At 67.4% G+C, this 401721-nt stretch carries 363 protein-coding genes and 5 pseudogenes; 199 read left to right on the forward strand and 169 right to left on the reverse strand.

Annotated elements, in window-relative coordinates; genetic code table 11:
* Positions 1-263: 263 nt before the first annotated feature.
* Positions 264-680, reverse strand: a complete 417-nt coding sequence (locus LQD00_RS08795) for a hypothetical protein (RefSeq protein ID WP_232716777.1) — start codon at positions 678-680, stop codon at positions 264-266.
* Positions 677-1009 carry a TfoX/Sxy family protein gene (locus tag LQD00_RS08800; RefSeq protein WP_006868507.1) on the reverse strand — a complete coding sequence of 111 codons (333 nt, stop codon included), beginning with the start codon at positions 1007-1009 and terminating at the stop codon, positions 677-679. The genes LQD00_RS08795 and LQD00_RS08800 overlap by 4 nt, the downstream gene beginning before the upstream one ends.
* A 72-nt stretch (positions 1010-1081) precedes the next feature.
* Here LQD00_RS08800 and LQD00_RS08805 point away from each other — a divergent pair, with 72 nt between their 5' ends.
* Complete coding sequence (locus tag LQD00_RS08805) at positions 1082-2272, forward strand: acyl-CoA dehydrogenase family protein (protein ID WP_232716778.1); 1191 nt, start codon at positions 1082-1084, stop codon at positions 2270-2272.
* A gap of 6 nt (positions 2273-2278) precedes the next feature.
* Here LQD00_RS08805 and LQD00_RS08810 read toward each other — a convergent pair whose 3' ends face one another.
* Together LQD00_RS08810 and LQD00_RS08815 are read right to left on the reverse strand one after the other, a co-directional pair.
* Positions 2279-3478 carry an alpha/beta hydrolase gene (locus LQD00_RS08810; protein WP_232716779.1) on the reverse strand — a complete coding sequence of 400 codons (1200 nt, stop codon included), beginning with the start codon at positions 3476-3478 and terminating at the stop codon, positions 2279-2281.
* Entirely contained in the window at positions 3475-4326 is an 852-nt protein-coding gene (locus tag LQD00_RS08815; RefSeq protein WP_232717091.1) for an RDD family protein, read from the reverse strand. Before LQD00_RS08815 ends, LQD00_RS08810 begins: the two co-directional genes overlap by 4 nt.
* 145 nt (positions 4327-4471) lie before the next feature.
* On the opposite strand from LQD00_RS08815, the gene LQD00_RS08820 reads away from it, so the two are divergent.
* Both LQD00_RS08820 and LQD00_RS08825 read left to right on the forward strand, forming a co-directional pair.
* Entirely contained in the window at positions 4472-5464 is a 993-nt protein-coding gene (locus LQD00_RS08820; RefSeq protein WP_232716780.1) for a stage II sporulation protein M, read from the forward strand.
* Positions 5465-5600: 136 nt separating this feature from the next.
* Positions 5601-5876, forward strand: coding sequence for a hypothetical protein (locus LQD00_RS08825; protein ID WP_232716781.1), 276 nt, complete (start codon positions 5601-5603; stop codon positions 5874-5876).
* Between the two features lie 4 nt (positions 5877-5880).
* On the opposite strand, the gene LQD00_RS08830 is transcribed toward LQD00_RS08825, so the two are convergent.
* The 4 genes from LQD00_RS08830 to LQD00_RS08845 all read right to left on the reverse strand — a co-directional run bounded on the left by LQD00_RS08830 (position 5881) and on the right by LQD00_RS08845 (position 10149).
* A complete protein-coding gene (locus LQD00_RS08830; protein ID WP_232716782.1) occupies positions 5881-7173 on the reverse strand; it encodes a DUF58 domain-containing protein in 1293 nt (430 codons plus the stop codon).
* Positions 7173-8210 carry an AAA family ATPase gene (locus tag LQD00_RS08835; RefSeq protein WP_232716783.1) on the reverse strand — a complete coding sequence of 346 codons (1038 nt, stop codon included), beginning with the start codon at positions 8208-8210 and terminating at the stop codon, positions 7173-7175. Before LQD00_RS08835 ends, LQD00_RS08830 begins: the two co-directional genes overlap by 1 nt.
* Positions 8207-9403 (reverse strand): DUF4350 domain-containing protein, encoded by a 1197-nt coding sequence (locus LQD00_RS08840; protein WP_232717092.1) that lies wholly within the window; start codon positions 9401-9403, stop codon positions 8207-8209. The genes LQD00_RS08835 and LQD00_RS08840 overlap by 4 nt, the downstream gene beginning before the upstream one ends.
* Before the next feature lie 68 nt (positions 9404-9471).
* Positions 9472-10149, reverse strand: a complete 678-nt coding sequence (locus LQD00_RS08845; RefSeq protein ID WP_232716784.1) for a DUF4129 domain-containing protein — start codon at positions 10147-10149, stop codon at positions 9472-9474.
* A 177-nt stretch (positions 10150-10326) separates the two neighbouring features.
* Between LQD00_RS08845 and LQD00_RS08850 the strand changes: the two genes are divergently transcribed.
* Positions 10327-10716 (forward strand): nuclear transport factor 2 family protein, encoded by a 390-nt coding sequence (locus LQD00_RS08850; protein WP_232716785.1) that lies wholly within the window; start codon positions 10327-10329, stop codon positions 10714-10716.
* 68 nt (positions 10717-10784) lie between these two features.
* Here the strand turns inward: LQD00_RS08850 and LQD00_RS08855 are convergent, their stop codons facing one another.
* Positions 10785-11465 (reverse strand): SDR family oxidoreductase, encoded by a 681-nt coding sequence (locus LQD00_RS08855; protein WP_232716786.1) that lies wholly within the window; start codon positions 11463-11465, stop codon positions 10785-10787.
* Positions 11466-11613: 148 nt separating this feature from the next.
* Between LQD00_RS08855 and ggh the strand changes: the two genes are divergently transcribed.
* The 3 genes from ggh (at position 11614) to LQD00_RS08870 (ending at position 14022) form a co-directional block, all read left to right on the forward strand.
* Entirely contained in the window at positions 11614-12954 is a 1341-nt protein-coding gene (ggh, locus tag LQD00_RS08860; RefSeq protein WP_232716787.1) for a glucosylglycerate hydrolase, read from the forward strand.
* A gap of 69 nt (positions 12955-13023) precedes the next feature.
* Positions 13024-13590: a DinB family protein gene (locus LQD00_RS08865; RefSeq protein WP_232716788.1), complete on the forward strand. Its 567-nt coding sequence runs from the start codon at positions 13024-13026 to the stop codon at positions 13588-13590.
* A 96-nt stretch (positions 13591-13686) separates the two neighbouring features.
* Positions 13687-14022, forward strand: a complete 336-nt coding sequence (locus tag LQD00_RS08870) for a hypothetical protein (protein WP_232716789.1) — start codon at positions 13687-13689, stop codon at positions 14020-14022.
* A gap of 76 nt (positions 14023-14098) precedes the next feature.
* Here the strand turns inward: LQD00_RS08870 and LQD00_RS08875 are convergent, their stop codons facing one another.
* Positions 14099-14299 carry a hypothetical protein gene (locus LQD00_RS08875; RefSeq protein ID WP_232716790.1) on the reverse strand — a complete coding sequence of 67 codons (201 nt, stop codon included), beginning with the start codon at positions 14297-14299 and terminating at the stop codon, positions 14099-14101.
* Between the two features lie 99 nt (positions 14300-14398).
* Entirely contained in the window at positions 14399-14989 is a 591-nt protein-coding gene (locus LQD00_RS08880) for a TetR/AcrR family transcriptional regulator (protein ID WP_232716791.1), read from the reverse strand.
* A gap of 84 nt (positions 14990-15073) precedes the next feature.
* Between LQD00_RS08880 and LQD00_RS08885 the strand changes: the two genes are divergently transcribed.
* From LQD00_RS08885 to LQD00_RS08950, 14 genes are all read left to right on the forward strand, one after another.
* Positions 15074-16243 carry a DUF418 domain-containing protein gene (locus LQD00_RS08885; RefSeq protein WP_232716792.1) on the forward strand — a complete coding sequence of 390 codons (1170 nt, stop codon included), beginning with the start codon at positions 15074-15076 and terminating at the stop codon, positions 16241-16243.
* A gap of 159 nt (positions 16244-16402) precedes the next feature.
* Positions 16403-16786 (forward strand): cupin domain-containing protein, encoded by a 384-nt coding sequence (locus LQD00_RS08890; RefSeq protein WP_005200607.1) that lies wholly within the window; start codon positions 16403-16405, stop codon positions 16784-16786.
* Positions 16787-16795: 9 nt separating this feature from the next.
* The gene (locus tag LQD00_RS08895) at positions 16796-17353 is read left to right on the forward strand and encodes a dimethylamine monooxygenase subunit DmmA family protein (protein ID WP_232716793.1); all 558 of its coding nucleotides are present in this window, start codon (positions 16796-16798) and stop codon (positions 17351-17353) included.
* On the forward strand, positions 17350-18354 hold the full coding sequence (locus tag LQD00_RS08900; RefSeq protein WP_232716794.1) for a PDR/VanB family oxidoreductase: 1005 nt from the start codon (positions 17350-17352) through the stop codon (positions 18352-18354). Before LQD00_RS08895 ends, LQD00_RS08900 begins: the two co-directional genes overlap by 4 nt.
* Positions 18351-19898: a heme-dependent oxidative N-demethylase family protein gene (locus tag LQD00_RS08905; protein ID WP_232716795.1), complete on the forward strand. Its 1548-nt coding sequence runs from the start codon at positions 18351-18353 to the stop codon at positions 19896-19898. The genes LQD00_RS08900 and LQD00_RS08905 overlap by 4 nt, the downstream gene beginning before the upstream one ends.
* A complete protein-coding gene (locus tag LQD00_RS08910; protein ID WP_232716796.1) occupies positions 19895-20884 on the forward strand; it encodes a PDR/VanB family oxidoreductase in 990 nt (329 codons plus the stop codon). The genes LQD00_RS08905 and LQD00_RS08910 overlap by 4 nt, the downstream gene beginning before the upstream one ends.
* Complete coding sequence (locus LQD00_RS08915) at positions 20881-21915, forward strand: heme-dependent oxidative N-demethylase family protein (RefSeq protein ID WP_232716797.1); 1035 nt, start codon at positions 20881-20883, stop codon at positions 21913-21915. Before LQD00_RS08910 ends, LQD00_RS08915 begins: the two co-directional genes overlap by 4 nt.
* 53 nt (positions 21916-21968) lie before the next feature.
* Entirely contained in the window at positions 21969-23330 is a 1362-nt protein-coding gene (locus LQD00_RS08920; RefSeq protein ID WP_232716798.1) for an ammonium transporter, read from the forward strand.
* Between the two features lie 217 nt (positions 23331-23547).
* A complete protein-coding gene (glnT, locus tag LQD00_RS08925; protein WP_232716799.1) occupies positions 23548-24909 on the forward strand; it encodes a type III glutamate--ammonia ligase in 1362 nt (453 codons plus the stop codon).
* Positions 24910-24977: 68 nt separating this feature from the next.
* Positions 24978-25874, forward strand: coding sequence for a class II glutamine amidotransferase domain-containing protein (locus tag LQD00_RS08930; protein ID WP_232716800.1), 897 nt, complete (start codon positions 24978-24980; stop codon positions 25872-25874).
* Positions 25862-26644: a GltB/FmdC/FwdC-like GXGXG domain-containing protein gene (locus LQD00_RS08935; RefSeq protein WP_406566987.1), complete on the forward strand. Its 783-nt coding sequence runs from the start codon at positions 25862-25864 to the stop codon at positions 26642-26644. Before LQD00_RS08930 ends, LQD00_RS08935 begins: the two co-directional genes overlap by 13 nt.
* Positions 26645-26759: 115 nt before the next feature.
* Positions 26760-28091, forward strand: a complete 1332-nt coding sequence (locus LQD00_RS08940; RefSeq protein ID WP_006868532.1) for an FMN-binding glutamate synthase family protein — start codon at positions 26760-26762, stop codon at positions 28089-28091.
* Positions 28088-29284, forward strand: a complete 1197-nt coding sequence (locus LQD00_RS08945) for an NAD(P)/FAD-dependent oxidoreductase (RefSeq protein ID WP_232716801.1) — start codon at positions 28088-28090, stop codon at positions 29282-29284. Before LQD00_RS08940 ends, LQD00_RS08945 begins: the two co-directional genes overlap by 4 nt.
* 51 nt (positions 29285-29335) lie before the next feature.
* Positions 29336-30028: a helix-turn-helix domain-containing protein gene (locus tag LQD00_RS08950; RefSeq protein ID WP_232716802.1), complete on the forward strand. Its 693-nt coding sequence runs from the start codon at positions 29336-29338 to the stop codon at positions 30026-30028.
* A gap of 110 nt (positions 30029-30138) precedes the next feature.
* Here the strand turns inward: LQD00_RS08950 and LQD00_RS08955 are convergent, their stop codons facing one another.
* The 5 genes from LQD00_RS08955 to LQD00_RS08980 form a co-directional block, all read right to left on the reverse strand.
* Positions 30139-31419, reverse strand: coding sequence for an MFS transporter (locus LQD00_RS08955; RefSeq protein WP_232716803.1), 1281 nt, complete (start codon positions 31417-31419; stop codon positions 30139-30141).
* A 57-nt stretch (positions 31420-31476) separates the two neighbouring features.
* Complete coding sequence (locus LQD00_RS22740) at positions 31477-31962, reverse strand: MarR family winged helix-turn-helix transcriptional regulator (protein ID WP_248658499.1); 486 nt, start codon at positions 31960-31962, stop codon at positions 31477-31479.
* Positions 31963-32259: 297 nt separating this feature from the next.
* Positions 32260-34341 (reverse strand): PhoX family protein, encoded by a 2082-nt coding sequence (locus tag LQD00_RS08970; RefSeq protein WP_232716804.1) that lies wholly within the window; start codon positions 34339-34341, stop codon positions 32260-32262.
* 280 nt (positions 34342-34621) lie between these two features.
* Positions 34622-36688: a TPM domain-containing protein gene (locus LQD00_RS08975; RefSeq protein WP_232716805.1), complete on the reverse strand. Its 2067-nt coding sequence runs from the start codon at positions 36686-36688 to the stop codon at positions 34622-34624.
* A 76-nt stretch (positions 36689-36764) separates the two neighbouring features.
* Positions 36765-37556: an LLM class F420-dependent oxidoreductase gene (locus tag LQD00_RS08980; protein WP_232716806.1), complete on the reverse strand. Its 792-nt coding sequence runs from the start codon at positions 37554-37556 to the stop codon at positions 36765-36767.
* Positions 37557-37834: 278 nt separating this feature from the next.
* Between LQD00_RS08980 and LQD00_RS08985 the strand changes: the two genes are divergently transcribed.
* Positions 37835-38998, forward strand: a complete 1164-nt coding sequence (locus LQD00_RS08985; RefSeq protein ID WP_232716807.1) for a MalY/PatB family protein — start codon at positions 37835-37837, stop codon at positions 38996-38998.
* A gap of 43 nt (positions 38999-39041) precedes the next feature.
* Positions 39042-39638: a class I SAM-dependent methyltransferase gene (locus tag LQD00_RS08990; RefSeq protein ID WP_232716808.1), complete on the forward strand. Its 597-nt coding sequence runs from the start codon at positions 39042-39044 to the stop codon at positions 39636-39638.
* Positions 39639-39647: 9 nt separating this feature from the next.
* On the opposite strand, the gene LQD00_RS08995 is transcribed toward LQD00_RS08990, so the two are convergent.
* The gene (locus LQD00_RS08995; protein ID WP_232716809.1) at positions 39648-40499 is read right to left on the reverse strand and encodes an SGNH/GDSL hydrolase family protein; all 852 of its coding nucleotides are present in this window, start codon (positions 40497-40499) and stop codon (positions 39648-39650) included.
* 212 nt (positions 40500-40711) lie between these two features.
* Between LQD00_RS08995 and LQD00_RS09000 the strand changes: the two genes are divergently transcribed.
* Positions 40712-41329: a hypothetical protein gene (locus tag LQD00_RS09000; protein WP_232716810.1), complete on the forward strand. Its 618-nt coding sequence runs from the start codon at positions 40712-40714 to the stop codon at positions 41327-41329.
* A 95-nt stretch (positions 41330-41424) separates the two neighbouring features.
* On the opposite strand, the gene LQD00_RS09005 is transcribed toward LQD00_RS09000, so the two are convergent.
* The 5 genes from LQD00_RS09005 to LQD00_RS09025 form a co-directional block, all read right to left on the reverse strand.
* Positions 41425-42774 carry a hypothetical protein gene (locus LQD00_RS09005; RefSeq protein ID WP_232716811.1) on the reverse strand — a complete coding sequence of 450 codons (1350 nt, stop codon included), beginning with the start codon at positions 42772-42774 and terminating at the stop codon, positions 41425-41427.
* A complete protein-coding gene (locus LQD00_RS09010) occupies positions 42749-42988 on the reverse strand; it encodes a hypothetical protein (RefSeq protein WP_232716812.1) in 240 nt (79 codons plus the stop codon). The genes LQD00_RS09005 and LQD00_RS09010 overlap by 26 nt, the downstream gene beginning before the upstream one ends.
* Entirely contained in the window at positions 42985-44820 is a 1836-nt protein-coding gene (locus tag LQD00_RS09015) for a hypothetical protein (protein WP_232716813.1), read from the reverse strand. Before LQD00_RS09015 ends, LQD00_RS09010 begins: the two co-directional genes overlap by 4 nt.
* A gap of 79 nt (positions 44821-44899) precedes the next feature.
* Complete coding sequence (gene ilvD, locus LQD00_RS09020) at positions 44900-46615, reverse strand: dihydroxy-acid dehydratase (protein WP_232716814.1); 1716 nt, start codon at positions 46613-46615, stop codon at positions 44900-44902.
* A gap of 97 nt (positions 46616-46712) precedes the next feature.
* Entirely contained in the window at positions 46713-48221 is a 1509-nt protein-coding gene (locus LQD00_RS09025; protein ID WP_232716815.1) for an acyl-CoA synthetase, read from the reverse strand.
* Positions 48222-48352: 131 nt separating this feature from the next.
* Between LQD00_RS09025 and LQD00_RS09030 the strand changes: the two genes are divergently transcribed.
* Entirely contained in the window at positions 48353-48790 is a 438-nt protein-coding gene (locus LQD00_RS09030) for a DUF309 domain-containing protein (RefSeq protein ID WP_232716816.1), read from the forward strand.
* A gap of 97 nt (positions 48791-48887) precedes the next feature.
* Here LQD00_RS09030 and LQD00_RS22840 read toward each other — a convergent pair whose 3' ends face one another.
* Entirely contained in the window at positions 48888-49094 is a 207-nt protein-coding gene (locus LQD00_RS22840) for a hypothetical protein (protein ID WP_232717110.1), read from the reverse strand.
* Between the two features lie 132 nt (positions 49095-49226).
* A pseudogene (locus tag LQD00_RS09040) lies at positions 49227-50163 on the reverse strand (integrase core domain-containing protein); the annotation flags it as partial.
* A gap of 135 nt (positions 50164-50298) precedes the next feature.
* On the opposite strand from LQD00_RS09040, the gene LQD00_RS09045 reads away from it, so the two are divergent.
* The 5 genes and pseudogenes from LQD00_RS09045 to LQD00_RS09065 all read left to right on the forward strand — a co-directional run bounded on the left by LQD00_RS09045 (position 50299) and on the right by LQD00_RS09065 (position 53301).
* A complete protein-coding gene (locus LQD00_RS09045) occupies positions 50299-50661 on the forward strand; it encodes an ArsR/SmtB family transcription factor (RefSeq protein ID WP_109239101.1) in 363 nt (120 codons plus the stop codon).
* Positions 50658-51761 (forward strand): ACR3 family arsenite efflux transporter, encoded by a 1104-nt coding sequence (gene arsB, locus LQD00_RS09050; RefSeq protein ID WP_308195948.1) that lies wholly within the window; start codon positions 50658-50660, stop codon positions 51759-51761. Before LQD00_RS09045 ends, arsB begins: the two co-directional genes overlap by 4 nt.
* Positions 51754-52437 carry an arsenate reductase/protein-tyrosine-phosphatase family protein gene (locus LQD00_RS09055; RefSeq protein ID WP_232716817.1) on the forward strand — a complete coding sequence of 228 codons (684 nt, stop codon included), beginning with the start codon at positions 51754-51756 and terminating at the stop codon, positions 52435-52437. Before arsB ends, LQD00_RS09055 begins: the two co-directional genes overlap by 8 nt.
* Positions 52438-52478: 41 nt before the next feature.
* A complete protein-coding gene (locus LQD00_RS09060; protein ID WP_006902068.1) occupies positions 52479-52904 on the forward strand; it encodes an arsenate reductase ArsC in 426 nt (141 codons plus the stop codon).
* Positions 52901-53301 (forward strand): annotated as a pseudogene (locus tag LQD00_RS09065) (arsenate-mycothiol transferase ArsC). Before LQD00_RS09060 ends, LQD00_RS09065 begins: the two are co-directional and overlap by 4 nt.
* Positions 53302-53324: 23 nt before the next feature.
* Here the strand turns inward: LQD00_RS09065 and LQD00_RS09070 are convergent.
* Positions 53325-53810 carry an ArsI/CadI family heavy metal resistance metalloenzyme gene (locus LQD00_RS09070; RefSeq protein WP_010844638.1) on the reverse strand — a complete coding sequence of 162 codons (486 nt, stop codon included), beginning with the start codon at positions 53808-53810 and terminating at the stop codon, positions 53325-53327.
* Positions 53811-53907: 97 nt separating this feature from the next.
* On the opposite strand from LQD00_RS09070, the gene LQD00_RS09075 reads away from it, so the two are divergent.
* The 7 genes from LQD00_RS09075 (at position 53908) to LQD00_RS09105 (ending at position 61814) form a co-directional block, all read left to right on the forward strand.
* Positions 53908-54270 carry an Rv2640c family ArsR-like transcriptional regulator gene (locus tag LQD00_RS09075; RefSeq protein ID WP_006902070.1) on the forward strand — a complete coding sequence of 121 codons (363 nt, stop codon included), beginning with the start codon at positions 53908-53910 and terminating at the stop codon, positions 54268-54270.
* A 222-nt stretch (positions 54271-54492) separates the two neighbouring features.
* Positions 54493-55701: a DNA polymerase IV gene (gene dinB / locus LQD00_RS09080; RefSeq protein ID WP_232716818.1), complete on the forward strand. Its 1209-nt coding sequence runs from the start codon at positions 54493-54495 to the stop codon at positions 55699-55701.
* A gap of 183 nt (positions 55702-55884) precedes the next feature.
* A complete protein-coding gene (locus LQD00_RS09085) occupies positions 55885-57321 on the forward strand; it encodes a CitMHS family transporter (protein ID WP_232716819.1) in 1437 nt (478 codons plus the stop codon).
* Between the two features lie 54 nt (positions 57322-57375).
* On the forward strand, positions 57376-59034 hold the full coding sequence (locus LQD00_RS09090) for an ATP-binding protein (protein WP_232716820.1): 1659 nt from the start codon (positions 57376-57378) through the stop codon (positions 59032-59034).
* A complete protein-coding gene (locus tag LQD00_RS09095) occupies positions 59031-59693 on the forward strand; it encodes a response regulator (RefSeq protein WP_232716821.1) in 663 nt (220 codons plus the stop codon). The genes LQD00_RS09090 and LQD00_RS09095 overlap by 4 nt, the downstream gene beginning before the upstream one ends.
* A 64-nt stretch (positions 59694-59757) precedes the next feature.
* The gene (locus LQD00_RS09100) at positions 59758-61059 is read left to right on the forward strand and encodes a TrpB-like pyridoxal phosphate-dependent enzyme (RefSeq protein ID WP_232716822.1); all 1302 of its coding nucleotides are present in this window, start codon (positions 59758-59760) and stop codon (positions 61057-61059) included.
* A gap of 2 nt (positions 61060-61061) precedes the next feature.
* Positions 61062-61814 carry a DUF429 domain-containing protein gene (locus LQD00_RS09105; RefSeq protein ID WP_232716823.1) on the forward strand — a complete coding sequence of 251 codons (753 nt, stop codon included), beginning with the start codon at positions 61062-61064 and terminating at the stop codon, positions 61812-61814.
* 40 nt (positions 61815-61854) lie between these two features.
* On the opposite strand, the gene LQD00_RS09110 is transcribed toward LQD00_RS09105, so the two are convergent.
* A complete protein-coding gene (locus LQD00_RS09110) occupies positions 61855-62439 on the reverse strand; it encodes a GNAT family N-acetyltransferase (RefSeq protein ID WP_232716824.1) in 585 nt (194 codons plus the stop codon).
* 57 nt (positions 62440-62496) lie between these two features.
* Positions 62497-63111 (reverse strand): TetR/AcrR family transcriptional regulator, encoded by a 615-nt coding sequence (locus tag LQD00_RS09115; RefSeq protein ID WP_232716825.1) that lies wholly within the window; start codon positions 63109-63111, stop codon positions 62497-62499.
* A gap of 202 nt (positions 63112-63313) precedes the next feature.
* Here LQD00_RS09115 and LQD00_RS09120 point away from each other — a divergent pair, with 202 nt between their 5' ends.
* The 3 genes from LQD00_RS09120 to LQD00_RS09130 all read left to right on the forward strand — a co-directional run bounded on the left by LQD00_RS09120 (position 63314) and on the right by LQD00_RS09130 (position 66834).
* Complete coding sequence (locus tag LQD00_RS09120; RefSeq protein WP_232716826.1) at positions 63314-64423, forward strand: homogentisate 1,2-dioxygenase; 1110 nt, start codon at positions 63314-63316, stop codon at positions 64421-64423.
* Positions 64420-65607: an alpha/beta fold hydrolase gene (locus tag LQD00_RS09125; protein WP_232716827.1), complete on the forward strand. Its 1188-nt coding sequence runs from the start codon at positions 64420-64422 to the stop codon at positions 65605-65607. Before LQD00_RS09120 ends, LQD00_RS09125 begins: the two co-directional genes overlap by 4 nt.
* 198 nt (positions 65608-65805) lie before the next feature.
* Positions 65806-66834, forward strand: coding sequence for a type IV toxin-antitoxin system AbiEi family antitoxin domain-containing protein (locus LQD00_RS09130; protein WP_232716828.1), 1029 nt, complete (start codon positions 65806-65808; stop codon positions 66832-66834).
* Here the strand turns inward: LQD00_RS09130 and LQD00_RS09135 are convergent.
* The 4 genes from LQD00_RS09135 to LQD00_RS09150 all read right to left on the reverse strand — a co-directional run bounded on the left by LQD00_RS09135 (position 66784) and on the right by LQD00_RS09150 (position 70117).
* Positions 66784-68175 (reverse strand): acyl-CoA synthetase, encoded by a 1392-nt coding sequence (locus LQD00_RS09135; RefSeq protein WP_232716829.1) that lies wholly within the window; start codon positions 68173-68175, stop codon positions 66784-66786. The two genes, LQD00_RS09130 and LQD00_RS09135, sit on opposite strands and share 51 nt — an antisense overlap.
* Before the next feature lie 59 nt (positions 68176-68234).
* A complete protein-coding gene (locus tag LQD00_RS09140; protein ID WP_232716830.1) occupies positions 68235-68852 on the reverse strand; it encodes an SRPBCC family protein in 618 nt (205 codons plus the stop codon).
* Positions 68849-69367: a hypothetical protein gene (locus LQD00_RS09145; RefSeq protein WP_232716831.1), complete on the reverse strand. Its 519-nt coding sequence runs from the start codon at positions 69365-69367 to the stop codon at positions 68849-68851. The genes LQD00_RS09140 and LQD00_RS09145 overlap by 4 nt, the downstream gene beginning before the upstream one ends.
* Before the next feature lie 63 nt (positions 69368-69430).
* The gene (locus LQD00_RS09150) at positions 69431-70117 is read right to left on the reverse strand and encodes a helix-turn-helix transcriptional regulator (RefSeq protein WP_006361074.1); all 687 of its coding nucleotides are present in this window, start codon (positions 70115-70117) and stop codon (positions 69431-69433) included.
* A 279-nt stretch (positions 70118-70396) separates the two neighbouring features.
* On the opposite strand from LQD00_RS09150, the gene LQD00_RS09155 reads away from it, so the two are divergent.
* A complete protein-coding gene (locus LQD00_RS09155) occupies positions 70397-71140 on the forward strand; it encodes an MSMEG_1198 family transcriptional regulator (RefSeq protein WP_232717095.1) in 744 nt (247 codons plus the stop codon).
* Here the strand turns inward: LQD00_RS09155 and LQD00_RS09160 are convergent.
* Genes LQD00_RS09160 through LQD00_RS09180 form a run of 5 tightly spaced genes read right to left on the reverse strand, consistent with a single transcriptional unit; the run spans position 71085 to position 76723 of the window.
* The gene (locus LQD00_RS09160; RefSeq protein WP_232716832.1) at positions 71085-71957 is read right to left on the reverse strand and encodes an HAD family hydrolase; all 873 of its coding nucleotides are present in this window, start codon (positions 71955-71957) and stop codon (positions 71085-71087) included. The genes LQD00_RS09155 and LQD00_RS09160 overlap by 56 nt on opposite strands.
* Positions 71954-73072 carry a cysteine protease StiP family protein gene (locus tag LQD00_RS09165; RefSeq protein WP_232716833.1) on the reverse strand — a complete coding sequence of 373 codons (1119 nt, stop codon included), beginning with the start codon at positions 73070-73072 and terminating at the stop codon, positions 71954-71956. The genes LQD00_RS09160 and LQD00_RS09165 overlap by 4 nt, the downstream gene beginning before the upstream one ends.
* Complete coding sequence (locus LQD00_RS09170) at positions 73069-74382, reverse strand: phosphoribosyltransferase family protein (RefSeq protein WP_232716834.1); 1314 nt, start codon at positions 74380-74382, stop codon at positions 73069-73071. Before LQD00_RS09170 ends, LQD00_RS09165 begins: the two co-directional genes overlap by 4 nt.
* Complete coding sequence (locus tag LQD00_RS09175; RefSeq protein WP_232716835.1) at positions 74379-75614, reverse strand: HpcH/HpaI aldolase/citrate lyase family protein; 1236 nt, start codon at positions 75612-75614, stop codon at positions 74379-74381. The genes LQD00_RS09170 and LQD00_RS09175 overlap by 4 nt, the downstream gene beginning before the upstream one ends.
* Positions 75611-76723: a hypothetical protein gene (locus tag LQD00_RS09180; protein WP_232716836.1), complete on the reverse strand. Its 1113-nt coding sequence runs from the start codon at positions 76721-76723 to the stop codon at positions 75611-75613. The genes LQD00_RS09175 and LQD00_RS09180 overlap by 4 nt, the downstream gene beginning before the upstream one ends.
* Before the next feature lie 269 nt (positions 76724-76992).
* Here LQD00_RS09180 and LQD00_RS09185 point away from each other — a divergent pair, with 269 nt between their 5' ends.
* From LQD00_RS09185 to LQD00_RS09195, 3 genes are read left to right on the forward strand one after another with little or no spacing between them, the layout of a single operon-like run.
* A complete protein-coding gene (locus LQD00_RS09185; RefSeq protein ID WP_232716837.1) occupies positions 76993-77613 on the forward strand; it encodes an AIM24 family protein in 621 nt (206 codons plus the stop codon).
* A gap of 14 nt (positions 77614-77627) precedes the next feature.
* Positions 77628-78350 carry an AIM24 family protein gene (locus LQD00_RS09190; protein ID WP_232716838.1) on the forward strand — a complete coding sequence of 241 codons (723 nt, stop codon included), beginning with the start codon at positions 77628-77630 and terminating at the stop codon, positions 78348-78350.
* Complete coding sequence (locus LQD00_RS09195; RefSeq protein ID WP_232716839.1) at positions 78347-79111, forward strand: AIM24 family protein; 765 nt, start codon at positions 78347-78349, stop codon at positions 79109-79111. The genes LQD00_RS09190 and LQD00_RS09195 overlap by 4 nt, the downstream gene beginning before the upstream one ends.
* 96 nt (positions 79112-79207) lie before the next feature.
* On the opposite strand, the gene LQD00_RS09200 is transcribed toward LQD00_RS09195, so the two are convergent.
* Complete coding sequence (locus tag LQD00_RS09200; RefSeq protein WP_232716840.1) at positions 79208-80329, reverse strand: DUF475 domain-containing protein; 1122 nt, start codon at positions 80327-80329, stop codon at positions 79208-79210.
* Between the two features lie 140 nt (positions 80330-80469).
* Complete coding sequence (locus LQD00_RS09205) at positions 80470-81045, reverse strand: TerD family protein (RefSeq protein WP_232716841.1); 576 nt, start codon at positions 81043-81045, stop codon at positions 80470-80472.
* Positions 81046-81383: 338 nt separating this feature from the next.
* Here LQD00_RS09205 and LQD00_RS09210 point away from each other — a divergent pair, with 338 nt between their 5' ends.
* Positions 81384-83393 (forward strand): aconitate hydratase, encoded by a 2010-nt coding sequence (locus tag LQD00_RS09210; RefSeq protein ID WP_232716842.1) that lies wholly within the window; start codon positions 81384-81386, stop codon positions 83391-83393.
* Between the two features lie 12 nt (positions 83394-83405).
* Here the strand turns inward: LQD00_RS09210 and LQD00_RS09215 are convergent, their stop codons facing one another.
* From LQD00_RS09215 to LQD00_RS09225, 3 genes and pseudogenes are all read right to left on the reverse strand, one after another.
* Positions 83406-83831, reverse strand: coding sequence for a hypothetical protein (locus LQD00_RS09215; protein WP_232716843.1), 426 nt, complete (start codon positions 83829-83831; stop codon positions 83406-83408).
* 182 nt (positions 83832-84013) lie between these two features.
* A complete protein-coding gene (locus LQD00_RS09220; protein WP_039879823.1) occupies positions 84014-85105 on the reverse strand; it encodes an inositol-3-phosphate synthase in 1092 nt (363 codons plus the stop codon).
* A 60-nt stretch (positions 85106-85165) separates the two neighbouring features.
* Positions 85166-85876, reverse strand: a pseudogene (locus LQD00_RS09225) (PadR family transcriptional regulator); the annotation flags it as partial.
* 224 nt (positions 85877-86100) lie between these two features.
* On the opposite strand from LQD00_RS09225, the gene LQD00_RS09230 reads away from it, so the two are divergent.
* The 5 genes from LQD00_RS09230 (at position 86101) to LQD00_RS09250 (ending at position 92100) form a co-directional block, all read left to right on the forward strand.
* On the forward strand, positions 86101-86493 hold the full coding sequence (locus tag LQD00_RS09230) for a DUF5318 family protein (RefSeq protein WP_232716844.1): 393 nt from the start codon (positions 86101-86103) through the stop codon (positions 86491-86493).
* Positions 86494-86622: 129 nt separating this feature from the next.
* Positions 86623-88983 (forward strand): transglycosylase domain-containing protein, encoded by a 2361-nt coding sequence (locus LQD00_RS09235; RefSeq protein ID WP_232716845.1) that lies wholly within the window; start codon positions 86623-86625, stop codon positions 88981-88983.
* Between the two features lie 61 nt (positions 88984-89044).
* A complete protein-coding gene (locus tag LQD00_RS09240; RefSeq protein WP_232716846.1) occupies positions 89045-90604 on the forward strand; it encodes a glycosyltransferase family 87 protein in 1560 nt (519 codons plus the stop codon).
* 74 nt (positions 90605-90678) lie between these two features.
* Entirely contained in the window at positions 90679-91620 is a 942-nt protein-coding gene (locus LQD00_RS09245) for an 8-oxoguanine DNA glycosylase OGG fold protein (protein WP_232716847.1), read from the forward strand.
* A gap of 36 nt (positions 91621-91656) precedes the next feature.
* Positions 91657-92100 (forward strand): hypothetical protein, encoded by a 444-nt coding sequence (locus LQD00_RS09250; protein ID WP_232716848.1) that lies wholly within the window; start codon positions 91657-91659, stop codon positions 92098-92100.
* Here the strand turns inward: LQD00_RS09250 and LQD00_RS09255 are convergent.
* Together LQD00_RS09255 and LQD00_RS09260 are read right to left on the reverse strand one after the other, a co-directional pair.
* Entirely contained in the window at positions 92080-92664 is a 585-nt protein-coding gene (locus tag LQD00_RS09255; protein WP_232716849.1) for a GNAT family N-acetyltransferase, read from the reverse strand. The genes LQD00_RS09250 and LQD00_RS09255 overlap by 21 nt on opposite strands.
* Position 92665: 1 nt before the next feature.
* A complete protein-coding gene (locus LQD00_RS09260) occupies positions 92666-94120 on the reverse strand; it encodes a hypothetical protein (protein ID WP_232716850.1) in 1455 nt (484 codons plus the stop codon).
* Positions 94121-94357: 237 nt separating this feature from the next.
* On the opposite strand from LQD00_RS09260, the gene rpsF reads away from it, so the two are divergent.
* The 4 genes from rpsF to rplI all read left to right on the forward strand — a co-directional run bounded on the left by rpsF (position 94358) and on the right by rplI (position 96110).
* Positions 94358-94639, forward strand: coding sequence for a 30S ribosomal protein S6 (rpsF, locus tag LQD00_RS09265; RefSeq protein ID WP_004020660.1), 282 nt, complete (start codon positions 94358-94360; stop codon positions 94637-94639).
* Positions 94640-94755: 116 nt separating this feature from the next.
* A complete protein-coding gene (locus LQD00_RS09270) occupies positions 94756-95277 on the forward strand; it encodes a single-stranded DNA-binding protein (RefSeq protein ID WP_006868586.1) in 522 nt (173 codons plus the stop codon).
* A 100-nt stretch (positions 95278-95377) separates the two neighbouring features.
* Positions 95378-95635 (forward strand): 30S ribosomal protein S18, encoded by a 258-nt coding sequence (rpsR, locus tag LQD00_RS09275; protein WP_005194109.1) that lies wholly within the window; start codon positions 95378-95380, stop codon positions 95633-95635.
* Between the two features lie 19 nt (positions 95636-95654).
* On the forward strand, positions 95655-96110 hold the full coding sequence (gene rplI / locus LQD00_RS09280; protein WP_232716851.1) for a 50S ribosomal protein L9: 456 nt from the start codon (positions 95655-95657) through the stop codon (positions 96108-96110).
* 147 nt (positions 96111-96257) lie between these two features.
* On the opposite strand, the gene LQD00_RS09285 is transcribed toward rplI, so the two are convergent.
* Positions 96258-96923: a hypothetical protein gene (locus LQD00_RS09285; RefSeq protein ID WP_232716852.1), complete on the reverse strand. Its 666-nt coding sequence runs from the start codon at positions 96921-96923 to the stop codon at positions 96258-96260.
* Positions 96924-97498: 575 nt separating this feature from the next.
* Between LQD00_RS09285 and dnaB the strand changes: the two genes are divergently transcribed.
* The 4 genes from dnaB (at position 97499) to LQD00_RS09305 (ending at position 104233) form a co-directional block, all read left to right on the forward strand.
* Entirely contained in the window at positions 97499-99748 is a 2250-nt protein-coding gene (dnaB, locus tag LQD00_RS09290; RefSeq protein ID WP_232716853.1) for a replicative DNA helicase, read from the forward strand.
* 245 nt (positions 99749-99993) lie between these two features.
* Positions 99994-101304 (forward strand): MFS transporter, encoded by a 1311-nt coding sequence (locus LQD00_RS09295; protein ID WP_232716854.1) that lies wholly within the window; start codon positions 99994-99996, stop codon positions 101302-101304.
* Between the two features lie 131 nt (positions 101305-101435).
* Positions 101436-102764 (forward strand): DoxX family protein, encoded by a 1329-nt coding sequence (locus LQD00_RS09300; protein ID WP_232716855.1) that lies wholly within the window; start codon positions 101436-101438, stop codon positions 102762-102764.
* A 131-nt stretch (positions 102765-102895) separates the two neighbouring features.
* Entirely contained in the window at positions 102896-104233 is a 1338-nt protein-coding gene (locus tag LQD00_RS09305) for a DoxX family protein (RefSeq protein ID WP_232716856.1), read from the forward strand.
* A gap of 9 nt (positions 104234-104242) precedes the next feature.
* On the opposite strand, the gene LQD00_RS09310 is transcribed toward LQD00_RS09305, so the two are convergent.
* From LQD00_RS09310 to LQD00_RS09325, 4 genes are all read right to left on the reverse strand, one after another.
* On the reverse strand, positions 104243-104443 hold the full coding sequence (locus LQD00_RS09310) for a hypothetical protein (RefSeq protein WP_406566988.1): 201 nt from the start codon (positions 104441-104443) through the stop codon (positions 104243-104245).
* A gap of 106 nt (positions 104444-104549) precedes the next feature.
* The gene (locus LQD00_RS09315; protein ID WP_232716857.1) at positions 104550-106004 is read right to left on the reverse strand and encodes a wax ester/triacylglycerol synthase domain-containing protein; all 1455 of its coding nucleotides are present in this window, start codon (positions 106002-106004) and stop codon (positions 104550-104552) included.
* 2 nt (positions 106005-106006) lie between these two features.
* Positions 106007-107497: an HAD-IB family hydrolase gene (locus LQD00_RS09320; RefSeq protein ID WP_232716858.1), complete on the reverse strand. Its 1491-nt coding sequence runs from the start codon at positions 107495-107497 to the stop codon at positions 106007-106009.
* The gene (locus LQD00_RS09325; RefSeq protein WP_232716859.1) at positions 107494-109800 is read right to left on the reverse strand and encodes a glycerol-3-phosphate 1-O-acyltransferase; all 2307 of its coding nucleotides are present in this window, start codon (positions 109798-109800) and stop codon (positions 107494-107496) included. The genes LQD00_RS09320 and LQD00_RS09325 overlap by 4 nt, the downstream gene beginning before the upstream one ends.
* Positions 109801-110001: 201 nt before the next feature.
* Here LQD00_RS09325 and LQD00_RS09330 point away from each other — a divergent pair, with 201 nt between their 5' ends.
* Positions 110002-110643, forward strand: coding sequence for a trypsin-like peptidase domain-containing protein (locus LQD00_RS09330; protein ID WP_232716860.1), 642 nt, complete (start codon positions 110002-110004; stop codon positions 110641-110643).
* 103 nt (positions 110644-110746) lie between these two features.
* Here LQD00_RS09330 and LQD00_RS09335 read toward each other — a convergent pair whose 3' ends face one another.
* Together LQD00_RS09335 and LQD00_RS09340 are read right to left on the reverse strand one after the other, a co-directional pair.
* Positions 110747-110950, reverse strand: coding sequence for a cold-shock protein (locus LQD00_RS09335; RefSeq protein ID WP_005193773.1), 204 nt, complete (start codon positions 110948-110950; stop codon positions 110747-110749).
* Between the two features lie 149 nt (positions 110951-111099).
* Positions 111100-113007: an MFS transporter gene (locus tag LQD00_RS09340; protein WP_232716861.1), complete on the reverse strand. Its 1908-nt coding sequence runs from the start codon at positions 113005-113007 to the stop codon at positions 111100-111102.
* A gap of 92 nt (positions 113008-113099) precedes the next feature.
* On the opposite strand from LQD00_RS09340, the gene LQD00_RS09345 reads away from it, so the two are divergent.
* Together LQD00_RS09345 and LQD00_RS09350 are read left to right on the forward strand one after the other, a co-directional pair.
* Positions 113100-113804, forward strand: coding sequence for a TetR/AcrR family transcriptional regulator (locus tag LQD00_RS09345; RefSeq protein ID WP_232716862.1), 705 nt, complete (start codon positions 113100-113102; stop codon positions 113802-113804).
* Positions 113805-113998: 194 nt separating this feature from the next.
* On the forward strand, positions 113999-114829 hold the full coding sequence (locus LQD00_RS09350) for an aldo/keto reductase (RefSeq protein WP_154885455.1): 831 nt from the start codon (positions 113999-114001) through the stop codon (positions 114827-114829).
* Between the two features lie 63 nt (positions 114830-114892).
* Here the strand turns inward: LQD00_RS09350 and LQD00_RS09355 are convergent, their stop codons facing one another.
* The 4 genes from LQD00_RS09355 to LQD00_RS09370 all read right to left on the reverse strand — a co-directional run bounded on the left by LQD00_RS09355 (position 114893) and on the right by LQD00_RS09370 (position 119745).
* Positions 114893-115675, reverse strand: a complete 783-nt coding sequence (locus LQD00_RS09355; RefSeq protein ID WP_232716863.1) for a class I SAM-dependent methyltransferase — start codon at positions 115673-115675, stop codon at positions 114893-114895.
* A gap of 163 nt (positions 115676-115838) precedes the next feature.
* Positions 115839-117236 carry a xylulokinase gene (locus LQD00_RS09360; protein ID WP_232716864.1) on the reverse strand — a complete coding sequence of 466 codons (1398 nt, stop codon included), beginning with the start codon at positions 117234-117236 and terminating at the stop codon, positions 115839-115841.
* Positions 117233-118708 carry a mannitol dehydrogenase family protein gene (locus LQD00_RS09365; protein WP_232716865.1) on the reverse strand — a complete coding sequence of 492 codons (1476 nt, stop codon included), beginning with the start codon at positions 118706-118708 and terminating at the stop codon, positions 117233-117235. The genes LQD00_RS09360 and LQD00_RS09365 overlap by 4 nt, the downstream gene beginning before the upstream one ends.
* Positions 118705-119745, reverse strand: coding sequence for an NAD(P)-dependent alcohol dehydrogenase (locus tag LQD00_RS09370; RefSeq protein ID WP_232717098.1), 1041 nt, complete (start codon positions 119743-119745; stop codon positions 118705-118707). The genes LQD00_RS09365 and LQD00_RS09370 overlap by 4 nt, the downstream gene beginning before the upstream one ends.
* A gap of 123 nt (positions 119746-119868) precedes the next feature.
* Between LQD00_RS09370 and LQD00_RS09375 the strand changes: the two genes are divergently transcribed.
* From LQD00_RS09375 to LQD00_RS09395, 5 genes are read left to right on the forward strand one after another with little or no spacing between them, the layout of a single operon-like run.
* Complete coding sequence (locus tag LQD00_RS09375; RefSeq protein WP_232716866.1) at positions 119869-120909, forward strand: sugar-binding transcriptional regulator; 1041 nt, start codon at positions 119869-119871, stop codon at positions 120907-120909.
* On the forward strand, positions 120906-122255 hold the full coding sequence (locus LQD00_RS09380; protein ID WP_232716867.1) for an ABC transporter substrate-binding protein: 1350 nt from the start codon (positions 120906-120908) through the stop codon (positions 122253-122255). The genes LQD00_RS09375 and LQD00_RS09380 overlap by 4 nt, the downstream gene beginning before the upstream one ends.
* Positions 122256-122257: 2 nt before the next feature.
* Positions 122258-123217 carry a carbohydrate ABC transporter permease gene (locus tag LQD00_RS09385; RefSeq protein WP_232716868.1) on the forward strand — a complete coding sequence of 320 codons (960 nt, stop codon included), beginning with the start codon at positions 122258-122260 and terminating at the stop codon, positions 123215-123217.
* A complete protein-coding gene (locus LQD00_RS09390) occupies positions 123217-124104 on the forward strand; it encodes a carbohydrate ABC transporter permease (RefSeq protein WP_232716869.1) in 888 nt (295 codons plus the stop codon). Before LQD00_RS09385 ends, LQD00_RS09390 begins: the two co-directional genes overlap by 1 nt.
* Positions 124105-124158: 54 nt before the next feature.
* Positions 124159-125265, forward strand: a complete 1107-nt coding sequence (locus tag LQD00_RS09395) for an ABC transporter ATP-binding protein (RefSeq protein ID WP_232716870.1) — start codon at positions 124159-124161, stop codon at positions 125263-125265.
* Positions 125266-125310: 45 nt separating this feature from the next.
* Here the strand turns inward: LQD00_RS09395 and LQD00_RS09400 are convergent, their stop codons facing one another.
* The 4 genes from LQD00_RS09400 to LQD00_RS09415 are packed head-to-tail and all read right to left on the reverse strand — an operon-like array spanning position 125311 to position 128380.
* A complete protein-coding gene (locus LQD00_RS09400) occupies positions 125311-126399 on the reverse strand; it encodes an aromatic ring-hydroxylating oxygenase subunit alpha (protein WP_232716871.1) in 1089 nt (362 codons plus the stop codon).
* A gap of 12 nt (positions 126400-126411) precedes the next feature.
* Positions 126412-126810 (reverse strand): cupin domain-containing protein, encoded by a 399-nt coding sequence (locus LQD00_RS09405; RefSeq protein WP_232716872.1) that lies wholly within the window; start codon positions 126808-126810, stop codon positions 126412-126414.
* Positions 126811-126842: 32 nt separating this feature from the next.
* On the reverse strand, positions 126843-127829 hold the full coding sequence (locus tag LQD00_RS09410) for a PDR/VanB family oxidoreductase (RefSeq protein ID WP_232716873.1): 987 nt from the start codon (positions 127827-127829) through the stop codon (positions 126843-126845).
* Positions 127830-127855: 26 nt separating this feature from the next.
* Positions 127856-128380 carry a type 1 glutamine amidotransferase domain-containing protein gene (locus LQD00_RS09415; protein WP_232716874.1) on the reverse strand — a complete coding sequence of 175 codons (525 nt, stop codon included), beginning with the start codon at positions 128378-128380 and terminating at the stop codon, positions 127856-127858.
* A gap of 293 nt (positions 128381-128673) precedes the next feature.
* Between LQD00_RS09415 and LQD00_RS09420 the strand changes: the two genes are divergently transcribed.
* Complete coding sequence (locus LQD00_RS09420) at positions 128674-129282, forward strand: helix-turn-helix domain-containing protein (RefSeq protein ID WP_269784822.1); 609 nt, start codon at positions 128674-128676, stop codon at positions 129280-129282.
* Here the strand turns inward: LQD00_RS09420 and LQD00_RS09425 are convergent.
* The gene (locus LQD00_RS09425) at positions 129279-129950 is read right to left on the reverse strand and encodes a TetR/AcrR family transcriptional regulator (RefSeq protein ID WP_232716876.1); all 672 of its coding nucleotides are present in this window, start codon (positions 129948-129950) and stop codon (positions 129279-129281) included. The genes LQD00_RS09420 and LQD00_RS09425 overlap by 4 nt on opposite strands.
* Before the next feature lie 419 nt (positions 129951-130369).
* On the opposite strand from LQD00_RS09425, the gene LQD00_RS09430 reads away from it, so the two are divergent.
* From LQD00_RS09430 to LQD00_RS09440, 3 genes are all read left to right on the forward strand, one after another.
* Positions 130370-131728, forward strand: a complete 1359-nt coding sequence (locus LQD00_RS09430) for an MFS transporter (protein ID WP_232716877.1) — start codon at positions 130370-130372, stop codon at positions 131726-131728.
* Between the two features lie 182 nt (positions 131729-131910).
* Positions 131911-133377 carry a glutamine synthetase family protein gene (locus LQD00_RS09435; RefSeq protein WP_232716878.1) on the forward strand — a complete coding sequence of 489 codons (1467 nt, stop codon included), beginning with the start codon at positions 131911-131913 and terminating at the stop codon, positions 133375-133377.
* Between the two features lie 74 nt (positions 133378-133451).
* Positions 133452-134495 (forward strand): alpha/beta fold hydrolase, encoded by a 1044-nt coding sequence (locus LQD00_RS09440; protein WP_232716879.1) that lies wholly within the window; start codon positions 133452-133454, stop codon positions 134493-134495.
* A 67-nt stretch (positions 134496-134562) separates the two neighbouring features.
* Here the strand turns inward: LQD00_RS09440 and LQD00_RS09445 are convergent, their stop codons facing one another.
* A complete protein-coding gene (locus LQD00_RS09445; protein ID WP_232716880.1) occupies positions 134563-135345 on the reverse strand; it encodes a sulfite exporter TauE/SafE family protein in 783 nt (260 codons plus the stop codon).
* 241 nt (positions 135346-135586) lie between these two features.
* Positions 135587-136549 carry a DUF808 domain-containing protein gene (locus LQD00_RS09450; RefSeq protein ID WP_232716881.1) on the reverse strand — a complete coding sequence of 321 codons (963 nt, stop codon included), beginning with the start codon at positions 136547-136549 and terminating at the stop codon, positions 135587-135589.
* Between the two features lie 302 nt (positions 136550-136851).
* Between LQD00_RS09450 and ribB the strand changes: the two genes are divergently transcribed.
* Positions 136852-138141 carry a 3,4-dihydroxy-2-butanone-4-phosphate synthase gene (gene ribB / locus LQD00_RS09455; protein ID WP_232716882.1) on the forward strand — a complete coding sequence of 430 codons (1290 nt, stop codon included), beginning with the start codon at positions 136852-136854 and terminating at the stop codon, positions 138139-138141.
* Here ribB and LQD00_RS09460 read toward each other — a convergent pair.
* From LQD00_RS09460 to LQD00_RS09470, 3 genes are read right to left on the reverse strand one after another with little or no spacing between them, the layout of a single operon-like run.
* The gene (locus LQD00_RS09460; protein ID WP_232716883.1) at positions 138138-138884 is read right to left on the reverse strand and encodes a GntR family transcriptional regulator; all 747 of its coding nucleotides are present in this window, start codon (positions 138882-138884) and stop codon (positions 138138-138140) included. The genes ribB and LQD00_RS09460 overlap by 4 nt on opposite strands.
* Before the next feature lie 21 nt (positions 138885-138905).
* A complete protein-coding gene (fabG, locus tag LQD00_RS09465) occupies positions 138906-139682 on the reverse strand; it encodes a 3-oxoacyl-ACP reductase FabG (RefSeq protein ID WP_232717099.1) in 777 nt (258 codons plus the stop codon).
* 49 nt (positions 139683-139731) lie between these two features.
* On the reverse strand, positions 139732-140751 hold the full coding sequence (locus LQD00_RS09470) for a phosphotransferase enzyme family protein (RefSeq protein ID WP_232716884.1): 1020 nt from the start codon (positions 140749-140751) through the stop codon (positions 139732-139734).
* A gap of 278 nt (positions 140752-141029) precedes the next feature.
* Here LQD00_RS09470 and LQD00_RS09475 point away from each other — a divergent pair, with 278 nt between their 5' ends.
* Positions 141030-142352: an aspartate aminotransferase family protein gene (locus LQD00_RS09475; RefSeq protein WP_232716885.1), complete on the forward strand. Its 1323-nt coding sequence runs from the start codon at positions 141030-141032 to the stop codon at positions 142350-142352.
* 27 nt (positions 142353-142379) lie between these two features.
* Here LQD00_RS09475 and LQD00_RS09480 read toward each other — a convergent pair whose 3' ends face one another.
* The 4 genes from LQD00_RS09480 to LQD00_RS09495 all read right to left on the reverse strand — a co-directional run bounded on the left by LQD00_RS09480 (position 142380) and on the right by LQD00_RS09495 (position 145249).
* On the reverse strand, positions 142380-143165 hold the full coding sequence (locus LQD00_RS09480) for an SHOCT domain-containing protein (protein WP_232716886.1): 786 nt from the start codon (positions 143163-143165) through the stop codon (positions 142380-142382).
* A 126-nt stretch (positions 143166-143291) separates the two neighbouring features.
* Complete coding sequence (locus LQD00_RS09485; RefSeq protein WP_232716887.1) at positions 143292-143798, reverse strand: flavin reductase family protein; 507 nt, start codon at positions 143796-143798, stop codon at positions 143292-143294.
* Entirely contained in the window at positions 143795-144310 is a 516-nt protein-coding gene (locus LQD00_RS09490; RefSeq protein WP_232716888.1) for an NADPH-dependent FMN reductase, read from the reverse strand. The genes LQD00_RS09485 and LQD00_RS09490 overlap by 4 nt, the downstream gene beginning before the upstream one ends.
* Before the next feature lie 84 nt (positions 144311-144394).
* Entirely contained in the window at positions 144395-145249 is an 855-nt protein-coding gene (locus LQD00_RS09495; RefSeq protein ID WP_232716889.1) for a GntR family transcriptional regulator, read from the reverse strand.
* Between LQD00_RS09495 and LQD00_RS09500 the strand changes: the two genes are divergently transcribed.
* The 7 genes from LQD00_RS09500 (at position 145248) to LQD00_RS09530 (ending at position 152317) form a co-directional block, all read left to right on the forward strand.
* Positions 145248-145442 (forward strand): hypothetical protein, encoded by a 195-nt coding sequence (locus LQD00_RS09500; RefSeq protein WP_232716890.1) that lies wholly within the window; start codon positions 145248-145250, stop codon positions 145440-145442. The two genes, LQD00_RS09495 and LQD00_RS09500, sit on opposite strands and share 2 nt — an antisense overlap.
* 98 nt (positions 145443-145540) lie before the next feature.
* A complete protein-coding gene (locus LQD00_RS09505; RefSeq protein WP_232716891.1) occupies positions 145541-146701 on the forward strand; it encodes an ABC transporter permease in 1161 nt (386 codons plus the stop codon).
* Positions 146702-146704: 3 nt separating this feature from the next.
* On the forward strand, positions 146705-147577 hold the full coding sequence (locus tag LQD00_RS09510; RefSeq protein ID WP_232716892.1) for an ABC transporter permease: 873 nt from the start codon (positions 146705-146707) through the stop codon (positions 147575-147577).
* A 59-nt stretch (positions 147578-147636) separates the two neighbouring features.
* Complete coding sequence (locus LQD00_RS09515) at positions 147637-149256, forward strand: ABC transporter substrate-binding protein (protein ID WP_269784824.1); 1620 nt, start codon at positions 147637-147639, stop codon at positions 149254-149256.
* Entirely contained in the window at positions 149253-150140 is an 888-nt protein-coding gene (locus tag LQD00_RS09520) for an ABC transporter ATP-binding protein (protein ID WP_232716894.1), read from the forward strand. Before LQD00_RS09515 ends, LQD00_RS09520 begins: the two co-directional genes overlap by 4 nt.
* Entirely contained in the window at positions 150137-150910 is a 774-nt protein-coding gene (locus tag LQD00_RS09525) for an ABC transporter ATP-binding protein (RefSeq protein ID WP_232716895.1), read from the forward strand. The genes LQD00_RS09520 and LQD00_RS09525 overlap by 4 nt, the downstream gene beginning before the upstream one ends.
* Positions 150911-150982: 72 nt before the next feature.
* Positions 150983-152317 carry an NtaA/DmoA family FMN-dependent monooxygenase gene (locus LQD00_RS09530; protein ID WP_232716896.1) on the forward strand — a complete coding sequence of 445 codons (1335 nt, stop codon included), beginning with the start codon at positions 150983-150985 and terminating at the stop codon, positions 152315-152317.
* A 157-nt stretch (positions 152318-152474) separates the two neighbouring features.
* On the opposite strand, the gene LQD00_RS09535 is transcribed toward LQD00_RS09530, so the two are convergent.
* Positions 152475-153332 carry an oxygenase MpaB family protein gene (locus LQD00_RS09535; RefSeq protein WP_232716897.1) on the reverse strand — a complete coding sequence of 286 codons (858 nt, stop codon included), beginning with the start codon at positions 153330-153332 and terminating at the stop codon, positions 152475-152477.
* Positions 153329-154315 (reverse strand): esterase/lipase family protein, encoded by a 987-nt coding sequence (locus tag LQD00_RS09540; protein WP_232716898.1) that lies wholly within the window; start codon positions 154313-154315, stop codon positions 153329-153331. The genes LQD00_RS09535 and LQD00_RS09540 overlap by 4 nt, the downstream gene beginning before the upstream one ends.
* 292 nt (positions 154316-154607) lie before the next feature.
* Between LQD00_RS09540 and LQD00_RS09545 the strand changes: the two genes are divergently transcribed.
* On the forward strand, positions 154608-156254 hold the full coding sequence (locus LQD00_RS09545) for an acyl-CoA synthetase (RefSeq protein ID WP_232716899.1): 1647 nt from the start codon (positions 154608-154610) through the stop codon (positions 156252-156254).
* Between the two features lie 183 nt (positions 156255-156437).
* Here LQD00_RS09545 and LQD00_RS09550 read toward each other — a convergent pair whose 3' ends face one another.
* From LQD00_RS09550 to LQD00_RS09560, 3 genes are all read right to left on the reverse strand, one after another.
* Positions 156438-157730 carry a competence/damage-inducible protein A gene (locus LQD00_RS09550; RefSeq protein ID WP_232716900.1) on the reverse strand — a complete coding sequence of 431 codons (1293 nt, stop codon included), beginning with the start codon at positions 157728-157730 and terminating at the stop codon, positions 156438-156440.
* Positions 157731-158095: 365 nt separating this feature from the next.
* Positions 158096-159628 (reverse strand): catalase, encoded by a 1533-nt coding sequence (locus LQD00_RS09555; RefSeq protein WP_232716901.1) that lies wholly within the window; start codon positions 159626-159628, stop codon positions 158096-158098.
* Positions 159629-159729: 101 nt separating this feature from the next.
* Complete coding sequence (locus LQD00_RS09560) at positions 159730-160914, reverse strand: CaiB/BaiF CoA transferase family protein (protein WP_232716902.1); 1185 nt, start codon at positions 160912-160914, stop codon at positions 159730-159732.
* A gap of 121 nt (positions 160915-161035) precedes the next feature.
* Between LQD00_RS09560 and LQD00_RS09565 the strand changes: the two genes are divergently transcribed.
* On the forward strand, positions 161036-161665 hold the full coding sequence (locus LQD00_RS09565) for a TetR/AcrR family transcriptional regulator (protein WP_232716903.1): 630 nt from the start codon (positions 161036-161038) through the stop codon (positions 161663-161665).
* Entirely contained in the window at positions 161662-163053 is a 1392-nt protein-coding gene (locus LQD00_RS09570) for a DJ-1/PfpI family protein (RefSeq protein WP_232716904.1), read from the forward strand. The genes LQD00_RS09565 and LQD00_RS09570 overlap by 4 nt, the downstream gene beginning before the upstream one ends.
* Here LQD00_RS09570 and LQD00_RS09575 read toward each other — a convergent pair.
* Positions 163048-164739, reverse strand: coding sequence for an MDR family MFS transporter (locus tag LQD00_RS09575; protein WP_232716905.1), 1692 nt, complete (start codon positions 164737-164739; stop codon positions 163048-163050). The genes LQD00_RS09570 and LQD00_RS09575 overlap by 6 nt on opposite strands.
* Positions 164740-164999: 260 nt before the next feature.
* Positions 165000-165494 carry a MarR family winged helix-turn-helix transcriptional regulator gene (locus LQD00_RS09580; RefSeq protein ID WP_232716906.1) on the reverse strand — a complete coding sequence of 165 codons (495 nt, stop codon included), beginning with the start codon at positions 165492-165494 and terminating at the stop codon, positions 165000-165002.
* 177 nt (positions 165495-165671) lie between these two features.
* On the opposite strand from LQD00_RS09580, the gene LQD00_RS09585 reads away from it, so the two are divergent.
* Positions 165672-166088, forward strand: coding sequence for a DUF5313 domain-containing protein (locus LQD00_RS09585; protein WP_232716907.1), 417 nt, complete (start codon positions 165672-165674; stop codon positions 166086-166088).
* Between the two features lie 65 nt (positions 166089-166153).
* On the opposite strand, the gene LQD00_RS09590 is transcribed toward LQD00_RS09585, so the two are convergent.
* The gene (locus tag LQD00_RS09590) at positions 166154-166990 is read right to left on the reverse strand and encodes an SDR family oxidoreductase (protein ID WP_232716908.1); all 837 of its coding nucleotides are present in this window, start codon (positions 166988-166990) and stop codon (positions 166154-166156) included.
* Between the two features lie 430 nt (positions 166991-167420).
* Here LQD00_RS09590 and LQD00_RS09595 point away from each other — a divergent pair, with 430 nt between their 5' ends.
* A complete protein-coding gene (locus LQD00_RS09595) occupies positions 167421-169031 on the forward strand; it encodes a GMC oxidoreductase (RefSeq protein WP_232716909.1) in 1611 nt (536 codons plus the stop codon).
* Positions 169032-169229: 198 nt separating this feature from the next.
* On the opposite strand, the gene LQD00_RS09600 is transcribed toward LQD00_RS09595, so the two are convergent.
* On the reverse strand, positions 169230-169889 hold the full coding sequence (locus LQD00_RS09600) for a TetR/AcrR family transcriptional regulator (protein WP_232716910.1): 660 nt from the start codon (positions 169887-169889) through the stop codon (positions 169230-169232).
* A gap of 208 nt (positions 169890-170097) precedes the next feature.
* On the opposite strand from LQD00_RS09600, the gene LQD00_RS09605 reads away from it, so the two are divergent.
* Complete coding sequence (locus LQD00_RS09605) at positions 170098-172137, forward strand: OPT family oligopeptide transporter (RefSeq protein ID WP_232716911.1); 2040 nt, start codon at positions 170098-170100, stop codon at positions 172135-172137.
* A gap of 18 nt (positions 172138-172155) precedes the next feature.
* On the opposite strand, the gene LQD00_RS09610 is transcribed toward LQD00_RS09605, so the two are convergent.
* Positions 172156-173469, reverse strand: a complete 1314-nt coding sequence (locus tag LQD00_RS09610) for an aspartate aminotransferase family protein (RefSeq protein WP_232716912.1) — start codon at positions 173467-173469, stop codon at positions 172156-172158.
* Between the two features lie 132 nt (positions 173470-173601).
* Between LQD00_RS09610 and LQD00_RS09615 the strand changes: the two genes are divergently transcribed.
* A complete protein-coding gene (locus tag LQD00_RS09615) occupies positions 173602-174219 on the forward strand; it encodes a maleylpyruvate isomerase family mycothiol-dependent enzyme (RefSeq protein WP_232716913.1) in 618 nt (205 codons plus the stop codon).
* 57 nt (positions 174220-174276) lie between these two features.
* On the opposite strand, the gene LQD00_RS09620 is transcribed toward LQD00_RS09615, so the two are convergent.
* Positions 174277-174846 carry a type 1 glutamine amidotransferase domain-containing protein gene (locus LQD00_RS09620; RefSeq protein ID WP_232716914.1) on the reverse strand — a complete coding sequence of 190 codons (570 nt, stop codon included), beginning with the start codon at positions 174844-174846 and terminating at the stop codon, positions 174277-174279.
* Positions 174847-175072: 226 nt separating this feature from the next.
* On the opposite strand from LQD00_RS09620, the gene LQD00_RS09625 reads away from it, so the two are divergent.
* The 4 genes from LQD00_RS09625 to LQD00_RS09640 all read left to right on the forward strand — a co-directional run bounded on the left by LQD00_RS09625 (position 175073) and on the right by LQD00_RS09640 (position 178875).
* Positions 175073-176146: an alpha/beta hydrolase gene (locus tag LQD00_RS09625; protein ID WP_232716915.1), complete on the forward strand. Its 1074-nt coding sequence runs from the start codon at positions 175073-175075 to the stop codon at positions 176144-176146.
* Positions 176147-176223: 77 nt separating this feature from the next.
* A complete protein-coding gene (locus LQD00_RS09630; protein WP_232716916.1) occupies positions 176224-176634 on the forward strand; it encodes a hypothetical protein in 411 nt (136 codons plus the stop codon).
* A gap of 109 nt (positions 176635-176743) precedes the next feature.
* Complete coding sequence (locus LQD00_RS09635; RefSeq protein ID WP_232716917.1) at positions 176744-178201, forward strand: sensor histidine kinase; 1458 nt, start codon at positions 176744-176746, stop codon at positions 178199-178201.
* Positions 178198-178875 (forward strand): response regulator transcription factor, encoded by a 678-nt coding sequence (locus LQD00_RS09640; protein ID WP_232716918.1) that lies wholly within the window; start codon positions 178198-178200, stop codon positions 178873-178875. Before LQD00_RS09635 ends, LQD00_RS09640 begins: the two co-directional genes overlap by 4 nt.
* Here the strand turns inward: LQD00_RS09640 and LQD00_RS09645 are convergent.
* Positions 178872-180008 (reverse strand): hypothetical protein, encoded by a 1137-nt coding sequence (locus LQD00_RS09645; protein ID WP_232716919.1) that lies wholly within the window; start codon positions 180006-180008, stop codon positions 178872-178874. The genes LQD00_RS09640 and LQD00_RS09645 overlap by 4 nt on opposite strands.
* 4 nt (positions 180009-180012) lie before the next feature.
* Complete coding sequence (locus LQD00_RS09650) at positions 180013-181146, reverse strand: phosphotransferase family protein (RefSeq protein WP_232716920.1); 1134 nt, start codon at positions 181144-181146, stop codon at positions 180013-180015.
* Between the two features lie 104 nt (positions 181147-181250).
* Between LQD00_RS09650 and LQD00_RS09655 the strand changes: the two genes are divergently transcribed.
* The 3 genes from LQD00_RS09655 to LQD00_RS09665 are packed head-to-tail and all read left to right on the forward strand — an operon-like array spanning position 181251 to position 183174.
* Complete coding sequence (locus LQD00_RS09655; RefSeq protein WP_232716921.1) at positions 181251-181883, forward strand: TetR/AcrR family transcriptional regulator; 633 nt, start codon at positions 181251-181253, stop codon at positions 181881-181883.
* 58 nt (positions 181884-181941) lie between these two features.
* Positions 181942-182382, forward strand: coding sequence for a CoA-binding protein (locus LQD00_RS09660; protein WP_232716922.1), 441 nt, complete (start codon positions 181942-181944; stop codon positions 182380-182382).
* Positions 182383-182400: 18 nt separating this feature from the next.
* Complete coding sequence (locus LQD00_RS09665) at positions 182401-183174, forward strand: hypothetical protein (RefSeq protein ID WP_232716923.1); 774 nt, start codon at positions 182401-182403, stop codon at positions 183172-183174.
* Positions 183175-183184: 10 nt separating this feature from the next.
* Here LQD00_RS09665 and LQD00_RS09670 read toward each other — a convergent pair whose 3' ends face one another.
* The gene (locus tag LQD00_RS09670; RefSeq protein WP_232716924.1) at positions 183185-184063 is read right to left on the reverse strand and encodes a LysR family transcriptional regulator; all 879 of its coding nucleotides are present in this window, start codon (positions 184061-184063) and stop codon (positions 183185-183187) included.
* Positions 184064-184161: 98 nt separating this feature from the next.
* Between LQD00_RS09670 and LQD00_RS09675 the strand changes: the two genes are divergently transcribed.
* The 5 genes from LQD00_RS09675 to LQD00_RS09695 all read left to right on the forward strand — a co-directional run bounded on the left by LQD00_RS09675 (position 184162) and on the right by LQD00_RS09695 (position 188038).
* Positions 184162-184530, forward strand: coding sequence for a YybH family protein (locus LQD00_RS09675; RefSeq protein WP_232716925.1), 369 nt, complete (start codon positions 184162-184164; stop codon positions 184528-184530).
* 114 nt (positions 184531-184644) lie between these two features.
* The gene (locus tag LQD00_RS09680) at positions 184645-186039 is read left to right on the forward strand and encodes a phosphotransferase family protein (protein WP_232716926.1); all 1395 of its coding nucleotides are present in this window, start codon (positions 184645-184647) and stop codon (positions 186037-186039) included.
* A gap of 32 nt (positions 186040-186071) precedes the next feature.
* Positions 186072-187343, forward strand: coding sequence for an acyl-CoA dehydrogenase family protein (locus LQD00_RS09685; RefSeq protein ID WP_232716927.1), 1272 nt, complete (start codon positions 186072-186074; stop codon positions 187341-187343).
* A gap of 58 nt (positions 187344-187401) precedes the next feature.
* Positions 187402-187878: a hypothetical protein gene (locus LQD00_RS09690; protein WP_232716928.1), complete on the forward strand. Its 477-nt coding sequence runs from the start codon at positions 187402-187404 to the stop codon at positions 187876-187878.
* 7 nt (positions 187879-187885) lie between these two features.
* Positions 187886-188038, forward strand: coding sequence for a hypothetical protein (locus LQD00_RS09695; protein ID WP_232716929.1), 153 nt, complete (start codon positions 187886-187888; stop codon positions 188036-188038).
* Between the two features lie 144 nt (positions 188039-188182).
* Here the strand turns inward: LQD00_RS09695 and LQD00_RS09700 are convergent, their stop codons facing one another.
* The 3 genes from LQD00_RS09700 to LQD00_RS09710 all read right to left on the reverse strand — a co-directional run bounded on the left by LQD00_RS09700 (position 188183) and on the right by LQD00_RS09710 (position 191036).
* Positions 188183-188722, reverse strand: coding sequence for a DUF1697 domain-containing protein (locus tag LQD00_RS09700; RefSeq protein ID WP_232716930.1), 540 nt, complete (start codon positions 188720-188722; stop codon positions 188183-188185).
* Between the two features lie 21 nt (positions 188723-188743).
* Positions 188744-190030 (reverse strand): DUF4185 domain-containing protein, encoded by a 1287-nt coding sequence (locus LQD00_RS09705; RefSeq protein WP_232716931.1) that lies wholly within the window; start codon positions 190028-190030, stop codon positions 188744-188746.
* A 238-nt stretch (positions 190031-190268) separates the two neighbouring features.
* Positions 190269-191036: a methyltransferase domain-containing protein gene (locus tag LQD00_RS09710; protein ID WP_232716932.1), complete on the reverse strand. Its 768-nt coding sequence runs from the start codon at positions 191034-191036 to the stop codon at positions 190269-190271.
* Positions 191037-191155: 119 nt separating this feature from the next.
* On the opposite strand from LQD00_RS09710, the gene rnhA reads away from it, so the two are divergent.
* From rnhA to LQD00_RS09725, 3 genes are read left to right on the forward strand one after another with little or no spacing between them, the layout of a single operon-like run.
* Entirely contained in the window at positions 191156-191644 is a 489-nt protein-coding gene (rnhA, locus tag LQD00_RS09715) for a ribonuclease HI (RefSeq protein WP_232716933.1), read from the forward strand.
* Positions 191641-192552, forward strand: a complete 912-nt coding sequence (locus tag LQD00_RS09720) for a D-isomer specific 2-hydroxyacid dehydrogenase family protein (RefSeq protein ID WP_232716934.1) — start codon at positions 191641-191643, stop codon at positions 192550-192552. The genes rnhA and LQD00_RS09720 overlap by 4 nt, the downstream gene beginning before the upstream one ends.
* A gap of 59 nt (positions 192553-192611) precedes the next feature.
* The gene (locus LQD00_RS09725) at positions 192612-193403 is read left to right on the forward strand and encodes an SDR family oxidoreductase (protein WP_232716935.1); all 792 of its coding nucleotides are present in this window, start codon (positions 192612-192614) and stop codon (positions 193401-193403) included.
* 5 nt (positions 193404-193408) lie between these two features.
* Here LQD00_RS09725 and LQD00_RS09730 read toward each other — a convergent pair whose 3' ends face one another.
* Positions 193409-193981, reverse strand: coding sequence for a YdeI/OmpD-associated family protein (locus tag LQD00_RS09730; RefSeq protein WP_232716936.1), 573 nt, complete (start codon positions 193979-193981; stop codon positions 193409-193411).
* A 45-nt stretch (positions 193982-194026) separates the two neighbouring features.
* On the opposite strand from LQD00_RS09730, the gene LQD00_RS09735 reads away from it, so the two are divergent.
* Positions 194027-194722: a hypothetical protein gene (locus tag LQD00_RS09735; protein WP_232716937.1), complete on the forward strand. Its 696-nt coding sequence runs from the start codon at positions 194027-194029 to the stop codon at positions 194720-194722.
* Positions 194723-194806: 84 nt separating this feature from the next.
* Here LQD00_RS09735 and LQD00_RS09740 read toward each other — a convergent pair whose 3' ends face one another.
* The 9 genes from LQD00_RS09740 to LQD00_RS09780 form a co-directional block, all read right to left on the reverse strand.
* Positions 194807-195832 (reverse strand): methionine synthase, encoded by a 1026-nt coding sequence (locus LQD00_RS09740; protein WP_232716938.1) that lies wholly within the window; start codon positions 195830-195832, stop codon positions 194807-194809.
* A gap of 25 nt (positions 195833-195857) precedes the next feature.
* Positions 195858-196829, reverse strand: coding sequence for a putative oxygenase MesX (locus LQD00_RS09745; RefSeq protein ID WP_232716939.1), 972 nt, complete (start codon positions 196827-196829; stop codon positions 195858-195860).
* A gap of 229 nt (positions 196830-197058) precedes the next feature.
* The gene (locus tag LQD00_RS09750; protein WP_232716940.1) at positions 197059-198012 is read right to left on the reverse strand and encodes a LysR family transcriptional regulator; all 954 of its coding nucleotides are present in this window, start codon (positions 198010-198012) and stop codon (positions 197059-197061) included.
* Between the two features lie 238 nt (positions 198013-198250).
* Entirely contained in the window at positions 198251-200167 is a 1917-nt protein-coding gene (locus tag LQD00_RS09755) for an ABC transporter ATP-binding protein (protein WP_232716941.1), read from the reverse strand.
* Positions 200164-201897, reverse strand: coding sequence for an ABC transporter ATP-binding protein (locus LQD00_RS09760; RefSeq protein WP_232716942.1), 1734 nt, complete (start codon positions 201895-201897; stop codon positions 200164-200166). The genes LQD00_RS09755 and LQD00_RS09760 overlap by 4 nt, the downstream gene beginning before the upstream one ends.
* Before the next feature lie 97 nt (positions 201898-201994).
* Complete coding sequence (locus tag LQD00_RS09765) at positions 201995-202795, reverse strand: family 1 encapsulin nanocompartment shell protein (protein WP_006868666.1); 801 nt, start codon at positions 202793-202795, stop codon at positions 201995-201997.
* Between the two features lie 49 nt (positions 202796-202844).
* Positions 202845-203849, reverse strand: coding sequence for a Dyp-type peroxidase (locus LQD00_RS09770; protein WP_232716943.1), 1005 nt, complete (start codon positions 203847-203849; stop codon positions 202845-202847).
* 114 nt (positions 203850-203963) lie between these two features.
* Positions 203964-205625: an FAD-binding dehydrogenase gene (locus LQD00_RS09775; RefSeq protein WP_232716944.1), complete on the reverse strand. Its 1662-nt coding sequence runs from the start codon at positions 205623-205625 to the stop codon at positions 203964-203966.
* Positions 205626-205700: 75 nt separating this feature from the next.
* Positions 205701-207179 carry an amidase gene (locus tag LQD00_RS09780; protein ID WP_232717100.1) on the reverse strand — a complete coding sequence of 493 codons (1479 nt, stop codon included), beginning with the start codon at positions 207177-207179 and terminating at the stop codon, positions 205701-205703.
* 410 nt (positions 207180-207589) lie between these two features.
* Between LQD00_RS09780 and LQD00_RS09785 the strand changes: the two genes are divergently transcribed.
* Positions 207590-208552, forward strand: a complete 963-nt coding sequence (locus LQD00_RS09785; RefSeq protein ID WP_232716945.1) for an alpha/beta hydrolase — start codon at positions 207590-207592, stop codon at positions 208550-208552.
* 445 nt (positions 208553-208997) lie between these two features.
* On the opposite strand, the gene LQD00_RS09790 is transcribed toward LQD00_RS09785, so the two are convergent.
* The gene (locus LQD00_RS09790) at positions 208998-210362 is read right to left on the reverse strand and encodes a DUF3068 domain-containing protein (RefSeq protein ID WP_232716946.1); all 1365 of its coding nucleotides are present in this window, start codon (positions 210360-210362) and stop codon (positions 208998-209000) included.
* A 104-nt stretch (positions 210363-210466) separates the two neighbouring features.
* Positions 210467-211843: an ABC1 kinase family protein gene (locus LQD00_RS09795; protein WP_232716947.1), complete on the reverse strand. Its 1377-nt coding sequence runs from the start codon at positions 211841-211843 to the stop codon at positions 210467-210469.
* Positions 211844-212038: 195 nt separating this feature from the next.
* Between LQD00_RS09795 and LQD00_RS09800 the strand changes: the two genes are divergently transcribed.
* Entirely contained in the window at positions 212039-213082 is a 1044-nt protein-coding gene (locus tag LQD00_RS09800; RefSeq protein ID WP_232716948.1) for an NAD(P)-dependent alcohol dehydrogenase, read from the forward strand.
* Positions 213083-213386: 304 nt separating this feature from the next.
* Here LQD00_RS09800 and LQD00_RS09805 read toward each other — a convergent pair whose 3' ends face one another.
* Positions 213387-213632 carry a DUF6480 family protein gene (locus LQD00_RS09805; RefSeq protein WP_232716949.1) on the reverse strand — a complete coding sequence of 82 codons (246 nt, stop codon included), beginning with the start codon at positions 213630-213632 and terminating at the stop codon, positions 213387-213389.
* Positions 213633-213772: 140 nt separating this feature from the next.
* Here LQD00_RS09805 and LQD00_RS09810 point away from each other — a divergent pair, with 140 nt between their 5' ends.
* The 3 genes from LQD00_RS09810 to LQD00_RS09820 all read left to right on the forward strand — a co-directional run bounded on the left by LQD00_RS09810 (position 213773) and on the right by LQD00_RS09820 (position 216629).
* Entirely contained in the window at positions 213773-213979 is a 207-nt protein-coding gene (locus tag LQD00_RS09810) for a hypothetical protein (protein WP_232716950.1), read from the forward strand.
* A 74-nt stretch (positions 213980-214053) separates the two neighbouring features.
* The gene (locus tag LQD00_RS09815; protein WP_232717101.1) at positions 214054-215103 is read left to right on the forward strand and encodes a hypothetical protein; all 1050 of its coding nucleotides are present in this window, start codon (positions 214054-214056) and stop codon (positions 215101-215103) included.
* Between the two features lie 50 nt (positions 215104-215153).
* Positions 215154-216629: an aminotransferase class I/II-fold pyridoxal phosphate-dependent enzyme gene (locus tag LQD00_RS09820; RefSeq protein WP_454771247.1), complete on the forward strand. Its 1476-nt coding sequence runs from the start codon at positions 215154-215156 to the stop codon at positions 216627-216629.
* 203 nt (positions 216630-216832) lie between these two features.
* Here LQD00_RS09820 and LQD00_RS09825 read toward each other — a convergent pair whose 3' ends face one another.
* Together LQD00_RS09825 and LQD00_RS09830 are read right to left on the reverse strand one after the other, a co-directional pair.
* Entirely contained in the window at positions 216833-217267 is a 435-nt protein-coding gene (locus LQD00_RS09825; RefSeq protein ID WP_232716952.1) for an SRPBCC family protein, read from the reverse strand.
* A 13-nt stretch (positions 217268-217280) separates the two neighbouring features.
* Positions 217281-218876 carry a phytoene desaturase family protein gene (locus tag LQD00_RS09830; protein ID WP_232716953.1) on the reverse strand — a complete coding sequence of 532 codons (1596 nt, stop codon included), beginning with the start codon at positions 218874-218876 and terminating at the stop codon, positions 217281-217283.
* Positions 218877-218998: 122 nt separating this feature from the next.
* Between LQD00_RS09830 and LQD00_RS09835 the strand changes: the two genes are divergently transcribed.
* Complete coding sequence (locus tag LQD00_RS09835) at positions 218999-219895, forward strand: SDR family NAD(P)-dependent oxidoreductase (protein ID WP_232716954.1); 897 nt, start codon at positions 218999-219001, stop codon at positions 219893-219895.
* 11 nt (positions 219896-219906) lie between these two features.
* Here the strand turns inward: LQD00_RS09835 and LQD00_RS09840 are convergent, their stop codons facing one another.
* Positions 219907-221442: an FAD-dependent oxidoreductase gene (locus LQD00_RS09840; RefSeq protein ID WP_232716955.1), complete on the reverse strand. Its 1536-nt coding sequence runs from the start codon at positions 221440-221442 to the stop codon at positions 219907-219909.
* A 132-nt stretch (positions 221443-221574) separates the two neighbouring features.
* Here LQD00_RS09840 and nadB point away from each other — a divergent pair, with 132 nt between their 5' ends.
* The 7 genes from nadB (at position 221575) to LQD00_RS09875 (ending at position 228607) form a co-directional block, all read left to right on the forward strand.
* Positions 221575-223221: an L-aspartate oxidase gene (gene nadB / locus LQD00_RS09845; protein ID WP_232716956.1), complete on the forward strand. Its 1647-nt coding sequence runs from the start codon at positions 221575-221577 to the stop codon at positions 223219-223221.
* Between the two features lie 73 nt (positions 223222-223294).
* On the forward strand, positions 223295-224308 hold the full coding sequence (locus LQD00_RS09850; RefSeq protein ID WP_232716957.1) for an alpha/beta fold hydrolase: 1014 nt from the start codon (positions 223295-223297) through the stop codon (positions 224306-224308).
* Between the two features lie 163 nt (positions 224309-224471).
* Complete coding sequence (locus LQD00_RS09855; RefSeq protein WP_232716958.1) at positions 224472-225401, forward strand: hypothetical protein; 930 nt, start codon at positions 224472-224474, stop codon at positions 225399-225401.
* A 173-nt stretch (positions 225402-225574) separates the two neighbouring features.
* Entirely contained in the window at positions 225575-225868 is a 294-nt protein-coding gene (locus LQD00_RS09860; protein ID WP_005196646.1) for a metal-sensitive transcriptional regulator, read from the forward strand.
* Positions 225869-225916: 48 nt separating this feature from the next.
* Positions 225917-226123: a heavy-metal-associated domain-containing protein gene (locus tag LQD00_RS09865; protein WP_154884023.1), complete on the forward strand. Its 207-nt coding sequence runs from the start codon at positions 225917-225919 to the stop codon at positions 226121-226123.
* A gap of 1 nt (position 226124) precedes the next feature.
* Complete coding sequence (locus LQD00_RS09870) at positions 226125-226319, forward strand: hypothetical protein (protein ID WP_232716959.1); 195 nt, start codon at positions 226125-226127, stop codon at positions 226317-226319.
* A complete protein-coding gene (locus tag LQD00_RS09875; RefSeq protein WP_232716960.1) occupies positions 226319-228607 on the forward strand; it encodes a heavy metal translocating P-type ATPase in 2289 nt (762 codons plus the stop codon). The genes LQD00_RS09870 and LQD00_RS09875 overlap by 1 nt, the downstream gene beginning before the upstream one ends.
* 154 nt (positions 228608-228761) lie before the next feature.
* Here the strand turns inward: LQD00_RS09875 and LQD00_RS09880 are convergent, their stop codons facing one another.
* A complete protein-coding gene (locus LQD00_RS09880) occupies positions 228762-230219 on the reverse strand; it encodes an FAD-binding protein (protein WP_232716961.1) in 1458 nt (485 codons plus the stop codon).
* Between the two features lie 178 nt (positions 230220-230397).
* On the opposite strand from LQD00_RS09880, the gene LQD00_RS09885 reads away from it, so the two are divergent.
* The 4 genes from LQD00_RS09885 to LQD00_RS09900 all read left to right on the forward strand — a co-directional run bounded on the left by LQD00_RS09885 (position 230398) and on the right by LQD00_RS09900 (position 235243).
* On the forward strand, positions 230398-231951 hold the full coding sequence (locus tag LQD00_RS09885) for a molybdopterin-dependent oxidoreductase (RefSeq protein WP_232717102.1): 1554 nt from the start codon (positions 230398-230400) through the stop codon (positions 231949-231951).
* Between the two features lie 330 nt (positions 231952-232281).
* Positions 232282-233409, forward strand: coding sequence for a Re/Si-specific NAD(P)(+) transhydrogenase subunit alpha (locus LQD00_RS09890; protein WP_232716962.1), 1128 nt, complete (start codon positions 232282-232284; stop codon positions 233407-233409).
* Positions 233409-233714, forward strand: coding sequence for an NAD(P) transhydrogenase subunit alpha (locus LQD00_RS09895; protein ID WP_006358004.1), 306 nt, complete (start codon positions 233409-233411; stop codon positions 233712-233714). Before LQD00_RS09890 ends, LQD00_RS09895 begins: the two co-directional genes overlap by 1 nt.
* Complete coding sequence (locus LQD00_RS09900) at positions 233711-235243, forward strand: NAD(P)(+) transhydrogenase (Re/Si-specific) subunit beta (RefSeq protein WP_232716963.1); 1533 nt, start codon at positions 233711-233713, stop codon at positions 235241-235243. The genes LQD00_RS09895 and LQD00_RS09900 overlap by 4 nt, the downstream gene beginning before the upstream one ends.
* 67 nt (positions 235244-235310) lie before the next feature.
* On the opposite strand, the gene LQD00_RS09905 is transcribed toward LQD00_RS09900, so the two are convergent.
* Positions 235311-237662, reverse strand: a complete 2352-nt coding sequence (locus LQD00_RS09905; RefSeq protein WP_406566996.1) for a transketolase-like TK C-terminal-containing protein — start codon at positions 237660-237662, stop codon at positions 235311-235313.
* A 274-nt stretch (positions 237663-237936) separates the two neighbouring features.
* Here LQD00_RS09905 and LQD00_RS09910 point away from each other — a divergent pair, with 274 nt between their 5' ends.
* From LQD00_RS09910 to LQD00_RS09920, 3 genes are all read left to right on the forward strand, one after another.
* Positions 237937-238413 (forward strand): Lrp/AsnC family transcriptional regulator, encoded by a 477-nt coding sequence (locus LQD00_RS09910; RefSeq protein WP_232716964.1) that lies wholly within the window; start codon positions 237937-237939, stop codon positions 238411-238413.
* An 86-nt stretch (positions 238414-238499) separates the two neighbouring features.
* Complete coding sequence (locus tag LQD00_RS09915) at positions 238500-238925, forward strand: DoxX family protein (protein ID WP_232716965.1); 426 nt, start codon at positions 238500-238502, stop codon at positions 238923-238925.
* Positions 238926-239055: 130 nt separating this feature from the next.
* Positions 239056-240060, forward strand: a complete 1005-nt coding sequence (locus tag LQD00_RS09920) for a YdcF family protein (protein ID WP_232716966.1) — start codon at positions 239056-239058, stop codon at positions 240058-240060.
* Between the two features lie 81 nt (positions 240061-240141).
* Here the strand turns inward: LQD00_RS09920 and LQD00_RS09925 are convergent, their stop codons facing one another.
* The 4 genes from LQD00_RS09925 to LQD00_RS09940 all read right to left on the reverse strand — a co-directional run bounded on the left by LQD00_RS09925 (position 240142) and on the right by LQD00_RS09940 (position 245865).
* Positions 240142-240879, reverse strand: coding sequence for a metallophosphoesterase (locus tag LQD00_RS09925; RefSeq protein WP_232716967.1), 738 nt, complete (start codon positions 240877-240879; stop codon positions 240142-240144).
* Between the two features lie 172 nt (positions 240880-241051).
* On the reverse strand, positions 241052-241825 hold the full coding sequence (locus LQD00_RS09930; protein WP_232716968.1) for a dienelactone hydrolase family protein: 774 nt from the start codon (positions 241823-241825) through the stop codon (positions 241052-241054).
* 48 nt (positions 241826-241873) lie between these two features.
* A complete protein-coding gene (locus LQD00_RS09935; protein WP_232716969.1) occupies positions 241874-243394 on the reverse strand; it encodes a DHA2 family efflux MFS transporter permease subunit in 1521 nt (506 codons plus the stop codon).
* Positions 243394-245865 carry an ATP-dependent DNA ligase gene (locus LQD00_RS09940; RefSeq protein ID WP_232716970.1) on the reverse strand — a complete coding sequence of 824 codons (2472 nt, stop codon included), beginning with the start codon at positions 245863-245865 and terminating at the stop codon, positions 243394-243396. Before LQD00_RS09940 ends, LQD00_RS09935 begins: the two co-directional genes overlap by 1 nt.
* A gap of 117 nt (positions 245866-245982) precedes the next feature.
* Between LQD00_RS09940 and ku the strand changes: the two genes are divergently transcribed.
* Positions 245983-246966, forward strand: a complete 984-nt coding sequence (gene ku / locus LQD00_RS09945; RefSeq protein ID WP_454771246.1) for a non-homologous end joining protein Ku — start codon at positions 245983-245985, stop codon at positions 246964-246966.
* Positions 246967-247026: 60 nt separating this feature from the next.
* A complete protein-coding gene (locus tag LQD00_RS09950) occupies positions 247027-248355 on the forward strand; it encodes an MFS transporter (RefSeq protein WP_232716972.1) in 1329 nt (442 codons plus the stop codon).
* 13 nt (positions 248356-248368) lie between these two features.
* On the opposite strand, the gene LQD00_RS09955 is transcribed toward LQD00_RS09950, so the two are convergent.
* Positions 248369-249277, reverse strand: a complete 909-nt coding sequence (locus LQD00_RS09955; RefSeq protein ID WP_232716973.1) for a LysR family transcriptional regulator ArgP — start codon at positions 249275-249277, stop codon at positions 248369-248371.
* An 85-nt stretch (positions 249278-249362) separates the two neighbouring features.
* Between LQD00_RS09955 and LQD00_RS09960 the strand changes: the two genes are divergently transcribed.
* From LQD00_RS09960 to LQD00_RS09970, 3 genes are all read left to right on the forward strand, one after another.
* Entirely contained in the window at positions 249363-249983 is a 621-nt protein-coding gene (locus LQD00_RS09960; RefSeq protein WP_232716974.1) for a LysE/ArgO family amino acid transporter, read from the forward strand.
* 69 nt (positions 249984-250052) lie between these two features.
* Positions 250053-250934 carry a YhjD/YihY/BrkB family envelope integrity protein gene (locus LQD00_RS09965; RefSeq protein ID WP_232716975.1) on the forward strand — a complete coding sequence of 294 codons (882 nt, stop codon included), beginning with the start codon at positions 250053-250055 and terminating at the stop codon, positions 250932-250934.
* Positions 250935-250986: 52 nt separating this feature from the next.
* A complete protein-coding gene (locus LQD00_RS09970) occupies positions 250987-251652 on the forward strand; it encodes a CDP-alcohol phosphatidyltransferase family protein (protein ID WP_308195954.1) in 666 nt (221 codons plus the stop codon).
* Between the two features lie 37 nt (positions 251653-251689).
* Here LQD00_RS09970 and LQD00_RS09975 read toward each other — a convergent pair whose 3' ends face one another.
* On the reverse strand, positions 251690-252733 hold the full coding sequence (locus LQD00_RS09975) for an ABC transporter permease (RefSeq protein ID WP_232716977.1): 1044 nt from the start codon (positions 252731-252733) through the stop codon (positions 251690-251692).
* A gap of 93 nt (positions 252734-252826) precedes the next feature.
* On the opposite strand from LQD00_RS09975, the gene LQD00_RS09980 reads away from it, so the two are divergent.
* The 4 genes from LQD00_RS09980 to crtI all read left to right on the forward strand — a co-directional run bounded on the left by LQD00_RS09980 (position 252827) and on the right by crtI (position 256746).
* Entirely contained in the window at positions 252827-253441 is a 615-nt protein-coding gene (locus LQD00_RS09980; RefSeq protein WP_232716978.1) for a TetR/AcrR family transcriptional regulator, read from the forward strand.
* Positions 253442-253620: 179 nt separating this feature from the next.
* On the forward strand, positions 253621-254211 hold the full coding sequence (gene idi, locus LQD00_RS09985) for an isopentenyl-diphosphate Delta-isomerase (RefSeq protein WP_232716979.1): 591 nt from the start codon (positions 253621-253623) through the stop codon (positions 254209-254211).
* Positions 254212-254248: 37 nt separating this feature from the next.
* Entirely contained in the window at positions 254249-255160 is a 912-nt protein-coding gene (locus LQD00_RS09990; RefSeq protein ID WP_232716980.1) for a phytoene/squalene synthase family protein, read from the forward strand.
* The gene (gene crtI / locus LQD00_RS09995) at positions 255157-256746 is read left to right on the forward strand and encodes a phytoene desaturase family protein (protein WP_232716981.1); all 1590 of its coding nucleotides are present in this window, start codon (positions 255157-255159) and stop codon (positions 256744-256746) included. The genes LQD00_RS09990 and crtI overlap by 4 nt, the downstream gene beginning before the upstream one ends.
* A gap of 238 nt (positions 256747-256984) precedes the next feature.
* On the opposite strand, the gene LQD00_RS10000 is transcribed toward crtI, so the two are convergent.
* The 5 genes from LQD00_RS10000 to LQD00_RS10020 form a co-directional block, all read right to left on the reverse strand.
* On the reverse strand, positions 256985-258484 hold the full coding sequence (locus LQD00_RS10000; RefSeq protein WP_232716982.1) for a phytoene desaturase family protein: 1500 nt from the start codon (positions 258482-258484) through the stop codon (positions 256985-256987).
* Positions 258481-259614, reverse strand: a complete 1134-nt coding sequence (locus tag LQD00_RS10005) for a glycosyltransferase (RefSeq protein WP_232717104.1) — start codon at positions 259612-259614, stop codon at positions 258481-258483. The genes LQD00_RS10000 and LQD00_RS10005 overlap by 4 nt, the downstream gene beginning before the upstream one ends.
* On the reverse strand, positions 259601-260419 hold the full coding sequence (locus tag LQD00_RS10010; RefSeq protein ID WP_232716983.1) for a carotenoid biosynthesis protein: 819 nt from the start codon (positions 260417-260419) through the stop codon (positions 259601-259603). Before LQD00_RS10010 ends, LQD00_RS10005 begins: the two co-directional genes overlap by 14 nt.
* An 80-nt stretch (positions 260420-260499) precedes the next feature.
* A complete protein-coding gene (locus tag LQD00_RS10015) occupies positions 260500-261213 on the reverse strand; it encodes a monooxygenase (protein WP_232716984.1) in 714 nt (237 codons plus the stop codon).
* Complete coding sequence (locus LQD00_RS10020) at positions 261210-262352, reverse strand: polyprenyl synthetase family protein (RefSeq protein ID WP_232716985.1); 1143 nt, start codon at positions 262350-262352, stop codon at positions 261210-261212. The genes LQD00_RS10015 and LQD00_RS10020 overlap by 4 nt, the downstream gene beginning before the upstream one ends.
* 452 nt (positions 262353-262804) lie before the next feature.
* Between LQD00_RS10020 and LQD00_RS10025 the strand changes: the two genes are divergently transcribed.
* Positions 262805-263098 carry a hypothetical protein gene (locus LQD00_RS10025; protein WP_232716986.1) on the forward strand — a complete coding sequence of 98 codons (294 nt, stop codon included), beginning with the start codon at positions 262805-262807 and terminating at the stop codon, positions 263096-263098.
* Positions 263099-263156: 58 nt separating this feature from the next.
* Positions 263157-264437 (forward strand): alpha-hydroxy-acid oxidizing protein, encoded by a 1281-nt coding sequence (locus LQD00_RS10030; protein ID WP_232716987.1) that lies wholly within the window; start codon positions 263157-263159, stop codon positions 264435-264437.
* 80 nt (positions 264438-264517) lie between these two features.
* Here the strand turns inward: LQD00_RS10030 and LQD00_RS10035 are convergent, their stop codons facing one another.
* Positions 264518-265474 carry an oxygenase MpaB family protein gene (locus tag LQD00_RS10035; RefSeq protein WP_232716988.1) on the reverse strand — a complete coding sequence of 319 codons (957 nt, stop codon included), beginning with the start codon at positions 265472-265474 and terminating at the stop codon, positions 264518-264520.
* Between the two features lie 83 nt (positions 265475-265557).
* On the opposite strand from LQD00_RS10035, the gene LQD00_RS10040 reads away from it, so the two are divergent.
* The 5 genes from LQD00_RS10040 to LQD00_RS10060 all read left to right on the forward strand — a co-directional run bounded on the left by LQD00_RS10040 (position 265558) and on the right by LQD00_RS10060 (position 270076).
* Complete coding sequence (locus LQD00_RS10040) at positions 265558-266262, forward strand: TetR/AcrR family transcriptional regulator (protein WP_232716989.1); 705 nt, start codon at positions 265558-265560, stop codon at positions 266260-266262.
* A gap of 28 nt (positions 266263-266290) precedes the next feature.
* Positions 266291-266938 carry a TetR/AcrR family transcriptional regulator gene (locus LQD00_RS10045; protein WP_232716990.1) on the forward strand — a complete coding sequence of 216 codons (648 nt, stop codon included), beginning with the start codon at positions 266291-266293 and terminating at the stop codon, positions 266936-266938.
* A gap of 123 nt (positions 266939-267061) precedes the next feature.
* Positions 267062-268276, forward strand: a complete 1215-nt coding sequence (locus LQD00_RS10050; RefSeq protein ID WP_232716991.1) for an acyl-CoA dehydrogenase family protein — start codon at positions 267062-267064, stop codon at positions 268274-268276.
* On the forward strand, positions 268273-269289 hold the full coding sequence (locus LQD00_RS10055) for a phosphotransferase family protein (protein WP_232716992.1): 1017 nt from the start codon (positions 268273-268275) through the stop codon (positions 269287-269289). Before LQD00_RS10050 ends, LQD00_RS10055 begins: the two co-directional genes overlap by 4 nt.
* Before the next feature lie 40 nt (positions 269290-269329).
* Positions 269330-270076: an SDR family NAD(P)-dependent oxidoreductase gene (locus LQD00_RS10060; RefSeq protein ID WP_232716993.1), complete on the forward strand. Its 747-nt coding sequence runs from the start codon at positions 269330-269332 to the stop codon at positions 270074-270076.
* 304 nt (positions 270077-270380) lie between these two features.
* Here LQD00_RS10060 and LQD00_RS10065 read toward each other — a convergent pair whose 3' ends face one another.
* On the reverse strand, positions 270381-271088 hold the full coding sequence (locus tag LQD00_RS10065) for a histidine phosphatase family protein (protein WP_232716994.1): 708 nt from the start codon (positions 271086-271088) through the stop codon (positions 270381-270383).
* A gap of 86 nt (positions 271089-271174) precedes the next feature.
* Between LQD00_RS10065 and LQD00_RS10070 the strand changes: the two genes are divergently transcribed.
* A complete protein-coding gene (locus LQD00_RS10070) occupies positions 271175-271591 on the forward strand; it encodes a VOC family protein (RefSeq protein ID WP_232716995.1) in 417 nt (138 codons plus the stop codon).
* A gap of 14 nt (positions 271592-271605) precedes the next feature.
* Here LQD00_RS10070 and LQD00_RS10075 read toward each other — a convergent pair whose 3' ends face one another.
* The gene (locus LQD00_RS10075; protein ID WP_232716996.1) at positions 271606-272667 is read right to left on the reverse strand and encodes a sigma-70 family RNA polymerase sigma factor; all 1062 of its coding nucleotides are present in this window, start codon (positions 272665-272667) and stop codon (positions 271606-271608) included.
* A 671-nt stretch (positions 272668-273338) separates the two neighbouring features.
* On the opposite strand from LQD00_RS10075, the gene LQD00_RS10080 reads away from it, so the two are divergent.
* Positions 273339-274502, forward strand: coding sequence for an ROK family transcriptional regulator (locus LQD00_RS10080; protein ID WP_308195951.1), 1164 nt, complete (start codon positions 273339-273341; stop codon positions 274500-274502).
* Between the two features lie 105 nt (positions 274503-274607).
* On the opposite strand, the gene LQD00_RS10085 is transcribed toward LQD00_RS10080, so the two are convergent.
* Together LQD00_RS10085 and LQD00_RS10090 are read right to left on the reverse strand one after the other, a co-directional pair.
* Positions 274608-275453: an ABC transporter permease gene (locus tag LQD00_RS10085; RefSeq protein WP_232716998.1), complete on the reverse strand. Its 846-nt coding sequence runs from the start codon at positions 275451-275453 to the stop codon at positions 274608-274610.
* Positions 275453-276469, reverse strand: coding sequence for an ATP-binding cassette domain-containing protein (locus LQD00_RS10090; protein ID WP_232716999.1), 1017 nt, complete (start codon positions 276467-276469; stop codon positions 275453-275455). Before LQD00_RS10090 ends, LQD00_RS10085 begins: the two co-directional genes overlap by 1 nt.
* A gap of 283 nt (positions 276470-276752) precedes the next feature.
* Between LQD00_RS10090 and LQD00_RS10095 the strand changes: the two genes are divergently transcribed.
* The 4 genes from LQD00_RS10095 to LQD00_RS10110 are packed head-to-tail and all read left to right on the forward strand — an operon-like array spanning position 276753 to position 279806.
* A complete protein-coding gene (locus tag LQD00_RS10095) occupies positions 276753-277154 on the forward strand; it encodes a TOBE domain-containing protein (protein ID WP_232717000.1) in 402 nt (133 codons plus the stop codon).
* On the forward strand, positions 277151-277897 hold the full coding sequence (gene modA, locus LQD00_RS10100; protein WP_232717001.1) for a molybdate ABC transporter substrate-binding protein: 747 nt from the start codon (positions 277151-277153) through the stop codon (positions 277895-277897). Before LQD00_RS10095 ends, modA begins: the two co-directional genes overlap by 4 nt.
* Positions 277894-278715, forward strand: a complete 822-nt coding sequence (locus tag LQD00_RS10105; RefSeq protein WP_232717002.1) for an ABC transporter permease — start codon at positions 277894-277896, stop codon at positions 278713-278715. The genes modA and LQD00_RS10105 overlap by 4 nt, the downstream gene beginning before the upstream one ends.
* A gap of 14 nt (positions 278716-278729) precedes the next feature.
* On the forward strand, positions 278730-279806 hold the full coding sequence (locus LQD00_RS10110) for a sulfate/molybdate ABC transporter ATP-binding protein (RefSeq protein ID WP_269784866.1): 1077 nt from the start codon (positions 278730-278732) through the stop codon (positions 279804-279806).
* 381 nt (positions 279807-280187) lie between these two features.
* On the opposite strand, the gene LQD00_RS10115 is transcribed toward LQD00_RS10110, so the two are convergent.
* The 4 genes from LQD00_RS10115 to LQD00_RS10130 form a co-directional block, all read right to left on the reverse strand.
* Positions 280188-280748, reverse strand: coding sequence for an acetyltransferase (locus tag LQD00_RS10115; RefSeq protein WP_232717004.1), 561 nt, complete (start codon positions 280746-280748; stop codon positions 280188-280190).
* A 201-nt stretch (positions 280749-280949) separates the two neighbouring features.
* Complete coding sequence (locus LQD00_RS10120) at positions 280950-282065, reverse strand: hypothetical protein (protein ID WP_232717005.1); 1116 nt, start codon at positions 282063-282065, stop codon at positions 280950-280952.
* Between the two features lie 51 nt (positions 282066-282116).
* Complete coding sequence (locus LQD00_RS10125; protein ID WP_232717006.1) at positions 282117-282560, reverse strand: hypothetical protein; 444 nt, start codon at positions 282558-282560, stop codon at positions 282117-282119.
* Between the two features lie 111 nt (positions 282561-282671).
* Positions 282672-283631 carry an adenylate/guanylate cyclase domain-containing protein gene (locus LQD00_RS10130; protein WP_232717007.1) on the reverse strand — a complete coding sequence of 320 codons (960 nt, stop codon included), beginning with the start codon at positions 283629-283631 and terminating at the stop codon, positions 282672-282674.
* Between the two features lie 185 nt (positions 283632-283816).
* Here LQD00_RS10130 and LQD00_RS10135 point away from each other — a divergent pair, with 185 nt between their 5' ends.
* On the forward strand, positions 283817-285163 hold the full coding sequence (locus LQD00_RS10135) for an FAD-dependent oxidoreductase (RefSeq protein ID WP_232717008.1): 1347 nt from the start codon (positions 283817-283819) through the stop codon (positions 285161-285163).
* Positions 285164-285229: 66 nt separating this feature from the next.
* Here the strand turns inward: LQD00_RS10135 and LQD00_RS10140 are convergent, their stop codons facing one another.
* The 13 genes from LQD00_RS10140 to LQD00_RS10200 form a co-directional block, all read right to left on the reverse strand.
* Positions 285230-286279, reverse strand: a complete 1050-nt coding sequence (locus LQD00_RS10140; RefSeq protein WP_232717009.1) for an NAD(P)-dependent alcohol dehydrogenase — start codon at positions 286277-286279, stop codon at positions 285230-285232.
* Between the two features lie 2 nt (positions 286280-286281).
* A complete protein-coding gene (locus LQD00_RS10145) occupies positions 286282-287328 on the reverse strand; it encodes an NADP-dependent oxidoreductase (RefSeq protein WP_232717010.1) in 1047 nt (348 codons plus the stop codon).
* Positions 287325-288347, reverse strand: coding sequence for an MBL fold metallo-hydrolase (locus LQD00_RS10150; protein ID WP_232717011.1), 1023 nt, complete (start codon positions 288345-288347; stop codon positions 287325-287327). Before LQD00_RS10150 ends, LQD00_RS10145 begins: the two co-directional genes overlap by 4 nt.
* Before the next feature lie 11 nt (positions 288348-288358).
* Positions 288359-288694: an EthD family reductase gene (locus LQD00_RS10155; RefSeq protein WP_232717012.1), complete on the reverse strand. Its 336-nt coding sequence runs from the start codon at positions 288692-288694 to the stop codon at positions 288359-288361.
* Between the two features lie 24 nt (positions 288695-288718).
* Positions 288719-290218, reverse strand: coding sequence for a class I adenylate-forming enzyme family protein (locus LQD00_RS10160; RefSeq protein ID WP_232717013.1), 1500 nt, complete (start codon positions 290216-290218; stop codon positions 288719-288721).
* Between the two features lie 46 nt (positions 290219-290264).
* Positions 290265-291074 carry an SDR family NAD(P)-dependent oxidoreductase gene (locus LQD00_RS10165; RefSeq protein ID WP_232717014.1) on the reverse strand — a complete coding sequence of 270 codons (810 nt, stop codon included), beginning with the start codon at positions 291072-291074 and terminating at the stop codon, positions 290265-290267.
* Between the two features lie 8 nt (positions 291075-291082).
* Entirely contained in the window at positions 291083-291838 is a 756-nt protein-coding gene (locus tag LQD00_RS10170; RefSeq protein WP_232717015.1) for an SDR family NAD(P)-dependent oxidoreductase, read from the reverse strand.
* Positions 291835-293037 (reverse strand): acyl-CoA dehydrogenase family protein, encoded by a 1203-nt coding sequence (locus tag LQD00_RS10175; RefSeq protein ID WP_232717016.1) that lies wholly within the window; start codon positions 293035-293037, stop codon positions 291835-291837. The genes LQD00_RS10170 and LQD00_RS10175 overlap by 4 nt, the downstream gene beginning before the upstream one ends.
* Before the next feature lie 46 nt (positions 293038-293083).
* Complete coding sequence (locus tag LQD00_RS10180) at positions 293084-294073, reverse strand: phosphotransferase family protein (RefSeq protein WP_232717017.1); 990 nt, start codon at positions 294071-294073, stop codon at positions 293084-293086.
* Entirely contained in the window at positions 294070-295275 is a 1206-nt protein-coding gene (locus tag LQD00_RS10185; protein ID WP_232717018.1) for an acyl-CoA dehydrogenase family protein, read from the reverse strand. Before LQD00_RS10185 ends, LQD00_RS10180 begins: the two co-directional genes overlap by 4 nt.
* 27 nt (positions 295276-295302) lie before the next feature.
* The gene (locus tag LQD00_RS10190) at positions 295303-296454 is read right to left on the reverse strand and encodes a thiolase family protein (RefSeq protein ID WP_232717019.1); all 1152 of its coding nucleotides are present in this window, start codon (positions 296452-296454) and stop codon (positions 295303-295305) included.
* Positions 296451-296873 (reverse strand): Zn-ribbon domain-containing OB-fold protein, encoded by a 423-nt coding sequence (locus LQD00_RS10195; protein ID WP_232717020.1) that lies wholly within the window; start codon positions 296871-296873, stop codon positions 296451-296453. Before LQD00_RS10195 ends, LQD00_RS10190 begins: the two co-directional genes overlap by 4 nt.
* A gap of 69 nt (positions 296874-296942) precedes the next feature.
* The gene (locus tag LQD00_RS10200) at positions 296943-297731 is read right to left on the reverse strand and encodes an enoyl-CoA hydratase/isomerase family protein (protein WP_232717021.1); all 789 of its coding nucleotides are present in this window, start codon (positions 297729-297731) and stop codon (positions 296943-296945) included.
* A 112-nt stretch (positions 297732-297843) separates the two neighbouring features.
* On the opposite strand from LQD00_RS10200, the gene LQD00_RS10205 reads away from it, so the two are divergent.
* From LQD00_RS10205 to LQD00_RS10255, 11 genes are all read left to right on the forward strand, one after another.
* Positions 297844-298209 (forward strand): nuclear transport factor 2 family protein, encoded by a 366-nt coding sequence (locus tag LQD00_RS10205; protein ID WP_232717022.1) that lies wholly within the window; start codon positions 297844-297846, stop codon positions 298207-298209.
* Positions 298206-298580: a hypothetical protein gene (locus tag LQD00_RS10210; protein ID WP_232717023.1), complete on the forward strand. Its 375-nt coding sequence runs from the start codon at positions 298206-298208 to the stop codon at positions 298578-298580. Before LQD00_RS10205 ends, LQD00_RS10210 begins: the two co-directional genes overlap by 4 nt.
* 312 nt (positions 298581-298892) lie before the next feature.
* A complete protein-coding gene (locus tag LQD00_RS10215) occupies positions 298893-299924 on the forward strand; it encodes an ABC transporter substrate-binding protein (RefSeq protein ID WP_232717105.1) in 1032 nt (343 codons plus the stop codon).
* Complete coding sequence (locus tag LQD00_RS10220; RefSeq protein ID WP_232717024.1) at positions 299921-300727, forward strand: SDR family NAD(P)-dependent oxidoreductase; 807 nt, start codon at positions 299921-299923, stop codon at positions 300725-300727. Before LQD00_RS10215 ends, LQD00_RS10220 begins: the two co-directional genes overlap by 4 nt.
* 1 nt (position 300728) lies before the next feature.
* Positions 300729-301910: an ABC transporter ATP-binding protein gene (locus LQD00_RS10225; protein WP_232717025.1), complete on the forward strand. Its 1182-nt coding sequence runs from the start codon at positions 300729-300731 to the stop codon at positions 301908-301910.
* Positions 301907-303619, forward strand: coding sequence for an ABC transporter permease (locus LQD00_RS10230; RefSeq protein ID WP_232717026.1), 1713 nt, complete (start codon positions 301907-301909; stop codon positions 303617-303619). Before LQD00_RS10225 ends, LQD00_RS10230 begins: the two co-directional genes overlap by 4 nt.
* 22 nt (positions 303620-303641) lie before the next feature.
* Positions 303642-304406, forward strand: a complete 765-nt coding sequence (locus LQD00_RS10235; RefSeq protein WP_232717027.1) for an SDR family NAD(P)-dependent oxidoreductase — start codon at positions 303642-303644, stop codon at positions 304404-304406.
* 33 nt (positions 304407-304439) lie between these two features.
* Positions 304440-305468 carry an ABC transporter substrate-binding protein gene (locus tag LQD00_RS10240; protein ID WP_006868763.1) on the forward strand — a complete coding sequence of 343 codons (1029 nt, stop codon included), beginning with the start codon at positions 304440-304442 and terminating at the stop codon, positions 305466-305468.
* Positions 305465-306526, forward strand: coding sequence for an ABC transporter substrate-binding protein (locus LQD00_RS10245; protein ID WP_232717028.1), 1062 nt, complete (start codon positions 305465-305467; stop codon positions 306524-306526). Before LQD00_RS10240 ends, LQD00_RS10245 begins: the two co-directional genes overlap by 4 nt.
* A 37-nt stretch (positions 306527-306563) precedes the next feature.
* The gene (locus tag LQD00_RS10250; RefSeq protein ID WP_232717029.1) at positions 306564-308501 is read left to right on the forward strand and encodes an oxidoreductase; all 1938 of its coding nucleotides are present in this window, start codon (positions 306564-306566) and stop codon (positions 308499-308501) included.
* 16 nt (positions 308502-308517) lie between these two features.
* Complete coding sequence (locus tag LQD00_RS10255) at positions 308518-309306, forward strand: SDR family NAD(P)-dependent oxidoreductase (protein ID WP_232717030.1); 789 nt, start codon at positions 308518-308520, stop codon at positions 309304-309306.
* Between the two features lie 79 nt (positions 309307-309385).
* Here the strand turns inward: LQD00_RS10255 and LQD00_RS10260 are convergent, their stop codons facing one another.
* From LQD00_RS10260 to LQD00_RS10270, 3 genes are all read right to left on the reverse strand, one after another.
* The gene (locus LQD00_RS10260; RefSeq protein WP_232717031.1) at positions 309386-310009 is read right to left on the reverse strand and encodes a TetR/AcrR family transcriptional regulator; all 624 of its coding nucleotides are present in this window, start codon (positions 310007-310009) and stop codon (positions 309386-309388) included.
* A gap of 59 nt (positions 310010-310068) precedes the next feature.
* The gene (locus tag LQD00_RS10265; protein ID WP_232717032.1) at positions 310069-311298 is read right to left on the reverse strand and encodes an acyl-CoA dehydrogenase family protein; all 1230 of its coding nucleotides are present in this window, start codon (positions 311296-311298) and stop codon (positions 310069-310071) included.
* Between the two features lie 163 nt (positions 311299-311461).
* Entirely contained in the window at positions 311462-312631 is a 1170-nt protein-coding gene (locus LQD00_RS10270) for a TetR/AcrR family transcriptional regulator (RefSeq protein ID WP_232717033.1), read from the reverse strand.
* Between the two features lie 129 nt (positions 312632-312760).
* Between LQD00_RS10270 and LQD00_RS10275 the strand changes: the two genes are divergently transcribed.
* Together LQD00_RS10275 and LQD00_RS10280 are read left to right on the forward strand one after the other, a co-directional pair.
* Positions 312761-313972 carry an acetyl-CoA C-acetyltransferase gene (locus LQD00_RS10275; protein ID WP_232717034.1) on the forward strand — a complete coding sequence of 404 codons (1212 nt, stop codon included), beginning with the start codon at positions 312761-312763 and terminating at the stop codon, positions 313970-313972.
* Between the two features lie 174 nt (positions 313973-314146).
* Positions 314147-316348 (forward strand): 3-hydroxyacyl-CoA dehydrogenase NAD-binding domain-containing protein, encoded by a 2202-nt coding sequence (locus LQD00_RS10280; protein WP_232717035.1) that lies wholly within the window; start codon positions 314147-314149, stop codon positions 316346-316348.
* A 135-nt stretch (positions 316349-316483) separates the two neighbouring features.
* Here the strand turns inward: LQD00_RS10280 and LQD00_RS10285 are convergent, their stop codons facing one another.
* The 4 genes from LQD00_RS10285 to LQD00_RS10300 all read right to left on the reverse strand — a co-directional run bounded on the left by LQD00_RS10285 (position 316484) and on the right by LQD00_RS10300 (position 320080).
* Positions 316484-317419 (reverse strand): hypothetical protein, encoded by a 936-nt coding sequence (locus tag LQD00_RS10285; protein WP_232717036.1) that lies wholly within the window; start codon positions 317417-317419, stop codon positions 316484-316486.
* 113 nt (positions 317420-317532) lie between these two features.
* Complete coding sequence (locus LQD00_RS10290) at positions 317533-318207, reverse strand: slipin family protein (protein ID WP_232717037.1); 675 nt, start codon at positions 318205-318207, stop codon at positions 317533-317535.
* Between the two features lie 662 nt (positions 318208-318869).
* Positions 318870-319727, reverse strand: coding sequence for an alpha/beta fold hydrolase (locus tag LQD00_RS10295; protein ID WP_006868773.1), 858 nt, complete (start codon positions 319725-319727; stop codon positions 318870-318872).
* Between the two features lie 32 nt (positions 319728-319759).
* Positions 319760-320080 (reverse strand): ArsR/SmtB family transcription factor, encoded by a 321-nt coding sequence (locus LQD00_RS10300; protein ID WP_232717038.1) that lies wholly within the window; start codon positions 320078-320080, stop codon positions 319760-319762.
* A 95-nt stretch (positions 320081-320175) separates the two neighbouring features.
* Between LQD00_RS10300 and LQD00_RS10305 the strand changes: the two genes are divergently transcribed.
* The 5 genes from LQD00_RS10305 to LQD00_RS10325 are packed head-to-tail and all read left to right on the forward strand — an operon-like array spanning position 320176 to position 325106.
* Complete coding sequence (locus LQD00_RS10305; RefSeq protein ID WP_232717039.1) at positions 320176-321807, forward strand: ABC transporter substrate-binding protein; 1632 nt, start codon at positions 320176-320178, stop codon at positions 321805-321807.
* Positions 321804-322880 (forward strand): ABC transporter permease, encoded by a 1077-nt coding sequence (locus LQD00_RS10310; RefSeq protein WP_232717106.1) that lies wholly within the window; start codon positions 321804-321806, stop codon positions 322878-322880. Before LQD00_RS10305 ends, LQD00_RS10310 begins: the two co-directional genes overlap by 4 nt.
* Entirely contained in the window at positions 322877-323743 is an 867-nt protein-coding gene (locus LQD00_RS10315; protein WP_232717040.1) for an ABC transporter permease, read from the forward strand. Before LQD00_RS10310 ends, LQD00_RS10315 begins: the two co-directional genes overlap by 4 nt.
* A complete protein-coding gene (locus tag LQD00_RS10320) occupies positions 323740-324498 on the forward strand; it encodes an ATP-binding cassette domain-containing protein (RefSeq protein WP_232717041.1) in 759 nt (252 codons plus the stop codon). Before LQD00_RS10315 ends, LQD00_RS10320 begins: the two co-directional genes overlap by 4 nt.
* Positions 324495-325106 carry an ABC transporter ATP-binding protein gene (locus LQD00_RS10325; RefSeq protein WP_232717042.1) on the forward strand — a complete coding sequence of 204 codons (612 nt, stop codon included), beginning with the start codon at positions 324495-324497 and terminating at the stop codon, positions 325104-325106. The genes LQD00_RS10320 and LQD00_RS10325 overlap by 4 nt, the downstream gene beginning before the upstream one ends.
* 207 nt (positions 325107-325313) lie before the next feature.
* On the opposite strand, the gene LQD00_RS10330 is transcribed toward LQD00_RS10325, so the two are convergent.
* Together LQD00_RS10330 and LQD00_RS10335 are read right to left on the reverse strand one after the other, a co-directional pair.
* Positions 325314-326270: a R2-like ligand-binding oxidase gene (locus tag LQD00_RS10330; RefSeq protein WP_232717043.1), complete on the reverse strand. Its 957-nt coding sequence runs from the start codon at positions 326268-326270 to the stop codon at positions 325314-325316.
* Positions 326271-326372: 102 nt separating this feature from the next.
* Complete coding sequence (locus tag LQD00_RS10335) at positions 326373-328502, reverse strand: MMPL family transporter (RefSeq protein ID WP_232717044.1); 2130 nt, start codon at positions 328500-328502, stop codon at positions 326373-326375.
* On the opposite strand from LQD00_RS10335, the gene LQD00_RS22745 reads away from it, so the two are divergent.
* Together LQD00_RS22745 and LQD00_RS10340 are read left to right on the forward strand one after the other, a co-directional pair.
* Positions 328501-328629 (forward strand): hypothetical protein, encoded by a 129-nt coding sequence (locus tag LQD00_RS22745; RefSeq protein WP_269784830.1) that lies wholly within the window; start codon positions 328501-328503, stop codon positions 328627-328629. The two genes, LQD00_RS10335 and LQD00_RS22745, sit on opposite strands and share 2 nt — an antisense overlap.
* A gap of 108 nt (positions 328630-328737) precedes the next feature.
* Positions 328738-329865: an NDMA-dependent alcohol dehydrogenase gene (locus LQD00_RS10340; protein ID WP_232717045.1), complete on the forward strand. Its 1128-nt coding sequence runs from the start codon at positions 328738-328740 to the stop codon at positions 329863-329865.
* Between the two features lie 33 nt (positions 329866-329898).
* Here LQD00_RS10340 and LQD00_RS10345 read toward each other — a convergent pair whose 3' ends face one another.
* Both LQD00_RS10345 and LQD00_RS10350 read right to left on the reverse strand, forming a co-directional pair.
* Positions 329899-330474, reverse strand: coding sequence for a potassium channel family protein (locus tag LQD00_RS10345; protein ID WP_232717046.1), 576 nt, complete (start codon positions 330472-330474; stop codon positions 329899-329901).
* The gene (locus LQD00_RS10350) at positions 330471-332462 is read right to left on the reverse strand and encodes a M13 family metallopeptidase (RefSeq protein WP_232717047.1); all 1992 of its coding nucleotides are present in this window, start codon (positions 332460-332462) and stop codon (positions 330471-330473) included. The genes LQD00_RS10345 and LQD00_RS10350 overlap by 4 nt, the downstream gene beginning before the upstream one ends.
* An 85-nt stretch (positions 332463-332547) precedes the next feature.
* On the opposite strand from LQD00_RS10350, the gene LQD00_RS10355 reads away from it, so the two are divergent.
* The 4 genes from LQD00_RS10355 (at position 332548) to LQD00_RS10370 (ending at position 337045) form a co-directional block, all read left to right on the forward strand.
* Complete coding sequence (locus LQD00_RS10355; RefSeq protein WP_232717048.1) at positions 332548-334008, forward strand: dihydrolipoyl dehydrogenase family protein; 1461 nt, start codon at positions 332548-332550, stop codon at positions 334006-334008.
* A gap of 133 nt (positions 334009-334141) precedes the next feature.
* Positions 334142-334885, forward strand: coding sequence for a FadR/GntR family transcriptional regulator (locus LQD00_RS10360; RefSeq protein ID WP_232717049.1), 744 nt, complete (start codon positions 334142-334144; stop codon positions 334883-334885).
* The gene (locus LQD00_RS10365; RefSeq protein ID WP_232717050.1) at positions 334885-335604 is read left to right on the forward strand and encodes a sterol desaturase family protein; all 720 of its coding nucleotides are present in this window, start codon (positions 334885-334887) and stop codon (positions 335602-335604) included. The genes LQD00_RS10360 and LQD00_RS10365 overlap by 1 nt, the downstream gene beginning before the upstream one ends.
* Before the next feature lie 31 nt (positions 335605-335635).
* Positions 335636-337045 carry a non-ribosomal peptide synthetase family protein gene (locus LQD00_RS10370; RefSeq protein ID WP_232717051.1) on the forward strand — a complete coding sequence of 470 codons (1410 nt, stop codon included), beginning with the start codon at positions 335636-335638 and terminating at the stop codon, positions 337043-337045.
* A gap of 26 nt (positions 337046-337071) precedes the next feature.
* Here the strand turns inward: LQD00_RS10370 and LQD00_RS10375 are convergent, their stop codons facing one another.
* Positions 337072-337824: a pirin family protein gene (locus tag LQD00_RS10375; RefSeq protein WP_232717052.1), complete on the reverse strand. Its 753-nt coding sequence runs from the start codon at positions 337822-337824 to the stop codon at positions 337072-337074.
* A 189-nt stretch (positions 337825-338013) separates the two neighbouring features.
* On the opposite strand from LQD00_RS10375, the gene LQD00_RS10380 reads away from it, so the two are divergent.
* On the forward strand, positions 338014-339651 hold the full coding sequence (locus LQD00_RS10380; protein WP_232717053.1) for an NTF2-like N-terminal transpeptidase domain-containing protein: 1638 nt from the start codon (positions 338014-338016) through the stop codon (positions 339649-339651).
* A gap of 66 nt (positions 339652-339717) precedes the next feature.
* Here the strand turns inward: LQD00_RS10380 and LQD00_RS10385 are convergent, their stop codons facing one another.
* Positions 339718-340167 (reverse strand): DUF3054 domain-containing protein, encoded by a 450-nt coding sequence (locus LQD00_RS10385; RefSeq protein ID WP_232717054.1) that lies wholly within the window; start codon positions 340165-340167, stop codon positions 339718-339720.
* Between the two features lie 6 nt (positions 340168-340173).
* The gene (locus LQD00_RS10390; protein WP_232717055.1) at positions 340174-341331 is read right to left on the reverse strand and encodes a lysylphosphatidylglycerol synthase transmembrane domain-containing protein; all 1158 of its coding nucleotides are present in this window, start codon (positions 341329-341331) and stop codon (positions 340174-340176) included.
* Positions 341332-341407: 76 nt separating this feature from the next.
* Here LQD00_RS10390 and LQD00_RS10395 point away from each other — a divergent pair, with 76 nt between their 5' ends.
* The 3 genes from LQD00_RS10395 to LQD00_RS10405 are packed head-to-tail and all read left to right on the forward strand — an operon-like array spanning position 341408 to position 344676.
* A complete protein-coding gene (locus tag LQD00_RS10395) occupies positions 341408-342688 on the forward strand; it encodes an AI-2E family transporter (RefSeq protein ID WP_232717056.1) in 1281 nt (426 codons plus the stop codon).
* Positions 342685-343953 (forward strand): MacS family sensor histidine kinase, encoded by a 1269-nt coding sequence (gene macS, locus LQD00_RS10400; protein WP_232717057.1) that lies wholly within the window; start codon positions 342685-342687, stop codon positions 343951-343953. Before LQD00_RS10395 ends, macS begins: the two co-directional genes overlap by 4 nt.
* A 27-nt stretch (positions 343954-343980) precedes the next feature.
* Positions 343981-344676 (forward strand): response regulator, encoded by a 696-nt coding sequence (locus tag LQD00_RS10405; RefSeq protein ID WP_232717058.1) that lies wholly within the window; start codon positions 343981-343983, stop codon positions 344674-344676.
* A 40-nt stretch (positions 344677-344716) separates the two neighbouring features.
* On the opposite strand, the pseudogene LQD00_RS10410 reads toward LQD00_RS10405, so the two are convergent.
* The 4 genes and pseudogenes from LQD00_RS10410 to trmB all read right to left on the reverse strand — a co-directional run bounded on the left by LQD00_RS10410 (position 344717) and on the right by trmB (position 351213).
* Positions 344717-346062 (reverse strand): annotated as a pseudogene (locus LQD00_RS10410) (MFS transporter).
* Positions 346063-346245: 183 nt separating this feature from the next.
* Positions 346246-349512 (reverse strand): MMPL family transporter, encoded by a 3267-nt coding sequence (locus LQD00_RS10415; RefSeq protein WP_232717059.1) that lies wholly within the window; start codon positions 349510-349512, stop codon positions 346246-346248.
* Between the two features lie 229 nt (positions 349513-349741).
* On the reverse strand, positions 349742-350428 hold the full coding sequence (locus LQD00_RS10420; RefSeq protein WP_232717060.1) for an NYN domain-containing protein: 687 nt from the start codon (positions 350426-350428) through the stop codon (positions 349742-349744).
* Positions 350425-351213 (reverse strand): tRNA (guanosine(46)-N7)-methyltransferase TrmB, encoded by a 789-nt coding sequence (gene trmB / locus LQD00_RS10425; RefSeq protein ID WP_006868799.1) that lies wholly within the window; start codon positions 351211-351213, stop codon positions 350425-350427. Before trmB ends, LQD00_RS10420 begins: the two co-directional genes overlap by 4 nt.
* 202 nt (positions 351214-351415) lie before the next feature.
* On the opposite strand from trmB, the gene LQD00_RS10430 reads away from it, so the two are divergent.
* The 8 genes from LQD00_RS10430 to LQD00_RS10465 all read left to right on the forward strand — a co-directional run bounded on the left by LQD00_RS10430 (position 351416) and on the right by LQD00_RS10465 (position 361695).
* Positions 351416-352291 carry a hypothetical protein gene (locus tag LQD00_RS10430; protein WP_232717061.1) on the forward strand — a complete coding sequence of 292 codons (876 nt, stop codon included), beginning with the start codon at positions 351416-351418 and terminating at the stop codon, positions 352289-352291.
* Positions 352288-353766: a GTPase Era family protein gene (locus tag LQD00_RS10435; protein ID WP_232717062.1), complete on the forward strand. Its 1479-nt coding sequence runs from the start codon at positions 352288-352290 to the stop codon at positions 353764-353766. The genes LQD00_RS10430 and LQD00_RS10435 overlap by 4 nt, the downstream gene beginning before the upstream one ends.
* Complete coding sequence (locus LQD00_RS10440; protein WP_232717063.1) at positions 353763-354209, forward strand: DUF6802 family protein; 447 nt, start codon at positions 353763-353765, stop codon at positions 354207-354209. Before LQD00_RS10435 ends, LQD00_RS10440 begins: the two co-directional genes overlap by 4 nt.
* A gap of 184 nt (positions 354210-354393) precedes the next feature.
* Positions 354394-356220, forward strand: coding sequence for a phosphoenolpyruvate carboxykinase (GTP) (locus LQD00_RS10445; RefSeq protein WP_232717064.1), 1827 nt, complete (start codon positions 354394-354396; stop codon positions 356218-356220).
* A gap of 59 nt (positions 356221-356279) precedes the next feature.
* Positions 356280-357287 carry an esterase-like activity of phytase family protein gene (locus tag LQD00_RS10450; protein WP_232717065.1) on the forward strand — a complete coding sequence of 336 codons (1008 nt, stop codon included), beginning with the start codon at positions 356280-356282 and terminating at the stop codon, positions 357285-357287.
* Positions 357288-357407: 120 nt separating this feature from the next.
* Positions 357408-358235 (forward strand): ABC transporter ATP-binding protein, encoded by an 828-nt coding sequence (locus LQD00_RS10455; protein WP_232717066.1) that lies wholly within the window; start codon positions 357408-357410, stop codon positions 358233-358235.
* Between the two features lie 21 nt (positions 358236-358256).
* Positions 358257-360803 (forward strand): ABC transporter permease, encoded by a 2547-nt coding sequence (locus tag LQD00_RS10460; RefSeq protein ID WP_232717107.1) that lies wholly within the window; start codon positions 358257-358259, stop codon positions 360801-360803.
* A 94-nt stretch (positions 360804-360897) separates the two neighbouring features.
* Positions 360898-361695 carry a hypothetical protein gene (locus LQD00_RS10465; RefSeq protein ID WP_232717067.1) on the forward strand — a complete coding sequence of 266 codons (798 nt, stop codon included), beginning with the start codon at positions 360898-360900 and terminating at the stop codon, positions 361693-361695.
* Between the two features lie 115 nt (positions 361696-361810).
* Here the strand turns inward: LQD00_RS10465 and LQD00_RS10470 are convergent, their stop codons facing one another.
* On the reverse strand, positions 361811-362572 hold the full coding sequence (locus LQD00_RS10470) for a class I SAM-dependent methyltransferase (protein ID WP_232717068.1): 762 nt from the start codon (positions 362570-362572) through the stop codon (positions 361811-361813).
* Between the two features lie 68 nt (positions 362573-362640).
* Here LQD00_RS10470 and LQD00_RS10475 point away from each other — a divergent pair, with 68 nt between their 5' ends.
* The gene (locus tag LQD00_RS10475) at positions 362641-363789 is read left to right on the forward strand and encodes a glycosyltransferase family 4 protein (protein ID WP_232717069.1); all 1149 of its coding nucleotides are present in this window, start codon (positions 362641-362643) and stop codon (positions 363787-363789) included.
* On the opposite strand, the gene LQD00_RS10480 is transcribed toward LQD00_RS10475, so the two are convergent.
* On the reverse strand, positions 363755-365470 hold the full coding sequence (locus LQD00_RS10480; protein ID WP_232717070.1) for a hypothetical protein: 1716 nt from the start codon (positions 365468-365470) through the stop codon (positions 363755-363757). The two genes, LQD00_RS10475 and LQD00_RS10480, sit on opposite strands and share 35 nt — an antisense overlap.
* A 15-nt stretch (positions 365471-365485) precedes the next feature.
* Positions 365486-366421, reverse strand: coding sequence for an HpcH/HpaI aldolase/citrate lyase family protein (locus LQD00_RS10485; RefSeq protein ID WP_232717071.1), 936 nt, complete (start codon positions 366419-366421; stop codon positions 365486-365488).
* Positions 366422-366531: 110 nt separating this feature from the next.
* Here LQD00_RS10485 and LQD00_RS10490 point away from each other — a divergent pair, with 110 nt between their 5' ends.
* Both LQD00_RS10490 and LQD00_RS10495 read left to right on the forward strand, forming a co-directional pair.
* Complete coding sequence (locus LQD00_RS10490; RefSeq protein ID WP_232717072.1) at positions 366532-367722, forward strand: lipopolysaccharide biosynthesis protein; 1191 nt, start codon at positions 366532-366534, stop codon at positions 367720-367722.
* 57 nt (positions 367723-367779) lie between these two features.
* Positions 367780-368250 (forward strand): SRPBCC family protein, encoded by a 471-nt coding sequence (locus tag LQD00_RS10495; protein WP_232717073.1) that lies wholly within the window; start codon positions 367780-367782, stop codon positions 368248-368250.
* A 3-nt stretch (positions 368251-368253) separates the two neighbouring features.
* Here LQD00_RS10495 and LQD00_RS10500 read toward each other — a convergent pair whose 3' ends face one another.
* The gene (locus LQD00_RS10500; RefSeq protein WP_232717074.1) at positions 368254-369456 is read right to left on the reverse strand and encodes a DUF3068 domain-containing protein; all 1203 of its coding nucleotides are present in this window, start codon (positions 369454-369456) and stop codon (positions 368254-368256) included.
* A gap of 212 nt (positions 369457-369668) precedes the next feature.
* On the opposite strand from LQD00_RS10500, the pseudogene LQD00_RS10505 reads away from it, so the two are divergent.
* A pseudogene (locus tag LQD00_RS10505) lies at positions 369669-370640 on the forward strand (acyltransferase family protein); the annotation flags it as partial.
* A gap of 65 nt (positions 370641-370705) precedes the next feature.
* Here the strand turns inward: LQD00_RS10505 and LQD00_RS22885 are convergent.
* The 3 genes from LQD00_RS22885 to LQD00_RS10520 form a co-directional block, all read right to left on the reverse strand.
* Positions 370706-374995: a DUF3367 domain-containing protein gene (locus LQD00_RS22885; RefSeq protein ID WP_406566998.1), complete on the reverse strand. Its 4290-nt coding sequence runs from the start codon at positions 374993-374995 to the stop codon at positions 370706-370708.
* Positions 374996-375080: 85 nt separating this feature from the next.
* On the reverse strand, positions 375081-375281 hold the full coding sequence (locus LQD00_RS10515) for a DUF2613 domain-containing protein (protein WP_005196483.1): 201 nt from the start codon (positions 375279-375281) through the stop codon (positions 375081-375083).
* Positions 375282-375462: 181 nt separating this feature from the next.
* Positions 375463-376020 carry a universal stress protein gene (locus LQD00_RS10520; RefSeq protein WP_232717076.1) on the reverse strand — a complete coding sequence of 186 codons (558 nt, stop codon included), beginning with the start codon at positions 376018-376020 and terminating at the stop codon, positions 375463-375465.
* 29 nt (positions 376021-376049) lie between these two features.
* Between LQD00_RS10520 and LQD00_RS10525 the strand changes: the two genes are divergently transcribed.
* Both LQD00_RS10525 and LQD00_RS10530 read left to right on the forward strand, forming a co-directional pair.
* Positions 376050-377249 (forward strand): glycoside hydrolase family 3 N-terminal domain-containing protein, encoded by a 1200-nt coding sequence (locus tag LQD00_RS10525; protein WP_232717077.1) that lies wholly within the window; start codon positions 376050-376052, stop codon positions 377247-377249.
* A 99-nt stretch (positions 377250-377348) separates the two neighbouring features.
* Positions 377349-377951, forward strand: a complete 603-nt coding sequence (locus LQD00_RS10530) for a TetR/AcrR family transcriptional regulator (protein ID WP_006868819.1) — start codon at positions 377349-377351, stop codon at positions 377949-377951.
* 260 nt (positions 377952-378211) lie between these two features.
* On the opposite strand, the gene LQD00_RS10535 is transcribed toward LQD00_RS10530, so the two are convergent.
* Both LQD00_RS10535 and LQD00_RS10540 read right to left on the reverse strand, forming a co-directional pair.
* On the reverse strand, positions 378212-379099 hold the full coding sequence (locus tag LQD00_RS10535) for a MaoC/PaaZ C-terminal domain-containing protein (protein WP_232717078.1): 888 nt from the start codon (positions 379097-379099) through the stop codon (positions 378212-378214).
* Positions 379099-380463, reverse strand: a complete 1365-nt coding sequence (locus LQD00_RS10540; protein WP_232717079.1) for a 3-oxoacyl-ACP reductase — start codon at positions 380461-380463, stop codon at positions 379099-379101. Before LQD00_RS10540 ends, LQD00_RS10535 begins: the two co-directional genes overlap by 1 nt.
* An 89-nt stretch (positions 380464-380552) precedes the next feature.
* On the opposite strand from LQD00_RS10540, the gene LQD00_RS10545 reads away from it, so the two are divergent.
* From LQD00_RS10545 to LQD00_RS10560, 4 genes are all read left to right on the forward strand, one after another.
* Complete coding sequence (locus LQD00_RS10545) at positions 380553-381866, forward strand: acetyl-CoA C-acetyltransferase (protein WP_006868822.1); 1314 nt, start codon at positions 380553-380555, stop codon at positions 381864-381866.
* Between the two features lie 369 nt (positions 381867-382235).
* Positions 382236-383933 carry a VanW family protein gene (locus LQD00_RS10550; protein ID WP_232717080.1) on the forward strand — a complete coding sequence of 566 codons (1698 nt, stop codon included), beginning with the start codon at positions 382236-382238 and terminating at the stop codon, positions 383931-383933.
* 81 nt (positions 383934-384014) lie between these two features.
* A complete protein-coding gene (locus LQD00_RS10555; protein ID WP_006868824.1) occupies positions 384015-384794 on the forward strand; it encodes an SDR family NAD(P)-dependent oxidoreductase in 780 nt (259 codons plus the stop codon).
* A 192-nt stretch (positions 384795-384986) separates the two neighbouring features.
* A complete protein-coding gene (locus LQD00_RS10560) occupies positions 384987-385802 on the forward strand; it encodes an LppU/SCO3897 family protein (RefSeq protein WP_232717111.1) in 816 nt (271 codons plus the stop codon).
* A gap of 74 nt (positions 385803-385876) precedes the next feature.
* On the opposite strand, the gene LQD00_RS10565 is transcribed toward LQD00_RS10560, so the two are convergent.
* Positions 385877-387712, reverse strand: coding sequence for an acyl-CoA dehydrogenase (locus tag LQD00_RS10565; RefSeq protein WP_232717081.1), 1836 nt, complete (start codon positions 387710-387712; stop codon positions 385877-385879).
* A 274-nt stretch (positions 387713-387986) separates the two neighbouring features.
* Here LQD00_RS10565 and LQD00_RS10570 point away from each other — a divergent pair, with 274 nt between their 5' ends.
* Positions 387987-388535, forward strand: coding sequence for an Rv2253 family sensor-like surface protein (locus LQD00_RS10570; RefSeq protein ID WP_454771248.1), 549 nt, complete (start codon positions 387987-387989; stop codon positions 388533-388535).
* Between the two features lie 4 nt (positions 388536-388539).
* Here LQD00_RS10570 and LQD00_RS10575 read toward each other — a convergent pair whose 3' ends face one another.
* The gene (locus LQD00_RS10575; protein ID WP_005194725.1) at positions 388540-389310 is read right to left on the reverse strand and encodes a deoxyribonuclease IV; all 771 of its coding nucleotides are present in this window, start codon (positions 389308-389310) and stop codon (positions 388540-388542) included.
* A 70-nt stretch (positions 389311-389380) separates the two neighbouring features.
* Positions 389381-389596, reverse strand: coding sequence for a hypothetical protein (locus tag LQD00_RS10580; RefSeq protein ID WP_005194730.1), 216 nt, complete (start codon positions 389594-389596; stop codon positions 389381-389383).
* Between the two features lie 248 nt (positions 389597-389844).
* On the opposite strand from LQD00_RS10580, the gene LQD00_RS10585 reads away from it, so the two are divergent.
* From LQD00_RS10585 to LQD00_RS10595, 3 genes are all read left to right on the forward strand, one after another.
* Positions 389845-391116, forward strand: coding sequence for a phosphatase PAP2 family protein (locus LQD00_RS10585; RefSeq protein WP_232717109.1), 1272 nt, complete (start codon positions 389845-389847; stop codon positions 391114-391116).
* 19 nt (positions 391117-391135) lie between these two features.
* Entirely contained in the window at positions 391136-391561 is a 426-nt protein-coding gene (locus LQD00_RS10590; RefSeq protein ID WP_232717082.1) for a hypothetical protein, read from the forward strand.
* 71 nt (positions 391562-391632) lie between these two features.
* On the forward strand, positions 391633-392337 hold the full coding sequence (locus LQD00_RS10595) for a DUF305 domain-containing protein (protein WP_232717083.1): 705 nt from the start codon (positions 391633-391635) through the stop codon (positions 392335-392337).
* 61 nt (positions 392338-392398) lie between these two features.
* On the opposite strand, the gene LQD00_RS10600 is transcribed toward LQD00_RS10595, so the two are convergent.
* On the reverse strand, positions 392399-393460 hold the full coding sequence (locus LQD00_RS10600; RefSeq protein WP_232717084.1) for a DUF4185 domain-containing protein: 1062 nt from the start codon (positions 393458-393460) through the stop codon (positions 392399-392401).
* 67 nt (positions 393461-393527) lie between these two features.
* Entirely contained in the window at positions 393528-394394 is an 867-nt protein-coding gene (locus LQD00_RS10605) for an acyl-CoA thioesterase domain-containing protein (protein WP_232717085.1), read from the reverse strand.
* A gap of 89 nt (positions 394395-394483) precedes the next feature.
* Here LQD00_RS10605 and LQD00_RS10610 point away from each other — a divergent pair, with 89 nt between their 5' ends.
* Positions 394484-395065: an HdeD family acid-resistance protein gene (locus LQD00_RS10610; RefSeq protein ID WP_232717086.1), complete on the forward strand. Its 582-nt coding sequence runs from the start codon at positions 394484-394486 to the stop codon at positions 395063-395065.
* Between the two features lie 386 nt (positions 395066-395451).
* Here the strand turns inward: LQD00_RS10610 and LQD00_RS10615 are convergent, their stop codons facing one another.
* Positions 395452-399333, reverse strand: coding sequence for a Pls/PosA family non-ribosomal peptide synthetase (locus LQD00_RS10615; protein ID WP_232717087.1), 3882 nt, complete (start codon positions 399331-399333; stop codon positions 395452-395454).
* Between the two features lie 142 nt (positions 399334-399475).
* Between LQD00_RS10615 and LQD00_RS10620 the strand changes: the two genes are divergently transcribed.
* Genes LQD00_RS10620 through LQD00_RS10630 form a run of 3 tightly spaced genes read left to right on the forward strand, consistent with a single transcriptional unit; the run spans position 399476 to position 401170 of the window.
* Positions 399476-400450 (forward strand): alpha/beta hydrolase, encoded by a 975-nt coding sequence (locus LQD00_RS10620; protein WP_232717088.1) that lies wholly within the window; start codon positions 399476-399478, stop codon positions 400448-400450.
* Positions 400386-400841, forward strand: a complete 456-nt coding sequence (locus tag LQD00_RS10625; RefSeq protein ID WP_232717089.1) for a YidH family protein — start codon at positions 400386-400388, stop codon at positions 400839-400841. Before LQD00_RS10620 ends, LQD00_RS10625 begins: the two co-directional genes overlap by 65 nt.
* A 47-nt stretch (positions 400842-400888) precedes the next feature.
* Positions 400889-401170 (forward strand): hypothetical protein, encoded by a 282-nt coding sequence (locus LQD00_RS10630; protein WP_232717090.1) that lies wholly within the window; start codon positions 400889-400891, stop codon positions 401168-401170.
* Positions 401171-401721: the final 551 nt, after the last annotated feature.

Here is a 401721-nt window from a genome sequence, read left to right on the forward strand (position 1 = left end):
GATCAAACTGCCGCAACTCCTTTGGTCGCTCGACGGCATGCTCCCTGTGGTGTGTGGAGTGTTCGGCGGCTTCCCCCGCTCCCTGAGGTTCGAGGAGCGTTCCCCGCTCCCTGAGGTGCGAGGAGCGTTCGGCGGCCTTTCTTGCTCCCTGAGGTGCGAGGAGCGTTCGGCGGCCTTTCTTGCTCCCTGAGGTGCGAGGAGCGTTAGCGACGAGCCTCGAAGGGCCGGCGACCGAACTCGATTGGCGCCGATCGCTACCCGACTCACGCTCGCCGTCGCAGCCACCATCTCTTGATGTAAATGCTCCCGAACCCGACGCCGGTGGCGATCAACCCGAGAACGACGATGACCCGGTTGTTCTGTGCATCCCGGGCTCGTTGTTCGTCGCGGGACCGACCGGCCCACTCGGGTAGCGACGCGATGTCGGCGTACATCTCGGTGAACTGCGGGGACAGCTCGACACCCCTGGGTGCTGTCGGTAGAGCCGCCAGCTGCTCGGGCGTCAGAAGTGATTCCCCATCGTCGTCGGCGTGCTGGACACACCGGTCGTCCGCGGACATCGGCTCGTCGCCGCAGGTGACGTCCGAGCTGAGCAGCCCGTACAGACCGAAGAGGATGAAGAACACGCCGAACGGGACCAGGATGACCGTCCGCGGCCACTCGTCGAGCTTCCGTCTCACTTCGGCGGGAGCCTCCGGGCGTAGTCGGCGCCGATGGTGACCCAGCGGGTCAGCTGCCGGTCGGACGCGATCCCCTCTTCGAAGACGCGCAGCCAGCCGAGCGTCTCGCGCGCCGACATGTGCATCGGGGCGGTGTGCGGGTATTCGAGCAGGGTGCTGGTCTCCTCGGGCGGCACGCGGACCATGATCCCGCCCTTGCCGCTCACGGTGACGGCCATGTTGCCGTTGATCAGGAAGGCCAGGCCGCCGAACATCGGGACCTCGTCCACGCCGACCTCCGCCGCGAGCAGCGCGCGGATGCGGAAGGCGAGTTCCTCGTCGTAAGCCACGTCTCCAGGCTATTCGGCGGGTGTGACGGGGAAAGACTTGGCAACTAACTTACCGAGCAGTAAGGTCATGCCATGGCGATCAACCTGGAGCTCCCGAAGAAGTTCGATTCGACGGTCGAGCGCACCCATCTGGCTGCCGAGCACATCTTCCGGCCGATCTCACGCAAGTACGACAAGGCCGAGCACGAATACCCCACGGAACTCGACGACCTGGCGAAGCTCGCCAAGCAGGGACGCGGGTCGGAGAAGGCGGCCGACTCGTCGAGCAGCGACGACGGACCGTCGGTCAACGGCGCCAACATGCGCGGCCTGATCTCCGCACTCGAGATGAGCTGGGGCGACGTGGGCCTGCTGCTCTCGATCCCGGGCCAGGGACTCGGCAACGCCGCCATCGCGGCCGTCGCCAACCCCGAACAGCTCGAGAAGTTCTCCGACGTCTGGGCGGCGATGGCCATCACCGAGCCCAGTTTCGGGTCGGACTCCGCGGCGGTGTCGACGACGGCAACCCGCGACGGCGACGACTACCTCATCAACGGCGAGAAGATCTTCGTGACCGCCGGTTCGCGTGCTGATCACGTCGTCGTGTGGGCGACCATCGACAAGAGTGTGGGCCGCGCGGCCATCAAGAGTTTCGTCGTCCCGATGACCACCGAGGGCGTGACGGTCGCCCGCCTCGAGCACAAGCTCGGCATCAAGGCCTCCGACACGGCCGTGATCCGTTTCGAGAACGCCCGCGTCCCCGCCGAGAATCTGCTCGGTTCGCCGGAGATCGACACCAAGAAGGCCTTCGGCGGGGTCATGCAGACCTTCGACAACACCCGTCCCGTCGTCGCGGCCATGGCGATCGGCCTGGGCCGCGCCGCCCTCGAGGAGCTCCGCCGGATGCTCGACGAGGCCGGCCACGAGATCGACTACGACCGGCCGGCAGCCGCCCAGCATGCGACCGTCGCCGAATTCATCCGCCTCGAATCGGAGTGGGAGGCCTCGTGGCTGCACACGCTGCGGGCCGCCTGGATGGCCGACAACGCCCAGCCGAACTCCACCGAGGCCTCGATGTCGAAGGCCAAGGCGGGGCGCACGGTCACCGAGATCACCAACAAGGCCGTGGAAATCGGTGCGACAGCAGGCTTCTCGGAGACCTCCCTCCTCGAGAAGTGGGCACGTGACTCGAAGATCCTCGACATCTTCGAGGGCACTCAGCAGATCCAGCAGCTGATCATCGCCCGCCGCGTTCTGGGAAAGTCCAGCACCGACCTGAGGTGATGGCGGTCAGGCCTGCCCGATCAGCCACCGCGCAACCTCTTTCGCGCCGCCCGGTTCGGCGGCGACACCGGCATGCCCGATGACGCGTTCGTTGTAGGTCACCTGCACGCCGGCGCGTCGATAGCTCCGCACCAGGTCGGAGACGAAGGGTTGCGGCGAGACCGTGTCCACCGTCCCCGTCTCGATCCGCACCGGCAACCCTGGTGAGAATCGCAGGTGCGCAACGTCGTTGCGGTCGAGGATCGCCAACAGACCGGCCTTCAGCCGCGCACCCTGGGGACCGAGGAGCTGGGCCGGCGCGAGGCCGCCGTACGAATCGAACTGCGTGAGTCCCGCATAGCACCGCTGCTCGACGTGCGGCACGAGGCGGCGTGCCGCCGGGCTGAGACCGCCGCCGTGCAGCATGAGTTGCTCGAACCCGGGATCCGCAGCGGCAGCACCGTACCCGAGCAACGCGGCGAGCCCCATGAGCTCGTTGATGGCCGGGCCGGCCACCGGCACGCCCGACGCGGCGTCGAGCATCCGGGCCACCTGGGTGGGCGGTGCCAGTGCAGCGACGGCTCGCACCCGCAGCCCATGCCATTCGGTGTCCGGTCGAGACGCGGCGAACAGCGCGGCCACGGCACCCTCGGAGTGTCCGGCCACCACCACGTCCCGGCCGATCCGTGCGTCGTCGCGCGACGCGGCGACGGCCAGGTCGATCGCCGATCGTGCCAGGGAACCTCCGATCAGGTACGGGTGTGGTCCCGGACCACCGATCCCTTCGAAATCCGGTCGTACGACCGCGAACCCGGCGTCGAGCAGGTGTCCGACGATGAGGTCACCGGACGTCATCCGCGGACGCTCGGGATGATTCGCATGACCGGTGGACGGTGCACAGGAGTCCGCCGCGCCGACGGTCATGTGGTTCCATACCGCCAGCGGCCATCCGCCGCGCGGAGGGGACGACCTGGGCAGGAGCACGGTGCCCGTCATCTCGGTCGGACGGCCCCGCACCGAGGTCGAGCTGTACCGGACGCGGCTCGTCGACGACGCGGCATCGAGCGCGACCACCGGGCTGTGCACGGCGTCGGCGGAGACGATGCGCGGGTCCGGGTCGACCGGCCCCGACGCCGCCCGAGGTGCGAGCGCGGTACCGCCGATCGCCATCAGCAACCCGGTGGCGAGAGCGCAGACCATCCTGACGTGACATGCCGACGTTCTCATCGCAGCAACCTCTCCCGCAGGCGCGCTTCACGTTCGAGTCGTTCGGAGTCACGGCGTCGGCGTTCCGCCATGACGGCCGACAGCACGTCTTCGAACGACGCACCCTGTGGCGGTGCGGGTGCCACGAACGGTGCCGCGGCGACGACGAGCCGGTGCGCGGCGGCAGCTCGCGGCTCGGGCTTCATGGCGTGCCGTCCATTGAGGAACTGGCGGATGACCACCGCGAGGCCGTCGGGCAGGGCGGCCATGTCGGCCGAGACCGCCCACGACGCAAGACCCGCGGGCATCTCGATGGGATGCTGCTCCTCGATGCGATGTCGGTCGCGGATCACGTAGGTTCCGGCGAGGAGATCTCCGAGACGCTTGTTCTTCCGCGAGATGGCCGCGCTGATGAGCGCCGGGAGACCCAGGCAGGCGTACATCTCGATGAACCCGACGAGCGCACGGGTCAGCGACTGCCGAAAACCGGTGGGCCCGGCGTCGTCTCGCACGGTGCGCAGTCCGACGGCCAGATGACCGAGGGTCTTCCCGCCGGTGAGCGTCTCCGTGACCGTCGGCAGGGCGATGACGCTGAGGATGGGCAGCAACGTGTTGACGGTGCCGCGCCACGCGTCGTTCAGGTCCCCGGTCACCTTGTACGACAGCCACCAGAGGAACAACCACAGAGCGATTCCCAGCGCGACGTCGAGCATCCCCGAGAGAATCCGGTAGCCCAGACCTCCCGGCGGCAGTGCGAGCGCGACCGCCTCACCGGAGACGAGGTCGTCGCGGCCCACGCCGACGGTGGCCGACGCACCGGCACCCCAGACGGTCGGCGGCGTCCCGACCGGGACCGGCGCACCCGCCATCACCGGAGGTCGTGGTGGCAACGATCCGGGCGGCACCGCCTCACCATACGACGCCGAACATGGTCCGCGCGGCACGAGCACACAGCCACGACGCCCGTCGAATGACATGCTCCGCACGGGCTCCGATGCCGGTTACGCTGGCCAAGTGGATCTCGACGCCTATGTGTCCGCGCATCGCGCGACGTGGGAACGGCTCGACACGCTGTCGCGCCGGCGTCGGCTGACCGGAGCCGAGGCCGACGAGATCATCGACACCTATCAGCGCGTGGCCACCCATCTTTCCGTGATCCGCTCCTCGGCCCCCGACGCCTCGCTCGTCGCGTATCTGTCGGCATTGCTGGCGCGGGCCCGTGGTCGGGCGTCGGGAACGCGGGTGAGTACGTGGTCGACGTTCATCGACTTCTTCGCCGTCACCTTCCCCGCCGCGCTGTTCCGGATGCGGTGGTGGTGGCTGACCGTCATGGGTGTGTGCGTACTCGCGGCCGCCGTGATGACCTGGTGGGTTCTCGAGCATCCCCGCATCGAGAGCTCTTTTGCCTCGCCGCAGGAGATCGAGCGTCTGGTCACCAACGACTTCGCGAACTACTACAGCGAATACGAGGCGACCTCGTTCGCGGCGCGGGTGTGGACCAACAACTTCTGGCTCGCCGCGATGTGCATCGTTGTCGGCATCTTCGGCCTGCCGGTGATCTGGATGCTCTACAGCAACATCCTGAACCTCGTGGTGATCGCCTCGATCATGATCCGGCACGGCCGCGGCGATCTCTTCTTCGGCCTGCTACTCCCGCACGGCATGCTCGAACTCACCTGCCTGTTCGTCGCCGCGGGGGTCGGCCTGCGGATCTTCTGGTCCTGGGTGTCACCCGGAAATCGAACGCGCGCAGCCGCTCTCGGTGAGGAAGGACGAGCCGCGATCGGGGTGGCGCTCGGACTCGTCGTCGTGTTGCTGATCTGCGGCGTGATCGAGGCATTCGTGACCCCCTCTCCCCTACCCACCTGGGCGCGCATCGGAATCGGGGTGACCGCCTGGCTGCTGTTCATGGCCTACGTCTTCGTCGCGGGACGCCGCGCGCACGAGACGGGCGAGACCGGCGACCTCGCCGAGCTCGATCGAGGACTGACCGCACCCACCGTGTAGGAATGGTTTGTGACCTCGATACGGTCCTCGGCTTGCGCCTCGGACCAACTCGGCCAGCAGAGGTCTGCTGGTTGAGTAGGTGAGGAGCTTGCGACGAGCCGTATCGAAACCAGCCCCACCCGAGAGGAACACCCGAATGGCCAAGAACGACAAGTCCCTGGACGCGGTCTCGCTGATCGGCGGAGGTCTCGCCGCGGTCGGTCTGACGCACTTCGTGAAGCCGGAGCTGTTCGCTCCCATCACCGCACCCGTGTTCCCCGACGACACCACGAAGTGGACCTACCGCAACGGCGCCTGCGAGACCGCGATCGGCGTCGCGCTGGTGTCCCCTCGCACCCGACGCCTCGGCCTCGCCGGCCTGGCCGGTTATCTCGGCTTCCTCGGTTACCGCGGGGTGCAGGCAAAGAGCTAGTCGGCTACAGCAACCCGCGCGACTTGAGCAGCAGATAGTGATCGGCGAGCCGCGCGGGGAGCTTGTCCGGCGGGGCGTCCACGACGTCGACGCCGAGCCGGCTGACGGCAGTGGCCGTTCGGTTTCGCAGGGTGACGGTCCGGGCCGCGGCCGCCGCGTCGTAGACGGCCTCCGGATTCTCCCGGGCCGCGATCATCTCCTCCAGCGCCGGATCGGCGACGGATCCGATGACGACCTTGTAGTGCTGCGCCAGGACCGACAGCGGTGGCAGCAATGACTCTTCGACGGCTGCCGGTTCCAGTGGGGTCAGCAGCACCAACAGGGCCCGCTGTCGGCTGATCTTCGCGACCTCTGCCCCGAGCATCGGCCAATCTGCCTCCAGTAGCGCCGGTTCGAGGTTCGCCATGGCGGTGACCAGGCTGTTGAGCAGTGTCGTGCGGCCCACCCCGACCACTCGTCGGTGGACGCGTCGGTCGCCGGCGATGAGGTCGACGCGGTCGCCCGCATGCGACGCCAGGGCGGCGAGCAGCAGAGCGGCGTCCATCGCGGCGTCGAGGCGTGGGACGTCGCCGACACGACCGGCCGAGGTACGCGACGTGTCGAGCACGATGACGATGTGACGGTCCTTCTCGGGCTGCCAGGTGCGCACGACGGTCGAGCGGCGTCGTGCTGTCGCCCGCCAGTCGATGCTGCGGACGTCGTCCCCTTCGACGTAGTCCCGCAGGGAGTCGAATTCGGTTCCCTGCCCGCGTATTCGGACCGCCGACCGGCCGTCGAGCTGGCGCAGATGGGCGAGCCGTGAGGGCAGCAGGCGTCGTGAACCGAACGGCGGGAGCGCGCGGATCCGGCCCGGTAGCGGCATGCTGCGTTGCCGACCGGCGAGTCCGAGGGGGCCGAGGCGACGAACGGTCGCCCGCACCGCGAGCCGGTCGCCACGGCGCGTCGGGGTGAGCGTGGTGGTGACCGAGCGGGTTTCACCCTGGGGCACGGTGAGTCGATGGACCGTGTCGGTGGCACCGGCCGACGGTTGCCAGCTGTCGCGCAGGACGCCGCGGAAGGTGCCGGTTCCGGTGTTGCTGACGGTGATCGAACATGAGGTGGTCTCACCGAGCCGGACCGGTCCGGGTACCGACCGTGCCAGGGCGACGGTCTTTGTCGACCCGGCGAGGACGAGGTCCAAGCACATCAGCAGTACGCAGAACAGCACCCACAGCACCGGGACGGCATAGTTCGGCCACACCAGGATCGGCACTGCGCCGAGCAGCAGCAGGATCAGGAATCGGCCGGTGAGGAACATCAGCGTGGGACGGGAACCGAGTTCACGGCGGCGTCGAGGACCGAACCCACCGACACCCCTTCGAGTTCGGCCTCGGGACGCAGCGACAGCCGGTGCGCGAGCGTCGACTGTGCCAGCGCCTGAACGTCATCGGGGGTCACGAAGTCGCGACCGTTCAGCCAAGCCCAGGCACGGCTGGTCGCGAGCAATGCGGTCGCGCCTCGCGGACTGACGCCGAGCGCGAGGGACGGGGAGAACCGTGTCGCACGGGCGATGTCGACGATGTAGGCGGCCACCTGAGGTGCGACGCTGACACGCCGGACCTGTTCGATCCCGGCCTCGACGTCGGCGGCGGAGGCGACCGGCCGCAGTCCGGCCGCGGCGAGATCACGCGGATCGAATCCGGCCGCATGCCGGGTGAGGACCGTGATCTCGTCGTCACGGGGCGGCAGGGGCAGTGTCACCTTGAGGAGGAAGCGGTCGAGCTGGGCCTCCGGCAGCGGGTACGTGCCCTCGTATTCGACGGGGTTCTGCGTGGCGGCGACGAGGAAGGGGCTGGGCAGGGGGCGACCCACGCCGTCGACGGTCACCTGCCGTTCTTCCATCGCCTCCAGCAGCGACGCCTGCGTCTTCGGCGGGGTGCGGTTGATCTCGTCGGCCAGCAGCAGGTTGGTGAACACCGGGCCCTCACGGAACGTGAACTCCGAACTGGCGGCGTCGAACACGAGCGACCCCGTCACATCGCCGGGCATGAGGTCCGGGGTGAACTGCACGCGTTTGGTGTCGACGTCGAGCGCGGCCGCGACCGATCTGACGAGGAGCGTCTTTGCGACACCGGGTACGCCCTCGAGCAGGATGTGTCCGCGGCAGAGCAGTGCGATGAGGATTCCGGCGACCGCCGGGTCCTGTCCGACAACCGCTTTGGCGACCTCGGCACGTACCGCACCGAGCGCGGCGCGCGCGGTGTTCGACGACGGGGCGGGTCCGCTGTGCGGACTCTGCGGCGGCGCCTTCTCGAATGGACCGGGGCCGAAGGCGCGGGATGGATCGACGGTCATGGTGTGTGTCGGACTTCCTTCTCGAGGGCGGTCAGTTCGGCGACGAAGAGGACGAGGCCGGTGTCGGTGGTGGGGAGCGGTCCGGCGAGCAGGGCGCGCACCCGGACGAGGTCGCGGCCGGTGACGGACACGACGGCGGTGATGATCGCGTGTACCGCGGGATCGGCCGTCTCCCCCTGGGCCACAGTCGTTTCCCATCCGGGTGCGGCCAGTTCGTCGGTGGCCCTCCCGGCGTCGTAGGGCAGGCCGAGGTACGAGGCGAGCGAGGTCAGCGTGTGGATCCGCAGGGCGGCGGCGGACCGTGCGTCGGCGCGGGCCTTCTGGTACATCCGACCCCGCGCCTGGGTGGTCTCGATCGCCTTGACGACCGCGGGCAGCGGCTCGGTGACCAGCGCGCCGAACCGGCGACCCCGCCAGAGCATGAGGGCCAGGACCGCGAACGCGGCGAGCACGATCAGCGGCCCGATCGCCGCCGGGATGTCGGAGTCCTCGTCCTCGGTCGGCACCTCGTCGGTGAAGAACGGGACGTACCAGAGGATGTCGTCGGCATCGGCGAAGAGCCGGGTGGTCACGCCGGCGTTGTCCCGGAGCGCGAGATTGTCGTTGATCAGCATGTCGCCGCTGACGACCAGGATCTCAGGACGGCCGGAGCCGGCCGGCAGGTACAGCACATTCGATGCGGTGCCGGTGGTGAAGCAGGACGTCGCACCCGGTGCGGAGGTGCTGTAGCCGAGGGCGCCGCCGGTGATGATGTCGTCGGCGCCGATCTCGGCGGTGGTGCACCGGGCGGGCACGCCGGTCGGGGCACCGCCGAACTCCAACCGGATGGGAAGTTCGAGGAGCGACAGGGCGCTGTCCTGCGGCGCGATCAGAATCACCCGGTGTGCCTCGGCCACCCGATCGAGGAACTGTTGCGCGGTACCGGGATTCAGCGCACCCACTGATGACACGACGACAGTCGTGGTGCCTCCGGGGCGTGGTGCGTCGCTGAACTCGTCCAGTCCGCGTGCCTGACGTAGGTCGCCGCCGTGCTCGTCGATGATCCGGGCCAGCGCCCGGGCGCCCTGGGGCCTCGGGTTGTCGGGGTCGTAACTCACCCCGGGCCCGGGTTCCGTCCCGAACACGGTCAGGGCGGACACTCCGAGCAGACCGATCGCGCCGATCACGACGACGACCAGAACCACCACGAGCACCCAGATCCATCGCGGCGTACCGCGCTTCGGCGGGGCGGGCGCGATCGACGGAGCACGGGTAGTCGTGGTCATCGGGGCACCGCCAGACGATGCGGATCCGAGGTGCCCACCGCGGCCGGCCGGGTGGACGACACCGCACGTTCCAGCTCGAGCACCGCCCGCGCCGGCCCGGCGGCCGCGTGGCGGTCGCCGTATGCGATCGCGTCGAACAGGTCAGCGGCACTGCGCAGTTCGACGCCGTGGTCGGGGAAGCGGGACACCAGTTCGGTGGCCACCTCGTGTGCGGTGAGAGACGGCTCATCGGCGAGCAGGCCTCGTTCGATGGCGCGCCGGGCGAGGGCTCGAACCGCGGCGATGACACTGGCGTCGTAATCGCCCGCAGCGTAGAGAGTCTCGGCCTCGACACGGAGTTCCTTCGCCGATCGCGTACCGGACAGCACCACCTTGGCCGCGCTGGAGTCCGCGGTCTTCGGGACGCGCGGGATACGTCGAACCCGACGGATCACGAGCACGGCGAGGCCCACGAACAAAAGTATCGCGACCACGATGACGATGGCCCGGATCGTGTCCGAGCCACCGAACAAGTCCAGGATGTTGTCGGCGATCCACTCCCACACGCGGTCGCTGAACTCGTCCCACCACGACGGTTCCGGCGGCTGATAGACGTCCTTCGACAGCTCGTCCTCGGCCCAGCGTCGGGCCTCCTCGTTGCCGGGGTCCAGCGGAGCAGCCAGGATCGGGGTCACGGATACCGGCCTTTCCGCGCTGCTGCGACCTCGTCGTTTTCCCGGACTCGAGGCCCGAAGGGACTCTTGCGGCGAACGTATCAAAGAACCCTGTGCAAGCACCGGAAACATCCACCGGTCGACGGACCCGCGTGCTACGGTGCCGAATTAGAACACGTTCTAATTCCTGGAGGATTCATGACCGTAGAGCAAGCCGACCTCGCCGAAAAGATCGACGCGGCGGTCGACGCCTACGTCGAGCTGCTGAACAACGGCACCGCAGAACAGATCGCCGACCTCTACGCGCCCGACGCGACGGTCGAGGACCCGATCGGCGCCGACATCCGCAACACCCGCGAGCAGCTCGTCGAGTTCTACTCGGTGATCACCGGTATGGACGAGCGCACCGCGACCCTCAAGTGGAAGAAGGTCGCCGGCGACACCGCGGTCTTCGAGTTCACCCTCGTCACCAAGACCTCCGGTCTCGCCTTCGAGATCACCCCGGTCGACATCATGGTCTTCAACGCCGACGGCAAGGTGTCGTCGATGCGCGCCGTCTGGCGTCCGGAAGACCTGACCCAGCTCTGACCTTTCCCTGAGGTGCGAGCGTCGGCCCCCTCGCTCCCTGAGGTGCGAGCGGAGCGAGCCTCGAAGGGTCAACCCCGGCCCGTCGGCCGCAGCACAATGTCCTGCGGGTGGGCGTCGGCCGGGGTCTGGATGGCGTGCACGACGGCGGCGGCGACCGACTCCGGGCGCAGGAACTGCGAGGCGTCGTAGTCCCGGCCTTCGATGGCAACCAGTTCGCGCTGCATGTCGGTGTCGATGCGTCCGGGGTAGACCGACGTGACCCGGAGCGTCGGCTCCTCGGCGCGTAGGGAGTCCGCGAGTGCGCGTAGGCCGAACTTGCTTGCCGCGTAGGGCGCCCAGCGTGGCTTGGCCGACCGCCCGGCGCCCGAGTTGACGAAGACGACGTGCCCTTCTGCCTGCCGTAGCGCAGGAAGAAGGAGCCGCGTCAGTTCGGCGACCGCCACGAGGTTCACCTCGAGGACGTGATGCCATTCCTCGACCGGGGTGTCCGAGACGTGTTCGAGGTTGCTGCCGACGCCGGCGTTGTGGACCAGCACGTCGAGTTCGCTGATGGTCTCCACCGCCGCAGCGACCTCGTCGTAGTCGGTCAGTTCGACGGCGAAGGTACTCGCACCGTCGAGTTCGGTGGCGAGGTGGTCGAGTTCGGGTGAGGGGCGTCCACCCAGCAACAGGTCATGGGTGGGGGCGAGCTGTCGGGCGATCTGGGCGCCGAGGCCGCGACTGGCCCCGGTGATCAATGCGGTGGGCACTCTGCCAACCCTACTGCGGCGACCCGGATGGCGAAATCGCTCTGCCCCCTCCGTCGGCCGAGTGGCGACGCCCGGACGGAGCGAGGACGCCGCGTATCGAGGCCACCTCGGTGAGCAGACGCGCTCGCCGCGGGGCACAATCGTCGGCGTGGCCAGGTACGGATTCACCCCAACGCAGCTGTCGGCACGTGCCGCTTATCTGCTGCGCGGCAACGACCTGGGCACCATGACCAGTGCGGCGCCCAAGCTGTACCCGCACATGTGGAGCTGGGACGCCGCGTTCGTGACCGTCGGTCTCGCACCGCTGTCCGTCGAGCGTGCGGTGATCGAGATGGACACCCTGCTCTCCGCCCAGTGGCGCAACGGCATGATCCCGCACATCGTGTTCGCCAACGGCCGTGACGGGTACTTCCCCGGCCCGGCACGCTGGGAGTGCGCACGACTCGCCGAGTGCGCCCCCGACTTCCCGGACACCTCGGGCATCACGCAGCCACCGGTCCACGCGATCGCGGTGCAGCGCATCCTCGACCATTCCCGACGCCACGGTCGCACGACGCGGGCGGTGGCCAACGAGTTCATCGACCGCCGCTGGAGTTCGCTCGTGCGTTGGCATCGCTGGCTTGCCCATGCCCGGGATCCCATGGGGCGCGGCCGGATCACCATCTTCCACGGATGGGAGTCCGGTATGGACAACTCGCCGCGGTGGGACTCGGCGTATGCGAATGTCGTTCCCGGGCTCGATCTTCCGCCGTACCAGCGCGCCGATCTCGACCACGTCACCGATCTGTCGATGCGGCCCACCGACCTCGAGTACGACCGGTACATCTGGCTGGTCGAGCAGATGAAGCGGGCGAACTACGACGACGAGGTGTTGCCGAACGTCATGAGTTTCGCCGTCGAGGACGTCTTCGTCAGCGCGATCTTCGCGGTGGCCTGCGATGTGCTCGCGACGATCGGCGAGGACTACTCCAAGCCGCTGGCCGACGTCCGCGATCTGCGCGCCTGGGCCGACCGGTTCCGCGCCGGCGTCGTCGCCGCCGCCAACGACCGCAACGGTGCCGCACGGGATTTCGACCTCCGAGCCAACTCGTGGATCACCACCGAGACCATCGCGGCGTTCGCACCGCTCATCTGCGGTGGACTCCCCCGCGACCGGGAACGCGCTCTCCTCCGGCTTTTCGACGGTCCGCGCTTCTGCGGCCACCCCGACCTCCGGTACGCCGTCCCGCCGTCGACGTCGCCCATCTCGGCCGACTTCCGACCCCGCGAGTACTGGCGCGGCCCGGTGTGGCCGGTCATGACCTGGCTGTTCAGTTGGGCGTTCGCGCGCCGTGGTTGGACCGAACGGTCGGCGCGCCTCCGCGAGGAGGGTCTGCGCCAGGCCACCGACGGTTCGTTCGCCGAGTACTACGAACCGTTCACCGGCGAACCGCTCGGCAGCATGCAGCAGAGCTGGACCGCTGCGTCGGTGCTCGACTGGCTCGACTGATCGCGACACCTCCGCGGGTTACCGTGGTCGACGGAACATCCATCGGCATCTCGGCGCGCGGGAGATCAGATGAGACAGAAGGAGACCCTGCATCAGTACCTGGCCGACGCCCGGTCGGTCATGGTGTGGAAGCTCGACGGGCTCTCCGAATATGAGATCCGACGTCCGCTGACCCCGCACGGCACCAATCTGCTGGGGCTGGTGAAACACCTGTCGGGCTGCGAGATCGGTTACTTCGGCGCGGTTTTCGGTCGGCCGTTCCCCGATCCGCCGGCCTGGTTGTCGAGCGAGGTCCCCGACGTCGACATGTGGGCGCAACCGGACGAGACCCGCGAAGGGATTCTCGACCTCTACCGCCGGGCCTGTGCACACGCCGACCGGACGATCCGGGAACTCGAGTTGGACGCAACCGGTGAAGTGGCGCCCTGGCCCCCCGAGCGGCGACACGTCACCCTGCAGCAGATCCTGGTCCACATGATCGCGGAGACCTCCCGTCACGCGGGCCACGCCGACATTCTCCGCGAACTCGTGGACGGATCGACCGGACGCCTGCCGACCGAGGAACGGCCCGCCGACCCGGGGTACTGGACGGCGTTGCACACCCGGATCGAGGCGGCGGCCGAGGGGTTCCGGTAGTCAGGACCGCTCGAGGTCACTACCTCGTAGGTAGTGGGTCTTCCGGCGTCGGAGGCGGATTCTGGGGTCACGGCAATCCGTCTCAGGAGGTGTCCGATGACCACCGACTCGACCATCCACCGGAACCGAAGACCCCCACTGGGCGCGACCCCCACCGCCTCGACCCCACGCTGGCTGGTGGCCGTGGCGCGATGCGACCGCGCGCTCTCGTCGTGGTTCATCGGGGCCGGCTTCTTCTTCGCCCCGCTCCTGCTGATCCTCGACCCCTGGCCGTTCGCGGTAACCGTCGCGTGGGTCGTGATCTCACTGGCCGGGTTGTGGCTCGGACTCCTCGGGGCGTTCATGGCGGCCGGACTCGCCCGCGTACTGCGTGCCGGTGACGTGATCCCCGACGAGTTCTGGTCCGGATTGCTCGATTACCGGCAGCAATAGCCGCGAGAAGCGCTCACACCATCCGTTTCCGCTCACCGGATTCTCGTGAACGGCAACGGATCACGGGGAGCGAAAGTCAATGCGTCTGGGCTCGCACCTGCATGACGGTCGCCGTCAACCCCAACACGATCGCGACCACACCTACCGCAACCCACCACCACCGGCCGTCGAGCCACCAGACGACGGTGAGCCAGACCATGCACACGGCGTACAGGACCCCGAAGACGGTGGTCCAGAGAGCCTCCCGCTTCAGAGGGCTGCGCGGTTCGCTGCTCACGGTGTGCTCCTGGACTCGACGGCCGTCGCGGCATCACGGCCGCGACCAGGTCCAGCGTAGCGACCACGACGCACCCGACGACGTCGAATCGACGACGCGTCAGGTGGCCCGCAACCCGTGCAGGTGGTCGCGGAGCGCACGTCGCGCACGGGCCGGTGAGTCGGTGCCGTCCAGCAGCAGGTGCATGGCCAACCCATCGATCAGTGCGTGCAGGCGGATGGCCTCGCTGTCGACGTCGACGCTGGTGGCGACCACTTTCTGGTCGCGGAGTTCGGTCAGAACCGCGACGCAGAGGCCCCGGAGTCCGTCGTAGGCCTCGCGGGCCGCCTGGGCCAATCCAGGGTGTGCGACGGACTCGGTCAGCAGCGCCAGGTTCACGTGCATCTCGACGCGGCGGTTGTCATCCAGAGGGAGTAGTTCGGCGAGGATCGCTTCGGCCCGGCGTAGCGGGTCGCGGACGCGTCCGTGCGTCTTCACCCGCTCCGCCACACGCTCGTATATCAGCCGCATCGAGAACTCGAGTAGCTCGGACTTGTCGGCGAAGACGTGGCGCAGCGAGCCCACGGAGATGCCCGCCTCCCCCGCGACCTCGCGAACCGACACGCCGGAAACCCCTTCGCGCAGGACGATCCGCCACAGCGCCTCGGCGATCTCGGCACGTCGCTCGTCGCGGTCGATCAGTTTGGGCATTGACTCATGCTAGTACACCTGTGCTACCTTGGCGGACACCTTTACTAGCACAGTCGTGTCACCAAACTTGTCTGGAGACCCGCAATGGCCACCCGGTACGCCTCACTCGATGTCCTTCGTGGCATCGCCATCCTGGGAACCCTCGCCACCAACATCTGGATCTTCACGAATCCGGAAGGGCTCATCGGCTACATCCAGGGGGCGCACGGGGCCTCGGGGATGTGGGAACCGATCGAGGGCCTTCTGCAGCAACTCGCCCAGGGCAAGTTCCTGGGCCTGCTCACCATCACGTTCGGGATCGGCCTGGCGATTCAGCAGCGGTCGGCGATCCGACGCGGACACCCCTGGCCCGGCCGGTACTACATCCGCGGTGCGCTGCTCTTCGTCGACGGACTGGTCAACTACTTCCTGTTCACCGAGTTCGATGTCCTCATGGGGTACGCCGTCACCGGGATCATCGTCGCGTATCTGCTGTCGATGCGGCTGCGGCGGCAGTACGTCGCGCTCGGCATCGCGGTCACGACCCATATCGCGCTGCTCGGGGTGCTGGCCTGGGCCCTCGCCTCGGCTCCCACCGGCAACGGTTCAACGCTCGACCCGAATCCGTACGCGGACAGCAGCTTTCTCGGCCTGGTTGCCTTCCGCGCCGAGAACATGGGCTTGTTCCGTGCCGAGGTGATCTTCATCCTGCCGATGTCGATCGCCCTGTTCCTGGCGGGCGCGGCCCTGTTGCGAGCGGGGGTACTCGAGCCGCGCGGTGAGAAGCTGCGTCGGCGGCTGATGGTCGTCGGGCTGGGTGTCGCGCTGCCCCTCGACTTCGCCCTCGGCATGACCGGCGGCGACGCCGGCCTGGTCCTCGGCCGCTACGGTACGGCGCCCGTCGTCGCGCTGGGGCTGCTGGCCTGGATCGCCGGCCTCTACGCCAACGGACGATCTCCGGGTCGATGGGGTCGTGCGGTCACCCCGATCGGCCGAACGGCACTGAGCTGCTACGTCTTCCAGAACATGGTGGCGGGTGCGGTCTGCTACGGCTGGGGATTCGGGCTCGCGCAGCGCCTCGACCCACAGACGGTCGTCCCGGTGACCGTTCTTCTCTTCGTGGGTATCTCCGCCCTCTTGATGTTCGCGTCGCGCGCCTGGCTGACCAGGTTCGAACGGGGCCCGCTGGAGTGGTTGTGGCATCGCAGCTACTCGGCCCTCGACTCCCGGTTCGCACGTCGGAAGCCGAGCGTCGACGCGACAACCGGCGCGTAGCACACCATTACAAAGCCGTCACACTGCTGAAACACGCCACTTGTTTCATGACAGGGGTCAGCGTCCACTACGAAGAGTCATCACCAACCCGATGGCTCGAGGACGCCGCACATGTACCCCGACGAGCGCGTAGCGCCCGAGTGAGCATGGAGGAGCATCGTGACGATCGAGAGTGCCAAGGCGTTGGAGTTCCGGGTGACCAGCGACGCCTGGAAGAACCTGCCGAAGATGCCGGAGACCGAGTACCCGGGCACCGAGGGCTTCATCGGTGACGTCTACGAGAACCCCGACGGCAGTCCGATGTGCAGCGGTTACTTCGAACTCCGTCACACCGACGAGCCGCTCTACTACGAGTACGAATACGACGAGATGAAGGTCGTGCTCGAGGGCGAGTTCCTGTTGGAGAACAAGGAGACCGGGCAGAAGATCGTCGCCAAGGCGAAGGACGCCATCTTCTTCCCGAAGGGTTCGAAGATCTACTTCAGCACCCCCGACTATGCGCTCGCCTTCTACACCGGGCAGCGCGACGCCACCCTGCTCTGATCCACCGTCATGTCGCAGATCGCGTACTCCAGCGTGCCGGTGTGGGCGCGACCTGGTGACCTGGCCGAGACGACAATCCCCACGGCGACCGGCAGTTCCTACCTGCTGGTCGGTGTCGGGGACGTCGCCGACGCACTGGGCCGCTGGGAAGCCCAGTGCCCGCCGCAGGCCACCACCCGAATCCACGGCGATGCCGACACCGCCGCCGACCTGCTCGCCACGGCGCTCGCCGAGGCCACCGTCGGCGTCCGGGTATGGATCGTCGCCGACACGGGTTCGGCACTGCGGCTGCGCGCCGTCGCCGTGAACGCCGGACTCGAGGACGACGAGATCATGGTCCTGACAACCGATTCCGACAATCGAACCGAAGCCGACGTCTTCTGCTCACACTGCCGGTCGGTGACCCGCGCCCGAGTAGCGATCGATGACGTCGTCCCCTGTGCCGGTTGTCGTCGCGACCTGCTCGTCTACCACCACGTATCCCGTCGAACGGGTCAGTACCTGGGCTTCATGGTCGACGCCGAGACCGCGCAACCCCTGTCCACCGGTGAGGAGGTCGAACTGTGAGCATCACCGTCGCAGAACCCGGTTCGTCCGGTACCGCGGTGCAGACCCGCGTCGACAGGCTGCCCACGATGCAACTCGTCGTGGTCGCGATCGACGCCACCGTCGCCGGCATCCGCAGCATCACGCTCGCCGACCCGGACGGCCGCGCACTCCCCGGTTTCGTACCCGGCAGCCATCTGGTGGTGCACGCGGGTGAGCACACCAATGCCTACAGCCTGACCGGCGACGGCACCCATCCCACGCAGTATTCGATCTCGGTCCTCAAGGTCGACGACGGCAACGGCGGATCCCGCTGGCTGCACGAAGCACTCGTCGTCGGAGACCTGTTGACCGTCGGGCTTCCCCGTAGTGCCTTCGCGCCGATCGCCCGCGCCCGCAGACACCTGCTGGTCGCCGGCGGGATCGGGATCACCCCCATGGTGTCCCACCTGCGGGCCGCCGTGCGTTGGGGACGCGACGTGCAGTTGCTGTACGTGTTCCGCGAGGAGGCCGCCGCCCACCTCGACGACGTCACGGCGCTCGCCCGGGCCCGTGCCGAACTGTTCACCGACCGTCTCTCGTTCACCGAGCGCCTCGATGAATCGCTCCGTGCCCAGCCGGTCGGCACCCACCTGTACGTCTGCGGACCGTCGGCGATGATCGACGCCGTCGTCGGTGCGGCGATCGCGGCCGGCTGGCCCGAGTCCCGAATACACTTCGAACGCTTCGGCATCGACGCACTCGATGCCGGTGACCCGTTCCGTGTCGAGCTCACCGAATCCGGCCGGAGCATCGACGTCCCGTCGGGGACGAGCATGCTCGAGGCCTTGGAAGAAGTGGGCGTCGAGGTCCCGAATCTGTGCCGGCAGGGCGTGTGCGGCGAATGTCGCATCCCCCTGTCCGGCGGATCACCCATCCACCGCGATCTCTACCTCAGTGCCGAGGAGAAGTCCGCCGGTGACGCCATCATGCCGTGCGTCTCGCGCGCCACCGACGGCTGCACCCTGGAGGTTCCCCTGTGACAGGCACTCTCGACAACACAGCCACGAAGACCGCGGCGGGGACCGACCTGATCGCCGGCTTCCCGTTCCCCTTCCTCGAAGACCGGTACCGCTACAGCACCAACGTGGAACCGGCCGAGCAACCCGTCACGACGCCCGCGGGTCAGTGGGGCACCGCCGTGGTCGACATCGACGCCGAGTACCGCGCGGAACTCGATCAGCGCGCGGTGATCCTCGCCGCCGACCCGACCCGCCACGCGGTACTCCCCCACATGGTCCCCGCGGCGTGGGATGCGATGTTCACCCTCATGCGCGAACTCGGCGCCGCGTATCCGGAGCAGATGCAGCTGCGCTCCACGGGGCCCGACGAATGGTTGTGGCGCAACGGCATCCTCGGGGTCGAACAACACTTCCGCTACGGCGACGAGACCACCCTCCCCGACGAACCGTTGCGCTACATCACCTCTCAGGTCCAGGAGGACATCGCCCTCCTCGACCAGCGCAACGACGAGCTCTTCGTCGACGCCGGCGTGGTGACCTTCGCGGCCGACTGGAGTTTCGGCTTCGACGTCGGCATGAGCTTCCTCGAGATCCACGGGCCCGTCCCGCGGATCCGCAGGGAAGGCGTCATCACCCGGGCCCACGAGTTCCTCAAGCGCCTCCAACCGCACCAGCCCTACCGGCGGACCAACTGGACACTCACCATCGATCGCCGCCTCGACGTCTCGACGGAGCTCTACCCCGAGTGGGGCCCCGACCGCGAGAGCATCCAGCTCGTCGACGACGCCGAGTTCGGTCGCCGCGTACACCTGCGCGTCGAGGTGCAACACCTGATCCGCCTGCCCGACTCGGGCGCGGTCATGTTCCTGATCCGCACCTACATGCTCCCCCTGGAGCAGCTGGCCACCGTCGACCCGTGGCGGCGTCGTACTGCCGAGGTCCTGGCCGAATTGCCCGAGGACATGGCCGATTACAAGGGCATCATCAAGTACCGGGATCGCGCGGCCCAGTGGTTGCGCGATGCCGCGCCGACCCCGGCCCCGACCACACCGGCACCGACCGGCCCGGGCATGCCGGTCTGGCCGACCAGTCCCCCGGCGGTCGACACCACCGGGGCCGCCTTCCTCGTGGTCGCCATCGGCGATGACGCCGCGACCGCGCACGTGTCCCGCAACTGGGTCGCGGCGGCCGAGGCCGTCGGCGCCACCCGGCTGCTCGTGCTCGACACCCTCACCGACGAGCAGGATCGTGCGGCCCTCGACGCCGCACTCGGCGAAGCCCTCACCGGCACCCGCGTCCTCGTCACCGGTGGCCAATACGACGTGATGACCGCCCTGGCGATCGCGCGCGAAGCCGGAGCCGTCCCCGCTGAGTTGTCGTCCTTCGTCGTCCACACCCGCGATCTGCCGCTCTACTGTGCGCACTGCCGCACCACCTTCCGCGTCGAGGGGCGCGCCGGCGGGATCGTCACGTGTCCCGGTTGTGCCCGGGATCTCGAGGTCCACGAACACCATTCGCCGACGATGGGCAGCTTCCTGGCGTCAGCCGCGGGGGGTGATGCATGACGGCAGCAGCCATCCCCGCACACCTGCACCCGGGTTACACGACGTCGACGAGGCCGATGCGCGTCGTCGCCGTCCGCCAACTGACCGAGGACATCACACACTTCCGGTTCGCGCCCCCCGTCGATGCACCGCAGGTCCTGACGCCCTATCAACCGGGTAGCCACCTCATCGTCACCGCAGGCGAACACCGCAACGCCTACTCGCTCGTCGACGACGGCATGTTCCCCAACACCTACGGCATCTCGGTCCTGCGCCGCGGCGCCGGCGGCGGCTCGGATTGGTTGCACGACAACCTCACCGAGGATTCGATCGTCGAGGTGGAGGGTCCCCGGTCGATGTTCGCGCCGGTCCTCGACCAGCGGGGAGCGCTGCTGGTGGCCGGCGGTATCGGGGTCACACCGGTCTTGTCGCACGCCCGGGCGCTGGCGCGCGAGGGGCGTCGTGTCGACATCGTCTACTCCTACCGGCCCGGCTGCGGAGCCCACCTCGACGATCTCCGTGCGCTCGCGCAGCAACCCGACGTCACCCTGCACGAGGTGTTGGGGATCGACGCCACGACGGAACTGCTCGCCGAGAGATTCCGGTCGCAGCCGCTCGGGACCCACGCCTACGCATGCGGACCGGCCACCCTGCTCGACACCTACACCGAGCTCGCCGCGCAGGCCGGATGGCCCACGGCGCGGGTCCATCTCGAACGATTCGCCGCACCCGATCAGGAGCCCGGCGACCCGTTCACCGTGACGCTCTCCTCGACCGGCGCCCGGATCGACGTCCCGGCCGGGGTGTCACTGCTCCAACGTCTCCTCGACAGCGGTGTCGAGGTGCCCAACCTGTGCCGCCAGGGTGTGTGCGGCGAATGTCGAATCCCCGTGCGTGGAGGCACCATCGAGCATCGCGACCTCGTTCTGTCCGACGAGGAGAAGGCGCTCGGTGACGCGATGCTGTGCTGTGTCTCCCGGGGCCAGAGCATCGAGGTGGACCTGTGACCACAGAAGCGATCCCGACCGCATCGGCCCGCGAGTACCAGTCCGGCCCGGTGGACCACCTGTCCAACCTCCCGTGGCCGTTTCCCGACGACCTCGAGGAGTTCTCCTACAGCGTCAACGTCGAACCCGCCCGCATCCCGCGCCGCACCCGCGGTGGCGAATGGGGAAGGCACCTGGTCGATCTCGGCGGTGCGGAGTACCCGGAGACGATGGCAGAACGTCGGCGGATCCTCGACAACGACCCGTCACGCGTGCGGGTCCGCGCCGGCATGGAGGTCGCCTGCTGGGACCTGCTGCTCTACTACCTGCGCGACCTCGGCATCTCGTATCCCGACCTCATGCACCTCGACGAGCACGGTGACGGCCGGTTCCACTGGCGCAACGAGATCCTCGGCACCGACCAGGAATTCGTGCTCGGCGACCCCGACTCCCTGCCCTACGGGCCCATGGAGTTCCTGGCGCGAGAGGTGCCCGACGACCTCCTGCTCGTCACCGAACGCGACGGGCGCCTGTACTTCGACGCCGGGGTGGTGACCTTCGCCGCGGCGTGGTCGGTCTCCTTCGATGTCGGGATGGACATGTACGAAATCCATGCCCCGGTCCCGCGCATGCTCCGCGAGGGCATCGTCGCGCGCGCCGAACAGTTCTTGCGCAGGCTACCGGCGGATCAGGTGTACCGCAGGGTGAACTGGACTCTCTCGGCGTCGGATTCGCGCAAGCTCGATGTCAGTCTCGAAGAGCTGCCGGCCTGGGCGGGTGACGTCCCGGGCATGGTCGCCGACGGCGATTTCGCCAGGGCGCGCCTGCGAATCGAGCTGGAACACTTCGTCCGGTTGCCGATGTCGGGTGCCGTGACGTTCAATATCCGGACATTCATGGCCTCGCTGGAGGACGTGAAACGAATACCCGAGTGGGCCGACCAGTTGGCGACCGTCATCGAGACACTCGGTGAGGACATCGCCGCCTACAAGGGATTCCTCGACTATCGCGACAACGTCGTCGCCTATCTACGCGGTCAACGACGCCCGTGAGCTGCTGGTGCAAGTAACCCGGACCTCAGAGTCTCCGAACCGAAAGATCGCCCATGGAACCGATACTCGCGGCTAACGCCGACCTGGCCTGGATGCTGGCGGCCTTCGTCTTCGTCCTGTTGATGTTCCCCGGCCTCGCCTTCTTCTACGGCGGCATGGTCGGCTCGAAGAACGTCCTGAACATCATGTCGATGGTCATCTCCACTCTCGGCATCACCGCTGTGCTCTATGTCGTCATCGGCTACGGACTGGTGTCCGGCCCGTCGGTGGGCGGTTGGGGCCTCATCGGCAACCCGACCGACTTCATCGGCCTGACCAACTGGCTGACCGACGACGCATCGGGGGCGACCCAGACGCTGTACTTCGCGGCCTGGTTCATCCTGTTCGCCGCCATCACCATCGCCATCGTGGCCAGTGGTGCCGCCGGCCGCATGAAGTTCTCGGCGTGGCTGGTCTTCGCGCCGATCTGGCTGCTGGTGGTGTACTTCCCCCTCGCCCACTGGGTCTTCTCGGCTGACGTCGACGACGACTACAAAGGCGGCTTCCTGCTGAACAAGCTCGAGATCGTCGACTACGCAGGCGGAACCGCGGTCCACATGAACTCCGGCGTCGCCGCTCTCGCACTCGCCGTCGTGCTCGGTGCCCGCAAGCGACGCATGGAGCGTCCGCACAACGTGCCGATGACGATGCTCGGTGGCGGCATCCTGTTCTTCGGCTGGTTCGGCTTCAACGGCAGCTGTGCCCTCGGCGCCAACTTCCTCGCCCAGTCGGTCATCCTGAACACCCTGCTCGCCGGTTCCGCCGGCATGATCGGCTTCGCGATCATCGAGAAGTGGCGTGAAGGTCATGTCACCTCGCTGGGCATCATCACCGGCGTCGTCGCAGGTCTGGTCGGCATCACCCCGGCAGCCAGCAGCATGGCCCCGCTCGGTGCCCTGCTCGTCGGCATCTTCGCCGCCGCGGTCGTCGCCTTCCTGCTCAGCTTCAAGTCGAAGCTGAAGGTCGACGAGACGCTCGACGCCTTCGCCGTGCACGGCATCGGCGGCATCGTCGGTACCTTCTGCATCATCCTGTTCGCCACCGATGTCGCTCCGGCCGGCGTCCAGGGCGTCCTGTTCGGCGGTGACCCCGACATCATCTGGCGTGAGCTCGCCGGTATCGCGATCACCTGCACCTACTCGTTCGTGATGACCTGGCTCATCGCGAAGGGGCTCGACAAGGTCATGGGTATCCGCGTCGACGACGAAACCGAGATGGTCGGCCTCGACACCGTCCTGCACGCCGAGACCGCCTACGAGATCCCCAGTGCGAGCGTCGGTCACCCGGGCGGCGGCCTGGGCTCCCTGTTGCCGTCGGTAGCTGCCGAATCGGTGGAGAAGTCGATGCCTTCCTCGACTCCACCTGCGCAGGTCTGACCGCGCGGAGAAAGTGAACAACGGCCCGGGGCCCACCGTGAGAACGGCGGGCCCCGGGTCTTTTTCGTCGCGTCACACGAGGTGCCGAAACGACACCGACCGCTCACCGGGCGGAAACAGTGGGGAAACAAACGGTCGGTCTACTAACGGTAGACATTGATTCACGCGAGTGGACATCCCGACAGGCCACACCTACAGTCGACCCCCGGAGCGCATCATGACCACCACCAACGCAGCGACCGACACCAGCACCCTCGCCGAGCTGTGTGCGGCCAACGGCACCAAGTTCATCCTCGCCATGTTCGTCGACCTCCGCGGCAAGCCGTGCGCCAAGCTGGTGCCGGTCGAGGCGGTCGACGAACTCGCCACGGAGGGAGTCGGTTTCGCCGGCTACGCGGTCGGCGCCATCGGCCAGGAGCCCAAGGACCCCGACCTCATCGCGATCCCCGACGTGAGCTCCTTCCTCCCGATCCCGTTCATCAAGGAAGGCCTCGCCGTCGTCCAGTGCGATCCGCACGTCGAGGGCAAGCCGTGGCCGTTCGCCCCGCGCAACATCCTCAAGACCCTCATCGCTCAGACCGCCGACGCCGGCTTCGAGCCGTGGGTGGGTGCCGAGGTCGAATACTTCCTGCTCAAACGGGCCGATGACGGTTCGCTCGTCACCGCTGACGCCGCGGACGACTCCGACCAGCCCTGCTACGACGTCCGCGGACTCACCCGCATGTACGAACACCTCACCGCGGTGTCCACCGCCATGAACCAGTTGGGTTGGAGCAACTACGCCAACGACCACGAGGACGGCAACGGCCAGTTCGAGCAGAACTTCAAGTACGCCGACGCGCTCACCACCGCCGACCGGGTCGTCACCCTCCGCTACCTCCTCTCGGCCATGGCCGCGGAGAAGGGCATGATCGCCACCTTCATGCCGAAGCCGTTCGCCGACCGGACCGGCTCGGGACTCCACTTCCACCTGTCGCTCACCAAGGGTGGGGAGCCGGCCTTCCCGCAGGTCAGCGAAGACGACCGCGGACTCGGTCTGTCCGACACCGCCTACGGGTTCATCGGCGGGATCCTCGAGCACGCGCCGGCCCTGCAGGCCGTGATCGCACCGACCGTCAACTCCTACAAGCGAACCGGGGCCACCGCCACCCGCTCGGGTGCGTCCTGGGCGCCGCGCAAGGCCACCTACGGCGGCAACGACCGGACCCACTACATCCGCGTTCCCGACGATCAGCGCGTGGAACTCCGCGGCGGCGACGGATCGGCCAACCCGTACCTGGCCGCAGCCGCGTTGCTCGGTGCCGGCCTCGACGGCATCAAGCGGAGCCTCGACCCCGGCGCCGTCGGCGGTGCACCCAGCCACATCGCCGAACTGCCCCTCACCCTGTTGCACGCGGTCGAGGCCTTCGAGGCCGACGCCGTCGTCGCGGGCGCGCTCGACGCAGCACTCCCCCAGGACTGGCCCGAGGACCAGGGCAAGGTGTCGACCTACTTCTCCAACCTCAAGCGCGAGGAGTTCTTCAACTGGCACGCCGCGGTCTCCCCGTGGGAAGTCGACCAGTACCTCACCGCCTTCTGACGCGGCCGAACCCGGCCGCGTGGATCGAACCACATCCCAACTCCCCCTTCGACGTAAAGGATTCGACAATGTGCGGAATCGTCGGATTGCATCTGCGTAATCCCGAACTTCATCCCCGGCTCGGTGCCATGCTCGCCGAGATGCTCGGTGAAATGCAGGATCGCGGCACGGACTCGGCCGGTATCGCGGTCTACGGCAACCCCGAGTGGGCGCCTCCCGGCCACGGCTGCGTCTCGCTGCTCGAACTCGACGTCCTGCCCGACGAGGTCTCGTCGACCCTGGGCGCGGCGCTCGGTGTGCCCGTCGCCGCTCAGCTCGTCGACGCCACGCTGGTCGCGTCGGCCCCGGTCGGCGCCGAAGAGCTCCTCGGCGCGGCCCGCGCCGCCTACCCGGACGCGCTGGTCGCCGGCTTCGGCGCGGACCTCACCGTCCTCAAGGGTGTCGGCGCACCGCGCGACCTCACCGAATCCTGGGGCCTGGCAACCGCTTCCGGCTGGCAGGGCGTCGGCCACACCCGCATGGCCACCGAGTCGGCGGTGACCCCGTCCGGTGCTCACCCCTACGCCGTGGGTCCGGAGCAGTGCCTGGTTCACAACGGCTCGTTCGCCAACCACGCCACCATCCGACGCGAATTGCGTGCCCAGGGTGTCGAATTCGACAGCGAGAACGACACCGAGGTCGGCGCACGCTTCGTCGCCCACCAGCTCGCCGCCGGCAAGGACGTCGAGACCGCCCTCAAGGAGGTGTGCGCCAACTTCGACGGCTTCTACACCCTCGTGGTCTCCAATCGCGACTCCTTCGCCGTCGTCCGCGACGCCATCGCCTGCAAGCCCGCGGTGATCGCCGAGACCGACGACTGGGTCGCGATCGCCAGCGAGTACCGCGCCCTCGCCAAGCTGCCCGGCGTCGAGAACGCCCGCATCTGGGAGCCCGAGCCCGAGGTGGTCTACGCATGGACACGGTGACACTCCCGCACCCAGGGACCCTCGAACAACCCGGGACACTCGCTCCCTCCACCTACTCCCCCACCGACACGGCGAAAGCTGAGACGATGAGTCCCAACCACCACTTCGATCTCGCGAACACCCCACTGCGAGAGGTCAACTCGGCGCTCCACGACGACATCTCCGGTGAGATCGTCATCGACAACCCCGCCGGCGCCCACAGCGTCGCGGCCGGCGTCAACGCCCCGGTGAAGATCACCGTCAACGGCCACGTCGGCTACTACGCGGCCGGCATGAACCAGCAGGCCGAGGTCACCATAAACGGCAACGCCGGCACCGGTGTCGCCGAGAACATGATGAGCGGCAGCGTCATCGTCAAGGGCAACGCCTCGCAGTCGGCCGGTGCCACCGCACACGGTGGCCTCCTCGTCGTCGAGGGTGACGCGGCGGCACGTTGCGGCATCTCGATGAAGGGCGTCGACATCGTGGTCGGCGGCAACGTCGGACACAACAGCGCGTTCATGGCACAGGCCGGTCGCCTGGTCATCCGCGGCGACGCCGGTGACGGCCTCGGCGACTCCATCTACGAGACCCGCATCTACGTCCGCGGCGAGGTCGCCTCGCTGGGTGCCGACTGCATCGCGAAGCCGATGCGCGAGGAGCACCTCGAGGAACTCGCCGGACTGCTCAAGGCCGCAGGTTACGCCGACGACGATCTGACCGCCTACACCCGCTACGGATCGGCCCGCGAGCTCTACCACTTCAAGGTGGACAACGCTTCCGCCTACTGAGCCATCCCCTCGCTCCCTGAGGTGCGAGGAGCGATAGCGACGAGCCACGAAGGGCTGGCGACCCCCCCTCGAATCCCAGCCCCTCGCGCCGACACACACCGAAAGAGACATCACCATGACCGAGAACCTCAGCGTCGAGCAGCGCGGACTCCGTGAATCCGCCACCTACGACCGCACCACCATCGCCGCCATCCAGCGGGCCGCCGAGACCGGTATCTACGACATCCGCGGCTGGGGTGCCAAGCGCAAGCTCCCCCACTTCGACGACCTGCTTTTCCTGGGCGCCTCGATGTCGCGCTACCCGCTCGAGGGTTACCGCGAGCGCTGCGACACCGACGTCGTCCTGGGTGGCCGCAACGCGAAGTATCCGCTGCACCTGTCGACCCCGGTGACGATCGCGGGTATGAGTTTCGGTGCGCTGTCGGCCGGCGCCAAGGAAGCGCTGGGCCGAGGGGCGTCGGAGGTCGGTACGTCGACCACCACCGGCGACGGCGGCATGACCCCCGAGGAGCGCGGCCAGTCCAAGCACCTCGTCTACCAGTACCTGCCCTCGCGTTACGGCATGAACCCCGATGACCTGCGCAAGGCCGACGCCATCGAGGTCGTCCTCGGTCAGGGCGCGAAGCCGGGCGGCGGCGGAATGCTGCTGGGGCAGAAGATCTCCGAGCGCGTGGCCGGCATGCGCACCCTCCCGCAGGGCATCGATCAGCGCAGCGCCTGCCGGCACCCGGACTGGACCGGTCCCGACGACCTCGCCATCAAGATCAACGAGTTGCGCGAGATCACCGACTGGGAGAAGCCCATCTACGTCAAGGTCGGTGCCAGCCGCACCTACTACGACGTGAAGCTGGCGGTTCACTCCGGCGCGGACGTGGTCGTGGTCGACGGCATGCAGGGCGGCACCGCGGCCACCCAGGAAGTCTTCATCGAGCACGTCGGCATCCCGACGCTCGCCGCCATCCCGCAGGCCGTCCAGGCACTGCAGGAACTGGGCGTCCATCGCGAGGTCCAGCTGATCGTCTCCGGCGGCATCCGCAACGGTGCGGACGTCGCCAAGGCGATGGCCCTCGGCGCCGACGCGGTGGCCATCGGCACCGCCGCCCTGATCGCGTTGGGCGACAACGATCCCCGCTACGCCAAGGAGTACGAGGCACTCGGCTCGGCGGCCGGCTACTACGACGACTTCCAGGACGGTCGCGACCCGGCCGGCATCAGCACCCAGGACCCGGAACTGTCGGCCCGATTCGACCCGGTCCTCGGCGGCAAGCGCCTCGCCAACTTCCTGCGGGTCATGACGATGGAGGCCCAGACCATCGCCCGCGCGTGCGGCAAGGCGCACCTTCAGCACCTCGAGCCCGAGGACCTCGTCGCCATCACGATCGAGGCCGCGGCGATGGCACGGGTGCCGATGGCCGGAACAAACTGGATTCCGGGGAGTGGGCTGTGAGCGCGGCGAACACGACCGCATCGGTCGTCATCGTCGGTGGCGGCCTCGAAGGCGCCGCCACCGCATGGGCACTCGGTCAGCGCGGCATCACCGATGTGGTGGTCTGCGAACGGGACACTGTGGGCGGCGGGATGACCGGCAAGTCGTCGGGCATCGTCCGCTGCCACTACGGCGTCAGTTCGCTCGCCGCGATGGCGGCGGTGGGCCTCGAGGTCTTCGAGAAGGCCGAAGAGATCTTCGGTACCGACATCGGCTTCCGACAGACCGGCTACGTCGTCGGCGTCGGCGAGGCGAACGTCGAGAACCTGCGGAAAAGCCTTGCGGCGCAGCGGGAGGTTGGCGTCCAGACCGAGGAGATCGACGCCGCCGAGGTCGCAAAGATGTGGCCGGCAGCCGATCTCGAACCGTTCGCGGCGTTTGGGTGGGAGGAACGCGGCGGCTACGGTGACGCCTACCAGACTGCTCAGGCGTTCGCCGCCGCCGCACGTGCCACCGGCATCAAGATCCGCCAGGGCACGACGGTCACCGAGCTGGTCGTCGACGGGGACCGGGTCACCGGCGTCCGCCTGGCCGACGGCTCGACGATCTCCGCCGACACCGTCGTCGTGGCGACCGGTGTGTGGTCCAAGCCCTTCCTGGCGCCGCATGGCATCGACGTCCCGATCTCGGTCCATCGCGAACAGATCGTGATGATCCATCCGGGGGAGGATCTCGGTGAGGTCCCCGTGTTCTCCGACCTCGTCTCCCTGCAGTACGTCCGCCCGGACGTCCGCGGTGAGATCCTGTTCGGCAACAGCGATCTCAAGGAACTGCAGACCGCAGACCCGGACAACTACAGCAACCGTGTCGACAGCGATTTCGTCGATCTCACCGTCGACAAGGTGGGCACCCGGTTCCCGGGGTTCACCGACCCGGCGATCACCAGCAGCTACGCCGGCTGCTACGACGTGACGCCGGACTGGAATCCGATCATCTCGCGCGGGCCACTCGACGGGTTGGTGCTGGCGGTCGGGTTCAGCGGTCACGGCTTCAAGATCTCGCCGGCAGTCGGCAGGCTCGTCGCCGACCTCGTCGTCGACGGACACAGTTCGGACCCGCGAATCCCGGAGTCCGACTTCCGCTTCACCCGGTTCGCCGAGAACGACCCCCTGAAGACGAGGTTCCCGTACGTGGGAGCAGGGGAGATGCGCTGAGCGTCCCCGACCGGTGTGCACGGGGGTGAACCGACGAGAGGACGCGACACCATGTGTCAACTGACAGTGAACGACCTCGCTCACTATGCTGGCGAGGTGACCGACGACCCATTGATCCGGAACCAATCTGGCATCGCACGGGAGCGCCCCGTCGACCAGTCGGTCGAGGAACTCGAGCTCGAGACGGCGATCGCGCACAACGTGCGGCGGCTGCGTCGTCAGCAGGGACTGTCGGTGGGTGACATGGCGACCCGCGTCGGCATCTCCAAGGCGATGCTGTCGAAGATCGAGAATGCACAGACCTCGTGCAGCCTCAGCACCCTCGCCCGTCTGGCCAACGGCTTCGACGTCTCGGTCACGTCGTTGTTCCGCGGCGCGGAGATGGAGCGGTCGGCCGTCTTCGTGAAGGCGGGGGAGGGCAACGAGATCATCCGTGAGGGTTCACGCGAGGGGCACGAGTACGAGTTGCTCGGATCGCTTCGCGGAGAACACAAACGACTCGAATGTCTGCTGGTGACCCTGACGGAGAAGTCGGTGACCCAGCCGCTGTTCCAGCACGCCGGTACCGAGTTCCTGTACGTCCTCGAGGGCGTGATGGACTACGCGCACAGCCGGTCGGTGTACCGGATGCATCCCGGTGACGCCCTCCAGCTCGACGGCGAAGGAGCGCACGGGCCGGTCGAACTCGTCGAACTGCCCGTGCGCTTCCTGTCGGTCATCGCCTTCCCCGACTCCGCGGTCTGAAGCCCAAGCCCCTGCTCCTCGAGTAGCCCGAGCTTGCGGCGGGCGTACACCCTGTTCCTTGAGTAGCCCGGAGCTTGCGAAGGGCGTATCGAAAGGACTCGTGCCCGGCCTCAGAACTCCTCGGCTCCGATGAGCGCGGCGTCGGGAGAGACCTTGTGCTTGTTGGTCTTGACCAGCGCCACGGCACCGAGTGCGACCGCGCAGTAGCCGACGGCGAACCACCACGGGGCGACGTCGCCGAACCACTCGGCGAGGTAGGAGACCAGGACCGCGGCAACCGCCGCACCCGCCCAGCGCAGGAAGCTGAAGCCGGCGCTGGACACCGAGCGCGGGGTGTCGTTGCCGCCCGACGCCATGGCGAGGTCGGTGAACAGGGTGTTGAGGATGCCCGACGGGAGACCGGACAGGACGACTGCGAGACCGATGAGCCAGACCTGGTCGGACAGCGTTCCGACGGCGGCGAGGGCCATGACGATGCCGTAGCCGGTGATCGCGACGAGCACACCACCCTTCTCGCCGACGACCCGGGCGAGCGGCGTCGCGACGAACACACCGGCGATGGCGGTCAGCAGGCCCCAGCCGAAGAAGACCAGGCCGGCGTGAATGGGCCGGAGTCCCATGGCGATCGGTGCCCAGGCGATGACGGTGAACAGGGCGCCGGTGTAGAAGGCCGAACCGATGCCGGCGATGGTGAGAGTGCGATTACGCAGGGCCTTGAGCGGATCGATGACGCTGACCCGGGCACGCGCGGATCGCGGGCCGTCGGCGGGGAGCATGATCGCGCACAGCACGGCGCCGATGAACATGAGCAGTGCGGTGCCGCCGAACGGGGCACGCCAGCTCCATTCGCCCAGCGTCGCGCCCAGCAGCGGACCGACGGCGAGGCCGATGCCCAGGGCCGCCTCGTACATCATGATCGCGCCCTGCCTGCTGCCCTTGGCGGAGGAGACGATGAAGGCCAACGCGGTGGCCAGGAAGAAGGCGTTACCGAGGCCCCAGAGCACGCGGAAGGCGATCAGCTGATCGATGTTGCTTGCGAACACCGAGACCCCGGCGGCGACGACGATCATGATCAGGCCCACGGTCAGGGTTCGCTTGGGGCCGAAACGGTAAGCGGCCCAACCGGTCAGGAGCATGGCCACACACTGCACGCCGACGTACACACCGAACAGCAGGGTGAGCTTGTTCGGCGGGGCGTTGAGCGCCTGGGCGATGCTGTGCAGGATCGGGTCGACGAGACCGATGCCCATGAAGGCGATCGTGGCCGCGAACGCGGTGATCCACACGGCACGGGGCTGCATGCGGAACATGGCGAGGAGCGAGGTGTCCTCCGCGTCGGTGTGTGGCGGGTTCGACCCGCCGGTGGCGGCCTTGTCTTCGGTGACGGTCATGTGGGTCCTCTGAACGGGGCTGGTTGTCGGAGACGGGGGACGTGGATCGGGCGAGGGTCAGTTCTCGGCCGTCTTGGCATCCACCGCCGCTGAGGTCTGTGCGGGGTGATGATCGAGCTCGTCGCGGAGTGCTTGCAGTGCCGGAGCGGCCGCGGCAAGCGCTTCGAGATGTTCGGGGCTCAGGTTGGCCAGGGCGTCGGTGAGGGCGACGTCGCGGCCGAGGCGGATCCGTTCGACCAGTTCGCGACCGTGGTCGGTGAGATCGACGAGTACGGCACGACGATCGGCCGGGTCGGGTCGGCGTTCCACCAGTTCGTGCTTGGTGAGTCCGTCGATCACCGACGTCGCGGTGGGCATCCGGATCGACTCACGTTCGGCGAGCTCACCCATGCGCATCGGGCCGTGATCGGCCAGGACGTTGATCGCCGATGTCTGTGCGGCGGTCAGTTCGACGACCGGTGTGCGTCGTCGAAGCGACAGGTAGAGCCGCGTGATGCTCGGCCGGAGGGCCGAGGCGAGTCGAGCGGCATCTGGAACAGTCACATTTAGAGACTCTAATACTTAGACTCTCGAAGTAATACCTCGTGACGCTGTGAGATCGACGACACAGGCGTCGACGCTGGTCGAGGAGGTGAGGAGCCTGCGGGTGCCCCGACGCTTCGCCGGTTGAGTAGGCGAGGAGCCTGCGGGTGCCTCGACGCTTCGCCGGTTGAGTAGGTGAGGAGTCTGCGGGTGCCCCGACGCTTCGCCGGTTGAGTAGGCGAGGAGTCTGCGGGTGCCCATCGCTTCGCCGGTTGAGTAGGCGAGGAGCCCGCGACGAGCCGTATCGAAACCGCCCCACTACACGCCGATAGGGGTCCCGCCGTCGCGCCAGACCGCCACCACCGCGGGCCGGGGCTGGGAGTTGCCACCGTCGGGCCAGTGGGATGCGGGGTTGTCGGCCGAGTGGCCGTCGAGCTCACCGGGGTGCTGCACGGCGACGAGGATGCGGTCACTGTCGATGACCGGCCCGCAGGTCTCGGCACCGATCGGGACGGTGAGGAACTGTTTGGTCTCACCACGGCGGTCCCCGTCGAGTGCGACGGCGAACAATCCGTCGTTGGAACCGAGGGCGTTGCCGTCGGTGGAGATCCACAGGTTGCCGTGGGGGTCGAAGGCCAGGTTGTCCGGGCAGGAGATGGGGCTGACCTGCGTCTTGTCGAAGCCGCCGTAGTAGGTGTCGGCGGCGGCCGGGTCACCGCACACCAGCAGCAGCTCCCAGGTGAACTCGGTGCCGGCATGATCGTCGGCGATCTCGAGGATCTGTCCGTTCTTGTTCTCGTTGCGCGGATTGGCCGCGTCGACGGGCGCCTTGCCGTCGGTGCCGCGGTCGCTGTTGTTGGTGAGGGCGCAGTACACCTTGCCGGTCGTGGGGCTCGGCTCGATGTCCTCGGGTCGGTCCATCTTGGTGGCGCCGACGGCGTCGGCGGCCTGTCGCGTGAACACCGCGACCTCTGCCGGCGACATCCCGGGCACATGCGAGCGCGCCGATCCGTCGGCGTTGCTGGTGAGCAGCGGCTTCCATGAACCCTTTCCGGCGAACTTGCCCGACGCAGGTGGTTTGCCGGAGCCGTCCGGGGCGTCCCCGGTGAAGGTCGCCACGTAGAGGGTGCCCTCATCGAGGATGCGAAGGTTGTGCTCGCGTGCGGTCTTCGAGAGTCCGCTCTTGATCTTGCGGGACGAGACGAACTTGTAGATGTACTCGAACTTCTCGTCGTCGCCGCTGTAGGCGACGACGGTGCCCTGATCCGGACCGTTCTTCACGACGTGGATGTTGGCCGATTCGTGCTTGCACCGACCCAGCGAACTGTGTTTGACGGGAACTGTTTTCGGGTCGTGCGGATCGACTTCGACGATGTACCCGAACCGGTTGGCCTCGTTGGGTTCGACGGCGAGATCGAAACGCTTGTCGTACCGACCCCACTGGTGCTCGTCGTCATCGTCGGCGAAGGAGTAGCGGTCGAGGCGTTCGGCCGCCTTCGGGTCGGTGACCTTGCTCGCGTTGGTGAAGTAGTTGTTGAAGTTCTCCTCACCGGAGAGCATCGTGCCCCACGGCGTGAGGCCGCCGGAGCAGTTGGCGAAGGTGCCCAGGATCGTGGTGCCGGCCGGATCCGCTGCAGTCCGGACGAACTCGCTGCCGGCGGCCGGGCCGGTCAACCGGAACGGGCTCGACGCGGTGAGCCGCTGATTGCGCGGTCCCACAACAGGTTCCAGGGCGCCGGTGCCGCGCTTGGCGACCACTTCGACGACGGCGATACCGACCGCGGCCATCGCGATCCGCGTCTGCTGCTCGGTCGGTGCGCCCTCCCGGTAACCGGTGAACATGAACGGCTCGGTGGGGTACTCGAGGTTGGCGACGAGGTAGAAGTGTCCGGGGACGCCGTCGACGGGGATGAGTCCGGCGAAGTCGTTGTTGAAGCCGAACTGTGCGGCCTGCGCTTCGGGGGTCTGCGCGGCGAAGTCGAAGTCCGGGGCGCCGGGCAGGACGGGATCGCCCCAGCGGATCACGACTTCTTGGCGGTAACCGTCCGGGATCACCACCGCATCCTCGGTGTTGGCGGGGACGGCGGTGAACTTCATGCCCGGCAACGCATCTCCGGTAGCTCCCGTGCTCGGCCGCGGCCCGGCCCCCGAACCGCTGTCGCCGCAGGCCGCGAGCACGGACGCCGCACCGACCGCGACCGCGGTACCCGCAGAGGTCTTGAGGACGCTTCGACGCGAGACCGCGGTACGCACGATGTCGCGGAAGTATGCGTTGTCGCTGGAGTTCCCGGGGTCGGACCGGCAGGCGTCGCCGCACTTGTAGCGGCAGGTCACGTGGGCACGGGACGATCGGCCTGCATCGCGGCCGGCGGAGGTGAACAGCGGCAACTGGATTCGCACCCGCAGGACGCTAGGAGAGCGAAACCAACCACCGGGTGCTCAGAGGTGAACGGAAACCGAACGCGCGGTGGCTCCTCTGCTCCCTGAGGTGCGAGCGAAGCCGGCCCCATCCGCGCCCTGAGAAGCGCCCGGATTCCGACTGCCGAACCTCAACTCGACCGGCAGACGTCGATCGAAGTCTGCCGGTCGGGGTTGACGTCGACCGGTAGTTGGGTGGGCGACGGTGTCTTGGGCTCGAACCTTCTCGGGGAGGAATGGGTGTCTCGGTCGGCGGAGCGGTTCAGAACCGTCCGCCGGTACCGATCCGTCCCGACGACCCGGAGCCGCCGAATGAGCCGGGACTGCGTCCGCCACTGCTGAACCCGCCCCCGAAGCCGCCGGGGTAACCGCCCCGGTATCCGCCTCCGCGGCCGCCGCTGATGGTGCCGCGCAGGAAGCTGTCGACCAGGATGCCGCCGAGAACCGCACCCGCGGTGGACGACCCGCTCGAACGCGGCTGCTGCGACTGCTGCCAGCTCACGACATCGCCCTGGGCGGCCATCAGCGCCTGGTCGGCGAGAGCACCGGACTGGCGTGCGGCGGAAGTCGCCGCGACCGGGTCGGTTCCGGCGGCCTCCTGCGCGGACCGGAGAAGCCGCTGGGCCTCGGCCAGACGGGTCCGGGCGGTGGATTGGACGGCGCCGCGTCGGGTGCCGATGAAGTCCGACGCCGCGGTCACCTTCGCGGTTGCCGATTCGAGGGCGGCGGTCAACACCTGTGCGCGACGAGTGCGTTCGGCCGCGGAGTCCCGTGCGGCGTCGAGCGCGTCATCGAGATCGGCGTCTGCGTCGACCAGTGCGGTGAACGTACCCAGGGGATCGGCGTCGAAGCCGGTGCGGGCCGCGTCGAGAGCGGTTCGCGCGGCCGCGGCGGCAGTCGCCAGCGCGGGTCCGCCGTCGGCGGTCAGCGAGGCGGCCTCGGCGAGTTCGCCCTCCACCTCCTCGATCAGCGCAGGCATCCGGGACTGTGCGGCCGCGATGTTGGCGTCGGCGTGATCGATGGCGTCGAGGAGCACGGTGGCCTGCTCGATGGATCCCTCGGCCGAACGGATGGCCGCGACCGCGGGACCCTGCTGCCCGACCGGTGCCGCACTCGCCGCACGACCCTGATCTGCGGTCGCCTCGGCGAAATCGATCTGCTGTCGGGCCAGTTCGACGTTCGACAGGATCGAGGCGAGTGTCTGCTCGCCGTGCTTCTCGGCCAGATCGGCGAGCTGCTGCGACGCCGGTTCGAGACGTGCCCGCAACCCGATCAGCTGCTGGGTGATGGCGTCGAAGCGGGCGTCGGCGTTGATCAGCAGGTTGCGCATCGCATCGAAGGCATCGACCTGGTCGTCGAGGGCGGCGTCGGCCTCGGTGCACGAGGTGATGATCTCGACGAGCATCCGGCGGCGTTCGTCGTCGGTCTCCGGGACGTCGTCGTCGAGTCGCTGACGGATGGTGAACGACTGCGCGAGATCGCGTTTCGCCCGTTCGAGAGCCTTCGTGAACGGTGCGGTCTCGGCAGGGCCGAACTCGTCGACGGCCAGCCGCAGTTCCTCTTCACTGGTGCGGATGGCGTTGTCGAGATCGGTGAGGACCTCGCGAGACCACGGATCGAGCACGTCGAGCGGCTGTTCCTCGAGTTGGTCGACGGTCAGTTCCTGTTCGCGAAGCGCTTCCAGGCTGCTGTCGATCCGACGCTGCTTGCGTCGCCGCGAGTACAGATACGCACCGCCACCGCCGACGACGACCGCTCCGCCGACGACACCGGCGGTGATGACCCCGGTGTAGCTGGGGTCGAGGGCATTCGAGAGCCCGTTGATCGCACCCAGGCCGGCCTGCGCCCAGTTGCCTTCGCGAAGCTGCGGTACGACGTCGTTGGTGGCAACGTCATCGAGGGTCGACTGGTCGAGCCCGCCGATGTCGTCAGGGGCGAACATCCGGTAGGAGCGGTCCTCGGTCGCGACCGCCAGCAGGGCGTCGTGGTCGCCGAGTTCACTGGCGATGGCGGTCTGGTCGGCCCACTGTTCGCTGGTGAGGCCGTCAAAACTGCGGACGTACACGATCCACATCTGGATGTCGTGCTTGTTGTACAGGTCGTCGGCGGCATTCTCGAGCTCGGTCCGCTGCTCCGGTGTGATCACCTCGGCCGAGTCGACGACGTAGGTGGGTAGGCGGGCGGGCGGTTCGGCGGCGGCCGGGCCGGCTCCGACACCCGCCAGCAGCAGCGTCATCCCGAGCGCGAGACCGACTGCGCCGAGAGCTGCGGAGATGCGACGTGTCACGACGTGCCCCCACCCACCACGAATCGCAGGTTCCCGATGCATGATCACAAATTTAACCAGCGGCCGCATTCGGGTGAGTGTATGTCCGTCCTTGACCTCGATGGGTACCGGCACGTGCTCAGCGTCGAGCGTCGCGCCACCGGCACAGGGCCTCGACGGCGGTGAGGTCGTAGTCGGGGCCCGTCACGCCGACGGTGAGCAGACTGATGCCCTCGTCGGCCAGTGCGTCGGCACCGCGGAGCATCGCGTCGACGTCGCCGTCGAACTGCACCGCCGACGACCGTTCGATGGTCTCCGGGTCGCGTCCCACCGCCGCGCAGTGCTCGGCGAGCACCTTCGACTTGTGGCGGTACTGCTCGACATCGTTGAAGCCGTGCCAGGCGTCGGCGTGTTCGGCGATGTAGCGCAGCGTCTTCTTCTCGCCGCTTCCGCCGACCAGGATCGGGATGTCGCGGGTGGGCGCCGGGTTCAGCTTGCCCAGACGCGACTTGATGCGCGGCAGCGCCGCGCCGAAGTCGTTGAGGCGTGAACCGACGGTGCCGAACTCGTAGCCGTACTCGTCGTAGTCCTTCTGGAACCAGCCCGCGCCGACACCGAGGATCAGGCGTCCGCCGCTGATGTGGTCGACGGTGCGGGCCATGTCGGCGAGCAACTCCGGATTGCGGTAGGAGTTGCAGGTCACGAGCGCGCCGATCTCCACCCGCGAGGTCTGTTCCGCCCACGCACCGAGCATCGTCCAGCACTCGAAGTGCTCGCCCTCTTCAGCGCCGTAGAGGGGATAGAAGTGATCCCAGTTGAAGGCGACGTCGACGCCCGCATCCTCGGCGCGGCGGACCGCATCCCGGATCAGGCCGTACTCAGGAGCGTGCTGGGGCTGGATCTGGACACCGATACGAAGAGGGAAGGCCATGGCGACCAGTCTGCCTTCTCATGGCGTCGGCGTCGATGACTTGCGCCCTTTGCTCCCTGAGGCCCGGCCCGGAGCATGCGGGCCGTCGACCTTTGCTCCCTGAGGAGGCCCGGAGCGTGCGGGCCGTCGACCTTTGCTCCCTGAGGAGGCCCGGAGCGTGCGTGCCGTCGACCTTTGCTCCCTGAGGAGGCCCGGAGCGCGCGGGCCGTCGACCTTTGCTCCCTGAGGAGGCCCGGAGCGTGCGGAGGGCCGTCTCGAAGGGTGGTACCAAAGAGCCTGTGACACCCAGACCCGCCGCACCGTCGCTCGACGACCTCCGACGCCGCACCTCCTCGAAGTGGTCCACCCATCCCGACGACGTTCTGCCGCTGTTCATCGCGGAGATGGACTACCAGCTCGCACCGGTCGTGGCGGAGGCGATGATCGATCGCATCCGGGCGTCGGATGTCGGTTACGCCGGTGATTCGGGCGGTGTGGGAACGGCTTTCGCGGGTTTCGCGGAGCGGCGGTGGAACTGGCAGCTGAGCGCTGACGACGTCACGCTGACCACCGATGTGAGCGTCGTGATCGTCGAATCGTTGCGGACAGCAATACGTCCGGGTGACGGCGTCATCCTGATGCCGCCGGTGTATCCGCCGTTCTTCGAGCTCATCCCGGAGGCTGGCGGAGCCGTCGTCGAGGTGCCGCTGCTCGACGATCCCGGGTGGCGGATGGATCTTGACGGCATCGAGGCGGCGCTGAGCGCGGGTGCGCGGGCAGTTCTGTTGTGTCACCCGCACAATCCGGTGGGCCTGGTCCACGACGCCACCGACTTGGCGCGGCTGGCCGAGCTCGCGGCGTCGTACGGTGCGACGGTCGTGAGCGACGAGATCCACGCGCCGCTGGTGCATTCCGGGGTCGGGTTCGTCCCGTTCCTCGCGGTGAGTGACGTCGCCCGTGAGGTGGGCATCGCCGCGCATTCGGCCAGCAAGGCGTTCAACCTGGCGGGGGCGAAGTGCGCGTTGACGGTGGCCACCTCGGACAGGGGCCGGGGGATCGTCGCACGTCAGCCCGACGAGGTGCAGTACCGGACGTCCATCCTCGGCCGGGCCGCCACCGAGGCCGCCTTCGCTCGGGGCGACGACTGGCTCGACGCCACCCTGGAGGTCATCGGCGAGAGTTTCGTCCTGCTCGATCAGCTTCTGGCCGAACGTCTACCGGGCGTCGGTTATCGTCGGCCGAGTGCGTCGTACCTGGCGTGGCTCGACTTCCGCGACGCCGGACTCGGCGACAATCCCGGCCTGCCGATCCTCGAGCACGGCCGGGTCGCATTGCACTACGGACCGGCATTCGGCGCGCTGGGGGCGGGCTTCGCACGGCTGAACGTTGCGTGTTCGCCGGAGGTGCTGACCGAGGCGGTCGAACGGATCGCCCGCGTCGTCGACGACCCGCCCGTTTCATAGCTCGAAACCGCGCCTGGCGCGGTCGGCTGCTATGAATCTCAGAATGGACAACGACCGGGCAGCCGAGTGGGACGAGCGTTACGGCAATGCCGAGAGACTGTGGACTGCCGACGTCAATCCCGCGCTGATCACCGAGGCCGAAGGTCTGACGCCGACCACCGCGCTCGACGTCGGCTCGGGGGAGGGTGCCGATGCCCGCTGGCTGGCGAAACGCGGCTGGCAGGTGACCGCGGTCGACATCTCCCAGGTGGCACTCGATCGGGCGCGCGAGATCAGCGGCGATCTGCCGATCACGTGGACGCGCGCCGACCTCGTCGTCGATCCCGTCCCCGGCGGCGATTTCGGTCTCGTCGCGTTGCACTACTTCCCGATCCCCGTCGAAGAGATCGAGGTGGCGCGGAAGCTGGTCGCCGCCGTCGGTCCGGGCGGTTCGCTGCTGGTCGTCGCCCATGCGCCGGAAGGCGTACGGGCGCACGGGTTCGATCCCGACGACTACGTCCAACCGGGCGGGTACGCCGAACTCGTCGGTGACGACTGGGAGATCGTCACCGACGAGACGCGTGCACGGGGCAAAGCCGCAGGCGGTGGTCACCACACGCACGACGTTGTGTTCCGAGCGCGACGAGCCGGCCGCCAGTAGCTCTGCGGGTCAGTCCAGGGCGGCGCGCACCGCCTTCGCGACCTGCTGGTGGCCCGTCGCGTTCGGATGAAGGCGAATCGCCCCAACCGGATTCGAGTACGGCTCCACCCACCTCGTCGACTGCGACTTGCACGAGTCGTGCCCGACGCTGGGACCGTAGGTGTCGACGAAGTCGACGTTCGCCGACTGGGCCTGGGTCTTCAACATGGTGTTCAACTCGACCTCGAGGCGGTCGAGAAACGCGGTGTCCGCAGCGGAGAACGGGTTTCGCGCGGGACAGTTGCCCTGCTTCGGGTACACCGCCGGATATCCGACGATGAGGATCTTCGCGGACGGCGCGCGGTTCTTGATCCCGGCGATCGCGGTGGCGATGTTGGCGGCCGTCACCTGGATCTCAGCGGAGTACCGACCGAGGGTCCGCGCCTCACACGGTGCGAGTTGCGAGCTGCCCGAGGCGGTTTGCGAGCAGTCGGCGATGCTGCCCGAGTACACGTTCCCGTCGTTGTAGCCGATCTGCATGGTGACGAGATCCGTCGTCGGGCTCAGACCCTCGAATTGCGGTGGCTGGCCGGAGGTCTGGCTCGTCGTCAGATGCCGGGTCTGGGCACCACCGCAACTCATGTCCTTGAGCCGGAAACCCTCCGCGTCGGCGACCAGGTTCGGGAAGTTCTTCGTGGACCGCCCACATCCGCTCGGTCCTCCTGCCGACGGGGAGATCCCGACGCCGGCCGAGAACGACGCGCCGAGGGCGACGTATTCGGTGGGGTCATCGGCGAGCGCAACCGCGGTTGCTCCGGCTATCAGTCCGGCCACGGAGGCCAACGCGAGGGCGAGTGTTGTTGTTCGACGACGTAGACGCATGGGTCGAGAGTGACCGTCTGTGTACTCGAGTTAACTCGAGGTGATTGGTTCGTGAGTGAACCGAGATGCCCTCGAGATCAAGCAAATCGGACATTGTCACTTGATCAGATGTAATCGCTGAACACGGCACATGAGACCCTACGGCAGTTTTACGGTGAGCTCGGCGCAGGGGATTCAACCGACAACGTGTCTGCGCCCTTCGGGGAGGTCTCATGAAGAAATCATCGGTACGTGCCCTGTGCGCCACAGTATTGGCAGCAGGCGTGATGGCGGGCGGAATCGCCGGCGCCGGAGCAGCATCCGCCGCAGACCCGGGCGGAGTGAAACTGGAGGGGATCAACAACGGGGACTGCACGGCGACCATCAAGGTCACGAACTTCACCAATTCCACGTTCTTCCAACCGGATTGGTGGTTCGAGCAGGAGAACGACCCGGCCATGGTGAACGCGACGACCATCCCGGCCGAGATGCCGGCCCCGTGGCGGGAGGTGTCGGGGATCCCCTGGCCGATCGCCCGCTGGGTCGGGGACTCGCCGGCACTGACCTCGGGCCTCGATCCGGGAATCCCGAGCTGGGGCAACGGCAATCCGTACAACCGGAACGCGCAACCCGACGGGTTCGTCACACAGCGGACGATCGACCTCAAGACGGTGACCGGCGCGCCCGAACCGTCAGCGGAGGGAACGAAGACGATCTGGTTCCGGATCAAGACCGGACCGCAGACTGCTGATCGTCTGCCGACGCCGCAGAAACTGGTCGTCGACGGCTGTCGCAGCTCCAACGGTTCGCTCGACTTCGGATCGCTGGACTTCGGTTCTCTCGGCATCTAGCAGTCCGCCACCGGGTCGCCCGTCAATCGGGGATCTGATTGCGTTCTGTCGCGCATACCGCGACACAACGCAACCTGGTTCCGAGCGGGGCCGCTCTACCCGCCGAACAGCAGGTACAGCCCGAGGAAGGTGTAGCAGACCATTGTCACCATCATGGTGAGCTGGCCGGTCAGCTGATGCCGGCGGGGGAGTAGACGCAACGAGGCGTCGTGGGCCGCGGCGACTCCCATCATGTGTCCGCCGACGACGAAGAGCACCTTCAGCGTCACGGTGAAGGTCGGGTGATCGGACATGATGTACACCGGGTGGGCATCGCTCAGCCACAACAGGTTCCAGCCTCGACCCAGCGGGTCGCCGAGGGCCAGGATTGCTTCCTGTCCCTGTTCGACGAGGGACTGCAGGTAGTGGGCGAGGATGTACCCGATCACGATCGGGATGAGGGAGTGCGCCATCAGGCCGGGTAACCGGCGCCGTAGATCGGGTGAGACCCCGCCGACGGCGCGGGCGGCCGACCAGAAGGTCACCGCGACCACGCCGATGAACACCAGCAGACCGGCGGTCGAGAGCAGGGTGGCGATCACCTGGTCGCCGTCGGCGCGCTCGTCGACGAACTCCCGCCACAGCGGAATCGCCGAGAAGCTGTCGAAAGCGGTCGACCCCAGCAGGATCGCCAGGACGGTGACGGTTCCGGGCAGGACCGGCAGCGTGGTCAGCGAGTTCATCGGACTGCGCACGATCACCCTGCCGTCGGCGTTCTTCGCGAACGGTGCGAGTCGGGAAGCCACCGTGCTGTACACCGCGAACGGGTCGGCGTTGTCGGTCCACCGCAGTCCACAGATGACACCGCCGACGAGGGTCACCACCACGTAGCACAGCAACCAAACTCGCACGGCCGCCACTGATCCCGGCTCCGGCGAGGCCAGTTCCAACCAGACGAAGGCGAACAGGCCGAATGCGGCCGGCCACCAGCCCAGACGTCGGGGATAGGCCTTCCATCCGACAACTCGGGGGCCGAGGACGGCACCGACGACGCGCAGCACGGTGCGGATCGGCGACAGGAGCCGCCAGACCGGACCGATCAACGCTGATAGCACCGTCATCCCGACCCACAGCAGCACGTAGAACGCACCGGGAACCGGATTCTCGTCGGTGTCGGGACCGAACGCGGCGAGCACCAGCCACAGTGTCAGTACCAGGGCGGCGACGGAGATCACGCCTCGAACCCACGAGTTGTCTACGAGCGCCGTCACCCACGACGGCAGTTCGCGCCCGGCGTCGGCCTGCCCGTACCGCGGTGTGCGCCAGGCGAATGCGATAACCGCGAACGAAATCGTCAATGCCCAGGCGCCGCCGATCAGCACAGCGGTCAGCGGGACCGGCAGGTACTCCGAACCGCCCAGACCGTGGGCGAGCAGGGTTTCAGTCGGCCTCACGGTCGGGGTCATCGGCCTCGTTCCGGGTGGGTGGGACGGTGTGGTCGGGATCGGTGGGGCTCTCGGAATCGAGGGTGTCCTCGTCATCGCCCCGACGACGGTCATGGATTGCGATCGCGACGATGACGCCCACCAGGATGAACGCCGGGATCACGGCGGGCAGCGCCAGGATCAGGGGATGTGTGGCGAGGTGGTGGACCACCACATCCGGTCCGGTGGTGATCATGGTTGTGATTGCAATTCGTGTTCTCGTGCGCTCGTGGTCGTCTCGCGGGAGTTGACCCGCCCGGCGCCCCACGACAACGCGGTGATGAGCAGCAGTGTGCACACCAGCACCACCAGCGAGGCGACGCCGAACAGCCATGACGGGTAGTCGAACGTGCGCTCGCGCTGCAGGATCGAGATCTCCGCGACGAACGGTTTCGTCGATGTCAGTTGCGCCGGTTCACCTTCTGCGCCGATCGCGGGATCGGCCGGCAGATAGACCGGCACCCCGGCCATCGTGGTCCCATCCTGTACGCGCAGGATCGTCTTCCATGATCCCGAGACGGGCATCGGTTCGGTGGACCGGAAGTGGTTGGGGCCCACACGTTCGAGCCGGTCGATGACGATGCCGCGGTCGTTGTCGGTGCCGCCCTGCCAGGACATCAACGTGACCCACTCCGGATCGCCGCTGATCGCATCGGACGGGTCTAGGTAGACCTCGGCCGTCACGTTCTGGTCGGCCGCGGCGTTGGGCCCGGCCGGGGTCAGGACGACGCGGGCCGTCATGTCGGCCGGTACCGAGACCCGCAGACCGTTCGCGACGGCACCGCCGACCACCAGCACAGAGAGCACAACGGCGGTGATGCTGATCCAGCGTCGTGGCAGGCGTTCACCGACGGAGACGGTGCCGAGCAGCGCACCGCACAGCCCCATGACCACGCCCACCGGGATGGCCATGGCCAGCGCTTCGCCCCACATGCCGGTCACCCACGGGAACGGGTAAGCCGCCGCGATCCACCAGGATTCGATCCAGAGGCCGACGGTCGCGACGCCCAGGCCCGCCACCGCGCCGTAGAGCACACGACGTTTGAACAGCGGCGTCAGTGCGAGCAGCTCGATGACCACGGCTGCGCCCAGGTACAGGGGGAACACGTTGATCGGCGCGCCGAACGCGGGACCGACGACGACCGCGACGACGCCGCGCAACAGGATCGCGAAGACCGCGGCGACGAGCGCACTGCCCGGTCCGAGACTGATCCGGGCGGCGACCAGCGCGAACGCCCCGGCACCGGCGATCATCATCGGCTGTAGCACCAACCGGAACTGCTCGACGCCGAAGTCGTATTCGATCTGGAAGACCGACATGCCGATGACCAGACCGCCGAAGGCCAGGCAGCGGACGATCCATTGCCCGCGTCCGTCCGGTGGGAGGTCAGGGCCCATCGCGGCCCTGCCCTCGCGGTCGAGGATGACGACCGCGATGAGCGACAGCCCGGCACCGCCGATCAGCATCAGGTGCGTCGGACCCCAGAGGGTGACGTCCTGGCCGAAGATGCGGTGCCAGACGTCGTCCAGTGGGAAGCCGACCAGGGCGTAGAAGCCGCAGCCCGCCAACAGGATTCCGCCGACCGGCGCGTACCAGTGCCGGGTGATCCGGATGGCAGAGGCGCCGGGCTTGTCGAAGGGCAGGAAGACCGACAGCATGCCGGAGATGAACAACAGGAACAGGCCGACCAGGATGAAGTAGTGCGCCGGGTTGGCGAGCGGTCCCTCGTCGCGGCCGTCACCGATGTGCAGGCTGACGTCCCACAGGAAGCCGAACAGGGCGCAGATGATCGTGCTGGTGAACAGGAAGATCGGCAGAGCCGCCCATGGTGGACGGTTGACGCGCCGGGCAGCCCACTCCGAGAGGGTGGTCAGCCAGGTGATCTTCCGCGTCCGGTGCAGGTACCCGATCCAGAGGAGCCCGATCGACACCACCGCGGCCACTGCGGACATCAGGAACACCTGGTCGAGTGCCGCCCCTCCGCCCTCGGCGGCGAGGTGGAGGTTCGTGACATCGCTTGTTGTCATGAACGAAGTATGCACATTTCATCCATGTCCCGCGAGGGGCTTGGTCGAACCTGCGCGCATGATCTGCGCGCAACGCGTGTCAGCGGCAGACGGCACCCTGCGACGCCGACGTGACCAGCTTCGAGTACTTCGCCAGGACCCCGCGGGTATAGCGCGGCGGCAGGGGGGTGAACTCCTTGGCGCGGGCCTCGAGTTCGTCGTCGTCGACCAGCAGGTCCAGGAGGCCGCGCCCCACGTCGAGCCGGATGCGGTCGCCGTCGCGAACCAGGGCGATCGGCCCGCCGTCGACTGCTTCGGGCGCGACGTGACCGACGCACAGCCCGGTGGTGCCGCCGGAGAACCGGCCGTCGGTCATCAGCAACACGTCCTTGCCGAGGCCCGCGCCCTTGATGGCGCCGGTGATGGCCAGCATCTCGCGCATGCCCGGTCCGCCCTTGGGGCCTTCGTAGCGGATCACGACCACGTCGCCGGCGGTGATCGTGCCGTCCTCGAGTGCGTCCATCGCGGCGCGTTCGCGGTCGAAAACGCGTGCGGTGCCCTCGAATACGTCGGAGTCGAAACCGGCCGACTTCACCACCGCACCCTCCGGGGCCAGCGAGCCCTTGAGGATGGTGATGCCGCCGGTCGGATGGATGGGTGACTTGGTGGCCCGCAGGACCTGCCCGTCGGGATCCGGCGGCGCGATGTGCGCGAGGTTCTCCGCGACCGTCTTGCCGGTCACCGTCAGGCAGTCACCGTGCAGCAGCCCGGCGTCGAGCAGCGCCTTCATCACCACCGGCACACCGCCGATGCGGTCGACATCGGTCATCACGTGCCGGCCGAAAGGTTTGACGTCGGCGAGGTGGGGGACGCGGGCGCCGACGCTGATGAAGTCGTCCAGCGTCAGTTCGACCTCGGCCTCGTTGGCGATGGCGAGAAGGTGAAGCACCGCGTTGGTGGACCCGCCGAACGCCATCACCACGGCGATCGCGTTCTCGAAGGCCTCGCGGGTCATGATGTCGCGGGCGGTGATCCCGCGACGCAGCATCTCGACGACGGCCGCACCGCTCTGCCGCGCGAACTGGTCGCGACGCTTGTCCGGGGCGGGGGGAGCGGCGCTCCCGGGCAGCGACATCCCGAGTGCCTCGGCGGCGCTGGCCATCGTGTTCGCCGTGTACATACCGCCGCAGGCGCCCTCACCCGGGCAGATGGCGCGTTCGATGGTGTCGACGTCCTCGCGGCTCATGAGTCCGCGGGAGCACGCGCCCACCGCCTCGAAGGCGTCGATGATGGTGACCTGACGTTCCGAGCCGTCGGACAGCGTCGCGTATCCGGGCAGCGTGGATCCGGCGTAGAGGAACACCGAGGCGAGGTCGAGGCGGGCGGCGGCCATGAGCATGCCGGGCAGGGACTTGTCGCAGCCGGCGAGCAGGACCGAGCCGTCGAGGCGTTCCGCGCTCATCACGGTCTCGACACTGTCGGCGATCACCTCGCGGGAGACCAGCGAGAAGTGCATGCCCTCATGGCCCATGGAGATGCCGTCGGAGACCGAGATGGTGCCGAACTCCAGCGGATAACCGCCGCCTTCGTGGACTCCGTCCTTGACGGCCTTGGCCAGGCGGTCGAGGGAGAGGTTGCACGGGGTGATCTCGTTCCACGACGACCCGACACCGATCTGGGGTTTCACCCAGTCGTCGTCGCCCATGCCCACCGCGCGGAGCATGCCGCGGGCGGCGGTTTTCTCCAGGCCGTCGGTGACGTCGCGACTGCGAGGTTTGATGTCCACGTCGTTGCCTGTGCTGGTGCGCTCGGTCATGTGGTCCACGGTAGTGGTCCGCAGACGAGATCAGGCTGCGTTTCATCTCGCCGAACGGGCCGAAACGCAACCTGATCTCGATGAACAGCAGATGTTTCTAGGCGCGCAGTTCGCGCTTGAGCAGCTTTCCGCTCTGGTTGCGCGGCAGTTCCTCTACGAACTTCACCAGCTTCGGGACCTTGAACGGCGCGAGCCGCTGCTTGACGTGGTCGATCAGCTCGGCCTCGGTGACGACCGCCTCGGCGCGCAGCACGACGACTGCGGTGATCGCCTCGATCCACTTGTCGTCCGGGGTGCCTATGACGGCGACCTCGGCCACGGCGTCGTGGGTGTAGATCGCGTCCTCGACCTCGCGCGAGGCGACGAGGATGCCGCCGGTGTTGATGACGTCCTTGATGCGGTCGACGACGGTGACGTAACCCTCCTCGTCGCGCGTGACGAGGTCGCCGGAGTGGAACCAGCCGTCTCGGAAGGCCTCTTCGGTGGCGGTCGGGTTGTCCCAGTAGCCCTGGCACAGCTGCGGCGAGCGGTACAGGATCTCGCCGGGTTCACCGACCGGCACATCGTTGCCGTCTGCGTCGACGACGCGGGTCTCGACGAAGAACACCGGCCGTCCGCACGAAGCGGGTCGGGCGTCGTGCTCCTCGGGGCGGAGAACCGTTGCCAGCGGACCGATCTCGGACTGACCGAAACAGTTGTAGAAGCCGAGGTCGGGGTAGCGCTCGCGGAGGCGCTGCAGGACGGTGACCGGCATGATCGACGCGCCGTACTGCGCCTTGCGCAGCGACGACAGGTCGCGGGTCTCGAGGTCGGGGTGCGCGGCCAGCGGCACCCACACCGTCGGCGCCAGGAACAACGAACCGATCTTGTGTTTCTCCACGAGACGCAGGATCTCGGGGATGTCGGGTGCGGGCATCAACCGGATCGTGGCGCCGACCGCCAGGTACGGAACCATGAAGACGTGCATGCCCGCCGAGTGGTACAGCGGCATGCAGATGAGGGGATTGTCATCGGACTTGAGATCCAGCGCGATGATCGACGAGGTGTACTCGTGGATCAGGGCGCGGTGGGACATCATGGCGCCCTTGGGCTTCGACGTCGTGCCCGAGGTGTAGAGGAACTGCACGAGGTCGGTGTCCTCGACCGGGACGTCGAGTGCGGGAACGTCTCCCGTGGTTGCGATCGCGAACAGTGAATCGTCGGCGTCGCGCAGGGGGAGCACGAACTCGGCCGGTACGACGTCGATGACGGCGTCGAGGTTCTCGGTGAGAGCCGGGTCGACGAGCACGGCCCGTGCGCCGGACTGCTCGAGGAGGTAGCTCAGTTCGCCGGCACGCAGGGCGTAGTTGATCGGCACGTGGACGAGCCCGGCACGAGCGGCGGCGAGATAGCCGATCACATAGGCGTGCGAGTTGGTGCCGTAACCGGCCACGCGATCACCCTTGGTCAGACCGAGGGAGAGGAGGTGCCCGGCGGCGCGGGTCACGGCGTCGTCGAGCTCGCGGTAGGTCAGGGTGTCGTCGCCGAAATGGAGGGCGGCGCGGTCGGGGAATCTCGCGGCAGTGCGGCGCAGCACTCCGTCGACGGTGTTCGAAGTGGGGGTCATCACATCAACAGAATGACGGTTGAGCGGAGCGACGTGGCACGCACCCCCTGCCGCGTCCGGCACCCACCCAGTGCGTCTGTCAGAGTCGAAGGACAACACGAATCGGAGATCGACGCGATGGAGATGTGGCCATGGGAAGAGACCGAGATCGGGATCCCGGCGGTCGCGCCCGACAGGCTCGGCCGCGTGACGAACTGGGCCGCCCGCTACCGTACGGTGCGCCGGGCGTCGAGCCGGTGCCCGAGGAGCCGTTGCCACCGCACGAGACGATCGCATTCGCGTGGCGGCTGCTCGAGGACGGCCGGCCGTTCTCCGCGCACGAGGTGTTCGAGACCAGGTGGAAGTCCTGTCCGGCCGAGGAACGTCCCCTGTGGCAGGGGCTCGCCCAGCTCTGCGTGGCGCTGACGCATCATCGACGCGGAAATGCTCTCGGTGCCCGACGCCTCTACGATCGGGCCGCCGCGCGACTCGTCGAGTACGAGAACGCCGGCGGAGTGAGGTACGAGATGGATCTGACGGCGATCCGCGACCGTGTGCTCGACGAGATCGACGTGTCCGAACCGACCTGAGGTGGGCCGGCCGAGTGCCATCGCCGGCAGGGCCAGTTGTGATGTATCGGGTCTTCGGTGACAGTTCTGTGTCAGGACTTCGGTGACAGCTGGTGTGTCAGGACTTCGGTGACGGTCTGGTCTTCGTGGGGCGTGGGCCGCGGGGTTGTCGGTTGCCGACGTAGCGAACTCCGGAAGCGGGTCGAGGGTGTTCGACTACGACCTCTCCATCGGTGTTCGCGATGACGATCGCGCTGTCGTCGGCGACGACGAGGACCTGGTCGAAGGCGTGGTCCACATCGACCATGTAGGTGACTGAGTCCACGCTGATGGTGCCGGAAGTGCTGACAGTCCTGACCAGGACGCCCTCGGGTAGCTCGGCGGTTGGGCGCGGCGCGGGCGGGCGCGATGTAGGCCGATTGAACAGTGATCCACCGGCTATCGGGTGTGGCGCATGGGCTTTCGGTGTGGCTTGCCACGCGGCCAGTGGCGTGACGCGCCCTGGCAGGCCCTGGTGAGGCCGTTGGGTGTTGTAGATGTGATCGAACGCATCAAACCTGGGCCTGCAGCTCGGCCAGGGTGTCAGCCAATGGCTGCTTGTCCAGATACCGGAACAACGTCTGATGGAATCGCTCGTTCTTTCCCTGCGTGGTCGGCTTGTAGGGCTTGCCGGTGATCGTTTCCACCCCGAGCACGCGGACGTGCTCGACGAGCTGACCGAGACGGCCGCGCCGCGAGGGGTTGAGCGCGGGCCCATTGTCGGTGAGGAGTCGTTGAGGTACTCCGTGGGCGGTCACTGCCTTGTCGAACACGGCGATCGCAGCCTCAGCCGTTTCGCCCGCGGCCACATGTGAGCCCACGGCGTAGCGAGAGTGATCGTCGATGAGCTGCAGGATGACGCACCTGCGTCCACCGGTCAGGACGTACTCGGTGCCATCGAGTTGCCAGCACGCATTCGGCGCCGGGTAGACGAACCTCCGCCACGCCGAGCGGGGCTTCTTCTTTGGCTCACGGCGAGCGACACCGGCTTCGCGGAAGATCCGGGCCAGCGAGGCCGTTGAGGGCACCTCAGTCAACCCCATCGACTGCATCTTGTCGTGCACGCTGATCGGCCCGTGATCCAGACCTGAGGCTTCCAGAGCGGCGCGCACGGCCACCGCCTGCGCTTTGACCTCGTCATTGAGCGCTGACGGGCTCGACTTCGGGCGGCGGGTGCGGGGTTCCAGGACCGCCGACGGCCCATCCGCTCGTGCTCGTTTACGCAACTCGTAGAACGACTTCCGCGAAATCCCGTGTTCGGCGCAGAATGTCGAGACCGCTCCGCGGGGTGCATCATCAGGCCACTGCGAGATCGCCAGCCGCACGACAGGATCGATAGGTTCGTTAACTACCACCGCCTGAGCGTCGAGTGCTTGCAGTGTGAACCGAAGGCCAGGGTGCCGGCTTGGCTGGAGCCCATCGGGCGTGTCGTGCCCGCTAAACGGAAGCGACGCCTTGTCGCGTGCATCGACGTATGTCAATATTGACGAGTGTCGAATAAGAATCTTCTGCTGCCACCGGGCCGCGGCCTCAGTGGTGACCAGACCGGGGCTGTCACCCCACTGTTGAAGGCGCTTGCGGACCCGGTTCGGTTGCGGTTGTTGTCGGAGGTTGCCGCGCATCCGGGAGGCGAAGCCTGCGTGTGCGACATTTCCGGACCCTTCGAGCTGTCGCAGCCGACGATCTCACATCACCTGAAGGTGCTGCGCGAAGCGGGCTTGGTGACCAGTGAGCGCCGCGCGACGTGGGTGTACTACCGGGTGAACGCTGAAGCGCTGCAGCAACTGTCGGACCTGCTGGACGATCTCGCCACGGTCGTGGGGGAAACACGCTCGTGTGAGGTGGGCCAGTGACCGCCCCCGACACCGCGGTCGCGGGCAAGCTGTCGATGCTGGACCGATTCCTGCCGGTGTGGATCGGCGCCGCGATGGTCGCCGGCCTGCTGCTGGGCCGCAACGTTCCCGGCCTGGGAGACGCCCTGGCGGCCGTGGAGATCGACGGCATCTCGCTGCCGATCGCTCTCGGACTGCTGATCATGATGTATCCGGTGCTGGCGAAGGTGCGCTACGACCGACTCGACTCGGTCACCGGCGATCGTCGCCTGCTGCTGGGATCGCTGCTGCTGAACTGGATCGTCGGACCCGCGTTGATGTTCGCGCTGGCCTGGCTTCTGCTCCCCGACCTACCGGAGTACCGGACCGGGCTGATCATCGTCGGTCTGGCGCGCTGTATCGCGATGGTCATCATCTGGAACGACCTGGCGTGCGGCGACCGTGAAGCCGCTGCCGTCCTCGTCGCACTGAACTCGGTGTTCCAGGTGATCATGTTCGCCGTGCTGGGCTGGTTCTACCTCTCGGTGCTACCCGGATGGCTCGGCCTGGAACAGACGACCATCGACACCTCGCCGTGGCAGATCGCGAAGTCGGTGCTGATCTTCCTCGGAATCCCGCTGGTTGCCGGCTATCTCACCCGCCGCATCGGTGAACGGGCCAGAGGCCGCGAATGGTACGAGTCCTCGTTCCTCCCGCGATTGGGGCCGTGGGCCCTCTACGGTCTGCTGTTCACCATCGTCATCCTGTTCGCCTTGCAGGGGGAGCAGATCACCTCTCACCCGTGGGACGTCGTGCGGATCGCGCTGCCGCTGCTGATCTACTTCGCGGTGATGTGGGGTGGCGGATTCGTCCTCGGCGCCGTGATGGGGCTGGGTTACGCACGGACCACCACGCTGGCGTTCACCGCTGCCGGCAACAACTTCGAGCTCGCCATCGCCGTTGCGATCGCGACCTATGGTGCGACCTCCGGTCAGGCTCTTGCCGGAGTCATCGGCCCACTCATCGAGGTGCCCGTCCTCGTCGCGCTGGTCTATGTGTCTCTGGCGTTGCGGAAACGCTTCACCAGTCCGACGACCGCCTCCAACTCAGATGTGTCGAAGGAGCCTGTTCGCGATGTCTGAGAATGTGTTGGACGAACAGCTGAGTCGCGGCGAACACCGCGCCCAACCCGAGCTGCTGATGCCGCATACCGTGCTCGCCCGTACCGCAGCTGACTTGGCCGCCAAGTACGAGGGGGTGGTGTCTCGACAGACGGTGGAACGCTGTGTTTTCGAGTCCTACACCGCGTTACGGCGCACCTCCCGGGTGCATGCGCATCTGACGACCTTGGCGGGCCGGTTCGCTGCCGATCGGTTACGCGCCCTAGCGCAGGCTGAGGGGGCGGTACCCAAGGATGTGCCCGAAGTCCTGTTCATCTGCGTGCAGAACGCCGGCCGCTCGCAGATGGCTGCCGGATTGATGACCCACCACGCCACAGGTCGGGGACATGTGCGCTCGGCCGGATCGGTGCCGGCTCATTCGATCAACCCGACCGTCGTCGAAGCGATGTCAGAAATTGGCGTCGACCTGGGTACCGAGTACCCCAAACCACTCACCGACGATGTGGTCGCCGCCGCTGACGTGGTGGTGTCGATGGGCTGCGGCGACGCGTGCCCGATCTATCCCGGCAAGCGGTATCTCGATTGGACGGTCTCCGATCCTGAAGGCCGTCCACTTGGCGAGGTTCGCGCGATCCGCGATGACCTTGACGCCCGGGTTCGTGAGCTCCTTGCCGAGCTCACGGCCAACCATGTGTGACTTTCCGAGCATTCCTCCACAGCTGAAAGGGACTGTGTCTCATGTCTTCCTCTCGACCTAGCGTGCTGTTCGTGTGCGTCCACAATGCCGGCCGCTCACAGATGGCTGCGGGGTTCCTCACCGCGCTCAGCCAGGGCAGTGTCGAGGTCCGCTCCGCCGGATCTGCGCCCGCCGACTCGATCAATCCAGCCGCGGTCGAGGCGATGGCTGAAGTCGGTATCGACATCTCGGCACAGTCACCCAAGGTCCTCACCCCCGACACCGTCGAATCCTCCGATGTGGTGATCACCATGGGCTGTGGCGATGCATGCCCAGTATTCCCCGGCGTCAGCTACCGCGACTGGGCCCTCGACGACCCCGCCGGCCAAGGCATCGACGCGGTCCGCCCGATCCGCGATCAGATCCGCGCACTGGTCGCGGACCTCCTCGACGAACTGCTCCCCGCTAACCAGCAGGTCGGCCAGTGAGCACACCACCGCAGGTGCTGTTCGTGTGCGTGTCCAACCGCGGCAAATCGGTGATGGCCGAACACCTCACACCGACCGGATCACCCCGTCCTCGGCCGGCACCAGCGCGAAAATCGGCGGCCAGGTCAACGAGCTGTCCGCCCAGGCGCTCGCCGAAGTCGGCGCCACCGTGGACGGGCATCAGCCGCGGCAACTCACCGACGAACTGATGCAAACTGCAGATCTCGTCGTGGTGGTCGGCACCGCCGACGTCACCCCACCCGACGGCGTCGCCCTCGAAGTGTGGAACACCGACGAACCCTCCGAACGGGGCATCGACGGTATCGAACGGATGCGACTAATCCGCGACGACATCACCAACCGGATCCGCGCCCTCGCCGACCGCATCGCGCGGTAGGCGAGAGCGCAAGCCACGACCCCTCAGCAGCAAGCAGTGCGCACCTCAGCCGGTTCGGCGGCGCTGCCACCGCAGCACACCGAACCCTGCTCGACGTCATCGTTGGCGTTCTGCTCCAACAGTTTCGGGCTGGTCCCGAACGTGTCGGAGTCGGCGAGCACGGTGTAGACCTCCCACTTCTCGTTCGCCGGTCCGGTCACCCAGACCTTGTCCTGCGTTGCGAAACAGCAGGTGGAGTTGATCTCCTCCTGGGTGAACAGGCCCTCCCCGGACAGCCTGGCGATCTCGGCGTGCACCTTCTCGCTCGATTCGACCTCGACGCCGAGGTGGTTGATCGTGCCGCCCTGGCCGGGGTTCTCTAGCAGCACCAGTTTCAGGGGCGGCTCGACGATCGCGAAGTTGGCGTATCCCGGCTTGCGTTTGGCCGGGGTGGTGTTGAACAGCTTGGAGTAGAACTCGATCGCGGTATCGAGATCATCGACGTTGAGCGCGAGCTGCATACGGGACATGACCATCACCTTCACCTGTGAGACATATATCGAACTACTGACACATGCAGGCTGCCACCTTTTCGACATATGTCAAGTAGGGGCGTACGATCTGGTCATGCCGAAGCCCTTGCCGATGGTCGACATCAGCGCCCCGATCTGCTGCGCACCGGTATCCGCGGCCCCGCTCGATGACGACACAGCCCTAGAAATCGCTCTGCGACTCAAGGCCCTGGCCGATCCGGTCCGGATCAAACTCGTCTCAATCCTGCTCGCCGACACCGGGAACGGGATCTGCACCTGCGACCTCGCGACCGCGGTCGGCCTCACCGAGGCCACCACGAGCCACCACCTGGGGCAGCTCCGCAAGGCCGGCATGGTCGCACCTGACCGACGAGGGATGAACGTCTACTACCGCGCACGGCCAGAGTCGTTGGAAGCGCTACGCAGCGTTCTCAGCGCCACCACAGGGTGCTGCTGAACCGTCGCAGGCGCGGTCAGTTGAGCACCTGCGTCAGGCTCCCCCTCGTCGGCAACCGCGCCACGCAACGCACATAGCGTTGCGTGGCGGACACCAATGAAAGTGTCACCACCTAGACCCCTCAAACTGTCACCGATGTCTTGATGCGAAAGTGTCACCGATGTCCTGCGAGATGACAGCCGGCAGGGCCAGTTGTCGGACCGGTATGCGAACATATGTTCTATGCGGATCGAGCGTCGGGAGCGGCATGGTGCGACGATCCTGCACGCCGATCTCGACTCCTTCTACGCCTCGGTCGAGCAACGCGACGACCCGACCCTGCGCGGACGCCCGGTGTTGGTCGGCGGGGGAGTCGTGCTGGCCGCGAGCTATGAGGCCAAGGCCCGGGGAGTGCGGTCGCCGATGCCCGGTCACGAGGCGCGCGCACTGTGTCCCGATGCCGTGGTGGTGCGGCCCCGGTTCGACGCCTACATGGAGGCCAGTCGCGAGGTCTTCGATATCTTCCACGACACCACTCCGGTGGTCGAAGGCATCTCCGTCGACGAGGCGTTCCTCGACGTCGGCGGCCTGGGTCGGATCAGCGGGTGCCCGCATGACATCGCCACGACGATCCGGGCTCGAGTGCGCGAGGAGGTCGGCCTGCCGATCACTGTGGGTGGCGCGCGCAGCAAATTCCTGGCGAAGGTCGCCAGTGCCGTCGGCAAGCCCGACGGTCTGCTGATCGTCGCGCCGGGCACCGAGCTGGCATTTCTCCACCCCCTGCCGGTGCGTCGGCTGTGGGGCGTCGGACCGGTGACCGAGGCCAAGCTGCACGACGCCGGTGTCGAGACCGTCGGCCAGCTCGCCGAGATGGGGGAGCGTTCGCTGCGCGCAGTCGTCGGGCCCGGAGCGGGCCGGCACCTGTTCGCCCTCTCGCTCGCGCAGGACCCGCGTCGGGTCGAGACCGGCAAGCGCCGATCGTCGATCGGATCGCAACGAGCACTGGGACGTCGACCCAAGTCCGAGGCCGACCTAGAGGCGACCATCACGGCCATCGTCGAACGGCTCGGCAAGCGACTCAGATCCGCCGAGAGGGTCTGTCGCACAATCGTTCTCCGGCTCCGCTTCGACGACTTCGCCCGCGCGACCAGGTCCCGAACGCTCCTCCGGCCGACCGACCGCACCGATATCATCATGGCGTCGGCCCGCGGACTCCTCGCCGACGCCATGCCGATCATCCGTGAGCGCGGCTGCACTCTCGTCGGATTGTCGCTGACCAATCTCGACGACCACGACAACATCCAGCTGACGCTGCCCTTCGACACCGATCACGCGGAGCAGCTCGACGCCACGATGGACCTGTTGCGCGACCGGTTCGGCCGGGACTCCGTCACACGAGCGGTGCTCATCGGCCGTCATCACGGCGACGACGCACCGATGCTCCCCGACTGACGGGATCTCGTAGAAGAGATGCGCGCCATATCCCCGTGCTCTCTACGGATCACCGGCCGAGCAAAAAGCGCAGAACGATACTTATGCGCTCAAGCGTGACTGTGTCGTCGACTGCCCCAACACTTCTGATGTGGCCACCGAAATGTGGTCGTCCTCACATCCACATCAGAATCGAGCTAGACAATGTTGGTAGCACTCGGCCTCGGAATGGTGGCCACCTTCATGGTCCTGATCATCACCAAACGGGCCACGCCCGTGGTGGCGCTGATCCTCGTCCCGGTCGCGTTCGGCCTGTTCGCGGGTGCCGGCCTCGACATCAGCGACATGATCACCGACGGCATCAAGGACCTCGCACCCACGGCGGCGATGCTGTTCTTCGCGATCATCTTCTTCGGGATCATGATCGACGTCGGTCTCTTCGACCCGGTGGTCCGCCTCGTCATCCGCGCCGTGCGCGACGACCCGGCCCGGCTCGTCGTCGGCACCGCGGTCCTCGCGATGGTCGTCTCGCTCGACGGTGACGGTTCGACGACCTTCATCATCACCACCGCCGCCCTGCTGCCGCTGTACGTGAAACTCGGTGTGAGCCCGGTGGTTCTGACCGTGGTCGCCGGCCTCGCCAACGGCACCATGAACATCCTCCCGTGGGGTGGCCCCACCGCCCGCGCCGCGAGTGCGCTCAAGATCGACACCAACGACGTCTTCGTCCCGATGATCCCCGCACTCGCCGCCGCGCTGGTCGTCGTACTTCTCTTCGCCTATCACCTGGGAGTCCTCGAACGCCGACGTATCGGCACCCTCGAGATGAAGGAATCGTTGTTGGCTCCGCGTGAAGAGGTGCTGGTCGCCGCCGGCACCGGCACCACCGTCCCGCCCACGCCGCCGCGGCGCAGTACCGGCGGATCGTCGGACATCGATTCGACGCCAACGGGTTCCGACGATCCGGAAGCCCAGGACCGCGACCAGTCGTTCTCCAGCGTCCTCGACCCCAATCGGGAAACCCTGCGGCCAAAGCTGTTGTGGGTCAACGCCGGACTCACCGTCGCGCTGCTGGCGATCCTCGGCGCCGACGTCCTCGCCATCCCCGTGCTGTTCATGGTCTTCGCCGGCATCGCCCTGGCCGTCAACTTCCCGCACGTCAAGCAGCAGCAGGCGGCCATCACCCGGCACAGCTCGAGCATCGTGTCGGTGGTCGCCATGGTCCTCGCCGCCGCGGTGTTGACCGGCGTCTTCAACGGCACCGGCATGGTCGACGCCATCGCCCACTGGCTCTCCGACGGCATCCCCGACTGGATGGGGCCGCACATGGCGATCGTCGTCGGCGTGCTGTCGATCCCGTTCACCTTCCTGATGAGCAACGACGCCTTCTACTACGGCGTGCTGCCGGTCCTGTCCGAGACCGCGACTCGCTACGGCATCGACCCCACCGAGATGGCCCGCGCATCCATCACCGGTCAGACGGTGCACATGCAGAGCCCGCTGGTCCCGGCGATCCTCCTGCTCGTCGCGCTCGCCGGTGTCACCCTCGCCGACCATCACAAGAAGGTGCTGTGGCGGGCGACGGTGGTCTCCCTGGTCATGCTCGGCGCGGGCGTGCTCGTCGGAGCCATCCCGTTCTGAGCGGATCGATGTCGGTGGCGGCGCTGGATTCACAGCCGCCACTAGGCTGACGTCATGCGTTTACGGACGCAGGTGCTGCTGTTGCAGCTCGCTGTCCTCGCGGTCAGCCTCGCGGTCGGGTTCGGTCTCGTCATCGCCGGGGCCGACGACCGTGTCCGCGACGAGTACGCACAGCGAGCCCTCGCCATCGCCCGGTCGGTGGCCGCCGACACCGACGTCCGCGCCGCGGTGGCGGCTCAACAGGGTCGAGCCGTGGAAGCGGACGATCTCGTCGACGGCCCGCTGCAACGCCAGGCGGCCGCGGTTCGGGAACGGACCGGCGCACTGTTCGTCGTCATCGGCAACGACCAGGGCATCCGACTCGCCCACCCTGAGGTCGCGGAACTGGCGAAACCGGTGTCGACCGACCCGTCGAAGGCGCTGGCCGGCTCCGACGACGTCGCGACCGACCGGGGCACCCTCGGCGAGTCCGTCCGGGCGAAGGTCCCGATCTTCGACCCCGGCGGTCGCATCGTCGGCTTCGTCAGCGTCGGCGTCTCGACGGAACGGCTCGCGAAGGAAACGCGCAGCGACATCATCGCCACGACGCTCCTCGCGCTGACCGCACTGGGCATCGGCGCACTCGGATCGGTCATGCTGGCCCGGCGCTGGCGCAAGCTCACCCTCGGTCTCGAGTCCGACGAGCTCGCCGAACTCGTCCGCGAACAGCGCGCTGTCCTGCACTCGATGGCCGACGGCGTGCTGGCCGTCGACGCCGACGGCATCGTCCGGGTCGTCAACGACAAGGCCCGCGCGCTCCTCGACATCGACGCTCCGGTGGGCACGAAGGCCGCCGACCTGGGACTCACCCCGCGCATCGCAGCCGTTCTGGCCACGCCCACCGACGAGCCCCTCGCCGCCACCGTCGGCGATCGCGTCGTCCTCGTCAGCTCCCACCGGGTCCACGCCGACGGCCGCGACCTCGGCATGGTCCTTTCGGTCATCGACCGCACCGACGTCGAAACGCTCAGCCGCGAAGTCGATTCCATCCGATCGATGGGCGCCGCTCTCCGCGCCCAACGGCACGAGACCGCCAACCGCATCCACGTTCTCGCCGGACTCCTTCGCCATGGCCACGCCGACGAAGCGCTCGGGTACCTCGAAGAACTCTCCGGCAGCGGCCCCGGCGGCGCGCTCCTCGCCGGGCTGGGCAACGTCCGCGAACCCCACCTCCACGCCTTTCTCGACGCCAAAGCCGCCCACGCGCGCGAACGTCGCGTCACGCTCCGCCTCGGCGACCAGACCTGGCTGCAGGGCACCCTCACCGAACCCGTCGTCGCCACCACCGTCGTCGGCAACCTCATCGACAATTCCATCGAGGCTGCATCTGGGACCGGTGCCGACGGGGTCGTCGAGGTCGAGCTGATCGCCGACGGCGACACCCTGTTCGTCGCGGTCGGCGACTCCGGCCCCGGCATCGCCTTCGACGATCCGGACAAGGTCTTCGACGAAGGGGCCACCACCAAACCCGGCGACCACGTGCCCGGTGGCCGGGGGATGGGCCTGTCCATCGCGCGTCAGGTCGCGCGTCGGATCGGTGGAGACCTGTGGGTCGCGGACCCCGGTGGCGACCGGTCCCCGACGCCGGAGCATGATCCGCCTGGCGCACTGTTCGTCGCCCGGCTCCCGGGCATCATCGCGCCCGGGCCCGACGAGGAGGTGGCGCCGCAGTGAGTGAGGAGCTGGGTGTCCTCATCGTCGACGACGACTTCCGCGTCGCCGCACTGCATTCGACGATCGTCGATGCCGTGCGCGGCTTCAGCGTCCGCGCGCGGGTCGGCAGCGTCGCCGAGGCTCGTCGGGCGTTCGTCGACCACCCCGACATCGACCTCGCACTCCTCGACGTCTACCTCCCCGACGGCTCCGGCATCGACCTGGTCGCCGAACTCGACTGCGACTGCTTCATCGTCGGCGCCGAGACCGACGCGGCCGCCGTCCGCACCGCGATGCGCGCCGGCGCGCTGGCCTACCTGATCAAACCCTTCGACGACGCCGATCTCGCCCGTCGTCTTGCCGGTTACGCGCAGTACCGGCGCGCGCTCAGCGGTGAGAACGTCGACCAACACGCGGTCGACGCCGCGCTGTCCGCGCTGCGGTTCGGCACCCGCGCGGCGGAGCGGTCGGAATCGGGATCTCCCACCGAGCAACGCATCCTCGACCTGTTCGTCGATCCCGACACCGCCCTGTTCGCCGACGACGTGTCCCGGGAGGTGGGGATCGCGGCACCGACAGCCCGGCGACACCTGGCCAACCTCGTTGCCGCCGGCCGTCTCCGGATGTCGCTGCAGTACGGAACCACCGGCCGACCCCGGCAGGAGTACCGCCGTCGGTAAATCGTGACCTGATAATCCTGCGGGCGGGGTACGCCGCGACCCTTGCGCACTAGAGTGTCAACCCATGACGACGCAAGTAGACGCCACCAATCCCGATCTGGTGACGGTCGGTGTGCCGACGCATTGGTACAACCTCGCCGCCGAGCTCGAGACACCGATTCCCCCGCACCTGCACCCCGGCACCAAGGAACCCGTCGGCCCGGAGGACCTCGCCGCCCTGTTCCCCAGCGGGCTCATCGCGCAGGAGGTCTCCAGCGAGACCTACATCGAGATCCCCGAACCGGTCCGCGAGATCTACAAGATGTGGCGACCGTCGCCGCTGATCCGTGCCCGCCGCTTCGAGGAGGCGCTCAACACCAACGCGCGCATCTACGTCAAGTACGAGGGCGTCAGCCCGGTCGGCAGCCACAAGACCAACTCCGCTGTCGCGCAGGCCTATTACAACAGCATCGACGGCGTCACCAAGCTGACGACCGAGACCGGCGCGGGCCAGTGGGGCAGCGCGCTCGCCTTCGCCGGTGCGCAGTTCGGGATCGACGTCGAGGTCTGGCAGGTCCGCGCCTCGTACAGCTCGAAGCCATACCGCGGCTTCCTGATCCGCACCTACGGCGGCACCATCCACCCGAGCCCCTCGGACCTCACCGAGTCGGGCCGGGCCATGCTCGCCAAGGACCCGGACACCACCGGCAGCCTAGGAATGGCCGTCAGCGAGGCCGTCGAGGTGGCCGCTTCGAACGCCGACACCCGCTACGCCCTGGGCAGCGTGCTCAACCATGTGGTGCTGCACCAGAGCGTCATCGGCCAGGAGGCCGTCGACCAGCTCAACGCCGTCGAACCCGGCGGTGCCGACATCGTCTTCGGCTGCGCCGGTGGCGGTTCGAACCTTGCCGGGCTCTCGTTTCCGTTCCTGCGGGAGAAGCTGCACGGCCGGTCCGACCCGCGCGTGGTCGCCGCCGAACCGGCCGCCTGCCCATCGATCACCCAGGGCGAGTACCGCTACGACCACGGTGACGTCGCCGGTCTCACCCCGCTGCTCAAGATGCACACGCTGGGAATGGATTTCGTTCCGGACCCGATCCACGCCGGTGGCCTGCGCTACCACGGCATGGCGCCGGCGCTGAGCCACACCGTCGAACTCGGGCTCGTCGAGGGTGTGGCCATCAGCCAGCATGACGCGTTCGCCGCGGGCGTGCAGTTTGCTCGCACGCAGGGCATCGTCCCCGCTCCGGAGTCGACGCACGCCATCGCCGCGTGTGCCGCGGCCGTCGCCGACAGTGACAAGGAGCAGGTCGTGGTCATCGGGCTGTCGGGGCACGGCCAGCTCGATCTGCCCGCCTACGCAGAGTTCCTCGACGGCAACTTCTGAGCATGACCCCGGCGATGCGGACAGTCGGTGTCGACCTGTCCGCATCGCCGGTCAAGACCGCGGTCGCGGTCGTCGACTGGTTCGACGACCGGGCCGAGTTGGCGGACCTCGTTGTCGGAGCCGACGACGCCGAGATCCGATCCCTCGCCGACGGTGCGACGCGCATCGGCATCGACTCACCCTTTGGCTGGCCCGACGACTTCGTGGATTTCGTAGTCGCACATCATCGTGACGGCCTGAGCCCTGGTCGTCGGCTCGACGACATCGCGAATCGACGTCCGCTGGCGCTGCGTCGTACCGACGTGTGGATCGCCGAGTCCGGCCTCGGCCGACCGCTCAGTGTGTCGGCCGATCAGATCGCCCACGTCGCCTTTCGCTGCGCGGGTCTCCTCGGCGACCTGGGCGTCGACGACCGCGTCGACGGTTGGGCCGTCGAGGCCTATCCCGCCGGAGCACTGAAACACTGGGGCCTCACCTCACGTGGCTACAAGCGCGCCACCAATCGAGCTGTACTTTCCGAGCTCGTCGAAGCGCTCCAGGCCGCGGCGCCGTGGCTGGTCCTCGGCGACCGGGTCGGCCGGATGCGCAGCGACGACGACGCCTTCGATGCCGTCATCACCGCGCTGATCGCCCGTGCCGCGGAGTTGGGACGCACGACGCTGCCCTCCGAGGGTGACCGGTCAGTCGCGGTGCGGGAGGGCTGGATCCACGTCCCCGACTGCGAGCTGCACGAACTCGGCCCCGTCGCTGGTTGAGTAGGTGAGGAGCCTGCGACGAGCCGTATCGAAACCACCCTCACCTCAACGACTTCCGCATCACCACCCGTGGGAACCCGTTCAGTACCGAGGTCGTGTCGGCGGCCTTGGTGAAGCCCGCCTTCTCGAACAGTCCGCGGGTGCCGACGTACGCCATGGTGAGATCGACTTTCTCGCCACGGTTGTCGACTGGGTACCCCTCGATGGCCGGCGCCCCGTTGGACCTCGCGAACTCGACCGCGCCGTCGAGGAGCGCATGTGAGATCCCCTGCTTGCGGTGGCCGGGTCGGACCCGGATGCACCAGACCGACCACACGGGGAGATCGTCGACGTGCGGGATCTTGCGATTGGTTGCGAAGGTCGTGTCCGCGCGCGGTGACACGGCAGCCCAGCCGACCACGTCGTCGCCGTCGTTCGTGGTCTCGTAGGCCAGGACTCCGAGCGGAATCCCGCTGTCGCACAACTCCTTCACGTACTCGCCGCGCTGCTCGCGGACCAGTGCCTGATTCTGCTTGCTCGGGATGCGGTAGCTGAGGCACCAGCACACGTTGGAGGTCGGCTTCTTGGGGCCGAGGATCGTCGCCATGTCGGCGAAGTTCGTCGCGGGCCGGACGTCGATCGTCATGCGTCCCAGCATCACAACCGGCGCGGACCTGGCGCAAGGGCCAGATCGTGTCCGCGATCAGCGCTGGATGCGGGGAACCGACCGGTAGACCGTGCGGAACCAGATGGTGGTGAGGATGTCGATGGCGGTGTCGTCGTCGGGGATCGACCCGACCACGCCTCCGCGGACGGCGAGCCAAGACCAGCAGGAGGATTCGAGCGTGTTCACCAACGCCGACGCGAGCGGTTCGAGGGGGAGGCCGACTTCGTACCCGGCGCGTTCCGCGCTGCGCAATCCCGCCAGAACCTGTTTGATCCCCGACGCCCGGTTGGCGTGCCAGCGGTCCCGGAACTCGTCGTCGAGCATGGACATCTGGAACAGGCCGATGATCTCGGGCAGGTACTTCTTGTAGGTGGTCCAGTAGGCGGTGACCGCGGCGCGCACTCCGGCTTCGGGATCGCTGTGGCGTGTTGCGAGGGACCCCTCGACCACCTCGTCGCTGAACTGGTCGAGTAGCGCTTCGAGGAGCTGATCTTTGTTGTCGTAGTAGTTGTAGAACGAGCCGGTGGAGCGTCCCGCGGCCTCCGCGATGTCGGAGATCTTGGTGTTCAGGTAGCCCTTGTCGGCGAAGCACCGGCGTGCCGCGTCGAGAAACGCGGCCTCGGTCTGACGTCCCTTGTTCGTCGGCGGCACCCGAGCACTCCTTCCGGGGACTGATCGATATATCGAACCACGCGTTCACATTGGTCGGAGAAGGTCCGGTCGAATGGTGTGGTCCTTGTCATATTCTGAACCTGAATCTAGCATCAGAAAAGTCGAACGGGAACCACCGGTGTTCCCGCGTAACCGATCGCGCCTGCTCGTCTCTCACGAACACTCACACAGGAGTCAGCCAGTGGAATCGTTCATCCAGCACCGGAAAGGTCGCACGCCGCGACAGGTCCACCGCGACGTCGAGGATCTCAAGGACGACGAGCTCGGGCGGTACGGGTTCACCGGCCGCACGGCACACCTCTACCGGCGCAATGACCCGACCCAGTTCCGCGCGGTCGGAACCCACACCGGCGTCGACCGCTTCGTCACCGAGCTGACCCCGACCGATCAGATCGACCCGTCGGGTGAGCCGCTGCTGATGTTCTACAACGACGACTGCCGCATCTCGCTGAGTCGCCGCGGCGAGGCCGCACCGTTCTGGTTCCGTCCGGTCGACGGCGACGAACTGGTCTTCGTCCACGAGGGCACCGGCTACTTCGAGACCGAGTTCGGCCGGTTGCCCTACCGCCCGGGGGATTACGTGTACATCCCCAAGGGGTGCACGTACCGCCAGATCCCCGACGACCAGTCGCTGCTGCTGATCATCGAGGCGGTCGACGAGTACCGGGTCCCGGAGCCGGGCGTTCTCGGACGGTTCTTCCCGTTCGATTCGTCGCTGGTCGCCGTTCCGGAAGCCGAGGTCTTCGAGGGTGACGGACGCGAGGAGTACGAGGTCCGCTTCCGTCAGCGCGAGGGACAGACCACGCTGTTCTATCCCTTCCACCCGCTCGACGTCGAGGGCTGGCGCGGGGATCTGTTTCCATTCACCTTCAACATCGAGGACTACGACGTCATCACCTCGGAGTCGGTGCACCTGCCGCCGACGGTGCACCTCTTCATGCAGGCCACCGGCGTGTACGTGATGAACTTCCTGCCGCGGCCGGCCGAGGCCCGCAAGGGTGCCGAGCGACTGCCCTGGTACCACCGCAACACCGACTTCGACGAGATCGCGTTCTTCCACGGCGGCAGCCTGTTCGGCGCCGGCATGCCGCCGGGATTCGTCTCGCATGCGCCGCAGGGCATCCACCACGGCATCCCCGAACGTGCCCGCGAGCGGTCGCGCCGCAAGTTCGACGAGTTCGACCGCGTGGAGTGGAAGGTCATCGCGATCGACACGCGTCGTCGTCTCATCGCGACCCCCGTCATGACCGAGTCGGCGCAGGCCGAGGTCCAGGAAGAGGCACAGGTATGACGTCGCCGAACACGTTGCCGCGCCACGAATACGAGCGCATTCCCTACCTCGTCGTCTTCGACGACACGTCGGCGTACAAAGACACCTATGGCGGTGTCACCGAGAGCGTCGTCCTGGAGAGCTACCTCCTCAAGCCGGTCGGCGTGCCGTCGAAGAACGTCATCATCTTCATGCACCCGATCGGCGGTGGTGCCTACCTGCCGATGACCAACGCGCTGGCCCGCGCCGGGCATCACGTCATCTACTGCAACAGCCGGTATCGCGGCGTCGACAGTGCGCTGATCATGGAGAAGGTCGTCCAGGATCTCGGCGCCTGCGTGAAGGACGCCAAGGAGCGCCTCGGCTACGAGAAGGTGATCCTGGCCGGCTGGAGTGGTGGCGGTGCGCTGTCGCTGTACTACCAGCAGCAGGCCCAGCATGCGACGGTCACCGAGACCCCGGCGGGCGAACCGCCAGACCTCACCCGGCTCGACCTCCCGGCCGCGGACGGCATGATGCTCCTCGCCGCCCACGTGTCGCGGCACGGGACGCTGACCGAGTGGATGGACCCCTCGATCCTCGACGAAACCGACCCGGAGAAGCGCGATCCCGAGCTCGATCTCTACAACCCGGCCAACCCGAACCAGCCGCCGTACACCGCGGAGTTCCTGGAGCGGTACCGAGCAGCGCAGATCGACCGCAACCGCCGGATCACCGCGTGGGTGAAGGAACAACTCGCCGACCTTCGCGGCCGTGGCGAGCCGCTGATGGAACGCGGTTTCATCGTCCACGGCACCATGGCCGACCCCCGGTGGCTGGACCTGTCCGTCGACCCGAGCGACCGCAAACTGGGCTGCTACCTGGGTGATCCGCGCATCGTCAACATGGGTCCGGTCGGCCTGGCGCGCTTCACGACGCTGCGAAGCTGGTTGTCGCAGTGGAGTTATGACGACGCCCACGGCGACGGTCCGCGCTGCGCCGCCGATCTCGAGGTCCCGACCCTCGTCATCGGCAACTCGGCCGACAACGCGTGCACGCCCAGTCACACCCACCGACTGTTCGACGCCGTCGGACACCCCGACAAGACGCTGCACACCATTACCGGTGCGACGCACTACTATTCGGGGCGCGAACAGATCCCGCACCTCAAGGAGGCGGTCGGCATCATCACGGGCTGGATGGGTGAGCGGGGTTGGGCCAACTGATCACCGGGTTCTCTGAGATCCGCCCTGAAATGCGCCCCTGAGTTCCGCCCCCGGAATGCGCCCTCCGTAGCGCCGCCGGCGACATAGTGTCATCGAGTCGGTTGTGGAAGGTCTATTCCAGGGGCGGTTTCCAGCGGAGTTATCCACAGCCCCGGGACGCCACGCTCGATCGAGTCCCCAGCACCTGACACTGAAGCGATGGACTACGACCAGCTCATCGAGCGCTTCGGGGGTGTGGTGTCGACCCGCCAGCTGCTCGAATCCGGAGAGACCACGCCGGATATTCGACGCGCCGTCGAAACCGGTGCGATCCAACGGATTCGGCACGGATGGTTTCGGGTTCCCGATGCCGACCCCGACGTGGTTGCGGCGGTGGCCGACCACGCCATCGTGTCGTGCGCGAGTGCGCTGCTCCGCCACGGATTGTGGATTCCCGACCATCCCGTCGAGTCCCATGCGCGCGTGACGCGGTACGAACGACGTCGGTCCCCCGACCGTTGCCGATGCCACGGCCGCCCGACTCCGGCTCTGGCCGCCGTCGACGATGTCGCGACCGCTCTGCAGTACGCCGCACGGTGCTTCGACGAGGAGGGCTTCGTCATCCTGTGTGACTCCGCACTACATCACGGCAAGCTGACCCACGACGATCTCCGTTCCGAGTTCCGACTCGCCCCACTCGCGATCAAGAACGCAATAGGGAGGTGCAACCGGCTAGCGGCGTCGGGAACCGAGACTGCGGCACGCCTGAGGCTGAGGAGTGCCGGGCTACGCGTCGAGGTGCAGCATCACGTGCCCGGGGTGGGTTGGATCGACCTGCTCGTCGGTGAGCGGCTCGCGATCGAACTCGACAGCCGGGCCCACCACACCGGCGAGGAGGACTACGAAAGCGACCGCGTCAGGTCCCGCAAGCTCATCCCGCTGGGCTATCTACCGATGCGACTCACCTACGCGCAGGTGTTCAGCCACTGGGAGGCCACGTACGCCGACATCGCGGCCGGGGTCCGGAAGGGGTACCACCGCAACCGCGCCGCCGCCGGAAACCGCCCCCGAAATCGACCCCTGATCTCCACCCTCCACAGCCCGCCCGACGACACTATGTCGCCGCCGGCACCGCCACCGAGGGTGCTTTCCAGGGGCGCTTTTCGGTGCGGGCCGCCGGGCATGACCCGCAAGCCCTCAGCCGAGCAGCTTCTTCTGCACCTTGCCCATGGCGTTGCGAGGGAGTGAGTCGACGAACCGGATCTCACGGGGGCGTTTGTGGTTCGACAGTTCGCCGGCGACGAACTCGATGAGCTCGGTGTCGTCGACCTCGTCGGCCACCACATACGCGACTATGCGCTGGCCGAGGTAGTCGTCGGGGACGCCGATCACCGCGGTTTCACGTACGGCCGGGTGCGCGAGGAGCACGGTCTCGATCTCCCCGGCGCCGATGCGGAAGCCGCCGGACTTGATGAGGTCGGTGGACCGGCGTCCGACGATGCGGTGCATGCCGTCCGGGTCGATGACGGCGACGTCGCCGGTGGCGAAGAAGCCGTCGTCGAGCCAGGATTCGGCGGTCGCGTCGGGTCGGTTGAGGTAGCCCGACGCCATCATCGGTCCGCGGACGTGGAGGTCGCCGACGGATTCGCCGTCGTGGGGCACGTCGGCGTCGCCCTCGCGAAGGCGAGTCTCGACTCCCGCGAGGGGAAGTCCGACCCAGCCCGGGCGACGCTCGCCGTCGACCCGGGTGCTGACGGTGATCAGGGTTTCGGTCATGCCGTAACGTTCGACGATCTCGTGACCGGTGAGTTCGCGGACACGGTCGAAGACGGGAACCGGCAGTGGGGCACTGCCGGACACGAGAATGCGTGCGCTGGAGTGCGTTCGGGCGGCTTCGGGATCGGCGCCGACGCGACTCCACACGGTGGGGACCCCGAAGAACATCGACGCACCGGCTTCGGCGGCGGAGGCATATCCCGCCGCGGTCGGCTTCTCGGTGTGGATCAACCGGCCGCCTCGGCGGAGCGGCCCGAGGACGCCGAGGATGAGCCCGTGGACGTGGAAGAGCGGAAGGCCGTGCGCGAGTGTGTCATCGGCGGTCCACAGCCAGGCGTCGGCGAGTGCGTCGAGCCCCTCGGCAATGGCCTGACGGGTGATCGGCACGCCTTTCGGGAGGCCGGTGGTGCCGGAGGTGTAGAGGATCAGCGCGGTCGAATCGGCGTGGGGTTCGGGGTGCCGATGCCATGACTTCGCGTAGCGACGAACCGGGACCACCGGCAGCGTAGAGTCCGCGGGTCCTTGTCCCAGCCAGGCCTGCGCGCCGGAATCGGCCAGGGTGTGGGCGAATTCGCGCGGACCGGAGTCGGGCGGCACCGGGACCACCGGCACGCCGGCGATCAGACCACCGACCACCGCGAGAACGGTCTCGACCGTCGGCTGCGCCAGGACCGCGACGGTGCGCGCACCGGCGATCCGTTCCGCCACAGCGGTGGCGGCACCGACCAGGTCCTCCCGCGACAGACGATCCTCGCCTATCCGGATGACTTCGGGATCGTCCGGGGCAGTGGGGGTCAAGGTCGGCAGGAGCACTCTCTCACTGTGCCACGATCGCCGCGTCGTGCCGTGGACCCGACGTGACCTACGTCGTGTCATCGGGCGTGTGCGAGAGCCTCGGCCCGCTCCTTGATCCCGTGGAGCATCTTGCGTTCCATGATCAGCGACCCGGGTTCCATCGGGATCATCGCCAGCTTCTTGCCCAGCCCGGGCAGCCGGAACCGGTTCCGGCTGATCAGGCGCGTCGAGTCGCCGTCCGGGATCAGCGTGAACGACCACACCCAGTCACCGTCGGGGGTCCGGGTGACGAAGGCGTGGTCGGGGTCGGCGATCTCGATGCGGGAGGCCTCGGGCCCGACGCCGATGGTCTCGCCGACGGTCGGATGCGCGAACTCCTCGAGCACCCGGTCGGTGCTGTGCATGTCGAGCCCGAGCAGGTTCTCGATCCAGTCGTAGGTGTACGCCCCGCCCCGCGGGGACGGGCCCATCTGGGCCAGCCACGGATAGATCGCCTCGGGCGGTGCGTCGATCGTGATCGCCCGTGTGGCCACCCCGTCGGCGTCGGGCAGCAGCTCGTCGCCCGGGAGTGCTGCGGTGACCTCCTCGGTCGTCGCTCCCCAGGTCATCACCCACGGCCGAACCCAGACCTGGTACGCGACGCAGCCGGCGGCAGCGGCCAGCACACCGGCGATGATCGGACCGCTCCTCCTCATTTCCGATCCCGGTTCGACGCGGCGGTCAGCGGGCGAGTCGGATAGGGGGCGTCGGGTGGAGGTGGCGGATGACGCGCCAGCGCGCGCCGCCACAGGACGGCCAGAGAGATCTCGACGATCCCGACGACGACGATGACCGGTTGCAGGAAGAAGAAGACTTGGAGCAGCGCGATCTGGATGCCGATCCAGGCCACCAACGACGCGCCACTCAACAGACCCCCGAGGATGCCGATCCGGGCGTCGGCCGGCAGGAGGACGATGGCCACTGCGGCGAGCGCATGTGGCACGCCGATCGCCGCGACGAGGACGAGGCCGGGGCCGGTCCAGGTGTCGAACGGTGTGTTGTGCAGCCACTCCCTAGGCATCTGCCACCGGTCGTCGGCGAGCGCCAGACCACCGTCGACCGCCTGATAGGCGACGAGCATCTCGACGACAGCCAACAGTGCTGCGGCCCAGGTACGTCGGTATCGGGCAGCCAGGGTGAGTGGGCGGCGGAGGCCCGGTGTCGACCTCATACGTCCAGTCTGCGCGCCCGACAACGCGGCGTCGTGAGTACTAGGTCCCTGACCAGGACATTCTCAGGGGCGAACCCAGCCGTCGGCCATGAACTCGAGGAGGAGCTGGGCCTTGTTGCCGATGGGCCGGCCGGCTTCCTCGTATCGACGCACGACGCGGCGGTAGTGCTCGCGGACCGTGCTCTCCGCGATCTGGTGTGCCTGCGAAGTCTCGCGGAGTGTGGCGCCGAGGGTGTAGGTCTGCAGGATCTCGCGCTCGCGTTCGGTCACCCGCACGCGGTCGGCGGGCGCGTGCGGAGTCGACTGCTGATCGGGCGGGCCGACGATCGCGGCAAGGGCCTGACGCAATGCGGATTCGGCGCCCGGCGAACGGGGTGAGATGCGGATGTGGTCGCGGGAGGCGATCCCGTCGCCGAGGAAGACGACGCGCACATTGCGCAGCATCGACGCACGCCGGACCTTAGCGAGCGAGCCGGGCGACCTGACCAGGAGGACGGCGGGATTGCGCAGGGAGGGAATCTGCCCAGGCTCGACCAGGGTGGCGCCGTAGCCGGCCCCCTCGATGAGGGCCACCAGTGCGGCGTCGAACAGATCGCCTTCGGCGACCACGACGGCGAGGCGTCTCAGATGGGAGTGGGGCTGCGACCCGGCGGATTGCGGGACGGTCCGGCCGACCGAATTGAGTCGGGACACGTTGGGCTGCGGGTTTGTCTCGTGCTGGCGGTGAAGTTCATCCAGAGGGGCTGACATCGGTACCGTCCTTCTGTAGACAGAATCCTGCTGCCGGCCCCGCGTGCCGCCGATTCTCTCGACCCGGCGGCATGATGGGAGCCGTGATCGACCTTGCTCGCGATCGGTTGGCAGGCGGAGAGATGAACTGCTCTCAACGTCTACTTCTCTAGAGTTACGAACATTTGTCGATAAGTCATGGCCTTTACGGCTTGATTGATAAGTAATCGAGTCATAATTGGCTCGAATGACTCCAATCAATGCGTGATCACGCACGAATGGTCGGTATCGGGCAAAATCATGCACGTGCCGAACCGTCTGCGCGTGCTGGTTGCCTCCCCGCTCGGCCACGTCGTCGCCGGCCCTCTCCAAGGCGCGCTCGAGCACGCCGTCGTCACGGTGGCTACGAGCGATGACGAGTTCACCCGCTCGGTTGCCGGCCACGTCCGGTTCGACGTCGTGATCGCGGACCTCATCTGGAACCGTCCCGACTTGGAATGGCGCTTCGACGGCCTCGACGCCATCGACGCCCTCGACAAACACGATCGTCAGGCGCCGGTCATCCTCGCGACCCAGGGGCACGGACTCGAGTTCGATCATCTCGATGAGGCGCGCTTGCGCGACGAGGTCGCCGGCGTCATCGCCAAGTCCGACGGATTCGCGACGCTCATGAGTGCGGTGCGCGCGGTGGCGCTCGGTCAGGGTCTCGGGGAGAAACCGCGGCCCTCGCGCAGGAGGCCTTTGTACGAGTTGTTCACGGGGCAGCGGGGTCATACCGCGGGACGTCTGGCGGGCGCGATCGCCTCCGGCAACGCGTCCGATGGTGCGAGCCTGGCCCGCGCGGCCAAGGTCTCACCCAACACGGCCAACAAGGTGACGAGTCACTACCTCGGTCCGATCATCTGTGAGCGCGGCGAGGAACCGCCGTCCTCACCGATGACGCAGGCGGCTGTCTACCGGTGGTGCGGTCTGCACGCGCGGTACCTGATCAGCTGGTGCCGCCGGCACGGACACTCGGACGTGCTGGGTCCGATGCCGGTTTGACCGAACAACGGTCGTGGAACCACTCGAGGATCTCCACACCGGCGAGAGCGCCGGTTTCGGTGGTGACGGTGAGCCCGGGCGTCGTCCACTCGAGCAGCTCGAGTTCGCCGTGGCGCGGCCGGATCGCGTGGTCGGCGAACTCGAGAAGGTCGGCGTCGAGCCACCCGTCCCCGGCCGCGTACAGCTCCGCGTCCGTTGCGATCGCGCCGTCGTCGACAAGGCGCCGGCGCACCTCGGCGATCGCCGCGGACTTGGTGACCGACCGGGGCGTCGCGTAGATCTTGCGACCCTGTTGCGAAGCCGTCCACCCGTGCGCCGCGCACCAGTCCTGCCAGGCAGTCAGGAATTCTCTCGGCTGGGCCGCCGGTTCGACGACGAGGTAGCAGAACAGGTCGTCGGCGACGCGCAGCGACTTCACCCAGGAATCGTCGACGCGGGTTCGGAGTTCGGTCAGTACCTCGTCGAGTGCTGCACCGGAATCGGCGACTGCACGCTCGACCCGGTGACGCCATTCCGGGTCGTCGGTTCCGTCGACGATAATCCGCCCGCCGTTGCTCGCCACGGCATACCGAAACGGCCCGCCGGGCAGCGCGATTCGCTCGTACTGCGCGGGCGTCCGGGTCGTCGTCGGGATCACCGGCACCCGGTCGGCGAGGCGGGAGAGGAGTTCGACGGCGGTCGTCGTCATGTACGACAGCGGGGCGTCGCGGTAGATCTCGACGCAGACGGTGTCGAGGGTCGCGAACTGTGCCTCGCCCATCGCCGGCCGCGAGTAGATCATCGTCCGGTCGAGGTCGGTGGCGACCAGAACGCTCACGCGTCCTCCTTGATCAATCCGACACACGAGTAGGCAAGACCGGGCGAGATTTCCACCGGCACTCCGCGTTCGGCGGCGAGCAACCGGATGTGGCGGTGTTCGGGCAGGTTGTCGGCCCGGACCAGGACCCGCCACGGCACCCGTCGCAGCAGCACCCGGGTCGTCTCGCCGACGCCGGGCTTGACCAGGTTGATCGACGACAGTCCGTAGTCGAGCTGGATCTGCTCGACCGAACGCCAGCCCGACCAGGTCGGTGTCCGTTCCTCCGGGGACAGGGCGGCGAGCGTGGCGGCGACGCGGTCGGCGACGGCGGGGAACTCGGCGCTCACCGCGTCGAGAAGCCGGCCGGAGACGTCGAACTCGGCCAGATGTCGATAGAACTTGGCGCCGTGGAACTCTCCCGGCCCGATGTGGTCGGCGTTGAGGACCGTACGCGACACCAGTCCTGACACGGTGGAGTTCAGGCATGCCGACGCGATGAGGAAGTCGTCGCGTGTGCCGAACAGGGTGGTGCAGGACCCGGGGTCGGCGAGTACCGCCAGCTCGTCGTGCAGGGCCGGGCGATCGGGCAGCTGTGCGTAGTCGGCCAGCGCCGCGGTGAGTTCGCGCTGGATCGCACCCTTGCCGGTCCAGCCGTCGACGAAGACGACCGATTCGGCGGGGTGACGTTCGACGATGTAATCCAGTGCGGCCTTGTCGATCCCGCGGTCGCGCACGATGGAGATCGTGTAATGCGGGGGCTCGATACCGTGGACGGACTGGATCCAGCGGCGGATCAGGATTCCGACGGGTGTCCCGGCTCGCGCGAGCGACACGAGCGTCGGGGATGAACTCCGTTCGGCGAGAATCAGTTCGGAGACGACGCCGACCGCCACGGCGAGTCGTTGCGCCGACGACTCCAGCGTCGCATGGAAGAGGTCCTGATATTCGCGACCCGGTTGGTACTCGATCGGCAGGGACTCGGCGTAGTGCGCCTTGCCCGACTGGATTCGGCGTTCCCGCTCGTGCAGGTCGCCCTCGAGTGCGATGTCGGAGAGATCCTTGAGCAGCCACGTCACCTCGTCGGGTGCATAGGAGCCGAAGTCGGGACCGCGGAGCGGAGGTGTGGACGTCACGGGTTGACCGCCTGTCGTGATGCGCGGAGTTCCGCCTGGTCGGTTGCCGGGAGGATCGCCAGTGTGACGGGATGGCCGGCGGCGGTGAGGACGTCCAGGAGGCCGCCGGGGGCGCGCAGATCGGGAGTGTCTGCCGGGGTGTCGACCACGACGACGACTTGCGGATCGGGCAGGGCGTCCGACGAGACGTTGTAGATGTAGCGCGGTGTCTCGGGATCGGATTCGGGTGCGAGGAAACGGAATCCCCGCCGCAGCGGGTAACCGGGCACGTCGTGGACCTGTGCAGGCGACCGGGTGGTCGTCTGGTAACCGGTGACGAAGCCGCGCTGCTCGAGGCGCTCGGCGATGCACAGCGGCGCGTACATCAGCTCCTCGTGTCCGACCACGACGACCGGCCGGTGCGCATCGAGACGCTCAGCGATGGTTGCGGCGGCGGCTTCGGTTGCCTCTCGGAACGGCCCCGCATCGGATCGTTCGAAACCGTGACGGCCACCGTCGGGTGTCCCCACCGGCCAGTCGAGGTCGAGCGTGGTGACGTCCGTGCGTTTGCGCGCAACGGGATTGAGCGTGCCTGATGTCAGACCCCACACGTCGTCGAGCAGAGTGGATGGCAGCGTGACCGAGCCGTGAGCCAGTGCGACGTAGGAGACCTCCACGCCGAGGTCGGCGGCCGCCTTCGCGCATTCGGCCCGCTGGTCGGGGCTGCGCATGTCGACGAGCGAGGCGACGACGAACCGTGTGCGCGGACGCGTCGCGACGATCGTCTCGATCGCGCCCAGTGCCGTGGTGCCGGTGGAGATCTCGTCGTCGACGAGGATCAGCGTCTCGTCCGGTGCGGCAGCGTCGAGGAAGCCCGGATCGCTCGGTTGCAGCAGGTGGGTCGTGGCGTGGGAATGACCCTCTTCGAAGGTCCCCGACACGACCACGCCGGGCAGCTGGCGTCGCGTCGAATGCAGGTAACGGGATGCGGAGATCCGCTGGGCGACACAGTGGCCGAGGCCGGTCGCGGTCTCGGCGAAACCGAACACGATGGAGTTGCGCGCGGCGTCGGCGCCGATCTGCTCGATGATCGCCGCCCCGAGGTCGTCGGCCGCACCGCGAACGATGTGAGGGGGCGTGGGGATGTGCTTGCCGAGCACGGTCGAGACCAGTAGGTGGGCGCGCCGTTTGTTATGTCGCAGACCGAGGACGACGAGGTCGCGCAGATGGTGCCCGGCATACCCGGTGCCCTCGGACGCGACCTGCACGCCGAAGCGGGTGGTGACCCAGTCCGGTTCGCGGTCGGACGGCTCGTGGTTCACTGCGTTCACCGGGCCGCCGGTCCCGGAGCGGCGAGGGCGGTCAGGAGATCGACGAAACCGATGCCCTGGCGGGTCACGCCGAAAGCGGCGGCCCGGTCGATCACGCGCAGCGCCCAATTGCGATGTGGTTTCAGCTCGTTCATCTTGTTCCGGTACGAGGATGCCCGGACACCGCCGGCTTCACCGGCGAGGATGTCGAGCGCGTCGTGATACTCCTCGTGGGTCACCGCGGACAGCGCGTGTACGGCAGCGACGTGGGCCGGATGGATCACCGTCTTGCCGTGGAGTCCGTTGGCGCGGTCGAGTGAGATCTCGCGCAACAGGCCGTCCATGTCCCGGCTGACCAGTTGCTGCCGGAAGTAGACCGCGTCGTTCTCGCGAAAAGGCGTGTGCCGCAACATCGGCTGGAACATACGCTCGTGATCGGCGAAGTACTCCCACACCGGACCGGTCACGATGAAGCCGGATTCGTCGGTGCGCCCGAGATGATTGACGATGCCGGCGATCACGTCGGAGGCCACCCGGACGTCGTAGATCGTGAGGTCGCGGTCGCGACGGATGCCGAAGTAACCGCAGATGTCGGTGGCCCCGATACGAACCGCGAGGACGTTGGCGCGATGCGCGCTGAGGTGTGCGGCCAGGGCGGTGAGTTCGTCGTCGCGTGTCTCGCGGTGGACCACCGCGGCGGACTCCAGAACCGGCATGACCCAAAGGTGTTGTCCCAGCAGCTCGCTCGCCCGAACCACGGCGGAAAGTGCCCCTTCGGCGTTGGCGGAGTCGAACTTCGGGATGACGAAACCGGTGAGGGCGGACGGAGTGTTCGAGGCCGAGGGGGGCACGAGGGCCCTTGCGATGCGCAGGATGCGGTCGGCCGATCGCGGACGGACGAAGAGGAGCATAGGCGCGCCGGGGTTCTCCGCGATGTCGCGCAGTGCGGCGACCGCGTGGTCGATGGCATCCGCTTCCTCGTGATCGGCGACTGCGTCCTCGAGGTCGATGACCATCGAGATCACGCCCTCGGCCCGCCGCTTGCGGATGACCTCGGCGAGATCGGGGCGGGTGGCGGGCACGTAGAGGGTGGCACCGAGCGCGATCGCCAATCTCTGTGCGGGCCAGGTGCGATCGATCGGCTCCGGATGCCGGAAGAACAACTGTTCGCGGGTCGCGGGCCCCAAATGATCGAAATGCCGGATTGTTCCGGGTTCGAGCCAGGTCTCGTCGTGGCTGGCGGTCGTGGTCATCGCGCGGCCACCTGTCCTCTCATCCGGGAAACGATCTCACTGATTCGGTCGTCCACGGCTCGTAGCTGGGTCAGATATCCCCAGTAGTCGGGGTGAACGCGATCGAGGTCCCGCTTTGCACGCTCGATCCGGTCGGCCTGAGCATCGAGTACCGAGCCCCATTCGTCAACCAGAGAATGGTTGACCGCGAAGAGCTGGGCGTCGCGGAGACGAAAGCGGACGCTGCGTTCGGCGTCCTGGGGGTCGGCACGCACCTCGCGGAGGACCCGAAGCCGATCCAGGGCGGCATCGACGGCGGCCTCCGCGACGGACAGATCGTCGCGGGCGGCATCGGCCTGGTCGATTGCCTGGTCGGGGGCATCGGCGAGCATCCCGCGCGCTGAGGAGATCGCCGTATCCGCGTGGGCGAGACGCTCGTCGACGATGGCCTCGGTGCGCTCCAGGTCGGTGGAACAGTCCGCGCTGAACTCCCGGCGCAACGCCGAGAGCGTGTCGGGAACCTGTGCACTCCGAGTGGCGATTGCGCTGCGCCGGGTTTCCACCGACCGGATGACCTGACGGGCGCGGTCGGCGAAGGCGGGCGCCTCGCGGAGGAGGCTCTCGAGCCGCTGTGCCGACGTGATGACCGTCGCAGCCGCCGACTGCCGCTCGTGTAGAGCTGAACTCTGCTCGAAAACTCTCAACGCCCGGTCGAGTTCGTCGGTGGCCCGGGTCACCGACTGCAGCCGGCCGATCGCCGGACCGGCGTTCTCCAGGGCCGTCATCGCCCGATGCGAGGCGACGCGCGCCTCGTGGTCCTGGGCGTTCGCGGTCTGCACCGCGGAACGGGCGCGTCGGAGTGCACCGGCGTTCGCCTCGGCGAAGCCGCGCATCGACGCCGTGACCGCCCGGAGGGCCTCGGTGGTGCGGTCGTAGTCCTTCTGTCGGACGCGCGTGCCCTCGGGCGGGGAGACGAGATGGAGATAGTCGGCGGTCACCTGGGCGTGCTGATCGCGGATCGTCGACCAGGCACCGCGCAACTGGGAGCGAGAGTCGGTGGCGGCGACCACGGCGACCGCCGGATCGATGTCGGCGAGAACCGTTTCGGACTCCAAGAAGGCCGCTGTCATTTGTTCCGATGATGCAGGTAAGGCGGAATTCGTGCGTGAATCGTTGCCGAACCAACGACGTACGAAGTTTCCGGGCACGACACGATGCTATCGGCTAATTTCAACTCGGTACGAGGCCGGACTGATCGACTCAAGGCTGAGCTGATCAGTCGCCTCATGGCGGTGATGGATGCCGATCGGCGGCGGTGCCGTGATTCGGGGATGGCGTCGGGGAACACACGAGGGCGGCCGAGCGGCGGCCTCCCGGCGGCGCGAGAGAGGCACGTCGAATGCAGTTGGTACAACGATCCAAACGCGTGGTCGAGGCCAGGCTGAACAACACCGCGGTCCGCGCGATCAGCGGATCGATGGTGGCCTACGAGGGGCAGGTCGCGTTCAAGTCGGCCGGCTTCGGCGGCGGCGACGGCGTGCTCGCCGGCCTCAAACAACGGGCGACAGGTGAGGCGCTGTCACTCATGGAGGCCTCGGGCAACGGCATCGTCTACTTCGCCCACAATGCGGCCGAGACGACGATCATCGAACTCAACAACGAGACCTTGCAGGTCGAGTCCGAGCAGCTCATGGTGCTCAACGGGAATCTCCAGACGAATGTGACGTTCGCGGGTCTGCGCGGCGCGTCGTCGGGTCAGGGCCTGTTCACCACGACGGTCAGCGGCTACGGCCAGATCGCGTTGCTGTCCAACGGCGGACCGTTGATCCATCTCGAGGTGTCCCCGCAGCACCCGCTCGTTGTCGACCCGGACGCTTTCGTCTGTGCGCGTGGGCAATTGAACCAGTCCTTCGTCACCGATGTCTCGTGGCGGTCAGTCATGGGACAGGGCAGCGGTGAGGCGTTCTCGCTGCGGTGGGACGGAACCGGCGTCGTGTCGATCCAACCGGCCGAGCGGTGAGGGTGAGGTAGCGAATGTTCACCAAGGTCAACAGCAAGGTCGTCTCCGTCGACATCGGCCGCAGTGGTCCGATCGTCGCCCGCAAGGGCGCGATGCTCTTCTACAAGGGCAACGTCTTCTTCCAGCCGCATCAGATCGCGGGCGCCGGAATGGGTGGCGGTATGCCGGGATTGGGTGCGATGGGCGGCATGGCCGGCCGCATGCTCACCGGCGAGCACGAGTCGACGATGATCGCGCAGGGGCAGGGCGAGGTGCACTACGGGTTCCTCGGGATCGAGGTCCACGTCGTCGATCTGGGCGCGGTCGGCGGCACCATCCGCGTCGAGGCCTCACGGCTGCTCGCCTACGGCGCCAACCTGCAGGCATCGGTGGTCTCGGTCGCTCCCCAGGGCAACAGCGTCGGCGGTGGTGGCGGAGGCGGTGGCCTCTTCGGTGCCCTGCGGTCCGCGGCTGCCGGTGTCGTCACGGGCCAGGGCATGTTCACGACGCAACTCTCCGGGCCCGGGTCTGCCGTGATCCTCGGCCACGGCGGGGTCTTCGAACTCGAGGTGTCGCCGAACAAGCCGCCGGTGACCGTCGACCCGCAGGCCTTCGTCGGCTCCGCGGGACAGGTCAACACCAACCTGCGCTCGACCGTCAGCTGGCGCAACGTCGGCCGGACCGGCGGCGAGGCAATGCAATTGGAGTGTTCCGGACAGGGCATCGTGTACGTGCAGGCATCGGAGGAGAAGCTGTGAGCCAACTCAACACCGTGTGGAATCCGATGACTCTGCCATCGGACGACAACGTCCCGGACAACAACTACTCGTTCTGCATCGATCTCACCCAGCCGTGGTTCATGTCCAAGGGCGCGATGATCGCCTACTACGGCCAGATGCAGTTCACCTCGCTCCAACAGGGATTGCAGGGCCAGCTGCTGCAGATGGTGGCGCAGCAATTTTCGGCCCCGCTGTACCTCGGTGACTATGTGGTCGCCGAGGGCCAGGGCAAGCTGATCATCGGCGACCGCGGTTACGACATCAACGCCTACGACCTCGAGGACGGCAACCTCACGATCCGTGCCTCGAATCTGCTGGCGTTCCAGCCTCAGCTGTCGCTGAACCAGTCGATCGTGCCCGGCTTCCTCACCCTGATCGGCACCGGCAAGTTCCTGGCGTCGTCGAACGGGCCGGTCATGTTCGTCGAGCCGCCAGTGCGCGTCGACCCCGAAGCGCTTGTCGGATGGTCGGATTGCCCGTCCCCGAGCCATCACTACGACCAGGCGTGGGTGAACAGCTTCATCGCCGCCGCCGGCCAGCGCTTCGGCATCAGCTCCGGCGAGGAACGACAGTTCGACTTCACCGGCGCCGGAACGGTTCTGGTGCAGTCGAGCGAGAAGGTGCGCGACGACTCGTCGGTCCTCCGCACAATCCAGGGCCAGCTGCCGGGCCTCTCGGTGCCGGGCCTGCAACAGATCAACCAGCAGATCACCCAGCAGCTCACGCAGCACCAGGGCTGAGCACGACCCATACGACGACTGCGCCTCAGATCCCGGAAGGATCTGCGGCGCAGTTGTTTGTGATGCCCTTGTGCCCTGAGGTCGAGCCTCGAAGGGTCAGACGCCTACCGGCTCGGCCGCTTCCTTGCGCTTCCGCCGGACGATGCTCGACAACAGTGCCGCGATGATCAGGACCAGACCGACGAGGCCGGTGATGATCTCGGGCACATGCGTGCCGATCGAGTACAGCAGGATGAGCGCCAGCGCGCCGATGGCCCAGTGTGCGCCGTGCTCGAGGTACTCGTACTCCGAGAGCGTGCCCTTGCGGACGAGGTACACGGTGAGCGAACGGACGAACATCGCGCCGATGAGGCCGAGGCCGAGGGCGATCAGGATCGGGTCGGCGGTGATGGCGAATGCTCCGATCACACCGTCGAACGAGAACGACGCGTCCAGGACCTCGAGGTAGAGGAACAGGAAGAAGCCCGCCTTACCGGTGGCCTTGGCCAGGTCGGTCGGACCCGGACGGCCGGTGGTCTTCTCAGCCGATTCGTCGAGTCCCTCGACCTCGTCCTCGATCTCGACGTTGAAGAACTCACCGAGCCCGTTGACCAGGATGTAGGTGATCATGCCGAGCGAACCGGCGATCATGACCGTCGACCGCTCGTCGGCCGGCGCGATGAACGTGGCGGTGAGCACCAGCAGACCGATCGCGATGACGACCTCGAGCATCTCCAGCTTGCCGATGCGCTCGAGCGGGCGCTCGATCCAGGTCAGCCAGGTGAGTTCCTTCTCCTCGAAGAGGAAGCCGAGGAACAGCATCAGCAGGAACATGCCACCGAAGGCGGCGATCTGCGGATGGGCGTCGGTGATGATCGTTTCGTAACTCGGGGAGCCGTCGGCGAAGAACGCGGCATCGCCGGGCGGCGGATTCAGCGCGAGATCGAGCGCCTCAACCGGGTTGAGTCCGGATGCGAGCCACACGATGACCAGCGGGAACACCAGACGCATACCGAAGACGGCGATCAGGATGCCGATGGTGAGGAAGATCTTCTGCCAGAACTCGCTCATCCTGCGGAGCACGGTCGCATTGATGACCGCGTTGTCGAAGGAGAGCGTGACCTCGAAGATGCCGAGGATCGCGGTGAGGATCAGCGCTTCGACGCCGCCGTAGAGGAACGCGACGACCAGCGCCACGATCGTTATGACGAAGGAGAGGCCGAAAATTCTTACTACCACTGGATTGTGGCCTTTCTAGGGAGCAGATGGACTGGCCGACAGCGTCGTCGGACGGTGGTCACGACACACGGATGCCGCACCCGCTGGAACAGGGGGTGCGGCATCCATGAAGCTGACGGGCAGCCGGGTCGACGAGAATGTCAGACGTTCACGCCGAAGTCGCGGGCGATACCCGCGAGCCCCGATGCGTAACCCTGGCCGACAGCGCGGAACTTCCACTCCGAACCGTGGCGGTACAGCTCACCGAAGACCATCGCGGTCTCGGTGGAGGCGTCCTCGGTGAGGTCGTAGCGGGCGATCTCGGCGCCGTTGGCGCGGTTCACGACGCGGATGAAGGCGTTGCGGACCTGACCGAACGACTGCGAGCGCGCGTCGGCGTCGTAGATCGAGACGGGGAAGACGATGGAATCGACCTCCGGCGGGGTGGCCGCCAGGTCGACGTTGATGGCCTCGTCGTCGCCCTCACCCTCACCGGTCAGGTTGTCGCCGGTGTGCTCGATCGAGCCGTCGGGGGAGCGCAGGTTGTTGAAGAAGACGAAGTGCTGATCGGAGAGCACCTTCTTGTTGGTGCCGAGTGCGATCGCGCTGGCGTCCAGGTCGAAGTCGGTGCCGGTGGTGGTGCGGATGTCCCAGCCGAGACCGACGGACACCGCGGTGAGTCCCGGGGCCTCCTTGGTCAGCGAGACATTTCCGCCCTTGCTCAGGCTCACGCCCATGAGATTGTGCCTTTCTGTTGGTACGTGGTCTGTCGATGTCCGGTACACCCGTTGTTCGGACGCACGGAGCAACGTCAACACTCTATGCGAAGGGTGTGTCGTGGTCACTGAGTCGGATGGATGACCTGCGGATTCCCGGTTTTCGGACCCACCCGATGCGTTGTTCGGCGCACGCACGTCGTAGCGACCCTGGCGTCCGCCGACCATCGCTGGGACCATGGGGATCAGTCCGAGCGGAGCGCCTGGCGCGTCACCGCGTCGACGACGCGGACAGGTTCTGACTCCGGTTCAGCCACGAGCCATGCACAGCTCGGGCGTGAGCCGATCAGGAGTGTGCGATGCCCGCCCAGAACGTTGCCCGCAAGCTCATCGAAGCCCACCTCGAGGCCGGGGACATGACGCCCGGTGAGGAGATCGCTATCCGCATCGATCAGACCCTCACCCAGGACGCCACCGGGACGTTGGTGATGCAGGAACTGGAGTCGCTGGGACTCGACCGCGCCCGCACCGAGGTGAGCGTCCAGTACGTCGATCACAACCTGCTGCAGACCGACGAGAAGAACGCCGAGGATCACGAGTACCTGCGTACCGCGTGCGAACGCTTCGGCCTCTGGTTCTCCAAGCCCGGCAACGGCGTCTCCCATCCCACTCACATGCAGCGGTTCGGTATCCCCGGCAAGACGATGGTCGGGTCCGACTCCCACACGCCTGCCGCCGGATCACTCGGGATGCTCGCGATCGGGGTGGGCGGACTCGAGGTGGCACTGGCCATCACGGGTCGCCCGTTGAACATCCGTATGCCCGAGATCTGGGGCGTCCGGCTGGAAGGCGAACTGCCGCCGTGGTGTTCGGCCAAGGACGTGATCCTCGAGATGCTCCGGCGCCACGACGTGAAGGGTGCGGTGAACCGCATCATCGAGTACCACGGTCCCGGCTTGGCGAGTCTGACGGCGATGGATCGCCACGTGATCGCGAACATGGGTGCCGAACTCGGGGCCACGACGACGGTGTTCCCCAGCGACGACGCGGTGCGCGAGTTCCTGCGCGCAGAGGGTCGCGAAGACGACTGGACCGAGCTGGTCGCCGACGACGGCGCGAGCTATGACGCCGAGGAGACCATCGACCTCTCCGAGATCGTCCCGTTGATCGCGAAGCCGTCCTCGCCGGGCGACGTCGTGCCGGTCAGCGAGGTCGCCGGCGAGGAGATCTCACAGGTGGTCATCGGGTCGAGCGCCAACCCCGGTCTCCGCGACTTCGCGATCGCCGCAGCGATGGTGGCGGGGAGGCAGACGTCGTCGAGTGTCAGCTTCGACATCAACCCGACCTCGCGCGAGATCCTCACCGACCTCACCAAGATGGGTGCCACGACCAACCTGGTCATCAGCGGCGCGCGCATCCATCAGGCCGGTTGTATGGGGTGCATCGGCATGGGACAGGCACCCGCGACCGGGCAGAACTCCTTGCGCACCATGCCTCGCAACTTCCCCGGCCGCTCGGGCACCAAGGACGACAAGGTGTGGCTGTGTTCGCCGGAGACCGCGGCAGCATCGGCGCTGACCGGCGTGATCACCGATCCCCGCGAGTGGGCTGCCGACAACGATGTTGCGTACCCAGATCTCGGCCTCCCCGAGGAGCACTCGATCAACACCGCGATGCTGGTCCCGCCGCTGTCGCCGGAGGAGGCGACGAAGGTCGAACCGGTGAAGGGGCCCAACATCTCCGACCTCCCGGACCTCGATTCGCTGCCCGACGTCGTCGAGGCGCCGGTGCTGCTGAAGGTCGGCGACAACATCTCCACCGACGACATCTCGCCCGCGGGTGCGAAGGCTCTGCCCTACCGGTCGAACATCCCCAAGCTCGCCGAGTTCTGCTTCACGCGGATCGACGACACCTACACCGAGAGAGCACGATCCGCCGACACCGGGCACATCATCATCGGCGGTGACAACTACGGGCAGGGCTCGTCTCGCGAGCACGCGGCGATCGCGCCGCGCCATCTCGGTCTGCGGGTGGTGATCGCCAAGTCGTTCGCGCGCATCCACTGGCAGAACCTCGCGAACTTCGGTGTGCTGGCAGTGGAATTCACCGACCCCGCCGACTACGACGCCGTCGACCAGGACGACACCCTACGGCTGGAGAACCTTCGGGATGGGCTCGGCGCCGACGACGTCCTCACCGTCCGCAACGTCACCAAGGACCGGACATTCCAAGTCCGGCACCGACTCTCGAAGCGTCAGGTCTCGGATGTCCTGGCCGGGGGTCTCATCCCGCGGCTCGCCGCCGAGGAGCATCCGGATGAACATCGTGCCGAGGAGACGGTGTTGCAGGACAGCGGAGAGATCAGCTGACCCGGGCCGCGATCAGCGCACGAAACCCGTGAGCTGATAGGTTTCCGGCGGGCCGGTGATCGAGGAGAACAGCGAGACCTGTGTGAACGCACCCTTCTTCGGTGCGAAGAGCCAGACCCCGACCGGGTACTTCGCGATCTTCCCGGCCGCGCAGCTCGGCTCGCACAACTTGCGGTTCTCGGTGCCGAAGCCCACGGCGAAGGCATCGGTCCACGCCAGCCAGGTGACGTCGGAGACGATCACGCCGGCGTCGCCGCAGTAGATCGACGAGAGGGTGCGTGGTTGAACGAGTTTCGCGCCGTCGCAACCGCCCACCACGGTCGCGGCCGGCGTCGGTGACGGTGCGGCGGTGGCAGCTCCGCCCCCGGACAGCCCGAGCATCACGACGACGCCCGAGACAGCCATTGCGACACCTGCTCTGAACAATTTCGAAGCCATCCCGGTCGTCTCCTCGTCGCTCGTCCGGCAGCTGGTGGTTCGAGGAATCATTCTCGGGGAAGGACAACCAGGTCACGGGCGTATTCACGAACATGTCGCCCGAAACGACGACGTCCCCGCCGGATCGTGAGGATGTACCTCACGAATACCGACGGGGACGTCGTGGATCGTTCAGAAGAGGATCAGGCCTCGACGATGAACGCCTCGAGCTGCTGACGCGCGACGTCGTCGGCGAGCTGCTTCGGCGGGGACTTCATCAGGTAGGCCGATGCCGGGAGGATCGGGCCGCCGATGCCGCGGTCCTTGGCGATCTTGGCGGCGCGCACGGCGTCGATGATGATGCCGGCCGAGTTGGGGGAGTCCCAGACCTCGAGCTTGTACTCCAGGTTCAGCGGCACGTCACCGAAGGCACGACCCTCGAGGCGGACGTAGGCCCACTTGCGGTCGTCGAGCCATGCGACGTGGTCCGACGGGCCGATGTGGACGTTCTTGTCCTCGACCTTGCCGGCGAGCGAGCCGGTCAGGTTGGAGGTCACGGCCTGGGTCTTCGAGACCTTCTTGGACTCCAGGCGCTCACGCTCGAGCATGTTCTTGAAGTCCATGTTGCCGCCGACGTTGAGCTGGTAGGTGCGGTCGAGGGTGACGCCGCGATCCTCGAACAGCTTCGCCATCACGCGGTGGGTGATGGTGGCGCCGACCTGGCTCTTGATGTCGTCGCCGACGATCGGGACACCGGCGTCGGTGAACTTCTGTGCCCACTCGGGGTCAGAGGCGATGAAGACCGGGAGTGCGTTGACGAAGGCGACGTTCGCGTCGATGGCGCACTGTGCGTAGAACTTGTCGGCCTGCTCCGAGCCCACCGGCAGGTAGCTGACGAGGACGTCGACCTCGGCGTCCTTGAGGGCCTGGACGACGTCGACACCCGAGCCGTCGGCCTCGGTGATGGTCTCGAGGTAGTACTTGCCGAGACCATCGAGGGTGTGGCCGCGCTGGACGGTGACACCGGTCGGCGGCACGTCGGCGATCTTGATGGTGTTGTTCTCGCTGGCGAAGATCGCGTCGGACAGGTCGAAGCCGACCTTCTTGGCGTCCACGTCGAACGCGGCGACGAACTCGACGTCGCGGACGTGGTACGGACCGAACTTCACATGCATCAGGCCGGGAACGCTGGCGTTCTCGTCGGCGTCCTTGTAGTACTGCACGCCTTGCACCAAGGATGAAGCGCAGTTTCCTACGCCCACAATGGCAACGCGCACCTTATTGGGCTCACCCATGGTCGGGCTCTCCTTCTTGTTGCGGCGTCGCAGACCTTCGCTGCGCCACCGGTGTTTTCACTTGCTCGGGTGCCCGAGCTGTTCGTCCCGGCTCTGCGTCGAGTCCGGTTCTGGCAATTCGTCATCGGATCGTCCGGTGCCGGCGTCCGGCCCCGGATCGACAGGTGACTGTTCGGTTCCGGCGTCGTCCCGAGCAATGTCGTCGGGATCGAATGTGTCGGAATCGAACGGACTTGGAGTCCCGTCTCGCTGTTGGGAGCTCTCGGCGGCGATCAGCTCGTTGAGCCAGCGGACCTCCCGTTCGCTGGATTCGAGGCTGAGCTGATGCAGCTGGCGGGTGTAGCGATCGACCGCCCGGTTGGACCGTCCGACGATCTCCCGCAACCCTTCGCGGCGCTCCTCCACCTGCCGGCGACGACCCTCGAGGATGCGCATGCGCGCAACTGCGGGAGTCCGGCTGAAGAACGCCAGATGCACACCGAAACCGTCGTCGGTGTAGTTCTGCGGACCGGTGTCGGCCACGAGCTCGGCGAACCGAGCGCGACCGGCATCGGTGAGCTGGTACACCCGACGCCCACGACGAACCTTCATGCCCGAGGGCGCGTCGGCTTCGTCGATGAGACCGTCGGCCTGCATCCGACGCAGGGTCGGATACAGCGAACCGTAGGAGAAGGCACGAAAGGCCCCGAGGAGCCCGGTGAGCCGCTTGCGCAGCTCGTAACCGTGCATGGGGGCTTCGAGGAGCAAGCCCAGAATCGCGAGCTCGAGCACTTCGTCACCCCCTCCGGTCCGTCGATGTGTCGGAAGGTGCTGACAGCACAACACCTCGCTCCGATGTGTTTGCCAATGTATCGCACCGATATAACCGGTGTCCACGAGGAGGTCGGTCGAGGGCGGTACTCCCGGTCCCGGGCCGCCCGGAGGACCACTCGTCCCGGTGGAGCGCCCGGACCGTCGCGCCGACGACAAACCTGTGACCACGTACGCTTGAAACCGTGCAACGCCAGATCGTCGACTACGCCCTGCAGCGGCGCGCTCGGCTGTCCTCGGTCCACGCGGGCCGGACCGCCGTGGCCGATGTGTGCGATGCGAATCCGTACCTTCTGCGCGCGGCGAAATTCCACGGTCGGCCCAGCGAGACGATGTGCCCGATCTGCCGAAAAGAGCAGGTCACACTTGTCTCCTGGGTGTTCGGCGAACGCCTCGGCCAGGTGAGCGGCTCAGCGCGGAGCACAGAGGAGATCGCCCGGCTGGCGACCACCGCCGAGGAGTTCTCGGTGCATGTCGTCGAAGTGTGCCGGACGTGCAGCTGGAACCATTTGGTGCAGTCATACGTTGCCGGGCTGCCGCCACGGACCACGCGTCGCACCCGACGTGTGGCCAAGTAGCGCGCCGGCCTGCGGTTTTTTGCCGAGGCCTGATGCGGGCTGTCAAAGTGGAGTGGCACGAGGCTAGAGAATTGAGACCGAGGTCAGCGGCGTGGAACGCGCCGCACGGCCCGGTAGGAAAGGTGGACGATGAGCGAGGCGTACGGTTCTTCGCCCACACCGCGCGGTACCGGATCCCGTCCCGGTCGCAACGGTGGCGGTAACAACGGACGAGCCAACAGGCAGGCCACGGAGGCGCGGCAGAAACGGTTCGCCTGGGCGCTCGGCGCCGTGGGCGCGATCGTCCCGGCCATCGTGCTGGTGCTGATCATCGCGTTCGCCTTCACCTACTTCACCGCGGAGATCCCCGAACCCGAGGTCAGCCAGAAGGCGACAATCGTCGACACCTCCGGCCGCACCCTCGCCGACATCACCCAGCCCGACGGCAACCGCCAGGTGGTGCCGTTCGACGAGATCCCCGACACGATGATCCAGGCGATCGTCGCCGCCGAGGACCGCGAGTTCTGGACCAACAACGGCTTCTCGCCGCGTGGCCTGTCCCGCGCGGTGATCGGTCAGATCACCGGCAACACCTCCGCCGGTGGTGGTTCGACGATCACCCAGCAGTACGTCAAGAACGCGATCGTCGGCGACGAACGCAGCTTTGACCGCAAGTTCAAGGAACTCGCGATCGCCGCCAAGATGAACGAGCGGCACGGCTGGTCCAAGGAGAAGATCCTCGAGGCCTACCTCAACACCATCTACTTCGGGCGCGGCGCCTACGGCATCGCCGTCGCCACGCAGAAGTACTTCAACAAGTCGATCACCGATCCGGCGCGTGCCAAGAAGAATCCGCTGACCTTCGAGGAAGCGGCCCTGCTCGCCGGTGTCATCCGCGCCCCGTCGTACTACGACCCCGAGAACAACCTCGAGGCGACCGAGGCCCGGTGGCGCTACGTGTTGAGCGGCATGGTCGCGACCGGAGCCATCACCAAGCAGCAGGCCGACAACGCGGTCTTCCCCAAGACCATCAAGGCGCGGGTCAGCGGCAGTGACGAGACCCCCGGTCCCAACGGTCTGATCAAGCGTCGGGTGCTCGAAGAGCTCACCAGCGTCGGCATCACCGAGAAGCAGCTGCAGACCGGCGGCCTCAAGATCAGCACCACCATCGACCCCCAGGTGCAGAACGGCGTCGTCCAGGCGGCCTGCCGCAAGAACAAGATCTACAAGTGCCCGAACGGCCAGCTGAACGGTGAGCCCAAGGACCTCCTCGCGTCCGTGGTCTCCATCGACCCGCAGTCCGGCGCGGTGCGCGGCTACTACGGCGGTGACAACGCCGGTGGCTGGGATCTCGCGCAGGCCGGCCTCCAGACCGGCTCGTCGTTCAAGGTCTTCGCGCTCATCGCAGCCCTCGAGCAGGACATCCCGCTGTCGAAGACCTACAGCTCGGCGCCCTTCGAGGCCAGCGGCGGACTGACGGTCGAGAACTCCGACGGCGAGAGCTGCGGCACGTGCAACCTCGCGACCGCGATGAAGATGTCGCTGAACACCGTCTACTACCGCCTCATGATGGACCTCAAGCGGGGCGCCGAGGATGTCGCCGACGCGGCGCACCGGGCCGGCGTCGCCGAGTCCTTCGGCAACATCGAGAAGACCCTGCAGGAAGCGAACGGCTCCCCCGAGGGCGGCGTCGTGCTGGGCCAGTACCAGTCGCGCGTCATCGACATGGCCTCGGCATACGCGACGCTCGCGGCGTCCGGCGTCTACCACGAGCCGTACTTCGTGCAGAAGGTCACCGACTCCGAGGGCCAGGTGCTCTTCGAGCGCAAGAACGAGGGCAAGCGGGTCTTCCCCGCCAAGGTCGCCGACACCGTGACCGCGGCACTCGAACCGATCCCGGCGTACTCCAACGGCAACTCGCTCTACGACCCGTCGCTCGGCTCGCGTCCGGCGGCCGCCAAGACCGGCACCGTGCAGCTCGGCGACACCGGTAAGAACAAGGACGCTTGGATGGTCGGGTACACCCCGCAACTGTCCACCGCGGTCTGGGTCGGCACCAACGACGGCACCGCGCTCACCAACTACAGCGGCGCGTCGATCTACGGCAGCGGCCTGCCCTCGCAGATCTGGAAGGCGGCCATGAACTCCGCCCTCGAGGGCAAGGAGATCAAGAAGTTCCCCGAACCCGAAGAGGCGATCGGCGGAGAGGTCGGCATCCCGTACGAGGCGCCAGCGACTACCTACGCACCGTCGACGCGCTCGCGCGGACCTTCGGCACCGACCTTCGAGATCCCTGATCAGGGCGGCGACGGCAACCTGACGCTCGCCCCGGGGGTCACCATCCCGCTCCCGGGAGGCCCGCGCGGCGGAGGCGGCAACGGCGGTGGCAACTCGCCGGACGGCAACTCACCCGACAGTGGGGGCACCGGCGGCGGTAACGCGCCGGGCCGCGGAGGCAACCAGCCCGGTGGTGAGGACGGCGGAGGAATCCCTGAACCGCCCGTCGGCTGACCAGGATCCCCCGGCTGACTCTGCCGACGCAGCCGACCCTGCCTGGGACAGCCCTGCCCCGTTGTCGCGCGACGAACGCGTCGACGCCGAACGAGTACTCCCGACGCGCTCGGACGAGATGGTGCGCGACGCGAGTTCACTCGTCGGCGGCCCGGCGGGCGCGCATGCCGTCGTCGGGCGCAGCCGCCACCTGACACCGCTGCGTGTGCTGTTCGCGCTCGCATTGTGCGGACTGGCCCTGGGCTGGTTCGGCAAGGCGAGTTGTCTGCAGCAGGCTCCGCCCGACGATGGTTCGGCGGGCCGGCCGGGCGCCGAGATGCGACTCGACTGGGACGACCAGCGGCAGTTCACCAACCTCTGCTACAGCGACGTCATCAGCCTGTACGGCGCCGAACGACTCAACATCGGGGCACTGCCCTACCGCGATTTCTGGTTCCAGGAGGATGCCCGGGGCCAGACCATCAAGCGCTACATGGAGTACCCGGTCCTCACCGGGATGTTCATGTACGGCGCCGCCCAGCTGACACGAGGCTGGGTGTGGGCCGAGGAGAACTGGGGCGTCCCCGGCGCGCTCGACGTCGTGCTGTTCTTCACCATCGTCGCGCTCGGTCTGGCGCTGTTCTGGCTGGTCACGATCTGGGCGACGGCTCTGACCGCGCGCACCCGGATGTGGACGGTCTGGCTGGCGGCGCTCTCGCCGCTGGTCTTCGTGCACGCCTTCACCAACTTCGACACCATCGCGACGGCTGCCGTCGCGGTCGCATTGCTCGCCTGGTCACGGGACCGGCCGTGGATCGCCGGCGTCGCCATCGGGGTCGGCGCCGCCGCGAAGCTCTATCCGGCATTGCTCCTGGTCGTTCTGGGAGCGTTGTGTCTGCGGTCCGGCCGGGTCCGCGAGTTCGGGGCCACCGCCGGGGCCGCGATCGCCGCCTGGCTGCTGGTCAACCTGCCGATCCTCATCCCGTATCCGAGCGGTTGGTGGGAGTTCTTCCGGTTCAACGGCGACCGCTCGGCCGACGCCGACACCATCTACCGCATCCTCGCCGACACGCTTGGTTTCACATGGAACATCAACCATCTGAACGCGCTGTCGGTCGGGTTGACCGTCCTCGTCCTGGTGGCGGTCACACTCATCGGGCTGTGCGCGCCGTTCCGTCCCCGGGTTGCGCAACTGGCGTTTCTCGCGGTGGCCGGCTTCCTCCTCGTCAACAAGGTGTGGAGCCCGCAGTACTCGCTGTGGCTGGTGCCGTTGGCGGTCCTCGCGATCCCGCACACCAGGCTGCTCCTGACGTGGATGACGATCGACGCGCTGATCTGGATCCCGCGGATGGGACTGTTCCTCGATCAGGAACGCCGGTGGCTTCCCGACCAGTGGTTCACCACCGCCGTGGTGCTCCGTGGACTGATCGTCCTCCTGCTGTGTGCGGTCGTGGTCTGGCAGATCTGGCATCCGAAGGACGACCTCGTCCGAGGCGGGAACGACGGACGCTGGTACGACGACCCGGCCGGTGGGGTGCTCGACGGTGCACCGGACCGCATCCGGTTGCGGCTGCCGTCGAGGCGAGTGCGACGACAATCCGAAGACCGAGTGGGCGAGCCGGTTTCGGCCGGCGCTCGGTGAGCCGACAGCCACTGCACCGCGGATCGACGCGGACCCGAGGGAACCGAATGCCGCACCGGTGCGTCCAATCCACCATGAACACCTTGCAACTCGCAGTCCCCGACGACCTCACCGACTGGCTCGCCGCCGGCGACCGAACGGCCGAACTCCTCGCCGATTCCGTGCTGGTCGACCAGCAGTGGTGGATTGACACGCTGGCCGAGTTCGAGATGCCGAACACGTTGCACGGCAGTCGAATCGGGCGACAGGGGCTGTTCGCTCTCGGTGCGTCCGCCGGCGAATCCCCGGAGGATGCGATCGCGCTGCTGTGGAATGTCGTCGCGTTCTGCCTGGGTCGGCAGAACTCCGACGGCAAGAAGCGGATCGCCGCCGTGGCCGCGGACCGCAAGCGTCTCGGGAGGCTGCTCCAGGAGGCCGCCCTCGCGAGTCGCGACGACCCGGGCGCGGCATACGCGATGCTGCGACCGGACAAGGGCGGCAACACCATCGACCGACTCGGCCCGGGCGGTTTCACCTGGTTCCTGTACTTCGCGGGCGCCGGTGACCCGAAGCACCCGAGCCCGGTGCTCGAGGCCAAGGTGGGTCGGTCGTTGCGACGCGCCGGGTGGAAGGGTCTGCGCGACGGCGTCTGGACTGCCGCCGACTACGTCGCCTACTCGCGGCTCGTGGATCGCTGGCGCACCGAGGCCGGGGTCGATCGCAACGACGTCATCGTGCGCGGCCTGTTCGCGATCTCACCCCCGACCGGGTGGGACCACCCGTGGCAGGCCTGGGAGCGGCAGACCTGGGAGAAGGCGAACTGGGTACGCGGCCCGCTGTCCACCGACGATCTGCGCGTCGTCCACCGCTGGTTGTGCACGCTTTCCGCTTTGGCGCCGAGATCCGCTGAGGCGCAACCGGAATTCCGGGAATTGAGTCGAAAGATCAGCCAGGCGCTCAACGGTGAGGTCAGTGAGATCAACGGCGGGTTCGACGAGGACTACGTCTACGGCAGCTACCTCGGCCGTCGCCTCTGAGGGTTGAGGCGTGCCTGTCGTGGGTATGACCCGGATATGGCTGAGCGTGGCAAGGACATCCCGGACAGCACCGCAGAGGCGGTCGGCAAGGTGGGGGAGGCGCTCGAGTACGTCGAGCGCGCCCGCGGCCATCTCTACAGTTTCCACCAACTCATCGGGCATGCAGACCTGTTGCTCGGGGAGGCCGTGGACGCACTGCGCGAGGACGGGCACACCGACATCGCGGATGCGCTCGCGACCGAGATGGTCGGACGCAATGTCATCAACGGCCGCTGGACGTTCCAGGTCGTCGAGGAGTTCGACTCCACCTACTGGCAACCACTGCGCGAGCACGCCGATCGGGCGCGGAACGAGCTGACCGCCGGGATCGCACACCTCCACGAGGCGCGGATGAAAGAGGATCGACGGACGCACGGTCACCCCGACCACACCAAGGAGCCCGAGGGCAGGGAGCCCGGATCAGGCGGACATCCGCTGTAGCAGTACAGCTTTGGCGGCCGGCCAGTCGTCGTCGGTCATCGCGTACAGCGCGGTGGTACGCCAGCCGTCGCCGAACCGCCGATGTTTGCGGAGCAACCCCTCGAATCGGGCACCTAGCTTCTCGATCGCGGCGCGCGACCGGGCATTCTGCTCGTGGGTGTGCCAGGTGACCCGTACCGCGCCGCACTCCTCGAACGCGTGCCGCAGCAGCAGGTACTTCGCGGTCGGGTTGACCGTCGTCCCCTGAACGCGTTCGGCATAGAAGGTGTACCCGATGCAGGTACTCCGGTGGGTGTGGTCGATCTCGTAGAAGCTCGTCGACCCGACGACCTGACCGTCGTCGTTGTCGACCACTGCGAACGCCACGCGCACACCGGGGTCGGCGTTGGCTGCGTCGATGTAACGGTGGGCGGTGGTCAGGTCGACAGGGACGCCGGGAGACCAGCGGAACCGGTCCGGGTCATCCCCGACCACGCGGGCGAGCGCCGGAGCGTCGTCGACGGTCAACGGCCGAAGGGTGACCCGCTCTCCGACGAGTGGGCCCGTGCCCAACCAGGAACTCATGTCAGGCCCGGTCCGTGGCCGGTACCGGCCGGGTCGCAGGGCCCTGAGGGCGATCACCCGGTCCCGGGGCGCGGATCGTCCTCGACGCGAGCGGTTCCCGCAGCGGTGTGCGGGCGAGCGTGCCGATCAGGTAGACGAGCAGCACCGCGTGCACCCACACCGAGCCGGCGACACCGGTGAGCACCCACCAGGGCAGGGGATCGCCGGCGTCGCGGATGGGGAACAGGCGGAAGATCGTCAGGTCGAGGGCGATGTCGGTGAGCAGGTAGACGGCGATCACCTGCCAGCGGACCCGCATGAGCACGAAGAACGGGAGGATCCAGAGCGTGTACTGCGGTGAGTGGACCTTGTGGAACAGCATGAAACCGGCCAGCATCGCCCCGCTCACACCGATCCAGGGGAAGACGCCGATCCGCTCGTAGCGACGCCACCCCAGGTACATGGCCACGGCGAAGCTGACGAGGATCAGCAACGGCGACGCCACCCCGACGACCGAGTGGTAGGTGTCCGTCGTCCCGGTGACATAGCGCAGACCCCAGTACCAGATGGAGTTGGTGTCGACATCGGCGCGGCGCCGCCCCTGGAACGTCAGTGCCGCTTTCCAGCCGTCGAATCCGAGGACCATGAACGGCAACTGGATAGCGACGACGGTGACCACCGCGGCGCCGGCCACCCATGCGGCACCCACCCAGTCGAGGCCGCGACGCCCGGCGCGGCGCAGTCCACCGGCGCCCCCGGTCAGGACGTAGACGGCCAACGGCAGCACGAAGATTCCGGGATAGAGCTTGAGGCAGAACCCGATTGCGAGCAGCACGGCCGCCACCACGGCACAGGTGCGCAGCGGGAGTCGTCGTCGGCCCGTGCCGGGATCGATCGAGCCGCCCCACGTCATCACCGCGATCGCGGCGACCGCGGTCGCGACCACCGGCAACTCCCAGTTGTGGAAGGAGTACAGAACCAGCGGGGGAGTGGCCGCCCACAGCAGCGCCCACCAGCGGACCATCAGCGCCAGCATCACCGTGCTCGCGAATCCGAACGGTGCCAGCAGCAGTGCGGACTGGGTGAAGAAGGCAGTGTCGGTGTCGGCGCCGATGGCCCCGATGTACATGAACAGACCGGACAACACCGGGTACTCGACGACGCCGCCGAACAACGTGCCGTCCCCGGTGATCCCGCCGTGGATGTAGGGGAACACGTGGTTGTTGATGTCGCGGCCGAGCCACAGGTACATCAGGTCCGAGTAGCAGGGGATGAGACCGCCGGGATCGCCGGAGGGCCAGTTGGCACTGCGACCGTCGGCGTCGAACGGCGCCCCGCCGCAGCGGGCCTTCGCCTGAAAACTCCAGAACATCGTCGCCGCGGTGGCCAGCAGCGACACCAGCACGATGACCGCGGTCTCACCGCGGCCGGACAGCCACGGGAGCCGCGGAGGCGTACTGGTCCGCGGCTCCGACATGGCCAACAGAGTAGGTCGTCGCGTTCGATCCCTGCTCCGCGAGGTGCGACGTGCGAGGAGCTCGAGCGACGAGCCACGAAGTGCGCGGTCGTCACCAGCCGCTGAGCCGGTGCTCACGACCTCGGATTTCCGGGAAAACATCCTGGTCATGTATCTTGGACCGGTTGCCGACGCAGGCGACCCTCCTGCCACGGACAGTCCGTGGCCGACCTAGCCCATAGGAGGTGATGTGGTCTTATGCGTCACTACGAATTGATGGTCATCCTCGATCCGAATCTGGACGAGCGCACCGTCGCACCCTCACTCGATACTTTCCTCAATGTTGTCCGCAAGGATGGCGGTTCGGTGGATGGTGTCGACATCTGGGGCAAGCGCCGTCTTGCTTACGAGATCCTCAAGCACAATGAGGGCATCTACGCCGTCATCGATCTCAATGCCGAGCCCGCCACGGTTACCGAGCTCGACCGTCAGCTGAAGCTGAACGAGTCGGTTCTGCGCACCAAGGTCCTGCGGAAGTAATCCACAGGGTTTCTTGAACGTCTGAAGACGTCGGTACCGGGTTCTAGGGTTGACCCAGAAAATCCCGGTGCATGTCGATCAGCGAGTGCCCACCTACGACCCAAGGGGAAACACACATGGCAGGCGACACGGTCATCACCGTCATCGGCAATCTCACCGCCGACCCGGAACTGCGGTTCACGCCGTCCGGCGCAGCGGTTGCCAACTTCACGGTGGCTTCCACCCCGCGCACGTTCGACCGTCAGACCAATGAGTGGAAGGACGGCGAAGCGCTGTTCCTCCGCTGCAACATCTGGCGCGACGCCGCGGAGAACGTGACCGAAAGCCTGACCAAGGGTTCCCGGGTGATCGTGCAGGGACGGCTCAAGCAGCGGTCCTACGAAACCAAAGAAGGCGAACGACGCACGGTCGTGGAACTCGAGGTCGACGAGATCGGCCCCTCGCTGCGTTATGCCACCGCCAAGGTCAACCGCGCCTCGCGCGGCGGCGGTGGTGGCGGCGGTGGATTCGGATCCGGTGGCGGCGGCGGTAGCCGCGGCGGCGGATCGAACCAGCAGGTCGCCGACGATCCCTGGGGCAGCGCGCCTGCCAGCAGCGGCGGATCGTTTGGTGGCGGGGACGACGAACCACCTTTCTGATATCTCCCGGGACATCACGCTTCGTGCGTGAACAGTCCTGGACAGCCTCGGGCACGGCAGTGACCGAACCCGAAGAAGCATTGACTGGAGCAATACACACATGGCAAAGGCAAAGGCCAGCCGGAAGCCTCGCGTCGAAAAGGTCACCAAGACCAAGGCGTGCAGCTTCTGCAAGGACAAGAAGGCCGTCATCGACTACAAGGACACCGCGCTTCTGCGTCGTTTCCTGTCCGACCGCGGCAAGATCCGCTCGCGTCGCGTGACCGGTAACTGCGTGCAGCACCAGCGCGACGTCGCTGTGGCCGTCAAGAACTCGCGTGAGGTGGCCCTGCTGCCCTTCACCTCGACCAGCCGATAAGCGGAAAGGATCAGTTGACATGAAGCTCATCCTCACCGCCGCCGTCGAGAACCTCGGCGAAGCCGGCGACATCGTCGTGGTCAAGGACGGCTACGGCCGCAACTACCTGCTGCCCCGCGGCCTGGCCATCAAGGCCACCCGCGGCGCCGAGAAGCAGGTCGAGGGCATCCGCCGTGCGCAGGAGGCCCGCGAGGTTCGCGGTCTCGAGCACGCCAACGAGCTGAAGCAGGCCCTCGAGGGCCTCGACGCAGTCTCGCTGGACGTCAAGACCCACGACTCGGGCAAGCTGTTCGGTTCGGTCACCGCGGCAGACGTCGCCGGTGCCATCAAGACCGCCGGCGGACCCGTCGTGGACAAGCGCAACGTCGTGCTGCCCAAGGGTCACATCAAGGCCACCGGTAGCTACCCGGTCACCGTCACCCTGCACCCGCAGGTCTCGGCAACCGTGCAGCTCGCCGTCGTCGCCGCAGGCTGACCCCAGCGTCGAACACACAAAGGCCGGGTGGAAGAGATTCCACCCGGCCTTTGTCGTGTCTGACCTGCGGCCGAGGAGCGCTGCCCATCCTCCGCCGGCCGAGTAGCAACGACCGAGCGCAGCGAGGACGCTGCGTATCGAGGTCTCCTACTTCGGCGCAGGTGGGTTGGCGGGCAACTGATTCCAGTACTGCAGCCGCGGCGGTAGGTAACGGGGCGCCGGATTGGCGCTGTGGGCGACGGCGTTGTTGCCCGGTCCGAGGGTGTCCCAGGACGGGAAGAAGAACTTGTGCCACGCGGGGGTGAAGATCAACGCCCGCTCGCCGGTGCGGCAGGCGACGACGTCGCGCCGCGGCACGGTGCAGGTGACCCCGGCGATGGTGACCCGTTTGCCGACGCCCAGTACCGGTGGCCGGAACCCGGTCTTCGAACCGAAGCGGTACGTCTGGTCTCGGTTGACCCACCACGGGCCCTGCTGGTCCGCCGTGATGGCGGCGCCGGTCGCGGTGGGCGGGGCGGTCGCGGGCCGGCCCTGACAACCCACGTAGCGGTAGGCCTGCCCGATCTGGCACATCCAGCGTCCGGTGGTGAAGAACGAGCGTCCGTTGTCCCCGTAGGCGATCGAGCGGAAGGTCGTCGGATCGACAGGCTGGTACCGCGACAGGTCGAATTCGACGGGCATCGTGGGACCGGGCGCGGCGTTCGCCGCAGGCGCTCCCAATGCGATCCCGGTCGCGACCGTCAGCGCGGCCACCGCACCGACCGTTCGACGGATGACCCCGGTTCCCAACCCCAACCTCGACACGATCGACATTGCATCACATGGATTCGGGTCGCGGTCGGCTATCCGGCGAGAAGGCGCGCAGCTGAGCACCTGCGTGACCGGCTGTTACGCAGATCACTCGGTAAATTCACCGAATTGTTCGCCACTCGTACTTGAACGGTCGTCGCAACACGCCCAAGTGACGACGCGCCGAAGAGTGGCGAAGGAATTTCAGTTTCTTGATTGTGGAAATCAATGCGCGCGCTGACCTGGTCAAACACAGTTGTTCACACCCGAATTCCTCAGGTTGTCCACAACGGGTGCACAATCGCTCCCCCGCTCATTCACACGTCGTCCACAAGTCCTCCCCAGATTCATCAACAGCCCGGTTTGAGTCGTCGTGTCGGAGGTCTTAGTGTCACGGCTCAGGTCTCAGTCCTGTTTTCGCGCGCCCGCCGGCAGTCGTTGTCGGAGCGTCCCGATAGGAAAGAGACGGACAGAGCAAGAGACAGAGCAGTACGTCGACACCGGAGACTCGCGAGGTGGCCTGCCGGGGCCGACACCACAGAGGTCGTAACCACTCGTCAGGGCGAGTGGTGCGAGCGTATGCGAGAGGTTAGACACACGTGGCTGTTGTGGATGACCGCGGGCACGGTCCTGCCGCCGGCGATCGGGAAGAACGAGGTCGAGGTCGAGGCGGGGACGACGCCCCACCTACCGAGGACTTCGGTAGGCAACCCCCGCAGGATCTCGCTGCCGAGCAATCCGTGCTCGGCGGCATGTTGCTGTCCAAGGACGCTGTCGCCGACGTCGTCGAGAAGATCCGTACGGCCGATTTCTATCGGCCCGCGCACCAGGCGGTGTTCGAGGCGATCCTGAGCCTCTACAGCAAGGGCGAACCCGCGGACGCGGTCACCGTCGCCGCCGAACTCGAGCGATCGGGCGAACTGAAGCGCATCGGTGGCGCGCCGTATCTGCACACCCTGATCTCGACAGTGCCCACGGCCGCCAACGCCGGCTACTACGCCGAGATCGTGGCCGAGAAAGCCATCCTGCGCCGTCTGGTAACCGCCGGTACCCGCATCGTGCAGTACGGCTACGCGGGCAACGACGGCCAGGATGTGGCCGAGGTCGTCGACCGCGCCCAGGCCGAGGTCTACGAGGTCACCGAACGCCGTCAGGCCGAGGACTACCTCCCGCTCGAAGAGCTGCTTCAGCCGACGATGGACGAGATCGACTCCATCGCCTCGCGCGGCGGCATCTCGCTGGGTGTGCCGACCGGCTTCGCCGACTTCGACAAGCTGACCAACGGTCTCCACCCGGGCCAGATGATCATCGTGGCCGCACGACCCGGCGTCGGCAAGGCGCTCGCCCTCGATACCCCGCTGCCCACGCCTTCGGGCTGGACGACGATGGGCAAGGTCGGGGTGGGCGACGAGCTCCTCGACGCCCACGGCCGGCCCACCAAGGTGGTCGCCGCGACCGACGTGATGACCGAGCGTCCCTGCTACGAGGTCGAGTTCAACGACGGCGCCGTGCTGGTCGCCGACGAGCAGCACCAGTGGGCGGCCGAGATCGACGGCGAGCGTCAGGTCGTCACGACGGCAGGCCTGCGCGCCCATGTGGGGTGTGCGGTCATCCGTAACAGCGCGCCACTCGAGTTGCCGCGCAAGCGTTTCGCCTACGGCCCGTACACCGTCGCGGCGCTGGCGGGGATGGCGTTCGACAATCCCGAGATCAGCATGCGCATCGACGCCGAAGGGCCCGTCGACGTGATGACGCTGATGGCCGACCTCGGCGGACGGATCCCCTACGAGTACCTGCGCGGCTCGATCGCTCAGCGCCGGGCGCTGCTGGCCGGACTGCTCGACGCCCGCGCCACCGTCGACGACGACGGCTGGATCACCGTGCCCGCCGCGACCCGGCACATGACCGCGGTCGTCGCCGACCTGGTCGCCGGTCTCGGCTTCAACTACAAGCGCTCGGCGACCGGTTGGCTGCGCGTCGACGCCGACGAGGACGTGTTCACCGTCCACCACAAGGCAATCCGGCACAAGGAACTCCGACGCAAGGCCGGCGTCCGCCGCGTCGTCGCGGTTCGCCCGGTGGACTCGGTGCCGGTGCGCTGCGTCGAGGTCGACAACGACGAGCACCTCTACCTCGCCGGTGAGGCGATGGTCCCCACCCACAACTCGACGCTGGCCATGGACTTCCTGCGCTCGGCGGCGATCGGACACGGCCTCACCGCGGCCATGTTCTCGCTGGAGATGAGCAAGACCGAGATCGTCATGCGACTGCTCTCGGCCGAGGCCAAGGTCAAGCTCGCCGACATGCGTGCCGGCACCATGAGCGACGACGACTGGACGCGGCTGGCCCGTCGGATGGGTGAGATCTCGGATGCGCCGTTCTTCATCGACGACTCGCCGAACCTCACGATGATGGAGATCCGCGCCAAGGCACGTCGTCTCAAGCAGCGCCACGACCTGAAAGTCGTTGCGGTGGACTACATGCAGCTGATGACGTCGGGCAAGAAGGTCGAGTCCCGACAGCAAGAGGTCTCGGAGTTCTCGCGTCAGCTGAAGCTGCTGGCGAAGGAGCTCGAGGTCCCGGTGATCGCGATCAGCCAGCTGAACCGTGGTCCCGAGCAACGAACCGACAAGAAGCCGCAGGTGTCCGACCTTCGAGAGTCCGGTTCGCTGGAGCAGGACGCCGACATGGTCATCCTGCTGCATCGCCCCGACTCGATCGAACGCGACGACCCGCGTGCCGGCGAGGCCGACATCATCGTCGGCAAGCACCGTAACGGCCCCACCGCCACCATCACCGTCGCCCACCAGCTGCACCTCAGCCGGTTCGTCGACATGGCGAGGGGCTAGTCGCGGGGCAGAGTCCCGCGTCCGCCGAAATCCGCCCCCGGAACCCACCCTCCAGCGGACCGCCGGCGACACAGTGTCGTCGGCGTCGCTACCGAGGGCGCATACCGGGGGCGCTTTTCGTCGGCGAGGCCGGAGACTGTTCGGCGAACCCCCCGTGCGGTGGGTCGCCGGTCAAACCGTTTGCGCCCACCCCGACAATGGTGAGGTGACCGAACGAATCCTGTGCGCGTGAACGTCGGCGACCGATGACCGCACCCGCGCGTTCGACCCAGGCCATGGTCATCTGGCTGGTCGCTCTCACGGTCTACTTCGTCGCGGTTCTCCAGCGGTCGTCGCTGGCGGTGGCCGGCTTGTTGGCGGCCGAGCGTTTCGACATCACCGCGTCGCAACTGTCGACCTTCGTGGTGCTGCAGATCCTGGTCTATACCCTGATGCAGGTTCCGGTTGGACTCCTGGTCGACCGGTTCGGGCCGCGGCGGGTGATGCTCACCGGGACGCTGATCCTCACCCTCGCGCAGTTCAGCTTCGCGTTCGCCGACAGCTACCCGTGGGCGCTGTCGTCCCGGTTCTTCGTCGGGATCGGCGACGCGATGACGTTCGTGTGCGTCCTTCGGCTGGTCACCAGTTGGTTCCCGACGAGGCGGATCCCGTTGATGACCCAACTCACCGGCGTGCTGGGCCAGTTGGGTGCGGTGGCTGCGGCGATCCCGATGACCTGGGCGCTGTCGTCCCTGGGATGGACCCACGCGTACCTCGCCACCGCAGGGATGGGGGCAGCGCTACTGCTGGCGACGCTGCTGGTGGTACGCGATTCGCCGGCGGCGCGTTCGGTCTCGGGTCCGGTTCTCGGGTGGGCGGGTATCCGGCAGAGTCTGGGTGAGTCGTGGGAACATCCCGGCACCCGCCTGGGGTTCTGGATGCACTTCTCCACGCCCTTCAGCGCCAATGTCCTCGGCCTGCTGTGGGGTTACCCGTTCTTCGTGGAGAGCCAGGGCCTGAGCGCCGGCGCCGCGGGTCTCCTGTTGACGATCATGGTGCTCGCGATCATGGGCTTCGGTCCGGCGTTCGCGTGGCTGATCACCCGATCACCGTGGCACCGTTCGACGTTGGTCCTGGGGGTGATCGCGAGCATCGCAACTGCCTGGGCAGCGGTGCTGGCGTGGCCCGGCGCGGCGCCGTTCTGGCTGCTCGTCGTCCTGGTGATCATCTGCGGGATGGGTGGTCCCGCGTCGATGGTCGGCTTCGACCTCGGCCGCACCTCCAACCCCGCCTCCCGCACCAGCACCGCCACCGGGCTCATCAATCAGGCCGGTTTCCTGGCGACCCTCGTCACCGCGGGACTGATCGGCCTGATCCTCGACTGGCGAACCCCGGACGGCGTCGACGGTTACCCGGCCGAGGCGTTCACCTGGGCGATGGCCGCACAGTTCCTGCTCTGGGGACTGGGCGCGATACAGATCTGGCGATACCGCCGAAAAGGCCGTGCACGGTTGCTGCGCGACGACCCGGAGCAATGGTCGCGCCAGTCCGGGCGCTCGATTCCCGAGCGGCCCTGACACCCATCGGGCCGAGCCCGGGGTCACGGCGGAGACAGAGTGCCCCCGGAACCGGACTCACCCGAAAGTAGGGGGTCCTCTCGGTCCTTTCACCGATGTGGCGGTACTGTTCCCCGTCTTAGCGTCGCCACATGACTGTGATCGATACGGCCCACGATCCGGAGGCCGCCCTCACCAGAGACCGTTCGACCCCCGCCCATTGGGGTCCCGCGAAGAAGGTGGCCTTCCGGTTTACCTTCACCTACACGGCGCTGTTCTGCCTCACCTTCGCGCAGATGACGTTTGTCTTCTTCGGCGCACTCGGAAACCTGTTGTCGGACAACGCGATAGTGTGGCAGATGGGAGCGCTGGCGCCGGTGGTGGAGTGGCTGGGCCGCAACCTCTTCGGGGTCGAGGCGGTGCTCGATCTGAACTCGGGAAGCGGTGACCAGACCGCGATCTGGGTCTACCTGTTCCTGATCGCCGTTGTCGCGGTGGTGGCCACGGCCCTGTGGTCGATTCTCGACCGGCGGCGGTCCGACTACGCCCGTCTCTGGTCGTGGACGACGCTCTTCCTTCGACTCGCGCTCGGCGGACAGATGCTGTTCTACGGGTTCGCGAAGGTCATCCCGTCGCAGATGGGGCCGCCGCCCCTCGCCGCGTTGCTCGAACCCTTCGGGGACTTCAGCCCGGCATCGGTGCTGTGGCTCCAGGTCGGGAGTTCGCCGATCTACGAGGTGCTGCTCGGCAGCGTCGAGGTGATCGGCGGCCTGCTGCTCTTCTGGACCCGCACGGCGACGCTCGGCGCGATCGTCAGCTTCGTGGCGATGGTCCAGGTGTTCATCCTGAACATGACCTTCGACGTCCCGGTCAAGATCCTGTCGTTCCATCTGGTCGTCTTCTCGCTCATCCTGCTGGCGCCGCAGATGCGAAACCTTCTGGATCTGTTCGTGTTCGGGCGATCAGCGCACCCTGTCGACCCGCCCGCGCTGTTCACGCGGGACAAACTCAACCGGTGGGTGGCGGGAATCCAGGCGGTTCTGGGCATATGGGTGGCGATCGGTGCGGCCCAGACCAGTTGGGCCGGTTACCAGGAGTACGGCGCCGGAGCCCCGAAGCCGGAGCTGTACGGAATCTGGTCGGTCCAGGACTTCCGGGTCGACGACCAGCTGGTGCCGCCGCTGACCACTGACGAGAAGCGTTGGCAGCGTGTGGTCTTCGACATCGGTGGTGCAACGACACTCCAGATGATGAACGGCGCACTGGTTCCGGTGTCGGCCGAGATCGCCGACGGCACACTGCAGATGCAACAACCGCACGCATCCCTGGCCGTCGACCGTCCCGACCACGACACCCTGGTGCTGTCCGGCGACCTCGACGGGAGTCCGACGACGATCGTCGCCCAACGGCTTGACCACGACGCGATGACATTGCGGAGCAGGGGATTCAACTGGGTGCAGGACGAGCCGTACTTCCGGTGAGCCCGGTGTCCCGGTCGTCGGCATCGAGTCATGCGCTCGGCTTTTCCCTGAGGACCCGCACCGGAAATCTCGGGGTGGGTTGGGCGACTTCCCTGATGTGTCGGATCACACCGCGGGCCTAGCGTCGCACTATGACTGCGATCGACACCACCATCCGAGAGTCGGTCTCTTCCCCGACCTCGGCGACGACACCTCCCGGTACATCGCCGGAATGGAGCGCCGCGAGAAAGCTGGCCTTCCGTTTCGTCTTCGTCTACACCGCGCTGTTCTGTCTGGCCCTCTCCCAGATCAGCTTCGTGTTCTTCGGGGTACTCACCGGGTTCCTGCCCGAGCGCTTGGCGCTCTGGCAGCTGGGGCTGCTCGCCCCGGTACTGGAGGCGCTGGGGCGGAACGTTTTCGGCGTCGACGCGGTGCTCACGAACTCCGGCAGCGGTGACCAGGCGGCGTTCTGGATTCTCTGGTTGCTGATCGCGGTGGTGGCAGTGGTCGCGACCATCATCTGGTCGGTCGTCGACCGGAGACGCCGCGACTACTCGCGCCTGTGGGCGTGGACCATGCTCGTCATCAGGTTCGCGCTCGGTGGCCAGATGCTCGACTACGGCTTCGCCAAGTTGATCCCGACGCAGATGCCCCAACCACCGCTCGCGACGCTCCTCGAACCCTACGGCGACTTCAGCCCGGCGTCGGTGCTGTGGATGCAGGTGGGGAGTTCCCCGGTCTACGAGATGCTGCTCGGCAGCGTCGAGGTTCTCGGCGGCCTCCTGCTGTTCTGGTCCCGCACCGCGATCCTCGGGGCGCTGGTCAGTTTCGTTGCGATGGTCCAGGTGTTCATCCTCAACATGACCTTCGACGTCCCGGTGAAGATCCTGTCGTTTCACCTGGTCCTGTTCTCGCTCATCCTGTTGGCCCCGTATGCCCGGAACATGGTGGAGCTGTTCGTCTTCGGCCGTTCCGCCACACCCTTCACCGTCCCTGCGTTGTTCACCCGCGACCACCTCAACAGGTGGGCGGCGGTCGCCCAGGTGGTTGTGGGGATCTGGGTGGCGATCGGAGCAGCGACGTCCAGCTGGTCGGACTACCGAGAACACGGTGGCGGCGCACCGAAGCCGGAGTTGTACGGCATCTGGTCGGTGCAGGACTTCCGCGTCGATGGCCGGGCGCTACCTCCGCTGACCACCGACGACCAGCGCTGGCAACGGATTGTCCTCGACTCCGGCGGGGCGACGACACTGCAGATGATGGACGGCGCTCTCGTCCCCGTATCGGCAGAGGTCGACGGATCATCGCTTCTGGTCGAGGAGCCGCCCGCGGTGCTCGACATAGGCCGCCCCGATTACGGCACCCTCGTGCTGTCCGGCGACCTCGACGGGACTCCGACGGTGATCGTGGCCCACCGGATGGACCACGACGCCATGACGTTGCGGAGCCGGGGATTCAACTGGGTGCAGGACGAACCGTACTTCCGGTGAGGTGCCGACTCAGAGCAGCAGCAGCCACACGAACCGCAGGACGAGCGCGCTGATCCCGAAGATCGCGACGCCGAGTAGCCATCGCCGGGCGCCGCGGTCGGCGCCGACCGGGTCGCGGCCTCGGCGGAGGTAGGTGAACGCCGCCATGACCGCGCACGCCGACGCGATCACGCCGGTCGTGAGAACGAGTACCAGCATGAACGTCGTCACGGTTGTACCCCGTTGTCGCCGAACTGGTCCGACCCCCAGACGTCACTTCGACGACGCGACCGCGATCGAAGCCGCATCATCGGAGCGAGGTATACCGGTCGGCGCCTCACACCACCCGCTTCAGTTCGCCGGGCGTCACGTCGTCGTCCGCGGCCAGCGCGAGGACCTCGCCGAATCCGGCGACCAGGCACTCGGCGAACAACTCCTGGTCGGTGACCGCCGCGCCGTCGGAATTGATCCCGAGACAGGCTGTTCCGTTGTGAGTGATCATCGTGGCCATCATGGCGCAACCGGGCAGCGGGCCGAACGGGAACATGCGCTCGACCTTGGCGCCGGCGACGTAGGTCTCCCAAGGGATTCCGGGGACGTTGCTGGCCTGGAGGTCGTTCTGGCTCGTCGTGCCGCTGAACCGCATCAGGACCGTGCCGGGCAGCCAGGCCATCACCGAGCCGAGGGCGTTGAAGATGTCGACCGCCGGTTCGTGGCGGGCCTGGCGGACCTGCTCCCGGATGGTGAGCACGCGTTCGAAGGGGTCGGCGATACCGACCGGCCCGGTCAGGCGACCCACCGCGATGCGGTTACCACCTGCAGGATCCTCGGGACGGCGCACCGAGATCGGGATGGCCACCGGCATCGTCTCGATGGGCGTGCCCATCTTCTCGTGGTACAGGCGGAATCCGCCGATCAACCCGGCGAGGTAGACGTCGTTGATCGAGGATCGGGCCGCGGTCGCCGCGGCCTTCATATCGGCGAACGGCACCTCGAAGGCGCTGAACCGCCACGACAGACTGCGGTGGGCCAGCAACGGAGAACCAGGAGGGCTGACGAGGCCCGCCACCCGCGGGACCGAACGGCCGTAGCGCAGAGCGGTACTCAGCGCCTGGCGCGGATTCGTCAGCGCACGGATGCCACGGAACGTGGTGTCCAGGCGGTGCGGTACCCGGCGGACCTCTTCGGTGATCTGTCGCTGGATCAGGTCGATCGGCGTGATGTTCACCGGGTCGGGGCTCGGCGGTTGCGGTTTGCTCGGATTGTGCTCCCGCGTCGGCGAATGCAGCTGCGCCAGGCCGAGGATCGCACCGAGTCCGTCGGTGAGGGCGTGATGCGCCTTGAGAAAGTAGGCGGCCTTGCCGTCGGGCAACCCTTCGATCAGGTAGCCCTCCCACGGCGGGCGTGCGGAGTCGAGCGCGGTCATCGCCAGCTGCTCGCACGTGGTGAGCAGTTCCCGCATGCTGCCGTCGCCGCCCAGGCTGATCCGGCGCAGGTGGTAGTGCAGATCGAAGTCGGGATCGACTGCCCAGCTGGGGGTTCCGGTGCCGAAGGGGGAGTCGACCACCCGCTGACGGAAGCGCGGTGCCATCCGGCTCGCCCACTCGTGGGCGGCCACCAGCCGGTCCCAGTCGGGATCGCAGTCGTAGATCTCCAGCATGCAGATCGTGCCGCGCATACGACGATCCGTGTCGCCGCGCCACATGATGGTGTCCACGGCGCTCATGTGGGGATCGCTCGCCCAGTCCAGGGGGCGGTCGGCGCCTTCGGTGAGATCAGCGTCGTCGGCCATCGTCAGTCCTCCTCGTGAGACGGTGTGCGCAGCGAGTCGACGGAGTCGTCGACGAACGACTCCAGCGGCCAGTCGGCGAGCGCCGTGACATACATCTGGCGAACCTCCTCGGCGCGGGCGCCGATCTCGTCGGCCGTCCAGTCGCTGGTGTCGATGGGCGGCAGAACCATCACCTCGACCGTACCGGGCCGGATGAGTTGCGCACCGCGCCACATCAATTCACCGGTGTTGCGTAACACGACGGGAACGATCGGGACGCCGGCCTGCATGGCGATGTGGAACGGGCCCTTCTTGAACGGCCCGATCCGGGGCGTCGGGGATCGGGTCCCCTCCGGCGAGACGACCAGCGACAGGCCGTCCTCGCGAAGCGCTTTGACCGCCGGTGCCAGCTGTTCGATCGCCTTGCCCCGGTCGGCCCGATCGATGAAGACGAGTCCCGCCTGCCGCAGGATCTCACCGAGCACCGGGACGCGCTGCACCTCCTTCTTGGCGACGCCGGTCGCGTCGGTGCGAACCAGATTGATCATGACCGGCAGGTCGAGCTTCGACTGATGGTTGAACAGGAAGACGCAGGGTCGATCGGAGAACAGGTACTCGCCGCCCTCGAGGACCTGGACGTGGACACCGGCGAGGGACAAGCCGATGTCGTTCCCGGTGGGAAGTGCCTCGACGAGCGCGTGCGGATCGCGACGGATCAGGCCCGCGGCCGCACCGACGGCGGCGGAGGCGACGAACGAGCTGTAGAACGCGCCGGTCCGGGCCAGCGACCCGAGCCGATTGTAGGTGGGGTTCTTCAGGTCGATGATCGGCCAGCCGCGGGACTCGGCCTCCGCCCGCAGGATTCGGCGCGGCGAGATCGCCGCCGGGTTGCCCACCGACTCCAGGTACGGGATGTCCTCGTTGCCGTCGCTGTAGGCGAACGACGCGTCGAGGTCGATGTCGTTTGCGCGAGCCAACTCCCGGACGGCGGCTGCCTTGCCGGGACCCCAGAGCGGGCGTCCCTTGATGTTCCCGGTGACCACCCCGTCGACGACCTCCACGTCGGTCGCGAGCGCGAAGTCCGCACCGATCTCGCGGGCGATGGGTTCGATCTGGAAGCGCGTCGCCGACGACGCGATCACGATGGTGTGCCCCATCTCGCGATGCGCGCGCAGGATCTGCCACATCTGGGGACGCAGCTTGGCCGCGGTCTCGTACTTGAACAGGTGCTCGCCGAAGGCGATGAGTTCGGCGTAGGTCTTGCCCGCGAAGGTCGGCCGCGTGGCCGCCAGGACCTCGGCGTAATCCTGTTCGGACATGACGCCGCGTAGTCCGATAACCAGGAAGTCGGCGAGCTCCCCGAATCCGAAGTCCATGCTGCGCAGTCGCGCCCGCATGATGGCGGCGGCGGAGAACCCCTCGATCAGCGTGCCGTCGTAGTCGAAGAGGGCGGCCACCTTCTTGCCCGTGGGCGCGGAACGGATGGCCCGCATGCGGTCGGTGAAGGCACTCACTGCTGCTCCTCGTCGTCGACGACAACAGGCTGCAGCTCCTCGATCGCGGCGATACGGGCGAGCCGATCGCGCATGAGTTCGACCTCGTCGAGCCAGTCCTGACGGGCGGCCCGGAGATCCACGATGTCCTCGCCGTGGATGAGGCCGCGGTTGTCGGCCAGGCGGTAGGCCCCGTCGTAGAGATCCTTCGACACCGAATCCTTGCTGCGCAGAACGGCTTGCAGCGCGAGTTGACGACCGAGCCCGAGGCAGCCGGCGATCAGGGCATCCTTCTCCTGGGCGGTGTTACCCAGTTCCACCAGCTTGGTCGCGACCACGAGCTGGGCGTCGAAGAAGGTCTGGAGTGTTCGTCGCGCGAAGAGTGCTCCCGTGTGGCCGTGCAGCACCTCGTAGGTCCACTCCTGGGTGGGGGTGACCGCTCGCCAACCGGGGGCGAGGAGATCGAGTTCGATGCCGAGTCGGTGCAGGTATTCGGTCTTGGGCGGGAAGAAGAACTCGAACTTCAGGAGATCGCGGATTCGCAGGGCTTCGCGCTGCGCGGCGGTCAGCAGTTCCTCGTCCGGTGCCGGCCGAGAACCGACGTGGTTGCTCCGGATCGGGGTGCTGCCGGCTTTGACCTCTCCCTCGGCCAGCGCCAGCAGACCGATCTCGACGATCGCGCGGTCGACGAAATGGTGTAGCGCGCCGTTGCGGTAGTACGCGGCGACGGCCCGGTTTTCCGGAACGACGGACCAGACCGGTTCCGAACCGCCCTCGTAACAGGTCACGACGCCGTTGCCGGCCAGCACCCGCAGCGTCCGGACGAGCCCGATGCCGCGGCACAGTGCGGGATCGGGTCCGGGGAGGCCACGGCGGTCGATGTAGTCGAGCAGGGGAGCGAGGACGGCCTCGATCTCGGGCAGTGTGTACGCCCGATCCTGTGCACCCAGTGCTGCGAAACCGACCAGTGAGGTCGCGGTGATCGGTGTGGCCGAATTGATCTCGTCCATCACCCGGAAGGCGACCTTCTCCAGACGCGCAGGTCCGTCGCCGGCCTCGTCCAGCGTCTGCTTCAGCGAGATCGGCGTGCCGAAACGAACTCTCGCCTCGCCGAGGTGGCTGCGCTGGGCCTTGGCATAGCGCAACAGCCAGCCGACCCCCTCGGGCTTCTTGACGCCGCCCGCGTCCTCTGCGGCGATCGCGCCGACCTCCTGCAGTTGGTCGTACACGATCGACGTGGGCACGATCGTCACATCGGCGTCGTCGAGCTGGCTCGCGGCATCGACGACATAGTTCAACAGTCCGAGCATCGGCTTGCGCAGCTTGCCCGTTCGGCTCCGGCCACCCTCGATGTACCACTCGAGATTGAACCGCTTCTCGATGATGTAGGCCAGGTAGGAACGCATCGCGAACTTGTAGACCGGGTCCGACCCGAACTTGCGGCGGATGAAGATCATCCCCGCGCGCCGGGCCACGGGCCCCACCGGCCAGAACGACAAATTGTTGCCACCCAGCACGAGGTTCGGTGGGAAGTCGTTGTTGCGCAGCACCGTTGCCAAGACCAGCGGGTCGACGTAGGAGCGGTGCGAGGGGAGGAAGACCAGACCGGTCGACTTGTTCAGGGTCCGTAGGGAATTCAGGGTGTCGACGTCGACCGTGATGTTCCATGCGCGCTCGTGCAGCCGGTTGAATGTCGCCGAGAAGATGTCGTCCATCAGCCGGCTCTGGGTGGCGACGAACCCGGACAGCTTGTCGGTCGCCTCGGACACGACCGCATCCGTGGGCCGGCCGAGTTCGGCGGCGAGTTTGGCGGCGCCGCTCTGGAATCTGGCCGAACTGCTGATCTGTTCGGCCACCAGGCGCGGGACCTTGTACCGGTCGCCGGCGATCTGGCGTTCGGCACGTTCTGCGGAGACCGACGCCGCGATCCGGACGTACTGGTCGAAGGGCTCGCCCTCGGCCTGATCGCGTGCATGCCGTTCGCGGAGTTCGGCAATGGTGGCGGGTTCCCCGGCCACCACGCGAAGGGCGTCGGGGCGGCGCTTGCGGATGATCGGCTGCATGAGGCCGAGCGGGCGCCGGGGGTTCGACAGCACGAGGACGTCGCCGAGAGTCACCCGTCGCTCGCCCTGGCGGACCGCGGGGAGCCACACCGGACGCACCGGCACGAGAAGAGTGTTCGGCGACAGTTCGTCGAAGTCGACGTCGGCGCCCTGGCGGACCTCGGCGTCCGGGTACGCGGTTGCGGCCCAGTCCTTGACCGCATGCATCTCGCACGACGTACGCGCCTTGGTCAGGACCAGAACGGGATCGGACATCTGCATCACCCTCACGTCATCGTCGTCGACACCGCACCGGTGTGCTCCGAGCATCGGTGTCCCATGGCCGCTCCTCCGACGGAGACCGCCATGGTCCCATTGTGTCGTGGGTTACAACGGGCGGGGCGGGTTTCGGATGAGCGCGACACTCCCCGGCGCCGAAGATCCCCGCCCGGTTAGGCTGAGCAGGTTGCCTGGGGAGGAAGTATGGGGATGCGATTTCGTGCGTTGACGGCGCTGGGCGTCTCGGCGGCTCTGGTCACGACGCCCGCGGTGGCGGCGGACGCGGCCACGCCGACGGTGCGGTCGGGAATGGCGATCAACATCGACGACACGGTCCTGACCTCGAACAGTTGCACCCTCGGTGCGGTCATCTCCGCCAAGAAGGCGCTGACCGCGGGACACTGCGGGGCCGTGGGCCGGGCCGTCCACGACCGCACGGGGAGGAAGATCGGGACGATCACCGCCAATCGCATCGGCCAACGGCTCGACATCGCGGTCGTCGGATTGGCTCCGCGGACCTCGGCCCGGATCGACACGGTGGACTGGGATGCGAAGTTCCACCGGGGACAGCTGGTCTGGAAGTCGGGTATCACCACGGGCTACGGAACCGGCAAGGTCACCGATCCGGCGGAGGTGCTGCGCACCTCGCACGGCTTCTCGCTCGCACCGCCGTTTCTGACGAGCCACGACTCGTATTCGGTTCAGACGAGCTTGCGTTCGGAGTCGGGCGACAGCGGCGCGGGTGTCCGGGACAGCCGGGGTCGTGTTGTCGGAATCCTGTCCTCGGCGACTCTCGAGGGTACGGGTGTCGTCCCGGTGTCCCGTCTCCCGCGCGCACTTCGGTAGCGAAAAAGGCTGTGCGGCAGCAGATTTTACCGCAGGTCCGGGAAACGACGAAGCGCCCCATCTGGCCGGAGCCGGATGAGGCGCTTCGTGAAGTCAGGTGTGCTTAGAGCGCGCTGACGTTGGTTGCCTGGGGGCCCTTCTGGCCCTGCTCCACGTCGAATTCGACGCGCTGGTTCTCTTCGAGGTTGCGGAAGCCGCTACCGGTGATCGAAGAGTAGTGGACGAAAACATCGGCGCCCTGATCGTCGGGTGCGATGAAGCCGAAGCCCTTTTCGCCGTTGAACCACTTGACGGTTCCCTGTGCCATACTGCTGTACTTCTTTCTTCAGTTCAGCAGCCACCAAAACTGATGACCGCCCGCCAAGTGTGGCACAGAAAACGCGTCCTGGGAAACGGTGAGTGACGAATTCGACCGTTTCGGCGTAGATGAGCAGGTCCGCAGGGGCGAAAAGAATTTCACGCGGCCCGCATCGGCGACTCTTTTCCTCGCCAGATGGCGAGCACAGCAGCCAGGCCGGCGATGCATGGCAACACCTGCAGCCACCCCACTGCGGGCGCGAGGCCCACCTCTCCGGACGTGTCCTTGATGAAGAGCAGGGTCACCGCGACGAGCAAAGCCGTCGCGAAGAGTCCGGCGGACAGCCGCCGTGCGTAGGTGCGTCCGCGGCGGACCGCGCGCGCACTGACGAGCCAGCCGACGAGACCCAGGCCGCCGATCACCCCGAGTACGACGAGATAGGCGGTCACCGCGGCGTCGAGGTCCGCGGCCGGGTAGTCGGGGTAGCCGTGAGCGATGTGGTCGCGCAGTACGTCGGTGGCGGCGAACGGCACGACGGTCGCGAGGACCGTGAGGGCGGCGCCCAGGTACAGGGCGATCACCGCCGGCCGGGTGTGTGTCAGGGATTGCATGGTCACTCCTCTCTGGCGGGCACCGGCGGGTGCGGTGTCCGCGTTTTCGGTGGGACGGGTGCGGCCCGGCAGTACGACGACGGCGATCAGCACGGCCACGAACAGGAGAGCGGCGGCGCCGGTGAAACCGACGGCGTAGCCGGCGTTGGTGGCGTCGAGGTCCGCGTCGTCGCCGGTCCGGCGGGCGGCGAGGGTTCCGAGTGCGGCGAGTCCGAGGGCCGCGCCGAGCTGTCGCGAGCTGTTGAGCAGGGCGGATGCGGTTCCGGCCTCGTCGGGCGCGACGTCCGCGGTAGCGGTGGACACCACCGGAGCGAGCGCCAGTCCGAAGCCGGTGCCGGTGGCGATCGACGGACCGAGGACGTCGGTGAGGAACGAGCCGCCGACCGAGACCAGGCCGAACCAGGCGAGGCCGAACGCCGTCAGGAGACCGCCGACGATCATCAGTGTGCGAGGCGCATAGCGATAGCCGAGGCGGATCGCCAGCACCGAGCCGAGGATCACGCCGAGGGCGAAGGGGAGGAACTCGACTCCCGCGAGAGCTGGGCCGGCCCCGAGTATCCGCTGGGCGTAAAGCGAGACGAAGTAGAAGGCCGACGCGATGGCCCCGCCGAGCAGGAGGTTGAACGCGTTGGCGCCGGCAACCCCGCGGTTGGCGAAGATCCCCAGCCGGAGCAGCGGCTCGCGGCGCGTGGTCCGTTCGACGACGAGGAATCCGGCCAGGAGGACGGCGGCCGCGACCAGCGTGACGACGGTGACCGGCGAACCCCAGCCGACGGCGTCGGCCCGGACGACGGCGAAGACCAGCGTCGTCATTCCAGCGGTGACGAGAACCGCGCCCAGCGCGTCGGGCTCGCCCCGATCGGTGTGGACCGCCCCGCGCGCGGGCACAGCTCGTACGGCGAGCGCCCAGGCGAGTGTCGCGATCGGGATGTTGACGAGCAGGACCCACCGCCACCCGGCGTACTCGGTGAGGAGGCCGCCGAGGACGACGCCGAAAGCGCCACCGGCCGCGTTGGTCGCACTCCAGATCCCGAATGCCTTCACCCGTGCGCGTCCGGTGGGGAAGGTCATCGCCAGCAAGGCCAGAGCGGCGGGGGCCATGGCTGCCGCGCCGACACCCTGCAGGGCGCGCGCCCCGACCAGCATCCCAGGGCTTGCGGCCAGGCCGCCGGCCAGCGATGCCAGACCGAAGATCACGAGTCCGGTCAGGAGCAGACGACGATGGCCGTACCGGTCGGCGAGCTTTCCGCCGAGCAGCAGCAGTCCGCCGAAGGTCAGCGCATAGGAATGGATCACCCAGGTGACGCCGACGCCGTCGAACCCGAGGGCATCGGATATCCGAGGCAGACCCACGTTCACAACGGACAGGTCGAGCGACACCAGGAACTGAGTCGTGGCCACGGCGGCGAGGACGAGTTGAGAGCGGGCTCGTGCAGGTGAATACTTTTCGAACATGTTCCGAAAGTAAGAGCCCGGGTCCGCGGCGTCAACCCTGATCTGTCGTGCGAGTCGCTCGGGGTTTCCACCCACACTGCAGAATGGACACCGTGACCCGATCGAACGCCCCCACCGGACGTGCCGCTGCCGGGAACGGCGGCCGCACCGGCCGGCCACCGGTGACCTCCCGCGCGCGCATCCTCGAGGCCGCACGCGAGATCATCGACCGGGACGGCTGGGAGAAGCTGACCATCCGCCGCGTCGCCGCTGACCTCGGCATCGGTTCGACGACTCTGTACCACCACGTCCGCGACAAGGACGACCTGCTGATCCAGCTGCTCAACGACCATGCCGATTCGACGATGCGCGCCCCGCTCCCGGCCGCGCCGCGAGACCGGATCATCAAGGCGGCGAGCGCCATCCACGATTCGCTGAGTTCCTGGCCGTGGGCTGCCGAGATCCTCACGACCGACGGCTTCCTGGGTCGCCTCGGGGAATCATCGCTCGACATGGTGGAGGCGATCGTCGCGGCCGCCGTCGAGCACGGCTGCACGCGGGAACAGGCAGTGGTGGTCTTCCGGAGCATCTGGTACTTCACGGTCGGCGAGATCCTGGTGCGCGCCCACTCAGACCCCCGACGGGCGAACGATCCCGCTCGACTGCAGGGATTCCTGGACCGGGCCACGCCCGAACGGTTCCCGCAGCTGGCGGCCATCGGGCCGGAGTGGCCGGTGATCTCCGCCCGCGACACCTTCCCGTGGGCACTCGAAGCGTTCGTCGACGGCTTGCTCGCGCGCGTTTCGGAGACCGGGTAGACCCCGGCCGTGTCAGCGGTTCACCGAGAACGCCAGGTCACAACGGTGCAGAGTGTGGGCAGGAATATCCGGGGTGGCCGGAGGCCTTGAACCTGAACATGGTCGTGCGGGGCCCCGGGATCGGGTGGCGCAGTCCCCGCAGACCCGATGACGAGGTACGCCCCCGTCTCGCCCAACGAAAGGACGGATCGCATATGACAGTCCCCAACATCACGCTCAACAACGGAGTCACCATCCCGCAGTTGGGATTCGGCGTGTTCCAGGTTCCGCCGGAGGACACGAGGGCAGCCACCCTGACCGCCTTCGAGGTCGGTTACCGGCACATCGACACCGCCGAGATGTACGGCAACGAGAAGGGCGTCGGCGAGGCACTCCGCGACTCCGGCCTCGCCCGCGACGAGGTCTTCATCACCAGCAAGCTCAACAACGGCTTCCACGACTTCGACGACGCCCTCAAGGCGCTCGACAAGACCAACGCCGACCTCGGCGTCGACCAGGTCGACCTGTTCCTGATCCACTGGCCGCTCCCCGAGGTGGGCGACTACGTACAGACGTGGAAGGCCCTGGAGAAGGCATACGCCGACGGCAAGGCACGCGCCATCGGTGTCTCGAACTTCCAGCAGTCCCACCTCGAGCGACTCTTCGCCGAAACCGACGTGGTCCCCGCGGTGAACCAGATCGAGGTGCACCCGTACCTGTCGCAGAACCCGTTGCGCGCGTTCAACTCCCAGCACGGAATCGCGACCGAGGCGTGGTCGCCGATCGCGCAGGGCAAGGTCGTCGACGACCCGGTCATCACCAAGATCGCGGAGGCCAAGGGACGCTCGGCCGCCCAGGTCACGCTGCGGTGGCACATCCAGCGCGGCGACATCGTCTTCCCCAAGTCGGTGACGCGGGCCCGCGTCGAGGAGAACTTCGCGCTCTTCGACTTCGAGCTGTCCGACGACGAGGTCGCGGCGATCGAGGGACTCAACGCCGACGAGCGCATCGGTCCCGACCCGGACACCTTCAACTACATCCCCTGATCGCTCAGGGTGCGAGCGGGCGGACCACCTGAACAAGGTGGCCCGCCCGTTTTTGTGCTCTGGTCAATGGCCGGCGGGCTTGGTGAGTGAGGCCCGTAGCTGACCGAACCGGAAGAGCGCGGGCTCGCCGACCACCGACTGGTACTTCTCCACCACCTCGGCGACGAACCGGTCGACCTCCGACTCGGGGAGACGGCTCGTCCAGTCGGGCGATCCGACGGCGAACCAGGCGCGGAAGGCCTCGACCGAATCGAACTGCCACGACAGGTCCTTCATCGTCAGGTCATCGACGGAGAAACCGGCCGCGGCCGCCAGCTCACCGAAACGGGCGGCCTCCGCATGCTCATACGGTGCGCTGAACCCCTCGAAACAGCCGGCCCAACGCGGACCGGCCGCGACCTGCATGGCGATGTCCTCGATACTCGGCCGGTCGGTCGCGCAGACCATCTGCAGCACCGCACGCCCGCCGTCGACGAGACTCCGCGCGATCTGTCGCAACGCCTCCCCCTGGTCGTGCACCCAGTGCAGTGCATTGAAGGAGACCGCGAGGTCGAAGTCTGCGTCGAACGGCAACGCCAGCACGTCGTCGACGTGGAATCGGACGCGCAGCAGGTCGGACGGCACCCGCGCCAGTGCGCGGTCGATCATCCGGTGCGAGGCGTCGACTCCGACCACCGACCCGTCGGGCAGTCGTTCCGCCAACAACATCGTGATGAACCCGTCCCCGCACCCGACGTCGAGGAGACGTTCGTTCCCGGCCAGCGCGAGACCGGAGATCGACTCCTCGGCGACCATGCGCTGGAGCCCGCTCACCTCCGCGTATCGTGCACCATCCCAGTCGACCATCGCTTCTCCCGTCGTCGGAGCATCGGCATCCATCGTCCACCGCGACGGTCGCGTGCGGGCGGGTTCGGGTGATCCGGCGCGACCGACCTCGATACGCGGCGTCCTCGCTTCGCTCGGTCGACGCACTCGACCAACGGCTGGGAGCAGGTTGTTTCGCCCTACGTCACGGCCGGGCGGCGGTCGCGACCCCGTCCGCGATCTCGCGGTATCGGGCATACACCTCGGGAGTCGCTGCTGCGGTGAGAGTTTCGCGCGGAACCTGCCACTCCGGCAGCTCACCGGTGAGCGACCAGGCGGCCTGGCGGGCGGCGCCGAGTGCCACGTGTTCGCCGTCCGCGGGGACCTCGACCTCGCCTCCGAAGAGGGCCGGTGCAATCGCCCGCACCGCAGCCGATTTCGCGCCACCCCCGGTCAGGAGGATGCGGTCGACGCGCACGCCTTGTTCCTCGATCTTCTCCCGGCAGAACACCAGCGAGGAGATCAGTCCCTCGACCGCGGCGCGCGCGATCGACGCGGGGCCGAAATTGTGTGCGGTGATGCCGGTGAGGGTTCCGGTGGCGTCCGGGAGATTGGGGGAGCGTTCGCCCGCGAACCACGGCACCATCGTCATTCCTCCGGCGCCAGGTTCGGCGGACGTGGCGAGCCGTGCGAACTCGTCGAAGTCGACGCCGAGCATCTTCGCCGTCGACGCCAGCACCGGTGCGCCGTTGAGGGTGCACACCAGCGGCAGGTGTCGACCGGTGGCGTCGGCGAAACCTGCGACCAGGCCGGCGGGATCGTTGGGGGCGGTGGCCGACACGGCACACACCACGCCCGACGTTCCGAGGGACACCACCGCGTCGCCGCGTCGGGCGTCGAGTCCGAGGGCCGCGGCCGCGTTGTCACCCGCACCCGCGCCCACGATCAGCCCGGCCGAGGTGGTTCCTGCCCGGTCACCCGCTCCGACGACGATCGGCAGTCGCGGGCTTCGGCCGCGAAAAGCCAGTTCCAGCAGGTCTTTGCGGTACTCGCCGGAGGCGGCGTCGAAGTAGCCGGTTCCCGACGCGTCGCTGCGGTCGGTGGTCAGCTCGGTGATGTCGGCACTCCCGCGAAGTCGCCAGGTGAGCCAGTCGTGGGGAAGGCACACCGCGGCAGTGGCGTCGGCGTTCCGGGGTTCGTTGTCGGCGAGCCAGCGCAGTTTGGCTGCGGTGATGGCGGCGACCGGGACCACGCCGACCGCCTCTGCCCATGCTCCCGGACCGCCGAGGTCGTCGACCAGGTCGGCAGCGCTCGATGCCGAGCGGATGTCGTTCCACAACAGGGCATCTCGCACCACTCGCCCGGAGGTGTCGAGGCACACCATCCCATGCTGCTGGCCCGCGACCGACACCGCGGCCACGTCGCCGAACCCGCCCGCGGCGGAGACGGCCTCGCAGAGGGCTTCCCACCACCGGTCGGGGTTGACCTCGGTGCCGGCCGGGTGTGCTGCGCTCGCCGACCGGACGACGGTCCCGGTCTCGGCCTCGCAGATGACGACCTTGCAGGACTGGGTGGACGAATCGATCCCGGCGACCAGCGTCATGACAGGAGCTCGGCGAGTGTGGCGCGAGCCCCCTTGGTGCGCAGCGAATCCAGCGCGGCCAGGTACGGCGTCGTGAATCCTTCGTCGTCGGCGAGAGTGCCGAACAAGTCGCGGTCGGCGACGAACGCCAGTGGGTCGGTGCGCGAGCGCATCGCCCGCGGAACGAGCTCCGCGGCCAGGGGATCGACGACGTCGATGGGCTCCCCCTGTTCGTCGGTGCCCTCGGCGTATCGGGTCCAGCTGGCGACGACAGCCGCGGCGAGCTCACTGCGCTGACCGGACGCCAGCCGTTCTCGGATCACCGGCAGCAGCCACTTCGGGATGCGGTCCGAGGAGTCCTGGCACAGGCGCGCGATGGTGTCGGCGATGGCCGGGTTGGCGAAGCGCTCCAGGAGGGTGTCGATGTAGGACTCGACGTCGACGCCCGGCATCTCCTGCAGCGTCGTCCGCCCCTCTTCGATCATGTAGCGCCGCAGCAGGGTTCGGATATCGTCGTCCGACGCCGCGTCGTGGACGTAGCGGTAGCCGAGCAGATACCCGAAGTAGCACAGCGCCTGATGACCGGCGTTGAGCAACCGCAGTTTCATCAGTTCGTAGGGGATCACGTCGTCGACGACCTGCACACCCACTGTCTCGAGGGCTGGACGGCCCATCGAGAAGTCGTCCTCGAGTACCCACTGGGTGAAGGGTTCGGCGACGACCGGCCACGCGTCGGCGATCCCGGTGCGCGCCGCGACCTCGTCGGTGAGATCGGGTGGCGTTGCGGGAGTGATGCGATCGACCATCGAGTTGGGGAAGCGCGTGTTCGTCTCGATCCAGTCGGCGAGGGCCGCGTCGCGGAGTCGTGCGTAGGCGAGGAACGTCGACCGGGCCATGTGTCCGTTGCCCTGGATGTTGTCGCAGGACATGACGGTGAACGACGGGATTCCGCGTTCGCGGCGTCGGGCGAGTGCCTCGGTGACCAGTCCGAACACCGTGCTCGGAGGTGCCGAGCCCTCGAGGTCCGCGACGATGTCGGGGTTCGTGGCGTCGAACTCGCCGGTCGTGGGGGAGAAGTTGTAGCCGCCCTCGGTGACGGTCAGCGACACGATGCGGGTGGCCGGATCGCTGAGGCGGTCCAGAACTGCCTCGGGATCGTCAGGCGCGAACAGGTATTCGACGATCGACCCGATCACCGAGGTCTCGGTGTCGCCGTTCGGGTGCTTCAGGGTGAGCGTGAACAGGCCGTCCTGGGGGACGAGTGCATCGCGCATGGCCGAATCTGCCGGCCGCACCCCGACACCGCAGATACCCCACTCCTTCGCAGCGGGATCCGATGCGAGCAGTCGGTCGAGATACATGGCCTGGTGGGCGCGGTGGAATGCGCCGACTCCGAAGTGCACGATGCCGGGCGTGACGGCGGTGCGGTCGTACGCGGGAACCGCGGCGCCGTCGATGCGGGCCAGCGATTCGGCGTTCAGCGGGGTGCTCATGGGCGAGCTTCTCCTGTCTGTTGGTCGGCGGCGCGCCACTCCGACATGCCGGGATAGACGATGGCCTTGATGTTTCCGGGCCGGAGGTCGGCGTTGAGGGCGTCGGTGAGTTCGTCGAGTCCGAATCGTGCGGTGACCATGGCGTCGAGGTCCACGGCACCGGTGCGGACGAGGGCCAGGGCGGTGGGCCAGGTGTTGGAATACCGGAAGACGCCGGTCACCACGAGTTCTCGGTTCTGGATCAGGGTGACCGGTAGTTCCATTGTGTCCGAACCCATTCCGACGAGTACGACGTGACCGCCGGGTCGTACCCGGGTCATCCCGTCGCGGACGGCGGCGGCAACGCCGCTCGCGTCGACGAAGGCGTCGACCGTGTCGGTCTCGTCGCCGGGGGCGATCACCTCGGTCGCGCCGAAGTCCTCGGCGCGCCTGCGTCGCTGCTCGTCGGGCTCGCTGACCACGATGCGTGCCAGTCCCGACGCGCGGGCGACCTGGGCGATCATCAGTCCGATCGGTCCGGCGCCTGCGATGAGGATCGAGTCGCCGGCTGCAACAGCCGCCTTGCGCAGAGCGGCTATGCCCACGGACAGCGGCTCGAACAGCGCTGCGGCCTCGTCGGACACCTCCGCGGGCACCGGATGAGCGAAATCCGCCCCGATGGTGACGTATTCGGCGAAGGCGCCGTCGATCGGCGGTGTCGCGTAGAACTTCATGTGCGGACACAGGTGGTAGTCGCCGCGTTTGCTCTCGGCGGTGGTCGGATCGGGTCGTTGCGGCTCGATGGAGACGCGTTCACCGACGCGATCGGGGCTCACACCGTCGCCGACCGCCACGATCACCCCGGACGCCTCATGACCGAGGACGAGCGGTTCACGCACGACGTAGTCCCCGATGCGTCCGTGACGCAGGTAGTGGGTATCCGAGCCGCAGACACCGACCGCCCGTACCTCGATCAGCACATCACCGGGGGCTGGGCGTGGTGACCTGCGGGTTTCGGTGCCGACCGAGAGGTCCGGGTGTAGTACGCCGGCGCGCATCACCTGGGGAGCGTCCGGGACGTTCGTATCGGTTGTTGCGTGGGTCACATCTGGATGCTAGCTTACTGAGCATATTCACCGCTAGTGAGCATCTGCTCACGAGAGAACGGGAGTAGGCCATCGATGGCACCTCGTAAGCAGTCGGCAGACACCGCCGACGACCAACAGGGTTCGTCGGGACGGGCGGGACCGCGCGGCGCCGACGCCGGCCAGGATCTGCGACTGCTGGTCCGCGCCGCGACGATGTACCACCTCGAAGGCCTGACACAGGCGGAGATCGCCGCCCGCCTCGGAGTCTCCCGACCCACGGCCGGCCGCCTGGTCGCCCGCGCCCGTGCGCAGGGACTGGTCCACGTCTCGGTCTCGGCACCGCCGCATCTGTCCTCGTCGATCCACACCGAGCTCGAGCGGGCGGTCGAGGAGACTTTCGGTCTCGACGAGGTGCTGGTCATCGACGAGATCGCCGACGGATCGACCACCGGCAACGCTGCGCTGGGGCGGGCCGGCGCATCGGTGCTGACCCGACGCATCCAGGCCGCGGACACCTTCGGATTCACCTGGGGGCCCGAGCAGGTCGCCGTCGCCGACGCGATGGGCGCCGCCGCCTCGTGCCAGCGCGTCGTCCAGATGGACGGCTCGATGACCTCGGTGGAGTACCACACGGGCGTCGACCATGCCCTCTCACGCTTCTCCGAACGCCTGCACGCCCGGCCTCTGCGACTGGTCGCACCGCTCTACGTCGATCCCGAGACGGTCACCGCCGTCAACCGCGATTCGATTCTGTCGCAATCGCTCTCGGCCGCCCGTGGTGCGCAGGTCATGCTCTTCGGAGTCGGTTCGGTCTCGACCTCGACCACCCTGTTCGAAGGCGCCTTCATCGACGCGATCGTGCTCGACGAACTCGTCGAACTGGGCGCGGTCGGCGAGATCGGCGGCCGGTTCTACGACGCAGACGGACAGGCGGTGGCATCGAGCCTCGTCGACCGGACGGTGTCGGTCTCCCTCGATGCGGTCCGGGCCTGCCCCACCTCGATCCTGGTCTCCGGTGGTGAGCACCGGCGGGAATCCATCCTCGGTGCTCTCCGCGGTGGTTACGCCACCATCTTGGTCACCGACGTCCCCACGGCGGAATGGCTTGTGTTGCAAGAGAAAGGTGAACAATGAAGTTCTCCCGACCCCGGATGCTCGGCGCCCTGGTGGCGACCGTGGCGCTGGTGATGACCGGCTGCTCCGGCGCCGGCTCCCTCACCGGCGGAGGCGGGCGCGAGATCACCGTAGCGATGGTCTCCAACTCCCAGATGCAGGACGCGGTCGCGCTGTCCGACCAGTTCGAAGAGCAGAACCCCGGCGTCTCGGTGAAGTTCGTGACGCTCTCGGAGAACGAGGCGCGCGCCAAGATCACCGCGTCGGTCGCCACCGGCGGTGGCGAGTTCGACGTCGTGATGATCAGCAACTACGAGACCCCGATGTGGGGTGAGTACGGCTGGCTGGTCAATCTCAGTCCCTACATGGACGCCGATCCCGACTACGACGCCGACGACTTCATCCCGACGCTGAAAACCGCGCTGTCACACGATGGGTCGATGTACTCGGCGCCGTTCTACGGCGAGTCGTCGTTCCTGATGTACAACAAGAAGCTCTTCGAGCAGGCCGGGGTCTCCCTCCCGCCGAATCCGACCTGGCCCGAGGTGGCCGAGGTCGCGAAGAAGCTCGACAACGACCGCACCGCGGGGATCTGCCTGCGTGGCAAGCCCGGCTGGGGTGAGGTGCTCGCTCCGCTCAACACCGTCATCAACGCCTTCGGTGGCCGCTGGTACGACGAGGAGTGGAACGCGCAACTCGACAGCCCGGAAGTCGAAGCGGCCGTACAGTTCTACGTCGACACCGTCCGCAACCACGGTGAGGCCGGCGCGTCGTCGTCGGGCTTCCAGGAATGCGGAAATCTCCTGTCCCAGGGCCAGGTTGCCATGTGGTACGACGCCACGTCGGCGGTCTCGGTCCTCGAGAGTCCGGAGACCTCGTCGATCGCCGGCGACGTCGGCTATCTGCCCGCACCGAGCATGGCCAAGCAGGACAACGGTTGGCTCTACACCTGGTCGCTCGGTATCCCGTCGAGCAGCAAGCACCCGGACGAGGCGTGGTCGTTCATCCGCTGGATGACGAGCAAGAGCTACATCGAATACGTGTCGGAGAAGCTCGGCCCCAGCCACGTTCCGCCGGGCAGCCGACTGTCGACCTACGAACTGCCCGCGTACAAGGAACTCGCGAAGCCGTTCGCCGAGCAGACGTTGACCTCGATGCAGTCCGCCGACCAGCTGAAGCCGACGCTTCAGCCGGTGCCCTACACCGGGGTGCAGTTCCTCGCGATCCCTGAATTCCAGGATCTCGGTACCCGTGTCAGCCAACAGATCTCGGCGGCCATCGCCGGACAGATCAGCGTCAAGGACGCGTTGGCCCAGTCCCAGGAGTATGCCGAGGTCGTCGGCAAGTCCTACCAGAGGGAGCAGTGATCATGGCCACCGCAGTCTCGACGCGCTCGCCCGAGGAATCCTCGCCCGAGCAGACACCACTGACGTCATCCCGCGACCGCATCTCGCGGGCGGAGGGGTGGCGCCGGCGCGGACCCCTGCTGCCGGCCCTGATCTTCATGATCGTGGTCACGCAGGTCCCGTTCGTGTTCACCCTGTACTACTCGACCCAGTCGTGGAACCTCGTCCGTCCCGACTCCCGGGCGTTCGTCGGCCTCGACAACTACGTCGCGGTCTTCGGTGACAGCCAGTTCTGGCGGGTCACCGTCAACACGATCCTGCTGATCGTCGGCACCGTGCTGATCTCGGTGATCCTCGGCCTGATCTTCGCCCTCCTACTGGACCGGAAGTTCCTGGGACGCGGCGTCGTTCGGACCCTGCTGATCACCCCGTTCCTGGTGACCCCGGTGGCAGCGGCACTGCTGTGGAAGACCAGCCTGTTGTCGCCGACCAACGGCCTGGTCAACTGGATGCTGAGCCCGCTCGGCATCAAGGTCGACTGGCTCTCGGAGTTCCCGCTGATGAGCGTCATGGCCGAACTGGTCTGGCAGTGGACGCCGTTCATGATGCTGCTGATCCTCGCCGGACTGCAGTCGATGCCCCGCGACGTCCAGGAGGCCGCCCGCGTCGACGGTGCGACGAGCTTCCGGCTGTTCCGTGAGCTGACGCTGCCGCACCTGCGGCGGTTCATCGAACTGGGCGCCGTCCTCGGCGCGATCTACCTGGTCAACACCTTCGACGCGGTCTACATGATGACCTCGGGTGGCCCGGGGGTCTCGAGCTCCAACCTCTCGTACTACATCTACCAACGCGCCTTCCTCGGCTTCGACATCGGTCAGGCCGCCGCGATGGGTGTCGTGACGGTGGTCGGCACGATCGTGGTCGCCACGCTGGCGCTGCGTCTGATCTTCAAATCATTCTCCGGAACAGAGGAGCCGGCCTGATGAGCACCGACATCCGCCCCGACCGCACCGCAGCGGAACCCGCAGGACAGCAGTCCGGCAACGAGATCCGACGACGCCGCAATCCCCGACAGGGTCTGCTGACCGCGGTCACCTGGATCATCGCGATCGGATTCTTCTTCCCCGTCCTGTGGATGGTCCTGACCGCGTTCAAGCAGGAGAGCGACGCGGCCACCAACCCGCCGACCTTCTTCTTCGAGCCGACGCTGCAACAGTTCCGCGACGTCTTCGACGCGGGAATCGCGACACCGCTGCTCAATTCGCTGTTCGCGACGATCGTCTCGACCATCCTGGTGCTGCTGCTCGGCGTACCCGCCGCTTTCGCCCTGTCGCTGCGACCGGTGCGGAAGACCAAGGACGCCCTGTTCTTCTTCATCAGCACCAAGATGCTGCCGATCGTCGCGGCGATCATCCCGCTGTACGTGATCGTCGGCGAGATCGGCATGCTCGACAACATCTGGACGCTGGTGATCCTCTACACCGCGATGAATCTCCCGATCGCCGTGTGGATGATGAGGTCCTTCTTCCTCGAGGTGCCCGGCGAACTGCTCGAGGCCGCCAGCATCGACGGCGCCAGCCTCTGGACGTCGGTGCGGGAGGTCATCCTCCCGCTGATCTCGCCCGGGATCGCCGCCACCGCCCTGATCTGCGTGATCTTCTCGTGGAACGAATTCTTCTTCGCCGTCAACATGACCGCGGTCAACGCACAGACGATGCCGGTGTTCCTGACCGGTTTCATGTCCGGACAGGGGCTCTACTGGGCGCAGCTGTCCGCCGCGTCGGTCCTGGCCGCACTGCCGGTCGTCATCTGCGGCTGGATCGCCCAGAACAAGCTGGTCCGCGGACTCTCGTTCGGCGCCATCAAGTGACCGCCGCCCACGCCTACCGACTCGAAAACCTCTGAGAGAGAACCGGAGAACATCATGGCTTCCATCACCTACGACAAGGCCTGCTGCGTCTACCCGGGCGCGGACAAGCTGGCCGTCGACTCCCTCGACCTCGACATCAATGACGGCGAGTTCGTCGTCCTCGTCGGACCGTCGGGTTCGGGCAAGTCCACCGCACTGCGCATGCTCGCCGGTCTCGAGGAGATCGACTCCGGGCAGATCCGCATCGGCGGCGACAACATGGTCGGCGTCGCACCCAAGGACCGCGACATCGCCATGGTCTTCCAGAACTATGCGCTCTACCCGAACAAGACCGTCGGGGAGAACATGGGATTCGCGCTGAAGATGCGCGGGGTACCCACCGAGGAACGCAAGCGCAAGGTCGCTGAGGCCGCCAAGCTGCTCGACCTGACCGACTTCCTCGACCGCAAGCCGGCCAAGCTGTCCGGCGGCCAGCGGCAGCGTGTGGCCATGGGACGCGCCATCGTCCGTGAACCGCAGGTCTTCTGCATGGACGAGCCGCTGTCCAACCTCGACGCCAAGTTGCGCGTCCAGACCCGCACCCAGATCGCCGCATTGCAGCGTCGACTCGGCACCACCACGGTCTATGTCACCCACGACCAGGTCGAGGCAATGACCATGGGCGACCGCGTCGCGGTCCTCAAGAACGGTCAGCTGCAGCAGTTCTCGACCCCTACCGACTTGTACGACAAGCCGGTCAACGCGTTCGTCGCCGGGTTCATCGGCTCCCCCGGGATGAATCTTTTCACCGCACCCGTCGTCGACGGCGCGATCACGGTCTCGGGCGGCACGGTGGACATCGACGCCGAATCCGAGTCGGCGCTGCGTCGTTCCGGTCTCGACTCGGTGATCGTCGGCATCCGTCCCGAACACTTGGCACTCGCCGACGGTGGTAGCGGGCTCGACGCCGAGGTCGCGCTGCTCGAGGAACTCGGCAGCGAGACCTACATCTACGCCAACCTCGCCGATCAGTCGGTGCGGAACCTGGACGGCGAGCCGATGGTCATGGTCGCACGGTCCGCCGAGCGGTCACCGGCCAAGCGCGGCGAGGGCATCCGACTGCGTCAGGCCGACAAGGCAGTTCACCTCTTCGACCCGTCGACCGGCGACCGGCTGGTGTGACCGCGCGTCGGGCAGGTACGCCGACCGTGTGCTCGGTCCTCGGAGTCAGATGACCTCGAGGGCCGCGGCACACTTTCGTTGAAAGTGACGCAGAAGAGCTTCGTTGTCAGGGAGCAATACTCCGTGTGGGACGACTCCGGCCTCGACGCCCACCTGGACGCGTTCGAACACTTCCCAGTCCTCCTTCATGATCTGTTCGATCTCGGTGATGGTCGAGTCGACGCGTGCCTCGTCCCAGTCCTCGGGGAAGAAGAAGTGATTGCGCTGCAGCGTTTCACCGGGTCCGATCGGGACATAGGTGTAGGTGTAGAAGTAGTCGTTGCCTCGGCCGGAAACCATGAAGTTGGGCCAGATGTAGGACAGGTGAAAGTCCACCCACCGGCCGTCACTGCTATCCGCATCGACCGGCGGGGAAATGTGGGCGAAGCAGTCTTCGAACTGGTGGACCTCGTAATTGTCTGCATCGACGTGGTATTCGCTGCGGAAGCTCGGATGGACTGTCGCACAGTGGTAACACTCTGTGTTGTTGTCCAGTGTGATCTTCCAGTTGCACTTGATGAGGTGCTCACGGGACGCTCGAACAGGATGCCGGTTCAGGTCGAACCCGTTGTCTTCCGCCAGTGAGACCAAGCCCTTGATCTGGTCCAGCAAGGGGTCGGCCTGCGGGTCGAGATTGACGAAGATCAGTGGGCCCCAGGTCTCGACACGTGCCGACCGCAAGGCGATCTGAGAAGGCTCGAAACACGCCTCTCGTTCGGCTCGGGGCGCCACCTTGAGTTGGCCGTCCAGGTCGAAAGTCCAGCCGTGGTACTGGCATTGCAGCATTCGACGCTTGCCCTCGCCGAGCGCTACAGGGTGTCCTCGGTGCGGGCAGATGTTGATGTAAGCCGCCAGTGAATGATCTGCCTTACGCACAACCATGACCGGGACTCCCCCGACGTTGGCGGTGATGTATGACCCTGATTGTTCCAGCTGGCCGCTGTAGCCGACGTATTGCCATTGCCTGCGAAAGATTGCCTTCTGCTCGCGGGTGAAGACGTCAGTGTTCGTATACCACTCAGCGGGTAATGTCCACGCGCGATTGATGGCCTCAGCGGGGCTTACCTGCTCGAGTGGCGTCAGATTGTGTGTCATCGTCGCTCCTGTTCAGCCCAAGGGGGGTGTTTCGACGTAGAACAACGTGGCTGGAGCAGTCCCGTTGTTCCGGATGCGGAAGCGGCCTTCCGTCGGGAAGAACACGGTGTCACCGGCCCGAAACGGGATTCCGGCACCGCCGGCCCCTGTCTCGAGGACCAGTTCGCCTTGGATCAGATAGAAGATCTCGTCAACCGGGCCGATATGGTGGTAATCACCGGACAGTGGCTTCTGACTTTCGGTCGACCACCAGGCGCTGACATCGCCGGGGTTCATCCAGCTTATGCCCGCCATGAGTTTCGATCCATGGTCGGCGTGGGTGATGGTGCGCGCCAGCGTCATTCGTACACCATTGGTTTCACGTGTGGAGACGGGACACCCGTCGATGGGGACCACGATGGGGTTGGTCATTGTGTTTCCTCGCTAACTTGATGGCTGAGTGGTCAGAGGTCAAGAGTCAGTTCGTTGCCTACGCATCGAGATACGCAGATCATCATGCAGTCGTTGGCTGCTCGTTCGGCCTCGTCGAGGACGTGGTCGCGGTGGTCGAGATCGCCCGCCAGCACTGGAATTTCACATGAAGAGCAGATGCCTTCCTGGCATGAGAAGTCCACTGATACCCCCGCGTCGCGTACCACGTCCAGAATGCTTCGGTGAGCAGGTACGTGTAATCGCTTGCCGCTGCGCTGCAGGATCACGTCGAACGGACGGTCGGTGCTCTGGACATCCGCAGACTGCTTCGGATCCGCAGCGAATCTCTCGACAGCCAGATCCCAGGGAGCATCGTGGGCCAACTTCTCGAGGTCGGACAGCAGAGGTGCTGGCCCACATGCATAGACACTTCCCCCCCGCAACGACGCCGTGAGGACTTCGAGATCTGCCCGTCCGTGTATGTCGGCTACGTGGGATCGGCTATCACGCGGCAGCAGGCTGGTGACATCGATGAGACGGTCGGCGCTGCGCACCAGATGAATCAGATTCCACGCGAGGCCTTTTCGATCAGCTTCCTGAGCAAGACCGATGAGGGGCGTGATCCCGATCCCCCCTGCTATGAAGAGGTACTCGGTGGCGTCCTTGAGCGGAAAGTTGTTCCTCACAGCACGGACTTCCAGGACATCCCCGAGCTGGAGGTCGTGCATCGCAGCAGAGCCACCGCGCCCGTTTGCCTCTCTCAGCACAGCTATCTGCCAATTTTCTCTGCCGCTCGGCAGGCCGATCAGCGAGTAGTGCCGCACGAGGTGACAGGAGCCGTCCGTGTCCGGAAGTGCGATCTCGATGTGTGCCCCGGCGGTCCACGAAGGGAGTTCCCGGTCACCAGCGGGAGCAAGCTCCAGCCAGACGACGTCTGTTGCGGCGAGATGCCGGCTGACGACCGTGACCGTCAGGCCCGGTGTCGCCAGGACGCGTTCGGATACCGGCGAAACTGACACGGTGACTCCCTTCGTGGCGTGGTGTACTAAGCGGTGCGGATCGCTTCGATGACGGCCTTCATCCAGAGGCCCATGTCGGCCGGCACACGGGAAGTGATCAGGTTGCCGTCGGTGACCACCGGCTCGTCGACGAACTCGACGCCTGCATTGACCATGTCGTCTTTGATTGCAGATACCGCAGTGGCCTTGCGACCCTTGACGATTCCGGCGGAGATGGCGACCCAGCCGCCGTGACAAACGGTCGCGACCGGCTTGTTGGCCGCGTTGATCTCGCGCACCAGCTCCAGCGCCTTCGGGTAGCGTCGAACGAGATCTGGGGCGAAGCCGCCGGGGATCACGACAGCGTCGAAGGAGCCGGCCCCCAGTGCGTCGTAGGAGGTATCCGCCGGGAACGGGCTCATGTGATTCTTACCGGTCAACGCCGCCCCATCCGGAGAGGCGACTGTCACCTCGGCACCCTCTTCCCGAAGTCGGTACACCGCGTAGATCAGCTCGGACTCCTCGAAGTAGTTCGCTGTCAGGACGAGCACCTTCTTGTTGGCCAAGGACATTCCGTTCCCTACTTTCTGTGTATGTGTTCATCGTGGAACTGATCGAGTGTTCACTAGGAGTGTACACACAAGAACCCGGACATCGCAGCGAAACTTGCTGAAATCGGCCAACTTTCGAGATCGGTGCATCATCGGACGGTAGGGATCGGCCGGCAGGGGGCGACAACTCGATCGGGCAAATCGACGAGCACGGGGGTATGGCGATCGCCGAATCGAGCAAGATCGCCCGAGCGGCTGAGCACGACGTCTCACTTGCGCCCGAAGCGCACGTGAGGAACACCTAGAATTGCGCCATGATCGAGATACCGGGGGAAGAAGGGGCACCTCAGGCGCAGACCTTGGGGGATCGGCTGCGTTTGGCGCGAAATCAACGTGGCATGAGTGTCCGAAAGCTGGCGGCCGAACTCGGGTGTTCGCCCAGCCATGTGTCCCAGTTCGAGCGGGGGATCTCGGAGCCGTCGATAAGCCTGCTCACCGCATTGGTCGACGTGCTCGACGTGACGATGGATTCACTGTTCCCGAAGCAGGACGAACCCATGGCCACCCCAGCTCCTGACACGACTGGCAACCTCGTCCGACGATCCCACCGTCGGCCCGAGATCAAGATCGGTGACGGAGTCCGGTCGCAAGTGCTGCTTCCGGTTGAGGAAGATGGAATCGACTTCTGTGAGTACGTATATGACCCTGGAGCGGGATCTCTGTCCGCGACTGGGACACTGAGCCATCCGGGACGCGAATACGGGGTGATCACCGAGGGGGCCATCGATGTCGAGTTCGACGACGAGGTCATCACCCTCCGTGAGGGGGACTCGATCGCCTTCGATTCGGCCAGACCGCATCGCTTCCATAACCGCTCGTCGGCGCCCGCCCGAATGATCTGGTTCTCCTCCAGCAAGCTCTAACTCTCTTGGATGAGGCCCTGGTACTCCGTCCATTCGAGTCCCAGTTCGAGTGCAGCGGCGGTACGCACGAGACGCAAGACATAACTCCGTTGGAAGCGGGCCCGACTGCTGGTCAAGCGAAGGCCGAGACCGCTGACCAGGGCGGTCAACCGATCTGCACTTGCCTGGGGGTCAACACAGTTCATCACTTCGGATTTCTGGCCTTCTCGTAGCAGATCGCACACCATCTCCGTCCATGCCTTGTCGAGGCTCTCGGCTGTTGTGGCCATGTCGGCATTGCGCAGACTCGACCCCCACATGTCGATCCACAACATCCATGACCAGTCCTCACTGGTTATCGGCAGAGCCAGGCGCAGCAGTCGGTCCAGTCGTTGCGCGACCGTCCCTGAACCGTCGACGATTTGTCGTGCGCTCTCAATGTCCTCGTCTGCGGCGGTACGCAGCATTTCGGCGAGTAGGGCTTCCTTCGACTCGAAGTGATAGTGCGTCAACCCTTGGCTGCCACCTGCTTCTTCGGCGATATCCGAAATCCGGGTTTGATCCAGACCTCGTCGGAGGACGACCCTGCGGGCTGCCTTCAACAATTGCGCCCGACGGATGGCTGAGTTCTTTGCTCGCGGTGGCCTCCGTTCGCCGGGTGCCGACCGCTGAACTGAATGGTTGTTCATTCAATTAATACCTTTCACCGATCAGGCGATTGTGCGCCGTAAACTCCGACTGTGCAACACCTTCCGCGTAAGAAGTGGCGACTCTGCGTTCGAATGGCGCCCCGTACCGTGTTTAGACAGAGCGAACACTTCACTGAATATCCATTCAGGGAAGATTGAAATGTAAACAGTTCGTGGCGCTGGGTGGGCGTGATATCGGAGCGTTGCGTGGTGTCAAACCGGCTGGTACGCAGACGATTACAAGAATCGTCGAAGGTCCGGAAATTCGTCCGAAGTTACATAGGCGGCGTGCAGATTAACAGTGGCGTAACACTCGGGATGCGCGGCGCTTGACAGTGTGTTCATCGTGACTGAACATCTCTCGCATGGCATTTACGCCATTCCTTCACCCTCCAATCCACGCGTACGGCTGGAGATAAATGACTAACAACAACGTGATCGACGACAGTCCGCTGACGAACTTTCACAAACGGCTTCTCGTCCAATCTGCCGGCGGCCCGTTTCTCGATGGTTGGCTGCTGAGCATCATCGGCATCGCCCTCGTCGGGATGCAGAACGAGCTTGATCTGTCCACGACCGACACGAGTCTGGCCGGCGCGGCCGCGCTGATCGGAATCTTCTTCGGAGGATTGGCCTTTGGCCGCTTGACGGATCGTATCGGCCGTCAGTTGATGTACACCGTCGACCTGTGCGTTCTCGTCGGCGCATCGGCGCTCAGCGTCTTCGCCGACAGTGCCTGGCAAATCATCGCCCTGCGCTTCATCATCGGTGTCGCAATCGGCGCGGACTACCCTATCGCGACGGCTCTGCTCACTGAGTGGCTCCCGGCTCGATACCGCGGCGCCCTCGTTGGATCTCTGATCGCCTTCTGGTGTCTGGGAGCCACGATCGCCCTCTTCCTCGGCTGGGGACTCGTCGCCTGGTTCGGCGATGACGCCTGGCGACTCATCCTGGGCAGCAGCCTGATCCCGGGGCTCATCATCTTGGTCCTGCGAATCGGAACTCCCGAATCACCACGATGGTTGATGTCGAAGGGGCGCAACGAAGAAGCGCAACAAGTCGTTCGTCGGGTCTACGGCCAGGATGCCGACGTGTCTTCTCTGGTCGATGTCGAGACGGCGACCGATTCGGTACGGTATCGCGAACTCTTCCGCGGCGAGTACGGCAGGAGGGTGTTCTTCTGCGGGGCATTCTTCGTCGCTGCCATCACACCCGTATTCGCCATGTACAGCTTCGGCCCTCAGATCCTGTCGCAAGTCGGGATGGCCGAGGGGAACATGAGCAACCTGGGCTCCGCGTTGATCAGCCTGCTCTTCCTCATCGGATGCATCCCTGCGCTGTGGTGGACCGAATCGTTGGGACGCCGGCCCCTACTCATCTGGTCTTTCGTCGGCATGTTGATCCCGCTTGTCGCGCTGGGAGTCCTACCTCAGGCGGGTTGGTTCGTCCTGCTCTGTTTTGCAATCTATGCGCTGGCGTCGGGTGGGCCGAACATTCTGGAATGGTCGTATCCCAACGAGCTTTTCCCCACTGCGATCCGCGCAACTGCCATGGGGTTGATCACCGCGATCAGCCGCATCGGCGCCGCGGTGGGGACGTTCTTGATTCCCATCGGACTCGAATCGTGGGGAGTGAAGAACATCATGCTCGCGGCAGCGGCACTGACCTTGTTCGGCCTGGTGGTCTCGGTGCTGATGGCCCCGGAGACCAAAGGCATGTCGTTGACCGAGGCCAGCGGTGAGGGAACACCGGTTCGCTCAAAGGCCAAGTTGAGCTGACATCGCCCAGGTGGCGGACGGGTTCGGAGGCAACGAGTTACGGGCCGACGATGCCACGTACGCGCCGCTTGCCTCCGGACCGTGATCGCTCGGGCTTTCCGGATGGGGCAATCCACATCTGATCGATGACCTGGTCATCGCACCCGCACCATCACCATTCAACATCACAAGAAGGAACCACCATGACAATCACCGAAGTGATCGACAACAGGACTCAGGCGCCGCAGATGCCGCGCTACGCTGAGACGTTCGCCGACGCACTGCCGGACGACGCGAAGATCGCCGCTGTGCGGGCCGATCTCGAACAGGCAGGAGTAAAGTACGTACTCGCGTGCTGGATCGACCTGTTCGGGATTCCGAAGACCAAACCTGTGCCGATGAGTGATTTCGAGGCATTGTGTAAAGGCAAAGGCCCGCAATTCGCGGTGCACTCCATCTCGTTCGTTCCCGATCTCACATCAGCAGACTCCGACCAGGTGTTGGTTCCCGATCTCGACGCGGTGTACGTGTGTCCGTGGGATACGACCACCGCGATCATCTTCTCCGACCTCTTCTGGGAGGACAAGCCCTACAACGTCTGCCCGCGGCAGGCTCTGAAGCGCGCCATCTACGAAGCGGCGCAGCAGGGTTACAGCGGTTATGCCGGCATCGAACCGGAGTTCATCGTGATGCGATGGGACGAGGATGGTCAACCGGTGAAGGCGTTCGACAACGATCCGCAACAAGTCGGCGGTTTGCGTCCACGACGCCAGGCGTTCGGTTACGACGTGGAACATTCACTGGACTCCATGCCCTTCCTCAAAGACATGATGGACATGCTCGAGACATTGAACTGGGGTCTGCACGATGTGGTCGCCGAAGGCGCATATTCACAGTTCGAGCTCGATTTTCACTACACGGATCTGTTGCAGATGGCAGACCGGCTCGTGTTCCTGCGTATTGCCCTCAAGGAGGTCGCCAAGCGCCACGGCATGTTCGTGACGTTCATGCCAAAGCCGACGACCGGCGACTGGCGGTCGGGTGCACACATCAACTTCTCCCTGCGATCGACAGCCGACCCTTCGCGGAACCTGTTCGAAGACAGCGCAGGAGGATGGAGCGACGAGGCCCGGTATGCAGTCGGCGGCCTGCTCTCGCACGCCGAGGCACTCACGGCCATCACATGCCCGACGGTCAACTCCTACAACGGGCTGGTACCGCGGGTCGGCGGTTTCGAAGGCGGCACGGTTACGTGGGCCCCCACCAACATCACCTACGGGCACAACAATCGTGCTGCGCAGTTCCGCCTGCCCCAGAGTCGGTTCTGTATCGAGAATCGAGCGGCAGATATGTGTATGAACGTGTATCTGTCGCTGGCATGCACACTTGCCGCCAGCGTCGACGGGATCGTCCGCAACGCTGAACCGGGTGACCCCACCGATCGGGATCTTTACTCCATGACGACGGAAGAGACGGAAGCGGCCGGCATTCGCCGTCTGCCCCGCAACTTGCTGGAGGCGATCGGTCACCTGCGGCAGGACACCTTGCTCGCAAACGTCCTGGGGCCGGCGATGCTTGACTCATACATCGCCTACAAGCTCGATGAGTGGGAGCGCTATCACCAGGCTGTCACCGATTGGGAAGTCAACGAGTATCTCCGGCTCTACTGACGGTCACTCCCTGAGCAGCCGAGGCCACCATCTTCTCGTGTGATGTCGGTCGCGTACGAGGTTATTCCGAAGCAATGTATTGGAGCAAATCGTTGTCGTCCGTTGACTATTCGTCATTCGAGCTCGGTGATGTTCGGCTGCTCTCGGGTGAGACACTGTGCGAGGCGCAACTCGCGTACAAGACCTACGGCCAGTTGAATGCGGCGCGCGACAACGTCGTCGTGTTGCCCACCTTTTTCACCGGAACTCACCGGCGCAACGAGGGCTTCTTCGGCCCTGGTAGAGCGATCGACCCCGCACGCCACTTCGTGGTGTCGATCAACATGTTTGGCAACGGGCTGTCCAGCTCCCCGAGTCGCGCCCAACCGGCGCAACGGGGAGCTGGATTCCCCGGGGTGACCCTCTATGACAACGTGCGATGCCAGTATCGACTGCTGTTCGACCACCTGGGGGTCCGGCGGCTCGCTCTCGTGGCCGGTTGGTCGATGGCCGGTTGCCAGGCATACCACTGGGCCGCAATGTATCCCGAACTTGTCGATGCAATCGTGCCGGTCTGCGCCTCGGCCAAGACGTCCACCAACAACCTCGTGTTCCTCGAGGGTGTGAAGGCGGCGTTGCTCGCCGACCGATATTGGGATGTGGAGGACAGTCGATCGGCGCCTATGCGCGGACTGAAGGCATTCGCGCGGGTGTACGCCGGGTGGGCATACTCCCCGGCCTTCTTTCGTGAAGGCCATTATCGCGAACTGGGCTATGGATCGATCGAGGACCTGCTGGTCGACTGGGAAAACGATCATGTCCAGAACTGGAACGCCCACGATCTACTCGCCAAGATCTGGAGTTGGCAGCACAGCGACGTCAGTGCGAATCCGGACTTCGAGGGCGACTTTCGGTCAGCACTACGGGCAATCACCGCAAGGGCTGTCGTCATCCCGTGCATGCAAGACCGATACTTCTCTCCAGAAGACAACCGAATGGAAGTCGACGAGATGCCGAACGCCGAGCTTCGCCCTTATGACTCGCCATTCGGGCATTGCGTGGCCAACCCCGGCAATGATGCAGGGTTCGAAGCGTTCTTGGATGCGGCAATCAGCGATGTACTGCGGCCAAGCGACTAGGAATGCGCCCTGGACGCGGGGTGTCTTCGGATAGCTTCTCGGGGCACCACCGCACCCACCGGTCGTCTCAGGCCAGCAGCCGCCACAACCCGATCAGACCGACCACGACGATCACCCCGCGCAGTGCGCGGGGTGAGAGTCGTCGTCCATATCGAGCCCCGATGACGCCGCCGAGGAGTGAGCCGACGGCGATGAGTGCTGCGGCCGCCCAGTTGATCCGGTCGAAGGCGACGAGGGTGTAGGTGACGGCCGCGACGACGTTCACCACGAGGGACAGCAGGTTCTTGGCGGCGTTCATCCGCTGCAGGTGGTCAGGGACGACGACGCCAAGGACCGCCATGAGCATGATCCCCTGAGCGGCGGTGAAGTAGCCGCCGTAGATGCCGACCGCGAACGTGCCGGCCACCATCGCGGCGATGCGCGGGGGAGTCAGGCGCGGTGTGCCCAGGTTCGTCGGCGCGGTGGGCCGGCGGCCGACCCACTTCTGGATCCACGGCTGCGCCACCACGAGGATCAGGGCAGCCACCAGCAGGACCGGCACGACCGCCTCGAACACCGTCTCCGGTAGGTGCAAGAGCAGCCAGCAGCCGACGATCGCGCCCAGGAACGACGCCGGCATCTGCCACCGCAGCTGCGGCCACTGCCCTTCGAGTTCACGCCGGTAACCCCAGGTTCCGGACACCCCGCCGGCGACGAGGCCGATGGCGTTGGAGATGGTCGCACTCACCGGAGGGACGCCGAACGCGACGAGCGTCGGGAACGTGATCAGTGTGCCGCTACCGACGACCGCGTTGATCGCGCCCGCGCCGACACCGGCCAGCAGGACGGCGAACAGTTCCCATGTGCTCACGACTTCCGAGGGTGCCCGGTGCGTCGGGCGGAATGGTCACCGGGGGTGGCCCCGCCGGGAAAACGCCCGGAAGAACGCCCCTGAAAACCACCCCTGGAAACGGCCCCCGAAACAGACCCGGCAGAGGACCGCCGTTGACATGGTGTCGTCGGCGCCGCTGCTGAGGGCGTATTTCGGGGGTGCTTTTCAGCTGGGACGGGCAGGTGGTTTCGATACGGCTCGTCGCAGGCTCCGCGCCTACTCAACCAGCGGCAGTCGGGGCGTCGTCCTTCTTCTTCCGCTTCGGGATGAAGTGCAGGATCGCGACGAGGATCGCGCCGACGAGCAGGCCGACGACCGCGGACAGGACGGTACCGGCCGTCCAGGACAGGACGCCGCCGAAGCCGCCGTGCACCAGTTCGCCGAACCAGTGCTCGACGTGGTGGAGCTGATCGGCGGGCCAGTGGAAGCCTGCCTCACCCACGTTGACGATGAGGATGTGCCCGCCGACCCACAGCATCGCGGCGATGCCGACCACGGTCAGGGTCGACATGATCTTGGGCATCGCGGTGACCAGCCCGCGGCCGATCTTCTGACTGAACGTCGACTCCCGTTGTGCGAGCGCGAGGCCGACGTCGTCCATCTTCACGATGATCGCGACCACGCCGTAGACGAGCGCAGTGATGAGAAAGGCGACGACGATGAGGACGAACAGTCGGGTCCAGAACGGCTCGTTCTCGACCGAGGACAGCGAGATCACCATGATCTCGGCCGAGAGGATGAGGTCGGTGCGGATCGCGCCGCTGACTATGTGCTTCTCGAACTCGGGGTCGCCCTTCCGGGAACCGGAATCCTCCTCGTGATGACCGCCGGTGATCGCCTCGTAGACCTTCTCCGCGCCTTCATAGGAGAGGAACAGACCGCCGGCGATCAACAGATACGGCAGGGCCTGCGGCAGGAACTGACTGAGGATCATCGCGACGGGCAGGATGATCAGCAGCTTGTTGCAGATCGAGCCGATCGCGATCTTGCGGACGATCGGCAGCTCACGGTCGGGGGTGAACCCGTCGACGTAGCGAGGTGTCACCGCGGTGTCGTCGACGACGACGCCCGCAGCCTTCACGCTCGCCTTGCCGGCCGCGGCGCCGATGTCGTCGAGTGACGCGGCGGCGGCACGGGTGAGTGTCGCGATGTCGTCGAGCAGAGCGACGAGACCACTGGCCACGGGAACCTCCGGGTTCGGTGAGGGGCTGCATGCTCGATGAGCGTCGGTCATCGAACAGTATGCCGAAACGACCGACGGGGTCGGTCATCCGTACGCCTGGAGCGGCGGAATGTCCGGATTGCGTCCGCCCATGTGGCGGATTTCCCTGTTGGGTGCTGGTTCACCTGCGCAAACAGGCTCGCCGACCGGCGAAATCAAGCAGCCACCGGCGGGTATCCGGTGCGACACGGAGGCGGTGTCGAATGGCGTACAGGTCGTGGGAGACCACGACGACCATTCTTCGTCGACGCCGAGGAGATCTGATGAACGCCATCGAGAACGCCATCGATGCCCTGCGCGCGGGCCGCCCGGTTCTGGTGACCGACGCTGCCGACCGCGAGAACGAGGGCGATGTCATCCTGGCTGCCGACCGGGTAAACACCGAGTGGACCGCCTGGACCGTGCGCAACACCTCCGGCCTGCTGTGCGCCCCGATGACCGGCGAGCGTGCCGACATGCTCGAACTGCCGTCGATGGTCACCCACAACGAGGACCCCAAGGCGACCGCGTACACGGTGACCGTCGACGCGGCCGAAGGGGTCACGACGGGCATCTCCGCCGCCGACCGCGCGCTCACGCTCCGCATGCTGGCCGGTGCCGCATCCGGCCCCCGGGACTTCACCCGGCCCGGGCACGTTCTACCCCTCCGTGCCCGGCCGGGTGGGGTTCTCGAACGTCCCGGGCACACCGAGGCGGCCGTCGACCTGTGCACGCTCGCCGACGTCGCGCCGGTCGGCGTGATCGCCGAACTCGTCGCCGACGACGGATCGATGATGCGGTACCCGCAGGTCGCCGCGATGGGCTCGCGCATGGGCCTTCCGGTGCTGACCATCGAGGAGCTGGTCAACTACCGCCGCATTCACGACGCGGACCGCTGGTCGGTGGCACCCCGGGTGCGCCGCGGCGCGGAGACTGTCCTGCCGACCCCGACCGGTGAACTCCGCGCGATCGGCTATCGCGACACCGAGACCGGCGCCGAACACATCGCGCTCGTGAGCACCGGGATGTCCGGGAACGGCCTCGACCAACGTGCCCCGCTGGTACGGGTCCACTCCGAATGCCTGACCGGAGAGGCGTTCTCGTCGCAGCGGTGCGAGTGTGGACCGCAACTCGACGCGGCGATCGAACGCATCAGCTACGACGGCGGGATCGTGGTCTACCTGCGCGGCCACGAGGGCCGGGGAATCGGGCTGCTCAAGAAGTTGGCCGCCTACCGGTTGCAAGACCAGGGGCTCGACACCGTCGAGGCCAACCTCGAACTCGACGAACCGGTCGACGGACGTGAATACGGCGCCGCCGCAGCGATCCTCACCGACCTCGGGATCGACCGGGCGCGCGTCATGACCAACAACCCCGACAAGGTCCGAGGGCTGACCGACTGCGGGATCGAGGTCACCCAGCGCGTCCCGCTGATCGTGGGCGTGATGCCGGCCAACGTCCGCTACCTCGACGCCAAGCGGCAGCGCCTCGGACACCTGCTGGGCACCGCATCGGGCAGCGGGTTCGACGCCGGCCACACCGGTGACTTCTCCGTGGGGTCGCGCGCGAACTAGCTTCCCTTGACCTCGCGGGCCACCGTCGATGTGGACATCAGACGCACGCGGTCCGCCCGGAAGAGGTCGAAGGAGTACTCGAACGGGATGCCGGCCTCGTCGCGCGAGACCCGGGTGATGACGAGAAGCGGACTTCGGATGCCGATCTCGAGCCAGGCGGCCTCGCGGCCGCTGGCGGTTCCGACCTCGATGGTCTCCGTGGTCTCGGCGGCGTTGAGTCCGTAGCTCGCGCGCAGTAGTTCGTAGAGCGATCCGTCCAGCGGGTGTGCCGGCAGGTCGGGCACCAGGTCGACGGGAAAGCAGGCCAGGTCCACCGACAGCGGCGCGCTGTCAGCGAGGCGGACCCGTCGAATCGCGAACACCTCTGCAGTGTCGGTGATCTCGAGAGCGCGAGCCTCGATCGGAGTTGCCGGCCGACGTTCCACCCCGACCACCCGCGTCGCGCTGGCATGACCGGACTCCGCCAGCAACTGGGGGAGTCCGGACGACTCGGCGGCTTGCCGTTCGACGACGTCGGCCCGGATGAACGTGCCTCCGCCGCGGCCGGTTCGGCGTTCCAGGACGCCCGCTCGGCTGAGGGGGAGCAGTGCGCTGCGCAGCGTCGATCTCGACACCGAGAACATCTCGGCCATGTCGCGTTCGGTGCCGAGACGGGCGCCGGGTGCCAGCGTGCCCTGGGCGAGCATCGCGAGGATGCGTCGCCGGACATCCTCGGCGACCGGTCCGCCGGTGGTCTCACGCATGACCGGGGCGTCGCGACGCCGTCAGGCCGGGATCGCGTCCGGTGACTCGGGAAGCACCTGGCCGCCGTCGACGGCGATTGCCTGTCCGGTGATGTAACCGGCCTCCCGGGTGGCGAGGAATGCGGCGAGATGACCGATGTCCTCGGGGGTGCCGAGGGCCTTCATCGGGATGGCCCGGGTCATTCCCGCGATGTAGTCCTCGCCCATCTCGACGAGCCCCTCGGTCAGGACGTTTCCGGGCAAGATCGCGTTGACGGTGATCCCCTGGCCGGCGAGTTCGATTGCAGCCGTGCGCATGAACCCCAGTTGGGCGGCCTTCGACGCGCCGTAGTGCGACCAGTTCGGGAAGCCGGTGATCGGCCCGGTGATCGACGAGGTGATGATGACCCGGCCGCTACCCGACTCGGCGAGTGCGGGCAGGCAGGCCTGCACGGTGAACACCGTGCCCTTCACGTTCACGTCGAGAACCTTGCTCAGTTGACCGTCGGTCATCGTCGCCAGCGACGCCTCGGGGAAGATGCCGGCGTTCGCGCAGACGACGTCGATCGAGCCGAAGGTCTCCTGGACGTTCCTTGCCATCTCGTTGCACGATGCCTGGTCGCTGACATCGGTCAGGACACCGATGATCTTGCCGTCGCCCAGGGTGTCGAGTTCGGCGATCGCCGAGTCCATTTCGGCTGCCGAGCGCGCGGCGATCGCGACGTCGGCGCCCGCCCGCGCGAACACCCCGGCGATTCCGCGTCCGATCCCCTTGGTGCCGCCGGTCACGATCACCGATCGGTCGGCCAGGCTGAACATGGTCATGGTGCTCCTCTGATGTGCATGGTGGGGCGGTGAACGTCAGGCGTCAGGCTGCGGATGTCCGCGTGATGACCCGTTGCAACCACGACGGGTCGTCAAGGTAGCGGCGTGCGAGAGATGCAGTGCCGGAGACGAAGTCGTCGGCGATGCCCAAGACGGCGTCGGCGTCGGAGTGGGATGCCACCCACGCGGTCAGGTGGATGCGGCGCAGCAGCACGAAGGTCGGGATCATCGCGAGATGGTCGTCCGGCAGCGGTCGGACCGTGGTGTACCCGCGCAGCCAGGCATCGATCAGGTCCTCGGTCCCGGGTTCGTGCTCGACCCAGGAGACCGCCGACCCGAGATCGGCGAGGTGCCAAGACCATCCGCAGTCGTCGAAGTCGATGACCGTGATCGCCGGGAGGTCCGCGTGCGGATCGACCATCAGGTTGGCCAGTCGTAGGTCGGCGTGGACGAGGCCGAATCGATCGGGCCCGCTGCCGAATTCGGTGAGCCGATCGGTGATGACCCGGACCGCGCGGTCGATGTCCGCACAGTCCTCGGGGGACAGTCCGGGCGCTTCGCGCCATTGCCCCCACCTGGCCTCCGGACCGAGCATGGTCTCGACGTCCCAGGTGAACCGGACGAAGTCGGCAGGTGCCGACCATCTGGAACTGTGCTCGTGCAGGTGTGCGGTGATCGCACCGATCGTCGCGAAATCGACTACGTCAGAGTCCTCTTCGGCGGTGCACCCGGGCACGACCGTGACGGCATCGACGAGCAGCGTGCGGCCGTGCACGGTCACCTCGACGACCTCGGCGCCGTCGACTGCGGCGACCGGGGTGGGAGTGGACACGGGCGTCTCGGCTCCCAGTGCGGCCATCCACCGCAGTTCGGAGCGGATGGCCTCGACCGAGTGATAACCGGGACGGTGCACCCGCACAACGAGCCGGCGGGTGTGGTCTTCGGCGAGATAGGTGGCGTTCTCCGACAGACTCAGCAGGCGCAGCGTCGCGGACGGGTCGAAGCCGTAGAGGGGCAACGCCTTCTCCGCGAATGCGCGATGGTCTGGGGGTAGTCCGGGCACCGGAACAGTGTCACCCGGAAACCGGACCGGGAGCAGACCAAAAGGCGATGTTTAACGCGGCCGTAGCGATCACGGGTCGGCCGAAACGCGGTGGAAACAATCGGGTGCGGTCCGCTGGTGGATATGTTGCCTACCAGCGGAATACGGCGTAGGAATGAGGACGACCCGGGCCGGAACCAGTCGGCTGTGCGCAGCTGTACCCGGAAGTGGACCCCGTCGAGCAGACCAAATGCTCGCCGGATCGAACCGGATCATCACTACTCCCAGGAAGACCCCACGTGAGCTTCTCCAACATCATGGATTCCAACAGCTACACCGGTGGCTCGGTGGGGCGGCACGGTGACGGACTCATCGAAGCCCGCGAACGGATGCTCGGACCGGCGTACCGGTTGTTCTACCGCAAACCGGTCCACCTCGTGCGCGGCGAGGGAAGTCACCTCTTCGACGCCGACGGCGTCCGCTACCTCGACGCCTATAACAACGTGGCGAGCGTCGGACACTGTCACCCGCACGTCGTCGACGCCGTGATGCGGCAGATGACGTCGATCAACACCCACACCCGCTATCTCCACGACGGGATCGTCGATTACTCCGGCCGCCTGCTCGGCACCCTCGGCCCGGACATCGATCAGGTGATGTACGCGTGCACCGGTTCCGAGGCCAACGATCTGGCGCTGCGGGTCGCGGCGATGCACACCGGGGCGACCGGGGTGATCGTGACGACCGAGGCGTACCACGGCAACACCCAGGCGGTGACCGCGATCTCGCCGTCGAACGGCGGACCGGCGGTGCTCGGACCCCACGTCCGCACCGTGCCGCCGCCCGACTCGCGTCAGCCCGGTTCGACGGCAGAGGCGTTCGCCGATCACGTACGCCGGGCCGCTGATGAGTTGCAGTCGGCGGGATTCGGCGTCAGTTGCCTCATCGTCGACACGATCTTCTCCTCGGACGGTGTCTTCGCCGATCGAGAGACCCTCGCCCCCGCGGTCGCGGCGGTCCGCGAGCGAGGGGCGGTGTTCATCGCCGACGAGGTCCAGCCGGGTTTCGGCCGGACCGGCGAGGCCATGTGGGGCTTCGAACGGCACGGGGTGCGGCCCGACATCGTCACGATGGGCAAACCCATGGGCAACGGTCTGCCGGTGTCCGCGATGGCCGTCCGGGCCGCGGTCCTCGAGCGATTCGCGACGACGCAGCCCTACTTCAACACCTTCGGGGGCAACCCGGTGTCGATGGCGGCTGCGGCCGCGGTGCTGGACGTCATCGAGAGCGACGAGCTACCCGCGCATGCGCTGCGGATCGGCGCGCGTCTGCGCGAGGGAATCGCCGGCGTGGCGACCGGTCATGCTGCCGTCGACGACATCCGAGGCACCGGCCTGTACATCGGGGTGGAGATCGTGACCGACGACGGTGCCCCCGATCGGCAACGTGCTCGCGCGATCGTCGAGGCCATGCGGGACGCCCACGTGCTCATCTCGGTCTGTGGCGAGCACGGCAACGTGCTCAAGATCCGCCCGCCGCTCGTGTTCTCCGACGCCGATGTCGATTGGTTCTGCACGGCATTGGAATCGGCGCTGGCCACGACACTCACCACCGTGGGCTGAACGGGCGGTGCCGACCCGGATTCCGGATCAGAGCCGGCCGAGCAGTTCCGCCTTCTTCGACGCGAACTCCTCGTCGGTCAGGATTCCACGCTGGTGGAGGTCGGCCAGCGACTCTATCGCCGCGACGATGGCGGAGGCATCCTGGGCGGGCGTCTGAGGCGCCGAGGCATCGGCGGGTGCGGGAGTCTGTGCCGGTGCGTCCGAGACGGGTGCAGGTGCGGCGACCGGGGTCTCGGCGACCTGTTGCGGTCCGAGTTCGACGAGGCTCGACACGTCGAAGGTGCCGTACTGGCTGGAGAAGCTCACCGACCCGTATCCGGAGCCCTGCTGTTGCTGAACGCCACCGATCTGGTGGTCCGCGGTGTCGAAGATCCGCGTGACCCCGGCGACCTGGATGGCCAGACGACGCGTGGCCGGGAAGACGGCGTACCGGACGTCGTTCTGGCCACCGGTGGAGCTGGGCACACCGAGGTCCGCCGGCCACCAGGTTCCCGCGGTGACGAATCCGGCGCCCGGCTGCTGCTGCGGCGCCGGCGGGAAGATCGACGTGGTGGCCAGGACATTCGCGAGCTCGTTGCACAGCGAATCGACCCGGGACTTGAGCGAGTTGTCGAACATGTCGCCGACCATCGTCATCCCGCCGCGCATCCACTGACCGGAGTCGCCGAGCTCGGGAATGTTGAACTGCGCCATGGTCCCGCCGCCGGCGTTCACCGCGAGGAGCATCGCCAACACCGCATCGCGGGACAGTCCGTACCGTCCGGCGATCTCGTTGACGGCGTTGTCTGCTTCGGGGGTGACCGGACTGTTCATCGTGGTGTCTTTCGTCGAGGAGTGCCTCAACAGGGTACACACGGATCATCGACGGACGAGGCCACGAAACGACGTGCGGCGAGTGCCGGGTCCGAGGCGGTGTCGTCCGCCGCGGACCCGGTCGACTCAGGCGCTGAGCCGAGCGAATGCCGAGCGGTGGAACACGATCGGTTGCTTCGAATGATCGTTGGCCAGTCCGGTCACCCGCAGCACGACGATCTCGTGATCGCCGGCGGTGTGCGAACTCTCGATGGCGCACTCGAAGTGAACCGGGGCGTCGTCGAGGAGCAGAGCCCCACTGGACAACACGGTCGTCGCGACACCGGCGAAGCGCTGGGTCTTGTCCTTCGAGGACAGCTGGCGGATCACCTCGGTGTGGCTCTCGCCCAGCACCGAGACGCCCAGACTGGGCAGGTCGCGCAGGATCGGCCAGGTGGTCGAACTCTGCTGCACGGCGAACATCACCAGCGGTGGTTCCTGGGAGACGCCGACGGCGAAGGACGAGGCGACGATGACGGTCGGTTCGGCACCGGACATCCCGGCCAGCGCGACGACGCCGGTCGGGAAGGCGCCGAACGCCTTTCGCAGTTCGGTGCTGTCCAGATCGGTGGTGGGGGTGACGGACGTGGTCATCGGTCACCCGCCGACACGGTTGCGGTGGCCGAGGCGAGCACGATCGAACCCCAGCGATCGATCCAGGGCTGGAAGGCCTCGGTGTCGTCGTAGAGCTTGTCGACGACGTACAGGCCGGCGGCGGGAACGGTCGCGCCGAGTTCTACGAGGACAGGCTTGAGCAGCAGGTCGGGGGCCATGTAATGGGCGGGGCCGGCGCCGAGCATCAACGGGATGGCGGTGACGTCCTGGAGGCCGTCACTCGTGGAGAACTGGTCGAGGAAGAGCTTCAGGAGGCCCGTGTAGGTGGCCTTGAAGGTCGGTGAGGCGAAGACGACGAGGTCGCTGCCGGCCACGGTCTCCACGGCGGACGCGACGGCGGAGTCACCCCAGCCGAGCAGGCCGGCACCCAGGTCGACCACGTCGACGACGTGGTCGGGTTCCTTGCCGGTGAGGGTCGACGCCAACAGGCCGGCCGCCGTCAGTGTCCTCGATGCAGGCTTCGGGTTGCCTGCCACAACGGAAACGATCACGATGCTCCCCTTCGAATGTCGCGAGATGCGTTCTCCTGCAGAGTGCGCGGGCGACATTGCCGAATGGTCAACCGATTATTTCACTCAGATTGCGCGAGGACGGCCGATCTCGTCGGGGCGCTGACCCTGTGCTATCCCGTTGGTGCGCAATGAATCTTCCGCCACCGGAATCGGCTCGGGATCGGGACACCAGGTCACATCGGAGTGGTCGATCTGCGATTCGAACCGGATCCGGTCCGCGCGGAAGCGGTCGAAGACGATCTCCACCGGGGTGCCGTCGGCGGTGGTGTAGAGGATCTCCCGGGACAACAGCGTCTCGCCGGGCCGGACGTCGAGCAGGCGTGCGGTTCGTTCGTCGGCTCGTTCCGCGCCGATGGAGACCGAGGCGCCGCCCGGTGCGACCCCGAAGAACTCCGCAAGTGTCCGTGCCATCGACATCGGTTTGTCCCGAAGGTCATTGGGGTCGGCATTGAATCGTGGAGAGAAGTAGGCGCTGCGCATCCCGATGATCTCGTCGTGGGCGATGAAGGAGTTCTCGACGAGGCGTACGACGTCGTCGTCGATCTTCAAGCGCGCGCGGATGAGCGGGAAGGTCGGCACGATGCATTGATCGGTCACCTGGATGTGCACCAGTTCGCCACCGGTGGCGGAGATGTCGTCCAGTGCGACACCGAGATCCCGGCGATTGACGCGCGTGCCGACCCGTGGGCGCCGGATCACGACGCCGGTCTCGCTCAACTCGTTCAGTGCCGCGCGCACGGAGCCGCGGCTCGAGTTGAACATGATCATGAGATCTTCCTCCACCAACTGCGCGTCGATGTCGATGGTGCCGTTGCGAATCGAGGCGAGGATGAGGTCGCGGACGCGCCGGGAGGACACCTGACGCCCACGCGCGGAGCCGCCGCGCGAGCGGGGGTGGAACGGGGGTGGTGTCGTCATGGGTATGACTTCCGATCTTCCAACAGCGGGGGTTGAACTGCCGATGGCTACTGAGTCTAAGGACTCTTGCGAAGATCAGCGCGGGCAAGTTGTGCGCGTCACATTCGGCGCAAAAAAGATCTCGTCGATGCCGAACGGCCCGTTGACCTGCGGCTACGCGCCGATGATCACGAATGTGAACCCGCGCAATTGATCAGTCACGCCAAGACGCGGGTTTCGAAACAAACCGACCACAGGATCGGCACTCAACAGATCGAGACCCAACAGATCAAGTCCTAGATGGGAGATCGAGTGACCGTCGATATCAGCGTCGACCCGGGCATCGTCGACCCGGGCGCTGTCGATTCACGACGCGCGACGACAACCGCCGGTGGCGGCAGTGCCGGGACGAAGGGGTCCGCAGCCGGGGCGTTGTGGTCGCGTATTTCCGAATGGGCCTGGATCGGGCGTGCGGCGGGTCGGGGAATCGTCAACTTCCTCATCTTCGTGATCGTCGCATTCTTCCTCGTCCAACTGATCCCCGGCGATCCGCTGGTGTCGGCATCAGGTGGTCGACTGTCCGGTGCTGCGCTCGAACAGGCACGAGAGTCATACGGACTCAACGGATCTCTGGTCTCCCAGTTCTGGGCCTATCTGACCTCGCTGTTCAGCCTGGACCTCGGCGACTCGATCGCCACCGGCCGACCGGTGGCCGAGGACATGGCCACCCGGGTGCCCGCGACCCTGGAGCTGATCGGCGCAGGCCTGTTCTTCGCTTGCCTGGTCAGCCTGCCGATGTCCTACCTGATCGTCACCCGGCCGACCAATCGCTTCTCCAAAGTGCTTCGCTCCTACGCGAGTTCGGCCGGTGCGATCCCCGAGTACGTCGTCGGAATCCTGTTCCTGTTCATCTTCTTCGCCACGCTGGCCTGGGTCCCGGCCCCGTCCGGACGCCTCGATCCGATCCTCATGCCGCCGACCGAGGTCACCGGATTCCCGGTCCTCGACGCTCTCATCGCGGGGGACACGGCAGCGGCCAACTCCTACATCGCTCACCTGATCCTGCCGGTGGCGGTGATGACCGTGGCACACTCGGCAATCCTGGTGAAGTCACTGGTGTTGGCACTCGACGCCGAGATCGACAGCCCGGCTACGCGTTTCCGAATCGCCTCGGGCGCCCCTCGGCGCGTCGTCATCCTGAGCATCTACCGCAGGGCGCTGCCGTCGGCGGTCGCGATGCTCGGAATGATCTTCGGTCTGCTCCTCGGCGGCGCGGTGGTCCTCGAATCGCTGTTCGGCCTCGGCGGTCTGGGTCAGTACGCGGTCGATGCGGTCCGCTCGTCGGATGTGTTCGCCCTCCGGTCTTTCCTGGTCGTCATCGCCGCACTCTGTCTGATCGTCTACTTCCTCACCGAGGTGGCCACCGGCCTTCTCGACTCCCGTCGACGCGACTCGCGCAACCAGGAGGTCTGACACATGGTCATGGCGCCCCTCTCCACGACGGAAACCCCGGCCCAGCCGAAGAATTCGGATAGGTCTGCCGGCATCCGCGACTACGCCGCCCTCATCCCGTTCGCACTTCTGCTCCTCCTCGCGGTCTTCGGGCCGATGCTGGCTCCGCAGTCGGCGACCGAGGTGGTCGGGACCCCCTCGACCGCGCCGTCGGGCGAACACTGGTTCGGCACCGACTCCAACGGATTCGACGTGCTCTCACGGACGCTCACCGCCTTCCGCCTCGACATCCTCATCGCGATCGGCGTGACGGTCCTGGCCACGGCCGTCGGCCTCGCCATCGGTGCGATCGCCGGCATGTACGGCTCCAGGGGCGGACTTCTCGGTGCGATCGCGGCGACGCTCGGGCGCACCATCGACCTGGTCCAGGCGATGCCGGTCATGATCGGTGGCCTGGTCATCGTCTCCTTCTTCGGACGCAACTCGGTGGTCATCGCGCTGGCGCTCGCACTGGTGCTCATGCCGTTCCAGGGCCGGCTGATGCGCACCGAGGTGCTGCGGACGCGAAACGACGGTTTCGTGACCGCGGCGCGGATGAGTGGCGAATCGGAGTTCCGAATCCTCACCCGCCACGTGATCCCGAACTCGTGTGCACCCGTCCTCGAGAACGCCTCGGCGATCTTCGGAATGGGGATCATCTTCTGCGCCGGCCTGGGCTTCCTCGGCGTCGGCATTCCGCTCCCGACCGCGGAGTGGGGCAACATGCTCGCCGACGGGGCCGCGGACGCAGCGGTCGGACGCTGGTGGCCCGCCCTGTTCCCGGTCCTCGCCCTCGCCTACTCGGTGTGGGCGGCCTCCCGGGTCACCACCTTCGTCTCCCGCCGCCGACGGTTCTGACCACCCGCACGTAACAGTCTCTCTCGCAATTCCTTCCCAGAACGGAGCACCCGATAACCATGAAAAGACTGTCCACACTGGTGAGCGGAACCGCGCTCGCCCTCGCCGCCGCACTGACACTCAGCGCGTGTGGTGGCGGGTCGTCGAACAACTCCGCCGAGGGCGGCGTGGTCATCGTGACCGCGGCCCAACCTCCGAGCTTCAGCTACGAGACGAGCGCAACCGGCTACGAGGCCGCGGAGTTCTTCGTGAACACCGGCGCCACCCTCATCCGCAACCCGTACGTCGCAGGTTCCGACGGCCTCTCGGCACACCAGGAACTCTTCAAGTTCGAGCCCGTGCTGGCCAAGAGCTATGAGGTCAGCCCGGACGGCAAGACCTACACCTTCCACCTCAACACCGAGGCCAAGAGTGCCGCAGGCAACGCGCTCGACGCCGACGACGTGATCTTCTCGTTCAAGCGCAAGTTCGAGGTCGACACCAGCATCGTGTCGTTCGTCAGTGCTCCCGTGATCACCTCGACCGACCAGGTGAAGAAGGTCGACGACGCCACCGTCACCATCTCCATCACCGATCCGTCGCACGGTTTCACACTGCTGTCGCTGCTGGCGAACACCCCGTACGCCATCTACGACTCCGAGGTGCTGGAGGCGAACGCCACCCCGGACGATCCGTACGGTGTCGAGTACTCGAAGACCAACGCGGACTTCGGCTTCGGTGCGTACAAACTGACCAGCTACACCCCCGGCCAGCAGATGGTCTATGAGGCCAATCCCGGATACGCCCTCGGCGAGCCCGAGGTGAAACGGGTCGTCCAGCGCGTCGTCGCCGACGCCGGCCAGCGCTCCAACCTCGTCAAGAGCGGCGACGCATCGGTCGCCACCCAGCTGCGTCCCGCCGACCAGGTCGCCCTGCGCGACGCGAACGCCGCCCAGATCTTCACGGTGCCCAGCAACGCCTACGTCTACGTTCCGCTGACCACCACCAAGGCCCCGTTCGACAACGTCGAGATCCGCCGCGCGTTCTCCTACGCGGTTCCCTACGACGCGATCATGAAGGACGTCTACAAGGGCCGGCTGGGTCCGATCTCGTCGATCCTCAACGACACGCTGCCGGACTACAACGGCAGCGGTCTGAAGAGCAACACGACCGACCCGGCGAAGTCGCTGGAGATCCTGCGCAACGCGGGCATCACCACCCCGGTGAAGTTCGAGCTGACCGTGAACAACGCGGTGCCCGATCTCAAGGAGACGGCCGTTCAGATCCAGACCGCTGCCCGCGCTGCGGGATTCGAGGTCACCCTCAACGAGGTGAACTCGGCGGTGTTCCAGGAGGGGCTGGCCAACAAGACGTTCCAGGCATCGATGGGCCGTGACTACGCGGTCGTGCAGTCCCCGCCGTACGTGCTGTCCCTCTTCTACACCCCGGGATCGCCGATCAACTGGCCGGACTTCGACTACGCCCCGCTGAACAGCGCCATCGCCGCGGGCAATGCCTCCGGCGAGCCGCTCACCCCGGCTGCATGGGGTGATTGGAACAAGGCCGAACGCATCCTGCAGGACCAGATGCCGACCGTCTACATCGGATACGTGCAGCCGCTCAACGCTTTTGCCAACGGTGTCGAGGGTTACGTCTTCCGCACCGACAGCGTGATCGACTACTCGGAGCTCAAGCCATGACCACGCTCACTGACCAGGTCGCGGTGACCCAAGGGGATGTGACGGGCACCGTTGCCCCGGTCCTCGAGGTGACCGATCTGACGATCCGTTACGGCGGGGTGGAAAAGGTCCACCCGACCTCGTTCACGATCGGCCGGCGCGAGCGGGTCGCGATCGTCGGCGAGTCGGGCTCGGGGAAATCGAGCATCGCCAACGCACTCGGCGGCTTCATCCCGCCGGGTGTGGGGGAGGTGTCGGCGGCGACGCTGTCGCTGTCGGGCCGTTCACTGCTGGCGGAGAAGGCGCAGCGGATCCCTGCTCGACGCGAGGGGATCTCGATGATCTTCCAGGACGCGATGAGCTCTCTCGATCCGATCTGGTCGGTGGGCAGTCAGCTCACGGCGGTCCTGCCGAAGAGCAGGTACGGCTCCCGCAGGGAGCGTGCCGCGGTCGCAGAGGCCCGCCTGGAGCAGGTCGGCATCGTCGAGCCGAGCCGGGTGATGTCATCGGTGCCCGGTCAGCTGTCCGGCGGCATGCGTCAGCGCGTGATGATGGCGATCGCGCTGGCGTCCGAGCCGGAGCTGCTCATCGCCGACGAGCCGACAAGTGCTCTCGACGCATCCCTGGCGGTGTCGGTCATGGAGCTCATGACCGGCCTCACGATCGAGAACGGTGCGTCGCTGGTCTTCATCACCCACGACATCGCTCTCGCACGACGCTTCGCCGACAAGGTGCTCGTCATGCAGGCCGGCAGCGTCGTGGAGACCATCGCCGCCGTGAACCTCGATCACGCGACCCACCCCTACACCCGCGGACTGCTCGAGTGCATGCCGACGCTGGGTTCCGCTCAGCTGGACCGTCTTCCGACCCTGGACACGGTCATGAGAGAGGAGGCCGCAGCATGAGCACGATCATCGAGGTCATCGACGTGCACAAGAAGTACGGGCGCAAGGTGACCGCAGTCGGCGGGGTGACCACCAAGTTGGAGAGTGGTCGCGCGACCGGCATCGTCGGCGAAAGCGGCTCGGGTAAGTCGACTCTCGGCAAGATGATCGTCGGACTCACCGCCCCGACCTCGGGGCAGGTGCTGGTCGACGGCCGCGACCTCTCCCGGCTGCTCGAACGTCGTCCGGGTCGTCTCGAGTACCGCCGCAAGGTGCAGCTCGTGGCCCAGGACACCACCACGACGTTCGATCCCCGTCGGATCGTCCGCGAGGCGATCCGACGCCCGGCGCAGATCCTCGGCGGACTCGACGAGAAGGCAGCCGACGCCGCCGTGGATGCGATCGTCGCCGAACTCGGCATCGCACCCGAACTCGTCGAGCGATACCCGCACCAGCTTTCCGGCGGTCAGCGGCAACGCCTTTCGATCGCGCGCGCTCTCGTCGTCGGTCCGGACATCCTCGTCTGCGACGAGGCGGTCAGTGCGCTCGACGTGTCCGCGCAGGCCGTGGTCCTCAACCTTCTCAAGGACTACGTGAAGACGCACTCGCTCGGACTGGTCTTCATCTCGCACGGACTGCCGGCCACCGCGTTCATCACCGACGACCTGCTGGTGATGAACCGCGGCAAGGTCGTCGAATCAGGCGAGACGATGTCGATCCTCGAGGCGCCGTCGAACGACTACACGCAGACGCTGGTCGGCGCCTACCAGGCCGTGGAAGCAGCGGCCTAGCCCCACGACTCGCCGGCCATCCCGGTCGGCGGCAACACATCTCACCACCATTTCTCACGACAGGAGATCGCAATGTTCCACATGGGTTGGTTCCTCGGAGACGGCTTCGGCATTCACCCCTGGAGCCCGACGAACGGTGACGGTCCGTGGACCGGCACCAACCACCTGGACTGGATGAAGCCCGACATCCACGTCGACATGGCCAAGAGCCTCGAACGCGCCGGCTTCGACTACATCCTCATCGAGGACACCTCGATGGTCGAGGACTCCTACAACAACTCCGCCGAGACCTCGCTGCGTCGCGGATTCATGGCCCCCAAGAACGACCCGCTGCCGCTGGTTCCGCTGATGACCCAGCAGACCAAGCACATCGGCATCATCCCGACCGTGTCGACCATCCAGTACCCGCCGTTCCTCGCCGCCCGTGCGTTCACCACCCTGGACCACCTCACCGAGGGTCGCGTGGGCATGAACGTGGTCACCAGCGTCACCGACCGCGTCGCCCAGAACTTCGGCTACGAACGGCACCTCGAGCACGACGAGCGCTACGAGATGGCCATGGAGTGGATCGATGTCGTCAAGGCGCTGCAGAACTCGTGGGAGGACGGTGCGGTCATCGCCGATCCCTACTCCGGTGTCTACGCCGACCACACGAAGGTCAACCCGATCGAGTTCGTGGGCAAGTTCTTCAAGTGCCGCGGCCCGCTGAACACCATCCCCGGTCCGCAGCGCGAGGTGCCGGTGTGCTCGGCCGGTAGCTCGGAGCCGGGCCGTGTGCTCGCCGCCAACTACGACGACACCCAGATCGCCATCGTCAAGGACGCCGCCGCCGCCAAGGCCTACCGTGAGGACATCCGTGCCCGCGCGGCCGCCGCCGGACGCAACCCCGACCACATCAAGGTCCTCTTCATCGCGACCCCGACGATCGCGGCCACCGACGCCGAAGCCCATGCCGCCTACGAAGCGGCACAGGCATTCCGCAAGACGGACAAGGCCATCGAGTACAACCTGTGGAACATGTCCTACACCTCGGGCGGGCGCATCGACTTCGGCGCCATCGACCCCGACACCAGGGTCAGCGACATCGACCTGTCCAAGCAGAACGGCGAATACACCTCCATCGCCGGTCTGTTCGAGGGCCGCGAGGACGAGACGCTGCGTGAGGTCGTCGCGAGCAGCTTCCAGGTCAAGGACATGGGCCTCGTCGGTTCACCGTCGACCATCGCGGACAAGATGGGCGAGATCATGGAAGAGGCGGGCGGCGACGGTTTCCTGTTCTATCTGCCCACCACCCGCATGAACCTGGCGATGATCTCCGACGGCCTGGCACCGGAACTGCGCCGCCGCGGACTCATCCGCGAGGAGTACACCGGCTCGACCCTGCGGGAGAACCTGCGCGCCTTCTGACAACGGAAACAACTGTGCCCCCGCATGCTTCGGCGTGCGGGGGCGCGGTGGCGTGACCTCGATACGCGGCGGCCTCGCTTCGCCGGTCGGCGCACTCGGCCGGCAGAGGGCCCGCTGGTCGAGTAGGCGAGGAGATGGCGACGAGCCGTATGGAAACCTAGCGGTACGCCGCGCGAGCGTGGGGGACCATGCGGACGGCCCTGGGCAGCCGCGGGATGATCAGCCTCGACTGTAGCGAGATCAGGCGGAAGAGGAAGCGACGTCCGGCGCCCCAGTCGATGCCGAGAAGCTCGCGCAACTCCGGCGTGAGGAGCCCTGCGGTGACAGTGCCCAGCACCAACCCGGCCACCGGACGAACCGTGGTGTTCCAGATGAGCGCGTGCCGCAGGACCGGGATGTGCGGCGGCGGCTTGGGAGACCTGACCACGGCGAAGACCCGCTCCGTCATGTCCGAGCGCTCGAGTCGGGTGCGGGTCATCTCGTCGAACCAGGTGCAGAATGCGTCCCAGCTCTCCGGCATGTCCTGGTCGCGGACGCCGTACATGCGCCCGACGCGTCGCATCTCGAGGTAGAACTGCTCGACCTCGCCGGGCTTCCACCCGCGGCCGAGTTCCTTTTGCTGGGTGTAGATCCCGTGCACCAGACTCGCGTGAACCCAGTGGAACGCTTCGGGATTGAGCGAACTCCAGCGGGAGCCGTCGGGATTCTGGCCCTTGATGTCGCGGTGGCGTTCGCGCAGCCGGCGTGCCATGTCGAGAGCGTCGTCCCGGCCGTAGACGACACCCATGATCATGTCGAGTGTGCGTTCGGCGCGCCCGTACGGGTCGGTCTCGAAGACGGAGAACTCGCGCACTCCGGTCGCCACCACGGGGTGGGCGACGTCGATGAGGAGCCGGCGAGGCGCGCCGAGGACGAATGTGAGGTCACCGAAGACCTTCCAGGCGACGGAATCCGGTCCGAGAGGCGTGATCTCGGAGTTGTCGACGGACGCGTCGGGGACCGGGTCTGCTGTCATCGGCCTTCACTCATTCCGGGGTAGAAAGGGTCGACCTGGAAGCAGGGTACGCGGGTGGCCTCGGCGGGGGTCAACGCGTTCCGCACGTGGCGCCAGGCGCGCTCGCTGAAGGCGATCGACAGATGTTCGGACAGGTCCACGGGGCAGTCGTCCTGCAGAAGGATGTTCGTGACGTTGTCACCCTCGAGGAAGCCGTTGGTGAACGGGGTCGCGATCTCGTCGTACTTGGTGACGATCGTCGTGTAGTGCGGTCCCGGCTTGGTGTCGCCGTTGCCATAGACCTTGCGGACGAGGTCCGAATACTGTGCCTGCTGCGCAAAGGCGGGGAACAGGGCCTTGAAGATGTCGTAGCCGACCGGCCCGAACGGCGGGATGAAATACCGGACGTAGGTGAGCATGTCACCCGTCGAACCGTGGTTGCCGGGCGCGATGCCGATGACCTTGTCGACCTTCTTGTCGCCGCCGAGGAAGTCGATGTAGTAGTGCGGCAACAGGCCACCACCCTGCGACCAGCCGACCAGATCGACCTTCTTCGCCCCGGTGCGGCGCATGATCTGGTCGATGTTGCGTGAGACCTCGCGGGCCGACCGCTCGATGTCGCCGAGGCCCTGGATGGGGAAGCTCGGGATCGGCGTGATGTTGCCGTAGTTGAACGTGTAGACGCAGTACCCGCGATTGGCGAGGTACGGGGCGCCGGCACTGTAGGCCCACTGGGTGGTGGCGGTGGCGTTCAGCAGGATCACCGGGTTGGGGCGTTCCTTCGTCAGCTTGCACGAGGGGTCGTTGGCGCCCGGAGGAGACCAGTTCGCGTCCAGCGTCTGGTTGAGCACGTTCGGAATCGCGGACCGGAAGTCCCAGGACACCGGGTATTTCTTCGACGGCGCGGCCTCGGCTGTGCCCGCCCCCGAGAGACTCGTCGACACCGTCATGGCGCACACCACCGCAGCGGTGACGATCGTCGTCATCCGTCGAAAACTGAACATGTTCCCCCACCTTTGATCTGAAGACAGATGTTGTCAGAGTTGTCGCGGAAGCGCAACGAATCAGTGAACTGGTTGATGGCCCGATGCCGGTCGTCGCCGCGGGGTTCCCCGGCTGCGTCCCGGGACGGGTTGACGCCGTGCCGATTTCGGTGAACCGGACATGCCCTGCCGGGTGCCGTCCTACTCTGGCACCTGCATCGGCCATGGTGACGTCCGTGACCAACGTCGCGTCACCGTCGAGCCGACCCCGAGGGCGCGGACTGGCGGCTCCGGCCGCGGAAGGTGGGTGGACATGGTCTCGGTGACCGGTGCGGTCGGAACTGCCGTCGAACAGGTGCAGGACGCCGTCGGCGCATTCAAGGTCCTCAAGCGTTCGGGTCTGCTGGACCCCACGCGACCCAAAGAGCTGCTCACCACGGTCAAGCGCGCGAAGATCATCGGGCCCTGTGCCTCGGTGGTGGCGCACGGGGCGGACGAGTACCCGGAAGCGGGTGCGGTCGCCGACGAACGCGGCGAACTGACCTACGGCGAGATCAATGCGAACGCGAACGCACTGGCCAACCATCTGCTCGCATCCGGGGTCAAGCGAGGCTCGGTGATCGGCGTGATCGCACGCGACCATCGAGGACTGCTCACGACGATGAGCGCTGCAGGGAAGGCCGGTGTGCGGCTGGCCATGATGAACACCGGGTTCGGCAAGACCCAGTTCGTCGAGGTCGCCGAACGCGAGAAGATCGTCGCGATGCTCTACGACGAGGAGTTCACCGACCTCGCCGACGCCCTCCCTCCCGAGACGCTACGGATCGTGACCTGGGTCGATGGTGAGCGGCCTGTCCCCGAGGGGGTCCGTACCCTCGACGACATCGTCGCCGGCGGGGACACGTCCACGCCCGCGGAGCCGGACGAGTGGGCCGGACTCGTGATCCTGACGAGCGGCACCACCGGTCTGCCCAAGGGCGCGCAACGTTCCAAGTTGTCGCCGTTCTCCAGCGCACTGCTTCTCGACCGGATTCCGTTCCCGCAGCGGGGCGCGATGGTGATCGTCTCGCCCATCTTCCACTCCACCGGCTTCGCGCTCTGGGGTGTGGGCGCTGCTCTCGGGAACAAGGCCGTCGTCATGCGGCGGTTCGACCCGGAGAAGACGCTGGCCGCGCTGGCCGAGCACAAAGCGGAGGTGCTGGTCGCGGTACCGACGATGCTCCACCGCATGGTCGCTCTCGGACCCGACGTCATCAAGAAGTACGACACGTCCGCGCTGCGGATCATCGTGATCGCGGGATCGGCTCTGTCGCCCACACTTTCGGAGGCCGTCCAGGACACCTTCGGTGACGTCCTCTACAACCTCTACGGGTCGACCGAGGTGGCGATCGCGTCGGTGGCGCAACCGAAGGAACTGCGGCTCGCCCCGGGCACGGTGGGTCGGCCGCCGGTCACCAGCCGACTCGCCCTGTTCGACGCCGAGGGTCGCCGGATCACCGGAACCAACGTCCGCGGAAGGCTTTTCGTCCGCAACGGAGCGCCCTTCGAGGGATACACCGATGGACGCAACAAAGAAATCATCGACGGTTACATGTCCACCGGTGACATGGCGCGCTTCGACGAGCACGGACTGCTGCACATCGATGGCCGCGACGACGACATGATCGTCTCCGGCGGAGAGAACGTCTACCCTCTCGAGGTGGAGAACCTGCTCGCCGAACACCCCGACATCGACGACGTCGCGGTGATCGGGGTCGACGACGACGAGTTCGGAAAGCGATTGCGCGCCTTCATCGTCGCCGCCCCGCACGCCAACCCGTCGCCCGAGGACATCAAGGCGCACGTGAAGGCACATCTGGCCCGGTACAAGGTGCCGCGCGACGTGGTGTTCGTCGACGAGTTGCCGCGCAACCCCACGGGCAAGCTCGTCCGCCGGCAGTTGCCGACGGGGCCGCTGTAGGTTTCGATACGGCTCGTCGCAGGCTCCTCGCCACTCAACCAGCGGGGGATGGGCTCGTCGCAGGCTCCTCGCCACTCAACCAGCGGGGGATGGGCTCGTCGCAGGCTCCTCGCCACTCAACCAGCGGCACGCTGCCGGCCGAGTAGCGTCGACCGAGCGCAGCGAGGCCGCCGCGTATCGAGGTCAGCCGGCGGGGTCTCGCTTGAGCTGTGCGACAACCAGATGCAACGCGGCGGTGGTGGTGAGGGAGCGAACCCGTTCCCGGTCACCGGGGAAGCGACGCGTGACCGTGTAGGTGGGACGGCCCTTGATCGCGACGCCGAAGCAGACGGTCCCCACCGGTTTGTTCTCGGTTCCGCCGTCGGGGCCGGCGATCCCGGTGGTCGACACCGCGACGTCGGACTTGAGGTGGCGTAGGGCTCCCTCGGCCATCGCCGCGGCCACCTCCTCGCTGACCGCGCCGTGTGAGGCGATCAGTTCGGCGGGGACGTCGATGAGGTCGGACTTCGCGTCGTTGGAGTACGAGACGACGCCACCCATGACGTAGGCGGAGGAGCCGGGGCGGTCGGTCAGTCGTGCCGCGATCAGCCCGCCGGTGCAGGACTCCGCGGTGGCGATGAGTCGACCGTCGAGCGTCGCGATGAGCTGGTCTTCGATGGTCGAACCGTCGGTCGAGAAGATCTGCCGCCCATGGTGTTCGACGAGGAAGTCCGACAACCGGCCGTAGGTGGCGGCGTCGGCGGCGGCGAACCGGGTGACCATGTCGAGTTCGCCGCGTCGCAGGCAGGTGGTGATCTCGAGAGCGTCGAAGTCGGGGATCGCTTCTTCCGCGCGGCGCAGGGTCTCGGCGAGCTCGGCTTCGTGCAGGCCGTACGCGCGGATGGTCTCCTGCTTGAGGTCGTCGGCCCGGGACACCACCTCGGCGATGGCGGGTGAGGCGATCGCGGTCGGCCACATGGCCCGGAGCTCCCCGGGAGGGCCGGGCAGGACGAGGATCGCCGGCAGGGGCTGTTCCCCGGGGGAGGCGGGGATGGCGACGCCCGGCGCCGTACCGGTGGGCGGTATCGCAGCGGCACCGGCGGGGACGTGGGCCTGCTTGCGGATGCCGATGCGGGTCGGGCCGTAGTCGAGGTCGACGGTGTCGGGTCGCCAGCGTCGGATGATGCCGGCGATGTGCTCCTCGAGAGCAGGGTCGAGTTGCAGGTCGCGATTGCAGAACTCGGCGACCGTCGCCACGGTCAGGTCGTCGGCGGTGGGACCGAGGCCGCCGCTGGTGACGATGAGATCGACCTGCTGGTCGGCGAGGAAGCGCAGCTGCGCGGTGAGGTCGGCGGGTCGATCCCCGCAGATGGTGATGTGGGCGACGTCGACGCCGAGCGAAAGCAGCTGCTCGGATACCCACGGTCCGTTCTGGTCGGTGATCCGCCCGGTCAGTACCTCGGTTCCGGTCACCACGATGCCTGCGCGCACACTCACGGGTCCGAGCCTAGTCGGGGGTTGAGCGCCGCGGCTTGGTGCTCCCTGAGGTGCGTGCGAACGCGCCGGTTCCGCTCCCTGAGGTGCGTGCGAACGCGCCGGTTCCGCTCCCTGAGGTGCGAGCGAACGCGCCGGTTCCGCTCCCTGAGGTGCGTGCGAACGCGCCGGTTCCGCTCCCTGAGGTGCGAGCGAAGCGAGCCTCGAAGGGCCGGCGAGTTCGTCTCACCAGCCCTTCGAGGCTCGTCGCTATCGCTCCTCGCACCTCAGGGAGCGAGGGGGGCGTGCTATTGCTCCTCGCACCTCAGGGAGCGAGGGGGGCGTGCTATCGCTCCTCGCACCTCAGGGAGCGGGGAGGAGCGGTGAGGTCAGGGCTTCTCGGCCTTCGCCTTCTCCTGCATCGACGACCGGGCCGGGTTGGCCTGGTCATCCGCCTTGGGGTCGGACTCGTCCTTCTTCTCGGTCACGCCCGACTTGATGCGGGCACCGATGTCGGGATCGACGCGGTGCCAGTACTCGAACGCGCGCTGCAGCACGGGTTCGGAGACACCGTTGAGGAGATGGCCGACGACGTTGTCGACGAACCGCTCTCGTGCGGCGTCGTCGAACACCTCGCGGACCAGCGTGCCCGCCTGACCCCAGTCGTCGTCTTCCGGATGGTCGACGTAGGCGCTGCGGAGGATCTCACCGTTGGCGGCCCACTGTGGTTCGCCCTGACCGGGATACAGCGCCGACGGCCCGCCCTTGGAGTTGGGCGCGTAGACCGGGTCGGTGACGTTGTGGATGCGCATCGCGCCGTCCTTGGAGTACGAGTGGACCTCGTTCTTCGGCGCGTTGACCGGGATCTGCTTGTAGTTGCCGCCGAGACGGTGCCGGTGGGCGTCGGCGTAGGAGAAGACGCGTCCCAACAACATCCGGTCGGGGCTGAAGCCGATACCGGGGACGACGTTGTTCGGCTCGAAGGCGACCTGCTCGATCTGCGTGTGGTGATCGACCGGGTTGGTGTGCAGCGTCATCTTGCCGACGTCGATCAGCGGGTAGTCGCCGTGCGGCCACACCTTGGTCAGGTCGAACGGGTTGAAACGGTAGTTCACCGCGTCGTCGAACGGCATGAGCTGGACCTTCAGAGTCCAGCTCGGATGGTTGCCGTCGGCGATGTTCTCGAACAGGTCCCGGGTGTGGAAATCGGTGTCGGCAGCGGCCATCTGGTCGGCTTCGTGCTGCGTCAGGTGTTCCACGCCCTGGTCGGACTTGAAATGGTATTTGACCCAGTGCTTCACACCTTCGGCGTTGACCCACAGGTAGGTGTGCGAGCTGTAGCCGTTCATGTGGCGCCACGTCTTCGGGATGCCGCGATCACCCATCAACCAGGTGACCTGGTGGGCGGACTCCGGCGACAGCGTCCAGAAGTCCCACTGCATGTCGTGGTCGCGAAGGTTGTTGTCCTGCCGACGTTTCTGGGAACGGATGAAGTGCTGGAACTTCATCGGGTCCTTCACGAAGAAGATCGGCGTGTTGTTGCCGACCATGTCGTAGATGCCCTCGGACGTGTAGAACTTCAGCGCGAAACCGCGCGGGTCACGCCAGGTGTCGGGGCTGCCGCGTTCGCCGGCCACCGTCGAGAACCGTGCCACCATCTCCGTCTTCACGCCGGGTTGGAACAGTGCGGCGCTGGTGTAGGCCGAAACGTCCTCGGTGGTCTCGAACGTCCCGAAAGCGCCGCTGCCCTTGGCATGTGGCTGTCGTTCGGGGATTCGTTCGCGGTTGAACTGGGCCATCTGCTCGATGAGGTAATGATCGTGCAGGACGATCGGTCCTCCGGCGCCCACCGTCAGAGAGTGTTCGTCACTCCCGGCCGGCGCACCCGAGTCCCGGGTTGTGTAGAGCGAATCGTCGGACATATCGCCTCCAAGAGGTCGTCGTATCCGTGCATGAAAAAGCGTGACCCGAGGGCTGCAGGTCTGCCCCGCCGATCCTACGCCGAGCCGACCACCCGTCAGGGCTACTCGCCCGTGGCGATGCCGAACTCGCGGAGCACCGCTTCGGTGTGTTCGCCCAGTGCGGGTACCGGACCCATCGCGAGTTCGATGTCGTCGAAGGTCATCGGCGGCAGCACGGCTTTGATCGGACCGACCTCGGTGTCGACGTCGCGCCAGCGGTCGCGTTCGCTGAGTTGGGGATGCTCCACCACGGCCTCGAGGTCGCGGATCTCGGCGGCGGGCACACCCGCGTCGGCGAGACGGCGGTCGAGTTCCGCGGTGGTGAACCGTTTGGTCTCTGCCGCGATGATGGCGTCGACCTCCGCCCGGCGCGAGACGCGGTCGATGTTGGTCTTGTACCGGGGGTCCTCGGCGAGGTCGGGCCGTTCGAGTACGACGCGGGTCAGCGTGTCCCACCCGCGGTCGTTCTGGACTCCGATGAGGATGGTCCCGTCCTGGGTGGGGTACTTGTCGTACGGCACGATCGCCGCGTGGCCGAGGCCGACGCGGGCGATCTGTTTGCCGCCGTAGAGCCGCATGTACATCGCGTGACCCATCCACTCGACCGTGGCGTCGAACATCGACACCGCCACCCGTGCACCGACCCCGGTGGTGGCGCGGCGGAACAGTGCCGACAGCACCGAGGTGAGGGCGTACATCCCGGCGGCGATGTCGGAGGACGGGATGCCGGTCTTGGTCATGTCCTCGGGCGTTCCGGTCACCGAGATCAGCCCGGTCTCGGCCTGGACGAGCATGTCGTAGGCCTTGCGGTCGCGGAACGGGCCGGCGTCGCCGTATCCGGACATGTCGACGACGATCAGCTCCGGATGATCGGCGCGCAGCACGTCGGCGCCGAGTCCGAGGCGGGCGGCGGCGCCGGGTGCCAGGTTCTGCAGGAAGACGTCGGCCCCCGCGATCAGGGTCTTGATCGCGTCGCGCCCGGCCTCGCTCTTCAGGTCGAGTTCGACCGATTCCTTGCCGCGGTTCAGCCAGACGAAATGCGTACCCGCGCCGCCGCGTACGGCCGAGTCGTACTGCCGGGCGAAGTCCCCTTCACCCACGCGTTCGACCTTGATGACCCGCGCGCCCAGGTCCGCCAGATGCCGGGTGGCCAGGGGAGCGGCGACGGCCTGCTCGAGTGCGACGACGGTTATCCCCTCCAGCGGCAGCAGGGCTGAGTCCGACGGGGGCGACTGGTCCGATTTCACCGGCCAAGGATCCCCTGCGGTCGCCGGGTTCGTCAACGCGACCGGAAATAAACCGAACATCGGTGTTCGAGTTGTGTTAACTTGAACACAGCTGTTCGAGATACTCGGTGAAGGAGCCGTCATGGCCGAGACCCCGACACGTACCCAGCGTGCGGACGCCCGCCGGAACGTCGAGGCGATCCTCGACGCCGCAGTCCGCGTACTCGCCCGCGATCCCGATGCCTCGGTCGCTGTCATCGCCAGGGAGGCCGGCGTCGGACGCGTGACCCTGTACGGGCATTTCCAGAACCGCGTCGCGCTGCTGTCGGCCGTCGTCGACCGTGCGCTGAACGAGACCACCGCGGCGATCACCGAGGCACGCCTCGACGAGGGCGAACCGTTCGATGCCCTGGCCCGGCTCGTCGTCGCCACGTGGTCGGTGACCCACCGTCATGGCGCACTCGTCGTCGCGGCTCAGCGGTCGCTGCCGCAGGATGCGCTGACGTCGGCCCACGCCGCACCGATGGCCGCAGCGGAGACACTGTTCGAGCGGGGGCAGAGATCGGGTGCATTCCGCGACGACATCGCCGCCGCGTGGCTGGTCACCCTGCTGCACAACGTGACCCACGGAGCGTCGACCGCGGTGCACGACGGCCGGCTCGATGCCGTCGAGGCGCCGCGGCTGATCCTCGCGACGATGGCCGGGACCGTCACCCCGCCCGGGACGCCGGTTCCGACGGCAGTCGATCAGGCAGTCGGCGGTGTGTCGTGAGCGCCGGTCCGCGAGGGGTGGTCCGGCGTTCGGTGGGTGTGGCGGCCTGGACCGCGGTCACGCTTCTGGTGGCGGCAGGAGTGTTGGTGGCGGTGGGCCTACCGTCGGCGAAACATGCTGCATCACAGGTGTACCCGGAACCGGCCGTCCTACCCGCCGCGGCTGTGTCGATGGCTTCGGAGCGGGCGCCGGAGTTCCGTCCCGACCGCCCGACTGTCGCGATCCTGCTGGCCGCGGAGGGAACGAACGTCGCCGATTCGCTCGCGCCCTATGAGGTTTTCGCCCGGTCCGGTGCGGTGAACGTCTTCCTGGTTGCCGAGAAGTCAGAGCCCATCACACTCGGCGGCGGGCTGACAGTGTTGCCCCAGCACACGTTCGCCGAGATCGACACGATGACCGGCGGCGGACCCGACGTCGTCGTCGTGCCACAGCTGCACGGAAACATCGACGACGAGATGCGCTGGGTGACACAGGTCTTCGAGCGAGAGCCGGAGTCGACGGTGATGAGTGTCTGTGTCGGGGCGGAATACCTCGCCGACGCCGGATTGCTTGACGGGCGACGGGCAACCGCGCACTGGCTCAAACTGATCGGTTTGCGCCGCGATCACCGGCAGGTCGATTGGGTCGACGACGTGCGGTTCGTCGAGGACGGGCGCATCATGACCACGGCGGGCGTGCTCGCCGGGATCGACGGTGCGATGCGCGTGCTCGAACGCCTCGGCGCCGGTGACCAGTTACGTCGGATCGCCGACGAGATCCATTGGAACGGATACGGTTCGGGCGCACCGGTGGAGATCGACGCGGCGGGGCCGGGTCCCGCTGATCTCCCGTTCGCCCTCAGCGCCGCCTATCGATGGGACCGCCCGCACCACAACGTGTTGGTGACCGACGGGGTGGGTGAGATCGAATTGGCCTCCACGTATCGGCCGTACACCGAGCTGTCCTGGCTCGCGACGATGACCACGACGACCGTGGACGGGCAGCCCGTCGTCTCGCAACACGGTGTCACCGTGGTGCCCGAGACGGCGGCGGACGAGGCCGGGCAGGTGGACCGGCTGCTCGTGCCCGGCGGCGAGGCCGCCCGCACGCGGATCGCCGAGGCCGCGCCGTCCGGGCCCGACCCGACGTACCTGCACTCCGGCGACCGTTTCGCCTTCGACCCGGTCATCGACGACATCGCGGTCCACTACGACCGCGCGACGGCGACCTGGGTGGCCAAGAGTCTGCAGTATCCGGTGGACGATCCGGGGTCCGGTCGAGACGGGGTGTCGTCGTGGCCCTGGGCCCAGACGGCGATCGCGGCCGCCTTGGTGGCGGCCGCGATCGGTCTCGTTCAATTGTCCCGCGTCACGATCGGCGCTGTGCGACGTCGCGGGCGAAGGTCATGACCTGCGGTCGACGGGTTCCGCTGCCGGGTCGGCGAGCGCCCGCCGGTCGAGGTCGGTGTCGACCCCGGTGCCGTCGACCGTCTCGCCGGCGACGACCTGTGCGAACTCCTCGTCGGTCGGCGCCACGGTCGCCTGCGCGGCGAGTCGCTGCTCTTCACCGGTCAGGGTGTTGAGGGCGACCTCCTTGATGAACAGGACAGCGATCGTACCGACGATCGCCATCGCCATCGAGACCAGGAAGATCCGGGCCGTGCCGTCGCCGTACGCGCCGCGGACGATCGCCGCGATGGGTGCGGGCAGTTCGTTGAGGTTCGACAGGCCCGCACCGCCGGAGCCGGACTGGGTGATGCCGATCGCACGCAGGCCCTGACCGATGAGGTCGGTGACGTGGTTCGACAACACCGCTCCGAGCACGGAGACGCCGGCGGCGCCACCGAGCGAACGGAAGAAGGTCACGGTCGAGGTGGCCGCGCCGAGGTTCTTCGGTTCCACGGTGTTCTGCACCGCGAGCACCAGGTTCTGCATGGTCATGCCCATGCCGAGTCCCAGGGCGAACAGGTAGCCGCTGAGGACCGCCATGTTGGTGTGGGCGTCGATCGTCGCCAGGAGACCGAAGCCGATCGCCATCACGATGGAACCGGCGAGCAGGTAGTTCTTCCAGCGGCCGTACTTGGTGATGAGGCGTCCGGAGAGGGTCGCCGAGACCACCGAGCCGAAGACCATCGGGAGGGTCAGCAGGCCGGCCGCGGTGGGGGAGTAGCCGCGAGCGATCTGGAAGTACTGGCCCAGGAACACCGCGCCGCCGAACAGTGCCACGCCGACCGCGATGCTCGCGATGGTCGCGAGGGTGGTCGTGCGCTCCTTGAACAGGTGCAGCGGGATGATCGGGTCCTTGGCCTTGGACTCGGCCCAGATCGCGGCGGCGAGCAGTGCGAGCCCGAGTGCGACGAGACCGAACGATGTGGCTGAGACCCAGTCGAAGTTCTTGCCGGCGAGGGTGACCCAGATCAGGATGACGCTGACGCCGCCCGAGATCAGCAGGGCACCGGCGTAGTCGATGTAGACCTTGCGCCGGACGACCGGGAGGTTCAGGGTGCGCTGCACGACGACCATCGCGATGACGGCCAGCGGGACGCACACATAGAACGTCCAGCGCCAACCGAGCCAGCTCGTGTCGACGATGACGCCACCCATCAGCGGTCCGGCGACGGTTGCGATCGACATGACACCGGCGATGGCGCCCTGGTAGCGGCCGCGCTCACGCGGGCTGAACATCGATGCGATGACGATCATGACCAGCGACTGCATGCCGCCGAGGCCGAGGCCCTGGATCACGCGGAAGCCGATCAGCATCGAGACCGAGGTCGACAGACCGGCGAGCATCGAGCCGATCGTGAACACGCCGAGCGACAGCTGGACGAGGAGCTTCTTGCTGAAGACGTCGGACAGCTTGCCCCAGATCGGGGTGGCGGCCGTCGAGGCGAGGAGGGTCGCCGTGACGACCCAGGTGTACTGATCCTGGGTGCCGTGAAGCTGGGTGATGATCGTCGGCAGCGCGTTCGACACGATCGTCGCCGAGGTCAGGGCGACGAACATGCCGAGCAGCAGCCCGATCAGCGCGTTGATGCGCTGCTTGTGGGTCATGGGGGCGTCGACGGGTTCCACGACTGGTGGGGACGTTGTCATACGGGGGGTACCTCCGGGGTCGAGCGTGCGCCGTGTGGACGGAGCCGAATGGCGGCGACCACAGATCGTCGACGAAACGGGCTCGTCGACCTCGTGGACACAGGTGCCGGGAACGGGCTGGTGGAAACGGGGGTCCGGCATAGGCCGCCGCCCGTTTAGTTGAATGCTGCAACTATAGGGCGTGAAAGGTGTAACGCGCAACTAACCGAGTTATTCCCGGCGTCGCGATCGGCTGCGAAACGTGCCGCCTACAGCCGGGGTCAGGATTCCGGGTCGACCACCGGGTCATTGGTTGCCTCGCCCAAACGACGGAGCAGGCGTGTGAGGGTACGGATGTCGTCCGGGTCCCACTGGGCCAGGCGGCCGCGCCACTCCGAGACCGCCGACGCGAGGACAGCCTCAACGCGTTCGCGTCCGTGGTCGGTCAGCGTGATCACGCGTGCGCGTGCGTCCCGGGGGTCGGGGTGTCGCTCGGCGAGCCCGAGGCGGACGACCGCGTCGATCTGCCGGGTGACCGTCGACTTCTCCATGCCGACCGCGCTGACCAGGTCGGACATCGGCATCGTGTTGTGACGGGCGAGCATCGAGATCAGCGGATAACACGACGGATCGAGGCGAGGATCGATCTCGCGGGCACGTAGGCGCGTGCGGATGCGGCCGCGACGCCAGAAGTCGGTGAGCTCCGCCTCGAGGCCGCCGATGGCGTCGGAGTCGATCTGGGCCGGGGACGCGGCGGTGGTCGGATCCGAGCTCATGATCGCCGAGTCCTTTCGCCGGTGCGCCGTGTCGAGTCGCGGTCAGACTACCGACCGCGTTGTGTTGGAGCACACGCAGCCACCGGCGGGTGATGTCCGATTCGTCGTGATCGTCGACGGCCTGCCCGATGGTGAACAGTGTGGCGTGCGTCAACCGGCTTGGGAAGCGTCCATCGGATGGGGCACGATCGAGGAGTGAGCACGTCAGAACGCACCACCCCGAATGCCTGGGAGTACATCAAGTACTGCTATTGGGCGCCCCTGCCGAAGTCGATGACCGCTTGGGTCGAGAACGACCTCGCGGGGCCGGGGGCCTCGGCGCGGATGGTCGTGCGCTGGGCGATCCCGTGCATCATCATCCTGTGCCCGATGTTGTTCGTCCCGGCCGACTGGGGCGTTCGGTTCACCATGACGGCGCCGATCCTCATCGCCTACCTCTTCTTCTCGATCGCGCTGAACCGCGTCTATCGCCGCCACCGGCTGGCCCAGCACGGACTGAATCCCGACCTGGTCAACCGGCTCGAGCGGGAGAAGAACTCCGACCTCTACGACGAGTACCACCGCAAATACCGCGGCGAGCACCGTCGTCGCTGATCGCGACACGGCTCGTCGCAGGCTCCTCGCCTACTCGACCAGCGGAGGGACGCCGCGTATCGAGGTCAGTACAGGTAGTCCTCGCCGCTCGCGCGCACGGTCACGTCCGAGAGGCTGATGCCCCAGGGCTGATCGATGACGTGGACGACGGCGTCGGCCAGATCCTCGGGGGTGATGAGCCAGTACTCGATCGAGTCCACGTCGGTCAGCTCGGGAGGAAGGTCGCCCTGCAGCATCTGGGTGACGTGCTCTCTGTACGACGACACGCGCTGGCCGACGATGCCGCGGATCGCACGATCGTTGACGATCCAGCTGGCCAGGTTGGTGCCGGCGACACCGGTGGGTCTGACCGTGGTGACCTTGATCTTGCCCTTCGCCTCGATCCGCAGTGAATCGGACAGCATGGTGACCGCCGACTTAGTCGCGCTGTAGACACCGGACCCCTCGAAGCCGCCGTTGCCGTAGATCGATGCGATGTTGACGACCTGCCCGCGACCCTGCGTGATCATCTGGTCGTAGACGGCGGAGATGCCGTTCACCACCCCCTTGATGTTGATGTCGATGGCCTTGTGCCACTTCTCCCAGGCACGTTCGTGATCGGCAAAAAAGGCCAGTGGCATGACGCCGGCGTTGTTGACGATGACGTCGATCGTCCCGAACCTCTCGACGGCGAGAGCCGCGGCAGCCCGCATCTGCTCCATGTCGGTCACGTCGGCGACCTGCGCGACTGCCGAGCCGCCCGCGGCGACGATGGCATCGACGACAGCGGTCAGACCGTCGGTGTCGATGTCCACGCCGACGACATGGGCGCCGCCCGCGGCGCACTTTTCGGCGATGACCTTGCCGAATCCTCCCCCGGCTCCGGTGATGATGATGGTCTTGTCCTGCAAGTGATCTGACATGTATTCCCCCGCCGCGAATGGTCGCGTCATCCTAACAGCGAACGCGGGCAGTGGGATCCGTGCGTGACCCCGCCACGGTGCGCACCCCTCTGCACACCGTGGCCGAGGCAACGCATCACTCGAGAGGCCGGATCCGCGGCCTGCTCGGAGGACCGGTCCCGGTCGATCGTCCGCATTGGGTCTGTGGTGTGGACCCACCTGCCCTCGATTCAGTCATATGACTGAAGATCTGTCAAGCACCGCCGATCAACGGTGCAGAATGAGGACCGAAATCCGTTGTTGCCCTTGACAGGGCAGTAGGTGATGCCGAATTCTGCTTCGGGCGGCCTTCGCTCGCAGCCGTCGTCGTTCTCCCGCTCGCGGTTCGTGTTCGCCGCGGGTTCCCTCACATGTGTGCGCGATCTTCTCGTGCACCGACGACAGGAGATCCATGTCCGGGACGTTCCCATCGAGACGTACCTTCCTCAAGGCCGCAGCGGTCACCGCGGCCGGTGCGGCCAGCGCGGTCGCCGTGTCTGCCAACGGAACTGCGCCGGCCTCGGCGGCGCCGGCCCGTCGTGTACGGCACACCCGCGAGGAACACCGGGCGGTGGTCGTCGGTTCCGGTTTCGGTGGAGGGGTCTCGGCGCTCCGCCTGGCGCAGGCCGGTGTGCCCGTCCTGATGCTCGAACGTGGCAAGCGGTGGCCGACCGGACCGAACTCGGAGACTTTCCCGCGGGCGTCGAGCCCCGACAAGCGCATGCTGTGGCATGAGTCCACACCGAACCTGTTCGGCAAGCCGCTGAGCGTCGAACCCTATGTGGGACTGTTCGAATCGGTGGCCGGCGCGAACATGACGGCCCTGTGCCCCATCGGACTCGGGGGTGGTTCGCTGGTTTACCAGGGCATGACGCTCCAACCGAGCGAGGCAGTGTTCAACGAGCACTTCCCCAATGCCCTCGACTGGCAGCTGATGAATCGCGTGCACTATCCGCGGGTCGCGCGGATGCTCAAGATCGCGGTCGCGCCGGACTCGCTGGTGCGCTCACCGCAGTACCTTGCCCCGCGACAGTTCGCCAAACGCGTTCGCGCCGCTGGACTTCCGTTGCAGAAGATCCCGATGCCCATCGACTGGAGTTATGCCGAGGCGGAACTCCGCGGTGAGATGAAGCCGTCCTACACCAACGGCGACGGCGCCATCGGCGTGAACAACGGCGGCAAGCACAGCGTCGACGTCACCTACATCAAGCAGGCCGAGGCCACCGGTCTCGTGACGGTGCGGACGTTGCACACCGTCCGGCAGGTAACCCGGCGGCGCGACGGCAAGTGGTCTCTCGACGTCGAACGGACCGACGAGACCGGAAAAGTGCTGGAGCACAAAGAGATCATCACCAAGACCCTCATCATGGCCGCCGGTAGCGTCAACACCACGAAGCTCCTCGTGCGGGCTCGTGAGGCCGGGACGATCACCGATCTACCGGACGGCCTCGGGCGTGGCTGGGGAACCAACGCCGACCGGATCTACACCTGGACCAGCCCCAGCATCGACTTCGGTGCGGTACAAGGAGGGCCGGTGGTCTTCGGTAGCCCCAACTGGAGCAACCCAAAGAGGGCATTCACCGTCATACAAGCATCGCTGCCTCCCATGCCCGTCTACGCGGGTACGACGATGATGGTCGGTTTCGGTGTGAGCCCAGGGCGCGGTGTCATCGCCTACGACTCCGCCGCGGGCGACGCGATCATCAAGTGGCCGCACGAGGGCGACTCGGAGATCCAGACCAAACACATCGACGGTGCGGTGCGCAAGATCGCCGGGCCCGACGCAATCCTCACCGACACCAACGCATTCTTCCCGTCGACCTGGCACTCGCTCGGCGGGGCCAACATGGGCACCGTTTGCGACCTCGAGGGTCGGGTCAAGGGCCAGCCCGGGCTCTACGTCATCGACGGTGCGCTGATGCCGGGCACCACCGCGGCCTGTAATCCGTCGATGACGATCGCCGCGGTGGCCGAGCGCGCTCTCGACCACATCGTCGCCGAGGACGTGGGCACCGTCATCTGATCCGGGTGTGCCCTTCGAGGCTCGCTTCGCTCGCACCTCAGGGGGCGACGGGTGCTTGTTCGCTCGCACCTCAGGGAGCGACGGGTGCTTGTTCGCTCGCGCCTCGGGGAGCGACGGGTGCTTGTTCACTCGCACCTCAGGGGGCGACGGGTGCTTGTTCACTCGTACCTCAGGGAGCGACGGGTGTCTGATCGCGACTCAGGGAGCGAACGGGGTGATCGGGGCGAGCCACATCCCCGTGAGAGCGTCGACGACGATGTCGCACTGATGCTCCCACGCTGTCACGGTCCGCTCGGAGCCCGGACGGGCGGCGTCCTCGGCCGCTCGCTCGATGTCGGCCAGCGTGTTGACGATGATGTGGCGCGTCATGTTGTTGCGGATCTCGAGAACCGGATCGGAGAATTGCGGCAGCGCACCGTAGAAACCCTCGAGAATGGCGAGCAGGGGTTCGGAGTCGCCCATCTGCTCGTACAACAGGATGGTCGTGGCCGGGTCGCTGGAGACGTTGGCGAAGAACCGGGCGAAGTACGTCGGGGCGCCGAGTTCGCCGAGGTACTCGATCTCCGGACACACCAGGCACCTGATCCAGTCGCGGACCTTCGGGTCCGGCCCGATCTCGGCGAGGGCCTTCCGGCGTAAGCGGTCGAGGGGGATGTTGTGCGTGGTGAGGGTGGCCCGGATCAGGTCGTCCTTGGAGCCGAAGTGATGGCCGACCGCATAGTTGTTGCCCTGACCGGCGGCTTTGCTGATCTGCCTGCTGGAGACCGCCGACACCCCGTGTAGCGCGATCAACTCCTCCGCCGCGCTGATGAGCGCCTGGCGGGTACGGGCAGACTGCTCCGTCTTCCCATCGGTCATGGATTGATGATGCCTTACCGTCGTCGGCGTCCGGTGCCGGGTTTCCCACCGGATCCCGGGCGCCCTGACATACAGCCGACCTTCGACAAACCGACCGGGTTTGCACGAAGCCGAACGCCCGGTCCTAAGGTGGATCGACTGTACTCAAGTGAATCCGGTCCACGTCCAGACACGGCGTGACTGTTCACGACCTGTGTGAGGGGACCTGATGGCGACGACCACGGCCACGACAAGTCTGCGAGAGCTGACGCTCCGAGGGGTCATCCTCGGCGGTGTCATCACCCTCGTCTTCACCGCGGCCAACGTCTATCTCGGGCTGAAGGTCGGGCTGACCTTCGCCACCGCCATCCCGGCAGCCGTCATCTCGATGAGCATCCTGCGATACTTCGCCAACCACTCGGTGGTGGAGAACAACATCGTCCAGACGATCGCCTCCGCCGCCGGCACGTTGTCGGCGATCATCTTCGTGATCCCCGGTCTGGTGATGATCGGCTGGTGGACGGGATTCCCGTACTGGATCACGGTCGCCGTCTGCGCGATCGGCGGCGTCCTCGGCGTCATGTACTCGATCCCGCTGCGCCGCGCGCTGGTCACGGGATCCGATCTGCCATATCCGGAAGGCGTTGCGGCAGCCGAGGTCCTGAAGGTCGGGGACTCGGCAGGCGGCGCCGCGGAGAACAAGGCCGGCCTGCGCACGATCGTCATCGGTTCGATCGCCTCGGCGGGTTTCGCTCTGCTGACGAAGCTGAAGGTCCTGAGCGACTCGATCGCCGCGACGATCAAGGTCGGCGCGGGCGGCACGCTGTTCACCGCCGGCTTGTCGATGTCGCTGATCGGAATCGGACACCTCGTCGGCGTCACCGTCGGCGTCGCGATGCTCGTCGGTCTGCTCATCTCCTACGGCGTCCTGCTGCCCATCGAGAGCCAGAACCAGGGTGAGGCCGGGGAATCGCTCAGCGATGTCGTCGCCGGTGTGTTCGCCGAAGACGTGCGACTCATCGGTGCAGGTGCCATCGCGATCGCCGCCATCTGGACCCTCCTCAAGGTGATGGGACCCATCGCCCGTGGCATCAAGGGGTCGCTCGCCTCGTCCCGGTCACGTCGCGAAGGCGTGACGGTGGACATCACCGAGCGCGACATCCCCTTCAACATCGTCGGCGGCAGCATCCTCGTACTGCTCGTCCCGATCGGCCTGCTCCTGTGGGACTTCGTGCACGGCACCGTCCTCGAGGGCAGCGCTACCGGGATCATCGCGGTGAGCATCGTCTTCGTCTTCGTCATCGGCCTGGCGGTCGCAGCCGTCTGCGGGTACATGGCCGGTCTCATCGGCTCGTCGAACTCCCCGATCTCCGGCGTCGGCATCCTGGTGGTGCTCATTGCCGCAATCCTCATCAAGGCGACCTTCGGGACCGCTGACCCGGACCAGACCGACGCACTGATCGCCTACACGCTGTTCACCGCCGCCGTGGTCTTCGGTGTCGCAACCATCTCCAACGACAACCTGCAGGACCTGAAGACCGGTCAGCTGGTGGGTGCGACCCCGTGGAAACAGCAGGTGGCGCTGGTGATCGGTGTGCTCTTCGGTTCCGCGATCATCCCGCCGATCCTCGGACTGATGTACGACGTGTTCGGCTTCGTGGGTGCTCCGGGCGCCGGCGACGACGCCCTGGCCGCACCGCAGGCGGGTCTGCTCTCGACCCTCGCGAAGGGCGTGCTGGGAGCCGACCTCAACTGGGGTCTCATCGGCATCGGCGCCCTCATCGGCGCGGTCGTCATCCTCATCGACGAACTGCTCGGTCGCGCAGGGAAGTTCCGGCTCCCGCCGCTCGCGGTCGGGATGGGCATGTACCTGCCGATGTCGGTCACGCTCATCATCCCGGTGGGCGCCTTCCTCGGACACTTCTACAACCGCTGGGCCGAACGGAGCGGCGGCGCAGTCGAACACAAGAAGCGCATGGGTGTGCTGCTCGCGACCGGCCTGATCGTCGGCGAGGCCCTGTTCGGTGTCGTCTTCGCGGGCATCGTCGCCGCCACCGGCGACGACTCGGTGCTCGCGATCGTCGGCGACGGCTTCGACACCTGGGCTCAGATCCTCGGTGTCATCGTGTTCGCCGGCGTGGTCGCGCTGCTCTACGACCGCGTCGCCAAGCTCGCCACCGCCAGCGGCGTCGTGCCGAGCAAGGCCGCCGACACCGCCGGGACCGACACCACCGGGACCGACACCGCCGGGACCGAGCCGAAGGCCTGACCCCGGCTCAGTCGCCGATCAGCCTGCTGCCGAGGCACATTCGGTGATCGCGGTGTCGAGGATGTCGAGGCCGGTACGGATCTCGTCATCGGAGGCGGTCAGCGGCGGGGCGATGCGGAAGATGCCGCCCATGCCGGGCAGCTGGACGACGTTCATGTGGAGACCGAGTTCGAAGCACCGTGCGGTCACCGCGGCCCCGAGCCGGTCGGCGCCCTGCTTGGTCGCGCGGTCGGTGACGAGCTCGATGCCCTGCATGAGCCCCCGGCCGCGCACGTCGCCCACGCACTCGTGCCGGTCCTGCAGTTCCAGCAATCCGGCACGCAGGACCGAACCAGCCTGGGCCGCACGGGAATCGAGCCCGTCGCGTTGTAGGACGTCGAGCACGGTGACGCCGACCGCCGCCACCAGCGGGTCGGACACGTGGGTGGTGAAGAACAGGTAGCCCCGTTCGTGGGCGGCCTGCTCGATCTCGGTGGTGGTGATGACCGCGGCGAGGGGGAGTCCCGCACCGAGCGTCTTCGACAGGGTGAGGATGTCGGGGACGATGCCGTCGCGTTCGAAGGCATACCAGGACCCGGTGCGGCACAGACCGGTCTGCGCCTCGTCGACGATGAGCAGCATGCCGCGTTCCTCGCACTTGCGTTTGAGTGCGGCGAAATAGCCGGCCGGCGGCTCGATCACCCCGCCGGAGGACAGGATCGGTTCGACGATGCATGCGGCGAGTGAGCCGGTCGACTGGGCGTCGATGAGTTCGAAGCCGAAATCGAGCTGGCGCTGCCAGTCGAGCGTGCCGTCGGGATTCGTGAAATCGGGTCGGTAGGGGTTGGGCGTCGGCAGGGCGAAGTTACCGGGTGCGACCGGTCCGTAGCCGGTGCGGCCGGCGCTGTAGGTGGAGGCGGCCGCGGCATGCGTCATGCCGTGCCACGACCGTGCGAAGGAGACGATCTCGTGTTTGCCGGTGACCAGCTTCGCCATCCGGATCGCGGCCTCGTTGGACTCGGCGCCGGTACTCAGCAGAAGCACCTTGTCGAGAGCGTCCGGGAGGGTTTCCGACAGACGGGCCGACAGTTCCAGCACCGGCGGGGAGATCATCCCGCTGAACAGGTGGTCGAGCTCGCCGATCTGCCGGGTGACGGTCGCGACGATGTCGGGATGCGAATGACCGAGGATCGCCGACATCTGGCCGGAGGTGAAGTCGAGAAGGGGGCGTCCGTCCGCGGTGTGGACCCAGCTGCCCGCCGCTCGGACGATCAGCTCCGGCGAGAACTGACCGCCGTAGCGGACGAGATTGCGGGTGTCGAGGCCGGTGATGCTGTCGGGCTGGGTGGTCATGCCAACACGGTACGAGTGACGTCGACGCCGCGCGCGCCCAGACCATGGGCACGGTGACCTGTCACACGATGACGGCGCGGTTCCGAATATCGTGTGCGGTGCAGTCTGTTTGCGGGAAAACCAGGAGGCACCATGGCAGACGAGCAGACGTTGAACACGGCGGTCGAGGACTACCTCGCGGGCGCCGAACACTTCCTCGGACTGGTCGCCCGAGTACGACCGGATCAGTGGGACCGGCCCGGGCTGGGGGATTGGTCGGTCCGTTCGCTGGTCGGACACACGAGTCGTTCGCTGACAACGGTCGCCGACTATCTCGCCCAACCCGAACCGGACCTCATCGAGATCGATTCGGTGGGAGGGTATTACGCCCGCATCCAGGGACTCGCCGCCGCGCCGGAGGTGGCGGCCCGCGGCGTCGCCGCCGGAGTCGAACTGGGCGACGATCCACTGCGGGCGGCGACCGAACGCCGCGACCGCGCGGCCGCGGCGATCACCGGCATCGGCGCTCGAGCGGTCACCACCCCGTGGGGCGGAATCCTGCTGTCCCACTATCTGCCGACGAGAACCTTCGAACTGGCAGTCCACGGCCTCGACATCGCCCGCGCGCTCGGAGCGGCGTCGACCCTGCCGCGACCGGTGCTCATGTCGGCCCTGGCCACAGCCGTGGAGGCGGCGGAGCTGACCGGCCAGGGTGAGCAGGCGCTGTTGATCCTCACCGGACGCGAGCAGGGTCCGATCTCGGTCGTGTGACGCCAACCCGGTGGGGGCCCTTCGCGAGCTCCGGGCCACCTCCGGGCGCAGCGGGTGTCAGCCGGGTACCCGGCTGTGGGCGAACTCGGCGACGATCGCGGCGTTGAACGCCGGGATGTCGTCGGGCTTACGGCTGGTGATCAGCACGCTGTCGCCGCCTCGGCACGTGACGACCTCTTCATCGACCCAGTTGCCGCCGGCGTTGATGACGTCGGTCTTGATGCTGGGGAAGGAGGTGAGGGTGCGGCCCCGAACGACGTCGGCCTCGATGAGGGTCCACGGCGCGTGGCAGATCGCGGCGACGGGTTTGCCCGCCTCGAAGAACCCGCGCACGAAGCGCACGGCCGGTGCCGAGGCTCGCAGGAAGTCGGGGTTGGCGACGCCACCCGGAAGGACAAGGGCGTCGAAGTCGGCGATGCGGGCGTCTTCGAGGGTCTTGTCGACGGGAAAGGTGTCCGCCTTGTCGAGGTGATCGAACGCCTGGATGGTGCCGGACTCGGTGGACACCAGCACCGGCTTTCCGCCGCAGGCCTCGATGGACTTCCAGGGCTCGGTGAGTTCCACCTGCTCGGCGCCCTCACTGGCCACCAGGAATGCGACGGTGACGTTGTTGAGTTCTTCGGCCATGGTGTCTCCTCCTCATACGCATCGGCGGGCAGGAATTCGCAGCGCCGTGCGGGCTGATCGATCCGACCGCGTCTTGATCGCGGGCACCGGGCGTGAGCCGTGATGCCCCGATCCGGACATACCCACCGACGCTGGGCCCCAACCATGACGCGTGCCGCCGCACCGTGTTGAATGGCCTCCGATCACGCGCCCGCGGGTGCGGATGAGGTGAAGGGGGAAAGCTGTCATGGGTGGTCTCGACGGCGTTGCGACGCTGGTTCACCTGGCGCGAGGTGGAGAGATCGGGGAAGCACACGAGACCCCGTACACCGTGCTCGTGGACGCGCCGCATCGTCAGCTGCGACGCTACGGCAGCGTCGAGCAGCTGACGTCGGCCCGCGAGTCGTCCCAGCGGCCGGTGCTGCTCGTCCCGCCGCTGGCGGTGTCGACGGACTGCTACGACCTCACGCCAGGACTGAGCCTGGTGGAGTACCTGCTGTCCACCGGCCGGGTGCCCTACGTGATCGACTTCGGGGACATGACCCGCGACGATCGGCACCTCGGGTTCGCCGCCTTCTTCGCCGACATCGTGCCCGGCGCGATCGCCGCAACCCTTGCGGACTTCGATGACGAAACGTCGACCGGCAAGGGCGTGGACCTGCTCAGTTGGAGTCTCGGCGGCACCATCTCGTTCCTCACCGTCGCCGCCGACCCCGGTCTGCCGGTGCGATCGATCACCGCGGTCGGAACCCCGCTTGACTACGACCGCGTCCCGCCGTACCCGCTGGTGAAGACGCTGATGCGGCCCATCGGGGCCAAGCCGGTCTCCCTCGCGCTCCGAGCCCTGGGCGGTATCCCCGCACCGCTCGTGCGGACCGCCTACCGCGGCACCGCCTGGCAGCGGGAGCTCAAGAAGCCCGGCTACATCATCCGCAACGCCGACGACACCGAGGCCCTGACCCGGATGAAGGCCATCGACCGCTTCCAGGACACGATGCCCGGTTACCCCGGGAAGGCTTCCGAGGAGATGTGGGAGAACTTCATCATGCGCGGCGAGCTGGCCCGCGGCGTGCTGACCTTCGACGACGTCACCGTCGACCTGTCGAAGGTCGAGGTCCCGGTGCAGCTGTTCGGCAGCCACCGGGACGCCATCGTCAGCTGGGCGGCCGCTCACCACGGCGTCGACCTGTTCACCGGATCGCCGAGGGTCGAGTTCACGACCGTCGAGACGAGCCACCTCGGACTCATCGCCGGCTCGGCGGCAGTCGAGCAGACGTGGCCGCGGATCGACGAGTTCCTGTCGAGCCTGGATAAGGTGTGACTCGTGGATGTCGTAGATGAAGAAAGCTTCATCTACGACTCATGGTCGGCTCATCGTGCCCGGACATAGTCGGGGACATGAAGATCTCACGCATCCTCGCAACCCTGGCCCTCAGCACACTCGCGGTCGCCGTTGTGGCCGCAAGTTTTCTGCTCACCCGGTCCCCTGAGCCCGACCTCGTCTCCGATCCGGTCTCGGTGAGCGCATCCTCGGGGGCGGCCCCCGCAGTACTCAACCCGGCGCCGGGCCCTGCACCCCGGGCGCCGGGCGGAGATCCCGGGTCGCGGGCGATCGCGCCCAACCTGGTGTCGGATGGCTGGTGTGACGACGATGACCGGGACGACGACCGGGATGACGACGACCGGGATGACGACGATGCCCGGGACGATGACTGTGACGACTGGGACGATGACCGCGACGACGACCGCGACGACGACGGCCGCGATGACGATGACGATGATTGGGACGATGACCGGGACGACGACTGAGGGTTGGAGCAAGCCTCGCCGGAACCCCGGTGAGCGACCTCGCGCCGGGAGCACACGTGGACGTAGACGCGCCGCGCTCCCGGCGCGCTGGCGTATCACGGCGTGGATCATGCTCACCACGTTCGCTCTTCTCGCCGTGGTCTTCCTGATCACCCGTAACCTGCTGCTCCACGACGTCGACAGCCGTGCGAATCACGATGTGGCACAGGAGGCCAGCGAGTTCCGTACCTTCGCCGGCGAGGGCGTGGACCCGACCACTTCCGAGCCGTTCACCTCGGTGTCTCGTCTACTCGAGGTGTTTCTGTCGCGTCAGTCGGCGGGGCAGGGCGAGGTCATGGCCGGGGTGGTCGGCAACACCGAGATCCTCGAGCTGCCCGGCAACGCCTGGCCCGATGAGGGCGAGGGGCGTCGGGTGATCGACGAGTTGCGTGCGCGAGATGGGCCCGCCGGGGTCCTTTCGACCGACCACGGCGAGATCCGATGGGGAAAAGTCGAGGTCACGCAGGCGTCGCTACACGGGCAGGATGCCTCGACCGACTCACGGAAGGGAACCTTCATCGTCGGCATCTACACCGACCCCGGACGTGAACTCGTCGACCACACGATGCGTCTTCTTGCGCTCGTCGGCCTGACCGGGATGCTGGTGACCACCGGCGCCGCCTACCTCGTCGCCGGCCGAATCCTCGCGCCGGTCCGCAGCGTGCGGATGGTCGCCGAGGAGATCGGCGAGAACGACCTGACCGCACGGGTGCCGGTCGACGGCCACGACGACATCGCTGCGCTCGCCGAGACGTTCAACGCCATGCTGGACCGGATCGAAGCCGCGTACACCACGCAGCGACAATTCGTCGACGACGCCGGCCACGAACTGCGTACTCCGATCACCGTGGTCCGCGGACACCTTGAGCTACTGACCGAGGAGCCGGAGGAACGGCGCAAGACCCTGGATCTCGTGGACAGCGAGCTGGTGCGGATGAGTCGGATCGTCAGCGACCTGCTGTTGCTGGCGAAATCCGAACAACCCGACTTCGTGGTGACGCGCGAGGTCGAGGCCGCCGAGCTCATGCTCGGCATCGAGTCCAAGGTGCAACCGCTGGGGGAACGACACTGGTTGCTCATGGAGGTTGCCGAGGGGCCGTGCCGGGTGGACCCCGAACGCATCACCCAGGCGATGCTGCAGCTGGCGTCGAATGCGGTGCGCCACACCGGAGAAGACACGGCGATCCGGCTTGGTTCACGGTTCGTCGAGGGCGGTGCGCAACGGCGCCTCTCGATCTGGATCGCCGACGAGGGGCCGGGAGTGGTGCCCGAGGACGCGGCCCGGATCTTCGAACGGTTCCAGCGCGGAGCGCAGGAGACCCCCGACGCGCGATTCTCCGGCGCGGGACTGGGGCTGTCGATAGTCCGCGCCATCGCCGAGGCACATCACGGCGTCGCGTGGGTCCGGAGCACTCCTGGTCACGGGGCGACCTTCGGCATCGATCTGCCCGCGCACGAGGTGGCCGCGACCACTCACCACACTCCATGGCCGGACTCCGGACCGCAGTCGGAGGGAGACAACAGTTGAGCCGCATTCTCATCGCCGAGGACGACGCGCGCATCGCCGCATTCGTGGGCAAAGGGTTGCGCTCGGCCGGTTACAGTACCGACCACGTGACCGACGGGCTCTCGGCCCTCGAAGCAGCCCGCAGCGGCGGCTTCGACATGGTGGTCTTGGACATCGGCCTGCCCTCGATGGACGGTTTCGAGGTCTTGGCGCACATGCGTGGCGAGGGGATCACGACACCGGTGGTGGTTCTGACTGCCCGAGACAGCGTGAACGACACCGTCAGCGGCCTCGAGGGCGGGGCCAACGACTACATGACCAAGCCGTTTCAGTTCGCAGAACTCCTCGCCCGTATCCGGTTGCGACTGGTCGATGACTCCGCGGCTGCCTCCGGTACCAAGGACAACACCCTGACCGCCGGGGATCTAAGCCTGGACCTGAAATCACGGCGCGTGCGCATCGGCGCGACCGTCATCGATCTCACCGCTCGGGAGTTCGCCCTCCTGGAGCTCTTCCTCCGCCATCCCGACCATGTCCTGTCCCGCGAGCAGATTCTCGGGCACGTCTGGGGTTACGATTTCGACCCGGCATCAAACGTGGTCGACGTCTATGTCCGCGCGCTGCGCAACAAGATCGGGGCCCAGCGACTGGAGACCGTGCGCGGGATGGGCTACCGGTTGCGGCGAGATGTCTAAGGGGCGACGCTGAGCCAGTCGGCGAAGCCCGACGGGTCGTGACGGCCGAGCGCGCCGTGCTCGAACAGGCCCCAACCGGTTCGGGTCGTGCCGTCACCTTCCCGGCAGGTCGCCCGTCCGACGTGGTCGATGACGCCGAACGGCATGCGCCCGATGATCTCCGGGCTGGTCATGTCGTAGGTGAGGCGTTCGGTGAAGTCCTCACCGCGCCAGACGCCGTGGAGCCAGTCGGGATCTCCGCCGTACCCGCCGCCGACGTGGATCGGGACGGGCAGCAGTGACTCCACCTCGAACGTCACCGCCGACCCGTCCGATGCGGTGGCGGAAATGGTTGCACCGGTGGGAATCCGGGTTCCCGAGGCGTAGTGCACCGAGATCCGCGGCCAGCCGAGTTGCTCGACGCGGCCGTCCTTCCACACCCGGGAGCAGTCGTTGAGGGTGCGGAACCCGTTGGGGTCCTCCTGCACGATGAGGACGAGCTGGAAGTCGTCGAAGGCCATCGGCACGTACAGCCACCACATGCCCTCGAAGGGCGGATCTGCCGGTCGCCCTGCGGGTTCCGGTTCGCCCACCGGCCGGATGCCCCAGGACCGGTCGCGGGTCCCGACCCACGTCGACGGGTCGACCGCGATGTGTTCGCCGTCGACGGTGATGGACCCGCGCCAGGTGCCGACCTGGGCGAAGCGCTGCGCGTCGAGCGTGACCTTGGTGCCCTGCCGCATGATGTGGGGCTGCTCCAGGAGTGGGTCGAACAGGCCTTCCCAGTGCAGGTCGACGGCGATGCCCTCGGTCTCGGCGAGCGTGAGATGCAGTGTGCGCAAGGGCTCGTCGACGGCGAGCCGGTAACCGCCGACATGCTGGTCGAGCCGGTCGCCGTCGATGGCGTCGGACAGGTGCACCGCGGTCTGGGTGTCCGGGCCGTCCTCCTGCCGGCGTCGGATCAGGACGAAGGCATCCTTGACCCCGAGGTTCGGGTAGTAACCGATGCCGGTGATCAGGAAGATGTTGCCGCTGCGGTCGTGGGCGTTGAGATAGGCGCGGTCGTAGAAGTTGCGGTCGGAGTTCGCCGGCCAGGCGATCGGTTGCGGCAGTTGATGAATCGGGAACTCGTCGAGCGGTCCGAGACCGGACATGGGATCAGCCTTCCTCGAGGAGACGGTCGAGCAGCGGACGGTGGTAGAAGAGCGTCCCGTCGACGTCGTCGGGCCGCTCGAGTTCGCCGAAGTGCACGCGTCGGGCGCCGGTGCGCATGAAGACGCAGCACCACTGCACGGCGGCGTAGACGTAGAACCAGCGTAGGTCGCCCAGTTCGGCCCCGGTCCGTTCCCGATAGGTTGCGCGGACGTCCTCCTCACGAAGGAGGTCGGGGAGCCCGGGCAGTCCGGCCATCGTCGCCAGCTCCTGGAACACACTGTGCGCGAAGATCACCCACGCCACATCGAGCTCGCGCGGGCCGATCTTCGCCATCTCCCAGTCGAGCACTGCGGTGGGTTCGAAGTCGACGAACATCATGTTGCCCAGTCGGGAGTCGCCCCACGACAGCACGGGGTCGGCGGAGGCGGCGTCGTCGGGGAAGTTCGCGGTGAGCCACTCCAACGCCCGTTCGACCAGGGGCGAGCGGCCGATGCCCTCGACCGACAGGTCGTACCAGTCCTGCAGCCAGGCGAGCAGTCGCGCCAGGATCGAGTCCCCCGCGGGGAGGTCGTCGAGCAGGAAACCGAAATGCTCGGCCGCACCGGGGATCGCGTGCAGGTCTGCGATGACGTGGACCGCGGCGTCCTGCGCACGACGCCGATCGGCAGGGGCCGCGTCGGCAAACCAGTTGTCGCCGAACGTGTACGGCATGACGTCGGGCGGCACGTCGCCCTCCAGTCGGTCCATGAGGAAGAAGGGTGCGCCGAGCAGCGATCCCGTCGGCTCGAGGTGATGCACACGCGGGACCGGCACGTCGGTCAGTTCGGCGACCTTGCGCATGACCTCGAACTGATGGTCCATCCGGTAGACGCGGAACACGGGGATGTCGCCGGCGGCGGGTGCCATCCGCATCACCCATTCACGGGTGTCCGAGTCCGGCCAGGTCGCGGTGACCGGGATGGTCTCCGACGACATGCCGTTGGCGTCGCCGCCGGCCGCCACCGTCACCTCCGGGGTGGTGTCGGGGGTGTCGGGTTGTTCGGCGAGCCAGGACGCGAGGACGTCCGGGACCGACGTGTTGTCCCTGCTGGAGCGTTGTAGATGGTCGATGTGTTCGACGGCGGGCTCGGTGGCCACGGGCACCCCCAGGATTCGCTACGGTGAGTAGCGTAATGACAGCAGACAGGTCGCGGCCCCGCAGCGACTTCGGCGAAATCGCGACTGCGACGAGAGTTGGTCTCATGGACGCTGGACCCGACGGAGCCGGTCTCGCCGCTGCGGGCCTCGATGGCGCGGGACCGGTCGAGACGACGGCCGGGCGGCCCCGCGACGCGCGGATCGACTCCGCGGTGCTCGACGCCGCGGCGCGACTCGTCGTCGAGGTGGGTTATCACCGCCTGACGATGGCCGCGATCGCCGAGCGGGCGGGCACCACCAAGACGGCGCTGTATCGACGATGGTCGGGTAAGGCCGAGCTCGTACACGACGTGGTGTTCGCGCAGATGACGCGTCTACCGCCGTCGAGCGGCGAGATGGAGGCCGATCTGCGGTCGATGGTCGACGCTGCCCGAGACCTGTTCGCCCGACCGGTGACCCGTGTAGCGCTGCCCGGCCTGATCGCGGACATGTCCGCCGACCCGGCTCTCGCCGCCCGCGTGCACGCCGGTTTCGCCGCGGTGTTCGGCGGTGTGCGCGAGAGGCTGGTGGTCGCGGTCGAGCGCGGCGAGGTGCACCCCGACGTCGACCCCGACCGGCTCATCGAGGTGGTCGGCGGATCGGCGATGCTGCACGTACTCCTGCTGCGGGACCAGGAATTCGACGACGACTGGGCAGAGCGGTTGGTGGCCATCGTCCTTCACGGCGTGATGCGCTGACCTCCCCGATCACCGGTGACGTGGCGAATCGTCCGGTGTGGGCACCTACACTCACTTCATGGCTACCCCAGACTCCGCCGGCCCCCGCACCACGGACGAGATCGTCGAGAAGATCCTGTCCACCTACGACACCATCACGGTGGTCGGTGCCAGCGCCAACGCGGCCAAGGCCGCCAACGAGGTACCCGCGCACATGAAGCACCTCGGGTGGCGGATCATCCCGGTCAACCCGACCGCCGACGAGATCGTCGGCGAGAAGGTGTACCGATCGCTCGCGGACATCCCCGAACAGGTCGGCCTCGTCGACGTGTTCCGTCCCGGTCCCGAATGTGCCGACGTCGCGCGCGCCGCGGTCGAGGCAGGCGCGACGGCGCTGTGGCTGCAGCTCGGAATCCGGTCCGAGGAGGCCCGCAAGATCGCCGAGGACGCCGGACTGCTCTACGTGGACGACCGCTGCCTGATCATCGAGCAGCGGCGCACGGGCATCGTGCCCGCATGATGAGGGAGTGAGTCGACGGTGGAGTTCCTCGATGATCTGACCCATCAACGACTTCCGCTGTTCCTGCTGTTCGCCTCGTTCACGGTGACCTTCGTCGTGACGCGGGTGATCACCCGGTTGATCCGAGCCGGTAAGGGGCCGTTCAAGAACAACGTGTCGGGCGGGGTCCACGTCCACCACATGGTCCCGGGGCTCGCCCTGATGATCGTGGGCGCGTTCATCTCCGTCGGCGTGAACGGTGTCGAACCGGGTGCCTCGATCAGCGCGGTCCTGGTCGGCATCGGGGCTTCGCTGGTGCTCGATGAGTTCGCGCTCATCCTGCGTCTCCAAGACGTGTACTGGTCGAGCGAGGGCCAACTCTCCGTACAGGTGGTCGCCCTGACGGTCGCCGCCCTGGGCATGGTCATTCTCGGGTTCAACCCGTTCAATGCCGAGACCGACGTCGAGTTCGGTCCGGTCGCCTTTGCGGTGACCGCTCCGATCAACATCGCCTGTGCGATCTTCTGCGTGGTCAAGGGCAAGTATTCGACGGCGATCGTCGGCGTCTTCATCCCGATCTTCGCCTGGGCCGGTGCCATTCGTCTGGCCCGGCCGAAGTCCACCTGGGCCCGGCGTCGCTACTCGCCGGCCAAGCTGGAGAAGGCGACCGTGCGGGCGCAGCGATTCGACCATCGTTGGGGTCGCCGCGGATTGAGCATCGGTGACTGGATCGCCGGTGCACCCACCGATTCGGCGAATCCGGCCGTTCCGGAGAAGCCGACGGACGAGACCGGGGACGCGCTGGCGAGCTGACTCCGCCGCGTCAGCCCGTATCGAGACCGAAGGTCTCGCGGGCGACGTCGACGAACCGTCTTGTCGCGGGAGGCGGATCGGTCCTCCACAGGAAGCCGAGCCGAGCCCGGACGTCGACGCCCTCGACCGGCAGGCCGGCCACCCGATCGTCCGCCGCCGCGATGGATGCGCTGAGAATGCCGGTTCCCATGCCGCTGCACACCAATTCGACGATCGCGTCGGGCGACGACGCCTCGATCGCGGGCCGGATGGGACCGCCGTGCGTGACCGCGGCGTCGTCGAAGACGGTCCGGATACCCGCACCGCGCGGCAGGCAGATGAGGGACCGTTGTCGCAGATCAGCGAGCCCGATCGAGGTGCCGTACTCCTCGTCGGTCGGGATCACCGCGACGACGGGTTCGGCGATGACGGTCAGTGATTCGATGCCGCGCGGCAACTCGTCGCCGTAACCGGCCAGCGCCACGTCGAGACCGCCGTCGACGACCGAGTTGATCAACCGGTCCGATGGCGATTCCCGAAGGCTCAGAGCGATTTTCGGATGGGCGGAACCGAAGGTGCCCAGGGCGGTGAACAGCGGTGCGATGGTGCACCCCTCGACCATGCCCACCGACAGACTCCCGCGGAGCAGTCCACGAACCTCCGACACCGCATCGGCCACCTCGCGTGCGGCGGCCAGCGCGGCGCGAGCCGCGGGGAGGGCGGCCTGCCCGGCATCGGTGAGACGGACCGACCGTGCGGATCGATCGAAGAGTGCCGATCCCAGCTCGCGTTCGAGACTGCGGACCTGTGCGCTGATGTTGGGCTGCGTGGTGTGCACCCGCTGCGCCGCCGCGGTGAAACTCTCCTCGTCGGCGACGGCGACGAAGTACTCGAGCTGCCGCATCTCCATAACCAACGATGATACCCACCATCAAAACCATCACTTGGACTTATTCATGCAGGCGACGCACGGTGGAGGTATCCGGAAAGTCCATCAGAGAGGAAATCATGACCACCTACGAGACCGCCCGCACCCCAGAAGATCTCACCCGGCTCTTCGTCGAATACTCCAATGCCGGAGATGCCGACGCCGTCGCCTCGCTCTACCACGAGGATGCGGTCATGGCCTTCCCGCCAGGGCGGGTCACCCGGGGCAGGGCAGCGATCCGGGACCTCTGGGCGTCGGTCCTCGAACACCGCCCGACCTTCGGCCCCGAACCCCCGTTGCCGACGCTCGTCTTCGGCGACGACCTGGCCCTGACCTCGACTCCGCCGCGCGACGGTGCGGGTGCTCGCGCACAGGTTGTCACCCGACGCGCCGACGGAACCTGGGTACGGATCATCGATCAGCCGGAGTTCCAGACCCCGACATCCTGACGCCGGGTCGTCACCCGCTTTTTCTGACAGTGGATTCAGCTTCCGTGCTAGCTTCGCTGTGTCGGGGATTACACCGGCAGAGCGGTCGATCGGTGCGTGAAGGGATGGGTCTGCGTGGGAGTGCCTGAGGCCGGCGAAGTGGCCGCACGAGTCGCCGAACGGCTCAGCACGACGCGAGGTACCCCGGTATCGGTCGGGTCCGCTCGACAACTACCTGCGGGCGCGAGTCGCGCGACCTACGCCGCGACCCTCGTCGACGCTGCCGGTACGAACGAACCGATCATCATCCGCGCCGTTCCGACCGCCGAGGACGACGGTGGGCTGGGGGCCGAAGCCGAGGTCCTACGTGCCGCCGCCGACGCCGGGGTCCCGGTGCCGGAGATCCTCGACGCCGGCCTCGAAGGCGACAGCGTTCTCGGATTTCCCTATCTGGCAATGAATTTCATCGACGGCGAGTCGATCCCGCGACGGATCCTCCGGGACGACGCGTATACCGCCGCGCGCGCCGGGTTCGTCGAACAGTGCGGCGGCATCCTGGCGCGCGTCCACCGTATCGACGCCGCGCAGACGCCGGGACTCGAGGAACTGGTCGACCCGGTCGAGGCGCTGCGCACGCTGTTCCCGCGCGAGTTCGACACGATGCCGGCCGGCCTTGTTCTCGCGACCCAGTGGCTCGTCGCCAACCCGCCGCCCGCGTCCCCCGGAACCTGCGTCGTGCACGGTGACTTCCGGCTGGGCAACCTCCTCGTCGACGCCGATGGTGTTGCCGCGGTACTCGATTGGGAACTGGTGCACATCGGCGATCCGGTCGAGGATCTCGGCTGGTTGTGCGCCAAGGCCTGGCGTTTCGGGGGCTCGACCCCGGTCGCCGGGATGGGTGAGCGCGCAACGCTGCTCGATGCCTATGCCGAGGTGGCCGGGTGGCGTCCCACCGAAGAAGCGCTGCGCTGGTGGGAGCTGTACGCCACGGTGAAGTGGGGTCTGATCTGCGCGGTGCAGGCGAATCGGCATCTCGACGGTGTCGAGCGGTCCGTCGAACTCGCCGCGATCGGACGGCGAAGTGCCGAACAGGAATTCGACGCACTGCTCGCTCTGGGGATCGTGTCGCCCGAGGTGGTCCCGGACCCGTTGGGCGTCGACACCCCGGGCCCCGACGAGGAGCCCCACGGATCCCCGTCGTCGCTCGAGTTGCTCGACGCCCTCGCCGGTTTCCTCCGCTCCGACTCCGTGACCGCTGAGATGTCACCGCAGGTTCGGTTCCACACCCGCGTCGCCGGCAACGTCGTCGACGTCGTCCGCCGCCAGGTGCTGCTCGGCGCGGCCCATGCCGCAGAGTCTGCGGAGCGCCTGGCCGCACTGGGCGTCACCGATCAGCGGGCCCTGTGCGACGCACTGCGGTCCGGCGAACTCGACGGCACGGACGAGAAGGTGCGCGCAGCGATCGCCGCCGATGTCCGCGCGCGGTTGCTGGTCGCCAACCCGAAGTACTTCGCGGTCCCGCATCCGTGACCGCGTGACACCCGACCGAGAAGGATTCAATCGTGGACTTCGCACTGCCCGAGTCACTGAGCGACTACCTGGAGGAGCTCGACGCCTTCATCGAGGCGGAGATCAAGCCGCTCGAGCAGGCCGACGACAACATCCGGTTCTTCGATCACCGGCGTGAGGACTCGCGCACGGACTGGGAGCGCGGCGGTCTGCCGAATGCGGAATGGGAAGCGCTGCTCGGCGAGGCGCGTCGACGGGCCGACGCCGCGGGCCACTTCCGCTATCCGTTCCCCAAGGAGTTCGGCGGCCGCGACGGATCGAACCTCTCGATGGCGATCATCCGCGAGCACCTCGCATCGAAGGGGCTGGGCCTGCACTGCGATCTGCAGAACGAGCACGCCATCGTCGGCAACAACATCGGCCTGCTGCTGATGTTGGAGTACGGCACCCCCGAACAGCAGGAGGAGTGGGTCGAGGGGCTCGCCGCCGGCACCAAGTTCTTCGCGTTCGGGATCACCGAGCCCGAGCACGGTTCCGATGCGACGTACATGGAGACGACTGCGGTTCGCGACGGCGACGACTGGATCATCAACGGCGAGAAGACCTGGAACACCGGTATTCACGCCGCCCACCGCGACATCGTCTTCGCCCGCACGAGCGGCGAACCCGGTGACGCACGGGGCATCACCGCGTTCCTCGTCGACCCGCAGGCGCCGGGCTTCGCCGTCGAGGAGTACCTGTGGACGTTCAACATGCCCACCGACCACGCCCACATCAGCCTGCGCGACGTGCGGGTGCCGGATTCGGCGGTCTTCGGTGAGGAGGGTGCCGGCCTGCAGGTGGTGCAGCACTTCTTCAACGAGAACCGGATTCGGCAGGCCGCGTCGAGTCTCGGCGCCGCGCAGTATTGCGTGAACCGGGCCGTCGAGTACGCCAACGAGCGGGCGCCGTTCGGCAAGAAGCTCTCGACCAATCAGGCGATCCAGTTCCCGCTCGTCGATCTGCACACCCGCTGCGCTATGGTCCGTGCGCTCATCCGGGAGACGGCCTGGAAGATGGACACCTACGGCAACTTCGCCGCATCGGCCGAGGTCTCGATGTGCAACTACCAGGCCAACAGGTTGTGCTGCGACGCCGCCGACCAGGCCATGCAGGTGTTCGGCGGGAAGGGGTACTCGCGGCACGAACCGTTCGAACACATCTACCGTCACCACCGCCGTTACCGGATCACCGAGGGCGCCGACGAGATCCAGATGCGACGCGTCGCCGGATACCTGTTCGGTTTCATGTCGGGCAAGGCGCCCAAGGGTGTGGGCTCGGCCTGAGTAGGCTGGGCAGCATGCGAGATCGTGTGCGAACAGTGCCGAATCGGGTGATCCGGCCATGATCGCGGTCATCATCATCGTCGCGACCGTGGTGGTCGCGCTGTTCGTCCTGGGCGGGGCTGCGTGGTTCGCCTGGGACTCCGACAAGCGGGTGCGCAACTTCGCGCGGTCCACCGACCTCATCCCGGGCCGACCCGGGCGCGCACCGGAAAGCTGGACCACCGACAACAGCCGAGAAGCCCTGCTGCATCGACGTATTCGTTATGCGATCGCCGATGTGCACGCCAACCCCGCCATCCCGCTCGACGACGAACTGGTGTCGGCGCGGGACCGGCTGGACGACGCGGTGTTCGAGCTCGACGACCGCCTCATCGCGGCCGCCGGCAGCGGGGGCGACGAGGCCACCGAGGTCCTCGACCGCGCCGAATCGGCGGTCAAGGCCCTCGAAGCGTTACCCAAGAAGTTGTGGGAGGCGCCCAAGTCGGATCAACTCGCCGACCTCGACCGCGTGACGCGGGTCCTGTCCCGCGGCTGATCCTCAGATGACCGTCGGGCGCGGCGGCGGGTCGGGCTCGGGCGGTGCCGGTTGCGGATCAGGCACCGGCGGCGGTGGGGGCGTCGGGATCGGTGGTTCCGGTGGTGGTTCGGGGATCGGCTCCGGCGCCGGCATCGGATCCGGCGGCGGTGGGGGCTGAGGTACCGGCTGGTTCACGAGGACTCCTCTCGACGTGCGCGTCTGGCGTCGGAGTCCCGACGCTACGCCCGCACCGAGCGTCCGGCCACCGGCTCGTCAGCCCTCGGTCTCGTCGACCCCTCGGTCTTGTCAACCCGCGGTCTTGTCAACCCTTGGTGAGGTCCAGCAGTTTTCGGACTGTGCGCAGGTTGCGGCCGGTCCCCTGCACGCCGAGTCCCCGGGCGATGGCCGGAGCGGTCAACTTCGACCGGCCCGCACCCTCGGCGTAGCGGATGTGGAGATCGGAGCCGATCACGCGCCGGACGTCATCGCCGAAGTCCTTCTCCTCGAACGCGGCAGCCTTGTCGGCATCGGGTTCGGCGACGAGGAAGTAGACGTAGGAAAACCTGTCGTCGACGACCTCGAAGGGGTGCGCATCGAGTGCGGCCCGTACCTCGGCCGGGGTGCGGCTGATGACCTCGCGGAAGAAGCCGTAGCGTTTCTCGATCTCACGCTCGAGTGCGCGGTCGAACTCGGCGGCATCGCCGGGCGGTGAACAGAGCAGGTTGCCCGACGCGATGTACGTCGAGACGTCCGTGGCCCCGAGTTCGGTTGCGATCTCCCGCAGTTCGGTCATCGGCAGCTTGGCGCCACCGACGTTGACCGCCCGGATGAGGACGATGCGCGTCGTCGATGATTCGCTCACCGGTCCATGATGGCAGCGGTTTCACAACTTGGACAGGTCGGTGCGCGCCAGCATCACGTTGTAGTCGTCCCAGCGGGACACCACGAAGTACAGGTTCTTGCCGCTCGAACGCGGGTGGATGTAGGGCGTGTACAGCCCGCTCGACTGCTTGTTGGAGATGAGGACGCGTTCGCCGCTCCACGGACCGACGGGGGTGGGGGAGGTCCGCATCACGACGGTGCCGGCGCGCTCGGTCAGCATGACGAACTTCCTGAGGTAGTTGTTGTAGGCCACTGACATCTCGCTGACCGGTCGGGCGACGATCGGTGCGGCGTCGGCCGGGTTCGGCGACCATGCGTTGCCGCCCCGGAAGTATTGATGGCGACTGAGATTCAGTATGTCGGCGGGCCGGAAGCGGGCGACGAAGGCCGACCCGTGTCGGCCGTTGGGGGTGCCGTACTGGTAGATGTAGTCGCCGCTGCGTAGGAAGGCGCCCATCTGGAATCGACTGTGGCCCTGCGCGATCTGCGGCACGCCGGGCACGGTCAGTTCGAGGTTCGCGCGGATCGTGTTGTTGTCGACGGTCCAGGTCTGACCGTTGTTGCGTGACACCGCGATCGCCGAGTAGTTGGTGGCCCATTTTCCCGGACCCAGCCACTTGTGGATCGACATGAAACTCAGGAACTGGACGCCGTTGATCGAGATGCCGCCGGTGGGGATGCGTCCGACCTCGGTGTTGCGGACGCCTATCGCGTTGAACATCGGCTGCGAATAGGTGGGATGCGCCGGCGTGACCGAGGCTCCGGAGCGGACCGACCCGGGTATCGCGGTCGGGAAGCGGATGGTCTTGTCGAGATTCGAGTTCGCGTCGCTGCGGAGCATCGTGTTGTGTCGCCACACCATCTGACCGGCGCATCTGCCCCAGGTGTCGCCGAAGGCCATGAGCACTTGGCCCGAACCGTTGTCCCACGGCACCCCGACGTCGGTGGCGGTGATCCCGAAGCGGGCGTCGGTGCGTTCGGGGCTGCGCGGTCCGGTGACCCACGAGACGGCGGTGGTCGCGCCTTTGAGCTTGGGCAGCGGCCCTTGCGGTTTCTTGCCGTCGGCGCGGTAGCTGCCGAAATCGACGCTGCCCCACCCGAGGTCGCTGGACCCGGAACTGCCCGTGCTGCCGACGTCGCCACCGGTGATGCCGGTGGCATTGCAGACCGCCGCGGTGGCGGGGGAGGCCGCCGCGGAGAGGAGTCCCGCGGTCAGGCCGACGGTCACGCCACCGACCACCAGGGCGCGCGAGAGCGGGCGCAGGCGTGCTCGGCTGCGTCGGGACATGGGACCCCCTGTGGCTACGGCTGGTGCCAGTGTTGCAGAAGTGGCAGGTCCGAGCGGTCGAGGTGGCCAAAGCTTGACCGGGGCGTGACCCTTCGAGGCTCGTCGCTGATCCCGACTGCCGAACCTCAACTCGTCCGGCAGACGTCGGTCGAGGTCTGCCGGTCGGGTTGACGTCGACCGGTCGATAGGTGGGCGGGCGGAGGGCGTGCGTGTGCTTCTCGCGCCTCAGGGGGGCGGGCTAGTGGCGCGTGGCGACCGCGAAGGCGCGTCGGAACGGCATCAGGGTGCCCCAGTCGTGGCGGGGATAGGCCTCGGCGAGGCGGCGCTTGAGTTCGGTGACGAACTCCTCACGCAGATGGGTGGGTAAGGCCTGCAGGTACGGCCGGGCGCCGGTGCCCGAGATCCAGTCGAAGACCGGGTCGTTGCCGCCGAGGACGTGCAGGTAGGTGGTCTCCCAGGCGTTGACCCGGAAGCCGCGGTCGAAGAAGAACCGGAGGTAGTCCTCGGCGTCCATGCGCGGCAGCGGCCGCACGTCGCTCAGCGATTCGGCGAACGGTTCGGTGCTCGCGAGATCGGCCAGCGCGGTGCGGAACGGGGCGTCGTGACCGTTCGGAACCTGGATCGCGAAGGCGCCGCCGTCGGAAAGATGACCCAACAGGCGGTCGATGACCTCGAACTGGTCGGGGACCCACTGGAACATCGCGTTCGAGATCATCAGGTCGAACGGGCGGTGCGGTGTCCACTCGATCACGTCGGCGACGTCGAAGTTCGCGTGGGGGTCGGTGTTGTCGCTGATGGCGCGGTCGATCATGGCCGCGGATTCGTCGATGCCGAGGATCTCGGCGCTCGGCCACTGCGCGCGCAGATGTTTGGTGAGATGCCCCGGTCCGCATCCGAGATCGACGATCGTCGTGGGATTGGTGGGGATCTGCGCGATCAGGTCGAGGAAGGGTCTCGACCGGTCGTCGGCGAATTGCAGATAGCGTGCTGGATCCCAGACAGCCATGCGTCCACATTAGGGGCGCGCGGGGGTGGTGTCACGGGGAGACAGGCATCGACGCAGCGTGGTTTCGTGACGTGATCTCCGCCGCGGAGCGGTCACGGCGCTGACGTAGGCTTCCCTGCGTGACAGATCCCGTGAACCCCGCTCCCGAGAACTCGACCGGCGCCGACGCCGCGGCGGTCGTGGAGATCTCCACCGACGGCGCCTGCCTCGGCAACCCCGGCCCCGGCGGGTGGGGTGCGGTGCTCCGGTACAAGGGCAACGAGAAGCGGATCTCCGGGTCGGACCCCGACACCACCAACAACAAGATGGAGCTCACGGCGGCCATCGAGGGGCTCGCCGCGCTGACCAGGCCGTCGAAGGTGATCATCTACACCGACTCCACCTATGTGCGGAACGGGATCATGAAGTGGGTCGCCGGCTGGCAGGCGAACGGCTGGAAGACCAAGGACAAGAAACCGGTGAAGAACGCCGACCTGTGGCGACGCCTCATCGAGGAGGAGAAGCGTCACGAGGTCGAGTGGCGCTGGGTCAAGGGGCACGCCGGTGACCACTTCAACGAGATCGCCGACGAACTCGCCACCACCGCGGCCCGGGCGGTCTCCCGATGAGTGGCCTCCCTGTCGCCGTCGAGCCCGAACACGACGAGCATCTCGTCGCGGCTGTCGAGAGCGCCGGCGGCAAGATCGTCGGACTCGACGAGGCACGGGTACTGGTCTGGATCGGTCCGCCCGCCGAGTTCCCCGAACTGCCGGATGCCGTCGAGTGGGTGGCGCTCAAGACCGCGGGCATCGAGGACTTCCTGAATGCCGGACTCCTCGACGACCGCCGGGTCTGGACCAACGCCTCCGGCTTCTACGCCGAGAACGTGGCCGAGCACGCGCTCGCGCTGCTCCTCGCCGGGCTGCGGCAGATCAACACCGCCGTCACCCGGCACTGGGACAAGGAACGGATCGACACCTCCGTGCGGTCGCTGCACGGTTCCACCGTCGCCATCGTGGGCGCGGGTGGGATCGGCGCCTCACTGGGCCCGCGGCTGAAGGCCTGCGGTGCGCGCGTCGTCGCGGTGAACCGGTCGGGCCGCGACGTGCCCGGCGCCGACGAGGTGCGACGCTCCGACGAACTCGACTCGGTCTGGGCCTCCACCGACCACGTGGTGCTGGCCGCGCCGGCGACCCCGGAGACGCGGCACATGATCAACGCCGAAAGCCTTGCCGCACTGCCGAAACACGCATGGATCGTGAACGTCGCGCGCGGCCCGCTGGTCGACGAGGAGGCCCTGTACCGGGCCCTGGTGGACGGCGAGATCGCCGGCGCGGCACTCGACGTGACCGATCCCGAACCACCGGCCGAAGATCACCCGCTGTGGTCGCTGCCGAACGTCATCATCACCCCGCACGTCGCGAACCCCGCGTCGGGGCTGACACGTGAGATGGCGCCGTGGCTGGCCGAGAACGTGCGCCGATTCGCCGCGGGCGAGGAACTGATCTCGACGGTCCAGCCCGGTCGCGACTACTGATCGAGATCATTTTCTAGAACACGTTCTCGTTTTGGGCCGGTTCGTGGCAGAGTCGGGGAGTGATTCTCGACAGATTCCGTATCGATGACCATGTCGCTGTCGTCACCGGTGCCGGTCGCGGCCTCGGTGCGGCCATCGCGGTAGCCTTCGCCCAGGCGGGCGCCGACGTGGTGATCGCGGCGCGTAGCGAATTCGACCTCGACCAGGTGGCCGGACAGATCGCCGACGCCGGTCGTCGCGCCCACGTCGTCCCGGTCGATCTCAGCAACGCCGACGCCGCGGCCGCCCTCGCCGAGACCGCGGTCGAGGAGTTCGGGCGGCTCGACACGATCGTCAACAACGTGGGCGGTGCGATGCCGCGACCGCTTCTCGACACGACCCCCAAGCACCTGGTCGACGCCTTCGACTTCAACGTCGCCAACGCCCACGCCCTCGTCGTGGCCGGCGCCAAGCAGATGCTCGCGACGACCGGTCACGGCTCGATCATCAACGTCACCTCGGCGGTGGGCCGGGTCCCAGGTCGCGCGTACGCCGCCTACGGAACCGCGAAAGCCGCTCTCGCGCACTACACCCGGATCGCCGCGATGGACCTGAACCCGAAGATCCGGGTGAACGGTATCGCGCCCGGCGCGATCCTCACCTCATCCCTGGAGATCGTGGCCGGCAACGACGGGATGCGTACCGCGGTCGAGAACGCCACCCCGATGCACCGGCTCGGCGAACCCGAGGACATCGCCGCCGCCGCGCTCTACCTCGCCTCCCCCGCGGGAGCCTACGTGACCGGCAAGATCCTCGAGGTCGACGGCGGGATCATCGCACCGAACCTGGACCTCCCCATCCCGGATCTGTAGTCGAGTCAGGACGGGCGGATGTTCTGCGCGGCCTGCTCGACGATGGTCGCGATCCGCTTGGTCTTGGTCTCGGGGCGCTTCGCCAGCGCGATCTGGGCGAGACCCTGCTTGCGGGCGCTGGGCGGGAATGCATCCCAGTTGGTGCGTGCCACCGGATCGGCGTCGAGGGCAGCGGTGAGTTCGGGGGACTCGATCCCGGCCTCGGCGTCGTCGAAAATGGTCCACAGCCCACGCGCCTTGGCGTCGTCGATCACCGCCTGACCGACGGGTTGCATGCGTCCGGACTCGACGAGGTCGGCGACCCGTGCCTTGTTCGACGCGGCCCACGGACTGTTGCGTCCGCGTCGCGTGAACCACATGCCGCGCCGGGCCTCGTCGAAAACGCGTGTGTGGCCGTCGATCCAGCCCCAGCAGAGCGCCTCACGGACCGTCTCGTCGTAGTCGAGGGGCTCGCGTCCGGAGTCCTTGCGCCAGAACACCAGCCACACGCCCGGAGAGGTCTGGTGGTTGTCGCGCAACCACTCTCGCCATTCGTCCAAGGTGTCGAGAACGAGCTGAGGTGCGCCCGGATCGGCCATCCGTTCACCCTAATCGTGGACCGGGCATCTCGGTACAGTTGACCTGTGACCGGCATCCTCGACTTCGCCCGTGACTACTGGTGGCTGATCTTCCCTGTCGGCGGGGTCGTCGGCGGCTGGGCCGGGTCGATCGCGAAGTACAACGAGAAGCGGCGCAAGGACAAGATCGAGCTCGCCCGGATCAAGGCCACTGCGCAGACCGAACAGCTGAAGCTGACCACGACGTCCGTCGAGCAACTACGCAAGACGCTCAAACAGCACGATGCGCTCAACGAGAAGTGGTTCGCCTACGAACTCGACCTGGCCACGCTGATCGAGTACCCCCTGATGACCGACATGCGCGAACCGCTCACCCTCGCCTTCCATCGGGCGCGGGTCCACGCCGACGACCTGCGTCCGGAGACCCCGCGGCCGGGCGACACCGAGACCACGGTCTCCCCCGCGGACTTCATCGACTACCGGGAGGCGGTCGGCGACTACGCCGCGGCCTTCGATGCCGCCGAACGCGAGGCACGACGCCGCAAGCAGGCCGGTTTCTCGCCGATCGAACGGGAAGCCCTCGACCGGGCCCGCAAGCTCATCAGCGTCGCCTCCGACGCGGGTGCCACCGCCGCGGAACGCCAGGCCGCCTACAAGAAGGCGCGCGCCGAACTCGATGGGCTCATCGACGTACCGCCCCTTGCCGCGGAACGCATCGAACGACAGATCGCCGGGGCGCTCGAGCGGGGTCGCGGGGACTGACGACCGTTGATGAAAGGGGCGCGGTCGGACGCCAGGACAGATGCGAGAAGCCGCCACCGACACTCGTACCTTCGCGGTCTGAGGTCAGGAGAGCTCTCTGCGAAGAAGGCCGGCGCCCTCGGCGAGCGCGACCATCTTCTTCCGTGCGACGCCACGAGCGAGCGGCGCCATGCCGCAGTTCCCGCTGGCGTAGAGCTTGTCCTCGTCGACGAAGGGGAGGGCGCTGCGCAAAGTGGCGGCGACTTCCTCCGGCGTCTCGATGGCGTCGCCGGCCACGTCGATCGCTCCCAGCATGACGGTCTTTCCGCGAAGCAGTTCGATCACCTCGACAGGTACCCGCGAGTTGTGACTCTCCAGCGACACGATGTCGATCGATGACTGCTGCAACAGTGGGAACGACTCTTCGTACTGGCGCCATTCGGCCCCCAGCGTCGCCTTCCAGTCGGTGTTGGCCTTGATGCCGTAGCCGTAACAGATGTGAACGGCGGTCTTGCAGTTCAACCCTTCGGTCGCACGCTCGAGCGCTGCTACACCCCAGTCCTTCAGTTCGTCGAAGAACACGTTGAACGCGGGCTCATCGATCTGGATGATGTCGACGCCGGCCGCCTCCAAGTCTTTTGCTTCTTGGTTCAGAATGGTCGCGAACTCCCACGCGAGCTGCTCGCGACTCCGGTAGTGGTCGTCGTAGAGCGTGTCGATCATGGTCATCGGTCCCGGGAGGGCCCACTTGATCGGCCGATCGGTCTCGGCGCGAAGCCGCTTCGCGTCCTTTGCGAAGACCGACCCTTCGCGACTCACCGCGCCGACGACCGTCGGGACGCTCGCGTCGTAGCGGTTGCGGATGCGCACGGTTTCGCGACGGTCGAAATCGACGCCACTGAGATGCTCGATGAACGTGGTCACGAAGTGCTGACGCGTCTGTTCGCCATCGCTGATGATGTCGAGCCCGGCACGGCTCTGATCGTGTGCCGCGAGTGTCTGGGCATCGAGCTGTCCTTCCCGAAGTTCGTCGTCGTGCAACTTCCACGGAGACCAGAGCTTCTCGGGCTCGGAGAGCCACGAGGGCTTGGGCAGGCTGCCGACGATCGTGGTGGGCAGGAGTGTGTTCATCTCGGATACCTCAGGATTCGCGTGATCAGGCCGGTTGCTTTGTCGCCCAACGCTGCAGGACATCGCCATACGGTTTCATGAGACTCACCTCGGTGAACTTTCCCTGGGTGGTCGCGAGCCGGTTGCGCTCGACACGGTCGTAGGTCACCTGCGGGAGTGAGAAATTGACGTAGTCGAGGCTCGGCCGGTACACCTGCCCCGCCGCTGTGTTCGCGTTGTAGATCTCGGGACGGTAGATCTTCTGGAACGTCTCCATCGTCGCGACCGTTCCCGCGAGCGCGACGAACGAATAGTCGTTGAGCAGGTCCCCGCGGTGGTAGAAGGCCAGCGGGGCAACGGAACCCGGAGGCATGAAGTAGCGGACCGTGAGCCCCATCTTCCCGAAGTACTCATCGGTGAGCGACAGTGCGTCCGCCGCATACTCCACCCCGAGAATCGGGTGGTGGTTCGTGAGCCGGGTGTAGGTCCGCGACGTCGAGACGCTGATGCAGATGACCGGCGACTGGGAGAACCTCTCGCGGTACTCGTCCGATTCGAGGAAACGTTGAAAGACCTGTCCGTGGAGGTCGCCGAAGTCGCTGGGGACACCCTTCGCCCGGTGCCCGGGGAGCCGAACGCTGAAGTCGTAGTCGCGAATGTAGGAGGAGAAGTTGTTTCCGACGATGCCCTCGGTGCGGGTGCCCGTGGCGGTCTCGACGATGTCGACGTCGAGGACCTCGATCACCGGGAATGCGGCGTCGACCCCCTCCGACGCGAGATGCAGGTCCACCGAGACGATGTCGAGTTCGAGTTCGTAGCGGTCGCCGCGCGAATTGTCCCAGTGGAGCAGTTCATTGACCCGGGTGTTCATCATCGTCACCGCATTGCGCAGGTTCTGCCGGCGGTCCTCGCCGCGTGCGAGATTCGCGAAGTTCGTCGTCCCGCGCGAGTTGCTCGACGGGGTGTAGTCCTCGTCGAAGCGAGTCGTGCTGATGCTGAAGACACATTCATTCGTCACGTTTGATCAGATTCCCAATCGTTTACGCTGCGTTGCGCGACGGGCGCCACCGCACGGTTCACTGTTCGAGTTTCGCAGCACTCCGACTTGGGTTCCCGATGGTGGCGGGCCGATGGGTCAGGCCGGCGACACCCAGGAACCGGTGGTCCGAGGCGGCATTGAAGGAAGTGTAAGTACGCGCGCCCCCATAGCCTAATTCCGCTTTGCGATAGCTGGGGATAGGAATCAGCTATGTCAGGAGATCGACTCCGAAGCCAGAGGCGACATCGCGCATCTCCGCCACGAATCGCTCGGCCTGGGCGGTCAACGAGACCGAGGCATGCCCGATCCAACCGATCTCGATGCGCTCGTCCACGTCGAGCGGAACAGCGACTATCGACGGATCCAAGTCGTCGGAGATGATGCCGGTCGAGATGGTGTAACCGCCGAGCCCGATCATCAGGTTGAAGATGGTTGCTCGGTCGCTCACGCGGATGTCCTGCTTCGATGAACGTGTGGAGAGGATTTCTTCCGCGAGGTAGAACGAGTTGTTCACGCCCTGGTCGAACGTCAGCCGCGGCAGGTCTTCGAGATCCTCCAGCGTGACAATCTCTTTCCCCGCAAGCGGGTTGGTGCGGGCGATGAAGATGTGCGGTGCCGTGAAGAACATCGGCGTAAAGGTCAGCCCCGCTTCGCGGAGCAGCTTGTTGATCACATTCGCGTTGAAACTGTTGCGATAGAGCACGCCGACCTCACTCCGCAGAGTGCGAACATCCTCGATGATGTCCCACGTCCGGGTCTCGCGAAGGCTGAACGCGTATTCGGCGGCGTCGGACGCTTTCACCATGCGAGCAAAGGCATCGACGACGAATGAGTAGTGTTGCGTGGATACGGCCAGGAGCCGGCGGGAGGGGCCGCGCCCGAGGTACCGCTGTTCCAGCAGTTCCGCTTGCTCGACGACCTGGCGAGCGTAGCCGAGAAACTCTGCCCCGTCGTCGGTGAGAGTGACTCCCCGGTTCGAGCGGACGAACAGTGAACGTCCGAGCCGACTTTCGAGGTCCTTGAGCGCCGCGGACATGGTCGGTTGAGCCACATAGAGCATGTCTGCCGCGGCACTGATCGATCCCTCTGCTGCGACCTCCACGAAGTAGCGCAGTTGCTGCAGGGTGATCCCCCGCAGCGCTCTCGCAGCCTGCCGTGCCATTCCAGAAGACTAACGAAGCCACCGACGTCAACGGCGTCGGGCGCGATCACGTCGACGTCGACGCCGGATCAGAGGACACGGAACCCAGGTCGAAGTCCGGATTGGTCGACCACAACCGTCGGCGGGGCGGGTGCCGGGGGCTTCGACGCGGTGCCTCGCTTCGCTCGGTACCGGCTCAGCCGGCGGGGGGGGTGCGCCGCTTCGCTCGGTACCGGCTCAGCCGGCGGGGGGTGCCGGCTCAGCCCGCCTCGATCGCCCCGGTGAACTGACTCTCGTAGAGACGGCAGTATGCACCGCGGGCGGCGAGGAGTTCCTCGTGGTTGCCCTGCTCGACGATGTGGCCGTCCTCCATCACCACGATCACGTCGGCGTCGCGCACCGTCGAGAGTCGGTGTGCGATCACGAAACTCGTGCGGTCGGTGCGCAGGTTGGCCATCGCCTTCTGGATGAGCAGCTCGGTGCGGGTGTCGACGGAGCTGGTGGCCTCGTCGAGGATGAGGATCGTGGGCCGGGCGAGGAACGCCCGGGCGATCGTGATGAGCTGCCGCTCACCGGCACTGACGCCGCCGCCCTCGTCGTCGAGAACGGTGTCGTAACCGTCCGGGAGTGTCCGGACGAAGTGGTCGACATGGCTCATCCGGGCGGCTTCGAGCACCTCCTCGCGGGATGCGGACGGGTCGCCGTAGGCGATGTTGTCGAAGATCGTCCCGCCGAACAGCCACGAGTCCTGCAGCACCATGCCGGTTCGCTCGCGCAGGTCGTCGCGGGTCATCTCGGCCGAGTCCACGCCGTCGACACGGATGGTTCCGGAATCGACGTCGTAGAACCGCATGATCAGGTTGACCAGGGTGGTCTTGCCGGCGCCGGTCGGTCCGACGATCGCGACCATGTGTCCGGGACGCGCTGTCAGGGTGAGGTTCTCGATCAGCGGCTTGTCCTCGACGTAGCGGAACGAGACGTCGTCGAACTCGATGAGCCCGTTGTCGACCGCGGGGGTCTTCGGGTTCGCCACGTCCGGGGTCTGCTCGTCGGCGTCGAGGATGTCGAAGATGCGCTCGGCAGAGGCGACACCGCTCTGCATGAGATTGATCATCGACCCGATCTGGGTCAGCGGCTGCGTGAACTGGCGGGAGTACTGGATGAACGCCTGCACCTCACCGAGGCTCAGCGAACCCGAGGCCACGCGCAGACCGCCGACGACGGCGACCGCCACGTAGTTGAGGTTCCCGAGGAACATGATGGTCGGCATGATGACGCCGGAGATGAACTGTGCACGCCAACTCGATTGGTACAGCTTCTCGTTGCGTTCGTCGAAGGTCGCCTCGATCTCGCGCTGACGACCGAAGGCGGTCACCAGTTCGTGTCCGGTGAAGGCTTCCTCGACCTGGGCGTTGAGGGCGCCCGTCGACGCCCACTGTGCGGAGAAGTGGGGCTTGGAACGCTTGGCGATGACGGCTGTCGCGATGACGGCCAGCGGGACGGTCGCCACCGCGATCAATGCGAGCAGCGGCGAGATCCAGATCATCATCACCAGCAGTGCGATGACCGTCAGCACCGAGTTCATGAACTGGGCAATGGTCTGCTGCATGCTCTGCGACAGGTTGTCGAGATCGTTGGTGACCCGGCTGAGCAGCTCACCGCGCGGCATCGTGTCGTAATACCGCAGCGGCAGGCGGTGGACCTTCTCCTCGACCTTCGCGCGAAGGTCTCGGATCGTCTCCACGACGATGATGTTCAGCAGGTACGCGGCCAGCCACGCGAGTCCCGACGCCACGACGTACATCACCAGGGTGAGGAGCAGGACGCGACCGACATCACCGAAATCGACTCCGACGCCGGGTGTCACGTCCATCGACGAGACCATGTCGGCGAAGGTGTCGTCGCCACGGTCGCGCAGACCGGCCACCGCCTGGTCCTTCGACTGTCCGGCGGGCAGCATCCGCCCGATGACGCCGTTGAAGACGAGGTCGGTGGCGTGGCCGAGGACGCGCGGCGCGACGGCCAGCAGGATGACCGAACCGACGATTGAGGTCAGCGTCACGGTCATCAGGCCGCGGTACGAACCGAGCTGGGCGACAACTCGTTTGATCGACGGCCAGAACGAGCGCGGCTTGGACTCGGGGCCGCCGGCCATGGGTCCACCCGGGCGGGTCATGCGCGCTCCTCCATGGCCATCTGGGATTCGGCGATCTCGGCGTAAGTGGAACACGAGGCCAGCAGGTCGTCGTGTGTCCCGATGCCGACGATGCGGCCGCGGTCGAGGACGACGATCTGCTCGGCATCGACGATGGTCGAGATGCGTTGTGCCACCACGATCACCGACGCGTCGCGGGTGGCCGGCCGCAGCGCCGCCCGGAGCTTGGCGTCGGTGGTGAGGTCGAGCGCCGAGAACGAGTCGTCGAACAGGTAGATGGCGGGGCGCCGGACCAGTGCACGGGCTATCGCGAGGCGCTGTCGCTGTCCGCCGGAGACGGTGGTGCCGCCCTGTGCGACGCGGGTGTCGAGGCCGTCGGGCATCGCCGCGACGAACTCCTCGGCCTGTGCGATGCGCAGTGCCTCCCAGATCTCGTCGTCGGTGGCGTCGGACTTGCCGTGCAGGATGTTCGACCGGATGGTCCCGGAGAAGAGGTACGGACGCTGCGGGACGAGGCCGACCACCGACCGCAGTTCGTCGGGGTCGAGTCGCTTGACGTCGGTGCCGCCGACGCTGACCGTGCCCTCGGTGGCGTCGATGAGCCGGGGCACGAGTCCGAGGAGTGTCGTCTTGCCGGAGCCGGTCGAACCGACGATGGCGGTCGTGGTCCCCGGAGTCACGCGGAAGCTGATGCCGCTCAGCACCGGATCGTCGGCGCCGGGATAGCGGAACTCGGCGGCGTCGAACTCGACGATGCCGGGATGGCCGGAGAAAGCGATCGGGTCGACGGGCGGATGCACCGAGGTCTCCGTGTCGAGGACCTCGGTGATGCGCTCGGCGCAGACCGCGGCGCGCGGCGCCATCATCGCCAGGAACGACGCCATCATCACCGACATGAGGATCTGCATGACGTAGCTCATCAGTGCGGTGAGTGCGCCGATCTCGACTTTGCCGTCGGACACGGCGTGGCCACCGAACCAGATGACCGCGACGATCGTGACGTTCGTGATCACCATGACCAGCGGGAACATCAGTGCCATCAGCTTGCCGACCCGCAGCGTGGCGTCGGCGAGATGGTCGTTGGCGACCCCGAAACGCTTGCGCTCGTGCTCCTCCCGCACGAAGGCGCGTACCACGCGGATGCCGGTGATCTGCTCGCGCAGAACACGATTCACCGCGTCGATGCGTTCCTGCATGGCGCGGAAACCGGGGATCATGCGTGCGATGACGAGACCCATCGCCAGGCCGAGGATCGGCACCGCCACCGCGATGACCCACGACAACGCCGGGGCCTCGCGGATGCCCATCACGATCCCGCCGATGCACATGATGGGCGCCATCACGAGGATCGCGCTGCACATGACGATCAGCATCTGCACCTGCTGGACGTCGTTGGTGGTGCGGGTGATCAGCGACGGCGCGCCGAACGTGCCGACCTCACGGGCGGAGAACGAGTTGACGCGGTGCAGCAGGTCGCCGCGGATGTCGCGGCCCACCCCGAGGGCGGCCCGCGACCCGAAGAACTGCGCGATGATCGTCGCCACGATCTGCACGACGCTCACCAACAGCATCCAGCCGCCGATGCGCATGATGTAGCCGGTGTCGCCGGTCGCCACACCGTTGTCGATGATGTCGGCGTTGAGGCTCGGCAGGTAAAGCATCGCCGCGGTCGCCACGAACTGCAGCGTCACGACCATGACGATGTTGATGCGGTACCGCCGGAGGTACGTGCTGATGAGTTGGGTCAGCATCTCGGCGCCGTACTCGGACTCAGCGGGCCGATGGTCTCTGCGATCACCTGCGTCAGACTAGTTGCCCCGGCTAAGGGGTGGGAATCGTCTGGCGTGGTCAGCTGCCGAAGAGGGCGACGGCTGCCTCTCCGGTGTGGGTGAGGTAGGTGAACGATTCCTGGAAGTACAGGTTCACCACGTCGGCGTCGTGGGAGTCGTAGCCGATGGACACGTCCTGGCCGATGGTCAGCTCGAAGTCGCCGCCGCGGGTGCTCATGACGAACGCGCCGCGGATGGCCGGGGCCCACACGATGTCGCCGGTGACCAGTCGCTTGATGTGGTCGCGGATCGGGTAGCCGTGGTTCGACGTCTCGTTGACCTGCGTGTACACCTCTGCCGACATGGCGACCGAGTACGGCCCGTCGACCGAGGCGAGACGCAGGGTGGTGAGGGCCTGGCTGACGGCTTCGGGGTAGTCGCGGACGTCGGCGGGCAGCTGGATCGGGGTCGCCGACGCCTCGGCGCGGATGCCGGTGATCGATGCGGCCGCGTAGCCCTCGAAGATCGCGCGGTCCTCGGCGAGGGCGAGCTGGCGCGCGGCTTCGACGACCGGATCCCAGTCGGCGTCCCGGGCGCCGCGGTCGACGTCGTCGATGGCCTCGCGGGAGACGGTGAACGGCACCTTCAGCTCGACCAGCGACTGGGTGCGTCGGATGAAGGCCTGGATGCCGTCGGCCGGGGAGTCGATCTTGCTGCGGTGACCCAGGGTGACGGCCGCGGTGTCCTGGCCCATCGGCCCCTTGACGTCGACGAGTCGGCGGCCGGCGATGTTCCGCTTGAACGACCGGGTGGCCTCCTCCTCGATCTCTGCCCAGGCGGCCTCGGAGATGGGGGCGAGTTCGCGGTGCAGGTTGTTCATGGGGGCCTCCTGGTGCGGTCGTGTCGGGCGGTGGTCGGTCTGTGGCGGGCTAGTGCAGGGAACCGATTCCCAGGGAACCGTCGGCGCGGGGGGCCGGGGTCTGGACGGCGGGTTCGGCTGGGCCGGGCGCGGGCGGCAGATCCTCGAGGAAGTCGAGGGTCGGGGTGAAGAACTGCGACCCGGTGACGGCGGTGGTGAAGTCGAGGAGGCGGTCGTAGGTTCCCGGCGGGTCGCCGATGAACATCTTGCGCAGCATCTCCTCGGTCACCTCGGGGCCGGCGGAGTAGGCGATGTAGAAGGTGCCGTTCTCGCCGTTCCCGGAGACGTCGCCGTAGGGCATGTTGTCGCGGACGACGTCGATCTCCTCGCCGTTCTCGTCCTCGACCTTGTTGAGGGCGATGTGGGAGTTGGGCGGCTTCACGTCGTCGGACATCTCGACGTTGTCGAGCTTGGTGCGTCCGATCGCGGCTTCCTGCTCGCTCGTGCTCAGGTCGTTCCACGACGACAGGTCGTGGACGTAGCGCTGGATGGCGACGTAGCTGCCGCCGGCGAAGTCGGGGTCCTCGTCGCCGACGGTGATGGCGTCGACCGCGGCCTGTCCGACGGGGTTCTCGGTGCCGTCGACGAAGCCGATGAGGTCGCGCAGGTCGAAGTAGCGGAAACCGTGCACCTCGTCGACGACGGTCACCGCGTCGCCGAGGGCGTCGGTGATGAGGCGTCCGAGCTCGAAGCACAGGTCCATGTGGTCGGACTTGATGTGGACCAGGAGATCGGCGGGGGTCGCCGGTGCGGTGTGGACCGCGCCCTCATACGGGACGAAGGGGCGTAGTGAACGCGGGCGGGGGCCGTCGAACAACCGGTCCCACGCGTCGGAACCGATCGAGACGATGCCGGCCAACGCTGCCTCCGGGGCGCGCGAGGAGACCGCGTTGTTCAGTCCCGGGATCTCCTCCAGCACATCACGAACCGTGTCCTCGCCACCGTCGTTGATGGTGAGGACGAGAAAGATCGCCGACTTGGTCTTACGCGTCAGGATCGTCTGCGGCACGGGCACGCCCAATACCCTAGCCGACCCATGTCCGAAATGGGATCGCAGATCGTGCCGTGAAAAAGTAGGGCAGGCAACCCTTTTCAGAACTGCCCGGAAAATCCGTGCCGGATGCCGAGATCAGCTGCGCGCGATGGCCCTTCCGGCAGCACGGCCGGAGAAGATGCACCCGCCCAGGAAGGTGCCTTCGAGCGCGTTGTAGCCGTGCACACCGCCGCCACCGAAACCCGCGACCTCACCGGCCGCGAACAGGCCGTCGAAGGCGCTCCCGTCGGGTCGGAGCACCTGCGAGTCGAGGTTGGTCTCGAGGCCGCCGAGGGTCTTGCGGGTGAGGATGTTGAGCCGCACCGCGATCAGCGGACCGTGCGCGGGGTCGAGGATGCGGTGGGGTTTGGCCACCCGAACGATCTTGTCGCCGATGAACTGTCGCGCATTGTTGATCGCCATCAGCTGGGCGTCCTTGGAGAACTTGTTCTCCACATCGGCGTCGCGGGCGGAGATGACGCGCTCGATGTGCGCGAGGTCGAGTTCGGGACCGCGGGCGATCGCATTCATCCCGCTGACCAGTTCGGGCAGATTGTCGGCGACCACGAAGTCGATGCCGTTGCGCACGAAGGCATCCACCGGACCGGGCGTGCCCTTGGCGAGGCGGCTGCGCGCGGCGAACCTGAGATCCTTGGAGGTGATGTCGGGATTCTGTTCGGAACCCGACAGCATGAACTCCTTCTCGACGATGGTCTGCGTGAGGATGAACCACGAGTAGTCGTGGCCGGCGGCGAGGATCGCCTTCATCGTCGAGTTCGTGTCGAAGCCGGGGAAGTTCGGCGGCGCGAGGCGGTTGCCGTTTGCGTCGAGCCACAGCGACGAGGGTCCCGGGATGATCCGGATGGCGTGGTCGGGCCAGATCGGGTCCCAGTTGTGGATGCCCTCGGTGTAGTGCCACATGCGGTCGCGGTTCACGATGCTCGCGCCGGCGTCCTCGCTGATGCCCAGCATGCGGCCGTCGACGTGTGCCGGGACGCCGGAGATCATCGTCTCCGGTGCGGGGCCGAGGCGGTCGACCGGCCAGTTCTTGCGGATGAGGTCATGGTTGTGGCCGATGCCGCCCGACGTCACGATGACCGCTCCGGCGCGAATCTCGAAGTCGCCCACCACATCGCGGTTCGACGCCTTGCCGCGTTCGAGGTCGGTCGGGGCGAGGGTGGCCCCCCGCACGCCCACGGCGACACCGTCTTCGACGACGAGTTCGTCGACGCGGTGGCGGAACCGGAATTCGACGAGTCCACGCTTCTCGGCCTCGAGGACCGGTTCGGCGAAGACCCGGACGACCTCCGGTCCGGTGCCCCAGGTGAGGTGGAAGCGTGGCACGGAATTGCCATGACCGTCGGCGAAACCGCCGCCGCGCTCGGCCCAGCCGACGACCGGGGTGATGCGCAGACCGAGATCGTGCAGGTACTGCCGCTTCTCGGTGGCCGCGAAGTCGACGTACGCCCGAGCCCACTGACGCGGCCAGTAGTCCTCGTCGTCGCGGTCGAAGCCCGCCGACCCCATCCAGTCCTGCAGGGCGAGGTCGGCGGAGTCGGAGATGCCGAGCCGGCGCTGTTCGGGGGTGTCGACCATGAAGAGCCCGCCCAGCGACCAGAAAGCCTGTCCGCCAAGGTTGTTGCGGTTCTCCTGGTCGACGACCACCACGCGTCGGCCGGCCTTGGTGAGCTCGTATGTCGCGACCAGACCAGCCAGACCCGCACCGACGACCACCGCGTCGGCCACCTGCTTCGTCACGACAACTCCTCACCGCGTCGATGTGCCGCCTGTCCCCACCCGGACATGCGATCCCGAGAGAACATTAGCGCCGCGTCACACCGAGATGTCGGCGTACCGGTGGAACCACGGCGCGGCGTCCTCGAGGGATGCGGCGAGCGCCAGGAGGTCGCCGTCGGCGCCCAAGCGGCCGACGAACTGGACCCCGAGCGGGAGCCCGGTCGCGGTCCAGTGCAGGGGCACGCTGATCGCCGGACGTCCGGTCATGTTCGCCAGCTGCGTGTAGGGCACCCAGCCGAGGTTCTCCTCGACGAGCTGGTCGACGATCCCCACCCGCGACATCACCTTGCCGATGCGGGCGCGGGCTGCGAGCCGCGCCGCCTGCTGGAGGAGCGGCGGGGTCGTCATCGACCCGACGGCCGGCGGCGGAACGGCGAGGGTCGGGGTCAGGAGCAGGTCGTGGGTCTCGTGGAATCGTTCCAGAGCACGAACGTGGTGGTTGACGTGGTCGAGCGCGCGGAAGAGCGGCACCACCCCGGCGGCCCGGCCGATCTCGGCGAGGGCGAGCGTGTCCGCCTCGAAGTCGGCGTCCCGTGCCCCGGACAGGCGGCGTGCCTCGTCGACCTGGGCGGCCGCCTTGGCGAACCAGATCTCGAGGAAGTCGCGGGCCAGTTCCGCGTCGTCGTGCGGCGGCTCCACCTCCTCGACCTGGTGGCCTAGCTCGGTGAGCAGCTTCGCGGCGTGCTCCACGGCCGCGACTGCTTCGGGGTGCGGTGCCGGGTTGATGGCCGAACGTGTGGTGAATCCGACCCGGAGCAGCCGCGGGGGAGAGGCGATCCGCGTCGTGAACGACTCGGTGTGCAGGGGGGCTGGATAGGTCGACGACGCGGTGGGTCCGATGATCGCGTCGTACAGGCCGGCCGCGTCGCGCACCGTGCGGGTCACGACACCCTCGACGCCCATCCCGAAGAGCGGCTCGCCGGTGGCGGGCCCGAACGGCATCAGGCCGCGCGACGCCTTGAGTCCGACGAGCCCGGTGCACGCCGCCGGGATGCGGATGGAGCCGCCTCCGTCGTTCGCGCCCGCCGCCGGCACGACGCCTGCGGCCACGGCCGCGGCACTGCCTCCGGATGAACCGCCGGGCGTCACGTCGAGGTTCCAAGGGTTGCGCGCCGGACCCCACAGGACGGATTCGGTGATCGCCTTGGAACCGAACTCCGGGGTGTTGGTCTTGCCGAAGACGACCAGCCCCGCATCGAGGAAGCGCTGGACGACCGTCGCGTGCTCGGTGGCGACGTGCCGCGCCAGCGAGCGGGAACCGCGGGTCGTCGGATAGCCGCGGTAATCCTGGGCGAGGTCCTTGATCAGGAAGGGGACACCGACGAACGGTCCGGTCAGCTCGGTGCGGGCGCGATGGTCGGCCTCGGCCTCGATCGGGATGACGATCGCGTTCAGGTGGGGGTTCACCGCGGCAGCACGGGCCCGTGCCAGGTCGAGGAGTTCGGCAGCCGTGACCTCGCCCGATGCGACGAGTCCGGCGAGGGCGGTCGCATCCTGGCCGAGGTATTCACCCATGTTCACGGCCCAGACCCTAATGAGTGCGGGGCCGGGTCGCGGCCGGGTTGGCCGATACGCCCGCCCAGGAGATCGAACCGATTCCCACATCACCGTTAACCACCCAAACGAATAACGGTGCGGTCGCGGCAATTTCGTTCGTTCGGACGGCAGAATCGGACAGTTGTGCCGCGTATGGCCCATATGAGCTGTTCACAATGGGGCAAATGTGACACGCACCACTACCCGCCGGCGTCACGAAGCCCGATCCAGCCTTTGCCGCGACGTTATCGTGCCGTTACACTTCTCGACGACGGGTACCGCTCCTGACGGGGATCAATAGAATCCCCCTACGTACGACTTCCGCAGTACCCGGTAGGCAAGACCCAGAAGCGGCCGACTCCGGCCGAGATCCAAAGGAAAACTGACGAATGCTGACTCGCGCCCGTAAGCGCCTCGTCGCCGGACTCGTGGCTCTCGTGGCCTTGTCAGGTGCCACGCTGGTCGCAGCTCCGCCGGCGTCCGCAGCCAATGGTTGCAACGTCGAATACGTCCGCTCGAACGCCATGAACCGGACCGTGCCCGTGTGCATCGTCTCGGCCGGTGGCGGCGGACCGAAGCCGACGCTGTACCTCCTCGACGGCCTGCGTGCCCCCAACAACAACAGCGGTTGGCTCATCAACACCGATGTCGCCCGCTACATGGCCGGCAAGGGCACGAACGTCGCCATCCCGTTCGGCGGCGGCGGCAGCTTCTACACCGACTGGCAGTCCTACGACCCCAAGCTCGGCAACAACAAGTGGGAGACCTTCCTGACCCGCGAGCTGCCGCGCCACATGGCCGCCCGCCACGGCAGCGACAACCGCCGCAACGGCATCGCCGGTCTGTCGATGTCGGGCACCTCGGCGCTGAACCTCGCGTCGCGCCACCCGGGCTTCTACAAGGCGGTCGCCTCCTACAGCGGCTACCCCACGGTCACCCTGCCGGGCTTCACCCAGGGCATCCAGGCCTCGGTCATCGAGATGGGCGGCAACCCCACCAACATGTGGGGCTTCTACCCGGCCGGCAGCTGGTTCCAGAACGACCCGTTCCTGAGCGCGGGCAACCTGGCCGGCAAGCACGTCTACATCTCCTCCGGTAGCGGCGTCGGCAGCAAGTACGACTCGTCGGTCAACCCGACCAGCGCCAACTTCGACCCGGTCAAGTTCGCGCAGATGATCCCGCTCGAGGTCGCCGCGTCGACTAGCAGCCAGCTGTACGTTGGCCGCGTCGCGCTCGTCCCGGGCGTCAAGCTCACCACCCGGATCACCCCGGACGGTGCGCACTGGTGGGACTACTGGCAGAACACCTTCAAGGAGTCGTGGACCAAGACCTTCCGCCCGGCGTTCTTCTGAACCGAGTAGACGGTCTCGCAACTCCATAGAGACAACGGCAAGGGCCGGTGACCTTCGGGTCACCGGCCCTTGTTGTTGTACTGCTCTCCGCTCCTGAGGGCTCCTGGAGCGTTGGTCGGCGGCCCTTCGTGGCTCGTCGCTGTCGCTCCTCGCACCTCAGGGAGCAGAAGGGGCGTCGCTGTCGCTCCTCGCACCTCAGGGAGCGGTGGTGGTGCGACGCTGTCGCTCCTCGCTCTCAGGGAGCGCGAGGGGGCGTCGCTATCGCTCCACGCACCTCAGGGAGCGCGAGGGGGGCGTTGCTACGCTCCTCGCACCTCAGGGCAGCTGACGCGGATCGTGTCGCCCATCGACACCTTCCGCGACATCTGGGACCCAGACGAAAACACCGCGGGCGCATCCGGTGAATCCGGATGCGCCCGCGGTGGTCGCTTACAGCAGCTGGTTCCTACTCGGGCGGCGGCGGCTGCTTGCGGAAGGAGCGGGTCGACGAGTCGTCGGCCGGCGGTTCGCCGCCGTCGACCTTCGGGATCTGCTCGGTCGGACGCTCCCACGGGTTGCCGGCCGACGATGCGGTACCGGCCGCCGGTGCGTCCCGCTTGATCATGGACGTCCGACGCTCATCAGCGGCGGGCGCGGTGGCAGCCGGGCCTGCGGTGGCCACGGCGGCGTCGTCGTCGCGACGTCCGCGGAGGAACATGAAGACCGCCAGGGCCAGCATGATCACGCCGAGCACGCCGAGCACGATCGGCAGCCAGAAGCCCAGGAGGTTCAGCTGCGTGACGTAACCGCTGGCGGTGTCTGCCTGCTTGGTGACGATCCCGTCGGTCCACTTGAAGGTGCCCTTGAGGGCATCCATGCGGAAGTCACGCACGACCGCGGGGTTGGACTCGCTCTGGTCGGGCGACTTGAAGTACTGGTGCTGATCCTCGCGGCCGTCGACGATGGTGCCGGTGATCGGCTCGACGTAGACGTGGCGCACGGCCGAAGCGTGGCGGTGCATCGTGATCGGATCGTTCGGGCGGACGCCCTGACCGCTGATGCCCCACCACTTGGCCGGCATCGTCAGCATGGTGCCGAGGGCGGCCTCGCCCTGTGCGTTCGGCAGGCTCGACAGGTCCTTCTCCGGGACGTCGCAGGCGAAGTGAAGGGTCTTGATGCCCTTGATCTCGACCTCTTCCTGGAACTTCGCGTTGCAGTCCTGGCGGGTGTTGAGGTCGTAGTACAGGTAGTCGCGCTGCTTGACGTCGAAGCCGAACTTGTACTGGAAGCCCTTGCGGTTGTCGAGGGCGACCGAGACGTCGTTCACGTTGCCGCCCGGCGGCACGGCCTCGAGCTGCAGCGAACTCACGGCACCGTTGGGGACCGAGGTCTTGCGGTTCACCGACACGTGGTCGATGGTCGCGGTGAGCAGGCCGTCCTTACAGGTGCGGGTCTCGCCGGCAGCGGCGACGGTGGGCTCGGTCTCCTGACCGTCGGCGTCGCGGATGCGGTCGATCAGGACGGTCTGCGCGGACTGCAGAGTCGCCTGGCGGCTGTCCGATGGCTCGACGATGACCGAGCGGCGCTGCTGCGTCAGATGCGCCTCGAACGTGCGGGCACGATCCTCCGACACCGAGCACCGGTCGAAGATCACCGCCGGGAAGCGGTCACCGGTGGACCCGTCGGCGGCGACGGTCGTCGCATCCGAGGTGATGTCGAGGTCGAGGGGCACCACCTTCAGCGTCGGCACCAGGTACAGCGGGATGGCAATGGCGACCGCGAGGAACGCGGCACCAAAGAAGGCCAGCAGTGCCGGCACGAAACGTCTCATGTGTGACTCCTGTGAATCAGCAGCGTAATCGGTATCACCCTAGCGGGCGTCTCGTGTTCCGTACGCGTCAGTAGGCCCGACATGCCGGGATTCGCGATCGTGCATCAGTTCGTGCGGGTCCGATCGGCACGCCGATCGCGTTCGGCTTCCTTCAGGATGCCGGCCATGTACCCGTAGATCTCCTTGTCCGACATGGCTTTCCACCTCGGGGCCAGGAGCTTCATGTACTTCTCTACATACAACAATTGTTTGCCGACGAGGACCAGTTCGCGGGGGAGGCGGGCGTCGTGGGCCTTGGCCACGGCGGCGAGTTGTCGGCCCAGGTCGGTGTATGACATCGAGCCCAGGTCGGTCGTCGACAGCGGGGTCGTCACCTTCTTGATGTCCTCGGCGCCCTTGGCCGTCGACCCGGGCTTGTGCACGGCGCCGAGTAGGAAGATGGCGCGACCTGCGGATTCGTAGTCTGCGCGAACCACCAGGTCGACGACGAGCTGACGAAGGATGCGACGGGTCCGGGGCGTGAACCGTCCGACGATGCCGAAGTCGAGCAGCACGATCTTCCCGGCGTCGTCGACGAGGACGTTGCCGGCGTGGAGGTCGCCGTGGAAGAGGCCGCCGTGGAATGCCGAGTCGAGCAGCGACAGCAGCAGATTGCGACACAGCGCGACGCCGTCGTGCCCGGCCGCCCGAACCGCCGCGGCGTCGTCGATCCGGACCGCATGGATGCGCTCCATCGTCAGCACGCGCTGCGTCGTGAACTCGTCGTGGACCCGCGGGACGCGGACGCGGTCGCCGAAGGGACCCGGCTGCAGGCACTCGAACCATTCGCGCATGGTGTCGGCTTCGATCCGGAAATCGAGTTCGGCGTCCAGCCCGGCCGCGAAGTCCTCGACGACGTGCCGCGCACTGAGCATCCGCCCGTACTCGGAGATCTCGACGAGACCGGCGATCCGCTCGAGGATCGCGACGTCGGGTGCCAGGCGGTCGGCGATCCCGGGCCGCTGGATCTTCACGACCACCTCTTCGCCGCTGTGCAGGACCGCCGTGTGGACCTGCGCGATCGACGCCGAGGCGATCGGCACCGGGTCGAACTGTGCGAACACCTCTTCGGGGGGTCGGCCGAGTTCGGCGACGAACTGTGCGCGCATGGCGTCGGGATCGGCCGGCTTCACGCGGTCGAGCAGCTTCTCGAACTCCGAGGAGAGGGCGTCGGAGAAGACGCCCGGGCTGGACGCGATGAGCTGCCCGAGCTTCACGTAGGTGGGGCCGAGATGTTCGAAGGTGGAGCGCAGCTCATGAGCGGCGCGCGCAGTACTGGGTGGGCGGCCGCGTAGCGCGTCGCCTGCCGTGTGGAGGACGAACCGACCGAGGCCCGCAGCCGCGTGTGCAGTGGTCGTCCCGAATCGCGTGACCTCGGCGATGGGCGACACCGGATGCAACTGCGTGCGCCGGCCGTCGTCGACCGAGCTGTTGATAGTCACCGTCGGCCATTGTAACGATCATCGATGTCCGATCCAGCGACTCGGCGGGCTGCGTCGACCTCCCGACGTGCCGTTGTGGCGGAGATGCACGGACGACGGCAGACTTGTGCGGTGCCGACCCATGCGCTCTCGCGCATCGGTCCCTCGACCGCGAACGATGTCGACACCGAACATCCACCCCTAGGAGATTTCCGTATGCCCACGACGGTCAACGCGTACACAGCCACGGCAGCAGATCGCCCGCTCGAACCGACCACCATCGAGCGCCGCGACCTCGGCCCGAACGACGTCGCGATCGCCATCGCCTACGCCGGCATCTGCCACTCCGACATCCACACCGCGCGAAACGAGTGGAACGGCACCACATTCCCGGTGGTACCGGGTCACGAGATCGCCGGTACGGTCTCCGCCGTCGGAGAGGGCGTCACCCGCTACGCCGTGGGCGACCGCGTGGGAGTCGGCTGCTTCGTGGACTCCTGCCGAGAGTGCGAGCCGTGCCGCCTCGGCGAGGAGCAGTACTGCGAGCGGGGCAACACCGGAACGTACAACGCGGTCGGGCGCGACGGGCAGCGCACCCACGGCGGGTACAGCACGTCCATCGTCGTCGACGAGAACTATGTCTGTCGTATCCCGGAGGGCATCGCGCTCGACGTGGCGGCGCCGCTGCTGTGTGCGGGCATCACCCTGTATTCGCCTCTGCGGCACTGGGAAGCGGGACCCGGTAAGAAGGTGGCCATCATCGGGCTCGGCGGCCTGGGGCACGTCGGCGTCAAGATCGCGCACGCACTGGGCGCGGAGGTGACGGTCCTGTCGCAGTCGTTGAAGAAGATGGAGGACGGGCTGCGCCTGGGCGCCGACCACTACTACGCGACGAGTGACCCGCAGACCTTCCGCGAGTTGCGGGGGCGGTTCGACCTCATCCTCAACACCGTCTCGGCCAACCTCGACATCGGGAAGTACCTCGGCATGCTCGCGCTCGACGGCACGCTCGTCGAACTCGGTCTGCCCGAACATCCGATCGAGGTCCCGGCCGGAGCGCTGATCGGTAAGCGCCGCAACTTCTCCGGTTCGATGATCGGTGGGATCGCACAGACCCAGGAGATGCTCGACTTCTGCGCCGAACACGGTATCGGTGCCGAGATCGAGGTGATCTCCGCGGACAAGATCAACGAAGCCTACGACCGAGTGGTCGCCTCGGACGTGCGCTACCGCTTCGTGATCGACACCGCCACGCTCTGATCACACCCTGTCCGACGACACATGTCGGCCCGGCCCGCCCATCCGGCGGCCGGGCCGGATGTTTGATGTACTCCTTGCTGGGAATCCGTACACCGAACATCCCGCACCAACCTCGAGGAGGCGGCCGCGCATGACCACAACGGAACTCGCGCCGGTCGAACAACGCACCGATGCACCGCGACACGACGAACTGCCCATCACCCACGACGGGGCGACCGCCGCGCTGATCACGCCCTGTCGCAACGGGATTCAGCACACGAGAACCTCGACGATCCTTCCGGACCGTCGAGGAACGGATTGGATCTCAGAACACCATCACGATGAGGCCGACGATGATCGCGATCATCGCGATGACCAACAGCCCGACGCCCAGAAATGCGCCGACCCCGCTGGCCGGGAAGCGTTTGGTCCGATCGGGTTGTTCGTGCGAAAGGCCTGATGTCTGAGGTGTGTCGGGAGGGGTGTCGCCGGGGGTGACGCCGCCACCGGCCTCGAGGTCGGGTGTCTCTTCCGGTGCCGGGTCCATGGATCCGCGTGGTTCATCTGTCATGACGTTCGCATACCCGGGGCGTCCGGGGCCCACACCTCGGTCCTGATCGCGGGGCCGTCCGGCGGAGTTTGGAAGCCGTCCATACCGGGAAACCGGACATCTGACGGATACCCGAAACGGATTGGTGGTGAAAGCCCTACATGTCCGAAGAGTTGCCGATGGAGCCGGCCGAGACCGGCACACCGGACCAGACCCCCGATGACGCCCGCCGCAAGGTCGACGAACTCGAAGCAGAGCATGTGGACGAACCCGACGAGAAGGCGTCGTCGGCCGAACCGGCCTCTGCATCCGACGACGAGGACGACCTCGAGTCCCCTGCCGCCGGGGACCCCGAGCCGCCGGACTGACGGCGCCGAGGAAGCCGTCGGTGGATTTTACAACCGTCGAGCGCCAGGAGGGCAGGAATATCTCGAGTCTGCGCATGGTGGCCGAACACGGGTTGCCCGAGAACCTGATCACCAACGGGGAAGATCGGATTCGCGGCATCGCCGAGCGGTTCGGCATGGACTACCGCGGAGTCACCGTCACCCGTGACACAACCCTGCAGATGACCCCACGGGGTGATCTGGAGACCGTCTGGGGATCCGACCGCATCCCGGACGATGTCGTGGTGTTCGTGACGGAGATGCCCCGCCTGTTCAGTGGGCGCGGCGGCGACAGTCGTACCCGGGACAGCGTTGTCCTGGCGGAACTCGACCGGGAACGCGGCGCCGCGGTGATCTCCCTGCCCGCTCTCGGGCTCTCGCCCCGCCGACGTCTGGGCAAACTGCTCGCGACGGTAGTGTCCTCGCTCAAGGACTCCTCCACCGAGCCGTTCGAGCTGTCTCGCGGCCTACTCGTCGAGCGGGACGGTGACACGGAATACGTGGTGGCCCAGGGGTTCTCATCGCGGGCGATGTTGACCGCGGGGATGGTCCGCGGCAACCGGCCGTGGCGCCTGATCCCGACGCTCACCGGAATGACGGCGGCAGCTGCCGCGGCGGCGTCGTTCGGCGTCTTCTTCTCCACCATCTGGTCGATGGCCAACGCGCTGAGCCCGTGGCGTCTGGCCGCCATCTCGGTTCTGTCGATGGTCTTGGCGGCACTCTGGCTGATTGTCAACAACCGCCTCTGGGAGAAGACCACCGACACCTACCGGCCCCGCGCCCGCCTCTACAACACGGCCACGGTCTGCACCGTCGTCTTCAGCGCGGTGGTCCTCTACGTCGGTCTGTTCGTGGCGGTCCTCGTCGCCGCGATGACCGTGATCGACGAGACCTTCCTGTCGTCGCAACTCGGATTCGAAGCGGGACTGCACAACTACTTCAACCTGGCCTGGCTGGCGACCTCGATGGGAATCTTCGCCGGTGCGTTGGGGTCCAGCGCGGACAGCCACGACGACGTGCTCCGGGCGACGTACGGCTATCGGGAACGCCTGCGACGCCGCGCGGCGGAGTCGTCACGAAGGAACGAGATGAGCGAATCGAGCTGAAACCGAGACTGTTTCAGTGGCACAACTGATCGGAGCCCGACATGACGTCTCTGGATCAATCGCGAGCACCTCTCCTGGAGGCGCTTGACAAGTACCGTCGCGACAACCGGTACGGTTACACGCCTCCCGGTCATCGTCAGGGCAGAGGCGTCGACGATCGGACGCGGACCACCATCGGCGCGGCCGCCTTCGAATCGGATCTCCTCGCGTCGCCCGGTCTCGACGACCGACGGATGTCCAGCGCCTACCTGCCCGACGCCGAAGAGTTGATGGCTGACGCCGTCGGAGCCGAACTCGCCTTCTTCTCGACCTGCGGCAGTTCGTTGTCGGTGAAGGCAGCGATGATGGCCGTGGCCGGCGGCGAAGGCGGCGAGCTGCTCATCACCCGCGACGCGCACAAGTCGATCGTCGCCGGGCTGATCTTCTCGGGTCTGCGCCCACGGTGGGTGCGGCCGCGCTGGGACGAGAACCTCCACCTGACGCATCCGCCGTCGCCCGAGGAGGTTCGCAAGGCGTGGGAGACGGACCCGCAGGCGGCCGGCCTCCTCATCGTCAGTCCGACGCCGTACGGCACCTGCGCAGACATCCGGGCCATCGCCGACGTCTGCCACGAGTACGGCAAGCCTTTGATCGTCGACGAGGCGTGGGGCGCGCACCTGCCGTTCCACGACGAGCTGCCCACATGGGCGATGGACGCCGGAGCCGACGTGTGTGTCGTCAGCGTCCACAAGATGGGCGCGGGATTCGAGCAGGGGTCGGTCTTCCACGTACAGGGAGACCTGATCGACCGCTCCCGCCTGTCCCAGTGCGCAGACCTGCTCATGACCACGAGTCCGAGTGTCCCGATCTACGCCGCGCTCGACGGTTGGCGCCGGTACATGGTCGAATCCGGTCGCGAAATCCTCGGCGGTGGACTCGAACTGGCTCGCCGTATCCGTCGGAGCGTCGACGAGATCGATGGCCTGACCGTGATGCACGACGAACTGATCCACGAGGAGGCCAGCCACGATCTCGACGAGATGCAGGTCCTCATCGATGTCCGAGGTCTCGGGGCCAGCGGTTATCAGTGCGCGGACTGGCTGCGAGAGCACCACTGCGTCGACGTCGGAATGAGCGACCACCGACGCATCCTCGCGACCATCTCCCACGCCGACGACGAGGACACCGCGGATCGGTTGCTGAGCGCGCTGAGAGATCTCTCCTCCGCCGCAGACTCTTTCGAGAGTCCCCGGACGATTCATCAGCCGTCGCCGGTCGAGCTGCAGTTGGAGAACCGGATGCTTCCGCGAGATGCGTTCTTCGGGGACACCGAGCCGGTGTCCCTGGACGACGAGGCGGCCGGGCGTGTGGCCGCCGAACAGATCACGCCCTACCCACCCGGCATCCCGGTGGTGGTTCCCGGTGAGGTGCTGAACGAGTCGGTGGTCGAGTACCTGAGGACCGGCAAGAACGCGGGGATGAATCTGCCCGACGCCGCGGACGACGCACTGGACACGATCAAGGTGGTGCGTCGCACTCACTTGTGAGCAGGGAAGGCGCTCTCCGACACACCAGGGCAAGATGGGCCGCATTGCGGGCTGCGGCGGGGGTCGCCTTGTCGACCGGCTCGGGGACCTCGTCGAGGCCCTTGTAGTCGACGACGCCCGGCGAGGGTTTGAGGGTGCAGGTGATGGCGAGAGATGTGGACAGGTCGGGCGTTCATCCGGTTCGGCGCCGATGAGTCCCTGCGTCAGCTCGGCTGGCGTTCGGCGAGCATCGCGAGGCGGGTGAGGCACTCGTTCAGTCGCGGAGACATGGCCGTCTGCTGCACGACCGGCGGGATCCACTTCAACGGTGCGGTCTCGACGAACTCCTCCATGCCGATGATGGAACCGTTGCCGTCCTTCTCGATCGTCATCCGGATGCGGGCGCGACCGAACGGCCAGCCCGCGGCGGAGAGCTCGAGCAGCCCGGCCTTCGATTCGCACGAGGTCGTCTCGTCGTTGAGCAGCGCCGGCCAGACGCCCACCGAGTGGTGGATCTTCGATCCGGCCTGAGGCCAGTTGGCGTCGACGTCGCGGATGCGTGACGCGCCGACCACCCAGGAGGCGTAGAGCCAGCCGTTGGACAGCACCGACCAGACCTGTGCGGGAGTCGCGGATGTGTGGCGTTCGACCCGATTCATGGATGTTCTCCGTTCAGTCGTGGTTTCGAGACTTGGTGAGGTGTCCGGTGATGGTGCGACTCAACGTCCTTCGTGGCAACCCTCGCAGGCCATCGGAGGCGAGGGCGGCGCGGGCGGCGTTGTTGCCGCAGGCACCGTGGACTCCGCCCCCGGGATGCGCGGCCGACCCTGCGAGGTAGAGGCGATCCACGGGTGTCGTGGCGCCACCGGCGCCAGGCGTAGGGCGGAAGACCAACTGCTGGAACAGTTGTGCGGTACCGCCGTTCACGGTCCCGTGAACGAGGTTCGCGTCGGAGTTCTGCAGGTCGTGCGGGGTCTGCACGTGGCGGCCGACCACCATGTCCGAGACACCCGGAGCGTGTTCCTCGAGTACCGCGTCCATTCGAGCGGCGAGGAGGCGAGCCGCCTCGTCGTCGGTGACCCCGCGGGGGAGATGGCTGTAGGACCAAGCGCTTTCGGTGCCGGTGGGCGACCGTCCGGCATCCGCAGTGGTCATCTGACCGAACAGCAGGAAAGGATGTTCGGGGATGTTGCCGGTCTCGATGTCGGCGGTGGAGTAGGCGATGTTGCGCGCGTCCGCCCCGAGATGCACGGTCCCCGCTCCGGCCAGATTCGTACTGCGCCAGGGGATCTTCCCGTCGATCGCGTAGTTCACCTTCACGACCGGGGTGTCCCAGGTGAACCTCTCCAGATCGTCGAGCACTCGAGACGGGACGTCGCCGGGTGAGAGCAGTTCTGTGTAGAGCGCGGGCGCCGACACATCGGCGAGGACGGCCCGATCGGCCTTCCACCGCCGACCGCCGCTGTCGACGACACCGACCGCCCGGCCGCCTCGGACGTCGATCCCGGTCACCCGGGTGTCGCAATGTATCTGTGCACCTGCACTCTCCGCGCGCCGCCGGAGTGCGGCCGAAAGTGCGCTCGCCCCACCGACGGGAACCGGGTATCCGGTGTCCTGACCCAGCATGGTCAGCAGGTATCCCATCACCCCGCTTCCGGGGGCGTTCAGGGGGATGTCGGCGTGCAACGCGTTACCCAGGATGAGCAATCCGGCCTTCTCGCTGCGGAACAGTTCCCGCACCATCCGGTCGGCCGGCAGGATCAGGAACCGGGCCAGGCGCAGCGCCTCCGCGGTGCCGATGGAGCGCAACAGGGACAGGACCGCCCGAACCGGCGGAAACGGTCCGAAGAGGGTGTTGACGATGGCGGGTCGCAGAGTTTCCCACTCACCGACGAGGTCGAGCCAGGCTTGACCGTCGTGGCGGTCGAAGGTGGCGAGGTGGGCTGCGGTGTCGGCCGCGTCGGGGTGGATGACCGGGGCGTCGTCGTCCTCGGGTCCGGCCGGGTGGCCGAAGGCCAGCGGTGCCCGGCTCCACTGCAGGCCGTGTTCTTCGAGCGCGAGGTCGGCGAACACGGGGGAGGCGACCGCAAGGGGATAGAAAGCGCTGAACAGATCGGTGACGTAACCGGGGGTCAGCTCGGCACTCTTGACGGCGCCGCCGGCCTCGGGGGCGGCTTCGAGAACGGTGACGTCCCAGCCGGCGTCGGCCAGCCTGATGGCCGAGATGAGCCCGTTGTGCCCGGCGCCGACCACGATCGCGTCCGACACTCGTCCCAACTCCCCTCACTGCTGCGCGGGCCGGCCGGCCCACGGTGAGGAGGGGTACCCGTCCGACCGCGCGGTAAACGCGGCGAAGGTGTAGGATCTGACCGCGCGGGTAGACCGAGGCAGTGAAGGTCTCCCTGAACCTGGGCCACGTCTGGCATCCGCGAGTCACCGACGAACGCCTCCGCCGCTTGTGTGCGGGGCGGAGCGCCGTCATCACCGGCGCCGGCTCGGGCATGGGCCGATCACTGGCGAACCGGCTGGCCGCAGCGGGGATTCCGGTGCTGATCAGCGACGTGGACGCGCAGGCCCTGGACGAGACCGCGAGGTCGGTGGCACGCCACGGGGTGCCACCGGAGGCCACCGAGGTGGATGTCGCCGACGCCGCAGCGGTCGCCGCTTACGCCGACGAGGTGGCGCGACGGCACGGTGCACCCGCGCTGGTGTTCAACAACGCCGGTATCACCATGGTCGCGTCGATCATCGACGAGGACGACGACTATGCGCGGCGGATCATGGCGGTCAACTTCGGGGGTGTCGTGAACGGCACGCAGGCGTTCTTGCCGCACCTCGAGGCCGTCGGCGGACGAATCGTGAACACCTCGAGCGCATTCGGGCTGATGGGGTCGCCCGCGCAATCCGCGTACTCGGCGTCGAAGTTCGCCGCTCGCGGGTTCTCGGAGAGCTTGCAGGAACAGTTGCGCGGCAGCGGATCCCGAGCTCGAATCCACATCGTCTGCCCGGGCGTCGTGCACACCGCCATCGCCCGCCGGGCCCGGTACATGAACCCGGCGGTGCGGGAGTACGTCACCGCGGGGTTCGACCGGCGGCTACCCGGTGCCCACCCCGACGCCGCGGCGACCGCGATCCTCGCCGGAGTGCTGGGTGACCGCGACCGAATCCTCGTGGGGATCGATGCGCGGGCCCTCGACCTCGGGGTCCGGCTTCTGGCCGGCGCTCTGCAACGCCCCGTCGCGACAGTGACCGGCCCGGTGTTCCGCCGGATTCTCGGCGTGCCGTGACGTGCTGCCTTTCAATCGTCGGATTTGTCCTGCGAGAACAGATTTCGGGTGGCGGGACCTTCGAGTACCTCGCCCGAATGGCTGAACCGCGAGCCATGTAGCGGACAGTCCCAGGACTGCTCGGCGTCGTTCCACCGGAGCACGCCGTACAGATGAGTGCACAGCGGTGCGACCGACCGCGTCTGTCCCGCCACGGTGCACACCCCCTTCGGGGAGACCCCGGAATGTCCGACACTGCCGTCGCCCTCGGCCGGTGAGGAGTTGGCCGGCTTGAGAAGACCGAGGTAACCACCCACCATGTAGGCCGCGACCTGTGCGTTCGCCGACGCCGCCGAGGCGAGCGATCCGGGCTTGGTGATCTCGGAGGAGCGCCAGGGCCGAACGGTCTTGGACCAGTGGGGTTCCGAACCGAGGATGCGCCCGGCCATCGACAATGCCGCCGCGACACCGTTGGTGAGTCCCCACTTCGCGAATCCGGTGGCGACCTGCACACTGTCCATGTTGGGCAGAAGCGGTCCGACGTAGGGCAATTCGTCGATCGTCGTGTAGTCCTGCGCCGACCAGCGCGCCACCATGCGGGCGGTGGGGAAATGCTTTTCGGTCCACGCGATCATGTCGAGGGCATGCTGCCGTTCGGATTTCGTACGCCCCACCTCGTGACCGAAGCCGCCGACCATCAGCAGTTCGCCGTCGTAGCCCGGTCGGGTCGCGGTCCGCAGCGAGACCGACGGATTGTCGGCGCCGAGGTACATCTCGCGCGGGATCTCCTCGTCGACGGTGAAGGCCGCCGCATATGAGCGTTGTGGATGCACCCGCGCGAAGAACCCGGCGCGGTCGAGGAACGGGACGCCGGTCGCGATCACGACCGACTCGGCCCGGACGTCCCCGGCGTCGGTGGTGAGGGTGTGGGGTGTGCCGTGGCGCAGGCCCTGCACGCGGACGCCCTCGTACAGGTGGCCGCCGTGGCCACGCAGGTCGTCGGCGAGGGCGCGGAGCACCACCATCGGGTCGATCTGCGCCTGCCCCTCGAGGCGGATGGCCGTCTTGACGTCGAACGGCAGTTCCGGGACGTCGACGTGTTCGACCGGGATGTCATGCGCCCGGCAGGCCTCGAACTCCTTCTCCACGGTCTTCGCGCCCGAAGCGGTGGCCGCGAACGTCAGCGCCGCACGCTCGTCGACCTGCAGGCCCCGGTGGGTGAGGTAGTGCCGGAGCCAGGCCTGGCCCTCGCGGTTCGCGTCGACGTAGTCCTGCACCGCGGACTTCCCGTGCCGACTCGAGATCGACGACAACCGCGTGCCCTGCAGCAGCGACAGCTTGCCGGTGGTGTGGCCGGTCGCGGCGGCGCCGATGTGGCGAGCCTCGAGGACGGCGACCTTCTGTCCGGCCCGGGCCAGCAGGAGTCCCGTGGTCAGGCCGGTGATGCCACCGCCGACGACGATCCGGTCATAGGTGTCGACAGTCCCGAACGGGGTGGTCTCGGGGCGCACGTCGGGGAGTCCGGCGTGATCGGAGTCGTTCGCCGGGTCGAACCAGAGCGTTTTCATGCTGGTCGGGGTTTCCGCGGACAGGTGTGATCAAACATTCCGTCATCGGGAGCTGCGGGGTAGGGTTTTCGACTGGGAATCGAAAACACCTCGCCGGGGTTGTCAGAGTACGACCGGCGAAAGGCGGATGACATGAGTACGTCCACATACGGACCGGGCGCGGGAATCGCCGACCGTGCCGATCTCGTCGTGGTCGGGGCCGGTATCGCGGGCCTGACCGCCGCGCTCTGCGCAGCGGAGAGCGGACTGTCGGTCGTCGTGGTCAACAAGGGCCCGAGCTGGCGTCCCGACCGCGGGGAGCAACCGACCTCGACGTTCTACGCCCAGGGCGGCGTCGCGGTGGTCATGCCCGATGTGCGCTCGACCGGTCCGGACGACGTCGACTCGATCGATCTGCACCTCGCCGACACGCTCGCCGCCGGCGGTGGCCTCACCGACCCCGCGGCAACGCGCCCGATCCTGGCCGACGGGTGGTCATCGGTCTCCGCGCTGATCGGGTGGGGCGCCGACTTCGATCGCGACGCCGACGGCCAGCTCCTTCGCACGCGGGAAGGCGGCCACTCGGTGCGACGGATCATCCACGCCGGCGGTGATGCGACGGGTGCCGCGATCCAGCGAGCGCTCAACGACGCCGTCGCTCAGCGGGAAGTCGGCGCCGGGCAGTCCATCCGTTTCCTCGACGACGCGATCGTCACGGAGGTCCGGGTCGACGACGGCCGGGTCGCGGGGGTGGCCTATCTGCAGGACGACCGGTGGGGCGTGGTCGATGCACCGACGGTCCTGCTCGCCACCGGCGGTGCGGGTCATCTCTACGCGGCGACGACCAACCCGTCCGGTGCCACCTGCGACGGCATCGCGCTCGCGTTGCGGGCAGGTGCGCACGTCGCCGACCTCGAATTCATCCAGTTCCACCCGACGATGCTCTACACGCCGGGTGCCCGTGGACGTCGGACGCTCATCAGCGAGGCCGTGCGAGGGGAGGGCGGTCGACTCGTCGACGTGCACGGACGCTCGGTGACCGACGGCGTGCACCCAATGAGCGACCTCGCGCCCCGCGACGTGGTCGCGAACGCCGTGGAGACCGCCATCGAGCTGACCGGGCACCCCTGCGTCTACCTCGACATCAGCGGGGTGCCCGACTTCGAGCGGCGTTTCCCGACGGTCAGCGCCGGAATCCGGTCGGCCGGTCTCGACCCGGCCGGCAACCGCATCCCCGTCGTACCGGGTGCCCACTACCTCTGCGGTGGCGTGGTGACCGACGACGAGGCGCGTACCGCCGTCGACGGACTCCTGGCCGCCGGTGAGGTCGCGCGGACCGGCCTGCACGGGGCCAATCGACTGGCATCGAACAGCCTGCTCGAGGGGCTCGTCATGGGTCGACGGGCCGCGGCGGTCGCCGTCGGACGACGTGACCTGCGGCCGGCCGGCACCGGTCCCGTCGCGACACCCGGACCGGTGCCGATCCTCGACCGTGATCTGCTGCAGAACACGATGTCGCGACGGGTGGCTCTTCGCCGATCCGCCGACGGGCTGGCGCACGCGGCCGAGACGATCGCGAGGGCGCCGCGGCGGGTTCCCGCGACGGTTCGCGAGGTCGAGGACGCCGCGCTCACACTGACCGCGTCGGCGGTCATCGCGGCGGCCACCGCTCGCACCGAGTCGCGTGGCGCTCACGTCCGGACAGACTTCCCGCTGACGGCCGAGGTCGCGGAATCCCACACCTTTCGCCTCGTCGACGGGGAGATCCGCGAGTCGGGATTCGCCGGCATCGCGGTCTGAGAGGACGCCCGCGCCGCGCACCCGAGGGCACAAGTAGATGCGGTCGTCGGATTCCAGCGATACATTGGCGCCGATGACCCAGAGCTCACCAGACGCGCGCGACGCCGAAGCCCACGACGACTCCGACGCCGCGGACGCCCCACGGCACGAGACCATCGACCTCGGGCACATCACCCTCCACGCGCTGGAGTGGGGTCCGGTCGACGGCCCGGTCGCGGTGTGTCTCCACGGTTTTCCGGATTCGGCGTGGACATGGCGTCTGCTCGCCCCCGAACTGGTCGCCGCCGGTTATCGCGTCGTCGCGCCGTTCACCCGCGGATACGCACCGTCGGACATCCCGCGCGACAAGGACTTTCACGTCGCAGCCCTCGCCTACGACGCCCGGGAGATCCACCGGGCGGTCGGCGCCGGACCCGACGCGGTGCTCATCGGGCACGACTGGGGTGCGCTGACGGTCAACGCCCTGTCCCATCGGTCGGACAACCCGTATTCGGCGGTGGTCGCGATGTCGGTTCCGCCGATTCCCGCGATCCGGAGCGCGGTCGCCGAGGGCCCGGGTGCGGTTCGACTTCTGGCGCGGCAGGCGACCATGAGCTGGTACATCGGATTCAACCAGTTGCCCTGGTTGCCCGAGCGGAGTCTCGACTGGCTGATCCCCCTGCTGTGGCGCCGCTGGCGGTTACGACGCCCCGGCACGCCGCGGCCGAATTACGACCTTGACGTCGATCGGGCCCTCGCTGCGCTACCGACGCGCGAGCATCGCGCGGCCGTCCTGGGCTACTACCGGGCGATGCTCCGGCCACGGATCGACGCCCGCTACGCCGACCTCAGCCGCGACTGGTTGCGCGAACCCCGTTGCCGCACGCTGTATCTGCACGGCGCCGACGACGGCTGCATGCAGTCGAGATTGACCGACCACGTGCGCGGCGTGTTGCCCGACGGCAGTGCCACCGCGGTCATCGCCGACGCCGGGCACTTCCTCCATCTCGATCGCCCGGAGGAGGTGAATCGCCGGATCGTGATGTTTGTCGCCGGGACGCGCGGGGACGAACAGGGTGACACCGGACCGGCCTCCTTCGTAGACTGACGCCCGGGATCTTCACAGCACCGCGGCCATCGGGGACGCCGTGGCGCTTGCCGGGGGGCGAGCCGAGTTCGGCGAACACTCGAGAACCACTGCGAAGACCGGCGTGGCATGGCTGGATGGCGCGCGTAGACGTGAAGCACTGCAGGTATGAAGGGGAGTCCGTATGAACGGCGAAGGCTGTTGGTCGACGGTGGTGTGCCGGCCGACCGAACGGGCGGCGCTGGGACTGTCGGGTGACTCCGATTGGTTGCTGCAATGTCGTCTCGCGATCGGCCATCGCGGGAATCACGCGACGGATGCAAGCACCCACCCGAGGCACGATCGTCGCCTCTGGCTGGAATGGAACGACTTCGACGATCGCGCCCAGTCGCTCATCGAACGCAACCCGTGCCCCGTCCCGTCGCCGGAAGGGGTCGGGTGCGTCTTCTTCGTCGGCCACGGCGGGCCTCACTTCTTTGCACACTCGAACGGGCACGCCCCGTCGGTGATGTCGGGTGCCGGAGCAGGAAATCATCAACGACCTGCGCCCGGTTCGGGCCGGACGGGTCCGCAGCCCCCGACCCCGAATCCCCAGCGGATGGGGTCGCACCGGTTGCCGGACTCGCATCAACCGCCCGCTCCGCCGGCCGGTGACCCTGCTTCCGAGCCCGCTCACGGGGTGACGCCCGAACCGACTCCCGGGTCGGGATACCGCGGCGGCCGTCGGTCCACCAACGCCGAACCAGCGGTCTCCGAGGACTACCACGGTCGACGCCACCGGTCCGACGCGCCGGGCCAGGACATCTCCGGCCCGGCGGTGCCCACAACGGCAGCACCCGACACGGCGGTGCCCGATCCCGCTGGACCCGGCCCGGTGGCGCCGACGCCGGAGCCGGCGAACCCGGCGACACCGGCTCACGCCGCGCCGGCGCTTCCGGACCTCTCCCCGGCGGAGGGGGCCGTCGTCCCGCCCGTCGGCGTCCCGGGTGCACAGGTGACCGACCACGCATCGGAGATCTCCGAAGCGGAAGCCGCACGTCGCGCCGAGATCAGCGCGGCCCTCGATGACGTCGCCGTAGCCCTGGCACGCCTCGCCGCCGCCCTGCGGCCGTAGCTCACGCGGACCCCTGAACCCCGACGCCCGTCACGCGTCGGGGTTTCGTGTTGCGCTTGAGTCGGTGCGGGCCGGCCCGGACCTCATACGGTAGGGGGGTACCGTTGGCAGGCGAACGATGGTATACCTGGTGAGGCATACCCCTGAGGGGTACCCGTCACAACAGGAGCGACATGGACGAGCACCAGCACGGCTACATCGGCCGCAAGGACGACTATCTCAAGCGTCTCCGCCGCATCGAGGGCCAGGCACGCGGGCTGCAGCGCATGGTCGAAGAGGACTCGTACTGCATCGACATCCTCACCCAGGTGTCCGCCATGACCAAGGCGTTGCAGGCGGTCAGCCTGGGTCTGCTCGAGGAGCACATGGCCCACTGCGTCGTGCACGCCGCGCAGGAGAGCGACGCCGCCGGCAAGGAGAAGGTGGACGAGGCCATGGCCGCGATCGCCCGACTCGTGAAGTCCTGACACCGACCGACCAGCCACACCGCGAAGACAGCGAGAAGAGGAGAAGAAATGAGCACCACCAGCAACTACACCGTCACCGGGATGACCTGCGGCCACTGTGTCGCCTCCGTCCGCGAGGAGATCGAGGAGATCGCCGGTGTGACCAGCGTCGACGTGACCCTCGAGGACGGAGCGGTGCGCGTCGTCGCCGACCGCGAGATCCCGCGCGAGGAGATCGCCGGAGCGGTCGCCGAAGCCGGGTACTCACTGGTGTGACATGAGCATTCCCAAGGGTCCCCTGGTCTACGTCGTCGCGCTGATCGCCGCCTTCGCGATCGCCTTCGGCGTCGGCCGGGCATGGGGACCGCAACCCGAGCCGGTGTCCCACGACGCACCCTCGCACGGCGTCGTCGAGACGACTGTCCCGGACTCCACCCCACATGGCGACACGACACACGGAGGTGACCACTGATGTCCGCGACTCCCGGCCTGCAACTGGTCGACCTCGACATCTCCGGCATGACCTGCGCGTCGTGTGCGAACCGCATCGAGCGGAAACTGAACAAACTCGACGGCGTCACCGCCTCGGTGAACTATGCGACCGAACGCGCCCACGTCGAGGTCTCTACCGGTCTCGCCGCCGGCGACCTCATCGAGGTGGTCCGCGCCGCCGGCTACGACGCCGCGCCGGTCCTGCCGGACCCGCCCGCCGGGTCGGCGGCGGATACGACCGACACCGCGCCCACGGCGGACCCGGAACTCGACGCGCTGCGGCAACGGCTGATCGTCTCGGTGGTGCTGTCGGTGCCGGTGATCGCGCTCGCGATGATCCCGTCCTGGCAGTTCACCTACTGGCAGTGGCTGTCCCTGACGCTCGCCGCGCCGGTCGTTGTGTGGGGTGCCTACCCGTTCCATCGCGCAGCATGGATCAACCTGCGTCACGGCGCGACCACGATGGACACCCTGGTCTCGGTCGGCACGCTCGCCGCGTTCGGCTGGTCGCTGTACGCGCTCTTCCTCGGTACCGCCGGGACGCCAGGCCTCACCCACGGGTTCGACCTGCTTCCCCAACGCACCGACGGGGCGTCGCACATCTATCTCGAAGCAGCCGCGGGCGTGACGACCTTCCTGCTCGCGGGGCGCTACTTCGAGAAACGGTCCAAACGGCGCGCCGGTGACGCACTGCGAGCCCTGATGGACCTCGGGGCCAAGGACGTGGTGGTCCGACGCGACGGTGTCGAGAGCCGAATTCCCATCGGCCAGTTGGTGGTCGGTGACGAATTCTTGGTGCGTCCCGGCGAGAAGATCGCGACCGACGGCGTCGTGGTCGACGGCGCGTCGGCGATCGATGCGTCGATGGTGTCCGGGGAGTCGGTGCCGATCGAGGTGACCGCGGGCGACGCGGTCATCGGCGCCACCGTCAACACCAGCGGACTGCTCGTCGTCCGGGCGACCGCGGTGGGTTCCGACACCGCACTCTCGCAGATGGCACGGATGGTCGCCGCCGCGCAGGAGGGCAAGGCCGACGCGCAGCGCCTGGCCGACCGCATCTCCTCGGTGTTCGTCCCCGCGGTGATCGCGATCTCGGTTGCCACGCTGGGCTTCTGGCTCGGGGCGGCGTCGTTGGACGATTTCGCGGGTGGTGACGTGACCTTCGCGTTCACCGCGGCGGTCGCGGTCCTCATCATTGCCTGTCCGTGTGCGCTCGGGCTCGCCACGCCGACCGCGCTCATGGTCGGCACCGGCCGCGGCGCACAGCTGGGCATCCTGCTGAAGGGGCCCGAGGTGCTGGAGTCGACCCGACGCGTCGACACCATCGTGCTGGACAAGACCGGCACCGTCACCACCGGCGACATGTCGGTGTCGACGGTGACCGCCGCCGAGGGGCGGGACGAGTCAGAGGTCCTCGCGTGGGCGGCTGCGGTGGAAGCGGGGTCGGAGCACCCGATCGGCCGCGCCGTCGTCGAAGCGGGTCGTGAGCACGTGTCGGAGAAGGCGCGGGATTTCGTGTCCACCGAGGGCGCCGGTGTTGCCGGCACCGTGGGTGACAGGCGAGTTCGGGTCCTCTCGCCCAGCAAGGTGACCGTGCCGATGCCCGCCGATCTCGCGGACGCGGTGTCGACTGCCGAGTCAGGTGGTGCGACGGCGGTCGTCGTCCTCGTCGGCGACGCGAACGACGATGCGTCCGAACCGGTTCCGGCCGGCGTGATCGCGGTGGCCGACCGCATCAAGGCATCGTCGGCCGAGGCCATTGCCGAATTCCGGCGCCTGGGACTCACGCCGAAGCTGCTCACCGGCGACAACGAAGGTGCGGCGAAAGCTGTTGCGGCAGAGGTGGGGATCGATGACGTGACCGCGGGGGTCAGCCCGCAGCGCAAGCTCGAGGTGATCGCCGAACTCCAGGAGCAGGGTCACGTGGTCGCGATGGTCGGCGACGGCATCAACGACGCCGCCGCACTGGCGCAGGCCGACCTCGGTCTCGCGATGGGCACCGGCACCGATGTGGCGATGGCGGCCGGCGACCTCACGGTCGTGAGCGGTGACCTCCGCGTGGTGGCCGACGCCATCCGGCTGGCGCGTCGAACCCTCGGCACGATCAAGGGAAACCTGTTCTGGGCCTTCGGTTACAACGTCGCCGCGGTCCCGTTGGCGGCCGCCGGGATGCTCAACCCGATGATCGCCGGGGCCGCGATGGCGCTCTCCTCGGTGTTCGTCGTGGGGAACAGCCTGCGGTTGCGCAGATTCTCCCCGGCCCGCTGACAACCGCCCACAAAGACCGGTTGGCAGCCTGGTTTCGATACGGACCTCGGCTGGCGCCTCGGCCCTACTCAACCAGCGGGTATGCGTCCTGCTGGTTGAGTAGGTTCGAGCCGCTAGGCGAGAACCGTATCGAAACCAGCTCAGGCGCGCGAGGTCACCTTCGCGCGGCGTGACGACCGGCGCGTCGGCCGAAGTACGATCCCTCTCCCAATTGCGTTCCGCTGCAGTAACCCTTGCAGTCCTGGGCGATGTTGGTGGCACTCGCGCCAGCGGCGTAGAGGCCCTTGATGACCGACCCGGACTCGTCGAGCACCTCGCCGTCGAGCGAGGTGGCCATGCCGCCCATCGTGAAGCCGGCGTACATCGCCTTGCCGAGCGAGAGGTCGTAGGCAGCCCACGGACCCTTGTCCTGAGGTTCGAGGAACTCGGCCGCCTTGTGGAAGTCGGGATCTTCCTTCTTCGCGGCGTTCTCGTTGTACCGGGCCATGGTCGCCTGCAGCTTGCCCTCGGGGATGCCGAGATCGCGCTCCATCTCCTCGATCGTCTCCCAGCCGTCGATCAGCGGGATCAGGTAGTTCTGCTTGGGGTTCATGTGCGACTCGTCGACGATGAGGAACGCCGCCGAATCCGGTTGCTCCATGATGAATCCCGACGTGCGGGCGTGGTAGGAGTCCTCGGTGACGAACCGTTCGCCGAACTTGTTCACGATGACGCCCATGACCATGCTGGCGGGCGGATAGATCGGCGCGGTGATGAACGCCTTGTCCATGTATTTGAGTTCGGCGCCCACCGATCGGCCCATGCGCAGTCCGAGGCCGTCGTCGTAGGTGTTGCCGAGGACGAACGGCTTCTCGGCGAGGTGCGGCGTGTGCTCGGCGACCATCTCGGGGTTCATCACGAAGCCGCCCGCGGCGATGATCACCGAGGTGGCGCGGATGACGCCTTCCTCGCCGGGCTTCTTCCAGGTCACGCCGGCGACGGTTCCGTCGGAGTCGACGACGAGTTGCCGTGCGCCGGTCTCATAACGGACCTCGACGCCGAGTTCGCCGAGACGCTTGACGAGCAGGTCGATCACCAGGGAGGCGCCACCGGTCTCACCGGGAACCGGCACCTTGTGGCCGCGCGGAGCAGGGACGGCCTGGTCCTTGAACGGCCACACCTTCTCGTTGCCGGTGAACATCAGGCCTTCGGTGCCGGGCTGGATGACGGCCTTCTCCGGGTAGAAGCTGCGCTCGAAGGTGAAGCCCAGCCCCTCGAGCCAGTTGAAGTGGTCCACGCTGTCGACGCAGTACGCGTGGATCTTGTCGACCTCGGGGTCGATGGACACCGCGGTCAGGTACTTCTCCATCTCCTCGGGCGAGTCGTCCTGGCCGGTCGCCTTCTGGACGGCGGTGCCGCCACCGAGATAGAAGAAGCCTCCCGACAGGGAGGTGGTGCCGCCGGCCGCGGCGGCGCGTTCGATGAGCAGGACGCGCGCGCCGTTCGCTGCGGCCTCCGCGGCGGCGCATCCGCCCGCGATGCCGAATCCGATCACGACGACGTCGACCTCGTCGGAGAATTCGGTCACCGATTCGAGGGCGACGGTCTCCGGGATCTCGGTACTGGTAGCCATGCGGCCAGATTAGCGGACAAACTAGAACCTGTTCTAGTCTTGGTGACCATTCAGCGGGAGGTCGCCGGATCGTGACCGAAACAGCAGGTCAGCCGATCGATCGTCGGATGAACAGTCGGCGTCCGGTGCGGACCCGCCGCCATGTGCGCGAACTCCGGTATCAAGAAGTGTGACCATCTTGTCGGACCCCCGCGCACACGACGCCGCTCCCTGGGTGGCGGGACTCGTCGCGGTGGGTGCCGGGCTGGCCGCGGGGGAGATCGCCGCGGTCCCGGTGTCGCCGGACGCGTCGCCGTACTTCGCGGTCGGCTCGTCGGTGGTCGACCACTCGCCCCAGGCGGTCCGCGAATGGGCCATTCAGACCTTCGGCATCGCCGACAAGGTCGCCCTCTTCGTCGGGATGGGCTTCATCATCGCCGCGATCGCCGGCGCCTGCGGGTACCTCGAGCGGCGCCGTCCACCGCTCGGGTCCGCGATCATCGCGGTCTTCGCAGCAGTCGGCGTGCTGGCGGCGGTGAACCGGCCGGGTGCGTCGTGGACCTATGCGCTGCCTTCGATCCTCGCCGGAGTCGTGGGCGTCGTCGTACTGAGGCTGCTGCTGGCCCAGCTCGCCGACGAGCCGCCGCGGTTCGTCGACGGGGACGCGGAAGATGTTGACCGTCAGCCTCTTTCACGGCGATTCGTCCTCGCTGCAGGCGGTGTGGCGGTGGCCGCCGTCGCGATCGGCGTCATCGGCCGTCGTATGCTCGCCGACACCGCGAGCACGTTGGCCGACCGCGCGCGGATCCTGCTGCCGAAACCCGTCGACCCGGCCCCGCCGATCCCGCCCGGAACCGAGCTGAACCTTTCCGGCGCAACGCCTTTCATCACCGGGAACGACGACTTCTACCGGATCGACACCGCGCTCCAGGTCCCGACGCTCACCACCGTCGAATGGCGACTGCGAATACACGGAGAGGTCGACAGGGAGGTGACCCTCACCTGGGATGACCTGCTGGCGATGCCCATGACCGAACGGTTCGTGACGCTGGCGTGCGTGTCCAACGACGTCGGGGGAGACCTGATCGGCAACGCCCGGTGGCTCGGCGTGCCGATGCAAGAAGTCCTCGACCTTGCCGGCGTACGCCCCGGGGCCGACATGCTGTTGTCCACCAGTGTCGACGGATGGACCTGCGGCACACCGATTTCGGACATCACCGACGGCCGCGATGCACTGCTGGCGGTCGGCATGAACGGTGGGCCGTTACCGATCGAACACGGATACCCGGTCCGGCAGGTGGTCCCCGGTCTGTACGGGTACGTGTCGGCGACCAAGTGGGTCGTCGACTGGGAGATCACCAGGTTCTCCGAGGCCCGGGCGTACTGGACCGACCGCGGATGGTCGGCGCTCGGACCCATCAAACTGGCCTCACGGATCGATCGTCCGGCCCGGGGTACCTCGCACCCCGCGGGTGAGGTCGTCATCGCCGGAACCGCATGGGCGCAGCGCATAGGTGTCGAGCGCGTCGAGGTCCGGATCGACGACGGGCCGTGGCAGCCCGCGGAGCTCTCGACCCAGTACAGCGACGACACCTGGCGACAGTGGAAGTTCACGTGGCAAGCGGACAAAGGCGACCACACGGTCACATGCCGTGCGATCGACAAACAGGGGCGCCCGCAGGTCGAGCGGTACCAGTCTCCTGCACCCGACGGCGCGACCGGGCTCGACGAGCGTAGATACACCGTTACCTGATCTGTTCCAACGGATTCGAGCTACCGGCGAGTATCCCGAAAGATCATGATGAATCGACTTGTCAAGGGTGGAGTGAGGTATCCGACTCCGCTGAGATTGCGCTGAGACCTCGTGTTATCTTCTTCCAGCCTCTATATGTGAGCCGGGTGACAGTCATCGCTGTCGGAGCCCGCGCACTTCGTGACCTGCGTCAGGTCGTCCGCTCCGCCGACACATGGCAGAGCTGCACGATTTGCACGCAGGTTACGACGTTCTACACATGTGCGCCGACGACAGGCGCCGAAAACAAGGCGGCGTCGACAGACGTCGCCACCAGACAGGGTGAGAGTTATGACAGTGGGTGTCGTGCGCGAGACGGCCCCGGGAGAGCGCCGAGTGGCGCTCGTCCCGAAGGTGGCCGCCTCGCTGGTGGGCAAGGGTGTGCCCGTCGTGGTGGAGTCGGGGGCCGGTCTCGGCGCCCTGATCCCCGACGAGGCGTACACCGAAGCCGGGGCCACGATCGGCGATCCGTATTCGGCCGATGTGGTGTTGCGGGTGTCGCCTCCGTCGGATGACGAGATCGGCAAGCTTCGCAGCGGGCAGAAGCTGATCGGTTTCCTGGCGCCGCGCAATGCCGACAACAAGATCGGTGCCCTGCGTGCAGCGGGCGTGGAGGCCTACGCGGTGGAGGCGATCCCGCGTATCTCCCGCGCACAGGTGATGGATGCGTTGAGTTCGCAGGCCAACGTGGCCGGCTACAAGTCGGTGATCGTGGCGGCGGATCTGTCGACGCGGTTCTTCCCGATGCTCACCACGGCAGCGGGCACGGTGAAGCCGGCGACGGTGCTGGTGCTCGGTGTCGGTGTGGCCGGTCTGCAGGCGCTCGCCACAGCCAAGCGCCTCGGCGGCCGGACCACCGGTTACGACGTGCGCCCCGAGGTGGCCGAGCAGGTCCGGTCGGTCGGTGCGCAGTGGCTCGATCTCGGTATCGACGCTGCCGGCGAGGGCGGGTACGCCCGTGAGCTGACCGAGGAAGAACGCGCGCAGCAGCAACAGGCACTCGAGGACGCGATCAAGGGCTTCGACGTGGTGGTCACCACCGCGCTGGTCCCGGGTCGTCCGGCCCCGCGCCTCGTGACCGCGGCTGCCGTCGAGGGCATGAAGCCGGGCAGCGTCGTGGTGGACCTGGCCGGTGAGACCGGCGGCAACTGCGAGCTCACCGAACCCGGGGAGACCGTAGTCAAGCACGACGTGACGATCACCGCGCCGCTGAATCTGCCGGCGACGATGCCCGAGCATGCCAGCGAGCTGTACTCGAAGAACCTCCTCGCCCTGATCGAGCTGATGCTCGACGACAACGGCGCGATCACACCGGACTTCGACGACGAGGTGCTCGCCGCCGCGTGCGTCACCCGTGAACCCGGCGCCGGGAACGAAGCGAGCGGGCCGAATGACGGTCAGCAGGAGGTGAAGGCCTGATGTACTCCGGACTTCTGGCGAATCTCGCGATCCTGGTGTTGGCCGGGTTCGTGGGTTTCGCGGTCATCTCGAAGGTTCCCAACACCCTTCACACCCCATTGATGTCGGGCACGAACGCCATTCACGGCATCGTCGTGCTCGGTGCGCTGGTGGTGCTGGGCAAGCTCCCTGCCGATGCCGGGTGGGGCGTGCGGATCATCGCGTTCGTCGCGCTGGTGTTCGGCACGCTCAACGTGATCGGTGGCTTCGCGGTCACCGACCGGATGCTGGGCATGTTCAAGGGTAAGAAGGAGGCCGCCAAGTGATCGGCTCGCAATTGGTGCTCGCCGCAGGCGCGCACACCCCGAGCGAAGGCCTGTCATACCTGGTCATGGCGCTCTACATCGTGTCCTTCTCGCTCTTCATCTACGGCCTGATGGGTCTGACCGGCCCGAAGACCGCGGTGCGCGGCAACTGGATCGCCGCGACCGGTATGGGGTTGGCGGTGGCGGCGACGCTGCTCTACATCTACAACGCGGGCGCGGTCGGCGAGGATGGTCATTCGACGGTCGGCGTGCCGACGATCAACTGGATCCTGATCGTGATCGGTCTGGTTCTCGGTGTGGTGCTGGGTATCCCGCCGGCGCTGAAGACCAAGATGACGGCCATGCCGCAGCTGGTGGCACTGTTCAACGGTGTCGGCGGCGGCACGGTTGCGCTGATCGCGTGGTCGGAGTTCATCGAGACCTCCGGGTTCTCGGTCTTCCACAACACCGAACCGGCCTCGCCGCTGGTGGTGGGTTCGCTGATCGCGGCGATCATCGGTTCGATCTCGTTCTGGGGATCGCTGGTCGCGTTCGCGAAGCTGCAGGAGATCATGCCCAAGGGTCTGGAGAAGACCTTCGTGGCGAACGCGAAGCTGTTCCAAGCCGCCAACATCGTGCTGCTGCTGGTCGCGTTGGGTCTGGCGATCTACCTCGGCGTGCAGGCCACCGACGGTGGCGGGGCGAGCGTGTGGTGGATGGTCGGGCTGCTGCTCGCCGCCGGCGTGATGGGTCTGTTCGTGGTGTTCCCCATCGGCGGTGCGGACATGCCCGTGGTGATCTCGCTGCTCAACGCGATGACCGGTCTGTCGGCCGCCGCGGCGGGTATCGCGCTGGACAACACGGCGCTGATCGTGGCCGGCATGATCGTCGGCGCGTCGGGTTCGATCCTGACCAACCTGATGGCCAAGGCGATGAACCGGTCGATCCCGGCGATCGTGTTCGGCTCGTTCGGTGGCGGCGACGCCGCGGCCGCCGGTGGTCCCGGCGCCGAGGGCGGCACGGTCAAGGCCACCTCCGCCGCCGACGCCGCGATCCAGATGGCCTACGCCAATCAGGTGATCGTGGTGCCCGGTTACGGTCTGGCCGTGGCCCAGGCACAGCATGCGGTCAAGGAGATGGCGAGCCTGCTCGAGGCCAAGGGCGTGGAGGTCAAGTACGCCATCCACCCGGTGGCCGGTCGTATGCCGGGGCACATGAACGTGCTGCTGGCCGAGGCCGACGTCGAATACGACGCGATGAAGGAGATGGACGACATCAACGGCGAGTTCGGCCGTACCGATGTCGCGATCGTGATCGGCGCCAACGACGTCACCAACCCAGCCGCCCGCAACGACCCGTCGAGCCCGATCCACGGCATGCCGATCCTCAACGTCGACGAGGCGCGGTCGGTGATCGTGCTGAAGCGGTCGATGAGTTCGGGTTATGCCGGTATCGAGAACCCGCTGTTCTTCGCCGACGGCACCTCGATGCTGTTCGGTGACGCGAAGAAGAGTGTCGACAGCGTCATCGAGGAACTCAAAGCGCTGTAGCGCTTCCGGTTTCGACGAGAAGACCCCCGGTCCCGTGCATGCGGGTACCGGGGGTCTTGTCGTTCGATCAGGGCAGGATGTCGAGGGCGGCGGAGACGATGCTGTCGGTGTCGATGCCGTGATGTCGGTAGACGTCGTCGAGGGAGCCGACCTGACCGAACCGGGAGACACCGAGATTGGTGCTGTGCACCCGGTTGATACCGGCCAGGAATGCCAGTGTGTGCGGATGCCCGTCGAGGACCGTGACCATCGGGGTGGCACGGTCGCCCGGGAAGAGTTGATCGAGAATCCAGCTCTCACCGTTGCCCCGCCCCTGGCGCGCCTGCCAGGCCTCGAACAGGAGTCCGGGGCTGGTGATGCAGAGGACGTCGGCGTCGATTCCCTGCTGCTGCAGACGATCTGCGGCGGCCAGTGCTTCGGGGACCAGGGCCCCCATCGCGACGACCGTCACCTGTGCGCTCTCACTCCGTCGAAGTGGGTAACCGCCGGCGACGACCTGGCGGCGGCGGCGTTCACGCGCGGCCGGATCGGTCGGCACCGCGGCGAGGGACTGATCGACCGGACGGGTCGACAGCCGTAGATACGCCGAGGTGCCGTCGGGGCGGCCGAGCCGGGACAGGGAAGCCAGCAGAGTCCATTCGACGTCGATCCCGAACGCCGGTTCGTAACTGACACAACCCGGTTGCTCGAGACCGATCGACGGCGTCTTGATCGATTGGTGCGCACCGCCTTCGGCCGCGAGAGTGACCCCGGAGGGGGTGCCGACCAGGATCGACTGGCCGCCGGCGTAGATGCCGTACGACCACGGTTCCAGGGCGCGTTCGACGAAGGGGTCGTAGAGCACGCCGATCGGCAGCAGCGGCTGTCCCCAGCGGCTCCAGGTGGCACCGAGTTCGCCGATCAGACCGACCAGGTTGGTCTCGGCGATACCGAGTTCCATGTGCTGCCCGGTGGGCCGCTCGTTCCAGTGCATGATCGTCTCGGGATCGTCGGCGAACCAGTTGTGCCGCTCGGTGGGCGACCAGACGCCGACCTTGTTCACCCAGCCGCCGAGATTCGTGGTCGAGCTGACGTCCGGGCTGACGGTGACCACACGCTTTGCCGCATCCGGTGATTGGCGGGTCAGGTCGAGCAGCGACCGACCGAGCGCGGCTTGGGTTGTACTGGTGCCCTTCGGGGTGCGACCGAAGTCGGCCGGGATCTCGACGTCGGGCAAGGAAGGCACCGGTTCCCGCTGTAGGCGTTGCGCCGCAGCGGCACACAGCCGGCCTGCCGGGGCGTCGTCGGCGAACCGACCCCACGGTTGTTCCGGGTCCGTCCCGAGGGTCGCCGCCAGTTGCCGGTACTCCTCGACGGTCAGCAGCGCCGAATGGTTCTGGGGGTGACCCTGCGTGGGCAGCCCGTAACCCTTGATGGTGTAGGCGATGATCACCGTCGGGCGGGTGTCGTCGATCTGCCGGTACGCCTGCGACAGTGCCTGCAGGTCGTGACCGCCGAGGTTGCGGACCGCCGCCAGAAGGGTCGCGTCGTCCAGTGCGGCAACGAGTTCGGCGATCTTCGCGCTCTGGGAACCCGTGCCGGGCAGACGGTCACGGACCTCGTCCGCGGTGCAGCGGAGCAATCGCTGATATTCCGGGTTCGGCATCTGCAGGATGCGGGACCGCAATGCGTCGCCACCGGGACGGGCGAAGAGGGATTCGAGCAGCTGACCGAACCGCACGGGGATGACCTGCCAACCGGCCGCTTCGAACATCTTCTCGAGGCGACGGGCGGCGATGTTCGGCACGACGCGGTCCAGTGATTGACGGTTCAGGTCGACGATCCACACCACTTCGCCGAGATCGGCGATCCCCGGATCGAGGATGGCCTCCCAGACGGCGCCCTCGTCGAGTTCGGCGTCGCCGACGAGCGAGTACTGCCGGCCGCGGCCGGTGTCGCCGACGTGGGTGTCGACGTAGCGTCGTGCCATGGCGCCCCAGATCGGGGCGGTCGCGCCGATGCCGACCGAGCCGGTGGAGTAGTCGACGGTGTCCGGGTCCTTGGCGCGGCTGGGGTAGGACTGGAGGCCGCCGAACTCGCGGAGCGTGGTCAGGTACTTTTCGTCGAGCTCGCCGAGCAGGTAGTTGATGCTGTGGAGCACCGGCGACGCATGGGGTTTCACCGACACGCGATCACCGGGGCGCAGGTGTTCGAACCACAGCGAGGTCATGATCGAGACCATCGACGCGCACGACGCCTGGTGTCCGCCGACCTTCAATCCGCTGGGATTCGGCCGAACCCGGTTGGCGTGGTGGATCATCGAGGTCGACAGCCAGAGCACACGTTGCTGGATCGACTCGAGCGCTGCTTGTTCGGGCGTCACCGCGTCGCCGAGCGACGGCGGTGTGGCGACGGTATCGAGAAATGCGGACTGGGGCACGGGAACTCACTTTCGGACACCACCCACGCGAACCGCGGCACGGCGTGCGGATGTGACGGTTTGACCGACGCCCCCTCGGCGGCGACGGATCGGTCGCGGCCGGCAGGGCGAAATCCGGGTCGCCTACGGGGTCGTGTTCCGTCGGGGCTGGCCGGTTTTACGAGAAGGTGTGCTCACAGTCCAGCAATGCCAGTCTGTTTGCGCAATACTTGTCGTCGAGACTGAGCAATATGCGCACCTTCGCGGGGGGGTGCAAGGAACGGAGGTTGGCATCTTGCCAAGCGAACATCGAGCCGATCGGATCGACGCCAAGATCCTGACGGTCCTCGCCGACGACCCCCGGGCCACGGTGATGGCGGTGGCCGAGCGGACCGGGCTGTCCCGCAACACCGTTCAGGCTCGCCTGAGCAAGCTCGATGCGGCCGGCGCCTTGCATTCCTTCGAGCGCCGCGTCGATCCGGCGGTCCTCGGGTATCCGCTGCAGGCCTACGTGCTCACCAATGTCACCCAGCGCAAGCTGGATCAGGTCGGTGCAGCGCTCGAGGCGATACCGGAGGTCCTGCAGGTCCACGGTCTCACCGGGGTCGCCGATCTGCTGGTGCACGTCGCTGCGAAGGACGCGGACGATCTGTACCGCATCGCCGGGGACATCCTCGACATCAAGGGCGTCAAGCGCACCACGACCGCTCTGGTGATGAGGGAGATGGTGGACTTCCGTGTCCGCCCGCTGCTCGACGCCCTCGCCGAGTAGCTGCGTCGAGCCCCGATGAGTTTCCCGGGCGAGCCGTGTCTATCCCTGCGCCACCACCACACCACTCGATCACCAGGGAGAACATCATGGCCACCGACATCACCACCCGGAACCCGTCCGAGACCACCGGTAGCCGCAACTGGCGCCGCATCGTGGGAATCGTCATCAGCGTCCTCGTCGGCGCATTCCTCGCTTTCGACGTCGTCGGGAAGCTGACCCGCCCGCAGGCGGTGATCGACGGCACCGAGAAGCTGGGCTTCGACTCCGACCAGGCCATCGTCATGGGCGTGGTGTTGCTCGTCTGCCTTGTCGTGTACGCGATCCCGCGGACGGCGGTGCTGGGCGCGCTCGGTATCACCGCCTACCTCGGCGGTGCGGTCACCGCGAACATGCGGATCGAGGAGCCGCTGTTCAGCACGGTTCTGTTCGCGGTCTATCTCGGTGTCCTGATGTGGATCGGCCTGGTCCTGCGTCGTCCGGAACTGTTGAAGGTCGCCGGTTTTCGGCGCTGACCAGCGCAAGCGCTCCCCCTCGACGGCCCCGTGCCCGTTACCGATCTGGAATCGGACGGGTGCGGGGCCGTTGCGGATACCTCGTACTGTTACGCGAGTGACTGGTGTGACCAGAGTTAAGCGTTTCCGCATGGCTGCGGCCGCGACCATGGCGGTCGCCGCGCTCGGCGGTGTGACCGTCGGGTCTCTCCCCGCCGACGGTGCGAGCGTCGTGACGGTGGCGGACGCCGTCGACCCGGCCGGGCTGTACAACGAGGCCCAGTCGAAGTTCGCGAACGGGGACGTCGCCGGCGGCCTGGCCGCGTTGCAGAAGGCGCTGACCCTGGCCCCCGCAGACACCGATGCGCTGGCACTGCAGGCGATCTGGGCCGATCAGATGGAAGAGGCGTCCGTCAGCAATGCCGCGCTCGGTCGCCTGCGGGTGCTGAACCCTCTCCTCGCCACCACGGCCCGCAACGTCATCTCCGGAGTGGCCACCGCCGCGCAGATCGTGCCCGACACCACGCCCAAACCGGTGTCCGGGCGGGTCGCAATCGTCGTCCTGGGATTCGGGTTGAACGCGAACGGGAAGATGGCCCCGGAGTTGGTGAATCGGGTGACGGCGGGCAAGGCGCAGTCCGAGATCACCACCGCCGCACCGATCGTCGTGACCGGCGGGGTCCCCAAGAACGGGATCACCGAGGCTGCCGCGATGAAGAACTGGCTGGTCGAGAACGGGGTCGACACCGGCCGCATCCTGACGGAGGACAAGTCGGGTTCCACCGTGGCCAACGCGCAGAACACCTCGGAGATGCTCCGCGCGAAGGGTATTCGCGACATCATCCTGGTCACCTCGCCCAGTCATATCCGACGCGGGGCGGCCGACTTCGGCGCGACCGGACTGCGGGTCGTCGGAACCCTCACCACCGCCACCGATCTCAGCAAGTACCTCACCCCGCTGACCAAGGACCAGACGCGGGGTATCCGGCTCGAGGCCACGCGTGCCGCCCGGATCCCGGTCACCCACCAGCCGGGTGCGCTCCCGCAGAACCTCCCCGATCCCGGGCCCGGTCTGCTCACCGACCTCGGCGGGCAGGTCCTCAAACAGTTGCTCGACGCCGGATCGTCGGCCATAGGTTCGGGTACCGAGGGCTGACCGCTAAGCACATCCCCCGAACAGGGTTCGGTCATACATCACCGAACGGAGTTCGGCCAGAACATCACCGAACGGGTTCGGTCAGAACATCACCGAACGGTAGTGGGTGACGAGGCGTCCCTTGTCGTAGATGTGGAAGGCGATGCCGGGCGGTTGTCCTCGGTTGACGACCTCGGTGCCCTCGAACGGCAGGTTCAGTGTCGAGGCGACGCCCGGCGCGATGCACAGCGGGCGGTCGGCGAATCGGGTCACGGCGGGTGTGTGTGCATGTCCGCACAGGAACGCGACGATGTTCGGGTGGCGTTCGACGAGCGGGACCAGGCGCTCCTCGCCGGTCTGCCGGATCGAGTCCATGAACGGCATGTGCAGCTCGACCGGCGGGTGATGAAAGGCGATGAAGACGGGTGTCTGCGGGTCCTCGGCCTCGAGCTGAGCCGACATCCAGGAGATCGTCTGGTCGTCGATGTAACCGTCGTTGCGACCGGGGACGGAGCTGTCGCACATCAGGAACAGGACGTCGCCGACGCGTCGGGCATGGTTGATCGGTCCGGACGTCTCGGCACCGAGCAGGGTGGCGCTGAACGGTTCCCGGACGTCGTGGTTACCGGCGGTGATGAGCATCGGCAGGGGGCTGTCGAGAACGCCGTAGGCCTCCCGGTATTCGCTCGGCACGCCCTCATCGGCCAGGTCTCCGGTGACCAGCAGGACGTCGATTCCGGCGGCGCGTGCGTTGATGTAACTCAGCGTCGACTGGATGCGGCTGCGATTGAACCGCGTCCCGTTGAAATGAAGGTCGCTGATGTGGGCGACAACGAACACGAAGAGCTCCTGTCACGGTCACTGACTCCCACGAGGCTAGTCCCAGGAACCGCCTGTTCGCGCACCACGGTGGCGCCGCGAGTCGAAACACACTCCCCTCGCGATGGTGTGGCTCAGTCGTCCTACCGAGCGGTAAGTCCTCTGGCGCACTGGCCCCGGCCCTGGCCGGGGCTCACGCCGTCAGGGTTCGTCGGAACAGTCCCTCGAGTTCGGCGAAATGGTGCTCGGCGGCCTCGTGGTGGTACGCGGCGATGTCCGACATCGTGTAACCGTGAGCGGCACCCGGATAGACGGTCGCCGAATGTGTGACGCCACTCGAGATGAGTGCATGCTCGAACTGTGCGACCGCGGTGTGGGGGAGTGAGCGGTCCTTGTCGGCGTGGATCGCCAGCACGAACGCCTCGATGTCGACGAGGTGCAGGTGAGGGCTGTCCGGGGTGTCGGTGACCAGGTTGCCGGTGTGGAAGATGCCGACGGCGGCCACATCGGCGGGACGCGCCGCCGCCAGGTTGAGGGCCAGCCGCCCACCCATGCAGTACCCGGTGACGCCGATCGGGCCGGCGGAGACACCGGGCACCGAGCGCAGGGCGTCGAGGTAGGCGATGAGGTCGGCGCGTGCGACGTCGGAGGTGAGGGTCGATGCCCGCGGCATCGCCGCCTTGAAGAACGCGCCACGGGCCTCGGGCAACAGCAGGTCGTCGGCCGGCGCCCACTCCTCGGCGGTGCCGAAGCGGTAGAAGAGATGCGGTACCGCGACGACGTATCCCCACGACGCGATCCGGTCGGCCATCGCGCGGGTTCGCGGGCGGAGACCGATCACATCGGTGACGAACAGGATGCCGGGCAGCGGCGTGTCGTCGGACCCGGCCGGACGGGTCACGTACATCTCGGTGTCGCCGTAGGCCGCGGGGACCGTGATCGTCTCGCCGGATACGTCGGGTGTCATGGGTGACTCCTCCTGTGGGCTGCTGGTTCGGGGTGTCCGTCGACGCCGTCAGATCCCGGCCGGTGGCGCCGGTGCCGTCTCGGTGCCCCGGGATCGATGTCGCGGCAGGAACATCGCGGGGACGAAGATCACCGCCGTCAGGGCGAACGCCACCCAGAAGGCATAGCCGAAGGCGTCCGCCATCAGTGGACCGATGACGGGCATCGCTTCCGGTGGGACCGCGCCGATCTGATCGGTGCCGCCGCCCGAGGCCGGGAGCCCGTGGGTGTTCGACTCGTGGGTGAGGCGCTGGGTCAACGCCGTGACCAGAAGCGCGCTACCCAGCGACGCGCCGACCTGCTGGATCGCCGAGAGGGTGGGGGCCGCGCGGGTCACGACCTCCTTGCTCAGATCGCTGTAGGCGGCCGAGATCGTCGGCATCATCACCGAGCCGAGGCCCATCCCGCGGACGAACAGGGCGACGCTCAGCCACAAATAGGAACTGTCGACCCCGACGTGGGTGAAGGGATAGGTACCGATCATCGCCAGCACGACGCCGACGGGCACCACATAGCCGGCGCCGATGCGGTCGGTGATCCGGCCGCCGATCACCATCGCCACGATCGCGCCGAGTCCCTGCGGGGCGAGCAACAGGCCCGCATTCAGCGCACCTTCGCCGCGCACGGTCTGGTAGTAGAGCGGGAGGAGCAGCATGCCGCCGAAGAGTCCGATCGCGACCAGGAAGACCGAGACGGTGCCTGCGGCGAACACCCTGTTTGTCAGGAGTCGGACGTCGACGATCGAGTCCTTGCCCTTGCGCAGGCTGTGCCACGTGTAGAGCCCCAGGCCCACGGCACCGATGATGAGCCAGGCGAGCACATCGAGTTCGCCGAAGCCGCCATGGGAGCTCGCGCGCGACAGACCGTAGAGCAGGGATACCAGGCTGCCGGAGAGCACGGCGAGGCCGAGGAGGTCGAGGCGGTCACGGTCGGGGGCCTTGTCGCCGAACGGCAGTTTCCACACTGCGAGGGCGACCGCGACGAGGCCGACCGGCACGTTCACCAGGAAGATCCAGTGCCAGCTCGTGTACTCGACGAGCAGACCGCCGATCACCGGTCCCAGGACGGGGCCGAGGAGCATGGGGACGCCGAGGATGGCCATCGCCCGCCCGAGTCGGTCGGGGCCGGCGGCGCGGGTGATGATGGCCTGCCCCGCCGGCAGGAGCATGCCGCCGCCGAGACCCTGCAGGATGCGGAAGACGATCAGGGTCTCGATCGACCACGCCGCCGCACAGAGGGCAGACCCCAACACGAACAGCGTCACCGCCGTGATCCACGTCGGCTTGGGGCCGAATCGGTCCATCGCCCAGCCGGTGAGCGGGATGACCAGCGCGACTGCGAGGAGATACCCGGTGACCACCCATTGCGTCGTCGACAACGAGGCGTCGAGTTCGGTGCTCAGCGACTCCAGGGCGACATTGACGATGGTGGTGTCGAGAACCACCATGATCATGCCCGAGACGATCACGAGACCGGTCACGATCACGGAGCGGTCGAGTTTGTCCGACTGCGGGGGCACGGGGTCCGTCATCAGAGATCTCCGGGGAGTTTGTCCCGGCGGATGCCGCGCCAGCTCGGGTGTCGAAGGTGGCCCGCGGTGGTCCAGTCCATGAAGCGCACCTCGCCGACGATCTTGGGCAACACCCAGACCGCGCTCGACGCGATGGGGCGGTCGAGCTTGTCGAGGAACGGCGACCGCGAGATCTCCAACGGCTCGAGTTCCTCGGCGAGCGCCCGCAGCTGCGCATCGGTGAATCCGGTGCCGACGCGCCCGACGTAGCGGAGTCCGGTCTCCTCGGGCAGTCCGAGGAGCAGCGACCCGATGGTGTGCGACCGATTGCCGCGTCCGGGCCGGTAGCCGCCGACCACCACCTCGATGTCGCTCCAGTTCTTGTGTTTCAGCCACTTGGTGGAGCGTCGACCCTGCTGGTACACCGAGTCGCGTCGCTTGGCGACGACGCCTTCGAGGTTGTGTTCGCGGCTGTACTCGATCGCCGCACTCGCCGGTGTCGGAAGCAGCGGCGGCACATCGACATACGGCGACCGGCGGAACGCCGTTGCGAGTTCCTCGAGCAGTTCGCGTCGTACAGACCACGGTTTACGCAGCAACGACGTCCCGTTGAGATAGAGGATGTCGAACAGGTGCAGTTTGAGCGTGTACGGCTCCTCGGTGTGCTTCCGTGACGTGAAGAGCGTGAAGTTCGTCCGGCCGGTCGAGTCGATGGCCACCGCCTCGCCGTCGAGGACGACGTCCATCAACCCGAGATCGTCGGCGATGCCGGCGAATTCGGGGAAGTCCTTCGTCATGTCGATCCCCGACCGGGACGTGAGCCGGAACTCGCCACCGATCGACCGGACCAGGAGCCGATAACCGTCCCACTTGCCCTCGAACGCCCAATCCCGTTCGTTGAGCTTGTCGATCGGGTCGTCGGTAGCGAGCATCGGCCGCGGATCGCTGAGACTGTCGGGGACGATGGGGCGCGGCTCGTCGGTCATCAGGTGGGCGAGCCAGTTCTTGTCGCCGGTGTGGATCAGCGCGTAACGACCCTGGACCTTCTCGCCGTGCAGGCGGACGATGACTTCTTTGTCCCGCCATTTCTCGAGCTCGAAAGTGCCCTTGTCCCAGATGGATACGTGCCCGCCGCCGTACTCGCCGGCCGGGATGTCGCCCTCGAAGTCGGCGTAGTCCATCGGATGGTCCTCGGTCTGGACCGCGAGCCGGTTCTGGTCCGGATCGGTGGGCAGGTTCTTCGGGACGGCCCACGAGACCAGCACCCCGTCGTGTTCGAGGCGGAAGTCGTAGTGCAGGCGCCGGGCGTGGTGTTCCTGGATGACGAAGATCGGTTCGCGCGGGCCGGTTTCGGCTTCGGCGTCGGACTCGTCGTCGGTTTCGCGGAGGCGCTGCCGGTGGTTCTCGTCGCCGAACGGCTCCGGGGTCTTGGACTCGTCCCGTTTACGACGGTACTCACGGAGGTTGATGATCTGACCCGGCTGCGACTCCTCGGTGGGGCGCTCGTCGGGCGCGGGACCGTCGCCGGAGGTGAGGCTCTCCCGCAAGGTGTCCGGATCGACGAGGTCCTCGTCGCGGTCTTCGGTGTCGGATTCGTCGGCGTCGGGTTCCGGCTCGTCGTCGTACGGGGCGTCGAGACCCTCCAGGAGATCGCCGACGTCGGCGACGCGGTCGAGAACCTCGGTGTAGAGCAACTGGGCGATCTTCGGGTCCTCGATCTCGTCCCAGGTGCGGGGCGCGGCGACCCACGGCTGCTCGCGTCCGCGTAACGAGTACGGCGACAGCGTTGTCTTGGAGGCGTTGTTCTGGCTCCAGTCGATGAAGACCTTGTCGTCGCGGATCTTCTTGGACATGTTGGCCGTGATGAAATCGCTGTTCTGCCGGGCGAACTCGTTGGCCACCTCGCGGGCGACCTTCCGTGCGGCCTCGGAGCTCACCGGTTTGGGCAGTCGGGCGTAGATGTGGATGCCCTTGCCGCCGCTGGTCACCGGGTAGGTGGTGGTGCCGCCCAGCCAGTTCCGGATCTCCACCGCCACGCCCGCGGTCTCGTGGAGGGGGACATTCGGGCCGGGGTCGAGATCGAAGACGATGCGGTTGGCCATGCGCTCGCCGTCGGGGCCGATCGGTAGTCGCCATTGCGGGACGTGGATCTCCAGTGCCGCCATCTGGGCCAGCCACACGAGAGTGGCGCGGTCCTCGGCCAGCGCGTAGTCGATGACCCGCTCGCTGTGCTGGATTCCGTACCGGCGAACCCAGTCGGGTGCGCTGTCGGGCATGTCCTTCTCGAAGAACGGCGTCGACTCGACACCGTTGGGCCACCGTTTGCGGGTGACGATCCGATCCCGCAGATGCGGCAGCATGACGTCGGCGATGCGCGAGTAATAGTCGATGACGTCGTACTTCCGGGTCCCGGTCGCCGGATAGAGCACCTTGGAGAGATTGGTGATCGAGATCCGGCGGCCGTCGACCTCCAGGTTCTCTCCGCCTGCCATCCCCCCATTGTCCACCCCCGAGGCCCGGAGGCGGGTTGATCGACGCGGGGATGTCGGCCCGGCCGTGTTGCGCCCGGTTGACGACGTGGCGTGCGATTGCCTGGCACAATGTTCCCCATGCGCTCGATCTGGAAGGGCGATCTCAGCTTTGGCCTGGTGAACGTACCGGTCAAGGTCTATTCCGCGACGGAGAGTCACGACCGGAAGTCGTATCAGGTCGACTCCTCCGACGGCACCCGTATCCGCTACCGCCGGGTGCGGGAGGGAACCGACACCGAGGTCGACTACTCCGACATCGCCAACGCCTATGAGTCGGAATCGGGCGAGACGGTGATCCTGACGAAGGACGACCTGGCCACGCTGCCCGTCCAGAAGAGCCCGGAGATCTCGATCCTCGAGTTCGTGCCGGCCGAACAGGTCGACCCGATCTACTTCGACAAGCCGTATTACCTGGAACCGTCGTCGAAGTCGCCCAAGGCCTACGTGTTGCTGGCAAAGGCGCTCGAGGAGACCGACCGCCTGGCCATCGCGACGTTCACCCTGCGCAATCGGACGCGGGTGGCGGCGCTGCGCGTCGTCGACGGCGTGATGACGCTGCAGACCCTGTTGTGGCCGGATGAGGTCCGCAAGCCCGACTTCGGCTTCCTCGACGAGGACACCGAGATCCGCGATCAGGAACTGAAGATGGCGGCCTCGCTGATCGAGTCGATGGCGTCCGATTACGACCCGTCCGAGTTCGAGGACCGGTACCAGGAGGAACTGTCCAAGCTGATCGAGGCGAAGGCCGAGGGCAGCGAGGCGTTCCCGGAGTCGGACGAGGTGAAGTCCGAGGACGAGGACTCCGAGGTCGCCGATCTGCTTGCCGCCCTGCGTGCCTCGGTGAAGGATCGTGGCTCCTCCGACGACGCGTCGGACGAGGAGAAGTCCACCGCGAAGAAGGCCCCGGCGAAGAAGGCGGCCAAGAAGGCGCCCGCGAAGAAGGCCGCAGCGAAGAAGGCGACCGCCAAGAAGACTGCGTCGAAGAGCGGCTCGAGTTCCGATTCCGGCAAGAGCACCACGAAGAAGGCACCGGCCAAGAAGGCCTCCCGCAAGGCCAGCTGATCGTGCTCTCCCGCCGAAATTCGCTGGCCTGAGACCGGCGGCGTCCGGCAAGCTCGAAAGGTGAGCACCATCGTCGACACCCGTTTGCCGCGCGCCCTGAAGCCCCTGGCGCGACGGCAGTATCGGCTGTTGGCGTCGGGTCTGATCCTGGCGATGTTCGGCGACGGGATCTGGACGGTCTCGGTGATCTGGCAGGTCATCGCCCTCGGCGGTGGACCGGGTCAGGTCTCCCTGGCGACGGGGACGGCGGCGGTCGGGATGCTCCTGTCGACGCTTGTCGGCGGTGTACTCGCCGACCGGATCTCGCAGCGCCACATCATGATCGGTCTCGAGGTCACCAAGATGGCGGCCTTCGGTGCGGTGGGTGCGGCCTCGGTGTTCGGGGTCCTCGACCTCTGGATGGTCGTGGTGGCCTCGCTGCTCGCCGGCGTCACGATGGGCATGTACTACCCGGCGTACTCGGCGTTGCTGCCCGGTGTGGTCTCCGCGTCGGAGCTGCAGGCGGCGAACGGCATCGAGGGCTTCTTCCGTCCGGTGGTGTTCCAGGCCGTCGGTCCGATGGTCGCCGGTGCGGTCATCGGCGCCACCGCGCCGGGCCAGGCGGTCGTGCTGGCCGCCATCGCGTCCATCGCCTCGGGGGCGTGCTACCTGGTCATGGCCCCGGTGACGTCACGGCGACTCGGCGAACCGGAGACGTCCGAGGCGGAGATCGCACGCACGAGCGCCCGCAGCGGTGTCGTCGTCGACCTCGTCGAGGGTTTCGTCTACATGATCCGTACCCCGTGGCTGTGGGGAACGCTGTTCTTCGCCTGCGTCCTGGTCCTGGCGACGATGGGCCCGATCGAGGTGCTCGTGCCCTTCGCGTTGCGTGAGCGCATCGACGGCGGCGCCAGCCAGCACGCGTGGGTGCTCGCCGGATTCGGTGTCGGCGCGGCCGCCACCTCTCTGGTGTTCGCGTCCCTGCCGATGCCGCGGCGGTATCTGACCGTCATGTTCGGCATCTGGTCGTTCTCGAGCGTGCCACTCGTCCTGATGGGTGTCGCCGACGCGACCTGGATGTTCGTCGCCGCCGGTGTCGGGATGGGCGTGATGTTCGACGGCCCGATGGTGCTGTGGGGAACGCTGCTGCAACGCCGTGTACCGCCGGCGCTGCTCGGCCGGATCGCGAGCCTCGATTTCTTCGTGTCGGTCGCACTGATGCCGGTGTCGATGGCGATCGCCGCCCCGGTCTCGTCGGCGATCGGGTTGACCGCCACGTTCGTCCTGGCCGGTCTCCTGCCGGTTCCCATCGCGTGGGCGTTCTACTTCGCGGCCCGCATGTGGCGCGACGAGATCGAGAACCCGCTTGTCGACGAGACGCCGCCGACGCTGGTGTCGGTGAACGACTGACCCTCCGGCACGGTCAGCGGAGCACCTCCGCGGCCCCGGCGACCACCAGGTTCGTGAGCTGTTGCAGCAGAGGAGAACTGAGCTTCCAGTATTGCCAGTACAGCGGGACGTCGAGGTGGTGGTCGGCGATCAGCTGCACCCGGCCGTCGTCGAGTGCCTCCCGGATCTGGACGACGGGCACTGCGCCCCAACCGATTCCGAGCGACACCGCGCGGTGGTACTCGGTGGAGGCCGGGATGTAGGCCGCCAGTGGGTCGACGGCGCGTCCGGCCAGGGCCGCGACCATGTCCAGTTGGATGTGGTCGTTGCGGTCGAACTGGACCATCGGGGCTCTCGCCAGAGCCTCGGCGTCGAGCCCGTCGGGTAGCCAAGTATTGATGAATTCCGGTGTCGCGACCGGCAGATACCGCATGCTGCCGAGGGACTGCAGGGTGCAACCCCGGATGGCGATGGGTTCCGACGTCACCGCGGCGAGCGCGTCACCCGACTTCAGCAGGGCGCTGCTACGGGTCTCGTCGTCGCGGAAGACCTCGACGGCGACCGCGTGCTCACGGTGGAACCGCGCGAGCACCGGGAGCAGCCAGGTCGCGAGCGAGTCCGCGTTCGTCGCGATCGGCAGATGCACGCGGGGGCGGGAGATCACCGGTGTGTCGTCGTCATCGGGTTCGCCGACGAACTCGGCGCGCGTCTCGGCGAGCAGCAGTTCCCATTGCCTGGCGAGGCGGACCAGCACCTCGCCGTCCGGCGTCGCCGATGCGGGTTTGGTCCGGCGCAGCACCACCCGCCCGACCGCCGACTCCAACGCCTTGATCCGCTGGCTCACCGCCGACGGCGTGATGTGCAGCGACGCGGCCGCGGCGTCGAAGGTGCCTTCGCGGAGGACCGCAGCCAGCGTCCGCAGGCCTTCCTGGCTGATTTCCATACGACCAGGCTAGATGAAGAACAGCTAATGATTCATCAGAAACATTCGCTGTACTGATCTGCCGAGGCCCCATAGCGTTCACCGGGTGTCCAGTTACCTCCTCCCCGCGATCGCCGGCTTGCTCACCGGCGCGGGCCTGATCGTCGCAATCGGTCCGCAGAACGTCTTCGTCCTCCGCCAGGGCGTCGCGCGACGGCACACGGGGGCGATCGTGGCGGTGTGCGCGATCTCCGACGTCGTGCTGATCGTCGCGGGAGTGGCCGGGCTCGGCGCGATCGTCGCGGCGCATCCGCAAGTGGTCACCGTCGCCAAACTCGTCGGCGGCCTCTATGTCCTTGTGCTCGGGCTACTTGCCGCGAAGCGATGCCTGCGCAGCAACGAGGCCATCGCCGCGAACGCCGAGGAGGCGGAATCGGCCGGCCGGTGGGTCGCGGTGGGCACGGCGCTGGCGCTCACCTGGCTCAATCCGCACGTCTATCTCGACACCGTCCTGACGATGGGTGCGATCGCCAACGGACACGGAAACGGCAAGTGGGCCTTCGCCGTCGGCGCCTGTCTGGCCAGCATCCTGTGGTTCACCGCGCTCGGGGGAGGTGCTCGGCGCCTGTCGCGCTTCTTCGCCAGCCCGCGGGCGTGGAAGATCCTCGACGCCGTCGTCGCGGTGATCATGATCGGGATGGCGGTCGCGCTGTTCGCCTCGATCTGACGGAGCGTCGTCGGTCACTTCCGCCCGGGACGTGCCTAGTCGTGATGAATTTCGGGTACACCGGACATCGTGATCCTCAGTTCCGCCGCCCCACAGACGCGTTCCGCGCCGGGGACGGTGCTGTCCGCGGTACGTCGGGTGGCGTCCGGTATCAAGGACGTCCTCGCCCGTGGCGACCTCGCCGCCGCCGCGGCGACCCTGACCTATTACGCCGCGATCGCCGTGGTCCCGTGGGTGCTGCTCGCGATCTGGTCGACGACGTGGTTGCGCGGGGATGCGGCAGCGGAGTCGACCTGGCGGGAGCTGGCGGTCCTGATCCCGCCGGAGATGGGTGGCCGAGACGTGTTCGGCGAGGCGGTGTCCATCGGCATCGCCCTCACCGGCTGGGGCGCGCTCGTCCTGCTCTTCCCCGCGTCGTTCTACGGGGAAGGGCTCCGACGCGCCTGCCTGACGATGCATCCGGAGAAGGATCGCTTCACCGGCTGGCGCTCCCGCCTCTCGATACTGGTGTTGTTCGTCTTCGTGCCGCCCCTGACCGCGGTCGCGGTCGCGGTGGGATCGGCGATCACCACACTCGCCCCCGACGGCGGGGGCACCGGCGGCCTCGGCGATCTCGCGGCCCGCGTGGTGATCGAGTTCCTCACCGTCTGGCTCACCCTGACGATCCCGCTGACCTGGGTCTACTGGAAGGTCACGCCCGGCGGTCCGTCCCTGCTCGTCTCGGCGGTGACCGCACTAAGCACAGCGTCGTTCATCGCCGGCTTCTCGCAGGGGTTCCTACTGTTCCTGTCCCTGCCGATCGACGTCGGGATCCCCTACGGCGGCCTCCGGGTCATCGGCGGGGTGGTGGCCGCCGGACTGTGGCTCTACGTGCTCCACATCCTGGTGATCGTCGGCTGGGCCGTCGGACAGGCGGCGGCCCGGACTGTCGGAGGCGACCGTGTCGACTGAACCGGATCATCGGCCCGGTCGACGAGAGGCCCGCCAGACCCAACGGGACGCAGTGCTCGACGCATGGTCGGAGTTGCACGGCGGAATCGATCCCCGCGAATCGTTCTGGGTCGAACGGTGGGTGCTCCTCAGCAACGCCTGCGCGCGACCCCTCGTACGACTGGGCATCACACCGAATGTGATCACCGTCTGCGGGGCCGCCGTCACCGCGATCGCCTTCGCGGTCACCTTCGCCGGACGCGGTTGGTTCGCGGTCGCGGCCGTCGTCATCCTTCTCGCCGCCGTCCTCGACGGGGTGGACGGTGCCATCGCCGCCCAGACCGGCGCGGCGACGCAATGGGGCAGGGTCCTCGACACTATGGCCGATCGGTGGTCGGACATCTTCCTCGCGGGCATCGTCGTGATGGCCGGGGCTCCGCCGTGGTCGGGAGTGGTGCTCGCCGTGCTCACCCTCTTCCTGGAGGGCACGCGGGCGACGGCCCAGGCCGCCGGGATGAAAGGACCCGGAACCGTCACGATCTGGGAACGGCCCTCGCGGGTGATCCTCGCTTTCATCGCGATGGTCGTGGCCACGGTCGCGTGGCAGATCGGGCTCTCCGACGGCAGTACCCGGACGTTGGCAGCGATCATCGCCGGGATCGGTGCGATCCTGGCGACGATCGGGCTTCTCCAGTTGTTCGTCGCGGTGTTCCGGCAAACGCGCGGACTGCGCGCCTGATCCGGCGCTCCCGACGCAGACCCGGCTTCGACCGGAGTCAGACCCGGCTTCGACCGAGTCGGACCCGGCTTCGCCGAAGCCCGGAGAGGGCGAGCAGGATCGCGCCGATGACGACCCAGCCCAGCAGAATCCACAGCGGGCCGGCGATCGCGGCGTCGGGGAAGTAGGCGACCGAGCGGGTGAGGGTGCCGCCGGCACCGGTCGGGAGCCACTGGCCGAGGGCTCCCCACGGCGCCGGGAGCAGATACGGCGACGACGCCAGCCCGGACAGCGGGTTGGAGATCAGCATCATCAGGACCGCCGCGATGCCGACGCCGGGTGCACCGATGAGTGCGCCTGCCCCGGCGGTGAACCAGGAGATCGCGCCGATCATCAGGGCGAGTGCCAAGGCCACCGGCACCACGCGGCCGTCGATGACCCCGAGCCATGACCAGACCGCAGCAAACCCCAGGCCGGCGACCAGTGGGCCGACCAGCACGACGGCGGCCTGCATCCAGACCCGTCCGGCGAGGGCGATCGCGGCCGCGGCGCCAAGGGCGATGCCGGCGATGAGTAGCGGTAGCAGTCCCGCCGCGAACCCGGTGCCGCGTGCATCGGTGGCGGGCGGGGCGACCACGGACTCCGTGGTGACCGGCAGCGACTGTGCGGTGGCGATACCCGTGCCGACGCCTGCGACGATCTGGGCGAGTGCCGGGGACGCGGCCTCGGCGGTCAGCACGGTGACGCCCTGCGGGCCGACGGCGATGGCGCCGACGATGTCCCGGGATTCGATGGCCTCCCGCGCAGCGGCGGGGTCGGCGAACTGCTCGACGGCGAAGGCATCCTCACCCGCGCGATCGGCCAGGGCGGATTCGATGGCAGACGCTGCGGGTGCCGGTGCGACCAGGCCGAGCGGGACGTCATGCGGCTCGGGGTCCACGGCCAGGGAGACGAACATGGCCGCGATCGTGCTGACCACGATCGGTATCGCCAGGACCAGCGCGACGACGATGCGCCACGACGGTCCGTGCGAAGGGGAGGACTCGGGCGGTCGATCCTCGGTGGCGAATTCTCGGTCGGACGGTTCGGTGTACGTGGCCATCACGGCCTCCAAAAAGAACGAACTCTCGTTTTACGAAGTATGCGCCGGGCCGCGCCGGCAATCAAGAACGAATATTCGTTTTATACTCATCGAATGCCGAAGATCAGCGAGGAACGCAAGCTCGAGCGCAGTCAGCAGATCCTCGACGCGGCACGGCGCTGCTTCGCCGAGAAGGGGTTCCACCGGGCGTCGATGTCGGACGTGATCCGGGAATCGGGCCTGAGTGCCGGTGCGGTGTACTCGTACTACTCGTCGAAGGAACAGCTGATCGCCGCGGTCGCGCGGTCGGTGTTCCAGGCCTACGAGTCAGGGCTCGGCGAACTCGCCGACGGCCACGGAGCCCCGGCGTCACCCGAGGACGCCATCCGGATGCTCGCAGCGCACGTACTCGCCGAGATCGCACCGCTCACCGACGACTTCCGGATGGTGGTGACCATCTGGGGCGAGGCCGCGAACAACCCCGAGCTGCGCGAGATCGTCCGCGAGATCATCCTGGGCCTACGCAAGGTCTTCGAGCGCGTCCTGGTCCGTTGGCGCGACGCGGGCCACGAACTGCCTGGTGAACCCGCAGATCTGGCGCTCCCGATGGTGTCGGTGATGCAGGGCGTCGTCGTGCAGCAGTCACTCGTCGGTGACGTCGATCTGGACGCATATGTGGACACGTGGTGTGCGCTGATGCGCGCTGCCGGGTTCGGCGACCAGGGCTGATCCGCCCGCACTGCCTACCATCGATGCGAGGGCGTCGATTTTCGTTGTCCGTCGCCGTCTCTCCGGCCTTGTTCTCTCCGGCCCTGTCCGGGACCGTCCGGCCCATCCGGTAGCGCCCTCGGTGACGAACAATGGGAGGACCTGGCTCGACCCACGATCTCGACTGTGATGAGGAACTGATGATCAACGACTCGGTGGTTCTCGCCGACGCCGACGGCCGCCCCTGCGGCACCGCCGACCGCGAGGGCGTGCACGGCGTCGACACCCCGTTGCACTTCGCGTTCTCATGCCACCTGGTCGACGCGGACAACCGGATCCTCATGACCCGGCGCGCGCTGTCCAAGCGCAGCTGGCCCGGTGTGTGGACGAACTCGTTCTGCGGTCATCCGCGTCCGGGCGAGGCGGTGGTCGAGGCCGTGCACCGGTATGCGCAGCGTGAGCTGGGCATCGACGTCGACGAGGTGCGGTGCGTCCTGCCGGACTTCCGGTACCGGGCCGTCGACGCGAGCGGCATCGTCGAGAACGAGATCTGCCCCGTGTTCGTCGCCCGGCCGGTCGGCTCGCTGGAGCCCAATCCGGACGAGGTCGCCGAATACGCCTGGGCGGAGGTCCCGGATGTATGGAATCTCGTGTCGCGCACCCCCTGGGCGGTCAGCCCCTGGTTCGCCGACCAGGTGCGCCAGATGCCCGGCCCCGACCCCCACGGACTTGCCGCCGACCCCGCCGTGGTCGTGACCCATCCGACCACCGTCCGGGTGTCGAATTCATGACATCCACAACCCCACTTCACACCGCAGGAGCCATCGGATGATGCATCTACCCGGTCATACCGAGCTGGTCCCGCCGCATCGGCGGTACGACGCCGTCGCCGAGGCGAGCGCGGCACTGGTGATCAAGTCGTATTCGAGTTCCTTCGGACTCGCCTCACGCCTACTCGCCCCCGCCATCCGCCGCGACGTCCGCAACATCTACGCGCTGGTCCGCGTCGCCGACGAGATCGTCGACGCACCGCGCCCCGAGCAGGGACTCGTCGACCGCAGCAACGAACTCGACCAGCTCGAGGAACAGACCTCGGCGGCGATGATCACCGGGTCGAGCAGCAATCTGGTGGTGCACGCCTTCGCGCGGACCGCACGCCGCGTCGGCATCGACCTCGACCTGGTCGCGCCGTTCTTCGCCTCGATGCGGTCGGACCTGACGCAGGTCGAGCACGACTTCGAGAGCCTCGCGTCCTACATCTACGGCTCGGCCGAGGTCGTCGGACTGATGTGTCTGCGCGCGTTCCTCGCCGAGGAGGCAAAGGCCGAAGCCCGCTACGACCACCTCGCGCCCGGTGCGCGTCGACTCGGCGCCGCCTTCCAGAAGATCAACTTCCTGCGCGACTTCGGAGAGGACAGTGACGGATTGGGCCGCCGGTATCTGGTCGGTCTCGACCCGGAGAACCCGGACGACGCGGCGTGGTCGCTGTGGCTCGACGACATCGACCTCGACCTCACCGCCGCCGCGGCGGCGATCCCGTACCTTCCGTCGAGCAGCCGGGTCGCCGTCTGCACCGCACACGATCTCTTCGCGGAACTGAATGCGCGACTTCGGGAATCCTCGGCGGTCGAGGCCAGGCGGCAACGCGTCCGGGTTCCCAACGCCGGCAAGGCCAAGATCGCGGCGGCCGCCGTCGCCCGCCGCGGGATGCCGCGCGCCGCACGGGGAGTGAACGCATGACCGCCCGCAAACGCATCGTCGTCATAGGTGGCGGTGTCGCCGGTCTGTCCACCGCCGCACTGCTCGCCCACGACGGCCACGACGTCGAGGTGATCGAGAAGAACGACGATCTCGGCGGACGCACCGGACTCTGGAGCAAGGACGGGTTCCGGTTCGACACCGGCCCGTCGTGGTGGCTCATGCCCGAGGTCTTCGACCACTACTTCGAGATGTTGGGCACCTCCACCAAGGAGCAGCTCGATCTCGTCCGGCTCGACCCCGGTTACCGGGTCTTCTTCGCGGAGAACGGTTCCGACGAGGCGCCGATCGACATCTTCGGCGACTACGAACGCAACCGCGAGGTGTTCGAGAACATCGAACCGGGTGCAGGAGCGGCTCTCGACTCCTATCTGCAGACGGCACGCCAGGCGTACGACCTCGCCGTCGAACGGTTCCTCTACACCAGCTTTGATTCCCCACGCGCGTTCCTGGGTCTCCCGGTGTTGAAGCACGCGCCGACGCTCGCGAAACTGTTGACTCGGTCGCTGCAATCCTTCATCTCGTCGAAGTTCAGCGACCGACGCCTGCAGCAGGTGCTCGGCTACCCGGCCGTGTTCCTCGGCTCGTCGCCGGAGCGGACACCGTCGATGTACCACCTGATGAGCTGGATGGACCTCGCCGACGGCGTCCGATACCCCAGAGGCGGCTTCACAACTCTGGTCGATGCACTCGAACGCGTCGCTCGTGAGCGCGGCGTGGTCATCCACACCGGAACGGCCGCGACCTCCGTGCTCACCCGGGAACGGTCGGGCCGTCGACTCCGCCGTCGCGCCGAGGTGGTCGGCGTTCGTGTCCAGACCGCAGACGGGGCCACGCGAGACCTGCCCGCCGACATCGTCGTCGGCGCGGCCGATCTGCACCATCTCGAGACCAAGCTCCTCCCTGGGGAGCTGCAGACCTTCCCGGAGCGCTACTGGGAGCGTGCTACTTCGGGACCCGGTGCCGTCCTCGCCTACCTCGGCGTCCGCGGTGAGCTGCCCGAGCTCGCCCACCACTCGCTGTACTTCACCGAGGATTGGAAGACGAACTTCGACGCCATCTTCGAATCACCCACCCGGGTACCCGATCCGGCGTCGCTGTACGTGTGCAAGCCGTCGGCGACCGACGAATCGGTGGCCCCGGACGGTCACGAGAACGTCTTCGTCCTCGTCCCGGTTCCAGCTGATCCCGGCCTCGGGCACGGCGGCATGGACGGTGCCGGCGACCCCGACATCGAGAAGGTCGCCGACCGTGCCATCGCCATGATCGCCCAGTGGTCGGGAGTCCCCGACCTCGCCGACCGTATCGTCGTCCGACGCACCGTCGGCCCCGCGGACTTCGTCGACAACGTGAACTCGTGGTGCGGTGGTGCCCTCGGACCGGCACACACGTTGCGACAGAGCGCATTCCTGCGTTCGACGAACCGCTCACGCAAGGTCGAGGGGTTGTACTACGCGGGATCGAGCACCCGGCCGGGCATCGGCCTACCGATGTGCCTCATCAGTGCTGAGCTGATCCGCAAGCGACTCAACGGTGATCGCTCCGTCGGCCCGACGCCGACGCACTGACAGCGGAATTGTCTGCTGCCGAACGCAACCCAACCTGCTGCCTGAGGTGTGAGGGGAGTCCGCCGGGCGACCTGCCCCTGCTGCCTGAGGTGCGAGGAGCGGTAGCGACGAGCCACGAAGGCCTGGTGAGGTTATCTCGCCAGCCCTTCGTGGCTCGCTTCGCTCGCACCTCAGGGAGCAGTGGGCGACGCGCCCTCTCGCACCTCAGGGAGCAGTGGGCGACGCGCCCTCTCGCACCTCAGGGAGTGGGCGACTGTGCGATCAGGTCCGCGACGATCTTCGCCGACAACATCACCAGGGGGAGTCCGCCGCCGGGGTGCGACGACCCGCCGACCAGGTACAGGCCCGGGATGGGTGACGTGTTCTTCGGCCGCAGGAAGGCAGCGCGCGGGCCGTTCGACGACGAGCCGTAGATCGAGCCACCGGGGGTCATGGTGCGGCGTTCGAGATCGGCCGGTGTGATTAGCAGGCGGTGACGGACCTGATCGCGGATGTCGAGACCGCGGTCGGCCATCACCTGCATGATCTGGTCGGCGTACTTGTCCGCGAGACCTGCTGCGTCCCAGTCGACTCCGTTCTCCGGGTCGTGTCGCGGCGCATTGACGAGCACGAACCAGGCCGCGGTATCAGGACCCGGGACGATCTCGGGATCGTCGGGCGCGGAGATGTAGACGGTCGGACGGGCGACGGGTCGCGGCGGGCCGTTGAAACCGAAGACGGCGTCGAACTCCTCGTCGTAGTCTTCGGCGAACAACACGTGATGGTGGGCCTGGTCGGCGGGCGGGTTCTCGAGCGCGAGGAGCAGGACAAAACCCGACAACGACGGGGTCGAACGCCGTAGCAGCGCAGACGGGATGCGAACGGAGCGGCGGGGTACGAGGCGGTCGAAGACCTGGCGGGCGTCGGCATTCGCCACGACGAGATCGGTGGAGCGGCGGCTGCCGTCGGCGAGTTCGACACCGTCGACCCGGCCGTGTGCATCCGTCGAGACCTGGGACACCTCGACCCCGAACTCGATCCGACCGCCTAAGGCGAGGAACCGATCCCGCATCGCGGTGGCGATCCGGCCGAGGCCGCCGCGGACATACCAGGAACCCCAGGCCTGCTCGGCCCACGGGACGGAGGCCAGGGCCGCCGGAGCACGACGCGGATCAGAACCGGTGTAAGTCGCGTAACGGTCGAGCAGCATCGCCAACCGGGAATCGCTGAGATATTCGGAACCCAGACCCCGCAACGTTTTCCACGGCGCCACGGTTCGGACGTCGGAGGGTGTGGCGATCCCGCCGATCATCGTCCGGACACTCATCGGCGACTCGAGGAACGGGCCGTGGGTGACATCCCAGATCGCCTGCGCGCGTTCGAGGAACGCCGACCATTCGTCACCCGAACCGGGGCCGAGTGCGTCGTCCAGGGCGGAGGGGATGTCGTCGAGCGTGTCGGGCAGGTCGAGGACCGTACCGTCGGGGAACCGGTAGCGCGCTGCGACCGGCAGCCGCTCGAGCGCGAGGAACTCGTCCACCGGGGCGCCGGTGTCGTCGAACAACTCGGTGAGGATATGCGGCATGGTGACCAGCGACGGGCCGGTGTCGAAGACGAAACCGTCATGCTCGATCACGCCGAGTTTGCCACCGACGGTGTCGAACTGCTCGAGCACGGTGACGTCATGGCCGGCCGCCTGCAGGCGCATCGCCGCGGCGAGTCCGCCGACGCCGGCGCCGATGACGATGACCCGGCTCATCGCGAAACCTCGATGGTGCGTCCCTTCCACTCCAGTTCCCCACGGTGACGGGCGATCGTCGAATCCGCGGCGAGAAAGGTGAAGAGAGCGATCGACGCGGGATGCCCCAGGGCATCGGGGAACGTGCGTCCCCCGGTTGTCCGCGCGGACACGAGTCGCGAGGCGACGCCGGCGAGGTACCCCACCCATCCGATGCGTGAACCGGTCAGAGCCGCCAGCGCCGGGATCACATACATGAGACACAGACCGGCGGTCACCGCCGACGTCCCGGCGGGTGAGCCGAAGGCGGACCACAGTGACTTCCGGTACCCGGCACGGACTTCGTCCCAGCCGTCGTACATGCGGCAGGTTGCGACCGTGCTCCCCTCGGCCACCACACCCCGACCGCCCGCGGCCTTGATCGCGCGGAGGAGTGCGATGTCCTCCAGGACGACGTCACGGACCGCCTCGTGTCCGCCGGCGCGGCGATAGGTGGCGGTGTCGACCATCAGGAACTGGCCGTTCGCGGCGGTCAGGGATTCGCGCGGGGACCGTTCGGCGAGTCCCAGCGGGAGTGTGCTGAGCCACGACCACTGCAACAGGGGCTGCACCAGACGTTCGGCAGCACTGGTGGCGACCTGCCGCGGGTAGGGACTCACGAGATCGAGTCCGGCGTTGCGCAACAAGGCGAATGACGAGGTGAATGCGTGGGGTTCGACCACGACGTCGGCGTCGACGAAGGCGAGGACACCGTCGGGGGCGGCGTTGTCGGCCAACTGTCGGCAGGCCCAGGACTTCCCGAGCCAGCCCGGTGGTGGTGGGGAGCCCTCGAACACCTCGAGTCGGTCGTCGTGGGCGGCCAACCGGGCGAGGAGGGCGTCGGTGCCGTCGACCGAACCGTCGTCGAGCACGAGGACGCGGGCAGGGCCGGGCCATCGGTCGACGGCCTCGAGGACGGCGGTGATGCAGCGTTCGGCCCGGGCGATCTCGTTCCGCATCGGTATCAACACCGAAAGAGGCTCGGCGGGAGGGATGTCTGCGAGACCTGGGCGGCGCACGCGGATCGCGTTGTCGACGGTGAGGGCGAGTGACGCCAGTGACAGGCCGGTCCCGACCGTCACCGTGCGGCGCCAGAGGTCAGACGCTCGCACCATGTCTCCTGTATCGCAGCGACCGCACTTCGAGCACGAGAAGCGGGATCGCGACGACACCCATCACCACAGCACCGGCCAGTGCGACCGTCGGGCGACCGAAGAACATCGCGTGCGCCATCACCGACGAGAAGTAGGTCCACAGGTAGGCGGTCACCGGGACCGAGTCGTCGGCGTCGGCGGTGTCGCCGGCACCGATCACCCGATCGAGGAGAGCGATCATCAGGAACGAGACCAGAAGCCAGCCCGCGAAATTCGTCAACGGGATGTCGTCGACGCCGGGTAGCGACGGGGTGGGAAACTGCCAGGTCCAGTGGCCCTGATCGACCATCTGCGGATCGAGGAAGACATCCCAGGCCGTCAGCGCGTACGCCCCCAGGAAGGCGGTCACCACGCGAGCCCGCGTACCGGACAACCGCATGGCGCCGACGAGTCGTCGCGTCACGGCGAGCGCCGGCCACGACATCATGATCCAGGCCAGGGGCACCAGGACCGGGACACCGAGAAGCTTGAGGCCCAGACCGTCGGTGTATGCGTATGTGCCGAAGGGGAATCCGGTGCTGACACCGATCGCCTCGGCGACGAGACCACCGCCGCCGGCGATCACGACCAGTGCGATCGCGGTTCCGAAGCCGCGGGTGGCGGCGAGATGGAGGACCGATGCCGACGCCAGGAGCAGGACGCTCGCGACGGTGAGCGGGAGTGTGCCACCCCCGGTGAGCGGGAAGGCGATCTGCACCCCGATGGTGGCGGCGAGGAGAACCCATGCGACCGGGATGAGGTGATGACGGAGCGATGTCTTCACCTCAGGCGATGGGGATGCTCCGGTAGGGGTTCCTCGCACCTCGGGCGGTGAAGGTGGTGTCGGGGTGGTGGCGGAGGTACTCATGCCGATCTTCCCTGGTAGGTCCCGGTCACGTCGAGGACGGCGAACCGTGCGAACAGTTCCTCGGCGTACCAACGGGCGGGTTTGGTGCGCGCGATGGCGGACTTGTGTGCGGGCGAGTGGTAGGCGAAGTCGGTGAGGTCGCGCGTGGAGTCCCAGAGCGAGAAGGTCCCCTGGACTCCGATCGGCATCTCGCCGACACCGAGCGCGAGCCGATTGCCCGGCGCGCCGGCAAGTTCCGAGGCGACCGGCGGGACCGCCCGCCAGAAGGACGCCATCGTCGTCGGCCGAAGCCGGGCTCGGGTGAGTGCGGCGACCGGTCCCGTCCGGTCTCGTGCACGGTCAGCCGCCGAACCCTGGTGCTCCTGGCCGAACGGGTCGACCCGCGACCATCGGCCTTTGGATCGCAACGGCCGCATCGTGATGCGCAGTTCCTCGGTGCTCGAGTCCTGCCAGCGTCGCAGCACTCGTGAATTCGACGATGCGCGAGCCGCATCGTCGTCGTGCCAGACGGTGAGCGCTGCCCAGTGCCGCAGGTCGGCGCTCTCCATCGTGAAGGTCTCTGCGGTGCCGGTGCCGAGCAGTTTGGCGAAGCGGAGTCCGGGGGTGGCGCGCAATGCTCGCCGGCCCGACGCCATCCGGCCGAGCGCGGGCATCACCCGGTCGACGCCCCAGATGCGTAGCTCGACCGTCGGAACAGCAGATGGGGTCATGAGCGGCGCCACACACAGCGTTCGACGAGCGAGGTCAGGGCCTGACGTGTCAGTTCGTCCACCGATGCATCCGCGACGACCGCCAGGGCGTCCTCGGCGAGTTCGACGATGCGCTGTTCGACGCGTTCGAGGGCGCCGGTGGACTCCACGACGTCGCGCATCTGCGCGGCGCCGGTGGCGTCGAGGTCCGGGTTGCCGAGGCAGTTGGCGATGATCCGTCGTTCCGTCCAGGTCGCGGACTCCTCGGCCAGCGCCATCAGCATGGTGCGCTTGCCCTCACGGATGTCGTCGATCGCCGGCTTCCCGGTGATCTTCTCGTCGCCGAAGACACCGAGAATGTCGTCGCGCAACTGGAATGCCTCACCGGCGCTGATCCCGATGCGGTCGTAATCGGCGAGAAGGTCGGCGTCGGCCCCGGCGAGCGTGCCGCCGAGCCGGAGCGGTTGGCCGATGCTGTAGCGGGCGCTCTTGTACCGGAGGACGCGTTCGGTCCGGTCGGGATCGGTGTGGTCCTCGGTCTGGCTGAGCATGTCCAGGTACTGGCCCGCGTACGCCTCGTCGCGCATCTCGGTCCAGGTCTCACGGACGGCCTGGCGGGTGTGGCGCTCGACGGTGTCGACCGCCGCGGCGACCAGGTCGTCCGACCACGACAGACACATGTCGCCGACGAGGATGGCGACCGCGGTGCCCCAGGTGTCGGAGTCGCCCCGGCGACCGACCGCGCGATGGGTGTCGGCGAAGAGACGGTGGATGGTGGGCAGGCCGCGGCGGGTGTCGGAGTCGTCCATCACGTCGTCGTGGACCAGGGCGGCGAAGTGGAACAGCTCGATCGCCGACGCCAGTTCGACGACACCGGGGACCGACCGGCCGTGGGCGGCGCCGCGGGCACCCCACAGGCAGAAGGCGGCGCGCAGGCGTTTGCCCCCGCCGATGCGGGCAGCGATGGCGTCCGACGCCGGACTCAGTTCGGCACCCACTTTGTTCAGCGTCAGTGCATGTCGGCGGAAGTGGGCGGTCAGCACCTCCTCGACGAGTTCGAGGTCGGTCGTCGCGTCGTCGATCGCGCGGAGCCCGGAGTTCGGGTCGAGGACAGGCCGGTGGGGGAGGGATGAGTCGGTCATCTCGGCGGTCTGTGTCATGGCGAGGCCCTTCCGGGGTGCGGGGTCGGCGCGGTTGCGGGTACCCGGTCTTCGGTGCGATGACACCCGTCGGATGGGTCACCGCCGTGAGCGTCGAAGACCGCCCCTGAAAAGCGCCCCCGATTTCCGCCCGGCGTCGAAAACCGCCCCCGAAAAGAACCCTCCACAGCGCCGCCGGCGACAGATCGTTCGCGGTGCCACTCTGGAGGGCGGTTCCCAGGGGCGCTTTTCGGACTGGGGCGGAAGCCAGGGGCGGTTCCCAGGGGCGCTTTTTGGACTGGGGCGGAAGCCAGGGGCGGTTCCCAGCGGATCGACGCCCGTGCTCGAGCCGGGCCGCGGGGTTCTCGGCCAGTCCGTGGCGCACCGCCCCCGACCCGCCGACGGGAGGCCGCGGCGCAGGGACGCCACGTCCGGGGCGCATAGGGGTCCGGAGATGCCGGTAGGTTGGTCGCATGGCAGTGGATGCAACGGTGCCCGTGGTGGCTGTGGGTCTGGTCGGCGGCTTCGCGGCGGCCCGCTACAGCGGCCGTCGAGAGCTCGGTGGGGTGGTTCTCGCTGCGGCGGGTGCCTGGTGTACCCGGCAGTGGGCGGTCAAGCAGGGCCCGGCGGTGGCCGGGGGACTGCTCGCCGGATACCTGGCGGCATTCGGCGGTTCGCATCCGCTCGCGAAGAAGATCGGCGCCTGGCCGTCGGTCGGTGTCGTGACGGTCGCAGCGGCCGGCGCGACGGCTGTCGCCACACGCTGACACCCCGGTCCGGGAATCCTCCCCGGGTCCCGCGATGCCGACGTTACGATCGGCTCCCATGACCACGGGATACGGGCGAGCGCGGCAGAATGACATCTACACCGCTGGTGTCCATCGTCGAAAGCCCCGCGTGCCAACGGATTTCGCCGAGCTCGAACGTCGGGCCAAGCGGTCGATGTCGGCTCGGGCGTGGGCGTACATCGGTGGTGGCGCCGGTGAGGGCCGCACGATGGCGGCCAACCGGCAGGCCCTGGACCGCTGGGCGATCGTCCCGCGGATCCTGCGCGACGTCTCCGCGCGGAACCTCGAGGTGGAACTGTTCGGACGTCGCATCCCGGCACCGGTCCTGTTCGCGCCGGTGGGTGCCGGCTCTCTCGCCGCCCCGGAGGCGGACCGTTTGATCGGTCACGCCGCCGCGGAGCTCGGTGTGCCCTACATCTTCTCCAACCAGGCGAGTGTGCCGATGGAGACGGTCGCGGCCGAGATGGACGGCGTGACCCCGGGAGCCCCCCGCTGGTTCCAGCTGTACTGGTCCACCGACGACGACCTGGTCGACAGTCTGCTGGCCCGTGCGGCGGCGGTCAGGGCCGACGCGGTGGTCGTCACCCTCGACACCACGATGCTCGGCTGGCGGCCACAGGATCTGAACCTGGGATCGCTGCCGTTCGCGCGGGGTGAGGGGATCGCGCAGTACACCTCCGACCGACGCTTCGTCGACATCGTCGCCGACCGCCTGCGCACCGCTGCCGAGGAGCGGCCGGAGGTCTCCCTCGGTGCCATCGCGACCCTGATCTCGATCACCCGCAACGCGCCGGGACGCTTCCTGTCGAATCTCACCTCGGCCCAACCGCGGGCCGCGGTGCAGACCTTCCTCGACATCTACTCGCGTCCGTCACTGAGCTGGGACGACCTCGCCGGTCTGCGCGAGCGCACGTCGTTGCCGATCGTCCTCAAGGGCGTGCTGCATCCCGACGACGCCCGTCGCGCCGTCGACGCCGGGGTCGACGGCATCATCGTGTCCAACCACGGCGGACGCCAGATCGACGGTTCGATCAGCACCATCGACGCCCTCGACGAGATCGCACCCGCGGTCGACGGCCGGATCAAAGTGCTCATCGATTCGGGTATCTACACCGGGTCGGACGTGTTCAAGGCACTGGCGCTCGGCGCCGACGCCGCATGTATCGGCCGGCCGCACATGTACGGGCTGGCCCTCGCCGGTGCCGAGGGCGCCCGGGATGCGGTGGCCGACATCATCGCCGAACTCGACCTCACCCTCGGGTTGGCCGGCCACACCGACGTCACCGCACTCGATCGCGAGGCGTTGCGGAGGGTCTGAGCCGGAAAACGGGTCCCAACCGAAAAGCCCGTCCCGCTCGCGATGAGCGGGACGGGCTTCCCCCAACCGGGACAGGGAGCTCAGACCAGTGGACGGCCGGTGCGCATCCGCCAGCGGACGTCGGCGAGCAGCACGTTGAACGGGAAGCTGCGTACCGGCCTGGGCGCCCGGGTGATGATCGCCCGCAGGACGGCGTTGTGCTTGGCGAAGAACAACTCCTGCCACGGCGACAGACGGACGTCCATCTTGCGGCGGAAGTTCTCCGGCAGGAAGCCGATCGCCAGGATCTCGAAGTACCATCCCAGCAGCTTGGCGACGACCGGCCCCAGGAACTCGGCGCGGGCGATCTGCAACAGGTACCCGCGGATGACCGGGTCGATCTCGAGGGTCTCGACGGTGGAGTTCCAGTACTCCTCGAAGGCCTCGCGGTCGGCCGGCCAGGCCTCGCGCGGGACCTGCAGCGTGGTGCCCAGGACGGCCCCGGCCTGATAGAACTCGTCGGTCACCTCGGTCATCCCGCCGAAGATCCGATGGACGTCCTCGGTGCCGCGGTAGAGGCAGGCCGCGACCCAGAGCTGCAGCTTCGGGTCGAAGGCGTTGTACTTCACCGGGCTGTCGGCGGTCGAGCGGACTTGCGCGTGGGCCTTGCCGATCGCCTTGCGGTAGGCCTTGCGGTCCTTGGCGCTGCCCAGCCCCGCGACCGCGAGGTAGCTCAGGGTGGTGCGACCCCGCTTGAGCGGATGCTTGAAGAGGTTGCCCGAGTCGACGCGGCTCTCGTAGACGCCGTATCCCACCGCGGGCAGGCTCAGCTGCATGATCACGTTCGCGGCGCCGGCGATGACGCCGATGCCGAGCGGATCGAGATCCTCGGCGGACGGGAGGGCGTCGAGTTCGGCGCGGGACATGCGCGCGGTCGACGGCAGGAACTCGGTGTCCGGGCGCTCGGCGGTGAGGAATTCGGTGACCTCAGCGGTCACATCGGCGGGTGTCTGCGGCGACAGGGCCGAACTTCCACTGGTGATAGGCTCCGTTGCCATCGAACCCCTCCTGGTCGGATTTAGGAAACGTATGTTTCCTGTTTTATAAAACATGAACTTACCGGGGTGTCAAGATAGGAACCATGGGAAGAGGACCTTCGAACCCGGATAACGGGTCCGACACTGCTGCGTCGGATTCGGCGGCTTCCCTGCGCGCCTACGGCGGCGAGGGCGGGGACACCCGGGTCGCGCGAAGGCGCACATCATTGATCGACGCAGCCCTCGACCTGCTCGGAGCCGATGACGCGGAAGCGGTCACGGTGCGCGGTGTCTGCCGGCGGGCCGGGCTGACCGCGCGGTATTTCTACGAGAGTTTCGAGTCGGTCGATCAGCTCGTCGAAGTGGTGTACGACGGGGTCATCGAGGAGATCGCCCACTCGAGTCTGGCGGCGTTCTCCGAGGGCGAGACCATGCGCACCAAGGTGTCCGGAGCGGTCGCCGCGATCGTCGACCTCATCGACCAGGATCGACGCAAGGGCCGGCTCCTGTTCTCGCAGGCCCTGCTCAGCCCGGTGATCGCCGCGAAGCGGATGGAGTCGACCACGCTGTTCGCGGGCCTGACACTCCAGAGCGCCTCGTCGGTGCTCGACGTGCACGTCGGCTCGGCCGAGGCGGCGGGCGTGGCGCACTACAAGGTGGGTGGGCTGAGTCGTCTGCTCGCCGCCTGGCTCGAGGGGGACGTCGACCTCTCGAAGTCGGAGGTCGTGGACCTCAGTGTCGCGTTGCTCGTGTCCCCGGCGGACATCCTGGAGAAGAGCCTGCCCCACGGCAGCGCCGATGGTGAGTAGTGCTCCGCAGGCAGATATGGTCGATCCCATGAGCAGCGGAACCGGCGAAACCGACGTGCGACCGGCGAAGCAACCCCTCGGCGCCTGGCGCGACTACGGCGAGCCCGAGCTCCCGATCCCATTGGCCGCAGCTCTTGCGGCGTTCGCCGAGCAGGGCTACCACGGCACCTCGGTGCGCGAGATCGCCGCGCGGGCGAACCTCTCGGTGCCGGGGCTGTACCACCACTACCCGTCCAAGCAGTCTCTGCTGCAGGGCCTGCTCGAACGCACGATGACCGACCTGCTGGCCCGTTCGGAGGCAGCGATCCTCGAAGCCGGCCCGGAACCGGTCAGGCAGTTCGACGCAGTCGTCGAGTCGCTGCTGCGGTTCCACATGTACCGGCGCGAGCAGGCCTTCGTCGGTTCCACGGAGATCCGCAGCCTCGACGACGACTATCGGCCGAAGTACATCGGCCATCGCGACCGTCAGCAGCGGATGGTCGACGAGATCGTCTTCGCCGGCGTGGAGGCGGGCGACTTCACCACCGAGTACCCGAAGGACGCCGCCCGGGCTGTGGCGACGATGTGTGTCGGTGTCTCGACCTGGTTCAAACTCGACGGTCTGCTGGGGCCGGACGAACTGATCTCCCGAAACCTCCAGCTCGCCCGCGCCCTGGTCGGTTACCGCACCAACTGAGGGCACGGATTTCACCCGGTCAGCCTTGACCGGGATCGCATCGCCTGGCAAGGTATGGACGGCCGAACGATCGCTCGGTCGGCGTCGGGGTTTGTTCCCGTCGGTCCAGCCAAAGGAGTCACGATGCCCATAGACCTGCGCCACGATCCCGCGGTGGTCGAGCTGGTCGAGAAGACCGAACGCTTCGTCCGCGACTACGTGCTGCCGCTCGAGGACGCTAACGGTGGCGACATCACCGCGGCCGGCGGCGACGACCTGCGTCGTGAGATGAACGCAAAGGCCAAGGCGGAGGGCATCTTCGCGCCGCACGCGCCGGTCGAGTTCGGCGGGCTGGGACTGGACATGGCCGACCGCGCACCGGTTTTCGAGGCAGCAGGCTACTCCACCTTCGGTCCCGTCGCGCTGCACATCGGTGCGCCCGACGAGGGCAACATCCACATGCTCGAGCGCATCGCCAGCGAGGAGCAGCGCCACAAGTACCTGGCCCCGCTCGCCACCGGTGAGGTCCGCTCGGCCTTCGCGATGACCGAACCGGCACCGGGTGCGGGTTCGGACCCCAATGCGCTGCGCACGCAGGCGGTCCGCGTCGACGGTGGCTGGAAGATCAACGGCAAGAAGCACTTCATCACCGGTGCCGAGGGCGCGGGCTTCTTCATCATCATGGCCCGCACCGCGGGCTCGCCGGGAGATCGCGGCGGCGCCACGATGTTCCTGGCTCCGGCCGGCACTGCGGGAATCACCGTGGGCCGCCACATCAACACCATCGACAAGGCGATGATCGGCGGGCACTGCGAGGTCACCTTCGACGACGTCTTCGTCCCCGACGAGGACATCCTGGGCGAGGTCGACGAGGGCTACCGCTACGCACAGGTGCGCCTCGGCCCGGCGCGCATGACCCACGTCATGCGCTGGCTCGGCGCAGCGAAGCGCTGCCACGACGTCGCTGTCGATTACGTCTCGCGCCGTGAGGGATTCGGTGGCCGACTCGGCGACCTCGGCATGATCCAGCAGATGGTCGCGGACAACGAGATCGACCTGGCGGCCTCGCGTGCGTTGCTGCTCAAGGCCTGCCACGAACTGGACCTGGGCAACCACGCCTCCGACGAGACCTCGATCGCCAAGACCTTTGCCGGCGAGGCGTATTCGCGGATCGCCGATCGCAGCATCCAGATGTGCGGCGGCCTCGGTGTCTCCGCCGACCTGCCGATCGCACGCCTGGCGCAGGAGCTCCGTCCGTTCCGCGTCTACGACGGCCCCTCCGAGGTCCACCGCTGGGCCATCGCGCGCCGCGCCGTCGGCCGCGCGAAGAAGGCACAGGCCGCGGCGGTTGCGAAATGACCGGGGTCGAATCAGCCCTCGAGGCGGACAAGCTCCGTCGGCTCCTCACCGACAACGGCGTCGAACTCGCCGGTGACCTCTCCATCGAACTCATCAGCGGTGGGAAGTCGAACCTGACCTACACCGTCACCGACGGCGTGACCTCGTGGGTGGCACGTCGCCCACCCACCGGCGGCCTCACCCCGTCCGCTCATGACATGGGCCGTGAGTGGGCCGTCACCAGTGCGCTGCAGTCGACCTCGGTGCCGGTCGCCAAGACGGTCGCCTTCGACGCCGACGGATCGATCATCGGGGCGCCGTGCACCGTCGTCGAATTCGTCGACGGGCGGGTGGTGCGCACGGCCGAGGATCTCGCCGCCTACTCCGACGACGAGGTGGCCGCCAACCTCGACGGTCTCGTCCGGACCCTCGCCGACCTGCACGCCGTCGATTACCAGGCCGTCGGCCTCGGCGAGTTCGGCCGTCCGGCCGGATTCGCTGCGCGACAGGTGAAGCTGTGGGCCCGGCAGTGGGGTCACGTGAAGACCCGCGAACTGCCCGATGTCGACCGCCTCGTCGAGGCGCTGTCCGAGCGGGTGCCGGAACAGGCCCGGGAATCGGTGGTGCACGGCGACTTCCGCGTCGACAACACCATCGTCGACGCGAACGACCCGGCGCAGATCGCGGCCGTCGTGGACTGGGAGATGTCGACCCTCGGCGACCCGCTCACCGACGTCGCGCTGATGTGCGTCTATCGCACCGGGGTCTTCGACCAGGTGCTCGGCTTCTCCGCGGCATGGACCAGCGATCGCTACGCCTCCGTGGACGAGATCGCGCAGAAGTACTCCACCGCAACCGGTTCCGACCTCGGCGACTGGGACTTCTACCTCGGTCTGGCCAACCTGAAGCTCGGTGTGATCGCTGAGGGCATCACCTACCGCGCGCTCTCGGGTGCGTCGTCGGGCGATGGTGCCGAGCGTGCGGGTGAGGCCACCGCGGCCTTCATCGCCGCCGGTCTGCGTCACGTCAGCTGATTCGACAACGGACAGAGAAGAAAACACGGGGGGCAAGTGCATGAGTGAAGTGTCGAACACCCGGGCCGCGCTGGTCACCGGCGCGTCCCGGGGAATCGGGGCGGCGATCGCCGAGAGGTTCGCGGCCGATGGCTGGGACCTGACGATCAGTGCCCGAGGCCGCGAAGCGTTGGAGAACAAGGCGGCCGAGCTCCGCGAGCGCGGCGCGGGTCGGGTGGAGGTCGTCCCGGCCGATATGACCGACGCCGACGCGATCACCGCACTCGGTACCGCGCATGCCGATGCTTTCGGGCGCTGCGATGCCTTGATCATCAACGCGGGCATGGGGTCCAAGGGTGCGGTGGCGCAGATGCCGGTCAAGCGATTCGACCGGCTCTACGAGGTCAACGTGCGGGCACCGTACATCCTGCTGCAGTCGGTGCTGCCGACGCTGCGGGCGACCGCGGAATCCGTCGGTGCGGCGAAAGTGATTGCGGTGGCATCGATCACCGGTGTCTACCCGGAACCCGAACTCTCTGCCTACGGAGCGACCAAGGCCGCGCTGATCTCCCTGTGCGAGACGTTCAATCTCGAGGAGTCGGAGAACGGCGTCAGCGCGACGACGATCGCGCCGGGTTACGTCAACACCGACATGACCGACTGGCTCAAGGACCGCATCCCCGCCGACGAGATGATCACCGCCGCCGACGTCGCCGTCGTCGCACACTCGATCACGCAACTGTCGCGGTTCGCGGTGCTCCCGAACGTGGTACTCACCCGCCCGGGCACCAATCTGTATCGGGCGTAAGACCTCGATACGCGGCGCCCTCGCTCCGCTCGGCCGACGCTACTCGGCCGGCGGGGTGGGGGCGTCGCTTCGCTCGGCCGACGCTACTCGGCCGGCGGGGTGGGGGCGTCGCTTCGCTCGGCCGACGCTACTCGGCCGGCGGGGTGGGGCGTTGCTGTGTGCGGGTGTTGTTACTCGGCCGGCGGGGTGGGGCGTTGCTGTGTGCGGGTGTTGTTACTCGGCCGACGAATCCCGCTGGCCGAGTAGGTCCGAGGGGCTACCCGAGGGCCGTATCGAGGTCAGACCCGCTGCGCCGCTGATCTTCTCAGCGGAAGGTCGAGATCCCGCCCTCGCGGTCGGAGAGGTGGCCGTGTTCGTTGAACGACACGACGGTCACACCCTGCCGGCCCACGATCAGCTTGGTGATGGACGCGTTCACCATCGAGCGCGCCATCTTCGGCCACTGCTCGTCCGAGATACCCCAGAGCTGGGCGATCCACTGCGTGATGGTGCCCGCCGAGGAGACCACCAGAAGCGTCTGACCTGATCCGGCCATCTCTGTCGCCCGAGCCGCGGCGTCGTGCACACGTGCCTGGAACTGCGGGTAGCTCTCCGCGGGCCCACCGTCGGGTCCCGGCTCGGGATCGTGTTCACCTGCGGCGATCCACGCGGCCAACCCCTTGTCCAGCTGTTGCTGGTAGTTGCGGCCGTCGCGGTACATCTCCGGCGACGCGTGTCCCACGAGCGCGGGGAGTGAGTACTCGTTCCAGCCGGGATCGACCTGCGTGTCCGGCCGCGTCTCGAACGCGCCGAGGACGCCGTTGAGGGTCTGGCTCTGGCGGGGCAGGTTGCCACTCACGGCGGCGGTGAATCCGGTGACCTGACCGGCAAGGAATGCACCCGACACCGCGGCCTGGGTGTCACCGGTCGCGGTGAGTCCGCCGGGCCCGTTCCGGAGGTCATCCGTGGCGTCGGATACGCCGTACGCCAACGCATTAGCCTGACCGTGCCGCACAAGATAGATGACGCCCATGACTGCACACTATTAGACGCCGATGAGTTCCCTTGCGCGGGCTGGTCTGTATTGGGTAGTACCCCGATCTCGACTGGAGGCCAGCCGTGGCATCGATGCTCTTCGTCAATCTGCCGATCGCCGACGTCGCGCGATCACGACGGTTCTTCGGCGCGCTGGGCTTTCGATTCGACGAGATGTTCTGCGATCCGGCCACGGTGTGCATGCCGATCAACGACGCCGCGATGGTGATCCTGATGCAACGACGACGCTTCGAAGGGTTCGCGGCCGGGCGCATCGCCGAGCCCGCACGGGGGCGCGAAGCGCTCGTCTCGTTCTCCGCCGACAGCCGGGAGCACGCCGACCGCCTTGTGAGCGCTGCACTGTCAGCCGGCGGCACCCCGCTGCGCGAACCCGAGGACTTCGGGTTCATGTACTGCTGCAGTTTCTGCGATCCGGACGATCACGCCTGGGAGGTGGTTTGGATGGACCCCTCTCAGCTGCCGCAGAACCCCGACGGCTGACCCGGGCGCCGACCTCAGTGCCAGGGGCTCGGCGCGGTCCGTGTGGGTGCGTCGTACGGAGTGGCGGGGAGTCCGAACCTGGCGAAGTCCTCTTCGAGGGTGTCGCTGAAGAAGGCCACCACGTACCCGACCTTCTTCGCCACCGGATCGATGTCGAGGACCTGGAGCTGGAACGGCCGATGGACGCCGTCGGGTTCGCGCATGTACAGGCCGAACGCCGGTTGCCCATTGGCGGCCGTGGGCAGCAGGATCTGGTCGCCCGCCTTCTCTGCCGGGCAGTTCTTGCGGATGAGGGTTCCGATGGCCTCCGGGCCCTGGTACCAACCGGTGAACGGCGGCATCTCCCAGATCGCCTTGTCGGTGAACATCTCGGCGATCGCGTCGACGTCATAGCGTTCGAAGGCCGACACATACCGGGCGAGCAGCTCCCGCTTGGCGTCGTCGTCGAGGACCGACGAATCCGAGCTCGCCGACTCCGCCTGGGGGCGGGTGGTCTTGAGCTGCTCTCGGGCACGCTGCAGAAGACTGTTGACGGTCGCGGTGGTGACGCCGATGGTGTCGGCGACCTCGGCGGCCCGCCACTGCAGGACGTCACGCAGGATCAGCACGGCCCGCTGTCGCTCCGGCAGGTGCTGCAGGGCGGCGATGAACGCCAGCCGCACCGATTCCCGTGCGCCGACGACGTAGGCCGGGTCGGCGTCGTCGCCGGGGGCGATCTCGTCGACGGTGCCGGCATACGGCTCGAGCCATGGCACCTCGTGGTTCTGGAGCAGGTCGTCGGTGGGGTCGAAGGCATCGCCACCGAGCCCGGACGGAAGCGGGCGACGCTGGGAACTCTGCAATGCCGTGAGGCAGGTGTTGGTCGCGATCTTGTGCAGCCAGGTCCGCACCGAGGAACGGTGGTCGAACTTGGCGTAACCACGCCATGCGCGCAGGAAGGTCTCCTGGGCGAGGTCCTCGGCGTCGTGGTGAGAGCCCATCATCCGGTAGCAGTGGGCGATGATCTCGCGTCGGAACGGTTCGGCGATCTCGAGGAAATCGGCGTCGGAGACGGACTCACCCGCGGTTGTGGTCATGCTCACAATTTACCGCCGATCACCGACACACTCGACCCGGCGAGATCAACGGCCCTTGGTCTGCTCGGCGATGGGACGCAGGTCGGGTAGCCGCAGCGTGCGGCTCTGGAATCACCCTGAGCGCAACCCGCGCGGGGCGTCGTCGGCGAGGCTGGATTCGCCGGTGAACGCATGTGACCCCGCTCCGGAAACCTCCGTCACCTGGAGGAACGGTCTTGCCGCGACGGGGCCGCGTTGCTAGTTTGATCCGCATGACGAGTGTCGACCGCAACCTGTCGGAGGTCACGTATGTGACCACCGCTCTGGGCTGCCGTCTGCCGCTCGCTCGCGTTCTCTGTTGTTGTCGTCGAATGCGCTGAGCCGACGCCTCGTTCCGGGGTGTCGCTCCAAGTCTCTTCTCCCGAGCACTTCAGCCACCCTGCCCCGCCGTCTAGAGCGTGGGGTTTTTCGACGAGGACATCATGACCGCAATTCTTCCTGAGATCTCCGGCCGTACCCTGCGGACCGCACCCACTCCGCTGACCCGCCGACCTGCATCGCGTCCGGTGCGCCGCGGGCCGCAGGTCAACCGCCAGCCAGTACCGTTGTCATCCGTACCTTCGTCGGTGCCGTCGCCCCGGGTCCCGGGATCGGTCGCGGACCGACGCGGCTTGAACAGGGGGGATCAGCGGGTGCACGTCTCGACGCCGCGCCTCGAGCTGTCGAACAAACCGGCCGCGCTCGTCCTCCGGGCCGCGCGACTGGCCGGGCCGCTGTTCCGTGATGACGCCGCCGAGCGCACCGGTCTGAGTATCTCGACGGTCAACCGCCAGGTCAGCGCCCTGCTGAAGGCCGGTCTGATCCGCGAACGCGCCGACCTCGCCCCGTCGGGAGCCATCGGACGCCCGCGCCTGCCCTTCGAGGTCAACCTCGCCGAGTTCCTCACCCTCGGCATCCACATCGGCTACAAGGTCACCTCGATCACCACCCACGATCTGCTCCACCGCGTGGTCGGCGCCATCCAGATCCCGACCCCCGAGGCCGACACCCCCGAGGAAACCCTCGCCGCGATCGGCGTGAGCGCCCGCCGCTTCGCCGAGCGCTGGACCGGGAAGCGCGTGCTCTGGGTTGGCGTCGCGCTGGGCGGCCGTGTCGCCGAGGGCGGCATCGTCGACCATCCCCGCCTCGGCTGGGAAGGTGCTCCCGTCGGACGGGTCATCGCCGAGGCCATCGGGTTGCCGGTGTCCGTCGCCTCGCACGTCGAGGCGATGGCCGCCGCCGAGCTGGTACTGAACCCCGTCGACGAGCAGTCGAGCTTCCTGTACTTCTACGCCCGCGAGATGCTGGGCATCGCCTTCAGCGTCGGCGGCACCGTGCACACCCCGACCGCGGGACCTCCGGTCATCGGTCACTTCCCGACCGGCGCCACCACACTGCTCGACCCGCGCCGGACGGGTCGACTCGAGCCCGCGGTGAGCGACACCGGCATCGTCGAAGCCGCCCAGGCGCTGGGGCTTTCGGTGACCGACGTCGAAGGTCTGCACGGCCTGGCCCGTACGGGTGACGCCACCGCGCGCGCCCTCTTCGAGGAGCGCGCCGAGGTGCTGGGCCGCACGGTCGGCCTCATCGCCGACATCTTCAACCCGGACCACATCATCCTCGGCGGTCAGGCGTTCACCGACTACCCGACCACCCTGCCCACGGTGGCCCGCGCGGTTCGTGAGACCTCGATCGTCACCAAGCGTGATGTGCGAGTGTCACATTCGGGAGCCAGCGTGCAGCAGCAGGCAGCCGGCGCGGTCTCCCTGGACGCGATCTACAGCGACCCGCTGCAGGCAATCACTCTGACTGCCTGAACGGGCCGCTGTAGTCCCCTCGATACGCTCGCAGGCTCGCTACTCGGGGAACGGATTCTCTCGCAGGCTCGCTACTCGGGGAACGGCGTGCTTGCCTGGCGGTTCTCAGTCGATGGTCCGCTTGTTGTAGGCACGCAGGGCGAACGGTGCGAAGACCAGGGTCAGCGCGACCGCCCAGATGATGGTCGAGATCACCGGATGCTGAAGCGGCAGCGCCGAACCCGGACCGAACTCCGGACCGTTGCCCCACAGGACACGCAACGCCTGGACGAGCGATGACATCGGGTTCCATTCGGCGATCGTCCGCAGCCAGGTGGGCATCGGGTCGGTCGGGACAAACGCGTTCGACAGGAACGTGATCGGGAACAGCGTCGAGAACATGAAGCCGTTCACCGCCTCCACGGTGCGCAGCCACGAGCCGATGAGAATGCCGAACCAGATCATCGCGAAACCGAACAGGAGCAGCAGGCCATACGCGAGAACGGCTTCGACGAACGACTCGCGGATGCGCCATCCGATCGCGAGACCGGTCAGCGACATCACCACGATGCCGATGGAGCTGTGCATGACGCTCGCGATGCTCCGCCCGATCAGCACCGACGACCGTCGGATGGGTAGCGACCGGAAACGGTCGATGATGCCCTTCTCGAGATCGGCGGTGATTCCCGACGCCACGATGAACGCGGTGAACACGATGGTCTGCCCCATGATGCCCGGCAGCAGGAACTCTTTGTAGGACGCGCTGTCGGTCTGGATCGACGCACCGAACACGTACGCGAACAAGACCACGAACATGATCGGCTGGATCGTGACGTCGGAGAGCATCTCCGGCATGCGTCTGGTGTGGATCATGTTGCGCTTGACCATGATCCAGGACTGTTGCCACAGGGTGGTCGGATGGACGCGCGATGTGTTCGCGACCACCGCGTCTTTCTCGGCAGTGGTGGTCATCAGGCGGTCTCCTCATCGGTGGTGTTGGTGGTGTCCTCGGCGCGGTGGCCGGTCAGGGACAGGAAGACGTCGTCGAGGCTCGGGCGTGCGAGTCCGAAATCGTCGACGGCGATACCGCTTTCGTCGAACCAGGCGGCGACGCGGGGCAGGTCCCCGAGGCCGCCGGACGCGGTGGTGAGCCGACGTGCGGGGACGTCGACGAACACCTCGGCACCGTTCTTGTGCAGCAGCGCCTCGGCCGCGGGGAGATCTTCGCCGCGGGACACGGTCAGCACCAGGCTGGCCGAACCGGCCTGTTCCTTGAGCTGCAACGGTGTTCCGTGGGCGATGATCTTGCCTTTGTCGATGACGACGATGTCGTCGGCGAGCTGGTCGGCCTCTTCGAGGTACTGGGTCGTCAGCAGGAGGGTGGTCCCGTCGGAGACGAGGTCACGCAGGACATCCCACAGTTCCGAGCGGCTCCGCGGGTCGAGGCCGGTGGTCGGCTCGTCGAGGAACAACACGGGTGGGGACGCGAGCAGGCTGACCGCGAGGTCGAGTCGGCGGCGCATACCGCCGGAGTACGACTTGACCGGTTTGTTGCCCGCTTCGGTGAGAGAGAACTGTTCCAGGAGTTCGTCGGAGCGACGGGCCAAAGTCTTGCGGCCGATGCCGTAGAGGCCACCGATCATGCGCAGGTTCTCGCGACCGGTGAGGATCTCGTCGACGGTGGCCGCCTGGCCGGTGAGGCCCATGTTCTGTCGGACCATGCCGGGCTGCTCGATGACGTCGTAGCCGGCGATGCGGGCGGTCCCGCTCGTCGGCGGTGACAGGGTGGTCATCATGCGGACGGTGGTGGTCTTGCCGGCGCCGTTGGGGCCGAGCAGACCGAGCACGGACCCGCGCGGGACCGTGAAGCTGACACCGTCGACCGCGGTGAAATCGCCGAAGCGTTTGACCAGGTCGATGGCCTCGATCGCGACATCGGAGGTCGCGACATCGCCGGGAGCGGCGGCGGGAACTGTGACTGAGTTCATAACTCTCCACGGTATCTATGGGGTGTGACAGGAGCGAACGATTTTCCGGCGTCTCCGGGTGTGTATGGGGGACAACTCAGGGCACGTCAGGGAACTCCGCTGTTCTCCGACAAGACTGACCGCCCGCCCCCACGGAACTCATCGGTCCGACGGCCCGAACTCCGACGATCGATGTGAGATAGACGCTAGGACCTCAAGCTCGGTTGAAGTCAACAAACTGTTCATGTCCGCATCTGCGGAGTCTGACCGCGAGGAAGAGCGCAGATGCGGATACAGTGTCGTCGTGACCGCGATACGGATCAAAGACGCCGCGACTCTCCTCGGCGTCAGCGACGACACCGTCCGCCGATGGATCGCGTCCGGGGTGCTCGAGCAGTCCGACGACGGCCCGGTCGCGACGGTCGACGGTGCCCGGCTCGCGGAGCTGGCGCGGGAACGCGCGGTTGCCCCCGATGACGGTGCGCCCGTCTCGCGGTCGGCCCGCAACCGATTCACCGGTCTCGTCACCGAGGTGCTGATGGACGGCGTCATGGCGCAGGTGACGCTGCAGTGCGGTCCGTTCGAGGTGACGTCGCTGATGAGTGCGCAGTCGGCGCGTGAGCTGGAACTGGCGCCGGGATCGGTCGCCACCGCCATCGTGAAGTCGACGAATGTCATCGTCGAGACGACGCGGGGCGAACGATGAAGAGGCCGATGGTCGCTCTGGTGGTGGCCGGGCTGCTCCTCGTTACGGGTTGCTCGTCGGGTACGGGTTCGGACGATTCGTCGACGCTCGACGTGTCGGCGGCGGCGTCGCTGAAGAAGACCTTCACCGCGATCGCCGAGGAATTCGAGAAGCAGCATGCCGGCGTCGACGTCCGCCTGTCCTTCGACGGGTCGTCGACTCTCGCCAACCAGATTCAGCAGGGTGCGCCCGCCGATGTCTTCGCGAGCGCCGACGAGAAGATCATGGCGAAACTCGGCGGCCTGGCGGTCGACCCGAAGATCTTCGCGACCAACACCCTGGTGATCGTCACCGCCCGTGGTAACCCGTTGGGAATCAGCTCCTTCGCCGATCTCGCGAACCCCGGCGTGACCACTGTGGTGTGCCAGTCCGCCCAGCCGTGCGGCACCGCGACCGACGTGGTGGAGAAGAACACGGGGATCATCATCGATGCGGTGTCGGAGGAACAATCGGTGAGCGCGGTACTCACCAAGGTGACGACTGGGCAGGCCGACGCCGGGGTCGTGTATGTGACCGACGCCCGCGCGGCCGGCGACCAGGTGGCCATGGTGACCGATCCGGCGTTCGCGGACGTGGTGAACGCGTACCCGATCGCGACGGTCGACGGTGCGGCGCACGGCGATCTGGGTTCGCAGTTCGTGGATCTCGTCCTCGGTGAGAGCGGGCAGCGCATCTTGCGCGACGCGGGCTTCGGTGCACCGTGACCGTGCGTGCGGGACTCGTCCGTCGTGATCCGACGGGTTTGCCGGCCTGGACGTACGGCCTGGCCGCGCTCGGCGTCCTGCTCATCGTCCTGCCGCCGTTGGCGCTGTTGTTCCGATCGCCCTGGGACACCTTTGTCGAACAGGTGACGTCGCCGTCTTCGATTGACGCGCTACGGCTCTCCCTGATCACCGCGACGATCAGCACCCTCTGCTGTCTGCTGATCGGAGTGCCGATGGCGGTGATCTTCGCGCGTTATGACGGGGTGGTCGTGCGGGTGGTGCGCTCGCTGGTTCTACTGCCGCTGGTCCTGCCGCCGGTGGTCGGTGGCCTGGCCCTGCTGTACACCTTCGGTCGGCTGGGGATCGTCGGCGAACATCTGCATGACGCCGGGATCGACATTGCTTTCACGACCACGGCGGTGGTGCTGGCGCAGACGTTCGTCGCGCTGCCGTTCCTGGTGATCAGCGTCGAAGGTGCTGTGCGGGTGGTGGGTACGCGCTACGAGGAGGTGGCTGCGACGCTCGGCGCGGGACCGACCCGGACGCTGTGGCGGGTCACGCTACCGCTGGTGGCGCCGTCGCTTCTCGCCGGGTTGGTGCTGGCGTTCGCCCGTGCACTCGGCGAGTTCGGTGCGACGATCACGTTCGCCGGCAATGCACCCGGCATCACGCAGACCGCTCCGCTGGCCATCTACGTGTCGGCGATCGACGACCCGCAGGCCGCGATCCCGTTGTCGCTCATCCTCGTTGTGCTCTCGCTGGTCGTCGTCGTGGGTGTGCACAGTCGGCGCCGGCGGACCGGGACGGGTGCGCTGTGAACGCCGCGGATCTGATGGTCGTCATCGACCAGGCGAGGCCGCCGCTGTCCGTGGAACATCGGTTTCCGAGCGGCCGGACGACCGCGATCGTCGGCCCGAATGGTGCCGGCAAGTCGACGATGTTGCGGGTGATCGCGGGTCTGCTCCGTGGTGACGACGCTTCGAGAATCTCCCTGGGGGACGAGGTGTTTCGGGACGGCCGGGTGTTCGTGCCGCCCCATCGCCGGGGTGTGTCGCTGCTGTCGCAGGAGGCGCGCCTGTTCCCGCACCTGACGGTCGCCGAGAACGTGGCGTTCGCGCCGTCCGCGCAGCGGTTGTCGCGAGGTGAGGTGCGGGAGCGGGTCGAGCGGTGGTTGACGGCGACGGAGGTCGCGGACCTCGCCGACCGGAAGCCCGACGAGTTGTCCGGCGGTCAGGCGCAGCGTGTCGCGATCGCGAGGGCGTTGGCTGCCGAACCGCGGATTCTGTTGCTGGACGAGCCTTTCCGTGCGCTGGACGTCGATGTCGCAAGTCGTCTGCGGGCGCTGCTCCGAGGCCTGCTCGCCGATCACGGCCGCACCACGATCATGGTCACCCACGATCCGGTCGACGCTCTCGGGTTGGCCGAGGACATCGTCGTTCTGGATCAGGGTCGGATCGTCGAATCCGGTTCTACGCGTGAGGTGTTGACCAACCCGGGGTCGAGGTTCAGTGCGTCGCTGTCTGGGCTCAACTTGTTCGTGGGGCGTGTGGGCGAGGCTTCGGCCGTGGTCGACGAGGCCGGTAACCACGTCGTCGGACTGGTGGGCGAGGACGTACCGGCTGGTGGTCTTGTCTCGGGAACGCCCGCTGCGGCGACCTTCTCACCTCGGGCTGTCGCTGTGTATCTCGAAGAGCCACATGGCAGTCCACGGACGACGCTGCGTGCCACCATCCGCGACGTGGTGCCTCGCGGCGACCACGCGCTGGTGAACACCGACGTCGGCGATCAGGTCGTCGCGGCGGAGGTCACCTGGTCCGCGGTCGCCGACCTGGGTCTGGTCACCGGACTCGACGTCGTGCTGGTGGTAAAAGCGAGCGAAGTCCGGGTCAGCGCCGTCGTCGAGCGGTAACGGGCGGATGTCATTTCGACTGTGGGACTTCGATCGAAGTCTGGGGTCGGGTTGGGGTCTGGGGGTCGCGGGTTATCAGAAGAAGAAGTGGCCCCCGACGAAAAGGCCTTCCATGAAAGCTGTTCCGGACGGCAGGACGCTCAGTTTCGTCGTGAGATGCTTCCAGGTGATGTACGACAAGTAGGACCAGTCGCGTGGCGTGTCTCGGTCCGACTGGCGCGGTTCGTGGGCTTCGACGGAGACAAAGCCCGGGGGGTTTGTCGAGACATCGTCAGGAAGTGAAGTACGCGATGAGCAACCCGGCGACGAAGCTCAGTATCGGGTAGGTCACAAACATTGCGATCTTGCCGCTGAAGTAGGTGCTCAACTGTCGCCACTGATCTACAGGATTGTTTTCGTCAGCCAACGGTCTTCCATTTCCTTGATCTCGGATTCGGTTGTATCCCAAGCAGAAGCAGGGGTGGTGGCGGTAAAGATAGCCAGAGACGAATCGCCTCGGGCGCTCACATACGCAAGCTGACTGCGTCGAACACGCAGGTCGATGTCAGTTGCGGAGTACACGCCATCGTCGACGGCGAGGTATCCGTCGTGGTCCACCACGTGATCCAGGACCGTCGCATTCCGTAGGGCGGTGATATCGAGCGTGGTGTCGATGTCTGATAAGCGAACGGGATCGGTTTGTCCCAGAGAGAAGTACTGGACGACTGCGTTCGAAACGAACGATGCCCCCGGTGTTTCGGTTCTGAGTAGCACGCGACTCGCCATGGCGGCATGGGCTGCTTCGGCATCGAGCTCGTACCAACCGATTGGCGGGGCGAAGTTTAATGACGGCAAGGAGGCCCGAAGTTCGGCTGTACAGCGAAAGTTCGCGATTGCGTATTCTAGGGCGGCGATCATGCGCTCGCCCAGCTGTCGACTGTCAGCCTGATAGCGCACCGCCACACAAGAGTCCCAAGACGAAGGTCAAGCCCGAGGGCAAGCACGTCAGGGGTGTCCAGAGCATGTAACTCACAGTGCTGTCGGAGAGCGTGGTTGACAGACGCCTACGACGCCGGCCGGCGTGATCCGGTCCGCCGTCCGAGGAGCCGAACCCCCATTGCTCGTCCTCGCCCCGGTTTGCACCAGAGCCGGCATGACGCGCCATCAATCGAACCAACCTTTCACGACCTTCATTGCGTCGGCACCTGCCTTGCTGCCGATAGCCGCGCCGATCCCGGCCCCTATCGCAGTTCCGACCGGCCCCGCGAACGACCCGACCACCGCGCCGGCAGCCGCGCCACCAATTATCCCGCCTCCCAAGGAACCAGCGGCGGCCGCTATGGCGTCGCCGCCGTCCTGTTCACCGCGATCGTACTTGCTCCACTCGTCGTAGGCAGTGACACCCAACCCGAGAGCAAACGAGCCCTTCGCCATCGTTTTGCCGAGAGAACTCATACGCGCGATGTCGTCCGCGCTCATCCCCGCCTGGCCCACAGCTCGCCGCGACCTGCGATAAGCCTTCGCAAGATCTTCGCCACGCTTCTGTGCCGCAGAGATTGCTGCCGTTGCGGCCGGGCCTGATAAATCCCCTAATCCGAGGGCCTTCCATACGTACGCGGCTCGCGAAGGATCGAGCCCATCTGTCTTATTGAGCTTCAGGTTTTCGAGTTGTTGCGGCGTAAGGTCCATCATGCGTTCGAAACGCCCGCGTTGCTCGGGTGTCGCCGTGCCGTCTCGTACCGCCTTGGCATCGCCTTCGGCGAGGTTCGGGTCGACGACGCCACGGTTCTTGGCGACGGAAGCCGGTGCGATGCCGCCGATCTCGCCGAGCGCCCCATTGATGCCATCTCGAGTGGCAGTCACAGTGTCGTCCGCAGCCGTTGCGAGACCCGACAAAGCAGACTGGTGCTCGAACGCTTCCCCAGCGTCGAACTCCGCGCCCTCCGGCGCGCGAGCCGGATCGAAGTTGATCGCGTACCCACGGTCTCCGCGGTCGAGGATGTAGCCCCGGTTGTCGGCGAGTGTGGTCCGGCTCTCCAACGCAGTGATCGCGTTGCGAATGTTGGTGGCGCCGGTCTGCAAGACCTCCGCGAGGTCGCCGAATTCGTCGGCGGTGTTCCTGATCCATCGAGTAAGATCCTCGGCCCGGGTATCAGCGGCGCCGCGGGCGTTGCCTTGCCAGTCAGACAGCATGAGGTTGAGGACCGGGTTGCCCGCCTTGGGCGCTTCGACCTCCAGATGTGCCTGCAGTCGCACGACGCCGAAGGCGATCTGCGCCATGACCTCGGGCTTCCACGAGGTCACCTCGTTGTAACTGGGTGGCATGGGTTTTTACTGGACCGACAACAGAATCTCGAGGGGGACAACGTGGTGCTTCTGATCGCCATCCCGCGAGGGGTAGGGAGTGGCCGACGAGATTTCTCCGGCACTCTTCATGTCGGTCTCGACGGTCGTGTCCTTGGCATCCACCACCAGCTCCGAGAACGCGGCCACGGCACCGGACAGGTTGTCGAGTGCGGTGGCGATACGTTCGTCTGCGGTGGCCGCCACGACTGCCATGTCGGCGGTCGCACCCATGAAGTTGCCGGCCAGTTCACCGAAGGTCGACGACGTGCCCTCAAGACCCGCGTACGACGTCAGTTCGAGCACCCTCAACCGTGAGGCGCAGTTCGAGACATCCGTCGCTGCGGTGTCGAGCGCTGATGGGTCAACAACCAAGTCCGACACAAATCCCCCCTTTGATGTCGCGAACCACCATAGATGTTCGGTCGTCACCGTAGTTCGCCAGGTCGCGGCCTGCAGATGTCTGTCCACAGCCAACCGGCGAACCTCAACTCGACTCACAGACGTCGATCGAAGTCTGCCGGTCGAATTGAGGTTCGCCGGTCAGTCGCTGAGTGGTCCGTCGCGATGCGGCTCCAGCACACGGGCTTTGAGGTGCCTGTATCCGCGAACGCGGAGGGACGGCATCGACTTGAGGTAGAACCGGTCGTCGTCGGCGATCTGGGTGGCGACCGAATCGTCGACCAGGGTGGTTCCGGGGCGTGCGGAACTCGTCAAGCGGGATGCGATGTTGACCGGTTCGCCGAAGACGTCGCCGAGGCGGGGGAGCACTGCGCCACGGGCGAGGCCGACGCGGAGTGGCGGCAGGTGGTCGCTCTCGGAGAGACGATGGATCTCCAACGCGGCCGCGGCGGCGGCTCCGGAATCGTCGAAGGTGAACATCACGGCGTCGCCGAGGGTCTTGACCACACGGCCGCCGTGATCGACGACCACGTCGAAGGTGTCATCCTCGAACGAACCCAACAGCGCTTCGAGATCGTTCAAATCGATACGACGAGACAGACTCGTGTAGCCGACGATGTCGGCGAAACCGACGACGAGATCGACCTCCTCTTCGGATGAGTGGTCGGTGTGCCGTTCGATCGCGAGCGCCATGTGCCTGCGCCAGATCAGGTGCTGGATCTGACCGAGCGCGTCGCTCATCTGCTCCAGCGTCCAGGGGAGAGTGGGGTCGTCGGCGATCTCCCGGAGCTGTTCGGCCTCCCATTCGGCCAGGCGGGAGATGGTCTGGCCGATGGCCCGCGCCATCGCGATCTGGGTGGTCTCCGGCATCGCGCCCGATGATGCGGCGAACATCTCCAACGCCTGCATGTCCCGATCGGAGAAGACCTTCTCGTCCGACGACCTCCGCGCGAAACCGAAGGCATTCCACGCTTTCTCCGCGAACTCCGCGGAAACGCCGAGCTTCTCGATCAGCTCGTCCCGGGTGTAGCGAGGGGTGTACGGGCTGTTCTCGCCCTCGGACGCGTCGGTGGTTCCACTGGATTCGGTGACCTCACGCATGGGAGCAGTCTCTCTCACCTCGCGATCCGCTGCGGAGGGTTCCCGGCAGTGCGTCGAGGATCACCGCGACGGACCAAGACCGGGGGATCAACCGCTGTGACCCAGCAGAGAAAAGTCGATGCACCGTTGTTGACATCACAACGGTGTGGGCAGCATCATAAACTGATATCAGTTCAGGAACGGCAATGGAGGTTGGCTTGACCGACAATCGATACGACCTGCTCATCATCGGAGCCGGCATGGCAGGTTGCACTGTCGGTGCTCGCGCCGCGGAGGCCGGCCTCCGGGTCTGCATGGTCGACGTCGCCGGCGACATCGGCGGTTCGGCCCGGTACGCCGGCTACGTGTGGTCGATGCCGGACCACGACGCGATGGACAAGCACAACCCGGGCGGCGACGACGAGCTGCGTCGCCACCTCGTGGACCGTTTCCCGGAGGCCGTCGACTGGCTGCGGTCGTTCGGCGCCGATGTGGGCGAACGCCAACCGATCCTGCCGTACGGAGCCGGATACAAGTTCGACACCAACCACTTCCTCGAGCTCTGCCGGAAGAAACTGAGCGAGACCGGGAACGAGCTCCTCCTCAACACCGAGACCCGCCGGCTCATCGTCGAAGACGGCACCGTCGTGGGTGCCGTGGTCACCTCGGCAGACGGCGAGGAGCGGGAGATCCGTGCGGGCTACACCGTGATCGCCACCGGTGGGTTCCAAGCCGACCCGGAACTGCGTGCGCGACACCTGCACCCGGAAGCCCGGACGATCGAACTGCGTTCCAATCCGAACAGCGCCGGCGGCGGGCACCGACTCGCACGCGAGGTCGGGGCCGCCTTCGGCAAGGAGCACGCGGGGTTCTACGGACACCTCATCCCGAGCGGGATCTCATTGGGAGAGGACGACTTCGTCGAGCTGGCGCTGTACTACAGCGAGCACTGCCTGCTGTTCAACGTCGAGAACAAGCGCTTCGTCGACGAGACCCTGGGCGATCACCTGAACACCATCGAACTTCTCGAACAACCCGAGGCCCGAGGTCTACTGGTCGCCGACGCACGTGTGTACCGGGACTGGATGACCGCGCCCTACGTCGAAGGCGCCGTCGCCCCGGACAAGTTCGGGATCACCGCCAAGCGTGGCGGCCGGGTCGGCATGGCCGAGTCCCTGGAGGAGTTCGAGTACCTTCCCGAGGAATGGGGCTACGACGGCAAGGCCATCGCCGCCGCGATCACCGAATACAACGAGGCGGTCAAGGAGAACAAGGCCTCGCCGGCGCACACGCTCGACCCGCAACCGCTCGACGAGGCCCCGTACTACATCATCGAGACGGTCCCCGCGGTCACCTTCCCGTTCTACGGAATCCTCATCGACACCGAAGCTCGTGTGCTCGACGAAGCGGGACAACCGATTCCGGGTCTTCTTGCGGCAGGATCGGACACCGGTGGGCTCTGGTACCGCGCCTACGGCGGCGGCCTGGCGACAGCGCTGACCTTCGGCCTGACGGCCGCGAACACCGCGAGCTCGACCCTGTCGGTGCGCTGAGCCGACGCACCTGAAGCGACAAAGAGAGCGCCCGACCGACAGGTCGGGCGCTCTCTTTTCTCCGGGTCAACGCTTCGGAAGGACGACGGCGCGGCCGGGTAGCTCGCCGCGGCGCAACTGCTCGTACGCCTCAGGTGCATCACGCAGATCGAAGGACACGGTCTCGGCGGTGAGATCACCGGCGGCGGCCAGTGCCACCACCGCGGCGAGGTCGGATCGTGTGCCCCAGAACGGTGCTCGGACCTGCCAACCCGAGGCCAGACCGACGTCCTTGCCGACCGTCACGCGACCACCGGACGTCCCCACGATCACCAGGCGGCCCCCGGGCCCGAGAACGGCAGAGGCCGGTTCGACCGTCGCCGGGGCGCCGGCGAAGTCGAGGACGATGTCGGCCCCGCCGCGTGCGCGGATGTCCTGGGCCGCCTCGTCGACCGACGGATACGACGCGTCGGCCTTCAGAGCCAGGGCCAACGCACGGGCCTGCTCACGGTTGTCGACCGCGATCACCGCACACACACCCATGGCACGCAGGATCTGAATCGCCATGTGGCCCAAGCCCCCGACGCCGATGACGACGGCGACCATCGAGGAGTCGATCAGGTCGGAGTTCGACGAGATGGCATGGTAGGCGGTGAGACCGGCGTCCGCGAGGGGCGCCGCGACCGCCGGATCGAGACCGTTGGTCGGGACCAGCACATCCGCCGACGGAACCAGCAGGCGTTCGGCCAGCCCGCCGGGATGTCCGAGGCCGTTGCCGATCCGTGGGTTCCGGCCCCCGGGCTCGCGAGCCAGCGAGAGGCAGTAGTTCTCGCGCCCACGGGCACAGTTCCGGCAGGTTCCGCACGACCAGATCCCGTGCACGACGACAGTTTCGCCGATCCAGGCGGGATCGGCCTGAGGCCCGACCGCACGCACGGTCCCGGCCACCTCGTGGCCGAGGGTCAGTGGGAGCGGGTAATCGAAGACCCCGGACGGGGTGTCCATGACGTGCAAGTCGGACAGACAGAGTCCCGCGGCGTCGACGTCGAGGAGAAGTTCGGTGCCGGTCGGTTCCGGGTCGGCGATCTCCCGCACCACCGGGGGACGCCCCCATTCGGTGAGTTGTACTGCCAGCATGGTCAACTCCTGTTCTCGTCCAGACGCACGAGCGTCTTCCCGGTGGTGAGTCCCTCGAGCATCGCGGCCAGAGCCGCGGGCGCGGACTCCAGACCGTCGAAAACGGTTTCCTCGTAGTGCATCCGACCCTGCGCCAGGTGTTCGCCGATCTCGCGCTGCATGGCCGGGAGAAGGTCGTTGTAGGAGCCCGCGCGGTAACCCTGCACGGTGATGCTCTTGGAGACCAGTTGAAAGAGGTTGCGGGGACCCGGCGGTGGCGTCTCGGCGTCGTACGCGGCGATGGCCCCGCACACGGCGACCCGACCACCGGGGTTCATCGCATCCAGAGCCGCTTCGAGATGATCGCCGCCGACGCTGTCGAAGTAGGCGGTGATGCCCGCGGGTGCCGCCTCCGCCAGACGGTCGGTCAACGAGGCCCGGTGATGGTCGAAGGCGGCATCGAGTCCGAGTTGCTCGCGGAGGTACTCGACCTTCGCCGGACTGCCGGCGGAACCGACGACGGTGGCACCGCGCAGGCGCGACAGCTGTGCGACGAGACCGCCCACGGCGCCGGCCGCTGCCGAGACCCACACCGTGTCGGTGGGTTTGACGTCGAGAACCGCGTGCACGCCCGCGTAGGCGGTCAACCCCGAACTGCCCAGCGGGCCCAGAAACCACTGGGGAGGGTGGTCGAGGGTGTCGACGACCGAGAGGCCGCCGTATCCGCCGAGGGTCGCGCCGTCGGCACGGACGACGGCATGTTCACGGAATCCGCACAGGTGTGAGACATGTTGTCCGACCTCGAAATCCCCGGATCGGGAATCGACGACGACCCCGAGCGCCAGACCTGCGAGAGATTCGCCGAGTGTGAACGGGGGAAGGTACCCGTCCGGGGTCGTCTCGGCCAGTCTGATCCGGATCGACGGATCTACCGACAACCAGGTGTTCCGCACGAGCACGTCCCCGGTGCGCAGCGGTGGCAGAACCTGTTCGGTGATGGCGAGATCACCGGGGCGCAGTGGTCCTCGGGGTCGGCGCGCGAGCGTCACCACCTGCGTCGAGGAGATCATCTGCGGAAGTGGTCCACGCCGTCGATGCACCGGACCGTGAGACGGCTGTCGGCGACGAGGACGTCGAGGTGCGCCATCGTCTCGCACACGGCGATCAGCTGGTTGAAGGTGTCGAGCGAGGAGAAGGGTCGGTTGTGGCGGGTCCAGAGGAGTCTCTCGGCGACCTGATGACCGGGCAGTGCGCGCCCGGCGTCGTCGAACACCGCCAGGATCTCGTCGAACCTTCTCCGGTGGTGTTCCAGGAGGACCTGGGCGCGCTCGCCGACGAGGCCACCGACGTCGCCGTGCGCCGGGGCGATCGTGCGCGGGGACTCGTCCGCGACCATCAGTTCGAGAGAGCTGAGGAACTTGGCGAGGGGGAGATCCCAGACGCCGAGTTCGAAACCGATCGACGGCGTGATCGTCGGCAGGATGTGATCGCCGGTGAACGACAGGCCGGTGTCGAGGTCGTGGAAGACCATGTGGCCCTTGGTGTGGCCGGGGGTGTGTACCGCCTCGATACGTCGGCCGGGCAACGGCAACGGTCCCGGTTGCAGCCAGGTGTCCGGGGTGTCCCAGTCGTCCACGTCAAACGGCTCGTCGACCGTCAGGCGGTAGACCTCGTCGGCGAGCTCGTATGCGCCGGACCGACGGGCCTGGACGAGTGACTCCTCCGGCACATTGCTGTTGATCCGGGCGATCTCGACCAGGCCGTGTGCCTCGCGCGCACCCATGTGGATGGCGCAGCCATACCTGCGTCGGAGTTCGACGGCGAACGTGTAGTGATCGCGGTGGATGTGCGTGACGAAGATGTCGGTGATCTCGTGCGGGCGGCGGCCGATCGAGGCGAGGGCGGTGGACATCTCCTCATGGGTGCCCGGTCGGTGCCATCCGCCGTCGATCAGGGCGAGCCCCGAGTCGGTCTCGAGCACATAGACATTCACCGCTCGCAGCCCGTCCTGGGGCAGCTCGAGCGGGATGCGGTGCACGCCGTCGACGACGGGGTGGCATCCCGGCTCGAGCCAGGCCGTACGGCTCACGGCCGAACGGTTCACGGCGTCGGTGCAGTCAGCGGCACCATGGTCTTCTCGTCGCCGTACCAGATCATCCGACGTCCGCGCATCGCGCCGACGTGCTCGACCGCCGCCGCCCACTCGGGGCTGCGCAGGGCCGCCTCGAGGGCTTCACGGGATTCGAAGCTCAGGACCGACAATCCGTCCCACCCTGAGGACTTCTCGTCGAATCCCTCCACGATCTCGGTGTGCTGCCAGCGCAGGAGGCCGGGGAGCGGGTAGGTGACGTCGGCGTGCTCGCCGCGCCACCACTCGATGAACTGGTCGTGGGTCCAGTCGCTCGGTCGGGACGCGAGCACCATCAGATTGAACATGTCGTTTCCTAGCGTCGTTGCGGTTCAGGCGTTTTCGTGGGTACGTCCGGCGAGCCGGCTGGCCAGCGAGATGGCGTCGGGACGCGAGAGCTTCCCGACCCGGTTCTGGGGGAGATCCTCGACGGAGAAGACGTACTCGGGCCACTTGAACTTGGGGAATCCGGACCGGTCGAGTTGTGCGGTGATCGACTCGAGCGTGATCTCCGCGTCCCCCGCGACGACGAGAGCCGCGGCCCGTTCGCCGAGCAGGTCGTCGGGAACCGGCACCACGCAGACCTGCACCACCCCGGGCAGACCGGCGATCGCGCTCTCGACCTCGTTGATGTCGATGTTGCGTCCGCCGCGGATGATGATCTGCTTCTGTCGGCCCATGACCTGGATGAAGCCGTCCTCGCCGACCTCGACGAGGTCGCCGGTGGGCAGGAAGCCGTCGGCGGTCAGCTCCGGGGGTTGCGGGACACCGCCACGCGCGTACCCGACGAACAGCGACGGGCCGCGGACCTGTGCATCACCGATCTGACCGGGCGGCAACTGGGCGCCGGATGCGTCGACGGCGCGGATGACGGTGCCGGGGAACGGCTTTCCATCGCGTCCGAGACGCAGCTCCGGCGGGTCGGTCGGCAACGGGCTGGTGTGGCCGAGGCATTCGGACATGCCGAACACGCGCAGGAACGTGGTTCCCAGGGTCTCCTCGGCCTCACGCAGCGCGCGCACGTTCATCGGTCCGCCGCCCACCGTCATGGCACGCAGTGAGGTCAGCGGTTGGTCGGCGCCGTCGGCGATGGAGAGCTGGAGCGCCATCGTGGGGACGAGCATCGTCCAGGCCACCTCGTGGCGGCGCATGGCCTCCAGGGCTCCCGCGGGAGTCCAGCGCTCGATGCTGACCATCCGGCCGCCGAGGTAGGCGGGCAGGTAGAGGCCGAAGCAGAACGCCGCCACCGACGACAGCGGGACGAACGCGCCCACCGCCTCGCCGGAACGGAGCCCGACGATGTCGATGGTCGACTGGGCGGCGTAACGGATGGCCTCTTCGGATTGCACAACACATTTCGGCCGTCCGGTCGAGCCGGAGGTCATGGCGACGGCGGAGCCACCGGCCCAACGGTCGATCGCGCCGAAGGTGTCCGCGGCGAGCACGGTCCGGTCCCCGGCGAGCAGGCGATGACCGAACCGGCCGTCCGTGGCGCCCCAGTGCTCGAGCACCTCGTCGGTGGCGATGACCACGTCGGGTGCGATGTCCTCGACGGCCAGGTCGAACTCGGAGGCGGTCGCGTGCGGGCTCAGGACCGCGACGACACCGTCGCGCAGGCCGGTGGCCACCACGCAGGCCAGGGTCAGCCAGGTGTTGTCGGCCTGGACGATCACCGTGGGGGCCTCGTCGCGGTGGGCGGCGATGGCATCGGCGACTCGTTGTGCCGTCGACACGACGGTGCCGATCGCGTGCTCACCGAACTGGTCGACGACCGCGACGGCGTCGGGGGTGCTGCTTGCCCGTTCGAGCAATTCGGTTGCCAGAGTCTTCATTTCGCCTCACTCAGGGAAGTTCCGACGTGATGGGTATGGGTGGTGGTCATCGTGCGGTCCACCCGCCGTCGACGACCAGGGTCTGCCCGGTGACGTAGGAGGACGCATCCGAGGACAGGAACAGCACGGCGCCGTCGACCTCGCCTTCGCGTCCACCTCGTCCCAGCATCGTGTTGCGACGGACCCAGCCGGCCGACTTCTCGTTGGTGAACAGTCCGTCGGTCATCTCGGTGTCGAACCAACCCGGGACGACGGCGTTCACCCGCACCCCGCGGCGGCCCCACTGGCCGGCGAGTTCGCGGGTCATGCCGAGGGTCCCGGCCTTGGACGCGGCGTACGACGCCCCGCCGATGGGGGCGGTCGACACGAGGCCGACGACCGACGCGATGTTGATGATCGACGCGTTGACCGGGGTGTCGTCGTCGGCGTTCTCGGTCAGGCGGGTGACGAGATGCGTGGACAGGTGGAAACCGGCGAGGAGGTTGAGGTCGAGGATGCGGGCGAAACCCTCGGGTGTCTCCTGCTCGGCGTGGGGCGGACCGGCCATACCGGCATTGTTCACCAGGATGTCGACGCTGCCCGCCGAGTCGAACGCCGTGTCGATGAGTGCGCGACGGTCGGCGTCGTCGGTGACGTCGCAACGGAACGGGACGACGCTGGGGTACTTGTCGGCGAGCTCCTGCAGACGGTCGAGCCTGCGAGCGGCCGCGTAGACCGTGGCACCCGCGCCGGCGAGCGTCGCGGCGAAGCCCAGGCCCAGGCCCGACGACGCCCCGGTCACGACCGCGGTCTTGCCCGCGAGCCCGAAGAGGGCCGCCGGGGAACCTCCCGGGTGATCACTTGTGTCGATGGTCATGGTTCTCCTCAGTAGACCGCGGTCCGGCCGCCGTCGACCGGGATCAGTGCGCCGGTCGTGTAACCGGCGGCGTCACTCGCCAGATGGGTGACCATCCCGGCGATCTCCTCCGGCCGTCCGAGGCGTCCGGCGGGGAGGCGGTTGGTGACCAGCCCGATGAACTCCTCGTCCCAATTCTCCGCCATGTCGGTGGCGAAGCTGCCGGGCATCACGCAGTTGACGCGCACGGTCGGTGCGTACTCTTGGGCGAATGCCTGGGTGAGGGCGTTGAGGCCGTTCTTGGCCGCCGCGTACATCGCCTCGGCGGGGCTCGGACGCACCGCTCCGATGCTCGAGATGTTGATGATCGAGCCGCCGCCGTTCGCGCGCATCCGGTCGCCGGCCACCGCCATGAGCCGGAACGGGCCCTTGACGTTGACCTCGATGGTCTTGTCCCACAACGACTCCGAGACCGACATCAGGTCCTTCTCGAGCGGCGCGATGCCGGCGTTGTTGACCAGGATGTCCAGGCTTCCATGGCGTTCGATGATGCCGTCGACGGCGGGTTCGAGTTCGTCCCAGCGCCCGACGTGCAGGGCGAGCGGATGTGCTTCGCCGGTCGTCACGTCGTCGAGGGCGGCGACGGCTTCCACGCAGGCGTCGAGCTTGCGGCTGGCGACGACGACCGTCGCGCCGGCCTGCTTGAGACCCCTGGCGATCGCCAGTCCGAGTCCCCGGCTCGCACCGGTGACCAGGGCGACCTTTCCGTTCAGTTCGTTGCTCACGAGTGCTTCTTCACTTCCAGTCGGGCGATGGTGCGCAGGTGGACCTCGTTGGGGCCGTCGGCGATCTGCAGTGCGCGAGTGATCGCGTGGAGGCGGGCCAGGACGGTGTCGTTGCTGACGCCGGCGGCGCCGTAGGTCTGGACCGCCCGGTCGACGACCTTGTGCGCGACCTCCATGGCGGAGACCTTGATGGCCGCGACCTCGGAGCGGGCGGCGGCATTGCCCTGGGTGTCCATCAGCCAGGACGAGTACAGGACGAGCAGGCGGATCTGGTCGATCTCGATCCGACTCCGGGCGATCCACTCGCGGACCACGCCGCGGCTCGCCAGCGGGCCACCGAAGGCGACACGTTCCTGGGCGCGGCGGCACATCATGTCCAGCGCACGCTCGGCCATGCCCACCGCGCGCATCGCGTAGTGCATGCGGCCCGGTCCGAGGCGTCCCTGCGCGATGGCGAAACCGTCGCCCTCTTCGCCGAGCATGTTCTCCACCGGCACCCGGACATCGGTGAACTGGACCTCGCCGTGGCCGAGACGGTCTTTGAACCCGAACATCGGGAGATCACGCAGGACCTCGATACCGGGCGTGTCCGTCGGCACCAGGATCATGCTCTGCTGGCGGTAGGTGGGGCCGTCCGGATCGGACTTGCCCATGAAGATGATGAGCTTGCAGTCCGGGTCGAGGATTCCGGAGGTGTACCACTTGCGGCCGTTGAGCACGTAGTGGTCGCCGTCGCGGCGGATCGTCGAGGTGATGTTGGTGGCGTCCGACGAGGCGACCGCGGGCTCGGTCATGGCGAAGGCCGAACGGATGCTGCAGTCCAGCAACGGCTTCAGCCACTGGGCCTTCTGCGCCTCGGTGCCGTACATGGCCAGGATCTCCATGTTGCCGGTGTCCGGGGCCGAGCAGTTGATGGCCTCGTTGCCGATGATCGAGCGTCCGACGATCTCGGCGAGCGGGGCGTACTCGAGGTTGGTGAGTCCGGCGCCGAGCCCGTCGTGCGTCATGAAGAGGTTCCACAGACCGAGGTCGCGGGCGGTCTTCTGCAGGTCACGCATGATCTGCGGCTGTTCGTGCGGGTTGTCGTTGGCCTCGATCTGCTCGTCGTAGATCTTCTCGGCGGGCAGCACGTGATCGGTCATGAACGACTCGAGCCGGACGGCGAGGTCGCGCGTCCGGTCGGAGTAGGCGAAGTCCACGGGGAGTCTCCTGAAGTCGGATGGTCGGGTAGGGGTGGTTTCTCGGCTAGGTGCGGGCCATGAGTGCGGTGCCGGTCTCGATGAGGCGGGAGATGGTGGCGGGCAGCTTCTCCTGATCGGGATCGTGGTGGCGTCCCTCGCGGTGCCGGCGCAGGTTGTGGCCCATGATCGCCGCCATCTTGAGGCGTCCGAGGGCGTCGAACCAGGCGAGATCGGGCAGGGCGGGTCCGCCCGCGGTGTAGGCGTCGACGAGTTCTCCGGCACTCGGCAGGGAGGGGACCTCACGGCCGACCCCGGGGAAGTTCGTCCCGTCGGCGAACACCAGGAACCAGCCGAGTTCGACGCGCGGGTCGCCGACGCTCCAGATCTCCCAGTCGATCAGCGCGACCGGCTCGACGCCGTCCGAGATGATGTTCCCCAGGCGGTAATCACCGTGGACGAGGCAGGGCGCGATGGGGTCGGGCACCGTGGCGGCCAGGGCGTCGAGGAGTTCGGCACCACCGACGACGAGCTCGGGCGGTACCGCGCCCAGTGTCTTGCCCCAACGGGCGAGTTCGTCACCGGGCGACAGCACCGGTCCGGCCACGTCGCCGGCGAGACCGGGGAGTTTCCGGTGATCGACGGCATGGAGACGGGGGAGGATCTCGGCGGCGCGCAGCATCCGGGCCGCGGCGAGGTCGGGAGCCACGGCCGGGTCGTCGAGGACGGGCTCGAGCGATTCACCGGCGACGAGTTCCATGGCGAACCAGGCGGGTTCCTCACGGTCGACCTCGAGCACACGGGGCACCGGCACGTCGGTGTCGGCCAGAGCCGTCAGGATCGTGGCCTGCCGCAGCATGTCGTGCCGGCCGATCGACTTCTGGCCCTCGGGAACCGCTTTCACGACCCATTCGCTGCGGGACCCGGCGTCGTCGAGGGTTCCGACGCGGAAGGTCAGCCCGGAGTGTCCGCCGGGAAGCACCGCGAACGAATCCACGGTCAGCCCGTGGGAGGCCTGCAGGCGGTCGGTGACGCGCTGCTCCAGGGTGGGGGTCACAGTCGTGGCTCCTTCGGGAGGCCGAGGACGCGCTCGGCGATGATGTTGTGCTGGATCTCGTCGGTGCCGCCGGCGATCCGGTAGCCGGGAGCTCCGAGGACGTGCTCGGTCCAGGCGAAGGTGCCCCAGGTGCCGTTGTCGGCGACCAGATCTCGACCGAGGAGAAGGCGGACCAGCTCGCTGGTCCGTGCCATGGTGTCGACGGCGAGCAGCTTGCCCAACGACGCCTCCGGGCCGGGGTCGACACCGCCGAGCATGGCCTGGGCGACCCGCATCCCGGCGATCCGCTGGACCGCGGTGCGGGTGGCGAGGTCGGCGACCTTGTCGCGCTCCACATCCGACAGTTCGCGTCCCAGGTGGCGGGCCAGTTCGAGAGCCTGGTCGGCGTTGGCCAGACCCAGTCCGGCGCCGTCGAGACGTTCGGCGGCGAGGACGGTCAGGGCCACCGACCAGCCCTCACCGACCGGGCCGAGCCGGAGCGAGTCGTCGAGCACGACACCCTCGAGGTAGACCTCGTTGAAGGAACTGCCGCCGGTCATCTGCCGGATCGGTCGCACGGTGAGGCCGTCGACGTCCATCGGGACGAGGAAGACGGTGAGACCCTTGTGCTTGGCCGCCTGGGGATCGGTACGGCACACGGCCACACCGAAATCGGCGACGAGGGCACCTGAGGTCCACACCTTGTGGCCGTCGAGCCGCCAGTTGCCGTCCTCGGTGCGGACCGCGCGCGTCCGGACCGCGGCGAGGTCGGAGCCGGCCTCGGTCTCGGAGAAGAGCTGGCACGCGATGAGGTCGGTCCGGAGCATCGCCCGCACGAACCGCTCCTGCTGATCCGGCGTTCCCCACTGGGCGATGGTCGGTGCAACGAGTTGCTGTGTGACCGAGAACATCTCGGTTCGCTTGGGGATGTCGTAGTGGTCCTCGGCGGCGCGGAAGGCCAGTTCGTAGGACATCGGCAGATCGCGGCCGCCGTAGGCCTCCGGCCAGGTCAGGGCGCCCCAGCCGGCGTCGAACTTGGTCTGCTCATAGGCGGAGATCGCGTCGGTGTGGGCCCGCTCCTCCTCGGGGGTCCAGTTCTCGAAGACGGCGACGGAGTCGCTGCCCACGCCCCACACCGCATCGGTACGGCGCGGAGCGATCGTCGAGAGCCAGGTGTGCGCATCGTCGGTGAAGGTCGCCAGATCCGGCAGTGTGGTCGTCATGTCGATCCGATCGGTGGAAGTGGTGGGTCAGACGGCGAGAACGGTGCAGGCGCTGATGCCCGGCGCACCGTAGACATGGGTGAATCCGACCTTCGGCGAATCGTCGACCTGCCGGTCACCCGCCTCGCCGCGCAACTGCGTGACGATCTCGTGGACCTGACGCAGGCCGGAGGCGCCGATCGGCTCGCCGTTGGCGATACATCCACCATCGGTGTTGACCGGCAACGTGCCGCCGATCTCGGTGCGTCCCTGGGCGATCCACTCTTCCTGCTCGCCGTGTTCGCAGAACCCGCATTCGGCCATGTGCATGATCTCCGCACCGCTCTCGGTGTCCTGGAGTTGCGCGACGTCGACGTCTGCCGGCCCGATGCCGGCCTGCTCGAAGGCGGCCCGAGCGGCGTCGGTGCTGACGCTGACCGGTTCGCCGGTGCCCTGGACCGCCGGGCTGAAGACCTCGAAGGAACCGAACTGCCGGGTGCGGTGGCTGATCGCCTTGATGGCCACCGGGCGGCCGCCGAGTCGGCGGACCGCGGACTCGCTCGCCACCACGATCGCCGCCCCACCCTCACCGGGGGAACAGAACATGTACCGGGTGAGGGGGTCGTTGACCATGTCGGCGTCCCGGATCACGTCTGCAGGCATGGGATCTCGACGCCAGGCGTTGGGGTTGAGCGCACCGTTGCGGTATGCCTTGGCGGCCACCTCGGCCAGGGTGTCCCGGGAGATCCCGTGAGCGTTCATGTAGCGGGCGATCTTGGAACCGAAGAACTGGGTGGTGACCATGAGGCCGGCCTCGCCGTACCCCTCGGGCAGGCCCCACTCCGCGGGGAGCGGGTCGAAGGCGCCGCGCGGGTGCTTGTCGAAGCCGACGGCCAGGGCTACGTCGGCGGCGCCGGCACGGACCGCGTTGACCGCGGACACGAGCGCGCTTCCGCCTGTGGCGCAACCGTTCTTGACGTTGGTGAACGGGATACCGGTGAAGCCCAGCTCGGCGACGAGGGTGTCGGCGAGTCCGGACCCGTCGCTGCCGCCGAAGGCGACCTGGACGTCAGGCCACGTGAGGCCGGCATCGGTGAGTGCGGTCTGGATGGCGGTGACTGCCATCTGGCGTCCGCTGATCCCGTTCTGGCGCCCGAACTTCGACAGTCCGGCGCCGATGATGAAGACGTCTTCGCTCATCGTCGGTCCTCCTGGTCGGCGGTGGGTTCGGGCAGCACGAGGAAACGTGGAACGGGTTGGGTCGCGATGAGGGTGGCGGGTGCTCCCTGCAGGCCTTCGACGGTGTCGGCCTCGAGGATGCCCGCGACGCGGATGCCCTCGGGGAGTTCCACGTATCCCATCGCGAACGGGGAGAAGCCCTCGGGGGGAGGAACATACGGCGGCGACTTCGGTGCGAAACGCTGCACCGTGTAGGCCCAGACGGTGCCTCGGGTGCTCAGCTCACGCGGACGGGCGGTGGCGGTTGCGCATCGCGAGCAATACGTGCCGGCGGGAAAGCCGACCGTGCCGCACACCGTGCATTCCGATCCGTGGAGCACCGCGGGGTCCGTCGCGTCGTCGGCGACGGCGTTCCGGACGGTACTGTCGTCGACCGTCATGTTCCTCCCCTTTCAGTTCTTCTCTGTTTTCTCGAGGGCTGGCTTCTCAGCTGATGAGTGGCTGAGCGATCAGCGGCCGACCCACTTGGGCTCACGCTTCTGCAGGAAGGCGTTGACGCCTTCTTTGGCGTCCTCGGACTGCAGTGCGTTGCCCACGGCCAGGTGCTCCATGACCATCAGCGACTGGATGTCGGCGTCGAGGCCGCGGTCGATCGTCATCTTGGTCAGCTTCATCATGAACGGGCTCTTGTCGATGAGCGGAGCGATGAAGTCGGCCTCGAGCTTGTCGAGGTCGGCGGCCGGTGCCGAAGCGTTGATCAGGTCCCACTCGGTGGCTTCCTTGCCGGACAGCAGCTTGCCGGTGAGCATGAGCTCCTTGGTCTTGCGGACGCCGATCATGCGCGGCAGGCGGTAGATCGGGCCGGCGCCGCCGAACAGGGCGCGACGGATGTGGAAGTCGCCGATCTTGGCATCGTCGGCCGCGATGGCGAAGTCGCACGAGATCATGAGCTCGAAGCCGCCGGCGGTGACGTAGTCCTCGAGGACGGCGACGGACGGGGTGTTCATCGAGTACAGCCGGTCACAGACCTTGGCCGAGAGCACGGCGACGTCCATGGCGGTGGTGCTGCCGACGTAGTCACTGAGGAGGACGTCGAGGTCGAAGCCCGAGCAGAACTGATTTCCCTTGCCGCGCAACACCAGAACGAGCAGATCGGGGTCGTTGTCGACCTCGGTGATGATCTCGTCGAGACGGTGCAGCAGCTCCGGGGTGACCGCGTTCTTCTTGTGCGGGCGGTTCAGCCAGACGCGAGCGACGGGGCCGTCCTTCTCCAGGATGATGTGGTCGGTGTCGATCATGGGATTCTCCTTCGAGGGTGTTCGAGTTGAACTGGATTCACTTCAGTTCTAACGGTCACCTGAACTGAAGTCAATACTCGACGGGGCACCAATCCTGAACTAAGTTCAGCTCATGACTGTGATCGACAACTACTACGCGACGATCGACGCCGGACGACTCGACGAGGCGGTGGCGATGTTGGCTCCGGACGTCGAGTTCGCCATGATCCTGCCGAACGGCGAGAACCGAGGTTCCGGGCGCGACAAGATGCTCGAATATCTTCGAAATCGCCCGCCGGTCAACCGAAAACACGTCCTCGCCCGACTCGCGGCCGACAAGGACCTCGAGTTCGTGCAGGGCTCGGTCACCGAGGACGACATCCGCACGACGGGGTTCTTCGTCGGGGCGATGCACATCGGGGACGACGGCCTCGTCGACCGCTATCAGGTGAGCTTCAGTCCGGACTTCGCCCTACTCCCCGAAGGAGCCAATCGATGACAACGACCACCACCACTCCGATCCTCGCGCAGTGGTTCGAGTACATGGATTCCGACGATCCCGATCGGGTTCTGGGGATGATCGCCGACGACTTCGTCATGTCGGTGCAGTTCTCGAAGGGCGCGGGACAGTCGGCCGAGTTCGTCGGTGACCGCGCCGGCCTGGTCGGTTACCTGGAGCAGCGCGAGAAGAGCGTTCTGGTCCATCACGTCGACATCGGCGTCACCGCCGACGGGTGCGAGATGGTTCTCGGACGGACCACGCGGGCGGGGGAGTTCGAGGCATCCTTCACCGCCACGGCACAGGTGAACGGTGCCGGCCTCGTGCGGCGACTGCTCATCGCGCGCACGCCCGAGGTCTCGTTCGCCTGATTCGGCCCCGAATACAAGCAACACCTTCTTCATGCTGGCCATGACGTCGCTACCTGCGGAAACGCGGGTGGCGGCGTCGTGGGTCTCCGGTCCGCTCGCATACCGAACCCAGCCGATGCAGAGGTATGACCTCATGAGAAATTGGGCAGGTTCGTGATTGACATCACTAGGAACCCCGGCTAAATTTCAGAACTGAGATCAGTTCAGTTCGATCCCCGGTCGCGCTGAGATCACCGGATCAGCCGGCCGCGGTCATCGCGGATCATCCGGCACCGGAAACCCTTGACGGAAGGTAGATGTCGCATGAGAGGTATGACCCGCGCACTGGCCGCCATCACGGCCGCGGTCGCCACCGTGACCATGCTCGCGGCGTGCGGTGGGGACACCGGTGCGTCCGGCGGACCTGTGGACGGCTCGTGGGACGACGTGGTCGCCGCGGCGAAGAGTGAGGGGAAGGTGACTCTCTACTCGAGCCAGAAGCCGGCGAACCTCGAGGCGCTCAAGAAGGCGTTCGAAGCCGAGTACCCGGAGATCGCCCTCGACTTCGTGCGCGGGACCGACGTGGAGATCAACCCGAAGGTCGAGACCGAGAGCCGGACCGGCAAGGGCATCGCCGACGTCCACATGCAGACCGATGCGGCGTGGATGAAGACCGCGGCCGAATCCGGCACCTACACAACCGATCTGGTTGGTCCGGCGCTCACCGCGCCGGACTACCAGCCCGAGAAGAGCCTCATCGACGACCAGTTCGCACTGACCAGTGCCGCGGTCTTCAGCCTCGGCTGGAACACCGACGCCGTGCCGGCCGGCCTGCGGACTCCGCAGGACGTCGTGAATCCCGCCTACCGGGGCAAGATCGGCGTCGTCAACCCCACCGGTATCGCGTCCTACGTGGACATGTACCGCTACTTCTCCAAGACCTACGGCGAGGACTACTGGAAGCAGGTCGCGGCGTTGTCCCCGCGCATCTACCCGAGCGCACTCGGAGTGGCCCAGGCACTGACCTCGGGCGAGATCTGGGTGACCCCCACTGTGCAACCCCTCGTCACCGAGGTGGACAACGGCGCGCCCGTGAACTGGGCGCTTCCCCCATCACCGTGGGGTACTCCCTGGTACACCAGCGCATTGTCGGCGGCGCCGAATCCGAATGCGGCCCAGGTCCTCGTCGACTTCATGATCACCCGTGCGGGACAGACCGCGCTCAATTCCGGTTACGCCGCGGTGCTTCCCGACATCCCCGGTGCGGTCGCCCGTGCACAGGACATCGCGACGCCGGACACCGACAACCTCACCCCGGACAAGGTCCGCGAGTTCTCGCAGAGCTGGGCGGAGGATTTCCAGTGACCGGGGCTCAGGAGACCGTTGCCCGCGATCTCGAGGGCGCGGGGGTGTTGATCACCGGTGCGGCCAAGGGAATCGGTGCCGCCACCGCCGCAGCCTTCGCGGCGCGGGGTGCGGTGGTCTACCCGACCGACGTCGACGCCGATCGCGGCCGTGCCGCCGCAGCGGAATACGGTGCGGCAGAGCGGTTCAAGGTTCTAGACGTACGAGACGAGGAGGGCTGGGAGCGGGTTGTCGCCGAGATGGAGGCTGACGGCCACCCCCTGCAGGTGATGGTCAACTCGGCCGGCGCCGCCATCCGCGCCTCGCTCGCCGACACCCCCCTCGACGGGTTCCGGCGCATGGTCGACCTCAACCTCGTGGGCACCTTCCTCGGTGTGCGCACGGCCGCCCGGTACATGGTCGCCGGCGGCGCGGTGGTCAACATCTCGTCTCTGCGAGGAGTGGTGGCCACTGCCGAACTCGGCGCGTACGGAGCGTCGAAGTTCGGAGTCCGCGCGCTGACGCGGGTCGCGGCCATCGAGCTGGCACACAAGGGGATCCGCGTCAACGACGTGTGCCCCGGCAGTATCGACACCGAGATCACCGCAGTACCGGACTTCGATCACGTCGACGTGGAGAGCTACGTCCGCACCATCCCGATGCAGCGTCGGGGGGCCCCGGAGGAAGTCGCCGAGGTGATCCTGTTCCTCGCCGAACCGCGCAGCAGTTACATCACCGGCGTCGACCTCCTCGTCGACGGCGGAACCGGTGCAGGCGTGACCACACCTACCAAGAACAACCTCGACAAGAACACGGAGAACTGACGTGACATCTCGATTCTCAGTGTCCGGACTGGTCAAAAAGTACGGTGACAACGTCGTCGTCGACGATCTGGACCTACCCATCGAAGAGGGCGAGTTCCTCGTCCTGCTCGGACCGAGCGGATGCGGCAAGACCACCACTCTGCGCTGTCTGGCCGGCCTGGAAACCCCTCAGGGAGGGTCGATCTCGTTCAAGGACGAGCTGATCTTCGACGCCGACACCGGCGTGAACGTGCCGGCGCATCGCCGCAACATCGGCATGGTCTTCCAGTCCTACGCCCTGTGGCCGCACATGACCGTGCGCAAGAACATCGGGTACCCGCTCAAGGTCCGCAAGATGAAAGAGGCCCTCAAGGACGGGTCGATCGAGCAGGCCGCGCGGATGGTGGACTGCGAGGGTCTGCTCGACCGCTACCCCTCTCAGCTCTCCGGCGGTCAGCAGCAGCGCGTCGCGGTCGCACGCGGACTCGTGTCCCGTCCCGACCTCGTTCTCTTCGACGAACCGCTCTCGAATCTCGATGCCCGCCTGCGCGATCAGGTTCGGTCGCAGATCCACCAGTTGCACCAGCAGCTCGGCTTCACCGCTGTTTTCGTCACGCACGACCAGTCGGAGGCGTTCGCTCTCGGTGACCGGATCGCCATCATGAAGGCCGGCAAGATCGAACAGTACGACGAGCCCGAGCACGTCTTCGAGACCCCTGTCTCCGAGTACGTCGCGGCCTTCATCGGGATGTCGAACCGGATCGAACTCCGTCGCGGACACGACGGATGGCGTACCACCCAGGGCGACGCGGTCGACCTGTCGCGTGCACTGGTACGCGGGGTCCCGGACCGCGGTGCCGAGGCGGCTGCCCGTCTTCGACCCGATGACCTCCTGCTGCACGCGTCGGAGGCCGAAGCGCCGGCCTCCAACGTCATGCTCCATGCCGAGCTCGTCGATTTCGAGTACGGCGGACGGTATTACGACGTGACCGTGCGCTCGGGCGAGGACACGCTCCTGCTGCGTGCCTCCGCTGCCGAGCACGGTGTGACCCTCAAGAAGAGTGCACCCGGTGACAAGGTGGTCGTGAGTTTCGATCCGTCGGCGTTGCGGGTGTACCCCGACCAGGCCGATGCGGCGATCGACACCGTCTCGCAGACCGCCAAGACCGCGGTGGCGCCGGCCCCGGCGAAGCTCGCATCATGACGGCCACGGCCCCGACAGTCGGAATCGGATCGTCCCCGCGGTCGCTGGCGATCCCCGCCCAGTGGCGGGCGCGGATCGGTTACGGCATCCTGCTCGCGATCCTGGCCTACCTGGTGGTCCTCCCGATGGTCCGGCTGCAGGCACTGGCCTTCGAGGACGGCGCGCAGGGTTACCGAAACGAATACGGCCGCTTCGACATCGCCGAGACGATCTGGACGACGGTCGCGCTCGCGGGCGGTTCGTTGGTGATCGCCATGGTCCTGGGTACGCTGCTCGCCTTCGCGGCGAGCCGTCTGCCGGCGGGCATGGGCTTCCTCAAGATGATCCCCATCCTGCCGATCGTGATGCCTGCCGTCGCGAACATCGTGGGCTGGGCGTTCCTGCTCTCGCCCGGCCCCGGCTACCTGAACGTGCTCCTGCGGAAGCTCCCGTGGTGGAGCGGCAGCGACAGCGGGCCGATCGACGTGTACACCGTGCCGTGGATCATCATCCTGACCGGCTTCGGCCTTACATCCTTCGTCTACCTGTTCGTCAGTGCCGGAATGCAGAACATCAGTGCCGAACATCTGGAAGCGGCACAGACGAGCGGGTCGTCGACCGTCGGTGTGTTCTTCCGGGTCGTGCTGCCCCTTCTGCGACCCTCGCTCATCTACGGCGGCGGTATCGCCTTCCTGCTCGGTCTCGGCCAGTTCACCGGCCCGTTGCTGCTCGGCCAGAACAACGGCGTGAACGTGCTGACCACCGACATGTATCGCCGGGTGTCGGAGTCGCCGGCCGACTTCGCGGCGGCCGCGGCTGCCGGTTCGCCGCTGGTGATCCTCGGTATCGCGATCGTCCTCGTCCAGAAACTGTTGTTGGGCAATCAGAGTCGCTTCGTCACGCACGGCGGCAAGGCGTTCTCGCCGACCGGTGGCCGCGCGCGTTGGGCAAGCGCCACGCTCGTCGTGTACGCCCTCGTCGCGCTGGTCATCCCGATGGTCGGTCTCGTGATCGTGTCGCTGACGCCGTACTGGTCGGGGTCGTTGTCGTGGGGACTGTTCACCCTGGACAACTTCCGCGAACTCTTCGCGAACGCCTCGGTCACCGAGTCGATCGTCACCAGTGTCCTCACCTCGCTGGGCGCCGTCGCGATCTGTATCCCGATCGGATACGCGATGGCCAACCTCCTGGTGCGGGGTCGCCAGCACAAGGTCCTGGGTCTCGTCGGCGATCTGATCACCGCACTGCCGCTGGGCATCCCCGCCGTCATCTTCGGTGTCGGCTTCCTGCTCACCTACACCGAGCCGCCGCTGATCCTCTACGGCACGCGGACAGTCATCGTGTTGGTCTACGTGGTGCTGATGCTGCCCTTCGCGGTGCGGATGCAGATGACCGCGATGCTCTCGTTGGGCAACACCTACACCGAGGCGTCGGCGACCAGCGGCGCATCGCCCCTCGTCACCAACTTGCGGATCATGTTGCCGCTCATGCGGCCTGCGATCCTGAGCGCAGTGGCGCTGATGTTCATCCTGCTCACGCACGAGTTCGCGGCGTCGCTGCTCGTCCGGGCGTCGACCACACAGGTGATGGGCACGTTGCTCTACGACATGTGGCAGAACGGGTCGTACCCCCAGGTCGCCGCGATGGCGTTGCTGATGACGGCGGTGACCGCCGGCGGTGTCGGTGCGGCAATGGTGGTCGGCGGGCGCAATGTCCTCAGCAATCTCTGAATCGGCGTCCGAGGAGTACGTGATGGGTGTAGGTGCAGGCCGGCTTGCCGGCAAGGTCGCGCTGGTGACCGGTGCCACCGGTGGGATAGGCGTGGAGATCGTTCGACGCCTGGCCGGTGAAGGCGCCTCGGTCGTATTGACCGATGTCCCCGGTGCTCCGCTGGATCAGTTGCGGGACAGTCTGTCCGAGCCCGACAAGCACCTGGTTGCAACGCTCGACATCTCGTCGGAGAGCGGATGGGAGAGCGTCGTCGGTGACATCGCGGAGAGTCATCCCCGACTCGACCTGCTCGTCAACAACGGTGCCATCGGAAGTCTCGCGTCGGTGGTCGACGAGAAGGTCGACACCTATCAGCGCGTGATCGACATCAGTCAGACCGGTACCTGGCTGGGGATGAAGCACGCGGGCGCCCACATCGAGGCGACCGGAGGCGGGGCCATCGTCAACGTGTGCTCGATCCTGGGATCGGTTGGCGGGCTGGGCAACAGCCTCGCCTATGCCGCCGCGAAGGGGGCGGTGCGGACGATGACGAAGAATGCTGCGCTGCACTGGGCGAAGCGCGGGGTCCGGGTGAACTCGATCCACCCGGGTTTCATCGGCACCGAACAGCTCAGGGAGCGGTACGAGGGCACCGAGCGTCACGACGCGATGATCGCGAACACCCCGATGGGGCGCCTCGGCACGGCGGAGGACGTCGCGGCCGCAGTCGCATTCCTCGGCGGCGATGACGCGCTCTACATCACCGGCACCGAACTCTACGTCGACGGTGGCTGGACCTGCGCCTGAGTCAGGCGACAGGCTTTATCAACGGAGGAACACATGAGAACTCGCAGACTCGTCGGTGCGCTCGCAGCAGCGACCCTCGCCCTGACGGTCGCTGCGTGCGGAGGCGGCAGCGAACCTTCTCGCGCGGTGGACGGCCCTTGGGAGGACGTCGTCGCGGCGGCCAACAAGGAGGGCAAGGTCACCCTGTACTCGACGCAGGCCGCACCCCGCCTCGCCGACTTGGAGAAGCAGTTCGAGAAGGCCTACCCCGCCATCGATCTCGAGATCGTCCGCGGGGTCGACGCCGACCTCCTCTCCAAGATCGACGCCGAATCGCGGTCGGGCAAGGGAATCGGCGACGTTGCCGTCATCACCGACATCTCGTGGATGAAGGCGAACGCCGACAACGACGTCGCCGTCCCCGTCGTGGGGCCGGCATTCGACGCGCCGGATTACCACCGCGCGTCGAGCATCGTCGATGACCGCTTCTTCCTGGAAGGTGCCGTCATCCTCGGTCTCGGCTGGAACACCAAGGCGCTCCCCGGCGGGGTCAAGGACGCGCGGGGCCTGCTCGATCCGGCGCTGAAAGGAAAGATCGGCATCGTCAACCCGGCGACCTCGCCGACCTACCTCGATTACTACGCGCACATCGAGAAGTACTACGGCGAGGATTACATCAAGGCGCTGGCGGCCCAGAATCCGCGTATCTACCCCAGCAACCAGCCGCTGGGGCAAGCCGTCGCGTCGGGTGAGGTGACCGTCGGACTCATGACCGATCCCATGCTCACGTCCAAGGACGCCGGTGCGCCGGTGGATTGGACGGCGACCGAGCATGTCTGGGGTGCGAAGTGGTACGGACTCGCGTTGGGATCGTCGCCGCATCCCAACGCCGCCCAGGTCCTCGCCGACTTCATGGTCACGCCCGCCGGACAGGCCGCGACCACTCCCGGTTACGCCTCGGTACTGCCCGACATCGCAGGTTCGGTCGCGAACGCTCAGGAGGTCGCCGACCAGAACCTCGACGTGACCACCGGACAAGGTGCACAGAAGTACCGGTCCGAGCTGGAGCAGATTCTGAAATGAGTTCCCGACGCCTCGGGACGGTCGGCGGAATCCGCCGGCTGTCCCTGGTGGCCCTCGCCACGGCCGCCCTCACGATGACAGCGGCATGTGGCGGGGGCTCGTCCTCTTCGGAGGCGGTCTCCGGTGACTGGGACGAGGTGGTCGCCGCCGCCGAGCAGGAGGGCAGCGTCTATCTCTACTCCACCCAGCACCCGGACAATCTCCAGAAGCTCAAAGGGTCGTTCGAGGCCGCCTACCCCCGGATCACGCTCGAGTTCACCCGTGGGACCGATGTCGAGATCAATCCTCGCGTCGAAACCGAGAACCGTACTGGCAAGGGAACCGCCGACGTCCACATGTCCTCGGACTTCAGCTGGGTCACGCGGGCCGCCGCGTCGGGGCAGTACTCGGTCGAGCCGGTCGGGCCGGCCTTCGACAACCCGGCCTACGAGCGGTCTCGCAGCGTGATCGACGATCGGTTGTTCCTCGTCAGCGGTGCGGCGTTCGCCCTCGGGTGGAACACAGATGCGCTGCCGGGCGGACTCGACAAGCCAGAGGATCTCTTGTCCGAATCCCTGCGGGGTCGGATCGGAGTGGTGAACCCCGCCGGCTTCGCCCCCGTCGTGGACGAGTACCGGTTCTTCGACAAGAACTGGGCTCCCGACTTCAACAAGCGTCTCGCAGCTCTCGAGCCGCGGATCTATCCCGGCGCGCTCGCCGTCGCGCAGGCGCTCAACTCCGGCGAGATCGTCGCGACACCGATGGTCCAACCGCTGGTGCGCGAGCAGAAGACCGGCGCCCCGGTCGGATGGAAGCTGCCGCAACCCTATTGGGGCACACCCTGGTACTCCCACGTACTTACCTCGGCCCCCCATCCGAACGCGGCCCAGGTCCTGGCCGACTTCCTGGTCACCCGGGACGGTCAGACCGCTCTGTCGACCGGTTATGCGTCGGCACTCCCGGACATCCCCGGGGCGGTCGCACGAGCCCAGGACATCCCGCTCCCTGACGTCGACTCGCTCACCGCGGAGTCGGTCGATCGGTATCAGCAGGAGTGGCGCAGGCAGTTCCTGTCCTGAGTCGTCGGCCGCCGACAACTCCTCGAAAGGAGGTCCGATGACCGCCGGACCCGTATTCCCCGAACTGTTCTCGCCGATGGAGATCGGCGGACTGACCCTCCGGAACCGGTTGGTCGCTCTTCCCGCCGGCACGAGCCTCGTCGAGCACGGTGTGCCGACCGAGGGCGACACCGAGCACTTCGAGCGGCTCGCCGCCGGAGGTGTCGGCATGATCGTGGGCGGCGCGACCGTCGTCCACCCCACCACGACTCTGCGGTCACGCAAACTCGTGGAGGCCTACCAGGACGAGGTCATCCCCGCCACGGCCAAGAAGGTTGCCGCGGTGCACCGTCACGGGGCGCGTCTGATCACCCAATTGGTCCATCTGGGACGGGAGTTCATCGGGGGTGAGTCGGATTCACCGCCGGTGGCCCCCTCGTCCCTCAAGACGAACCGAGACGCCTATCCACCCCATGAGTTGACGATCGCCGAGATCGAGGACATCGTCGACGGTTGGGCGACCTCCGCACGCAATCTCATCGCCGCCGACGTGGACGGTCTTGAGATCCATGCTGCCCACGGATATCTCGTCGCACAGTTCATGTCACCGCTGACGAACCGCCGAACCGACTCCTTCGGTGGCGGATTCGAGAACCGGATGCGATTCGGGCGACTCGTCGTCGAGGCCATGCGTGCGCAGATGCCTGCCGGAAAGCTGCTCGGCGTGCGATTGAGCGGCGAGGAGGAGATCCCCGGCGGGATGACGATCGACGACTGTGTACGGATCGCGGAGTACTACGCCGACCTCGGCGTGGACTACCTCAGCATCACACACGGCACCCGCGGGTCATACGTCAAGGATTCGACGCAACCGGACGCGGTCGCGGTGGGTTCGGCAGCACGGGTGCGTGCCGCCACCGGTGTGCCGGTCCTCGTCGGACAGCGGATCCGGGATGCGGCGACCGCCGAACACATCATCAAACGCGGCCAGGCCGACCTCGTCGGGATGGCGCGGGCGCTGATCGCCGACCCTGAACTACCCAACAAGTCGGCCGAGGGCCGAATGCTGGAGATCCGGGGATGCCTCGGGATCAACCAGGACTGCCGGGCCTTCGATCCGCACCTGCACTGCGCGGTGAACGCCGAGGTCGGACGGGGCAGACACCGGAATGTCGGAATGCGGGCGCCGGAGACCAAAGAGGTCTATGTCATCGGCGGTGGCCCGGGCGGGTTGGAAGCCGCTCGCGTCGCGGCCGAACGGGGGCACCGGGTAACCCTTTTCGAGGGTGCAACCGAACTAGGCGGAGCCGTCCGGACCGCCGCACGGTCGCCGCACCGGAGCACCCTGATCGACATCGTCGACTATCTGGGCCACGAGATGCGGCGACTCAAGGTGGATGTGAACCTCGCCGCGGCCATCGATGCCGACGACTTCACCGAGATCACGGGTATCGCCGACCACGTCATCGTGGCCACCGGTTCCCGGCCGGCCCCGATCCCGTCGTGGCTGCCCCAGCACGCGTCGGCAACCGTGGATCAGGCCATCCTCGGCGATCTGCCGTCGATGGACACCCGCAACGCCGTGGTCGTCGACGACGGCGACGGGTTCTGGCCCGCCTACAACGCGGCCGAGGCTCTCGCGCAACAGGGTTGGCAGGTCACCCTGTCGACACCGTTGACCTCACTGTGCTCGCGTATCCCGGCCGAGAGTGTCGGACCGCTGCTCCGTCGACTCGCCGAGGCCGGGGCCACCCTGGAAGTCGCACGAACCCTCGAGCCGGGTGGCGACGGCTCGTTGCAGAGCCGGCCGGTTTTCGGCGGTGAGCCGCAGATCCTTCCGGAGTCGCTGATCGTCTGGCATCAGCCCCGGGTACCCCTGTCGCCGTTCACCATCGACGGGGGCGATACCACGATCAGTCAGATCGGTGACTGCGTGACCCCACGACGCATCGGACATGCGATAGCCGAGGGCTATCGCGTCGGTGCAGAGATCTGAGATCAGAGGAGAAATGATGAACGAGGCCCAGTTCGAGGGCAAGATCGCGGTCGTCACCGGCGGCGGGTCCGGTATCGGAGCCGCAACGGTGCGCGAACTCAACCGTCGCGGTGCGGAATTGGTGTACGTCGTCGACGTCTCCATCGACGGGGCGAAGACGGTGGCATCCGAGATCGACGGTGCCCGGGCTCTGGAATTGGACGTCTCCGACTCGGAGGCGGTCGCCGAGGCCTTCGCCGGAGTCGTCGCCGAGCACGGGCGGCTGGACGTCGTGGTGCACGCGGCCGGCGTGGACGACCCGACCTCGAAGACCTGGATGCAGGAGGCGGCAGCACAGGGCGAGCCCATCGACGTCACGTCGCGACTGACCGACAAGATGTGGCGACGGGTTCTGGACATCAACCTCGACGGCACGTTCTACGTGCTGCGGGAATCGGTGCGCGCCATGAAAGGTCGCGGAGGAGGCGCCATCGTGACGGTCGGTTCGTCGTCCGCCTTCGACACCCTCATCGGTTACCCGCACTACTCCGCGTCCAAGGCCGCGGTGCATGCGATGAGCCAGTCGGTCGCGAAAGAGGTTCTGCCGTTCGGCATTCGCGTCAACACGATCGCGCCCGGTCCGGTCGACACCGCCATGGCCGCGCGGACCCCGGCGCACCTTCGTGCGGCGATGGACTCCGGTCCGGCTCGTGGCTACGCCAGCCCGGAGGAGCTCGCCGACACGATCCTGTATCTGGCGTCGCCGGGAGCGGCCAATCTCGTCGGCGCGGTGGTGCTGAGCAACGGCGGCAGATTCACCGTCTGACGACAGATACCGAGAGACACGAAAAAGCCTGAGCGGAACCGATCCGGTTCCGCTCAGGCTTTGATCGTCGAAAGCGCGCTCAGGCCTTGACCATTCGGACCAGAGACTCGGTGACGGTCTTGATCATGTGGTCGGGGGAGATGGGTCCGCCGGGCCGGTACCAGCGCCACACGCTGACCATCGCGCCCAGGACCAACCGCGATGCCAGTTCGGGATCGCCGGGGGCGAAGGCACCTGTCTCCATTCCGCGCTTGAGCAACTCGGTCCAGTTGTGCTCGATCTGGGCGACCAGCTCGCGGGACTGGACCCGTTCGGTCTCTTCTTTCTCCGACTGGCGCGGAGTGCTGAGGATGTCCATGTGGTTCTGCAGGATTCGGCGCTGAAGGGCATCGGTGGGCTCGGCTTCGAGAGCCGCCGCAACCGCTGCGCGCAAGGCCTCCTCGGGATCGCTGATCCCGGCGGTCCCTGCGTCGAAACGGCTGACCGACTCGGCCAGTTCGATGCGCATGATCGTGAGCAGGCAGTGCGCCTTCGACTCGAAGTAGTGGTACAGCGCGGTCTGGCCGATACCCACCTCGCCCGCGACCGAGGCCCATTTGGTGTGCTCGTATCCGACCTTGCCGAACTGCTCGACGGCGACCGTCAGGATGCGCGCACGCTTCGAGCGTGGTCCGTCCTCACGAACTTTCGAGTCGACTGGCATTGCCTACCCCCTTCTGATCTGTGTCGCCGGTGTCCATCGTGACATGAGTTGAACTCAGGTCACGCGGATTCGGGCACGCGGTCGAGTATCGACGCCGCAATGCGCGTCCGCTGAGTCGTGGCGTCCCCCGTGGCCGCCTCGTTGACGAGCACCCGCCGATAGTAGTTGTGAGCAGGGTGCTCCCAGGTGAAGCCGATACCACCGTGCAACTGGATGGTCTCGGTGCAGACCCGGATCGCGGCCTCGGTGCAGATGGTTCCGGCGACCGCGGCGGCGAACGCGATGGCGGCACGGTCACCGTCCGCGTCGACGACGCCGGCAGCGTAGCGGGCGGCGGATCGGGCGCGCTCGACGTCGAGGAGCATGTCGGCGATCCGGTGCTTGACCGCCTGGTACGACGCGATCGCCCGGCCGAACTGCTTGCGCGAGCTGGTGTACTCGATCGTCATCTCCAGGAGATGCGACGCGATGCCGACGTTCTCCGCGGCAACGGCGATGGTCGCGCGGGCTCGGAGCTCTGACACGAGGGCCGCGGTACCGCCCTCGTCGGACAACGGGATCGCAGCCGCCGCGTCGAGATGGAGCACGGCGAGCGGGCGAGTGGGGTCCAGCGATTCCGCGGTCACACGAGTGACCGAATCATCGGTGAGCGGGACGGCGAACAGTCGACGGCCGCCGCCGGTTTCGGCTGTGACGACGGCGATGTCGGCGGTGGCGCCGTGCGGCGCGTGCGCCGCGGTGCCCGACAGGCGCCAGTCCCCGGAGGAGACCTCAAGGGCGGTGAGACAGTCGGTGTCGCCGTCGAGCGGGGTCGCGGTGACCACGGCGCTGCCGTCGAGTGCTGCCGCTCGGTGTTGGTCGAGGCGGGCGTCGCCGCCCAGCAGGAGGGCGTGGACACCGACCGCTGCCGAGGTCAGGACGGGTTCCGGACGCAGCGCTCGGCCGCATTCCTCGAGCACGGTGCAGAGGTAGGTCAGCCCGTAGCCGAGGCCGCCGTCGGATTCGGGTACGGCCATCGTGGTGACCGCCATCGACGTGGCCAGTTCAGACCAGACCTCCGAGGAGTATCCGAGCTCCGACTCGGTGATGCGACGGACGTCCTCGATGTCGCCTGCGGACGCCAGCAGCGATCGGATCGCGTCGCGGAGATCCGACTCCTCGTCGTTGGGCAGCAACGGGATCGCGGTGTCGATCGACCAGGGGCGCCCGCTCGCGGCGCTGTCGCCTGCGTCGTGGGTGTCGAGCGGCGCGGCGGACAGTGTCTCGGCCGTCCCGGGGTGAATGCTCATCGCTGAACTCCTCTGCCGAGCATGGATGTGGATCAGGAACCTGAACAGAACTCAATTCATATTCGATGGATGCGCCCCGAGCTGTCAAGCATCTGTGGACAAGAAAGTCGAACTGAAGTAAGTTCAGTCCCAATGACCGCGTGAGCGTGGAGAGGAAACGATGTCAGACCGCGAGGATGCCCTTCATCAGATAGGCCATCCGTGCGGCGAACTCCGGACTCTGGGTTCCTCGTCTCATCCGCACCGCGTCGTTGACGATGGACAGGGCCGCGTGCACGGCCACCGCACCCTGGTCCCGTTTGAGTCCCGGGTCGACCTCGATGAGCAGATCGATCCAGCGGGCGACATAGCGACGCTGGATGTCGAGCAGCTCGGTGGCGCCGGGCTGGCCGGCGAGGACCGGGGAGTTGTTGAAGCTCACGGACAGGTCGGGCGTGCTGGTGATGACCTCGACATACGAATCGACCAGTGTGGCAAGGAGCTTGGCGGGATCGTTCGTCGCTCCGTAGGCCGCCATCACCGCCGCCTCGAGGCGGGCGCCGCTGCGATAACCGATGGCCACCAGGATCGCCATCTTCGACGGAAAGTGCTTGTACACACTGGGTCCGGCGATCCCGACCGCGCCACCGATCTCGTCGACCCCGACGTCGGAGTACCCGCGCGCGGCGAACAACGCGGCCGCGGCGTCGAGAATCTCGTCCCGGCGCGATCGGGTCGTCCCGGTGAGCTCCGGCGTCGTGGCGAGCGGGGGTGCGGTCGACGGGCTCAGCACCAGCAGGCGTCGGACCAGCTTCTCGATCTCTTCTCGCGCACGGACGCTGGACATCCGGGTGTGGTGCACGGTGAGGCTGCCGCTGACACTCAGGATCGCCCACGCGAGTTGGACGGCCTCGCGTTCGGTCAGGTCGTCGCGCCCGTTCAGGATCGCCGCCGCCCACTGTCCGATCACCTCGCGGGTGCGCAGCGCGACCTGTTTGTTCTGCTCGACGGTCAGGTAGTTGCTCGTCCAACGCCAGAGCGAGGCCGTCTGCGGGCGCTGGACGGCCAGCGCGCACACGGTGGAGATCAGCGTCGCCGCGTCGTTGCCGTCGCGGAGGGCGCGGTCGGTGCACGCCTCGAGGTCGTCGACGCCTGCCAGGACGGCCGCCTCGAGGAGTGACTGCTTGTCGTCGAAATGCCTGTAGACCGATGGCGCGGTGACGCCCGCCGAACGGGCGATGTCGGCGACCGACACCTGCGCGTAGCCGCGCTGGACGAAGAGCGTCGCCGCAGAGTCGACGAGCTGTCGCTTGCGGTCGGCGCCCTTTGTCCGGGTCGTCTTTCGGTCAGGCATGGTGAACAGACCATAGCGCACATTCGGAGGAAATCCAGACCTGTTGACCACGGGGTATAGCCAAATAAGTGATTCCGCGTTAGCCTCGGGGAGTAACCAACTGGTGGTTCGTGTGAAAGGAACACTTTCGTGCCTGATCAAGCATTCATCTACGAGGCGATCCGTACGCCTCGTGGCAAGCAGCGCGGCGGTGCGCTGCACAGCGTCAAGCCGGTCGACCTGGTCTCGGGTCTGATCGACGAGGTTCTGGCCCGCCACGGCGGCCTCGATCCCGCCGACGTCAACGACGTCATCCTCGGTGTCGTCTCGCCGGTCGGCGAGCAGGGTGCGGTCATCGCACGTACCGCCGCCCTCAACAGCGGCCTCCCGGAGACCGTTCCGGGTACCCAGATCAACCGCTTCTGCGCCTCGGGCCTGGAAGCCACCAACCTCGCGGCCGCCAAGGTCGCCTCCGGCTTCGACGACCTGGTTCTCGCCGGTGGTGTCGAGTCGATGTCGCGCGTCCCGATGGGCAGCGACGGCGGTGCACTCTTCACCGACCCCGCCACCGCGTACGACCACTACATCGTCCCGCAGGGCATCGGTGCCGACCTGATCGCCACCATCGAGGGCTTCTCGCGTGAAGACGTCGACGCCTACGCCGCCGAGTCGCAGGCTCGCGCCGAGAAGGCTTGGACCAGTGGCTACTTCACCAAGTCCGTGGTGCCCGTCAAGGACATCAACGGCGTCACCATCCTCGATCACGACGAGCACCGTCGTCCGGGTTCGACGGTCGAGAGCCTCGGCAAGCTGAAGGCCGCCTTCGCCGCCCTCGCCGACATGGCCGGCTTCGACGACGTCGCACTGCAGAAGTACCCGAGCGTCGAGAAGATCAACCACGTCCACACCGGTGGCAACAGCTCCGGCATCGTCGACGGTTCGGGCCTCGTGCTCATCGGTAGCGAGGAGGCGGGCAAGCGCAACGGCCTGACCCCGCGCGCCCGCGTCGTCTCGTTCGCCGAGGTCGGCTCCGAGCCCACCATCATGCTGACCGGCCCCACCCCGGCCACCGAGCTGGCACTGAAGAAGGCCGGCCTGACCGTCGACGACATCGACGTCTTCGAGCTGAACGAGGCCTTCGCCTCGGTCGTCATGAAGTGGATGAAGGATCTGAAGATCCCGCACGAGAAGGTCAACATCAACGGTGGCGCGATCGCCATGGGTCACCCGCTCGGTGCGACCGGCGCGATGATCTACGGCACCTGCCTCGACGAGCTCGAGCGCACCGGCGGCCGCTACGGCCTGATCACCCTCTGCATCGGTGGCGGCATGGGCGTCGCGACCATCATCGAGCGTCTCTGACCCTTCGAGGCTCGCTTCGCTCGCACCTCAGGGAGCGTGTGAAACCTCGCCCGCTCGCACCTCAGGGAACAGGGCAGCTCACCTTGCCCGACCCCGAGTGTGGGTGGACAGCCCGCGCTCGCTCCTCGGGGATCGAGTGGCCTTCACCTTCATAGAAAGATCTTCTGAAACACCATGAGTGACAACATGATCAACTGGGAGAAGGACGCCGACGGCGTCGTCATCCTGACCATGGACGACCCCAACCAGGGCGCCAACACCATGAACGCGCTGTACCAGGAGTCGATGGCCGCGACCGTCGACCGCCTGGAGGCGGAGAAGGACGACATCACCGGTGTCATCCTGACCTCGGCGAAGAAGACCTTCTTCGCCGGCGGCGACCTCAAGGACATGACGAGCGACCGCTCGGACGTCTCCAAGGCCGAGATCGCCACCCAGATCACCGAGACCACCAACGCCATGAAGAAGGTGCTGCGTCGTCTCGAGACCCTGGGCAAGCCCGTCGTCGCGGCCATCAACGGTGCCGCTCTCGGTGGCGGCCTGGAGATCGCGCTGCACACCCACTACCGCATCGCCGCGGACGTCAAGGGTGTCCAGATCGGTCTGCCCGAGGCCACCCTCGGCCTGCTCCCCGGTGGCGGCGGCGTCGTCCGTACCGTCCGCCTGCTCGGTATCCAGAACGCCCTCATGGGTGTCCTGCTCCAGGGCCAGCGCTTCAACCCGACCAAGGCCAAGGAGACCGGCCTGGTCAATGAGGTCGTCGGCTCCATCGAGGAACTGATCCCCGCCGCCAAGGCATGGATCAAGGAGAACCCCGAGGCCCAGCAGCCGTTCGACGTCAAGGGCTACAAGATCCCGGGCGGTGCTCCCACCAACCCGGCCTTCGCCGCGAACCTCCCGGCCCTCCCGGCCCTGCTGCGCAAGCAGATCAAGGGTGCCAACATGCCGGCTCCGCGCGCCATCCTGGCCGCAGCCGTCGAGGGTGCCTACGTCGACGTCGACACCGCCGACATCATCGAGACCCGCTACTTCGTCTCGCTGGTCACCGGCCAGGTCGCACAGAACATGATCAAGGCGTTCTTCTTCGACCTGCAGCACATCAACGGCGGCGGCTCGCGCCCCGAGGGCTACGACAAGTACACCGCCAAGAAGGTCGGCGTCATCGGCGCCGGCATGATGGGCGCGGCCATCGCGTACGTCTCGGCCAAGGCCGGCATCGAGGTCGTCCTCAAGGACATCGACCTCGAAGCCGCCAAGCGCGGTAAGGGTTACTCGGAGAAGCTCGAGGAGAAGGCCCTCTCGCGTGGCAAGACCACGCAGGAGAAGAGCGACGCGCTCCTCGCCCGCATCCACCCGACCGTCGATCCGGAGGACTTCAAGGGCGTCGACCTCGTCATCGAGGCCGCCTTCGAGTCGGTCGAGGTCAAGCACAAGGTGTTCCAGGAGATCGAGGACATCGTCGAGCCCGACGCCGTCCTGGGTTCCAACACCTCGACCCTGCCGATCACCATTCTCGCCGAGGGCGTGAAGCGGTCCGAGGACTTCATCGGTATCCACTTCTTCTCGCCGGTCGACAAGATGCCGCTGGTCGAGATCATCAAGGGTGAGAAGACCTCGGATGCCGTGCTGGCCAAGGTCATCGACTACACCCTGCAGATCCGCAAGACCCCGATCGTCGTCAACGACAGCCGTGGCTTCTTCACCAGCCGCGTCATCGGCACCTTCGTCAACGAGGCCATCGCGGCCGTCGGCGAGGGCGTCGAGCCGGCGTTCATCGAGCATGCGGGCACCCAGGCCGGTTACCCGGCCGCGCCGCTGCAGCTCATGGACGAGCTGACCCTGACCCTGCCGCAGAAGATCCGCAAGGAGACCGAGGCGGCACTCGTGGCCGAGGGCAAGGAAGTTCCGCAGCACGGCTCGAACGCCGTCGTCGACTGGATGGTCGAGAACGGCCGCACCGCCAAGAAGGACGGCAAGGGCTTCTACGACTACGACGAGAACGGCAAGCGCACCCAGCTCTGGCCGGGCCTGCGTGAGCAGTTCAAGTCGGGCACCACTGAGATCCCGCTCGAGGACATGAAGGAGCGCATGCTCTTCGCCGAGTCCCTCGAGACCGTCAAGTGCTTCGACGAAGGTGTGCTCACCTCCGTCGAGGACGCCAACATCGGCTCGATCTTCGGCATCGGCTTCCCGGCCTGGACCGGCGGTGTCATCCAGTACATCAACGGTTACGAGGGTGGCGTGCCCGGCTTCGTCGCGCGCGCCAAGGAGCTCGCCGGCAAGTACGGCAAGCACTTCGAGCCGCCGGCCTCGCTCGTCGAGAAGGCCGAGCAGGGTGTCACCAAGCTGACCAACGAGAACCTCGCTGCGAAGTAAGACACTCGCTGGGTGACCAGCAGACATCAAGGGCCCCGACCGGATTCGTTCCGGTCGGGGCTCTTGCTTTCGCTCACTCTTTCCGTACCCGCTCACTGTTGACGGGTGAGCGGCAACAGATCTCGTGAGCGAAACCTAGGCGGCGAGGAGGCCGAACTTCTTCAGCCAGGGATGCAGAAGCGGGACCAGTTGACGCTTCTCGAGGGTCGACCAGGTCCAGCGGACGACGGCGATACCGCTGGCCCGCAACCGATCTTCGCGGAGCTTCTCACGGACGACGACGTCCGTTGCCGACTCGCCGGCGCCGCGGAGGCTGTCGTACTTGTGCAGACCGTCGAACTCGCCGACGAGTAGTTCCGCCCAATCGAAGTCGCTGCGGTACCTCTGACCGTCGATGACGAACTCGCGCTGCAGCGTCGGGATCGGAAGACCCGCGTCGATCATCTGCGCGCGACTCCAGGATTCGCCGACGCTCTCGGCAGCCGCGCTCGCGAAGGGCAATGCTCGCCGCGCATTCCGCGCGCTCCGGCGTCGACGCCCTGAGAGGAGATCCGCCATCACAGTGGGGTCGGCACCGGCACGGAGCGCGGCGTCGAAAATGACCAGGGCCTGGTCGAAACTCCCCATGGTCGCGACGTCGACGGCGGTGCGTTCGATGGACGTGACCCGTATGCCGTCGATCTCGACGACCTCCTGTGGGTCGAGCGGCGACGCGTGCAGATGACGTTGTCCGCGAATCGATCCGCCCGCGGATCGCCCGGTGGTCACATGGACGAGGCCGAGATCCGGATGCAGCATCGGTAGCTCGTGAAGAGCCGCGGCGGACACGTGGCTGAGCGGATGACCATCGGTGGGGCCCGAGGTGGCGACCGCCAGCGCGCGCAGACGGTGACGCTTCTCGGAGGAGCCCGTCCCGGCCGGTTGGTCGGAGGCCGGGACCCACACTCCCGGTATCAGGCGCACGAGTTCCCGGCGGGTGGTGGCACCGGACAGTTGTTGGTCGGAGAATCCCGCGTGCAGTGCTGCATCGCGGTGGACGAGTCCGAAGCGATCGGTGGGAAAAGACGGCACAGAGAATACGACGCAGCGCGCGGCGACTGGGTTCCCGTCCGCGGGAGCGCTCACATGATCCGTTCCCGCTCACCCTTCAAGAGTGAGCGGGAACGGATGTGGTGAGCGAAGACTCAGTCTCCCGCCGGCACCTCGGCGCCGCCGACGCTGAGCACGACGCGGGCGCCGTACGGCACCGACTCGACGAGCCGCAGCTGCGCCAGCGCCGGGTGCGCGTCGAGCAGACGACCCGCGTTGGCGAGCGCCCGCAGCGACGCGGTCTCGGCTCGGGCCGCCTCGAGCTTGGCCAGACCACGAGTCTTCGCGGTGACCACCTCGAGTGCGGCACTACGGATCTCGGACGGCACGATGATGTCACGGATGACGACATCGAGCACCTCGACACCGACGGTTGCGGCCGCCTCGGCCGCCGCCTCGCGGATCGGAGCCACGTCGACGACGTCGCCGCGTCGGATCAGCTCCTCTGACGCGATGTCGGCGCTCACCTGGCGCAGCGCGATCTGCGCGGCCAGGTAGACCGCGCCGATCGGGTCGGCGGCCCGCTCGACGAACGCACGGGCATCGATCACGCGGGCGCGCAATGACATCGAGACGCGGATCGCGATGGAGTCCGAGGTGAGGATCTCCTGCGGTGCAACCGGAATGAGTCGGTCACGGAGGTCGACGGTCACCGTCGAGTCGGGCTTGGGGATCCGGTGACGTCCGGTATCCAGGGACTGGACCTCGGCATCCCGGTAGGCCAGCACCGTGTGACCCGGGGGGACGGTGATCTCGTTGTAGAACAGCATGGCGATCCTCCTTTCCGTTGCGTCGCAATGCCTGTCGGGACGTACTTGCTTGGTGGCGACACCGCTCGCGGGCGGGCCGGCCGGTGGGGGCGCGCAGCGTCGAATCGCGGACGACTCGCCGTGACGACCGCAGAACCGACCGAAACCGTGATCCCGGGAGCGGTGCCGTGATCAGGACTCGAACCTGAAAGGGTTGAAAAGACCCGTTGCCATCAAGTAGGCACAAGGATTCCGACGCACAGGAACACGTCGCGGTACCCCGCTCCGGCCTGCTGGTCCTCGTGCCGAACGGGAACTATGCCAGCTTGAGAGCCGTAGGGGCAACGGAATATTCGTACGGCCCGTGGATGGAACCGTTCGACGCCGTCATGCGTCAAAGTACGCATGACCCATCCAGGCAGACAACCCAGGTCAGATCGCACGCGAGGCGGCGTTGCGTGCAGGGCTTACCGCCCAGGACCTCGACGCGGTGGACGAGCCCGAGCGATCGGTGGGAAAAGACGGCACAGAGAATACGACGCAGCGCGCGGCGACTGGGTACCCGTCCGCGGGAGCGCTCACATGATCCGTTCCCGCTCACCCTTCAAGAGTGAGCGGGAACGGATGTGGTGAGCGAAGACTCAGGTTGGTCCGGAGTGAAATTCCGCCGCGGACACGGGTGATCAGCGGGTCAGGAAGGAACTGACCGTCGCCTCGAACGCTTCCTTGGCTTCGATCATCACCCAGTGGCCGCACTTCGGGAAGATGTGCAGCTCGGCGTCGGGGATGAGGCGCATGGGGACCATGGCCATGTCGGGCGGGCTGACGCGGTCGTCGCGGCCCCAGGTGAGCAGCGTCGGGCAGGCGACCTTGTGCATCGACGCCCAGTAGGGAGGAGTGTCGGAGGCCGCCATGAACTGCTGCTGCATCTCGAAAGCCGCTGAACCGTACATCATCTGGGCGGTCTTCTGGGCGTCCGGGTTGATCGCGGCTTCCCAGCGCTCTTCGATGAGCTCCTCGGTGACGAGGGAACGGTCGAAGACCATGGAGTTCAGCCAGCGGACGAGCTTGTCCTTGTCGGGTGCGTCGGTGAACTCCTGGAGGAGCCGCAGGCCCTCGCTGGGGCTCGGGCTGAAGACGTTGGGGCCGACGCCGCCGATGGTGACGAGCTTCTCGACACGGTCGGGCTTCTTGATCGCCAGGTTGACGCCGACGACGCCGCCCATCGAGTTGCCGATCATCGGCGCCTTGTCGATCCCCAGCGCATCCATGAAACGGATGACCGAACCGCCGGCGGTGAGGACCGGGTGACCCTCGACCGCGTCGCTGACGCCGAAGCCGGGGAACTCGATCACGTAGCAGTGATGGGTCTGCGCGAAGTGGCCGAGGTTGCCGCGATAGTTGCGCCAACCGGTGACACCGGGGCCGGACCCGTGCAGGAGGATCAACGGCGGCGCGTCGGCGTCACCGGCCTCGTGGTAGCGCAGGGTGCCCTGGTCGGTCGTCAGTTCCCGTTTGGTCGCATCGTAGGAGACATCCACGCGACTAGATTAGAACGTGTTCTAATCCGTTGTCACGGGTGTGCGTGATCGTGTCCGTGACCTGCGGAGATGCGCCCGACTCCGATGATGTCGTGCAGGATGCGATGCACGATCGCGTCGCCGACGACCTCGTAGTGGACCCGACGGCCGACCTTCTCCGACCGCACCCACCCCTGGTCGCGGAGCGCTCGGATCGACTGCGAGGCGGCGTTCTCGGTGATGCCGATCGCGGCCGCGAGCTCGGCGACCGTCGAGCCCGGATGGGCGTGCATCTCGGCGACGAGCCGCAGCCTTGTCGGGTCGCTGAGCAGCGTGAAGCGCGCGGCCCATGAGTCCGCGTCGAAATCGGTCACCCGTGCCTCCTCTGCTCGCCCCGCCCCTCTCGAATTACACCATCGGCCACGAATGCCGGGGTCGAGTGGCGACCGATGTATGTCTGGGAGAACATATGTCTGTGACGACACGTATAGGACGCCGGCCCCTCGGACGCCGCGGACGGCCGGTGATCGTCGTGGTCGCGGCGATGGTGCTCGCCGGAGCGGCCCTCGGGGGATGCGCCGGAGAGCAGGATGCCGCGACGTCGGATCAGATCGTGCTCGCCGAAAGTCACGATCTCGGGCAGTTCAACCCGATGCTCGGATACGGGCAGTTGGGTGTGTCGCCGATCTACGAAGGGCTACTGGTTCCCGCGGCCGACGGCGACGGTCGCGTCCCCGACCTCGTGCCCGCGCTGGCCGCGTCGGCGCCTGAACGCATCGCGCCGCGGACCTGGCGGGTGCCGCTGAAGGACGGCGTCACCTTCTCCGACGGCACCGCCTTCGATGCCGCCGACGTGGTCGCGACCTACCGCGCCGCGGTCGACCCGAACGTGGCGTCGGGTATCTCCACCGACTTCGCGCCGATCGTCTCCATCGAAGCTGATGGGCCGCAGGCGATCAGGCTGACCATGAACACCGATGCCGACCCCTCGCCGTACCTCCTTCTCGGCATCGTCCCGTCGGAGAAGGTGGAGGCCGCCCCCGCTGCGAGATGGGCGCTGAACACCGAACCCGTGGGGACCGGCCCCTATCGCCTCGAATCCCTCGACCCCGACCAGGCGGTCCTCGTCGCGCGGAACGACCGTCCGGAGTTGCCGGCGGTGCGCAAGATCGTCTACACGCTTGTCCCCGACGACAACTCTCGTGCGCAGCTCGTGCAAACCGGTGAGGTCGACGGGGCGGGCCTCCCGCCGCGGCTGGCCGATGGGTTCGTCGACCGTGCGGGAGTCGATGTCGCCGTGGTGGCATCGGCGGACTGGCGGGGAGTGTCGCTGCCGGCCCGTAACGCCTTCACCGGCGATTCCGCTGCGCGCCTGGCGATGAACATCGGCGTCGACCGGGACGCGCTGGTGGACGACGTGCTGCTGGGTAAAGGCGAGCCTGCGAGCACCCCGATCGCCAAGGTTTACGGCGACGCCTTCGACGCCGATGCCCAGTTCGCGCACGACCGTTCGCGGGCTGAGTCGATCCTCGACGACGCGGGTTGGCGCACCGGTTCCGATGGCATACGCGTCCGGAACGGGGTCCGCGCGTCGTTCCCGCTGCTGTACAACGCCGAGGACACCCTGCGTCGCGACCTGTCGGTCGCCTTCGCCGCGTCGATGAAGAAGCTCGGCGTCGAGGTGCTCACGCGCGGCACCAGCTGGGACGAGATCGACACCAAGATGGACACGGCCGGTGCGCTTCTCGGCGGAGGCGCGACCCCCTACAGCATCGATTCCCAGGTGTACGACGCTCTGCACACCCGCGTGCCGGCTTCGTCGCCCTACTCCAACCCGGGCAACTTCACCGCGCCCGGGCTCGACGAAATGCTCGACGCTGCGCGGGAATCGGCAACAGGACCGGAGAACGACGAACGGTACCGACGCATCCAGCAGATCTACGCACGCCAGCCCTCGCAGGTGTTCCTCGTCTTCGTCCACCACACCTACGTGGCCCGCAGCACGGGGTGGAACCACGAAGCCCCGATCCTCGAACCCCACTCGCACGGCGTGACCTGGGGACCGTGGTGGAATCTGCCGTCCTGGACGCCGGTGTCGTGACCACGCAGATCCGGCCGGACACCGAGCGGCTCGCGGCGATTCCGCGTTCCGCTTCGGAAAGTCCCGCCGGCACAATCGAACACGCACGTCGCGTGAGTCGCTCGCGGATTGCCACCCGACTTCTCGGTCGTCGGTTCGTGGTGATGATCCCGACCGTGCTCCTCGTGTCGCTGGGGGTGTTCGCGGTGGCCGCGTCCTCGCCGTTCGATCCGCTGACGGCGCACCTCGGGGACAGGTACCAGTCGGCGACACAGGCGCAACGGGACGCCGTTACGCAGGCATACGGGCTCGACGACCACTGGTTCACGGCCTGGTGGAAATGGTGGGGCGCGGTGTTCCGGGGAGACCTGGGGTGGTCGTCGACCATGCGCCAACCGGTCGCCGACGTGATCGGTCAACGGCTCCCGTTCACCGTCGGAATGTCGTTGGCGGCGTTGCTGTCCGCAGCGGTGATCGCCATCGTCCTCGGTGCGGTGGTCGGCATGCGGCGCGGCGGCCTGCTCGACCGTGCCTGCACATCTCTGGCTGCCATGCTCGCCGCGACACCGCCGTTCGTCGTGTCTCTTCTGCTGGTCAGCGCTTTCGCGGTGGGGCTGGGTTGGTTCCCGACCTCGGGCGCACGACGCCCGGGTGACGACTACTCACTCGACGGGCTGCTCACGCACGCGGTGCTGCCCTACCTGGCATTGACCATCTCGATGATTCCGTGGTTGCTGCTGACGATGCGATCGGCGGTCGTCGACGCTGCGGTGTCCGACGCGGTGCGGGGTGCACGTGCCCGCGGCGTGGGCGGGTGGACGTTGCTGCGCGGACACATCGTGCCGGTGTCGGTGTTGCCGACCCTTGCGCTGCTCGGAACACGGCTGCCGGAGCTCATCGCCGGTGCCGCCATCGTCGAAACAGTCTTCGGCTGGCCGGGTCTCGCCGAGGCTCTCGTCGATTCGGCAGTGGCCCTCGACTTCTCGCTTCTCGCGCCCCTGGCCGTCGGGTCCGCGGTGCTCGTCCTCATCGGGTCGGCGCTGTCGGATGCGGCCGCCGTCTGGATCGATCCGCGGATCGGGTTGGGCGCATGACCGCGGTCCACCAGCCGACGATCCCCGAGGAGAGTCGTTGGGCCGCAGTCCGCGAGCGCTTCATTCTCGTCGCGCCGTGGATCGTGCTCGGCGTATTCGCGCTCCTCGCCGTGGGCTGCCCTTTCGTCGCCGGCGATCAGACCGCCGACTTCGCACAGGCATTGCGTGCCCCCGGCGACGGCACACTTCTCGGTACCGATCATTCCGGTTACGACCTCGGCGTGCGCACCGCGGAGGGTCTGCGGATCTCGTTGCTCATCGCCATCGCCTGCGCGGTGCTGGCCACCGTCCTCGGAGTGGTCACCGGTGTCGCCTCGGTGACCGTCGGTGGCTGGGTCGATGCGATCGTGATGCGCGTCGTCGATGGCGTGAACGCGCTGCCGCACCTGGTCGTGGGAGTGGTGATCGCGGCGATGTGGCGCGGTGAACCGGTCGCGATCATCGCGTCGATCGCGCTGACACATTGGCCGGCCGTGGCGCGGGTCGTGCGTGCCGAATTGCTCGAGGCGACCTCGGCGGGGTGGGTGGAGACCGCACGCCTGGCCGGTGCGTCGCGGACCTTCGTCGCCACCCGACACCTTCTACCTGCGGTGTCCGGCCAGGTACTGGTCGCGATGACGGTGCTCCTCCCGCACGCGGTGTGGCACGAGACGACGCTGTCGTTCCTGGGCGTCGGACTGTCTCCGGACGCCGCGAGCCTGGGCACGCTCCTCGGTCAAGCCCGCGGTGACGTCCTCACCGGCGCGTGGTGGACGCTGGTCGTTCCCGGTGTGGCGCTCATGGTCACCGCGCTCGCGTGTTCGGGCGCGGCTGCATCGCTCCGCCGAGCCACGCTCCCACCGAGCGGGGAGGTGTGGCGATGACCGCCCGTCTCGATGGCGTGACGGTCGATGTCGCCGCACGACGCCGCCGGCGCGTGCGGGTACTCGACGACGTGACGCTGGACCTGCCGCCCGGCTCGATGACCGCCCTCGTCGGCGAATCGGGCTGCGGGAAGTCGATGGTCGCGGCGGCGCTCTGCGGGCTGCTGCCACCCGGGTCGAGCGTGGCCGGGCGGCTGTCCCTGGGCGACGATGCTTTCCTCGGCGACGAGATAGGTGGACGCGACCCGCGTTGGCGGGCGATGCGTGGCCGTCGCGTCGGGTTGGTGCCGCAGTCGGCGGCGACGTCGTTCACCCCGGTGCGCACGCTCGGCTCCCAGCTCGGCGAGGTGATCGCGGGCCTCGACGGCGCGTGCGACGCCGTCGAGCTGTGCAATGCGGTCCACCTCGATCCCGACGCGCTGCAGCTGTACCCGCACGAACTGTCCGGGGGCATGGCGCAGCGTGCCGCAATCGCCGCAGCGCTCGCCGGTGATCCGGACATCCTGGTGGCCGACGAGCCCACCTCAGCGCTGGACCCCGACCTCGCTGCCGCGATCTGGGCACTCCTCGCAGACACGGCTCGACGCGGCGCCGCCGTCCTGGTGATCACGCACGACATGGATGCGTTACGAACGGGTGGGTGCGACTCCGTCGCGGTCATGCGTGCCGGCCGGATCGTCGAGCAGCGCGCTGCCGCCGACCTCGCGTCGTCCGACGACGAGTACGTCGCTGCCTTCTTCGAGCCGGTCGCATGACGGCGACACTTGTCGGCAGCGGTCTGACCGCGCGATTCGGTGACCGCGAGGTCTTCGCCGACCTCGACGTCGGCGTCGACGCGGGATCGATCACCGGCGTCGTCGGCCGGTCGGGAAGCGGTAAGACGACGTTGCTTCGCATCCTCGCGGGCCTCGCCGAACCCGCGGCGGGCGTCGTCGAGCAGCGCGGTCTGGGACGACGCCCGGGGGCCATCGGACTGCTCGCACAGCACCCCCGCGTCGTTGCGAACCCGCGCTGGACGTTGCGGAAGATCGTGGCGGAACCCGCCGCGATCGCGCGACGGGACTGCGACGCCGAGCAGATCGCGGAGCGCGTCGGCCTCGACCCTGCTCTACTCGACCGCTTCCCCTCGCAGGTCTCCGACGGTCAGCTACAACGCGCGTGCATCGGTCGCCTGCTCGTGCAGGCACCGCGATTCGTGCTGTGCGACGAACCGACCGCCATGCTCGACCCCATCTCGGCGCGGGCCGTGATCGGGCTGTTGCAAGAGCTGGTCGACGACGGCGCCGGGATGGTGCTGGTCAGCCACCAACGGCGGATCGTCGACGCGCGGTGCGACCGGGTGGTGGATCTCGACGCCGGGTGACGGCTGGTTTCGATACGGCTCGTCGCAAGCTCCTCGCCTACTCAACCAGCAGGCGTGGCGCAACCAGCGGGGAACGCCGCCTACTCAACCAGCAGGCGTGGCGCAACCAGCGGGAAACGCCGCCTACTCAACCAGCAGGCGTGGCGCAACCAGCGGGAAACGTCGCCTACTCAGCCAGCGGAAGCGCGCTCAACCAGCGGAAGACCCTCACATCTGCAACCGCACCGCGTCGTCCTCACCCATGGCGTCTTCGAGGACCTCGGGGGAGTAGTCGACGTCGATGTCGGCGACCGAGCGTCCGCGGGCGGATTCGATGGCGGAGAGTCGGCGTTGGGCGCGGTCGGCGGCGTAGGTGAGGAACTCGTCGTTGTCGAGGCCGAAGGGCTGCTCGTCGAACTGCTGGTTGACCCAGTCGATCATGCCGAGCGCCAGGGGGAGGAGCTCGTCCATGCGTTCGCCGACGGTGGCCCACAGCGAGTCGTCGGCGGCGACGTGCCGACGGCAGGTGAAGGTGCCCCACGCCATGTGGCGACGCTCGTCGTCGCTGATGAAGCGGATCAGTTTCTGCATGCCGGGGAAGATGTCGTAGCGCGTGCAGACCTTCTGCCAGGCGTGGTACCCCGTCAGCGCCAGGCTGCCCTCGATGACGTGGTTGTAGGTGACGCTGGCGCGGATCTGGTTGCGCGGCGACGCGTCGTGCTCCAGGGCGTGCAGCGACTCCGGCAGCTCCTCGTAGAACAGCCGGCGATAGAAGGGGTTCTCCGCGACGAACGCCTGGAGATCGCCGCGCAGACCGACGGAGTCCATCCACATCCGGAAAACCTGGGTGTGCTTGGCCTCTTCGAAGCAGAACTGGGTCAGGTACATCTCGTCGCCGAAGCGCCCCTCGGCGGCCATCGCCTTCATGAAGGGCTGGATGTCCTCGGTGACCGCTTCCTCGCCCGCGATGAACTGACTCACGAGATACGTTGCGCTACGGCGCTGCTCGTCGGTGAGCTCGACCCAGTCCTGCGCGTCCCGCGAGAAGTCGATCGCAATCGGGTCCCAGAACCGCGAGTTCCCTTTGATGAAGAGACGCAACGGAAATGAGTCCCAGTTGAAACCTCCCTGTCGCAATGACGAGAAGTCCTGGCGGCCCTCTTCCTTGTGCTCGATAAGGGTCATGAGATCACCAGCCAACTGCCGTGGAGAATACGAATACCTGACGCTAACGCTTTCCTCTGCGGACAGTGTCGGGTTCAGCGAATTCGCTTGCCGTAGCTCATGTTACGCCTTGTCGAGAACGGGCTCCGGGGTCGCGTCCTCGTCCTCGGTCTTGGCCAGCGCGCTCGGCCACCAGATCTTGCGACCGATGTCGAGGGTGAGCGCGGGCACCAGCAGGGTGCGCACGATGAGCGTGTCGATGAGGACGCCGAACGCCACCAGGAAGGCCACCTGTGCGAGAAACAGCAGCGGGATCACGGCAAGTGCCGCGAAGGTCGCCGCCAGCACGACACCGGCCGAGGTGATGACGCCTCCGGTCGCGGTGAGGCCGCGGATCATGCCGATCCGGGTCCCGTGCCGGAGCGCTTCCTCGCGCACGCGGGTCATCAGGAAGATGTTGTAGTCGATGCCGAGCGCCACGAGGAACACGAAGGCGAACAGCGGGACCACCGGGTCGGCGCCGGGGAAGCCGAACGGACCGTTGAACAGCAGCGCCGCGATGCCCAGCGTCGTCGCGAACGACAACACCGTGGTCGCCAGCAGGATCGCCGGCGCCAGGACGCTGCGGAGCAACGCCACCAGCACGAGGAACACCACGATCAGCACGATGGGGATGATCAGGTTGCGGTCGTGGATCGACGCCTCGCGGGTGTCGAGATCGATGGCCGTGGTGCCGCCGACCAGCGCGTCGGCGTCCGGGACCGAGTCCACCGCCGAGCGGATGTCGGCGACCGTGTCCTGCGCGGCGAGCGACTCCGCGTTGTCGGTCAGCGTCGCGGTGATCGCGACCTTGCCGTCGACCACCTTCGGGGCGTCGCCCTCGGTGATGAACGATGCGTTGGCGACGCCGTCGGTCCCGCGAACCACGTCGAGCACCGCCGGTCCGGCCGCCTGATCAGCGATGACGTAGGAGGGTGTGCCACTACCGGCGTCGAAGTGCTTCGCCTGGATCTCGGCGCCCTCCACGGACTCGACGGTGCCCATGAAGAAGTCCGTCGAGGCGATGCCGTCGGCCTTGAAGGTCGGGGCGAACGCCGCACCGATGAGCAGCACGATCAGCGTGCCCGCCCAGATGGCGCGCGGCTTGGATGCGACCGTGTCGGCGATGCGCTTCCACAAGCGGTGGGTGGCGCCGCTGTCGGCCGAGGTCTCCGGCGCGTACTTGGGGCGCAGCGGCCAGAACGCGGTGCGGCCGAGCAGTGCGAGCGCGGCGGGCAGGAACGTCATCGACGCCAGGAACGACGCGACGATGCCGATCGCGGCGACCGGGCCGAGGCTCTTGTTGGAGTTCAGATCCGACAGCAGCAGACACAGGACACCGGCGATGACGGTGCCCGCCGATGCGGAGACCGGCTCGATCGTCGCGCGCCAGGCCTGCTTGAGGGCGGCGTACTTGTCCTCGGTGGCCATCAGTTCCTCGCGATACCGGGAGACGAGCAGCAGCGCATAGTCCGTCGCGGCGCCGAAGACGAGGATGAACAGGATGCCCTGGCTCTGGCCGTTGAGGTCGAGCACGCCCTGCTTGGTCAGGAAGTAGACGAGTCCGGATGCGAGTCCGAGGGCGAAGACCGCGGAGATGACCACCACGAACGGCAGGATCGGGCTGCGGTAGACGACGATCAGGATCAGGATCACGACGGCTCCCGCGACCAGCAGCAACAGACCGTCGATGCCGGCGAATGCCTCGCCGAGGTCGGCGACCTGGCCGGCCGGGCCGGTGACCGCGACCGTCAGACCGTCCGGTGCGTTCGCCAGTTTGTCGCGCAGGAGCTCGACCGTGTCCGCGGGCTCGTCACTGCTCTGGATCGGGACGAAGACCTGGGCGGCCTGGCCGTCCTGCGACGGGATCGGCGGAGAGACCGCCGGCCCGAAACCGGGCGTGCCGGCCAGGTCGGACGTGGTGGTGCGGAGGAATTCCAGGTCACCGGGGGTGATCCCGCTCGAGCGTTCGGCGATGACGATGCCGGGGATCTCGTCGGTATCCTGGAACTCGGCCAGCAGATTCTGGACCTGCGTCGACTCGGCCGAGGCAGGGAGGAACGAACTGTTGTCGTTGCTCGCGACGCTCGCCAGCTTGCCGGCGAACGGACCCGTGATGCCGCCGACGATCAACCAGCCCAAGAGGAGAAGAGCGGGGATCAGCCAGCGGAGTTTGCGGGTGGGACGGGGACTCGAAACGGTCTTGTCCGGCATGAAGTCATCGTTCCATGAGTTCTCCGTGCGTGCGGAGGAGGGGCTCGAGGGCGGTCGCATGCAACCGATTCGACGCCAGGCGCGTGCCGGATGGCCGCCGCGCGAACGCATGGCACGGATCACGTGAAATGGCTGCGGCAATCGGACATGTGGACCAACATGTGACCTACGTCGCATAAGCAGGCGGCGATATCTGACGGCCCCGGTCGCGGGTCGGTACGAGCGAGGAGTACATGTGAAGACCAAGGGTGCAGTTCTCCGGAATCCGGGCGAGAAGTGGCAGATCGAGGAATTCGAGCTCGGCGACCCGGTGGCAGGCGAAGTCCAGGTGAAGCTCGTCAGCTCGGGCCTCTGCCACAGCGACCATCACCTCCGCACCGGCGACAGCCCGGCGCCGATGCCGGTGCTGGGCGGACACGAGGGTGCCGGCATCGTGACCAAGGTCGGCCCGGGTGTCACCCGCCTCCAGGAGGGTGACCACGTCGTCACCGCGTTCATCCCGGCCTGCGGAACCTGTGAGCCGTGTTCACGCGGTCAGCAGAACATCTGCGACGAGGGTGCGCGCCTGCTGACCGGCTTGTCCATCTCCGACGACACCAACCGGGCGCACACCCACGACGGTCTCCCGCTCGTGCAGATGTGCATGCTCGGCACGTTCGCGCCCTACATCACGGTCAACCAGGCGTCGCTGGTGAAGATCGAGGACGACATCCCGCTGCAGGCCGCAGCCCTCCTCGGATGCGGTGTGGCCACCGGTTGGGGTTCGGCGGTCGAGATCGGCGGCACGCATGCCGGCGACACCGTCGTGGTGGTCGGCATCGGCGGTGTCGGCATCAACTCGGTCCAGGGTGCCGCGGCAGCCGGTGCCCGCAACGTCATCGCCGTCGACCCGGTGCCCTTCAAGCTGCAGATGGCCGAGAAGCTCGGTGCGACACACACCTTCGCGTCGATGGAGGATGCGCTCGAAGCCATCGGGGACATCACCTGGGGTCGGATGGCCAACACCACCATCCTCACCGTCGGCGAGATCGACGGGTCGATGATCGCCCCCGCTCTGGCCCTCACCGGCAAGGGCGGACAGGTCGTCGTGGTGGGCATGGGCAACTTCCAGTCGATGGACGCCCAGATGAACCTCTTCGAGCTCACCCTCCTGCAGAAGCGGGTCCAGGGTGCGATCTTCGGTGGTGCGAGCCCCCGGACCCAGGTCCCGGCCCTGCTCAACGAATACCGCGCGGGCAAGCTCAACCTCGACGACCTGGTCACCAACACCTACCGGCTCGACCAGATCAACGAGGCCTACGACGACATGCTGGCGGGCAACAACATCCGCGGCATGATCGTCTACGGGGAAGACGATTACTGATCGCTCTCCGACGCGCTGATCAGCGACGCCAGGTCACCCTGCGGTGGCCTGGCGTTTCTGATTGATCAACAGGTTGAGGAAACGGAGGCCGAGTCCGAGGAGTACCAGGGTGCTCGCCATCTGGATCGACACCGCGATCCGCGCCCCCTGCGAATCCGGTGCGATGTCTCCGAAACCCGTTGTCGTGAACACCGTCAGACAGAAGTACAGGGCGTCGACGCGGGTGAGTTGCGCGTTGAAGCTCCCCGGATCGTATTCGGAGAAGAGGAAATAGGTGGCGGCGAAGGCGGTGACGTAGAACGTCGCCAGGGCCACGAGCATCTCCAACGCGGTCACGACCGGATGGATGGAGCGGGCGAACTTGCGCACCTCCCACAGGCAGAATGCGATCAGCAACCCGGCGCCCACCGTCATTCCGAGGATGTTGAGATCGCTCGCCTTGTTGATCGGCAGCAGGAAGTAGCCGATCAACAACACGACCGCCGCCCCGATGGGCCGGAGCAGGGCCATGGTCAGGCCGCGGCCCTTCGCGATCTTCAGCGGCGGGGGCGTCTCCGGTGCCGGGGCGTCATCGGGTATGCCGCCGCCGGCACCGGATGCGTCGTTCACCAGATCCGGACCCGCTGGTCCTGCTCGAGATACAGTGCGTCCCCGGGCTTCACGTCGAAGGCCTCGTAGAAGGCGTCCATGTTCCGCACGACGCCGTTGCAGCGGAACTCCGGCGGCGAGTGCGGGTCGATGGACAGACGGCGGATCGCCTCGGCGTCGCGGGTCTTGGTGCGCCAGATCTGCGCCCAGCTGAAGAACACGCGCTGGGTACCGGTCAGACCGTCGATGACCGGCGGTTCGGTGCCCTCCGTCGCGATCTCGTACGCCACGAGTGCGATCGACAGACCGCCGAGATCGCCGATGTTCTCGCCGATGGTGAAGTCGCCGTTGACCTTGTGCTCCGGGTCGAGGCCCGTCGGGGTGAACTCGCCGTACTGGTCGATGAGCTTGCGTGTACGGGAGGAGAACTCGGTGCGATCGGTGTCGGTCCACCAGTCGACGAGGTTGCCGTCGCCGTCGTACTTCGCGCCCTGATCATCGAAGCCGTGCCCGATCTCGTGACCGATGACCGCGCCGATACCGCCGTAGTTGACCGCGTCGTCGGCCTCGGGGTCGAAGAACGGGGGCTGCAGGATGGCGGCCGGGAAGACGATCTCGTTCATGCCCGGGTTGTAATAGGCGTTGACCGTCTGCGGGGTCATGAACCACTCGTCGTGGTCGACCGGTCCGCCGATCTTGGCGAACTCGCGGTCCTGCTCGAACGACGAAGCGCGCGCGACGTTTCCGATGAGATCACCGCGGTCGACGCTCAGCGCGCTGTAGTCGCGCCACTTGGCCGGGTAGCCGATCTTGGGGGTGAACTTCTCGAGCTTCGCGAGCGCCTTCTCCCGGGTGTCCGGGGTCATCCACGGGAGCTCGGAGATGTTGCGGCGATAGGCCTTCACCAGATTGGCGATGAGCTCGTCCATGCGTGCCTTCGCCTCCGGCGGGAAGTGCTTGGCCACATAAAGTTTGCCGACGGCGAAGCCCATCGCGCCCTCGACGAAACCGACGCCGCGCTTCCAGCGGTCGCGGATGGTCTCCGCGCCGGTCAGCGTGCGACCGTAGAAGTCGAAGCTCTCGTCGACGAAGTCCGACGACAGGTACGACGCGGCGGAGCGGAGCAGTCGCCACGTCAGCCAGGTCTTCCACTCGTCGAGCGAACGCGAGGCGATGAGCGCCGACGCCCCCGACACGAAGGAGGGTTGCGCGACGACGACCTCGGCGAAGGTCGGATCGCCGGTGGTGCCCAGTCCGCCCAGCCACTCGCCGATCGGGAAACCGTCGGCGGCGGAGGTGAACTCGTCCAGCGTCATCAGGTTGTAGGTGAGTTCGGCGTCGCGGCGCTTCACCACGTCCCAGTGCTCGGCCGCGATGGCGGTCTCGAGGTCCAGGATGGTGGCGGCGCGGGCGGACGCGTCGTCGAAGCCGGCGAGGGCGAACATCCGCTCGACATGTGCCACGTAGGCGGTGCGGGTCTCCGCGTGCTTGTCCTCGCGGTAGTACGACTCGTCGGGTAGGCCCAGTCCGGACTGGGTGACGTGCACCAGGTAGCGGTCGGACTTCTTGGCGTCGGTGTCAACGTAGTAGCCGAACAATCCGCCGGCGCCGTGACGCTGGAGCCGCCCGATGCGCCGGGCGAGTGCGTCCACGGAATCGATGGCGGCGATCTTCTCGAGCTCGCCGGTGATCGGGCCGATGCCGAGCGCCTCGATGTGGTCGGTGTCCATGAACGAGGCGTAGAGGTCGCCGATCTTCTGGGCGTCGGAGCCGCTGGCGGGGCTCGATTCCGCGCATTCGGTGATGATGTCGCGGACGTTCTCCTCGGAGTTGTCGCGCAGCACGTGGAACGCTCCATCGACCGAGCGGTCGTCGGGGATGACGTGCGACTCCAACCACTTGCCGTTGACGTGGGCGAACAGATCGTCCTGGATGCGGACGGAATCGTCGACCCACTCGAGGTCGAGTCCGGACTTGAGATCGGTATTCGAAGCAGTCACGCGCTCCATCCTGTCACCGGATCCGCGATCCGTCAGCAGCGTTCGGTACCGGCGAAATCACGCGAGGTGCCGGTCAGGTCCCTACGGTGGATCCATGGCGGGAGAAACCAGCTTTGACGTCGTCGTGATCGGCGGCGGGCCGGTCGGCGAGAACGCCGCCGACTATGCGATACGGGGCAGCGATCGCACCGCTGCGATCGTCGAACACGAACTGATGGGCGGGGAGTGCTCCTATTGGGCCTGCATGCCGTCCAAGGCGCTGCTCGGGCCCGGGAACGCGCTGGGCGAGGCGCGGGCGCTGGGCGGGTCTCGGGAACGGGCGTCGGCGGCGAACCCGGAAGCATCCGGCGTGCTCGAGTGGCGGGACACCGTCACCGGCCGTCTCGACGGCAGCAGCACCACCCACGACGACGCCGGTCAGGTGCGATGGGCCAACGGTGCCGGGATCGAGGTGATCCGCGGCCACGGCCGGATCGTCGGCGAGAAACAGGTGCAGGTCGGTGACCGGCTGCTGACCGCCCGCGAGGCGGTGGTCGTCGCCACCGGGAGCACTGCATCCGTCCCACCGATCCCGGGGTTGCGCGAGGCGCTGCCGTGGACCTCGCGCGACGCGACCAACATCCTCGACATCCCGGAACGGGTGGTGGTGCTCGGCGGCGGGGTCGTGGCCTGCGAGGCCGCGACGTGGCTGTTGGACCTGGGAGTGCGCAGTCTCGTGATGGCGATCCGCGGAGACCGGCTGCTGCCGAAGATGGAACCCTTTGCCGGAGAACGGGTTGCCGACGCGCTGCGGGAACGCGGCGGCGACATCCGCTTCGGGACGACGATCGAGTCGGTCGAACGGCCCGACGCCACGGCCACCGGATACGGTCGGCTCCACGGCGGACCGGCTACCGTCCGGCTCTCCGGCGAGGGGGCCGGCGAGCTCACCGTCGACGAGATCCTCGTCGCGGCCGGGAGGGCGCCTGCGACAACCGATGTGGGTCTCGACTCGGTGGGGTCGGAGGCCAAGGGGCCGCTCCTGGTCGACGATCACCTCACGGTGCCGGGCCATCCCTGGCTCTATGCGGTCGGGGATGTGAACGGCCGCAACGCGTTGACCCACATGGGCAAGTATCAGGCGCGGGTCGCCGGCGACGTCATCGCCGCTCGAGCCGAGGGTCGGGAACTCGACGGCCCGCGGTACGTCGCGAGTTCCGACCATGCTGCGGTGCCGCAGGTGGTGTTCACCCGACCGGAGATCTCGTCGGTCGGGCTCACCCGAGAGCAGGCGACGGACGCCGGGATCGACGTGCGTGTCGCCGAGGGCGAGATCGCGGTGGCCGGATCGTACCTGCTGGGGCCCGACTACTCGGGGTACGCATCGCTGGTCGTCGACGCGGCGAGGGACGTTCTCGTCGGTGCGACCTTCGTCGGCTCGCAGACCGGTGAACTGGTGCACTCGGCGACGGTCGCGATCGTCGGCGAGGTGCCGCTGTCACGGTTGTGGCACGCGGTCCCGTCGTATCCGACGGTCAGCGAGGTGTGGTTGCGGCTCCTCGATCAGCTGCGCTGACCTGCACAGGCCTGCGGTTCGAATCCGTCTGTCGCCACGTAGCGCCGGCGCATCTCTACGTGCGGTCGCGCGCTGGTTTGGTAATTGGTCTGACCACTTGACCACTTGACCGAGTGTGGTTACGGTCACAGGTATGCCCTTCCAGCCGGTGACCCAGCAGAGTGCGCCCGAGATCGTCTTCGACCAGATCGTCGAAGGTGTGCTGTCCGGCGATCTGGCCGCCGGCGAGGCGCTCCCCAGTGAGCGGGAACTCGCGCGGATGCTGGGGGTCTCCCGGCCGACGGTGCGCGAGGCGCTCAAGCGGGTCGCGGCGTCGGGACTCGTCACCATCCGGCAGGGCGACGGCGCGCGGGTCCAGGACATCGCCCGGACGGGCGGCCTCGATCTCCTGCCCCGTCTGCTCATCCGCGGCGGTGCGCTCGCGCCGAGTGTCGCGCGGTCGATCGTCGAGGCGCGTGCCGTCGTCGGCCCGGAGGTCGCCCGCCTCGCAGCGCAACGTGCCTCCGACGATCACCTGGTAGCGATCCGATCGGTTCTCGACCGTCTCGCCGGCGAGCCCGAACCCGTCGGTCAGCAGGTCGCCGCTCTGGAGTTCTGGAGTGCCGTCATCGACGCGGCCGACTCGATCGCCTTCCGGCTCATGTACAACTCGCTGCGCGCCGCCTATGAGCCCGCGGTCCCCGCTCTCGCCGGGGTGCTGGAACCCGAGGTCGGGAACATCGAGGGCTACCGCGCGCTCGTCGACACCATCGCCGCACACGAACCCGAACGTGCCGAGGTCGCGGCCCGCGCTCTGCTCGAACCCGCGACGTCGGCACTGCTCGCCCTGTGCGAGGCGCTCGAGAAAGCAGAAACCACACCGGGGGAGGGACACTGATGTCCGCAGACGAGATCGACATCCGGGCACGCCGACAGGTGGCGACCGAGGAGCGGAGAATGCGATCGCGGCACTCGATGTCGTTGCGCGATGCATTCGCCGAGTTCATTCGACATCCGTCGCCGTGGATTATGGCGGCGTTCCTCGCCGCCGCGCTGGTGGCGCGGGTGTGGCTGGGCGGCTGGGGTCTCGCCGACCTGCTCGTCCCGGTGGTCATGGTCGCGAGCTTCCCGCTGGTGGAATGGCTGATCCACGTGTTCGTCCTACACTGGCGCCCCAAGCGACTGGGCCCGGTCACCATCGACCCGCTCGTCGCGCGCAAACATCGTGAACACCATCGCGACCCCCGCGACATCCCGCTCATCTTCATCCCGTGGCAGGTGCTCATCGCGGTCGTGATCGCCGCCGTCATCGTCGGGATGTTCGTCTTCGCCAGCGTCGAGCGCGGGCTGACCTTCCTGGTCGTGCTCCCGGCGATCGGGCTGGTCTACGAGTGGACGCACTACCTGATCCACTCCGACTACCGGCCGCGGCACGCGTTCTACCGCCGGCTCTGGCGCAACCACCGGTTCCACCACTACCGCAACGAGCACTATTGGTTCGCGGTCACCACGGCCGGGACCGTCGACCGTCTGCTGAGGACCGACCCCGACCCGGAGACCGTCGAGAAGTCGCCGACCGCGAAGGATCTGCACGCGTCGTCGCGGACGTCGCACTGATCACCACCGGTCCGCTCCGGGGTGCAATCGTGTGGAACCATCGGAAGTCGTGCGCGACAACCCCATCGAAGACGACTCGCAGGCCTTCCGCCCCGTCCCCGACCTGGTCCGATTCACCGTCGGCGACGCACCATGGTGGCTGTTGTACCGGGCGGTTGGCTGGTCGGTGGTCCAGCAGATGGTGTGGGACTTCCCGGAGGAAGTGGATCCGGAGAGTCTTCGACGATTCAACGACGCGCTGTGTCACGGCCGGCTGCACCGGCAGCTCGTCGAGCCGAGAGTGCACGGCGCCCGGCCGTACTGGGTTCGAGCACCTCGGCCGGTGCCCCTCGCCCTCGACGACCAGCGGATCGCCGACGACGCGGTGGCCGACTGGGCCGTGGACGAGCTGCGTGGCGTCCGGCTCGACCCGGACAAGGGGCGCTGCTGGCGTCTGCGTGCCGCCGTGACCGAGACCGGCCGCACCGTGCTGTCGTTGTGCAGCTTGCACATGGTCGCCGACGGCAAAGCACGCGTCGCCGCGGTCGCAGAGGCTCTGGCAGCCGTGGAACGGGGCGATCGAATGATCCCGCCCAAGGTCCCGCACCCGGTCGCGTCGCGATCCTCCGACGTCGTCGACGCCGTGCGTCAGCTCGGCGCTGCCGGCGCCGGGATTCTGCGAGCGGTGAAGGGCAACGCCCGGACGGTCGAGGACGACACACAACCCCTCGACTCGCGTGCGCCCCGTTCCCCGCTCGCCGAGCGTGCACCGGCGGCGACGCCGGTCTGGACGACCGCGACCGTCCCTACCGCCGACTGGGACCAGGTCGCCCGCAGTCACGGAGGCACCGCCAACTCGCTGTACATAGCGGTCGTCGCGGGCCTGCTCCGGGCCAGCGGTTACACCGCGCCGGAGAATCAGATCAAGGTCGGCATCCCGGTCGCGGCCCGAACCGACGAGGACCACGACCGGGGCAATGCGGTGGCGGGTGTGTCGGTCTACCTCTCACCCGTACCCGCCCCCGTGATGGATCTCGGCGTGATCCGCGAGGAATGCCGGAGGGCCTACAAGGCGCTGGCGGGCGGCCGACGCGCGACCGAGGTGCACCTGGTGCCCCTGGGGTGGTTTCTCCCGCCGTCTCTGATCGCGAAGAGGGGAGCCCCGGAGGCCTCGTATCCGGACGCCATGACATCGAACATCGGCGACCTGCCTCCCGAGGTGTGCACCGTCGGAGGGGTCCGAGCATCGGCGGTCACGGTGCGGGGCGTCCCGCAGGGCGTCGACTCCGCGGGTCGCCTCCGTTACGGCGAGGGAATTCACGCCTGGATGGCGCGAACGGAGACGAACGTGACCTTCACCTTGTGCGGCTTCGACGAGAAGCACTTCGTCGACGACGACACACTCCGGCGTCTGCTCGCCGAGGAGTTGACCGCCTGGGGTCTACCGCACCGGATCTGGTGACCGGGGGCCGGGTCCACTCGCAGGCCTCAGGAACCCCCGAGCCCCGTCGCCATCGACCAGACCAGGATCTCGGCGCCGGCGTCGGAGGTGACCGACATCAGTTCGGCGTCGACGGCGCGTACGGCGTCACCGGCACGCAGGGCTGCGGGCTCCCCGTCGACGGTGGCCTGAGCCTCGCCCTCGACGACGAACAGGAGCGTGTAGCGGGCGGTCGGGATCTCGGACTTCCCGCCGGGGCTCAGTCGTACGGCGTAGAGGGTGGCGCCGGCGTTGGCGATCGAGATCGCGGCCCCACGGTCGGGGTCACCGGAAGCGACAGGGACCAGCTCGCCGGCCGCCAGCCGATCGGCGACGTCGGCCTGATCGTAGGACGGCTCGAGTCCGTGACGGTCGGGCATCAGCCACATCTGGACGTAGTGCACCGGCTCGGTCCCCGACCCGGCCAGGTCCGGCCACGCGTCGTTGCGCTCGGAGTGTTCGACGCCGGTCCCGGCGCTCATCCGTTGCACGAGACCGGGATAGAGCACGCCCGAGTGCCCGGCCGAATCCCGGTGCACGAGCGTCCCGGACACCACCCAGGTGACGATCTCGCTCTCCTGATGGTGGTGGAGGTCGAAGCCCTCGCCGGGTGCCACCTCCTCGTCGTTGAATGCGAGGAGGGCCCCGAAATGGGTGTTGTCGGGATCGTAGTGGTCGCCGAAGGAGAACCCGTGCCGCGAGGTGAGCCAATCGGTCGTCGTGACCATGCGATCGTCACCGGGGATCACCGTGAAAGCCATGGGTCCATCATCGCAGTCTGCAGACCCCGCTTCTGGTCGGAGTTCGCCGTGGTTTCGTGAACGAAACCACACCCGATCGTCGGCTGTGGCGTGAAGATTGCGGGACGAGACGCGTTCGTGACCGGCTTGATTCCCGAATGGAAGCTGAGAGCGTCGATTTCGAGTGTTATAAGAGTGAAAATTGTCGTCATGAAGATCTGGGTCAAGCGCGCAACGTCCGCCGCTTGTGCCGCGGTCACCTGTGCCGTCGTCGTGAGCTCCTGTTCGCTCACCGGAACGTCGAACTCCGGTGCCGCCGCCGCCATCGATGCTTTCGCCACCGCGCTGAGCCGCCAGGATGCCGGCGGTGCCGCGCAGTTCACGACTGCCCCTGGTCAAGCCGGTGACAGTCTGACCACGACGCTGAAAGAGATGTCGGCACAACGGATCGACGTCGACATCGAGAAACCCGTCGAGTACAGCGACGGCACCGCGACCTTCGCCCTGACCACCAAGTGGAACTGGGACAAGGGGCGTGTCTACGAGGCGAACAGCGAGGGAACCGCACGGAAGCTGTCGTCGGGCTGGAAGGTCACCTGGGATCCGGCGATCCTGCATCCGGGCCTCGGCGCCGGTGGACACCTCCGCGAGATCCGGACCGACGCGACGCCCGCGCCGTCGGTGCGCAGCCGGTCGGGCAAGGTCTTCATGTACCTGCAGCCGGTCAACGAAATCGTCATCGACCCTGCACAAACCCGCGATCTGGCCGCCACGACCCGTGCGCTGGCCGGGGTAATCGCGCCGATCGCCCCGCTGATCACTCCCGCGGTCATCAGTGAGAAGCTGGCCGAGACGCCCGGTAAGCAGGTCATCGCCGTGACGCTCCGCGATCCGGACATGCAGGTTCTCGCCGGCGACCCCGCCCGCGTGCCCGGGGTGAGCGTGAACCGCACCGACCGGCTCGTCATGGCCGACCGTCGCCTGTCGTCGCCACTCGAGGACGGCCTGACCAACTACTGGCAGGCGATCCGCGATGCCACCGCCGGATGGCAGGTCGAGATGGTCAACCCCGGTGTCCGCCCCCGCCGTCTCGCCGGTGAGCAGGGACCTCCTGGACCCGACGTGCTGTCGACCGTCGACCAGGGCGTGCAGCTGACCTTGGGCGACGCCGCGGTCGAGGTCGGGCAGCCCGCCACGATTCTCACCCTCGACGCCCAGAGCGGTGCGATCCTCGGCATGGCGCAGAACACCTACGCCGCCGAACGCAACATCGAGATCGATCGGGCGTACCCGGTCGGCTCGACGCTGAACCCGGTCTTCGACGAGGTCGGCCGTATCTCCGGCGCACAACCCGAGCAGGCGGAGACACTCCTCGACCGCCTGGGCCTCGGCGTGCAGTTCACCGTCCCCGGTGCCAGCGTCCCGACGCCGGGACAGCCCGGCATCGCGACCATCGGCTTCAGTCCGGGGCAGACCAACATGTCGATGACCAACATGGGTGCGCTCGGCGTCGCCCTGGCACGGGCGGCTGCGGGTCAGCCGTCGTCAGTGCCGCCGTTCGTCCTCAAGAACGTGCCCACCAAGGTCGCCGGCGGTGAACTCGGCGGCCTCGACCCTGCGCTGGTCGGTCCGATCCTGCGGGCCATGACCACCACCGCGGCCACCGGCGATGCCAGCGACCTCACCCGGGCTCCCGGCCTGAAGGCGCTGGTCGGAACCAACGGTCCCGAGGGTCCGGGCTGGTTCGTCGGCATCCAGGGCGGACAGGTCGTCGTGATCTACACCGAGGGTCCGAAGTCGGGTACCGCGGCGCTCCAGGTGGCGCAGAAGTACTTCACCATCAAGTAGGCGCGACCGTCGGCGGTTCGCGACGCCGGTGAGGTGTCAGCGGGTGAGGTGTCAGCGGGTGAGGTGTCAGCGGCCGGCGGCGCGGCGGCCCAGGTAGGCGAAGACCGCCCGCCACCCGAGCAGGAACAGGGCCAGCGTCACGGTCGCGACGATGACGAAGCTGACCGCCACGCCCTGGCTGAGGATGAAGCGCAGGATCATCGCGACGGTCACGGTGCAGAACCAGATGACGATCCCGACCGGCACGACGCGGTCGGGTCGGAAGTCGTGGCCGAAGAAGTCGCTGGAGCGTACGTGGGCGTACACGTAGGTGATCGACCAGCCGGCCGCGCAGCCGACCAGGAACGGCCACAATGTGTGCAGGAAGGCGACCGGGGCGTACCCCTCTTCGTGGCTGGCTCGGCCGATCACCACGAAGATCGTGATGGCCACCGTGTCGAACAGAGCGGCCATCGGCCCGGTCGCGGTTCCCCGCACCGGTGAGGTCCCCTCCTCGGTGGGGTTCGGGATCGACATGGTGGATTACCGTACCGGGTTCGGCGGCGGATCAGTGTCGGACCCTTGACCGGGTTCCGTGCCGGAGGACTCCTGGTGCGCAGCCGCGTCGACGTCGCGTTCCACCTCGTCGATGAAGGTGTCGTCGCGCCTGATCCGGTTGCGGAACATGAGCGCGATGACGACCCAGCCGACCACCGCGACGAAGACGTAGCTGATGATGCGGTAGATCAGGACGGCGGTGATGGCGTCGGCGGCGGGCATGCCGGCACTGGTCAGGGCGGGGACCAGCACGGCGTCGACGACACCGATGCCGCCCGGGAGCAGCGGGATCGCCGTGCCGACGGCCTTGCCGGCCGCATAGGCGACCATCAGTCCCGCGATGCTCGGGTGTGCGTCGACGGCCCAGCAGGCGAACATCAGACAGGCGACGTCGGCGACCCAGTTGAACAGGCTCCACCCGAACGCGATCGACGTGTCGCGTTTGGTGAGCTGCACGGCCCGGAGCTGCTCCAGCAGTTCGAAGAGCTTCTCGGTGCCGTGGTCGTCGGGCTTGTTGCGGAGCTGGTTGATCCACCCCAGCACCCGGATCCCGGTGCTCTTCAGCGACTCGGGGTGGCTGGCGAGGTACTGCAGGACGACGGCGACGGCGAGCAGCCCGGCCACCGAGAAGACGACCGAGAACGGGCTCGTCTTGGCGCCGGCGAGCATCGCGCCGCCGAAACCGAGAACCGCGAGTCCGACGCCCGCGAGCAGGCCCGACATGACGACCTGCCACGACGCGACGACCGGGGTCGCGCCCCACTTGCGGGTCTCGCGGTAGGTGAACGCGGGGGCAAGCACCTGGCCGCCCGGCATGGTCTGGCTCAGCGAGTTGGCGGCCAGGATGACCGACAGCGACTTCCACTGCGTCACCCGGACGCCGGCCGAGCGCAACAGTGCGCGCTGGACCTGCGCAAAGCTGTCCATCGACAGCATCGCGGCCACGACACAGGCGAACACCCAGTGCCATTTGATGTTGTCGATGCGCAGCCAGGCCTTCTTCAACTCGGGCCAGATCAGCACGATCTCGACACCGAGGATCACCAGGACGACGGCAAGGAGGACCCAGCGCACCCACCAGAAGCGGGGGCGGGTGGCGGGGCGTGCGGTCACATCCCCTGGTGAGCCAACATCCTCCGACATAGGTGACACCCTAGGCCAGGGTGCGCTCCCGCATGTCCACCACCGTCCGCTCACCGGACTGTCTACTGTTGCTCTCGTGAGCGAAGCCGAACCGGCCGGTCGGCCGCACGTAGCCCCCGACCTCGCGTCCCTCGACCGTGCCAGGGTCCATCCGCAGGTGCGGGCCGCCGCCGAATGGGCGTGGCGGCTGCTATTGCTCCTCGTCGCCGCCTACGTCGCCGCGAAGCTTTTCGTCGAGTTCGAAGAGGTGCTGGTCCCGGTCGCGCTGGCGATCCTGGTGGCGGCGATGCTCGTACCCGCGGTCGACGCCCTCGACCGTCGCGGGGTACCGAGGTCGCTGGCGGTGCTGCTCAACATTCTCCTGGCGCTGGGCTTCATCGCCGGGGTGATGACATTCGTGGTGCGCGAGTTCATGCGGGGTGTGCCGCAGCTGGTCGAAGAGGTCAGCGACACGGTCGAGCGCACCAAGCAGTGGCTGATCGAGGGGCCGCTCGATCTCGATCCGGAGCAGGTGCGGAACGCCGGCTCGGACGTCGTGAACTTTCTGCAGCACAACCAGGATCGCGTCACCAGCGGCGCACTCGCGACCGCCACCACCGCGAGCGAGATCATCACCGGTGCGTTGCTGACCCTCTTCCTCCTCATCTTCTTCCTCTATGGCGGGGCGGAGATCTGGCGGTTCTCCACCGGGCTCGTGCCGGCCGGGAGCCGTGACCGGGTGTGGCGAGCGGGGATCGCCGGATTCGGGACACTCGTCGGATACGTGCGGGCGACGGTCGCCGTGGCCTTCGTCGACGCCTGCGGTATCGGGGTCGGCCTCGCCATCCTGCAGGTGCCGCTCGCGCTCCCGCTGGCATCGCTGGTGTTCCTCGGTGCCTTCATCCCGATCGTCGGTGCGCTGCTGAGCGGTTCGCTGGCGGTGCTGGTCGCCCTGATCACCCAGGGTTGGATCGCGGCCGTCGTCGCACTCGCGATCGTCGTCGGCGTGATGCAACTCGAAAGTCATGTGCTGCAGCCGTTCCTGCTCGGCCGTTCGGTGCGGTTGCATCCGGTCGCAGTGGTCCTCGGCATCGCCGCGGGCCTGGTCTCGGCCGGGATCATCGGCGGACTGCTGGCCGTGCCGCTGATCGCCTTCCTCAACACCGCGATACGTCACCTCAAGGGCACGGCCGACGCCGAGCGCGACACCGAGGTCCACCCCGGAGGATATGTCGCCGAACCCAACGAACCCGTGTGGGACACCGCCGATCCCGACGCGACCGCGGAGGCCGTTGCGGAGAGCGGGGCGAAGCCGCACGCGGCGACCCCGCCGGAGCAGGACCCCGAAACAGGCCCACAGGAGCCCGGGACGTCATGAGCGCGCAGCCGTCGACGCGGTGGGTCGCGCAGATGCGGGACACGGAGGCGGGGCGGTTGGCCCGCGCCGTCGACGTCGATCCGGTCGGTCCACTGTGGCGTGGTGCGCAGATCTTCCGTCTGCTGTCCTATCTCTACGCACTCGGCTTCCAGTTGGCGATCAACGACGACCTGGACCATCGGGCCGTCGCGTGGGCACTCTTTTGTCTGCTGACCGTCTGGACGGCGGTCAGCGGGATCGGGTACTTCCTCGGATTCGCCCGCAACCGCTACTGGGTCACCGCCGAAGTGGTGTTGGTCTGCGGCCTGATGTTGTCCACCTCCTATGTGGCCGACGCCGAGTGGGCGTGGAACAACCAGACCTGGCCGACGACGCTGTGGGCCACCAACGCGGTCATCTCGGTCGCGATCCTGGCGGGACCGGTCGGCGGGATCGTCATCGGACTCGTCGTCGGCGGGACGAGCACCTTCGTCAAGGGCGAGCTGAACCTGAACTTCGGACACAACGCCACGATCATCGTGATCGTCGCGACCGGCATGGCGGTGGGCCTCGCGGCGACGAATGCCCGGCGCTCCCACGAGAAGCTGTCGGCCGCAGCACGAATCGCGGCGGCCGCCGAGGAACGCGAACGTCTGTCGCGCGAGGTGCACGACGGAGTGCTGCAGGTGCTCGCGCTCATCGCCCGACGCGGCCGTGAGATCGGCGGGCCCACCGCGGAACTGGCCTCACTGGCCGCCGAACAGGAACGCGCGCTGCGCCGGATGATCTCCGACGCCGGTGACGCGGGCGCCGAGTCCGTGCTCGACGGCGCGGGAGGAACCGATGAACTGGACCTCGCGGCGACCCTGCGGGTCTTCGCCGACGACCGCATCTCGGTGAGCGCACCGGCCGACCCGGTTCCGGTATCCGCCCACATCGGGCAGGAGATCCGCGCCGCGGTGGTCAACGTCCTCGACAACACCCGCCATCACGCGGGACCCGATGCGCGCGCCTACATCCTGGTGGAGGATCTCGGGGACGACGTGGTGGTGAGCGTGCGCGACGACGGTGTCGGGATCAGCGAGGGCCGGCTGGCGCAGGCGGTGTCGCAAGGACGCCTCGGCGTTGCGAAATCCATTGTCGGACGGATCGAATCGTTGGGCGGAACAGCAGTCCTCGACACCGAACCCGGTGCCGGGACCGAGTGGGAGTTCACCGTCCCGCGACGATCGGGCCGGTCGGGGACAGGACCGAGCGGCAACAGGGCTGAGGGGCAACAGGGCTGAGGGGCAACGGGACTGATGGGAGAACAGATGGGCACGGTCGAACCTGAGGGTGGACGCACAGTGGACAGTGGGGCCGGTGGTCTGCGGATCATGGTCGTCGACGATCACCCGATCTGGCGTGACGCGGTCGCCCGCGACCTCGCCGACGAGGGATTCGACGTCGTCGCCACTGCCGACGGGGTGGCCAGCGCGGGCCGACGTGCCGCCGCGGTCACGCCGGACGTCGTGCTGATGGACATGCAGCTCCCCGACGGCTCCGGCGCCGATGCGACCGTGGCGGTGCTCGAGGTGTCGCCGCGAACCCGGATTCTCGTGCTGTCGGCCTCCGGGGAGCGCGACGACGTCCTCGAGGCCGTGAAGGCAGGTGCGAGTGGATATCTCGTGAAGTCGTCGTCCCGCGAGGAGCTGGTGTCCGCGGTCCGTGCAACCGCTGATGGACAGGCGGTCTTCACGCCCGGCCTCGCGGGACTCGTCCTCGGCGAGTACCGCCGGATGTCGCAGCAGCCGGACGCCTCGCCGGCGACGCCTGTCCTCACCGAGCGGGAGACCGAGGTCCTGCGTCTCGTGGCGAAAGGGCTGAGCGCCAAGCAGATTGCGCGACGGTTGTCCCTCAGTCATCGCACGGTCGAGAACCACGTCCAGGCCACGCTCCGGAAGCTGCAGTTGGGCAACCGGGTGGAACTGACGCGCTACGTCATCGAACACGGCCTGGAAGAGGACTGAGTCCTCCTCCAGGCCGTGTACGAAAGCTCTGTGCCGGAATCTATTCGGCAGTGGCGAGCGCGGACGGCGTGATCGGCGTGCACGGTTCCGTCTTCGGTGCGACGACCAGCAGCGTCGCCGCCGCACCGGCCAGCGCGATGCCGGCGAACAGGTAGAACGCCGTGCCCGAGGAGATCCCGGCGCCGATCAGCAGACCGCCGATGACCGGACCGACGATGCCACCCAGTCGGCCGAATCCGGCGCACCAGGCGACGCCCGCGCCGCGCGCCTCGGTCGGGTAGAAGTTCGACACGAAGCCGTAGATCAGCACCTGGGTTCCGATGGTGCCCGTGCCGGCGACCGCGACCGCGGCCAGCAGGATCGGCAGCGGCAGACCGAAGGTCAGGCACACGAGCGCGAAGGTCGCCAGACAGAACGACGTCGCGACCACATGCTGCGGGCCGCGGCGATCGGCGAGCCGAGCGGCGATCAGGCCGCCGACGATCGCGCCGCCGTTGAGGACCAGCAGGAACGACAGCGATCCCTTCGCGTCGAATCCGTTGGCCTTCATGATCTGCGGAAGCCAGGTGTTGAGACCGTAGGTCAGCAGCAGGCCGACGAAACTCATCATGCCCAGAAGCAGTGTGGGGACGGCGAACCGGCGCGTGGCGAGGGCGGCGAAGCCGAGCTTTCCGGGTACGGGATCCGGCGCGACGCCGAGGTGGCGTGCGCGCAGGTCCACCGGGATACCGGTGCGCGCGCTGATCTCACGGGCCTCTTCGTACCGTCCGCGTGCCGCGAGCCACTGCGGGGACTCGGGCATCTTCAGCACGGCCAGCGGGAGCAGCGTGACGAGGGGCAGCGCACCGATCCAGAACAGGCCGCGCCATCCGATGTGGTCGCGAGCAGCATCGCCAGCACGGAGGCGAGGACACCGCCCGCCGGCACCCCGCTGTAGACGATGGCGTTGAACAGATTCCGCTTGGAGGTCGGCGCGAACTCCGCGACCATCGCACCCGCGGTCGCGACCAGGCCACCGATACCGATTCCGGTGAGGCAGCGCAGGATTCCGAACGAGACGAGGTCGGTCGCGAGCGCGGTGGCCGCCATGCCGATCGAGAACCAGACGATGTTGAACAACATCATCCGGCGCCGGCCGACCCGGTCGCCGAACGCCCCGGCGACCAGGGCTCCGATCATCACGCCGATGAGGGCGTAGGAACCGAGAGCACCGGCGGTCGCCGGGGTCAGCGCGCCCAGTTGACCCGGGTCGTCGAGCAGCGTGGGCAGGACCGTGCCGTAGACCACGAGGTCGTAGCCGTCGAAGACGATCGCCACGGCGGCGAGGCTGACGATCCAGAGCACGCTGCGGCGGTGTTCCGGAGACGTCCAGGCGGATGAGTTCATGTGGGCTGTACCTCCAGCGGTTGTGGGCTGGAAGTCATCCTGCGCTGACTGTGTGACCGGTCATATCAGGGCAATGCCCAGTCCTGGCCAAGCCCCGATTGATGAACATCGACGCGGGATCCATAACGAGAACGGCCGGCGGAGGGCGAACCCCCACCGGCCGTCGAGTGCACTCGTCCGTGACTACTTCTCCGAGCGACTGCGCTTCAGCAGCTCCTGCACGCTGATCTGGGCGTCGTCACCGCTCTCCTCCGAGCGGGCGTGCCGGTCGGACCGTGGGCGGCGGCGACCCGAGTCGGCGTCCGCGGACGGGCCGACGGGGCCGGTTCCCGGACGGGGCGTGGCCGCCGGGGTGGCGTCCGGACTCAGTCCCCGCTCCATCGGAGACGGCCCCGAGGTCCGGCGACCCCGGGTCGTCGGTGTCGAGTTCTCCGGCGACACGGAGGCAGCCAGCGGTCGGCGACCCGCGTCGTCGAGGCTCGGGCGTCGACCCAGCGGGGACCTCGAACCCGCGTCACGCGCAGGTGCGTCGGCCGGCGCAGGCGTACGGACCGGCGGCGCAGGCGGGGGAGCGGTGCTCGGCGAGCGGTCGCCGCGAGGGGCGGGATCGCCGAGCCGGATGCCGCCCTCGCCGAGGGTCCACCCACCGGTGTCCGGGCGATCGCTCTTGGGCAGCGTCGACCGTCGGTACGGCGCCGTCGGTCGACGTTCGGGGCGGGGTGCCTCGGCCTGGGCGCCGGACGGCTGTGCGGTGGGCGGTGCCGACGGACCGACACGGCCGGGAACCGCACGACCGGGGAGATCCCCGGGCACGGGTGCCGACGGGACCGGACCAGGGCCGCAGTTGCGGACTGGCGGACCGGGCTGCCGTGTCTTCGCCAGCGGCGCGTTGGTCATCGGTGCATTCGGCTGGGGTGCACCGGCTTGGGGTGCATTGCCCTGGGGCTGGGGCGCTCCGGGTGCGGGACGCGGAGGGACGGGCCGGCGACCATCCGGTCCCGGGGCCCCGCGGCGAGCGGGTGCGGCTCCGGCGGGTGCGGTGCGCGGCCGGGCTGCGGCCATCACCGAGGTCGGGGCCTCCGCGACGAGCGTGCCCGCACTCATCTTGCGTGCCGCGCGGGAGTCGCGCTGCTCATCGGGCTCGTCCTCGAGGACGGCCTCGCCGAGACCGATCTTGCGCTGCACGGTCTGCATCCAGCGAGGGGCCCACCAGCAGTCGTCGCCGAGCAGCTTCATCACCGATGGCACGAGCAGCATACGGATCACGGTGGCGTCGAGGATGAGCGCCGCGATCATGCCGTACGCGATGTACTTCATCATCACGATGTCGGACAGGCTGAAGGCGCCCGTGACCACCACCAGGATGGCCGCCGCCGCGGTGATGATCCCGCCGGTGTGGGCGATGCCGCTCCGGATCGACTCGGTGGTGCTGGCTCCCCGTTGTCTGGCCTCGACCATTCTGGAGAGCAGGAACACCTCGTAGTCGGTGGAGAGACCGAAGATGATCGCGATGATCAGGACCAGGATCGCCGCGAACAGCGGACCCGGGGTGAAGTTCGCGAGTCCCGCGCCGTGGCCGTCGACGAAGATCCAGGTGAGGATGCCCAGTGTCGCGCCGAGACCGAGGGCGGTCATCAACGCCGCCTTGATCGGCAGGACCAGCGATCCGAACTGCAGGAACATCAACAGGCCGGTGATGAGGACCAGCATGATCGCCATCAGGGGCAGCCGGTTCATCAGCGCGTCGATCGAATCCTGGGTGAGCGCAGGGGTACCCGTCACGTACATGGTGAGGCCCTGGGTGTCGATCGCCCGGAGCTGGTCGATCGCCTTGGCCGCCTGGGTGCGGTCGACCAGACCGGCCGAGACCTGGTAGACGCCGACGTTCGGGTACCGCTCGGCGTCATAGGAACCGAAGCCGGCCTTGTCCGGATCACTGAACTTGTTGGTGAAACCCGGGACCTGGTCGGCCTGGCGTGCGATGGCGTCGAGCTTGTTCTGGTCTTCCTGGTTCGTCTCGTCGTAGACGATGACGAGCTTGACCGCCTCGGTGCGCTCGCTGGGGAAGTACTCGTCGAACTTCTCCTGCGCGACACGTGCGGAGTTGTCCGGCGGCAGGAACTTCTCGCTGATGCCGCCGAACTGGATGCTGCCGAACGGCACCGTCAGGGCGAGCAGGAGGAGCACGGTCGGGATCGCCGTCTTCAGCGGGTTCTTCATCACCCATGTGGCGAGGCGTCCCCAGAAGCCGTTCTCGACTTCCTGGCTGGTCTTCATCCGGCCGGAGAACCGGTTCTCCAGCGCGGTGGCGCGTTCCTCGGTCGAGAAACGTCGGACCAGCGGGATCGCCGTGTATTTGAGGATCGAGCTGATCGACAACATGTTGACCCGCGGGCCGAGGATGCCCAGGATCGCCGGCAACACGGTGATCGACAGGATCGCGGCGAGGGAGACCGATGCGATCGCGCCGTAGGCCACCGACTTGAGGAATCCCTGCGGCATGATCAGCAGGCAGGCGAGGGCGGCGACGATGATCGTCGCCGAGAAGACCACCGTCTGACCTGCGGTCATCACGGTTCTTCGGACAGCTGCCTTCGTGGAGTAACCCTCGCCGAGTTCCTCTCGGAACCGCGAGACGATGAACAGGCCGTAGTCGATGGCGATACCCAGACCGATGAGCGTGACCACCGACTGCGCGAAGATGTTGAGTTCGGTGGTCAGCGCGAGCATCTTCATGATGCCCAGCGAGCCCGCGATGGTCAGGCCGCCGATCAGGACCGGCAGACACGCTGCGATGACGCCGCCGAACACGAAGAACAGCATGAGCGCGACAACCGGTAGCGCGATCACCTCGGCGCGCTTGATGTCCTTGTCCATGCCGTCGGCCATCGACCCGGCGACGGGTTGCAGCCCGGCGAGCTCGAAGGTGGCGCCGGGTATGTCGAAGCGTTCGGCGATGTCGTCGAAGAACGGTTCGATCGTGTTGTAGTTCTCCAGTACCGACGTGTCGTCGTTGCCGGCGACGCCGATGCTGATGAAGGCCTGGCGTTTGTCGGGGGTGAAGAGTCTTTCCTGGACCGCGCTCTGGGCGGGCTGGACGAGGAACGGGTCGTAGAGGCCGGGGTCGCTGCGCCCGACGATGTCGGGGTGGGTCGCGATGAGGTCTTCGACGAAGGTCTCGACCTTCTTGCCGAAGGCCGGATCGTCGACCGTCGTGCCCTCCGGCGGCGTGACCAGAAGGATGACATCAGACGTGTGATCGCGGCCCAGGGCCTTGTCGGCGTACCGGGCACCGAGATCGGATTCCGACGTGGGGTCGAACCAACCGCTCTGACTCAGATGCTTGCTGAGGTCGAGACCGTATAGTCCGAGTCCCGCCATCAGGGCGATCATCACCGCGATGACGAGGAAGCGCATTCGATACACGAATGTGCCGATTACTCGGAACACGCTGATGTCCTTTCTTGTGCGACGTGTCGGGCGCCGGCCGCGATCGGGGGTGTCGGGCCGTCGGTGCGCTCGGACGGGGCGCCGTCCCGGGGGTGAACGGTGCCGGTCGCGATTCTGTCAGTTCTCCGTGAGATCTTGACAGTGTTGCCTGAGTGATCCCTGAGGTATCGGGGTCGGTGACGCCCTCAGAGAGCACCTCGGCGTTCTGCGACGAGGCACCGCGCTCCGGTCAGCGCAGTAGCGCGCTGAGCGGCCGGAACGGTGTGAGCCAGGCGCCTTCGTCCGGGAGCGAGTCCAGCCCGATGCGGGGCAGGGGCTCCCGGAACACGCCCGGGATGTCCTCGAGGTCGATGAACTCCAGTTCGTCGGTGGTGAGGGCCCAACTGGCGTGTTCGCGGAATCCGATGACGGTGACGGGCACCCCGTCGGCGGCCACTTCGAGGAGCGGCTCGCGGAATGCCTGGCCATCGGCGGACGCCACGATCACGCCGGCTAGTCCAACAGTGTGCCTGCGAAGTTCGATGTGGTCGAGCATGTCCGAGTCCACATCGCTGTCCTCGGACAGCTTCGGCTTGGCGAAAACCGCAAAACCGACGTTTCGCAGGGCATCCACCCAGGGGCGCACAACATCGGCGCTACCTGGGGCGATGTTGGTGAAAACGGTCGCCTCGGGTTCGACGACGCCGCTGTTCTCCGTGAGAGCTGACACATCTGCCGTGCGCTGCAGCAGCCAGCGGCCCAACGCGTCGAATCGGGGGCGGTGTGCGGCGGTCGGACGGCCGCCGAGCAGGGCGCCGAGGCCCATGTCCATGTTCGGTGCGTCCCAGACCAGCAGCATCCGACGTGTGCCGGTCTGGCCCGAGATGGTGTCCGCGAATCCGGTGGTCGTTCCGGCCGGGGTGGTCTGGTCGGTCATGCCGGGCTCCCGTCAGGGGTGTCGCCGGACGCGGAAGCCGGCGGGATGGGCCGCGTGTACACGAACTCGCTGACGAACCGGCCTTCTCGTTCCGCCCGACCCTCGAACTTCGTCGTCGGCCGTTCCAGCAGGATCGGGGACTCGCGGGTGAGCTGCACGACGTGGGGCCGGTCGGCGTCCTGGGTGGCGAGCTTCTCGGCGATCCACTCGGCGTAGTTCGCGTGGTCGGTGGCGATGTGGAGCACGCCGCCGGGGACCAGACGGTCGGCGATCAGCTCCAGTGTGCCCGTCTGCACGAACCGGCGCTTGTGGTGACGCGACTTGGGCCAGGGGTCCGGGAAGAAGAGTCGGACGCCGGTGAGGCTCGACGACGGGATCAGTTCCCGCAGGACGATCGACGCGTCACCGCGGATCAGGCGCACGTTGGTCAGCCCGTTCCGGTCGATGAGACCGAGCAGCTGGGCCAGGCCCGGCTTGTAGACCTCGACCGCCACCACGTCGACGTCGGGTTCGGCCTCGGCCATCGCCGCGGTCGAGATGCCGGTGCCGCTGCCGATCTCGAGGACCTTCGGGTTGTCCCGACCGAACATGGCGTTCAGGTCGAGCTGGGGCTCGGGAATGCGTTCCGGGCCGATCTCGAGGTCGCGGCCGAGGACGGGCCAGAGGGTTTCCCAGTTGCGTTGCTGTCCGGTCGTCAAGGTCCCCCGGCGGAATCGGAAGCTCGTCACGCGGGGGTACAGCCGTGACCTGTCAGCGCTGTTGTTCACCCGTCCATCGTTGCGCATCGTGGCGTTTCCGCGAAGTCGCGGGTGATCGTGTCCGTCAAGAGGTCGGGGATTCGTGGGGACAAGACGGGCCCTCGGTGGGATGTGGAGGCTGGATGTGGAGGTCCGGAAGCCCACCGGGGCGAATCCGGATTAGTCTCGGGCCAGCCGCGGAACACGCGGGGGTCGGGTGGGGAAGGGTTGTCGAGACGTGGGGGCGAACGTGCGTACACCGACGAACCCGCCACCCGGGTGGCGGCCGGCCGGGGATTTCCTTTCGGCGGCCGCTGAGCAGGGCGGACTCTCCGACCTCGTCGAACCGTCGTCGCCGTTGGTCCCGGTCCTCGCCGCGGCCGGACACCGATTCCTGCGACCCCTACATGTGCAGGTGGTCGGCCGGCCGGGCGTCGGGCGCGACACGATGGCGCGCGCCCTGCGTGAGCGGCTCGCACTGACAGTGACCGGCCCGGGTGAGGAGCCACGCGCTGCCGCCGACGCCGACCTCTGGCTTCTCGTGCTGGCCGGGCCGCCGCGTCGCGCCGACCACGAACTGCTGAGCTCGTTGCCCGCGGACCGGGTCGTCGTCGTCCTCGGCAAGGCCGACACCCACCCGGACTGGGAGGCCGCGGTCGATGTGGCCCGGCGGTCCTCGACGCACCTGGGCCTGCCGGTCCACGTCGTCTCCCAGCTCCTCGGCTGTGCCGATCTCGACGCCGCGGAGTTCGCCGCCCTCACCCGCCTGGCCGCCGAACGGGCCGAGATGCCGTCGATGGCCGGCCGGTTCCTCGTCGGGGCGCCGGGGTCGGAGGACCGACTCCTGCGGCAGGGTCTGCTACGCCGGATCGACGCCTGTGGAATCAGTACTGCCCTGCGGCTGATCGCGGAGGACTCCGACGAGGCGGCCGACGCTGACGCGCTCAACCGCGCCCTCCACGCCCGCAGCGGGGTTCCGCAGCTCAGCTCGGCGTTCGGCGACCGCGTGGGCCGGGTCCGCTTCTGGCGCGAGGTCGAGGTCCGCGCCGAGCTGGAACGTGCGGCGGCCAGAGGCTGCGACCGGGAGAACGCCGAACGTCTGCTCGCGGCCGGAGGTGCCGGATGAGCGCGCCGGTACTCGACGCGGCGCGAGAACTGAGCGGGTTCGACGCCGCGACCGTCGACACCGGTTCCGGAGTCCTGGTCGTCGGGACCGAGGGTGTCGGCGTGCGCACCCTCGTCTACGCGGTGCGGGAACTGGCCCCCGATCTCGACACCTACATCCGGGACGTCGACGCCCGAACCCGTCCCGGCGTCGCGCTGGTCGTCGTCGACCCCTCGTCGTCGGTCGGTGACGAGGAACTGCAGCTCGTCGAGCGGGTGCGTGCGACGGTCGGGACCGTCGCGCTGGTGTGCAGCAAGATCGATGCCTTCTGGGAATGGCCCCGGGTCGTTCGTGACCATCGCAAGACCCTCGATCCGTTCGGGACGAAGCCGTTGTTCGGGGTGTCGGCGGCCGCAGCGCTCGGCGGTGCCGTCGAGGAGTCCGGGGTCGACGCGTTGGTCGACTGGATACGGGAGGCGCTCGAGGCCCCCGCCCCGGTGCGCGTCGAACGTGCCCGTCTCGCCGCCGGCGCCGGGGCCGTCGAACATCTGCTGATCGACACCGATACCGGTGCCGAGGCTTCCGGGTCTCAGGACGAGTTGATGAATGCGCGGCGTCGGCTGCTTTCGTCGCGGGACCGCGGCCGGGCGGATCGGCTCGCAGCCGTGCGTGCCGGCCTGACCCGGGCCCGGGCGCAGTCCTCGGCCGAACTCGCGTCGCGTGTCCGTGGACTCGCGGCACTGGCGGCAGGCGATGCGCCGGACAACGGCGCCGAGCACCGGTCGTGGCTGAGTCACCGCTGGGACGACCTCGCCGACGGCATCCGCCGGGACGCCGACGAGCGCATCGACGAGGTAGCGGCCACTGCGCTGGTCGGACTCGACCCCGAGCCGTCCCCGCCGGAGCGATGGGCGCACACCCCGCTTCCCGCCGACGGCCCGGGTGATCGGCGGCGGCGCGGAGGTGCGGAGGATGCGCTGCTCGTCGTCATCGGCGCCTCGACCGGCCTGGGCATCGGGCGCCTCGTCGTCGCACCGATGGCGTCGGTGCAGACCCTGCAGTGGATCAGCATGCCGCTGACCCTGCTGCTGGGGATCGGCGTCGCGATCTGGGTGATCCGGGTCCGGCGGGGTGCGCTGGAACGCGCCGATCGCACGACCCGCAGCACCGAGCGGCTGAGCGTCGCGCGCTCCGCACTCGACCATCAGCTCGGCTTGCGGTTCGCCGCGGCCGAGACCCGGATCGCGGGGCAGATCGCCCGGGCCCACGAACGCCGTGCTCGACGGACGAGCGAACAGGTCGCGCAGATCGACGCCGAGATCCGGCGGCTGCGCGCGGGCGCGGCGAACCAGGACGAGCGTCTTCGCCGGGACCGCGCGGAAACCGTGTACCGCTCGCTCCTCGCCCGCTCCGAGCAGTTGTGGGCGGATGGCGACGACGAGAACGACGCGAGCACGAACGAACAGGCCGGCACCGGCGAGGACGGGACAAGGTGAACGAGATGGATTCGATCTTCGACGGTGACCACGCGGGGGACGATCCGTTCGGCGCCGGCCGGCCCGACGCAGGGGCTCTGTCGGGCGGACCGTTCGGGACCGCGGATCTGTCCGGCGCCGGACCCGGATACGACCCGCACGTCGATTCGGTCGCCGCAGTCCACGCGGAATCGGCCGACGACGACCTGGACGACCACCTGTGGATGCACGAGGACGGCCGCATCTGGGATCTCGGCCCGGCCGAGGTCGACACCGACAACGACGGGGTGAACGACTCGCTCACCCGGAACGGTCCGGACGGGTTCACCGTGTACACCGACAGCGACCGGGACGGCCAGGTCGACAAGATCACCGAGATCGGCGCCGACGGCGGCTTCAGCTCGGCCGTACTCGACCCGGAGACCGGTGAATGGATCCCCGGCGGCTCGGGGCGTATCGGCTGAGCAGGCATAGGATCGGCCGACGCCCGTCTTCCAGGGACTTTGGTCCCATATCACCTGGGTGTGGGATAAGCCGCAGTCGCCGACCCCCACACCTAGCGTCCGCTCGGTGCACGTATCCTGGACACCTAGACGACTGACCGGTGACCATTCCAGCAGGTCACACGCTCGCCAGGAGGCCCCAACGATGACCGCAGCCACCATCCCCGGACTGGACCCGAGCAGCGCGCCGACCAACCACCAGGGTCTGTTGGCCTGGGTTGCCGAGGTCGCGGAACTGACGCAGCCCGATCGGGTCGTGTGGTCCGACGGCAGCGACGAGGAGTGGGAACGCCTCACCGACGATCTGGTGAAGGCCGGCACCCTCGTGAAGCTCAACGAGGAGAAGAAGCCGAACTCCTTCCTCGCCAGCTCCGACCCCGCCGATGTCGCCCGCGTCGAGTCGCGGACCTACATCTGCTCGGAGAAGGAAGAAGACGCCGGCCCCACCAACAACTGGGTCGAGCCCGCCGAGATGCGCGCCACCATGACCGAGCTGTACCGCGGCTCGATGCGTGGCCGCACGATGTTCGTCATCCCGTTCTGCATGGGCCCGCTCGACTCCGACGACCCCAAGCTGGGTGTCGAGATCACCGACTCCGAGTACGTCGTCTTGTCCATGAAGATCATGACCCGCGTCGGCCCGCGCGTCCTCGAGATCCTCGGCGACGACGGCTTCTTCGTGAAGGCACTGCACTCGGTGGGTGCGCCGCTGGAGCCGGGCCAGGCCGACGTGCCGTGGCCGTGCAACACCGAGAAGTACATCACCCACTTCCCCGAGACCCGCGAGATCTGGTCCTTCGGTTCGGGTTACGGCGGCAACGCCCTGCTCGGCAAGAAGTGCTACGCCCTGCGCATCGCCTCGGTCATCGCCCGCGACGAGGGCTGGATGGCCGAGCACATGCTCATCCTGAAGCTCACCAGCCCGGCGAACAAGGTCTACTACGTCGCCGCGGCGTTCCCGAGTGCTTGTGGCAAGACGAATCTCGCGATGCTGCAGCCCACCATCCCGGGCTGGAAGGCCGAGACCGTCGGCGACGACATCGCGTGGATGCGCTTCGGCGAGGACGGCCGCCTGTACGCGATCAATCCGGAGTTCGGTTTCTTCGGTGTCGCACCCGGCACCAGCTACGACTCGAACCCGAACGCGATGAAGACCATCGAGGCCGGAAACACCTTGTACACCAACGTCGCTCGCACCGACGACGGTGACATCTGGTGGGAGGGTATCGACGGCGAGGCTCCCGCTCACCTCACCGACTGGCTCGGCAACGACTGGACTCCCGAGTCCGGAAGCAATGCGGCGCACCCGAACTCGCGTTACTGCACCCCGATCGCGCAGTGCCCGTCGCTCGCCGACGAGTGGGATGACCCGAAGGGTGTGCCGATCTCGGCCATCCTGTTCGGCGGCCGTCGCAAGACCACCGTCCCGCTGGTGACCGAGGCCCGCGACTGGCAGACCGGCGTCTTCATGGGTGCCACCGTCGGCTCGGAGCAGACCGCCGCGGCCGAGGGCAAGGTCGGCACCGTGCGTCGCGACCCGATGGCGATGCTGCCGTTCATGGGCTACCACGTCGGTGACTACCTGCAGCACTGGGTGAACATCGGCAAGAACGCCGACGAGTCCAAGCTGCCGAAGGTGTTCTACGTCAACTGGTTCCGTCGCGGCGACGACAAGCGCTTCCTGTGGCCCGGATTCGGCGAGAACAGCCGCGTACTGAAGTGGATCATCGGCCGCATCGAGGGCGAGGCCGAGGGCGTCGAGACGCCGATCGGCATCGTCGCCAAGCCGGAGGACATCGACGTGTCCGGTCTCGACGTGCCCGCCGAGGATGTCGCCGAGGCGCTGGCGTTCAAGGCCGACGAGTGGCGCGAGGAGATCCCGTCGATCGAGGAGCTCTTCGAGTTCATCGGCCCGAAGCTGCCGACCTCCCTGCGCGACGAGCTCGAAGGCCTCAAGCAGCGTCTGGCCTGATCGGTCGGTCCGGTAGTTCGGCCTGAGGCTGATGTGACGGTTGAGGTATCGTGCCCCTCATGAAGCTACGTTTGTGGGGGGCCACGATCGCCGGTGCCTGTGTACTCGGGTTGTCCTCTCCGCTCGCAGTTCAACCAGCCACGGCCGCACCGGCTTCCGGTGCCGGCGTCAGCGCGTATTACACGGACACGACGACGCTCGGCGACTTCGTCCCGACGTTCAACCGGATCACCGGCCTGGACCGGACCGGTAACGGTCAGTACGCGCTGATCGCCGAGGACGTGCTCCCCGCACGGTTCTTCACCGCCCGGATCGGATACTCCTCGGAGACCGCATCATTCGTCGGGCGGCCGTCACTCAACGGCGGCGGCACGGTCCTAGGGCCGTGGTTCGTGCCGCTGCTGCCGGGCGGCGCGCAGTTCGAGGGCATCCGCAAGACCAACGGCGGCTACACCGTCGTCAGCGGCGGCAACAACCAGTTCGTCCGCCAGATCGGCCCGCTGGGCCAGTTCACCCGCGACCTCCCGCTGCCGGCGGCATGGCGTCCCTCGTCCAAGTCGGGCGTCGCCGGGCAGCGCGGCCTCACCGGCCTCGCGGTCGGTCCGCAGGGCCAGGTCTCGGTGCTCACCGCGGGCGGACTCAAGCAGGACGGCCGCACCTCGGCGCGTCTGCTCACCTTCGGCAAACCCAACCGCGAGTTCGTCTACCGCACCGACGCCAACAAGGTCGCGGCCGACGTGCTGGCCATCAACTCCACCGACTTCCTCGTCCTCGAGCGCGGTGCGGGCAAGCTGACCAACATCTTCTGGACCACCACCCGCGGCGCGACGTCGGTGGCCGGCACAAAGAAGCTGTCCGGCAAGGAGAAGGCGATGCCGAAGCGTCGGATCTTCTCCACGACCGGCACGCCGCGCCTCGTCACCGGCGACATGTCGGGCCTCGCCTGGGGTAACTGGCATCCCGACACCCCGTTCGCGAAGGCGCGCAGCCGGACCCTGCTCGTCGTCTCCCAGAACGCCGGGGCGCCCACCCGCGTCCACTCGTTCGAGGTCCAGCTGCCGAAGTAGCCCTTAGCGGCTCGGGGCTGCTCGCCCAGCGGATGGGAAGATGTGACAATTCCCGCCTCAGGGTGGTGTCAGGGAGTTACCTGATAGCGATTCGGCGTCGGATTTGGCACCGTTGAGGGCATGACGACGACTGATGCGGCCGCCCGCGATGCCGGAGCGCCGAAACACGGAGTGGCTGCGGGTGCGGAGAACCTGTCCAAGCGGTACGGCACGGGTGACACCGCCGTCGAGGCCCTGAAGGGCGTTTCGATCCAGTTCCGCGAGGGCGAGTTCACCGCCATCATGGGTCCGTCGGGGTCGGGTAAGTCGACGCTGATGCACTGCCTCGCGGGCCTGGATGTCGCGAGCGACGGTCGTGTCCATATCGGCGACACCGATCTCACCGCGTTGTCCGACAAGGCGATGACGATGCTCCGCCGCGACCGCATCGGGTTCGTCTTCCAGGCGTTCAACCTGGTGCCGACGCTCACCGCGAAGGAGAACATCACCCTCCCGGTCGACATCGCCGGCCGCACCGTCGACACCGAGTGGTTCGACGCCGTCACCGAACGGCTCGGCATCACCGATCGCCTCGGGCACCTGCCCAGCGAGCTCTCCGGCGGTCAGCAGCAGCGTGTGGCGTGTGCCCGCGCACTGATCGGCAAGCCGGCCATCATCTTCGGCGACGAGCCCACCGGGAACCTGGACTCGCGTTCCTCCGGTGAGGTCCTCTCGATCCTGCGTGCCGCCACCGACGAGTTCGGCCAGACCGTCGTCATCGTGACCCACGATCCGCGCGCGGCGTCGTACGCCGACCGTGTGGTGTTCCTCGCTGACGGCCAGATCGTGCAGGAACTCGCCCGTCCGAGCGCCGACGACGTCTTCGAGGTGATGAAGAACCTCGACGGGGTCCATCACACCGACGCCCCCGCCGAGTCGGCTCCGGCCGAGACCTCCAAAGCGCTCTGAGCCGTGGCGTCATCATCGGTGATGCGCCGGGTTTCCCTTCGAAACCTGCGGGCGCACAAGCTACGTCTGTTCCTGACCCTCTTCTCGATCGTCCTCGGCACGTCCTTCGTCGTCGGTTCGATCGTGTTCACCAGCACCATTTCGAAGGCCTTCACCGACATCTTCGACAGTGCCGCGCAGGGCGTGGCCGTCGAGGTGACACCGGCTGACCGGCAGTCGCCCGGGGTTCCCCTGTCGGTCGTCGACCAGTTGCGCGATCAGCGTGGCGAACTCGGCATCGACAAGCTCGTCGTCAACAACAACGGGTTGATCACCGTCGCCGACGCGGACGGCAAGGCCATCCAGACCGGTGGAGCGCCGAGCGTCGGCACCACCTACATCCCGGAGAACGAGGCGCTCGATCCCGACGAGTCCCGGATCCAGCCGGGCGGTCGCGGACCGGCCAACGCGGGTGAGATCGCGCTGAACACCTCGGCCGCCGACGAGGCCGGCCTGAAGGTCGGCTCGAAGACCAAGGTCGTCGTCGGCCAGGGCAGTTCCGAACCGCTCGAGGTCACCGTTGTCGGATTGATCAACCTGCCCTCCTCGACCGGCGGCTACGTCAACGCACAGTTCGACGCGGCCACCGCGGCGCGTCTGTTCACCGACGGTCAGCACGTCGGGCTCGTCGACATGTCGGCCGTCGCCGGGGTGTCCCCGGAGCAGTTGCAGGAGCGGGTGCGTACCTTCCTCGGCGCCGATGCCGATCTGTACAAGGTGCGGACCGGCGATCAGGTGCGGGAGGACCAGAAGGAACAGGTCAACGAGTTCCTGCAGATCTTCCAGTACATCCTGCTGGCCTTTGCCGCGATCGGCCTGGTCGTCGGCACGTTCATCATCTACAACACCTTCTCGATGATCGTCGCGCAGCGTAATCGCGAGTTCGCGCTGCTGCGGGCGGTCGGGGCGAGTCAGCGCCAGGTGTCGCGGTCGGTCCTGTTCGAGGCGCTGGTCGTCGGCGTGCTGGGCGGTGCGTTGGGTCTGGGGATCGGCATCGGCCTCGCTGCTGTGCTCAAGGCCGTCATCAGTGCGACGTCGGGTCTTCCCGAGGGCGAGCTGGCCGTCGGGGTGGGTGCGGTGCTCGCGGGCATCCTGGTCGGCGTCGTCGTGACGATGATCAGCGCCTGGGTACCCGCCGCCCGTGCTGCACGGGTGCCGCCGGTCGAGGCGATGCGCGCGTCGGCGGCCGAGGGGTCGGCGTCGTTGCGCAACCGCACCATCATCGGTGCGGTCATCGGCGTGGCCTCGATCGTGGCGATCGTGGTCGGCGCGATGGGTGAGGGCACCGGACCGGCACTGACGGTCGGAGCGGGCGCGGGCGGCGCGGTGCTGGCCGCGGTGCTGGTCGGGCCGGCTGTCTCACGTCCGTTCGTGGGCGTGCTCGGCCGCGCGATCGGTGCGCCGTTCGGCACGATCGGACGGCTCGCACGCACGAATGCTGTTCGCAATCCCCGTCGTTCGGCGGCGACGGCCTTCGCGCTGACGCTCGGACTCATGCTGGTGGCGATCATCGGCACGCTCGGCCAGTCGTTCAAGGGCACGGTCGACGACGCCGTCGATTCCGGGATCACCGCCGACTACATCCTGGCGGGCACCAACCAGGGACCGTTGCCGCCCACGGTGGGCCCCTCGGTGGAGAAGGTGCCGGGCGTCGGCGAGGTGGTCTCGTTCGGCGTCGTGCAGGCGAAGGTCGACGACCAACCGGTGCAGGGTTTCTCTGCGCTCGGCGGACCGCTGAGCGACGTCACGGTCATGGACATGGAGGACGGCGCGTCGTCGACGCTGCCGGCCGACGGGATGCTGATCAGTCACCGCACCGCCATGACGAAGGGGTGGGAGCGCGGGCAGGTCCTGAACTTCACCAGCCCCACCGGTGAGCAGGTCCAGGTCCCGATCGCCGGCATCTACGCCGACAACGAGGCCCTCCAGCCGTGGGTCGTCGGCCCGGCGGTCTATGACCGACTGGTTCCGCCGCCGGCCCGTTTCGACATCACGGTCTTCGTGAAGGCCGAGGCCGGCGCCGACCTGGAGACCCTGCGGACCGGGCTCGAGGACGCGACCGCGGGGTTCCTGACCGTCCAGGTCAAGGACCGCGACCAGTTCAAGGGCCAGATCTCCGCGCAGATCGACCAGATGCTCGGCACGCTCTACGCGATGCTCGGCCTGGCTCTGTTGATCGCGGTGCTCGGCATCATCAACACCCTGGCGTTGTCGGTGGTAGAGCGGAAGCGCGAGATCGGGATGCTGCGTGCGATCGGTATGGTCCGAGGCCAAGTGCGTCGTTCGATCTACCTGGAATCGGTGCTGATCTCGATCTTCGGTGCTGTGGTCGGCGTCATCCTCGGAACGCTGATCGGTGTGGCCCTCGTGCGCACGCTCGCGGCGTGGGGACTCGGTGCGCCGGTGATCCCGTGGTCGCTCATCGTGATCACCTTGGTCGCGTCGGCGGTGGTCGGTGTGCTGGCCGCGTTGTGGCCGGCGGTCCGTGCCGCCCGTACCGGGCCCCTCGAGGCGATCGCCGATCTCTGACCCCCGCTCGTGATCTGTGCTCGCGCGGCCCGGGTTCTGCCCGGGCCGCGTGCTCACAGACCGATATCAGGAACCGAATGACAGAATCGTCCGCATGACGCGACCACCCCAGGGCGATCCGAACGACCCGCGGAACGATCCGCCGGAGACCCGACAGTTCGATCCCGACTTCGACCCCTCGGCGCCGCCGTCGCAGGCCTACACCCAGCCGTACGCCGGTGAGCCGTACCCCGGCCCGTACACCGACCCCCACCCCGGACCCCAATACGGAGAGTCCCAGTACGGCGAGCCCCAGTACGGTCAGCCCCAGTACGCCGACCCCCAATACACCGGTGGCTCGCCGTATGGGGCATCGCCGTACGACGCACCCCAGGGTGGTGAGCCGCCGCGCGGCGGATCGTCGAAGGGGCGCACCATCGGTCTCGCGCTGGTGGCGCTGGCCGCCCTCGTGATCCTCGGGCTGGTCGTCGCGCTGGTCACGAGGTCCGGCGGAGACGACGGCTCCTCCGCGGCAGCGGCCTCGTCGTCGACGACGACCACCAGCCAGGAGACGACGACCAGTTCGTCCCCGACCACCACGACCACGACCGAGGAGACGACGTCGAGTCCGACCAAGAAGCCGGGGCCGGCGACGGTGGTCTACCAGCTCACCGGCAACGGTGACGTCGTCGCGCTCAGCTTCAGCAAGGGCGGCGGTCCGCCGACCGTCATCGCGGCGACCGGTTCGCCCTGGTCGCAGCGGGTGACCGTGAAGGGCAACAAGGCGACCCTGTCGGCCATCGTCGTGCGCGGCCCGGTCACCTGCAGCATCCTCGTCGACGGGGAACAGCTGGCCACCGCGACCAGCAACGGCGGCACGCTGAACTGCCGTGCCGATCTGTCGACGGAGTAGGACCTCGATACGCGGCGTCCTCGCTCCGCTCGGGCGGCGCTACTCGGCCGGCAAGGACATTTCTGCTGGTTGAGTAGGCGAGGGAGCTTGCGACGAGCCGTATCGAAACCAGGGCCTACCGCTTGCGTAGCACCAGCACGAGGTTGGTGCCCAGCACCTCGCGGAGGCCGGGGACGCGCATGACCCACCACATCCAGCGCGGGATGTAGCGGGGGAAGGCGGCCAGGAGTTCGGCCCGATCGGTCACCGATTCCGCCCAGCGCAGGCCGTCGGTCGCGTGGACGGCGAACAGCGACGTCCCGAAGAGGTTCTTGGGCGGATGGCCGTGACGACGCGTGTAGAGACGCGCCGCGCGGTGACCGCCGAGGTAATGGGTGAGGCCCATCTCGTGGCCGCCGAACGGACCCCACCAGAGCGTGTAGCTGATGATGACGACGCCGCCCGGGCGGGTCACGCGCAGCATGTCGTCGGCCATCTCCCACGGCGTCGACGTGTGTTCGACGACGTTCGACGACAACGTCACGTCGATGCAGTCGTCGGCGAAGGGCAGGTTCTGGCCCGACCCGCGGACCGACCCGCGGTGTTCGAGACCACCGGCATGCATCTCCGTCGGGTCCGGTTCGACCGACATGTAGTGCGCACCCCGTGCGCGGAAGGCGTCGGCGAAGTAGCCGGGACCGCCGCCGACGTCGAGGATCACGCCGCCGTCGAGGTCGGGGACGAACGCCTCAACCATCTCTGCGGTGTCGGTCGCCAGTGCGCCGTAGAAGCGGGCGGGATCGGACTGCTCGTACCGGAAGTCGTTCAGCAGCCCGGCCGCGCGCCGCAGGGTGGCCAGCCGGGCCATACGGTCGCGGCCGGAAGTCGTGGTCGTCATCGTCGGGAAACTCTAATCGACCGGAGTCTCGGCAGATCATCAGCTACTCGGCGGTAGGCTGTCGTGCGATGCGCGTACCTTCCGACGTCCTGCTGCTGTGCTGGCGGGATACCCGCCACCCTCAGGGTGGTGGCAGTGAGACCTATCTGGAACGCGTCGGCGCAGAACTGGCCCGACGCGGCGCACGCGTGACCTTTCTGACCTCCGCATATCCGGGCGCCGCCGGGGAGGAGTACCGCGACGGCATGCGGTTTGTGCGCGCCGGCGGGCGGATCACCGTGTATCCGCGCATGCTGACGACGATCCTGGCCGGTCGTCTCGGCCTCGGGCCGCTCCGGGACTGCCGTCCGGAGGTCGTCGTCGACACCCAGAACGGGGTGCCGTTCTTCGCGACCGCCGTCGCCTCGGCGCCGACCGTGGTGCTGGTCCATCACTGTCACCGCGAGCAGTGGCCGGTCGCCGGTCGGTTGCTCGGGCACGTCGGCTGGTTCATCGAGTCGCGGCTCTCGCCGAGGATTCATCGCCGGAACCGCTACGTCACGGTGTCCACGCCGTCGAAGACCGAACTCGTGGCGCTCGGCGTCGATGCGGATCGGATCTCCGTCGTGCGCAACGGCATCGACCCCGTACCCGCGGAGGCGGTTCTCGCCGCGCAGTCCTCCGGCACCGGTACCGAGGCGGTGCGTTTGTGCGTCCTGTCGCGCCTGGTGCCGCACAAGCAGGTGGAGGACGCGCTGACGGTCCTGGCGCAATTGCGGCGTTCCGGCATCGACGTCGAACTCGACGTCATCGGCGGCGGTTGGTGGTCCGACGAACTGCGCTCGGCGGCAACCGAACTCGAGGTCGACGACGCGGTCACCTTCCACGGCCATGTCAGCGAGGAGCGCAAGCACGAGCTGCTCTCGCGGGCCCAGGTCCACCTCATGCCCTCCCGCAAAGAGGGGTGGGGTCTGGCAGTCGTCGAAGCCGCGCAGCACGGGGTCCCGACCATCGGCTACCGCAGCTCGGTCGGTCTCACCGACTCCATCGACGACGGCAACACCGGTCTCCTCGTCGACGGGGTCGATGAATTAGTCAGCGCCACAAGGAAACTCATCGACAACCCGGACGAGGCCCAGCGACTCGGGGACAACGCGCGGGTCCGCGCGGGCCGCTACTCCTGGGCCGCCACCTGCGACGGGTTCATCGAGACGTTCGACGCCGTTCTCGCGCGCTGACGACGACCGCCCCCGCGACGCCGGCGAGCAGCATCGTTGCCCACAGGAGGTGCGCGGCGATCGCCAGAGCCCGATCAACGGCCCCCGAACCATGATCGGCCGGATCGTCGACCCGGTACAGCCGCAGATCGTCCCCGTCGTGGACGAGGCGCGCATCCGCCGCGAGCCGGGCGGGTGGGGAATCGTTCTCGACGAGAACCCAACCCACGCCGAGCGCCGCGAGTTCATCGGGGGCGCCGCCGGCCTCGAGCGCCGACGCCACGGCCGCAGCGTGCTCGCTCGGCGGATCGACGACCTCGCCGTCGACGGTCAGTGCACCCGACTCGATCACCGGGGCCCGCAGCATCCGCGCCGCGGGATCGAGTGAGACGCCGTCCGCGAAACGGTAGTGCCGCACGGTGTCCGCAGGCCACAGGGCGACCGATCCCTGATCGCCGGGCACGATCTCCGCCACCGCCGCCCAGTCGTCGGGGTAGGCCACCGGCCGCACCGAACCGCCCGCACCCCAGGCGAGATCGGGCAGCGGCGCCACGACGAGCAACACGACCCCGACGAACGCGAAGCCCGCCGGCACCCGCCTACAGGCCGCCGCGACCGCGCCGGCCACGGCCAGTGCGACCCCGGGGACGAGCAGCGCCGAGAACTTCTGGGTGTCGCGGAGCAGGCCGGCGCCGGGGACGTGTTCGACCCCGACCTCCAGCAACCACTCTCCCGGACCGAAAGTGCTGAGGGTCAACAGGATCACGACGACGAGGGCCAACGCGCCGATCCCACGGACAAGCGGATCGAGGGTCGTCCGACGACGGAAGAGGTAGACGACACCCGCCGCGATCACGAGCAGCAGGCACAGCGTCGCGATCGCCGCCCACCAGATGGTGCGGCTGGTGGGAACCGCATCGGCGTTCCAGATGCCGCCCAGGGACAGAACCGTTCCCACCGGCCCCAGGCCCGGCTCCGACCGGAGGCCGAACGCATCGACGCCGGCGGCGGCGGACGTCGTGGTGGCGTCGCTGATCACGGCCGTCACGACCCACGGCAGCGCGCTCAGAACCCACAGGCCGGCGGCCACGAACGCTGGGCGCAGTCCGACCGGACGGCAGCTGAGCCCCACGACCAGCACGACCCCGGCGAGTACCGAACCCGTCGGCGTCAGTCCGGCGGCCGCCAACAGTCCGCCGAGACGGAGGAACCGCGCCGCGTCGCGCTGGTCCCGAAGCTCCGCCGCCGCAACGAGAATCCAGCCCAGCGCGGCGTATCCGACCAGTAGACTCCAGTGCCCCTGCAGGAGACGTTCGGCGACATAGGGATTCCAGATCGCCACGAGAGCTGCGGCGACCGCGCCGGCACGTCCGGCGCCGGGGACGAGCCGGAACGCCAGCCGGCCGAAACCGACCCCGGCGAAAAGCACCGCGGCCAGCAGGATCGCGGTGACCACCACGCCACCGTCGACCACCGTCGATGTCATCGCGACGAACCAGTCCTGCGGCACCGCACGCGGCGGCAGGTCACCGATGCCCAGCGTGGTGTCGGTGACGTGGGTACTCGGCGTCGACACCGCGTCCCGATACAACAGGTAGCCGGGTCCGACGCCGATCAGTCCGGGGAGCAGCGGAGCCAGGACGGCCACGGCCGCAACGATACTCACCAGGTAGAGCGTCGGGAGCAACCGTCCGGAGAACACCGCGGCCCGTGCGGATCAGAAGTGGTGGGTGTCCGACGGCGCGGGTGCGTGCACCGGGTCGTCGTCGAACTCCGACTCGGTGATGCCGTAGGCGCGCGCGAGGTCGAGGATCTTGGTGGCGCGTGCGATGCGGGGGAGGTCCGAACCGTTGCGGATCTCTCCGCCGTCCCGCTCGAACTCGGCGAAGAACTCCCGCGCCCAGGTGATCTCGTCCTGGGACGGCGACAGGCCCTCGTTGACCGGGGCGCACTGCGCGGGGGTCAGGCAGATCTTGCCGGTCATGCCGAACTCCGCACTCACCGCAGTGGCCTCGCTCAGTTTGAGGGCGCTCGAGCCGACGGTCGGACCGTCGATGGCACTGGGGAGGTGCGCGGCTTTGGCGGCGATGGTGAATCGCGACCGGGCGTAGGCGAGGGTCTGTGGGTTGTCGCCGAAGCCGGTGTCCCGGCGGAAGTCGCCGATACCGAAGGCGAGGCGGAAGGTGCCCTTGGCGGAGGCGATCTCGCTGATCCGCTCGAGTCCGCGGGCGGTCTCGACGAGCGCGACGATCGGGAGACCCGGTAGGCGCTTGGCAGTCTCGGTCACGTGGTCGACGGACTCCACCATCGCCAGCATCACGCCACCGATCGCGGTCTGCGCGAGTGCCTCCAGATCATCGGCCCACCACGGGGTGCCGAAGCCGTTGATACGGACCCATTCACCGGCGCCCGGACCAGAACCGTCCTTGGGGCCGATCCAGCGCACGACGTTGTTCCGCGCCTCGACCTTGTCCTTGGGAGCCACGGCATCTTCGATGTCGAGCACGACGATGTCGGCGCGCGAGCGAGCCGCCGGCTCGAACTTCGCGTAGTGGGCGCCGTTGACCAGGAGCCAGCTTCGGGCCAGCACCGGATCGATACGCGAACCGACATCGGTCGATTCGGCGTCGTAGGTCGTGTTGTCGTCGTACATCGATATCTCTCGTCCGTGAATCTGCAGCCTACCCATCGTTGCCTATGGCCGATGACCGGTGCAAAGCACCCTGCGCGCGGGAGTCGGTGCCAACTCGGCACACTTGTGCCATGCAGCAGACCCGTCCGACCCGGCGGCAACAGGCCTCGTCGGGAACCGTCGGCGCCGTCGGATCGGTCGCCGTCGGATCGATGGTCGCGAACATCTGCATGTACGTGGTCCATCTCGCGGCGAGCGCGCGGTATCTGGATGTCAGTGAATACGGCGAGTTCGCGGTCCTGTTGTCGGCGATGCTGGTGCTGGGTGTGCCCGCACTGGCGCTGCAGAACGTCGTCGCCCGCGAGGTCGTCCTGGGGCGCGACGAGCGGCGACTCCGCCGGGTGGGCATCCAGACGACGCTGTACGTGGTGGTTCTGGTCGCCGTCGCGACGCCGCTGGTCGCGTTGCTGATGCGTACGGGTGTGATGACGACGCTGGCCGCTCTCGGTGCGGCCCCGCTGCTGGCTCTGATCGCCGCAGGTCAGGGCATCCTGCAGGGGCGCGGCGAGTTCCGGACGTTGTCGTGGGTGTTGGCCGCGGTCGGGGTCCTGCGTTCGATGCCGATCGTCGGTGCCTTCGTGCTGGGCGCCGGTCCGGCGGGTGGGCTGCTGGCCGGGACCATCGGTGCCGCGGTGTCGGCGGTCGTGGTCTGGGCGGTTGTCGGGAAGGTCGGGGAGCGCGTCTCGGATGCGGGCACGGTCGGGGTCCTCAGCGTCGTCCGCGCATCGCAGGTGCAGTTGGTGCTGATCGTGGCGTCGTCGGTGGATCTCCTGCTCTCGCCACGGGTTCTCGACGCCGAGTCGGTCGGCGTGTACGCGCTCGGTGCGATCGCCACCAAGGTCGCGTTCTGGCTGCCGCAGGCCATCGGCGTGGTCTTCTATCCGCGCCTCGCAGACCCCGCCCGGTCTCGTGTCTCGCTGCGGCAGGCGGTGGCGGTGGTCGCCGGCGTCGGCGTGGTCCTGACTCTCGGCGCCGGGGTCGCGGGACCGCTGGTGCCGATCGTCTTCGGCGACGGCTACGACGAGCTGGTCCCGCTCCTGTGGCTCTTCGCCTACATCGGCGCGGCGCTGGCCGTGCTCCAGGTGGTGCTGTTGTCGGCCATCGCCCGCGACCGCACCCGGGTCGCCTTCGTGACCTGGATCGTCGTGGCGACCGAGGTGGTGGTCATCCTCACCGTCGCCGGGTCGGTGGTCGGGGTGGCGGCCACCGCGGCGGTCGCGGTGACGATCGCGGCCGCCGCCACATGGGCGCTGACCCGCTGACCATCGGGCCTCAGCAGGAACGTTGCCGAGCTCCGGATGTTTCGGCAGGGTGGACAGATGAGCGACAACGGAGTCACCAAGGTCACTGTCCAACGAGTCATCGAGGCGCCCGTCGACGCGGTCTTCGACGTCCTCTCCAATCCCGAGAGGCATCAGGCCATCGACGGCTCGGGGTTCATCCGCGGCGTCGACCACGCCGACCGCATCCAGAAAGTCGGTGAAGTGTTCACGATGAACATGGAAGGCGACCACATGGGCGGCGAGTACAAGACCGACAACCACGTCACCGGTTACGCCAAGGACAAGTTGCTGGCGTGGAAGTCGACTCCCGCGGGCACCGAGCCTCCCGGGTGGGAGTGGCTGTGGGAGCTGGAATCCCAGGGACCCAACGAGACGTTGGTCCGCCACACCTACGACTGGTCGAAGGTCACCGACAAGAAGCTCCTCGAGCAGGTGAAGTTCCCGCTCGTGACCGAGGCCCAGCTCGAGGACACCCTCGGACGGCTCGCGGCCCAGGCTGCTTCCTGAGTTCTATCCGTCGGCTCCGGCGGTGGTCTCGCCGCCGGAGCGCCGGAGCCTCGCGGGCAACCACGCCGGATTGATCAGAAGGGCCCCGACGACCAATGCGGCGACCCCGAGGATGCCGGTCGCGATCGGCACGATGCGGCCCCAGATCGTGATCGGCGTCGCGAGATCCGAAGCCAGACGCGACATCTGGGACTGCGTCGTCTCGTCGTAGGCGAAGGTCGCCTGCAAGTGCGGCAGTCGGAAGTCCGCGGGCACACCGGGAGTGCCGTCGGGGAAGGCGTAGAACTCCTCGACGCTGATCTTCGCGTCGACGATCGTGCCCGTCCGCGGCTCGACGGCGAGGTCCCACGAACTACGGTGTCGCAGAGTGGCAATCAGGTCGCGACGCGGGCCGTCGATGCCGAACCACGACGCCGGCCGGGTGATGACGACGTCGGTGCCGACCGGCCTGCCGAACGCGGCCCGGGCGAGGTCGGTCTCGGGGACCTCGGCGCGGAAGCGGGCGACGTCCTTGCCGACGACCTCGGTGTCACCGTCGTATTTCAGGGGCACGGTCGTCCGGGTGACGACGTCGAAGAACTCGTGGTCGGTGAGGCTGGTGTCGAAGGGCAGCAGGTAGGTGAAACCGCGTCGGTCGGGCACCAGGACCGGCGCCTCGTTGCTGTCGTACTGGATCTCCGACGCCCCGCGCGCCGAGAGCTGTGGTTCGGCGGTCTCCCGGTCGAGCGTCACCCGGTCCTTGACCGCGTCGATCGTGGCGTCGTTGCAGGCGCCCGGGGAATCGGCGTCGGCGTCACTGCCCGGTCGTGGGTCCTCCGGCTCCACTGCGCGGTCCTCGATGCGCAACGTCTCGGCCTGAACTGAGGTGCCGGCCTGCAGCGTCACGCGGTGTTCGTCGGACGGCTGCACCGCGACGACCCGCTGCTGACGGACCAGATCGGCGTCGAGCGTCCGCGCCGCGGGCGTGGCCAGCGAGCAGCGGTCGAGGATCGTCGCGTCCTCGGCGGTGGCGACCGTGGTGAAGTCGGTGCTCAGCGGGATCTCGCGGAAGCTGCCGACGAGCAGCGTCGGCAGGGCGATGGTCACCGCGATGAGGAAGCTGCCGATGAAGATGAGCGTCGGTCCGGCCAGGTCCGCGGTCGACCAGCGGTGAGGTGCGGACTGTTCCTCCGCGGGGGAGGGCACCGGGGACGGCTCCGAAGACATGGTGGCGAGGGTAGTGGATGCCACCGGGCTACCCTGTCACCAGCATGACCAGCACCGACTCCGCCCGCGACTCTGTCGCCGCATCGAACACCGACTCTGTCGCCGCATCGAACGCCGCCGCCGTCGCCGCTTCGGACCCCGATGCCCGCTCCGGGGCGTCGCACTCCGACGCGGCCGTCACCTCGCGACGCTTCTACCCGCAACTCGAGGGCATGCGTGCCCTGGCCGCGATCGGTGTCCTGATCACGCACGTGGCCTTCCAGACGCGGGCCGTCGAGATCGCGGTCCTCGGCCCGGTGCTCGGTCGCCTCGACCTCGCCGTCGCGCTGTTCTTCGGCCTCTCCGGGTTCCTGCTGTGGCGACCGTGGGTCGACGCCGCGCATCGAGATGCCGGGCATCCGTCGATCCCGCGCTATCTCAAGCACCGCGTCGTCCGCATCTGGCCGGCGTACGTGGTGGTCGTCGTGCTGGTGCTGCTCCTCCTGCCGGAGGCCCAGGGCGCCGACTTCGACGTCTGGCTCGCCAACCTCACCCTGACCCAGGTCTTCGTGCCCCTGACGTTGACCGCGGGACTCACCCAGATGTGGAGCCTGTCGGTCGAGATCGCCTTCTACGCGCTGCTCCCGCTCATCGGACTCGCCCTGGTGCGGTTGCGGGGCCGACGGGCGGTTGCCCGCATTCCGGTGCTCCTGGTGCTCGGCGCCCTCAGCCTCGGCTGGGCCTGGGTGGGCACCTCGCTGCCCGTCACCGATGGTGTGGAGACCAAGAACTGGGTGTTCGGTCACCTGCCGTGGTTCGTCGCCGGCCTGATCCTCGCCGAGGTCGCGGGCGTGCTCGACACCGCAGGCGCGCCCCGCGGGCGGTGGATGAACCTGGCGATCCGGCTCAGCGCGAACCGGTGGCTGATGCTCGCGGTCCTCGTTGCCGCCTACGGGCTGGCGTGCACCCGACTCGCCGGCCCGACCGGACTCGGTGACGTCACCAACATCGAGTTCGTCACCAAGATGGTCCTCGGTGCACTGTGCGGCTACGCGCTGCTCGCACCGCTCGTCTGCAACCCGGGCCCGTTCCGCTTCCTCACCTCACGCGTGATGCTCGCGCTGGGACGATGGTCCTACGGCATCTTCATCTGGCACGTCGCGGTCCTCGCAGTCGTCTTCCCGTTGTTCGGCATCGTGCCGTTCAACGGCAACACCCTCCTGGTCCTGGTGATCACACTGGGACTCTCGGTCGGGATCGCGGCGGCGTCCTACGCGTTCATCGAGGAACCGGCACGAAACTGGTTGCGTAGCCGCGAGACACGACGCCGGAAGCGGGTGGTTGCTGATTCGGTTGGGCCCTCGGACTCTCCCGTCGACCAGAACACCAGCCAACCGGTCATCAGCACGGCGACCAGCGCCGGCAACTGAACCCACCACTCCCAGCCGTGGTAGCCGTCGGAGGCGTGCCATGGGCCGGCGGTGAGGCCGACGGTGGCGAGCATCATCGTCGCGAAAGTCGTTGTCACCCCCGCCTTCGGCGGGATCGCCGCGGCGACCATCCCGACCGCGATCCCGATGGCCAGACCCCACCATCCCGACAGCAGCCACGATGCACCGAGAATCCCCAGACCGGCGGCCATCAGGGTGAACCGTCCGGTGGTCACGGCCCGCCGCTCGGTGATGGCCTCCCGCCGCGACGACGGCCACCATGCCGCGACGAGGAGCAGGGCCATCAGTACGAGTCCGATGACGAGCGACCAGCGGTACAGCGAGTCGAACCGGTAGGTGAGCTCGACCGTCCCCGACGCCCCGGCGGGCACGATCCAGCCCTGCTGCCAGCCGTTCACGATCACCGGCGACAGCTCCCGGCCGTCGAGCCGCGCGATCCAGCCCGGGTTGGTGGACTCGGGGACCACGAGTAGGCGTTCGGGTCCGGGATCGATCTGAACCGCACGACTCGCCGCGGTCCATTCGACGACGTCCGGCGTGGTCGTCGCAGCGCCTTCCACGGGTGCCCCGACCGTCAGCGACACCGCGTCGACGGTGAACGCCTGACCGGGGTTGACGGATACCTCCTGCTGTCCGGCGGGCAGTCGCAGTTCGCCGGGCGCGCAGGCCCGGGCGACCACCGGTTCCCCCGAACGCAGTGCGGCCGTGGTGGTCCGCGCGGAGATGCCGATCACCTGGCCGGCGGCGGTGATGCCGAGGCCATCGCTGCACTCGATCTCGACGATCCGGTCACCGTCGACCGGCGCGCGTGGCGCCGGGATGACCTCGACCTCGGCGATGCCCGGCGGTGCAGGAGTGGCGAAGCCGAGACTGTTGACGTCGATCAGGTCGCCCTGGGCGCGGATGGTGATCTCGATGCGGTCGGTGATCGCAGGGTCGAGGCGCAGGATGCCGTCCTTGCCGACCTCGCGGATCTGTTCGCCGATGCCGAGATCGACGGCGACCTCGGTCGGGGTGGCCGGGTAGTCGCCCGGCGCAACGAGTTTCAGCGATTCGACGCGTTGCTCGGCAGGTAGGCGGAGGACCAGCGTCGGCGTCGCATCGTCGGCAGACCCCTCGTCGTCGTCTTCGCGATCCTTTGACTTCTCCTTCTCGGGGATCTGCGGCGCGGTCCATGCGGTGCCGGGGTCGCCGTCGACGGCGGCGGCCGGACCCCCGCGGGGATCGGTGACCGGTCGCGGACCGGTGGCCGTCACGCCGCCCGGTGTGGCGAGCAGTCGGTCGAGTGCGTCGCCGGGGCGTGGCCGCAGGACCACCGACGGGGTGACCGTGGTGTCCTCGGGGACCGACAGGGCACGGCTGAACACCGACGACGTCTCCGGTGACAGGCCGAGTCCCGGTGCGCAGCGGGTCTTCTCGCGGGCGGGATCGGCGACGCACCAGGCCCGGCCGTTGAGTTCGGAGTACAGCAGCCACTGATCGACCGTGGTGCCCGCCTCGACTTCGGGCAGCACGACGCGATGCCTGATCTGCAGAGGCGTGGAGGTCCGCAGGTTCGACACCTCCACCTCACCCAGGGCGAACTGGTTTCCGGCGGTGCCGTTCTCGGTGCGCAGGGCGCGGATCTGGATCCAGCGGGTCGGGCCGCTCGGTGCGGTCACCGTCGTCGGCTCACCCGGTCGGAGTCCCGATGCCACGGTGCTGCCGGCCTCGGTGGTGATCAGCACGCTGGTCACGTCCGAGCCGAGGGCCTTCGCGGTGGTCAGCGACAGTGCGAGATCCGTCTGGGGTGTGGTGAAACCGATCCGCATCCACCGGCCGACGGCCCCTTCGAGCCCGCCACTCACCCAGGCGGTCTGCGGGTTGCCGTCGAAGGCCGCCGCGGGAGAGTTGGCGGGGGAGGTCTGTCCCGGTTGCACCGCGTCCGACGCCGAGCCCGACGTCGTCACCTCGATCTCGCCACTCCGGTTGTCCAGCAACCATTCCCCGCGGACGAGCGGCTGATCGTCGACCGGGTAGTCGGCGGCCGCGTTATGCGTTCGCCGGGGGTCGTCGGCCGACCTGATGGCGGAGCTGTGGTCGTCGACCCGTCCGAAGTCGGTTTCGCGGTCGTTCGGGGTGTCGGTGACGATGAGAGGGCCGTCGGCGACCCCGGCGCGTCGGGCATCGGCGTCGAGCAGAACCGGTCCGAGAGGCGGAAGGCCCTGCCGTGCACGCACTTCGGCGAGTGCGGCGATGGCCTCGGGACCGCCGGCCACGCGCGGGATGTCCTCCTCGTCGACGAGTAGGGGTCCGGTGCCGTCGAACCCGTCGGCCTCGACCGCATAGATCTGGACGGCGGGCATGGTGGGTCGCAAACCGTTGTCGCGCTTCACACCCCGGACGCTCGGCGGTCCGACCTGGGGGCCGAACTGCGCGACCCGCGTCAGCCCGGGCGAGGTGTCGAGCGCCTGCTGTGCGAGGAGCGGCCGCGCCGATCGGGACGTCTCGGGAGTGAGATCGGCGCGTAACACCACGAAGCCCACGCCCTGCTGGGCGAGGGTCTCGGCCAGGCCGGGTGATCCACGACCGGCGGCGATCTCGCGTTGCACGGAATCGAGCGCACGGATCGCTCCGGGCGGGGTCAGCGGGATGGCGTCGCGCACGGCCCACGGGGCGTCGGCGAGCGGTTGCAGGGGTTCGTCCCGCGTGAGACCCCACAGCTGATCGGCGAACGGCGCTCCGGGGACGACGAGGGTGCGGGCGGGCGGCGAGTCGTCGGGGCCGGTGCTGTGTTCGGACAACCAGTCCGCGGTCTGCTTCCAGTGATCGGGGATCGCGGTGTAGGTGCCGGCGGGAGCGAGCTGGCCGGTCCAGATGAGCGACCCCGCACCGATGACGGCCACCAGCAGCACGATGGCCGCGGCCACCGGCCGGGACCGCTGGGGGTGTGCGAAGGCCGAGAGCGTCTCCCGGACGGAGACGGTGCCGGGTAACGGGACCCGGGCCAGCAGGTGTGCGACACCGAGCACCAGCGGGATGCGGATGAACGGCTCGAACTTGTGGATGTTGCGCAGCGGCGCACCGGAGCCGTCGAGGAACACCCGGATCTGCTCGGCGATCGGCGACCCCAGACCCCCGTCGAAGCCGACACACATGATCACCAGGCCGACGCCCAGGATCGTCACGAGGCGACCGCGGAACGGCATGTGGCGCATGCACAGGCCGGCGAGACCTGCAGCAGCGATCGTGCCGGTGGCCAGCACCGCGGCCGGCTGGGTGACGAGGACTGCGCCGGCGACGCGTTCGGTGGAGACGAACGGCGTCCACGAACTCGCGCCGCGCAGGACCTCGGTCAGCGACGTCCACTGCGTCGTGACGCGGGCGGACTCGATGTAGTCCAGGAAGGGTGGGCTGACGCGGGACAGGATGAGCAGTGGAACGATCCACCACGCGCACGCCAGGAGCAGTCCCAGCGCGGTCCAGGCACCGAATCGCCACCAGCGGTGGTCTCGGGGCCTATGCAACAGCCACCACACGGCCGCGACGCCGAGGGCGGCGGCGGTCGCCACCGCGTTGACCGCACCCATCAGGGCGACGGCGGCTGCGGATCGGGCGGCCTCCCGCCAGAGCGGTCGGCCATCGGAGGCGGGGGCGTCGAGCGCCCGGATGACGGGCAGAAGGACCCACGGCGCCAGCATCATCGGCAGCGTCTCCGACGAGATCGAGCCAAGGGTTGTGAGGACGCGCGGGCTCAGGACGAAGACGACGCCCGCGATGATCCGGGAGGCCGGCGAGCCCAGTCGCAGTGCCTCCGCGACACGCACGATGCCGACGAAGCCGACGGTGAGGAGCAGCGCCCACCACAACCGCTGGACGATCCACGGCGGGATCGACAGCAGATCACCGAGGGCGAAGAAGGCGCCGTGCGGGAAGAAGTACCCGTATGCCTGGTTCTGGACCTGCCCCATCGGGGCATTCGGGGTCCACAGGTGTGCCGCACGCGCAAGAAATCCGAGCGGGTTCGCCGTCAGGTCGAGCTTGGTGTCGGCGGCGATCCGGCCCGGGGACTGCAGCAGGCAGACGAGAAGCGCGATCGCGGCAGCGGCACCGACCCCACGTGCCGACAGGACACCTGTGGGAGCGGTGGTCGATGTACTACTCAGTTGCTGCTGCCGTCAGAAGAGCCCCGACGCCGAGCATCGGGGGCGGGCGTCAGTTGGTCTCGCCCGCGCCGCCGCGCGATCCGTAGTCGACCGAACCCTGGACGAATCCGCTGTTCGGATTGATGTTGTTCAGGTCCGTCGACGGGCTGTTCTCGGAGGCGAGGAACCCGCCGAGGAACACCGCGCCGAGTCCCACCAGGATGCCGGCCACTCCGGCGACGGCGCCGGCCACAAGGCGGTTGTTGGTCATGGCGAAGAAACTACCATCGCGCGGTGTCTCACCCCGGTGTCACCCGGGCATGTCCGGCGGTTCGGGCACGGGATTCGTCGACACCGGCGGGAGCGGGCGTCGACGCCGCCGGGAAAACGTCGGTCGGGACAGTCGCGAGATGGCCGGCGCTCTTGAGTGTGAAGTAGCGATCCTCGACCGACTAGAGCGTCACCTGCGGTTGTTCCTCGCATTTGGCCGGGACGATGAACACCGGCCGGTGGCAGTGTTTGAGGACGCGTTCGGCGACGCTGGACCGCAGCAACGCCTTGAGGCCCGACGCCCCGCGGGTTCCGGTGACGAGCAGATCGACGTCGAGCGCCTCGGCGGCTGCGACGAGCGCGCCCCACACCGTCGACTCGACCTCGACGAGCGTGCCCTTCGCAGACAGTCCACATTCGCGGGCCAGAGCCACGCCGCGCTCGTTGATCTTCGCCGCCTCGTCCTCGAGTGCGCGATCGACCCCGGCGTCGAGCTGGGTGTCGACGAACGGCTGCATGCCGCCGGCGAGGGTGGACATCCGGGCGGGGGTCATGCCGCCGGGTTGCCAGGCGGTCACGACGACAGCGGATTCGGCGCGTAGGAAGTGTCCGGCATAACGGATCGCACGATCGGCGTTCGGAGAGCCGTCGTAGGCGATCATCAGCGTCTGTCTGGCGCGGTTGCCACCGCGACCGCTGGGGGCGGTCGCGGACCCGGCCGAGATGGACCCCACGTCCATTTGCTCAGGTTACATGCCAGACTCGAGCCATGGGCTCAACTCGACGACCTCGTTGGATTCGGAATGCGCTGACGACTGCGACGGTCGCGGCCCTGGGTCTCGGTCTCGTCGCCTGTGACTCGTCGACGCCCGAATCCGCGCCACCCACACCGTCCGCGTACGGCTCGCCCTCGGCCTCCCCGTCATCCGTCGCAGCGACGACGACTCCGGTCGCAAATCCTTGTGGCACAGAACAACTCGCGAAACTCACGCTGCGGCAGAAGCTGGCCCAGCTGATCGTCGTGGGCGTCACCGGCGCCGATGACGCGCAGCAGATCGTCGAGGACGAGGAGATCGGCGGGATCTTCGTCGGGAGCTGGACCGACAAGGCGATCCTGACGAGCGGTGCGGCATCACGGATCTCGCAGAACTCGTCGATCCCGCTGATGGTCACGGTCGATCACGAGGGTGGGCGGGTGTCGAGGTTGTCGGCACTCGGCATCGACAACGCGTCTCCTCGGGAACTGGCGCAGACGAAAACGCCCGAGCAGGTGAAGGAGATCGCCGCCGGCGTCGGTCGTCAGATGAAGAAGCTCGGCATCACCGTCGACTTCGCGCCGGTGGCCGACGTCAGCGACGAATCCGACAACGAGGTCATCGGTGATCGTTCCTTCAGCAACGACCCGGCCGTGGTCACCGAGTACGCGGCCGCCTATGCAGCCGGTCTCGCCGAAGCCGGGATCACGCCGGTGTACAAGCACTTTCCCGGACATGGCCACGGCTCGGGCGACTCGCACCTCGGCGTGGTGAACGTGCCGTCGCTCGCCGAACTGCAGAACAGCGATCTGGTGCCCTTCCGCAATCTGCTGCGCGACCCGGGTACCGCGGGCGCCATGGTCGGCCATCTGATCGTGCCCGGTCTGACCGAGGGCCTGCCGGCGTCCATCAGCCGGCCGGCCATCCAGATGCTGCGGACAGGTGAGGGCTACAACGGTCCGCGGTTCGACGGCGTGATCTACTCCGACGACCTGTCGGGCATGGCGGCGATCAGCCAGCGCTACCCGATCGAGCAGGCGGTGGAGAAGTTCATCCTCGCCGGCGGCGACGTCGCCCTGTGGCTGTCCACCGACCGCGTCCCGTCGGTCCTGGACAACCTCGAGACCGCGGTGAAGCGCGGACGCCTCGCACCCGCTCGCCTCGACGCGAAGGTCACACGGATCCTCCGGTCCAAGGGCGTCATCAACTGCTGAGTAATCTGTCCTGGGCGGCCCGAGCGAACGTTAAACTTACCGATTGGTAAGTTGATTGGGTATCGTCGTTCGGACACGACAGTGAGGATGGAGGCGGCCATGTCGGGCGGAACCAAGCGCCTGCCACGTGCAGTGCGTGAGCAGCAGATGCTCGACGCCGCCGTGAAGGTGTTCGCGCAGAACGGTTTCCGTGAGACCTCGATGGACGCCATCGCGTCCGAGGCGCAGATCTCCAAGCCGATGCTGTACCTGTATTACGGCTCCAAGGAAGAGCTGTTCAGCGCCTGCATCGCCCGCGAGTCCGGACTCTTCATCGACGCGATGAGCGTCGGATTCGACCCGTCCCTCACCCAGCGCGAGCAGGCCGTCACCGTCATCCGCGAGTTCCTGCGTTTCGTCCACGAGAACCGCGAGTCCTGGCGCGTGCTGTACCGCGTCGCGATCGGGACCGCGAGCTTCGCCGGCATCGTCTCCGACAGCCGCCAGCGTGTGACCGAGATGGTCGCCCAGCTCATCAAGGCCGGTACCACCGTCGAGACCGCCGGCGACATCGACTTCGAACTCACCGCAGTCGCCATCGTCGGCGCCTGCGAGGCCGTCGCCGACCGCATCACCGAGGGCGACGTCGACCTCGAGAAGGCCACCAACATGCTCGTCGGCATCGCCTGGCGCGGCCTGAAGGGTGTCGGTACCGACATCTGAGGCGGCCCCGTGCTCCCTGAGTAGCGAGCTTGCGAGCGCTTCCTACTGTTCCCTGAGTAGCGAGCTTGCGAGTGCTCCCTACTGCTCCCTGAGTAGCGAGCTTGCGAGTGCTCCCTACTGCTCCCTGAGTAGCGAGCTTGCGAGTGCTCCCTACTGCTCCCTGAGTAGCGAGCTTGCGAGCGTATCGAAGGGACGCTCACACGATCCGTTCCCGCTCACGCGATTGGGGTGAGCGGGAACGGAGATCGTGAGCGAAGCCCTCAGCCCTTCCGCGTCGTTGCGGTGAGGTGCGGAAATCCCTTGCGACGGTCGCGGATCGCGATGTCGAAGTTGCCCTCCCCGTCGATGCGGCGGGTGTAGAGGTTCACCTTGGCGGGCAGCAGGATCGGCTTGCCGAACTTCACGTCGTAGGTGACCGCGCCGGGCAGCTGCGCCTCGACGTTCGCGATTGCCGCTGCGGCACTCCACATCCCGTGGGCGATCGCCTTGGGGAACCCGAAGGCCTTGGCGGTCAGGTTCGCCATGTGGATCGGGTTGCGGTCACCCGACGCGGCGGCGTACTCGCGGATGCGTCCCAGGTCCACGGACAGAACCGAATCCGGCGGCGGCGGGGTCTTCGACTTCGGCTCGGGACCGCGCGGCTCGTCGGACAGGCTGGTCCGCTGCTGCTTGAGGAAGGTCGCCGTCTGCGTGGTCACCAGCTCGGTGCCGACGCTGATCTCGCTGATGACGTCGACGAGGATGCCCTTGCGGTGTTCGCGCAGGTTCTCGGCGTGCGTCTCGATGGACAGCGGTTCGCCGACCTCGATCGGGCGCTTCCGCTCGATCTTGTTCGACATGTGGACCGAACCGATTGCGCCGAACGGGAACTCGTCCGACGTCAGCAGCTTCATGACCACCGGGAACTGCAACACGAACGGGTACGTCACCGGCAGGGTGGCGCCGAAGCGCTGGCCGGTCGCATGGCAATACGCCTGCAGTGCAGCGGGATCGACGCGGACGTCCTCGAGCCGGTAGTGAGTGTCGGGGAGGGGTGCGTCGGCCGGGACGCGGGCAGGCTTGCCGATGCCCGGCAGCATCCCGGTGACGGCCTTGCCGTACAGCTCGCCGGTGCCGGGGGCGCCGGGAAGAGTGATCGTCTTACCCATCACGCACCCAGGAATCCCTGGCCGCAGACGCGGACCACGTTGCCGGTGATGGCGGAGCTCGTCGGGTTGGCGAAGTACGCGACGGTCTCGGCGACGTCGACGGTCTGGCCACCCTGCTGCAGCGAGCTCATCAGGCGGCCGGCCTCACGGGTGGCCAGCGGGATCGCCGCGGTCATCTTGGTCTCGATGAAGCCCGGGGCGACGGCGTTGATGGTGATGCCCTTCTCGCCCAGGATCGGTGCGTAGGCGTCGACCAGGCCGATGACACCGGCCTTCGATGCGCCGTAGTTGGTCTGACCGCGGTTACCGGCGATACCGGCGATCGACGAGACGTCGATGACCGCGCCGCCCTCACGGAGCGCGCCCTTCTCCAGCAGCTTCTCGACGAGGGTCTGCGGGGCGATCAGGTTCACCGCGATGACGGCGTCCCAGCGGGCGTCGTCCATGTTGGCGAGCAGCTTGTCGCGGGTGATGCCGGCGTTGTTGACGATGATGTCGATGCCGCCGTGACGCTCGAGGGCGTGCTCGGCGAGCTTGTCACCGGCGTCGGGGGCGGTCACGTCCAGCGGGAACGCGGTGCCGCCGACCTTGTTGGCGGTCTCCGACAGTGCGTCGCCGGCCTGCGGGACGTCGGCCGCGATGACGTGGGCGCCGTCGCGTGCGAGGACCTCGGCGATGGTCGCGCCGATGCCGCGGGCGGCGCCGGTCACCACGGCGACCTTGCCCTCGAGCGGGCGATCCCAGTCCTTCGGGGCGGTCGCGTCGGCAGATCCGACGCGGATCACCTGTGCGTCGACGAAAGCGGACTTGGCCGACAGCACGAAGCGTACGGTCGATTCCAGGCCGCTCAGACCGGTCTTGGCATCGGGCGAGACGTACACGAGCTGGACGGTGGAGCCCTTGAGCAGCTCCTTGCCGAGCGAGCGGGTGAAGCCCTCGAGAGCACGCTGTGCGACGCGCTCGGACGGGTCGGTCACCAGCTCCGGCGTGGTGCCGATGACCAGGAAGCGCGCGCACGGCGCGGTCGACCGCATGGCCGGCTGGAAGAACTCGAACAACTGACGCAGCTCGGCCGGGGAGGTGATGCCGGTGGCGTCGAAGACCAGGCCGCCGTACTTGTCGGCGCTGCGGCCGGTGAGGGCGTTCTGGATGAGGTCATAGTCGTCGCCCGAGAGCATCTCCCGGAGCGGTTCGACGAGGCGTCCCGAGCCCCCGAGTAGCACCGGACCAGGCAGCGGCGGCTCCGACGGCTTGTATCGCCGCAGGGGCGGCGGGACGGGAAGGCCGGCCTGCTTGGCGATGAAAGCGCCCGGGCCGGAATGGACGAAGCTCGAGTACAGGCCAGTTGTTCCGTTGGCGGCCATGTTGGATCTCCTCTGACTGTCGTTCGACAACGAACTTACTCTTGAGTAAGAATACGCTATAGATACCGCACACGACCCTGGAGATCGACGTGGCAGACAACAGCAGCACCCCGAAGAAGCCCGAGACCCGCACCGAGCGCCCGGTGGCGATCCTCGGCGGCAACCGCATTCCGTTTGCGCGCCAGGACAAGGCATATGCCAAGGTCAGCAACCAGGAGATGTTCACCGCCGCGCTCGACGGCCTGGTGAGCCGCTTCAACCTGCAGGGTGAGCAGCTCGGCATGGTCGCCGGCGGTGCCGTGCTCAAGCACGCCCGTGATTTCAATCTCATCCGCGAATCGGTGCTGGGTTCGGCGCTGTCGCCCTACACCCCCGCCTTCGACATCCAGCAGGCGTGCGGAACGGGTCTGCAGGCCATCACGACCGTCGCCGACGGCATCGCCCGTGGCCGCTACGACGCCGCGATCGGCGGCGGCGTCGACACCACCTCCGATGCCCCGATCGCCGTGGGCGAGGGCCTGCGTCGCCAGTTGCTCGAGGTCAACCGTGCCCGGTCGACCAAGGACCAGATCCTCGGCGCGGCGAAGCTGCTCACCAAGCTCGGGATCGAGATCCCGCAGAACGGCGAGCCGCGCACCGGGATGTCGATGGGCGAGCACGCGGCCATCACCGCCAAGGAATTCGGCATCAAGCGCGCCGATCAGGATGAGCTCGCCGCACGGAGCCACCAGAACATGGCAGCTGCCTACGACGACGGTTTCTTCGACGACCTGATCACCCCGTTCATGGGCCTGACCCGCGACCAGAACCTGCGCGGCGACTCGACCGCGGAGAAGCTCGCCAAGCTCAAGCCCGTCTTCGGCGTCTCCCTCGGCGACGCGACCATGACCGCCGGCAACTCGACCCCGCTCACCGACGGTGCATCGACCGTGCTGCTCGGCAGCGACGAGTGGGCCGCCGAGCGTGGTCTGCCGGTGCTCGCGTACTTCGTGGACAGCGAGACCGCGGCCGTCGACTACGTGAACGGACCCGACGGCCTGCTCATGGCCCCGACCTACGCCGTGCCGCGTCTGCTGGCCCGCAACGGCCTCACCCTGCAGGACTTCGATTTCTACGAGATCCACGAGGCATTCGCGTCGGTGGTCCTCGCGACCCTGCAGGCGTGGGAGTCCGAGGAGTACTGCAAGGAGCGCCTGGGCCTCGACTCCGCGCTCGGATCCATCGACCGGTCCAAGCTCAACGTCAACGGCTCGTCGCTCGCCGCGGGTCACCCGTTCGCCGCGACCGGCGGCCGCATCGTCGCGCAGGCGGCGAAGCAGATCAAGGAGAACGGCGGCGGTCGTGCGCTGATCTCGATCTGCGCCGCCGGCGGTCAGGGCGTCACCGCGATCATCGAGGGCTGACCCCTCGGCCGGCTCGCCCTGCTCCCTGAGTAGCGAGCTCGCGAGCGTATCGAAGGGACTCGGCGACGGCTGCGTCCCTTCGATACGCCCCTCCGCGGGCTCCGGGGCTTTTCAGGGAGCGGTAAAGAGACGGATCGGGCGACGAATCGCTCGATCCGTCTCTTTTTCGTCCGCGAAAGAGGGTCCTTCGTCACATGTTTGGACTAAACGTGGCCCCGGACGTGTCAATGGCCGAAAAGTAGCGTAAACATGAAGGCAGCTCCGGCAGAGCTGTCAGACCCCCGACCCGACAGCTCAGCCGGAGCACCTACATTTCTGGGGTATGAGTTCTGCGGCCACCACCCCGACTGGCCCAGGTAGTCAGCCGTGATGGATGGAGTTGTGACCACGAGCGCCGGGCGAGCACGCCACGCGGTACGCGCTGCGATCGTCGTCGTCGTCATCCTGACGCTCGCCCTCTCCATCGACTTCGTGGCCTCCCGCGATCACTCCGCCCGTGGGGCCGTCATCGGCGGGATCCCGGCGAGCAACCGCGACGCCGTCGAGCTCGATCCCGTCATCGAAGAACTGACGACACGTTCCACGCAGCCGGTCGTCCTGCGGACTCCCGAGGGCTCGGCCGAGGTCGCACCCGCCGAGCTGGGTCTCACCTTCGACGCGGACGCGACCCGCGCACGTCTCCTCGAACAACCGCGGAACCCGGTGACCCGTTTCCTGTCGTTGTTCGGCCGTCACCTCGACGTCGAGCCCGTCGTGACGATCGATCCCGCCACCATGAACAAGGCCCTCGACGCCAACCGTCGGTCGCTGGAGAAGGCTGCGGTCGAAGGTGGCGTCCACTATGACGGCGCCACGCCGGTCGGCGACGAGCCGGCACCGGGTGAGCGCGTCGCCCGCCAGGCCGCCGCGGCCGTGCTCGTCGACCGTTGGCTCGACGGCATGCCCGTGGACCTGCCGATGGAACCCTTCTCGCCGACCGTGAGCTCGGCGGTCGTCGCCGCCACCGTGGCCGGCCCCGCCGACCGCGCGACGTCGGCGCCGGTGAAGCTGGTCGACCGGCGCAAGCGCACTGTCGAGGTCCCGACAGGTGACATCGCAGCGATGCTTACCTTCGGACCGGACGGGCGAGGCGGACTCACGCCGCGCGTCGACGAGACGACGGCCCGTAAATCGCTGGCTCCCGAGCTCGATCCCTCCCAACGGCCCGCGGTCAGTGCGCGATTCAGCCTCGCGAGCGGCCGACCGACCGTCGTGCCCGCGGTCATCGGCTCGAAGATCAACTGGGACAAGACACTTCAGGCTCTCGCGACGACCGCGACCGCAGACGGCGGCAACCGCACCGCCGACGTGGTCTACGACGACGTCGACCCCAAGCTCACCACCGACGCCGCCCGCAAACTCGGTGTGAACGAGCTGATCAGCGAGTACACCACCGACGGTTTCTCGAGTGCCTCCGGTGAGAACATCCGCCTCGTCGCGGCCGAGGTCGATGGTGCGCTGGTCCTGCCCGGCAAGGTTTTCTCACTCAACGGCCATACCGGTCCGCGAGGTACGGCCGAGGGGTACGTCGACTCGACGATCATCAACAACGGCCGCGCGGCGACGGCCGTGGGCGGCGGCATCTCCCAGTTCGCGACGACCCTCTACAACGCCGCCTACTTCGCGGGACTCGAGGACGTCGACCACACCGAGCACGCGTACTACATCTCGCGCTACCCGGAGGCCCGGGAGGCCACCGTCTTCGAAGGTGCGATCGACCTGAAGTTCCGCAACAACACCCGGCACGGTGTGCTCATCGAGACCAGCTGGTCGCCGGCCGCGGTCACCGTGAGGCTGTGGGGCACCAAGGCTTTCGAGGTCGAGTCGATCACCGGCGAGCGGACCGACCCCACCGAACCGGAACGGATCAAGCTCCCCAAGGGCGACGACTGCATCGCGAGCAGCGGCAGCAAGGGCTTCACGACGTCGAACACCCGGATCATCCGCGACGCCCGCACCGGACAAGAGGTCAACCGGTACACCCGGACCGTGCGCTACGCGCCGGAGCCGATCGTCAAGTGCATCTGAGCCCGGCCCGCACCGTGAGGTGAATGGAACAATGCCCCGCATGTGTTCCACATCTCACGAACGTTCGATATATTCCGAGACGTGGATATCAACGGAGCTAGTGCAATCGTCACAGGTGGAGCGTCGGGCATCGGCGCCGCGTCGGCCCGCCAGCTGGCGGCCAAGGGTGCGAAGGTCGTCGTCGCCGACCTGAACGCCGACAAGGGGGAGGAGCTCGCCAAGGAGATCGGCGGTGTCTTCGTCAGCGTCGACGTCACCTCGACCGAACAGATCGAAGCCGCCATCAACGCGGCCACCGAACTCGGCCCGCTGCGCGCCCTGGTCAACTCGGCCGGCATCGGCTGGGCGCAGCGCACCATCGGCCGCGACGGCGAGTTCGGTTCGGCGCACAACCTGGACGCCTACAAGAAGGTCATCGCGATCAACCTGATCGGCACCTTCGACTTCATCCGCCTCGCCGCCACCGCGATGAGCCGCAACGAGCCGCTCGACGCCCACGGCGAGCGCGGCGCGATCGTCAACATGGCCAGTGTCGCCGCCTTCGACGGCCAGATCGGCCAGGCGTCGTACTCCTCGTCCAAGGGCGGCGTCGTCGGCATGACCCTGCCGGTCGCCCGCGATCTGGCCGCGGTCGGTATCCGCGTCAACACCATCGCCCCCGGCCTGATCGACACCCCGATTTACGGTGAGGGCGAGGCCGCCGAGGCGTTCAAGGCGAAGCTGGGCGAGTCGGTGCTGTTCCCGCACCGTCTGGGCGCTCCCGACGAGCTGGCCTCGATGGTCGTCGAGCTGGTCACCAACAGCTACATGAACGCCGAGGTGATCCGCGTCGACGGCGGCATCCGGATGCCACCGAAGTAGTCCGAACCAACTCACTCTCTGCCGAACCCACTGCCCTGCGGGGTGGTGGGTTCGGCTGTTTGCGGGGCCCCGTCCGCAAACCCACCCTTTCTGGGCAAACCCACCCCTCCCGTGGTGGTGGATCTGCCGAAAGGGGTGGGTTTTGCGGAGTTGCCGAGCTCGGCCGGCCGGGTATCGGGCTACGCTCGCCGGATGACCACGCCGCCACCCGGGCCCGGGTATCCCGGCCACGGCCATCAGGGCCGGCCGGGACCGCAGGGACCGTATCCACCGAACGCCGGCCCGCCGTATCAGGCTGCGCCCGGACAGTATTCCGGACAAGCCCCGTATCCCGGACAAGCGCCGTACCCCGGACAGGCCCCGTACCCCGGGCAGTCGCCTTATCCGGGTCAGCCGGGGCCGTACCCGGGACAGCCACCGGCAGGAGCATATCCGCCGGGACCCTGGGGTCCGCCGCCGAAGAAGAGTCGCAAGGGACTCTGGATCACGCTCGGTCTTGTTGCACTGCTGGTGGGCGGACTGGTGATCGCCGGCGCGGTGCTGCTGGTCCGGAACAGCGACGGATCGATCGTCTCCGATGCCGACGACGTCGAGGTCGGGCAGTGCCTCGCGATCACGTCCTCGTCGGATTCTCTACGGGCCAAGAAGATCTCCTGTGAGAACACCGACTTCCACTACGTCGTCGCCTCGAAATCGTTCGGTCGATTCGGCTGCGGGCTGAGCTATTCGACGTTCTGGTTCGCCGGCAACGAGAAGGAGGTCCTGTGTCTGGCGCAGGTCTTCCAGGAGGGCAAGTGCTATCACCTGCCCGAATCGTCGGGCGCAGACGCGACGTCGCTCGCCCGGGCCCGCGAGATCGACTGCGGCGGGCCGGTTCCGGCGGGCGAGGCGACCAACTTCAAGGTCGAGACCAAGGAATCGCGGGAGCCGGATTGTCCTGAGGGACAGGGCAAGTACTACGTGGCCAGCCCCAAGCCGACCGGGTACTGCGTCTCGCTACTCGAGTAGCAAAACAAGAACTCCCGCCCACGCGAACGCGGGCGGGAGTTTTGTCTGGCCTACTCAGGTGTGGCGCTTCTGGATCAGAAAGCCGCTTCGTCGAGCTCCATGATTTCGTTGTCGACGTTCTCGACGGTGACGCGGACGGCGGTGAGCAGCGGCAGCATGTTCTTGGCGAAGAAGCCGGCCACGGCGACCTTGCCCTCGTAGAAGGCCTTGTCGTTGTCCGATGCGCCGTTGTCGAGTGCCTTGAGGGCGATCTCGGCCTGACGGAGGAGCAGCCAGCCGATCATCAGGTCGCCGACGGCCATCAGGAAGCGGACCGAACCGAGGCCGACCTTGTACAGCTCGGCCGAGTTCTCCTGGGCGGCCATGAGGCTGCCGGTCAGGGAGGCGGCCATCGCCTGGACGTCCTCGAGGGCGGTCTTCAGCAGAGCGCGCTCGGTCTTCAGGCGACCGTTGCCGGCCTCGGAGTCGATGAAGCTCTGGATCTGACCGGCGACGTGTGCCAGGGCCTGGCCCTTGTCGCGGATGATCTTGCGGAAGAAGAAGTCCTGCGCCTGGATGGCAGTGGTGCCCTCGTAGAGCGAGTCGATCTTCGAGTCACGGATGTACTGCTCGATCGGGTAGTCCTGCAGGAAGCCGGAACCACCGAGGGTCTGCAGCGACTCGTGGCCGAGGGTGCCGTAGGCGCGCTCGGAGCCGACGCCCTTGACGATCGGGAGCAGCAGATCGTTGACGCGGGCGGCCATCTCGGCGTCGGCGCCGGAGACGATCTTCGCGGCGGCCTCGTCCTGGTGCGACGCGGTGTAGAGGTAGACCGCGCGCAGGCCCTCGGCGTAGGCCTTCTGGGTCATCAGCGAACGACGCACGTCCGGGTGGTGGGTGATCGACACACGCGGTGCGGCCTTGTCGGTCATCTGGGTCATGTCGGCGCCCTGGATGCGCTCCTTGGCGTACTCGAGCGCGTTCAGGTAACCGGTCGACAGCGTCGAGATGGCCTTGGTGCCCACCATCATTCGAGCGTGCTCGATAACCTCGAACATCTGCGCGATGCCCTTGTGGACCTCGCCGACGAGCCAGCCCTTGGCGGGAACGCCGTGCTGGCCGAAGGTGACCTCACAGGTGGCCGAGGCCTTGATGCCCATCTTGTGCTCGACGTTGGTGACGAAGACGCCGTTGCGCTCGCCGAGCTCACCGGTCTCGAAATCGAAGTGGAACTTCGGCACGAAGAACAGCGACAGACCCTTGGTGCCCGGGCCGGCGCCTTCGGGGCGGGCGAGGACGAGGTGGAAGATGTTCTCGGTCATGTCCTGGTCGGCCGAGGTGATGAAGCGCTTCACACCGTCGATGTGCCAGGAGCCGTCCTCCTGCTGGGTGGCCTTGGTGCGGCCGGCGCCCACATCCGAACCGGCGTCGGGCTCGGTGAGGACCATGGTGGCGCCCCAGCCGCGCTCGGCGCAGATGGCCGCCCACTTCTTCTGCTCGTCGGTGCCGTTGTTGAAGAAGATGTTGGAGAAGCCAGCGCCTGCGGCGTACATGAACACCGGCGGGTTGGCGCCGAGGATCATCTCGCCGATCGCCCAGTACAGCGAACGCGGGGCGGGCAGGCCGCCGAGCTCCTCGGCGATGCCGATCTTGTCCCAGCCGCCTTCGACGAGCGCGTTGTAGGACTTCTTGAAGCTCTCCGGGATGGTGACGCTGTGGGTCTCCGGGTCGAAGACCGGCGGGTTGCGGTCGGCGTCGACGAAGGATTCGGCGATGGGCCCCTCGGCGAGTGCCTTGACCTCGCGGAGCATGTCGACGGCGGTCTCGTGGTCGAGGTCGCCGAAGTCGCCCGACTCCAGCACCTTGTCGAGCTCGAACAGCTCGAACAGGTTGAACTGCAGGTCGCGCATGTTGCTCTTGTAATGGCCCATGGTGAATTCCTTCTCTGGTGTGGCCGTATGCGTGATGACGGTGTTGTTGCCAGGTCCCGGTCCGACCCCACTTGGTTGAAGTAGGTACCGGCCGGGCGTGGTGTAGCTGTCTCGGTTCGAGCTAAGTTACTCGCCGGTAACCGCCAATATAGCCCCATATCGCCGGGGGATCAATCGCTCATCTGTGTGATCTGACCGATGGGAGGGGCGCACTATGTTGCGCGACAAATCCGGCAACCGCTGCAGGTGGCGGGCGTATGCGGTCCAATCGGGCATGGACATACGAAGTGGAAGCCGGGCTCGGATCGTCACGGTCGTGGCAGTGATTGCTGCGGTGGCGCTGGCGCCCATGGTGAGCGCCGCCCCGGCGAACGCCGCGGATCCCGAGTGGAACGGGGTGTACACGCTGAAACGCTTTGCGGCGTCGAAGACAGGCACCAGCCTCGCCGCGCGGCAGCCGGAACCGGACTTCTCCGACGACTACACGTTCCGGAGCTCATGCGACGGCGGGACGTGCGTGGCCACGGTGGTCGACGGCCCGAAACCCGCCAATCCGACGCTGCCGCAGCCGCCGCGCTACACCTGGGAAGGGGGGTCCTGGGTGCATCGCTACGACTGGGAGTGGGATTGCTGGCAGGGCGAGGGCGTGCCCAAGGTGTGGCGGCCGGCGACGTCGGTCGCGACCTACACCCCGCAGGGCGACGGCACGCTGAAAGGCGTGTGGCGCACCACGATCGACGGCGGGCCCTGCGACGGGACCGTTGACATGAACGTGGCGGCATACCCGGTCACGCCGCCGGTGCCGGGATGGAATCTGTCGTGAGCGGCTAGAGCGCCGAGCGCAGGTATTCGAGGTCGGCGGGGATGCCTTCGGCGGGTGTCTCGAGGATCACCGGCGCGTCGGCGGCCTTGGCCACGGCGGCGAGGACCTCGGGGTCGATCTGACCCGACGCCAGGTTGGCGTGGCGGTCGCGGCCGGAGTCGAACTCGTCGCGGGAGTTGTTGAGGTGCACCAGGTCGATACGTCCGGTGATCTCCTTGACGCGCTCGACCAGTCCGACGAGGTCCTCACCGCCGGCCCAGGCGTGGCAGGTGTCGAGGCAGAAGCCGGCCTGCTCGAAGTCGCCGACCGCTTCCCACAGCCGGTCGATGGACTCGAGGGTGCGTGCCATCGCGTGATCGCCGCCCGCGGTGTTCTCGATCAGGATCGGAACCCCGAAGCCGCCTTTGTCGACCTGGCGGTCGAAGAGCTTGCGCCAGTTGGCAAATCCTTCGGCGGACTCCTCGCCGTCCCGTAGATGCCCGCCGTGTACGACGAGGCCGAAGGCCCCGAGCTCGGCGGCTGCGGCGGCCTGTTGTTCGACGGCCTTGCGCGACGGCATGCGCAGCCGGTTGTTCAGGCTCGCGACGTTGATCTGATAGCTGGAGTGCACCACGACGTCGATGTCGGATTCGCGGATCGCGGCCGCATGCGGATTCGGTTGCGGCTTCTTCCAGCTCTGCGGATCGGTGACGAACATCTGGAAGACGTCGATACCGAGTTCGGCGGCGGTGACCAACGGGTCGGTGTCTTCGCGAAGGTGTGCTCCGATGCGCATGCGTCAACGATAGTGGCCGCCTCCGGGCGGCACCGCCGGTGCCCGGGATCGGCTCGTTCGACGCGTCGGTTCACTCGCCCGGCGCAGGCTCCGTCTCGATCGTGATCGGTACCCCGGCCGCGATCAGCAGGCGGCAGGGGGCCGCACTGTCGTGGTACAGGTTGAGCCACTCATGACCGCGGGTCCCGTCGGAGTACACCGCATCGAGGGTGCGGTTCAGCCGAGCCTCCGCCTCCTTGGTGATGATGTAGCGCTGGTCGCCGTAGCGCAGGTAGCGATTGGGCACCGAGACCTCCTCCGGGGTGGGACATTGCAGGTCTCCAGTGTGATCCACGACACGTCCAGGGGGTGTGAATCCGCCGAAACGGGTCGTCGACGCGGGTGATCGAGGTGGTCACGACGACCGGCACGCACGTGCTGCGCAGCGGTGGCTCGCCAACCGGACATGGCCATTACACTGACGGCAGGTTACGAGCGTGGGTGCCCTGCGGGGCGTGACGGGCGGGATTGTGTCGGGTGAGTGTTGACGAGTCGGTGGGCTTCCCGCGGTCGGGTAAGTCCTCGGAGCGCCGTGAGGGCCAGAAGCCTGATGACACGACCTCGGCGGATGGAACGCTGTCGCGGTCCGGTCGGCCGGGACCGGACGCCGAGCCGCCGGAGATGGCCCCGGTCCTCGACGACCTGGCGGCCGCCGCCGAGATGGAAGCCCATCCGGAGAACCGCCGCGACCTGACCATGGTCCGGCGCATCGCGGTCACCGCCTGGTTCCTGGTGATGGCGGTGCACATCTACCTCGAAGGCCTGGCGTGGGACCGCACGCGGCTCATCATCCTGCTCTGCCTCGGCCTCGCCGCGGCGAGTATCGGGCGCCGCAAGTTCATCACGATCATCCTCGACTGGGCGCCGTTCGCGCTGATCCTGATCCTCTACGACTGGACGCGCAACATCGCCCAGATCGTCGGCATGCCGACCCACTGGCATCTGGCGATCGACTTCGACAAATGGCTCATGGGTGGAGACGTCACCCCGACCGCGTGGCTGCAGGAACAGCTCAAGCAGGCGAGTCCTCCGTGGTGGGAGGTCATCGTCAGCGTGGTCTACATGTCGTACTTCATCGTTCCCTACGCGGTGGCCGCCTGGCTGTGGTTGAAGGATCGCCACGCCTGGCGCCGCTACGCGGCCTGCTTCGTGGCGACCACATTCCTCGCGCTGATCGGGTACACCCTCGTCCCCGGCGCACCGCCGTGGGCGGCGGCGCGATGCACCGCCGTCGAGGTGCAGGACTATCCCCGCGATCCGATCTGCATGTACTCACAGGACGCCGACGAGCCGGGAGGTCTCCTCGGACCGCTGGACAATGCGTACCCCGACGCGGCACCGTACGTCGAGCGGATCTCCGCGCGCGGCTGGAACTTCCTGAACATCAGCATGGCGTCGCAGCTCGTCACGCTCGGACAGGGCAAGTCCAATCTCGTCGCGGCCATCCCGTCGCTGCACGCCGGCCTCACCATGCTGCTGGCGCTCTTCATGTGGCCACGGGTCAAGGCGCTCGGGAAAACACTGTTCATGGGCTACGCGTTGGCGATGGCCTTCGCCCTCGTCTACACCGCCGAGCACTACATCTTCGACATCCTGCTCGGGTGGGGTCTCGCCGCAGCGGTGATCGCGGTCTACCGGATCATCGACCGGAAGTACCTGATCCCGCGGCAGGAGCGGCGGGCCGCGGAGGCCGATGCAGAAGCCGCGGACGTCGACTCCGGCACCGAGGATCCCGACGCGGAGAAGGTCTCGACGCCCGCGTCTTGACCTCGCTAGCCTGGGACAGGTGAGCCGGCCCGCGCCCCGGACTGCCATCCGGTTCCGGGGGCTGATACTTCCTCTCGCGCTCGCGGTGATGCTCATGCACACCGTGATCGCGGGTCCGGGCACGGCGCCCGGTCATTCCGACGCCCACCCCGGCCACGCCGGTCATCACGCGGTGGGAGACACGCAGATGGCGCCCGCCGCGGTGATGGGGGAGCCTCCGTCGATGTCCGGTGACGACTGCGGCGACCACGACCATGCGTGTGTGTTCACCCGCGCCGCCGGCGTCGACATCCCGCCCGTGGCCCTCATCCTACTCGTATGGGCATTCCTGTCCCTGTCGGTGGCCGGGCTGTGCCGTCCGGCTCGTCGGGGCGTCGCCGTCCTGGGGCGTCCGCCCCCGTGGGCGATCCGAAACCACCTGCAATTACAGGTGATCCGCTGCTGAGGGGATTTTTGCGGACCCCCGTCGGGTCCGCGGTGGCGTCATACCCGACAACTCTCAGCAAGGAAATCCTGATGTCTTTACAGCACAATGCAATTGTCCGACGCCGCGCCGCGTTCGGAACCGCCGTCGGCGCCGCGCTCGCACTCACGCTCGCCGGGTGTTCATCCGACGATTCGCCCGCCGGCAGCACCACGGCCGACCGTCCGGAGACCTCGTCCCAGGCGGCCGCGACGGCGCCCGGCCAGTCGCCCGCCGCGAAGCACAACGACGCGGACGTCGAGTTCACCACCGAGATGATCGGCCACCACCGGCAGGCGGTGATGATGGCCGACCTCGTCGAGGGCCGGACGCAGAACCGCGAACTGATCACCCTCGCCGACGCCATCGAGGACGCGCAGGACGACGAGATCGACCAGATGGCAGCGCGTTTGAAGTCGTGGGGTGTGCCGGTGACCGGACACATGGAGGACGACGAGGACTCCGACCACGGTGACGGCATGGACCACGGGGACATGGGGCACGGGGATATGGAGCACGGGGACATGCCGGGAATGATGTCCGCCGAGCAGATGGCGGCCCTCCGTCAGGCGAGGGGCGGGGAGTTCGACCGACTGTGGCTCGAGGGCATGATCCGGCACCACGAGGGTGCCATCGCGATGGCCGACGAGGTACTGGCCAACGGCACCGACCCGGCCACCAGAACCCTTGCCACACAGGTCAGGACGACGCAGCAGGCCGAGATCGACCAGATGCGGGCGATGCTGGGCCAGAACTGACACCGAGAAAGAGATGTGGGGCGGTTCGAGGAGATCCCCGAACCGCCCCACATCGCAGGCGTCATCGCTTGAGCGGCAACCTCATCAGGTAGACCTGGTAACCGATCGAGATCGAGTAGGTGAAGTACAGGGTGCTGCCCTTCGACCACGGGTGGATGTACGGCGCGTAACCGGTGTACGGGTCGGCCGACGGTGCCACCAGCTCGCCGGAGGTCCAAGGGCCCCAGGGCTTGTCGGCGGTGCGAAGTGTCACGCCGATGTCCTGGCTGGCCAGCGAGATGTACTTGCCGAGGTAGTCGTTCCAGGCGACCGACATCTCGCCGGTCGGCGCACCCATCACCGGGGTGGCCGCGCCGGGGTTGTTGCGGACCCAGCGGCCGTAGGAGAAGTAGTCCCACTTGCCGAGGTTCTCGATGTCCTTCTCGTCGACCCGGGCGAGATAGACGCCGCCCCAGCGGCCGTCGGGGGTGCCGTAGTAGTAGATGGTCTTGCCGACCTTGAGGAAGGCGCCCATCTGGAACTTCTTGTTGCCGCCGCCGTTCGGGCGGAAGGCGTTGAGGGCGCGCCAGTTCTCCCCGTTGTCGTCGGAGACGACCAGGCCCGACCAGTTGGTCGTCCAGATGCCCGGTGAATCCCAGCGTTTGACCGACATGACGGTCATGTACTGCTTGCCGTTGGCGGCGACACCCGCGGTCGGGATGATGGTGACCTCTTTGCGCACGTTCGGCTTCAGCAGGCGCTTGGCGTGGCCAGGACGGCCGGCGTGGGAGGTGAACGTCATGCCGTCGGCCAGGTTGCGGTCGGTGCTGCGCAGCAGAACGTTGGACCGCCAGTAGTACAGCTGGCCGTAGAGCAGTGACCAGCCGTTGAACGACTGGGTGTCGCCGAAGGCGGTGAGTATCTCACCGCGGCCGTTGTCCCACATGACGCCCAGGTCGGTGCCGACGATGTTGTAGCGGCTGATCGTGTCGTTCATGGCGAACGGGCCCGTGAGGCGGTTGACGATACTCGCCGGGCCCGCCACGTTGCCGGCCTGCGCCGGCGAGGCCAGCGTCGACGTCAGGGCAAACGCGAGGGTCGAGACGGCGAGACCCAGCAGCAGCCGATGAAGGCGTCGTGTCATGGGCGTGACCTTATCAAGACCTGAGAGCCCTGTGGGAAGTAATTCACCTGGGTGAATACGGGTTTCCTCAGGCTTCGCGATACCGCTCGGAGGTGTCCACGGTGGTGAAGTCGATCTGTGCGGCAGCGTTGTTCACCGCCGTGACGAGCGCCGTCCCGAACATGCCGTCGGCGTCGTAGAGGCCGGCGTTGCTCACCGAGACCCCGTCGTCCTCGATGTGGACGTCCGCCTCGACGCCGACCCGCTCGCCGTGGGGTAGGCGGCTCAGCGCGACGGTGAGATCGCAATTGATGAAACCGATGCCGGTATCACCCCAGTTCGAGACCAGGCTCGCGGACTCCGCGCTGACCACCGCGCGCTGGAAGGGCGTCGGCTCCTCGCCCGGCACGATCGGGGCCGCGCGGGTCCAGATCCGCTTACGGTGACCGTTCTGATGACCGGACATGTCGCGCTGCCACTCGCCGAGACCGCCGTCCGGTGCGTCGGAGGCGAATCGCGGTGCGAGGTCGTCGCCGGTGGTCGCCGGCGGATGAAAGGTGACGGTTTCCGGCGGCCGATGCCACCGCTCCCCCGGAGGGTTGGTCGACGTCCGCAGAAACACCGTCGTCCCGCGCGCCACCACCACCTCGTCGGCGCCCACCGGATGCTGGACGATCTTCACATCGACGACGCGGATGCGCCCGCCGGAACGGACGAGTCGCGTGCGGGTGGAGGTGAGAACGTCACGGGCGGCCTTGAACAGATCGATCGTGCACCGAGCGGGCAGGAACTCTTCCGTGCCGAATTCCACCTCGACCGCCCGGGCAGCGAGCGCGCACACCGCCGGACCGTTGAGGGTTCCCGGAGCCCAGAGACTCGCTGCGAATGTGGTCGGACGGTACCGGATCTCGCCGGACGGGTCGTCGGCCCTCTCGAAGAACGCGATGGAGGTCATTCGATACTTACTACCCGTACGAGTATCAGTTTGTGCCACAGGCCCTCAAGGACAGCGTGTTACGGCCCTCCGGGCGATAACCTTCGACCATGACATTTGCGACGGCGTACACGAAGCATTTCCCTGATGAACTGATCGGCGCCGTCCGGACGGCCCTGATCCTCACCTCGATCGTCGGCATCGTCCTCGGCATCATCGCCATCCTCTGGCCCGGCCCGACCATCGTCGTGGTCGCGATCTTGTTCGCGATCTCGCTGATGATCGCCGGTATCTTCCGCATCTACCAGGCGTTCGCGGCGTCGTTCCTGAGTACGGGAACCCGTGTCCTGTTAGGGATCGTGGGCGCGATCGTGCTGATCGCCGGTGTCATCGCGGTCTTCAGCCCCGGCGACGCGCTGTGGCTGCTCGCCGTGTTCATCGGCATCGGCTGGATCTTCCAAGGCGTCGCCGACCTCTACGGCGCGGTCACCAAGTCCGGCCACAGCCCGACCTGGTTCCTGATCCTCTCCGGCATCATCTCCGTGATCGCCGGCATCGTGATGATCATCCTGCCGGTCTTCTCGCTCGAGGTCCTGACCTGGGTGGGCGGCATCATGCTGGTCGCACTGTCGATCGCCACGCTGCTGACGCTGCCGAAGAAGGTCGAGGCCCCGGCCGAGCCTGCGGCCTGATCCATGCAGCCGGCCGCGGAGCGCACGCGACGAGCCCCCAGGCTCGAGGTGCGAGGAGCTCAGGCGATGGCTCTTTCCGCCGGCTGAGGTGGGAGGAGCGATAGCGATGGCTCTTTCCGCCGGCTGAGGTGTGAGGAGCGATAGCGACGAGCCACGAAGCCCCTGGTGAGACGGCGTCACCAGCCCTTCGTGGCTCGCTTCGCTCGCACCTCAGGGAGCAGAGCGGCGTGCGCGCACCTCAGGGAGCAGAGCGGCGTGCGCGCACCTCAGGGAGCAGAGCGGCGTGCGCGCACCTCAGGGAGCAGGGGCCGCGCTCGCATTTCGAAGAGCAGGAGCCGCGGGCGCGGCTCAGTGAGCGCGGGTCGTGCGCTCGTTCCCCGATTGAACTACTCCGCCGCCGGCCAGGGGGCGATGGGATTGCCCTGCCAGCGGGTGTGCGCGGGCACGACGTCGCCGCGCATGACCAGCGAAGCCGGTCCGACGGTTGCCGATTCGCCGAGCCCCGACGCCGGAAGGGCGACGCAGTGCGGGCCGAGCGTCGCACCGGCGTCAAGGGTGACGCGGTCGATGGCCATCACGCGGTCGTGGAACAGATGTGTTTGGACGACGCAGCCGCGCTGGACGGTCGCACCGTCTCCGAGGCTGACCAGATCGGCCTCGGGTAGCCAGTAGGTCTCACACCAGACGCCACGTCCGATCCGGGCGCCGAGCAGCCGCAGCCACAGGTTGAGAATCGGTGTCCCGGTGGCGGCGTTGGCGAACCACGGTGCGGCCACGGTCTCGACGAAGGCGTCGGACAATTCGTTGCGCCAGACGAAGGAGCTCCACAGCGGGTGCTCGCCGACGGTGATGCGGCCGACGACAAGCCATTTCGCGGCGGCTGCGGTGCCACAGGCTACAGCGCCGATCCCGAGCAGCAGCAGCCCGCTGACCAGCGCGGCGACGCCGTAGTGCACGTGGACGGCCACAGACTGCAGCGCGATCAGCATGCCGACGCCGAGCCCGAAGGACACCATCACCGGGACGAGGCGCAGGGTCTCGATGACCGAACGCGCGACCTTCAGCTTCGTCGGCGGATCGAAGGTGCGCGAGGTGTCGGTCTCGGTGGCGGTGCGGCGCAGGCGGACCGGGGGACTGCCCAGCCAACTCGACCCCGACTTGGCCCGATTCGGGGTCGCCGACAGCACCGCCACCAGGCCGTTCTTGGGCACCTTGCGACCCGGGCCGGTCATCCCCGAGTTGCCGAGGAACGAACGCTTGCCGATCTTCGCCTCGTCGATGTGCAGCCAACCGCCGCCGAGTTCGTATGACGCGACCATCGTGTCGTCGGCCAGGAAGGCGCCGTCGCCGATGGTGGTGAACCGCGGCAGCACCAGTGCGGTCGAGATCTCGGTGCCCTTACCGACCTTCGCGCCCAGCACGCGGAACCAGATCGGCGTCAGCAGGCTCGCGTAGAGCGGGAACAGGTAGGTGCGCGCGGCGTCGAGGAGGCGTTCGGTCAGCCAGACCTGCCAACCGATCCGTGACCGCACCGGGTGGTAGCCGGTGGCCAGGCCCAGCGATGCCAGTCGCACCAGTGCGGCGGTGATCGCGGCGAAGACGACCAGGCTGGTGAGGGTCGCCGCCGGCAGGAGGATCACGGCGCGGATCGCGACGTCGCGCAACCGATCTGCCGACAGTGCCCACAGGCCGATGACGGCGAGGCCCGCCGCCAGCGAGATCAGCGGGATCGCGGCCAGCACCAGCGACGACAGTCCGTAGATCGGTACCCAGGCCCGCGCGCGCGGCGGCCGGTGGTCGGGCCACGGGTGCGCGACCTTGCCGACCTTGATCGCGGGTGAACCGGCCCAGTGCTGACGCGCCTTCACCCGGCCGAACACCGCCGAACCGGGTGCGACGACGGCGTCGCGTCCGACGACCGCGCCCGGCATGAGTGTCGACCGCGCACCGATGGACGCCCCGCGCTTGATCGCGATCTCACCGATGTGGACGACGTCGCCGTCGATCCACCAGCCGGCGAGGTCGACCTCCGGCTCCACCGACGCGCCCTCACCGACCGTCAGCAGTCCGGTGACCGGCGGGATCGTGTGCAGATCGACGTCGCGGCCGATCCGGGCCCCGAGCGCCCGGGCGAGGTAGATCATCCACGGCGCACCGGACAGGTTCGCCGCGCCGCTCGCATCGAGGAGTCGTTCTGCCACCCACAGACGCACGTGCACGCTGCCGCCGCGCGGGTACTCACCGGGCGTGACGCCCGAGAGGAGCAGCCGGGAACCCAACGCAGCGATGCACATCCGGCCGGGCGGGGTGATGAAGATCAGGAAGGCGACGAGCAGGACCCACCAGTTCACCTCGACCAGCCACGGGACCGACCGATCCAGCCGGTCGGCCACGACGACACCCAGGTTGTTCAGCACGCCGAGCCAGGTCGCCCACTGCAGACCGGTCAGGGTCGTCAGCGGAACGGTCAGCGCGAGCTGGGCGAGACCAGCCGCACGTGGCGTGGGTGCCACATCGCGTTCGACGATGCTGGTCGCCGGGCGGCGCGCGTCGAGCATCTCCGCCATCGACCCCAGTCGGGGATGGTCGTAGAGATCGGCGACGGAGATGTCGGGGTGGCGTCCGCGGATCGCGGTCACCAGTTGCGCGGCCGCGAGTGAACCACCGCCTTCGGCGAAGAAGTCCACGTCGGGATGGGTGATCCGGATGCCGAGCACATCGGTCCACAACTGGGCCAGCCACAGCTCGGTCTCGCTGAGTTCGACGTCGTCATCCACTGGTCTGCTGCTGCCCGGCAGGGGCCAGGGCAGCGCATCACGATCAACCTTTCCCGAAGTGCGCGTGGGCAGTTCGTCGACGAGGGCGAGGGTCGGGACCATCGCGGCGGGCAGGTGGCGGGTGAGTTCGGCGTGCGCTGCCGAGACGTCGAAGTCGGGGTCGGCGGAGACGAGATAGCCGACGAGCAGGCTGTTGCCCGCCGCGGACCTGCGCACCGCGGCAGCAGCTCCGCTCACGCCGGGCAGATTCTGCAGGGCGTTGTCGATCTCACCGAGTTCGATGCGCCGACCGCCGACCTTCACCTGGTCGTCGGCGCGACCCATGAAGACCAGCCCTGCGGGATCGAGGCGCACGAGATCGCCACTGCGGTAGGCGCGTTCCCATCCCAGCGTGGGCATCGGCGCATACTTCTCGGCGTCCTTGGTCGGGTCGAGGTAGCGGGCCAGCCCGACCCCGCCGATGACCAGCTCGCCGACCTCGCCCTCGGCGACGGGGTTGCCGTCCGCATCGACGACCGCGAGATCCCAACCGCGCAAGGGCAACCCGATGCGCACCGGGCCGGGTCCGCCGAGAAGGGCGGCACATGCGACGACCGTCGCCTCGGTGGGGCCGTAGGTGTTCCAGACCTCGCGACCGGGCACGGCCAAGCGGTCGGCGAGCTCGGGTGGGCAGGCCTCGCCGCCGAAGATCAACAGGCGCACCGCTTCCAGGGCCTCCGGCGGCCACAGTGAGGCCAAGGTCGGCACGGTCGAGACGACGGTGATGTCGCGGGCCACCAGCCACGGGCCCAGGTCCATGCCGCTGCGCACCAGCGATCGGGGTGCCGGGACGAGGCAGGCGCCGTTGCGCCAGGCGAGCCACATCTCCTCGCACGAGGCGTCGAAGGCCACCGAGAGGCCGGCCAGGACACGGTCACCGGGCCCGATCGGTTCGTCGGGCAGGAACATGTGTGCCTCGGCGTCGACGAAGGCCGCCGCATTGCGGTGGGTGACCGCCACGCCCTTAGGTGTCCCCGTGGAGCCCGAGGTGAAGATGATCCACGCGTCGTCGTCGGGGGCCGGACGTGCCGGCGCCGTGGCGGTCCCGGTGGCGGGTTTCGCCGGGCGCGGTCCGTCGGCGTCGACGATGGCATCCACCCCGGCCTCGCCGAAGACGAGTTCGGCACGCTCCTCGGGGTCGTCGGCGTCGACCGGGACGTAGGCGGCGCCGGCGTAGAGGGTGGCCAGGATCGCGACATAAAGATCTCGCGAGCCGGAAGGCATCCGGATGCCGACGCGGCTGCCGTGGCCGACGCCGACCTCGGCGAAACGCGCGACCGTGCGTCGGATCAGGGCCAGCAGCTGGCCGTAGGTGAGGGTGACGTCGCCGTCGTCTATCGCGGGAGCGTCCGGGTGCGCCCGGGCGGTCGCGGTGAGGACGTCGCACAGGGTGCGGGAATCGCCTGCCTGCGCGGACAGCAGGAACTGCGGAGGGATCTGCTCCTGCGTCACGGCCACCGTCTTGTCACGAGTTCGAGAATATAGCGGACCCCGGTGGCCGGCAGGGGGCGGCTTGGTGAATGTTTTGCTCGGCGTTTACCGGTTATACGGGGGGTGCCGGGGTGTAACTTCGGCTGAGACCAGGAGGAATCCCATGCCCATCGTTCACCACCGGCGGCCGAGCCTCCTGTCGTATCCCATCTGGTTCGGCTCGCGCGTGCTCCTGAAGCCGCTGCTCACGCTGTGGCCGATCAACAAGGCGGGCATGGCCGGACTGTTCCTCATCGATCGCGTCGTCGCTGTGGGACCCAAGCCCCGCGGCGTGGTGCGCGAACAGCTGACACTCGCCGGACGTTCCTCCGAACTGGCCATCCCGGCCGGCCCCTCGCGCCGCGACAGCGACACGGCGATGCTGTACCTCCACGGTGGGGCCTTCGTGGTGTGCGGTCTGGGTACACACCGTTCCATCGCCGCGCGACTGGCCAAGGCCTGCGAGGTCCCGGTCTTCTCGCTCGAGTACCGCCAGCTCCCGCAGGCTGGCGTGGGCGCGTCGGTGGCCGACGCCGTCGACGCCTATGCCGAGCTCATCAACGAACGCCACTACCGGCGGGTCATCGTCGCCGGCGACTCCGCGGGCGGATTCCTGGCCGCGAAGGTCGTCGAGGCCGCCGTCGAACGCGGACTCCCCGCTCCGGCCGCACTCATCGGCTTCTCCCCGCTGCTCGACGTCGACCTGGGTACCAACCCGGACCGGTCCAGCCGCTCCGACGCCTACCTGCCGAAGTCGAAGATGGCCAAGCTGGCGCCCCAGTTCGATCGCGGTCCCGTACCGCTGACCGGGGTACGCCGCATCGCCGACCTCGACCCGGTCGAGTTCCCGCCGACGGTCATGGTCACCGCCGAGGGGGAGATGCTCGAACCGGACGTCATCGGCCTTATCGAGACCCTCGACGAGGCCGGCATCGAGGCCCTCGCCCACAGCTACGCTTGGCAGGTACACGCGTTCCCGGTGCTGACCTCGCACCATCCGGAGACCATTCACGCGATCCAGGTGACCGCGGCATTTGCGAAGCAGGCGATACGAGAGGGCAAGAGCGCTGACGACCGAGAGGACCAACGGGCCGGCTGACGGAGCAGGCGCCGGACCCGGCAAGGGTGCGACGCCGCCCGCCGCGTCATCTGCCGCCCCGCCCGGCGCGGTCGACGCGCGCTTCACCCTCGCCGCCGAGCGCACGCTGCTCGCGTGGGTGCGCACCGCCCTCGGGTTCATGGCCGCCGGGATGGCGATCGTCTACCTGGCCCCGGACATCGACAACCCGGTCCTCGAACTGGTGCTGGGGCTCGTCCTCGTCGCCCTGGGCTGCTCCCTCGCGGTGATCGGTGCGTGGCGCTGGCGTCGCACACTGCGCGTGCTCCAACGCGGTGGGCAGATGCCGGGCCCGGCCCAGGTCCTGTTCGTCGTCACTGCGATAGTGGTGGTGGCCATCCTGATCGCGGTCGTCGTCGTGATCCAGGCGTGATCGAGTCCAGAACTGATCGCCAGCAACCGTTCTATCCAGGAGTTCCCGTGAGTACCGGCCCCGACTTCTCCCGCGGCGCGCAGACACTGTCGACGACGATGACCAGCATCGGCGCGGTCATCCTCATCGTCTGCATCGGCTGGCTGACCGTCGGCTGGTGGCAGGACGGACGCTGGTTCTGGGTGGCCGTCGGTATCGCCGTCATCGTGGTCAACATCGTGCTGATCGCCATGCAGATCCGCCGCCGCCTGAGCGAGCGCGTCAACGATCCGAAGAAGCCCCGCCGCCCGCTGATCGACACCTTCGACGATCTCGAAGACGAGCAGTAGCCCAGCTCCCTGAGGAGCGCGGGGCGGCCATCCACTGCTGCCTGAGGTGCGAGGGGCGCCACCACCACCGCTCCCTGAGGTGCGGGGGGGCACCACCACCACCGCTCCCTGAGGTGCGAGGGGCACCACCACCGCTCCATGAGGTGCGGGAGGCGCCACCACCGCTCCCTGAGGTGCGGGAGGCGCCACCACCGCTCCCTGAGGTGCGAGCGAAGCGAGCCACGAAGGGCCGGCGACGTCATCTCGCCAGGCCTTCGCGGCTCGTCGCTTGCGCTCCTCACACCTAGTAATAGCTCGAAGGTTGTGAAATACGGGACATCCTCCTGTTGTGGTCGTAAGGGCTTGGTGTCCCAACCACAACAAGGAGGATGTCGATGTCTGACGCTAGTCCCTTGAGTCGAGGAACGAAACGCCGAAACGACCGTTTGAGCCGACTGCGGGAGATCGTGCGCCGCGATTACGCGGTGGTGGCGATTGATCTGGCAGCCAAGAAACAGGTGATCGTCGTCGCCGATCATGACTCCCGCGTGCTGGCCCGCAAGACCTTTGCC

Source organism: Gordonia metallireducens, from assembly GCF_021245825.1.
Classification (GTDB): domain Bacteria; phylum Actinomycetota; class Actinomycetes; order Mycobacteriales; family Mycobacteriaceae; genus Gordonia; species Gordonia namibiensis.

Bases quoted from the DNA above. Each gene is read 5' to 3' on its own strand.
- LQD00_RS10610 (WP_232717086.1), top strand. From the start codon at position 394,484: ATGACATTTGCGACGGCGTACACGAAGCATTTCCCTGATGAACTGATC.
- LQD00_RS08895 (WP_232716793.1), top strand. From the start codon at position 16,796: ATGTCGCAGATCGCGTACTCCAGCGTGCCGGTGTGGGCGCGACCTGGT.
- LQD00_RS08825 (WP_232716781.1), top strand. From the start codon at position 5,601: ATGGCCAAGAACGACAAGTCCCTGGACGCGGTCTCGCTGATCGGCGGA.
- LQD00_RS09870 (WP_232716959.1), top strand. From the start codon at position 226,125: ATGAGCATTCCCAAGGGTCCCCTGGTCTACGTCGTCGCGCTGATCGCC.
- LQD00_RS10020 (WP_232716985.1), bottom strand. From the start codon at position 262,352: ATGACACAGACCGCCGAGATGACCGACTCATCCCTCCCCCACCGGCCT.
- LQD00_RS10330 (WP_232717043.1), bottom strand. From the start codon at position 326,270: ATGACCCTTATCGAGCACAAGGAAGAGGGCCGCCAGGACTTCTCGTCA.
- LQD00_RS08805 (WP_232716778.1), top strand. From the start codon at position 1,082: ATGGCGATCAACCTGGAGCTCCCGAAGAAGTTCGATTCGACGGTCGAG.
- LQD00_RS09250 (WP_232716848.1), top strand. From the start codon at position 91,657: ATGGCTGAGCGTGGCAAGGACATCCCGGACAGCACCGCAGAGGCGGTC.
- LQD00_RS09615 (WP_232716913.1), top strand. From the start codon at position 173,602: ATGGCAGACGAGCAGACGTTGAACACGGCGGTCGAGGACTACCTCGCG.
- LQD00_RS09880 (WP_232716961.1), bottom strand. From the start codon at position 230,219: ATGGCTACCAGTACCGAGATCCCGGAGACCGTCGCCCTCGAATCGGTG.
- LQD00_RS09330 (WP_232716860.1), top strand. From the start codon at position 110,002: ATGGGGATGCGATTTCGTGCGTTGACGGCGCTGGGCGTCTCGGCGGCT.
- LQD00_RS09010 (WP_232716812.1), bottom strand. From the start codon at position 42,988: ATGATCACCACCGGACCGGATGTGGTGGTCCACCACCTCGCCACACAT.
- LQD00_RS09285 (WP_232716852.1), bottom strand. From the start codon at position 96,923: ATGTCGATCGTGTCGAGGTTGGGGTTGGGAACCGGGGTCATCCGTCGA.
- LQD00_RS10380 (WP_232717053.1), top strand. From the start codon at position 338,014: ATGAAGATCTGGGTCAAGCGCGCAACGTCCGCCGCTTGTGCCGCGGTC.
- LQD00_RS10530 (WP_006868819.1), top strand. From the start codon at position 377,349: ATGTCGGGCGGAACCAAGCGCCTGCCACGTGCAGTGCGTGAGCAGCAG.
- LQD00_RS09015 (WP_232716813.1), bottom strand. From the start codon at position 44,820: ATGACAACAAGCGATGTCACGAACCTCCACCTCGCCGCCGAGGGCGGA.
- LQD00_RS10550 (WP_232717080.1), top strand. From the start codon at position 382,236: ATGGATGGAGTTGTGACCACGAGCGCCGGGCGAGCACGCCACGCGGTA.
- LQD00_RS09485 (WP_232716887.1), bottom strand. From the start codon at position 143,798: ATGACCACGTCCGTCACCCCCACCACCGATCTGGACAGCACCGAACTG.
- LQD00_RS09590 (WP_232716908.1), bottom strand. From the start codon at position 166,990: ATGTCAGATCACTTGCAGGACAAGACCATCATCATCACCGGAGCCGGG.
- LQD00_RS22745 (WP_269784830.1), top strand. From the start codon at position 328,501: ATGAAGTCATCGTTCCATGAGTTCTCCGTGCGTGCGGAGGAGGGGCTC.
- LQD00_RS09810 (WP_232716950.1), top strand. From the start codon at position 213,773: ATGTCCGAAGAGTTGCCGATGGAGCCGGCCGAGACCGGCACACCGGAC.
- LQD00_RS10255 (WP_232717030.1), top strand. From the start codon at position 308,518: ATGAACGAGGCCCAGTTCGAGGGCAAGATCGCGGTCGTCACCGGCGGC.
- LQD00_RS09060 (WP_006902068.1), top strand. From the start codon at position 52,479: ATGTCTTCCTCTCGACCTAGCGTGCTGTTCGTGTGCGTCCACAATGCC.
- LQD00_RS10015 (WP_232716984.1), bottom strand. From the start codon at position 261,213: ATGACCCCATCTGCTGTTCCGACGGTCGAGCTACGCATCTGGGGCGTC.
- LQD00_RS09370 (WP_232717098.1), bottom strand. From the start codon at position 119,745: ATGCGCGCCGGCGTACTACACCCGGACCTCTCGGTCGGCACCGAAACC.
- LQD00_RS09500 (WP_232716890.1), top strand. From the start codon at position 145,248: ATGGGTATGACTTCCGATCTTCCAACAGCGGGGGTTGAACTGCCGATG.
- LQD00_RS10335 (WP_232717044.1), bottom strand. From the start codon at position 328,502: ATGCCGGACAAGACCGTTTCGAGTCCCCGTCCCACCCGCAAACTCCGC.
- LQD00_RS09215 (WP_232716843.1), bottom strand. From the start codon at position 83,831: ATGGCTTCGAAATTGTTCAGAGCAGGTGTCGCAATGGCTGTCTCGGGC.
- LQD00_RS10365 (WP_232717050.1), top strand. From the start codon at position 334,885: ATGTCCGCAGACGAGATCGACATCCGGGCACGCCGACAGGTGGCGACC.
- LQD00_RS09585 (WP_232716907.1), top strand. From the start codon at position 165,672: ATGGGGCACGATCGAGGAGTGAGCACGTCAGAACGCACCACCCCGAAT.
- LQD00_RS09390 (WP_232716869.1), top strand. From the start codon at position 123,217: ATGAGCACCGACATCCGCCCCGACCGCACCGCAGCGGAACCCGCAGGA.
- LQD00_RS09210 (WP_232716842.1), top strand. From the start codon at position 81,384: ATGCCCGCCCAGAACGTTGCCCGCAAGCTCATCGAAGCCCACCTCGAG.
- LQD00_RS10525 (WP_232717077.1), top strand. From the start codon at position 376,050: ATGGGCTCAACTCGACGACCTCGTTGGATTCGGAATGCGCTGACGACT.
- LQD00_RS10185 (WP_232717018.1), bottom strand. From the start codon at position 295,275: ATGACGACCACACTGCCGGATCTGGCGACCTTCACCGACGATGCGCAC.
- LQD00_RS09800 (WP_232716948.1), top strand. From the start codon at position 212,039: ATGCCCACGACGGTCAACGCGTACACAGCCACGGCAGCAGATCGCCCG.
- LQD00_RS09205 (WP_232716841.1), bottom strand. From the start codon at position 81,045: ATGGGCGTGAGCCTGAGCAAGGGCGGAAATGTCTCGCTGACCAAGGAG.
- LQD00_RS09355 (WP_232716863.1), bottom strand. From the start codon at position 115,675: ATGGTCGACTGGGATGGTGCACGATACGCGGAGGTGAGCGGGCTCCAG.
- LQD00_RS09695 (WP_232716929.1), top strand. From the start codon at position 187,886: ATGACCGTCGGGCGCGGCGGCGGGTCGGGCTCGGGCGGTGCCGGTTGC.
- fabG (WP_232717099.1), bottom strand. From the start codon at position 139,682: ATGTTCAGCCTGGCCGACCGATCGGTGATCGTGACCGGCGGCACCAAG.
- LQD00_RS09705 (WP_232716931.1), bottom strand. From the start codon at position 190,030: ATGTCCCGACGCAGCCGAGCACGCCTGCGCCCGCTCTCGCGCGCCCTG.
- LQD00_RS08835 (WP_232716783.1), bottom strand. From the start codon at position 8,210: ATGACCGTCGATCCATCCCGCGCCTTCGGCCCCGGTCCATTCGAGAAG.
- LQD00_RS10455 (WP_232717066.1), top strand. From the start codon at position 357,408: ATGACGACGACTGATGCGGCCGCCCGCGATGCCGGAGCGCCGAAACAC.
- LQD00_RS10085 (WP_232716998.1), bottom strand. From the start codon at position 275,453: ATGACCACCACTGCCGAGAAAGACGCGGTGGTCGCGAACACATCGCGC.
- LQD00_RS10075 (WP_232716996.1), bottom strand. From the start codon at position 272,667: ATGACCACAACCGCGGGTGAGTCCGTCTCCGACGCCGATTTCCTCGAG.
- LQD00_RS09385 (WP_232716868.1), top strand. From the start codon at position 122,258: ATGGCCACCGCAGTCTCGACGCGCTCGCCCGAGGAATCCTCGCCCGAG.
- LQD00_RS08850 (WP_232716785.1), top strand. From the start codon at position 10,327: ATGACCGTAGAGCAAGCCGACCTCGCCGAAAAGATCGACGCGGCGGTC.
- LQD00_RS09865 (WP_154884023.1), top strand. From the start codon at position 225,917: ATGAGCACCACCAGCAACTACACCGTCACCGGGATGACCTGCGGCCAC.
- LQD00_RS10620 (WP_232717088.1), top strand. From the start codon at position 399,476: ATGCCCATCGTTCACCACCGGCGGCCGAGCCTCCTGTCGTATCCCATC.
- LQD00_RS09720 (WP_232716934.1), top strand. From the start codon at position 191,641: ATGAGTGGCCTCCCTGTCGCCGTCGAGCCCGAACACGACGAGCATCTC.
- LQD00_RS09645 (WP_232716919.1), bottom strand. From the start codon at position 180,008: ATGTCCGGTCTCGGACCGCTCGACGAGTTCCCGATTCATCAACTGCCG.
- LQD00_RS09260 (WP_232716850.1), bottom strand. From the start codon at position 94,120: ATGTCGGAGCCGCGGACCAGTACGCCTCCGCGGCTCCCGTGGCTGTCC.
- LQD00_RS09935 (WP_232716969.1), bottom strand. From the start codon at position 243,394: ATGACGGACCCCGTGCCCCCGCAGTCGGACAAACTCGACCGCTCCGTG.
- LQD00_RS10025 (WP_232716986.1), top strand. From the start codon at position 262,805: ATGGCAGTGGATGCAACGGTGCCCGTGGTGGCTGTGGGTCTGGTCGGC.
- modA (WP_232717001.1), top strand. From the start codon at position 277,151: ATGAAGAGGCCGATGGTCGCTCTGGTGGTGGCCGGGCTGCTCCTCGTT.
- macS (WP_232717057.1), top strand. From the start codon at position 342,685: ATGAGCGCGCAGCCGTCGACGCGGTGGGTCGCGCAGATGCGGGACACG.
- LQD00_RS09365 (WP_232716865.1), bottom strand. From the start codon at position 118,708: ATGAGCACCCCGCTGAACGCCGAATCGCTGGCCCGCATCGACGGCGCC.
- ku (WP_454771246.1), top strand. From the start codon at position 245,983: ATGCGCTCGATCTGGAAGGGCGATCTCAGCTTTGGCCTGGTGAACGTA.
- LQD00_RS09380 (WP_232716867.1), top strand. From the start codon at position 120,906: ATGAAGTTCTCCCGACCCCGGATGCTCGGCGCCCTGGTGGCGACCGTG.
- LQD00_RS10385 (WP_232717054.1), bottom strand. From the start codon at position 340,167: ATGTCGATCCCGAACCCCACCGAGGAGGGGACCTCACCGGTGCGGGGA.
- LQD00_RS10560 (WP_232717111.1), top strand. From the start codon at position 384,987: ATGACCACGCCGCCACCCGGGCCCGGGTATCCCGGCCACGGCCATCAG.
- LQD00_RS09875 (WP_232716960.1), top strand. From the start codon at position 226,319: ATGTCCGCGACTCCCGGCCTGCAACTGGTCGACCTCGACATCTCCGGC.
- LQD00_RS09175 (WP_232716835.1), bottom strand. From the start codon at position 75,614: ATGACCACGACCGCCAGCCACGACGAGACCTGGCTCGAACCCGGAACA.
- LQD00_RS09460 (WP_232716883.1), bottom strand. From the start codon at position 138,884: ATGCGTGAGACCACCGGCGGACCGGTCGCCGAGGATGTCCGGCGACGC.
- LQD00_RS09515 (WP_269784824.1), top strand. From the start codon at position 147,637: ATGAAAAGACTGTCCACACTGGTGAGCGGAACCGCGCTCGCCCTCGCC.
- LQD00_RS10050 (WP_232716991.1), top strand. From the start codon at position 267,062: ATGCCCATAGACCTGCGCCACGATCCCGCGGTGGTCGAGCTGGTCGAG.
- LQD00_RS09915 (WP_232716965.1), top strand. From the start codon at position 238,500: ATGGCCACCGACATCACCACCCGGAACCCGTCCGAGACCACCGGTAGC.
- nadB (WP_232716956.1), top strand. From the start codon at position 221,575: ATGAGTACGTCCACATACGGACCGGGCGCGGGAATCGCCGACCGTGCC.
- trmB (WP_006868799.1), bottom strand. From the start codon at position 351,213: ATGCGCAACGATGGACGGGTGAACAACAGCGCTGACAGGTCACGGCTG.
- LQD00_RS10250 (WP_232717029.1), top strand. From the start codon at position 306,564: ATGACCGCCGGACCCGTATTCCCCGAACTGTTCTCGCCGATGGAGATC.
- LQD00_RS10350 (WP_232717047.1), bottom strand. From the start codon at position 332,462: ATGGAGCGCGTGACTGCTTCGAATACCGATCTCAAGTCCGGACTCGAC.
- LQD00_RS10065 (WP_232716994.1), bottom strand. From the start codon at position 271,088: ATGGGCGTCATCTATCTTGTGCGGCACGGTCAGGCTAATGCGTTGGCG.
- LQD00_RS09125 (WP_232716827.1), top strand. From the start codon at position 64,420: ATGACGTCGCCGAACACGTTGCCGCGCCACGAATACGAGCGCATTCCC.
- LQD00_RS08830 (WP_232716782.1), bottom strand. From the start codon at position 7,173: ATGTTCCTCACCGGCCGATTCCTGATCCTGCTGCTGCTCGGCGCAGTG.
- LQD00_RS10490 (WP_232717072.1), top strand. From the start codon at position 366,532: ATGCAGCAGACCCGTCCGACCCGGCGGCAACAGGCCTCGTCGGGAACC.
- LQD00_RS09660 (WP_232716922.1), top strand. From the start codon at position 181,942: ATGGCTACCCCAGACTCCGCCGGCCCCCGCACCACGGACGAGATCGTC.
- LQD00_RS08920 (WP_232716798.1), top strand. From the start codon at position 21,969: ATGGAACCGATACTCGCGGCTAACGCCGACCTGGCCTGGATGCTGGCG.
- LQD00_RS09360 (WP_232716864.1), bottom strand. From the start codon at position 117,236: ATGACGCTGGTCGCCGGGATCGATTCGTCCACCCAGTCCTGCAAGGTC.
- LQD00_RS10595 (WP_232717083.1), top strand. From the start codon at position 391,633: ATGTCTTTACAGCACAATGCAATTGTCCGACGCCGCGCCGCGTTCGGA.
- LQD00_RS08940 (WP_006868532.1), top strand. From the start codon at position 26,760: ATGACCGAGAACCTCAGCGTCGAGCAGCGCGGACTCCGTGAATCCGCC.
- LQD00_RS09025 (WP_232716815.1), bottom strand. From the start codon at position 48,221: ATGACCCCCACTTCGAACACCGTCGACGGAGTGCTGCGCCGCACTGCC.
- LQD00_RS09395 (WP_232716870.1), top strand. From the start codon at position 124,159: ATGGCTTCCATCACCTACGACAAGGCCTGCTGCGTCTACCCGGGCGCG.
- LQD00_RS09540 (WP_232716898.1), bottom strand. From the start codon at position 154,315: ATGTTCAGTTTTCGACGGATGACGACGATCGTCACCGCTGCGGTGGTG.
- LQD00_RS09140 (WP_232716830.1), bottom strand. From the start codon at position 68,852: ATGAGGAGGAGCGGTCCGATCATCGCCGGTGTGCTGGCCGCTGCCGCC.
- LQD00_RS08865 (WP_232716788.1), top strand. From the start codon at position 13,024: ATGAGACAGAAGGAGACCCTGCATCAGTACCTGGCCGACGCCCGGTCG.
- LQD00_RS09340 (WP_232716861.1), bottom strand. From the start codon at position 113,007: ATGTTCGAAAAGTATTCACCTGCACGAGCCCGCTCTCAACTCGTCCTC.
- LQD00_RS09155 (WP_232717095.1), top strand. From the start codon at position 70,397: ATGCACGTGCCGAACCGTCTGCGCGTGCTGGTTGCCTCCCCGCTCGGC.
- LQD00_RS09295 (WP_232716854.1), top strand. From the start codon at position 99,994: ATGACCGCACCCGCGCGTTCGACCCAGGCCATGGTCATCTGGCTGGTC.
- LQD00_RS09520 (WP_232716894.1), top strand. From the start codon at position 149,253: ATGACCACGCTCACTGACCAGGTCGCGGTGACCCAAGGGGATGTGACG.
- LQD00_RS10165 (WP_232717014.1), bottom strand. From the start codon at position 291,074: ATGACCATCGACACAAGTGATCACCCGGGAGGTTCCCCGGCGGCCCTC.
- LQD00_RS09085 (WP_232716819.1), top strand. From the start codon at position 55,885: ATGTTGGTAGCACTCGGCCTCGGAATGGTGGCCACCTTCATGGTCCTG.
- LQD00_RS09535 (WP_232716897.1), bottom strand. From the start codon at position 153,332: ATGACAGCAGACCCGGTCCCCGACGCGTCCGTCGACAACTCCGAGATC.
- LQD00_RS09180 (WP_232716836.1), bottom strand. From the start codon at position 76,723: ATGACAGCGGCCTTCTTGGAGTCCGAAACGGTTCTCGCCGACATCGAT.
- LQD00_RS08975 (WP_232716805.1), bottom strand. From the start codon at position 36,688: ATGCATCGGGAACCTGCGATTCGTGGTGGGTGGGGGCACGTCGTGACA.
- LQD00_RS09750 (WP_232716940.1), bottom strand. From the start codon at position 198,012: ATGGCACGGCAGGCTGCGAGAGCGCTGCGGGGGATCACCCTGCAGCAA.
- LQD00_RS09030 (WP_232716816.1), top strand. From the start codon at position 48,353: ATGGGAAGAGACCGAGATCGGGATCCCGGCGGTCGCGCCCGACAGGCT.
- LQD00_RS08870 (WP_232716789.1), top strand. From the start codon at position 13,687: ATGACCACCGACTCGACCATCCACCGGAACCGAAGACCCCCACTGGGC.
- LQD00_RS09000 (WP_232716810.1), top strand. From the start codon at position 40,712: ATGAAGAAATCATCGGTACGTGCCCTGTGCGCCACAGTATTGGCAGCA.
- LQD00_RS10315 (WP_232717040.1), top strand. From the start codon at position 322,877: ATGACCGCGGTCCACCAGCCGACGATCCCCGAGGAGAGTCGTTGGGCC.
- LQD00_RS08935 (WP_406566987.1), top strand. From the start codon at position 25,862: ATGGACACGGTGACACTCCCGCACCCAGGGACCCTCGAACAACCCGGG.
- LQD00_RS09690 (WP_232716928.1), top strand. From the start codon at position 187,402: ATGATCGCGGTCATCATCATCGTCGCGACCGTGGTGGTCGCGCTGTTC.
- LQD00_RS09920 (WP_232716966.1), top strand. From the start codon at position 239,056: ATGGCTGCGGCCGCGACCATGGCGGTCGCCGCGCTCGGCGGTGTGACC.
- LQD00_RS09895 (WP_006358004.1), top strand. From the start codon at position 233,409: ATGTACTCCGGACTTCTGGCGAATCTCGCGATCCTGGTGTTGGCCGGG.
- LQD00_RS09610 (WP_232716912.1), bottom strand. From the start codon at position 173,469: ATGACCACCCAGCCCGACAGCATCACCGGCCTCGACACCCGCAATCTC.
- LQD00_RS08990 (WP_232716808.1), top strand. From the start codon at position 39,042: ATGGACAACGACCGGGCAGCCGAGTGGGACGAGCGTTACGGCAATGCC.
- LQD00_RS09510 (WP_232716892.1), top strand. From the start codon at position 146,705: ATGGTCATGGCGCCCCTCTCCACGACGGAAACCCCGGCCCAGCCGAAG.
- LQD00_RS10535 (WP_232717078.1), bottom strand. From the start codon at position 379,099: ATGGGTAAGACGATCACTCTTCCCGGCGCCCCCGGCACCGGCGAGCTG.
- LQD00_RS09635 (WP_232716917.1), top strand. From the start codon at position 176,744: ATGCTCACCACGTTCGCTCTTCTCGCCGTGGTCTTCCTGATCACCCGT.
- LQD00_RS09005 (WP_232716811.1), bottom strand. From the start codon at position 42,774: ATGACCCCGACCGTGAGGCCGACTGAAACCCTGCTCGCCCACGGTCTG.
- LQD00_RS09860 (WP_005196646.1), top strand. From the start codon at position 225,575: ATGGACGAGCACCAGCACGGCTACATCGGCCGCAAGGACGACTATCTC.
- LQD00_RS09655 (WP_232716921.1), top strand. From the start codon at position 181,251: ATGGACGCTGGACCCGACGGAGCCGGTCTCGCCGCTGCGGGCCTCGAT.
- LQD00_RS09255 (WP_232716849.1), bottom strand. From the start codon at position 92,664: ATGAGTTCCTGGTTGGGCACGGGCCCACTCGTCGGAGAGCGGGTCACC.
- LQD00_RS10035 (WP_232716988.1), bottom strand. From the start codon at position 265,474: ATGGCAACGGAGCCTATCACCAGTGGAAGTTCGGCCCTGTCGCCGCAG.
- rpsF (WP_004020660.1), top strand. From the start codon at position 94,358: ATGCGTCACTACGAATTGATGGTCATCCTCGATCCGAATCTGGACGAG.
- LQD00_RS09630 (WP_232716916.1), top strand. From the start codon at position 176,224: ATGAAGATCTCACGCATCCTCGCAACCCTGGCCCTCAGCACACTCGCG.
- LQD00_RS08930 (WP_232716800.1), top strand. From the start codon at position 24,978: ATGTGCGGAATCGTCGGATTGCATCTGCGTAATCCCGAACTTCATCCC.
- LQD00_RS09350 (WP_154885455.1), top strand. From the start codon at position 113,999: ATGACAGTCCCCAACATCACGCTCAACAACGGAGTCACCATCCCGCAG.
- LQD00_RS08950 (WP_232716802.1), top strand. From the start codon at position 29,336: ATGTGTCAACTGACAGTGAACGACCTCGCTCACTATGCTGGCGAGGTG.
- dinB (WP_232716818.1), top strand. From the start codon at position 54,493: ATGCGGATCGAGCGTCGGGAGCGGCATGGTGCGACGATCCTGCACGCC.
- LQD00_RS09400 (WP_232716871.1), bottom strand. From the start codon at position 126,399: ATGACACACAATCTGACGCCACTCGAGCAGGTAAGCCCCGCTGAGGCC.
- LQD00_RS09335 (WP_005193773.1), bottom strand. From the start codon at position 110,950: ATGGCACAGGGAACCGTCAAGTGGTTCAACGGCGAAAAGGGCTTCGGC.
- LQD00_RS09580 (WP_232716906.1), bottom strand. From the start codon at position 165,494: ATGAGCTCGGATCCGACCACCGCCGCGTCCCCGGCCCAGATCGACTCC.
- LQD00_RS09785 (WP_232716945.1), top strand. From the start codon at position 207,590: ATGCTGACTCGCGCCCGTAAGCGCCTCGTCGCCGGACTCGTGGCTCTC.
- LQD00_RS09055 (WP_232716817.1), top strand. From the start codon at position 51,754: ATGTCTGAGAATGTGTTGGACGAACAGCTGAGTCGCGGCGAACACCGC.
- LQD00_RS09890 (WP_232716962.1), top strand. From the start codon at position 232,282: ATGACAGTGGGTGTCGTGCGCGAGACGGCCCCGGGAGAGCGCCGAGTG.
- LQD00_RS10110 (WP_269784866.1), top strand. From the start codon at position 278,730: ATGGTCGTCATCGACCAGGCGAGGCCGCCGCTGTCCGTGGAACATCGG.
- LQD00_RS10140 (WP_232717009.1), bottom strand. From the start codon at position 286,279: ATGCTGGCAGTACAACTCACCGAATGGGGGCGTCCCCCGGTGGTGCGG.
- LQD00_RS09670 (WP_232716924.1), bottom strand. From the start codon at position 184,063: ATGGAGATGCGGCAGCTCGAGTACTTCGTCGCCGTCGCCGACGAGGAG.
- LQD00_RS09790 (WP_232716946.1), bottom strand. From the start codon at position 210,362: ATGAGACGTTTCGTGCCGGCACTGCTGGCCTTCTTTGGTGCCGCGTTC.
- LQD00_RS09575 (WP_232716905.1), bottom strand. From the start codon at position 164,739: ATGACAACGTCCCCACCAGTCGTGGAACCCGTCGACGCCCCCATGACC.
- LQD00_RS09930 (WP_232716968.1), bottom strand. From the start codon at position 241,825: ATGACACCCGACGTATCCGGCGAGACGATCACGGTCCCCGCGGCCTAC.
- LQD00_RS09075 (WP_006902070.1), top strand. From the start codon at position 53,908: ATGCCGAAGCCCTTGCCGATGGTCGACATCAGCGCCCCGATCTGCTGC.
- LQD00_RS09975 (WP_232716977.1), bottom strand. From the start codon at position 252,733: ATGGCCACGTACACCGAACCGTCCGACCGAGAATTCGCCACCGAGGAT.
- LQD00_RS10570 (WP_454771248.1), top strand. From the start codon at position 387,987: ATGGACATACGAAGTGGAAGCCGGGCTCGGATCGTCACGGTCGTGGCA.
- glnT (WP_232716799.1), top strand. From the start codon at position 23,548: ATGACCACCACCAACGCAGCGACCGACACCAGCACCCTCGCCGAGCTG.
- LQD00_RS09145 (WP_232716831.1), bottom strand. From the start codon at position 69,367: ATGAGGTCGACACCGGGCCTCCGCCGCCCACTCACCCTGGCTGCCCGA.
- LQD00_RS09185 (WP_232716837.1), top strand. From the start codon at position 76,993: ATGCAGTTGGTACAACGATCCAAACGCGTGGTCGAGGCCAGGCTGAAC.
- LQD00_RS10240 (WP_006868763.1), top strand. From the start codon at position 304,440: ATGAGAACTCGCAGACTCGTCGGTGCGCTCGCAGCAGCGACCCTCGCC.
- LQD00_RS09150 (WP_006361074.1), bottom strand. From the start codon at position 70,117: ATGTCAGCCCCTCTGGATGAACTTCACCGCCAGCACGAGACAAACCCG.
- LQD00_RS09730 (WP_232716936.1), bottom strand. From the start codon at position 193,981: ATGGCCGATCCGGGCGCACCTCAGCTCGTTCTCGACACCTTGGACGAA.
- LQD00_RS08980 (WP_232716806.1), bottom strand. From the start codon at position 37,556: ATGGCCTTCCCTCTTCGTATCGGTGTCCAGATCCAGCCCCAGCACGCT.
- LQD00_RS09440 (WP_232716879.1), top strand. From the start codon at position 133,452: ATGTATTGGAGCAAATCGTTGTCGTCCGTTGACTATTCGTCATTCGAG.
- LQD00_RS10355 (WP_232717048.1), top strand. From the start codon at position 332,548: ATGGCGGGAGAAACCAGCTTTGACGTCGTCGTGATCGGCGGCGGGCCG.
- LQD00_RS10000 (WP_232716982.1), bottom strand. From the start codon at position 258,484: ATGAGCCGGGTCATCGTCATCGGCGCCGGCGTCGGCGGACTCGCCGCG.
- LQD00_RS10465 (WP_232717067.1), top strand. From the start codon at position 360,898: ATGACGCGACCACCCCAGGGCGATCCGAACGACCCGCGGAACGATCCG.
- LQD00_RS10575 (WP_005194725.1), bottom strand. From the start codon at position 389,310: ATGCGCATCGGAGCACACCTTCGCGAAGACACCGACCCGTTGGTCACC.
- LQD00_RS09130 (WP_232716828.1), top strand. From the start codon at position 65,806: ATGGACTACGACCAGCTCATCGAGCGCTTCGGGGGTGTGGTGTCGACC.
- LQD00_RS09760 (WP_232716942.1), bottom strand. From the start codon at position 201,897: ATGCTGACCCAACTCATCAGCACGTACCTCCGGCGGTACCGCATCAAC.
- LQD00_RS08955 (WP_232716803.1), bottom strand. From the start codon at position 31,419: ATGACCGTCACCGAAGACAAGGCCGCCACCGGCGGGTCGAACCCGCCA.
- LQD00_RS10090 (WP_232716999.1), bottom strand. From the start codon at position 276,469: ATGAACTCAGTCACAGTTCCCGCCGCCGCTCCCGGCGATGTCGCGACC.
- LQD00_RS09480 (WP_232716886.1), bottom strand. From the start codon at position 143,165: ATGAACAGTCCGGTCACCCCCGAAGCAGACAACGCCGTCAACGAGATC.
- LQD00_RS10360 (WP_232717049.1), top strand. From the start codon at position 334,142: ATGCCCTTCCAGCCGGTGACCCAGCAGAGTGCGCCCGAGATCGTCTTC.
- LQD00_RS09220 (WP_039879823.1), bottom strand. From the start codon at position 85,105: ATGGGTGAGCCCAATAAGGTGCGCGTTGCCATTGTGGGCGTAGGAAAC.
- LQD00_RS10405 (WP_232717058.1), top strand. From the start codon at position 343,981: ATGGGCACGGTCGAACCTGAGGGTGGACGCACAGTGGACAGTGGGGCC.
- LQD00_RS10205 (WP_232717022.1), top strand. From the start codon at position 297,844: ATGACTGTGATCGACAACTACTACGCGACGATCGACGCCGGACGACTC.
- LQD00_RS10215 (WP_232717105.1), top strand. From the start codon at position 298,893: ATGACCCGCGCACTGGCCGCCATCACGGCCGCGGTCGCCACCGTGACC.
- LQD00_RS09805 (WP_232716949.1), bottom strand. From the start codon at position 213,632: ATGACAGATGAACCACGCGGATCCATGGACCCGGCACCGGAAGAGACA.
- idi (WP_232716979.1), top strand. From the start codon at position 253,621: ATGATCAACGACTCGGTGGTTCTCGCCGACGCCGACGGCCGCCCCTGC.
- LQD00_RS10320 (WP_232717041.1), top strand. From the start codon at position 323,740: ATGACCGCCCGTCTCGATGGCGTGACGGTCGATGTCGCCGCACGACGC.
- LQD00_RS09755 (WP_232716941.1), bottom strand. From the start codon at position 200,167: ATGACCCGCCCGGGTGGACCCATGGCCGGCGGCCCCGAGTCCAAGCCG.
- LQD00_RS10145 (WP_232717010.1), bottom strand. From the start codon at position 287,328: ATGATCTCCTCGACGCAGGTGGTGACGCTCGCGCGCCGACCCCGAGGA.
- LQD00_RS10515 (WP_005196483.1), bottom strand. From the start codon at position 375,281: ATGACCAACAACCGCCTTGTGGCCGGCGCCGTCGCCGGAGTGGCCGGC.
- LQD00_RS10325 (WP_232717042.1), top strand. From the start codon at position 324,495: ATGACGGCGACACTTGTCGGCAGCGGTCTGACCGCGCGATTCGGTGAC.
- LQD00_RS10520 (WP_232717076.1), bottom strand. From the start codon at position 376,020: ATGGACGTGGGGTCCATCTCGGCCGGGTCCGCGACCGCCCCCAGCGGT.
- LQD00_RS09620 (WP_232716914.1), bottom strand. From the start codon at position 174,846: ATGGCCGAAGAACTCAACAACGTCACCGTCGCATTCCTGGTGGCCAGT.
- LQD00_RS09855 (WP_232716958.1), top strand. From the start codon at position 224,472: ATGAACGGCGAAGGCTGTTGGTCGACGGTGGTGTGCCGGCCGACCGAA.
- LQD00_RS09600 (WP_232716910.1), bottom strand. From the start codon at position 169,889: ATGACCGATGGGAAGACGGAGCAGTCTGCCCGTACCCGCCAGGCGCTC.
- LQD00_RS09555 (WP_232716901.1), bottom strand. From the start codon at position 159,628: ATGTCCGACGATTCGCTCTACACAACCCGGGACTCGGGTGCGCCGGCC.
- LQD00_RS10305 (WP_232717039.1), top strand. From the start codon at position 320,176: ATGTCTGTGACGACACGTATAGGACGCCGGCCCCTCGGACGCCGCGGA.
- LQD00_RS09430 (WP_232716877.1), top strand. From the start codon at position 130,370: ATGACTAACAACAACGTGATCGACGACAGTCCGCTGACGAACTTTCAC.
- LQD00_RS10290 (WP_232717037.1), bottom strand. From the start codon at position 318,207: ATGCTGTTCTACAACGAGATCACCGTCCCCCCGGGTCACACGGTGCTG.
- LQD00_RS10135 (WP_232717008.1), top strand. From the start codon at position 283,817: ATGGAGGTTGGCTTGACCGACAATCGATACGACCTGCTCATCATCGGA.
- rplI (WP_232716851.1), top strand. From the start codon at position 95,655: ATGAAGCTCATCCTCACCGCCGCCGTCGAGAACCTCGGCGAAGCCGGC.
- LQD00_RS10230 (WP_232717026.1), top strand. From the start codon at position 301,907: ATGACGGCCACGGCCCCGACAGTCGGAATCGGATCGTCCCCGCGGTCG.
- LQD00_RS09990 (WP_232716980.1), top strand. From the start codon at position 254,249: ATGATGCATCTACCCGGTCATACCGAGCTGGTCCCGCCGCATCGGCGG.
- LQD00_RS10155 (WP_232717012.1), bottom strand. From the start codon at position 288,694: ATGTTCAATCTGATGGTGCTCGCGTCCCGACCGAGCGACTGGACCCAC.
- LQD00_RS09425 (WP_232716876.1), bottom strand. From the start codon at position 129,950: ATGAACAACCATTCAGTTCAGCGGTCGGCACCCGGCGAACGGAGGCCA.
- LQD00_RS10030 (WP_232716987.1), top strand. From the start codon at position 263,157: ATGACCACGGGATACGGGCGAGCGCGGCAGAATGACATCTACACCGCT.
- LQD00_RS10040 (WP_232716989.1), top strand. From the start codon at position 265,558: ATGGGAAGAGGACCTTCGAACCCGGATAACGGGTCCGACACTGCTGCG.
- LQD00_RS09100 (WP_232716822.1), top strand. From the start codon at position 59,758: ATGACGACGCAAGTAGACGCCACCAATCCCGATCTGGTGACGGTCGGT.
- LQD00_RS09315 (WP_232716857.1), bottom strand. From the start codon at position 106,004: ATGGCCGACGACGCTGATCTCACCGAAGGCGCCGACCGCCCCCTGGAC.
- LQD00_RS09375 (WP_232716866.1), top strand. From the start codon at position 119,869: ATGGCACCTCGTAAGCAGTCGGCAGACACCGCCGACGACCAACAGGGT.
- LQD00_RS09525 (WP_232716895.1), top strand. From the start codon at position 150,137: ATGAGCACGATCATCGAGGTCATCGACGTGCACAAGAAGTACGGGCGC.
- LQD00_RS09815 (WP_232717101.1), top strand. From the start codon at position 214,054: ATGGTGGCCGAACACGGGTTGCCCGAGAACCTGATCACCAACGGGGAA.
- ribB (WP_232716882.1), top strand. From the start codon at position 136,852: ATGAACGCCATCGAGAACGCCATCGATGCCCTGCGCGCGGGCCGCCCG.
- LQD00_RS09110 (WP_232716824.1), bottom strand. From the start codon at position 62,439: ATGACGATCGACGTCCGGCCCGCGACGAACTTCGCCGACATGGCGACG.
- LQD00_RS09305 (WP_232716856.1), top strand. From the start codon at position 102,896: ATGACTGCGATCGACACCACCATCCGAGAGTCGGTCTCTTCCCCGACC.
- LQD00_RS09765 (WP_006868666.1), bottom strand. From the start codon at position 202,795: ATGAACAACCTGCACCGCGAACTCGCCCCCATCTCCGAGGCCGCCTGG.
- LQD00_RS09605 (WP_232716911.1), top strand. From the start codon at position 170,098: ATGGCGACGACCACGGCCACGACAAGTCTGCGAGAGCTGACGCTCCGA.
- LQD00_RS09235 (WP_232716845.1), top strand. From the start codon at position 86,623: ATGAGCGAGGCGTACGGTTCTTCGCCCACACCGCGCGGTACCGGATCC.
- LQD00_RS09270 (WP_006868586.1), top strand. From the start codon at position 94,756: ATGGCAGGCGACACGGTCATCACCGTCATCGGCAATCTCACCGCCGAC.
- LQD00_RS09980 (WP_232716978.1), top strand. From the start codon at position 252,827: ATGCCGAAGATCAGCGAGGAACGCAAGCTCGAGCGCAGTCAGCAGATC.
- LQD00_RS09070 (WP_010844638.1), bottom strand. From the start codon at position 53,810: ATGTCCCGTATGCAGCTCGCGCTCAACGTCGATGATCTCGATACCGCG.
- LQD00_RS09840 (WP_232716955.1), bottom strand. From the start codon at position 221,442: ATGAAAACGCTCTGGTTCGACCCGGCGAACGACTCCGATCACGCCGGA.
- LQD00_RS10390 (WP_232717055.1), bottom strand. From the start codon at position 341,331: ATGTCGGAGGATGTTGGCTCACCAGGGGATGTGACCGCACGCCCCGCC.
- LQD00_RS09740 (WP_232716938.1), bottom strand. From the start codon at position 195,832: ATGAACACACTCCTGCCCACCACGATCGTCGGCAGCCTGCCCAAGCCC.
- LQD00_RS10060 (WP_232716993.1), top strand. From the start codon at position 269,330: ATGAGTGAAGTGTCGAACACCCGGGCCGCGCTGGTCACCGGCGCGTCC.
- LQD00_RS09495 (WP_232716889.1), bottom strand. From the start codon at position 145,249: ATGACGACACCACCCCCGTTCCACCCCCGCTCGCGCGGCGGCTCCGCG.
- LQD00_RS09415 (WP_232716874.1), bottom strand. From the start codon at position 128,380: ATGTCCTTGGCCAACAAGAAGGTGCTCGTCCTGACAGCGAACTACTTC.
- LQD00_RS10375 (WP_232717052.1), bottom strand. From the start codon at position 337,824: ATGGCTTTCACGGTGATCCCCGGTGACGATCGCATGGTCACGACGACC.
- LQD00_RS10130 (WP_232717007.1), bottom strand. From the start codon at position 283,631: ATGCGTGAGGTCACCGAATCCAGTGGAACCACCGACGCGTCCGAGGGC.
- LQD00_RS09090 (WP_232716820.1), top strand. From the start codon at position 57,376: ATGCGTTTACGGACGCAGGTGCTGCTGTTGCAGCTCGCTGTCCTCGCG.
- LQD00_RS09625 (WP_232716915.1), top strand. From the start codon at position 175,073: ATGGGTGGTCTCGACGGCGTTGCGACGCTGGTTCACCTGGCGCGAGGT.
- LQD00_RS09405 (WP_232716872.1), bottom strand. From the start codon at position 126,810: ATGACCAACCCCATCGTGGTCCCCATCGACGGGTGTCCCGTCTCCACA.
- LQD00_RS10495 (WP_232717073.1), top strand. From the start codon at position 367,780: ATGAGCGACAACGGAGTCACCAAGGTCACTGTCCAACGAGTCATCGAG.
- LQD00_RS10245 (WP_232717028.1), top strand. From the start codon at position 305,465: ATGAGTTCCCGACGCCTCGGGACGGTCGGCGGAATCCGCCGGCTGTCC.
- LQD00_RS08910 (WP_232716796.1), top strand. From the start codon at position 19,895: ATGACGGCAGCAGCCATCCCCGCACACCTGCACCCGGGTTACACGACG.
- LQD00_RS09595 (WP_232716909.1), top strand. From the start codon at position 167,421: ATGTCCGGGACGTTCCCATCGAGACGTACCTTCCTCAAGGCCGCAGCG.
- LQD00_RS10565 (WP_232717081.1), bottom strand. From the start codon at position 387,712: ATGGGCCATTACAAGAGCAACATGCGCGACCTGCAGTTCAACCTGTTC.
- LQD00_RS09850 (WP_232716957.1), top strand. From the start codon at position 223,295: ATGACCCAGAGCTCACCAGACGCGCGCGACGCCGAAGCCCACGACGAC.
- LQD00_RS10195 (WP_232717020.1), bottom strand. From the start codon at position 296,873: ATGACGGTCGACGACAGTACCGTCCGGAACGCCGTCGCCGACGACGCG.
- LQD00_RS10460 (WP_232717107.1), top strand. From the start codon at position 358,257: ATGCGCCGGGTTTCCCTTCGAAACCTGCGGGCGCACAAGCTACGTCTG.
- LQD00_RS09565 (WP_232716903.1), top strand. From the start codon at position 161,036: ATGGCCGAGACCCCGACACGTACCCAGCGTGCGGACGCCCGCCGGAAC.
- LQD00_RS09530 (WP_232716896.1), top strand. From the start codon at position 150,983: ATGTTCCACATGGGTTGGTTCCTCGGAGACGGCTTCGGCATTCACCCC.
- LQD00_RS08885 (WP_232716792.1), top strand. From the start codon at position 15,074: ATGGCCACCCGGTACGCCTCACTCGATGTCCTTCGTGGCATCGCCATC.
- LQD00_RS09190 (WP_232716838.1), top strand. From the start codon at position 77,628: ATGTTCACCAAGGTCAACAGCAAGGTCGTCTCCGTCGACATCGGCCGC.
- LQD00_RS10420 (WP_232717060.1), bottom strand. From the start codon at position 350,428: ATGACCGACCAGACCACCCCGGCCGGAACGACCACCGGATTCGCGGAC.
- LQD00_RS10045 (WP_232716990.1), top strand. From the start codon at position 266,291: ATGAGCAGCGGAACCGGCGAAACCGACGTGCGACCGGCGAAGCAACCC.
- LQD00_RS08880 (WP_232716791.1), bottom strand. From the start codon at position 14,989: ATGCCCAAACTGATCGACCGCGACGAGCGACGTGCCGAGATCGCCGAG.
- LQD00_RS10485 (WP_232717071.1), bottom strand. From the start codon at position 366,421: ATGTACGACGACAACACGACCTACGACGCCGAATCGACCGATGTCGGT.
- LQD00_RS09435 (WP_232716878.1), top strand. From the start codon at position 131,911: ATGACAATCACCGAAGTGATCGACAACAGGACTCAGGCGCCGCAGATG.
- LQD00_RS10450 (WP_232717065.1), top strand. From the start codon at position 356,280: ATGAAGCTACGTTTGTGGGGGGCCACGATCGCCGGTGCCTGTGTACTC.
- LQD00_RS10265 (WP_232717032.1), bottom strand. From the start codon at position 311,298: ATGAGCATTCACCCCGGGACGGCCGAGACACTGTCCGCCGCGCCGCTC.
- LQD00_RS09545 (WP_232716899.1), top strand. From the start codon at position 154,608: ATGGTCTCGGTGACCGGTGCGGTCGGAACTGCCGTCGAACAGGTGCAG.
- LQD00_RS09710 (WP_232716932.1), bottom strand. From the start codon at position 191,036: ATGGCTGTCTGGGATCCAGCACGCTATCTGCAATTCGCCGACGACCGG.
- LQD00_RS09675 (WP_232716925.1), top strand. From the start codon at position 184,162: ATGACCACCTACGAGACCGCCCGCACCCCAGAAGATCTCACCCGGCTC.
- LQD00_RS09105 (WP_232716823.1), top strand. From the start codon at position 61,062: ATGACCCCGGCGATGCGGACAGTCGGTGTCGACCTGTCCGCATCGCCG.
- ilvD (WP_232716814.1), bottom strand. From the start codon at position 46,615: ATGACCGAGCGCACCAGCACAGGCAACGACGTGGACATCAAACCTCGC.
- LQD00_RS10475 (WP_232717069.1), top strand. From the start codon at position 362,641: ATGCGCGTACCTTCCGACGTCCTGCTGCTGTGCTGGCGGGATACCCGC.
- LQD00_RS09420 (WP_269784822.1), top strand. From the start codon at position 128,674: ATGATCGAGATACCGGGGGAAGAAGGGGCACCTCAGGCGCAGACCTTG.
- LQD00_RS10235 (WP_232717027.1), top strand. From the start codon at position 303,642: ATGGGTGTAGGTGCAGGCCGGCTTGCCGGCAAGGTCGCGCTGGTGACC.
- crtI (WP_232716981.1), top strand. From the start codon at position 255,157: ATGACCGCCCGCAAACGCATCGTCGTCATAGGTGGCGGTGTCGCCGGT.
- LQD00_RS09780 (WP_232717100.1), bottom strand. From the start codon at position 207,179: ATGGGTGAATACCTCGGCCAGGATGCGACCGCCCTCGCCGGACTCGTC.
- LQD00_RS09325 (WP_232716859.1), bottom strand. From the start codon at position 109,800: ATGCAGATGTCCGATCCCGTTCTGGTCCTGACCAAGGCGCGTACGTCG.
- LQD00_RS10600 (WP_232717084.1), bottom strand. From the start codon at position 393,460: ATGACACGACGCCTTCATCGGCTGCTGCTGGGTCTCGCCGTCTCGACC.
- LQD00_RS08815 (WP_232717091.1), bottom strand. From the start codon at position 4,326: ATGGCGGGTGCGCCGGTCCCGGTCGGGACGCCGCCGACCGTCTGGGGT.
- LQD00_RS09955 (WP_232716973.1), bottom strand. From the start codon at position 249,277: ATGGAAATCAGCCAGGAAGGCCTGCGGACGCTGGCTGCGGTCCTCCGC.
- LQD00_RS10200 (WP_232717021.1), bottom strand. From the start codon at position 297,731: ATGATCGACACCGACCACATCATCCTGGAGAAGGACGGCCCCGTCGCT.
- LQD00_RS10120 (WP_232717005.1), bottom strand. From the start codon at position 282,065: ATGGCGCAGATCGCCTTCGGCGTCGTGCGACTGCAGGCACATCTGGAG.
- LQD00_RS10435 (WP_232717062.1), top strand. From the start codon at position 352,288: ATGAGCGCGCCGGTACTCGACGCGGCGCGAGAACTGAGCGGGTTCGAC.
- rpsR (WP_005194109.1), top strand. From the start codon at position 95,378: ATGGCAAAGGCAAAGGCCAGCCGGAAGCCTCGCGTCGAAAAGGTCACC.
- LQD00_RS08995 (WP_232716809.1), bottom strand. From the start codon at position 40,499: ATGCGTCTACGTCGTCGAACAACAACACTCGCCCTCGCGTTGGCCTCC.
- LQD00_RS10500 (WP_232717074.1), bottom strand. From the start codon at position 369,456: ATGTCTTCGGAGCCGTCCCCGGTGCCCTCCCCCGCGGAGGAACAGTCC.
- LQD00_RS10055 (WP_232716992.1), top strand. From the start codon at position 268,273: ATGACCGGGGTCGAATCAGCCCTCGAGGCGGACAAGCTCCGTCGGCTC.
- LQD00_RS10190 (WP_232717019.1), bottom strand. From the start codon at position 296,454: ATGAGCGAAGACGTCTTCATCATCGGCGCCGGACTGTCGAAGTTCGGG.
- LQD00_RS10270 (WP_232717033.1), bottom strand. From the start codon at position 312,631: ATGCCTGACCGAAAGACGACCCGGACAAAGGGCGCCGACCGCAAGCGA.
- LQD00_RS10445 (WP_232717064.1), top strand. From the start codon at position 354,394: ATGACCGCAGCCACCATCCCCGGACTGGACCCGAGCAGCGCGCCGACC.
- LQD00_RS10540 (WP_232717079.1), bottom strand. From the start codon at position 380,463: ATGGCCGCCAACGGAACAACTGGCCTGTACTCGAGCTTCGTCCATTCC.
- LQD00_RS09825 (WP_232716952.1), bottom strand. From the start codon at position 217,267: ATGAATCGGGTCGAACGCCACACATCCGCGACTCCCGCACAGGTCTGG.
- LQD00_RS10280 (WP_232717035.1), top strand. From the start codon at position 314,147: ATGAGTGACAACATGATCAACTGGGAGAAGGACGCCGACGGCGTCGTC.
- LQD00_RS10470 (WP_232717068.1), bottom strand. From the start codon at position 362,572: ATGACGACCACGACTTCCGGCCGCGACCGTATGGCCCGGCTGGCCACC.
- LQD00_RS09245 (WP_232716847.1), top strand. From the start codon at position 90,679: ATGAACACCTTGCAACTCGCAGTCCCCGACGACCTCACCGACTGGCTC.
- LQD00_RS10210 (WP_232717023.1), top strand. From the start codon at position 298,206: ATGACAACGACCACCACCACTCCGATCCTCGCGCAGTGGTTCGAGTAC.
- LQD00_RS09300 (WP_232716855.1), top strand. From the start codon at position 101,436: ATGACTGTGATCGATACGGCCCACGATCCGGAGGCCGCCCTCACCAGA.
- LQD00_RS10605 (WP_232717085.1), bottom strand. From the start codon at position 394,394: ATGACCTCCATCGCGTTCTTCGAGAGGGCCGACGACCCGTCCGGCGAG.
- LQD00_RS09940 (WP_232716970.1), bottom strand. From the start codon at position 245,865: ATGGCAGGCGGAGAGAACCTGGAGGTCGACGGCCGCCGGATCTCGATC.
- LQD00_RS10260 (WP_232717031.1), bottom strand. From the start codon at position 310,009: ATGCCAGTCGACTCGAAAGTTCGTGAGGACGGACCACGCTCGAAGCGT.
- LQD00_RS10160 (WP_232717013.1), bottom strand. From the start codon at position 290,218: ATGAAGACTCTGGCAACCGAATTGCTCGAACGGGCAAGCAGCACCCCC.
- LQD00_RS08810 (WP_232716779.1), bottom strand. From the start codon at position 3,478: ATGAGAACGTCGGCATGTCACGTCAGGATGGTCTGCGCTCTCGCCACC.